The 452,532-nt window shown below is 62.8% G+C and carries 419 protein-coding genes, 4 tRNA genes, 3 rRNA genes, 2 other RNA genes and 2 pseudogenes (2 of these 430 running past the window's edge); 180 read left to right on the top strand and 250 right to left on the bottom strand.

The genetic code is table 11. The features are described from left to right. A protein-coding gene (locus C2H86_RS17065) for a LysR substrate-binding domain-containing protein (protein ID WP_159409047.1) crosses the window boundary here: on the top strand, nt 1–699 show its 3' portion. The gene continues 177 nt to the left of window position 1, outside the view; only the last 699 of its 876 coding nucleotides appear in the window; its start codon lies off the left edge, out of view; the stop codon is at nt 697–699. A gap of 12 nt (nt 700–711) precedes the next feature. Here C2H86_RS17065 and C2H86_RS17060 read toward each other — a convergent pair whose 3' ends face one another. Next, nucleotides 712–1,326, bottom strand: coding sequence for an NAD(P)-dependent oxidoreductase (locus tag C2H86_RS17060; RefSeq protein ID WP_159409046.1), 615 nt, complete (start codon nt 1,324–1,326; stop codon nt 712–714). Between the two features lie 28 nt (nt 1,327–1,354). Next, nucleotides 1,355–2,230: an MBL fold metallo-hydrolase gene (locus C2H86_RS17055; protein ID WP_159409045.1), complete on the bottom strand. Its 876-nt coding sequence runs from the start codon at nt 2,228–2,230 to the stop codon at nt 1,355–1,357. Between the two features lie 102 nt (nt 2,231–2,332). On the opposite strand from C2H86_RS17055, the gene C2H86_RS17050 reads away from it, so the two are divergent. Further along, nucleotides 2,333–3,241: a LysR family transcriptional regulator gene (locus C2H86_RS17050; RefSeq protein ID WP_159409044.1), complete on the top strand. Its 909-nt coding sequence runs from the start codon at nt 2,333–2,335 to the stop codon at nt 3,239–3,241. 45 nt (nt 3,242–3,286) lie between these two features. Beyond that, the gene (locus C2H86_RS28190; RefSeq protein ID WP_205524553.1) at nt 3,287–3,460 is read left to right on the top strand and encodes a hypothetical protein; all 174 of its coding nucleotides are present in this window, start codon (nt 3,287–3,289) and stop codon (nt 3,458–3,460) included. A 19-nt stretch (nt 3,461–3,479) separates the two neighbouring features. Here the strand turns inward: C2H86_RS28190 and C2H86_RS17045 are convergent, their stop codons facing one another. Next, entirely contained in the window at nt 3,480–4,349 is an 870-nt protein-coding gene (locus C2H86_RS17045) for an isocitrate lyase/PEP mutase family protein (RefSeq protein ID WP_060508469.1), read from the bottom strand. 354 nt (nt 4,350–4,703) lie between these two features. On the opposite strand from C2H86_RS17045, the gene C2H86_RS17040 reads away from it, so the two are divergent. Then, nucleotides 4,704–6,155, top strand: a complete 1,452-nt coding sequence (locus tag C2H86_RS17040; protein ID WP_159409043.1) for an MDR family MFS transporter — start codon at nt 4,704–4,706, stop codon at nt 6,153–6,155. A gap of 86 nt (nt 6,156–6,241) precedes the next feature. Here C2H86_RS17040 and ttgR read toward each other — a convergent pair whose 3' ends face one another. Next, nucleotides 6,242–6,874 carry an efflux transport transcriptional regulator TtgR gene (ttgR, locus tag C2H86_RS17035; RefSeq protein ID WP_110636002.1) on the bottom strand — a complete coding sequence of 211 codons (633 nt, stop codon included), beginning with the start codon at nt 6,872–6,874 and terminating at the stop codon, nt 6,242–6,244. 254 nt (nt 6,875–7,128) lie between these two features. Here ttgR and ttgA point away from each other — a divergent pair, with 254 nt between their 5' ends. The 6 genes from ttgA (at nt 7,129) to C2H86_RS17005 (ending at nt 16,088) form a co-directional block, all read left to right on the top strand. Continuing rightward, complete coding sequence (gene ttgA / locus C2H86_RS17030) at nt 7,129–8,283, top strand: toluene efflux RND transporter periplasmic adaptor subunit TtgA (RefSeq protein ID WP_159409042.1); 1,155 nt, start codon at nt 7,129–7,131, stop codon at nt 8,281–8,283. A gap of 3 nt (nt 8,284–8,286) precedes the next feature. Next, nucleotides 8,287–11,439, top strand: a complete 3,153-nt coding sequence (ttgB, locus tag C2H86_RS17025) for a multidrug efflux RND transporter permease subunit TtgB (protein WP_159409041.1) — start codon at nt 8,287–8,289, stop codon at nt 11,437–11,439. Continuing rightward, nucleotides 11,436–12,890, top strand: a complete 1,455-nt coding sequence (locus C2H86_RS17020) for an AdeC/AdeK/OprM family multidrug efflux complex outer membrane factor (RefSeq protein WP_159409040.1) — start codon at nt 11,436–11,438, stop codon at nt 12,888–12,890. Before ttgB ends, C2H86_RS17020 begins: the two co-directional genes overlap by 4 nt. 239 nt (nt 12,891–13,129) lie before the next feature. After that, nucleotides 13,130–14,386 (top strand): OprD family porin, encoded by a 1,257-nt coding sequence (locus C2H86_RS17015; RefSeq protein WP_159409039.1) that lies wholly within the window; start codon nt 13,130–13,132, stop codon nt 14,384–14,386. 194 nt (nt 14,387–14,580) lie between these two features. Continuing rightward, the gene (locus tag C2H86_RS17010) at nt 14,581–15,504 is read left to right on the top strand and encodes a LysR family transcriptional regulator (protein ID WP_159409038.1); all 924 of its coding nucleotides are present in this window, start codon (nt 14,581–14,583) and stop codon (nt 15,502–15,504) included. A 71-nt stretch (nt 15,505–15,575) separates the two neighbouring features. Further along, the gene (locus C2H86_RS17005) at nt 15,576–16,088 is read left to right on the top strand and encodes a DUF962 domain-containing protein (protein WP_159409037.1); all 513 of its coding nucleotides are present in this window, start codon (nt 15,576–15,578) and stop codon (nt 16,086–16,088) included. On the opposite strand, the gene pcaC is transcribed toward C2H86_RS17005, so the two are convergent. The 7 genes from pcaC to pcaR all read right to left on the bottom strand — a co-directional run bounded on the left by pcaC (nt 16,085) and on the right by pcaR (nt 24,002). Then, nucleotides 16,085–16,477: a 4-carboxymuconolactone decarboxylase gene (gene pcaC / locus C2H86_RS17000; protein WP_085675148.1), complete on the bottom strand. Its 393-nt coding sequence runs from the start codon at nt 16,475–16,477 to the stop codon at nt 16,085–16,087. The two genes, C2H86_RS17005 and pcaC, sit on opposite strands and share 4 nt — an antisense overlap. 10 nt (nt 16,478–16,487) lie before the next feature. Next, a complete protein-coding gene (gene pcaD, locus C2H86_RS16995; RefSeq protein ID WP_159409036.1) occupies nt 16,488–17,279 on the bottom strand; it encodes a 3-oxoadipate enol-lactonase in 792 nt (263 codons plus the stop codon). A gap of 11 nt (nt 17,280–17,290) precedes the next feature. After that, nucleotides 17,291–18,643 carry a 3-carboxy-cis,cis-muconate cycloisomerase gene (locus C2H86_RS16990; RefSeq protein ID WP_159409035.1) on the bottom strand — a complete coding sequence of 451 codons (1,353 nt, stop codon included), beginning with the start codon at nt 18,641–18,643 and terminating at the stop codon, nt 17,291–17,293. A gap of 9 nt (nt 18,644–18,652) precedes the next feature. Beyond that, nucleotides 18,653–19,942 carry an MFS family transporter gene (locus C2H86_RS16985; protein WP_159409034.1) on the bottom strand — a complete coding sequence of 430 codons (1,290 nt, stop codon included), beginning with the start codon at nt 19,940–19,942 and terminating at the stop codon, nt 18,653–18,655. A gap of 189 nt (nt 19,943–20,131) precedes the next feature. After that, nucleotides 20,132–21,337, bottom strand: coding sequence for a 3-oxoadipyl-CoA thiolase (gene pcaF, locus C2H86_RS16980; protein WP_205524627.1), 1,206 nt, complete (start codon nt 21,335–21,337; stop codon nt 20,132–20,134). 153 nt (nt 21,338–21,490) lie between these two features. Beyond that, a complete protein-coding gene (locus tag C2H86_RS16975; protein ID WP_159409032.1) occupies nt 21,491–22,834 on the bottom strand; it encodes an MFS transporter in 1,344 nt (447 codons plus the stop codon). A 292-nt stretch (nt 22,835–23,126) separates the two neighbouring features. Continuing rightward, nucleotides 23,127–24,002 carry a pca regulon transcriptional regulator PcaR gene (gene pcaR / locus C2H86_RS16970; protein ID WP_181004539.1) on the bottom strand — a complete coding sequence of 292 codons (876 nt, stop codon included), beginning with the start codon at nt 24,000–24,002 and terminating at the stop codon, nt 23,127–23,129. Between the two features lie 456 nt (nt 24,003–24,458). Between pcaR and C2H86_RS16965 the strand changes: the two genes are divergently transcribed. Together C2H86_RS16965 and C2H86_RS16960 are read left to right on the top strand one after the other, a co-directional pair. Then, the gene (locus tag C2H86_RS16965) at nt 24,459–24,659 is read left to right on the top strand and encodes a hypothetical protein (RefSeq protein WP_159409031.1); all 201 of its coding nucleotides are present in this window, start codon (nt 24,459–24,461) and stop codon (nt 24,657–24,659) included. Between the two features lie 315 nt (nt 24,660–24,974). After that, nucleotides 24,975–26,447 carry an inorganic phosphate transporter gene (locus C2H86_RS16960; RefSeq protein ID WP_159409030.1) on the top strand — a complete coding sequence of 491 codons (1,473 nt, stop codon included), beginning with the start codon at nt 24,975–24,977 and terminating at the stop codon, nt 26,445–26,447. Nucleotides 26,448–26,520: 73 nt separating this feature from the next. Here C2H86_RS16960 and C2H86_RS16955 read toward each other — a convergent pair whose 3' ends face one another. Further along, entirely contained in the window at nt 26,521–27,996 is a 1,476-nt protein-coding gene (locus C2H86_RS16955) for a helicase HerA-like domain-containing protein (RefSeq protein WP_159409029.1), read from the bottom strand. Between C2H86_RS16955 and C2H86_RS28735 the strand changes: the two are divergent. The 5 genes and pseudogenes from C2H86_RS28735 to C2H86_RS16935 form a co-directional block, all read left to right on the top strand. Continuing rightward, nucleotides 27,977–29,131: pseudogene (locus C2H86_RS28735) on the top strand (cache domain-containing protein); the annotation flags it as partial. The gene C2H86_RS16955 and the pseudogene C2H86_RS28735 sit on opposite strands and share 20 nt — an antisense overlap. A gap of 141 nt (nt 29,132–29,272) precedes the next feature. Further along, entirely contained in the window at nt 29,273–30,037 is a 765-nt protein-coding gene (locus C2H86_RS28730) for a methyl-accepting chemotaxis protein (protein WP_371856889.1), read from the top strand. A gap of 196 nt (nt 30,038–30,233) precedes the next feature. Beyond that, nucleotides 30,234–31,355: a glycosyltransferase family 4 protein gene (locus C2H86_RS16945; RefSeq protein ID WP_159409027.1), complete on the top strand. Its 1,122-nt coding sequence runs from the start codon at nt 30,234–30,236 to the stop codon at nt 31,353–31,355. Further along, nucleotides 31,348–32,112, top strand: a complete 765-nt coding sequence (locus tag C2H86_RS16940; RefSeq protein ID WP_159409026.1) for a DUF2334 domain-containing protein — start codon at nt 31,348–31,350, stop codon at nt 32,110–32,112. The genes C2H86_RS16945 and C2H86_RS16940 overlap by 8 nt, the downstream gene beginning before the upstream one ends. Then, the gene (locus C2H86_RS16935; RefSeq protein ID WP_159409025.1) at nt 32,109–33,101 is read left to right on the top strand and encodes a lysylphosphatidylglycerol synthase transmembrane domain-containing protein; all 993 of its coding nucleotides are present in this window, start codon (nt 32,109–32,111) and stop codon (nt 33,099–33,101) included. Before C2H86_RS16940 ends, C2H86_RS16935 begins: the two co-directional genes overlap by 4 nt. A 189-nt stretch (nt 33,102–33,290) precedes the next feature. On the opposite strand, the gene purU is transcribed toward C2H86_RS16935, so the two are convergent. Further along, nucleotides 33,291–34,142 carry a formyltetrahydrofolate deformylase gene (purU, locus tag C2H86_RS16930; RefSeq protein WP_008097675.1) on the bottom strand — a complete coding sequence of 284 codons (852 nt, stop codon included), beginning with the start codon at nt 34,140–34,142 and terminating at the stop codon, nt 33,291–33,293. Nucleotides 34,143–34,439: 297 nt separating this feature from the next. Between purU and mvaT the strand changes: the two genes are divergently transcribed. Next, the gene (mvaT, locus tag C2H86_RS16925; protein WP_027917937.1) at nt 34,440–34,817 is read left to right on the top strand and encodes a histone-like nucleoid-structuring protein MvaT; all 378 of its coding nucleotides are present in this window, start codon (nt 34,440–34,442) and stop codon (nt 34,815–34,817) included. Between the two features lie 70 nt (nt 34,818–34,887). Here the strand turns inward: mvaT and sbcB are convergent, their stop codons facing one another. From sbcB to C2H86_RS16910, 3 genes are all read right to left on the bottom strand, one after another. Further along, nucleotides 34,888–36,324 (bottom strand): exodeoxyribonuclease I, encoded by a 1,437-nt coding sequence (gene sbcB / locus C2H86_RS16920; RefSeq protein ID WP_159409024.1) that lies wholly within the window; start codon nt 36,322–36,324, stop codon nt 34,888–34,890. Between the two features lie 46 nt (nt 36,325–36,370). Continuing rightward, entirely contained in the window at nt 36,371–36,730 is a 360-nt protein-coding gene (locus tag C2H86_RS16915) for a PilZ domain-containing protein (RefSeq protein ID WP_159409023.1), read from the bottom strand. Nucleotides 36,731–36,854: 124 nt separating this feature from the next. After that, nucleotides 36,855–37,241 (bottom strand): tetratricopeptide repeat protein, encoded by a 387-nt coding sequence (locus C2H86_RS16910; protein WP_159409022.1) that lies wholly within the window; start codon nt 37,239–37,241, stop codon nt 36,855–36,857. 181 nt (nt 37,242–37,422) lie between these two features. On the opposite strand from C2H86_RS16910, the gene pyk reads away from it, so the two are divergent. After that, on the top strand, nt 37,423–38,877 hold the full coding sequence (gene pyk / locus C2H86_RS16905; RefSeq protein ID WP_159409021.1) for a pyruvate kinase: 1,455 nt from the start codon (nt 37,423–37,425) through the stop codon (nt 38,875–38,877). Nucleotides 38,878–38,986: 109 nt separating this feature from the next. On the opposite strand, the gene C2H86_RS16900 is transcribed toward pyk, so the two are convergent. After that, the gene (locus C2H86_RS16900) at nt 38,987–39,907 is read right to left on the bottom strand and encodes an iron-sulfur-binding ferredoxin reductase (protein WP_159409020.1); all 921 of its coding nucleotides are present in this window, start codon (nt 39,905–39,907) and stop codon (nt 38,987–38,989) included. A gap of 250 nt (nt 39,908–40,157) precedes the next feature. Here C2H86_RS16900 and C2H86_RS16895 point away from each other — a divergent pair, with 250 nt between their 5' ends. Beyond that, a complete protein-coding gene (locus C2H86_RS16895; protein ID WP_051098439.1) occupies nt 40,158–41,681 on the top strand; it encodes a fumarate hydratase in 1,524 nt (507 codons plus the stop codon). A gap of 45 nt (nt 41,682–41,726) precedes the next feature. Here the strand turns inward: C2H86_RS16895 and C2H86_RS16890 are convergent, their stop codons facing one another. Both C2H86_RS16890 and C2H86_RS16885 read right to left on the bottom strand, forming a co-directional pair. After that, nucleotides 41,727–42,599 carry a carbon-nitrogen hydrolase family protein gene (locus tag C2H86_RS16890; protein ID WP_159409019.1) on the bottom strand — a complete coding sequence of 291 codons (873 nt, stop codon included), beginning with the start codon at nt 42,597–42,599 and terminating at the stop codon, nt 41,727–41,729. Beyond that, nucleotides 42,596–43,186 carry a GNAT family N-acetyltransferase gene (locus C2H86_RS16885; RefSeq protein WP_159409018.1) on the bottom strand — a complete coding sequence of 197 codons (591 nt, stop codon included), beginning with the start codon at nt 43,184–43,186 and terminating at the stop codon, nt 42,596–42,598. Before C2H86_RS16885 ends, C2H86_RS16890 begins: the two co-directional genes overlap by 4 nt. 115 nt (nt 43,187–43,301) lie before the next feature. Between C2H86_RS16885 and C2H86_RS16880 the strand changes: the two genes are divergently transcribed. Further along, nucleotides 43,302–43,700: a nuclear transport factor 2 family protein gene (locus C2H86_RS16880; RefSeq protein ID WP_159409017.1), complete on the top strand. Its 399-nt coding sequence runs from the start codon at nt 43,302–43,304 to the stop codon at nt 43,698–43,700. A gap of 24 nt (nt 43,701–43,724) precedes the next feature. On the opposite strand, the gene C2H86_RS16875 is transcribed toward C2H86_RS16880, so the two are convergent. The 6 genes from C2H86_RS16875 to C2H86_RS16850 form a co-directional block, all read right to left on the bottom strand. Then, complete coding sequence (locus tag C2H86_RS16875) at nt 43,725–44,303, bottom strand: DJ-1/PfpI family protein (protein ID WP_054885073.1); 579 nt, start codon at nt 44,301–44,303, stop codon at nt 43,725–43,727. 51 nt (nt 44,304–44,354) lie between these two features. Further along, entirely contained in the window at nt 44,355–45,512 is a 1,158-nt protein-coding gene (locus C2H86_RS16870) for a phospholipase D-like domain-containing protein (RefSeq protein ID WP_159409016.1), read from the bottom strand. 1 nt (nt 45,513) lies between these two features. After that, entirely contained in the window at nt 45,514–46,095 is a 582-nt protein-coding gene (locus tag C2H86_RS16865) for a YceI family protein (RefSeq protein WP_159409015.1), read from the bottom strand. Nucleotides 46,096–46,139: 44 nt separating this feature from the next. Further along, nucleotides 46,140–46,436 carry an amidase gene (locus C2H86_RS16860; RefSeq protein ID WP_159409014.1) on the bottom strand — a complete coding sequence of 99 codons (297 nt, stop codon included), beginning with the start codon at nt 46,434–46,436 and terminating at the stop codon, nt 46,140–46,142. Next, entirely contained in the window at nt 46,433–47,512 is a 1,080-nt protein-coding gene (locus C2H86_RS16855; protein WP_159409013.1) for a serine hydrolase domain-containing protein, read from the bottom strand. Before C2H86_RS16855 ends, C2H86_RS16860 begins: the two co-directional genes overlap by 4 nt. 67 nt (nt 47,513–47,579) lie before the next feature. Further along, the gene (locus tag C2H86_RS16850; protein WP_159409012.1) at nt 47,580–48,467 is read right to left on the bottom strand and encodes an acyl-CoA dehydrogenase; all 888 of its coding nucleotides are present in this window, start codon (nt 48,465–48,467) and stop codon (nt 47,580–47,582) included. Nucleotides 48,468–48,614: 147 nt separating this feature from the next. Here C2H86_RS16850 and olsB point away from each other — a divergent pair, with 147 nt between their 5' ends. Together olsB and C2H86_RS16840 are read left to right on the top strand one after the other, a co-directional pair. Next, complete coding sequence (gene olsB / locus C2H86_RS16845; RefSeq protein ID WP_159409011.1) at nt 48,615–49,370, top strand: L-ornithine N(alpha)-acyltransferase; 756 nt, start codon at nt 48,615–48,617, stop codon at nt 49,368–49,370. Next, nucleotides 49,370–50,158 carry a lysophospholipid acyltransferase family protein gene (locus C2H86_RS16840; protein ID WP_159409010.1) on the top strand — a complete coding sequence of 263 codons (789 nt, stop codon included), beginning with the start codon at nt 49,370–49,372 and terminating at the stop codon, nt 50,156–50,158. The genes olsB and C2H86_RS16840 overlap by 1 nt, the downstream gene beginning before the upstream one ends. A gap of 53 nt (nt 50,159–50,211) precedes the next feature. Here the strand turns inward: C2H86_RS16840 and C2H86_RS16835 are convergent, their stop codons facing one another. Further along, nucleotides 50,212–50,796, bottom strand: coding sequence for an ACP phosphodiesterase (locus tag C2H86_RS16835; protein WP_159409009.1), 585 nt, complete (start codon nt 50,794–50,796; stop codon nt 50,212–50,214). 152 nt (nt 50,797–50,948) lie between these two features. Here C2H86_RS16835 and C2H86_RS16830 point away from each other — a divergent pair, with 152 nt between their 5' ends. Further along, nucleotides 50,949–51,251 carry an ArsR/SmtB family transcription factor gene (locus C2H86_RS16830; RefSeq protein ID WP_159409008.1) on the top strand — a complete coding sequence of 101 codons (303 nt, stop codon included), beginning with the start codon at nt 50,949–50,951 and terminating at the stop codon, nt 51,249–51,251. Between the two features lie 17 nt (nt 51,252–51,268). After that, nucleotides 51,269–52,318: an alkene reductase gene (locus tag C2H86_RS16825; protein WP_159409007.1), complete on the top strand. Its 1,050-nt coding sequence runs from the start codon at nt 51,269–51,271 to the stop codon at nt 52,316–52,318. Nucleotides 52,319–52,351: 33 nt separating this feature from the next. Here C2H86_RS16825 and C2H86_RS16820 read toward each other — a convergent pair whose 3' ends face one another. From C2H86_RS16820 to C2H86_RS16810, 3 genes are all read right to left on the bottom strand, one after another. Further along, complete coding sequence (locus C2H86_RS16820) at nt 52,352–53,173, bottom strand: ATPase (RefSeq protein ID WP_159409006.1); 822 nt, start codon at nt 53,171–53,173, stop codon at nt 52,352–52,354. Between the two features lie 87 nt (nt 53,174–53,260). After that, nucleotides 53,261–54,256, bottom strand: a complete 996-nt coding sequence (locus tag C2H86_RS16815) for an NAD-dependent epimerase/dehydratase family protein (protein ID WP_159409005.1) — start codon at nt 54,254–54,256, stop codon at nt 53,261–53,263. A 45-nt stretch (nt 54,257–54,301) separates the two neighbouring features. Continuing rightward, nucleotides 54,302–55,192, bottom strand: coding sequence for a LysR family transcriptional regulator ArgP (locus C2H86_RS16810; RefSeq protein ID WP_159409004.1), 891 nt, complete (start codon nt 55,190–55,192; stop codon nt 54,302–54,304). 90 nt (nt 55,193–55,282) lie between these two features. Here C2H86_RS16810 and C2H86_RS16805 point away from each other — a divergent pair, with 90 nt between their 5' ends. The 9 genes from C2H86_RS16805 (at nt 55,283) to C2H86_RS16765 (ending at nt 68,713) form a co-directional block, all read left to right on the top strand. Then, the gene (locus C2H86_RS16805) at nt 55,283–55,882 is read left to right on the top strand and encodes a LysE/ArgO family amino acid transporter (protein ID WP_159409003.1); all 600 of its coding nucleotides are present in this window, start codon (nt 55,283–55,285) and stop codon (nt 55,880–55,882) included. Between the two features lie 191 nt (nt 55,883–56,073). Further along, nucleotides 56,074–56,670: a superoxide dismutase gene (locus C2H86_RS16800; RefSeq protein WP_159409002.1), complete on the top strand. Its 597-nt coding sequence runs from the start codon at nt 56,074–56,076 to the stop codon at nt 56,668–56,670. 237 nt (nt 56,671–56,907) lie between these two features. After that, entirely contained in the window at nt 56,908–58,959 is a 2,052-nt protein-coding gene (locus C2H86_RS16795; protein WP_159409001.1) for a putative bifunctional diguanylate cyclase/phosphodiesterase, read from the top strand. A 161-nt stretch (nt 58,960–59,120) separates the two neighbouring features. After that, complete coding sequence (locus C2H86_RS16790; protein ID WP_159409000.1) at nt 59,121–60,458, top strand: imelysin family protein; 1,338 nt, start codon at nt 59,121–59,123, stop codon at nt 60,456–60,458. 228 nt (nt 60,459–60,686) lie between these two features. After that, nucleotides 60,687–62,114 (top strand): di-heme oxidoredictase family protein, encoded by a 1,428-nt coding sequence (locus C2H86_RS16785; RefSeq protein WP_159408999.1) that lies wholly within the window; start codon nt 60,687–60,689, stop codon nt 62,112–62,114. A gap of 19 nt (nt 62,115–62,133) precedes the next feature. After that, a complete protein-coding gene (locus tag C2H86_RS16780) occupies nt 62,134–63,198 on the top strand; it encodes an imelysin family protein (RefSeq protein ID WP_159408998.1) in 1,065 nt (354 codons plus the stop codon). A gap of 2 nt (nt 63,199–63,200) precedes the next feature. Continuing rightward, entirely contained in the window at nt 63,201–64,298 is a 1,098-nt protein-coding gene (locus C2H86_RS16775; RefSeq protein WP_159408997.1) for a DUF1513 domain-containing protein, read from the top strand. 208 nt (nt 64,299–64,506) lie between these two features. After that, nucleotides 64,507–65,655, top strand: a complete 1,149-nt coding sequence (locus C2H86_RS16770) for an efflux RND transporter periplasmic adaptor subunit (RefSeq protein WP_159408996.1) — start codon at nt 64,507–64,509, stop codon at nt 65,653–65,655. A gap of 13 nt (nt 65,656–65,668) precedes the next feature. Beyond that, entirely contained in the window at nt 65,669–68,713 is a 3,045-nt protein-coding gene (locus C2H86_RS16765; RefSeq protein ID WP_159408995.1) for a multidrug efflux RND transporter permease subunit, read from the top strand. Between the two features lie 60 nt (nt 68,714–68,773). Here the strand turns inward: C2H86_RS16765 and C2H86_RS16760 are convergent, their stop codons facing one another. From C2H86_RS16760 to colR, 5 genes are all read right to left on the bottom strand, one after another. Continuing rightward, complete coding sequence (locus tag C2H86_RS16760; RefSeq protein ID WP_103449268.1) at nt 68,774–68,995, bottom strand: hypothetical protein; 222 nt, start codon at nt 68,993–68,995, stop codon at nt 68,774–68,776. Continuing rightward, complete coding sequence (locus C2H86_RS16755; protein WP_159408994.1) at nt 68,995–69,693, bottom strand: lipopolysaccharide kinase InaA family protein; 699 nt, start codon at nt 69,691–69,693, stop codon at nt 68,995–68,997. Before C2H86_RS16755 ends, C2H86_RS16760 begins: the two co-directional genes overlap by 1 nt. A 6-nt stretch (nt 69,694–69,699) precedes the next feature. Next, nucleotides 69,700–70,380 carry a class I SAM-dependent methyltransferase gene (locus C2H86_RS16750; protein WP_159408993.1) on the bottom strand — a complete coding sequence of 227 codons (681 nt, stop codon included), beginning with the start codon at nt 70,378–70,380 and terminating at the stop codon, nt 69,700–69,702. A 107-nt stretch (nt 70,381–70,487) separates the two neighbouring features. Then, on the bottom strand, nt 70,488–71,789 hold the full coding sequence (locus C2H86_RS16745; RefSeq protein WP_159408992.1) for a sensor histidine kinase: 1,302 nt from the start codon (nt 71,787–71,789) through the stop codon (nt 70,488–70,490). Further along, a complete protein-coding gene (gene colR, locus C2H86_RS16740) occupies nt 71,779–72,462 on the bottom strand; it encodes a two-component system response regulator ColR (protein WP_003255215.1) in 684 nt (227 codons plus the stop codon). The genes C2H86_RS16745 and colR overlap by 11 nt, the downstream gene beginning before the upstream one ends. 180 nt (nt 72,463–72,642) lie before the next feature. Here colR and C2H86_RS16735 point away from each other — a divergent pair, with 180 nt between their 5' ends. After that, nucleotides 72,643–73,374: a phosphatase PAP2 family protein gene (locus C2H86_RS16735; RefSeq protein ID WP_159408991.1), complete on the top strand. Its 732-nt coding sequence runs from the start codon at nt 72,643–72,645 to the stop codon at nt 73,372–73,374. A gap of 78 nt (nt 73,375–73,452) precedes the next feature. Here C2H86_RS16735 and groL read toward each other — a convergent pair whose 3' ends face one another. The 5 genes from groL to C2H86_RS16710 form a co-directional block, all read right to left on the bottom strand. Beyond that, on the bottom strand, nt 73,453–75,093 hold the full coding sequence (gene groL, locus C2H86_RS16730; protein WP_159408990.1) for a chaperonin GroEL: 1,641 nt from the start codon (nt 75,091–75,093) through the stop codon (nt 73,453–73,455). Nucleotides 75,094–75,144: 51 nt separating this feature from the next. Next, nucleotides 75,145–75,438, bottom strand: a complete 294-nt coding sequence (locus C2H86_RS16725; RefSeq protein ID WP_009684394.1) for a co-chaperone GroES — start codon at nt 75,436–75,438, stop codon at nt 75,145–75,147. Nucleotides 75,439–75,690: 252 nt separating this feature from the next. Then, complete coding sequence (locus tag C2H86_RS16720; protein ID WP_159408989.1) at nt 75,691–76,152, bottom strand: FxsA family protein; 462 nt, start codon at nt 76,150–76,152, stop codon at nt 75,691–75,693. A gap of 67 nt (nt 76,153–76,219) precedes the next feature. Then, on the bottom strand, nt 76,220–76,951 hold the full coding sequence (locus C2H86_RS16715; RefSeq protein WP_159408988.1) for a HugZ family protein: 732 nt from the start codon (nt 76,949–76,951) through the stop codon (nt 76,220–76,222). A gap of 136 nt (nt 76,952–77,087) precedes the next feature. Beyond that, nucleotides 77,088–78,098 (bottom strand): DUF481 domain-containing protein, encoded by a 1,011-nt coding sequence (locus tag C2H86_RS16710; protein ID WP_159408987.1) that lies wholly within the window; start codon nt 78,096–78,098, stop codon nt 77,088–77,090. A gap of 153 nt (nt 78,099–78,251) precedes the next feature. Here C2H86_RS16710 and C2H86_RS16705 point away from each other — a divergent pair, with 153 nt between their 5' ends. Further along, nucleotides 78,252–78,605 carry an MGMT family protein gene (locus C2H86_RS16705; RefSeq protein ID WP_159408986.1) on the top strand — a complete coding sequence of 118 codons (354 nt, stop codon included), beginning with the start codon at nt 78,252–78,254 and terminating at the stop codon, nt 78,603–78,605. A gap of 43 nt (nt 78,606–78,648) precedes the next feature. Further along, nucleotides 78,649–80,196 carry an AmpG family muropeptide MFS transporter gene (locus tag C2H86_RS16700; protein WP_159408985.1) on the top strand — a complete coding sequence of 516 codons (1,548 nt, stop codon included), beginning with the start codon at nt 78,649–78,651 and terminating at the stop codon, nt 80,194–80,196. A gap of 113 nt (nt 80,197–80,309) precedes the next feature. Here C2H86_RS16700 and C2H86_RS16695 read toward each other — a convergent pair whose 3' ends face one another. The 3 genes from C2H86_RS16695 to C2H86_RS16685 form a co-directional block, all read right to left on the bottom strand. Continuing rightward, nucleotides 80,310–81,554, bottom strand: coding sequence for an MFS transporter (locus tag C2H86_RS16695; protein ID WP_159408984.1), 1,245 nt, complete (start codon nt 81,552–81,554; stop codon nt 80,310–80,312). A 123-nt stretch (nt 81,555–81,677) separates the two neighbouring features. Next, nucleotides 81,678–82,520 carry a mechanosensitive ion channel family protein gene (locus C2H86_RS16690; protein ID WP_159408983.1) on the bottom strand — a complete coding sequence of 281 codons (843 nt, stop codon included), beginning with the start codon at nt 82,518–82,520 and terminating at the stop codon, nt 81,678–81,680. Nucleotides 82,521–82,634: 114 nt separating this feature from the next. Next, nucleotides 82,635–83,120 (bottom strand): YajQ family cyclic di-GMP-binding protein, encoded by a 486-nt coding sequence (locus tag C2H86_RS16685; RefSeq protein ID WP_159408982.1) that lies wholly within the window; start codon nt 83,118–83,120, stop codon nt 82,635–82,637. A 102-nt stretch (nt 83,121–83,222) separates the two neighbouring features. Here C2H86_RS16685 and C2H86_RS16680 point away from each other — a divergent pair, with 102 nt between their 5' ends. The 3 genes from C2H86_RS16680 to C2H86_RS16670 are packed head-to-tail and all read left to right on the top strand — an operon-like array spanning nt 83,223 to nt 86,769. Continuing rightward, nucleotides 83,223–84,140 (top strand): putative 2-dehydropantoate 2-reductase, encoded by a 918-nt coding sequence (locus C2H86_RS16680; protein ID WP_159408981.1) that lies wholly within the window; start codon nt 83,223–83,225, stop codon nt 84,138–84,140. Nucleotides 84,141–84,170: 30 nt separating this feature from the next. Continuing rightward, the gene (locus C2H86_RS16675; protein WP_159408980.1) at nt 84,171–86,201 is read left to right on the top strand and encodes a sensor histidine kinase; all 2,031 of its coding nucleotides are present in this window, start codon (nt 84,171–84,173) and stop codon (nt 86,199–86,201) included. A 1-nt stretch (nt 86,202) separates the two neighbouring features. Then, nucleotides 86,203–86,769 carry a cob(I)yrinic acid a,c-diamide adenosyltransferase gene (locus tag C2H86_RS16670; RefSeq protein WP_159408979.1) on the top strand — a complete coding sequence of 189 codons (567 nt, stop codon included), beginning with the start codon at nt 86,203–86,205 and terminating at the stop codon, nt 86,767–86,769. Nucleotides 86,770–86,841: 72 nt separating this feature from the next. Here the strand turns inward: C2H86_RS16670 and C2H86_RS16665 are convergent, their stop codons facing one another. The 4 genes from C2H86_RS16665 to secA all read right to left on the bottom strand — a co-directional run bounded on the left by C2H86_RS16665 (nt 86,842) and on the right by secA (nt 92,602). Next, nucleotides 86,842–87,786 (bottom strand): Nudix family hydrolase, encoded by a 945-nt coding sequence (locus C2H86_RS16665; RefSeq protein WP_159408978.1) that lies wholly within the window; start codon nt 87,784–87,786, stop codon nt 86,842–86,844. Continuing rightward, nucleotides 87,783–88,415 (bottom strand): glutathione S-transferase family protein, encoded by a 633-nt coding sequence (locus tag C2H86_RS16660; protein ID WP_159408977.1) that lies wholly within the window; start codon nt 88,413–88,415, stop codon nt 87,783–87,785. Before C2H86_RS16660 ends, C2H86_RS16665 begins: the two co-directional genes overlap by 4 nt. Before the next feature lie 145 nt (nt 88,416–88,560). Then, nucleotides 88,561–89,778, bottom strand: coding sequence for a bifunctional glutamate N-acetyltransferase/amino-acid acetyltransferase ArgJ (gene argJ, locus C2H86_RS16655; RefSeq protein WP_103449237.1), 1,218 nt, complete (start codon nt 89,776–89,778; stop codon nt 88,561–88,563). 88 nt (nt 89,779–89,866) lie between these two features. Next, complete coding sequence (gene secA, locus C2H86_RS16650) at nt 89,867–92,602, bottom strand: preprotein translocase subunit SecA (protein WP_159408976.1); 2,736 nt, start codon at nt 92,600–92,602, stop codon at nt 89,867–89,869. 295 nt (nt 92,603–92,897) lie between these two features. Here secA and C2H86_RS16645 point away from each other — a divergent pair, with 295 nt between their 5' ends. Beyond that, nucleotides 92,898–93,365, top strand: a complete 468-nt coding sequence (locus C2H86_RS16645; RefSeq protein ID WP_159408975.1) for a DUF721 domain-containing protein — start codon at nt 92,898–92,900, stop codon at nt 93,363–93,365. Between the two features lie 98 nt (nt 93,366–93,463). Next, a complete protein-coding gene (locus tag C2H86_RS16640; RefSeq protein WP_159408974.1) occupies nt 93,464–94,480 on the top strand; it encodes a hypothetical protein in 1,017 nt (338 codons plus the stop codon). A gap of 56 nt (nt 94,481–94,536) precedes the next feature. Here C2H86_RS16640 and lpxC read toward each other — a convergent pair whose 3' ends face one another. The 18 genes from lpxC to rsmI form a co-directional block, all read right to left on the bottom strand. Beyond that, nucleotides 94,537–95,448, bottom strand: coding sequence for a UDP-3-O-acyl-N-acetylglucosamine deacetylase (gene lpxC / locus C2H86_RS16635; protein ID WP_152954776.1), 912 nt, complete (start codon nt 95,446–95,448; stop codon nt 94,537–94,539). 114 nt (nt 95,449–95,562) lie between these two features. Then, nucleotides 95,563–96,759 carry a cell division protein FtsZ gene (ftsZ, locus tag C2H86_RS16630; RefSeq protein ID WP_003260772.1) on the bottom strand — a complete coding sequence of 399 codons (1,197 nt, stop codon included), beginning with the start codon at nt 96,757–96,759 and terminating at the stop codon, nt 95,563–95,565. A gap of 55 nt (nt 96,760–96,814) precedes the next feature. Beyond that, nucleotides 96,815–98,077 (bottom strand): cell division protein FtsA, encoded by a 1,263-nt coding sequence (gene ftsA, locus C2H86_RS16625; RefSeq protein WP_103449232.1) that lies wholly within the window; start codon nt 98,075–98,077, stop codon nt 96,815–96,817. A gap of 14 nt (nt 98,078–98,091) precedes the next feature. Then, nucleotides 98,092–98,961: a cell division protein FtsQ/DivIB gene (locus C2H86_RS16620; protein WP_159408973.1), complete on the bottom strand. Its 870-nt coding sequence runs from the start codon at nt 98,959–98,961 to the stop codon at nt 98,092–98,094. A 5-nt stretch (nt 98,962–98,966) separates the two neighbouring features. Next, a complete protein-coding gene (locus C2H86_RS16615) occupies nt 98,967–99,923 on the bottom strand; it encodes a D-alanine--D-alanine ligase (RefSeq protein WP_159408972.1) in 957 nt (318 codons plus the stop codon). Next, nucleotides 99,920–101,368, bottom strand: coding sequence for a UDP-N-acetylmuramate--L-alanine ligase (gene murC / locus C2H86_RS16610; protein WP_159408971.1), 1,449 nt, complete (start codon nt 101,366–101,368; stop codon nt 99,920–99,922). Before murC ends, C2H86_RS16615 begins: the two co-directional genes overlap by 4 nt. Next, a complete protein-coding gene (gene murG / locus C2H86_RS16605) occupies nt 101,361–102,440 on the bottom strand; it encodes an undecaprenyldiphospho-muramoylpentapeptide beta-N-acetylglucosaminyltransferase (RefSeq protein ID WP_159408970.1) in 1,080 nt (359 codons plus the stop codon). The genes murC and murG overlap by 8 nt, the downstream gene beginning before the upstream one ends. Then, the gene (gene ftsW / locus C2H86_RS16600; RefSeq protein WP_103449223.1) at nt 102,430–103,644 is read right to left on the bottom strand and encodes a putative lipid II flippase FtsW; all 1,215 of its coding nucleotides are present in this window, start codon (nt 103,642–103,644) and stop codon (nt 102,430–102,432) included. The genes murG and ftsW overlap by 11 nt, the downstream gene beginning before the upstream one ends. Then, nucleotides 103,641–104,987 (bottom strand): UDP-N-acetylmuramoyl-L-alanine--D-glutamate ligase, encoded by a 1,347-nt coding sequence (murD, locus tag C2H86_RS16595; protein ID WP_159408969.1) that lies wholly within the window; start codon nt 104,985–104,987, stop codon nt 103,641–103,643. Before murD ends, ftsW begins: the two co-directional genes overlap by 4 nt. Nucleotides 104,988–104,993: 6 nt before the next feature. After that, the gene (mraY, locus tag C2H86_RS16590; protein WP_079226637.1) at nt 104,994–106,076 is read right to left on the bottom strand and encodes a phospho-N-acetylmuramoyl-pentapeptide-transferase; all 1,083 of its coding nucleotides are present in this window, start codon (nt 106,074–106,076) and stop codon (nt 104,994–104,996) included. Then, nucleotides 106,076–107,443 (bottom strand): UDP-N-acetylmuramoyl-tripeptide--D-alanyl-D-alanine ligase, encoded by a 1,368-nt coding sequence (locus tag C2H86_RS16585; RefSeq protein ID WP_159408968.1) that lies wholly within the window; start codon nt 107,441–107,443, stop codon nt 106,076–106,078. The genes mraY and C2H86_RS16585 overlap by 1 nt, the downstream gene beginning before the upstream one ends. Further along, complete coding sequence (locus tag C2H86_RS16580) at nt 107,436–108,926, bottom strand: UDP-N-acetylmuramoyl-L-alanyl-D-glutamate--2,6-diaminopimelate ligase (RefSeq protein WP_430738556.1); 1,491 nt, start codon at nt 108,924–108,926, stop codon at nt 107,436–107,438. Before C2H86_RS16580 ends, C2H86_RS16585 begins: the two co-directional genes overlap by 8 nt. Further along, nucleotides 108,923–110,656, bottom strand: a complete 1,734-nt coding sequence (locus C2H86_RS16575) for a peptidoglycan D,D-transpeptidase FtsI family protein (RefSeq protein ID WP_163986032.1) — start codon at nt 110,654–110,656, stop codon at nt 108,923–108,925. Before C2H86_RS16575 ends, C2H86_RS16580 begins: the two co-directional genes overlap by 4 nt. Further along, complete coding sequence (gene ftsL / locus C2H86_RS16570; protein ID WP_103449219.1) at nt 110,656–110,949, bottom strand: cell division protein FtsL; 294 nt, start codon at nt 110,947–110,949, stop codon at nt 110,656–110,658. The genes C2H86_RS16575 and ftsL overlap by 1 nt, the downstream gene beginning before the upstream one ends. Next, nucleotides 110,946–111,893: a 16S rRNA (cytosine(1402)-N(4))-methyltransferase RsmH gene (gene rsmH, locus C2H86_RS16565; protein ID WP_159408967.1), complete on the bottom strand. Its 948-nt coding sequence runs from the start codon at nt 111,891–111,893 to the stop codon at nt 110,946–110,948. Before rsmH ends, ftsL begins: the two co-directional genes overlap by 4 nt. Next, nucleotides 111,890–112,345 (bottom strand): division/cell wall cluster transcriptional repressor MraZ, encoded by a 456-nt coding sequence (gene mraZ, locus C2H86_RS16560; protein WP_011535546.1) that lies wholly within the window; start codon nt 112,343–112,345, stop codon nt 111,890–111,892. Before mraZ ends, rsmH begins: the two co-directional genes overlap by 4 nt. 309 nt (nt 112,346–112,654) lie before the next feature. Next, nucleotides 112,655–113,014, bottom strand: an RNA gene (gene rnpB / locus C2H86_RS16555) — RNase P RNA component class A. A gap of 67 nt (nt 113,015–113,081) precedes the next feature. Beyond that, nucleotides 113,082–113,924 (bottom strand): 16S rRNA (cytidine(1402)-2'-O)-methyltransferase, encoded by an 843-nt coding sequence (gene rsmI / locus C2H86_RS16550; protein ID WP_163986031.1) that lies wholly within the window; start codon nt 113,922–113,924, stop codon nt 113,082–113,084. 221 nt (nt 113,925–114,145) lie between these two features. Here rsmI and C2H86_RS16545 point away from each other — a divergent pair, with 221 nt between their 5' ends. The 5 genes from C2H86_RS16545 (at nt 114,146) to C2H86_RS16525 (ending at nt 117,886) form a co-directional block, all read left to right on the top strand. Beyond that, complete coding sequence (locus tag C2H86_RS16545) at nt 114,146–115,963, top strand: penicillin-binding protein activator (protein ID WP_159408965.1); 1,818 nt, start codon at nt 114,146–114,148, stop codon at nt 115,961–115,963. Beyond that, a complete protein-coding gene (locus tag C2H86_RS16540) occupies nt 115,963–116,334 on the top strand; it encodes a YraN family protein (protein ID WP_159408964.1) in 372 nt (123 codons plus the stop codon). The genes C2H86_RS16545 and C2H86_RS16540 overlap by 1 nt, the downstream gene beginning before the upstream one ends. An 85-nt stretch (nt 116,335–116,419) precedes the next feature. Further along, entirely contained in the window at nt 116,420–117,013 is a 594-nt protein-coding gene (locus C2H86_RS16535; protein WP_008097558.1) for a phosphoheptose isomerase, read from the top strand. Continuing rightward, entirely contained in the window at nt 117,010–117,588 is a 579-nt protein-coding gene (locus tag C2H86_RS16530; RefSeq protein WP_085675072.1) for a BON domain-containing protein, read from the top strand. The genes C2H86_RS16535 and C2H86_RS16530 overlap by 4 nt, the downstream gene beginning before the upstream one ends. 79 nt (nt 117,589–117,667) lie before the next feature. Next, entirely contained in the window at nt 117,668–117,886 is a 219-nt protein-coding gene (locus tag C2H86_RS16525) for a YgdI/YgdR family lipoprotein (protein ID WP_103449214.1), read from the top strand. Between the two features lie 52 nt (nt 117,887–117,938). On the opposite strand, the gene C2H86_RS16520 is transcribed toward C2H86_RS16525, so the two are convergent. The 7 genes from C2H86_RS16520 to rplM all read right to left on the bottom strand — a co-directional run bounded on the left by C2H86_RS16520 (nt 117,939) and on the right by rplM (nt 122,805). Next, nucleotides 117,939–118,370 carry a ClpXP protease specificity-enhancing factor gene (locus C2H86_RS16520; RefSeq protein WP_103449213.1) on the bottom strand — a complete coding sequence of 144 codons (432 nt, stop codon included), beginning with the start codon at nt 118,368–118,370 and terminating at the stop codon, nt 117,939–117,941. A gap of 10 nt (nt 118,371–118,380) precedes the next feature. Continuing rightward, nucleotides 118,381–119,004, bottom strand: coding sequence for a glutathione S-transferase N-terminal domain-containing protein (locus tag C2H86_RS16515; RefSeq protein ID WP_159408963.1), 624 nt, complete (start codon nt 119,002–119,004; stop codon nt 118,381–118,383). Nucleotides 119,005–119,121: 117 nt separating this feature from the next. After that, entirely contained in the window at nt 119,122–119,901 is a 780-nt protein-coding gene (locus C2H86_RS16510) for a cytochrome c1 (RefSeq protein WP_159408962.1), read from the bottom strand. Beyond that, the gene (locus C2H86_RS16505) at nt 119,901–121,112 is read right to left on the bottom strand and encodes a cytochrome b (RefSeq protein WP_159412948.1); all 1,212 of its coding nucleotides are present in this window, start codon (nt 121,110–121,112) and stop codon (nt 119,901–119,903) included. Before C2H86_RS16505 ends, C2H86_RS16510 begins: the two co-directional genes overlap by 1 nt. Next, the gene (gene petA / locus C2H86_RS16500) at nt 121,112–121,705 is read right to left on the bottom strand and encodes a ubiquinol-cytochrome c reductase iron-sulfur subunit (RefSeq protein WP_016395498.1); all 594 of its coding nucleotides are present in this window, start codon (nt 121,703–121,705) and stop codon (nt 121,112–121,114) included. The genes C2H86_RS16505 and petA overlap by 1 nt, the downstream gene beginning before the upstream one ends. A 264-nt stretch (nt 121,706–121,969) precedes the next feature. Further along, complete coding sequence (rpsI, locus tag C2H86_RS16495) at nt 121,970–122,362, bottom strand: 30S ribosomal protein S9 (protein ID WP_103449210.1); 393 nt, start codon at nt 122,360–122,362, stop codon at nt 121,970–121,972. A gap of 14 nt (nt 122,363–122,376) precedes the next feature. Then, nucleotides 122,377–122,805: a 50S ribosomal protein L13 gene (gene rplM, locus C2H86_RS16490; RefSeq protein WP_003251819.1), complete on the bottom strand. Its 429-nt coding sequence runs from the start codon at nt 122,803–122,805 to the stop codon at nt 122,377–122,379. 258 nt (nt 122,806–123,063) lie between these two features. Between rplM and C2H86_RS16485 the strand changes: the two genes are divergently transcribed. After that, nucleotides 123,064–124,104, top strand: coding sequence for an NADP(H)-dependent aldo-keto reductase (locus tag C2H86_RS16485; RefSeq protein WP_159408961.1), 1,041 nt, complete (start codon nt 123,064–123,066; stop codon nt 124,102–124,104). Nucleotides 124,105–124,292: 188 nt separating this feature from the next. Further along, nucleotides 124,293–125,213, top strand: coding sequence for a GlxA family transcriptional regulator (locus tag C2H86_RS16480; protein ID WP_178083381.1), 921 nt, complete (start codon nt 124,293–124,295; stop codon nt 125,211–125,213). A gap of 33 nt (nt 125,214–125,246) precedes the next feature. On the opposite strand, the gene zapE is transcribed toward C2H86_RS16480, so the two are convergent. From zapE to C2H86_RS16465, 3 genes are all read right to left on the bottom strand, one after another. Continuing rightward, nucleotides 125,247–126,341: a cell division protein ZapE gene (gene zapE, locus C2H86_RS16475; protein ID WP_103449208.1), complete on the bottom strand. Its 1,095-nt coding sequence runs from the start codon at nt 126,339–126,341 to the stop codon at nt 125,247–125,249. A gap of 85 nt (nt 126,342–126,426) precedes the next feature. Next, nucleotides 126,427–127,776, bottom strand: a complete 1,350-nt coding sequence (locus C2H86_RS16470) for a tryptophan--tRNA ligase (RefSeq protein ID WP_159408960.1) — start codon at nt 127,774–127,776, stop codon at nt 126,427–126,429. 25 nt (nt 127,777–127,801) lie between these two features. Further along, nucleotides 127,802–128,437, bottom strand: coding sequence for an alpha/beta hydrolase (locus C2H86_RS16465; RefSeq protein ID WP_159408959.1), 636 nt, complete (start codon nt 128,435–128,437; stop codon nt 127,802–127,804). Between the two features lie 135 nt (nt 128,438–128,572). Here C2H86_RS16465 and C2H86_RS16460 point away from each other — a divergent pair, with 135 nt between their 5' ends. Then, nucleotides 128,573–129,010, top strand: coding sequence for a YhcB family protein (locus tag C2H86_RS16460; RefSeq protein ID WP_110635752.1), 438 nt, complete (start codon nt 128,573–128,575; stop codon nt 129,008–129,010). 158 nt (nt 129,011–129,168) lie between these two features. On the opposite strand, the gene C2H86_RS16455 is transcribed toward C2H86_RS16460, so the two are convergent. Next, on the bottom strand, nt 129,169–130,365 hold the full coding sequence (locus tag C2H86_RS16455) for a methionine gamma-lyase (protein WP_159408958.1): 1,197 nt from the start codon (nt 130,363–130,365) through the stop codon (nt 129,169–129,171). Between the two features lie 127 nt (nt 130,366–130,492). Here C2H86_RS16455 and C2H86_RS16450 point away from each other — a divergent pair, with 127 nt between their 5' ends. The 6 genes from C2H86_RS16450 to C2H86_RS16425 all read left to right on the top strand — a co-directional run bounded on the left by C2H86_RS16450 (nt 130,493) and on the right by C2H86_RS16425 (nt 134,669). After that, a complete protein-coding gene (locus tag C2H86_RS16450) occupies nt 130,493–130,972 on the top strand; it encodes an Lrp/AsnC family transcriptional regulator (RefSeq protein WP_159408957.1) in 480 nt (159 codons plus the stop codon). 114 nt (nt 130,973–131,086) lie between these two features. Beyond that, nucleotides 131,087–133,492 carry an S-type pyocin domain-containing protein gene (locus C2H86_RS16445; RefSeq protein WP_159408956.1) on the top strand — a complete coding sequence of 802 codons (2,406 nt, stop codon included), beginning with the start codon at nt 131,087–131,089 and terminating at the stop codon, nt 133,490–133,492. Further along, complete coding sequence (locus tag C2H86_RS16440; RefSeq protein WP_159408955.1) at nt 133,489–133,752, top strand: bacteriocin immunity protein; 264 nt, start codon at nt 133,489–133,491, stop codon at nt 133,750–133,752. The genes C2H86_RS16445 and C2H86_RS16440 overlap by 4 nt, the downstream gene beginning before the upstream one ends. A 157-nt stretch (nt 133,753–133,909) precedes the next feature. Further along, entirely contained in the window at nt 133,910–134,230 is a 321-nt protein-coding gene (locus C2H86_RS16435) for an S-type pyocin (RefSeq protein WP_159408954.1), read from the top strand. Beyond that, nucleotides 134,227–134,490 carry a bacteriocin immunity protein gene (locus C2H86_RS16430; protein ID WP_159408953.1) on the top strand — a complete coding sequence of 88 codons (264 nt, stop codon included), beginning with the start codon at nt 134,227–134,229 and terminating at the stop codon, nt 134,488–134,490. The genes C2H86_RS16435 and C2H86_RS16430 overlap by 4 nt, the downstream gene beginning before the upstream one ends. Continuing rightward, nucleotides 134,487–134,669: a hypothetical protein gene (locus C2H86_RS16425; protein ID WP_159408952.1), complete on the top strand. Its 183-nt coding sequence runs from the start codon at nt 134,487–134,489 to the stop codon at nt 134,667–134,669. The genes C2H86_RS16430 and C2H86_RS16425 overlap by 4 nt, the downstream gene beginning before the upstream one ends. Before the next feature lie 240 nt (nt 134,670–134,909). On the opposite strand, the gene C2H86_RS16420 is transcribed toward C2H86_RS16425, so the two are convergent. The 4 genes from C2H86_RS16420 to C2H86_RS16405 form a co-directional block, all read right to left on the bottom strand. Next, entirely contained in the window at nt 134,910–135,359 is a 450-nt protein-coding gene (locus tag C2H86_RS16420; RefSeq protein ID WP_159408951.1) for a hypothetical protein, read from the bottom strand. A gap of 276 nt (nt 135,360–135,635) precedes the next feature. Continuing rightward, on the bottom strand, nt 135,636–137,537 hold the full coding sequence (gene cysN / locus C2H86_RS16415; RefSeq protein ID WP_159408950.1) for a sulfate adenylyltransferase subunit CysN: 1,902 nt from the start codon (nt 137,535–137,537) through the stop codon (nt 135,636–135,638). Nucleotides 137,538–137,552: 15 nt separating this feature from the next. Then, nucleotides 137,553–138,470 carry a sulfate adenylyltransferase subunit CysD gene (cysD, locus tag C2H86_RS16410; protein WP_003251799.1) on the bottom strand — a complete coding sequence of 306 codons (918 nt, stop codon included), beginning with the start codon at nt 138,468–138,470 and terminating at the stop codon, nt 137,553–137,555. 189 nt (nt 138,471–138,659) lie between these two features. Next, nucleotides 138,660–139,418 carry a Nif3-like dinuclear metal center hexameric protein gene (locus tag C2H86_RS16405; protein ID WP_152954828.1) on the bottom strand — a complete coding sequence of 253 codons (759 nt, stop codon included), beginning with the start codon at nt 139,416–139,418 and terminating at the stop codon, nt 138,660–138,662. Between the two features lie 168 nt (nt 139,419–139,586). Here C2H86_RS16405 and algW point away from each other — a divergent pair, with 168 nt between their 5' ends. Then, nucleotides 139,587–140,747 carry a Do family serine endopeptidase AlgW gene (algW, locus tag C2H86_RS16400; RefSeq protein WP_159408949.1) on the top strand — a complete coding sequence of 387 codons (1,161 nt, stop codon included), beginning with the start codon at nt 139,587–139,589 and terminating at the stop codon, nt 140,745–140,747. Nucleotides 140,748–140,889: 142 nt separating this feature from the next. On the opposite strand, the gene C2H86_RS16395 is transcribed toward algW, so the two are convergent. The 4 genes from C2H86_RS16395 to C2H86_RS16380 all read right to left on the bottom strand — a co-directional run bounded on the left by C2H86_RS16395 (nt 140,890) and on the right by C2H86_RS16380 (nt 145,047). Continuing rightward, complete coding sequence (locus tag C2H86_RS16395) at nt 140,890–141,654, bottom strand: amino acid ABC transporter ATP-binding protein (RefSeq protein WP_027918029.1); 765 nt, start codon at nt 141,652–141,654, stop codon at nt 140,890–140,892. A gap of 10 nt (nt 141,655–141,664) precedes the next feature. Further along, nucleotides 141,665–142,762 (bottom strand): amino acid ABC transporter permease, encoded by a 1,098-nt coding sequence (locus C2H86_RS16390; RefSeq protein WP_159408948.1) that lies wholly within the window; start codon nt 142,760–142,762, stop codon nt 141,665–141,667. A 10-nt stretch (nt 142,763–142,772) separates the two neighbouring features. Beyond that, nucleotides 142,773–143,951 carry an amino acid ABC transporter permease gene (locus tag C2H86_RS16385; protein WP_159408947.1) on the bottom strand — a complete coding sequence of 393 codons (1,179 nt, stop codon included), beginning with the start codon at nt 143,949–143,951 and terminating at the stop codon, nt 142,773–142,775. 67 nt (nt 143,952–144,018) lie between these two features. Next, nucleotides 144,019–145,047 carry an amino acid ABC transporter substrate-binding protein gene (locus C2H86_RS16380; RefSeq protein WP_027918032.1) on the bottom strand — a complete coding sequence of 343 codons (1,029 nt, stop codon included), beginning with the start codon at nt 145,045–145,047 and terminating at the stop codon, nt 144,019–144,021. Nucleotides 145,048–145,378: 331 nt separating this feature from the next. Here C2H86_RS16380 and C2H86_RS16375 point away from each other — a divergent pair, with 331 nt between their 5' ends. Continuing rightward, on the top strand, nt 145,379–146,035 hold the full coding sequence (locus C2H86_RS16375) for an alpha/beta hydrolase (RefSeq protein ID WP_103449183.1): 657 nt from the start codon (nt 145,379–145,381) through the stop codon (nt 146,033–146,035). Nucleotides 146,036–146,136: 101 nt separating this feature from the next. Next, a complete protein-coding gene (gene rhlB, locus C2H86_RS16370; protein WP_159408946.1) occupies nt 146,137–147,600 on the top strand; it encodes an ATP-dependent RNA helicase RhlB in 1,464 nt (487 codons plus the stop codon). Between the two features lie 48 nt (nt 147,601–147,648). On the opposite strand, the gene moaE is transcribed toward rhlB, so the two are convergent. From moaE to C2H86_RS16345, 5 genes are all read right to left on the bottom strand, one after another. Next, nucleotides 147,649–148,095: a molybdopterin synthase catalytic subunit MoaE gene (gene moaE, locus C2H86_RS16365; RefSeq protein WP_099815832.1), complete on the bottom strand. Its 447-nt coding sequence runs from the start codon at nt 148,093–148,095 to the stop codon at nt 147,649–147,651. 2 nt (nt 148,096–148,097) lie between these two features. After that, nucleotides 148,098–148,343: a molybdopterin converting factor subunit 1 gene (moaD, locus tag C2H86_RS16360; protein WP_099815833.1), complete on the bottom strand. Its 246-nt coding sequence runs from the start codon at nt 148,341–148,343 to the stop codon at nt 148,098–148,100. Continuing rightward, complete coding sequence (gene moaC, locus C2H86_RS16355; RefSeq protein WP_110635704.1) at nt 148,343–148,813, bottom strand: cyclic pyranopterin monophosphate synthase MoaC; 471 nt, start codon at nt 148,811–148,813, stop codon at nt 148,343–148,345. Before moaC ends, moaD begins: the two co-directional genes overlap by 1 nt. Before the next feature lie 96 nt (nt 148,814–148,909). Continuing rightward, nucleotides 148,910–150,304 carry a PhoH family protein gene (locus tag C2H86_RS16350; RefSeq protein ID WP_159408945.1) on the bottom strand — a complete coding sequence of 465 codons (1,395 nt, stop codon included), beginning with the start codon at nt 150,302–150,304 and terminating at the stop codon, nt 148,910–148,912. A 282-nt stretch (nt 150,305–150,586) separates the two neighbouring features. Continuing rightward, nucleotides 150,587–151,714 (bottom strand): polysaccharide deacetylase family protein, encoded by a 1,128-nt coding sequence (locus C2H86_RS16345; protein ID WP_159408944.1) that lies wholly within the window; start codon nt 151,712–151,714, stop codon nt 150,587–150,589. Nucleotides 151,715–151,851: 137 nt separating this feature from the next. On the opposite strand from C2H86_RS16345, the gene yaaA reads away from it, so the two are divergent. Beyond that, nucleotides 151,852–152,631, top strand: coding sequence for a peroxide stress protein YaaA (gene yaaA, locus C2H86_RS16340; protein WP_159408943.1), 780 nt, complete (start codon nt 151,852–151,854; stop codon nt 152,629–152,631). Here yaaA and C2H86_RS16335 read toward each other — a convergent pair. Genes C2H86_RS16335 through C2H86_RS16310 form a run of 6 tightly spaced genes read right to left on the bottom strand, consistent with a single transcriptional unit; the run spans nt 152,616 to nt 158,465 of the window. After that, nucleotides 152,616–153,869 carry an efflux RND transporter periplasmic adaptor subunit gene (locus C2H86_RS16335; RefSeq protein ID WP_159408942.1) on the bottom strand — a complete coding sequence of 418 codons (1,254 nt, stop codon included), beginning with the start codon at nt 153,867–153,869 and terminating at the stop codon, nt 152,616–152,618. The genes yaaA and C2H86_RS16335 overlap by 16 nt on opposite strands. After that, entirely contained in the window at nt 153,862–155,325 is a 1,464-nt protein-coding gene (locus C2H86_RS16330) for a TolC family protein (RefSeq protein ID WP_159408941.1), read from the bottom strand. The genes C2H86_RS16335 and C2H86_RS16330 overlap by 8 nt, the downstream gene beginning before the upstream one ends. Beyond that, entirely contained in the window at nt 155,318–156,490 is a 1,173-nt protein-coding gene (locus C2H86_RS16325) for an ABC transporter permease (protein ID WP_159408940.1), read from the bottom strand. Before C2H86_RS16325 ends, C2H86_RS16330 begins: the two co-directional genes overlap by 8 nt. Beyond that, nucleotides 156,483–157,148, bottom strand: coding sequence for an ABC transporter ATP-binding protein (locus C2H86_RS16320; protein ID WP_159408939.1), 666 nt, complete (start codon nt 157,146–157,148; stop codon nt 156,483–156,485). Before C2H86_RS16320 ends, C2H86_RS16325 begins: the two co-directional genes overlap by 8 nt. Then, nucleotides 157,145–157,987, bottom strand: a complete 843-nt coding sequence (locus C2H86_RS16315) for a hypothetical protein (protein ID WP_159408938.1) — start codon at nt 157,985–157,987, stop codon at nt 157,145–157,147. Before C2H86_RS16315 ends, C2H86_RS16320 begins: the two co-directional genes overlap by 4 nt. Nucleotides 157,988–158,024: 37 nt before the next feature. After that, nucleotides 158,025–158,465, bottom strand: coding sequence for a hypothetical protein (locus C2H86_RS16310; protein ID WP_159408937.1), 441 nt, complete (start codon nt 158,463–158,465; stop codon nt 158,025–158,027). 929 nt (nt 158,466–159,394) lie between these two features. Here C2H86_RS16310 and C2H86_RS16305 point away from each other — a divergent pair. The 12 genes from C2H86_RS16305 (at nt 159,395) to C2H86_RS16250 (ending at nt 175,417) form a co-directional block, all read left to right on the top strand. Beyond that, entirely contained in the window at nt 159,395–160,711 is a 1,317-nt protein-coding gene (locus C2H86_RS16305) for a nucleotide sugar dehydrogenase (RefSeq protein ID WP_159408936.1), read from the top strand. A gap of 84 nt (nt 160,712–160,795) precedes the next feature. Next, a complete protein-coding gene (locus C2H86_RS16300; protein WP_205524551.1) occupies nt 160,796–162,277 on the top strand; it encodes a glycosyltransferase family 2 protein in 1,482 nt (493 codons plus the stop codon). A gap of 37 nt (nt 162,278–162,314) precedes the next feature. Beyond that, complete coding sequence (locus C2H86_RS16295; protein WP_159408934.1) at nt 162,315–163,481, top strand: alginate biosynthesis protein Alg44; 1,167 nt, start codon at nt 162,315–162,317, stop codon at nt 163,479–163,481. Between the two features lie 12 nt (nt 163,482–163,493). Further along, the gene (gene algK, locus C2H86_RS16290; RefSeq protein ID WP_159408933.1) at nt 163,494–164,921 is read left to right on the top strand and encodes an alginate biosynthesis TPR repeat lipoprotein AlgK; all 1,428 of its coding nucleotides are present in this window, start codon (nt 163,494–163,496) and stop codon (nt 164,919–164,921) included. Further along, the gene (locus C2H86_RS16285; RefSeq protein WP_159408932.1) at nt 164,918–166,396 is read left to right on the top strand and encodes an alginate export family protein; all 1,479 of its coding nucleotides are present in this window, start codon (nt 164,918–164,920) and stop codon (nt 166,394–166,396) included. The genes algK and C2H86_RS16285 overlap by 4 nt, the downstream gene beginning before the upstream one ends. Nucleotides 166,397–166,412: 16 nt before the next feature. After that, the gene (gene algG, locus C2H86_RS16280; protein WP_159408931.1) at nt 166,413–167,972 is read left to right on the top strand and encodes a mannuronan 5-epimerase AlgG; all 1,560 of its coding nucleotides are present in this window, start codon (nt 166,413–166,415) and stop codon (nt 167,970–167,972) included. Between the two features lie 13 nt (nt 167,973–167,985). Beyond that, the gene (locus C2H86_RS16275; RefSeq protein ID WP_159408930.1) at nt 167,986–169,428 is read left to right on the top strand and encodes an alginate O-acetyltransferase; all 1,443 of its coding nucleotides are present in this window, start codon (nt 167,986–167,988) and stop codon (nt 169,426–169,428) included. A gap of 7 nt (nt 169,429–169,435) precedes the next feature. Beyond that, entirely contained in the window at nt 169,436–170,539 is a 1,104-nt protein-coding gene (locus C2H86_RS16270) for a mannuronate-specific alginate lyase (RefSeq protein WP_159408929.1), read from the top strand. 94 nt (nt 170,540–170,633) lie between these two features. After that, nucleotides 170,634–172,091 (top strand): MBOAT family O-acyltransferase, encoded by a 1,458-nt coding sequence (locus C2H86_RS16265; protein WP_159408928.1) that lies wholly within the window; start codon nt 170,634–170,636, stop codon nt 172,089–172,091. A 10-nt stretch (nt 172,092–172,101) separates the two neighbouring features. After that, the gene (locus C2H86_RS16260) at nt 172,102–173,259 is read left to right on the top strand and encodes an alginate O-acetyltransferase (protein WP_159408927.1); all 1,158 of its coding nucleotides are present in this window, start codon (nt 172,102–172,104) and stop codon (nt 173,257–173,259) included. 20 nt (nt 173,260–173,279) lie between these two features. Continuing rightward, nucleotides 173,280–173,927, top strand: a complete 648-nt coding sequence (locus tag C2H86_RS16255; RefSeq protein WP_103449137.1) for an alginate O-acetyltransferase AlgF — start codon at nt 173,280–173,282, stop codon at nt 173,925–173,927. Between the two features lie 35 nt (nt 173,928–173,962). Beyond that, nucleotides 173,963–175,417 (top strand): mannose-1-phosphate guanylyltransferase/mannose-6-phosphate isomerase, encoded by a 1,455-nt coding sequence (locus C2H86_RS16250; RefSeq protein ID WP_159412947.1) that lies wholly within the window; start codon nt 173,963–173,965, stop codon nt 175,415–175,417. A 100-nt stretch (nt 175,418–175,517) separates the two neighbouring features. Here the strand turns inward: C2H86_RS16250 and C2H86_RS16245 are convergent, their stop codons facing one another. Together C2H86_RS16245 and C2H86_RS16240 are read right to left on the bottom strand one after the other, a co-directional pair. After that, nucleotides 175,518–176,336, bottom strand: a complete 819-nt coding sequence (locus C2H86_RS16245) for a hypothetical protein (RefSeq protein WP_159408926.1) — start codon at nt 176,334–176,336, stop codon at nt 175,518–175,520. Nucleotides 176,337–176,530: 194 nt separating this feature from the next. Continuing rightward, nucleotides 176,531–177,283, bottom strand: coding sequence for a hypothetical protein (locus C2H86_RS16240; RefSeq protein WP_159408925.1), 753 nt, complete (start codon nt 177,281–177,283; stop codon nt 176,531–176,533). 222 nt (nt 177,284–177,505) lie between these two features. Here C2H86_RS16240 and C2H86_RS16235 point away from each other — a divergent pair, with 222 nt between their 5' ends. Together C2H86_RS16235 and C2H86_RS16230 are read left to right on the top strand one after the other, a co-directional pair. Further along, nucleotides 177,506–177,970, top strand: coding sequence for a multidrug transporter (locus tag C2H86_RS16235; protein WP_159412946.1), 465 nt, complete (start codon nt 177,506–177,508; stop codon nt 177,968–177,970). A gap of 136 nt (nt 177,971–178,106) precedes the next feature. Continuing rightward, complete coding sequence (locus C2H86_RS16230; RefSeq protein ID WP_159408924.1) at nt 178,107–178,919, top strand: SDR family oxidoreductase; 813 nt, start codon at nt 178,107–178,109, stop codon at nt 178,917–178,919. A gap of 129 nt (nt 178,920–179,048) precedes the next feature. Here C2H86_RS16230 and C2H86_RS16225 read toward each other — a convergent pair whose 3' ends face one another. The 5 genes from C2H86_RS16225 to C2H86_RS16205 all read right to left on the bottom strand — a co-directional run bounded on the left by C2H86_RS16225 (nt 179,049) and on the right by C2H86_RS16205 (nt 184,957). Beyond that, nucleotides 179,049–179,843: an SDR family NAD(P)-dependent oxidoreductase gene (locus C2H86_RS16225; RefSeq protein ID WP_159408923.1), complete on the bottom strand. Its 795-nt coding sequence runs from the start codon at nt 179,841–179,843 to the stop codon at nt 179,049–179,051. 13 nt (nt 179,844–179,856) lie between these two features. Beyond that, nucleotides 179,857–181,311, bottom strand: a complete 1,455-nt coding sequence (locus C2H86_RS16220) for an efflux transporter outer membrane subunit (protein ID WP_159408922.1) — start codon at nt 181,309–181,311, stop codon at nt 179,857–179,859. After that, the gene (locus C2H86_RS16215) at nt 181,308–182,369 is read right to left on the bottom strand and encodes an HlyD family secretion protein (RefSeq protein WP_159408921.1); all 1,062 of its coding nucleotides are present in this window, start codon (nt 182,367–182,369) and stop codon (nt 181,308–181,310) included. Before C2H86_RS16215 ends, C2H86_RS16220 begins: the two co-directional genes overlap by 4 nt. A 27-nt stretch (nt 182,370–182,396) precedes the next feature. After that, nucleotides 182,397–183,938 (bottom strand): MFS transporter, encoded by a 1,542-nt coding sequence (locus C2H86_RS16210; protein ID WP_159408920.1) that lies wholly within the window; start codon nt 183,936–183,938, stop codon nt 182,397–182,399. Between the two features lie 110 nt (nt 183,939–184,048). Next, nucleotides 184,049–184,957: a LysR family transcriptional regulator gene (locus tag C2H86_RS16205; RefSeq protein ID WP_110635641.1), complete on the bottom strand. Its 909-nt coding sequence runs from the start codon at nt 184,955–184,957 to the stop codon at nt 184,049–184,051. A 273-nt stretch (nt 184,958–185,230) separates the two neighbouring features. Between C2H86_RS16205 and C2H86_RS16200 the strand changes: the two genes are divergently transcribed. Further along, nucleotides 185,231–185,677 (top strand): universal stress protein, encoded by a 447-nt coding sequence (locus C2H86_RS16200; RefSeq protein WP_159408919.1) that lies wholly within the window; start codon nt 185,231–185,233, stop codon nt 185,675–185,677. Between the two features lie 64 nt (nt 185,678–185,741). Next, entirely contained in the window at nt 185,742–186,224 is a 483-nt protein-coding gene (locus tag C2H86_RS16195; RefSeq protein WP_159408918.1) for a type II toxin-antitoxin system YhaV family toxin, read from the top strand. Between the two features lie 6 nt (nt 186,225–186,230). Here the strand turns inward: C2H86_RS16195 and C2H86_RS16190 are convergent, their stop codons facing one another. The 4 genes from C2H86_RS16190 to C2H86_RS16175 are packed head-to-tail and all read right to left on the bottom strand — an operon-like array spanning nt 186,231 to nt 190,995. After that, nucleotides 186,231–187,091: an efflux RND transporter periplasmic adaptor subunit gene (locus C2H86_RS16190; protein WP_159408917.1), complete on the bottom strand. Its 861-nt coding sequence runs from the start codon at nt 187,089–187,091 to the stop codon at nt 186,231–186,233. A 10-nt stretch (nt 187,092–187,101) separates the two neighbouring features. Continuing rightward, a complete protein-coding gene (locus C2H86_RS16185; RefSeq protein WP_008097766.1) occupies nt 187,102–187,302 on the bottom strand; it encodes a DUF1656 domain-containing protein in 201 nt (66 codons plus the stop codon). Next, nucleotides 187,292–189,469 carry an FUSC family protein gene (locus C2H86_RS16180; RefSeq protein WP_159408916.1) on the bottom strand — a complete coding sequence of 726 codons (2,178 nt, stop codon included), beginning with the start codon at nt 189,467–189,469 and terminating at the stop codon, nt 187,292–187,294. The genes C2H86_RS16185 and C2H86_RS16180 overlap by 11 nt, the downstream gene beginning before the upstream one ends. After that, nucleotides 189,466–190,995 (bottom strand): efflux transporter outer membrane subunit, encoded by a 1,530-nt coding sequence (locus C2H86_RS16175; RefSeq protein ID WP_159408915.1) that lies wholly within the window; start codon nt 190,993–190,995, stop codon nt 189,466–189,468. The genes C2H86_RS16180 and C2H86_RS16175 overlap by 4 nt, the downstream gene beginning before the upstream one ends. A 180-nt stretch (nt 190,996–191,175) precedes the next feature. On the opposite strand from C2H86_RS16175, the gene C2H86_RS16170 reads away from it, so the two are divergent. Together C2H86_RS16170 and C2H86_RS16165 are read left to right on the top strand one after the other, a co-directional pair. Further along, nucleotides 191,176–192,123 carry a LysR family transcriptional regulator gene (locus C2H86_RS16170; RefSeq protein ID WP_159408914.1) on the top strand — a complete coding sequence of 316 codons (948 nt, stop codon included), beginning with the start codon at nt 191,176–191,178 and terminating at the stop codon, nt 192,121–192,123. A gap of 80 nt (nt 192,124–192,203) precedes the next feature. After that, nucleotides 192,204–193,178, top strand: a complete 975-nt coding sequence (locus C2H86_RS16165; RefSeq protein ID WP_159408913.1) for a 2-hydroxyacid dehydrogenase — start codon at nt 192,204–192,206, stop codon at nt 193,176–193,178. A 114-nt stretch (nt 193,179–193,292) separates the two neighbouring features. On the opposite strand, the gene C2H86_RS16160 is transcribed toward C2H86_RS16165, so the two are convergent. From C2H86_RS16160 to C2H86_RS16145, 4 genes are all read right to left on the bottom strand, one after another. Continuing rightward, nucleotides 193,293–194,231 (bottom strand): glycosyltransferase family 2 protein, encoded by a 939-nt coding sequence (locus C2H86_RS16160; protein ID WP_159408912.1) that lies wholly within the window; start codon nt 194,229–194,231, stop codon nt 193,293–193,295. Then, the gene (locus C2H86_RS16155; protein WP_159408911.1) at nt 194,228–194,596 is read right to left on the bottom strand and encodes a GtrA family protein; all 369 of its coding nucleotides are present in this window, start codon (nt 194,594–194,596) and stop codon (nt 194,228–194,230) included. Before C2H86_RS16155 ends, C2H86_RS16160 begins: the two co-directional genes overlap by 4 nt. Then, complete coding sequence (locus tag C2H86_RS16150) at nt 194,593–196,086, bottom strand: glucosyltransferase domain-containing protein (protein WP_159408910.1); 1,494 nt, start codon at nt 196,084–196,086, stop codon at nt 194,593–194,595. The genes C2H86_RS16155 and C2H86_RS16150 overlap by 4 nt, the downstream gene beginning before the upstream one ends. A 75-nt stretch (nt 196,087–196,161) precedes the next feature. Beyond that, a complete protein-coding gene (locus C2H86_RS16145) occupies nt 196,162–197,055 on the bottom strand; it encodes a DMT family transporter (protein ID WP_159408909.1) in 894 nt (297 codons plus the stop codon). Nucleotides 197,056–197,203: 148 nt separating this feature from the next. On the opposite strand from C2H86_RS16145, the gene C2H86_RS16140 reads away from it, so the two are divergent. Further along, the gene (locus tag C2H86_RS16140; protein ID WP_159408908.1) at nt 197,204–198,079 is read left to right on the top strand and encodes a helix-turn-helix transcriptional regulator; all 876 of its coding nucleotides are present in this window, start codon (nt 197,204–197,206) and stop codon (nt 198,077–198,079) included. Nucleotides 198,080–198,191: 112 nt separating this feature from the next. Here C2H86_RS16140 and C2H86_RS16135 read toward each other — a convergent pair whose 3' ends face one another. The 6 genes from C2H86_RS16135 to C2H86_RS16110 form a co-directional block, all read right to left on the bottom strand. Next, nucleotides 198,192–200,582: a TonB-dependent siderophore receptor gene (locus tag C2H86_RS16135; protein ID WP_159408907.1), complete on the bottom strand. Its 2,391-nt coding sequence runs from the start codon at nt 200,580–200,582 to the stop codon at nt 198,192–198,194. 102 nt (nt 200,583–200,684) lie between these two features. After that, a complete protein-coding gene (locus C2H86_RS16130; RefSeq protein ID WP_159408906.1) occupies nt 200,685–201,665 on the bottom strand; it encodes a FecR family protein in 981 nt (326 codons plus the stop codon). Further along, a complete protein-coding gene (locus tag C2H86_RS16125; RefSeq protein ID WP_240349607.1) occupies nt 201,662–202,213 on the bottom strand; it encodes an RNA polymerase sigma factor in 552 nt (183 codons plus the stop codon). Before C2H86_RS16125 ends, C2H86_RS16130 begins: the two co-directional genes overlap by 4 nt. 4 nt (nt 202,214–202,217) lie before the next feature. After that, complete coding sequence (locus C2H86_RS16120; protein ID WP_159408904.1) at nt 202,218–202,544, bottom strand: DUF3325 domain-containing protein; 327 nt, start codon at nt 202,542–202,544, stop codon at nt 202,218–202,220. Beyond that, the gene (locus tag C2H86_RS16115; RefSeq protein WP_159408903.1) at nt 202,544–204,115 is read right to left on the bottom strand and encodes a PepSY-associated TM helix domain-containing protein; all 1,572 of its coding nucleotides are present in this window, start codon (nt 204,113–204,115) and stop codon (nt 202,544–202,546) included. The genes C2H86_RS16120 and C2H86_RS16115 overlap by 1 nt, the downstream gene beginning before the upstream one ends. Next, nucleotides 204,112–204,417: a DUF3649 domain-containing protein gene (locus C2H86_RS16110; RefSeq protein WP_159408902.1), complete on the bottom strand. Its 306-nt coding sequence runs from the start codon at nt 204,415–204,417 to the stop codon at nt 204,112–204,114. Before C2H86_RS16110 ends, C2H86_RS16115 begins: the two co-directional genes overlap by 4 nt. Before the next feature lie 162 nt (nt 204,418–204,579). Between C2H86_RS16110 and C2H86_RS16105 the strand changes: the two genes are divergently transcribed. From C2H86_RS16105 to C2H86_RS16085, 5 genes are all read left to right on the top strand, one after another. Continuing rightward, a complete protein-coding gene (locus C2H86_RS16105; protein ID WP_159408901.1) occupies nt 204,580–205,074 on the top strand; it encodes a sigma-70 family RNA polymerase sigma factor in 495 nt (164 codons plus the stop codon). Further along, complete coding sequence (locus C2H86_RS16100; RefSeq protein ID WP_159408900.1) at nt 205,071–206,000, top strand: FecR domain-containing protein; 930 nt, start codon at nt 205,071–205,073, stop codon at nt 205,998–206,000. The genes C2H86_RS16105 and C2H86_RS16100 overlap by 4 nt, the downstream gene beginning before the upstream one ends. Nucleotides 206,001–206,081: 81 nt before the next feature. Continuing rightward, complete coding sequence (gene fecA, locus C2H86_RS16095) at nt 206,082–208,412, top strand: TonB-dependent Fe(3+) dicitrate receptor FecA (protein WP_159408899.1); 2,331 nt, start codon at nt 206,082–206,084, stop codon at nt 208,410–208,412. A gap of 204 nt (nt 208,413–208,616) precedes the next feature. Next, nucleotides 208,617–208,964 (top strand): HPF/RaiA family ribosome-associated protein, encoded by a 348-nt coding sequence (locus tag C2H86_RS16090; RefSeq protein WP_103449089.1) that lies wholly within the window; start codon nt 208,617–208,619, stop codon nt 208,962–208,964. Between the two features lie 122 nt (nt 208,965–209,086). After that, nucleotides 209,087–209,389 carry a DUF3509 domain-containing protein gene (locus C2H86_RS16085; protein ID WP_159408898.1) on the top strand — a complete coding sequence of 101 codons (303 nt, stop codon included), beginning with the start codon at nt 209,087–209,089 and terminating at the stop codon, nt 209,387–209,389. A 3-nt stretch (nt 209,390–209,392) separates the two neighbouring features. Here the strand turns inward: C2H86_RS16085 and C2H86_RS16080 are convergent, their stop codons facing one another. Then, complete coding sequence (locus C2H86_RS16080; RefSeq protein ID WP_103449087.1) at nt 209,393–209,863, bottom strand: phosphate-starvation-inducible protein PsiE; 471 nt, start codon at nt 209,861–209,863, stop codon at nt 209,393–209,395. 295 nt (nt 209,864–210,158) lie between these two features. Between C2H86_RS16080 and C2H86_RS16075 the strand changes: the two genes are divergently transcribed. Continuing rightward, on the top strand, nt 210,159–210,425 hold the full coding sequence (locus C2H86_RS16075) for a YebG family protein (protein ID WP_159408897.1): 267 nt from the start codon (nt 210,159–210,161) through the stop codon (nt 210,423–210,425). Nucleotides 210,426–210,454: 29 nt separating this feature from the next. Here C2H86_RS16075 and C2H86_RS16070 read toward each other — a convergent pair whose 3' ends face one another. Next, complete coding sequence (locus tag C2H86_RS16070; RefSeq protein WP_159408896.1) at nt 210,455–211,474, bottom strand: Leu/Phe/Val dehydrogenase; 1,020 nt, start codon at nt 211,472–211,474, stop codon at nt 210,455–210,457. A gap of 124 nt (nt 211,475–211,598) precedes the next feature. On the opposite strand from C2H86_RS16070, the gene C2H86_RS16065 reads away from it, so the two are divergent. Next, nucleotides 211,599–212,405: a SirB1 family protein gene (locus C2H86_RS16065; protein ID WP_159408895.1), complete on the top strand. Its 807-nt coding sequence runs from the start codon at nt 211,599–211,601 to the stop codon at nt 212,403–212,405. On the opposite strand, the gene maiA is transcribed toward C2H86_RS16065, so the two are convergent. Genes maiA through hmgA form a run of 3 tightly spaced genes read right to left on the bottom strand, consistent with a single transcriptional unit; the run spans nt 212,399 to nt 215,639 of the window. After that, nucleotides 212,399–213,031 (bottom strand): maleylacetoacetate isomerase, encoded by a 633-nt coding sequence (gene maiA / locus C2H86_RS16060; protein ID WP_159408894.1) that lies wholly within the window; start codon nt 213,029–213,031, stop codon nt 212,399–212,401. The genes C2H86_RS16065 and maiA overlap by 7 nt on opposite strands. 11 nt (nt 213,032–213,042) lie before the next feature. Beyond that, complete coding sequence (gene fahA, locus C2H86_RS16055; protein ID WP_159408893.1) at nt 213,043–214,335, bottom strand: fumarylacetoacetase; 1,293 nt, start codon at nt 214,333–214,335, stop codon at nt 213,043–213,045. 2 nt (nt 214,336–214,337) lie between these two features. Next, on the bottom strand, nt 214,338–215,639 hold the full coding sequence (gene hmgA, locus C2H86_RS16050; RefSeq protein WP_159408892.1) for a homogentisate 1,2-dioxygenase: 1,302 nt from the start codon (nt 215,637–215,639) through the stop codon (nt 214,338–214,340). A 114-nt stretch (nt 215,640–215,753) separates the two neighbouring features. Here hmgA and C2H86_RS16045 point away from each other — a divergent pair, with 114 nt between their 5' ends. After that, entirely contained in the window at nt 215,754–216,536 is a 783-nt protein-coding gene (locus tag C2H86_RS16045; RefSeq protein WP_159408891.1) for an IclR family transcriptional regulator, read from the top strand. A gap of 210 nt (nt 216,537–216,746) precedes the next feature. Here the strand turns inward: C2H86_RS16045 and C2H86_RS16040 are convergent, their stop codons facing one another. The 4 genes from C2H86_RS16040 to C2H86_RS16025 all read right to left on the bottom strand — a co-directional run bounded on the left by C2H86_RS16040 (nt 216,747) and on the right by C2H86_RS16025 (nt 219,908). Beyond that, complete coding sequence (locus C2H86_RS16040; protein WP_159408890.1) at nt 216,747–217,649, bottom strand: SDR family oxidoreductase; 903 nt, start codon at nt 217,647–217,649, stop codon at nt 216,747–216,749. Between the two features lie 114 nt (nt 217,650–217,763). Continuing rightward, entirely contained in the window at nt 217,764–218,669 is a 906-nt protein-coding gene (locus C2H86_RS16035; RefSeq protein ID WP_159408889.1) for an alpha/beta fold hydrolase, read from the bottom strand. Nucleotides 218,670–218,845: 176 nt separating this feature from the next. After that, nucleotides 218,846–219,532: an LrgB family protein gene (locus C2H86_RS16030; RefSeq protein ID WP_159408888.1), complete on the bottom strand. Its 687-nt coding sequence runs from the start codon at nt 219,530–219,532 to the stop codon at nt 218,846–218,848. After that, on the bottom strand, nt 219,522–219,908 hold the full coding sequence (locus tag C2H86_RS16025) for a CidA/LrgA family protein (RefSeq protein WP_159408887.1): 387 nt from the start codon (nt 219,906–219,908) through the stop codon (nt 219,522–219,524). The genes C2H86_RS16030 and C2H86_RS16025 overlap by 11 nt, the downstream gene beginning before the upstream one ends. Nucleotides 219,909–220,007: 99 nt before the next feature. Here C2H86_RS16025 and C2H86_RS16020 point away from each other — a divergent pair, with 99 nt between their 5' ends. Further along, the gene (locus C2H86_RS16020; RefSeq protein WP_159408886.1) at nt 220,008–220,904 is read left to right on the top strand and encodes a LysR family transcriptional regulator; all 897 of its coding nucleotides are present in this window, start codon (nt 220,008–220,010) and stop codon (nt 220,902–220,904) included. Here the strand turns inward: C2H86_RS16020 and C2H86_RS16015 are convergent. Then, a complete protein-coding gene (locus tag C2H86_RS16015; protein WP_159408885.1) occupies nt 220,886–221,341 on the bottom strand; it encodes a flavodoxin in 456 nt (151 codons plus the stop codon). The genes C2H86_RS16020 and C2H86_RS16015 overlap by 19 nt on opposite strands. Nucleotides 221,342–221,470: 129 nt before the next feature. Here C2H86_RS16015 and C2H86_RS16010 point away from each other — a divergent pair, with 129 nt between their 5' ends. After that, on the top strand, nt 221,471–221,899 hold the full coding sequence (locus tag C2H86_RS16010; protein ID WP_159408884.1) for a PAS domain S-box protein: 429 nt from the start codon (nt 221,471–221,473) through the stop codon (nt 221,897–221,899). Nucleotides 221,900–221,959: 60 nt separating this feature from the next. Beyond that, nucleotides 221,960–222,580, top strand: a complete 621-nt coding sequence (locus C2H86_RS16005; protein WP_159408883.1) for a hypothetical protein — start codon at nt 221,960–221,962, stop codon at nt 222,578–222,580. On the opposite strand, the gene C2H86_RS16000 is transcribed toward C2H86_RS16005, so the two are convergent. Next, nucleotides 222,565–223,497: a MerR family transcriptional regulator gene (locus tag C2H86_RS16000; RefSeq protein ID WP_159412945.1), complete on the bottom strand. Its 933-nt coding sequence runs from the start codon at nt 223,495–223,497 to the stop codon at nt 222,565–222,567. The two genes, C2H86_RS16005 and C2H86_RS16000, sit on opposite strands and share 16 nt — an antisense overlap. Before the next feature lie 219 nt (nt 223,498–223,716). Between C2H86_RS16000 and C2H86_RS15995 the strand changes: the two genes are divergently transcribed. The 4 genes from C2H86_RS15995 to C2H86_RS15980 all read left to right on the top strand — a co-directional run bounded on the left by C2H86_RS15995 (nt 223,717) and on the right by C2H86_RS15980 (nt 225,686). Then, nucleotides 223,717–224,277: an antibiotic biosynthesis monooxygenase gene (locus C2H86_RS15995; protein ID WP_159408882.1), complete on the top strand. Its 561-nt coding sequence runs from the start codon at nt 223,717–223,719 to the stop codon at nt 224,275–224,277. A 76-nt stretch (nt 224,278–224,353) separates the two neighbouring features. Continuing rightward, entirely contained in the window at nt 224,354–225,046 is a 693-nt protein-coding gene (gene folM, locus C2H86_RS15990; RefSeq protein WP_159408881.1) for a dihydromonapterin reductase, read from the top strand. Nucleotides 225,047–225,055: 9 nt separating this feature from the next. Beyond that, nucleotides 225,056–225,352, top strand: a complete 297-nt coding sequence (locus tag C2H86_RS15985) for a DUF1244 domain-containing protein (protein WP_159408880.1) — start codon at nt 225,056–225,058, stop codon at nt 225,350–225,352. Beyond that, a complete protein-coding gene (locus tag C2H86_RS15980; protein WP_163985977.1) occupies nt 225,345–225,686 on the top strand; it encodes a HopJ type III effector protein in 342 nt (113 codons plus the stop codon). The genes C2H86_RS15985 and C2H86_RS15980 overlap by 8 nt, the downstream gene beginning before the upstream one ends. Before the next feature lie 32 nt (nt 225,687–225,718). On the opposite strand, the gene C2H86_RS15975 is transcribed toward C2H86_RS15980, so the two are convergent. The 3 genes from C2H86_RS15975 to C2H86_RS15965 form a co-directional block, all read right to left on the bottom strand. After that, nucleotides 225,719–226,627: an alpha/beta hydrolase family protein gene (locus tag C2H86_RS15975; protein ID WP_159408878.1), complete on the bottom strand. Its 909-nt coding sequence runs from the start codon at nt 226,625–226,627 to the stop codon at nt 225,719–225,721. A 78-nt stretch (nt 226,628–226,705) separates the two neighbouring features. Then, nucleotides 226,706–227,905: an enoyl-ACP reductase FabV gene (fabV, locus tag C2H86_RS15970; protein ID WP_205524625.1), complete on the bottom strand. Its 1,200-nt coding sequence runs from the start codon at nt 227,903–227,905 to the stop codon at nt 226,706–226,708. 130 nt (nt 227,906–228,035) lie between these two features. Beyond that, the gene (locus tag C2H86_RS15965) at nt 228,036–228,893 is read right to left on the bottom strand and encodes a LysR substrate-binding domain-containing protein (RefSeq protein ID WP_159408876.1); all 858 of its coding nucleotides are present in this window, start codon (nt 228,891–228,893) and stop codon (nt 228,036–228,038) included. Nucleotides 228,894–229,028: 135 nt separating this feature from the next. Here C2H86_RS15965 and C2H86_RS15960 point away from each other — a divergent pair, with 135 nt between their 5' ends. From C2H86_RS15960 to C2H86_RS15945, 4 genes are read left to right on the top strand one after another with little or no spacing between them, the layout of a single operon-like run. Then, nucleotides 229,029–230,069 carry an agmatine deiminase family protein gene (locus C2H86_RS15960; RefSeq protein ID WP_159408875.1) on the top strand — a complete coding sequence of 347 codons (1,041 nt, stop codon included), beginning with the start codon at nt 229,029–229,031 and terminating at the stop codon, nt 230,067–230,069. Next, entirely contained in the window at nt 230,066–230,962 is an 897-nt protein-coding gene (gene aguB / locus C2H86_RS15955; protein ID WP_159408874.1) for an N-carbamoylputrescine amidase, read from the top strand. The genes C2H86_RS15960 and aguB overlap by 4 nt, the downstream gene beginning before the upstream one ends. 2 nt (nt 230,963–230,964) lie before the next feature. After that, a complete protein-coding gene (locus tag C2H86_RS15950; RefSeq protein ID WP_159408873.1) occupies nt 230,965–232,050 on the top strand; it encodes an extracellular solute-binding protein in 1,086 nt (361 codons plus the stop codon). Nucleotides 232,051–232,053: 3 nt separating this feature from the next. Continuing rightward, the gene (locus C2H86_RS15945; protein WP_159408872.1) at nt 232,054–233,163 is read left to right on the top strand and encodes an agmatine deiminase family protein; all 1,110 of its coding nucleotides are present in this window, start codon (nt 232,054–232,056) and stop codon (nt 233,161–233,163) included. Nucleotides 233,164–233,174: 11 nt separating this feature from the next. Here C2H86_RS15945 and C2H86_RS15940 read toward each other — a convergent pair whose 3' ends face one another. Further along, entirely contained in the window at nt 233,175–233,702 is a 528-nt protein-coding gene (locus C2H86_RS15940) for a cytochrome b/b6 domain-containing protein (RefSeq protein WP_159408871.1), read from the bottom strand. After that, complete coding sequence (locus C2H86_RS15935) at nt 233,702–233,971, bottom strand: PepSY domain-containing protein (RefSeq protein ID WP_159408870.1); 270 nt, start codon at nt 233,969–233,971, stop codon at nt 233,702–233,704. Before C2H86_RS15935 ends, C2H86_RS15940 begins: the two co-directional genes overlap by 1 nt. Nucleotides 233,972–234,142: 171 nt before the next feature. Between C2H86_RS15935 and C2H86_RS15930 the strand changes: the two genes are divergently transcribed. After that, nucleotides 234,143–235,321 (top strand): acetyl-CoA C-acetyltransferase, encoded by a 1,179-nt coding sequence (locus tag C2H86_RS15930; protein ID WP_159408869.1) that lies wholly within the window; start codon nt 234,143–234,145, stop codon nt 235,319–235,321. Here C2H86_RS15930 and C2H86_RS15925 read toward each other — a convergent pair whose 3' ends face one another. Beyond that, nucleotides 235,322–236,131, bottom strand: a complete 810-nt coding sequence (locus tag C2H86_RS15925; RefSeq protein WP_159408868.1) for a 5-methyltetrahydropteroyltriglutamate--homocysteine methyltransferase — start codon at nt 236,129–236,131, stop codon at nt 235,322–235,324. Nucleotides 236,132–236,373: 242 nt separating this feature from the next. Between C2H86_RS15925 and C2H86_RS15920 the strand changes: the two genes are divergently transcribed. After that, the gene (locus tag C2H86_RS15920) at nt 236,374–237,861 is read left to right on the top strand and encodes a methylenetetrahydrofolate reductase C-terminal domain-containing protein (RefSeq protein WP_159408867.1); all 1,488 of its coding nucleotides are present in this window, start codon (nt 236,374–236,376) and stop codon (nt 237,859–237,861) included. On the opposite strand, the gene yjiA is transcribed toward C2H86_RS15920, so the two are convergent. The 3 genes from yjiA to C2H86_RS15905 all read right to left on the bottom strand — a co-directional run bounded on the left by yjiA (nt 237,821) and on the right by C2H86_RS15905 (nt 241,154). Further along, entirely contained in the window at nt 237,821–238,798 is a 978-nt protein-coding gene (gene yjiA, locus C2H86_RS15915) for a GTPase (RefSeq protein WP_159408866.1), read from the bottom strand. The genes C2H86_RS15920 and yjiA overlap by 41 nt on opposite strands. 78 nt (nt 238,799–238,876) lie before the next feature. After that, nucleotides 238,877–239,074 (bottom strand): YbdD/YjiX family protein, encoded by a 198-nt coding sequence (locus C2H86_RS15910; protein WP_103449033.1) that lies wholly within the window; start codon nt 239,072–239,074, stop codon nt 238,877–238,879. A 13-nt stretch (nt 239,075–239,087) separates the two neighbouring features. Further along, nucleotides 239,088–241,154 carry a carbon starvation CstA family protein gene (locus tag C2H86_RS15905; RefSeq protein WP_159408865.1) on the bottom strand — a complete coding sequence of 689 codons (2,067 nt, stop codon included), beginning with the start codon at nt 241,152–241,154 and terminating at the stop codon, nt 239,088–239,090. Between the two features lie 165 nt (nt 241,155–241,319). Here C2H86_RS15905 and C2H86_RS15900 point away from each other — a divergent pair, with 165 nt between their 5' ends. Continuing rightward, entirely contained in the window at nt 241,320–241,685 is a 366-nt protein-coding gene (locus C2H86_RS15900) for a PilZ domain-containing protein (protein WP_159408864.1), read from the top strand. 260 nt (nt 241,686–241,945) lie between these two features. Beyond that, entirely contained in the window at nt 241,946–243,463 is a 1,518-nt protein-coding gene (locus C2H86_RS15895; protein WP_159408863.1) for a nucleobase:cation symporter-2 family protein, read from the top strand. 60 nt (nt 243,464–243,523) lie between these two features. Here C2H86_RS15895 and radA read toward each other — a convergent pair whose 3' ends face one another. Further along, nucleotides 243,524–244,891, bottom strand: a complete 1,368-nt coding sequence (gene radA, locus C2H86_RS15890; protein WP_060485566.1) for a DNA repair protein RadA — start codon at nt 244,889–244,891, stop codon at nt 243,524–243,526. A 176-nt stretch (nt 244,892–245,067) separates the two neighbouring features. Between radA and mscL the strand changes: the two genes are divergently transcribed. Beyond that, nucleotides 245,068–245,487 (top strand): large-conductance mechanosensitive channel protein MscL, encoded by a 420-nt coding sequence (mscL, locus tag C2H86_RS15885; protein ID WP_159408862.1) that lies wholly within the window; start codon nt 245,068–245,070, stop codon nt 245,485–245,487. 32 nt (nt 245,488–245,519) lie between these two features. Here the strand turns inward: mscL and C2H86_RS15880 are convergent, their stop codons facing one another. Continuing rightward, nucleotides 245,520–246,296, bottom strand: coding sequence for a ferredoxin--NADP reductase (locus C2H86_RS15880; protein ID WP_159408861.1), 777 nt, complete (start codon nt 246,294–246,296; stop codon nt 245,520–245,522). 213 nt (nt 246,297–246,509) lie between these two features. On the opposite strand from C2H86_RS15880, the gene C2H86_RS15875 reads away from it, so the two are divergent. Next, nucleotides 246,510–247,220 carry an autoinducer binding domain-containing protein gene (locus C2H86_RS15875; RefSeq protein WP_159408860.1) on the top strand — a complete coding sequence of 237 codons (711 nt, stop codon included), beginning with the start codon at nt 246,510–246,512 and terminating at the stop codon, nt 247,218–247,220. A 93-nt stretch (nt 247,221–247,313) separates the two neighbouring features. Next, entirely contained in the window at nt 247,314–248,438 is a 1,125-nt protein-coding gene (locus C2H86_RS15870) for a methyltransferase (protein WP_159412944.1), read from the top strand. 30 nt (nt 248,439–248,468) lie between these two features. Here the strand turns inward: C2H86_RS15870 and C2H86_RS15865 are convergent, their stop codons facing one another. The 3 genes from C2H86_RS15865 to C2H86_RS15855 are packed head-to-tail and all read right to left on the bottom strand — an operon-like array spanning nt 248,469 to nt 251,081. Next, on the bottom strand, nt 248,469–248,624 hold the full coding sequence (locus C2H86_RS15865) for a DUF2474 domain-containing protein (protein ID WP_016489104.1): 156 nt from the start codon (nt 248,622–248,624) through the stop codon (nt 248,469–248,471). Between the two features lie 9 nt (nt 248,625–248,633). Then, the gene (gene cydB / locus C2H86_RS15860; protein ID WP_159408859.1) at nt 248,634–249,641 is read right to left on the bottom strand and encodes a cytochrome d ubiquinol oxidase subunit II; all 1,008 of its coding nucleotides are present in this window, start codon (nt 249,639–249,641) and stop codon (nt 248,634–248,636) included. Between the two features lie 3 nt (nt 249,642–249,644). Then, nucleotides 249,645–251,081, bottom strand: coding sequence for a cytochrome ubiquinol oxidase subunit I (locus tag C2H86_RS15855; protein WP_159408858.1), 1,437 nt, complete (start codon nt 251,079–251,081; stop codon nt 249,645–249,647). Nucleotides 251,082–251,426: 345 nt separating this feature from the next. Between C2H86_RS15855 and C2H86_RS15850 the strand changes: the two genes are divergently transcribed. From C2H86_RS15850 to trmA, 3 genes are all read left to right on the top strand, one after another. Further along, nucleotides 251,427–252,647, top strand: coding sequence for an MFS transporter (locus C2H86_RS15850; RefSeq protein WP_159408857.1), 1,221 nt, complete (start codon nt 251,427–251,429; stop codon nt 252,645–252,647). Nucleotides 252,648–252,915: 268 nt separating this feature from the next. Further along, complete coding sequence (locus C2H86_RS15845; protein WP_159408856.1) at nt 252,916–254,211, top strand: NCS2 family permease; 1,296 nt, start codon at nt 252,916–252,918, stop codon at nt 254,209–254,211. Beyond that, on the top strand, nt 254,208–255,293 hold the full coding sequence (gene trmA / locus C2H86_RS15840; RefSeq protein WP_159408855.1) for a tRNA (uridine(54)-C5)-methyltransferase TrmA: 1,086 nt from the start codon (nt 254,208–254,210) through the stop codon (nt 255,291–255,293). Before C2H86_RS15845 ends, trmA begins: the two co-directional genes overlap by 4 nt. A 41-nt stretch (nt 255,294–255,334) precedes the next feature. Here the strand turns inward: trmA and pcaG are convergent, their stop codons facing one another. Both pcaG and pcaH read right to left on the bottom strand, forming a co-directional pair. Continuing rightward, a complete protein-coding gene (pcaG, locus tag C2H86_RS15835) occupies nt 255,335–255,940 on the bottom strand; it encodes a protocatechuate 3,4-dioxygenase subunit alpha (protein WP_159408854.1) in 606 nt (201 codons plus the stop codon). A 10-nt stretch (nt 255,941–255,950) separates the two neighbouring features. Next, nucleotides 255,951–256,670 (bottom strand): protocatechuate 3,4-dioxygenase subunit beta, encoded by a 720-nt coding sequence (gene pcaH / locus C2H86_RS15830; protein ID WP_103449008.1) that lies wholly within the window; start codon nt 256,668–256,670, stop codon nt 255,951–255,953. 188 nt (nt 256,671–256,858) lie between these two features. Here pcaH and ypfJ point away from each other — a divergent pair, with 188 nt between their 5' ends. Both ypfJ and C2H86_RS15820 read left to right on the top strand, forming a co-directional pair. Then, nucleotides 256,859–257,752 carry a KPN_02809 family neutral zinc metallopeptidase gene (gene ypfJ, locus C2H86_RS15825; RefSeq protein WP_159408853.1) on the top strand — a complete coding sequence of 298 codons (894 nt, stop codon included), beginning with the start codon at nt 256,859–256,861 and terminating at the stop codon, nt 257,750–257,752. A 301-nt stretch (nt 257,753–258,053) separates the two neighbouring features. Continuing rightward, complete coding sequence (locus C2H86_RS15820; RefSeq protein WP_159408852.1) at nt 258,054–259,973, top strand: HAMP domain-containing methyl-accepting chemotaxis protein; 1,920 nt, start codon at nt 258,054–258,056, stop codon at nt 259,971–259,973. Between the two features lie 120 nt (nt 259,974–260,093). On the opposite strand, the gene ggt is transcribed toward C2H86_RS15820, so the two are convergent. From ggt to C2H86_RS15805, 3 genes are all read right to left on the bottom strand, one after another. Next, the gene (gene ggt, locus C2H86_RS15815; protein ID WP_159408851.1) at nt 260,094–261,761 is read right to left on the bottom strand and encodes a gamma-glutamyltransferase; all 1,668 of its coding nucleotides are present in this window, start codon (nt 261,759–261,761) and stop codon (nt 260,094–260,096) included. A gap of 117 nt (nt 261,762–261,878) precedes the next feature. After that, complete coding sequence (locus tag C2H86_RS15810) at nt 261,879–262,775, bottom strand: LysR family transcriptional regulator (RefSeq protein ID WP_159408850.1); 897 nt, start codon at nt 262,773–262,775, stop codon at nt 261,879–261,881. A 30-nt stretch (nt 262,776–262,805) separates the two neighbouring features. After that, nucleotides 262,806–263,396: an NAD(P)H-dependent oxidoreductase gene (locus C2H86_RS15805; protein WP_159408849.1), complete on the bottom strand. Its 591-nt coding sequence runs from the start codon at nt 263,394–263,396 to the stop codon at nt 262,806–262,808. Nucleotides 263,397–263,563: 167 nt separating this feature from the next. On the opposite strand from C2H86_RS15805, the gene C2H86_RS15800 reads away from it, so the two are divergent. Then, nucleotides 263,564–263,878, top strand: coding sequence for a putative quinol monooxygenase (locus tag C2H86_RS15800; RefSeq protein ID WP_110639467.1), 315 nt, complete (start codon nt 263,564–263,566; stop codon nt 263,876–263,878). Here the strand turns inward: C2H86_RS15800 and C2H86_RS15795 are convergent. Beyond that, nucleotides 263,868–264,632, bottom strand: coding sequence for a sulfite exporter TauE/SafE family protein (locus C2H86_RS15795; RefSeq protein WP_159408848.1), 765 nt, complete (start codon nt 264,630–264,632; stop codon nt 263,868–263,870). The two genes, C2H86_RS15800 and C2H86_RS15795, sit on opposite strands and share 11 nt — an antisense overlap. A 78-nt stretch (nt 264,633–264,710) precedes the next feature. On the opposite strand from C2H86_RS15795, the gene C2H86_RS15790 reads away from it, so the two are divergent. After that, on the top strand, nt 264,711–265,595 hold the full coding sequence (locus tag C2H86_RS15790; protein ID WP_159408847.1) for a LysR substrate-binding domain-containing protein: 885 nt from the start codon (nt 264,711–264,713) through the stop codon (nt 265,593–265,595). Between the two features lie 48 nt (nt 265,596–265,643). Here C2H86_RS15790 and C2H86_RS15785 read toward each other — a convergent pair. Then, nucleotides 265,644–265,928 (bottom strand): annotated as a pseudogene (locus C2H86_RS15785) (type II toxin-antitoxin system HicB family antitoxin); the annotation flags it as partial. 232 nt (nt 265,929–266,160) lie between these two features. Between C2H86_RS15785 and C2H86_RS15780 the strand changes: the two are divergent. The 4 genes from C2H86_RS15780 (at nt 266,161) to C2H86_RS15765 (ending at nt 268,664) form a co-directional block, all read left to right on the top strand. After that, complete coding sequence (locus tag C2H86_RS15780) at nt 266,161–266,505, top strand: cupin domain-containing protein (RefSeq protein WP_003258412.1); 345 nt, start codon at nt 266,161–266,163, stop codon at nt 266,503–266,505. A 293-nt stretch (nt 266,506–266,798) separates the two neighbouring features. After that, complete coding sequence (locus C2H86_RS15775; protein ID WP_159408845.1) at nt 266,799–267,287, top strand: Hcp family type VI secretion system effector; 489 nt, start codon at nt 266,799–266,801, stop codon at nt 267,285–267,287. Nucleotides 267,288–267,297: 10 nt separating this feature from the next. After that, the gene (locus C2H86_RS15770; protein ID WP_159408844.1) at nt 267,298–268,275 is read left to right on the top strand and encodes a hypothetical protein; all 978 of its coding nucleotides are present in this window, start codon (nt 267,298–267,300) and stop codon (nt 268,273–268,275) included. Beyond that, on the top strand, nt 268,272–268,664 hold the full coding sequence (locus tag C2H86_RS15765; RefSeq protein ID WP_159408843.1) for a hypothetical protein: 393 nt from the start codon (nt 268,272–268,274) through the stop codon (nt 268,662–268,664). Before C2H86_RS15770 ends, C2H86_RS15765 begins: the two co-directional genes overlap by 4 nt. Nucleotides 268,665–268,753: 89 nt before the next feature. On the opposite strand, the gene mmsB is transcribed toward C2H86_RS15765, so the two are convergent. Both mmsB and C2H86_RS15755 read right to left on the bottom strand, forming a co-directional pair. Beyond that, nucleotides 268,754–269,644 (bottom strand): 3-hydroxyisobutyrate dehydrogenase, encoded by an 891-nt coding sequence (mmsB, locus tag C2H86_RS15760; protein ID WP_159408842.1) that lies wholly within the window; start codon nt 269,642–269,644, stop codon nt 268,754–268,756. Nucleotides 269,645–269,654: 10 nt separating this feature from the next. Continuing rightward, nucleotides 269,655–271,181: a CoA-acylating methylmalonate-semialdehyde dehydrogenase gene (locus C2H86_RS15755; protein ID WP_060485581.1), complete on the bottom strand. Its 1,527-nt coding sequence runs from the start codon at nt 271,179–271,181 to the stop codon at nt 269,655–269,657. 132 nt (nt 271,182–271,313) lie between these two features. Between C2H86_RS15755 and C2H86_RS15750 the strand changes: the two genes are divergently transcribed. From C2H86_RS15750 to C2H86_RS15740, 3 genes are all read left to right on the top strand, one after another. After that, entirely contained in the window at nt 271,314–272,258 is a 945-nt protein-coding gene (locus C2H86_RS15750) for a LysR family transcriptional regulator (RefSeq protein WP_159408841.1), read from the top strand. A gap of 366 nt (nt 272,259–272,624) precedes the next feature. After that, nucleotides 272,625–272,867, top strand: coding sequence for a hypothetical protein (locus tag C2H86_RS15745; protein WP_159408840.1), 243 nt, complete (start codon nt 272,625–272,627; stop codon nt 272,865–272,867). A gap of 99 nt (nt 272,868–272,966) precedes the next feature. After that, on the top strand, nt 272,967–273,230 hold the full coding sequence (locus tag C2H86_RS15740; protein ID WP_110639478.1) for a DUF3077 domain-containing protein: 264 nt from the start codon (nt 272,967–272,969) through the stop codon (nt 273,228–273,230). Between the two features lie 99 nt (nt 273,231–273,329). On the opposite strand, the gene C2H86_RS15735 is transcribed toward C2H86_RS15740, so the two are convergent. From C2H86_RS15735 to mrcB, 20 genes are all read right to left on the bottom strand, one after another. Next, complete coding sequence (locus C2H86_RS15735) at nt 273,330–273,821, bottom strand: OmpA family protein (RefSeq protein WP_159408839.1); 492 nt, start codon at nt 273,819–273,821, stop codon at nt 273,330–273,332. 3 nt (nt 273,822–273,824) lie between these two features. Beyond that, nucleotides 273,825–275,099: a diguanylate cyclase domain-containing protein gene (locus tag C2H86_RS15730; RefSeq protein ID WP_159408838.1), complete on the bottom strand. Its 1,275-nt coding sequence runs from the start codon at nt 275,097–275,099 to the stop codon at nt 273,825–273,827. Then, a complete protein-coding gene (locus C2H86_RS15725) occupies nt 275,096–275,662 on the bottom strand; it encodes a YfiR family protein (protein WP_159408837.1) in 567 nt (188 codons plus the stop codon). The genes C2H86_RS15730 and C2H86_RS15725 overlap by 4 nt, the downstream gene beginning before the upstream one ends. Before the next feature lie 71 nt (nt 275,663–275,733). Further along, nucleotides 275,734–277,809, bottom strand: coding sequence for an exodeoxyribonuclease V subunit alpha (recD, locus tag C2H86_RS15720; RefSeq protein ID WP_159408836.1), 2,076 nt, complete (start codon nt 277,807–277,809; stop codon nt 275,734–275,736). Beyond that, complete coding sequence (gene recB, locus C2H86_RS15715) at nt 277,806–281,474, bottom strand: exodeoxyribonuclease V subunit beta (protein WP_159408835.1); 3,669 nt, start codon at nt 281,472–281,474, stop codon at nt 277,806–277,808. The genes recD and recB overlap by 4 nt, the downstream gene beginning before the upstream one ends. Beyond that, the gene (recC, locus tag C2H86_RS15710) at nt 281,471–284,935 is read right to left on the bottom strand and encodes an exodeoxyribonuclease V subunit gamma (protein WP_159408834.1); all 3,465 of its coding nucleotides are present in this window, start codon (nt 284,933–284,935) and stop codon (nt 281,471–281,473) included. The genes recB and recC overlap by 4 nt, the downstream gene beginning before the upstream one ends. Before the next feature lie 124 nt (nt 284,936–285,059). After that, a 5S ribosomal RNA gene (rrf, locus tag C2H86_RS15705) occupies nt 285,060–285,175 on the bottom strand. 140 nt (nt 285,176–285,315) lie between these two features. Then, nucleotides 285,316–288,207, bottom strand: a 23S ribosomal RNA gene (locus tag C2H86_RS15700). Between the two features lie 248 nt (nt 288,208–288,455). After that, nucleotides 288,456–288,531, bottom strand: a tRNA-Ala gene (locus tag C2H86_RS15695). A 6-nt stretch (nt 288,532–288,537) separates the two neighbouring features. Then, nucleotides 288,538–288,614, bottom strand: a tRNA-Ile gene (locus C2H86_RS15690). A gap of 77 nt (nt 288,615–288,691) precedes the next feature. Then, nucleotides 288,692–290,228 (bottom strand): 16S ribosomal RNA (locus C2H86_RS15685). Together the 16S, 23S and 5S rRNA genes with 2 tRNA genes alongside form the textbook arrangement of a ribosomal RNA operon. Nucleotides 290,229–290,729: 501 nt before the next feature. Next, nucleotides 290,730–291,341, bottom strand: coding sequence for a protein-methionine-sulfoxide reductase heme-binding subunit MsrQ (gene msrQ, locus C2H86_RS15680; protein WP_159408833.1), 612 nt, complete (start codon nt 291,339–291,341; stop codon nt 290,730–290,732). After that, a complete protein-coding gene (msrP, locus tag C2H86_RS15675) occupies nt 291,341–292,354 on the bottom strand; it encodes a protein-methionine-sulfoxide reductase catalytic subunit MsrP (RefSeq protein WP_159408832.1) in 1,014 nt (337 codons plus the stop codon). Before msrP ends, msrQ begins: the two co-directional genes overlap by 1 nt. 79 nt (nt 292,355–292,433) lie before the next feature. Next, nucleotides 292,434–293,276 (bottom strand): CDP-diacylglycerol--serine O-phosphatidyltransferase, encoded by an 843-nt coding sequence (gene pssA / locus C2H86_RS15670; protein WP_027917652.1) that lies wholly within the window; start codon nt 293,274–293,276, stop codon nt 292,434–292,436. 150 nt (nt 293,277–293,426) lie between these two features. Next, nucleotides 293,427–294,443, bottom strand: a complete 1,017-nt coding sequence (gene ilvC / locus C2H86_RS15665) for a ketol-acid reductoisomerase (RefSeq protein ID WP_056795202.1) — start codon at nt 294,441–294,443, stop codon at nt 293,427–293,429. A gap of 55 nt (nt 294,444–294,498) precedes the next feature. Further along, nucleotides 294,499–294,990, bottom strand: a complete 492-nt coding sequence (gene ilvN, locus C2H86_RS15660) for an acetolactate synthase small subunit (RefSeq protein WP_003250040.1) — start codon at nt 294,988–294,990, stop codon at nt 294,499–294,501. Between the two features lies 1 nt (nt 294,991). Next, complete coding sequence (locus C2H86_RS15655) at nt 294,992–296,716, bottom strand: acetolactate synthase 3 large subunit (RefSeq protein ID WP_159408831.1); 1,725 nt, start codon at nt 296,714–296,716, stop codon at nt 294,992–294,994. Nucleotides 296,717–297,123: 407 nt separating this feature from the next. Next, complete coding sequence (locus tag C2H86_RS15650) at nt 297,124–297,456, bottom strand: YqcC family protein (RefSeq protein WP_159408830.1); 333 nt, start codon at nt 297,454–297,456, stop codon at nt 297,124–297,126. Next, nucleotides 297,456–298,259, bottom strand: coding sequence for a tetratricopeptide repeat protein (locus C2H86_RS15645; RefSeq protein WP_159408829.1), 804 nt, complete (start codon nt 298,257–298,259; stop codon nt 297,456–297,458). The genes C2H86_RS15650 and C2H86_RS15645 overlap by 1 nt, the downstream gene beginning before the upstream one ends. Nucleotides 298,260–298,275: 16 nt before the next feature. Beyond that, entirely contained in the window at nt 298,276–300,597 is a 2,322-nt protein-coding gene (gene mrcB, locus C2H86_RS15640; protein WP_159408828.1) for a penicillin-binding protein 1B, read from the bottom strand. A 116-nt stretch (nt 300,598–300,713) separates the two neighbouring features. On the opposite strand from mrcB, the gene C2H86_RS15635 reads away from it, so the two are divergent. Together C2H86_RS15635 and C2H86_RS15630 are read left to right on the top strand one after the other, a co-directional pair. Further along, entirely contained in the window at nt 300,714–302,276 is a 1,563-nt protein-coding gene (locus C2H86_RS15635; RefSeq protein WP_159408827.1) for an AAA family ATPase, read from the top strand. 171 nt (nt 302,277–302,447) lie between these two features. Continuing rightward, nucleotides 302,448–302,723, top strand: coding sequence for a TfoX/Sxy family protein (locus tag C2H86_RS15630; RefSeq protein ID WP_159408826.1), 276 nt, complete (start codon nt 302,448–302,450; stop codon nt 302,721–302,723). Between the two features lie 201 nt (nt 302,724–302,924). On the opposite strand, the gene C2H86_RS15625 is transcribed toward C2H86_RS15630, so the two are convergent. The 4 genes from C2H86_RS15625 to C2H86_RS15610 are packed head-to-tail and all read right to left on the bottom strand — an operon-like array spanning nt 302,925 to nt 306,501. Beyond that, nucleotides 302,925–303,812, bottom strand: a complete 888-nt coding sequence (locus C2H86_RS15625) for a ChaN family lipoprotein (protein ID WP_159408825.1) — start codon at nt 303,810–303,812, stop codon at nt 302,925–302,927. 12 nt (nt 303,813–303,824) lie between these two features. After that, the gene (locus tag C2H86_RS15620) at nt 303,825–304,592 is read right to left on the bottom strand and encodes a heme ABC transporter ATP-binding protein (RefSeq protein WP_159408824.1); all 768 of its coding nucleotides are present in this window, start codon (nt 304,590–304,592) and stop codon (nt 303,825–303,827) included. Then, entirely contained in the window at nt 304,592–305,575 is a 984-nt protein-coding gene (locus tag C2H86_RS15615; RefSeq protein ID WP_163986029.1) for a FecCD family ABC transporter permease, read from the bottom strand. Before C2H86_RS15615 ends, C2H86_RS15620 begins: the two co-directional genes overlap by 1 nt. Nucleotides 305,576–305,625: 50 nt before the next feature. Then, nucleotides 305,626–306,501 (bottom strand): heme/hemin ABC transporter substrate-binding protein, encoded by an 876-nt coding sequence (locus C2H86_RS15610; RefSeq protein ID WP_159408822.1) that lies wholly within the window; start codon nt 306,499–306,501, stop codon nt 305,626–305,628. Between the two features lie 148 nt (nt 306,502–306,649). On the opposite strand from C2H86_RS15610, the gene C2H86_RS15605 reads away from it, so the two are divergent. Beyond that, the gene (locus C2H86_RS15605; RefSeq protein WP_159408821.1) at nt 306,650–306,967 is read left to right on the top strand and encodes a Rieske (2Fe-2S) protein; all 318 of its coding nucleotides are present in this window, start codon (nt 306,650–306,652) and stop codon (nt 306,965–306,967) included. On the opposite strand, the gene sfsA is transcribed toward C2H86_RS15605, so the two are convergent. Then, nucleotides 306,957–307,667 carry a DNA/RNA nuclease SfsA gene (sfsA, locus tag C2H86_RS15600; RefSeq protein ID WP_159408820.1) on the bottom strand — a complete coding sequence of 237 codons (711 nt, stop codon included), beginning with the start codon at nt 307,665–307,667 and terminating at the stop codon, nt 306,957–306,959. The two genes, C2H86_RS15605 and sfsA, sit on opposite strands and share 11 nt — an antisense overlap. Before the next feature lie 3 nt (nt 307,668–307,670). Then, on the bottom strand, nt 307,671–308,843 hold the full coding sequence (locus C2H86_RS15595; RefSeq protein WP_159408819.1) for a pyridoxal phosphate-dependent aminotransferase: 1,173 nt from the start codon (nt 308,841–308,843) through the stop codon (nt 307,671–307,673). A gap of 210 nt (nt 308,844–309,053) precedes the next feature. Between C2H86_RS15595 and dksA the strand changes: the two genes are divergently transcribed. The 13 genes from dksA to C2H86_RS15530 all read left to right on the top strand — a co-directional run bounded on the left by dksA (nt 309,054) and on the right by C2H86_RS15530 (nt 327,809). Then, nucleotides 309,054–309,500, top strand: a complete 447-nt coding sequence (dksA, locus tag C2H86_RS15590) for an RNA polymerase-binding protein DksA (protein WP_103448934.1) — start codon at nt 309,054–309,056, stop codon at nt 309,498–309,500. 63 nt (nt 309,501–309,563) lie between these two features. After that, nucleotides 309,564–310,451, top strand: coding sequence for a tRNA glutamyl-Q(34) synthetase GluQRS (gene gluQRS / locus C2H86_RS15585; protein ID WP_159408818.1), 888 nt, complete (start codon nt 309,564–309,566; stop codon nt 310,449–310,451). Nucleotides 310,452–310,696: 245 nt separating this feature from the next. Beyond that, entirely contained in the window at nt 310,697–310,873 is a 177-nt protein-coding gene (locus C2H86_RS15580) for a hypothetical protein (protein ID WP_003250005.1), read from the top strand. After that, on the top strand, nt 310,857–313,832 hold the full coding sequence (locus C2H86_RS15575) for a sensor histidine kinase (protein WP_163985974.1): 2,976 nt from the start codon (nt 310,857–310,859) through the stop codon (nt 313,830–313,832). Before C2H86_RS15580 ends, C2H86_RS15575 begins: the two co-directional genes overlap by 17 nt. Before the next feature lie 4 nt (nt 313,833–313,836). Next, complete coding sequence (locus C2H86_RS15570) at nt 313,837–315,282, top strand: sigma-54-dependent transcriptional regulator (protein ID WP_159408816.1); 1,446 nt, start codon at nt 313,837–313,839, stop codon at nt 315,280–315,282. Between the two features lie 956 nt (nt 315,283–316,238). Beyond that, the gene (locus C2H86_RS15565) at nt 316,239–317,630 is read left to right on the top strand and encodes a polynucleotide adenylyltransferase PcnB (protein ID WP_159408815.1); all 1,392 of its coding nucleotides are present in this window, start codon (nt 316,239–316,241) and stop codon (nt 317,628–317,630) included. Further along, complete coding sequence (gene folK / locus C2H86_RS15560; protein ID WP_103448925.1) at nt 317,627–318,106, top strand: 2-amino-4-hydroxy-6-hydroxymethyldihydropteridine diphosphokinase; 480 nt, start codon at nt 317,627–317,629, stop codon at nt 318,104–318,106. The genes C2H86_RS15565 and folK overlap by 4 nt, the downstream gene beginning before the upstream one ends. Nucleotides 318,107–318,368: 262 nt before the next feature. After that, the gene (gene panB / locus C2H86_RS15555) at nt 318,369–319,169 is read left to right on the top strand and encodes a 3-methyl-2-oxobutanoate hydroxymethyltransferase (RefSeq protein WP_060509325.1); all 801 of its coding nucleotides are present in this window, start codon (nt 318,369–318,371) and stop codon (nt 319,167–319,169) included. After that, nucleotides 319,166–320,029 carry a pantoate--beta-alanine ligase gene (gene panC, locus C2H86_RS15550; protein ID WP_159408814.1) on the top strand — a complete coding sequence of 288 codons (864 nt, stop codon included), beginning with the start codon at nt 319,166–319,168 and terminating at the stop codon, nt 320,027–320,029. The genes panB and panC overlap by 4 nt, the downstream gene beginning before the upstream one ends. Before the next feature lie 144 nt (nt 320,030–320,173). Further along, nucleotides 320,174–321,838 carry a glucose-6-phosphate isomerase gene (gene pgi / locus C2H86_RS15545; RefSeq protein ID WP_159408813.1) on the top strand — a complete coding sequence of 555 codons (1,665 nt, stop codon included), beginning with the start codon at nt 320,174–320,176 and terminating at the stop codon, nt 321,836–321,838. A gap of 110 nt (nt 321,839–321,948) precedes the next feature. Continuing rightward, nucleotides 321,949–323,883, top strand: a complete 1,935-nt coding sequence (gene acs / locus C2H86_RS15540; protein ID WP_159408812.1) for an acetate--CoA ligase — start codon at nt 321,949–321,951, stop codon at nt 323,881–323,883. Between the two features lie 42 nt (nt 323,884–323,925). Continuing rightward, the gene (locus C2H86_RS15535; RefSeq protein ID WP_159408811.1) at nt 323,926–324,795 is read left to right on the top strand and encodes an oxygenase MpaB family protein; all 870 of its coding nucleotides are present in this window, start codon (nt 323,926–323,928) and stop codon (nt 324,793–324,795) included. A gap of 77 nt (nt 324,796–324,872) precedes the next feature. After that, on the top strand, nt 324,873–327,809 hold the full coding sequence (locus C2H86_RS15530; protein WP_159408810.1) for a DUF748 domain-containing protein: 2,937 nt from the start codon (nt 324,873–324,875) through the stop codon (nt 327,807–327,809). A gap of 21 nt (nt 327,810–327,830) precedes the next feature. Here C2H86_RS15530 and C2H86_RS15525 read toward each other — a convergent pair whose 3' ends face one another. Next, nucleotides 327,831–328,244: a VOC family protein gene (locus C2H86_RS15525; RefSeq protein ID WP_159408809.1), complete on the bottom strand. Its 414-nt coding sequence runs from the start codon at nt 328,242–328,244 to the stop codon at nt 327,831–327,833. Between the two features lie 60 nt (nt 328,245–328,304). Between C2H86_RS15525 and C2H86_RS15520 the strand changes: the two genes are divergently transcribed. Next, nucleotides 328,305–328,607 (top strand): putative quinol monooxygenase, encoded by a 303-nt coding sequence (locus tag C2H86_RS15520; RefSeq protein WP_159408808.1) that lies wholly within the window; start codon nt 328,305–328,307, stop codon nt 328,605–328,607. 73 nt (nt 328,608–328,680) lie between these two features. Here C2H86_RS15520 and C2H86_RS15515 read toward each other — a convergent pair whose 3' ends face one another. The 16 genes from C2H86_RS15515 to rlmE form a co-directional block, all read right to left on the bottom strand. Beyond that, on the bottom strand, nt 328,681–329,031 hold the full coding sequence (locus C2H86_RS15515; protein WP_159408807.1) for a BON domain-containing protein: 351 nt from the start codon (nt 329,029–329,031) through the stop codon (nt 328,681–328,683). 262 nt (nt 329,032–329,293) lie between these two features. Beyond that, complete coding sequence (pnp, locus tag C2H86_RS15510; RefSeq protein WP_110639653.1) at nt 329,294–331,399, bottom strand: polyribonucleotide nucleotidyltransferase; 2,106 nt, start codon at nt 331,397–331,399, stop codon at nt 329,294–329,296. 249 nt (nt 331,400–331,648) lie between these two features. Then, nucleotides 331,649–331,918 carry a 30S ribosomal protein S15 gene (gene rpsO, locus C2H86_RS15505; protein WP_012274241.1) on the bottom strand — a complete coding sequence of 90 codons (270 nt, stop codon included), beginning with the start codon at nt 331,916–331,918 and terminating at the stop codon, nt 331,649–331,651. 149 nt (nt 331,919–332,067) lie between these two features. Beyond that, nucleotides 332,068–332,985 (bottom strand): tRNA pseudouridine(55) synthase TruB, encoded by a 918-nt coding sequence (gene truB, locus C2H86_RS15500; RefSeq protein ID WP_159408806.1) that lies wholly within the window; start codon nt 332,983–332,985, stop codon nt 332,068–332,070. A gap of 3 nt (nt 332,986–332,988) precedes the next feature. Then, a complete protein-coding gene (gene rbfA, locus C2H86_RS15495) occupies nt 332,989–333,387 on the bottom strand; it encodes a 30S ribosome-binding factor RbfA (RefSeq protein ID WP_085677211.1) in 399 nt (132 codons plus the stop codon). Between the two features lie 116 nt (nt 333,388–333,503). After that, nucleotides 333,504–336,050 carry a translation initiation factor IF-2 gene (infB, locus tag C2H86_RS15490; protein WP_159408805.1) on the bottom strand — a complete coding sequence of 849 codons (2,547 nt, stop codon included), beginning with the start codon at nt 336,048–336,050 and terminating at the stop codon, nt 333,504–333,506. Between the two features lie 27 nt (nt 336,051–336,077). Then, the gene (gene nusA, locus C2H86_RS15485) at nt 336,078–337,559 is read right to left on the bottom strand and encodes a transcription termination factor NusA (RefSeq protein WP_110639657.1); all 1,482 of its coding nucleotides are present in this window, start codon (nt 337,557–337,559) and stop codon (nt 336,078–336,080) included. Nucleotides 337,560–337,618: 59 nt separating this feature from the next. Next, a complete protein-coding gene (gene rimP / locus C2H86_RS15480) occupies nt 337,619–338,077 on the bottom strand; it encodes a ribosome maturation factor RimP (protein WP_054885662.1) in 459 nt (152 codons plus the stop codon). Between the two features lie 132 nt (nt 338,078–338,209). Then, nucleotides 338,210–338,286 (bottom strand) — tRNA-Met (locus tag C2H86_RS15475). Nucleotides 338,287–338,386: 100 nt separating this feature from the next. Then, nucleotides 338,387–338,472, bottom strand: a tRNA-Leu gene (locus tag C2H86_RS15470). A gap of 20 nt (nt 338,473–338,492) precedes the next feature. Continuing rightward, nucleotides 338,493–338,888 carry a preprotein translocase subunit SecG gene (secG, locus tag C2H86_RS15465; RefSeq protein ID WP_110639658.1) on the bottom strand — a complete coding sequence of 132 codons (396 nt, stop codon included), beginning with the start codon at nt 338,886–338,888 and terminating at the stop codon, nt 338,493–338,495. Nucleotides 338,889–338,892: 4 nt separating this feature from the next. After that, nucleotides 338,893–339,648, bottom strand: coding sequence for a triose-phosphate isomerase (gene tpiA, locus C2H86_RS15460; RefSeq protein ID WP_159408804.1), 756 nt, complete (start codon nt 339,646–339,648; stop codon nt 338,893–338,895). 66 nt (nt 339,649–339,714) lie between these two features. Continuing rightward, nucleotides 339,715–341,055 (bottom strand): phosphoglucosamine mutase, encoded by a 1,341-nt coding sequence (gene glmM, locus C2H86_RS15455; protein WP_103448907.1) that lies wholly within the window; start codon nt 341,053–341,055, stop codon nt 339,715–339,717. A gap of 16 nt (nt 341,056–341,071) precedes the next feature. After that, nucleotides 341,072–341,923 carry a dihydropteroate synthase gene (gene folP / locus C2H86_RS15450; RefSeq protein ID WP_159408803.1) on the bottom strand — a complete coding sequence of 284 codons (852 nt, stop codon included), beginning with the start codon at nt 341,921–341,923 and terminating at the stop codon, nt 341,072–341,074. An 8-nt stretch (nt 341,924–341,931) separates the two neighbouring features. Continuing rightward, a complete protein-coding gene (ftsH, locus tag C2H86_RS15445; protein ID WP_159408802.1) occupies nt 341,932–343,836 on the bottom strand; it encodes an ATP-dependent zinc metalloprotease FtsH in 1,905 nt (634 codons plus the stop codon). A gap of 201 nt (nt 343,837–344,037) precedes the next feature. Further along, nucleotides 344,038–344,664, bottom strand: a complete 627-nt coding sequence (gene rlmE / locus C2H86_RS15440; RefSeq protein WP_054885642.1) for a 23S rRNA (uridine(2552)-2'-O)-methyltransferase RlmE — start codon at nt 344,662–344,664, stop codon at nt 344,038–344,040. 102 nt (nt 344,665–344,766) lie between these two features. Here rlmE and C2H86_RS15435 point away from each other — a divergent pair, with 102 nt between their 5' ends. Continuing rightward, nucleotides 344,767–345,075 (top strand): YhbY family RNA-binding protein, encoded by a 309-nt coding sequence (locus tag C2H86_RS15435; RefSeq protein ID WP_085677204.1) that lies wholly within the window; start codon nt 344,767–344,769, stop codon nt 345,073–345,075. 12 nt (nt 345,076–345,087) lie between these two features. On the opposite strand, the gene C2H86_RS15430 is transcribed toward C2H86_RS15435, so the two are convergent. The 8 genes from C2H86_RS15430 to grpE form a co-directional block, all read right to left on the bottom strand. Further along, nucleotides 345,088–345,537 carry an MFS transporter gene (locus C2H86_RS15430; RefSeq protein WP_079226471.1) on the bottom strand — a complete coding sequence of 150 codons (450 nt, stop codon included), beginning with the start codon at nt 345,535–345,537 and terminating at the stop codon, nt 345,088–345,090. Further along, a complete protein-coding gene (gene greA, locus C2H86_RS15425) occupies nt 345,515–345,997 on the bottom strand; it encodes a transcription elongation factor GreA (protein WP_177326679.1) in 483 nt (160 codons plus the stop codon). The genes C2H86_RS15430 and greA overlap by 23 nt, the downstream gene beginning before the upstream one ends. Then, on the bottom strand, nt 345,994–349,215 hold the full coding sequence (gene carB / locus C2H86_RS15420; RefSeq protein ID WP_103448902.1) for a carbamoyl-phosphate synthase large subunit: 3,222 nt from the start codon (nt 349,213–349,215) through the stop codon (nt 345,994–345,996). Before carB ends, greA begins: the two co-directional genes overlap by 4 nt. A 106-nt stretch (nt 349,216–349,321) precedes the next feature. Beyond that, nucleotides 349,322–350,458, bottom strand: coding sequence for a glutamine-hydrolyzing carbamoyl-phosphate synthase small subunit (gene carA / locus C2H86_RS15415; protein WP_003249935.1), 1,137 nt, complete (start codon nt 350,456–350,458; stop codon nt 349,322–349,324). Nucleotides 350,459–350,681: 223 nt separating this feature from the next. After that, entirely contained in the window at nt 350,682–351,485 is an 804-nt protein-coding gene (gene dapB, locus C2H86_RS15410) for a 4-hydroxy-tetrahydrodipicolinate reductase (RefSeq protein ID WP_159408801.1), read from the bottom strand. A 14-nt stretch (nt 351,486–351,499) separates the two neighbouring features. After that, entirely contained in the window at nt 351,500–352,618 is a 1,119-nt protein-coding gene (gene dnaJ / locus C2H86_RS15405; RefSeq protein ID WP_159408800.1) for a molecular chaperone DnaJ, read from the bottom strand. Nucleotides 352,619–352,815: 197 nt separating this feature from the next. Then, nucleotides 352,816–354,741, bottom strand: a complete 1,926-nt coding sequence (gene dnaK / locus C2H86_RS15400; RefSeq protein ID WP_159408799.1) for a molecular chaperone DnaK — start codon at nt 354,739–354,741, stop codon at nt 352,816–352,818. A 102-nt stretch (nt 354,742–354,843) separates the two neighbouring features. Continuing rightward, complete coding sequence (grpE, locus tag C2H86_RS15395) at nt 354,844–355,398, bottom strand: nucleotide exchange factor GrpE (protein ID WP_159408798.1); 555 nt, start codon at nt 355,396–355,398, stop codon at nt 354,844–354,846. A gap of 191 nt (nt 355,399–355,589) precedes the next feature. On the opposite strand from grpE, the gene recN reads away from it, so the two are divergent. Beyond that, complete coding sequence (gene recN, locus C2H86_RS15390) at nt 355,590–357,263, top strand: DNA repair protein RecN (protein ID WP_110639669.1); 1,674 nt, start codon at nt 355,590–355,592, stop codon at nt 357,261–357,263. A 92-nt stretch (nt 357,264–357,355) separates the two neighbouring features. On the opposite strand, the gene fur is transcribed toward recN, so the two are convergent. Beyond that, nucleotides 357,356–357,760, bottom strand: a complete 405-nt coding sequence (gene fur, locus C2H86_RS15385) for a ferric iron uptake transcriptional regulator (protein ID WP_008096237.1) — start codon at nt 357,758–357,760, stop codon at nt 357,356–357,358. 97 nt (nt 357,761–357,857) lie between these two features. Between fur and C2H86_RS15380 the strand changes: the two genes are divergently transcribed. Beyond that, a complete protein-coding gene (locus tag C2H86_RS15380) occupies nt 357,858–358,391 on the top strand; it encodes an outer membrane protein assembly factor BamE (protein ID WP_103448896.1) in 534 nt (177 codons plus the stop codon). A 61-nt stretch (nt 358,392–358,452) separates the two neighbouring features. Here the strand turns inward: C2H86_RS15380 and C2H86_RS15375 are convergent, their stop codons facing one another. Together C2H86_RS15375 and C2H86_RS15370 are read right to left on the bottom strand one after the other, a co-directional pair. After that, the gene (locus tag C2H86_RS15375; RefSeq protein ID WP_159408797.1) at nt 358,453–358,743 is read right to left on the bottom strand and encodes an RnfH family protein; all 291 of its coding nucleotides are present in this window, start codon (nt 358,741–358,743) and stop codon (nt 358,453–358,455) included. Further along, nucleotides 358,730–359,170 (bottom strand): type II toxin-antitoxin system RatA family toxin, encoded by a 441-nt coding sequence (locus C2H86_RS15370; RefSeq protein WP_159408796.1) that lies wholly within the window; start codon nt 359,168–359,170, stop codon nt 358,730–358,732. The genes C2H86_RS15375 and C2H86_RS15370 overlap by 14 nt, the downstream gene beginning before the upstream one ends. A 163-nt stretch (nt 359,171–359,333) precedes the next feature. Between C2H86_RS15370 and smpB the strand changes: the two genes are divergently transcribed. Next, nucleotides 359,334–359,816 carry an SsrA-binding protein SmpB gene (gene smpB / locus C2H86_RS15365; protein ID WP_152955908.1) on the top strand — a complete coding sequence of 161 codons (483 nt, stop codon included), beginning with the start codon at nt 359,334–359,336 and terminating at the stop codon, nt 359,814–359,816. A gap of 155 nt (nt 359,817–359,971) precedes the next feature. Here the strand turns inward: smpB and C2H86_RS15360 are convergent, their stop codons facing one another. Continuing rightward, nucleotides 359,972–360,739, bottom strand: a complete 768-nt coding sequence (locus C2H86_RS15360) for an FCD domain-containing protein (RefSeq protein WP_159408795.1) — start codon at nt 360,737–360,739, stop codon at nt 359,972–359,974. A 256-nt stretch (nt 360,740–360,995) separates the two neighbouring features. Here C2H86_RS15360 and C2H86_RS15355 point away from each other — a divergent pair, with 256 nt between their 5' ends. From C2H86_RS15355 to ssrA, 5 genes are all read left to right on the top strand, one after another. Continuing rightward, nucleotides 360,996–362,666: a lactate permease LctP family transporter gene (locus C2H86_RS15355; RefSeq protein WP_159408794.1), complete on the top strand. Its 1,671-nt coding sequence runs from the start codon at nt 360,996–360,998 to the stop codon at nt 362,664–362,666. A 63-nt stretch (nt 362,667–362,729) separates the two neighbouring features. Beyond that, nucleotides 362,730–363,875 carry an FMN-dependent L-lactate dehydrogenase LldD gene (gene lldD / locus C2H86_RS15350; RefSeq protein ID WP_159408793.1) on the top strand — a complete coding sequence of 382 codons (1,146 nt, stop codon included), beginning with the start codon at nt 362,730–362,732 and terminating at the stop codon, nt 363,873–363,875. A 75-nt stretch (nt 363,876–363,950) separates the two neighbouring features. Further along, the gene (locus C2H86_RS15345; RefSeq protein ID WP_159408792.1) at nt 363,951–366,761 is read left to right on the top strand and encodes an FAD-binding and (Fe-S)-binding domain-containing protein; all 2,811 of its coding nucleotides are present in this window, start codon (nt 363,951–363,953) and stop codon (nt 366,759–366,761) included. 184 nt (nt 366,762–366,945) lie between these two features. Beyond that, nucleotides 366,946–367,242 (top strand): hypothetical protein, encoded by a 297-nt coding sequence (locus C2H86_RS15340; RefSeq protein ID WP_159408791.1) that lies wholly within the window; start codon nt 366,946–366,948, stop codon nt 367,240–367,242. 101 nt (nt 367,243–367,343) lie between these two features. Continuing rightward, nucleotides 367,344–367,735, top strand: a transfer-messenger RNA (tmRNA) gene (ssrA, locus tag C2H86_RS15335). 47 nt (nt 367,736–367,782) lie between these two features. On the opposite strand, the gene C2H86_RS15330 is transcribed toward ssrA, so the two are convergent. Further along, nucleotides 367,783–369,309 carry an MFS transporter gene (locus C2H86_RS15330; protein ID WP_159408790.1) on the bottom strand — a complete coding sequence of 509 codons (1,527 nt, stop codon included), beginning with the start codon at nt 369,307–369,309 and terminating at the stop codon, nt 367,783–367,785. Nucleotides 369,310–369,479: 170 nt separating this feature from the next. Between C2H86_RS15330 and C2H86_RS15325 the strand changes: the two genes are divergently transcribed. Next, on the top strand, nt 369,480–370,343 hold the full coding sequence (locus C2H86_RS15325) for a LysR family transcriptional regulator (protein WP_159408789.1): 864 nt from the start codon (nt 369,480–369,482) through the stop codon (nt 370,341–370,343). Nucleotides 370,344–370,737: 394 nt separating this feature from the next. On the opposite strand, the gene gabP is transcribed toward C2H86_RS15325, so the two are convergent. From gabP to C2H86_RS15310, 3 genes are all read right to left on the bottom strand, one after another. After that, entirely contained in the window at nt 370,738–372,129 is a 1,392-nt protein-coding gene (gene gabP / locus C2H86_RS15320) for a GABA permease (protein WP_159408788.1), read from the bottom strand. 365 nt (nt 372,130–372,494) lie between these two features. After that, the gene (locus C2H86_RS15315) at nt 372,495–373,838 is read right to left on the bottom strand and encodes an MFS transporter (protein WP_159408787.1); all 1,344 of its coding nucleotides are present in this window, start codon (nt 373,836–373,838) and stop codon (nt 372,495–372,497) included. 159 nt (nt 373,839–373,997) lie between these two features. Further along, on the bottom strand, nt 373,998–374,948 hold the full coding sequence (locus C2H86_RS15310) for a 2-hydroxyacid dehydrogenase (RefSeq protein ID WP_159408786.1): 951 nt from the start codon (nt 374,946–374,948) through the stop codon (nt 373,998–374,000). Nucleotides 374,949–375,047: 99 nt separating this feature from the next. On the opposite strand from C2H86_RS15310, the gene C2H86_RS15305 reads away from it, so the two are divergent. After that, the gene (locus tag C2H86_RS15305) at nt 375,048–375,935 is read left to right on the top strand and encodes a LysR substrate-binding domain-containing protein (RefSeq protein ID WP_159408785.1); all 888 of its coding nucleotides are present in this window, start codon (nt 375,048–375,050) and stop codon (nt 375,933–375,935) included. A gap of 48 nt (nt 375,936–375,983) precedes the next feature. On the opposite strand, the gene gudD is transcribed toward C2H86_RS15305, so the two are convergent. Next, entirely contained in the window at nt 375,984–377,339 is a 1,356-nt protein-coding gene (gudD, locus tag C2H86_RS15300) for a glucarate dehydratase (RefSeq protein WP_110637703.1), read from the bottom strand. 19 nt (nt 377,340–377,358) lie between these two features. Continuing rightward, nucleotides 377,359–378,711, bottom strand: coding sequence for an MFS transporter (locus C2H86_RS15295; RefSeq protein WP_159408784.1), 1,353 nt, complete (start codon nt 378,709–378,711; stop codon nt 377,359–377,361). A gap of 259 nt (nt 378,712–378,970) precedes the next feature. On the opposite strand from C2H86_RS15295, the gene C2H86_RS15290 reads away from it, so the two are divergent. After that, nucleotides 378,971–379,669: a FadR/GntR family transcriptional regulator gene (locus tag C2H86_RS15290; protein ID WP_159408783.1), complete on the top strand. Its 699-nt coding sequence runs from the start codon at nt 378,971–378,973 to the stop codon at nt 379,667–379,669. Between the two features lie 40 nt (nt 379,670–379,709). On the opposite strand, the gene C2H86_RS15285 is transcribed toward C2H86_RS15290, so the two are convergent. From C2H86_RS15285 to C2H86_RS15255, 7 genes are all read right to left on the bottom strand, one after another. Beyond that, the gene (locus C2H86_RS15285; protein WP_159408782.1) at nt 379,710–380,471 is read right to left on the bottom strand and encodes an ABC transporter ATP-binding protein; all 762 of its coding nucleotides are present in this window, start codon (nt 380,469–380,471) and stop codon (nt 379,710–379,712) included. Further along, nucleotides 380,468–381,529 (bottom strand): FecCD family ABC transporter permease, encoded by a 1,062-nt coding sequence (locus C2H86_RS15280; protein WP_205524548.1) that lies wholly within the window; start codon nt 381,527–381,529, stop codon nt 380,468–380,470. Before C2H86_RS15280 ends, C2H86_RS15285 begins: the two co-directional genes overlap by 4 nt. Continuing rightward, nucleotides 381,526–382,641, bottom strand: a complete 1,116-nt coding sequence (locus tag C2H86_RS15275) for an ABC transporter substrate-binding protein (protein WP_159408781.1) — start codon at nt 382,639–382,641, stop codon at nt 381,526–381,528. The genes C2H86_RS15280 and C2H86_RS15275 overlap by 4 nt, the downstream gene beginning before the upstream one ends. 113 nt (nt 382,642–382,754) lie before the next feature. Beyond that, nucleotides 382,755–383,765, bottom strand: coding sequence for a zinc-dependent alcohol dehydrogenase family protein (locus C2H86_RS15270; protein ID WP_159408780.1), 1,011 nt, complete (start codon nt 383,763–383,765; stop codon nt 382,755–382,757). Between the two features lie 98 nt (nt 383,766–383,863). Next, nucleotides 383,864–384,454 (bottom strand): HAD family hydrolase, encoded by a 591-nt coding sequence (locus C2H86_RS15265; protein ID WP_159408779.1) that lies wholly within the window; start codon nt 384,452–384,454, stop codon nt 383,864–383,866. After that, the gene (gene tesB / locus C2H86_RS15260; RefSeq protein WP_159408778.1) at nt 384,451–385,320 is read right to left on the bottom strand and encodes an acyl-CoA thioesterase II; all 870 of its coding nucleotides are present in this window, start codon (nt 385,318–385,320) and stop codon (nt 384,451–384,453) included. Before tesB ends, C2H86_RS15265 begins: the two co-directional genes overlap by 4 nt. 154 nt (nt 385,321–385,474) lie before the next feature. Continuing rightward, nucleotides 385,475–386,047 (bottom strand): GNAT family N-acetyltransferase, encoded by a 573-nt coding sequence (locus C2H86_RS15255; protein ID WP_159408777.1) that lies wholly within the window; start codon nt 386,045–386,047, stop codon nt 385,475–385,477. A 167-nt stretch (nt 386,048–386,214) separates the two neighbouring features. On the opposite strand from C2H86_RS15255, the gene C2H86_RS15250 reads away from it, so the two are divergent. The 3 genes from C2H86_RS15250 to C2H86_RS15240 all read left to right on the top strand — a co-directional run bounded on the left by C2H86_RS15250 (nt 386,215) and on the right by C2H86_RS15240 (nt 389,238). Then, entirely contained in the window at nt 386,215–386,901 is a 687-nt protein-coding gene (locus tag C2H86_RS15250; RefSeq protein WP_159408776.1) for a histidine phosphatase family protein, read from the top strand. A gap of 38 nt (nt 386,902–386,939) precedes the next feature. Further along, the gene (locus C2H86_RS15245) at nt 386,940–387,854 is read left to right on the top strand and encodes a histone deacetylase family protein (RefSeq protein WP_159408775.1); all 915 of its coding nucleotides are present in this window, start codon (nt 386,940–386,942) and stop codon (nt 387,852–387,854) included. Nucleotides 387,855–388,002: 148 nt separating this feature from the next. Beyond that, on the top strand, nt 388,003–389,238 hold the full coding sequence (locus C2H86_RS15240) for a TIGR03862 family flavoprotein (RefSeq protein ID WP_159408774.1): 1,236 nt from the start codon (nt 388,003–388,005) through the stop codon (nt 389,236–389,238). 151 nt (nt 389,239–389,389) lie between these two features. Here C2H86_RS15240 and C2H86_RS15235 read toward each other — a convergent pair whose 3' ends face one another. From C2H86_RS15235 to C2H86_RS15220, 4 genes are all read right to left on the bottom strand, one after another. Next, nucleotides 389,390–390,721: a DEAD/DEAH box helicase gene (locus C2H86_RS15235; protein WP_103448876.1), complete on the bottom strand. Its 1,332-nt coding sequence runs from the start codon at nt 390,719–390,721 to the stop codon at nt 389,390–389,392. Nucleotides 390,722–390,776: 55 nt separating this feature from the next. Next, the gene (gene yedA / locus C2H86_RS15230) at nt 390,777–391,691 is read right to left on the bottom strand and encodes a drug/metabolite exporter YedA (RefSeq protein WP_159408773.1); all 915 of its coding nucleotides are present in this window, start codon (nt 391,689–391,691) and stop codon (nt 390,777–390,779) included. 396 nt (nt 391,692–392,087) lie between these two features. Then, a complete protein-coding gene (locus C2H86_RS15225; protein WP_159408772.1) occupies nt 392,088–392,567 on the bottom strand; it encodes an NYN domain-containing protein in 480 nt (159 codons plus the stop codon). Nucleotides 392,568–392,635: 68 nt separating this feature from the next. Next, complete coding sequence (locus tag C2H86_RS15220; RefSeq protein ID WP_159408771.1) at nt 392,636–393,397, bottom strand: DUF2076 domain-containing protein; 762 nt, start codon at nt 393,395–393,397, stop codon at nt 392,636–392,638. A gap of 155 nt (nt 393,398–393,552) precedes the next feature. On the opposite strand from C2H86_RS15220, the gene C2H86_RS15215 reads away from it, so the two are divergent. Next, on the top strand, nt 393,553–394,203 hold the full coding sequence (locus tag C2H86_RS15215) for a YciC family protein (RefSeq protein ID WP_159408770.1): 651 nt from the start codon (nt 393,553–393,555) through the stop codon (nt 394,201–394,203). 18 nt (nt 394,204–394,221) lie between these two features. On the opposite strand, the gene hrpB is transcribed toward C2H86_RS15215, so the two are convergent. Continuing rightward, nucleotides 394,222–396,750: an ATP-dependent helicase HrpB gene (gene hrpB, locus C2H86_RS15210; RefSeq protein ID WP_159408769.1), complete on the bottom strand. Its 2,529-nt coding sequence runs from the start codon at nt 396,748–396,750 to the stop codon at nt 394,222–394,224. A gap of 115 nt (nt 396,751–396,865) precedes the next feature. Here hrpB and C2H86_RS15205 point away from each other — a divergent pair, with 115 nt between their 5' ends. Together C2H86_RS15205 and C2H86_RS15200 are read left to right on the top strand one after the other, a co-directional pair. After that, on the top strand, nt 396,866–397,285 hold the full coding sequence (locus C2H86_RS15205) for a polyribonucleotide nucleotidyltransferase (RefSeq protein WP_159408768.1): 420 nt from the start codon (nt 396,866–396,868) through the stop codon (nt 397,283–397,285). Nucleotides 397,286–397,310: 25 nt separating this feature from the next. Beyond that, nucleotides 397,311–398,180, top strand: a complete 870-nt coding sequence (locus C2H86_RS15200; protein ID WP_159408767.1) for a cation diffusion facilitator family transporter — start codon at nt 397,311–397,313, stop codon at nt 398,178–398,180. A 1-nt stretch (nt 398,181) separates the two neighbouring features. Here C2H86_RS15200 and C2H86_RS15195 read toward each other — a convergent pair whose 3' ends face one another. Continuing rightward, entirely contained in the window at nt 398,182–399,012 is an 831-nt protein-coding gene (locus C2H86_RS15195) for a DUF6515 family protein (protein WP_159408766.1), read from the bottom strand. Between the two features lie 391 nt (nt 399,013–399,403). Here C2H86_RS15195 and C2H86_RS15190 point away from each other — a divergent pair, with 391 nt between their 5' ends. Both C2H86_RS15190 and C2H86_RS15185 read left to right on the top strand, forming a co-directional pair. Beyond that, the gene (locus tag C2H86_RS15190) at nt 399,404–399,880 is read left to right on the top strand and encodes an Lrp/AsnC family transcriptional regulator (RefSeq protein ID WP_003249795.1); all 477 of its coding nucleotides are present in this window, start codon (nt 399,404–399,406) and stop codon (nt 399,878–399,880) included. Nucleotides 399,881–399,932: 52 nt separating this feature from the next. Then, nucleotides 399,933–400,136, top strand: a complete 204-nt coding sequence (locus C2H86_RS15185) for a DUF2788 domain-containing protein (protein WP_027917747.1) — start codon at nt 399,933–399,935, stop codon at nt 400,134–400,136. A 20-nt stretch (nt 400,137–400,156) separates the two neighbouring features. Here C2H86_RS15185 and C2H86_RS15180 read toward each other — a convergent pair whose 3' ends face one another. The 3 genes from C2H86_RS15180 to C2H86_RS15170 all read right to left on the bottom strand — a co-directional run bounded on the left by C2H86_RS15180 (nt 400,157) and on the right by C2H86_RS15170 (nt 403,993). Next, on the bottom strand, nt 400,157–400,786 hold the full coding sequence (locus tag C2H86_RS15180; RefSeq protein ID WP_159408765.1) for a pseudouridine synthase: 630 nt from the start codon (nt 400,784–400,786) through the stop codon (nt 400,157–400,159). 6 nt (nt 400,787–400,792) lie between these two features. Further along, entirely contained in the window at nt 400,793–402,256 is a 1,464-nt protein-coding gene (gene amn / locus C2H86_RS15175; protein ID WP_103448853.1) for an AMP nucleosidase, read from the bottom strand. Between the two features lie 84 nt (nt 402,257–402,340). After that, nucleotides 402,341–403,993 carry an acyl-CoA dehydrogenase family protein gene (locus C2H86_RS15170; protein WP_159408764.1) on the bottom strand — a complete coding sequence of 551 codons (1,653 nt, stop codon included), beginning with the start codon at nt 403,991–403,993 and terminating at the stop codon, nt 402,341–402,343. Nucleotides 403,994–404,301: 308 nt separating this feature from the next. On the opposite strand from C2H86_RS15170, the gene C2H86_RS15165 reads away from it, so the two are divergent. Then, nucleotides 404,302–405,708, top strand: a complete 1,407-nt coding sequence (locus C2H86_RS15165; protein WP_159408763.1) for a PAAR domain-containing protein — start codon at nt 404,302–404,304, stop codon at nt 405,706–405,708. Further along, on the top strand, nt 405,701–406,078 hold the full coding sequence (locus tag C2H86_RS15160; protein WP_159408762.1) for a hypothetical protein: 378 nt from the start codon (nt 405,701–405,703) through the stop codon (nt 406,076–406,078). The genes C2H86_RS15165 and C2H86_RS15160 overlap by 8 nt, the downstream gene beginning before the upstream one ends. Nucleotides 406,079–406,169: 91 nt before the next feature. Here the strand turns inward: C2H86_RS15160 and C2H86_RS15155 are convergent, their stop codons facing one another. Continuing rightward, a complete protein-coding gene (locus C2H86_RS15155; protein ID WP_159408761.1) occupies nt 406,170–408,161 on the bottom strand; it encodes a sensor histidine kinase in 1,992 nt (663 codons plus the stop codon). Between the two features lie 265 nt (nt 408,162–408,426). On the opposite strand from C2H86_RS15155, the gene C2H86_RS15150 reads away from it, so the two are divergent. The 4 genes from C2H86_RS15150 (at nt 408,427) to C2H86_RS15135 (ending at nt 411,907) form a co-directional block, all read left to right on the top strand. Further along, complete coding sequence (locus C2H86_RS15150; protein WP_159412942.1) at nt 408,427–409,224, top strand: hydroxymethylpyrimidine/phosphomethylpyrimidine kinase; 798 nt, start codon at nt 408,427–408,429, stop codon at nt 409,222–409,224. A 13-nt stretch (nt 409,225–409,237) separates the two neighbouring features. Then, the gene (thiE, locus tag C2H86_RS15145; protein WP_159408760.1) at nt 409,238–409,861 is read left to right on the top strand and encodes a thiamine phosphate synthase; all 624 of its coding nucleotides are present in this window, start codon (nt 409,238–409,240) and stop codon (nt 409,859–409,861) included. A 17-nt stretch (nt 409,862–409,878) separates the two neighbouring features. Continuing rightward, nucleotides 409,879–411,162 (top strand): glutamate-1-semialdehyde 2,1-aminomutase, encoded by a 1,284-nt coding sequence (gene hemL / locus C2H86_RS15140; protein WP_159408759.1) that lies wholly within the window; start codon nt 409,879–409,881, stop codon nt 411,160–411,162. 199 nt (nt 411,163–411,361) lie between these two features. Continuing rightward, on the top strand, nt 411,362–411,907 hold the full coding sequence (locus C2H86_RS15135) for a tetratricopeptide repeat protein (RefSeq protein WP_159408758.1): 546 nt from the start codon (nt 411,362–411,364) through the stop codon (nt 411,905–411,907). A 3-nt stretch (nt 411,908–411,910) separates the two neighbouring features. Here the strand turns inward: C2H86_RS15135 and C2H86_RS15130 are convergent, their stop codons facing one another. Further along, the gene (locus C2H86_RS15130) at nt 411,911–412,237 is read right to left on the bottom strand and encodes a DUF1820 family protein (protein WP_085677149.1); all 327 of its coding nucleotides are present in this window, start codon (nt 412,235–412,237) and stop codon (nt 411,911–411,913) included. Nucleotides 412,238–412,411: 174 nt separating this feature from the next. Between C2H86_RS15130 and C2H86_RS15125 the strand changes: the two genes are divergently transcribed. The 4 genes from C2H86_RS15125 to lnt are packed head-to-tail and all read left to right on the top strand — an operon-like array spanning nt 412,412 to nt 416,267. Further along, entirely contained in the window at nt 412,412–413,410 is a 999-nt protein-coding gene (locus C2H86_RS15125; RefSeq protein ID WP_159408757.1) for a PhoH family protein, read from the top strand. Next, nucleotides 413,403–413,876, top strand: coding sequence for an rRNA maturation RNase YbeY (gene ybeY, locus C2H86_RS15120; protein ID WP_159408756.1), 474 nt, complete (start codon nt 413,403–413,405; stop codon nt 413,874–413,876). The genes C2H86_RS15125 and ybeY overlap by 8 nt, the downstream gene beginning before the upstream one ends. A gap of 25 nt (nt 413,877–413,901) precedes the next feature. Next, nucleotides 413,902–414,741 carry an HlyC/CorC family transporter gene (locus C2H86_RS15115; protein WP_027917759.1) on the top strand — a complete coding sequence of 280 codons (840 nt, stop codon included), beginning with the start codon at nt 413,902–413,904 and terminating at the stop codon, nt 414,739–414,741. Between the two features lie 8 nt (nt 414,742–414,749). Then, nucleotides 414,750–416,267: an apolipoprotein N-acyltransferase gene (gene lnt, locus C2H86_RS15110; RefSeq protein WP_159408755.1), complete on the top strand. Its 1,518-nt coding sequence runs from the start codon at nt 414,750–414,752 to the stop codon at nt 416,265–416,267. A gap of 110 nt (nt 416,268–416,377) precedes the next feature. Here lnt and C2H86_RS15105 read toward each other — a convergent pair whose 3' ends face one another. Beyond that, nucleotides 416,378–417,139 carry a YdcF family protein gene (locus C2H86_RS15105; RefSeq protein WP_159408754.1) on the bottom strand — a complete coding sequence of 254 codons (762 nt, stop codon included), beginning with the start codon at nt 417,137–417,139 and terminating at the stop codon, nt 416,378–416,380. Between the two features lie 131 nt (nt 417,140–417,270). Next, nucleotides 417,271–417,585, bottom strand: coding sequence for a hypothetical protein (locus tag C2H86_RS15100; protein WP_159408753.1), 315 nt, complete (start codon nt 417,583–417,585; stop codon nt 417,271–417,273). Between the two features lie 229 nt (nt 417,586–417,814). On the opposite strand from C2H86_RS15100, the gene leuS reads away from it, so the two are divergent. The 5 genes from leuS to C2H86_RS15075 all read left to right on the top strand — a co-directional run bounded on the left by leuS (nt 417,815) and on the right by C2H86_RS15075 (nt 423,809). Continuing rightward, nucleotides 417,815–420,421: a leucine--tRNA ligase gene (gene leuS / locus C2H86_RS15095; RefSeq protein WP_159408752.1), complete on the top strand. Its 2,607-nt coding sequence runs from the start codon at nt 417,815–417,817 to the stop codon at nt 420,419–420,421. 61 nt (nt 420,422–420,482) lie between these two features. Next, entirely contained in the window at nt 420,483–421,088 is a 606-nt protein-coding gene (lptE, locus tag C2H86_RS15090) for an LPS assembly lipoprotein LptE (protein ID WP_159408751.1), read from the top strand. 36 nt (nt 421,089–421,124) lie between these two features. Further along, nucleotides 421,125–422,162 (top strand): DNA polymerase III subunit delta, encoded by a 1,038-nt coding sequence (gene holA, locus C2H86_RS15085; RefSeq protein ID WP_159408750.1) that lies wholly within the window; start codon nt 421,125–421,127, stop codon nt 422,160–422,162. A 105-nt stretch (nt 422,163–422,267) separates the two neighbouring features. Next, nucleotides 422,268–422,432, top strand: a complete 165-nt coding sequence (gene arfA / locus C2H86_RS15080) for an alternative ribosome rescue factor ArfA (RefSeq protein WP_145190513.1) — start codon at nt 422,268–422,270, stop codon at nt 422,430–422,432. A 60-nt stretch (nt 422,433–422,492) separates the two neighbouring features. Further along, nucleotides 422,493–423,809: a lytic murein transglycosylase gene (locus C2H86_RS15075; protein ID WP_159408749.1), complete on the top strand. Its 1,317-nt coding sequence runs from the start codon at nt 422,493–422,495 to the stop codon at nt 423,807–423,809. 33 nt (nt 423,810–423,842) lie between these two features. Here the strand turns inward: C2H86_RS15075 and C2H86_RS15070 are convergent, their stop codons facing one another. From C2H86_RS15070 to C2H86_RS15010, 13 genes are all read right to left on the bottom strand, one after another. Next, nucleotides 423,843–424,781, bottom strand: a complete 939-nt coding sequence (locus C2H86_RS15070) for a S66 peptidase family protein (RefSeq protein WP_159408748.1) — start codon at nt 424,779–424,781, stop codon at nt 423,843–423,845. An 82-nt stretch (nt 424,782–424,863) separates the two neighbouring features. Next, a complete protein-coding gene (lipA, locus tag C2H86_RS15065; protein ID WP_060509515.1) occupies nt 424,864–425,880 on the bottom strand; it encodes a lipoyl synthase in 1,017 nt (338 codons plus the stop codon). 2 nt (nt 425,881–425,882) lie between these two features. Then, on the bottom strand, nt 425,883–426,530 hold the full coding sequence (gene lipB, locus C2H86_RS15060; protein ID WP_110637742.1) for a lipoyl(octanoyl) transferase LipB: 648 nt from the start codon (nt 426,528–426,530) through the stop codon (nt 425,883–425,885). Beyond that, nucleotides 426,530–426,805: a DUF493 domain-containing protein gene (locus tag C2H86_RS15055; RefSeq protein ID WP_009685832.1), complete on the bottom strand. Its 276-nt coding sequence runs from the start codon at nt 426,803–426,805 to the stop codon at nt 426,530–426,532. The genes lipB and C2H86_RS15055 overlap by 1 nt, the downstream gene beginning before the upstream one ends. A gap of 73 nt (nt 426,806–426,878) precedes the next feature. After that, nucleotides 426,879–428,039: a D-alanyl-D-alanine carboxypeptidase family protein gene (locus C2H86_RS15050; protein ID WP_103448832.1), complete on the bottom strand. Its 1,161-nt coding sequence runs from the start codon at nt 428,037–428,039 to the stop codon at nt 426,879–426,881. A 225-nt stretch (nt 428,040–428,264) separates the two neighbouring features. Continuing rightward, a complete protein-coding gene (locus C2H86_RS15045) occupies nt 428,265–429,266 on the bottom strand; it encodes a septal ring lytic transglycosylase RlpA family protein (protein WP_159408747.1) in 1,002 nt (333 codons plus the stop codon). Beyond that, entirely contained in the window at nt 429,266–430,276 is a 1,011-nt protein-coding gene (mltB, locus tag C2H86_RS15040; RefSeq protein ID WP_159408746.1) for a lytic murein transglycosylase B, read from the bottom strand. Before mltB ends, C2H86_RS15045 begins: the two co-directional genes overlap by 1 nt. Before the next feature lie 17 nt (nt 430,277–430,293). After that, on the bottom strand, nt 430,294–431,397 hold the full coding sequence (gene rodA / locus C2H86_RS15035; protein WP_050437190.1) for a rod shape-determining protein RodA: 1,104 nt from the start codon (nt 431,395–431,397) through the stop codon (nt 430,294–430,296). Nucleotides 431,398–431,435: 38 nt separating this feature from the next. Further along, nucleotides 431,436–433,325: a penicillin-binding protein 2 gene (gene mrdA, locus C2H86_RS15030; RefSeq protein WP_159408745.1), complete on the bottom strand. Its 1,890-nt coding sequence runs from the start codon at nt 433,323–433,325 to the stop codon at nt 431,436–431,438. A gap of 16 nt (nt 433,326–433,341) precedes the next feature. Then, complete coding sequence (rlmH, locus tag C2H86_RS15025) at nt 433,342–433,809, bottom strand: 23S rRNA (pseudouridine(1915)-N(3))-methyltransferase RlmH (protein WP_008090421.1); 468 nt, start codon at nt 433,807–433,809, stop codon at nt 433,342–433,344. A 9-nt stretch (nt 433,810–433,818) separates the two neighbouring features. Then, complete coding sequence (rsfS, locus tag C2H86_RS15020; protein WP_159408744.1) at nt 433,819–434,241, bottom strand: ribosome silencing factor; 423 nt, start codon at nt 434,239–434,241, stop codon at nt 433,819–433,821. 44 nt (nt 434,242–434,285) lie between these two features. Continuing rightward, a complete protein-coding gene (gene nadD / locus C2H86_RS15015; protein ID WP_159408743.1) occupies nt 434,286–434,945 on the bottom strand; it encodes a nicotinate-nucleotide adenylyltransferase in 660 nt (219 codons plus the stop codon). Between the two features lies 1 nt (nt 434,946). Beyond that, nucleotides 434,947–436,218, bottom strand: coding sequence for a glutamate-5-semialdehyde dehydrogenase (locus C2H86_RS15010; protein ID WP_159408742.1), 1,272 nt, complete (start codon nt 436,216–436,218; stop codon nt 434,947–434,949). Nucleotides 436,219–436,422: 204 nt separating this feature from the next. Here C2H86_RS15010 and C2H86_RS15005 point away from each other — a divergent pair, with 204 nt between their 5' ends. Next, the gene (locus tag C2H86_RS15005) at nt 436,423–437,115 is read left to right on the top strand and encodes a DNA-3-methyladenine glycosylase (protein ID WP_159408741.1); all 693 of its coding nucleotides are present in this window, start codon (nt 436,423–436,425) and stop codon (nt 437,113–437,115) included. A 3-nt stretch (nt 437,116–437,118) separates the two neighbouring features. After that, nucleotides 437,119–438,435 (top strand): bifunctional DedA family/phosphatase PAP2 family protein, encoded by a 1,317-nt coding sequence (locus C2H86_RS15000; RefSeq protein WP_159408740.1) that lies wholly within the window; start codon nt 437,119–437,121, stop codon nt 438,433–438,435. 21 nt (nt 438,436–438,456) lie between these two features. On the opposite strand, the gene C2H86_RS14995 is transcribed toward C2H86_RS15000, so the two are convergent. Genes C2H86_RS14995 through C2H86_RS14985 form a run of 3 tightly spaced genes read right to left on the bottom strand, consistent with a single transcriptional unit; the run spans nt 438,457 to nt 440,135 of the window. Next, nucleotides 438,457–439,047: an LON peptidase substrate-binding domain-containing protein gene (locus tag C2H86_RS14995; protein WP_159408739.1), complete on the bottom strand. Its 591-nt coding sequence runs from the start codon at nt 439,045–439,047 to the stop codon at nt 438,457–438,459. A gap of 9 nt (nt 439,048–439,056) precedes the next feature. Next, complete coding sequence (locus tag C2H86_RS14990; protein ID WP_027917782.1) at nt 439,057–439,773, bottom strand: LrgB family protein; 717 nt, start codon at nt 439,771–439,773, stop codon at nt 439,057–439,059. Continuing rightward, complete coding sequence (locus C2H86_RS14985) at nt 439,770–440,135, bottom strand: CidA/LrgA family protein (RefSeq protein WP_159408738.1); 366 nt, start codon at nt 440,133–440,135, stop codon at nt 439,770–439,772. Before C2H86_RS14985 ends, C2H86_RS14990 begins: the two co-directional genes overlap by 4 nt. Before the next feature lie 143 nt (nt 440,136–440,278). Here C2H86_RS14985 and C2H86_RS14980 point away from each other — a divergent pair, with 143 nt between their 5' ends. The 3 genes from C2H86_RS14980 (at nt 440,279) to C2H86_RS14970 (ending at nt 443,294) form a co-directional block, all read left to right on the top strand. Beyond that, on the top strand, nt 440,279–440,734 hold the full coding sequence (locus C2H86_RS14980) for a MaoC family dehydratase (protein ID WP_159408737.1): 456 nt from the start codon (nt 440,279–440,281) through the stop codon (nt 440,732–440,734). 154 nt (nt 440,735–440,888) lie between these two features. Further along, on the top strand, nt 440,889–442,622 hold the full coding sequence (locus C2H86_RS14975) for a C13 family peptidase (RefSeq protein ID WP_159408736.1): 1,734 nt from the start codon (nt 440,889–440,891) through the stop codon (nt 442,620–442,622). A 27-nt stretch (nt 442,623–442,649) separates the two neighbouring features. Further along, nucleotides 442,650–443,294: an oxidoreductase gene (locus C2H86_RS14970; protein ID WP_159408735.1), complete on the top strand. Its 645-nt coding sequence runs from the start codon at nt 442,650–442,652 to the stop codon at nt 443,292–443,294. Nucleotides 443,295–443,297: 3 nt separating this feature from the next. On the opposite strand, the gene C2H86_RS14965 is transcribed toward C2H86_RS14970, so the two are convergent. From C2H86_RS14965 to C2H86_RS14950, 4 genes are all read right to left on the bottom strand, one after another. Further along, nucleotides 443,298–443,573, bottom strand: a complete 276-nt coding sequence (locus C2H86_RS14965; protein WP_103448817.1) for a YceK/YidQ family lipoprotein — start codon at nt 443,571–443,573, stop codon at nt 443,298–443,300. 8 nt (nt 443,574–443,581) lie between these two features. Then, nucleotides 443,582–444,211, bottom strand: coding sequence for a flavin prenyltransferase UbiX (ubiX, locus tag C2H86_RS14960; protein ID WP_060509549.1), 630 nt, complete (start codon nt 444,209–444,211; stop codon nt 443,582–443,584). Beyond that, nucleotides 444,208–445,557: a UDP-N-acetylmuramate:L-alanyl-gamma-D-glutamyl-meso-diaminopimelate ligase gene (gene mpl, locus C2H86_RS14955; protein ID WP_159408734.1), complete on the bottom strand. Its 1,350-nt coding sequence runs from the start codon at nt 445,555–445,557 to the stop codon at nt 444,208–444,210. The genes ubiX and mpl overlap by 4 nt, the downstream gene beginning before the upstream one ends. A gap of 66 nt (nt 445,558–445,623) precedes the next feature. Then, nucleotides 445,624–447,594 carry a sigma-54-dependent Fis family transcriptional regulator gene (locus C2H86_RS14950; protein ID WP_159408733.1) on the bottom strand — a complete coding sequence of 657 codons (1,971 nt, stop codon included), beginning with the start codon at nt 447,592–447,594 and terminating at the stop codon, nt 445,624–445,626. Between the two features lie 255 nt (nt 447,595–447,849). On the opposite strand from C2H86_RS14950, the gene exaC reads away from it, so the two are divergent. The 4 genes from exaC to eutC all read left to right on the top strand — a co-directional run. Beyond that, nucleotides 447,850–449,370 carry an acetaldehyde dehydrogenase ExaC gene (gene exaC, locus C2H86_RS14945; protein ID WP_159408732.1) on the top strand — a complete coding sequence of 507 codons (1,521 nt, stop codon included), beginning with the start codon at nt 447,850–447,852 and terminating at the stop codon, nt 449,368–449,370. A gap of 198 nt (nt 449,371–449,568) precedes the next feature. Then, on the top strand, nt 449,569–451,017 hold the full coding sequence (gene eat, locus C2H86_RS14940; RefSeq protein WP_159408731.1) for an ethanolamine permease: 1,449 nt from the start codon (nt 449,569–449,571) through the stop codon (nt 451,015–451,017). Between the two features lie 46 nt (nt 451,018–451,063). After that, nucleotides 451,064–452,458 carry an ethanolamine ammonia-lyase subunit EutB gene (locus tag C2H86_RS14935; RefSeq protein ID WP_159408730.1) on the top strand — a complete coding sequence of 465 codons (1,395 nt, stop codon included), beginning with the start codon at nt 451,064–451,066 and terminating at the stop codon, nt 452,456–452,458. Nucleotides 452,459–452,466: 8 nt separating this feature from the next. Then, nucleotides 452,467–452,532, top strand: the beginning of a protein-coding gene (gene eutC, locus C2H86_RS14930) for an ethanolamine ammonia-lyase subunit EutC (RefSeq protein ID WP_159408729.1). Its footprint extends 765 nt past the window's final position; only the first 66 of its 831 coding nucleotides appear in the window; it begins with the start codon at nt 452,467–452,469; its stop codon lies beyond the right edge, outside the window.

The raw sequence follows: 452,532 nt of genomic DNA, 5'->3' as shown, positions 1-452,532 counted from the left end.
AGCCTGACCCGCGAGGGCCAGGACTGGCTGCCTCGGGTACAACAGATCTTCGGCCTTATCGAACAAGGCGTGCGCGAAGTGGGCGGGCGCAGCGCCACCTTGCAGCTCAAGGCACCGACTTGCGTGATGCGCTGGCTGCTGCCGCGGCTGATGGAGTGGCAGGCGCTGCGACCCGACGTGCCGGTCGAGTTGACCACCACGGTGCAACACGGGGTCGACTTTCGCCGTGAGGGGTTCGATGCCGCCGTGGTCTATGGCGCTGCGCCGAACCATGGGCTGCGGGTGCGCAAGCTGTTCGACGAGCAACTGACACCGGTCTGCGCGCCTTCGCTGTTGAAAGGGGCGGTACCCCTGCAGCAGATCCAGGATCTGGCCCGGCACATGCTGCTGCATCCATCACGGGATGAACATGACTGGCGGCTGTGGCTGCAGGCAGCAGGCGTGGTGCTGGAAGCACAGGGGCCGAAGCAGCATTTCGAAACGCTGGACATGGCAATGGCCATGGCATCACAGGGAACCGGGGTGGCGATTGGTGACTGGGCGCTGATCGGTGATGACTTGCGCGGGGGGCGGCTGTGCATGCCATTTGCGCTGAAGGTACAGACCGGTAAAGGGTATTACCTGGTGAGCCAGGCGAAGAGCCTTCCGCCAGGGCTGGGCGAGCTCATGGACTGGCTGGAAAGCCAGGCCAGTCCATGAGCTAAAAGTGCCTCAGTAACCGACGGTGAAGCGCTGGCGCGAGTGCGCCGGTTTCTCCAGTTCATCGAGCATGGCAATGGCAAAGTCGGCAAAGGTGATCGTGCTTTTGCCATCCGCACCGATCAGCAGATGGTCCTTGCCCAGCTTGTAGCGCCCGCTGCGCTCGCCTTCGACGAACTCAGCCGATGGCGACAGGAAGGTCCAGTCCAGCGTCGGCTCCTGGCGCAGCACATCGAGAAAACGCACCCCGGCACTTGCCTCAGCCTTGTAGGCCTCCGGGAAGTCCGGGCTGTCGATCACGCGGTGCCCGGAAGGCAACAGCAGGCTGCCCGCACCGCCCACCACTAGCAGACGCTTGACCCCGGCGCGCTTGACCGGCTCGATGATGGCGTGGGGCTCGAGGGTCGAGAAATGCGCTGCACTGATCACCGCGTCGACACCTGCGACCGCCTGCTGCAGGGCTGCACTGTCCTTGGCATCCAATGCCTGGGTGGTTACACCTTCACGCCCCTGTAGCTTTAATGGATCACGGGCAATGGCCACCACACTGTGGCCGCGACGCAGGGCTTCTTCCAGCAACTGGCTGCCGGCACGGCCGGTGGCGCCAATGATTGCGATCTTGCTCATCGAAAATGCTCCTGTCAGTTGAACGGAATTACCACTTCATTTCGCCCTTGGCGACCTTCGCGCCGAGCTCCAGCGAACTCTCATCGGCAAGCGCGGGGTAGCGCTGTTTCATCGCCTCAATCAACGCGCCACTATCCTTCGCCCTGGCCGCTTCGGCATCGAACGCGCGAATGTAGCCGGCCGTGAAGCGCACGGCGTCGAGTGAGTTGCTGCTCTGGCCCTGGTAATGGCCAGGCACCACCGTGCGCGGCGCCATGGTCTCGATCTTCGCCAGGGTGGCAAGCCAGTCGGCGTGGGACTTGGCCGTCTGGGTGTCGGCCATCCACACGTGGATATTCTGCGAAACCACGACACCTCCGACCACTGCCCTGATCGACGGAATCCAGACGAAACTGCGATCTGGTTGTGGGCCATCCAGGCCGACGACCTCCAGCGACTGCCCTTCCAGGATCAGGCTGTGGCCGTGAAGCACTTGCGGCAGCACCAGCCGTGCCGGCTTGTCCGCGCCCATCTGCGGCCCCCAGTGCGCCAGCTTGGCGTCCATGGTCTGGCGGATATGGGTCAGCGTGGCTGCCGAGGCGAACACCTTGGCGTCAGGGAAGGCCCGGGTCACGGTGTCGAGGCCGAAGTAGTAATCCGGGTCGCCGTGGCTGATGTAGATGGTAGTCAGGCGTTTGCCGCTGGCCTGCAGGCGCTGTACCAGTTGCTCGGCCTGGGCCCTGCCGAACTGGGCATCGACCAGGATGGCCTCTTTCTCGCCGCTGACGATCACCGAGCTGACCGGGAAAATGGCCTGATGCCCTGGGTTGTATACCTCGAGCTGCAACGGCTCGGCGGCCAGTGCCGGGCCGGCCAGGGTGAAGCAGGCCAGCAGCAGGCCACGCAAGGGAGTGAAGAGCGACATGGTGATTCCTGGCGGATGAACGATGGGCAACAGCTTAGTTGCCCGATCCGTGACAAAAAATGCGATGCTCAGACATAGTTTGTTTCTAAAATCGGGCAAATCATGGACCGTCTCAACGCCATGCGCGTTTTCGTCACCGTCGTCGACCTGGGCAGCCAGTCGGCAGCCGCAGACCACCTGCAGCTGTCGCGGCCTGTGGTGTCGCGCTACCTGGCCGAGCTCGAGGAGTGGGTCGGCGCACGGCTGATGCAGCGCACCACGCGCAAGCTCAGCCTGACTGCCGCCGGCCAGGAAACGCTGCCCCGCTGCCGGCAGTTGCTGGATTTGGCCGGCGACCTGCAGGCCGCCGTGCAACAACCGCTAGATGCGCCGAAAGGTGCCCTGCGTATCAGCGTCAGCACGTCGTTTGGCCAGGCGCAGCTGGCCGATGCGGTCGCCGAGTATGTGCGGCGCTACCCAGGGGTGAAGGTTGAACTGCAGATGCTCGATCGCACGGTCAACCTGGTGGACGAACGTATAGACCTGGCAATCCGCACCAGCAACGATCTGGACCCGAACCTGATTGCCAGGCGCCTGACCGTGTGCCGCTCGGTGATCTGTGCAACGCCCGCCTACCTGCGCGAGCACGGCACACCGCAGCGAGTCGAGGAACTGAGCCAGCACAACTGCCTGACCCATGCCTATTTCGGCCACAGCCTGTGGCATTTCGAGGTGGACGGCCAAGAGATCGCCGTGCCGGTGCAAGGCAACATCAGCGCCAACGAGGTCATGACACTGCAGACCGCGACATTGGCAGGTGCCGGCATCGCCATGCTGCCAACCTACCAGGCGGCCACTGCCTTGCGCAGCGGAGCCCTGGTGCGGCTGCTGCCCGACGCGCGGCCACGGGAACTGAACCTGAACGCGGTCTACACCTCGCGCAAGCATATGCCGGCGACCTTGCGCAGCATGCTGGATTTTCTCGTGCAACGGTTCAAAGACGAACCGGAGTGGGACCGGGACCTGTATTGACTATGCTTGAGGTATCACCTGTCGCAGTAACAGGAGGTGAGTACCATGGGCATCAAGTCCAGAAGAGTCGCCTTGGTCATGGCCCTGACCGCGGTCGCGGCGCTGTATGGCTCGGCCTGCTGGCGCGCCGAGCTGCTACGCAGCCAGCCCAATGCGGCCAACAGTTGCCTGCACGAACACTGCGTGCCCCATACCGCGACCTTGAGTGCCGTTCGTTAGTTGATTGGCGCCACGCCAATCACTCCTCGACGCTCATGTACTCCTTGGCCCAGCGGATGTAGTCCTCAGGCTGGGTGTAGGTGTGCGAGAGCTCGGTGGCGCTGAGGTTCTCGGACTTGTTCTGCCGGCCGCGCTGCAGGCGCAGGCAGTCGTAGGTGGCCTTGATCGCGGCGAAGTAGGCGGCATGGCCATCGACCACGATACGCACGCCAAGGCGAGCGAGGCGCTCGTCGTCGCGCAGGTTGGGGTTGGCGTAGGTCACCAGCATCAACGGCACGGTCAGGTGCTCGGCAATCTGTTCCAGCTGCTCGAAATCCTTCACCCCGACCATGCAGATACCGTCGGCACCGGCCTTCTGGTAGCTCTGGGTGCGGACGATGATTTCCTCGGTGGTGAGCACGCCGGCGTTGGTCCGGGCGATGATGGACAGCGACGAGTCGACGCGCGCTTCCAGTGCCGCACGAATCTTGCCAACGCCCTCTTCGACCGAGATCAGGTCGGTGGATTTGCGCCCGAACTGGGCAGGCAACAGGGTGTCTTCGATGGTCAGCGCAGCGACGCCAGCGCGCTCCAACTCGATGACCGTGCGCATGACGTTGAGCGCATTGCCATAGCCGTGGTCGGCATCGGCGAGCACCGGTAGTTGCGCCACGCGGCCAATGCGGGTGGCCTGCTCGACGAACTCGCTCAAGGTGATCAGGGCGAAGTCCGGTGCGGCCAGCACCTGCAACGAGGCCACCGAACCGCCTAGGATGCCGACTTCAAAGCCCAGGTCGGCAGCGATGCGTGCCGACATCGGATCGAACACGGATGCGGTGTGATAGCAGGAACCTGAAGCGAGCAGCTCGCGGAAGGCAAAACGCAGATCTTGATGGGAAGCCTTGGGCATGATCACTCCGCTTATATATGTAGAAATTGAACGGTTGCTACCGACCCCTGAATCGGGTCTACCTGACCTGTTCCAACCGTCGCCATCTGGGCGGTCATGCTCGACATGCAGGCAGAGGAATAAAAGGTGTGGGAGACAGCGGCGTGTAAACCCTGCGGCAATAAGCTGCACCAAGCTGGTGCAAGCCGCGACTTACAACCCCTGTGGCATACCAACGATATCACGCGGCCATGCAGCGCTGAATGAATGCGCCAATGCCGATCTTGCATAGGGGATGCAGATAGTACATAGGAAGCTACCTAACTCGGGTTACAATCCCGCTATTCGCGTCGCCCTTCCTGACAAGGTACCCCCGTGACTGCCGCCCTGCCCCCGACTGTCCTGCGCAACGTGTTGACCGCCCTGATGCTGGCCATCTTCCTCGGCGCCCTCGACCAGACCATCGTCGCCGTCTCACTGCCGGCCATCTCGGCGCAGTTCAACGATGTCGGCCTGCTGGCCTGGGTGATTTCCGGCTACATGGTGGCGATGACCGTGGCCGTGCCGATCTACGGCAAGCTCGGCGACCTGTATGGCCGGCGACGCATGATTCTCACCGGTATCAGCCTGTTCACCCTGGCCTCGATCGCCTGCGCCCTGGCCCAGGACATGCAGCAACTGGTCATGGCGCGCGTGCTGCAAGGCATTGGTGCCGGCGGCATGGTGTCGGTGAGCCAGGCGATCATCGGCGATTTCGTGCCACCGCGTGAACGCGGCCGTTACCAGGGCTACTTCAGCAGCATGTACGCCGTGGCGAGCGTGGCCGGGCCTGTGCTCGGCGGCTGGCTGACCGAGTACCTGTCCTGGCGCTGGGTGTTCTGGATCAACCTGCCGCTGGGCTTGGTCGCACTGTGGGCGATCCGTCGCGCCCTGGCCGGTATGCCGGTGCAGCACCGTCAGGCCCAGGTCGACTACCTTGGCGCCGCGCTGATGATCCTCGGCCTTGGCAGTCTGCTGCTGGGCATCACGCTGGTCGGCCAAGGCCAGGCGTGGAGCGCACCCGCGGTGCTGACCCTGTTCGCTTGCGCCTTGCTTGGCCTGAGCCTGTTCATTGGCCATGAGCGGCGCTGCCAGGAACCGCTGCTGCCCATGGGCCTGTTCGGCAACCGGGTGGCCGTGCTGTGCTGGGGGGTGATCTTCTTCGCCAGCTTCCAGTCGATTTCGCTGACCATGCTGATACCGCTGCGCTACCAAGGCATCACTGGTGCCGGTGCCGACAGCGCCGCGCTACACCTGCTGCCGCTGGTCATGGGCCTGCCCTTGGGCGCCTACACCGGTGGCCGCATGACCAGCCGCACCGGGCGCTTCAAACCACAGATTCTAACGGGTGCCGTGCTGATGCCCGTGGCAATCTTCGCCATGGCCATCACCCCACCGCAGTCTGGCTTGCTCAGTGCCGTGTTCATGCTGCTGACCGGCATCGCCTGTGGCCTGCAGTTCCCGACCTCGCTGGTGGGCACGCAAAGCGCGGTGGAAAGCAAGGATATAGGCGTGGCCACCAGTACTACCAACCTGTTCCGCTCACTCGGCGGGGCCATGGGCGTGGCATGCATGTCCAGCCTGCTGCTGGCGCTGCTGCAACAAGGTGGTTTCGAATTGCTGGGCAACCCGCTGCTGGGGAGCCTGAAGGCAGGTGAGGCGGACCCACACACGCAGATGAAACTGCTGGAGACGTTCCGTCAGTTGTTGCTGGGCAGTGCTGGAATTGCCTTGCTGGGGCTGCTGGCGGCCCTGGCGCTGCCGGACCGGCAATTGCGCGGCCGTTAAGCCCGCTTCCACAAGGTGTCAGCCCAAGGCATTAATACTCCGTTAATAAACAAGGGAAACACTCCCTCACAATCCTTAACAAAGTGTCATTTGCGTAGCGCGGGGCTCAAGCGCAGCATATCCAGCCCTGTGTCGACCCATTTTTCCGCGTCGCGCAGCAGATCGAAGCTGTCCGGTAGCAGCAACCAGCGCCCGATCAGGCCATCGACATAGGCGAACAAGGCGACAGAAGCGCGCCCGACATCCAGCTCCGCCGGCAACTGACCACGGCGAACGGCATTGGCCAGCGCCAGGTCGATGCCCACATGGCAGTCCAGCACCGCGCCTTGGCGCTGCTGGCGAATTTCACACATGTCATCGGTGAACTCGCACTTGTGATGCAGGATTTCATTGATACGCCGGGTACGGGCGTCCAGCACCAGCTCGTTGAGCACCTGCAGCAACAGCTTGCGCATGCAGCCGAGCGGGTCCAGCTCGTCTTCGCTTTCACTGGCCCGCGCCAGGTGGTCATGGGTTTCATGCAGGCTGTCGAGCAATGCCTGCACCAGCTCCGCCTTGTTGTTGAAGTGCCAGTAGATCGCACCCCGGGTCACGCCCGCCAGCTCGGCGATGTCGGCCAGTGTGGTTCGCGCAACCCCGCGCTTGTAGAAGGCCTTTTCCGCTGCCTCGATGATCTGGGCGCGGGTCTCCTGGGCTTCTTCTTTGGTTCGACGGACCATGGCAGTACAACCTCATCTGGGCCCGCTGCGCTTCGCTCGCGGGACATCCGCCGGGGTCACCTCTGCAGGGTGCCTCCCGGATGGGCTAATCAAGGGCTGTGGCAGTAGCCAAGTACTACCCAGCGGTATTTACAAACAACCATGAATGTAAGTATATTCCTTAGCAAGCTATTTATCCACCGGATAGTTTTTTTCTGACAAGACTCTTCCATTACTCTTGAGCGTCTCACTGCTCTTGCGACCCGAGGATCCTCATGCAACTCAAGCCAGCCGTTACCGCTCTGGTTTCCGCCGTCGCCCTGGCAACCCTGCTAAGTGGCTGTAAGAAAGAAGAAGCCGCGCCCGCAGCGCAGGCTCCTCAGGTCGGCGTCGTGACCATCCAGCCACAGTCCTTCACCCTGACCTCGGAACTGCCAGGGCGTACCACTGCCTACCGCGTCGCCGAAGTGCGCCCGCAGGTCAATGGCATCATCCTCAAGCGCCTGTTCAAGGAAGGCAGCGAGGTCAAGGAAGGCCAGCAGCTGTACCAGATCGACCCTGCCGTGTACGAGGCTACCCTGGCCAATGCCCAGGCCAACCTGCAGTCGACCAAGTCGCTGGCCGAGCGCTACAAGCAGCTGGTCAACGAACAGGCGGTATCGAAGCAGGAATACGACGATGCCAGTGCCAAACGATTGCAGGCTGAAGCTTCGCTGAAAAGCGCGCAGATCGACCTGCGCTACACCAAGGTCCTCGCCCCGATCAGCGGCCGCATTGGCCGCTCCTCGTTCACCGAAGGCGCCCTGGTGAGCAATGGCCAGACCAACGCCATGGCCACCATCCAGCAACTCGACCCGATCTACGTCGACGTCACCCAGTCCACTGCCGAGCTGCTCAAGCTGCGCCGTGACCTGGAAAGCGGCCAACTGCAGAAGGCCGGCGCCAACGCCGCCTCGGTGCAGCTTGTGCTTGAAGATGGCAGCCTGTTCAAGCAGGACGGTCGCCTGGAGTTTTCTGAAGTCTCGGTTGACGAGACCACAGGTTCGGTGACCCTGCGTGCGCTCTTCCCCAATCCTGATCACACCCTGCTGCCTGGCATGTTCGTGCATGCACGGCTCAAGGCCGGGGTCAACGCCAACGCCATCCTGGCCCCGCAGCAGGGCGTGACCCGCGACCTCAAGGGCGCGCCGACCGCACTGGTGGTCAACCAGGAGAACAAGGTCGAACTGCGCCAGCTCAAGGCCAGCCGTACCCTGGGCAGCGACTGGCTGATCGAGGACGGCTTGAACCCGGGCGACCGCCTGATCACCGAAGGCCTGCAGTACGTACGCCCTGGCGTCGAGGTCAAGGTCAGCGACGCCACCAACGTCAAGAAGCCAGGCAGCCCTGATCAGGCCAACGCGGCCAAAGCAGACGCCAAAGCGGAGTAAACCATGTCGAAGTTCTTTATCGATCGCCCGATCTTCGCCTGGGTGATCGCCTTGGTGATCATGCTGGTCGGCGCCTTGTCGATCCTGAAGCTGCCGATCAACCAGTACCCGAGCATCGCGCCGCCGGCCATCGCCATCGCCGTGACCTACCCGGGCGCCTCGGCGCAGACCGTGCAGGACACCGTGGTGCAGGTCATCGAGCAGCAGCTCAACGGTATCGACAACCTGCGTTATGTGTCGTCGGAAAGTAACTCCGACGGCAGCATGACCATTACCGCCACCTTCGAGCAGGGTACCAACCCTGACACCGCCCAGGTCCAGGTGCAGAACAAGCTGAACCTGGCCACCCCATTGCTGCCACAGGAAGTGCAGCAGCAAGGTATCCGTGTTACCAAGGCAGTGAAGAACTTCCTGCTGGTGATCGGCCTGGTGTCCGAAGACGGCAGCATGACCAAGGACGACCTGGCCAACTATATCGTCTCCAACATGCAGGACCCGATTTCGCGGACTGCCGGTGTCGGTGACTTCCAGGTGTTCGGTGCGCAGTACGCCATGCGTATCTGGCTCGATCCGGCCAAGCTGAACAAGTTCCAGCTGACCCCGGTCGACGTCAAGACCGCGGTTGCCGCGCAGAACGTGCAGGTGTCCTCCGGCCAGCTCGGCGGCCTGCCGGCCATGCCGGGTACCCAGCTGAACGCCACCATCATCGGCAAGACCCGCCTGCAAACCGCCGAGCAGTTCGAGAAGATCCTGCTCAAGGTCAACAACGACGGCTCGCAAGTGCGGCTGGGCGATGTTGCCCAGGTCGGCCTGGGCGGCGAAAACTACGCGGTCAGCGCACAGTTCAACGGCAAGCCGGCTTCCGGCCTTGCGGTAAAACTGGCCACCGGCGCCAACGCTTTGGACACCGCCAAGGCCCTGCGCAAGACCATTTCCGACCTGGAACCGTTCTTCCCGCCTGGGGTGAAAGCGGTATTCCCGTATGACACCACTCCGGTGGTCACCGAATCGATCAGCGGCGTGATCCACACCCTGATCGAAGCCGTGGTCCTGGTGTTCCTGGTGATGTACCTGTTCCTGCAGAACTTCCGCGCCACCATCATCACCACCATGACTGTCCCGGTGGTGTTGCTGGGTACCTTCGGCATCCTTGCCGCCGCAGGCTTCAGCATCAACACCCTGACCATGTTCGCCATGGTCCTGGCCATCGGCTTGCTGGTGGACGACGCCATCGTCGTGGTGGAGAACGTCGAGCGGGTAATGTCCGAGGAAGGCCTGCCGCCCAAGGAGGCGACCAAGCGCTCCATGGAGCAGATCCAGGGCGCCCTGGTGGGTATCGCCCTGGTGCTGTCGGCGGTACTGCTGCCCATGGCGTTCTTCGGCGGCTCTACCGGTGTGATCTACCGGCAGTTCTCCATCACCATCGTCTCGGCCATGGGCCTGTCGGTGCTGGTGGCGCTGATCTTCACCCCGGCATTGTGCGCAACCATGCTCAAGCCGCTGAAGAAAGGCGAGCACCACACCGCCAAAGGTGGTTTCTTCGGCTGGTTCAACCGCAACTTCGACCGCAGCGTAAACAGTTACGAGCGTAGCGTTGGTGCGATCCTGCGCAACAAGGTGCCGTTCCTGCTGGCCTATGCGCTGATCGTGGTCGGCATGATCTGGCTGTTCGCCCGCATCCCTACCGCGTTCCTGCCTGAAGAAGACCAGGGTGTACTGTTCGCCCAGGTGCAGACGCCGGCCGGCTCCAGTGCCGAGCGCACCCAGGTGGTGGTCGACCAGATGCGTGAGTACCTGCTCAAGGAAGAGTCCGACACCGTAGCGTCGGTATTTACCGTCAACGGCTTCAACTTCGCCGGCCGTGGCCAGAGCTCCGGTATGGCGTTCATCATGCTCAAACCGTGGGGCGAGCGTTCGGCCGAGAACAGCGTGTTCAACCTTGCCCAGCGCGCCCAGCAACACTTCTTCACCTTCCGCGATGCGATGGTGTTCGCCTTCGCCCCGCCTGCGGTACTGGAACTGGGTAACGCCACCGGTTTCGACGTGTTCCTGCAGGACCGCGGCGGTGTCGGCCATGCCAAGCTGATGGAAGCGCGCAACCAGTTCCTGGCCAAGGCCGCGCAAAGCAAGATCCTCAGCGCCGTGCGCCCGAACGGCCTGAACGATGAACCGCAGTACCAGCTGACCATCGATGACGAACGTGCCAGCGCCCTGGGCGTGACCATCGCCGACATCAACAACACCCTGTCGATTGCCCTGGGTGCCAGCTACGTCAACGACTTCATCGACCGTGGCCGGGTCAAGAAGGTGTACATCCAGGGTGAACCCAACTCGCGGATGAGCCCGGAAGACCTGCAGAAGTGGTACGTGCGCAACGGCGCCGGCGAGATGGTGCCGTTCTCCTCCTTCGCCAAGGGCGAATGGACCTACGGTTCGCCGAAGCTGTCGCGTTACAACGGCGTCGAAGCGATGGAAATCCTCGGTGCCCCGGCGCCGGGCTACAGTACCGGTGAGGCCATGGCCGAAGTCGAGCGCATTGCTGGCGAACTGCCAGCCGGTGTCGGCTTCTCCTGGACCGGCATGTCCTACGAGGAAAAACTCTCCGGTTCGCAGATGCCGGCGCTGTTCGCCCTCTCGGTACTGTTCGTGTTCCTCTGCCTGGCAGCGCTGTACGAAAGCTGGTCGATCCCGATCGCCGTGGTACTGGTAGTACCGCTGGGTATCATCGGTGCACTGATCGCCACCAGCCTGCGCGGGTTGTCCAACGACGTGTACTTCCTGGTCGGCCTGTTGACCACCATCGGCCTGGCGGCGAAGAACGCGATCCTGATCGTCGAATTCGCCAAGGAACTGCATGAGCAGGGCCGCAGCCTGTACGACTCGGCCATCGAGGCGTGCCGCATGCGTCTGCGCCCGATCATCATGACCTCGCTGGCGTTCATCCTCGGCGTGGTACCGTTGACCATCGCCAGCGGCGCTGGCGCCGGCAGCCAGCATGCCATCGGCACCGGCGTGATCGGCGGCATGATCAGTGCGACCGTGCTGGCAATCTTCTGGGTACCGCTATTCTTCGTCGCAGTGTCGTCGCTGTTCGGCAGCAAAGAGCCGGAAAAGGACGTCACCCCTGAAACTCCACGTTATGAGGCTGGGCAATGACCAAGTCTTTGTTGTCCCTGGCGGTAACCGCTTTCATTCTCGGCGGCTGCTCGCTGATCCCTGATTACCAGACCCCGGAATCGCCGGTGGCTGCGCAGTGGCCGCAAGGCCCTGCGTACTCGCCGACCCAGTCGGCCGACGTGGCCGCCGCCGAACAGGGCTGGCGCCAGTTCTTCCATGACCCGGCACTGCAGCAGCTGATCCAGACCTCGCTGGTGAACAACCGTGACCTGCGTGTGGCGGCGTTGAACCTCGACGCCTACCGTGCCCAGTACCGCATCCAGCGTGCCGACCTGTTCCCGGCAGTTTCGGCCACTGGCAGCGGCAGCCGCCAGCGCGTGCCGGCGAACATGTCGACCACCGGTGAGTCCAGCATCACCAGCCAGTACTCGGCCACCCTGGGCGTCAGCGCCTATGAGCTGGACCTGTTCGGCCGCGTCCGCAGCCTGACCGAGCAGGCCCTGGAAACCTACCTGTCCAGTGAACAGGCGCGCCGTTCCACGCAGATCGCCCTGGTGGCCAGCGTGGCCAACGCCTACTACACCTGGCAGGCCGACCAGGCGCTGTTCAAGCTGACCGAAGAGACGCTCAAGACCTACGAGGAAAGCTACAACCTGACCCGTCGCAGTAACGAAGTCGGTGTGGCTTCGGCGCTCGACGTCAGCCAGTCGCGCACTGCCGTGGAAGGCGCTCGGGTCAAGTACTCGCAGTACCAGCGCCTGGTCGCCCAGGACGTCAACAGCCTGACCGTGCTGCTGGGTACCGGCATTCCGGCCGACCTGGCCAAGCCGCTGGAGCTCAATGCTGACCAGCTGGCCGACGTACCGGCCGGCCTGCCGTCCGACATCCTCCAGCGTCGCCCGGACATCCAGGAAGCCGAACACCTGCTCAAGGCCGCCAATGCCAACATCGGTGCAGCCCGCGCAGCGTTCTTCCCGAGCATCAGCCTGACCGCCAATGCCGGCAGCCTGAGCCCCGACATGGGCCACCTGTTCGCGGGCGGCCAGGGCACCTGGCTGTTCCAGCCGCAGATCAACCTGCCGATCTTCAACGCCGGCAGCCTGAAGGCCAGCCTGGACTACTCGAAGATCCAGAAGGACATCAACGTCGCCAAGTACGAAAAGACCATCCAGACCGCCTTCCAGGAAGTCTCCGATGGCCTGGCGGCGCGCAAGACCTTTGAAGAGCAGCTGCAGGCGCAACGCGACCTGGTTCAGGCGAACCAGGACTACTACCGCCTGGCCGAACGCCGCTACCGCATCGGTATCGACAGCAACCTGACCTTCCTCGATGCCCAGCGCAACCTGTTCAGCGCCCAGCAATCGCTGATCACCGACCGCCTCTCGCAGCTGACCAGCGAGGTCAACCTGTACAAGGCGCTCGGCGGTGGCTGGTACGAGCAGTCTGGCCAGGCCAACCAGCAGGCTTCGGTGGACACACCTAAGAGCTGATAGACCGGCAACAGCCCTCAAGCCCAGCCTCGCGCTGGGCTTTTTGTTGAGCAAAATTAACCAGACGGAACATAGCGTTCGATTATCGCCCAATACCGTTTGCGGCGAATTGCCTCACCCCCGCCCTGCCCAGCACCATTCCCTACGCAACGCTTCGCAAGTTCATCAAAAGACCCGCGCCTGCAGGCCGCATCCTGCAGCGCAGCGGTTCGCCCATAAAAACAAGAGATTTACGACAGATGAGCACTTCGCAACCCGCACGCCAGCTGCTGCCCGGCCTGTTGGCCATTTCCTGCGCCCTGCCTGCATACGCCGCCGACAGCGGCGGGTTCATGGAGGACGCCAAGGCCAGCCTCAACCTGCGCAACTTCTACATCAACCGCAACTTCGTCGACCCCGCCTACCCGCAGGGCAAGGGCGAAGAATGGACCCAGAGCTTCATCCTCGATGCCCGCTCCGGTTTCACCCAAGGCACTGTCGGCTTCGGCGTGGACGTATTAGGCCTGTATTCGATCAAGCTCGATGGCGGCAAAGGCACCGCCAACACCCAGCTGCTGCCGGTGCATGACGACGGCCGCCCCGCCGACGACTTCGGCCGCCTGGGCGTGGCATTGAAAGCCAAGCTGTCCGAGACCGAACTGAAAGTCGGTGAATGGATGCCGGTACTGCCGATCCTGCGCTCGGATGACGGCCGTTCGCTGCCGCAGACTTTCCGCGGTGGCCAGCTCACCTCGAAAGAGATCGAAGGCCTGACCCTGTATGCCGGCCAGTTCCGCGGCAACAGCCCGCGCAACGATGCCAGCATGGAAGACATGTCGCTCAACGGCCGCGCGGCCTTCACTTCCGACCGCTTCAACTTCGGCGGCGGTGAGTACACCTTCAACGACAAGCGCACCATGATCGGCCTATGGGACGCCCAGCTCAAGGATATCTACCGCCAGCAGTACCTCAACCTGGTGCACAGCCAGCCGTTGGGCGAATGGACCCTGGGCGCCAACCTGGGCTACTTCTGGGGCAAGGAAGATGGTGCCGAACGCGCAGGTCAGCTGGACAACAAGACCGCCTCGGCGATGCTGTCGGCGCGCTACAAGGGCAACACCTTCTACCTCGGCCTGCAGAAGGTCAGCGGTGACAATGCCTGGCTGCGGGTCAACGGCACCAGTGGCGGCACCCTGGCCAACGACAGCTACAACTCGAGCTTCGACAATGCCAAGGAACGCTCCTGGCAGGTACGCCACGACTTCAACTTCGTCAGCGTCGGCATCCCCGGCCTGACCCTGATGAACCGCTACATCAAGGGCGACAATGTCACCGCCGGTGGCGTGACCGACGGCAAGGAATGGGCGCGGGAGAGCGAGCTGGCCTATGTGATCCAGTCCGGCACCTTCAAGGACTTGTCGGTGAAGTGGCGCAACTCCACCATGCGCCGGGATTTCAGCACCAACTCGTTCGACGAGAACCGGTTGATCGTGAGCTATCCGTTGAATCTGCTCTGAGTTCACTGGCCTCTTCGCGGGACAAACCCACTCTTACAGGTATCCACGCAACCTGTAGGAGCGGGCTTGTCCCGCGAAGAGGCCAGATGTTTGAATAAATAACCAAAAGAAATATACAAATCCATAAACCTTCTTTGACGACATATGAAGTAACCGCTTAAATCGAGCCCTGTTCCCCGCCGCAGAGCCTCGACATGGACCTTCGCCAACTGCGCTACTTCATCGCCCTCACCGAATACCGCAGTTTCGTCCGTGCCGCCGAAGCCATGGGCATCACCCAACCCGCCTTCAGCCGGGCCATCCAGGGTCTCGAACACACCTTCGGTTGCCCCTTGGTCGACCGCGCCAGCAAGGCCCTGCCCCCTACCCCCGAGGGCCTGGTGGTGCTGCAGCACGCCCGCCGCCTGGTGCAAGGTGCCACTCAGCTAAGCAACGAAGTGCTGCAGATGACCAAGCTCGACGCTGGCGAGCTGCATTTCGGCAGCGGCCCAGCCCTGGCCGTGCGCCTGGTCCCGCAAGCGCTGCAACATTTCCTCGCCAGCCACCCCGGCATCCGCACTGCGCTGGTGGTGGACAATGCCGAGCGCCTGGGTCAGGCCCTGCGCCGCGAGCAGATCGAGTTCTTCGTCGATGACATCCGCCCCTTCGAAGCCGACCCCAATTTCCACACCGAACCGCTCACGCCGCGCCCCGGGCTGTTCTTCTGCCGCCCCGGACACCCGCTGCTGGCCAAGGACAGCCTGTCGACCAACGACCTGTTCGCCTACCCCTTGGCCAGTGCCCTGCTCGCCCCCGGCGTGCGCAAGCGCCTGGCCAACCTGAGCGGGCGCAGCGATTTTATCCCGCACCTGCAGACCGAGCACCTGGCGGTATTGCGCAGCGTGGTGCTGGCCAGCGATGCCGTGGGCACGGCCAGCGAAGAAGCCGTGGCCGAAGACCTTGCCAGCGGGCGCCTGGTGCGCCTGCACTGGCGCAACCTGCCACCGGCACTGGAAGTGCTGAGCATAAGGTGTGGGGTGGTCAGCCGCAGCGGCTACCGCTTGTCACCGGCAGCACGGGCGATGATCGAGACCTTGGTGGGGCTGGATGCACCAACGCGCGCTGCTGCCATTCGCTGAACTGATGATGGTGGTGACCGCAGGCTATTCTCAGCTATATCGAGACATCGGCCACCCAGGGAGGAACAACAATGAAAAACCTCGTCGAGCACCTGAGCCAATACGCCAACTACCACCGCGACCCACGCAACATCGCCACCCACTTCGTCGGCATTCCGCTGATCGTCGTCGCCGTCACGGTGCTGCTGTCGCGTCCCGGCTGGGACCTGGCCGGCATCTGGTTATCCCCCGCCCTGCTCGCCGCAGCCGCTGCCGTGCGCTTCTACCTGCGCCTGGACCTGCGTTTCGGTCTGGTCATGGGCCTGCTGCTGGGCCTGTGCCTGTGGATCGGCCAGGCACTGGCCACGCAATCCACCGGCCTGTGGCTCAGCGCCGGCCTGGGTGCGTTCGTGGTGGGCTGGATCATCCAGTTCATCGGGCATCATTACGAAGGCCGCAAGCCGGCGTTCGTCGACGACATCAGCGGGCTGATCATCGGCCCGCTGTTCGTGGTGGCTGAAGCGGCATTCATGTTGGGCCTGTGCCCGGCACTGAAACAGGCCGTGGAAGCCAATGCCGGGCCGGTGGCCGTGCGCGGGGTTTAACCCCGCGACTCTACGCCCAGCTCATCCCACACCGACTCGGCCATGTGGAAGGTAGCATTGGCTGCCGGGATGCCGCAGTAGATCGCGCTCTGCATCAGCACTTCCTTGATCTCGTCGCGGGTCACGCCGTTGTTGGCCGCCGCGCGCAGGTGCAGCTTGAGCTCGTCGTTGCGGTTCATGCCGATCAGCATGGCGATGGTGATCAGGCTGCGGGTGTGGCGCGGCAGGCCTGGGCGGGTCCAGATGTCGCCCCAGGCATGGCGGGTGATCATTTCCTGGAACTCGCCGTTGAAGTCGTTGAGCTTCTCCAGGCTGCGGTCCACGTGGGCATCACCCAGCACTGCGCGGCGAACCTGCATGCCAGCGTCGTAACGTTGTTTCTCGTCCATGGCCAATTCCTCAGCGAGCCAGCAGGAAGTCGAGCACGCGGCGGCTGAATGCCTCGCCAATCTCGACGTTGGACAGGTGCGCCGCCGGGAACTCGGCGTAGGTGGCACCGATGATACCGGCCTGCATGAAGCGGCCATGCTCCGGCGTGGTGACCACGTCTTCAGAGCCCGCAACGATCAGCGTCGCCACCTGGATACGGCCCAGTTGCTCACGGAAATCGGCGTCACGCACGGCCGCACAGTTGGCGGCATACCCTTGCGGGCTGGTTTGCGCCAGCATCTGGCAGATGCGCTGGGCCTCTTGCGGCTGCTGCTGGGCAAACGCCGGGGTGAACCAGCGGGCGATGGAGGCATCGCGCAGGTCGACCATGGCTTGCTGGCCGCCCTTGAGCACGGTGTCGATTCGGGTGTTCCACACCTCGTCGTTGGCGATCTTGGCTGCGGTGTTGCACAGGGTCAGGCTGTGCAGGCGTGCGCCGGCATGAATACCCAGCCACTGGCCGATCAGGCCGCCCATCGACAGGCCGACGAAGTGCGCGTGCTGGATGTCCAGCGCGTCGAGCAGCGCCAGTACATCCTGGCCCAGTTGCTCGATGCTGTAAGGGCCTTCAGTGACCTGCGAAGCGCCATGGCCACGGGTGTCGTAGCGCAACACGCGCAAGTGTTCGCTCCACAGCGGAATCTGGCTGTCCCACATGCCCAGGTCGGTACCCAGCGAGTTGGACAAGACCAGCACTGGAGCATCAGCCGGGCCATCGAGTTGGTAGTTCAGTACGCCATCGGCCAGTTGCAAGTGCGCCACAGCGGTCTCCTTCAGGCAGTCAAACGTTGATGTTCAGCCACGGCGCGCGCCACCCAGACGCGGGCCTGGCCGAGGTAATGAGCAGGGTCGAGCAGACGGTCGAGTTCTTCCGCGCTCAGCTCGGCACTGACCTGCGGCTCGTCCCCCAGTACGGCGCGCAGATGGCGCTGTTCGGCCACAGCCCGCTGGCAGCACTGCTCCAGCAAGTGATGGGCACGGTCACGGCCCAAGCGCTGGGCGAGCACGATGCTCACCGCTTCGGCCAGCACCAGGCCTTGGGTCAGGTCAAGGTTGCGGCGCATGCGCTCGGCATCCACTTCCATGCCTTCGGCGATCACCTGGGCCTGGCGCAGGGCGCCAGAGACCAGGCAGCAGATGTCCGGCAAGGTTTCCCATTCGGCATGCCACAGGCCGAGGCTGCGCTCATGCTCCTGGGGCATGGCAGCGAACAGCGTCGAAAGCAGGCCCGGCACGCGGGTAGCGGCACCGATCAGCACTGCAGCACCTACCGGATTGCGCTTGTGCGGCATGGTCGAGGAACCGCCCTTGCCCGGCGCGGAAGGCTCGAACACCTCGCCGGCTTCGGTCTGCATCAGCAGGCTGACATCACGGCCGAACTTGCCCAGGCTGCCGGCAACCAGGCCCAGCACCGAGGCGAACTCCACCAGGCGATCACGCTGGGTGTGCCAAGGCTGCTCGGGCAAGGTCAACTTGAGCTGCTCGGCCAGCGCTTCAGCCACCGGCATGGCTTTGCTGCCCAGGGCCGCCAGGCTTCCGGAGGCACCGCCGAACTGCAGCACCAGCAGACGCGGGCGCAGTTCCTGCAGGCGCTGACGATGGCGGGTCAAGGCACCGAGTACACCCGCCAGCTTCATGCCCAAAGTCACTGGCGTGGCATGTTGCAGCCAGGTGCGGCCAACCAGTGGCGTGTCGGCATGCTGCAAGGCCTGGCGCGCCAGGGTCTCGGCCAGCTTGCCGAGGTCCGCTTCGATCAGCGCCAGTGCATCGCGCAACTGCAACACCAGCCCGGTATCCATCGCATCCTGGCTGGTGGCGCCCAGGTGCACGTAGCGCTCGGCTTCGGGCACACCACTGGCGATCACCTTGCCCAGCGCCTTGACCAGCGGGATCGCCGAGTTGCCGGCGGTGGCGATGGCATCGGCCAGCGCCCGCACGTCATAGCGCTCGGCCTGGCAGGCCGCCTCGATGGCCGCCACGGCACTGTGCGGCACCAGGCCGGCAGCAGCCTCGGCACGGGCCAGCGCGGCCTCGAAGTCGAGCATGCCCTGCAGACGGCCACGGTCGGAGAACACGTCGCGCATGGCCGGCGCAGTGAAGTAGGCGTCGAACAATTGGTTGCTCATGCAACGTCCTTAATCATCGTGGTGCAGGTATTCCGCCTGCTTCGGCAGACGCAGGCTGAACAGGAAGGCAATCGCCATCATGGCCGTCACGTACCAGTAGAAGGTGTTTTCCATACCCATGGTCTTCAGCCCCAGGGCCACATACTCGGCCGAACCACCAAACGCTGCGTTGGCCACTGCGTAAGCCAGGCCCACGCCCAGCGCACGGACCTGCGGCGGGAACATCTCGGCTTTCACCAGGCCACTGATCGAGGTGTAGAAACTGACGATACACAGGGCCAGGGTGATCAGCACGAAGGCCATGAACGGGCTGCTCACGGTCTTCAGCGCCATCAGCAGCGGTACGGTGAAGATCGTGCCCAACGCGCCAAACAGCAGCATCGAGTTACGCCGACCGATCCGGTCGGAGAGCATGCCGAAGAATGGCTGCATCACCATGTACAGGAACAGCGCGCCGGTCATCACGAAACTGGCGGTCTTCGCAGGCATGCCTGCCGTATTGACCAGGTACTTCTGCATGTAAGTGGTGAAGGTGTAGAAGATCAGCGAGCCACCGGCGGTGTAGCCCAGCACGGTAATGAACGCTGCGGTGTGGTTGCGGAACAGCCCCTTGATGGTGCCGGCGTCCTTGTCCTTGCGGGTTTCGGCGCTGCTGGTCTCGTGCAGCGAGCGGCGCAGCATCAGCGAGATCAGCGCGGCGATGGCACCGACCACGAACGGAATGCGCCAGCCCCAGGCACGCAGCTCTTCCTCGGTCAGCAGTTGTTGCATGATCACCACCACCAGCACCGCCAGCAACTGGCCGCCGATCAGGGTCACGTACTGGAACGACGCGAAGAAGCCGCGCTGACCGCGCAGGGCCACTTCACTCATGTAGGTCGCCGTGGTGCCATACTCGCCACCCACCGACAGGCCCTGGATCAGCCGCGCGAGCAACAGCAGCGCGGGTGCCCAGGCACCGATGCTCGAATAGGTCGGCAGGCAGGCGATCATCAGCGAGCCGAAGCACATCATCAGCACCGAGATCATCAGGGAGTTCTTGCGGCCATGGCGGTCGGCCAGGCGGCCGAAGATCCAGCCACCGATCGGGCGCATCAGAAAGCCCGCAGCAAATACGCCGGCCGTGTTGAGCAGCTGCACGGTGGGATCGTCGGAGGGGAAGAAGGACGCGGCGAAGTAGATCGCGCTGAAGGCATAGACGTAGAAGTCGAACCATTCCACCAGGTTGCCCGAAGAGGCACCGACGATGGCGAAGATGCGCTTGCTGCGCTCTTCACCGGTGTAATAGGTTGAGGTCATGACGGTTTTACTCCTGGAGGGGTCCTAGGTAAGTCTAGACATACCTAGTAACACACTCGTTCCGCTTGCGGGCTGGCAATTGGCCTTGTGTCGTAAGTGCCGGCCTCTTCGCGGGACAAGCCCGCTCCTACAGGGGCAGCGTGGTTCCCTTGTAGGAGTGGGCTTGTCCCGCGAAGAGGCCGGTACAGGTCAAACCCGCTCGATAGCCAAAGCCAGCCCTTGGCCGACGCCCACACACATGGTCGCCAGGCCCTTGCGCCCGCCGCTCTTCTCCAGCTGGTGAAGCGCAGTCAGCACCAGGCGGGCACCGCTCATGCCCAGCGGGTGGCCCAGGGCGATCGCCCCGCCGTTGGGGTTCACCTGCGGCGCATCGTCGGCCACACCCAGCTCACGCAGCACCGCCAGGCCTTGGCTGGCAAAGGCTTCGTTGAGCTCGATCACATCGAAATCATTCACCGCCACACCCAGGCGCTCGGTCAGCTTGCGTACCGCCGGCACCGGGCCGATACCCATGACACGCGGGGCAACACCGGCGCTGGCCATGCCCAGTACGCGGGCACGTGGGGTCAGGCCGTGTTTCTTCACCGCCTCGGCCGAGGCGAGGATCAGTGCCGCAGCGCCATCGTTGACGCCCGAGGCGTTGCCTGCGGTGACGGTCTTGTCCGGGCCGTTGACCGGCTTGAGCTTGGTCAGCGCTTCGAGGGTGGTTTCAGGGCGCAGGTGTTCGTCACGCTCGACGATGGTTTCACCCTTCTTGTGGGCGATACGCACCGGCACGATCTCTTCGGCAAAGAACCCGGCGGCCTGGGCCGCAGCAGCCTTCTGCTGGCTGCGCAGGGCAAAGGCGTCCTGGTCAGCGCGGGATACCTGGTAGTCGTCGGCCACGTTGTCGGCGGTTTCCGGCATCGCGTCAACGCCGTACTGGCTCTTCATCAATGGGTTGATGAAACGCCAGCCGATGGTGGTGTCTTCCAGCTTCATGTTGCGCGAGTAGCCGCTTTCGGCCTTGCCCATGACGAACGGCGCACGCGACATCGACTCGACGCCGCCGGCAATCACAAACTCCATTTCACCGCTGGCAATGGCGCGGAAGGCCGTGCCGATGGCGTCCATGCCCGAGGCGCACAGGCGGTTCAGGGTCACACCGGGGACGCTCTCTGGCAGGCCAGCCAACAGCAGGGCCATGCGCGCGACGTTGCGGTTGTCTTCACCGGCCTGGTTGGCGCAGCCGAAGAACACTTCGTCGAGCTGATCCCACTGTACCGACGGGTTGCGTTCGATCAACGCCTTCAGCGGAACGGCTGCCAGGTCGTCGGCACGCACGCCGGCCAGGGCGCCGCCGAAGCGGCCGATCGGGGTGCGGATGGCGTCACAGATAAATACTTCACGCATCAGGCTTCTCCTGCCAGGGGTGCTACGTTGAGCCCAGATTAAGGAGACTGAGGGTTCGCTTACAATTCGATAATCGACTAAACGTGCGGTTATCGAACAAAATGTTGCCCTGCTATCCATCTCCGATGACGGGGCCGCCAGGCGGCCCCCGCCTGATCAGGTCGCGTCGGCGTGGCTCACCAACCCTTTGACGATCACGCCTACCGTTGCCAGCGCCGCCGGCACCAGCAATGCAGTCAGCACCTGCTCGAAGTTCCAGCCCAGGCCCAGCAACGTTGCACCGCTCCAGGCCCCGAGGATCGCGCCGAAGCGGCCGATGCCCAGCATCCACGATACGCCTGTGGCGCGGCCTTGGGTCGGGTAGAAGCGTGCGGCCAGCGATGGCATGGCCGACTGCGCGCCGTTGACGCACATGCCAGCCACAAGCACCAGGGTAGCGAGCACGGTGATGTTGCCCAGGCTCTGGCCCACGGCGTAGGCGAACACCCCGGCCAGCAGGTAGAAGATGCCAATGACCTTGTGCGGGTTGAAGCGGTCCATGGCCCAGCCTACCCCTACGGCGCTGAGTACGCCGCCGAACTGGAACAACGCACCGATGAACGCGGCCTGTTCCATGCTGGCGCCGCTGTCACGCATCAGTGTCGGTAGCCAGCTGGTCAGCAGGTAGACGATCACCAGGCCCATGAAGTAGGTCAGCCACAGCAGCACCGTGCCCAGGCCGTAAGTCCCGGAGAAGATCACCGCAAACACGTTGCGCGCAGCCACGGCCTTCTGCTCCGGTACGCTGAAGCTGGCCGCCTGCGCCACCACCGCCGGCGCGATCGGTGCCAAGGTCTTGCGCACCTTGTCGTTACCGCGGTTGCGCACCACCAGGAAGCGCGCCGATTCCGGCAGCCAGACCATCAGCACCACGGCCAGCAGCAACGGCAGCACGCCACCGATCACCAGCAGGCTGTGCCAGCCGTAGGCCGGGATCATCTTCGCGGAGATGAAACCACCACCGGCCATGCCCAGGTTGAAGCCGCAGAACATGCTGGTCACCAGCAGCGACTTGAGGCGCTCCGGGGTGTATTCGGACAGCAGCGTGGTGGCATTGGGCATCCCCGCCCCCAGCCCCAGGCCCGTCAGGAAACGCAGCACCAGCAGTTGGTCGACGTTGCCGGCATAGGCCGAAGCCAGGCTGAAACCACCGAACACCAGCACCGCACCGACCAGCACGCCCTTGCGCCCGAAACGATCGGCCAGCGGCCCGGAGCCCAAGGCACCGAACACCATGCCGATCAACGCGGCACTCATCACCGGGCCGAGGCTGGCACGGTCGATGCCCCACTCCTGCGACAAGGCAGGCGCGATAAAGCCCATGGCCGCAGTATCGAGGCCATCGAGGAAAACGATCAGGAAGCAGAGGATCACCACCCGCCACTGATAGCGCGACAGCGGTTGTTCATTGATGAACGACTGGACGTCGAGATTATTCCCGACAGCGTGAGGTTGGTTCATTGTTGTTATCCAGAAAGGGGGCACGGTCGGGCCACTGCACTTGGGTCAAGAGCACAGGGCTTGAATATCGAATAAGTGCGGCCTGAATCAGCCTGGATACAACGATACTGCGAACGGGTGCGGCCGCGGCAGTCGAGTGACAGTGGTCATGGGATGCGCCTCTTATGTTTTTCTTGTATCGGTCGGCAGAGCCGACCGTTGCGAGAGACATTAATCAGCGATGGCGGGTGGCGCAATTCACCCGGAGCGACACTGTGCGTTTATCGAACAGGAAACAGTGTCGCCAACACCGTCAACCGAACAACTGGTGACAAAGGTCGCGGCTGGCCGCCAGCAGAATCGGCAGGAAGCGCTGCTCAAGCTCGCTGCGTGTGACCCGCCCGACATGGGTGCTCACGTTCAGTGCCGCCAGCACCTGCCCGGACGCATCATAGATAGGCACGGCGATCGAGCGCAGCCCCTGCTCCAGTTCCTGATCGACCACACACCAGCCCTGCTCCCGCACCTGCTGGATGCAGGCGAAAAGCGACTCGGGGTCATTCAGGGTACGGCTGGTGCGCGCCTTGAGGTCGGCGCGGTCGAGGTACTCGCGCAGGCTGGTGTCGTCCATCGCCGCCAGCAGGATGCGGCCCATGGACGTGCAATAGGCCGGCAACCGCCCGCCAACCGAAAGATCGACCGATATCAGCCGCTCCACAGTGGCCGAACGAGCTATATAAAGAATGTCGTCGCCTTCGAGGGTGGCCATGTTGGCAGCCTCGTGCAACTGGTCGCTGATGCGGTCCAGATAGGGCTGGGCCGATACCGCCAGCGGCGTCGACGACAGGTAGGCATGGCCCAGGGTCAGCACTTTCGGCAACAGCGAATAGGTGCGCCCGTCGGTGGTGGCGTAACCCAGCTTGATCAGCGTGTGCAGGCAGCGGCGCACGGCGGCCCTGGGGATTTCGGTGCGATGGCTGATCTGGGCAATGGTCAGGTGGCGCTTGCGCTCCTGAAAGGCCTGGATCACCGCCAGGCCACGCGCCAGGGAGGTCATGAAGTCAGGGTCACCGGTAAACGCCTGAATGCGCTTGGCCGGCGAGGCCACGATCGGCGGTGCCAGTGCGGGTGCGCTCGGGCGTATCGCCTCTGGGTTGGCAGATTCGTTGGCCGTGGTTTCGTCGTTCATCGCTCACCTCAAAAAAATCGCTGGCTCGTGCGATTATCGAACGAACGGCCGATAATCGCAATTGACCGCCGACAAATTTACTTATACCTTTCTCCTGCCACATGTGGCTTCTTTGGAGAGACTGGTCAGGTACCCACCGTAGAAGTCCCCAGGCAACGGCCTCGCCTCGTGCGGGGCCGTTTTATTTCCGCCCTGCGGTCAAAAGACAGTGAACTCTTCCCGAAGCTGTTTGCTCAAAGTTTGTACAGGCCGCCTGAGACCTTGAAACTTTGCACGCTATTACATAAATATCCCTGTTTGGCGATTTACCGATTGCTATAATCGATTCCGCTGGCCTGGATAAACACTCCGGCAATGGAATACTGGCCCGGCTTTCATCCGCCAACCAGCACGTCGTGCATGGGCAACTTGTACCTGCACGCAACATCAGCCACTTCTACTCATTCAGGTATTACTGTGACGAAAGATGAACTGCGCGCGGAACTCGAGCGCCAGGCAGAACGTTACAAGGAAGTATACGGTGGTGAAGTCACCACCTATGCCGCGCAACCGGAACCGGAACGCAAGCCCTGGCGCAAACGCGCCACCGTTCAGGACCAGGCGTTCAACCAGGAACTGGAAAAAATGGAAAAGGAACTGCGCAGCGAGCAGCCCTGAGCTGCCTGCTGCACTGCCATCACGTCGCGGGCCAGGCGCCCTCGACGCGGCCGATCTTTACCGAAAGGCCGAGGATGAAATGGAATTACACAAATTTCATACAACCGTTTGAAGCGCTTCCGCGCCAAGATTTTTCCAGAAATTTAACGAATTTTTGGCAATTTCTTGATTTTTAACGGAACTTTTTCTGCCAGATCACGTCACCTGCTGGGCTGAGAGGGCGCTCACAAAGCTGCCATCGGTCAGCAGTGGGTGCATCGATTGCCAAGGTTTTCTGGCATAATCCCGCCCCCCTATGACCGCCAGACAACCTTCATGATCGATTTATTCAGCGGACTGGATGCCTGGGTACTGGTGAGCCTGCTGCTCGCCCTGACCTTCGTGCTCGCATTCGAGTTCATCAATGGCTTTCATGACACCGCAAACGCGGTAGCCACCGTCATCTATACCAAAGCCATGCCACCACACCTGGCCGTGTTCTTCTCCGGGGTGTTCAACTTCCTCGGCGTTCTGCTCGGCGGCGTCGGGGTGGCTTATGCCATCGTGCACCTGCTGCCGGTCGAACTGCTGATCAATGTGAATACCGGGCATGGCCTGGCCATGGTCTTCTCGTTGCTGGCCGCTGCCATTACCTGGAACCTCGGCACCTGGTACTTCGGCATCCCCGCCTCCAGCTCGCACACCCTGATTGGTTCGATCCTCGGCGTGGGCCTGGCCAACGCGCTGATCAACGACATTCCGCTGGGCGATGGCGTCAACTGGCAGAAGGCGATCGACATCGCCATGTCGCTGGTGGTCTCGCCAATGGCCGGTTTCGCTGTCGCTGCACTGGTGCTGATTGGCCTGAAATGGTGGCGCCCGCTGTCGAAGATGCACAAGACGCCAGAGCAGCGTCGCAAGCTCGACGACAAGAAGCACCCACCGTTCTGGAACCGCCTGGTGCTGGTGATTTCGGCCATGGGCGTGAGCTTCGTGCACGGTTCCAACGATGGCCAGAAAGGTATCGGCCTGATCATGCTGGTGCTGATCGGTATCGTCCCGGCCAAGTTCGTTCTCGACCTGAACAGCACCACCTACCAGATCGAGCGCACCCGCGACGCGACCACGCACCTGAGCCAGTTCTACCAGCGCAACGCCGCTACCCTGGGCGAATTCCTGGCCCTGGGCAAGGCACAGGCCAGCGACCTGCCGGAGCAGTTCAGCTGCAACCCGCAGCAGACGGAGCCAACCATCGCCGCGCTGCAAAGCTCGTTGCAAGGTGTGACCGACTATCGCGCCCTGGAAGCCGAGAAACGCGTCGAAGTGCGCCGCTACCTGCTGTGCCTGGACGACACCGCGAAGAAGGTCGGCAAGCTGCCTGGCCTGGACGCCCGTGAAAAGGCCGACCTCGAGAAGCTGCGCAAGGACCTGACCGCGACCACCGAATACGCCCCGTTCTGGGTGATCGTGGCCGTCGCCCTGGCCCTGGGCCTGGGCACCATGGTTGGCTGGAAGCGTGTGGTGCTGACCGTCGGCGAGAAGATCGGCAAGCAGGGCATGACCTATGCCCAGGGCATGTCGGCCCAGATCACCGCAGCCTGCGCCATCGGCATGGCCAACGTGTTCGCCCTGCCGGTCTCGACCACCCATGTGCTGTCGTCCGGCGTTGCCGGCACCATGGTCGCCAACAAGAGCGGCCTGCAAGGCGGCACCGTCAAGACCATCCTGCTGGCCTGGGTACTGACCCTGCCGGCCTCGATGGGCCTGGCGGCCGGCCTGTTCTGGCTGGCGTCCAAGGCACTGGCCTGAGCGATACCGCTGTACTGAAGAAGGCGCCCCAGGGCGCCTTTTTCATGGGTATCGCCAACACAGACCATCACAATTACCTTTTCTTGCCACCCAACAACGACCCCATCAACCCTCGCACCAGCTGCCGCCCCAACTGATTCGCCGCCTGGCGCACCGCCGACTTGATTGCCTGCCCCGCTGCACTCTGCAGAAACTCGCCTGCCTTGTCAGTGAAACTCTCTTCGTCCGCCTTTGGCACTGGCGCCGGCTCCACTGGCTCTCCTTTACGCTGGGTCAGCATTTCATACGCCGACTCCCGGTCAATCGCCTTGTCATAACGCCCCAGCAAAGGCGAAGCCGCAATCAACGCACTCCGTTCGGCCGCACTCAACGGCCCGATCCGCGATTGCGGTGGTGCAATCAGCACCCGCTGGACCATCGCCGGCGTGCCCTTGTCTTCCAGGGTGCCGACCAATGCCTCACCAATCCCCAGTTCGCTCAGCACCGCCAGGCTGTCAAACGCCGGGTTCGGGCGGAAGCCATCCGCCACGGCCCTCAGCGACTTCTGCTCTTTGGCGGTAAAGGCGCGCAGGCCGTGCTGGATACGCAAGCCCAGCTGGGCCAATACGCTATCGGGCAGATCGCCCGGCGACTGGGTGACGAAATACACGCCAACCCCCTTGGAACGGATCAGCCGCACCACCTGCTCCAGGCGGTCCTGCAGTGCTTTCGGCGTGCCGTTGAACAACAGATGCGCCTCATCGAAGAACAGCGCCAGTACCGGTTTGTCGGCATCACCGCGCTCCGGCAGCTGCTCGAACAGCTCAGCCAGCAACCACAGCAGGAATGTTGCGTACACCTTCGGTGCCTCATGCACCAGTCGGCTGGCATCAAGCAGGTGGATACGCCCGCGGCCATCGGCATCCGGCCGCAACAGGTCCTCCAGTTGCAGCGCCGGTTCGCCAAACAGCGCCTCGGCGCCCTGCTGCTCCAGGGTTGCCAGCCGGCGCAGCAAGGCCTGGGTCGAGCCAGTGGTCATCAACGCGCTGTCTTCGCCGAGCAGTTGCGGGTTGTCCTTCAGGTGGGCCAACAAGGCCTTGAGGTCTTTCAGGTCAAGCAGCAGCAAGCCATCGCGATCCGCCACCTTGTACGCCGCATACAACGCGGCTTGCTGGCTGTCGGTCAACTCCAGCAGGTTGCCAAGCAGCAACGGGCCCATTTCGCTGAGCGTGGTACGCAACGGGTGGCCTGACTGCCCCGCGACATCCCAAAGCGTTACCGGATAGGCTTTTGGCGTGTGCCCCAGCCAAGGCATGCCAGCGATCCGCTCGGCCACCTTGCCCTGCGGCGCACCTGCCGCACCCAGGCCGCACAGGTCGCCTTTGACGTCTGCCGCAAATACCGCCACCCCAGCATCGCTGAACACCTCCGCCAGGTGCTGCAGGGTCACGGTCTTGCCAGTGCCGGTAGCCCCGGCGACCAGGCCGTGGCGATTGGCAAGGCGCATGGCTTGCTGAACGGGTTGCCCGCCCGGGTCTGCGCCTACAACTATGGTCGATGTTTCTGACATCTCTTTAATCCCCCGCTCAAGCTTTAGCTTAATTCGGCCGATACCTTTGGGTGATATTCGCCTTAATAGACAGGAGCAACCGAAAAAGGACTTTTCGGGATGTTGCACTGTTTGCAGCGACACCGTGCGAACGCCCGATAAAAACCTTAGCGGAACCGATTACGCCATGAACAAAAACCTGCGTTTCAGCCACAAGATCCTTCTGGCTGCGTCATTGATCGTGATACTCGCCTTCAGCCTGTTCACCCTTTACAACGATTACCTCCAGCGTAATGCGATCCGCGAGAATCTGGAGAATTATCTGGCTGAAATGGGCGAATCCACTTCGACCAACATCCGCAACCTGTTCGATGGCCGTATCAAGCTGGTGGAAAACCTGGCGCAGAACATTGCCCAGCAACCGGCCAACGCCGAAACACTGATGGGCCAGAATGCCCTGATCTCGAGCTTCCTCACGGTCTATCTGGGCAAGGTCGATGGTGGCTTCAGCGTGCGCCCGGACTCCAAGATGCCGGATGGCTACGACCCGCGCACCCGCCCTTGGTACAAGGACGGCATGAACGCCCAGGGTGCGATTCTCACCGAGCCCTACATCGACCTGACCACCAACAAGATGGTCATCGGCATCCTCAGCAAGGTTTCCGCCAGCGTTGGCGTGGTCGGTGGCGACCTGGCCCTCGATGGCCTGGTGCAGATCATCAACTCGCTGAACTTTGGCGGCATGGGTTATGCCTTCCTGGTCAACGACCAGGGCAAGATCCTGGTCCATCCGGACAAGGAACTGGTCATGAAGTCGCTGTCGGACCTGTTCCCGCAGCAAACGCCGAAACTGTCCGGCGAGCTGACCGAAGTCGATGCCAACGGCCAGGCTCGCCTGCTGACCTTCACCCCGATCAAGGGCCTGCCTTCGGCCAACTGGTACATCGGCCTGTCGGTGGACAAGGACAAGGCCTTTGCCATGCTCAGCACCTTCCGCACCTCGGCGGTGATCGCCACCCTGGTGGCGGTGGTGATCATCATCGGCCTGCTCGGCCTGCTGATCCGCGTGCTGATGCAGCCGCTGCACACCATGACCCGCGCCATGGAAGACATCGCCGAAGGTGAAGGCGACCTGACCAAGCGCCTGAGCATCCACAACCACGACGAGTTCGGCATTCTCGGCAAAGCCTTCAACCGCTTCGTCGAACGTATCCATGGCTCGATCCGCGAAGTGTCGTCGGCGACCGAGCAGGTCAACGAAGTGGCCCTGCGCGTCATCAGCGCCTCGAACTCGTCGATGGCTAATTCCGACGAGCAATCCAACCGCACCAACAGTGTGGCTGCGGCCATCAACGAACTCGGCGCCGCCGCCCAGGAAATCGCCGGCAATGCCGCCCAGGCCTCGCAGCACGCCAGCTCCGCGCGCCTGCTGGCCGAGGAAGGCCAACAGGTGGTGGAGCGCAACATCGCCGCGATGAACCGCCTGTCCGACCTGATTGTCACCTCGAGCGCGCACATCGAGACGCTCAACAGCAAGACCGTGAACATCGGCCAGATCCTCGAAGTGATCACCAGCATTTCCCAGCAGACCAACCTGCTGGCGCTCAATGCCGCGATCGAAGCGGCCCGCGCCGGTGAGGCCGGGCGTGGTTTTGCCGTGGTCGCCGACGAAGTCCGCAACCTGGCGCATCGCACCCAGGAGTCGGCACAGCAGGTGCAGACCATGATCGAAGAGCTGCAGGTCGGTGCCCGCGAGTCGGTCGACACCATGGGCCAGAGCCAGCGCCACAGCCAGGACAGCATGCAGATCGCCAACCAGGCCGGCGAGCGCCTGGACAGCGTGACCGTGCGCATCGGCGAGATCGACGGCATGAACCAGTCGGTGGCGACGGCCACCGAAGAGCAGACCGCCGTGGTCGACTCGATCAACATGGACATCAACGAGATCAACATGCTCAACCAGGAAGGTGTCGAGAACCTGCAGGCCACCTTGCGCGCCTGCTCGGATCTGGAGCAGCAGGCCACCCGCTTGAAGCACCTGGTCGGCAGCTTCCGCATCTGAACGTCAGACCGCGTCGCCTGCTTCGCGGCTGAAGCCGCTCCTACAGGATTGTGGAAATTCCTGTGCGAGCGGCTTCAGCAGCGAAGAATCCAGCACTGCCTTCCCGCTTAACCCGATCGAACAAACTATCCTTCAGAAAGGTCAACCTTTAGGCGCGTCATCGCCAGATGACACACCCGAAGACGATCCTGGAGGGATGCTGATCGTGCACATAGCCGACATCACCATGTTCTACGCGCCGGCCAGCGGCGGCGTGCGGACTTACCTCGATGCCAAACACCATCGCCTCGACGCGCTTTCGGGCGTACGCCACAGCCTCCTGATCCCCGGCCCCAGCGCCAGCCATGCCGATGGCATCTACCAGGTGCCCGCACCGCCCCTGCCGTTCGGCAAAGGCTACCGTTTCCCGGTGCGCCTGGCGCCGTGGTGCAACGTGCTGCGCCGCCTCAAGCCCGACCTGATCGAAGTCGGCGACCCCTATCTCACCGCCTGGGCGGCACTGGAAGCCCGGCGCAAGCTCGACGTACCGGTGATCGGCTTCTACCACTCCGACCTGCCGCTGCTGGTGAGCAACCGCATGGGCAACTGGTTCACGCCCAATGTCGAGGCCTATGTCAGCAAGTTGTATGGCAATTTCGACCGGGTATTGGCGCCCAGCCTGGTGATGGCCGACAAGCTGCGCCGCCTGGGTGTACGTGACGTGCATGTGCAGCGCCTGGGTGTCGACCTGCAGACCTTCCATCCCGACCATCGCGACCCGCAACTGCGGGCCCAGCTGGGCATTGCCGATACCAGCCGCCTGCTCATCTATGCCGGGCGCGGTTCACGGGAGAAGAACCTGCCGGTGCTGCTCGAATGCATGCAACACCTGGGGCGCCCCTATCACCTGCTGCTGGTCGGCTCGAACATGCCGGCCAGCGTGCCCGACAACGTCAGCGTCATCGACCAGTTCCGCCCGCCACAGGAAGTCGCCCGCCTGATGGCCAGCGCCGACCTGCTGGTACACGCCGGCGACCAGGAAACCTTCGGCCTGGTCATCCTCGAAGCCATGGCCAGCGCCACCCCAGTGGTCGCCGTACGCGCTGGGGCCTTCGGCGAGATCGTCAACGAACACTGCGGGCGCTTGTGCCGGGCCAACGATGGCCAGGCCATGGCCCTGGCCGTACGCGAAGCGTTCGAAACAGGTGTGCGCAAGCTCGGCGCCCAGGCCCGCCTGCATGTGGAGCAGCACTATTCGTGGGACAACGTGGTGGCTGGCCTGCTGCAACACTACCAGGCCGTGCTCGGCCACCAACCCCAGGTACGCGCCCATGGCTGAGCCCGCAGGGGCATCGGGCAGCCTGATGCTGGTGCTGCACGATATCGCGCCCGAAACCTGGCCGGACTACCAGCCGTTCGTGCAGGCCGTGGACGAAATGGGCAATGTGCCAATGACCTGGCTGGTGGTGCCAGACTTCCATCACCGCAACCCGCTGACCCGCTCACCAACCTTCTGCCGCCTGCTCGAACGGCGCCTGGCCCGGGGTGACGAACTGGCGTTGCATGGCTTCTACCACGCCGACGACGGGCCAACGCCGCGCAGCTTCGGCGAATACTTCATGCGCCGTATCTACACCCACGAAGGCGAGTTCTATGCCCTTGACCAGGCGCAAGCCCTGCAGCGCCTGGAGCAGGGCCTGGCCCTGTTCGCCGGGCAGGGCTGGCCGGTGGCCGGTTTCGTCGCTCCAGGCTGGCTGATGAGCCAAGGCACCCGGCAAGCCCTGAGCCAACTGCCGCTGCGCTACACCAGCACGCCCCAGCACCTGTATCGCTTGCCGGACTTCACCGCATTCGAGGCGCCGGGGCTGGTATGGAGCGCACGCAGCGCCTGGCGCCGAGGGCTGTCGAGGGTGGTCTGTGACTGGCAGTGCCGGCACTGGCGCACAGCTCAAACCCTGCGTCTTGGCTTGCACCCGGTGGACATGCGCCACCGCTCAGCGCGAAGCTACTGGCTGCGCACCCTCGATAACCTGCTGCTGCAAGGCCGCGAGCCGCTGACCAAGTCGGCCTGGCTGGAGCGCCAGGTGATCGCATGAACCGCTTCGGCTGGCTGGCCCTGGCACTGGCCGGCGCCTTGCTGGTACCGGCGTTGCTCGGCGGCAACGAACTGCTGCCCAGGCTGGCGACCTTCGATACCGGGCTGTTGCTGACCCTACTCGGCATGATCCTGCTGTGCTGGGTGATCAATGCCATGCGCCTGCGCCTGCTGCTCGGCGAGCAAGCGACACAGCTTGGCCGTGTGCGCAGCCTCGGCGTGGTGATGGCCACCGAGTTCGCGATCTGTACCACGCCTGGCGGCAGCGGTGGCCCGATCACCCTCATGGCCCTGCTCGCCCGTGACCGCATCGGGCCGGCCCGCAGTGGTGCGGTATTTGCCATGGATCAGTTGAACGACCTGCTGTTCTTTTTCTGCGCGATGCTGGCGATTGCCGGTTATGCCCTGTTCCACAGCCTGGGGCGCAGCCAACAAAGCATGTTGTTGGGCAGCGCCTTGCTGCTGTGTGCAGCCCTGGCCATGATCGTGGTACTGCTGCGTTATCGCCGGGCTGTGATGCGCTTCAACGGGCGCCTGCTGCAACGCCTGGGCATGCCCGGCAAGCGCAGGCGCCGCTGGGCCCGCAAGGTGCTGCATTTCATCGACGCCCTGGCACAGACCTGGCAGCTGCCCAAACGCTCCCTGGCGCTGGTGTTCACCCTCACCTGCCTGCACTGGAGCCTGCGCTACAGCGTGCTGTACCTGGTGCTGCAGGGCCTGGGAGTGGAGCTGTCGTGGATTCCGAGCTTCCTGGTGCAGATGCTGTCACTCAGCGCCGGGCAATTCAGCCTAATGCCAGGTGGCGCCGGTGCCGCCGAGCTGACTTCGGCCAGCCTGCTGACGCCTCTGGTGGGCAGTTCGACAGCCGCAGCGGCGATCGTGATCTGGCGGGCGGTCACTTACTACTTTTATCTGCTGGCGGGCGGGCCGGTGTTTGTCTGCCTGCTGGCGCGTCCGTTGCTGGAGCGCTGGCGGGGTCAGGCGAGTTGAGCTGGCGCCACAATTCGGCGGCATCGGGGAAGTCGGTGCCGTCGTCGTCACTCAGGGCTTCTGGGTCGTAGCGGGCCAGGCAGCCTTCGCCGAGGGTGGGGGGAGTTGAGGCAGTAGGTTTGTTGCGCGAGATTGCCATCATGTTCTCCGCAAAGCATCGGGGGCCGCGATGCAGCCCCCGCAGTGGTATCAGTCAAAAACCACGGTCTTGTTGCCGTGCACCAGCACGCGGTCTTCCAGGTGATAGCGCAGGCCGCGGGCCAACACCATCTTCTCGACGTCACGGCCGAAGCGGACCATGTCTTCGATGCTGTCGGCGTGGCTCACACGCACCACGTCCTGCTCGATGATCGGGCCGGCATCCAGCTCTTCGGTCACGTAGTGGCAGGTCGCACCGATCAACTTCACGCCACGCAGGGCTGCCTGGTGATACGGCTTGGCGCCAACGAACGACGGCAGGAAGCTGTGGTGGATGTTGATGACCTTTTCGGCATAGTCCTGGCACAGTTGCGGCGGCAGGATCTGCATGTAACGCGCCAGCACCACCACGTCAGCCGCATGCTCCTGGACCAGGCGCGACACTTCGGCAAAGGCCGGGGCCTTGTCCTTGGGGTCGACCGGCACGTGGAAGAACGGAATGCCGTGCCACTCGACCATGCTGCGCAGGTCGTTGTGGTTGGAAATCACACACGGGATCTCGCAATCCAGTTCATCGGTGTGCCAGCGGTGCAGCAGGTCGGCCAGGCAGTGCGATTCGCGGCTGGCCATCAGCACCACGCGCTTCTTTTGTGCCGAGTCGGTGACACGCCAGGTCATGGAGAACTCTTCGGCGATCGGCGCGAAGGCTTCGCGGAACGCCTCGATACCGAATGGCAGCGATTCGGCGCGGATTTCATGGCGCATGAAGAACCAGCCGCTCTGCTCATCGGAGTGGTGGCTGGCTTCGTTGATCCAGCCATTGTACAAGGCCAGGAAATTACTGACTTTCGCCACGATGCCAACACGGTCGGGGCAGGCGATCACCAGACGATAGGTGCGCATGAATTAAGACTCCAGAACTTCGCAAAGGCGCTCATTCTAGCGGCCCGACCAAAAAAACGCAGTAATCATTGCGCCCGCCGGCAGCGCCAAGCCCAGCAAGGCAGGGCGAAAAGCGCGCTACTACAGCCTGATGACGATCAGGACGAACTGCAGGGCCATATGTAAATTTTTCTTAATCTTGAGATATTTTGTCACAGGGCTTCTAACAGTTAAGTGCCGAATAATATGTTTACTTGAGAGTATCGCCTGTCTATTATTGCCTCACTCATTTCTGAACACGCATTAAAGGAACACTCCATGTCCCTGATCAACGAATACCGCGCTACCGAAGAAGCCATCAAGGAACTTCAGGCCCGCCTGGCCAACCTGTCGCAGGATGACAAGCTGAAGAAAGAACTGGAGTTCGAAGGCAAACTGCGCACCCTGATGGGCGAATACTCCAAGTCGCTGCGCGACGTCATCGCCCTGCTCGACCCAGAGTCGAAACTGAGCAAAGCCCCACGCGGTGCAGCGAAACCAGTCGCTACCAAGCGTGCGCGCAAGGTCAAGCAATACAAGAACCCGCACAACGGTGAAGTGATCGAAACCAAAGGCGGCAACCACAAGACCCTTAAAGAATGGAAAGCCAAATGGGGTGGTGACGTGGTTGAAAGCTGGGCGACTCTGCTGGACTGATTGTCCACATCAGCACGCTGCATATACAAACAAGAACGCCGGCATGATGCCGGCGTTTTTGTTTGCTCACTCAAGAGCTGATAGCAAACTGCTCACTCAAGTTGCGGGCATGCACCTGCCAAGCGTCCAACACCCGCCGCCCGGCCTCGTCGGCGTTGGCCCAGGCGCTCAGCCTGGCCTGCTCGAAATCACCCAGCGTGTTCGGTGCGCCCCACTGCGGGTCACTCAGGCGCTGCTGGCAGAAGCTGTACCAGCGCTGGCGCTCTTCGCTGTTCAACGTCTCGGGAAAGTTTCGCGCGCGGTAGCGGAACAACAACTCCGGCAGGCGCGGATCATCGAACATCCAGTGACCATGGCCTAACTGTGCAGGGTCCAGCGTGCGAACTTGCTCGCACAGGCGGCGGTCACGATCACCGATAAATCCGTCATACAACTGCTGTTCCGGGTCTTCAACCGCAGCAAAGTCCTCCTTGCCGTAGATATGCTCAAGCTTGTCTTGCCATTCAGCCTGTTGATTAGCCAACTGTTCAGCGCGTGATTGCATCAGTGCCAGATCGATGCCCAGTCGCTGCTGATCGGCGGGGCGCAATACCGAAATCGGAGCGACTACCGGGCAGCGATTGATCTGCACCAACTTGAGCGGAACCGGTAATTGTCCTTCAGTTAATTCCTCATGCCGCGTGTACAAACGCTCGCGCAGTACCTCGGCACGTTCCCTTATTAACGGTAGGGTTTCCTGATGCAGGTCGCACACAATCAGAGCATTGCGATTACGTGGGTGCCAGGCCAATGGCAGGACCACCCCCAGATAATTACGCGCTGCGGAAAAGCGTCCGGATATATGCACCAGCGGCTGCAATAGACGGATCTGCTCCATCACTTTGTGCTTGCTGCGTAACTGGAACAGCCACTCGTACAACTTGGGTTGTTGCTGCCTGATCAGGCGTGCCAGGGCAATCGTGGCCCGTACGTCGGAAAGCGCTTCATGGGCATGCCCGTGGTCGATGCCGTTGGCCTGGCTGAGCAATTCCAGACGCAGGCTGGTGCGCCCGTCCTGTTGCGGCCAGACGATGCCCTCCGGACGCAGGGCATAGGCAGTGCGCACCACGTCGATCAGGTCCCAGCGGCTGTTGCCGCCCTGCCACTCGCGGGCATAAGGGTCGAAGAAGTTGCGGTACAGACTGTAGCGGGTCACTTCATCGTCGAAGCGCAGGGTGTTGTAACCGGCAGCACATGTGCCAGGGCGTGCCAACTGCGCGTGGACCCGGGTCATGAACTCGGCTTCGCACAGGCCCTGGTTGGCGAGTTGCTCGGGGGTGATGCCAGTGACCAGGCAGGCGGCCGGGTGCGGCAGAATATCGTCCGAAGGGCGGCAATAGAGGTTGATCGGCTCTTCGATCTCGTTGAGTTCGAAATCGGTGCGCACGCCAGCGACCTGTAACGGCCGGTCGCAGCGCGGGTTGATGCCAGTGGTTTCGTAGTCGTGCCAGAAGATGCTGGAAGTCACGGGGTCGTCCTGTTTCGAGGTCGACCCGATTTTAGCGGAGACAGGCTCAGGCGGAAGCGTTGGCGGGGCGGAAACTGAAATAGTCGCGCAGCGAGCGGACGAATTCATCGTATTCGCGCGGGGCCTGCAGCAGCATGAAACCGGAATCGTAGTGGCCTGGGGTCTGGTCTTCGCGGCACCACAGGCAACTGGCGGTCAGGTTGATGAACTGAAACCCGCCACCGGCCAGCGGGATGCGCAGTTGCAGCTCGAAGTCCGGGCCGACCAGCACAGGCAGCGAGCTGATCAGCATGATCCCGTCTTCGGAGGCATTGCCCAGCTGACCGATCGGCTGATCGGTAAAGCGGTTGTAGACCTTCAGCACACAAGGCAACTGATGGCGTTCGATATGGCGCTTGATGAACATGATCGCGAGTGCAGTCCCGTACCTGATGCCAGGAATGCAAGGTACTGGCGGTTGTTGTAACAGCTGAGTTACAGATTAGCGCAGCACGCCGGGCAAATCCCGTGAAATTAATGACACCTTGGTGTTAACGCCAAGTAGGGGTATTCACCGGATTGGCCACCGCCGCCTCTGCACCACGGTAGTGCCCGAGCTTCTGCAGGGTCTCCAGGCGTGCCTTGGCCCGGTAGGCGTATTCATTGCCCGGATACTGCTGAATCAGGTACTCGTAGGTCTGCGCCGCATCCACATAAAGCATGTCACGCTCCAGGCACTGGCCACGCAGCAGCGACACTTCCGGGTGGATGAACGGCCGCGCACGGCTTGTGCGGTCGACCTGCGACAACTCCAGCATGACCTTCGAGCAATCGCCCCGGTCATAGGCGCGGTAGGCGTTGTTCAGGTGGTGGTCCATGGACCAGCGGGTGCAGCCGACGGTGCTGGCCGCCAGGGTGATTACGATCAGGGCGCGCATGGGGTATCTCCTTTGATGCCTGTTTATCGGCCATTGCCGGCAAATCTTCACAGCCATTTGCAAGGATACTCCCGCCCGTTCAAATGCCACCCTGCATTGGTCGCAGGTAGTGCAACGGAACAATGACTACAGCGCAATTGAGGAGTAGCCTTTCGCTGCGCTTCACTATAGGAGTCTGTGCATGAGCATCCGCCGTACCAAAATCGTCGCCACCCTTGGCCCCGCCAGCAACTCGCCGGAAGTGATCGAACAGCTGATCCTCGCCGGCCTGGACGTGGCACGCCTGAACTTCTCCCACGGCACTCCGGACGAGCACAAGGCGCGCGCCCGCCTGATCCGTGAGATCGCCGCCAAGAACGGCCGCCATGTCGCACTGCTGGGTGACCTGCAGGGTCCGAAGATCCGCATCGCCAAGTTCGCCAACAAGCGCATCGAATTGAAGATCGGTGACAAGTTCACCTTCTCCACCGCCCACCCGCTGACCGAAGGCAACCAGGACATCGTCGGCATCGACTATCCCGACCTGGTCAAGGACTGCGGCGTTGGCGACGAACTGCTGCTCGACGACGGCCGCGTGGTCATGCGCGTCGAGACCGCCACCGCAGACGCCCTGCACTGCGTGGTGATCATCGGTGGCCCGCTGTCGGACCACAAAGGCATCAACCGCAAAGGTGGCGGCCTGACCGCGCCGGCCCTGACCGAAAAAGACAAGGCCGACATCAAGCTCGCTGCGGAAATGGACCTGGACTACCTGGCCGTCTCCTTCCCGCGTGACGCCAGCGACATGGAATACGCGCGCAAGCTGCGTGACGAAGCCGGCGGCAGTGCCTGGCTGGTCGCCAAGATCGAACGCGCCGAAGCGGTGGCCGACGACGAAACCCTCGACAAGCTGATCCTCGCTTCCGACGCCGTGATGGTTGCCCGTGGCGACCTGGGCGTGGAAATCGGCGACGCCGAACTGATCGCCATCCAGAAGAAGATCATCCAGCACGCCCGCCGCAACAACAAGGCGGTGATCGTCGCGACCCAGATGATGGAGTCGATGATCCAGAACCCGATGCCGACCCGTGCCGAAGTGTCCGACGTGGCCAACGCCGTGCTGGACAACACCGACGCAGTGATGCTGTCGGCCGAGAGCGCCGCCGGTTCGTACCCGATCGAAGCCGTACAGGCCATGGCCCGTATCTGCTCCGGCGCTGAAAAGCACCCGACCAGCCAGAAGTCCAGCCACCGCCTGCACACCACCTTCGAGCGTTGCGACGAAAGCATCGCCCTGGCGGCCATGTACACCGCCAACCACTTCCCGGGCGTGAAGGCGATCATCGCCCTGACCGAAAGTGGCTACACCCCGCTGATCATGTCGCGCCTGCGTTCGCACGTGCCGATCTTCGCGCTGTCGCCGCACCGCGCCACCCAGGCCCGCGCCAACATGTTCCGCGGCGTCTACCCGATCGCCTTCGACCCGGCCTCGCTGCCGGCCGACAAGGTCAGCCAGGCCGCCGTCGACGAGCTGCTCAAGCGCGGCCTGGTGGAGCAAGGTGACTGGGTGATCCTGACCAAGGGTGACAGCTACCACACCATCGGTGGCACCAACGGCATGAAGATCCTGCACGTCGGTGATCCGCTGGTCGGCTGATAGCCTTTGAGGCCTCATCGCGACCTGCGGTCGCTCCTACAGGAAATCGCAATTCCCCGTAGGAGCGACCGCAGGTCGCGATAAGGCCCGCACAGGCAAAACAAACACCTCAAGCATGCTCGACAAACACATCAGCAAACACCTGCCCCCGCGGCACCCCGGCAATAAAAAGCCGCCGGGAAACCCGCTCGACACTCCCCGGCGCCCCGCACACCAGCGCCACTGTCTGCCGCGATGACGGCCGCAACCCCGCCAGCGCCTCCTCCATCTGCTCCGCCAGCACCAGCTCGACCTTCACACCCTGCAGTTGCATCAGCGGCTCAGCCAGATAGTGTCCAGCGCGGTCCCGCGCCACATGCACCACCCGAATCTCCCCTTGATGCCCTTGGCGCATTGCCTCGCGCAAGATGCCCCACAACGGCGCCAGGCCGGTGCCCGCAGCCAGCAGCCAGAGCGGCCGCGCCTGCCAGTCCGGGTCGTAGTGCAACGCCCCGCCCCTGAACTCACCCAGGCGCAACTCATCGCCCACCTTCAGCACACGGGCCTTGTCGCAAAAGGCACCTGCTCGTTGGCAATCGATATGAAATTCGAGGAAATCATCTTCCCCCGGCAGGCTGGCCAGGGAATAAGGCCGGGCCACCGCCCCCATCCACAGCACCACATGCTGCCCCGCCCGATAACGCAGCGCCCGTTCCGGCCGCAGCCGCAAGCGCAGCACATCGCCATACCAGTCCACCGCGCAGACCCGCGCTGGCACGCCATCCTGCTGCGGGTCGAACACCGCCACGCGCAGGTCCTCGACCACCCGGCACTGGCAAGCCAGGCGCCAGCCCAAGGCATGCTTGTCCAGCGCCAGGGCCTCGGGCAAGGCGTCCACCGGCTGCCCTTGCAGGCAATGCACCAGGCAGGCGTGGCAACTGCCAGCACGGCAGCTGTAGGGCACGTTGAGCCCGGCCTCGTTCAAGGCATCGAGCAGGTTGCTGCCGGTCGGCACCGTCCAACGGCGCGCGCCCACGCAAAGTTCGGGCATGGTAAGTCTGTCTCCATCGATCACCGGGTCACTGTATGCCAAGCGCGCATTGGCAGCAAAAAGGATGCCTGGCACCTGCCGACCATGGTCCAGACCACGCGCAGGTGTTTCGCGCGGTGAGGCGCGCTATACTGCCGCGCCCTTTTGCGTCGGCCAGCCTGCCGGCGCGCCTTGCAAGGCGCTTCGACACGCTGGTCGGCACCGTCGAGCGTCTTTTTGAATGTTCCCGTCTTTAAGAGGAGCGCGCTGCATGACCGTGATCAAGCAAGACGACCTGATTCAGAGCGTCGCCGACGCCCTGCAATTCATCTCGTACTACCACCCCGTCGATTTCATCCAGGCGATGCACGAGGCCTACCTGCGCGAAGAGTCGCCTGCGGCACGCGACTCCATCGCCCAGATCCTGATCAACTCGCGCATGTGCGCCACCGGCCACCGCCCGATCTGCCAGGACACCGGTATCGTCACCGTGTTCGTGCGCGTGGGCATGGACGTGCGCTGGGACGGCGCCACCCTGAGCGTCGACGACATGATCAACGAAGGTGTGCGTCGCGCCTACAACCTGCCTGAAAACGTCCTGCGCGCCTCGATCCTGGCCGACCCGGCCGGTGCCCGCAAGAACACCAAGGACAACACCCCGGCCGTCATCCACTACTCCATCGTCCCTGGCGACAAGGTCGAGGTCGACGTCGCAGCCAAAGGCGGCGGCTCGGAGAACAAGTCGAAGATGGCCATGCTCAACCCGTCCGACTCGATCGTCGACTGGGTGCTGAAGACCGTCCCGACCATGGGCGCTGGCTGGTGCCCGCCTGGCATGCTCGGCATCGGCATCGGCGGTACCGCCGAGAAGGCCGCGGTGATGGCCAAGGAAGTGTTGATGGAGTCCATCGACATCCACGAACTGAAAGCCCGTGGCCCGCAGAACCGCCTCGAAGAAATCCGCCTGGAGCTGTTCGAGAAGGTCAACCAGCTGGGCATCGGCGCCCAGGGCCTGGGCGGCCTGACCACCGTGCTCGACGTCAAGATCATGGACTACCCGACCCACGCGGCTTCGCTGCCGGTCTGCATGATCCCCAACTGCGCCGCCACCCGTCACGCCCACTTCGTGCTCGACGGCTCCGGCCCGGCCGAACTGGAAGCGCCGTCGCTGGACGCCTACCCGGAAATCGTCTGGGAAGCCGGCCCGAGTGCCCGCCGCGTCAACCTCGACGACATCACCCCCGAGGAAGTCGCCAGCTGGAAGCCGGGCGAGACCATCCTGCTCAACGGCAAGATGCTCACCGGCCGCGACGCCGCGCACAAGCGCATGGTCGAGATGCTCAACCGCGGTGAAGAACTGCCGGTAGACCTGAAAGGTCGCTTCATCTACTACGTCGGCCCGGTCGACCCGGTCGGTGACGAAGTGGTAGGCCCAGCCGGCCCGACCACTGCCACCCGCATGGACAAGTTCACCCGCCAGATCCTCGAGCAGACCGGCCTGCTGGGCATGATCGGCAAGTCCGAGCGTGGCCCGACCGCGATCGAAGCGATCAAGGACAACAAGGCCGTGTACCTGATGGCCGTGGGCGGCGCTGCCTACCTGGTGGCCCAGGCCATCCGCAAGTCGAAGGTCCTGGCCTTCGCCGAGCTGGGCATGGAAGCGATCTACGAGTTCGAGGTCAAGGACATGCCGGTGACCGTCGCTGTCGACAGCAATGGTGAGTCGGTGCACATCACTGGCCCTGCCCTGTGGCAGAGCAAGATTGCCGAAAGCCTGGCAGTCGAAGTGAAGTAAACCTGCGGTAACGGCGGTGGTCCCGGCATGGGGCCACCGCTGTTTTCACAGGATTCTCTCGAACTGCTCCGGCCAGTCCCTGCGGGTAAACACCTGCCCCTCCTGCCTCACCCGCCTCACTTCATCAAGATCCACCTCGCACACCAGCCACTGGCTGCTCACCGCGCTCATCGCTCCACTCAACGCGACCACCCCGTCCCCCGGCATCCCGTGATCCGGCGGAACGAACAGCCCAGCCCGGCCGATGTTCTCATCCAGTGCCGGCGACCAGGGCGCCATTCCCACCGTCGGGCTCTGCAACACGGCGATCTGGTTTTCCAGTGCCCGTGCCTGCGCGCCAATGCGCACCCGGTGGTAGCCCGCCTCGGTGTCGGTGCAGCTCGGCGCCAGGATCAGGTCGGCACCACCCTCGGCCAGGCGCCGCGCCAGCATCGGGAACTCGTTGTCATAGCAGATCAGGATGCCCAGGCGCCCGAGATCAGTATCAAACACCTGCAGGCCATTACCTGCGGCAATGCCCCACTGCTCCCGCTCGAAGCGGGTCATCATCAATTTGTCCTGATAACCGAGCACCCCCTCGGGGCCAAACAACCAGGCACGGTTGCGGTATTGCCCATCGAGGTCGAGCACCGGCAGGCTGCCCGGCTGCAGGTAGATGCCCCAGCGCCGGGCAATCCCATCACACAATGCCAACCAGGGCTCGATCAGCGGCTGGATGCCGGTGATCGAGCCCTTGAGGTCACCACGCTGTTCGGCCGGCAACTGGCCGCTGAGCACCAGCCCAGCGTATTCCGGCAGCAACAGCAGCTGGGCGTCTTCTGCCACGGCCTCGGCACACAACGCCTGCAGATGCTCGACATACGCGTCCCAGGTTTCATGCAACTCGATGGCGTACTGGCAAGCCGCGAGGCGGATCAAACGGGCAGTTCCTTGGTCCAGAACGACATGATCTTTTCCGAGCTTTCCGACTCGTCCAAATCACGCCAGGCGTAGCTGGTGCGCAGGGCCGGGTCATGCAGGAAGCCGCGATTGCGCCAGAACCCGTGCAGCGGCTTGTAGTCCGCAGGCCGGCGCGGATGCACACCTGGGCGCTCCACGGCACAGAACGCGCAGAAGTCGAATTCGGCCAGTTTGTGGGCATAGGACTCGCGCTCGATGAAGAAGCGCACGCCCAGGCCCCGGCCACGGTACTCCGGCAGTACCAGCGACTCACCGAAGTAGTAGACGCTGGCCGGGTCGCGCCCCAGGGCCAGGAATGGCTGCTGGAACTGCGGGGCCACATCCACCAACGGCAGGCCGGTGGAGGCCCCCACCACCTGGCCGTCGTCCAGGGCCAGCACCACCAGGCTGCGCCCGGAACGGGTGTAGCTGGCCAGGTAGTCGGCCTCGTACTCCGGGGTGCCGTCGTAGAGGTAGGGGAACTCGCGGAACACGGTCAGGCGCAGGCGAGCGAGGTCATCGATGTAAGGCGCGATAGCGGCGCCGTGCAACAGGCGTATTTCCATGCTTGGCGGTCGTTTTGTCGATGTGGATGACGCGCTCGGCTAAGCCGGGCTTGAGGGGAAACCCTATCATCCGAGCCAGCACATCGCCTTTTCCCTACACGACAGGTATTGTTCCATGACCGCTACCGAACTGGTAAATGCTTACTACGCCGCCTTCAATGCTGGCGACATGCCCGCCTTTCTGGCATTGCTCAGCGAAGACGTGATCCACGACATCAACCAGGGCGAGCGGCACATGGGCAAAGCGAAGTTCGCTGCGTTCATGGACAAGATGAACCGATGCTACCGCGAGCGCCTGGCCGACATTGTGGTGATGCAGAACGCCGACGGCAGCCGGGCGGCGGCGGAGTTCACCGTGCACGGCGAATACCTGGCCGACGACGAAGGCTTGCCGGCAGCCAATGGGCAGACCTATGTGCTGCCGGCGGGGGCATTCTTCTACATTCACTGCGGCAAGATTGCCCGGGTGACCAATTACTACAACCTCAACGACTGGGTCGAGCAGGTGGGGTGAACCTGCACCCGCGAAAGGGCCCTGTCAGGCGATACGGGTGCCAAGCACCTTGAGGAAGGCCGCCAGCCACGCCGGGTGCGCCGGCCACGCGGGTGCGGTCACCAGGTTGCCATCGACATGCGCCTGGTCCACCGCGATATCGATGAACGTGCCACCCGCCAGGCGAACTTCCGGCGCACACGCCGGATAAGCACTGCACTCGCGCCCTTCCAGCACACCCGCTGCCGCCAGCAACTGCGCGCCATGGCACACCGCCGCAATCGGCTTGCCAGCCTGGTCGAACGCCCGCACCAGTTCCAGCACCTTCTCATCCAGGCGCAGGTACTCCGGCGCACGGCCACCGGGGATCAGCAACGCATCGTACCCCTCGGCCCGCACCCGCACGAAATCGTAGTTCAGGGCGAAATTGTGCCCTGGCTTTTCGCTGTAAGTCTGCTCGCCCTCGAAATCATGAATCGCCGTGCGCACGGTCTGCCCCGCGACCTTCTCCGGGCATACCGCATGCACCGTGTGCCCGACCATGCTCAGCGCCTGGAACGGCACCATGGCCTCGTAGTCTTCGACATAGTCGCCAACCAGCATGAGAATCTTCTTCGCCGTCATCGCACCCACTCCTTCGATTGCCAAGGGACAGTCACTGCACGATAGCCGTTCTCAGTCGCGTCGGTCGAGCAGGTTGACCACCAGCCGGTCCAGCCATCCCCACACGCGTTGCTTCACCCGACGCCACAGCGGCCGGGCATGCCAATGGTCGAGATCGACCACTTCGCTCAAGACAAAGTCACGCTCGAAGCTAGCCTGCACGGCAGCTGTCAACGGCGGGTCGAGGGCCTCGATGTTGGCCTCCAGGTTGAAGCGCAGGTTCCAGTGATCGAAGTTGCACGAACCGACGCTGACCCAGTCGTCGATCAGCACCATCTTCAAGTGCAGGAAGCACGGCTGGTACTCGTAGATGCGCACTCCGGCACGAAGCAATCGGGGGTAATAGCGGTGCCCGGCATAGCGCACCGAAGGGTGGTCGGTACGTGGCCCGGTCAGCAGCAAGCGCACGTCGACGCCTTTGCCGGCGGCGCGACGCAACGACCGGCGCACGCTCCAGGTCGGCAGGAAGTACGGCGTGGCCAGCCACACCCGCTGTTTGCCACTGTTGATCGCCCGGACCAGCGAATGCAGGATGTCCTGGTGCTGGCGGGCGTCGGCATAGGCCACCCGGCCCATGCCCTGGCCTTGCACCGGCACCTTGGGCAAGCGCGGCAGGCCAAAGCCCTCGGCCGGGCGCCAGGCGGTGCGGCGGTTGTTGGCTTGCCATTGGCGGTCGAACAGCAACTGCCAGTCGCTCACCACCGGCCCTTGCATCTGCACCATCACCTCGTGCCAGGCGCTGGTCGCCTCACCGGGCGTCCAGAACTCGTCGGTGACGCCGGTGCCACCCACCACCGCCCAGCGTTCGTCCACCAGCAACAGCTTGCGATGGTCGCGGTACAGGTTGCGAAAACCCCGCTTCCAGCGCAGGCGGTTGTACCAGCGCAAATACACCCCGGCCTCCAGCAGGCGCTGGCGCAACGCCGCCGTAAAGGCCAGCGAACCATAGTCATCGAACAGGCAACGCACCCGCACGCCGCGGCGTGCCACCTGCTCCAGCGCTTCAACCACCGCCTCGGCACAGGCACCGGCCTCGACCAGGTAGAGTTCGAGGTCGACCTGGAACTCGGCGCGGACGATCGCCTGGAGCATGCGCGGAAAGAACTCGGGGCCGTCGATCAGCAGTTCGAACTCATTGCCATCCCGCCAAGGGAAGACCGGCCCTGGCATGTCAGCGCGCGTTGAAAATCAGCACCGCGTTGACCGGTACTGTCGGGTTGATGGACTTGAGCTTGGCGAACTTGCGCAGGGTCTCCAGGCCAGGCAGCAGGCCGAAGTCCTGCGCCCGCAGAATCAGGGGTTCGAGGGTCACCACCTGGAAGCGTCGGGCGTCCAGGCGGGTCGCCAGCAACAAGGCGTTGTAGCTGTGCGACTGACCGTGCAGGGTGACGGTCAGTGGCAAGCGCAATTCGATCTGCGCACCATCAGCCAGGTCGTTGATCGGCCGCAGGTCGATCTGCGCCTTGACGCTTGCCTCGGCGAAGCGCTCGACCTCGAACAGGTTGTCGCGCATCTGTTCGTCACGCAGCGGGATGCCGCTACTCACCGAGTCCATCTCGATGCTTAGCGCCGCAGCGCCTTTGCGATCGACGCTGCCGTGCAACACCAGAAAGCGATGCACCTCGGCGGTATCACCGTTCTTGCCGGTTACGAATGACAGGCGTGAAGACTCGCCATCGAGGTGCCAGTTGGCGTGGGCGGGCAGGCACAAAGCCAGCAGCAGGGCAGGTAGAAAACGGGGCAGCTTGAACATGGCAGGTCTCGTGAAACTTGACCGCCAACCTTACCCGCCCGCCCTCATGGCAGCAAGCGGCAGCCGGCCTGCGCACCCTGCCAGGCCGCCTGGTTGCGCTGGCCGAGGCCTTCGGCAGTGACCTGCCGTTGCGGGCCGTCTTCCTCCAGCCGGCCCAGGGGCAACCATTGCTTCACGTAGCCCCGGCAATAGGCCTCGTCGAAGCCCATGACGAAGCGACACGAGCAGTACTCCTTGGCCGAGTATGCCGACAGGATGCCCGGGAAGTCGGCCAGCGCCTGGCGCTCCAGCCAGGCCCAGCCGAGCAAGGCGACGATCACCAGCAACAGCACGCGCTTCATGCGCCCTCCTTGGCCAGCGCCGCCAGCACCCGCTTGAGCAGTTCGTTGTGGCGGTAGCTGCCATCGCGGTCATCGGCATAGCGCACGATCAGCAGTTTCTGCGAAGGCACGATGTACAGCGCCTGGCCCCAGTGACCAAGCGCGGCGTAGGTATCGTTCGGGGCGTCGGGCCACGGTGTCGGGCTGCCCGGCAATGGCAGGTTGAGCCACCAGTGGCCGCCCGGGTTGGCTTCGCCGGGCATCGCGGTTGCCTGGGTAAAGGGGGTGCGGTTGAATGCAACCCAGCTTGCCGGCAACAACTGGTGCCCTTGCCAACGGCCATCGCGCTGCATCAGCAAGCCGATGCGCGCCAGGTCGCGGGCACTGAGGTAAAGGTATGAAGAGCCAACGAACGTACCTGCGCCGTCACGCTCCCAGACCGCGCTGTCGATGCCCAGCGGGGTGAACAATGCCTGCCAGGGGTAGTCGGCATAGGTGCCGGCATCGAGCATGCCGCGCAAGGCGGCTGCCAGCACGTTGCTGTCGCCGCTGGAGTAGAGAAAGCGCTGGCCGGGCTTATCGGCGCCGGCACGGGCGGCGGTATAGGCCGCCATGTCGTCGCGTCCACGGGTATAGAGCATGGCCACGACGGAGGACTTCAACGGTGCGTACTCGTAGTCTTCCTGCCAGTCCAGGCCGCTGGCCCAGTGCAGCAGGTCGGCCAGGCGCACGTCAGGATGGGCCTTCATCGGCGGGTAGAAGCGTGCGGCTGGGTCCTTCAGCTGGAAACGGCTCTCACCCTGGGCGACACCTAGCACGGTGGCCAGCACGCTCTTGCTGACCGACCAGGTCAGGTGGGCGGTATTGGCGGTGGTGGGGGCACTGTAACGTTCGTGGAGGATGCGGCCGTCACGGATGATCAACAGAGCGTCGGTGCGGATGCCACTGCGTTCGCTGGTGTTGCACTCCGGAAAGGCATAGGCGTCAACAGCCTGCCAGTCGAGGGCGGTGTTGTCGATTGGCCAGTCCGGTTCGGGCCAGACTTCGGCCCAGGCAGGATTCATGGCCAAAGCAAGGAGCAGAACCAGTGCTTTCATCTTCATCGCCTGCTGGGGGCTGCTTTGCAGCCCCGGGATCTAAAAGATCACGCAGTCTTGCAGGCCTTCATGACAACCCTGCTGCCAACCAGGCCTTGGCCAGGCGCTTTTCCCGCGCCGCAGTGGCCAATGCCAGTACGCCCTGATCCCGCTGCCACAGTTGCGCCCATTGCTCCGGCCCCGCCAGCAGCGCCTTGTCGATCGCCCCGCGCAGCTCCTGAAACTGCGAGAACAATCCCCCCAGCAACAGATGGCAGCCAACGCTGTCAGCGCATTGCCGACTACCCTCGGCACATCCCGCCAGCAATCCCAGCAAGCGCAAGCGCAGCTCCTGCGGCCAGTCGCACTCCTGCCCCACCCCATACAGCCAGGCCGTCAGTGCCGTGAGCACGTACAAGTCCTCCAGCGAGCGGAACGGTTTGACGTAAGCATCCCAACCATCGCCAGCCAGCAGCTCACAGGCCGCATCCTGCAGATGCAATCGACCGTGCCCTACCTCGGGCATCAGCGGCAGGGTCGGCAGAGCCTCCAGCGTCACCCCGGCCTCCCCCGGGTAAACCACCGCCAGGCTCAGCCGTGGCGCTTCACCCAGCGCTTCGCTGCGGGCGGCCACCAGCAGCCACTCGGCATCCAGGCCGGCGGTGACGAAATCCTTGTTGCCGTTCAGGCGCAAACCGACCAGCCGGGTATGCATGTCCGCCGGACGCACGCTGCGCCGCTCGGTGGCGCACAGCGCCCCAAGGCTGGCGGGTGCACTGGGCCAGAGCACGCGCAAGGCGGCCTGGTAACCGATGAGAAAGGCCAGGCCCGGCGTGGCCATGGCGCGCCCGCCCAGTACCGCCAGTTCGAACGGGGCAACCGCGCCAAGGCGCTCGAGCTGCGCGGCATAGGTCTCGCCCAAGGTGCCGGCCAGGGGCTGGCGGAGAGGGTCGTTGAGTCGTTGCAACCAGGCCATCGGACGCTCCTTCAAGGGGGCTGTTCTGGGGTGTCATGCAAGCATCACCAAAGAGTCACAGGGGTGACACCGCGCCTACCTAGGCTGACTTTGCACAACAAAGCCGACCGGCCGCAACCCTTCATGGCTGGCTTATGGAGACTCGTAATGACTCGGATCGCTCACTCTGGCGACAACAGCACTGAACGCCGTCTGCAAGCCGAACGCCTGGTCGGCGCCGCGGCCCTGCAGGAAGCCCAGGCCCTGCGCTACAAGGTGTTCAGCGCGGAATTCAAGGCCAAGCTCAAAGGCGCCGAACTGGGCCTGGACATGGATGACTACGACGTACATTGCCGCCACATCGGCGTGCGCGACCTGAGCACCGGCGAGCTGGTAGCCACCACCCGCCTGCTCGACCACCAGGCCGCCAGCAGCCTGGGGCGCTTCTACAGCGAAGAAGAATTCAGCCTGCACGGCCTGCTGCAACTGCAGGGCCCGATCCTCGAACTGGGCCGTACCTGCGTCGCCGCCGACTACCGCAACGGCGGCACCATCGCCGTGCTCTGGGGCGAACTGGCCGAAGTGCTCAACGAGGGCCGCTACAGCTACCTGATGGGCTGCGCCAGCATCCCCATGCAGGACGGCGGCGTGCAGGCCCACGCCGTCATGCAACGCCTGCGCGAGCGCTACCTGTGCACCGAGCACCTGCGTGCCGAACCGAAGAACCCGTTGCCCAGCCTGGCCCTGCCGAACAACGTCATCGCCGAAATGCCACCGCTGCTCAAGGCCTACATGCGCCTGGGTGCGAAGATCTGCGGCGAGCCATGCTGGGACGAGGATTTCCAGGTGGCCGATGTGTTCATCCTGCTCAAGCGTGACGACCTTTGCCCGCGCTATGCCCGCCACTTCAAGGCAGCGGTCTGATGCCTGGCCTGCGGGTGCTCGCCCGCCTCGCTCGGCTGCTGCTGGTGCTGTCGCTCGGCATGCTCATGGCCGCCGTCATCGCCGTGGGCGAACGCCTGGGCATCCAGGCCTCCATCGAACTTCGCCAGCGCTGGTCGTGCTGGTTCATGAAGCGACTGGTCGGCGCCCTGCCCTTCGAGGTGCGGGTGATCGGTGAACTGCCACAACGGCCGATGCTGTGGGTCAGCAACCACGTGTCCTGGACCGACATTCCCCTGCTCGGCATGCTGCTGCCGTTGTCGTTCCTGTCCAAGGCCGAAGTCCGCCACTGGCCGGTGGCCGGCTGGCTGGCAGAGAAGGCCGGCACGCTGTTCATTCGCCGCGGTGGGGGTGACGGCCAGCGCCTGCGCGAACAGATCAGCGACCAACTGGGGCAGGCCAGGCCGCTGCTGATCTTCCCCGAAGGCACCACCACCGACGGTCGCCAGCTGCGCACCTTCCACGGTCGCCTGCTGGCCGGCGCCATCGACCAAGGCGTGGCAGTGCAGCCGGTGGCCATTCAGTACCTGCGCAACGGCGAGGCGGACCCGATTGCGCCGTTCATTGGCGACGATGACCTGGTTTCGCACCTGATGCGCTTGTTTGCCGAGCCACGGGGTGAGGTGTGCATTCACCTGTTGAAGCCGATTGGCAGCGTCGAGAAGGAACGTGCGGCGCTGGCGTTCCAGGCGCAACAGGCGATTCACCTGGCGTTGTTCGGCGTCGAGGAAGTAGTAGCGGCGCCTCGCCGTCAGGCACGCGCTGCCTGACCATACAGTGCCTGTGCTTGCCCGCGAAGAGGCCAGCACAGGCAGCACAACACTCAACTGTCAGACAACCTTCCGGCCGCCGCGAACGCCTGCAGCTGTGGATAGAACTCGCGAAAATCCGCCAGCAACGGCTCATACAACCGCTCTAGCTCATTCATTACCCCAGCCATCCCCTCCGGCCGCGACAAGCGCCGGGCAATGCCGTTGAACACCTGCTCCAGCGTGGCGAAATCGCCATACGCCCCCAACCAGTCATCCGCCGCCATGAACGGCGCAATCCGCGCCAGGCGCCCCGGTAGCTCGGGCTCGGCCAGCAGCACCCGGTAAAAATCCCCGGTGAACTGCGCCAGCGGCTGCTCGGCATAATCCCCCCAGTGCCGCGCCAGGCAATGGTCGAAAAACACGTCCAGGACGATCCCGGCAAAACGCCGCCGCTCCCGCGGAAAACGCGCCAGCGCCGCCAGCACCAAGGGATGCTGGTCGGTGTAGCTGTCGATATGCCGATGCAGCCGGATCGCCGCCTCCAGCGCAGGCGGGAAGCGCCCCTCCAGCGAGCCTTTGACGAAGTCGCCATACAGGCTACCGAGCAGTTGTTGCGGCGCCGGGCCGCCCAGGTGCAGGTGTGCGAGGTAGTTCATGGACGCAGTCTAGCACCCCCGTCGCGTATATCGTTATAACGCGATATAGCGATTCGTGCTCAGCTCAGAACCTCTTCATATTTGTATATCGCGAAATACCGATGTACGTTTCGTCCTATCGCGATATACCGCTACAGCACGAGCCTTAACCCATGCCACTCGATCTCGACGAAATCATAAAAGCACTGGCCCACCCGGTCAGGCGAGAAATCCTCAGCTGGCTGAAAGACCCTGCAACGCAGTTCCCTGACCAGTACCACAGCACCGAGAACGGTGTCTGTGCCGGGCAGATCGACCAGCGCTGCGGGCTGTCTCAGTCGACCGTCTCTGCCCACCTGGCCACTTTGCAGCGGGCCGGCTTGATCAGCAGCCAGAAGGTCGGCCAGTGGCACTTCTTCAAACGCAACGAAGCCGCCATCGAGGCGTTCCTCGAACAACTGCGCCAAGCGCTTTGACAAGGCAGGTAACCGTTATGACCACGCTTTTCGATCCGATCCAACTGGGCGAGGTACAACTGCCCAACCGCATCATCATGGCGCCGCTGACTCGCTGCCGCGCCGACGAAGGCCGCGTGCCCAATGCGCTGATGGCCGAATACTACGTGCAGCGCGCCAGTGCCGGCCTGATTCTCAGCGAGGCGACATCGGTCAGCGCGATGGGCGTCGGCTACCCCGACACCCCCGGCATCTGGAACGACCAGCAGGTGCGTGGCTGGCACAACGTCACCCAAGCCGTGCACGGCGCTGGCGGGCGCATTTTCCTGCAGCTGTGGCACGTTGGCCGTATCTCCCACCCCAGCTACCTCAATGGTGAACTGCCGGTGGCACCCAGCGCGATCCAGGCCAAGGGCCACGTCAGCCTGGTGCGCCCGCTGAGCGACTACCCGACCCCACGTGCACTGGAAACCGAAGAGATCGCCGACATCGTCGAGGCCTACCGCAGTGGTGCCGAGAACGCCAAGGCCGCCGGCTTCGATGGCGTGGAGATTCACGGCGCCAACGGCTACCTGCTCGACCAGTTCCTGCAGAGCAGCACCAACCAGCGTACCGACCGCTACGGCGGCTCGCTGGAAAACCGCGCACGGCTGCTGCTGGAAGTGACCGATGCGGCCATCGAAGTGTGGGGAGCCGGCCGCGTCGGCGTGCACCTGGCGCCACGCGCCGATGCCCACGACATGGGCGATGCCGACCGCGCCGAGACCTTCACCTACGTGGCGCGCGAGCTGGGTAAACGCGGCATTGCCTTTATCTGCTCGCGGGAGAAAGAAGCCGACGACAGCATCGGCCCGCTGATCAAGGAAGCCTTCGGTGGCCCTTACATCGTCAACGAACGCTTCGACAAGGCCAGCGCCAATGCTGCTTTGGCGGCGGGCAAGGCCGATGCAGTGGCATTTGGTGTGCCGTTTATCGCCAACCCGGACCTGCCGGCGCGGCTGGCGGCGGATGCCCCGTTGAACGAGGCGCATCCGGAGACCTTCTATGCCAAGGGGCCGGTCGGGTACATCGACTATCCGCGCCTGTAATCGAGATCGCCGGGGCCGCTCTGCGGCCCTTTCTCAAGGTCGGGAATTGATCTGCTGCTGCAGGTTCTGAATCTGGCTCTGCAGGGTATTGAGGTTACGCGTGGTCTGCCCACGGAACGCATCGAACTCCTGCACCGTCGCCCCGCTCGACGAGGCTGACCGGTTTTCCATCTGGGTCTTGAGCACCAGCACATCCTGCTCCAGGCTGTCGATCGCGGCTTTCTGATTGCCCTGCTTCTTCAGTGCAGCCACCTCATCGTTGAGGTTCTTTAACTGGCCATCGAGCTTGCCGCCGTCCACCTGCCCCGACTTCAGTGCCGCCAGCTCGCCGTTCACCGCCTTCAACTGTGCCTGCAGCTGGGTCTGCAGCTCGGTAACCGCCTTCTGCTGCTCACGGGTATCGGCCAGTACCTGCTCCAGGCGCTTGCCCAGGTCACCCGCCTGCCCCGCCACACCTTGCTGCTGCTTACCCTGCTCGGCCAGGCTGGCCTGCAACTGACGGATCTGCAGCTTCAGTGCTTCGCTGCCGGTGGTGCTCGTTGACTCACTGAGATCGACCTTGCCGCTGATCGCCTGCAAACGCCCGGCAGCTTCTTCGCTGATCCGCGCAAAGCTTTCCTGGGTGGCCACAAGCTGCTGCTCCATCAGCGAGATCTGCTGGAAGCTCCACCAGCCCAGCCCCGCCAAGGCAATGAATGACGCCCCGAGCAATGCCCACAGTGGCCCGGTACTGGCCGGCTTGGCGGCCTTCTGACGGCTGCGCGAGACGTGTGCGGGCAACAGCTCGTCGTCATCGGGGGTACCCGCCCGCAAGGTGGGCACATCATCGAAATCGTCGTTGGCATCGTTACGCATAGGTGGCTTCAACCGCAGTGGTAGCAAAGAGACATGAGTATAAACCGCTGGCGCGGCGCACTGATGACCATCATCTGCGGATCTGGTTCACTGCCCCAGCGGTTGATGCTTCCACCAGGCGCAGAATTCATCCAGCGCGGTCCACAGGCTGACCTTGGGCTGGTAATCCAGGTATTGGCGGGCGCGGCTGATATCCAGGGTGAAATCACGGCTCATCACCTGCATGCCCAAGCGCGACAAGGTCGGCTGCGGGCGCCCGGGCCAGAGCATGCAGGCGGCTTCGTTCAGCGCCGCGATGCTGTATGCCAGGCCATAGGAGCGATAGCGGGTTACCTGCGGCAGCTGCATCTGGCGCATCACGTAGTTGACCACGTCCCACAGCGGCAGTGGCTGGCCGTTGCTGATGTTGTAGGCCTGGCCCAGGGCGCGGTCCTCGGCGAACAAGGCGCTGAGCAGTGCATCGTTGAGGTTGTGCACACTGGTGAAGTCGACCTTGTTCAGGCCGTTGCCGATAATCGCCACACGGCCCTTGCGCTGCATCTGCATCAAGCGCGGGAAGATGCTCGCATCACCGGCCCCGGTGACGAAGCGTGGGCGCAGCGCCAGCACTTCCAGGCCGAACTCCTGGGCGCCGAACACTTTCTGTTCAGCGATATGTTTGGTTTGCGCATAGTGATCATGAAAGCGGCGCGGCACCTGGTCTTCACGGATCCCCAAGCGCGAGCGACCGTTGAAGTAGATCGACGGCGACGACAGGTGCACCAGGCGCCGTACATGCTCCTTGAGGCAGCCTTCGACGACGTTTTCCGTGACCACCACGTTGCCCTGGTGGAAGTCCTGGTAGCGCCCCCAGTTGCCCACGGCACCCGCGCAATGCACCACGGCCTCGACCCCCTGGCACAGGCGACGGGCCAGTTCAGGGTCACCCAGGTCGCCAGGGATGAACTGCGCGCCTCGCTTGACCAGGTGCTCCACGCCTTCGGCACGCCGGCCGCTGACCCGCACAGCCAGGCCCTGCTCCAGGGCAAAGCGCGCAAAGCGCCCGCCAATGAAGCCGCTCGCGCCGGTGACCAGAATTTGCATGTATGACTCCGCCTTGATTTCAGATGCAACAGACGCCAGCCGCCGCTACAAGGGCACCAGCCAGTGCTGTGCCGTATGCCGCAGGTGTTCGGTCAGTTGCGCGAGCAGGTGCCCGCCGTTGCGCCAATGATGCCAGTACAACGGCACATCGATGGGGGTATCGCTGCAGATTTCTACCAACTGGCCGTTCGCCAACTGCTCACGGGCCTGCAACTCGGGCACCAGGCCCCAACCCAGGCCTGCCTCGGTCATCCGCAGAAAGCCTTCGGACGACGGGCACAGGTGGTGCAGGAAACCATCCTGAATCCCCAGCGAAGCCAGGTAACGGTGCTGCAGGAAATCGTCCGGCCCGTAGACGATGGCCGGCGTGCGGGCCAGCCGTTGCGCTGCGAAACCCTGCGGGAAATAGCGTGCCATGAACCCCGGGCTGGCCAGCGCCCGATAGCGCATTGCACCCAGCGCCAGGCTGCGTGCGCCAGCCACCGGCCGCTCGCTGCCACACAGGCAGGCTGCCACTTCACCGGCACGCATGCGCTTGAGGCCGACCTCCTGGTCTTCCACCACCAGGTCGGTGAGCAGCTGATGCTCGGCGCAGAATGCCCCCACCGCGCCGGCCCACCAGGTCGCCAGGCTGTCGGCATTGAGGGCGATACGCAAGCGCTCGGGCATGCCCTCCTCGTCCAGTGCCGGCACCTGACGCTGCAGGTCGCGCTCGAGCAGGCGCACCTGCTGCACATGGTTGAGCAACTGGCGGCCGACCTCAGTCGGGCTCGGCGGCGTGGCACGCACCAGCACCGGCTGGCCGACTCGCGCTTCGAGCAGCTTGATGCGCTGCGAAATGGCCGACTGTGACAGCCCCAGCACCTGTGCGGCACGTTCGAAACCACCTTGCTCGATCACCGCCGCGAGGGCAGCCAGCAGCTTGTAGTCGAACATCGATTTTCCTAATGACTGATCAGCGCTATTTGTTTTTCTTATACAGCGACACTCGCCACAATATCCAGCATCTTGTTTGGAGTATTCGCCATGTGGCAAAGCTATCTCAACGGCATGCTGGTGGCCTTCGGCCTGATCATGGCCATCGGCGCACAAAACGCCTTCGTCCTCGCCCAGAGCCTGCGCCGCGAGCACCACTTACCAGTAGCCGCGCTGTGTATCGTCTGTGACGCGATCCTCGTGGCAGCCGGCGTGTTCGGCCTGGCCACGGTGCTGGCGCATAACCCGACGCTGCTCGCCATCGCCCGCTGGGGCGGCGCGGTGTTCCTCATCTGGTACGGCGCCAAGGCCCTGCGCAGTGCCTTTTCCAAACAGAGCCTGCAGCATCAGGAAGGCCAGGGCATGCGTTCGCGCCGGGCGGTGCTGCTGAGCGCATTGGCGGTTACCCTGCTCAACCCGCACGTGTACCTCGACACCGTGCTGCTGATCGGTTCGCTGGGGGCCCAGCAGACCGTGCCTGGCGCGTATGTGGCGGGCGCCGCAAGTGCCTCGTTGGTGTGGTTCTCCACCCTGGCGATCGGCGCCGCGTGGCTGGCACCGTGGCTGGCTCGCCCGGCCACCTGGCGGATGCTCGACCTGATGGTGGCGGTGATGATGTTCGCCGTGGCCGCGCAGCTGATCTTCAATTGAAGGCCGCCGGTCGGCGGCCGTCAACCGCTCTGGAACCTCTATTCCCTATCTTTGTTGCGTGGTTATGCGCCGGGCCCGGTGCTATGATCCAGCCCTTGCGTCGCAAAGAGTACAAACTCGCCGACGTACATCGGGCCGCCCGTGATCGGCCTTGCGCAAACCGCAAACAGACCTGAATCAGGAGATCCACCATGGCTTTTGAATTGCCGCCGCTGCCGTACGCCCACGATGCCCTGCAGCCGCACATCTCCAAGGAAACCCTGGAGTATCACCACGACAAGCACCACAACACCTATGTCGTGAACCTGAACAACCTGGTCCCAGGCACCGAATTCGAAGGCAAGACCCTGGAAGAGATCGTCAAGAGCTCTTCGGGCGGCATCTTCAACAACGCCGCTCAAGTCTGGAACCACACCTTCTACTGGAACTGCCTGGCACCTAACGCCGGTGGCCAGCCGACCGGCGCCCTGGCTGAAGCCATCAACGCCGCTTTCGGTTCCTTCGACAAGTTCAAGGAAGAGTTCTCCAAGACCTCGATCGGCACCTTCGGTTCCGGCTGGGGCTGGCTGGTGAAGAAAGCTGACGGCTCCCTGGCCCTGGCCAGCACCATCGGCGCCGGCTGCCCGCTGACCAGCGGCGACACCCCGCTGCTGACCTGCGACGTCTGGGAACACGCCTACTACATCGACTACCGCAACCTGCGTCCGAAGTACGTCGAGGCGTTCTGGAACCTGGTCAACTGGAAATTCGTTGCCGAGCAGTTCGAAGGCAAGACCTTCAAGGCCTGATTCATTCAGCCCTGAACGAAAAACCCGGCCCAGCGCCGGGTTTTTTTATGCCTGACAGTTTTCCCGCAGGGTCTTGCTCAGCGCGTATAGCACGCTAACATCAACCGTCTGGAAGTTTGATACCGCGCACTCAAGTTGCAGGGTCGGGCAACCGATACACTACCCAAGGTCGGCCGATAGTGTATTGCCAACGTTAATGGCAAAATGATGCCATGCGCATGGATTAAGGAAACCCCATTGAAGCTGGAATTGCGGAACAGCTTATCGGTCAAGTTGCTCAGGGTCGTGCTCCTTTCGGCGCTGGCGGTCGGCGTTGTCCTGAGTTGCGCGCAGATCGTCTACGACACCTACAAGACCCGCCAGGCCGTCAACAACGACGCCCAACGCATTCTCGACATGTTCCGCGACCCCTCTACCCAGGCGGTGTACAGCCTCGACCGGGAAATGGGCATGCAGGTAATGGAAGGCCTGTTCCAGGACGAGTCGGTGCGCATGGCCTCGATCGGCCACCCCAATGAAACCATGCTGGCGGAAAAGTCCCGCCCGCTGCAGGACATGTCGATGCGCTGGCTGACCGACCTGATCCTCGGCCAGGAACGCACCTACACCACCCAGCTGGTCGGCCGTGGCCCTTACAGCGAGTACTACGGCGACCTGAGCATCACACTCGATACTTCGTCCTATGGCGAAGACTTCCTGGTCAACGCGGTGATCATCTTCATTTCCGGTGTGCTGCGCGCCCTGGCCATGGGCCTGGTGCTGTACCTGGTCTATCACTGGCTGCTGACCAAGCCGCTGTCGAAGATCATCGAGCACCTTACCCAGATCAACCCCGACCGCCCCAGCCAGCACCAGATCCCGCTGCTCAAGGGCCACGAGAAGAACGAACTGGGCATCTGGGTCAACACCGCCAACCAGCTGCTGGCCTCGATCGAGCGCAACACCCACCTTCGCCACGAAGCCGAGAACAGCCTGCAACGCATGGCCCAGTACGATTTCCTCACCGGCCTGCCCAACCGCCAGCAATTGCAGGAGCAGCTCGACAAGATCCTCGCCGACGCCGGCCGCCTGCAGCATCGCGTGGCCGTATTGTGCGTAGGCCTGGACGACTTCAAGGGCATCAACGAGCAGTTCAGCTACCAGACCGGCGACCAGCTGCTGCTGGCCCTGGCCGACCGCCTGCGCGCCCATAGCGGGCGCCTGGGTGCCCTGGCGCGGCTGGGCGGCGACCAGTTCGCCCTGGTCCAGGCCAATATCGAGCAGCCTTACGAGGCGGCGGAGCTGGCCCAGAGCATCCTCGACGACCTGGAACTGCCATTCGGCCTCGACCACCAGCAGATCCGCCTGCGCGCCACCATCGGCATCACCCTGTTCCCCGAAGACGGCGACAGCACCGAGAAGCTGTTGCAGAAGGCCGAACAGACCATGACCCTGGCCAAGGCCCGCTCGCGCAACCGCTACCAGTTCTACATCGCCAGCGTCGATAGCGAAATGCGCCGCCGCCGCGAGCTGGAAAAGGACCTGCGCGAAGCCCTGCCACGCAACCAGCTGTACCTGGTCTACCAACCGCAAATCAGCTACCGCGACCACCGCGTGGTCGGCGTCGAGGCCTTGCTGCGCTGGCAGCACCCGGAGCTGGGCATGGTCCCGCCCGACCAGTTCATCCCGCTGGCCGAGCAGAATGGCAGCATCATCAGCATCGGCGAGTGGGTACTCGACCAGGCCTGCCGGCAGTTGCGCGAATGGCACGACCTGGGCTTCAGCGAATTGCGCATGGCGGTCAACCTGTCCACCGTGCAACTGCACCACAACGAGCTGCCACGGGTGGTCAACAACCTGCTGCAGGCCTACCGCCTGCCTCCGCGCAGCCTGGAGCTGGAGGTGACCGAGACCGGCCTGATGGAAGACATCAGCACCGCCGCCCAGCACCTGCTGAGCCTGCGCCGCTCCGGGGCGATGATCGCCATCGACGACTTCGGCACCGGCTACTCGTCGCTCAGCTACCTGAAGTCGCTGCCGCTGGACAAGATCAAGATCGACAAGAGCTTCGTCCAGGACTTGCTCGACGACGATGACGACGCCACCATCGTTCGCGCCATCATCCAGCTGGGCAAGAGCCTGGGGATGCAGGTGATCGCCGAAGGCGTGGAAACCGCCGAGCAGGAAACCTACATCATCGCCCAGGGTTGCCATGAGGGGCAGGGTTACCACTACAGCAAGCCGTTGTCGGCCCGCGAGCTGACCAATTTCCTCAAGCAAGCCCAGCGCAATCAAGTCTCCGCGCTGTAACACTTGCCGCTGGCATTACAGGCCGTGACGCGCATTTACATGAATTGCGCGCCCGCCCCCTTTACAGCAAATGCAAATCTTTCGCATGATGTTGCCGTTTCGCGTGCCACGGCGCACGGCCTAACCCCTTGGTCCAACCACACGACGCAGGAAAACCAATAATGATTCGTATGCCTCTGGCCTCCGCCAGTCTGCTGGCCATCGCCATCGCTCTCGCCGGTTGCGGCGAAGGCAAGGATGACAAGGCCGCCGCTCCGCAAGCTCAGGCACCTGCTGCTGCCAGCACTACCGCTGCGGCGCCCGGGGCTGTCGACGAAGCGGCCGGCAAAGCCGTGGTCAAGCATTACGCCGAAATGGTCTACGCCGTGTACAGCGATTCGCTGAGCACCGCCAAGACCCTGCAGACCGCCGTCGACGCGTTCCTCGCCAAGCCCAACGACGAAACCCTGAAGGCCGCCAAAGAGGCCTGGGCCGCCGCGCGCGTTCCGTACCTGCAGAGCGAGGCGTTCCGCTTCGGCAACACCATCATCGACGACTGGGAAGGCCAAGTGAACTCCTGGCCGCTGGACGAAGGCCTGATCGACTACGTCGACAAGAGCTACGAGCACGCCCTGGGCAACCCGGCGGCCAGCGCCAATATCATCGCCAACACCGAGATCCAGGTCGGCGAAGAGAAGGTCGACGTCAAGGACATCACCCCTGAGAAGCTGGCCGGCCTGAACGAACTGGCAGGTTCCGAAGCCAACGTCGCCACCGGCTACCATGCCATCGAATTCCTGCTCTGGGGCCAGGACCTCAACGGCACCGGCCCAGGCGCAGGCAACCGCCCGGCGTCCGACTACCTGGAAGGCAAAGGCGCCACCGGCGGCCACAACGACCGTCGTCGTGCCTACCTGAAAGCGGTCACCGAGCTGCTGGTCAAGGACCTCGAAGTGATGGTCGGCAACTGGGCACCGAACGTCGCCGACAACTACCGCGCCACGCTGGAAGCGGAACCTGCTGCCGATGGCCTGCGCAAGATGCTGTTCGGCATGGGTAGCCTGTCGCTGGGCGAACTGGCCGGCGAGCGCATGAAGGTCTCGCTGGAAGCCAACTCGCCGGAAGACGAGCAGGACTGCTTCAGCGACAACACCCACTACTCGCACTTCTACGACGCCCTGGGCATCCGTAACGTCTACCTGGGTGAGTACACCCGTGTCGACGGCACCAAGCTGACCGGCCCGAGCCTGTCGTCGCTGGTGGCCAAGGCCGACCCGGCTGCCGACACCACCCTCAAGGCCGACCTCGACGCCACCCAGGCGAAGATCCAGGTCATGGTCGACCACGCGCTCAAGGGCGAGCACTACGACCAGCTGATCGCCGCCGACAACGCTGCCGGCAACCAGATCGTGCGTGATGCCATCGCCTCGCTGGTCAAGCAGACCGGCTCGATCGAGCAGGCTGCTGGCAAGCTGGGTATTGCCAACCTGAACCCGGACACCGCCGATCACGAATTCTGATCGACAGTTTCGGTTCACAAAGAGGCGGCCTTCGGGTCGCCTTTTTTCTATCCCGGCCTTTACGCGATCCTGTGGGAGCGGGCTTGCCCGCGAAAGGGCCGGTGCAGCACATGAAAATGCTGGCAATTCACATCCTTTTCACCCGGGTAATTGCAAATTGCTCTTATTCAAATAACGCCGTCCTGCTAAGCTTGCACGCCGATTTTTCGTCCACGCCCAGGATTTTGCATGTCCTCGTCGCTGTCCCGACTCTCCCCTCTGCTGCTGGCCCTCGCCCTTGCCGCCTGTGACGACGCCCCGCGTTTCACCCAGGCCGAGCCCGGTGAAGCGCTGTCTGGCGGCCAGGCAACGGTCCAGCGCGATGACCGCAAGGCATTCTCCCTGCCATCGGCCAACCTCTCGGCCGAGCGGCGCCTGGACTTCGCCGTGGGCAACAGCTTCTTCCGCAGCCCTTGGGTGATCGCCCCGTCCACCACTACCGCGCGTGACGGCCTGGGCCCGTTGTTCAACACCACGGCCTGCCAGAACTGCCACGTGCGCGACGGCCGCGGGCACCCGCCGGAGCCGGGCGACAGCAATGCCGTGGGCATGCTGGTGCGCCTGTCGATCCCCGATCAGCCTTACCTGGCCAAGGAGATCGAGCGCCTGGGCGTGGTCCCCGAACCCGCCTACGGCACCCAGCTGCAGGACATGGCCATCCCTGGCGTGGTGCCAGAGGGCAAAGTGCGGGTGAACTACACCACCCAGACCGTCACTTTCAAGGACGGCCACCCGGTCGAGCTGCGCCGCCCGACCCTGCAGATCACCCAGCTCGGCTACGGCCCCATGCACCCCGACACGCGCTTCTCGGCCCGCATCGCCCCGCCGATGATCGGCCTGGGCCTGCTCGAAGCCATCCCCGAGGCCGACATCCTGGCCAACGAAGACCCGGACGACCGCAACCATGACGGTATCCGCGGCCGCGCCAACAGGGTCTGGGACGACGCCCTGGGCAAGACCGTGATCGGCCGCTTCGGCTGGAAGGCCGGGCAGCCCAACGTCAACCAGCAGAACGTGCATGCCTTCAACGGTGACATGGGCCTGACCAGCACCTTGCAGCCGAAGGACGACTGCACCCCGGCCCAGGTCGACTGCCTGGCCGCGCCCAATGGCGACGGCGCAGGCGACGAGAAGGAAGTCAGCGATAACATCCTGCGCCTGGTCACCTTCTACACCCGCAACCTTGGCGTGCCTGCCCGTCGTGACGTTGGCGCGCCGCAAGTGCTGGCCGGCAAGAACCTGTTCTTCCAGGCCGGTTGCCAGGCCTGCCATATCCCGCAGTTCACCACCGCTGCCAACACCGCCGAAGCGGAGCTGGCCAACCAGGTGATCCGCCCCTACAGCGACCTGCTGCTGCACGACATGGGCCCAGGCCTGGCCGACGAGCGCACCGAATTCGCCGCCAACGGCCAGGACTGGCGTACCCCGCCGCTGTGGGGCATCGGCCTGACCGAAACCGTCAGTGGCCACACCCAGTACCTGCACGACGGCCGCGCCCGCAACCTGCTCGAAGCCGTGCTCTGGCACGGCGGCGAAGCCCAGTCGGCGCGCGACCATGTCTTGACCTTCAATGCCGAGCAGCGCGCCGCGTTGCTGGCTTTCCTGAACTCACTTTAAAACGCGCAAGGAGCCGGGCATGTTCCGACCCAAACTGTTGTTCACCAGCCTCGCCGCACTCGCCCTGGGTGCCTGCTCGCCGCAGGACCCGCAGGCGGTGACTTCCGCAGCCATCGCCAAGCAGGTGATCCTGCCGACCTACAGCCGCTGGGTCGAAGCCGACCGCCAGCTGGCCGCCAGCGCCCTGGCCTACTGTGAAGGCAAGGAAAGCCTGGACACCGCACGCGCCGACTTCCTCAATGCGCAGAAAGCCTGGGCCGAACTGCAACCGCTGCTGGTCGGCCCGCTGGCCGAAGGCAACCGCGCCTGGCAGGTACAGTTCTGGCCTGACAAGAAGAACCTGGTCGGCCGCCAGGTCGAGCAGCTGGTCAACGGCGACAAGCCGGTCGATGCCGCCGCCCTGGGCAAGGCCAGCGTCGTGGTACGCGGCCTGTCGGCTTACGAGTACATCCTCTTCGACAGCAAGCCGGACATCGCCACGGCCGAGCAGAAAGCCCGCTACTGCCCGCTGCTGGTCGCCATCGGCGAACACCAGAAGGTCCTGGCCGAGGAGATTCTCAAGGGCTGGAACAGCACCGACGGCATGCTGTCGCAGATGACCAAGTTCCCCAACCAGCGCTACGCCGACTCCCACGAGGCGATCGCCGACCTGCTGCGCTCCCAGGTCACCGCCCTGGACACCCTGAAGAAGAAGCTGGGTGCACCGATGGGTCGCCAGAGCAAGGGCATCCCGCAGCCGCTGCAGGCCGAAGCCTGGCGCAGCCATTCCTCGATGAAGAGCCTGGAAGCCACCCTCAAGGCCGCCCAGGCGGTGTGGGTCGGGGTCGACAACCAGGGCCTGCGCGGCCTGCTGCCCAGCGATCAGAAAGCCCTGGCGCAGAAGATCGACGACGCCTACGCTACGGCGCTCAAACTGCTGGCCCACAACCAGAAGACCCTCGGCGAGCTGCTGGCCGACGACGCCGGGCAGCAGACCCTCAACCAGATTTACGATGCCCTCAACGTCGTCCACCGCCTGCACGAAGGCGACCTGGCCAAGGCGCTGAACATCCAGCTGGGCTTCAATGCCAACGACGGTGACTGATCATGCTGCGACGCCAGGCCCTCAAACTCGGTAGCGTATTGCTCAGCGCCCTGACCCTGGGCGGTTGGAGCCTGTTCCGCAACAAAGGCAGCGAACCCTTGCTGCTGTCGGCGCGGGACGATGGCGACGGCAAGCACTATGCGGTCGGGTTCCGCCTGGACGGCACCCAGGTGTTCAGCACCCAGGTTGCCCAGCGTTGCCATGCCATCATCAACCACCCAGAGCTGCCGATCGCCCTGTTCGTCGCCCGCCGACCCGGTACCGAAAGCTACCTGGTCGACCTGCGCGACGGGCGCCTGCTGCAGACCGTCACCTCGCAACCGAACCGGCACTTCTATGGCCATGCGGTGATCCACAAGGCTGGCGAATGGCTGTATGCCACCGAGAACGACACCACCGACCCAGGCCGTGGCGTGCTCGGCGTGTACCGCTTCGAGGGTGAACGCCTGGTGCACACCGGCGAGATCCCGACCCACGGCATCGGCCCCCATGAAGTGGCCTGGCTGCCGGATGGCGAAACCCTGATCGTGGCCAACGGCGGTATCCGCACCGAGGCCGAGAGCCGGGTCGAGATGAACCTCAATGCCATGGAGCCCAGCCTGGTGCTGATGCAGCGCGACGGCACCCTGCTGAGCAAGGAAACCCTGGCCCAGCAGATGAACAGCGTGCGCCACCTGGCGGTGGGCGACGATGGCACCATCGCCGCCTGCCAGCAGTTCATGGGCGCTGCCGACGAGACCGCCGAGCTGCTGGCGATCAAGCGCCCGGGCGAGCCGTTCAAGGCCTTCCCGGTACCGGAGCGCCAGCTGCAATCGATGGCCCAGTACACCGCCAGTGTCGCCATCCACAGCGACCTGCGCCTGGTGGCCCTGACCGCGCCGCGGGCCAACCGCCTGTTCGTCTGGGACCTGGACAGCGGTGCGGTGAAGCTCGATGCGCCGATGCCCGACTGCGCCGGGGTCGGGGCGGTCAAGGATGGTTTCGTCGTTACCTCCGGGCAGGGCCGTTGCCGCTTCTACAACTGCCGCAAGGCCGAACTGATCGGGCAACCGCTGGACCTGCCGTCCGGGTTCTGGGATAACCACCTGCACCTGGCTTGACGGCCCTTTCGCGGGACAAGCCCGCTCCTACAAGAGACCCATGATGCTTGGGTTCGCGCTGTACCTGTAGGAGCGGGCTTGCCCCGCGAAGAGGCCGGCACAGGCAATCTCCTCTCCTTCTGCAATACTTCCCCCATCCGCACGTGGGCAGGATCGCCCGTTGTCGTGTCAAAACGAATAACAACCACGCATCCAAGGAACCGGACCTATGCTACGCCGCCGCATGCTCATCATGTTGGCCGTCGTTCTGCTGATCGTGCTGGCCCTGGGGGGCTACAAGGGCTTCTCGATCTACAAACAGATCCAGGTGTTCTCCGCCCCACGGCCGCCCATCACCGTTGCCGCCGCCCCGGCCGAACAGCGCCAGTGGCAGGAGCGCCTGCCTGCCGTAGGCAGCCTCAAGGCCCTGCAAGGCGTCGAGCTGAGCCTGGAAGTGGAAGGCATCGTCAAGGCCTTGTACTTCGACTCCGGGCAGAAGGTCAAAGCCGGGCAACCGCTGCTCAAGCTCAACGACGACCAGGAAACCGCCCTGCTCGGCACCGCCCAGGCCGACCTGGGGCTGGCCAAGGTCGACTTCGGCCGCGGCAGCCAGCTGGTCGGCGATGCCGCCATCTCCCGCGGCGAGTTCGATCGCCTGACCTCCCAGTACCGGCGCAATCAGGCTGTGGTCGAACAGCTCAAGGCGCAGAAGATCAAGAAAAGCATCAACGCGCCGTTCAATGGCACCATCGGCATCCGCCAGGTGGACATTGGCCAGTACCTGGCCGCCGGCACGGTGATCGCCACCCTGCAGGACCTCTCCAGCCTGTATGTCGACTTCAACGTGCCGGAACAGGCCTTGCCGCACCTGAGCCTCGGCCAGCAGGTGCTCGTGCAGGTGGCCGCCTACCCCGGCCAGACCTTCCCGGCCAGCCTCAGCGCGATCAACCCCAAGGTCGATGAGAACACACGCAACCTGCTGGTACGCGCGACATTGGCCAATCCGGACGACAAGCTGTTGCCCGGCATGTTCGCCAACCTGCTGATCCTGCTGCCCGACCCGCAGCCCCAGGTGGTGGTGCCGGAAAGCGCCATCACCTACACCCTGTACGGTAACTCGGTGTACGTCGCCACGCCGAAGAAGGACAAGGACGGCAACCCGGAAAACGACGACAAGGGCCAGCCGCAACTTACCGCCGAGCAACGCACGGTACAGACCGGCGAACGCCGCGATGGCGTGGTGGTGGTCAGCAAGGGCCTCAAGGCCGGTGAACAGGTGGTCACCGCCGGGCAGCTCAAGCTGACCCCGGGCGCGACCATCCGCATCGGCCAGGACAGCGCGCTCAAGCCCGAACAGGGCGCCCCGCGCACCGACTGAGCAGGAGGCAGGCATGGCGTTCACCGACCCGTTCATCCGCCGCCCGGTGCTGGCCAGCGTGGTCAGCCTGCTGATCCTGCTGCTCGGCTTCCAGGCCTGGAACAAGCTGCAGATCCGCCAATACCCGAAAATGGAAAACGCCCTGATCACGGTGACCACCGCCTACCCCGGGGCCAACGCCGAAACCATTCAGGGCTACATCACCCAGCCGCTGCAACAGAGCCTGGCCAGCGCCGAAGGCATCGACTACATGACCTCGGTCAGCCGCCAGAACTTCTCGGTGATCTCCATCTACGCGCGCATCGGCGCCGACAGCGACCGCCTGTTCACCGAACTGCTGGCCAAGGCCAACGAGGTGCGTAACCAGCTGCCGCAGGATTCTGAAGACCCGGTCCTGAGCAAGGAAGCCGCCGACGCCTCGGCGCTGATGTACATCAGCTTCTACAGCAAGGAGATGAGCAACCCGCAGATCACCGACTACCTGTCACGGGTGATCCAACCCAAGCTGGCCACCCTGCCGGGCATGGCCGAAGCGGAAATCCTCGGCAACCAGGTGTTCGCCATGCGCATCTGGATCGACCCGGTGAAGCTGGCCGGCTTCGGCCTTGCCGCCACCGACGTGACCAATGCCGTACGCCGCTACAACTTCCTCTCCGCCGCCGGCGAAGTAAAGGGCGAGTACGTGGTCACCAGCATCAACGCCAGCACCGAGCTGAAATCGGCCGAAGCCTTCGCCGCGCTGCCGCTCAAGGTGTCCGGTGACAGCAGGGTGCTTCTGGGTGACGTGGCGCGCGTGGAAATGGGCGCGGAAAACTACGACACGGTCAGTTCGTTCGATGGCACGCCGTCGGTCTACATCGGCATCAAAGCCACCCCGGCGGCCAACCCACTGGACGTGATCAAGGAAGTGCGGCGCATCATGCCGGAGCTGGAAAGCCAGCTGCCGTCGGCGCTGAAGGTATCGATCGCCTACGACGCCACGCTGTTCATCCAGGCGTCCATCGACGAAGTGATCAAGACCCTGGGCGAAGCGGTGCTGATCGTCATCGTGGTGGTGTTCCTGTTCCTCGGCGCCCTGCGCTCGGTGCTGATCCCGGTGGTGACCATCCCGCTGTCGATGATCGGTGTGCTGTTCTTCATGCAGATGATGGGCTACTCGCTGAACCTGCTGACACTGCTGGCGATGGTGCTGGCCATCGGCCTGGTGGTGGACGATGCCATCGTGGTGGTGGAGAACATCCACCGGCACATGGAGGAAGGCAAGTCACCCTTCGATGCCGCCCTGGAAGGCGCGCGGGAAATCGCCATGCCAGTGGTGTCGATGACCATTACCCTGGCGGCGGTGTACGCGCCCATCGGTTTCCTTACCGGGCTCACCGGCGCGCTGTTCAAGGAATTCGCCCTCACCCTGGCTGGCGCGGTGGTGATCTCCGGCATCGTCGCCCTGACTCTGTCACCGATGATGTGCGCCCTGCTGCTGCGCCAGGAGCAGAACCCCAGTGGCCTGGCCCATCGGCTCGACGTGCTGTTCGAAGGCCTCAAGGTGCGTTACCAGCGCCTGCTGCACGCCACCCTCGACAGCCGCCCGGTGGTGCTGGTGTTCGCCGTGATCATCCTGTGCCTGGTCCCGGTGCTGCTCAAGTTCACCCAGAACGAGCTCGCGCCCAACGAGGACCAGGGCGTCATCTTCATGATGAGCAGCTCGCCGCAGCCGGCCAACCTCGACTACCTGAACGCCTACACCGACCAGTTCACGCCCCTGTTCAAGAGCTTCCCCGAATACTACTCATCGTTCCAGATCAACGGTTTCAACGGCGTACAGAGCGGCATCGGTGGCTTCCTGCTCAAGCCCTGGAACGAACGCCAGCGCACGCAGATGGAGCTGCTGCCGCTGGTGCAGGCCAAGCTCGAGCAGATTGGCGGGCTGCAGATCTTCGGTTTCAACCTGCCATCGCTGCCGGGCACAGGTGAGGGCCTGCCGTTCCAGTTCGTGATCAATACCGCCGGTGACTACCCTGCCCTGCTGGAGGTCGCCCAGCGGGTCAAGCAACGGGCGCAGGAATCGGGCAAGTTCGCCTTCCTCGACATCGACCTGGCCTTCGACAAGCCTGAAGTGGTGGTCGACATCGACCGGGCCAAGGCGGCGCAGATGGGCGTTTCCATGGATACCCTGGGCGGCACCCTGGCCACCCTGCTGGGCGAGGCGGAAATCAACCGTTTCACCCTCGAAGGCCGCAGCTACAAGGTGATTGCCCAGGTCGAGCGGCCCTATCGAGACAACGCCGGCTGGTTGAACAACTACTACGTGAAGAACGAGCAAGGGCAGCTGCTGCCCTTGTCGACACTGATCACCCTCAGTGACCGAGCCCGCCCCCGCCAGCTCAACCAGTTCCAGCAGCTGAACTCGGCGATCATCCAGGGGGTGCCGATGGTCAGCATCGGCGAGGCGCTGCAGACGGTGCGCGACATCGCCCGGGAAGAAGCACCGGAGGGCTTTGCCTTCGACTATGCCGGGACGGCCAGGCAGTACGTGCAGGAAGGCAGCGCCCTGTGGGTGACCTTCGGCCTGGCGCTGGCGATCATCTTCCTGGTGCTGGCCGCGCAGTTCGAGAGCTTCCGCGACCCGTTGGTGATCCTGGTGACCGTGCCATTGTCGATCTGTGGCGCGCTGCTACCGCTGTTCCTGGGCATATCCAGCATGAACATCTACACCCAGGTGGGGCTGGTGACGCTGATCGGGCTGATCAGCAAACACGGCATCCTGATCGTCGAGTTCGCCAACCAGTTGCGTGAGGAAAAGGGCTTGAGCGTTCGCCAGGCCATCGAGGAAGCGGCCGCCATTCGCCTGCGGCCGGTGCTGATGACCACGGCTGCGATGGTGTTCGGCATGGTGCCGCTGATCCTGGCCACCGGGGCCGGCGCGGTGAGCCGGTTCGATATCGGCACGGTGATTGCCACCGGGATGTCGATCGGGACCTTGTTCACCCTGTTTGTGCTGCCGTGTATCTACACCTTGCTGGCCCACAAGTCTGAGGCCAAGCAGCCAATTACCGCATGACCGCTCCTACAAAAAACAAAGGCCTCGCGATTGCGAGGCCTTCATCTTGCTCGAGCTGTATCAGCCAAACGGCCGAAGCCCCTGGCGCATGCCGAAGAGGAACAACAGCAGGTCCTGGTCCGGTTCGGCCTTGTTCTGCTGTGCCTTGACCTCATGCGGCACCGCGCACTGGTCTGCCTTGCTGAACACCACAGGCCGTGGCTCTTCCCAGGCAGCTACCGCCGCCGTGGTCACAGCCAACCCAGCCACCAGGAATAAAGCTCGAGCTATTTCTAGTTTCATTACCCTAACCCTTTGACAGCGCTGCCAAACGCCATCTGGTAAAAATAGAGCAGCGTTTGCCATTCCGTGTCATTCAGCGACGAGTGGCGGCGCAGCTGACGCAGGTCGTTACCCGCAGCCCGCTGACAGCTGATGCGTCGTCGGCACTTTTCCAGGTCCAGAAGGGCCACTTCGACGCGGGCCTGCTCACCCTCGCCGATGACCTTGATGAAGACGTGCTTGCCGTACAGGCAGCCATGCTGCCAATGGCCCAGGTGCATGCGCGCCAGGTTGTCGGCCAGGTCCTTGAGCATGCGTTCATGAACAACTTGAGGATAGCGCTCGCGCGCACCTTCGGCGTGCCACGTATCGAGTTCGACAAAGCCATCCAGCGCCTCACTGACCAACAGCGCGCGCCATTGGTGCTCGGGGTCACGCTCGGCACCACAAAACACGATGCGCGGCACGCGCACACCCAGTTGCTCGAAGCTGTTCAGTGCATCGAGCTCGCGCAATACGGTCGGCCTGCCGAATGGGTGCAACAGGCTGCGATAGATATGGCCGACCTGACGCTTGGCATACAGCACCTTGCCGTTGCCATCGTTCAGCCGTTGTACGCCACTTTCACCACCGCGCCGCTGGTTGGGTTCCTCGACCCATTCGCCCTGCTGGCGCCAGTAATAATCGAACCGAGACTCCCCATTTTGGGCTACAGCCATCAAACACTACCCCTTACGCAATACATACACCCGCCACATGGCATAGAACGGCAGGAAGTCGAGGTGTTCCTGGATTCTGAAGCCGGCGGACTTGAATTCTGCTTCAACCGTTTCTGCCGGTAACACGAAGCGGTTCTGATAGCTGCTCTGTTCGGCCTTGGCACTACGCTTTTTCTCGAGCTTCTGGCGGCGCCAGGCCTTGAAGTTACCGTCCACCCACAATGACAGGATTACGCTGTCACGGCTAACCCTTTGAAACTCGTCAAGAATGGTCTTGCGGTGAGCCGCTTCGCCAATGTGGTGGAACAGCCGCATGCAGAAGATGCTGTCGACCGAATTATCCGGCAAGTCGATCGCGAATGCCGAAGTCTGCAAAGGGCGTACCCGAGCTACCACCTCTGGCGGTTGTGCGGCACAGGCCGTCTGGATCATCGCCTCGGAGTTGTCGGCGCCGATGATCACCCGGTTCGGCTTTTCCGCCAGCAGCGGCCAGAAACGGCCCGCACCGCAAGGCAAGTCGAGGACCAAGCCTGGTTCTCCCGCCAGCGCCAGGGCGCGTCGGGCCAGCTGCTCGTCACGCTTGTGGGACAGGCGTCGAGCCAGTCCATCCTGGTGTTTGAGGAAGTAGTCCTGGGCGTGTTGCTGGTCGTACTTCTCGGAAAATTCGAGTTTGATCGGGCTGCGCATCGAGTGGCTCCTGTATCCAATGCGCATACCTTAGGTAACGAATCGTAGGGAACAGGTCATGCCAATGTGAAAAAAGTGTCATCAAACCGCAGGAATGTTTCATCCTGTTACCGAGTGGGATCGGTCTTTTCCGCGCTCTGGCTCAGATCCACCTGAAAACGGCAGCCATGCGGTGCCGTCGAGGTCAGGGTCACCCGCCAGCCCTGGTCATCGCAGATCCGCTGCACCAGCGACAGGCCCAGCCCAAGGCCTTCGCCACGCCGCTCCTCGCCGCGCACGAAAGGCTGGAACATGGCCTCGCGCTGCTCCTCCGGGATACCTACGCCACTGTCCTCGACACTGAAGCCGTTGAGCTCCAGGCTGAGGCGGATATAACCGCTATCGGTGTAATGGGCGGCATTGCGCAGCAGGTTGCCCATCACGGATTGCAGGAAGGTGGCGTTGTACAACAATGGGCCTGCACTGACCCGGCCATCGTAGTAGAGCGCCAGGCCCTTCTGTTCGATGGTATCGCGCCACACCCCGACCAGGTCGTCGGCGACTTCGCGCAGGGTTGCCTGGGATGCCACGGCGCCCTGGTCACGCTGGGCACGCGCCAGCATCAGGAAGGTCTTGACCAGCTCGCGCATCTCTTCCGTGGCACGGGCGATACGCTCCACCTGGCTGCGCGCGCGGGTATCCAGATTGGGGTTTTCCATCAGCAGTTCGCACGAGGTGGCCAGCACCATCAGCGGTGTGCGCAACTCATGGCTGACATCGCTGGTGAACAAGCGCTCGCGGTTCAGTGCATTGCGCAGCCGGCCCAGGGTATCGTCGAAGGCCACCGCCAGCTGGCCGACTTCGTCGGCCGCGTAGTCCGGTGCCAACGGCGGCGCCAGGCCAAGCAACTGATCACGATGGCGAACCTGTCGTGCCAGGCGGATGACCGGTGCCATCACCCTGCGCGCCAATAGCCAGCCGAGCACCACCGCCAGTACCAGGCTGAGCACGAAGCCCACCACCACGACGGCGAACAGCACGCGCTCGCGCTCTTCGAAATCGCTCTGGTCCTGCAGCAGCACATAGCGGCGACCATCGACGATCTCGACCATCGCGTGGTAGGACAGCTGATCGCGAAACACCTCATGGAAGCCGACATCGAGGTGGCGCAGGTCCTTGGGCAGCTCGAAGTCATCGCGCCCGCCACTGAAGTAGAACAGCTGGTCAGGCCGCGGCCGGTGGCTCCAGTCACTGACGCTGTCCATGCGCAGCAAGCGCTGCAGGTCGCCGCCGAGCACCGATGAGATCAGGCGTTCTTCGACCAGATGCACCGTGGCGACGATACCGAAGGCGAAGGCGCCGGCCACCAGTGCGCTCATCAACGCAAAGGCGATGATGATGCGCTGGGCAAGGCTTTGCTTAAACTCCATCGCGGCCCTCGGCGAGGCGATAGCCGACGCCATGGACGGTATGCAGCAGCGGTTTTTCGAACGGTTTGTCGATCACCTGGCGCAACTGGTGCACGTGGCTGCGCAGGCTGTCGCTGTCCGGGCAGTCATCGCCCCACAGGGCTTCTTCCAGCACCTCGCGGCGCAGCACGTGCGGGCTCTTCTGCATCAATACCGCGAGCAGTTTGAGGCCGACTGGGTTGAGCTTGAGCAGGCGGCCCTGACGGGTCACTTCGAGGGTATCGAGGTCGTAGCTCAAGTCTGCGACCTGCAGGGTACGGCGCCCGCCACCCTGGGCCCGGCGCAGCACCGCTTCGATGCGCGCGGCCAGCTCGGACAGGGCAAAGGGTTTGAGCAGGTAATCATCGGCACCGGAGCGGAAGCCCTGCAGGCGATCGTCCAGTTGGTCGCGGGCCGTGAGCATGATCACCGGGGTATCACGGCGGGCATCCTCGCGCAGGCGCTTGCACAGGGTATAGCCATCGATACCGGGCAGCATGATGTCGAGCACGATCAGGTCGTAGTGCTCGGTGGCGGCCAGATGCAGGCCTGAGAGGCCGTCCTGGGCGCAGTCGACGGTGTAGCCTTTCATGCCCAGGTAATCGGCAAGGTTGGCAAGAATATCGCGGTTGTCTTCAACCAAAAGAATACGCATCGGGTTCTCCTGTGCGGCGCTTCGCTAGGGTGCGCGGCAGGCGCAGCTTAAGGCCATCGCCGGTACTGTGCCAGCCCCAGGGCAAATTCAGCGAAATTGACAGTTTTTTCACTGATCCTTCACGGACAGAGGATAGCGGGCGCATGACAATGCCCGGTCTTTTTACCCCCTGGAGTCGTCATGCAACAACGCACTCGTCCGCGTCCGATCAATCTCTGGCTATACCTGGGCATACCCTTGGCGGTTGCCGCGGCCCTGCTCCTGCTGGAACTGACCTCGCTTGACATGGACGTCGCCAACCTGTTCTTCGACCCCGCCGCCGGGCAGTTCATCGGCCGTCACAGTTATCTGCTGGAAACCGTCATGCATGACCGGGTCAAGCAAGGCGTGATCCTGCTTGGGCTGATTTCGCTGGGCGCGTTCGCCTCGAGCTTCTTCTGGAAACGTCTGTTCAGCTGGCGCCGCGAGCTGGGTTGCCTGGTCCTGGCGCTGGGGCTGTCGACGGCCTTCGTCACGCCGCTGAAGAAGGTGACCCAGGTGCAATGCCCGTGGAGCCTGACCCAGTTCGGCGGCAAGGAAACTTACAGCAAGCTGCTGGAACACCGTCCGGCGACCGACAAGCCTGGCCTGTGCTGGCCGGGTGGGCATGCAGCCACCGGTTTCTGCCTGTTCGGCCTGTTCTTCATGTTGCGTGACCGCCGGCCGAAACTGGCGCGGGTGGCGTTTGGGGTGGCCCTGGTGGCTGGCTCGACGCTGGGGTTGGGGCGGATGCTGCAGGGGGCGCACTTCCTGTCGCATAACGTGTGGACCGCCGTGTTCTGCTGGTTGATCGGCTTGGGCTCGTATTACCTGGTGCTGTATCGCCAGGGCATGGCCGAGGCGGCAGCCGGCGAGCATCGTACTGCCTGCTAGAGGGCCGGCACAGAAGAACGAAAAAGCCCCGGTTCTCACGAACCGGGGCTTTTTCTTGCTGCAGGGGGTAAGGCCGGCTTACATCATGCCGCCCATGCCACCCATGCCGCCCATGTCAGGCATGCCAGCAGCTGGCTTGTCTTCCGGCAGGTCGGCAACCATGGCTTCGGTGGTGATCATCAGACCGCCGATCGAAGCTGCGGCTTGCAGAGCCGAACGAGTGACCTTGGCTGGGTCGAGGATACCCATCTCGATCATGTCGCCGTATTCGCCGGTAGCAGCGTTGTAGCCGTAGTTGCCCGAACCTTGCTTGACCTTGTCAGCGACAACGCTTGGCTCGTCGCCGGCGTTGGCAGTGATCTGGCGCAGCGGCGCTTCTACAGCGCGACGCAGCAGGGCGATACCGACGTTCTGGTCTTCGTTGTCGCCTTTGAGGTCAACGATGGCAGCCAGGGCACGAACCAGGGCAACACCACCGCCAGGCACCACGCCTTCTTCGACGGCAGCACGGGTAGCGTGCAGGGCGTCTTCAACGCGGGCTTTCTTCTCTTTCATTTCAACTTCGGTGCCAGCACCGACCTTGATCACGGCAACACCGCCAGCCAGCTTGGCCAGACGCTCTTGCAGCTTCTCACGGTCGTAGTCCGAAGAGGTTTCCTCGATCTGGGCACGGATCTGCTTGACGCGTGCTTCGATGTCGGCGTCAACGCCAGCACCGTCGATGATGGTGGTGTTTTCCTTGGACAGGATGACGCGCTTGGCGTTACCCAGGTGCTCCAGGGTGGTGGTTTCCAGGGTCAGGCCGATTTCTTCGGAGATGACCTGGCCGCCGGTCAGGACAGCGATGTCCTGCAGCATGGCCTTGCGGCGGTCGCCGAAGCCCGGTGCCTTGACTGCAGCAACCTTGACGATGCCGCGCATGTTGTTGACCACCAGGGTAGCCAGGGCTTCGCCTTCGACGTCTTCGGCAACGATCAGCAGCGGACGGCCGGCCTTGGCAACGGCTTCCAGAACTGGCAGCAGCTCACGGATGTTGGAGATCTTCTTGTCGACCAGCAGCAGCAGCGGGCTTTCCAGCTCGGCAACCATGGTGTCCGGCTTGTTGACGAAGTATGGCGACAGGTAGCCACGGTCGAACTGCATGCCTTCTACGACGGACAGTTCGTTTTCCAGGCCCGAGCCTTCTTCAACGGTGATCACGCCTTCTTTACCGACTTTTTCCATGGCTTCGGCGATGATTTCACCGATGGAGTTGTCGGAGTTGGCGGAGATGGTGCCTACCTGGGCGATGGCCTTGGAGTCGGCGCATGGCTTGGACAGGTTCTTCAGCTCGGCGACAACGGCGGCGGTGGCCTTGTCGATGCCGCGCTTGAGGTCCATCGGGTTCATGCCGGCAGCGACGGCTTTCAGGCCTTCGTTGACGATGGCCTGAGCCAGAACGGTAGCGGTGGTGGTGCCGTCACCGGCAGCGTCGTTGGCCTTGGAAGCGACTTCCTTGACCAGCTGGGCGCCCATGTTTTCGAAGGCGTCTTTCAGCTCGATTTCTTTGGCGACGGAAACGCCGTCCTTGGTGATGGTCGGAGCGCCGAAGCTCTTGGCCAGCACTACGTTACGGCCTTTCGGGCCGAGGGTCGCTTTTACCGCGTCAGCCAGAACGTTGACACCAACCAGCATTTTCTTACGAGCGGAATCGCCGAATTTTACGTCTTTAGCAGCCATGATCGTTTAATCCTTGGAAATCTTTGGAGTAACGGGAAGTCGGGGGTGAAATCAGCCTTCGATAACGGCGAGGATTTCGTTCTCGGCCATGACCAGCAGGTCTTCGCCATCGACTTTCACGGTGTTGCTGCCCGAGTAAGGGCCGAAAACCACTTTGTCACCGACTTTAACGGCCAGCGCACGTACTTCGCCGTTTTCCAGGACGCGACCGGTGCCAACAGCAACGACTTCGCCGCGGTTTGGTTTTTCAGCGGCCGAACCCGGCAGGACGATACCGCCAGCGGTTTTCGATTCTTCTTCGCTGCGACGGATGACTACGCGGTCATGCAGAGGACGAAGCTTCATTGTCGATCTCTCCCAAATTGTGGTTTTCATCGGCCGGTATCGACACCGGCGGGTTGATGCGGTCCGGCATTGCCGGGGGTGGCCCGCAAAGGGCGGACCACCTGTGTCATGACTGGTGTTGCCACCAGAAACCTTGCGGTGACCACATACATGAGGCCGCCATATTCAATTACAAGGTTTGATATGCAAAATTTTTCAGCCAGTTGAAAAAGCCCGGGGCCGCTTGTGCGGCCCCGGGGGTTGCAGGTCTGATTATTTGTCGCGGCGCTCGTACTCGCCTTCGATCACGTTCGGGCGATGGCCGCCATCGCGAGGCGGCGCCTGGAACGGGTCGTCCTGGAACGCGCGCTGGCGCATGGCCTGGGCTTCGGCGCGCTCGCGCATCTTGCGGGCCGCCAGGTGGCGGGTGAACGGCAGCAGGCACAGCAGGCCCAGCACGTCGCTGATGAAGCCCGGCAGCAACAGCAAGCCACCGCCCACGGCCAGCATCAGGCCCTGGAACATGTCCTCGGCGGGCAGTTCGCCACGCTGCAGGCTTTCACGGGCACGCAGGGCGGTGGCAAGGCCGGCCACACGCACCACCAGCACACCCAGAGCGGAGCCGGCGATGATCAGCAGCAGCGCCGGAAAGAAACCGATGGCCCCGGCGACCTTGACGAAGACGAACAGCTCCAGCACCGGGAACAACAGAAACAGCAATAGAAAAGCACGCATCAAAGCATTCCTCGTCGGAAGAGACCCTTCCTGTAAGACCTACAGATGGATGCGTGCACTCGGGATTTCAAGCCTCGACTTCAGTCGCAGCCGGCCATTGTTCGGCGCGCGCCAGCAAAACCAGGGCTTCGCGGACTTGTGTCGGCGTGTTGCAAGGCGCGGGGAACGCTAACCAGTAGATACCCTGGCCAATACGCAGGTGCATGCCTTCGCTGTCGATGCCGACCATCTGCGCCGGTACGCTGCGCGGCAGGTCGCTCAGCTCGACGTAATGGGCAATGGCATTGGCATGGTCGCTGTTCATGTGCTCGATCATGCTCGCCTCGCTTTGGCCCGCGAACGGATTGGCCAGGGTCACCTGGTCGAGCCAGTGGATCGCGCCGAAGCCACCGATGTAGCGATGGCGCACCGGCTGCAGGACCCAGAAGTCGAAGTCATGGGCCTTGTGGTAGTTGGCCGCATCGGGGAAATAGCGGTAGTAGCGCTCGGCCGCCGCCTCGATGGCGGCCTCATCGACCAGCTTGTGCGCTTCGGCCATCACCGTCAGGCGGCCCACAGCCTGCACGTCCTCGGCCTCACGCTCACCCACCAGCAGCGAGCACTTGGGGTCCTTCTGCAGGTTGTGGGTGTGCTGGGCGATGCGGCTGATCAGGATCAGCGGGTTACCCTCGGCATCCAGGCAGTAAGGCACCACCGAACCGAACGGGAAGCCCGGCATGGACTTGGAATGGGTCGAAAGGACGCCGCGGTATTCCTTGAGCAGCAGTTCCCGGGCGGGGCGGATGGCGTTGGTACTCACTTGGGGGCGGCTCCTGGAGGCGGACTGGTTAGGTGACAAGATAAGCATTATCACATCCAGTGCCAATGGGGCTGCTTTGCAGCCCATCGCCGGTAAGCGCGGCTCCCACCGGGGAACGCAATTTCCCCCCGGCGATCTACCAGGTCACACCGAAGCCGGCAGTGTAACGAGTCTTGTCCAGGTCACTGTCCCGCGTCCCGGTGATGATGTCCTTCTCCGCCTTGAGGTTGAGCGAAGCCCACTCGGTGACCTTGTAGCGCAGCCCCACTTCGGCATCCAGCGAGTAGTCGGCCACGCCACCCAGCGGCTTGGCGAACTCGCCATTGGTGAACAGCTGGACGTTCTTGCCGATCAGGTAGCGGGTATAGTCCCATTTCACCGCCGCGGAGTAGAAGTTGTCCTTGGCACCGTCCTGATACTCGAAATCGGTACGGTTGATCAGCGAACCCAGCGAGAACGCGCCCAGTTCGTCGTCCCAGAACTGGTAGCCAGGGCCGGTACCGACGGTGCGCTGGCGGGCCAGGTCCTCGATGCGGTCGCGCTTGTACTCCATGCGCCCTTGCCAGAACCACTTCTCGGTGATGAAGCGGTCGAGCGCGTATTCCGCGCTCCAGTTGTCGGTGGTGGTGACATCGTCCTTGGTTTCGCGGTTGTACTCGCCTTCGGCATTGTGCCGCCAGCGGCCATGGCGAGCGGTGGTCTTGAAACCGACATCGTAATCATCGGTATCGTTTTCGGCGCGCTTGTAGTCAAGGGCCACGTCGACGTTGCCTTTCCAGACAAAATCTTCCACCACTGGCTTGGGCTTCATGATCTGCTGGACGCTGGCCAGGTCGACAGTTTTTGGCGCATCACCGTTGGCCAGCGTCACCTTGCCGGGCTCGGCGGCCTTGAGCGACTTGGCCACCTCGCCGGTGTAGGCGTCCTGCTTGACCAGCAATTTCTGATCGCTCTCGAGGGTCTGGACCTGTTTCCAGTCCAGCGAGATAGAGCCGCCATACGGTGTTTCCAGCAGCAGCTTGCCACCATCGAAAACACGAATCTTGCCGCTGAGCCGGTCACCGTTCTTCATCCACACGGTGTCGGCGAACGCCGGGGCGGCACACAGCGAAGCGGTCAATAGGCAAAGCAAGGATCTAGAATACATAAGCGCGCTACAGGTTCGATTTGACGAAAAAAGCCGGGCATTATCCAGATACCGACGACCAGAGCAAGCACAGACCCAGGAGCATGCCGTTGAGTTCAACTCTCATTTGCCGCAACCATTCGTCCGGTTTCATGCCAGGCCAGGGCTGCCCTGATGTCTGAGGGATATGAGCACGCGCTGGCGTCGCCTGAAGCCCGACGAACGGCGCTGTATTCGGTGCTTGGCCAAGTACCCGAGGGCAAGGTGGTCAGCTATGGCGAGCTCGCCGAGCTGGCGGGACTGGGCCGGGCGGCCCGTTGGGTCGGGCGCACCCTTGGGCAGTTACCGGCCGATACACGCCTGCCCTGGCACCGGGTACTCGGCGCAGGCGGGCGCCTGAGCCTGGCGCTGGGCACCCCTTCGGGCGATGAACAGCGGGCCAGACTGCGCGCAGAGGGTGTGAATGTGACCAATAATCGTGTGGATATGACGCGCCATGGCTGGCGCCCGATGGAGCACAGCGGTTAGAGTGCGCGCTTTGTTTTCGCAAATTTGAGGCAGATGTTGGCCCATGCCCCGTAAAACCTGGCGCGCTGCGCTTGCTGCCTATGCCAGCCCGTCAACCTTGGTACTTTTGCTGCTGGGCTTCGCCGCCGGCCTGCCCTACATGCTGGTGTTCTCGACCCTGTCGGTGTGGCTGCGCGAAGCGGGCGTGGCCCGTGAAACCATTGGCTACGCCAGCCTGATAGGCCTGGCCTATGCCTTCAAATGGGTCTGGTCACCCCTGCTCGACCAGTGGCGCCTGCCGCTGCTTGGCGGCCTGGGGCGACGCCGTTCGTGGCTGTTGCTGTCGCAAGCGCTGGTGGTAATCGGCCTGGTCGGCATGAGCTTGTGCGACCCGCAACAGCACCTGTCCTGGCTGATCGCCCTGGCGGTGCTGGTGGCCTTTGCCTCGGCCACCCAGGACATCGCCGTCGATGCCTATCGCCTCGAAATTGCCGACGACCAGCGCCAGGCGGCCCTCGCCGCCAGCTACATGGCCGGTTACCGGGTCGCCGCCCTGCTGGCGACCGCGGGCGCACTGTTCTTCGCCGAATGGTTCGGTTCCACCGGCTTCAGCTACCTGCACAAGGCCTGGGCTGGCACTTACGTGCTGTTCGGCGTGATGATGCTGCCGGCGCTGTTCACCACCCTGGTGATGCGTGAGCCACCGGTACCGATGCGCACCCAGCTGTCGGCCGCGCGCTATGGCCTGATGCATCAGATGGCCTCGGTGTTCGTGCTGATCATCCTGCTGGTGTCGGTACCGGCCAGCTTCACCCAGATGTTCAACACCGGTTGGTCAAGCGTCATTTCCGGCGATGCGACGCCACTCGACCTGCTGCTCGAAGACCGCGCCTTCCTGCGCCTGATCCTCTACGTGTTGCTGACTTGGGCCTGCCTTTCCAGCCTGGGCCGTCGTGGCCTGGCCCCGGTGCTGACACCGGTGCACGACTTCATCGCTCGCTACCGCTGGCAAGCGCTGTTGCTGCTCGGCCTGATTGCCACCTATCGCATGTCGGACACGGTGATGGGCGTGATGGCCAACGTGTTCTACATCGACATGGGTTTCACCAAGGACCAGATCGCCAGCGTCAGCAAGGTCTTCGGCCTGATCATGACCCTGGTCGGTGCTGGCGTCGGCGGCTTGCTGATCGTGCGTTTCGGCATCCTGCCGATCCTGTTCATCGGCGGCGCGGCTTCAGCAGCGACCAATATCCTGTTCCTGATGCTGGCCGACATGGGGCCGAACCTGGAAATGCTGGTGGTGACCATCTCGCTGGACAACTTCAGCTCGGGCCTGGCCACCTCGGCGTTCGTCGCCTACCTGTCGAGCCTGACCAACCTGAAGTTCTCGGCCACGCAATATGCGCTGCTCAGCTCGATCATGCTGTTGCTGCCGCGCCTGATCGGCGGGTATTCAGGGGTAATGGTGGAAAAGTACGGGTATCACGACTTCTTCCTGATCACTGCGCTGTTGGGCGTTCCGACCTTGATCCTGATTGCGCTGCACTGGCGCCAGGAAGTGAGCCGGGGAAAGCAGGTACCGGTGGATAACCCGGCGGCCGAGCGGCCCTGATAGACGTCTACTGCCTGCACTGGCCTCTTCGCGGGACAAGCCCGCACCTACAGGAAAACGCGGTTACTGTAGGAGCGGGCTTGTCCCGCGAAGAGGCCAGTGCAGGCAAATGGTCATTGAGCGACAGCGCCTTCCCCTGGCCGCCCGCCTACCACGAACCAGAGCGGCCACAGCGCCAGGGCACCTGCCACGCCAGCCGCAAGGGCAAAGTGCAACAGGCTCTCCCCCGCCCCGATCATCGCAAGTACCGCGCCACCCAGCCCCAGCAAGGCAATGGTGATCATCCCCAGCATCGCCGACACCAACCCCTTGCTCTGCTCGCTGGCAAACAGTGTCATGCGGTACAGCACCGCATTGGCCACGCCCAGCCCCAATGCATACAGCGACATGCCAGCGACCACGCTGGTCACCGTCGGCCACACCCAGGTCGCCAGCACCATCAGGCACAGCCCGGCCAGGTACGGCCCCAGCGCGCCGCGCACCAGTGCCGGCAGCGGGTAACGGTCGGCGATACGGTTGATGATCAGGTTGCCCAGGATCAGCCCACCGAACACCGGCAACTGCCACAGCGCATATTCCATCGTGCTCAGCCCCTCGTCGTGAATCAGCAGCACCGGCGAAAGACCGATCCAGCCAATCAGCGGCAGGCCTACCAGGCCCAGCGCGGCACTGCCAGCGACGAACTTGCGGTTGGCCAGCAGCTGGCCGTAACCGGCGAGCAGCGGCAGCAGGTGGATCGGGGTGAACGGCAGGCGTGAGCCATCACGACGCTCCACGCCGAGGGTTTCCGGCATCAGGCGATGCAACAGCAGCCAGCACAGCACCGCACCGATGGCGAAGGCCACGAACAGCCAGCGCCAGTCCAGCCACTGCAGCATGAGGGTACCGACCAGCGGGCCGAGCAGCGGCGACAGCAAGGCGATGTTGGCGAGCAACGCCATCATGCGCACCGCGTCCGCTTCGCTGAACGATTCATTCAATGCCGGATAGCTGACCGTCACCACGAAGCCCAGGCCGATGCCCTGCAGCAGGCGCAGCAGGTTGAACAGACCGATGTCCTGCACCCAATAGGTGGCCAGGCAGGCGACGCCAAAGAAGGCACAGCCGGCCAGCAGCAGCGGGCGACGCCCATAGCGGTCGGCCAGCGGGCCGATCAGCCATTGCAGCACCACGCCACCGAGCAGGTACAGGTTGAGTGCATGGGGAATGTATTCGGGGCTGGCGTTCAGGTGCTCGACCACCACCGGCATGGCCGGCATCACGGCGTCGCTGGCCAGGTAGGTGAGCAGCTCGAACAGGGCCAGGGTCAGGCCGAACAAGAGGGCCCGAAGAGGGGTGATGTAGAGCAGTGGTTTCATGATGGCGTATCAGGTGCAAGCAGGAGGGACAGGCTATATGCCAGAAATGGCGGGGAATTGCTGTGAACAAGTGTAAGGGAGGCGGCAAAAGGCTGGGGCCGCTTTCGCGGCCCCGCTCTGGCATTACTGCGCTGCAGTCTCCTGCACCACGCGAATCACCCGCTGCGGGAACGGAATGTCGATCCCTTCGGCCTTCAACCGGTCACGGGCATGCTCGTTGAGCATGAACATCACGTCCCAGTAGTCGGAGGTCTTGGTCCACAGGCGCAGCGACACGGTGATCGAGCTGTCGCCCAGGGTCGCCACTACCGCTTGTGGAGCAGGGTCCGGCAGCACGCGCGGATCCTGCGCCAGCTCCAGCAGCACGTTGCGCGCCGTCTGCAGGTCGGCCTCGTAGTCCACACCCACATCGAACACCACCTTGCGCGTAGGCTGGCGGTTGGTGTTGGTGATGATGCCGTTGGACAGCGCACCGTTGGGCATGATCACCGTCTTGTTGTCACCGGTACGCAGCACGGTGTGGAAAATCTGGATGCTGTCGACGGTACCCGCCACACCCTGCGCTTCGATCCAGTCGCCGATGCGGAACGGGCGGAACATCAGGATCAGCACACCCCCGGCGAAGTTCGCCAGGCTGCCCTGCAAGGCCAGGCCGATTGCCAGGCCGGCGGCACCGATGGCGGCGACGAACGAGGTGGTCTCGATACCGATCATCGACGCCACACTGACGAACAGCAGCACCTTCAACACGATGTTCGACAAGGTGCTGATGAAACCTTGCAGTGCCAGGTCGGCATTACGCAGGCCAACCAGTTTGCCCAGGCGGTTGCTGACCTTGTTGACGATCCACCAGCCGACCGCGAGGGTCAGCAGTGCCAGCAGCAGGCGGCTGCCGTATTCCATGATCAAGGGGATCCAGGTCTGCGATTGGCGGACCAGCTGATCGACTTCAGCGTTCAAATCCATAGTTATCTCCTGATGCCTGACGGCACGTGCACAGTAAAGCAGGCCGCCGGCATTTCAGCGGCCAAGGACCCCATGGACATCATTGCGCCATCGGGGTTCCAGACAGCCCTGCGATCAGTCGCGGAAGTTGTTGAACTGGATCGGCATGTCGAACTCTTTGGTGCGCAGCAGGGCGATGGCTTCCTGCAGGTCGTCACGCTTCTTGCCGGTGACGCGCACCTGCTCGCCCTGGATGGCGGCCTGGACCTTGAGCTTGCCGTCCTTGATGGTGGCGACGATCTTCTTCGCCAGGTCCTTGTCGATGCCTTCGCGGAACTTGGCTTCCTGTTTCTTTTCCTTGCCCGAGGCGTACGGGTCCTTGGTTTCCAGGCACTTCACGTCGATCTTGCGCTTGACCAGCGCCAGGCGCAGGATCTCCAGCATGGCTTCGAGCTGGAACTCTTCCTCGGCGGTCAGCATGACGGTCTGCTCCTTGTCCTTGAACTCGAAGCTGCCCTTGCCCTTGAGGTCATAGCGGCGCTCGAGGTCCTTGACGGCGTTGTCGACCGCGTTCTGCACTTCGTGCTTGTCCAGTTCCGATACCACGTCGAACGAAGGCATGGGTAATCTCCATAAAATAAACGCGCGCTCAGTCTGAACATGGAGCGCGTCGGTGTTAGCGGGTTAAAATGCGGGCTCATTATAACGGGTTGCGAAACGCAGATGAGCAGCACCTGGCATATTCTCGGCGCCGGTAGCCTCGGTAGCCTCTGGGCCTGCCGCCTGGCACGCGCCGGCAAGGCGGTACGCCTGATCCTGCGTGATGCGCAGCGCCTGCAGGCCTACCAGCGGGCCGGTGGCCTGACCCTGGTCGAGCAGGATCAAACCCGCCTCTACGCCATCCCGGCAGAAACGGCCGAGTCCGGCGGGCCCATCCATCGCCTGCTGGTGGCCTGCAAGGCCTACGATGCCGCCCCCGCCATCGCCCACCTGGCGCCACGCCTGGCTGAAGGCGCGGAAATCGTGCTGTTGCAGAATGGCCTGGGCAGCCAGGACGAAGTCGCCGACCAGGCTCCCCTCGCCCGCTGCATCTTCGCCTCCAGCACCGAAGGCGCATTCCGTGAGGACGACTGGCAGGTGCGCTTCGCCGGCCATGGTTTCAACTGGCTGGGTGACCCGGCCAACCCCGCCACCCCAGAATGGTTCGATGACCTGAGCGACGCCGGCATCCCGGGCGAATGGACGGTCGACATCCTTACCCGCCTGTGGCGCAAGCTGGCGCTCAATTGCGCCATCAACCCGCTGACCGTGCTGCACGATTGCCAGAACGGCGGTTTGCTCGGGCATCTCGGCGAAGTCGAGGCACTGAGCACTGAACTGGCTGAACTGCTACGCCGTTGCGGCCAGCCCGAAGCGGCGACCGATCTGGATGAAGAAGTGCAACGGGTGATCCTGGCCACCGCAGCCAACTACTCTTCCATGTACCAGGACGTGCGCGCTGGCCGGCGTACCGAGGTGCATTACCTGCTGGGCCATGCCTGCCGGGCAGCCGAGCGCCACGGCCTGGTGCTGCCACGGCTGGAACACCTGCACCAGCGCCTGGTCGATAACCTGCGAGCGCGTGGTTTGCCCAGCGCCTGACGTCAACCCAATACGGACATTGCCTTGCCCATGAGCCTGCGCCAACGCCTGGAAAACCTCCCGGTCGGGCAGAAACTGCTGGCAGCCCTGCTGGTACTGCTGGTAACCATTCTGCTGGTCGCCAACCTGACCTTCATCAGCGCCGCCTACTGGATCACCCAGGAGAGCATGGCGCCGCAGGCATTGCAGACCATCGGCAAGCTGGTGGCCAACCCACAACTGTCGGCCCGTGCCGGCGACTCGACCGAGACAGCCACGGCCCTGCTCAAGGAGCTGGACAGCTACACCCCGCTGCGCGCCGCTGCCATCTATGGCGGCGACGGCAGCATGCTGGCCCAGCTGCAACACGGCGATCACCTGGCGCTGCCCAAGCGCTACCGCAACATCGACGGCTGGCGCCTGATGGAGTTTCGCAGCACCCAGCTGATCCGCATCCCCCGCGACGCCAGCCCACCGGCGCACCTGCTGCTGGTGGCCAGCAGCGAACTACCGACGGCGTTCTACACCGGCACGCTCAGCGCCAGCCTGGCGATCCTGGTGTTCAGCATCCTGCTGTGGATGGTCATCGCCCGGCAGATCAAGCGCCTGATCACCCAGCCGATCAATCAGCTCGAAGAACTCAGCCGCCAGGTCACTCGCGAAGAAAGCTACGCCTTGCGCGCCACCCGCGGCAACGACGACGAGATCGGTAGCCTGGCCGAAGCCTTCAACACCATGCTCTCGCGCATCGAGGCCCGCGAGCATCAGCTCAAGCGCACCCGCGACGAATTCCAGACGGCCTACGACCAGGCCCAAGGCCTGGCCGAGGAAACCCGCCACACCAACCGCAAGCTGGAGCTGGAAGTCCAGGTACGCAGCAAGATCGAGAAGAAGCTCACCGGCTTCCAGAACTACCTCAACAGCATCATCGACTCCATGCCGTCCGCGCTGATCGCCCTCGATGAGCAGCTCTACGTCACCCAATGGAACCACGAGGCCACGGTGCTCTCTGGCACGCCGCTGGACGAAGCGTTGAACCAGCCGATCTTCATCGCCTTCGAGCCGCTCAAGCCGTTCCTGCCGCAGCTCAAGGAAAGCGTGGAAAAGCACCGGGTGGCGAAGATCGAGCGGGTCACCTGGCCCAAGGGCGACGACCTGCGCCATTACGCCCTGACCTTTTACCCGCTGATGGGCGGCGGTGGCCGCGGCGTGGTCATCCGTATCGACGACATCACCCAGCGCCTGTCGCTGGAAGAGATGATGGTGCAGTCGGAGAAGATGCTTTCGGTCGGTGGCCTCGCAGCCGGCATGGCCCACGAAATCAACAACCCGCTGGGCGCGATCCTGCACAACGTGCAGAACATCCGCCGGCGCCTGTCGGCGGAGCTGCCACGCAACCAGGAGCAGGCGAGCGAACTGGGCATCGACCTGGCCAACGTCAACCGCTACCTGGAGAACCGCGAAGTGCCGCAACTGCTCGACGGCATCCAACAGGCCGGCGCCCGCGCAGCCAAGATCGTCACCCACATGCTCAGTTTCAGCCGCCGCAGCAACCGCCAACTGGCGCCTTGCGAGCTACCGGCACTGATCGACCAGGCCGTGGAGATCGCCAGCAACGACTTCGACCTGACCATCGGCTTCGACTTCAAGGGCCAGGCCATCGTCCGCCAGTTCGACCCCAACCTGGGCCCGGTGCCCTGCACCGCCAACGAACTGGAGCAGGTGCTGCTGAACCTGCTGAAGAACGCCGCCCAGGCCATCCACCAGCGGCCGCAGCCCAGCGAGCCGGGGCGCATCACCCTGCGCACAAAGCTCAATCCCCCCTGGGCCGAGATCCAGGTCGAGGACAACGGCGTGGGCATGCCCGAAACCGTGCGCAAACGCACCTTCGAGCCGTTCTTCACCACCAAGGAAATCGGCCAGGGCACTGGGCTCGGGCTATCGGTTTCGTACTTCATCATCACCAACAACCACAAGGGGCAGATGGAAGTGCAGTCCACGCCCGGCCAGGGCACCTGCTTCACCCTGCGCCTGCCCCTCGGCCAGCCGCCAGCGGCTGCGCCGACCCATACGGAGGCATGACATGGGCTATCGCCTGTCGAAAATCTACACCCGCACTGGCGACAAGGGCGAAACCGGCCTCGGCGACGGGCGGCGGGTGCCCAAGGACCACCCGCGGGTCGAAGCGATCGGCGAGGTGGACAGCCTCAACAGCCAGCTCGGGCTGCTGCTGGCCGGCCTGGATGAGCACAAGCTGGATGAGGTGAGCAACGTTCTGGCGCCATGCCAGCACCGTTTGTTCGACCTTGGCGGTGAGTTGGCGATGCCCAGCTACCAGGCCTTGAACCAGGCCGAGGTGGAGCGGCTGGAGGCGGCGATCGACGTGTGGAACGAGGAGCTGGGGCCGCTGAAGAACTTCATTCTGCCCAGTGGTTCGGCGCTGGTGGCGCAGTCCCATGTGTGCCGTAGCCTGGCGCGCAGTGCGGAGCGGCGGTGTCAGCAGTTGAATGCGCTGGAGCCGTTGGAGGGGTTTGGGTTGGCTTACATCAACCGGCTTTCGGATCTGCTGTTCGTGGCGGCGCGGATCATTGGGCGGCGGCAGGGAGTAGCTGAAGTGTTGTGGCAACCCGCAGAGAAGCCTCAGGCCTGATGTCACCAGGGGCTGCTTTGCAGCCCATTCGCGGGTTTACCCGCGAATGGGCCGCAAAGCGGCCCCGGATACTCAGGCCTCAGGCCAGAATGCGCGGATCCCGGCAACACCTTGGGCCCCGGCTTCCCAGGCCTTCTCCCGCTCACCCGGCCCAACCCCACCCAGCAGGTAAACCGGGTGGGTGAACCCGGCAATAAGCCGCTGCGCCTCATCCCAACCCAAGGGCACCGCCTCGGGGTGGGTCTGGGTCGCCTGCACCGGCGACAGGGTAACGAAGTCCACGCCCATCTGCTCGGCCAGCGCCAGCTCTTCAGCACTGTGGCACGACGCCGCCAGCCAGCGTTCCTTGGGGAAAGGGCGGCCTTTGGCGGCATACTTGCGCAGCTGCGCGGCGGTCAGGTGCCAACCGGCGGACGGGAAGTCACCCAGCCACTCCAGCGGCCCCTTGAGCATCAGCTGCGCCTTGCCAGCGCACAGCCCGACCGCATCCACCGCCACATCGCGGTACTTGGGGTCGTACATGTCCGGGGCGCGCAGCTGGATCAAGCGGATACCATTGGCCACGGCCTTCTGGATACCTTTGAGCATCTGCGGCACTTCCAGGCCATCCGGGGTGATCAGGTACTGGTCCGGCAAGCGCGCAGCAGCGACGATCGGCTTGTTGGCCTCAGGGAACTCGTATTGCCCCAGGTCCCGCGGCGCGACCCAGGCCAGTGGCTGGCCTTCGGCGCCGTGGGGCTCACCAGTGAACGCATCGACCTCACGCACATCCAGCAGCACTTGCTTGTCCGGGTAGTCGTGGCTGACCTTGATCAGCGCCCGCGAACGGGTCACTTCGATGCCCAACTCTTCACGCAACTCACGGGCCAGGGCCGCTTCGACGCCTTCGCCCTCCTCCACCTTGCCGCCCGGGAATTCCCACAGGCCGCCTTGGTGCTGAGTATCGGCGCGCCGGGCAATCAGAATGCGCCCGTCACTAGCGCGGATCACCGCGGCTACAACATGAATCCGTTTCAACCTTCACGCTCCGCCAGGCCAGCTTGCTGCCAGGCCTGGAAGGCCGGCCACTGGTAAATGGTCTCGATATAGGTGGCTGCCTCGGCGGGCACTTCCACGCGATAGGAACGCAGGCGCACCGCCACCGGGGCAAAAAAGGCATCGGCCAGGGTCGGCTTGCCGAACAGGAACGGGCCGCTGTCCTTGGCCACCAGGCGGCACTCGGACCACAGCGCGACAATGCGGTCGATGTCCACTTGCACGTCCAGCGGCATGCCATCCAGCGCCTGGTCACGGGACAGGTCGAACGGCATGGCACTACGCAAGGCGAAGAAACCGCTGTGCATCTGCGCGCAGGCCGAACGGGCCTGGGCACGGGCAGCCACATCGGCCGGCCACAGCTGGGCCTCGGGGTGGCGCTCGTTGAGGTACTCGGCAATGGCCAGGGAGTCGGCGATCACACCGTGCTCGGTCTTGAGCAGCGGCACCTTGCCGGAGGAGGAGAATTCGAGGATGCGCTTGCGGGTGTCGGGCTGGTTCAGTTTGATCAGCGTCTCTTCGTATGGAACGCCAGCCAACTCTAGGGCCAGGGCGCCACGCAGCGACCAGGAGGAATACAGCTTGTCGCCGATGATCAGGTGATAGCTCATGGTTCGGCTCCATCGGTTTGGGATTTTGGGGCTGCTGCGCAGCCCATCGCGACGCAAGGCCGCTCCCACAAGGTGCGGTGTACGCAGGCCATTGTGGGAGCGGCCTTGTGTCGCGAAAGGGCCGCAAAGCGGCCCCAGCATTACATCAGGTACGGTATTCGGCGTTGATCTTCACGTATTCGTGGGACAGGTCGGTGGTCCAGATGGTTTCGCTGCACTGGCCACGGCCCAGCTCGATACGGATGGTGATCTCTTCCTGGGCCATCACGGCCGAACCCTGCGCTTCGGTGTAGCTCGGGCTGCGGCCGCCTTTGCTGGCGATGCACACGCTGTCCAGGTACACGTCGATCAGGCTGACATCCAGCTCCGGCACGCCGGCACGGCCCACGGCAGCCAGGATACGGCCCCAGTTCGGGTCGGAGGCGAACAGCGCGGTCTTGATCAGCGGCGAGTGGGCCACGGCGTAACCGACATCCAGGCACTCCTGGTGGTTGCCACCGCCGTTGACCTGCACGGTGACGAACTTGGTGGCGCCTTCGCCGTCACGGACGATGGCCTGGGCCACTTCCATGCACACTTCGAATACGGCCTTCTTCAGCGCTTCGAACAGCGCGCCGCTGGCTTCGGTGACTTCCGGCAGGTTGGCCTTGCCGGTGGCGATCAGCATGCAGCAGTCGTTGGTCGAGGTGTCGCCGTCGATGGTGATGCGGTTGAACGACTTGTTGGCGCCGTCGAGCATCAGGTCCTTGAGCACTGCCGGGGCAACCTTGGCGTCGGTGGCGATGTAGCCGAGCATGGTGGCCATGTTCGGGCGGATCATGCCCGCACCTTTGCTGATACCGGTCACGGTGACGGTCACACCCTCGTGCTGGAACTGGCGGCTGGCACCTTTTGGCAGGGTGTCGGTGGTCATGATGCCGGTAGCGGCTTCAGCCCAGTGGTTTTCCGACAGGTTGTCCAGGGCGGCCTGCAGCGCGCCTTCGATCTTCTCGACCGGCAGTGGTTCACCGATCACACCGGTGGAAAACGGCAGCACCGACTCGGCCGGCACGCCGGTCAGTTCGGCCAGCTTGGCGCAGGTCCGCTCGGCAGCGGCCAGGCCTGGCGCGCCGGTACCGGCGTTGGCATTGCCGGTGTTGGTCAGCAGGTAGCGCACGGTGCCCTGCACGCGCTGCTTGGACAGGATCACTGGAGCGGCACAGAAAGCGTTGAGGGTGAACACGCCAGCCACGCTGGAGCCTTCGGCGCAGCGCATGACCACCACATCCTTGCGCCCGGGGCGCTTGATGCCGGCAGAAGCGATGCCGAGTTCAAAACCCGGAACCGGGTGCAGGGTGGGCAAAGGACCAAGACCAACAGCCATTAGAGCGCTCCTAGAAATACGGTGAATATGGAAAAAGGGGGCCGCAATGCGGCCCCCAGGGATGTCACGATACAACAATCAGGTCAGGTCACTCGATCTGACCATGGCAATGCTTGAATTTCTTGCCCGAACCACACCAGCACGGCTCGTTGCGGCCCAGCTTCAGGTCGTTGCGCACCGGGGCAGCGGCGACGGCCACTTCGGCGCCCTCCTCGCTCAGCTGCTCGCTTTCAAGGCCCGGCGCGGCGGCATGCTGGAACTGCATACGGCTGGCCAGCTCCTCGGCTTCGCGGCGCAGACGGGCTTCTTCTTCGGCCGGGTCTTCGCGGCGCACCTGAACGTGCGACAGCACGCGGATAGTGTCGCGCTTGATCGACTCGAGCAGTTCCTGGAACAGCGAGAACGACTCGCGCTTGTACTCCTGCTTCGGGTTCTTCTGTGCGTAACCACGCAGGTGGATACCGTGACGCAGGTGGTCCATGGTCGACAGGTGGTCTTTCCACAGGTCGTCCAGCACGCGCAGCAGAATCTGCTTCTCGAAGGTACGCAGGGCCTCGATACCGGCCTGATCTTCCTTCTCGGTGTAGGCGGTGGTGATCTCGTTCAGCAGCTTCTCGCGCAGGGTCTCCTCGTAGAGGTGATCGTCCTCGTCCAGCCACTGCTGGATCGGCAGCTTCATGGCGAAGTCGCTGGCCAGCGAAGCTTCGAGGCCGGCCACGTCCCACTGCTCCGGCAGCGACTGCGGCGGGATGTGCTGGCTGATGGTGGCGTCCAGCACTTCCTGGCGGAACTCGACGATGGTGTCGCCAATGTTATCGGCCGCCAGCAGGCTGTTGCGCATGTGGTAGATCACCTTGCGCTGTTCGTTGGCCACGTCATCGTATTCAAGCAGCTGCTTACGGATGTCGAAGTTGCGGCCTTCGACCTTGCGCTGGGCTTTTTCGATGGCGTTGGTGACCATGCGATGCTCGATGGCTTCGCCAGACTGCATGCCAAGTGCCTTCATGAAGTTCTTCACCCGGTCAGAGGCGAAGATGCGCATCAGGCTGTCTTCCAGCGACAGGTAGAAGCGGCTCGAACCCGGGTCACCCTGACGGCCGGAACGGCCACGCAGCTGGTTGTCGATACGGCGCGATTCGTGGCGCTCGGAGGCGATCACGTGCAGGCCACCGGCTTGAATCACCTGCTGGTGACGCTTCTGCCAGTCGGCCTTGATCTGGGCGATCTGCTCGGGGGTCGGGTTTTCCAGGGCAGCCACTTCGGCTTCCCAGTTACCGCCCAGCAGGATATCGGTACCACGGCCAGCCATGTTGGTGGCGATGGTCAGCGCACCCGGAGCACCGGCTTGCGCGATGATTTCGGCTTCCTTCTCGTGGTACTTGGCGTTCAGTACCTTGTGGTCGATACCTTCCTTCTTCAGCAGGTTCGACATGTGCTCCGAAGTTTCGATGGTGGCGGTACCCACCAGGATCGGGCGGCCCTGGGTCATGCTCTCTTTGATGTCGGCGATGATCGCGGCGTATTTCTCGTCGGCGGTCAGGTACACCAGGTCGTTGAAGTCTTTACGCGCCAGCGGCTTGTTCGGCGGAATGACCATCACGTTGAGGGCGTAGATCGACTGGAACTCGAACGCTTCGGTGTCGGCGGTACCGGTCATGCCGGACAGCTTGGTGTAGAGACGGAAGTAGTTCTGGAAGGTGGTCGACGCCAGGGTCTGGCTTTCGGCCTGGATGTTCAGGTTTTCTTTTGCCTCGATGGCCTGGTGCAGGCCTTCGGACAGGCGACGGCCGGGCATGGTACGGCCGGTGTGCTCGTCGATCAGCAGGACCTGGCCGTCCTGGACGATGTACTCGATGTTGCGGTGGAACAGCTTGTGCGCACGCAGGCCGGCGTAGACGTGGGTCAGCAGGCCCAGGTTATGCGCCGAGTACAGGCTCTCGCCTTCGGCCAGCAGGCCAGCCTGGGTCAGCATCTCCTCGATGAACTGGTGACCCGCTTCGTTGAGTTCGACCTGGCGGCTCTTCTCGTCGATGGTGTAGTGGCCTTCCTGGGTGACCTGGCCTTCGACTTCTTCGATGTGCTGGGTGAGGCGCGGGATCAGGCGGTTGATCTCGATGTACAGCTTGGAGCTGTCTTCGGCCTGGCCGGAAATGATCAGCGGAGTGCGCGCTTCGTCGATGAGGATCGAGTCGACTTCGTCGATCACGGCGAAGTTCAGTTCACGCTGGAACTTCTCTTCCTGGCTGAATGCCATGTTGTCGCGCAGGTAGTCGAAGCCGAATTCGTTGTTGGTGCCGTAGGTGATGTCGGCGGCGTAGGCGGCACGCTTTTCTTCAGGCGGCTGGAAAGCCGAGACGATGCCTACGGACAGGCCGAGGAATTCGTACAGCGGGCGCATCCAGTTGGCGTCACGGCGGGCCAGGTAGTCGTTCACCGTGACCACATGCACGCCTTTGCCGGACAGTGCATTGAGGTAAACGGCCAGGGTACCGACCAAGGTCTTGCCTTCACCGGTACGCATTTCTGCGATCATGCCCTCGTGCAGGGTCATGCCGCCGATCAGCTGCACGTCGAAGTGGCGCATGCCCATCACGCGCTTGCCGGCCTCACGGGCCACGGCAAAGGCTTCGGGCAACAGCTGGTCCAACGTCTCGCCTTTGGCCAGGCGCTCCTTGAACTCTGCGGTCTTGCCCCGCAGTTGCTCATCGGAGAGGGCCACCATCTTCTCTTCGAAGGCATTGACGATAGCTACCGTCTTGAGCATGCGTTTGACTTCACGCTCGTTCTTGCTTCCAAAAAGTTTTTTTAACAAAGGCGCAAACATATCGGCAGGATCTTCCACACGTAGGGATGGAGGGCGGCCCCATGAGTCGCCCGTGCAGCCCTGAGGCCGCATGCGAACGAGCATTCTACCCGGAAACGATGGTGAGGAAAGTGGTCGATTGCCACGATGCTGGCACAGCGCTTAGGCGGGGGCTTTTCTAAGATAGGGGCATTTTCCCTGAGTTCAACCCGCGGGTTGATGAAACAATAGCGAGAATGACTCCTATCCCGCGAAGTGGCCAGCCCAGGCAACGGGGATGTTAGACTGGCTACATTGTTACTTGATGCATACCGCCATGGCCTCCAAACCCTCCCCCGCCCAGCCGCCCGCTACCCTGCTGCGCCAGAACCGCCCGCTGCGCCTGTTGCTGAACCAGGCTGAGCGCCTGGAGCACCTGCAGCGCCTGCTGGAAAGCCAGCTGCAACCAGCCGCGCGCGAGCATTGCCATGTGGCCTCGTGGCGGGACGGTACATTGCTGCTGGTGGTCACCGACGGCCATTGGGCCACACGCCTGCGCTACCAGCAGAAGCGTCTGCTGGCGGCGTTACAGGCCATGGAAGCCTTCGGCAACCTCAGGCGCATCCTATACAAGGTGCAGCCGCCGCTAGTGCCCGCCAAACGCGCTGGACATGCTGCTGTGCTCTCCAATAATGCGGCTGAAAGCCTTCGTGATACCGCAGAAGGCATCAGTGACCCTAAACTCCGCGCAGCGCTTGAACGGCTGGCTGGCCATGCGCGCATTGACAGCAGCACTACAAAGTAAAATATCTCACCGTGCAGAAGGGATAAACTGATATTTTTGCCAGTAGTCAGCGTCGTATGAGAATGGTCAATTGAGCACTTCTAACCGAGGATTGCAAAATGACCACCAAGCATGCCGACTACAGTGAATGTACTAAATTTTCCGACAACCAGTGGAACGATTGGAAGCTCAGCGAACAAAAGCGCTGCTTATCGCTCAAAGAAGAAAATCTAAATACTTACGCCTCCCTTTACAGCGCCCCCAATGATCTGCCATCACACAGTAGTTGCCAAGCCACACCCCTGATTCGAAAAACCATCACAAACCTTGTTCCAGGCAATATTTACGCAATCAGCCTGCTCGCGAAACGCCCCCAAACCAACGGCATTGCAACGCAGTTATCCTGGAGTATCGATGATGTTTTTTACCATCGTTCCGACCTGAAAAAAACAGATGAATGGGAGCGTTTCATCGTCGACTTTCGGGCTACCGCTTCTGAGCACACCTTGACCCTAGGCAGCGTCGAGCCTGAAAAGGGAAAAGCACAGATCGATTTTGATGAGATCCGCTTCTATCCTTGTAAAGCTGAAATTGACTTTGAAATTGAACAGAGCCAGATCATTGAGTCAGGCCGTAGCGCTAAGCTGCGGCATTTCACCGTACACAATCAGGGCGGAGAAAAAGGCTCAGAAATTAGAGTGGCAAACACCGACAGACCAGTAGATGGAATGTCTGATAAGCAGGCGATCTTGCTGGCGAAAAGCCAAAGCACTGACAAACAGCGTGCCGTGTTTGAGCTCAATGGAGAATACAGTTACATAGAATTCGCATGGACCCAAATCCACCATAACAGCACCGCCAGCTTCCATAATAAACTCGAGGCCGCAGCTCTGTGCACCATCAGTACAGAAAATCTCGAACCCACTAGCTCCTTGAACTATTGGATCAAGTATCGGAGCAATGAAGGGGAGCTGATCAAATACATTGTACTCTCCACACAAGACCATAGTTACATTGACTTTATGACAATGAAGTCAGCATCAGTCTTAACCAGCCACGACAAAAGCTCCCCCCTAATACCGAAAAAAATCGATACGCCTGTACAGCTGACAGACGCAAGCACCGTTGAACCATAGCGATAATAAAAAAGGCCACCCGAAGGTGGCCTTAATAAACTAGAGAGTGTTCGAACTTACACAGCCGCAACAGGGCGCATGTACGAGATCGGTGCCGTGCTGGCATCTTCGAAAGTGACCACTTCCCAGGCATCGGTTTCAGCGATGAGCTTGCGCAGCAGCTGGTTGTTCAGCGCGTGGCCGGACTTGTAGCCCTTGAACTCGCCGATCAGGCTGTTGCCCAGCAGGTAAAGGTCGCCAATGGCGTCGAGGATCTTGTGCTTGACGAATTCGTCATCGGAACGAAGGCCGTCTTCGTTGAGCACACCGGTCTCATCAACCACGATGGCGTTCTCGACACTGCCGCCCAACGCAAGGTTGTGCTTGCGCAGGTACTCGATGTCACGCATGAAGCCGAAAGTACGGGCGCGGCTGACTTCCTTCACGAACGAGGTGCTGGAGAAGTCGACGACCGCACTCTGGGTCTGGCCCTTGAGGACCGGGTGATCGAAGTCGATCTCGAAGCTCACCTTGAACCCGTCGAATGGCAGGAAGGTGGCGCTCTTGTCGCCCTCCGTCACTGTCACTTCGCGCAGGATGCGGATGAACTTCTTGGCTGCGTCCTGCTCTTCCAGGCCGGCAGACTGAATCAGGAATACGAAGGGACCGGCGCTGCCATCCATGATCGGCACTTCCGAGGCGGAGAGCTCGACGTAGGCGTTATCGATGCCCAGGCCCGCCATGGCGGAGAGCAGGTGCTCGACCGTATCGACCTTGACGTCACCGTTGACCAGCGTGGTGGACATGGTGGTCTCACCGACATTGGCCGCACGCGCCGGGATCTCGACCACAGGGTCAAGGTCGGCGCGACGGAAGACGATGCCGGTGTCGACAGGCGCAGGCTTGAGGGTCAGGTAGACCTTCTCCCCGGAGTGCAGGCCGACGCCCGTGGCACGGATGGTATTCTTCAGGGTGCGTTGTCTAATCATGGCATTGGCCGCTTCAGCGCAAATAATGCGAACAGGTATCAACAAAGGCTGGGGATGATAACAGACCCGGCCTTTGCTGAACACCAATCACCCTTATACCCCTGATAAATTCCATCAATCGGCCTGACGACGCAGGAAGGCTGGGATATCGAGGTAGTCCAGGTCATCCTGAGGGTTGAGTTTAGCTGCCGCAGCGGCACCTGCGTGGGCCTGATTGCGCATCACGGTCGGGCGCTCCAGGTCACGGTAGTTGACGGCTGGCTGCTCCTGACGCACCGGCGCCGGATTGGAAGCCTCGTACACCTGCTGAGCGGTCTGCAGGGTGTTGTCGACCACCTTGACCGGTTTTTCGATGCGCGCGCCCAGACCCGTGGCAACCACGGTCACGTGCAGTTCGTCGCGCATGTCAGGGTCGATCACGGTGCCGACCTTGACCATGGCGTGGTCGGAGGCGAAGGCTTCGATGATGCTGCCCACGTCGGAGTACTCACCCAGCGACAGGTCAGGACCTGCGGTGATGTTCACCAGGATGCCGCGGGCGCCCTGCAGGTTGACGTCTTCGAGCAGCGGGTTGCGGATGGCCGCTTCGGTGGCTTCGCGAGCACGGTTCGGACCGCTGGCGCAGCCGGTACCCATCATCGCCATGCCCATTTCGCCCATGACGGTGCGCACGTCGGCAAAGTCGACGTTGATCATGCCCGGGCGCTTGATGATGTCGGAGATACCGCGAACGGCACCGGCCAGTACATCGTCGGCCTTGGCAAAGGCGGACAGCAGGCTGGCATCCTTGCCCAGGATGGTCAGCAGCTTCTCGTTGGGGATGGTGATGAGCGAGTCGACGCTCTCAGCCAGCATGCGGATGCCTTCGTCGGCGATCTGCATGCGCTTGCGGCCTTCGAACGGGAACGGACGGGTCACCACTGCAACGGTGAGAATGCCCATTTCCTTGGCCACTTCGGCGATGATCGGCGCCGCGCCGGTACCGGTACCGCCACCCATGCCGGTGGTGATGAACACCATGTTGGTGCCCTGCAGCACCTCGGCGATGCGCTCACGGTCTTCCAGCGCGGCCTGACGGCCGACTTCCGGATTGGCACCGGCACCCAGACCCTTGGTCACGCCGGTACCCAGTTGCAGGATGGTGCGTGCGCCGATGTTTTTCAGCGCCTGGGCATCGGTGTTGGCGCAGATGAACTCGACGCCTTCGATGCTGCTCTTCACCATGTGGTTGACGGCGTTGCCGCCGCCACCGCCAACACCGATCACTTTGATGACCGGACTTTGCGGGACGTTGTCTACGAGCTCGAACATTTTCCCTCTCCTTACAGTTCTCTAGTTGTTGCGCCTACCACTACTGCTTTGAAACTTAGAAGTTGCCCTGGACCCACTTCTTGAAGCGCTCAAGCACTGGGGCCTTCGGTTCATCGCCATAGCTGTTGTTGCTGCTGTTGGTGTTACCGGTCAGGACCAGGTCCTCGGACTGCTTGAGCAGGCCATAGGTGAGCAAGCCCACACCGGTGGAATAGATCGGGTTGCGCACCACGTCGCTCAGCCCCCGAACGCTGTGCGGTACGCCCAGGCGTACCGGCATGTGGAAGATTTCCTCGGCCAGTTCCACGGCACCTTCCATCTTCGCGGTACCGCCGGTGAGGACGATGCCGGCTGGCACCAGGTCCTCGTAGCCGCTGCGGCGCAGCTCGGCCTGGATCAGGGTGAAGAGCTCGTCGTAACGTGGCTCCACCACCTCGGCCAGGGCCTGGCGCGACAGTTCGCGCGGTGGGCGGTCGCCCACGCTCGGCACCTTGATGGTCTCGCCGGCGCCGGCCAGCTTGGCCAGGGCGCAGGCGTAGCGGATCTTGATTTCTTCGGCGTACTGGGTCGGTGTACGCAGGGCCATGGCGATGTCGTTGGTCACCTGGTCGCCGGCAATCGGGATGACCGCGGTGTGACGGATCGCGCCCTCGGTGAAGATGGCGATGTCGGTGGTACCACCACCGATGTCCACCAGGCACACGCCCAGCTCTTTCTCGTCATCGGTCAGCACCGAGTAGGCCGAGGCCAGCTGCTCGAGGATGATGTCGTCGATTTCCAGGCCGCAGCGGCGCACGCACTTCTCGATGTTCTGCGCTGCGTTGACCGCGCAGGTGACCACGTGAACCTTGGCTTCCAGCCGCACGCCGGACATGCCCAGCGGCTCGCGCACGCCTTCCTGGTTGTCGATCACGTAGTCCTGCGGCAGGGTGTGCAGCACGCGCTGGTCAGCCGGGATGGCCACAGCCTGGGCGGCGTCGAGCACGCGCTCGAGGTCGGCAACACTGACCTCGCGGTCGCGGATGGCGACGATGCCGTGGGAGTTCAGGCTGCGGATGTGGTTGCCGGCCACGCCGACGAACGCCGAGTGGATACGGCAGCCGGCCATCAGCTGGGCTTCTTCCACTGCACGCTGGATCGACTGCACGGTCGATTCGATGTTCACCACCACGCCTTTCTTCAGGCCGCGGGATGGATGGGTGCCGATACCCACGATCTCGAGGGTGCCGTCTTCGCCCACTTCACCCACCAGCGCCACCACCTTGGAGGTGCCGATGTCCAGCCCGACGATCATTTTGCCGCTATGCGCGTTTGCCATGGTCCTGCCTCTCTCTAATTCTTCGCAACGGCGGGTTGGGCCGTCGTCGGTGCGTTCGGTTCCCGCCAACCAACGGCAAGTCCGTTGGAATAACGCAGATCAATGCGGGCGATAGTGGTGATCTGCTCTTTGAGTGTCTTGTCGTAAATGGCAATGAAACGGCGCATCTTCTCCACCAGGTGGTCGCGCCCCAACAGCAGCTCGATGCCCGGCCCGGCACTGCTCGCACCGGTGGTCAGGAACCAGCTGCCCCGCTCGCGCAGCTCCAGGCGAGCGATGGAAAAGCCCAGGGGGCGCAGCATCTGGCTCAATACCTGATATTGCTGCATGACTTGTTGCTGAGCGCGCTGCGGCCCGGCCAGCTGCGGCAGGTGCTCATAGTTGGCCAGTTCGCGCGGGGTGAAGGCCTGGCCCTGGTTGTTGAGCAGGGCCTCGTCACCCCAGCGCGCCACCGGCAGCTGTTCTTCCAGGCGAATCACCACTTCGTCCGGCCACACCCGGCGTACTTCGGCGTGGGCGATCCACGGCATCTGCTCGAGCTCGGCGCGCATCGCGGTGAGGTCGACGCTGAAGAAGCTCGCCGCCACATATGGCGCAATGCGCTGCTGCACCGACTGCTGGCTGATGTAGCTGAGGTCGCCCTGCACGTCGATCTTGGTGATCGGCCGGTCGGCATACGGCATCAGGCGGATGGCGCCCTCATAGGCGCCGAAGCCTGCAGCCACCAGCACGATCGGCCACAGCAGGCGCTTGAGGCCGCCCAGGCTGGGCCGCGGCAGGCGCGCCGATACGGGCTCGTCGGCCACCAGTCGGCTGGCACCGCGCGGCACCGGCTTGCTGCGGCCGGTAACGGGTTGCTGCTGACGTATCATTGCGCCTTGCATGATGGTTAACCTCGCGTCGCCACGCTTTCAGCCAGGATCGCCAGCACCAGTTGCTGGAAGTCCAGGCCGGCCGCGCGGGCCGCCATGGGCACCAGGCTATGGTCGGTCATGCCGGGTGCGGTGTTGACTTCGAGCAGCCAGAACCGGCCCTGCTCGTCCTGCATCACGTCCAGCCGGCCCCAGCCTTCGATGCCGATGGCATCGCAGGCGCGCGCGGTCAGGTCGATCAGTTCCTGCTCCTTGGCACTGTCCAGGCCGCACGGGATGCGGTACTGGGTGTCATTGGCGATGTATTTGGCGTCGTAGTCGTAGAACACGTGCGGAGTGCCCAGGGCGATCGGCGGCAGCACCTGGCCACGCAGAACGGCGATGGTGAACTCCGGGCCGTGAATCCATTGCTCGACCAGGACTTGCGAATCGTAGTGGGCGGCGTCTTGCCAGGCAGCGATCAGTTCCTGCTCGCTGTTCACCTTGGCCATGCCGATGCTAGAGCCTTCATGGGCAGGTTTGACGATAAGCGGGAAGCCCAGTTCCGTACTGGCTGCAACACAATCTTGCTCGCTTGCCAGCACCGCGTGGCGCGGGGTCGGAATGCCCAGGCTCTGCCACACCTGCTTGGTGCGCAGTTTGTCCATCGCCAGCGCCGAGGCGAGGATACCGCTGCCGGTGTAAGGGATGCCCAGGCACTCGAGCAGGCCTTGCATGCTGCCGTCTTCACCGCCACGGCCGTGGAGGATGATGAAGGCGCGGTCGATCTTCTCGTTCTGCAGGCGCGCCAGCAGGTCGTCACCGACATCGATGGCGACCACGTCGACACCGGCGCTGGTCAGCGCGTCGATCACCGCAGCGCCGGACTTCAGCGACACTTCACGCTCGGCGCTCTTGCCGCCGTACAGCACGGCCACGCGGCCGAAGTCTTTCACGTCCAGGGTCGAGTGCAGTTGTTCGTAGGCGCTGGTCATTTCGACTTCTCCTGCTTGGCGCCAGCGAACAGCGGGCTTTTCATCAGTTGCGGGGCCAGGCCGCCGACGTCACCGGCACCCTGGCAGATCAGGATGTCGCCAGCGCGCAGCAACGGCTTGACCAGCGGCGCCAGCTCGGCGCCACGTTCGATGTAGATCGGGTCCAGCTTGCCGCGCTGGCGGATGCTGTGGCACAGCTGGCGGCTGTCTGCACCGGGGATCGGCTCTTCGCCGGCCGGGTAGACCTCCATCAACAGCAGCACGTTGGCATCGCCCAGCACCTGGACAAAATCGTCGTACAGGTCGCGGGTACGGCTGTAGCGGTGCGGCTGGTAGACGATCACCAGGCGGCGGCTTGGCCAGCCACCGCGCACGGCCTTGATCACTGCAGCCACCTCGGTCGGGTGGTGACCATAGTCATCGACCAGCATCACGCTGCCGCCGTCGACCGGCAGTTCGCCGTAGACCTGGAAGCGTCGGCCAACACCCTGGAAGCCGGACAGGCCCTGGACGATGGCTTCATCGCTGATGCCTTCGTCGGTGGCGATGGCGATGGTGGCCAAGGCGTTGAGCACGTTGTGATTGCCAGGCATGTTCACCGACACCTCGAGCGGCTCGCAGTCGCGGCGCAACACGGTGAAGTGGGTCTGCATGCCCTGCTGGCGCACGTTGATGGCGCGGATGTCGGCCTCTTCGCTGAAACCGTAGGTGACGGTCGGGCGCTTGACCTGCGGCAGGATCTCGCGCACAACCGGGTCGTCCAGGCACATCACGGCCAGGCCATAGAACGGCAGGTTGTGCAGGAACTCGACGAAGGTCTTCTTCAGCTTGTTGAAGTCACCTTCGTAGGTTGCCATGTGGTCGGCGTCGATGTTGGTGACCACGGCAACCATCGGCTGCAGGTGCAGGAAGCTGGCATCGCTTTCGTCGGCTTCGGCAATCAGGTAGCGGCTGGTGCCCAGCTGCGCGTTGGTACCGGCAGCGGTCAGGCGACCACCGATGACGAAGGTCGGGTCCAGGCCGCCGGCGGCGAATACCGAAGCCAGCAGGCTGGTGGTGGTGGTCTTGCCGTGGGTACCGGCAACCGCCACGCCATGGCGATAGCGCATCAGCTCGGCGAGCATTTCGGCACGCGGCACCACCGGAATACGACGTTCCAGGGCGGTGGCGACTTCCGGGTTGGCCGGGTTGATGGCGCTGGATACCACCAGCACATCGGCATTGGCGGCGTTCTCGGCGCGGTGGCCGACGAAGATCTCGGCGCCGAACGACTTCAGGCGTTCGGTAACCGGCGACGCCTTGAGGTCGGAACCGGATACCTGGTAACCCAGGTTCAGCAGCACTTCAGCGATACCGCACATGCCCACGCCGCCGATACCGACGAAGTGGATGCGGTTGATGCGGCCCATCTTCGGATGGGGCATGGCTTTCTGGCTTTCAACCATGGGCCACCTCCAGGCAGATATCGACCACGGTGCTGGTTGCAGCAGGTTTGGCCAGGCGCCGTGCGGTGCCAGCCATGGTGTTGAGTTTCTCGGGTTGCATCAGCACCTCGTTCAGGCGTTCAGCAAGTTGCGCTGCGCCAGTTGTCGCTTGTGGCATGAGGAAGGCAGCGCCTTCCTGGGCCAGATATTGGGCGTTGTAGGTCTGGTGATCGTCGATCGCGTGGGGCAAGGGCACCAGCATCGAAGGCAGGCCCGCCGCCGCGAGTTCGCTGACGGTCAGGGCGCCGGCCCGGCACACCACGATATCGGCCCAGCCATAGGCGTGGGCCATGTCCTTGATGAACGGCTCGACCTGGGCCTCGACACCCGCCTCGCGGTAACGCTCGGCAGTGGCTGGCGCATGGTGCTTGCCGGCCTGGTGGAACACCTCTGGGCGCAGGTTCGCCGGCACTTCGGACAGGGCCTTAGGCAACAATTTGTTCAATGGTTCCGCACCCAGGCTTCCGCCCATTACCAACAGGCGCGCGCGGCGCTCGGCCAGGGGCGCTCGCCGGGCATCCATGAACAGCTCCGGACGCACCGGGTTGCCGGTGGTACGCAGTTTGTCGCTGGCGTCGAAGGTCGCCGGGAAGGCTTCGCACACACGCGCAGCCAGCGGCAGCAGCAGGCGGTTGGTGGTGCCGGCACGGGCGTTCTGCTCGTGGATCACCAGCGGTACACCGCACAACCGTGCAGCAACGCCGCCCGGGCCAGTCACATAGCCGCCAAAGCCGACTACGCACACTGGCTTGAGCTCGCGCACGATACGACGTGCCTGGAGTACCGCCTTGATCAGGGTGAACGGCGCCTTGAGCAGCGAAAGCTTGCCCTTGCCACGCAGGCCGCTGACCTGGATCAGGTGCAGAGGCAGGCCGGCTTGCGGCACCAGTTCGTTCTCGATGCCACGCGGGGTGCCCAGCCAATGCACGGTATAGCCGCGGGCCTGGAATTCACGGGCGCAGGCCAGGGCCGGGAACACGTGACCCCCTGTGCCGCCGGCCATGATCAGTACGTTCTTGCCGTCAGCGGCCATGACTGGTCTCCTCGGCAAAATCGCTCTCTTTGAATTCGTGCTCCTCGCTGCCCAGGTGCGTGCGACTCTCCCACTCGATGCGCAACAGCAAACCCACGCAGGCACAGCAGATCACCAGCGATGAGCCGCCGTAACTGAGGAACGGCAAGGTCAGGCCCTTGGTCGGCAGCAGGCCGACGTTCACGCCGATATTGATCAGGAACTGGCCGATCCACAGGAACGCCAGGCCGAACGCCATGTAGGCGGCGAAGAACTGCTTGGCCTTCTCTGCCCACAGGCCGATGTACAGCGCGCGAATGGTGACGAAGACGAACAGCGCGATGGTCACCAGCGAGCCGACCACGCCAAGCTCTTCGGCCAGTACCGAGAAGACGAAGTCGGTGTGCGCTTCAGGCAGGTAGAACTGCTTCTGCACGCTGTTGCCCAGGCCCACGCCCAGCCACTCGCCGCGACCGAAGGCGATCAGCGCCTGGGTCAGCTGGTAGCCGGAGCCGAACTGGTCGGACCAGGGGTCGGTGAAGGTGATCAGACGCGCCATCCGGTACGGCTGCGCCTGGACCAGGATGAACACCGCAGCCACCGCCAGCACCACCATCAGGCTGAAGCGGAACAGCCCCACCCCGCCGAGGAACAGCATAGCGGCGGCGGCCCCCATCATCACCACGGTGGCGCCGAAGTCCGGCTCCATCAGCAGCAGCGCCGCCATTGGCAGCAGCACGATGAACGGCTTGAAGAAGCCCATCCAGGTCTCGCGCACCTCGGTCTGCCGGCGCACCAGGTAGCCAGCCAGGTAGATGACGACGAAGACCTTGGCGATCTCCGAGGGCTGCACGTTGAAGAAGCTGAAGCCGATCCAGCGCATCGATCCGTTCACTTCACGGCCGATCCCCGGCACCAGCACCAGCACCAGCAGGCCGAAGGCACCGATCAGCATCATGAAACCCATGCGCTGCCAGGTGGCGATTGGCACCATCATGGTCGCGCCACAGGCAACCAGGCCGAGGAACACGTACACCAGGTGGCGGTACATGTGGTACAGCGGGTTGCCGGACTGCACGGCGGCAACTTCCGACGACGCCGAAGTGATCATCACCAGGCCCAGGCCCAGCAGCGCCAGGCAGCCGGCCAGCATGGCGAAGTCGAGGTCGACGCCACGGCCGCTGATCAGCGGCGACGGATAGGGCTTGAGGATGCCGAAGATCATGCCAGCCCTCCCGCCGCCTGGGCGAACAGGCGCCCGCGTTCTTCGAAGTTCTTGAACATGTCGAGACTGGCGCAGGCCGGCGACAGCAGCACAGCGTCGCCTGGCTGGGCCAGCTCGGCACACTGCTGCACGGCCTCTTCCAGGCTCTTGACCCGCACCAGCGGCGCGGCATCACCCAGGGCATCGGCCAGGCGCTCGGCATCACGGCCAAGCAGCACCACAGCGCGGCAGAAGCGCTTGACTGGCTCGCGCAGGGCAGCAAAGTCGGCACCCTTGCCGTCGCCACCAGCAATCAGCACCAGTTTGCCGTCTATGTCTGCACCCAGGCCTTCGATCGCTGCCAGAGCAGCACCGACGTTGGTGGCCTTGGAATCGTCGTACCAGTTGACGGCGTTGCGCTCACGGATCCACTGGCAACGGTGAGCCAGGCCCTTGAACTCGCGCAGTGCTTCGAGCATTGGCGCGAACGGCAGGCCGGCAGCGTGACCGAGGGCCAGGGCCGCCAGGGCGTTGCTCTGGTTGTGGGCACCGCGAATCTTCAGCTCACGCACCGGCATCAGCGTCTGGAATTCGTATGCCAGGTATTTCTCGCCATCGACTTCACGCAGGCCGAAGGCCTTGAAGTCCGGCTGGTTGAGGCCGAAGGTGAAGCATGGGCGGCCTTCCACCGGCAGCGGCCGACTCAGGGCATCCTGACGGTTGACCACGACCTGACGGGCACCCCGGAAGATCCGGTGCTTGGCCAGGTGGTAGGCCGGCAGGCCGCTGTAGCGGTCCATGTGGTCTTCGCTGATGTTCAGCACGGTGGCCACTTCGGCATTGAGCTGGTCGGTGGTTTCCAGCTGGAAGCTCGAAAGCTCCAGCACGTACAGCTCGACATCGTCGCTCAGCAGGTCCAGCGCCGGGGTGCCCAGGTTGCCACCCACGGCCACGCGCTTGCCAGCCTTGGCGGCCATCTCGCCGACCAGAGTGGTAACAGTGCTTTTCGCGTTGGAGCCACTGATTGCCACGATCGGCGCCTTGGCATGGCGGGCGAACAGTTCGATGTCACCGGACAGCTGCACGCCACGTGCCGCAGCCTGCTGCAGGGCCGGGGTGGCCAGCGCCAGGCCCGGGCTCACGTACAGCTCGTTGGCGCGGCACAGGAAGTCCACGTCCAGTTCACCACAGCGCACTTCCACCTGCGGGTAATCACGGCGCAGGGTTTCCAGTTCCGGCGGTTGCTCACGGGTGTCGGCGACCGCAAAGGCAATGCCCCGGTTCGCCAGGAAGCGAACCAGGGACATGCCGCTCTTGCCGAGGCCGACAACGATGCGGAATTGGTCGGAAGCGATCAATGACACGCTTTTCTACCTCAGTTTCAGGGTTGCCAGGCCGATCAGCACCAGAATCACGGTGATGATCCAGAAACGGACGATCACGCGTGGCTCAGGCCAGCCCTTGAGTTCAAAGTGGTGGTGAATCGGCGCCATGCGGAACACGCGCTTGCCGGTTAGCTTGAACGAGGCGACCTGGATCACCACCGACAGGGTTTCCATCACGAAGATGCCGCCCATGATGAACAGCACGATTTCCTGGCGCACGATCACGGCGATGGTGCCCAATGCAGCGCCCAGCGCCAGTGCGCCGACGTCGCCCATGAACACCTGGGCCGGATAGGTGTTGAACCACAGGAAGCCCAGGCCGGCACCGATCAGCGCGCCGCAGAACACGATCAGCTCGCCCGAGCCCGGTACGTAAGGGATCAGCAGGTATTCGGCGAACTTCACGTTACCCGACAGGTAGCAGAAGATCCCCAGGGCGCCGCCGACCATCACGGTTGGCATGATCGCCAGGCCGTCGAGGCCATCGGTCAGGTTGACCGCGTTGCTCGAGCCGACGATGACGAAATAAGTCAGTACGACGAAGCCGATACCCAGCGGGATGGTGACGTCCTTGAGGAACGGCACGATCAGGGTGGTTTCGACAGAGGTCGGTGCGGTCATGTACAGGAACACCGCCGCACCCAGGCCGAACACCGACTGCCAGAAGTACTTCCAGCGGCTCGGCAGGCCACGCGAGTTCTTTTCGATCACCTTGCGGTAGTCGTCGACCCAGCCGATGGCACCGAACAGCAGGGTGACGATCAGCACGGTCCAGACGTAGCGGTTGGACAGGTCGGCCCACAGCAGGGTACTGACGCCGATGGCAGACAGGATCAGTGCGCCACCCATGGTCGGGGTGCCGGACTTGGACAGGTGCGATTGCGGGCCGTCGTTACGAACGGCCTGGCCAATCTGGCGAATCTGCAGGGTACGGATCATCCAAGGCCCCAGCCACAGCGCCAGTGACAACGCGGTCAGTACACCCAGAATCCCGCGCAGGGACAGGTACTGGAAGACCGCGAAGCCCTTGTGGAACTGTTGCAGATACTCGGCCAACAGCAGCAGCATTAATGTTTCTCCCCGCTGGCACCGCACAATGCCGCCACGACGTTTTCCATCGCAGCGCTGCGCGAGCCCTTGATCAAGATAGTGGTTTCGCTGGCAGTCTCGGCTCGAACAGCGTCGATCAGCTCAGCTTGCGTTACGAAATGACGGCCATCGGCGCCGAACGCCTTGACCGCATGAATCATGTTGGCGCCCACTGCATAGAGGGCATCGACCTTGCCATGCGCGTATTCGCCCACCTGACGGTGACCTTCTTCCGCCCACTGGCCCAGCTCGCCGATATCCCCCAGCACCAGAACGGTGCGCCCGGAAAAGGCGCGGAGTATATCAATGGCCGCGCACATCGAGGTGGGATTTGCGTTGTAGGTATCGTCGATTACCCGCACACCGCTCGGTGCGATTTGCGCCACGGTGCGGCCCTTGACCGGTTGCACAGCGTTGAGGCCGGCGGCGATGCCACTCAGGCTCAGACCAACGGCATGGGCAGCGGCGGCGGCGGCCAAAGCGTTGCTGACGTTGTGCGTGCCGAGCAGGTTCAGTTGCACCGGCACACCGCCATCAGGGCCGTGCAGGGTGAACGATGGGCAGCCACGGGCATCACGGCCAATGTCGCTGGCATGGAAGTCGGCCTGCGGGTTGTCCAGGGCAAAGCTGAAGATACGATGGTTGCCAGCGCGCTTGCGCCAGATGTCGAACGCCTTGTCGGCCAGGTTGAGAATGGCGATACCGCCCTCGCCCAGCCCTTCGAGGATCTCGCCCTTGGCTTCGACAATCTTCTCGGGGCCACCGAACTCGCCAACGTGGGCGGTGCCTGCGTTGTTGATGATCACCACCTGCGGCTGGGTCAGGCCGACGGTGTAGCGGATCTCGCCGATGCGCGAAGCGCCCAGTTCGATCACCGCAGCGCTGTGCTCCGGAGCGATCTCCAGCAGGGTCAGCGGGGCGCCGAGGTCGTTGTTCAGGTTGCCGCGTGTGGCGTGTACCAGGCCACGGGTGCGCAGGATGCTGGCGAGCATTTCCTTGACCGTGGTCTTGCCGCTGGAACCGGTAATGGCGACGACCGGCTTGTCGAAGCCAGCGCGGTTCAGCGCACCGAGCTGGCCAAGTGCGACACGGCAGTCGGCGACCAGCAGCTGCGGCAAGTCGACATCGGCGATCTCGCGCTCGACCAGCGCAGCAACGGCGCCTTTGGCCTTCACGTCGGCGAGGTAGTCGTGACCATCGAAGCGCGGCCCGGCCAGGGCAACGAACAGCTGGCCGGCAGCGACGCTGCGGCTGTCGATGCTGACACCGGTGAAGCTGGCGTCGGCATTGACCAGGCGCGCATTCAAGGCGCCGCTCAGCTGGCTGAGGGTCATGGGCTTAAGCATGTGGAGCCTCCCAGGCTGCAAGTGCCTTGTCGGCTTCGATCAGGTCGGAGAAGGCATGGCGTTCGCCATTGATCTCCTGGTAATCCTCGTGCCCCTTGCCGGCCAGGACGATCACGTCATTGGCGGCAGCGGTGGCGATCAGGTGCGCGATGGCCTCGCCGCGGCCAGCGACGAACTCGACGTCGGAGGGCCTGGCGAAACCAGGGCGAATATCGTCGAAGATGCGCAGCGGGTCCTCGGTCCGCGGGTTGTCGTCGGTGACCAGCACGCGGTCGGCCAGGCGCTCGGCCACTTCGGCCATCAGCGGGCGCTTGCCGCGATCACGGTCGCCACCGCAGCCGAACAGGCACAGCAGCTTGCCGTGAGCATGCGGGCGCAGGGCTTCGAGGACTTTTTCCAGGGCGTCGGGGGTGTGGGCGTAATCGACCACTACCAGCGGCTTGTCACCGCCACCCAGGCGCTGCATGCGGCCAACCGGGCCCTGCAGGTCGGGGACGACCTTGAGGATCTCCTCCAACGAGTAGTCCAGCGCCAGCAGCGTGGCCACCGCCGCGAGCATGTTGCTCAGGTTGAAGCGGCCCAGCAGCTGGCTGCGCAGGGTGCGCTCCCCTTGGGCGGTGACAAGAATGGCGCGCACGCCATCGTCATCGAAATGCGCTTCACGGCAGAACAGCGAAGCGTCCGGGTTTTCCAGGCTGTAGCTGATTAGTCGGGTCTCGATATGATCGACACTCGGGCGGCGCGCAAAATCGTCGGCCAGGCGGCGACCGAACTCATCATCCAGGTTGACCACCTGGCAACGCAGGCTCGGCCAGGCGAACAGCTTGGCCTTGGCGGCCTCGTAGGCCTCCATGCTGCCGTGGTAGTCCAGATGGTCGCGGGACAGGTTGGTCATGACCGCGATGTCGAATTCCAATGCAGCGACCCGGCCCTGCTCCAGGGCGTGGGAGGAAACCTCCATGGCCACGGCCTTGGCGCCGCCCTTCTTGAGGTCGTTCAAGGTCGACTGCACAGCGATCGGATCTGGCGTGGTCAGGCGGCCGCTCTGCAGCTCGCCATAGAAGCCGGTGCCCAAAGTGCCGATCAGGCCGCAGCGCTGGCCTAGCGCATCGAGCGCCTGAGCCACCAGCTGCGTGACGCTGGTCTTGCCATTGGTGCCGGTGACGCCCACCAGGTTGAGCTGGCGGCTCGGCTCGCCATAGAAGCGTCCGGCAATCTGCGACAGCTGGCCGATCAGACCCTTCACAGGAATCAGCGGTACGTCGGTGAGCGGCAGCACATTGACGCCCTGCTCTTCGTAAGCCACGGCCGCAGCGCCACGCGACAGTGCATCGGCAATGTGCTCACGGCCGTCAACCTTGGCACCTGGCACGGCCAGGAACAGGTCGCCCTGACGCACCTGACGGCTGTCCAGGGTCAGTTCACGGATCAGCGGGTCACGGCTGGCGTGGGCGAAAAGCTTGCTCAATGGCATCGTCATCATCCACGCCCTCCCTTGGCGGGTACTGCACTGGCCTGCTGCGGATCACTCGGCGGCGGCAGGTTGTCTGGCGGCACGTTCATCAGGCGCAGAGTGCCCGACATGACCTTGCTGAATACGGGGGCCGACACCAGGCCGCCGAAGTAGCCACCTTTGCCCGGTTCGTCGATGACCACGACGATGGCGTAGCGCGGGTCGCTCATCGGGCCGAAGCCGGCGAAAAGCGAGCGGTAGGCGTTTTCGGTGTAACCCTTGGAGCCAACGGTGGCCTTACGAGCGGTACCGGACTTGCCGGCCACGTGATAGAACGGCACCTGGGCACGGAACACACCGCGCGGCGCTTCGATCACCTGCTGCAGCATGCCCTGGACGGTTTCTGCGGTTTCCTTCGGAATGGCCTGCACCGCTTCCGGCGCCTTGTCGACCTTGAGGATCGACAGCGGCACCATCTTGCCGTCGTTGGCCAGCGCCGCGTAGGCGTGCACCAGCTGCAGGGCGGTGACCGACACACCGTAGCCGTAGGACAGGGTCGCGGTTTCAGCCTTGCGCCACTCACGGTGGTTGGGCAGGTTGCCGACGCGCTCGCCCGGGAAACCGAGGCCGGTGTACTGGCCCAGGCCGACCTGGGACATGACCCGGTAGATGGCCTCGCCGCCGATGTCGAAGGCGATCTTGCTCATGCCGACGTTGGAGGAGTTGATCAGGATGCCGGTCAGGTCGAGGATCGGGCCCTCGCTCTTGGACACGTCCTTGATGGTGTAGCGACCAATCTGCAGGCTACCCGGATACACCTCGACCTTGTCGCTCGGCTTCCAGCGGCCACTCTGCAGCGCCGCACTCATCGAAATCGGCTTGACCGTCGAGCCCGGCTCGAACACGTCGATGATCGCCCGGTTACGCATGGCGGCCGGGAACATGCTGCGACGGTTGTTGGGGTTGTAGGTTGGCTGGTTGACCATCGCCAGGACCTCACCGGTCTTGACGTCCATGATCACCAGGCTGCCGGCCTTGGCGTCCTGTTCGGCAATGGCATTGCGCAGTTCGCGGGTGGCCAGGTATTGCAGGCGCAGGTCGATCGACAACGCCAAGGTCTTGCCGGCCTTGGCGTTCTTGGTGACCTGGATGTCCTTGATCAGCCGGCCGCGCCGGTCCTTGATCACTTGCCGCTTGCCGGGCACGCCGGCCAGCCATTCATCGTAGGCCAGCTCCACGCCTTCGCGGCCATGGTCGTCGAGGTCGGTGAAGCCGACCATGTGCGCGGTCACGTCGCCGGCCGGATAGAAGCGGCGGAATTCTTCCAGGCCATACACGCCCGGAACTTTCAGGTCGAGCACGTGCTGGCCCTGCTCCGGAGTCAGGCCGCGGACCAGGTAGATGAACTCTTTGTTGGCCTGCTGGGTCAGGCGCTCGGTCAGTTGCTGTGCGTTCTGCCCAAGGGCAGCGGCCAGCTGCGGCCAGCGATCCTTGGCGGCCTGCATTTCCTTGGGGTTGGCCCACAGGGTGGTGACCGGCGTGCTGACCGCCAGCGGCTCGCCGTTGCGGTCGGTGATCAGGCCACGGTGCGCAGGAATGGGAATGTGACGCAGGCTTCGGGCATCGCCCTGGCCCTTGAGGAAGTCACGGTCGACCACCTGCAGGTCGATGATGCGCCAGCAGATGGCACCGACCATCAGGGCCAGCAAACCGATCACTACCCGGAAGCGCCAGGGGTAGAGTGCACCTTCGAGCTTCATCATGGCGCCACCATCCGCACTTCGTCAGCCGCAGGCACGCGCATCTTCAGCTGCTCGGAGGCCAGGCTCTCGATACGGCTGGAGGCAGTCCAGGTGCTTTGCTCGAGAATCAGCCGACCCCACTCGGCCTGGGCCTTGTCACGCTCGTTCAGCTCGCCATACAAGGTGTTGAGCAACTGACGATTCCAGTGGGCGCTGTAAGACACGGCAATGGCCGAAATGAGCACACCAACAAACAGCAGAAGCATCAGGAAGCTTCCGCCTGGCAGAGGTTTGGCGAATAGCCGGCTCACCGAAGCTTCTCCGCCACCCGCATCACGGCGCTGCGCGACCGCGGGTTGGCCTTGAGTTCGGCTTCGGAGGCAAACTGGGCCTTGCCGATCAGCTTGATCTTCGGCTCGAAGACCTTGTGCTGTACCGGCAGGTTGCGTGGCAGGTTGTCGGCCTCGCCCTTTACCAGTTTGCGCATGAACAGCTTGACGATGCGGTCTTCCAGCGAGTGGAAGCTGATGACCGCCAGACGACCGCCTACTTCCAGGGCGTCGAGCGCAGCTTCAAGGCCCGCTTCGAGGTCACCCAGCTCGTTGTTGACATGGATACGCAGGCCCTGGAAGGCACGGGTCGCCGGGTTCTTGCCCTTTTCCCAGGCCGGGTTTGCAACCTTGAGCACTTCAGCCAGATCGGCGGTGCGGGTGAACGGCTGCTTCTCGCGGCGCTCGACCACGGCACGGGCCATGCGCCCGGCAAAGCGCTCTTCGCCGTACTCCTTGAAGACACGGGCAATTTCTTCGACGGGGGCGGTGGCGATGAACTCGGCAGCACTGATGCCCTGGTCCGGGTTCATGCGCATGTCCAGCGGGCCATCGTTGAGGAAGCTGAAACCACGCTCAGGGTCATCCAGCTGCGGCGAGGACACGCCCAGGTCAAGCAGGATACCGCTGACCTTGCCGGCCAGACCGCGCTCGGCGACTTCCGAGCCGAGCTCGGCAAAGCTGCGCTGCACAATGACAAAGCGGCCGTCTTCGGCCGCCAGCGCTTGCCCGGTGGCAATCGCTTGAGGATCTTTGTCGAAGCCCAGCAGCCGACCTTGCGGCCCGAGCTTGCTGAGGATCAGGCGGCTATGGCCGCCACGACCGAAGGTGCCGTCCAGATAGCAACCGTCGGCGCGCAGAGCCAATGCCTCGACAGCTTCGTCGAGGAGGACGGTGATGTGGTTGAAGCCGCTATCTATGGTCACAGGATCAGGTCACGCAAATCGTCGGGCATGGCGCCCGGTTGTTGGATAGCTGCAAGGTCGGCTGCCGAAACCGCGTTCCAGGCATCCTCATCCCACAGCTGGAATTTGTTCAGCTGCCCCACCAGCATCGCCTTCTTGTCCAGCTTGGCGTACTCACGCAGGCGGGGCGGTACCAGGAAACGCCCACTGCCATCGAGCTCCAGGTCAACCGCATTACCGATCAGCAAGCGCTGCAGGCGGCGGTTTTCCTCACGCAACGACGGCAAGGCACGCAACTTGGCTTCAATCTGTTCCCACTCGTCGAGGGGATAAACACACAAGCAGGGGTCAACGGCGTCGATGGTCACGATCAGCTGACCATTGCAACGCGAATCGAGCTCGTCACGGTACCGGCTCGGCATGGCGAGACGGCCCTTTGCATCGAGGCTGACGGCGTTGGCTCCGCGGAACACGGCTGCGATTCCCCACAATGTTAGCTTTTTTGTGCCAGAAAACCCACTTCATCCCACTTTCTGCCACTTGCGCACACTATAGGAATCCGCCCGCTGTAGCGTCAAGGCACGTTCATAAGGAAAACCCTTACAGGACCGAGATTTAGCGCAACAAAGGAATGCGGAAGGACCGCCAGGTGGGGAAAAACACGATAAAAATCAAACCGACTCAAACGTATGCCGTTCGAAGTTAAAGTGAATTATTAAGAGTAAGATCTTTTTGGTATTACCAAGAGGGATCTGCTATCGAATCAAGCAGGAAGGGAAAAAGTGGAGAGTCGATCTGTAAGCCGGGTTTTGTCGAGGACAGTCATTCCTCTACGACGGCCATCACTGGACGCCTCTAGCAACCTACCCGGTTCCGACGCGGGCCACGCCTGATGGAACCCTATTTGGTCTTGCTCCGAGTGGGGTTTACCTAGCCACGAACTGTTGCCAGCCGCGCGGTGCGCTCTTACCGCACCTTTTCACCCTTACCGGCACCGAAGTGCTTAGGCGGTTATTTTCTGTGGCACTTTCCGTAGGCTCGCGCCTCCCAGGCGTTACCTGGCACTCTGCCCTATGGAGCCCGGACTTTCCTCCCCCATCTTTTGCGGAACAAAAGACGGCAGCGACTGTCCGATCGACTCTCCGCCGACAAGGTTAACGGCACGCGCGCGCAAGAACAAGCGATACCGTCAACTATGTCTAATTGCCACTACAGCGCTTTCTGCTTTTCCAGTGCCACTTGATACAACAGGTTCTTGCGCACGCCGGTGATTTCCGCCGCCAATGCCGCCGCTCTTTTCAGTGGCATCTCTGCCAGCAACAGGTCCAGCACACGCTGTGCCTCGGTGCTGATCGCCTCTTCGCCTTCAGGTGCACTCCAGCCACCGACCAGCACCACGCACTCGCCGCGCTGCTGGTTGCTGTCGCCAGCGACGAACGCACGCAGTTCAGCCAACGGCAGACCTTTGAGGGTCTCGAAGGTCTTGGTCAGCTCGCGCGCCAGCAGCGCCGGACGCTCGCCGCCGAACACCAGCTCCATGTCTTCGAGGCACTCCAGGATGCGGTGCGGAGCCTCGTAGAAGATCAACGTGCGAGGCTCTTCCTTGACCTGCTCCAGACGCGCCCGACGCCCTGCGGCCTTGGCCGGCAGGAAGCCCTCGAAGATGAAGCGGTCGGAAGGCAGGCCGGCCGCCGAAAGCGCGGCAATCAAGGCGCAGGCGCCTGGCACTGGCACCACGTTGACCCCAGCGGCCCGCGCCTGGCGCACCAGGTGGTAGCCCGGGTCGGAAATCAGCGGTGTACCGGCATCGGATACCAGCGCCACATCTTCACCAGCCAGCAATTTGGTGATGAAGCGCCCGCCCTCATCACGCTCGTTGTGCTCATGACAGGCCGCCAGCGGCGTATCGATGCCGAAATGCTGCAGCAGGCGGATCGAATGCCGGGTATCCTCGGCGGCGATCAGGGCGACATCGGCCAGCACCTTGAGCGCCCTGGCGCTCATGTCATCAAGGTTGCCGATGGGGGTCGCGACCACATAAAGCGTCCCCATGGTGGATTTCGAAGCCCCGGCCACATCAGTCACTGCACACATCCTGCCTTTCGGATCAAAGGCGCTATTGTAGCCCGAGCGCCGGTAACAGGGCGCAAAGAACTTCATCGGCGGCCATCGGCGAGCCGCCTATAGTGAAGGTTCTGCTAACGGCAGATCGCGCCCCGGCCGCCGCTTGGGTACAATTGCCGGCCAACTTGATCGAGTAACAGGACCTTTACATGATCGCTTGCCTGCGGCTGCTCACAGCCCTCTGCCTCGCTGCCCTGCTGGCAGCCTGCGCCAGCTCGCCCTCATCCAGCCTGGGCGAACTGCCACGCACCCCGGATGCCAGCATCGAGCAACTGCTCGAGAAGGCCGCCACCAGCAAGTCCGCCGAAGACGCTGCCCTGCTGCGCCTGAGCGCAGCCGACCTGGCTTACAAGCAGAAGGACTTCCCACGCGCCGCACGCATCCTCGAGCAGGTGCCGATCGACACACTCAAGCCGGCCCAGCAGATTTTCGCCGCCACCCTCGGTGCCGAACTGGCCATGAGCCGCAACCAGCCCAAGGCCGCGCTGACCGCGCTGTCCCACCCGAGCCTGCAACACATCGCAGAGCTGCCCGAGCAACAGCAGGTGCGCACCTACAGCGTCCACGCCGCTGCCCTCGAGGCCGACGGCCAGGCCATGGCCGCCGCCCAGCAACGCGTGCTGCTGAGCCCGCTGCTCAGCGGTCAGGCTGCCAGCGCCAACAATGACGCGATCTGGGCCCTGGTCGCTTCGCTGCCAGCCGAGCAGCTGCAACAGCCTGCCAACAACGAAACCCTGGCCGGCTGGACCAGCCTGGCGCTGGCGGTGAAAAGCGCTGGCACCCTGGAGCAGCAGCAGGCTGCCATCGAAGCCTGGCGCAAACAGCACCCTGATCACCCAGCCGCCAAGCAGCTGCCAACGGCCCTGACCAAGCTCAAGGAACTGGCCAGCCAGCCGCTGACCAAGATCGCCCTGCTGCTGCCTCAGGAAGGCCCGCTGGCCGGCGTTGCTCGCGCCCTGCGCGACGGTTTCATGGCCGCCCACTTCCAGGCCCAGCAGGCAGGCGGGCAAGCGCCTGCCGTGCAGGTCTACGACAGTTCGCGCATCGGCTCGCTCGACGCCTTCTATCGCCAGGCCCAGGCCGATGGCGTACAACTGGTGGTCGGCCCGCTTGAAAAACCGCTGGTCAAGCAGCTTGCTGGCAACACCCAGCTGCCCATCACCACCCTCGCCCTGAACTACGCCGACGCCGGCCAGAAAGCACCACCCCAGCTGTTCCAGTTCGGCCTCGCCGCCGAGGACGAAGCCCGCGAAGTGGCACGCCGCGCCCGCGCTGACGGCATGGTCCGCGCCGTGGCCCTGGTACCGAGCGGTGAGTGGGGTGACCGCGTGCTGGCCGCCTTCCGTCAGGACTGGGAAGGCAATGGCGGCACCATCATCGCCGCCGAGCGCATCGCCCAGCCAGTTGCATTGGCTCAGCAGATCGCCAGCCTGTTCCAGCTGCGCCAGAGCGAAGGCCGCGCCCAGAGCCTGCAGAGCACCGTGGGCGGCAACATCGCGGCCCAACCGTCGCGTCGCCAGGACATTGATTTCATCTTCCTCGCCTCGACCCCACAACAGGCGCAACAGATCAAGCCGACCCTGAACTTCCAGTACGCCGGTGACGTACCGGTCTACGCCACTTCGAACCTGTACAGCGCCAGCGGTGACGTCAACCAGTACAACGACATGAACGGCATTCGCTTCTGCGAAACCCCGTGGCTGCTCGACACCAGCAACAGCCTGCGCCAGCAGGTCGTGCAGCAGTGGCCGCAAGCCGCAGGCAGCCTCGGCCGCCTGTATGCCATGGGCGTCGACGCCTACAGCCTGGCACCGCGCCTGGGCCAACTGAAGGCACTGCCAGACAACCGCGTGCAAGGCCTGTCCGGCAGCCTGAGCATCAACGCCAGCCAACGCGTCGAGCGCCAGCTGCCATGGGCCGAGTTCTCCGGCGGCCAAGTCAAGCGCCTGCCAGACACCTCGCGCTGATGCCCGAAGCATCGCCGAGCAGCGCCGGCCAGGCGGCAGAAACCCAAGCCCTTGAGTACCTTCAAGGGCAAGGCCTGCAACTGCTGACACGCAATTGGCGATGCAAAGGCGGCGAGCTTGATCTGGTCATGCTCGACGCCGATACAGTAGTATTCGTCGAAGTCCGCTACCGGTTGCACGCGGACTTCGGTGGCGCCCTCGGCAGCATTGACGGGCGCAAGCAGAAACGGCTGGTGCTTGCCGCCACCCTGTTCCTGCAGAAGGAGTCCCGCTGGGCCAATCACCCCTGCCGCTTCGACGTTGTCGCCCTGCAGGGCAGTCGCCATGCAGGCCAGCCGCTTCAATGGCTGAAAAACGCCTTCGAATGCTGAACCCACTCCGATTTTTTGCTCTATGTTTCGCGGGCTGGTCCTTGTTGCGCGTAGCAAAGGCCACCGCCCCACTTAAGGTCACCAGATGGACATGCAATCCCGAATTCGCCGGCTGTTCCAGGCCAGCATCGACACCAAGCAACAGGCAATGGACATCCTGGCACCGCACATCGAGCAGGCTAGCCTGGTCATGGTCAATGCGCTGCTCAACGAGGGCAAGATGCTCGCCTGCGGCAATGGCGGCTCGGCCGGCGATGCCCAGCACTTCTCTTCGGAGTTGCTCAACCGCTTCGAGCGTGAGCGCCCGAGCCTGCCGGCCATCGCCTTGACCACCGACAGCTCGACACTGACCTCGATCGCCAACGATTACAGCTACAACGAAATCTTCTCCAAGCAGATCCGCGCCCTGGGCCAGCCCGGCGACGTGCTGCTGGCGATTTCGACCAGCGGCAACTCTGCCAACGTGATTCAAGCGATCCAGGCCGCACATGATCGCGAAATGATTGTCGTAGCATTGACCGGACGTGACGGCGGCGGCATGGCTTCGCTGCTGCTGCCGGAAGACGTGGAAATCCGCGTACCGTCGACGGTCACCGCACGTATCCAGGAAGTCCACCTGCTGGCGATCCACTGCCTGTGCGATCTGATCGACAGCCAACTGTTCGGGAGTGAAGAATGACCCCCATACGCCTCGGCCTGATGGCCCTGACCCTGTGCCTGAGCGTCACCGGCTGCAGCTCGGTACTGACCTCGACCCGCAACTCGCCGATCGAGGATGATCGTGGCACCCGCACCATCGGCAGCAAGATCGACGACTCACTGATCGAAACCAAGGCTTCGGTCAACATCGCCAAGGCCAGCCCTGACCTGGACAAGAGCTCGCACATCGTCGTCAGCAGCTACAACGGCATCGTCCTGCTCGCCGGGCAAACCCCGCGCGCCGACCTCAAGAGCCTGGCCGAACAGACTGCCAGCCAGGTCCAGCGGGTGAAGAAGGTGCACAACGAGCTGCAGGTGATGCAGCCCTCCTCCATCCTGGCGCGCAACAACGATGCCTGGCTGACCACCAAGATCAAGACTCAGATGCTCACCGACAATGCCGTGCCCAGCTCGCGCATCAAAGTGATCACCGAGAACGGCATCGTCTATCTGCTGGGCCTGGTGACTCAGCAGGAGGCCAACTCTGCCACGGCCGTGGTTCAGGGTGTGTCTGGCGTGCAGAAAATCGTCAAGTTGTTCGAATACATCGACTGATTCAGTTGCCGCCGTTACCAGCCACTGGCCGGCATCGGCGGCAGCTTGCCCCACCCGTTCAATTTCCAGGAAGTACCGCATGAAAAAGCTTCTGCTGCCCGCCCTGCTGTTCGGCACCTTCGCCACTCTGGCCGGCTGCTCCACCCCAAGCCTGATCACCCTCAACGACGGCCGCGAAATCCAGGCCGTCGACGCCCCGCATTTCGACAAGGACTCGGGCTTCTACGAGTTCCAACAGCTCGACGGCAAGCGCACCCGTATCAACCGGGACCAGGTCCGCACCATCAGCGACCTGTAAGCACCGCGTCGCGGCAAAGAAAAAGGCGATCCATATGGATCGCCTTTTTTTGTTACTTGACCACCTTCAGGCTGGGGCGCCCACTTGGGCGTGGCGGCTGGCCACCCCCTTCCGGCGGGCCATCGTCATCCGGCTCGACACCTTCGTCTTCCAGCTCATCATCCTCCATCAGCGGCGGCTCGAGCTCGAAGACCATGCCCTGGCCATTCTCCCTGGCATAGATACCCAGGATGGCGCCCGCTGGCACGAACAACGAATGGGCAACGCCACTGAAGCGCCCCTCGAAACTCACTGCGTCGTTGTCCATGTGCAGGTTGCGCACGGCACTCGGCGAAATGTTCAGGACGATCTGGCCATCACTGGCAAAACCTTGGGGCACCTGGACCGCCGGGAATTCGGCATTGACCAGCATATGGGGGGTGCAATCGTTGTCGACGATCCACTCGTACAGTGCTCGAACCAGGTAGGGGCGACTGGAGTTCATCAACGGCTCCTTAAAGCTTGCGCATTTCACGTTCAACAGAGGACAGGCTCGCCTGGAAGGGCTCGCGGGCGAACTGTCGCTCCATGTATTCCAGCAGCGGCTTGGCCTGCCGCGGCAATTCGATACCCATTACCGGCAAACGCCATAATATGGGCAATAGACAACAGTCGACCAGACTTTGCTCCTCACTCATGAAGCAAGCAAACTCGCCGAACAGCGGCGAAACGCCGGTAAGGCTTTCGCGCAGCGCCTTGCGCGCCTCGGCACGGGCGGCCTCAGCGCTGCGCGGGTCGAGAATGGTATCCGCCAGGACACACCAGTCACGCTGGATGCGGTGCATCAGCAGACGACTGTTGCCACGCGCGACCGGGTACACCGGCATCAGCGGCGGATGCGGATAACGCTCCTCGAGGTATTCCATCACCACGGTCGACTCATACAACGCCAGGTCACGATCGACCAGGGTCGGCACGCTGCCGTAAGGGTTCACCTCTGCCAGCTTGGCTGGCAGCCGTGCAGGGTCGACGTCGATGACCTGCACGCTGACACCCTTCTCGGCGAGCACGAGGCGTACCCGATGAGAATAATGGTCAGCAGGGTCGGAATAACAGGCTAACCGGTTGGTTGCGCCCATGTAGCGCCTCCTCGCAGGGGATGCTTGTAAAACTCTAAATGAAAACGCGCCCGCAGGGCCCTGGCACATGTGCCGGGGCCCTGCGGGCGCGTTCAACTACCAGAAATTACTGCGTGATCAGTGCACGTCCTTCCAGTATTCGCGCTTGAGCAAGTAGGCAAATACGAAGAAGAAAGCCAGGTACAGCAACACATAGGTACCGATGCGCTGGCTTTCCAGTTTGACCGGGTTGGCCGAATAGGCCAGGAAGGTCACCAGGTTCTTGACCTTCTCGTCGAACTGCTCGGTGCTCAGGGTACCGGAATTCGGCGTAATGGTCAGCTGGTCACAGGCTTCATGGGTCAGCGGGCTACCCGTCAAAGGGTCGAATTGCTTCTTGCCATCGACCACCATCTGTACCTGCTTGCAGCCAACCACCTGGTTGCCCTGCAGGCCGACCAGCACGTTGGGCATGCCGACGTTCGGGAACACCTTGTTGTTGACCCCGTACGGGCGCGACTTGTCTTCATAGAAGCTGCGCAGGTAGGTGTACAGCCAGTCGGTGCCCCGCACCCGGGCGACCAAGGTCAGGTCGGGCGGCGCTGCGCCGAACCAGGTCTTGGCGTCGCTGGGCTGCATGCCGATCTGCATGTGGTCGCCGATCTTGGCGCCGGTGAACACCAGCTTCTCGAGCATCAACTCATGGGGGATGCCAAGGTCATCGGCAACCCGCTCGTAACGCTGGAACTTGGCGCTATGGCAACCCATGCAATAGTTGGCGAAGGTGCGCGCACCGTCCTGCATGGCCGCCTTGTCGGTCAGGTCGATATCGACCTTGTCCAGCTCCAGGCCGTGTTCGGCAGCGAAGGAAAAGGCAGGCATCACTGCCAGCAAAAATACTGCAATCAACTTTTTCATCAGCCAGTCACCCTTTCCGGAACCGGTTTGGTCTTCTCGAGCCTTGTGTAGAACGGCATCAGCAGGAAGTAGGCGAAGTACAGCACCGTGCACACCTGCGACAGCAAGGTACGCCCAGGCGTAGGCGCCAGTACGCCGAGGATGCCGAGGATGACGAAGGCAATGCAGAACACCAGCAGGAAGACCTTGCTGATCCTGCCCTTGTAGCGCATGGAACGCACCGGGCTGCGGTCGAGCCAGGGCAGCACGAACAGCACGGCGATAGCGGCACCCATGGCGATTACGCCCATGAGCTTGTCGGGCACCGCTCGCAGGATCGCGTAGAACGGCGTGAAGTACCACACAGGGGCGATATGCTCGGGCGTCTTGAACGCGTTCGCCTGCTCGAAGTTGGGTTTTTCCAGGAAGTAACCGCCCATTTCCGGGAAGAAGAACACCACGGCGCAGAATACGAAGAGGAACACCACCACACCGACGATGTCCTTGACGGTGTAGTACGGGTGGAACGGAATGCCGTCGAGCGGAATGCCGTTTTCGTCCTTTTTCTTCTTGATGTCCACACCATCAGGGTTGTTCGAACCCACTTCGTGCAGGGCCAGGATGTGCAGCACCACCAGGCCGAGAATCACGATCGGCAGGGCCACCACGTGCAGGGCGAAGAAGCGGTTCAGGGTGATGCCCGAGATCAGGTAGTCACCACGAATCCACTGGGTCAGGTCGCCACCGATCACCGGTATGGCGCCGAACAGCGAGATGATCACCTGGGCACCCCAGTACGACATCTGCCCCCAGGGCAGCAGATAGCCCATGAAGGCTTCAGCCATCAGCGCCAGGTAGATCAGCATGCCGAACAGCCAAACCAGCTCACGAGGCTTCTGGTAGGAGCCGTAGAGCAGGCCGCGGAACATGTGCAGGTAGACCACGATGAAGAATGCCGAAGCGCCGGTGGAGTGCAGGTAGCGCAGGATCCAGCCGTATTCGACGTCACGCATGATGTACTCGACCGAGGCGAAGGCCTCTTCCGCCGAGGGCGTGAAACTCATGGTCAGCCACACGCCAGTGACGATCTGGTTGACCAGCACCAGCAGCGCCAGCGAGCCGAAGAAATACAGGAAGTTGAAGTTCTTGGGCGCGTAATACTTGCTCAGGTGGTCTTCCCACATCTTGGTGGCGGGGAAGCGAGCGTCAATCCAGTCCATGAACTTGCTCATCATGCTTTCTCCTGGTCGACGCCGATGACGACGATGTCGTCCGACTCATAAGAATGCGGCGGCACTGGCAGGTTGAGAGGCGCCGGCTGCGACTTGTAGACACGACCGGCCAGGTCGTAGTGGGAGCCGTGGCAAGGGCAGAAATAACCACCGACCCACTTCGGCCCGAGGTCTGCGGGCGCGACTTCCGGGCGGAAGGTCGGCGAGCAGCCCAGGTGCGTGCAGAGGCCGACGAGAATGAGGATTTCCGGCTTGATCGAGCGAACCTCGGGGTCGACATAGGTCGGCTGCACCGAGCTCTTCGATTGAGGGTCGGAGAGATCACCCTCGATCTTCTTCAGGTTGCCAAGGATCTCCTGCGTTCGCCGGACGATGAACACCGGCTGGCCACGCCACTCGGCAACCATCTGCTGCCCCGGCTCGACCTTGGCAATATTGACCTTCACCGGTGCGCCGGCCGCCTTCGCCTTGGCACTGGGAAACCATGACCCCACGAACGGTACCGCAGCCCCCACTGCCCCCGCTGCCCCGACCACGGATGTCGCGGCTACGAGGAAGCGGCGCCGGCCTGCGTTGACGCCGTCATTGCTCATTCAGTCCTCTCCCATCAGCTTTGCTTGGCCAGTTGGACCTGGCCTGTACTTAGGTTGTGTCTGTGGCACTAAAATTTGGCCGCCATGGTAAGAAACAAATCCACACAATGACAAGGTGATTACCCCCACAAGGAGCTATAACCCGCGCTTTGCTTGATCTGCGTCTATGCGACAAGTGGTCACCGACATGCTGACAGGTTAGTTCAAGCACAAAAAAAAGCCCGGTTCCAAGGAACCGGGCTTTTTTCGACTGCCGAAGCGGTATTAACGCTTGGAGTACTGAGGACGCTTACGCGCTTTACGCAGACCCACTTTCTTACGCTCGACTTCACGAGCGTCGCGGGTGACGTAGCCAGCACGACGCAGAGCGCCACGCAGGGTTTCGTCGTATTCCATCAGAGCGCGGGTGATACCGTGACGGATCGCACCGGCCTGACCGCTGACACCACCACCGGAAACGGTGACGTAGATGTCGAACTTCTCAGTGGACTCGGTCAGCTCGAGCGGCTGACGAACAACCATGCGAGCGGTTTCGCGACCGAAGAACACGTCCAGAGAACGGTTGTTGATGGAAATGTTACCAGTACCCGGACGCAGGAAAACGCGAGCGGTTGCGGTCTTGCGACGGCCAGTGCCGTAATTTTGAGTCGCCGACATAATGAACTTTCCCGTTAGATCTTCAGTTCTTGAGGCTGCTGAGCAGTGTGTGGGTGAGCAGCACCCGCGTACACTTTCAGCTTACGGTACATGTCGCGACCCAGCGGGTTCTTAGGCAGCATGCCCTTGACCGCGGTTTCGATAACACGCTCAGGGGCCTTGGCGATCAACTTCTCGAAGTTGATTTCCTTGATGCCGCCTGGGAAACCGGAGTGGGAGTAGTACATTTTGTCGGAAGACTTGGCACCAGTCACACGAACCTGTTCAGCGTTGATGACGACGATGTAGTCGCCGGTGTCAACGTGAGGGGTGTATTCTGGTTTGTGTTTGCCACGCAGACGGGTAGCGATTTCGGTAGCCAGACGACCCAGGGTCTGGCCAGCGGCGTCAACTACGAACCACTCGCGCTTTACTGTTTCCGGTTTAGCAGTAAAAGTTTTCATTCTCTAAAGCCTCAGAGGCCGCCCAGCGAAAAATAGACGGCGAATCTTACTGGATAGTGCACAGCTTGCCAAGGGCAAGCGCGCAGCCGAACGCTGACGCTTTTGGGGGCTCGGGTCGGGCACGCCAATGTTCGACGGGGTTCTTCCTGCGTGGTGGTGCATCACTTCCGCCACACGGAGAGGGGCAGAATTATCCAGATTGCGCGAAAAATTTCAACCTGCTTTGATGGGGTTCTTTTGCCAAGGAGTGTTTTCCCGATGGAATACCGCAAGCTCGGCCGTACCGACCTCGACGTCAGCGCCCTGTGCCTGGGCACCATGACCTGGGGCGAGCAGAACACCCAGGACGAGGCCTTCGAGCAGATTGCCCTGGCCAAGGCCAGCGGCATCAACTTCATCGACACCGCCGAGATGTACCCGGTGCCGCCACGCCCGGAAACCTATGCCGCCACCGAGCGCATCATCGGCAACTGGTTCCGCGCCAACGGTGATCGTGACGACTGGGTCCTGGCCAGCAAGGTCGCCGGCCCCGGCAACGGCATCAGCCACATCCGCGACGGCCAGCTCAAGCACAACCGCCAGCACATCGTCGCCGCACTGGACGAGAGCCTCAAGCGCCTGCAGACCGACCGCATCGACCTCTACCAACTGCACTGGCCGGAGCGCAGCACCAACTTCTTCGGCAAGCTGGGTTACCAGCATTTGGCCAACGACCTGTTCACCCCGCTGGAAGAAACCCTCGAAGTGCTCGACGAGCAGGTACGTGCCGGCAAGATCCGCCACATCGGCCTGTCCAACGAAACCCCATGGGGCACCATGAAGTTCCTGCAACTGGCCGACAGCCGTGGCTGGCCGCGGGCGGTGTCGATCCAGAACCCCTACAACCTGCTCAATCGCAGCTTCGAAGTGGGCCTGGCGGAGGTTGCGATCCGCGAGCAATGCGGCCTGCTGGCCTATTCGCCACTGGCGTTCGGCATGCTCTCGGGCAAGTACGAGAATGGTGCCCGACCAGAAAAAGGCCGCCTGACCCTGTTCAGCCGCTTCGCCCGCTATTCCAACCCGCAAACCGTGGCGGCCTGCAGCCGTTATGTGCAGCTGGCCAAGGCCCATGGCCTGGACCCGGCCCAGATGGCCCTGGCGTTCGTGACCCGACAGCCGTTCGTGACCAGCAATATCATCGGCGCGACCGACCGGGTGCAACTGCAGAGCAACCTCGACAGCCTCCAGCTGGAGCTCAGTGACGAGCTGCTGGCAGCGATCGAAGCGATCCATCAGGAGCAGCCGAACCCGGCACCTTGAACAGCACGGGCCGCTTTGCGGCCCCTCTGCGACCTGGGGTAGACACAATCGCCAAAAAATAAGACGATCCAGCCGGTGATTGACCACTCTACCCTATAAGAACAATGACAATGATGTTTACCCAACCCTCCGCGTCGTTGCGGCGCGTCAGCATCCTGGCCATTGACAAGGTGTTCGCTTCGACCCTGATGCAGGCCAAGGATTTCTTCCACCTCGCCAGCTTGCGCTACAGCAAGCAGCTGGGCCTGGGCTTGCAGCCCATGTTCGAGATTCGCCTGGTGAGCCCCGATGGCCAGCCGGTGGACAGTTTCAGCAATGTGCAACTGCCGGTCGATGGCGGCCTTGACGATGCCGATGTGATCATCCTCCCGGCCTTCTGGGAAGATTTCGACAACCTCCAGCAACGTTATCCACAGGTGCTGCCGTGGCTGCGCGAACAGCACGCCCGTGGGGCGGTGCTGTGCGCCGAAGCCAGCGGCGTGTTCTGGCTGGCCGAGTCCGGCCTGCTCGACGGCAAGGAGGCGACCACCTACTGGCGCTTCTTCAACAGCTTTGCCGAGCGCTACCCGAAGATCCGCCTGAATCAGGACAAGCACCTGACCGACGCTGACAACCTGTACTGCGCCGGCGGCACCACCTCAGCTTGTGATCTGTACATCTACCTGATCGAGCGCTTCTGTGGCGCCAATGTGGCGCGAGCCGTGGCCCGCGACATCCTCTACGAGGTGCAGCGCAACTATACCCCAGGGCGTATGGGCTTTGGCGGGCAGAAGCTGCACCAGGACCTGATCATCCTGCAGATCCAGCATTGGCTGGAGGAACACTTCGCCGACAAGTTCCGCTTCGAGGACGTGGCCCGCAACCATGGCATGAGCATTCGCAACTTCATGCGCCGTTTCCAGGGGGCGACTGGGGACAAGCCGCTGCATTACTTGCAGCGGTTACGCATCGAGACAGCAAAAGGGCTGCTGTCGAGCACGCGCAAGAGCATCAAGACCATTAGTTATGAGGTCGGCTATGACGATGCGAGCTTCTTTGCGAGGTTGTTCCGCCAGCATACGGAGTTGTCGCCGAATCAGTATCGGCAGCAGTTCATGCAAGAGGCTTGAGGCCTATGGGGCCGCTCTGCGGCCCCAGCTTTGTTACGGCTTGTGCGCGCGCGACAGGAATTCGTGCGACTGCATTTCCAGCAACCGGCTCAGGGTCCGCTGGAATTCGAAGCTCAGGCGCCCGCCAGTGTACAGGTCCTTCAGCTCCACCTCGGCCGAGATGATCAGCTTGACGTTGCGGTCGTAGAACTCGTCCACCATGTTGATGAAGCGGCGGGCGATGTCGTCGGTGGTGACGCCCATCTGCTCCACGTTGCTCAGCAACACGGCGTGGAAGATCTTACCCAGCTCGATGTAGTCGTTCTGGCTGCGCGGCCCGTCGCACAGGGCGCGGAAGTCGAACCAGGCGACGTCGTCGCAGGTGCGCAGGGCATTGATCGGGCGGTTTTCGATCATCAGCACGTCGTTCTCGACGGCCTGGGTGCACTCGGGCGTCAGCGCCTTGAAGCTGGCGCGCATGCTCTGGTGCGCCGCGTCGTTGAGCGGGAAGTGGAACAGTTCGGCCTGCTCCAGGTGACGCAGGCGGTAGTCGACGCCACTGTCGACGTTCACCACGTCGGTGTACTGCTTGATCATGGCGATGGCCGGCAGGAAGCGCGCGCGCTGCAGGCCGTCCTTGTACAAGCCGTCAGGGACGATGTTGGAGGTCGCCACCAGCGAGACGCCGTTCTTGAACAGCTCTTCCATCAAGGTGCCGAGGATCATGGCATCGGTAATATCGGAAACGAAGAATTCGTCGAAGCAGATCACCTTGGCTTCTTCGCTGAAGCGCTTGGCAATGAGGGTCAGCGGGTTCTTCTCGCCCTTGAGGGTTTTCATTTCCTCGTGGACACGCTTCATGAAGCGGTGGAAGTGCGTGCGCATCTTCTGCTTGAACGGCAGCGCTTCATAGAATGTGTCGACCAGATAGGTCTTGCCACGCCCTACTCCGCCCCAGAAGTACAGGCCTTTGACTGGCGTCTGCTCCTTCTTGCCGAACAGCTTGCCGAACACGCCCGGCTTGTTGTTCTGCGCGTGCACCAGGTCGTCGTACAGACGCTGCAGGTGACGTACCGCAGTTTCCTGCGCCGCGTCATGGAAGAAGTCGGGACGTTTCAGATCTGCTTGATATCGTTCTAGGGGCGTCATGATTTCGTTAGCGAGGCAACAAAAAACGGGCCGTCACTGTAGCGACAGGCCCGCTTAATGGCAATCAGACTTGCGTCAATATGCCTCAGTCTTGTTGCGGCTGAAGCGCTACACGCAGGCTTTCGATGGCCGAATCACGGGCTTCGGCGCTGTCGAACTGCGGCCCGTCGGCAACCTGCTCGTCGTTCAGCCACAGGCTGAAGCCCAGGCCGTCAACGCGCACGTCAGCGTCACCACCTTGCTGCAGCTGTTTGCTCACGGCACCGGCACTCTTGCCGTCGGCGAAGCTGCGCGACAGCAGCAATTGCTCGCCATCGGCGGCCAGCAGGCGGAAGCGGAAGCTGCCGTCTTCGTCACGGAAGCTGACAAAGCGCGCACTCTTGGCGGCTTTCTTCTTCACTTCGGTGCTGGCCTGCACGCTGCTGCGGAACGAGCGCAGGCCAACGGCCTCACGCAGCTGCTCGAGGAACGGGGTGGCGATCTTGCGGGCCTTGGCGGCGCCGGCGAGGAGGATGTCCTCCAGGTCTGCCGGGCGCGAGATCAGCTGGTGGTAGTGCTCGCGCTTCTCGGCCAGCTGGCCGTCGAGCAGCTGGAACAGACGCTGCTTCGCTTCGCCCCAGCCCAGGCCCTGCAGCAGCTCTTCGCGGAACTCGGCGCACTGCGAAGGCGTCGAGAAGGCCTGGAACAGGGTGAACAGGTGCGAATTGTCCGGATCCTTGGCTTCGCCAGGTGCACGCGAGTCAGTGACGATGCGCGAGATGGCGTCTTTCATGTCCTTGGCGCTGGTGAACAGCGGGATGGTGTTGTCGTAGCTCTTGGACATCTTGCGACCGTCCAGGCCCGGCAGGGTCGCCACGCTCTCTTCGATCACCGCTTCCGGCAGGGCGAAGAAGTCGTTGCCCTGGCCAAACAGGTGGTTGAAGCGCTGGCCGATGTCGCGGGCCATTTCCACGTGCTGGATCTGGTCGCGGCCGACCGGCACCTTGTTGGCGTTGAACATCAGGATGTCTGCGGCCATCAGCACCGGGTAGCTGTACAGGCCCATGGTCACGCCAGCATCCGGGTCTTCGCCGGTTTCCAGGTTCTTGTCCACCGAGGCCTTGTAGGCGTGGGCGCGGTTGAGCAGGCCCTTGGCGGCGACGCAGGTCAGCAGCCAGGTCAGCTCGGGGATCTCGGGGATATCGGACTGACGGTAGAAGGTCACCTTGGCCGGGTCCAGGCCACCGGCCAGCCAGGTGGCGGCGATTTCCAGGCGCGAGCGCTGGATGCGCAGCGGGTCGTCGCACTTGATCAGGGCGTGATAGTCGGCCAGGAAGTAGAACGAGTCGACACCCGGCTGCTGGCTGGCGAGGATCGCCGGGCGGATGGCGCCGGCGTAGTTGCCCAGGTGCGGGGTGCCGGTGGTGGTGATACCGGTGAGGATACGCGTGGTCATGGGTGTTCGCTTATTCAGGCTTGGCTCAGTTCGAAAGGCGCGGCAGCAGCAGATCCTTCAGATCGGTCAGCTTGCCATGGAAGAAGTGTCCGCATTCTGCCACTTTCAGCAGCTCATGGGGGCGCCCCAGTGCGTCGGACCATTCGTAAACCAGCTGCGGATCGACGACTTCGTCGGCGTCAGGCTGCACCACAGCGATCGGGCAGCGCTGCGGCAGCGGGAAGTCAGCGGTCAGGCGCATCACCGCCGGGGCGATCATGAACAACTGCTGCAACTCCACACCTTGCGCTTCCAGGCGCCCGGCCAGGCTGGTGGCGACGAAGCCACCGAACGAGAAGCCCATAAGTACCAACGGCAGCTCGGGGTGCCTGGCACGCAGCCACGCCGCCGCCGCCTCGGCATCGGCCACTTCGCCAGCGCCCATGTCATGGCTGCCGGCGCTCTGGCCGACACCGCGGTAGTTGAAGCGCAGGGTCACGTAGCCGGCGTCACGGGCGGTGCGCTGCAGGGTCGAGACCACCTTGTTGAGCATGGTGCCGCCCTGGACCGGGTTGGGGTGGCAGATCAGCACCGCACCGCGGGCATCGGCCACGTCCAGGTACAAGGCTTCCAGCTGGCCGATCGGGCCGTCGATGAACAAGGGGGTTTCGCGGACAAGCAAGGCACTACTCCGTGACCTCGAAGGGGGTCGTTTCGTCTAGGTGAGGAATTCTGTTCTGATTTGCGATTGCTCGCGGTATACAGCGCAGGTCTGAGCCGTTAACGTAAAGCAAAGCCGTTTATAGAGGAAGGACTCGTGGAACTCTCGCTCCTTGTTTGGTTGTTGCCAACCCTGGCCCTGGTCATCGGTGTGGCGGTCGGTTTCATCGTGGCCCGCCTGCTGCCCAACGCGGCGCCCAGCAATACCCAGCGCCAACTGGATGACATCCAGAAGCGTTTCGACAGTTATCAGAACGAAGTGGTCACCCACTTCAACAGCACCGCCATGCTGGTCAAGAAACTGACCCAGAGCTACCAGGACGTACAAGATCACCTGGCCGAAGGCGCCAACAGCCTGGCCCTTGACGATGTCACCCGCCAGCGTCTGCTTGCCGCACTGCACTCCGAGAGCACCCAGGGTCCGCGTGACCGCCTGACCCCGCCGAAGGACACCGCTGAAGTGCCACGCGACTATGCACCGAAGTCGCCGAACTCGCCGGGCATGCTCGACGAGAGCTACGGGCTCAAGCGCTGAACCGCTGAAATAAACAAGGCCTCGCAAGAGGCCTTTTTTATGCGCCGGGTCACGGCATCTGTGGGAGCGGGCTTGACCCGCGAAGCAGGCGACTCGGTGGCTGGCACCGGCTTCGCCGGTGTTCGCGGGACAAGCCCGCGCCCACAGAGCCAGGCAACCTAGCTGCAAGCCTTGAGCGCCTGCTCGACATCCGCCAGCAAATCTTCCACATCCTCCAGCCCCACCGACAACCGCACCAACCCCTCGGAAATGCCGTGATGCTCTCGCTCTTCGGGCGTATAGCTGGAATGGGTCATGCTCGCCGGATGCTGCGCCAGCGACTCAGCGTCGCCCAGGCTCACCGCCCGGGCAAACAGTTGCAGGGCGTTCATGAAACGCCGCCCGGCTTCGATCCCGCCCTTGAGCTCGAAAGCAATCATCCCACCCGGCAAGCGCATCTGCCGCTGCGCCAGTTCGTATTGGGCAAACGATGGCAGCCCAGGATATTGAATCAGCTCCACCTGCGGCTGGCGCGCGAGGAACTCGGCGACCTGCTGGGCATTCGCACAGTGACGGTCCATGCGCAACGCGAGTGTCTTGATGCCACGCATCAACAGCGAGGCATCGTGCGGTGACAGCACCGCGCCAGTCATGTCCTTGAGGCCTTCCAGGCGAATTCGGTCCACCAGCGCCTTGCGCCCGATCACCAGGCCTGCAGTGATATCGCCGTGGCCGCTGAGGTACTTGGTCGCCGAATGCACCACCAGGTCAGCCCCCTGCTCCAGTGGCCGTTGCAGGTAGGGCGTGCAATAGGTGTTGTCGACCACGATATGCAAGTCATGCCCCCGCGCCGCTTCGGCCACCGCCGCGATATCGACCAGTTGCATGTTCGGGTTGGCCGGGGTTTCGAAGTAGATCATCCGGGTCTTGTGGGTGATCGCTGCCTTTAGCGCCTGGGTGTCATTGAGGTCGACATGCCGCACCTTCACCCCGAACTCACCGATGCCATGGTGCATGTAGGCGAAGGTGCAGCCATACACCGTGCGCCCGACAATCAGCTCGTCGCCGGGGCGCAGCAGGGTCCATAGCGTCGAGGTGATGGCCCCCATGCCCGACGCCAGCGCCAGGCCTGCCTCACCTCCTTCCAGGGAGGCCATGCGCTGCTCAAGCAACGCCAAAGTCGGATTGGAGATACGGCTGTAGAAGTGCCCGCCCTCCTCCCCGGCAAAGCACGCTGCGCCGTATTCAACGCTGGGGAAGGCATAGGTTGCGGTCTGGTAAACCGGTGGCACCAGGGCGCCGCCGTGGGAAAGCGGGTCGTAGCCATGATGGATGGCGCGAGTGGAAAAACCGGTGTTGTTATGGGAGTCGCGCATGGCAACAGCCTCTGGTGGTTTGTTATAAGCTTATGCCACCGAGCTGCCTGAATTTTTCCAAAATAGCCCACGCATTCGCGCCTGTTTTGGAAAGAAAACAACAAATACAACACCAGGAGGGCAAATCATGCCTTCAAGCCTCGACCGTACCGACCGCGCCCTGCTCGCGGCCTTGCAGGACAACGCCCGCCTTACCATCTCCGAACTCGCCGACCAGGTTGCGCTGACCACCTCGCCTTGCTGGCGACGGGTCAAGCTGCTGGAGGACAACGGTTATATCACCGGTTACCAGGCCATCTTGTCACCCAAGTCGCTGGGGTTTGGGGTGACGGCGTTTGTCAGCATCATGATGGACTCGCATACCAAGGACATGGCTTTGGCGTTCGAGCGAAGGCTGATGGAGATTCCCGAGATTGTGTCTTGCCACAACATATCCGGACGTTATGACTTTCTGCTGGAGATCCTGGCGAGGGATCTGGAATCGTTCGGGGAATTCACCCGGGAAGTGCTGCAGCGGTTGCCGGGGGTGAAGGAGATTTATTCGAGTTTTTCCTACAAGGCTGTTAAGGAAAAGCGCGTTATTCCTGTTTCCGAAAAGCACATTTAACCCAGATCTTTCCAGTCAGCAGGAATACTCCTACTGATTGACGAGCAGCGCCTGACATACAGGAAAAACTGCCTGGAGCACGCTTTGCCATGTAGCGACCAGGAGGATGACTACATGGCTCAAAATGAAACCGTCAAATTTGGTGAACCCTTCCGTGATTCCCGCGGTGCGCTGAATCTGAATGAGGGAGTCTTGACGCGCGCGCAAGCCCCAGATCGAGTGCCTCTCAGTCCTTTGCCCCCGTTGTCTGGGACCGGCTATGGCGGCTGGGGGCTGGATGCAGGGCGTCCTCGAGGTACTGGAGGGCCTAGCCCTTTCGCCCAGGAAAAAGGCTGGCGAACGGTTTTCGGCGAGGAATTTACTGCCGTCAACAATATCCACGCCGAACAATATGCACCCGCTCTTGAGCAACTTCCCGCGCAAATCAGCGCTGAGCGCGCGACCATCGAACAACAGGCAATCGCGGGAGCTGCGGGTCAGCCTGTCCAGCATCTGGGGTTACGCCAACAGCTGGCCACGACGAGCTTGCAACAAAGGCGCGCCGAATATCTTCAAATTGCCCCCGTGGCAACCAGCTTCTACGGCGCCATACCTTTTTATAAGCGCTACGACTCCTTCGCCACCCGGCTGAACGACGATGGCGCATTCCCGATCGGCGCCTCTGGCGAGGCATGGGGCCGACAGGTCTGGGAAACCTTCAACGCCTCGGTCGATGCCGCCTATCGCTTGCACATCGCAGCGCAGAAGTTTCAGGCGTTGGCGGCGGACCTGCCGGAAATGGCTCGCCAGGTCGACGAGGCAGAACTTGCCCAACCCGCTGTCGACCTCTCCGAAGCAATCGAGCGGCGGTATGGCCAAATTCTTCATGAACAGCAGATCTGCTTCGACTGCCTGCCCAACTTCCTGCAGTACCAAGTGGCTCAATCCACCCCAACTCAGGAAACCGATACCCTCATCCAGCGATTTTCGGCCTATGTAAACGCCGCCAATGCGCTGATCGCAGCGAAGCAAGCCGAGGTACCCGCTGCCAGCGACTCCAACCCGAACATCGTCGGCCCACTTTCCAAGCCTCAAACCGAGGCATTGCAAGACCTCGTCGATGAACAGGCCACCCGCCGAGCCGGCGTGCTTTGGGCGGATTACCACCGGGCACTGGCGCTCACAGAGTCCATTCGCTATTTGCAGCAGTTCAGCGCGTCCATGGCGAACCTCACCCAGCGAGCGCTGGAAATGGAACAACTGCAGGCAAGGCTTGCAGCCGAACGTGCAGCAGCCGAGGAGGCTGCACGTCAGCAAGCAGAAGCAGCGCGGATAGCTGCCGAAGAGGCCGCACGCCAGCAAGCAGAAGCCGAACGGATAGCTGCCGAAGAAGCTGCACGTCAGCAAGCAGAAGCTGAACGGATAGCGGCCGAAGAATCGGCCCGGCGCCAAGCCGAGGCAGCACGCCAACGCATCAGTTACATCAACGACACCCACTCTGCTGCCTCTGCGACGACCGTCATTCCGATCGGGCTGGCGACCTTTGCTGCGGATGTCGCGTCGGTTGCTGTTCGCGTAGCGATCATCGCAGCAGTAGGTCGATTGGCTACCACAACGGCCCCCTTGGCTGTAGCCATACTTTCGGCAGCCTGGCCTGCAACGCTGGGTAATTCAGAAAGGCGGTACCTGATCAGCACTCCTCTTTCCAGCCTTTCTCCACCAGACGGACCTGACCTAGCCGCCCTCGCCCTTTCATCAGCCAGCGTAGACGTGCCTTATTTACTGGCGGGTAGTGAAGAAGAAAACGACATCGGCTTATACGTGGTGCCTGGCGGGAAACCGGTCGCCGTAAGGGCGGCGGCCTTTGACGCAGAACGTCAGGTTTACAGCCTTGCGCTCGATAACCCTCAGCGCATCCTGACGTGGACACCGGCAAGCGCGCCTGGAGGTGACGAAAATAGCTCTACAAGCCTGCCGTCGCTTCTACCAGGCACGGTAGTGTACGCGGGTAGCAGCCTGAACCCGATCACCACCGAAACGGAAAGTTACCCCGCGCTGGACCTGCTGGATCAGGAACGGCTTATCATCACATTTCCAATCGACTCGGGATTGCCGCCTATCCTGGTGGTTTTCAAGAGTCCACGATATGAGCCGGGAACTGTCACAGGCCAAGGATCAATTGTCGAAGGTATCTGGCTCTCAGAGGAGACCCGGAAAGCCGGCGCCGCAATACCTGCTGTAATTGCAGATATGCTGAGAGGCAGAGAGTTTCGAGATTTTGATGCATTCAGAAGTGAATTTTGGAAGATCGTCGCCAGTACACCAGAGCTCTCAAAGCAATTTAACACCACAAACAATAAGCTCATGAGTAAAGGCTATGCTCCTAAGGCACGCGACACCGACCATTACAAAGGCAACGCTACCTTTATACTTCATCATGTCATTCCAATTTCGGAAGGTGGAGCCGTATACGATATTGACAATATAAAAGTGGTGACGCCAGAGGCTCACAATCGAATCCATTACGGGGTATCGCAATGAAAGACAACAAGAAATTTTCCGACTTCACCGAGGCTGAATTCCTCGACCTCATTATCTCCATTACAGATCCGGCGGATGATGTAAGTGAAAAAGAACTGGACTTGCGCATATTAAAGTTCAAGGAAATTTCCGAACACCCCAGCGGATCCGACCTTATTTACTGGCCAGAAGCCGATGGCTTGGACACCCCCGAAGAAATTTTACGAATTGTGAAAGAGTGGCGCGCCTCTAACCAAAAGCCCGGATTGAAAGCCCTTTGAGCCCTAAGCCCCGCTTTCGCGGGGCGCCTCCTGCTGGAGTAAGAACATTCCTACAGATCCTTAAAAAATAGCCTACGCCCTATGTGGCACGGTGAATATTTCCATCCCAAACAAGTACAGCCATGATCTAAACATCACTTTTAGAGAGAAACTCTGCATGGCACTCCACCTCCCCGAGCACATCGCAAACAAGCTCTCTAAACAAGCCTTCGAAGACTTCGACGATTTCTCCCAAGTCTTCTGGTTGGCAATCGCCGAAGACCCGATTTACTCCCAACAATTCGTAACCTCCCAGCTCAACCGCATCAAGCAAGGCTGGCCACCCCGCGCACCCTTCGGCGAAACCGCCAAAGGCGTGCGCAACTATCAGATCTGCCACCTCGACCCGCCCACCATGGGCGGTGCAATGTACGAAGCCGAGAACCTGCGGATCATGAGTGCCCTGCAGTACGCGCTGTCTTCGGAGGTGGAGTGGTGATCAGTCAGAAGCACAGCCTCGCCGACTACACCTGCACAGAATTCCGCAGCGTGGTCGAGGAACTGCTCCAGGCAACCGGAACTTCAGCCTGGCAGGATCAATTATTGGAGCACTTTATCGACATGGCCGAACACCCAGATGGCTCCGACCTCCTCTACTACCCGGCAAACGAGCTGGAGGGCTGCGCCGTGGGCGTGATTGCACGTATCATCGCTTGGCGAAAATCAAAGGGACTTCCCCTGTTCAAGGACGTGCAATGAACAAGTCTGTATGGATATTGATGCTGCTTCTATCCGGATGCGCCGACGGCAGGATCCTCATCCTGCCTAATCTGCAGGACCAGAAGTTCGCCTGCGACATGGATCCTTACAAGCAAGGTTGCGAACGCCATAGTGACTATGACCGGCACTACAAATCGCTCGAGGACAAAAAGGGCTAGCCTCCCGTTACGATGCCGATCCCTTCCACTATCGCGCTGACTCCGACACACGCTATGCCGATCCCGCCAGACAGATCGGGGCTATTATCTCGAAGGCCATGAGTGCCAAGTCGATGCGGTAAGCCACCAGCTTGTAATGGAAACCCTGCTATCGAATGGCGAGACAGCAGTATTGTTCCTCGAGAGCCTGGATGTAGTCCTGGAACAGGCACAAAAGCGGACCTCTCATGAGGTCCGTTCTCACTGCCCTGCCATCAGCGCATTTCGGTAATCACGCTTGATGATGTCCAGAGCTGCAGGATCATCCAGCACTTCGAATCGGAGCAATACGCTGCCAGGTTCGCCTGGGTCGGAATAATCCATCCTGCCGACCAGATGCTGAACAAGCGTGTTCATGGCTTCGGTGTCAGCGGGGTCGACATCAAGCGATCTGATCAATGATTCAACAATCAACCTTGGCTTGTTTTCGGCAAACTGAAACGAAGGGTAGAACGTTCTACAACTGTCGGCGTGAGTGTATGCGAGAAGCTTCCCTTCGCTCGCCTCCTGAATCAACACTTGCTCTGTAATGCCCAATAACCCGCAAGCTGCCTGTACATCCAACAGCTGACAGCGACTGTCGATACGCTCGAACGCGCGCGCTTTCATTCTGGTTATTGCTTCCTGACTACGCGTTGCAACCGAAGCCATCAGTCCTCCTCGGCAATTCGATATTCCGTAAGATCTGAGGCTATGGCTGTCCAGTTTCATGAGTCAATTTTTCAATGCGTCTATTTGTAAACACGGCCATCACTAATAGGTACATGACTTGGTTTCTGAGCTGGCGCGCAAATCGAGCGCCGCGCGGGCTACGCTCGATCTCATAGGCGCTGAAAATACTGCGGCGAAAACCTCGAACCCCACTCTCACTGCCAATTAAATCCAAAAAAAAACCCGCCGAAGCGGGTTTTTTTACATCTGCAATACTTAGATCGCACCACGCTGACGCAGCACGTCCAGCACCTGCTTCACGCCTTCTTCAACACTGGTGTTCTGGGTATCGATCACCAGGTCAGCATCCAGCGGCACATCGAACGGGAAGCTTTCGCCCGGGATGTTGTCGCCACCGGCCGCATACAGGCCCTGTGGGTCACGCTCGCGGCACGCCAGCGGCGAGGCCTGAACGTAAACGGTCACCAGGCGCTCCTTGCCGATCAGCGCCTTGGCCTGCTCGCGGCCTTCGGCATCCGGGGCGACGAACGCAGCCAGGGTCAGCAGGCCAGCTTCGTTGAACTGGCGCGCCACGTGGGCGGCGCGACGCCAGTTCTCGGTGCGGCCGGCGCGGTCCTGTGGCAGGCCCTTGTTCAGGTCGTGGCGCAGGTTCTGGCCATCGAGCACGTACACCGCACGGCCCATGTCGAACAGCTTGCGCTCGACAGCGTAGGCCAGGGTGCTCTTGCCAGCGCCGGACAGGCCGCTGAACAGCACGGTGGCCGGCTGCTGGCCGAAGCGCAGGGCGCGCTCTTCGGTGGCCACGTGAGCGAGCTTGCCATGCTGGCCGGTACCGCCGTGCGGCAGGACTGGCGGGGCGATGATCATGCCGGCACCGACGGTGCCGTTGGTCAGGCGGTCGATGACGATGAACGCACCGGTGGTGCGGTTGCTGTCGTAACCGTCCAGGGCGATCGAGGCGTCCAGGGCGACCTTGACACGGCCGATCTCGTTCAGTTGCAGCGCGCTGGCAGCGCCCTGCTCCAGGGTGTTCACGTCGACCTTGTGGGTGATGCTGGCAATCGAGCCCGGCACGTAGCTGGTGGCGCGCTTGATATCGTATTTCTTGCCTGGGAGCATCGGCTCCTCGGCCATCCACACCAGCATGGCGTCGAACTGGTCGGTGACTGGCGGCACGTTATCGGCGTGCACCAGCAGGTCGCCACGGGAGATGTCGATCTCGTCTTCCATGGTCAGGGTCACGGCCTGGCCTGGGCCGGCGTTTTCCAGTTCACCTTCGTAGGTGACGATGGACTTGACCCGGCTGCTCTTGCCCGACGGCAGCACCACCACTTCGTCACCCTTGTGCACCACGCCGCTGGCGATGGTGCCGGCGAAGCCGCGGAAGTTCAGGTTCGGACGGTTGACGTACTGCACCGGGAAGCGCAGGTCGGTGAAGTTGCGGTCAGCCGCAACCTCGACGGTTTCAAGGATTTCCATCAGCGTCGGGCCGGCGTACCACGGCGACTGCTCGCTGTGATTTACCACGTTGTCGCCCTTGAGCGCCGACATCGGCACGAAGTGCAGGCTGCTCGGCTTCAGGTTGATGGCGTCGGCGAACTTCAGGTAGTCGGCCTTGATAGACTCGAACACACCTTCATCGAAGCCCTTGAGGTCCATCTTGTTGACCGCGACCACGATGTGCTTGATGCCCAACAGCGAGGCGATGTAGCTGTGGCGGCGGGTCTGGGTCTGCACGCCGTAGCGGGCATCGACCAGGATGATCGCCAGGTCGCAGGTGGACGCGCCGGTGGCCATGTTGCGGGTGTACTGCTCGTGGCCCGGGGTGTCGGCGATGATGAACTTGCGCTTGGCGGTGGAGAAGTAGCGGTAGGCGACATCGATGGTGATGCCCTGCTCGCGCTCGGCCTGCAGGCCGTCGACCAGCAGCGCCAGGTCGACTTCTTCACCGGTGGTGCCGACTTTCTTCGAATCACGGGTGATGGCCTCGAGGTGGTCCTCGTAGATCATCTTCGAGTCGTGCAGCAGGCGCCCGATCAGGGTGCTCTTGCCATCGTCGACGTTGCCGCAGGTCAGGAAGCGCAGCAGTTCCTTGCGCTCGTGCTGGGCCAGGTAGGCGAGGATGTCCTCGCTGATCAGATCAGATTGGTGCGACATGGAGTAACCCTGAAATTAGAAGTAGCCTTGGCGTTTCTTGTCTTCCATGGAACCGGCGCCATCGTGGTCGATGACGCGGCCCTGGCGTTCGGACGTACGGGTCAGGAGCATTTCCTGAATGATGTCCGTCAGGGTCTCGGCTTCCGACTCGACAGCGCCCGTCAGCGGGTAGCAGCCGAGGGTACGGAAACGCACCTTCTTCTTGACGATGCGCGCCTTCTCTTCCTCGGAGAGGTGCTCGAGGATGCGCTCGTCGTCGATCATGATCAGGGTGCCGTTCTTCTCGATCACTTCACGCTCGGCGGCGAAGTACAGCGGCACGATCGGGATGCCTTCGAGGTAGATGTACTGCCAGATGTCCAGCTCGGTCCAGTTCGACAGCGGGAAGACGCGGATCGACTCGCCCTTGTTGACCTTGCCGTTGTAGACGTTCCACAGCTCCGGGCGCTGGTTCTTCGGGTCCCAGCGGTGCTTGCTGTCACGGAACGAGTACACGCGCTCCTTGGCCCGCGACTTCTCTTCGTCGCGGCGTGCGCCACCGAAGGCGGCGTCGAAACCATGCTTGTCCAGCGCCTGCTTGAGGCCTTGGGTCTTCATGATGTCGGTGTGCTTGGAGCTGCCATGGGTGAACGGGTTGATGCCCTGCGCAACACCCTCGGGGTTGACGTGGGTGATCAGCTCCAGGCCCATTTCCTCGACCATCTTGTCGCGGAAGCTGTACATCTCCTGGAATTTCCACTGGGTGTCGACGTGCATCACCGGGAACGGCAGCTTGCCCGGGAAGAAGGCCTTGCGCGCCAGGTGCAGCATCACGGCGGAATCCTTGCCGATCGAGTACAGCATCACCGGGTTATCGAACTCGGCGGCCACCTCGCGGATGATGTGGATGCTCTCCGCCTCCAGCTGTTTCAAGTGCGTCAGTTTGTCGACCATGGCTACTCACGAAAAAACACGAAAAACGATCTTATGGACGGCCTGCGGGCCGTGTTCGAGCGAGCCACTTTATCACAGCGGCTGCTTCTATTTAGGAGGCGGGCTAGATCGAAAAAGTCTAACGATATGACTGGGGGTTTGGCTGCTGCGGGGCCTCCGTGGGAGCGGGCTCGCCCGCTCCCACGGAGGTCAGATGGGATTCGGGCAATCGATGAACAGGTGCTCCAGGGCGAAGCGCCGCGCCAGGTAATCACCCAGCGCCTGCACCCCATACCGCTCGGTGGCATGGTGCCCCGCGGCAACGAAGCTGACCCCGTTCTCCCGGGCACTGTGATAGGTCTGCTCGGACGCCTCGCCAGTAAGGTACAGGTCCACCCCCGCCGCAATCGCCGTATCGATGTAGCCCTGCCCGCCCCCGGTGCACCAGCCGACTCGGCGGATCATCTGGTCGCCCTCTACCAGCAACGGCTCACGTCCGAGCACTTCCTGCACCCGCCGGGCGAAGTCACGTGCAGTCACCGGCTCCGCCAACGAGCCAACCAGCCCGACCACCTTGGGGTTTTCCGGATCCAGCGGCCCTTCGACGGTGATATCCAGCTGCCGCGCCAGCTGCACGTTGTTGCCGACCTCAGGGTGCACATCCAGTGGCAGATGAAACGCCAGCAGGCTGATGTCGTGCTTGAGCAAGGTCTTCAGGCGGCGCTGACGGATCCCGGTAACGCACGGGTTCTCGCCCTTCCAGAAGTAACCATGGTGCACCAGGATCAGGTCGGCCTCGGCCTCGACTGCGGCATCCAGCAAGGCCTGGCTGGCGGTGACGCCGCTGACGATGCGGCTGACCTGCGGCCGGCCCTCGACCTGCAGGCCATTGGGGCAATAATCCTGGATCTTCGCGCTGCCCAGGTAGCGCTCGGCTTCCTCGACCAGGGTGTTGAGTGCGACGGCCATGAAAATCTCCTCGAAATCTGCGCTTTTCACGGGCGCAACGCCCGCAGAACGCCCGTATAATGCCGGCCATTATGGGCCGTCGCCGGCATCGGGGGAACCGGTGTATGATCGCGCGCGCTCATGCCCCACTGCGCGGCCTCCGGCCCCCGCTCTTTCCAGGACTCGTTCATGTTCAAGGCTTTGCGTTACTTCGGCTGGCCCCTGCTCACCGGTATTCTGATCGCCGTACTGATCATCCAGCGCTACCCGGAGTGGGTCGGTCTGCCCAGCCAGGACGTCAACCTGCAGCAAGCCCCGCAAACCACGCGGATCATGCAGGGCCCGGTGTCCTACGCCGACGCCGTGACCCTCGCCGCCCCGGCCGTGGTCAACCTGTACACCACCAAGGTGGTGAACAAAAGCGCCCATCCGTTGTTCGAAGACCCACAGTTCCGCCGCTTCTTCGGTGACAACCTGCCCAAGCAGCGTCGTTGGGAGTCGAGCCTGGGCTCTGCGGTGATCATGAGCCCCGAAGGCTACCTGCTGACCAACAACCACGTTACCAGCGGCGCCGATCAGATCGTCGTGGCCCTGAAAGACGGCCGCGAAACCCTGGCAAGGGTGATCGGCAGCGACCCGGAAACCGACCTGGCGGTGCTGAAGATCGACCTGAAGAACCTCCCGGCCATCACCATCGGCCGTTCCGACAACATTCATATCGGCGACGTCACCCTGGCCATCGGCAACCCGTTCGGCGTTGGCCAGACTGTGACCATGGGCATCATCAGCGCCACCGGCCGCAACCAGCTGGGCCTGAACAACTATGAAGACTTCATCCAGACCGACGCAGCGATCAACCCGGGCAACTCCGGCGGCGCGCTGGTGGATGCCAACGGCAACCTGGTCGGTATCAACACGGCGATCTTCTCCAAGTCCGGCGGCTCCCAGGGCATCGGCTTCGCCATACCGGTCAAGCTGGCGCTGGAAGTGATGAAATCGATCGTCGAACACGGTCAGGTGATCCGTGGCTGGCTGGGCATCGAGGTGCAGCCATTGAGCCAGGAACTGGCCGAGTCGTTCGGCATGCAGGGCCGCCCAGGCATCGTGGTGGCGGGTATCTTCCGCGACGGCCCGGCGCAGAAGGCCGGGTTGCAGTTGGGTGACGTGATCCTGAGCATTAACGGCGAACCGGCGGGTGACGGGCGCAAGTCGATGAACCAGGTTGCGCGAATCAAGCCGACCGACAAGATCACCATCGAGGTGATGCGCAATGGTCAGCAGCTGAAGCTGATTGCCGAGGTGGGGCTGCGCCCGCCACCGGCGCCGGCTGCCAACCCGGAAGATAATTAAGGCCTCAAGCGGGGGCCGCTTTGCGGCCCATCGCCGGCAAGCGCGGCTCCCACAGGTATAGCACCAGCCTTGAGCCCTTTGCAGTACCTGTGGGAGCGGCGCTTGCCGACGATGGGCTGCAAAGCAGCCCCTTTTCTTTGCATCAGTGCAGGATCTGGCTAAGGAACAGCTTGGTCCGGTCACTGCGCGGTCGGTCGAAGAAGTCATCCGGCGCGGCTTGCTCGACGATCTCCCCCTTGTCCATGAAGATCACCCGGTTCGCCACGGTGCGGGCAAAGCCCATTTCGTGGGTCACGCAGAGCATGGTCATGCCGTCTTCGGCCAGACCGACCATGGTGTCGAGCACTTCCTTGACCATTTCCGGGTCCAGTGCCGAGGTCGGTTCGTCAAACAGCATGATCTTCGGTTTCATGCACAGCGCCCGGGCAATCGCCACGCGCTGCTGCTGGCCACCCGACAGCTGCCCCGGGAACTTGTGGGCCTGCTCCGGAATACGCACCCGCTCCAGGTAGTGCATGGCGATTTCCTCGGCCTTGCGCCGGGGCATCTTGCGCACCCACATTGGCGCCAGGGTGCAGTTTTCCAGAATGCTCAGGTGCGGGAACAGGTTGAAGTGCTGGAACACCATGCCCACCTCGCGGCGGATCGCCTCGATCTGCTTGAGGTCGTTGGTCAGTTCCACGCCATCGACCACGATGCGGCCCTGCTGGTGCTCTTCCAGGCGGTTGAGGCAGCGGATGGTGGTCGACTTGCCGGAGCCTGACGGGCCACACAGGACGATGCGCTCGCCCTGGCGCACATTCAGGTTGATGTCCTTGAGCACATGGAACTGGCCGTACCACTTGTTCACGCCCTGCATCTGGATGATGCCTTCGGGGCCGGCAGGCTGCTTGATCGCTTCACTCATTTCGAAACTCCTAACGCTTGTGGCCAGTGTCCAGCTTGCGCTCCAGGTGCATGGAGTAGCGGGACATACCGAAACAGAAAATCCAGAACACCAGGGCGGCGAACACATAACCCTCGGTGGCCATGCCCAGCCAGGCCGGGTCGGCAGCGGCTTGCTTGACGCTGTTGAGCAGGTCGAACAGGCCGATGATGATCACCAGGCTGGTGTCCTTGAACAGGGCGATGAAGGTGTTGACGATGCCGGGGATCACCAGCTTGAGCGCCTGCGGCAGAATCACCAGGCCCATCGAGCGCCAGTAGCCCAGGCCCATGGCTGCGGCGGCTTCGTACTGGCCCTTGGGGATGGCCTGCAGACCGCCGCGGACCACCTCGGCGACATACGCCGACTGGAACAGGATCACCCCGATCATCGCCCGCAGCAGCTTGTCGAAGCTCATGCCTTCAGGCAGGAACAACGGCAACATCACCGACGACATGAACAGCACGGTGATCAGTGGCACGCCGCGCCAGAACTCGATGAAGGTCACGCAGACCACCTTCACCGCCGGCATCCGCGAGCGCCGCCCGAGGGCCAACAAGATGCCCAGCGGCAAGGCGCCGACGATCCCCACGGTGGCAATCACCAGGGTCAGCATCAGGCCGCCCCACTGGCTGGTGGCGACGTTGCTCAGGCCCAGTACGCCGCCGTGCAGCAAGGTGTAGGCGATGACCGGGTACAGCACCAGGAAGCCCAGGCCGTAGATGGCCTTGCGCGGGAAGCGCCTGATGAACAGCGGCGCCGCGCCGAGCACGGCCAGCCACACGGTGAGGTCCACGCGCCAGCGCAGCTCGACCGGGTAGTAGCCGTACATGAACTGGCCAAAGCGCTGCTGCACGAACACCCAGCAGGCGCCCTCCTTGGTGCAGTCGGCGCGGGTGGTGCCGACCCAGTTGGCGTCGATGAACGCCCACTGCACCAGCGGCGGCACGATCAGCCACACCAGGTACACGGCGAACAGGGTCAGCAGGGTGTTGAGCCAGCTGGAGAACAGGTTTGCACGCATCCATGCGAGCACGCCGACGGTTTTCACCGGTGGCGGCATGTCAGGTTTGAAAACATGGGCATTCACGGGCGTATCCTCACCGCTCGATCAGCGCGATGCGCTTGTTGTACCAGTTCATCAGCAGCGAAATGCTGATGCTGATGGCGAGATAGACACTCATGGTGATGGCGATCACCTCGATGGCCTGGCCGGTCTGGTTGAGCACGGTACCGGCGAACAGCGAGACCATCTCCGGGTAGCCGATACCGGCCGCCAGCGACGAGTTCTTCGCCAGGTTCAGGTATTGGCTGGTCAGCGGCGGAATGATCACCCGCAGTGCCTGGGGGATGATCACCTTGCGCAGCGTCGGGCCGTCGCGCAGGCCGAGCGAGTGGGCCGCTTCGGTCTGGCCGTGGCTCACCGAACGAATGCCCGAACGCACGATCTCGGCAATGAAGGCCGCCGTGTAGATGGTCAAGGCCAGGGTCAGCGCCAGCAACTCAGGGATCAACACCCAGCCGCCGACGAAGTTGAAGCCCTTGAGCTGCGGCACCTCCCAGTGCACCGGGCTGCCGAACAGCAGTGCGCAGGTGCCTGGAATGGCGATGAGCAGCGCCAGCCCCACCCAGAACTTGTGGAACGGCTCGCCGGTTTCGTCGAAACGCTTGTTGGCGTAACGCACCATCGCCACGATCGCCACCAGCGCCAACACCAGAGCGACGACGAACGGCCAGAAGCCCTCCGCCATCGACGCACCGGGCATGTTCAGGCCACGGTTGCTGATGAAGAAGGTGTCGTCGATGTTGATGCTGCCCCTTGGCCCCGGCAGGGTCAGGAACACCGCGAAGTACCAGAACAGGATCTGCAGCAGTGGCGGGATGTTGCGGAAGGTTTCCACATACACGGTCGCCAGCTTGCTGATCATCCAATTGGGCGACAGCCGCGCTACGCCGATGATGAAGCCGAGGACGGTCGCCAGGATCACGCCAATGAACGTCACCAGCAAGGTATTAAGCAGGCCGATGACGAACACCCGCGCGTAGCTGTCGGACTCCACGTAGGGAATCAGGTGCTGGGCGATGCCGAAGCCAGCGCTACGCTCGAGGAAGTCGAAACCCGAGGTGATACCCCGGTGTTGCAGGTTGGTCTGGGTGTTGTGGAACAGGTACCAGCCCAGGCCCACCACGAAGACGATCGTGAGAATCTGGAACAGCCAGGCGCGCACACGCGGGTCGTTCAGGGACAGCCCCTTGGGTGCGCCAATTTGATTTTGCATGAAGTGCCCCGAAAAATAGGGATTCGAACAACCTGCGGCGGCGGGATGCCGCCGCAGGGTGCAGCCATCAGCGCACAGGTGGCGCGTACTGGATGCCGCCGTTGTTCCACAGGGCGTTCATGCCACGGTCGATCTTCAGGTCGGTGCTCTGGCCCAGGTTCTTCTCGAACACTTCGCCGTAGTTGCCGACTTGCTTGACGATCTGCACTACCCAGTCTTTGGGCAGCTTGAGGTCCTTGCCATATTCACCGTCCGCGCCCAGCAGGCGGGCGACGTCCGGGTTCTTGGTGGACTTGGCCTCGGCCTCGACGTTCTTCGAGGTGATGCCGGCCTCTTCGGCATTGAGCATGGCGAACAGGGTCCACTTGACGATGCTGAACCAGTCTTCGTCGCCTTTACGCACCACCGGGCCCAGGGGTTCCTTGGAGATGGTTTCCGGCAGTACCACGTAGTCGGTCGGCGCGGCCAGCTTGGAGCGCTGGGCGAACAGCTGCGACTTGTCCGAGGTCAGCACGTCGCAACGGCCGGACTCAAGCGACTTGGCGCTTTCGTCGGAGGTGTCGAAGGTGATCGGGGTGTACTTCAGGCCATTGGCACGGAAGAAGTCCGACACGTTCAGTTCGGTGGTGGTACCGGCCTGGATGCAGATGGTCGCGCCGTCGAGTTCCTTGGCGCTGGAAACGCCGAGCTTCTTGTTGACCAGGAAGCCAACGCCGTCGTAGTAGGTAACACCGGCGAACACCAGGCCCATGCCGGCATCGCGCGAGCTGGTCCAGGTGGTGTTGCGCGACAGCACGTCGACTTCGCCCGACTGCAGTGCGGTGAAGCGTTCCTTGGCGTTGAGCTGACTGAACTTGACCTTGGTCGCGTCACCGAACACGGCGGCGGCCACGGCGCGGCAGACGTCGGCATCGATACCGACGATCTTGCCCTGCGCATCTGGGACCGAGAAGCCTGGAAGACCGTCGCTCACGCCACACTGGACGAAGCCCTTCTTCTTTACCGCATCGAGAGTGGCGCCGGCCTGGGCGGTGCTCACGGCGCCCAGTGCGGCGGCAGCGGTCAGGACTGCCAGGGTGGTTTTCAACATCTTCATTCACAACCTCCAAATCGCTCTTGTTGTACGAGCCGGAATTGCACCGCACCCTTTTGAGGCGCATCCGACCCTTGTTGGCTTGTTATTGGGTCAATTGGCGCAATGGGCTGTTCTATGACAGCCTTCGCGTACAAAGGGTGTTACCGTCACGGCCTGCCCTTTGCATCGGATGAAGAATTGCAAAGCGCGTACCAGAATTACCGGCTGTAGCGTTTAAGCGCTCGTCAAGTAGGGAAAGTTGTATCGTTGCGACATTCTTTTACTGACAATCATTTTCAGCGCCTTCTTTTCACGCACGCCATAACAAGACCCGCACTCTTTCGGAGCAGTCATGACCAACCCGCTGATTCTCGAACCCCAGAAAACCGCTGACGCCTGTGTGATCTGGTTGCACGGTTTGGGTGCCGACCGTTACGACTTCCTACCTGTGGCCGAATTCATGCAGGAACGCCTGCCCAGCACCCGCTTCGTAATGCCCCAGGCGCCGACCCGCCCGGTAACCATCAATGGCGGCTACGCCATGCCCAGCTGGTACGACATCAAGGCCATGACCCCGGCCCGCGCCATCGACGAAGCGCAGCTTGAAGAGTCCGCCGAGCAGATCATCGGCCTGATCAAGGCCGAGCAGGCCAAAGGCATCAACCTGTCGCGGATCTTCCTCGCCGGTTTCTCCCAGGGCGGTGCGGTGGTGCTGCACACTGCCTATATAAAGTGGCAGGAAGCACTGGGCGGCGTGATCGCCCTGTCCACCTACGCCCCGACCTTCACTGACAGCCACCAGCTGAGCGCCTGCCAGCAACGCACCCCGGCCCTGTGCCTGCACGGCGTGCACGACCCGGTGGTGATTCCGTCCATGGGCCGTACCGCGTTCGAATACCTCAACACCTGGGGTGTCGCCGCACGCTGGCACGAATACCCGATGGAGCACGAGGTGGTGGTCGAGGAGCTGAGCGATATCCACGACTGGTTGAGCAAGCAATTGCAATAAGCCAACACCACCTGTAGTTGTGGGAGTTTTCCGCTACGCCGCGCCCAGTTCTTGCATTACACTGCCCGGCGTACATTCCTTAACCAGTTGATGAGACGATCGTGCTCAAGGCACTCAAGAAAATATTCGGCAAAGGAGACGCCGCGCCACAGGCCGCCGCTCCTGCTGCCAGCGTGACGCCAACGGCGCCCGCCCCCACCGCAGAGGCCCGGCCCGAGCCGAAACCGGCCGCGCCCCGCGCCAAGCCCGCCGCCAAGGTAGAAGCAGCCGCCGACGCCCCAGCGCCTGCCGACAAGCCGGCCAAAGACAAACCACGTCGCGAACGCAAGCCCAAGCCCCAGGCGAGCCTGTGGAAGCCGGAAGACTTCGTGGTCGAGCCGCAAGAAGGCAAGACCCGTTTCCACGACTTCAAGCTCTCCAACGAGCTGATGCACGCCATCCACGACCTCGGTTTCCCTTACTGCACCCCAATCCAGGCGCAGGTGCTGGGTTACACCCTGGCTGGCCAGGACGCCATCGGTCGCGCCCAGACCGGTACTGGCAAGACGGCGGCGTTCCTGATTTCGATCATTTCCCAGCTGCAGCAGACGCCGCCGCCGAAAGAGCGCTACATGGGTGAGCCGCGCGCGTTGATCATCGCGCCAACCCGCGAGCTGGTGGTGCAGATCGCCAAGGACGCCGTCGCCCTGACCAAGTACACCGGCCTGAACGTGATGAGCTTCGTCGGTGGCATGGACTTCGACAAGCAGCTCAAGGCCCTGGAAGCCCGCCATTGCGACATCCTGGTGGCCACCCCCGGCCGCCTGCTGGACTTCAACCAGCGCGGCGAAGTGCACCTGGACATGGTCGAGGTGATGGTGCTGGACGAAGCCGACCGCATGCTCGACATGGGCTTCATCCCCCAGGTTCGGCAGATCATCCGCCAGACCCCGCCGAAGAGCGAACGCCAGACCCTGCTGTTCTCCGCCACCTTCACCGACGACGTGATGAACCTGGCCAAGCAGTGGACCACCAACCCGGCGATCGTCGAGATCGAGCCGGAGAACGTCGCCAGCGAGACGGTCGAGCAACACGTGTATGCGGTGGCCGGCAGCGACAAGTACAAGCTGCTGTACAACCTGGTGACCCAGAACAAGTGGGAACGGGTGATGGTGTTCGCCAACCGCAAGGACGAGGTACGGCGCATCGAGGAAAAACTCGTGCGCGACGGTATCAATGCCGCGCAGTTGTCCGGTGACGTACCGCAGCACAAGCGTATTCGCACCCTGGAGAACTTCCGTGAAGGGCGCATCACCGTGCTGGTGGCCACCGACGTTGCCGGGCGCGGGATTCACATCGATGGCATCAGCCATGTGATCAACTTCACCCTGCCGGAAGACCCGGACGATTACGTGCACCGCATCGGCCGCACCGGGCGTGCGGGCGCTGAAGGCGTATCGATCAGCTTTGCCGGTGAGGATGACTCCTATCAGCTACCGGCGATCGAAGAGCTGCTGGGGCGCAAGATCAAGTGCGAGATGCCACCGGATGAGCTTTTGAAGCCGGTACCGCGCAAGCATCACTGACCTGTGTCCCGCGAGCCGGGGCGAAGCCCCGGCCATCAAACAGAAGATCTACCAGCGCCCAGCCGCATCCTGGTCGCTCTGCTTCCCTTCCACCCAGCGCGGCCCATCCTGGGTATTTTCCTTCTTCCAGAACGGCGCCCGGGTCTTCAGGTAGTCCATGATGAAGTTGCAGGCATCGAACGCCGCCTGCCGATGGGCACTGGCCACACCGACAAAGACGATCGGCTCGCCCGGCTCCAGTGCGCCGATGCGGTGCAGCACCTCGACCTTGAGCAACGGCCAGCGTTGCTCGGCCTCGACCACGATCTTGGCCAGGGCCTTCTCGGTCATGCCCGGGTAATGCTCGAGGAACATCCCCGCCACGTCCCGACCATCGTTGAAATCGCGCACATAGCCAACGAAACCGACCACGGCGCCAACGCCGACGTTGGCTGCATGCATGGCATTGACCTCGGCCCCCGGGTCGAATGCCCCGTGTTGCACTCGCACTGCCATGTTCAGCCTCCGGTCACTGGCGGGAAGAATGCCACTTCATCGCCCTCTTCCAGCGGCTCGTCGAGCTTGCACAGCTCTTCATTGCGCGCACTCATCAAGTTCTGTTCGGCCAGCACCGCGTACTGCCCGCCCTTTGCCACCAGCGCCTGGCGCACATCGTCGACCACCTTGAACTCGCCTTCCAGGCGCTCGGCATCAACGCCCAGCAGCTCGCGGTAACGGGCGAAGTACATCACCTTGACCTTCATCACGCCTCCACCTTGTAGTGCCCGCTCTTGCCGCCGACTTTTTCCAGCAGGCGCACCTGCTCGATGACCATGCCCTTGTCCACCGCCTTGCACATGTCGTAGATCGTCAGCGCAGCGACGCTGGCGGCGGTCAGCGCTTCCATCTCGACGCCGGTCTGGCCGGCCAGCTTGCAGCGGGCGACGATATGCACCGCATCTGCGCCGTCGGCGCTCAGTTCGACCTTGACGCTGGTCAGCATCAGCGGGTGGCACAGCGGGATCAGGTCACTGGTCTTCTTTGCTGCCTGGATACCGGCAATACGCGCCACGGCGAACACATCGCCCTTGGGATGCTCGCCGTCGACGATCATCTGCAAGGTCTGCGGCAACATGCGCACCCGCGCCTCGGCCACCGCCTCGCGCTCGGTCACGGCCTTTTCAGTGACGTCGACCATATTGGCGCGCCCCTGGGAATCAAGATGAGTCAGCACTGCTCTGCTCCTGTGAAGGGAACAGAGAGTGTAAACCCGTGGGTCAGGATTGCGCAGCGGAAAAAAGCCGGGCGGCGAGCCACCCGGCTGGGAGGGTTACAGGTGAGACTCGGCGTACTCGGCCAGCACCGAACGTGGCACACCCTGCAGGGTGATGTGCACGCCATGGGGGAAGTCCTTGAAGCGCTCGGTCAGGTAGGTCAGGCCCGAGCTGGTCGCGGACAGGTAAGGCGTGTCGATCTGTGCCAGGTTGCCCAGGCACACCACCTTGGAACCAGAGCCGGCCCGGGTGATGATGGTCTTCATCTGGTGCGGCGTGAGGTTCTGGCATTCATCGATCAGTATCAGGCTCTGCTGGAAGCTGCGCCCGCGGATGTAGTTGAGCGACTTGAACTGCAGCGGCACGCGCTCGAGGATGTATTCGACGCTGCCATGGGTGCTTTCGTCGTCCATGTGCAAGGCTTCGAGGTTGTCGGTGATGGCGCCCAGCCAAGGCTCCATTTTCTCCGCCTCGGTGCCCGGCAGGAAGCCGATCTCCTGGTCCAGCCCCTGCACGCTGCGGGTGGCGATGATGCGCCGGTAGCGCTTGCTGACCATGGTCTGTTCGATGGCTGCGGCCAAGGCCAGGATGGTCTTGCCGGAGCCGGCAGCGCCGGTCAGGTTGACCAGGTGGATATCCGGGTCTAGCAAGGCGAACAGCGCCAGGCTCTGATGAATGTCCCGAGGTTTCAGCCCCCAGGCCTCCTGATGCAGCAATGGCTCCTGGTGCAGGTCGAGCAACAGCAGTTCATCGTTACGGATGCCTTTTACCCAGCCGACAAAACCTTGCTCGTCGATGATGAACTCGTTGATGTGCACGGCGGGCAGGTTGTCGATCATTTGCACCCGATGCCAGGTGCGGCCACGCTCCTGACGGGTATCGACCTTGCTGACCCGGTCCCAGAACGAGCCAGTGACCGAGTGATAGCCCTTGGACAGCAAGGACACGTCGTCGACCAGTTGGTCGGTGCTGTAGTCCTCGGCCGCGATTCCACAGGCGCGCGCTTTCAGGCGCATGTTGATGTCTTTGGTGACCAGCACCACGTCCAGGTCGGTGCGCCGGCTGCGTACGTCGAGCAGGGTGTTGATGATGATGTTGTCGTTGAGGTTTTCCGGCAGCAACTTGCTGGGCTCGTTGCGCGGGCTCATCAGGATCGACAGGAACCCCTTGGGCCCACTCTTGCCGCGCTGGATCGGCACGCCCTGCTCGACATCGCTGGGCGAAGCGTCACCGAGGGTCTGGTCGATCAGGCGGATGGCCTGGCGACATTCGGCGGCGATGGTCTGTTTACCGGTCTTGAGCTTGTCGAGTTCCTCCAGCACCGTCATCGGAATGGCGACGTGATGCTCCTCGAAGTTGAGTAATGCGTTGGGGTCGTGAATCAGGACGTTGGTATCGAGCACATAGAGGATTGGCTTGCTGGAGGAAGGGTTGCGTCCTTGGTCATCCATACTCGGTCACCTTATGTCGAAGCCACACGGCACGCTCTGTAGTGCGCCGCAGAGTGACCGCCGTTCTCCCCGTATCCGCGTTGCTACGGGCGGGAAGCGTACCTGGCAAGGTGGGGTGGATGACGCCACCTGTGCTGCAGGAATCGGCTGTCTGGTTTCTTCATACCGCAAAAACCATGACCGAAAAAAGCATTTTTACGAGATTTTGAAGTTTATTTTTCCGATTGACGAAGAGCGCTTGGCGGCAACCCCAGACGGGACTACAGTCAAAAGTCATACCCTCTATTCGCGATACGCGTAATCACGGCAGCCTTCCCAGCCGATGCCGCTCTGCGCCGTGTTGTGCAGCAACCACTCGACCGCCGGCTGCGCCTTGGGCAGGCTGTCATGGAACTGGATCACCCCCTTGCGCCATAGCAGCATCAAGGTCAGCACCCGCTGGGCCGAAGCGTCGGCAGTCAGCGGGCCATCATCCTGAGCGTCGATATCCCATAGCGAAACCCGTAGCTGCTGGCTGGCCATGAACGCTTCGCCGTCGGCCCGGCGCTGGCCGTAGGGCGGGCGGAACAGCGGCACGTATTGCGCTGGCAGGTCGGCCTGGACCCGCGCCTGGGCGCGCTTGATCGAGTCCTGCCAGCCCTGCCACTGGGCGTGGGAGCGATATTCCCACCCCTGGATGCCCACGCATTGGCCGGCGTAGAGTTGGGCCAGCGCATTGGCCGCGCCGGTATCGCGCCGCTGCTGCAGGCGATTGCCCAAGACAAAGAAGGTGCCCTGCAGCTTCTGCTTGCGCAGGTATTCGGTGAGCGCATCGGTGCTACCGCCATCGGGCCCCGGGCCACCGACGAAGGTCAACAGGAACATGCGGTCGTTCAGTTCATCGCCATTGCGCTCGCGGCTGGAGAGGCGCTCGACCTCGCTGCTGGTCTGTGGCAGCAACGCGGCCTTGCGCAGTTGCTCATCCAGATAACGCACATGAAACTGATGGCTGGGCTCGACCCAACCGGTGTAGAACGTGCCGACATCGGTAGCGAATGTCGCTGCCCTGGTGCGCAAGTCAGCCATGGAATCGAGCAAATAGCAGAACGAGGCGTCCTGCTCGCAACTGCGCTGGGCCTGCTGGTAGCCCTGCCACAACCGCTGCCACATCTGCGCGCGCACGGCGCGAACCTTCTGCAGGTTGATCTGCCGCAGCCCCAAGCGCGCAGCCAAGGCGCCATCGTCGAGCAGCTCGCTTTCATGCAGCACCTGGGCGAAAGACAGGATCTCGGCCCGCGAGGCGACGTCGAACAGCACCGGGCTGTCCAGCTGCTCGGGCCACTGGCTGCGGTCCAGGCTGGCCGAGGGCATGGGGGCGGCCTGGGCGGCCAGGCTCAACAAGGTGGCCAGCAAGGCCCCGGCAATGCGCACGATCGGTCTCTCCGTGACAGCCAAAACGCGCACTATAGCGCCTGCTTTGGAGATGGTCTGTGACTATTGTCGCCATAGTTTGGCGTTACCCGCCGCGATCCGTAGAATTCACCGCAACGATTCCAGGAGCCGACCCGATGCTGACGGTGATTTCCCCCGCCAAGACCCTCGACTACGACACCGCGCCGGTGACCGAGCGCTTCACCCTGCCGCAATACCTGGACGATTCCCAGGAACTGATCCGGCAGCTGCGCGACCTGTCGCCGGCGCAGATCAGCGAGCTGATGCACCTGTCCGACAAGCTCGCCGGCCTCAATGCCGCGCGCTTCGGCAGTTGGACCCCGGACTTCACCCCGGCCAACGCCAAGCAGGCGCTGCTGGCGTTCAAAGGTGATGTGTACACCGGCCTGGATGCCGAAACCCTCGGCGAGGACGATTTCAGCTATGCCCAGGATCACCTGCGCATGCTCTCCGGCCTGTACGGCCTGCTGCGCCCGCTCGACCTGATGCAGCCCTACCGCCTGGAAATGGGCACCAAGCTGGCCAACGCCCGCGGCAAGGACCTGTATGCCTTCTGGGGCACGCGTATCAGTGAATGGCTGAACCAGGCGCTGGCAGACCAGGGCGACGACCTGCTGCTGAACCTGGCCAGCAACGAATACTTCAGCGCGGTGAAACGCAGCGCGCTCAAGGGCCGGGTGATCAACGTCGACTTCAAGGACCTGAAGAACGGCCAGTACAAGATCATCAGCTTCTACGCCAAGAAGGCTCGCGGCATGATGAGCCGCTTCGTGATTCAGGAGCGGGTCAACGACCCGGAGCAGCTCAAGCGCTTCGACGTGCAGGGCTACTACTACAGTGCCGAGCAGTCGAAGGCCGATCATCTGGTATTTCTGCGCGATCATCCAGCCGACTGATCGATGCCGGAGCCGCCTGGCGGCTCCGGCGGTATCAGCACGTAACCACTCTCCAGCCCCTGAACTTCGACACCCTGCACCCCGGTCGAACCTGGCGTGACAGGCACTTTATGCGGTGCCTGGCCTTCGTCGGCCCGAAACAGCACATAGGTGCGCCCGGCCTCGTCCACCTGCAACGCCTGAGCAGGCACCACCATCGCCTGCTCCTGGCGCTGAAGCAACAGCGCCAACTGCGCGCTCATGCCCAGGCGCAAGCCCAGTTGCAGGGCCGTAGCCGGCAAATCCACACTGACTCTCAGGTCGTACCAGGCCTCCTGCCCCGTGTCGTCTCTTGCTTGCATGGCAATCCGGTCGATGCGGCCTGCAAACTGCCGCCCCGCGATGACGGCCTCGACCTGCATGCCTTCACGCACCTTGGCCAGATCGTGCTCCTCCAGCCTGGCCACCACCTGCAAGCGCTCCAGATCGACCAGGGTCAACAACGGCATGCCCTGGCTCACTGCTTGCCCGACATGCACCTGCCGGCCAGCGGGGCCGGCATCCGTACTCACGGGCAAGAGCACGCCGGTGAAAGGCGCCTCGATCACCTGCTGCTCACGCATTCTGGTCAAGACCTGCCAGCGCGCTTGCGCATTGGCCAGCTCCATTTCCGCAATCAGCAACGCATCGCCCTGCCCCCGCGCACGCGTCAACAGCAACTCCTGTTCAGCATCCAGCAATGCCTGACGCTGCGTCTGGCGCAGTTGTTCGAGGCTGGCGACTTCCATACGGGCGACGATGCCACGCTCGAACAGACGCCGCGTGTCCTGCAGGCTCGCCTGGGTGGCTGCCACCGCGGCGCGGGCCGCTCTTACAGCGCGCAAGCCTCGCGCCACCTGCGGGCCGCTTTCCCAGGTACGCAACTGCAGAAGCTGCTCCTGCGCCTTGAGGCGCTCGGTTCGGGCCTGGCGTAGCTGGATGTCAAGCTGAGCAGTCTCGAGGCTGATCAAGGGCTGGCCCGCTTCAACGCGCTGTCCATCCTGGGCGGGTATTGCAGCCACCACACCATCGAACGGTGCGCTCAATGTCACCTGGCGGGCCGCCTGAAGCCTGCCCACCAACCCCAGACGGCTTTCCAGCAAATGCGGTTCGACACGCAACCACGTCTGCTCGGGGGGCTGAACTGCGCTGGGCCAGATCATCATCGCCAATGCGCCACACATCACCGCGACGGCCAGCCAACAGCCCCGCTTAATCATTGAGGGCCACCTCCCAGTTGGCCAAGGTGGTCCCCACGACCTGATCGAGGATGACTTGCGCATCCAGGTACGCGATCGTCGCTTCAAGCTGCGTGCTTTGCGTCTGACGCAGATCATTCTCGAAACTGAGCACCTGAAAATTGCTCGAGCGCCCTGCCGCGAGCTTTTGCTGTTCGATTTCCAGCTTGCGCCGGGTCAGGGCCAGCGCACGCCCGGCGATCTCCAGTTGCCGCCAGCGGACCTGGAGGTCGCGTATTGCCGTACTCACCTCGCGCTGAAGCTGCTGACGGGATTCGGCCAGGCGCAAGCGCTGGTTCTCCACCTCGACCTTGGCCCGCACCTGCGCCTGGCGGCGGCTCAGGTCACCGATCGGTATCTCCAGCTCCAGCCCCAGGTAGTGCTCCCACGTCGCCTCACTGCCGGGGCGCTCCCGGGTCTGGCTGGCCCCGCCGATCAATGACAGATCCCACCATTGCGCGTTGCTTGCGACCTGCAACTCGATGGCCGCCTGTTCGGCCGCCAGCCGCTGCATCAGAAACGCTGGCTGCAGCGCTTCTGCCTTGGCCTGGGCCTGCTCGGTGCTCACCTGCTGATGCTCGGCCAGCAGCCTTTCTGCGGCCCGTAGCGGTGTCGAAAGATCCAAGGCCAGCAATTGCGCCAGGGCCACGCGGCTATGCTGCAGCTGGTTGCGGCTGCCTTCGAGGGCCAGCTCCTGGCTGGCGACCTCGGCTTCTGCCTGCACGACTTCGAAGGCTGCCATGCGCCCGGCAGCGATCAACGCGCGGTTCACCTCCACCAGCTGACGGGAACGCGACAGGCCATCTTCGGCAATATGCAGTTGTTCCTGCGCACGTAGCAGGTCGCGGTACGACAGCAGGGTCCGGGTAATGACCTGGGCCACGTTGTCGGCGAGCGTCAGGCGGTTCGACTGTTCCGCCAGGTAAGCCTGGCGCAGCGGCGCGCTGGCGATGTCCCTCCCGGCGCCGCGCAGCAATGGCTGGACGATCATCAGGCTGGCGCCATCCCGATACCGGCGCCCCGCCGCATCGCCTTGTGTATGCCCATAATCCCACTCCAGGTTGAGGCGCGTACCGTACTGGGTCAGCAGGCTGGCGCTCGGGGCCAGCTGCGCCTCCCGGTAGCGATCGGCATGATTACGATTGCCCAGGTAGCGGGCCTTGAGCGACAGCTGCGGGGCGAACCGGTCATGGGCCACGCGCAGGTCGAACTTTTGCGCGACACGCTCAAGGTAGGCACTGCGGATCGCCCGGTTTTCGCGCAGGGCCAGGGCAACGGCATCGGCCAGGTCGATATCCACAGGTTCACCGTTCAACGCCGACAAGGCACTCACCGAGCCACCCTGCTGCGAGGTCGGCCGCGAGGGCTGCAAAGCGCTGTCGGCCAGGCCGAACAGGGGCAGTGACCAGGCGCAGGTCATCGCCAGCCACTTACTCATCACGCAAGGCGACGACAGGCTGAAGCCGCGCCGCAGACAGGGCGGGCTGCAAACCGAAGAACAACCCCAGGGTCAGTGATACGCCCATGCTCGCCGGAAGCGACCTTGCATCGAGCGCAAGATCCCACCCTGAAACCCGGGCGAACAACCACGCGGCCGCCAGGCCAAGCACTGCGCCCAGCAGCGCTCCGGCCACCGACAACAGCAGCGCCTCAAGCAGGAACTGCCAGGCGATATCGCGACCGCGCGCGCCCAAGGCCATGCGCACCCCGATTTCGCGTCGGCGCTGGGTCACGTTCATCACCATCACATTCATCACCCCGACACCCCCCAGTAGCAGGGCAACGGCGGCGGTGCCGGCCAGCAGCCCGGTCATTACCCGTGACTGGCCGGCCATGCCTTCGAGCATCTGCCTGGGTAACTGGACATCCACGTCATGCTGCGTGAGCCTGGCGCGCAGATGGCGTTCAAATGAACGTGCAGCCTGGGTGAGGGTTGAAGCATCGACCCCTTTCGCGATCAGCGTTGCAACCTCGGGTACCGGGCTCAAGCGGCGCATGCCTGGCAAAGGCATCAGAACGCTATCGTCGAAATTGACCGGCAACATCGGGTTGTAGCCACGTGGCGCGAGCACACCGACCACATCGAACAGATAGCTACCCAATTGCACGCGGTCACCCGGCCTCACCTGCAACCGCGCCGCCAGCGAAGCCCCCAGCAGCACATGCGCGGCCTGGTCATCGTAAGCAGACAGCGAGCGGCCCCGGGCCACCGGAAGGTCGATGACCTCGAACAGCTGTGCAGTGCTGCCTGCCACCATCGTCTCGATGCTTCCCCCGTTGAACTGCACGGCGAACACCCCAGCTGCCAAGGGGGCCACAGCTCGGATGCCCGGCGGCAACTCGAAAGGTTGCAGACGCACGGGCACGCCGCCTTCGACCGTGGCTTTCAGGTTGACGACCAGCAACTCGCTACCCAGCCCCTGGAACAATTGCCGGGCATATTGTGCTGCGCTGTGGCCGATATTCATGAGGGCCACCAGTGCGGCACAGCCGACTGCGATGCCAAACAGCGCAAGCCAGGCCCGGGCGCCCAGCTGCCGAACGCTGAACAGGGCCTCACTGAAGCGTTGCGGCCAGCTTGGGCCGTAGGCGGCTTCAGGCATCGAATACGCCACCGTTGCGAACCAGCAGGCACCGGTCCATGCACTGCGCCATGGCCGGGTCGTGCGTCACCATCAGCAGCGTCATGAACTGCTCACGGTTCAACGTCGTGAGCAGCTCGATGATGTCCTGCGCCGTGTCACCATCCAGGTTGCCTGTGGGCTCATCGGCCAGCAGAATCCGTGGTTCCGTAACCAGAGCCCTGGCAATTGCCACTCGCTGCCGCTGGCCGCCGGAGAGGTCGGCCGGGCGATACTTCGCACGAGGCTCCAGGCCGACTTTCTCCAACTGGACCTTGGCGATCTGCCGAGCCGAAGCCAGGCGGATGCCGCGGTAGCTCAACGGCAGCGCAACATTGTCCAGCACGGACAGCCGGGGCAGCAGGTTGAAGCTCTGGAACACGAAACCAAGCAGGCGATTACGGGTAACAGCACGCTGATCGGCATCGGCTTGGGCCACCTCACTCCCATCCAGTACCAGGCTCCCGTGACACGGCTGGTCAAGGAGACCGATCAGATTGAGCAGCGTGCTTTTGCCAGAGCCGGATGCACCGACGATGGCGCAGGATTGGCCTGTGGGGAGGGAAAACGATACGTCCTGGAGCACGGCTTCACCTCCCAGCCAACGTGTGACACCGTGCAGGGAAATGATCGAGCTCATCCCTTGTTGCCCCCCTTACCAGTGGCATCAGAGGTGGGATCAAACGGCATTGAGGACGAGGTTTCTTCCGTTTTCCATTGTTTGGCAATCAGGTCGATCAATGACATATCGAATGCTTCGCCCTCTTCACGGTAGCGAGAGAGCATCATTCTGTAATCCATCTCCCAATTACCCAAAATCTGCGCCTCTTCCATCGCCGGAAGCGCTCTGTAATATTCGATAATCTCGCGTATGCCTTGTTCTATTCCTCCTGTTCGCTGGCGTTCACCTTCCATTTTCCGGGTTATGTAAACTGACCACTCCGATCGTCGACCTGCCAATTCCAATCGCGCAGCTCGTCGTTCATTTACAGTAAAGTCACCGCCCTCATCATATGTAATCAAACTTAGTTGTTCTGAGGACAAACCCGTAAATGGATTGGGACCTCGGCCATTCGCGAAGTCGGTGGCTTGCTGAGCCCGCGCCAACAATTCCCTATCATCGGTGTCGGGCAAAAAGTTATCGTAAGATAACTTGTTAAATGAGTAGCTGGCTCCCGTCAGCTTTTCCAGCAAGCGTGCAGCCAATGCCGACAGTTCGCTACGAGAAAGCTGACTGTCTCTAATTGCCGCGCGTTGCGCTGCAGCACTGAGCTGCCGAGAAAGGCTCGAAAGCTCCGAATTCTCTGGCATGCGGTCACTTTCAAGCACTTCGACCTGTGGCGCTTTGTCAACGCTCGGGGCTCGCCTGACCGGCAGAGTCTCAGTTGCTTGTGCTTTTGCGAGAACCGTATTTTGTGGAAGTTGCATATACCACCTCACCCGAAAATAACCGCCGCCCAGCAGCAACACGCAGTCCATTCAGACGCGTGCTACCGCCCAATCCAATTCAGCAAAATTACTTCATGGTGAATTCAACTGACCATGAGTAGTCGGCATTGGTACGCGTAATGTTCGCGGTGCAAGTAGCACCTCCACTCGGTGTCGCAGTCTTAGTCCACTGCGGTTGTTTGATTCCTCCTGGTAAAACTTTCATCTGGAAGGTCGTCCCAAACGCACAAGTCTTACCACCTAGCGTATAACGTACCATTGCTGCATTGACGTCAGGGCTTACAACACGCTGTACATCAAACGTGGTCTGCATCTTCGTCGCTACTTTATTGGACGGCTTCGGAGTTGCTATCTGGTACGTGCTGCTTTCGTTGGAGGTCACCATTTTCAGTACGGCGTCCTGCCCGCCGAGATTCTTGAACGTCACATTGACGTTCGGCCCAGCCTGCACCATGCCAGCAAGCAGCAGCGATACCCCGCCGATCAGAACCTGTGTTGTCTTCTTCATAAGCTTTCTCTCGCCTCTTCCATGTGATTGATGGATGAGACGCCCGCGGTGGCCAGTGGCCCGAGGTTGCCCAAGACGCTCCTTCGTACATGAACAGCTCCACAGAGCGTCCAAAGGGGGTAACGGCAGTCGCCGGCAAAGCCTTAGCTTTCGTGAGGCCATTGTGTGTTACCGGATATGTGCCAGCTAGGGCCCCAACGGAGAGCGATTGCAAAAAGCCTTCAAGTCAATATTCAGGCGCCAAAACATCGACGATCACCCTTCTATCGCCAAACGTCATAAGACCGTTCGTGCTTTTTTGACGAATTTTGAAAAATATTTTTGCATGGTGGCATAACAACACCGCGCTTCAGTCTGGTCCTTTATAACCGGGGGTGAAACTGTGACGTGCTATCAAATTGAAAGTATTTGCCACTGAAAAATTATTTAGAAATCTTTCATCGAAGCGGAACCCGCTCAGGAACTTCTCCTGCGACCTATCGCTCATAGTGCCGTAACGAATTTCCTGCCCCTGGGCTGTGAGAGATGACTTACAGATGACAACCGGCAGGTATCACTACCCGCTTCGATAATCTGGCAAGTGCAACGGGAAACCCCGAAGGCACTGCCCACCGAGGAGTAACGCGCCCTTTTAAACTCGTCCTAGTGGTTGATTTCAAAGGATTTTTCCACTTGAAAGAACAAGCACAGCAAAGCACTCAGTAGCGCTTTGCAATAAAGACGGCTGCATTACAGGGCACGCCTTTTAAATACTGGCTTTATGACTGCCAACTTTTAGTGCACAACTTTGTGCGCGACGGATTTATTCATGCCTGCGCTCGGCGAAGTGAGCTTTCGCCATGGATCCGTGCGCCCGAAAACTGTTGTTAATCAACCCAGTCCGGCTCTTCCCGGAAGAGCTGGCGTGATAAACACATGAGGTGATAGCGATGCGTATCAGCATCTTTGGTTTGGGTTATGTGGGTGCGGTCTGTGCAGGCTGCCTGACGGCACGAGGCCATGACGTGATTGGTGTGGACGTGTCCAAGACCAAGATCGACCTGATCAATCAGGGCAAGTCGCCCATCGTCGAGCCTGGCCTGGAAGAACTGCTGCAACAAGGCATCGCCAACGGCCGCCTGCGTGGCACCACCGACTTCGCCGAGGCCATCCGCGCCAGCGACGTGTCGATGATCTGCGTCGGTACCCCAAGCAAGAAGAACGGCGACCTGGGCCTGGAATACATCGAGTCGGTGTGCCGCGAAATCGGCTACGTCCTGCGTGACACCGAGCGCCGCCACACCATCGTGGTGCGCAGCACCGTGCTGCCGGGCACCGTGAAGAACGTGGTGATCCCGATTCTCGAGGATTGTTCGGGCAAGAAGGCCGGCGTCGACTTCGGCGTTGCCGTCAACCCGGAATTCCTGCGTGAAAGTACCGCGATCAAAGACTACGACCACCCACCGATGACCGTCATCGGTGAACTGGACAGCGCCAGCGGCGACGTGCTGCAAGCCCTGTACGAAGAACTCGACGCACCGGTCATCCGCAAGCCGATCGAAGTGGCCGAGATGATCAAGTACACCTGCAACGTGTGGCATGCCACCAAGGTCACCTTCGCCAACGAAATCGGCAACATCGCCAAAGCCGTGGGCGTCGATGGCCGTGACGTGATGGACGTGGTCTGCCAGGACAAGGTGCTGAACCTGTCGCAGTACTACATGCGCCCTGGCTTCGCCTTCGGCGGCTCGTGCCTGCCCAAGGACGTACGCGCCCTCACCTACCGCGCCGCCTCCCTGGATGTGCGTGCACCGCTGCTCGACTCGCTGATGCGCAGCAACGAATCCCAGGTGCAGAACGCTTTCGAACTGATCGAAGCCCACGACAAGCGCAGGATCGCCCTGCTCGGCCTGAGCTTCAAGGCCGGCACCGATGACCTGCGTGAGAGCCCACTGGTGGAACTGGCCGAGCGCCTGATCGGCAAGGGCTACCAGCTGGATATCTACGACGAGAACGTCGAGTACGCCCGCGTCCATGGGGCGAACAAGGAATACATCGAGTCGAAGATCCCGCACGTCTCGTCGCTGCTCAACGCCGACTTCGAGAAGGTCATCGCCAACGCCGACATCATCGTCCTGGGCAACCGTGACGAGCAGTTCCGCGCCCTTGCCGAGCAAGCGCCGGCCGGCAAGCAGGTGATCGACCTGGTCGGCTTCATGGGCAAGCCGACCTGCACCACCAGCCGTACCGAAGGCATCTGCTGGTAAGTGCTCGGCCGGGCAGCGGGGTGCTCTTGCAAGAGCGGCACCTGCGCTGCCCACCCTTTCCCGAATTCTCGACGGATGCTGAACATGCAAAGGCTCCAGACTGTGCTGTTGCAGTGCGCCGGGTGGCTGCTCTACATGAGCCTGCTCATGTTGATCGCCCTGGCCCTGCCAGCCGATATCTTCGACTCGCAGTCGAAGCACTTCATCTTCCTGGTCGGCGCAGTCGGCATCTGGCGCTACTCCATGGGCGCCACCCATTTCATCCGCGGCATGATCTTCCTCTACGGCGTCTACCCGTACCTGCGCCGCAAAGTTCAGAAGATGGGCGATGCCGCCGCGCCGTCGCACGTGTACCTGATGGTCACCAGCTTCCGCATCGAAGCGCTGACCACCGCCCAGGTGTACAGCTCGGTAATCCGCGAGGCGATCGAATGCGGCTACCCCACCACCGTGGTCTGCTCGCTGGTGGAAATGTCCGATGAACTGCTGGTGAAGAGCCTGTGGGCCCGCTACAACCCGCCCGCCCACGTCACACTGGACATCGTGCGCATCGCCGGTACCGGCAAGCGCGACGGCCTTGCCTATGGCTTCCGCGCCATCTCGCGGATGCTGCCGGACGAGAACGCCGTGGTCGCGGTAATCGACGGTGACACCGTGCTCGGCGAAGGCGTGGTGCGCAAGACCGTGCCGTGGTTCAAGCTGTTCCCCAATGTCGGCGGCCTGACCACCAACGAATTCTGCGAAGTGCGCGGCGGCTACATCATGAGCGAGTGGCACAAGCTGCGCTTCGCCCAGCGCCACATCAACATGTGCTCCATGGCCCTGTCCAAGCGCGTGCTGACCATGACCGGGCGCATGTCGATGTTCCGCGCCAGCGTGGTGACCAACCCCGAGTTCATCGCCGACGTCGAAAGCGACTCACTGATGCACTGGCGCCTGGGCCGCTTCAAGTTCCTCACCGGTGACGACAAGTCCAGCTGGTTCAGCCTGATGCGCCTGGGGTACGACACCTTCTACGTGCCGGATGCCGCGATCAACACGGTCGAGCACCCGCCAGAGAAGAGCTTCCTCAAGGCCAGCCGCAAGCTGATGTACCGCTGGTACGGCAACAACCTGCGGCAGAACTCCCGTGCCCTGGGCCTTGGCCTGCGCCGCCTGGGCCTGTTCACCAGCATCGTGCTGTTCGACCAGCGCGTGTCGATGTGGACCAGCCTGCTCGGCCTGACCGTGGCGGTGATCGCCAGCCTCAAGTTCGGCATGGCGTTCCTGCTGGTGTACCTGCTGTGGATCGGCATCACCCGCCTGATCCTCACCATCATGCTGCTGTGCTCCGGCCACAACGTAGGCCCGGCCTACCCGCTGATTCTCTATTACAACCAGATCGTCGGCGCGCTGATGAAGATCTACGTGTTCTTCCGCCTCGACAAGCAGTCCTGGACCCGCCAACCGACTGCCCTCAAGCGTGACCTCGCCAGTTTTCAACAATGGTTCAACACCTGGTCCTCGCGGACCATGACCTTCTCGGCTGCCAGCATCTTCGTCGCTGTGCTGTTCATGGTCGTGTGAGCCCAACCCGGATCGGAACTAACAGGAACAAACCCAGATGAATACCGCCGTGAACGTCAACGTCGTGCATGAGTCCGAAGCCCAGCGCCAACACGCACGGGTGCGCATCCCAGCCAAGCTGCGCTTCCTCGACAAAGAGCGCCAGGCCCACGATGTGAAGGTCGACGACCTCTCCGCCGGTGGCCTGAGCTTCCACACCAAACAGCCACTGTCGGTCGGTGAAGTGCTGCGCGGTCGCCTGCAGTTCACGGTCGACAACCTCGGCCTGTCGATGGACATCGAGTTCCAGGTGCGCGGCTACAACAGCGGCAGCGGCCGTACCGGTGCGCAGTTCCAGAACCTCGAACCGCGCGACATCGCCACCCTGCGCCACATCATCACCACCCACCTGTCGGGTGAGCTGATCACCGTCGGCGACGTGCTCAGCACCCTGCAACGGGACAACTTCACCAAGGCCCGCAAACAGAAGGACGGCGGTTCCGGCCTGTCCGCCTTCGGCCGCCTCAAGGCGGTGACCGTGACCCTTGGCGTGTTCGTGGTCGGCGTGGCCGCGTTCGGCTTCGTCGCCAAGTCGCTGTACGGCATGTACTTCGTCAGCCATGCCGAAGCCGGCGTGGTTGCCGTGCCGACCACCACCGTCACCATGCCGCGCGACGGTACCGTCAACAGCCTGGCCGAAACCGGTGGGCAGATCGTCAAAGGCGCGCCGCTGGCCAGCTTCACCACCAGCATGCTGGACATGCTCAAGGGCAACCTGGACGACTCGCAGCTGGAACCGGCGAAGATCGAGGAGCTGTTCGGCAAGCAGCTCTCCGGCACCCTCACCAGCCCTTGCGATTGCGTGGTCGCCCGCCAGCTGGTGGACGACGGCCAGTACGCCGCCAAGGGCCAGCCGATCTTCCAGCTGGTGCCGCGCACCACCACCCCGATGGTCGAGGCACGCTTCAGCTACCGCCAGTTCGACGAGGTCAAGCCAGGCACCCGGGTCAACTTCCAGGTGGCCGGCGAAGACGACGTGCGCACCGGCCAGATCGTCAGCAGCGCCAGCCTCAACAGCGAGGACCTGGCCTCCGACATCCGCGTGCAGATCAAGCCCGACAGCGCCATGCCGGCCGAACTCGCCGGCCGCCCGGCCGCGGTCAACAGCGACCGTGGCCCTTCGCTGAACTGGCTGATCGACAAAGCCGTGGCCCGTGGTCTGTAAGAGGATCCCGTGATGATTACCCATAAGAAAAGCGCAAGCCTGGGCCTCTGTGCCCTGGCTGCGGCGGTCGCCCTGGCCGGCTGTGCGGGCCTGCCCGACCAGCGCCTGGCCAACGAAGCCCTCAAGCGCGGCGACACCGCGCTGGCCGAGCGCAACTACAAGGCCCTGGCCGATCTGGGTTACAGCGACGCGCAAGTGGGCCTGGCCGACATCAAGGTGTCCACCCGTGACCCGGCGAAAATCCGCGAAGCCGAAGCCACCTACCGCGCTGCCGCCGCCACCTCGCCCCGTGCCCAGGCACGCCTCGGCCGCTTGCTGGTGGCCAAGCCCGACAGCACTCAGGCCGAGCGTGAAGAAGCCGAAACCCTGCTCAAGCTCGCCGCCCAGCAAGGTGAAGGCAATACCCTGATCCCGCTGGCGATGCTCTACCTGACATACCCGCAAAGCTTCCCCAAGGTCAACGCCCAGCAGCAGATCGACCAGTGGCGCGCCGCCGGCAACCCGGAAGCGGGCCTGGCCCAGGTGCTGCTGTACCGCACCCAGGGCACCTACGACCAGCACCTGGGTGACGTCGAGAAAATCTGCAAGGCCGCCCTTAACTCCACCGACATCTGCTACGTCGAGCTGGCCACCGTGTACCAGAAGCGCGGCCAGGCCGATCAACAGGCCGCCCTGCTCGGCCAGCTGAAATCCGCCTATGCCCGTGGCGCGGTGCCTGCAACCCGGGTCGACAGCGTCGCCCGCGTACTGGCTGACCGCAGCCTCGGCCAGACCGACGAGAAAACCGCCAAAGACCTGCTCGAGCAGGTCGCCCCGGCCAACCCGGCGTCCTGGGTCAGCCTGGCGCAGCTGCTGTACGACTTCCCCGAGCTGGGCGACACCGACCAGTTGATGGCCTACATCGACAAGGGCCGCGAAGCCGAACAGCCACGCGCCGAGCTACTGCTGGGCCGCCTGTACTACGAAGGCAAGACCTTGCCCGCCGATGCGGTCAAGGCCGAGCAACACCTGCAGGCCGCCGCCGATGCCGGCGAAATCAGCGCCCATTACTACCTCGGCCAGCTGTACCGCCGCGGCTACCTGGGCAAGGTCGAGCCGCAAAAAGCCGTCGACCACCTGCTCGCTGCGGCCCGTGGTGGCCAGAACAGCGCCGACTACGCCCTCGCCCAGCTGTTCAGCGAAGGCCATGGCATTCGACCGCAACCGGGCAACGCCTGGGTGTTCGCCCAACTGTCCCAGGCCAACCCGACGCCACAGTCCAGCGAAATGCTGCAACAGCTCGACCAGCAACTTACGCCTGACCAACGCAGCCAGGCGCAGAGCCTGCTGGCGCAGGAAAAGCAGGCCCGCGGCAGCATGGTTCAGGGCGCCAACAGCACCCTGGCCCTGGAAGCCCTGCAAGACGATGAAAAAGAAGTAGACGGTGAGGACTCGCTATGACGCTCAATCCCTTCGTGAAAGCCGGTATCGGCCTGAGCTTCGCACTGCTGTGGTCCTGCCCGACCCTGGCGGACATGACCGCCCAGAAGAACTTCGGCCTGGATGTGAAGATTACCGGCCAATCGGAAGACGACCGTGACCTCGGCACCCGCTCCGGCGGCGACGTCAACGGCCTGGGCCTCGACCTGCGCCCGTGGGTCTACGGCGAACGCGGCAACTGGAGCGCCTACGCCATGGGCCAGGCGGTTGCGGCCACCGACACCATCGAAACCGATACCCTGCGCCAGAACGACGACGGCACCACCACCGACACTGGCGACGACAGCCGCAAGCCGGACAAGAGCTACCTGGCCATGCGCGAGTTCTGGGTTGGCTACAGCGGCCTCACCGCCTACCCGGGCGAGCAACTGCGCCTCGGCCGCCAGCGCCTGCGCAGCGACGACGGCATGTGGCGCGACACCAACATCGAAGCGCTGAACTGGACCTTCGACACCACCCTGCTCAAGGCCGACCTGGGCGTGGCCCAGCGCTTCAGCGAGTACCGCACCGACCTCACCGAGCTGGCCCCTGAAGACAAGGACCGCACCCACATCTACGGCAACGTGGCCACGCAGTGGACCCCTGGCCACTGGGTGGGTGTACGCGCCCATCACACCCATGACAGCGGTAGCCTGAAGAACCCGGGCGAGACCGTCGATGCGCTGGACAAGACCCGCACCGGCGACCTCACCTGGCTGGGCCTGGAAGCCAACAGCGACGCCTACAACTGGCGCAACGACCACACCGTCAACTACTGGGGCAGCGTCACCTGGCTGACCGGTGACCGCGACAAGCTCAGCACCCAGCTGGTCGGTGACGATCAGGTCGCCACCGGCAAGCAGAGCGGCGACGTCAATGCCTGGGCCACTGACCTCGGCATCCGCCTGCGCCTGGACCCGCAATGGCAGGTCGGTGCGGCCTATGCCCGCGGCAGCGGCGGCGGTGGCGACGACGGTTCGAACAACTTCGAGCAGACCGGCCTTGAGAGCAACCGCTCCAACTTCACCGGCACCCGATCGCGCGTACACCGCTTCGGCGAAGCCTTCCGCGGCGAGCTGGGCAACCTGCAGGCGGCCACCCTGTTCGCCTCCTGGCAACTGCGCGACGACTATGACGCCAGCCTCATCTACCACAAGTTCTGGCGTGTCGACGGCAACCAGAATATCGGTTCCAGCGGCATCAATGCGGTGGTCGATGACAACGGCGTGAACCGCCAGCTGGTCGACGGCGAAAAAGACCTCGGCCAGGAAATGGACGTGGTCGTCACCAAGTACTTCAAGCAAGGCCTGCTGCCGGCCTCGATGAGCCAGGCGATCGACGAGCCTTCCGCCCTGGTGCGCCTGCGCGCCGGTGTGTTCAAGCCGGGCGATGCCTACGGCAAGGAAGCGGACTCGTACATGCACCGCGCCTTCGTCGACGTGATCTGGCGCTTCTGAGGCCGGGAGACCCCTGATGAACCTTCACCCGCACATCCGTCACAGCCTCCTGGCCAGCGCTTTGCTGCTGGCCAGCGGCTTGGCCACCGCCGCAGAACCCCAGGTGATCGCCAAAGAGCTGCAGCAGGCCAAGACCTACACCGTGGCCAGCGCACCGATCGAGCCGCTGCAGATGGACCCGCCGAAGCTGCCCGACCTGACCGGCTACACCGCCGCAGCGGTGCAGAAGAAGATCGACCGCCGCCACAAGGGCAGGGTCAGCGTGCGCCGCATGTTCCAGGAGGACACCCTCAAGGAGTTCGTCGGCGGCGACAACAAGGCCGCCGAGTGGGTGCAGCGCCAGCATGGCATTCCCCAGGCGATCTTCATCGACGACGGCCATGTCGACCTGGTCGAGCTGAGCAAGAAGGTGCCCAAGCAGTACCTCAGCGAAGTCGAGCCGGGCGTGTATCTGGCGCGCCTGCCGATCGTGGTCGGGCAGAAGGGCATTCTCGAGATCGATGGCAAGGTCAAGCAGCTGCGCCTGTCCCAGGAAGGCGGCGCGTTCCTGGTCAACGACGGCAAGCTGTTCGTCACCGACACTCAGGTGACCGGCTGGCGCGAGAAGGACAACGGCCCGGCGACCTTCCGCTCGCCCAAGGAATTCCGCCCGTTCCTGCTGTCGTGGGGCGGTACCGAGACCTACATCGTCAACACGAAGATGGCCAGCTTCGGCTATGCCAAGTCCAAGTCGTACGGCGTGAGCATTTCGCAGTACACACCGAACATGTCCCAGCGCATGGGCCGCCCGGAACCGACCGGCTGGATCATCGGCTCGACCTTCAGCGACATGTGGTACGGCTTCTACTGCTACGAGACCTCCGACTTCGTGGTCAAGGACAACACCTACCACGACAACATCGTCTACGGAATCGACCCGCACGACCGTTCGCACCGCCTGATCATCGCCGGCAACACCGTGTACGGGACCAAGAAGAAGCACGGCATCATCGTGTCGCGTGAGGTCAACGACAGCTGGATCATCAACAACAAGAGCTACGACAACAAGCTCTCGGGCGTGGTGATCGACCGTAACAGCGTCAACAACCTGGTGGCCTACAACGAGATCTACCGCAACCACACCGACGGCATCACCCTGTACGAGAGCGGCGACAACCTGATCTGGGGCAACAAGCTGATCAACAACCGTCGCCACGGCATCCGCGTGCGCAACAGCGTGAACATCCGCCTGTACGAGAACATCGCCATGGCCAACGGCCTGGTCGGTGTGTACGGGCACATCAAGGACCTGTCCGACACCGACCGCGATATCGCCCTCGACCCGTTCGATACCAAGGTGTCGCTGATCGTGGTCGGCGGCGAGCTGGCAGCCAACGGTTCCGGCCCGCTGTCGATCGACTCGCCGCTGTCGGTCGAGCTGTACAAGGTGTCCATGCTCGCCCCGCGCAAAGCCAGCGGCATCAGCCTCAACGGCATCCTCGGCGAGCGCCAGGACGAAATTCTCGACCTGCTGGTGCGCCAGCAGAAGGCCGTGCTGATCGACCCGGTCGAACGCCAGACCGAAATGATCGATTAAGGAAGCCCAGACCATGACTCCACACCTGATGAAACTGCTGGGCCTGTCCGCCGCCCTCCTGGCCATCAGCCAGGGCGTGCGCGCCGATGAGGTGAAGGCCCCGACCTTCACCGCCGAGCCTTGCTGCCAGCTGTGCCCCGAGGCGCACGACGCCAGCCGTTACACCACCCGCTACCAGCAGAACTTCACCACGCTGGTGCAGGCCCAGGGCGATTGGCTGTTCCGCACCCGCGAAGACCTGCGCACCGAGTTCAACACTACCCCAGCCGGCTACAAGCGCCTGCAGCAGGTGCACGACGCGTTCAAGAAGCGCGGTGTGGAACTGGTCGTGGTCTACCAGCCGACCCGTGGCCTGGTGAACCGCAACATGCTCAAGCCCGAAGAGAAAGCCGCCTTCGACTACCAGAAGGCGCTGGGCAACTACCAGGCCATGCTCAAGCGCTTCGCCAGCATGGGCTACAACGTGCCGGACCTGTCGCCGCTGACCAACGAGCAGCTGGCCGCCGCCGACCAGGGCAAGGATTTCTACTTCCGCGGTGACCAGCACTGGACGCCGTACGGCGCCGAGCGAGCAGCGAAAATCGTGGCCGACACCGTGCACAAGATGCCGGCCTTCGAAGGCATCCCGCGCAAGGAATTCGAAACCCACAAGTCCGGGCGCATGGGCAAGACCGGCACCCTGCACAACGTCGCCGGCCAGCTCTGCGGCACCAGCTACGCGGTGCAGTACATGGACCAGTTCGCCACCGAGCCAAAAGGCTCGACCGGTGGCGGCGACGACCTGTTCGGTGACGGCGGCAACGCCCAGATCACCCTGGTCGGCACCAGCCACAGTGGCAAGAACTACAACTTCAGCGGCTTCCTCGAGCAGTACATCGGCGCCGATGTGCTCAACGTTGCCTTCCCCGGTGGCGGCCTGGAAGGCTCGATGATCCAGTACCTGGGCAGCGAGGAATTCCAGAAGAACCCACCGAAAATCCTCATCTGGGAATTCTCGCCGCTGTACCGCCTGGACCAGGAAACCATCTGGCGGCAGATCCTCGGCCTGCTCGACGACGGCTGCGACGATCGCCCGGCGCTGATGAGCGCCAGCACCACGCTCAAACCCGGCAAGAACGAGCTGATGGTCAATGGCAAGGGCGGTGTGATCAAGGACCTGATCAACCGCAACATGCAGATGGACGTCAAGTTCGAGGACCCGTCAGTCAAGGTTCTGCAGGCAACCCTGTGGTACCTCAATGGCCGCCACGAAGACATCAAGCTGGAAAAACCGGAAACCTCCGACACCGACGGCCGCTTCGTCTTCCAGATGCGTGAAGACGAGGACTGGGCCAGCCAGAGCCTGCTGGCTTTTGAAATCCAGGGCCCGGAAAAAGGCACTCAGAAAGTCGAAGCCAAGCTCTGCAAACGCAACAACTTCGCCGTGCCCGCGCAGACCGCGCAGGCCGGCCAGTGAGGCGATCATGACCATGCTCAAGCGAATCTTCAGCCCCGCCCTGCTCACCCTCGCCATGTTCGGCGGCGCCGCGCATGCCGCGCTGGTGCCCCCGCAGGGTTACTACGAGGGCATCGAGAAACTCAAGACCAGCGACGGCAACTTCCGCTGCGAGCCGGCACCCAAGCCGTACACCGGGGCGTTGCAGTTCCGCAGCAAGTATGAAGGCTCGGACAAGGCCCGGGCGACGCTCAACGTCGCCTCGGAAAAAGCCTTCCGCAAGTCCACCGAAGACATCACCACCCTCGAGAAGGGCGTGAGCAAGATGGTCGGCCAGTACATGCGTGACGGCCGCCCGGCGCAGCTCGACTGCACCCTGGCCTGGCTCGGTAGCTGGGCACGTGCGGGTGCGCTGCTGTCCACCGACTACAACCACACCGGCAAGTCCATGCGCAAATGGGCGCTGGGCAGCATGAGCGGCTCGTGGCTGCGCCTGAAGTTCTCCAACTCGCAACCGCTGGCTGCGCACCAGGCCGAGGCAGAGCTGATCGAGAAGTGGTTCGCCCGCCTCGCCGAGCAGACCGTGCGCGACTGGAGCGACCTGCCGCTGGCGAAGATCAACAACCACAGCTACTGGGCGGCCTGGTCGGTGATGGCCACCGCCGTGGCCACCGACCGCCGCGACTTGTTCGACTGGGCCGTGAAGGAATACAAGATCGGCGCCAACCAGGTGGACGATCAGGGCTTTTTGCCCAACGAGATCAAGCGCAAGCAGCGCGCCCTGGCTTATCACAACTACGCCTTGCCGCCGCTGGCGATGATCGCCAGCTTCGCCCAGGTCAATGGCGTGGACCTGCGCGCCGAGAACAACTTCGCTCTGCAACGTCTGGGCGAAGGCGTGCTGGCCGGTGCCCGCGACCCAAGCCACTTCAAGGAGCGCGCGGGTGAGAAGCAGGACCTGACCGACCTCAAGGTCGACAGCAAGTACTCCTGGCTCGAACCCTGGTGTGCGCTCTATCACTGCGTTGGCGACACCCTGCAGCGCAAGCAGCACATGCAGCCGTTCAACAGTTTCAGGCTCGGCGGCGACATGACCCGGGTCTACGACCCGAGCGCGGAATCGAAGAAATAACGCGCCCCGACGGGGGCTAGGTCCCCCCACCTTTTGCGTGGGGGGTTTGGGGGGCGCTTTGCCCCGGATGCTGTGAACAATTAGGAGAACCGGGATGGTCTTCTCGTCCAACGTGTTCCTGTTCCTGTTCTTGCCGGTCTTCCTCGGCCTGTACTACTTGAGCGGGCAACGCTATCGCAACCTGCTGCTGCTGGTCGCCAGCTACATCTTCTACGCCTGGTGGCGGGTCGACTTCCTCGCCCTGTTCGCTGGCGTGACCCTGTGGAACTACTGGATCGGCCTGAAAGTCGGCGCCGCCGGCGTGCGCACCAAACCGGCCCAGCGCTGGCTGCTGCTCGGCGTGGGCGTGGACCTGGCGATCCTCGGCTACTTCAAGTACGCCAACTTCGGCGTCGACAGCCTCAACGCGATCATCACCTCGTTCGGCCTGGAGCCGTTCATCCTCACTCACGTACTGCTGCCGATCGGTATCTCGTTCTACATCTTCGAGTCGATCAGCTACATCATCGACGTGTACCGCGGCGACACCCCGGCCACCCGCAACCTCATCGACTTCGCGGCGTTCGTGGCGATCTTCCCGCACCTGATCGCCGGCCCCGTGCTGCGCTTCAAGGACCTGGTCGACCAGTTCAACAACCGCACCCACACCCTGGACAAGTTCTCCGAAGGCTGCACCCGCTTCATGCAGGGCTTCATCAAGAAAGTGTTCATCGCCGACACCCTGGCGGTGGTCGCCGACCATTGCTTCGCCCTGCAGAACCCGACCACCGGCGACGCCTGGCTCGGTGCCCTGGCCTACACCGCGCAGCTGTACTTCGACTTCAGCGGCTACAGCGACATGGCCATCGGCCTGGGCTTGATGATGGGCTTCCGCTTCATGGAGAACTTCAAGCAGCCGTACATCAGCCAGTCGATCACCGAGTTCTGGCGGCGCTGGCACATCAGCCTGTCGACCTGGCTGCGTGACTACCTGTACATCACCCTGGGCGGCAACCGCAAAGGCACCTTCAACACCTACCGCAACCTGTTCCTGACCATGCTGCTGGGCGGCCTGTGGCACGGTGCCAACTTCACCTACATCATCTGGGGCGCCTGGCACGGCATGTGGCTGGCGATCGAGCGGGCGCTGGGCATCGACACCAACCCGCAGCGCTTCAACCCGGTCAAGTGGGCCTTCACCTTCCTGCTGGTAGTGGTCGGCTGGGTGATCTTCCGAGCCGAAAACCTGCACGTCGCCGCCCGCATGTACGGCGCCATGTTCAGCTTCGGCGAGTGGCAGCTGTCGGAACTCAACCGCGCCCAGCTCACCGGCCTGCAGGTGGCGACCCTGGTGATCGCCTACCTCACCCTGGCGTTCTTCGGCCTTCGCGATTTCTTCCGCAATGCCAAGCCGACGCCCAAGGCCACCCCAGTGCAAGTCAACGCCGACGGCTCGATCGGCCTGGACTGGACGCGGCTGATGACCCGCGCCCTGATCCTGCTGCTGTTCGTGGCCTCGATTCTCAAGCTTTCGGCGCAGAGCTACTCGCCGTTCCTGTACTTCCAGTTCTGAGGTGGATGACATGACCCGGACATTACGCGTCACCTATTCCCTGTCGTTCCTCGGCCTGCTGGTGGGCATGGGCGCCTGGTCCACCGGTGGCTTCGAGAGCTTCCACCGTACCGAGCAGATGACCCTGCTCAACGGCAAGCTGGCCAAGGCCGCCGAGACCCACTACGACGACCAGTTCCCGATCAAGCGCCTGGGCACCAACCTCTGGGCCGCACTGGACTTCAAGCTGTTCAACGAAGGCCGCCCGGGCGTGGTGCTGGGCCGCGACCAATGGCTGTTCAGCGACGAAGAGTTCAAGCCCACCGCTGGCGCCGAACAGCTGATGCAGGACAACCTGGCACTGATCCGTGGCGTGCGCGACACCTTGCAGAAGCACGGCAGCCAGTTGGTGCTGGCGATCATCCCGGCCAAGGCGCGGGTGTACTCCGAGTACATCGGCAAGGAGCAACCGGCCAGCCTGCATGACGACCTGTACAACCAATTCCATGCCCAGGCGCGCCAGGCCAACGTGTTCGCCCCCGACCTGATGGCAGCACTGGAACAGGCCAAGGCCCGTGGCCAGGTATTCCTGCGCACTGACACCCACTGGACGCCGATGGGCGCCGAAGTGGCGGCACAGGCGCTGGCCGAAGCGGTCAGCCGCCAGAGCCTGCTCAACGGCGACCCGCAGACCTTCATCACCGAAGCCGGCAACACCGCCCCGTACAAGGGTGACCTGACCAACTTCCTGCCCCTGGACCCGCTGTTCAGCAACCTGCTGCCGACCCCGGACAACCTGCAACAGCGCAGCACTCGCCCTGTAACGCCCGAAGGAGAAGGCGGCGACGCCCTGTTCGCCGACGCCCAGATCCCGGTCGCCCTGGTGGGCACCAGCTATAGCGCCAACCCGCACTGGAACTTCCTCGGCGCGCTGCAACAGGCGCTGCACAGCGACGTCGCCAACTACGCCGAAGACGGCCACGGCCCGCTGCTGCCGATGCTCAAGTTCCTGCAAAGCGATGCCTTCAAGAACGCCGCGCCACAAGTTGTGGTGTGGGAATTCCCCGAACGTTATCTGCCCATGACCAACGACCTCAGCAGCTTCGACCCGCAGTGGATCGCGCAACTGAAGAACTCCCGTAAATCCGAAGAAAACCTGGCCTTGTCGTCCACCCGGACGAATCACTGATCGATAGAGAGGAAATGCACATGACTACCAAGACTTCCATTGCCAAAGCCCTCACCCTCGCGGCCGGCCTTTCCCTTGCTTCCATGCAGGCCTTTGCCGGTGCCGACGCCGCGCTGTACGGCCCGAGCGCACCGAAAGGCTCGACCTTCGTGCGCCTGTACAACGCCGCCAGTGCCCCGGCTGCGGCCAGCGTCGGCAACACCCAGATCAAGCAGGTTGGCGCCCAGGCCAGCAGCGACTTCAGCTTCCTGCCGGGCGGTGACTACACCGCCCAGGTCGGCGGCAAGAGCGTCCCGGTGAAGCTGGCCGCGGACAAGTACTACACCCTGGTCAACAGCACCAGCGGCAGCCCGCAGCTGATCGAAGAACCACCGTTCAAGAACAAGCAGAAAGCCCTGGTGCGCGTGCAGAACCTCAGCGACCAGGCAGTGACCCTGAAGACCGCCGACGGCAAGACCGAAGTGGTGCCATCGGTGGCCACCAAGGGCCGTGGCGAACGCGAAATCAATCCGGTCAAGGTCAACCTGGCCCTGTTCGAAGGCAACAAGAAAGTCAGCGACCTGAAACCGGTCGCCCTGGAGCGTGGCGAAGCGGCCGTGCTGTACGTAACGGGTTCCGGCAGCAACTTGTCGCCGGTGTGGGTAACTCGCCCCGTGGCTAGCAACTGATCCCCCTGCCTCATAACGACTATTGGAGAAACATGATGATCCCGGTAATTCTTTCTGGTGGTAGCGGTTCCCGTCTGTGGCCTCTGTCGCGCAAGCAGTTCCCCAAGCAGTTCCTGGCGCTGACCGGTGAACACACCCTGTTCCAGCAGACTATCGAGCGCTTGCGCTTCGAGGGCATGGACAGCCCGATCGTGGTCTGCAACAAGGACCACAAGTTCATCGTCCAGGAGCAGCTCGCGGCCCTGAAACTGGAAACCCAGGGCATCCTGATGGAGCCGTTCGGCCGCAACACCGCGCCGGCCGTGGCGATGACGGCCATGAAACTGGTCAACGAAGGCCGTGACGACTTGATGCTGGTGCTGCCCGCCGACCACGTGATCGACGACCAGAAGGCCCTGCAACGTGCCCTGGCCCTGGCCACCGTGGTCGCCGAGCGTGGCGAGATGGTGTTGTTCGGCGTGCCAGCGACCAAACCGGAAACCGGCTACGGCTACATCCGTTCCAGCCAGGACTCACTGCTGCCCGAGGGCGTGGCCCGGGTCGCCCAGTTCGTCGAGAAGCCCGACGAAAAACGCGCCGCCGAGTTCGTCGCCGCCGGTGGTTACTTCTGGAACAGCGGCATGTTCCTGTTCCGCGCCAGCCGCTTCCTCGAAGAACTGAAAAAGCACGACTCGGACATCTACGATACCTGCCTGCTGGCCCTGGAGCGCAGCCAGGAAGATGGCGATGCATTGAGCATCGACGAAGCCACCTTTGCCTGCTGCCCGGACAACTCCATCGACTACGCGGTGATGGAGAAGACCCAGCGCGCCTGTGTGGTGCCGATGTCGGCCGGCTGGAGCGATGTGGGCTGCTGGTCGTCGCTCTGGGAAGTGCACGACAAGGACGCCGACGGCAACGTCACCAAGGGCGACGTGGTGGTGCAGGACAGCCGCAACTGCATGATCCACGGCAACGGCAAGCTGGTGTCGGTGATCGGCCTGGAGAACATCGTCGTGGTCGAGACCAAGGACGCGATGATGATTGCCCACAAGGACAAGGTCCAGGGCGTCAAGCAGATGGTCAAGACCCTCGACGAGCAGGGCCGCAGCGAAACCCAGAACCACCTGGAAGTGTATCGCCCGTGGGGCTCGTACGACTCGGTGGACATGGGCGGCCGCTTCCAGGTCAAGCACATTACCGTCAAGCCGGGCGCCAGCCTGTCGCTGCAGATGCACCACCACCGTGCCGAGCACTGGATCGTGGTGTCCGGCACCGCCGAGGTGACCTGTGACGAGAACGTGTTCCTGCTCACCGAAAACCAGTCGACTTACATCCCGATCGCCTCGGTGCACCGCCTGCGCAACCCGGGAAAGATCCCGCTGGAGATCATTGAAGTGCAATCTGGCAGCTACCTGGGGGAGGATGATATCGAGCGCTTCGAGGATGTGTATGGGCGCACGTCCACGCCGCTCGATCGGGGTGTGTCGGTGAAGACCATCGCGCAGTAAAGCGCGGTTTGATGAATGGACAAACGCGCTGCAGTTTTTACTGCAGCGCGTTTGTCACAGCCTTCACCCTTGGACGAATCAGCTAACAAATTTTTAGTCTTCAACGGTTACGAGTAAGATCAAAAGATCCGTTAAACATGAAAGGCCCGCCGACGCCATTAATGGGAACCGCCTCTATGGATACACAGAGAGCCCTTGACTTAACGTAAGAGAAAATATTCGTGAACCCTGTTTCACCCACAGCTTCGATATCTTTCCCCTTCGACCAGAACTCAGCAATTCTATAATTACCCCCTGCACCATCGCCGGCCTTATACCGGACGCCCCTCATATAGAACTTATAATCATCGGCCTGTGTGCTTAGCTTGAATCCGCCCTGAATGTCCATTTCCCCGACATCATAGGTAATCGGATCCTCGCTTTCTCTAGCGATCACAAGGGTCAGCCTATCTGGCAGATCACCTGGTTTCGGCGTATTCAGATATTTATAGAATTTACCAGATAGCGTCAGTTTTGTTGCGTCGCCGTCAGTCAGTTTTGCCTGAAAAGCATGGCCGGTAATCCAGTGGCCTTGATCTTCGATTTCCGCCGTCCCCGTGCATTGCTCAATGCCATCAGCACTTTCCAGTCGGCATTCACTGATAGTATAATTTTTCGCCCCCTCAGCCTCCTTCTGCATTTCAAAGCGAATAAACAAATTATACTTATCGACTCTGGCGGCCAGCGTGAAATAACTTTCGATCTTAGCTTGGCTGGCCGCACCGTCATATATATCGCCAAATTTTTCTTTACCTATGCCAACGCTCACCCTACCGTCAGAGTTGAAGTCATCAGAATTGAAACCGCCAGCATTAAACTTAGCATTAAACTCAGCGTTAAACTCAGCATTAAGCTGCAAAAGTGTTTTATTGCTTTCCATGCACGGCCTCTCTAAAATTGTGTTCATAAGTACCCAAGTATCAGTGCAGGCTAATCATTAAACAACTAGCATTTTTACTAGGTCAGCACGCATGGCGATAGCTATCCGGCAGCTACCTGGGCGGGGACTCTTCGAGGTAGTGTGTGGGCGCACGTCTACACTGGTGGAGGGTGGAGGAGCGACGAAACACGCTGTTATAATCTGAAATTGAAACCGCCAGCTTGACTCAGTTCACGCCCAATGGCGTCAGTAAATTTGGCTTCATAAGCGACCGCTCTAATCATTGAATCGCGATCCTGGAAAGTGCTCCAGCCGCTATTACCTTGTGCAACGATCCCGTTACCCTCCAACTGGCATTCAGTGATATCGAAATCACCTTGCGCAGAATTGTAACCCGCTGCCTTCCTGGTGAAGCGAAGAAAGAACGCATAACCTTCACTTTCCGAACGCAGCGTGAACTCGCCCTGGATGGCGATCTTGTCTGCATTTTTGCTAACCGGCTCTGCGCCTTCAGCTGTGATAACAATGAGCATCCTGTCATCTGGCGCACCCTCTGGAGCCTCTGCCATTCGCACGCCAAAATCACCCGCCAGCATCACTTTTCTGCCACTGATATCTTCAAGAGTCACTTGGTAACCAACAGCCTTGATATTGAAGCCGTAATCTAATACCTCGGCCGAGCCCGTGCCCCGCGCATTAATTCCATTGCCCTCGAGCCGGCATTCGCTGATGTGATAGTTTTTCCCATCCGCAGAAACACGTTGCATTTCAAATTGCATGGATAGTGCGTAGTCATCAAACTCGGTTGTCAGCGTAAAACCACCTTCAATGTCGGCTTGGTAGCTATAGCCTTGGTGGATCGGGCCGACATCCACCGCGGCGATCGAAACCACCATGCGTCCTTCAGCGTTAGACTTCACCGATGCGATTGTACTTTCGAAGTTCATATCAACAATGCCTATATCCGTTTAACAAGGCATCAGCATAAAATTGGGTTGGCACTAAGAGAACTGGTAGACCTGATAGGTTGGACTCAGCGTGCCGCTTATATTACGTGCCGTCCCAACATTGACTGCCCCCGCTCATGACGCTAATCCGAACTGGATAAAAAATGCTGGGCATTTCAGGATACGATGGTGGTTCCACACGCAACCAAGGCCTATCCGCCCATGATCATCGGTGCCTTCCTCATCCTCACCTGGCTGGTGCTGCTATTGCGCTACCCGGCCAAGGCATTGCCGATTTCCATGGCTGCCTTCTGCGGCCTGGGCCTGGTAGCCCTGATGGTGTTCTGGCAGGACAGCCGCGAAGCCTCGCAACTGGCACGCCTTGACCTGCGCCTGAGCTACGCGCCCGACCAATGCCCCGCCGACCGCGCCCTGCAGGTGCGCATGAAGAATGGCAACAAGGCGCCGCTGACCGAACTGCGCTGGCGGGTGGCGGCGTATGCGCCGGGCGATACCGTGAACCTGGCGGAGAACACCTACAACGCGCCGCGTTATCGCGGGCCGGGTGAATTGCAGCCTGGAGTCGAATGGAAAGACTGCCTGCCGTTGCCGCCGTTGCGTTCGGGTTATCGGCCGCAGACGCTGGAGTTCCGTGCTGAGCACTTGCAAGGTACATTTGCCAATTGATTGATTGCCTGTGCCGGCCCCTTCGCGGGGCAAGCCCGCTCCTACAGAGGATCGCGCTTCCTTGTAGGAGCGGGCTTGCCCCGCGAAAGGGCCGGCACAGGTTATACAACTCTCACTAGACACCAGGCCCCCAACCATGCCCACCGTCCTGATCACCGGTTGTTCCAGCGGCATCGGCCGCGCCCTGGCCGACGCCTTCCGCGATGCCGGCCACCACGTCTGGGCCACCGCCCGCAAAGCCGAGGACGTCGAACGCCTGAACGCCGCCGGCTTCAACGCCCGGCAACTGGATGTAAACGACAGCGAAGCCCTGGCGCGCCTGGGCGAGGAACTGCAAACCCTCGACATCCTGATCAACAACGCCGGCTACGGCGCCATGGGCCCGCTGCTCGATGGCGGCGTCGATGCCCTGCGTCAGCAGTTCGAGACCAACGTGTTCGCCGTGGTCGGCGTGACCCGCGCCCTGTTCCCGTTGCTGCGCCGCTCGCGTGGCCTGGTGGTGAACATCGGCAGCGTCTCAGGCGTGCTGGTCACCCCGTTCGCCGGCGCCTACTGCGCCTCCAAAGCCGCGGTGCATGCACTGAGCGATGCACTGCGCCTGGAGCTGGCGCCGTTCGGTGTGCAGGTGATGGAAGTGCAGCCGGGGGCGATCGCCTCGCAGTTCGCCAGCAATGCCCAGCGCCAGGCCGATCAGGTGTTGGCGGCGGATTCGGCGTGGTGGCCGCTGCGCGAGCATGTGCAGGCGCGGGCTAGGGCGTCGCAGGACAAGCCGACGTCGGCGGCGGTGTTTGCCCGAGGGGTGTTGGCCGCAGTGGGCAAGTCGCCGGTGCCAGCGGTGGTGCGGTTGGGTAATGGCAGCACGGCGTTGCCATTGATGGCCCGGTTGCTGCCTACGCGGTTGCTGGACTGGGCGCTGCGCAAGCGCTTCGGGCTCCTGCGTCCACTCTGAACATCCCATTGCCTATACTGGCCCTTCGCGGCTAACGCCGCTCCTACAGAGACGGCGCCGCCCTCGGGCTCGGTGCTATCCCTGTAGGAGCGGCTTTAGCCGCGAAGGGCCGGTACAGGCAGCAGAGGATCAGGCGATGGAGCGAAGCACCCCGCCATCCACCCGCAAGGCAGCCCCGGTGGTGGCGCTGGCCTGCATCGACGCCAGGTACACCACCATGTTCGCCACCTCCTCGACTGTCGCCAGCCGCTTGATCAGCGAAGTCGGACGGTGCTCGGCGAGGAAATTGGCTTCCAGCTCATCGGTGGAAACCCCCTGCTCCTGAGCCAGCTTGGCAAAGAAGTCGCCCACCCCTTCGGAGCGGGTCGGCCCCGGCAGCACCGAGTTCACGGTCACCCCGGTACCGGCCAATGTCTCGGCCAGGCCACGAGACACCGCCAGCAGCGCTGTCTTGGTCATGCCGTAATGAATCATCTCGGTCGGGATCTGCAATGCCGACTCGCTGGACAGGAAGACCACCCGCCCCCATTTGCGCTCGGCCATGCCCTGGGCGTAATGGCGCGACAGGCGCACGGCGCTGAGCACGTTGACGTCGAAGAAGCGCTGCCAGTCGGCATCGTCGATCTCGAAGAACGGCTTGGGCTCGAAGATACCGAGGTTGTTGACCAGGATGTCGGTGTGCGGCACCTGATCGAACAGTTGCTGCGCGCCCTCTGTCGTGGCCAGGTCGGCGGCGATGCCGATGATGCGCGCTTGCGGCAGACGCTCGCGCACGGCCTTGAGGGCTTCGTCGACACGGGCCTGGGTGCGGCCGTTGAGTACCACTTCTGCGCCCGCCTCGGCCAGGCCGATGGCGATTGCCAGACCGATGCCTGCAGTAGAACCGCTGACGATGGCGCGCTTGCCGTTCAAGGAAATTTGCATCTGTGCTCCCTCTCTAGCTGTGAGAATGCTGCGGCTGCTCATCGAATGCCTGCCAGCCACCGCCCAAGGCTTTGTACAGCCCCACCAGCGCCTGCGACACGGCGGCAGAACTGTCGATCCACTGCTCTTCGCTGGCCAGCAAGGCCCCCTGCACGGTCAGCACGTTGAGAAAGTCCACCGCCCCTTCCACATACTGGCGCTGGGCGGTTTCCAGGGCGATGCGGTTCTGTCGCACCGCTTCGGCCAGGTGGTCGCGACGCAACTGGCTGGCGTTGTAAAGGCGTAGCACATCGTCGATTTCGTGCCAGGCGCCGAGCACCACCTTGCGATAGTTCAGCGCGGCCTCCTGCTGCTGCGCCTCGCGCAGTTGCAGGGTGCCCTTGAGCCGGCCACCCTCGAAGATCGGCAGTGACAGCTGCGGGCCGAAGGCAAAGCGGCGCGAATCCCAGCCGCCGAAATCGGCCAGTTGCATGGCCTGGAAGCCGACGTTGCCAGACAGACGGATGCTTGGATAGAAGTCGGCCTTGGCCACCCCAATGCTCGCAGTGGCAGCATGCAGGCGCGCTTCGGCCTGGCGAATGTCCGGGCGCCGCTCGGCCAGCTCGGACGGCAGGCCGATGGCGAACGTCTGCTGTGGAGCCGGTAGCTCACCGCCTGGCAGCAACTCGTCCTGCAGGCTGCGCGGCGGTTCGGCGGCAAGCAGGCTGAGGGCGTTGATCAGATCGTCACGCCGGGCTTCAAGGCTTGGCAAACGGGCCTCGATGGACGCCACCTGGGCGCTGGCCTGGGCCACGTCGAGACGGGTGGCGACCCCTTCGGCCTGGCGATCCTGGGAAAGCTTCAGGCTGTGCTCGGCGACCTTGAGGTTGTCGCGGGTCACGTCCAGGGTGTGCTGCACAGCACGCAGCTGGATGTAGTTGCCGGCGGTTTCCGAGAGCAGCGCCAGCAGCACGCCGCGGCGATCATTCTCGGCCACTTCGACCGTAGCATCGGCAGCCTCCACCTGGCGCCGCACGCGGCCCCACAAATCCAGCTCCCAACCCGCCACCAAATCGCCCTGCCAAAGGTTGAAGGCCTCTTTGCCCGCCTTGCCGGACGGGTCGCTCAGGCCTACGGCACTGTTGCGAGCGCGGCTGTAGCCAGCGTTGACGTCCACCGACGGTGATTCATCGGCCGCCACCGTGCTGCGCAGGGCGCGGCTTTGCAGCAGGCGGGCACTGGCCATCTGCAGGTCAAGGTTGTTGTCGGCCACGCGCTGGATCAGTGCACTCAGGCGGGCATCATGAAAGGTTTCCCACCAGCGCAGCTCCAGCGGTTCGGATTGTGGCTGGCTGGCAGCCGCCTTGCCTTGCAGCGCCGCCCATTGCTGTGGCGCCTGGCTGTCCGGGCGCTGGAAGTCCGGCCCGAGCGTGCAGCCAGCCATCAGCACGGCCAGCAACAGCGGGCTCAAGCGTACGGCAGGTTTCATCGGACGCTTACCTCTTTGCCGGCGAGCTGGTCGCCGTGGGTGTCGATGGTTGCTTCCACCGACATGCCCACACGCAGGCGTTCGAGCAGCGGCTGGCCGTCATCGAAGACGATCTTCACCGGAATGCGTTGCACCACCTTGGTGAAGTTGCCGGTGGCGTTGTCCGGCTTCACCGCAGCGAAGGTCACCCCGGTGGCCGGGGCGATGCTCTCGACATGGCCCTTGAGGGTTTCACCAGAGAAGGTGTCGACGCTGATGCTGACCGGCTGGCCTGGCTGCACATGGGTCAGCTGGGTTTCCTGGAAGTTGCCGACCACGTAGGCATGCTGCAGCGGCACCACCGACAACAGGCGTGCGCCCGGGTTGACGAAGGCGCCGACGCGCAGCGCCCGCTCACCGACCATGCCGTCTACCGGTGCGGTGATGCGGGTGTAGGACAGGTCCAGCTGGGCCTTTTCCAGGCCGGCTTCGGCACGCTTCAACTGGCCATCGGCACTGGCCACCTGGGCCGTGAGGATGTCCACCTGCTTGCGTGTCGCCACCAGCGCCGCCTGGGCGTTGGCCAGCCGTGCGCGGGCCTGGTCGACCCGGCTGCGCGCTTGCTGGGCGTTCTGCACGGTACCGGCGCCCTGCTCGGCCAGGCGGCTGTAGCGGTTGACCTCATGGTCGGCAAACGCAGCTTCAGCCTGGGCCGCCGTCACTGCCGCCTGGGCCTGGGCAATCAGTGCAGCCTGGCGCTCCAGGGTGGCGCGCGCATCGGCGCTCTGCGCCTTGGCCACCAGCAGTTGTGCCTGGGCAGCATCCAGCGCAGCCTGGTAATCGCGGGCATCGATGGTCGCCAGCAACTGGCCGGCCTGCACCTGCTGGTTGTCTTCGACCAGCACTTCCTTGATGAAGCCAGCGACCTTGGGGGCGACCACGGTGTAATCGGCGATCACGTAGGCATCGTTGGTACGCTGCCGGTGGTCGCTGCCGAACAGCCATGGGCCGACGATGCCGGCCAGCACGGCCACGGCGAGCACCGAGCCGATGAGTAGGGTCTTGCGGTGGTTGGTCATGTTCAGTGTCTCGAATTCATCCAGGGTTCAGGCCACCGCGCGCGGCGGATAGACCCGGGTAGGCACGAAAGGAATCAGGCAGATCAACGCCACGGCGATGCAGGCCATGACCAGGTACAGGTCGGCCGAAGTCAGCACCAGCGCCTGGTCATGGAGACGCTTGGCAAGGCCCGCGGCGTTGTCGTCGATCAGCGGGGCATTGCCCAGGCTGTCCACCAGGTGGTTGGAATGAAAGTGCCGGCGCAGGGTGCCCAAGGCATCCAGCAAGCCACCGGCAATCACGGCGGCCAGGCCTTTGACGGTGTTGAACCAGCTGGAGGCGAACGGCCCTTCCTGCGGGGTCATGCCGTTGGTGGACAGCATCAGCAGTGGCAGCACGGCCATTGGCTGGCCAAAGACCTGCAGCAGGTAGAACGGGTAGAAATCGCCACGGATCCACTCGCTGGTGAGCAAGCTGCTACCCACGCACGACACCGCCAGCATGGCCAGACCGATGGCCAGCACCCAGCGGCAGTCCACCGCACGGATGTTGCACAGCGCCGCAGTCAGCGGCAGCGCGATCAGCTGCGGCATGGCCACCAGCATCATCAGCGGGCTGGTCTGCGCCGGGCGGTAGCCCTGGATCTGCGCCAGGTACGCCGATGGAATGCTGCCTACGCCGGACAACACGATCAGCACGCCGGCCAGGGTCACCAGGGCAAAGCTGAGGTTACGCCGCTGCAGCATGCGCAGCTGGAAGAACGGCAGCGGCTCGGACCATTCGTTGTACATGAACAGCACCAGCAGCAGCACGCCACCACCGAGCAACCAGCAGATCAGTGGCGAATCGAACCAGCCCCAGCGGTCACCCAGCGACAGGCCGAGGACGATGCAACTGATGGCCGGCAGGCCGAGCAACACGCCGCGCCAGTCGAACTGCTTGAAACGCTCCAGGCGCAGCGGGTCCTGCGGCAGGCCCCAGCCGACGCAGAACATGGCCAGTGCCGAGGGCAGGATGATCTGCCAGAACGCCCACTGCCAGCCGACGTACTCGGTCCATAGGCCTGCCAGCGGCGTGCCGAGGTTGGGCCCGAAGGTGGCGGTCAGGGCGTAGCAGGCAAGGCCATAGACCTTGATGCCAGGTGGCAAAAAACGCAGCGCCACGCTCATCAGCATCGGCGGCAAGGCCCCCGAGGCGAAGCCCTGAAGTACGCGCAGCAGCATCAGGCTGTGCAGGTTGGGGGCGAACGGTTGCAGCAGCCCGAGCACGGCAAACAGGCCGACCGCACTCATGGTGAAGCGGCGCAGGGAAAAGGTGGTGGCCAGCCACGGGGCGAAGGCCATCGCCGACACCGAGGCGGCGCTATACACCGCCAGCAGCCACGCCCCTTCGTCGGCGCCAATGCCCATGGCGCCACGGATGTCGGCAAGGGAAATCTTGGTGACCGACTCGTTGAGGCCGGCACACAGCACGGCCAGCAATACACCGAACAGCCCCACCACCACCCGCAGGCCGAACGCCGTCTGCGCAGGCGCGGCCGGCGCGGGGGCGGCGGCAATCGCGGCAGAAGGGGCGGACAGGGAACTCATGGACAGACATCTCCAGCAACAAATTTGCGACTGGAGCCAGTCTAAGAAGGTCGAATGCTGACGAAAACTGACTTCTCGGCAGGTTTAAGTTGCGCCAGGCGCAATCCGGCTCAAGGGTCGACGCTGCAGCAGGCCTTCAAGGTCTGCCGCAGCCAGCGATGCGCCGGGTCGTTGTGAAACCGCGGGTGCCACGCCTGCAGCACCGTCACCCGCTCCAACGGCACCGGGATTTCGAACGAACGCAACGGTAGCCCGAGCTTGTGCACGCTGTTGAGGATATTGGCCGGCATGGGCAGGATCAGGTCCGAATCCGGTAGCGAGAACAATGCCGAATGGAAACTCGGGGTAATCAGCGCCACCCGCCGCTGCACCTTGAAGTTGGCCAGTTCGACATCGATCGGCCCGTTGGCCCGGCCACGGCGGGACACGCTGATCTGTGGATAGCTGGCGAAGCTGGTCGGCGTGATCGGTTGGTCGAAGATCGGATGGTCGCGTCGGGCCAGGCCTACATAGTAAGTCTGGAACAGGCTCTGCACTTTGATTTCCGGGCCCAGGTCGACGGTGGAGCTGATGATCAGGTCGGTGCGCCCATCGCGCAGCACACTGTCATCATCGCCACCGGGGCTTTCCGGCACGAAACGCAGCACCGTGCGTGGAGCCTGCTCATGCATGCGCCGCAGCAGCTGGGCGCCATACAACGCGATGAACAGGTCATTGGTGCGAATGTTGAAGGCGCGATCGAGCCTGGGCAGGTCGACTTCATCGGCGCTGCGGAACACCTCGCCGGCTTGCTCCACCAGCGCCGCCACCTGCTCGCGCAGGGCCAGCGCCCGCGGGGTCGGCACCAGGCCACGGCCGGCGCGCACCAGGATCGGATCGCCCAGGGCATCGCGGATACGCCCCAGCGTGCGGCTCATCGCCGCCGGGCTCAGGTTCATGCGCTGCGCGGCGCCGACCACGCTGCCTTCATCGAGCAGGGCATCGAGGGCGACGAGCAGGTTCATGTCCGGGAGTTGCATGGCCGTTTTCCGTGACAGCTGTGGGGAAAGGCGATGGTAGCAGGTTGGCGGATTGCACCAGACGCAATGCGCTCGTGCGTCGTCAGGCATTTATTCGCTGGCCGTGTTCGGCCATAAATGAGGCATTGGCAGGCCCGGCCCTTTCGCGGGCAAGCCCGCTCCTACAGGAATCCCACAATGCTCAAGTGATGTGCAGTACCTGTAGGAGCGGGCTTGCCCCGCGAAAGGGCCGAGCCTGCAAGCACATCAGCCAGCCTCAACTTAGGATTCCGCATGCCCAGCCCCGTCCTGATCGCCATCGATGCTTCACCCGCCTCCACGGCCCTGCTCACCCTCGCCCGCCGCTACTGCCGCCCCGGCGAACACGAACTGCACGTGCTTCTTGCCATCGACTCGACCTTCGCCGTGCACGACAAGCCTGCGCCCTACACCGCCGAGGAACTGGAGGAATACCCCGCCGCCTGCGAGGAGCAACGCCTGGGTGATCGCGCCGTGGGTGAAGCCGTTCAGTTACTGCAACAGGCCGGCTTCAGCAGCCAGGGCTGCATGGTCGCCGGGCAGCCGGTCGAGGCGATTGTCACCAAGGCACAAGACCTTAATTGCGAGCTGATCATCATGGGCCACCGCCACCTGTCGCGGTTGGGGCGATTGCTGGACCCGTCGATCAGCGCGAAGGTGATTGACCGAGTTGAGGTGCCGGTGTTGGTGGGGGCCGCTTGAACCGCTGATCAGTCAGGTAATGCGATTGCATTGACCTGGATCAACCTCTGTCGGCGGAAGATGAATGAATGATGCGAACAGGAAGCCGCTTGTAATTCATGGATGGACTGTCTTTGCCCACCCGCTGTTCCTGGCCAGACTGGAAGCGCTGAGCGCACAAGTTCAGGCTCAGATGCAGAAAGACCCGGCGGGTTACACGAAGAAGAATGCTTTCAAGCGGCTGGCGGCCATCAGACGCTTGGCATTTGATGTGATCCCCCAAGACCCAACCAAGGCGGAGTACCGGCAGGGCGCAACGCTGGGTAGTGATCACAAGCACTGGTTCAGAGCGAAGTTCTTCCAGCAATACCGATTGTTCTTTCGCTACCACGCTGCCAGCCGGATCATCGTGCTGGCATGGGTCAATGACGAATCTTGTAAGCGGGCCTACGACAGCAGCGACAACGCTTACAAGGTCTTTCAAAAGATGCTGCTAACCGGCCACCCTCCGGACGATTGGGATCAATTGCTGCGGGAATCCGGACCTGCGGATTTCAGGCCCGAATAGCAGCATTCATTCCTTGCTCGGCTTCACCACCACCGTACAGGTCGTCCCCGCCGCCAGCAGGAACCCGTCCGGCACTTCATCGATGTGAATCCGCACCGGCACCCGCTGCGCCAGGCGCACCCAGTTGAAGGTCGGGTTCACATCGGCGATCAGCTCGCGGCTTTGTGGGTTGTCGCGGTCGTAGATGCCGCGGGCGATGCTCTCCACATGCCCCTTGATACGCTCGCCGCTCATCATCTGCAGCTCGGCCTGGTCGCCGACCTTCACATGCGGCAACTTGGTCTCTTCGAAGAAGCCGTACACCCAGAACGAGTTCTCGTCGACCACTGCCATCACCGCTTCGCCGGTACGCGCATAGTCGCCCTTGTGGATGTTCAGGTTGGTCACGTAACCGTCCACCGTAGCGACGATATGGGTGCGCTTGAGGTTCAGCTCGGCCGACGCCAGTTCAGCCTGGGCCTGCTGGTAGTCGGCCAGGGCGGAGCTGGCGATGTTGCTGGCGTCGTCGCGGTTTTCCTTGGAGATCACCAGGTTGTCCATGTCGGCACGGCGCTTGGCGTTGACCTTGCGCATTTCCCAGGTGGCCTTGCGCGAGGCGACCAGAGCCTTGGCCTGGTCGACCGCCAGCTGGTAGTGCTCAGGGTCGATCTGGATCAGCAGGTCGCCCTTCTTCACTCGCTGGTTGTCCTTGACCGGCACGTCCACCACATAGCCGGGCACATCGGCGGCGACGTTGATGATGTCGGCGCGCACGCGGCCGTCGCGGGTCCACGGCGTGGTCATGTAGTGCAACCACAACTGGCGACCGATCACCACGGCAGCGGTCAGCACCAGCAGGGTGGCGATCAGGCTGAAGAACTTTTTCATCGAAGGATTCTCACCAGTAGAGCGACAGCGCCAAGGCGCCGAACAGGCAGACGAACAGGCTCAGGCGCAGCAGCGCCGGGTGCCAGAAGAAGCGGTAGCCATCATGGCTGGCGATGAACCGGTCCAGGCCCCAGGCCAGGCCCAGGGCGAACAGGAACATCAGGGTCATGGTGGGCATGTACACGCCATGGAAGGCGATTTCACGGGGCATGATTCAGTCCTTTCGCCGGGGCCAGGGGCGACTGTGGGTCCAGCAGTGAAGATCGGATGAAGTGCAGGTAGCTTTGCGCCCGGCGCAGCACCGAGGTGTCGAAGTGCCGGGCGAAGGGTTCGTCGGTGGCCTGCACGCGAGCGATGGCGTGGTCCACCGCGATCAGGGCACGTTCGTGGTTACTGGCGCTGGGCTGCAGGAACAGGCGGGCCAAAGCGCGGCCCATGACACGAATGGCCTGGCGCCACGGCTGCGACTCGGCGTAGGCCGGGTGGATCGGCGCGCGCGCCTGCTCCTTGCGCAGTTCGATGATCGCGTGGCCGATTTCCAGCACGGTGAACATCCAGCCCATCAATTGGCTTTGTACCTGCGGCTTGCCGGCAGCCAGGCCATAGGCCTGGTGCAACAGGTCGCGGGTGCGGCTTTCGAAGGCCGAGCCGAGGCCACGCAGGCGCCCGCTGATGGCAAACAGCACCTGCCCGCGCAGCTCCTGCTCCAGGCGGCTCCACAGCCAGCGGCTGTTCGGCGGCAGGATGATCGCCCCCGCCGCAGCGCAGACGAACATGCCGATGACCATGCCGATGTAGTCGTTGATGAAGCTGTACGGGTCGTAGACGGTCAGGTTGTTCGGCACCGAGCCGATGGCGAAGAATACCAGCAGGCCGATACCGTAACCGGCGTACGCGGGCCGAGACGAGAGGAACGCACCGAGCACGAACACCGGCGCCAGGACCATGCACAGCAGCGGGAAGCCGTCGATCCAGGGGAATACGAAAAAGGTTTCGAAGAAGCCGATGAAAGCCCCGATCGCCGTGCCACAGGCCATCTGGAACGACATGCGCTTGGGGTTCGGCGAAGCGGCCGAGAGGCCAACGGTGACAGTGGCGATGAGGGTCATCATGGCGCCGCTGGGCCAGTCGCTCATCAACCAGTAGCTGCCCAGCAGCAACAGCACCGCCGAAGCGCGCACACCGGCGGCCAGCGAAACCAGCCAGCTGGTCTGCGCCACGTAGGGTTCGTCCCACTGCTCGCGCTCGTGCTTGTGCGCGGCCAGCGAGGCGTGGGTTTCGGCGTAACTGTACATCTCGTCAACGAAGCGGTAGAGCAGCTCGAACGCGGTGTGGAAGTCGAGCAGGTCGGATTCGCTGGGCTGGGTTGCCACATACTCGGCGCGCAGGCCACGTACCTGCGCCTGCAGGCCTTCCTTGTAGGCCGCCAGTTCCAAGGTCAGGCGCAGCGCATCGGCATCGGTCAGGGCCCGGCCGACATAGGGCTGCAGCAGCTCCACCAAGGTGTTCAGGCCCGGTTCGATGGCGCCGACGATCTGCAGCGGGCCGCGGGCGCGCAGGCGCTCCAGCAGGCGGTGCAGGGCGTTGAAGCGCGTGGTGATGGCCATGAACTCGCTGTTCATGCGCACCAGGCGGCCAGAGCGGCGGCGCATGTGCGGGTCCTCGAAGGCGGTGACGTTACGCAGGCTTTCCAACCCCACCGCCTCGGCGACGAAGCGCACGTTGCTGGTCTCGAAGCGGTCGCGCTGGCTATCGCCGCGCAAGGCTTCCACCACCACCCCGGCAAATACGCCGAAGCGCTGGTACAGGGCGTTGCGCATGGCGGCACTGGCCGACTGCGGCAGGATCGCGGCGCTGACGAAGGTCGACACCAGGATGCCCAGGGCGATTTCCAGCACCCGCCACACGGCCGCCATGAACGCCTGGTCCGGGTGCTGCAGCACGGGCAGGCCGATCATCGCCGCGGTGTAGCCAGCGAGCACGAAGCCATAGGCGCGGAAGGTGCGGTAGCGCATGGCGCCGGCCGAGCACAGGCCAACCCACACCGCCAGGCTGGGCAGGAACAGTTCGGTGTTCTGCGGGAAGATGGCAATCAGCGCGACCATCATCGCCGAGCCGGCCAGCGTGCCGAGCACCCGGTAGAAACTCTTGGCGAACACATGGCCGCTCTGCGGCTGCATGACGATGAACACGGTGATCATCGCCGTGCGCGGTTGCGGCAGCTCCAGGCGCATGGCCAGCCACAGGGTGATGAACGCGGCCGCCAGCACCTTGAAGATGTACACCCAGGTCACCCCGTCGGTGCGCGCCCAGGCGAAGAAGCCCCGGCGCCATTCGAGGCTCTGCAGCCAGCGCACGGGCAAACTGGAAGTGCTCATTCGGCGTTATCCGGCTTCTTGTCGAAAATGGCCAGAGTGGCCGGGGTTTTCGGCGCGGCCTGGCGTTCTTCCTTCGGCACGTCCTGGCCAGCCTGCAGGCCGCCGCCCAGGGCGGTGACCAGCTCGGCATGGGCGATCAGGCGTGCAGCCTGCACCTGCTGCTGCACCTGTTGTTGGCGGAACAGCAGGGTCTGCGCATTGAGCACGTTGAGGTAGTCGGTCAGGCCGCGCTGGAAGGCCACCGTGGCAATGTCGTAAGTCTTCTGCGCAGCGGCCACCGACTCGGCGGCGAAGTGCGACTGTTCCTTCATCGATTCACGGCGGATCAGCTGGTCGGAAATGTTCTTCAGCGCACCGACCACGGTCTGGTTGTAGCGCGCCACGGCCACGTCATAACCCGCCGAGGCAACGCCCAGTTGCGAGCGCAGGCGGCCGCCGTCGAAGATCGGCAGGCTGATCGCCGGGCCGACGTTGTAGTTGAACTTGCGCCCGGTCAGGAACTCCAGTGGGCCGCCGCCAGTGGCCATGAAGCCGAGGCTGCCGACCAGGTCTACGTTGGGGAAGAAACCGGCATGGGCGACATCGATGCCACGGGCCTGGGCGGCGACCTGCCAGCGGCTGGCGACCACGTCCGGGCGCTGGCCGACCAGTTCGGCCGGCAGGTTCGAAGGTAGTTTCAGAGGGGCCGCGAGGGCCAGGGTCGGCCGTTGCAACTGCGCGCCCTCCCCTGGGCCTTTACCGGCCAGCGCCGCCAGCTGGTTGCGGGTCAGGGCGATTTCCTCATCGAGGCTGTCGAGCTGGCGATGGGTTTCCGGCAGCGGTGCCTCGGCCTGGCTGACTTCGAAGTGGGTGCCGATGCCGCCGTCCAGGCGGCGCTTGGCCAGGGCCAGGATCTGCTCCTGCTGTTCGAGCTCGGCCTTGACGATGTCGCGCTGAGCGAAATGCAGGCTCAGCTGAATGTAGGCACGCACCACGTTGTTCTGCAGTTCCAGCTGTGCCTGGCGGGCCTCGGCCACGCTCATGTGCGCCTGGTCCACCGCCTGCTCGCTGGCGTTGCGTTCGCGGCCCCACAGGTCCAGCGCGTAGCTGAAGCCGAAGGCGGCGTTATTGTCCCAGGTGTTGGCGCCCGACAGCGCGCCGGGGCCGTAGAACTGATCCTCGGGCCAGTTGTGCCGCTTGAGCGTGGCGTCACCATTGACCTGGAGCTTTTCCGCCGACTCGACCACACCGGCCATGGCCTTGGCTTCACGCACGCGCGCCGCCGCCATGGCCAGGCTCGGGCTACCGGCCACGGCAAGGTCGATCCAGCGGTCGAGTTGTGGGTCGCCATAGGCCTGCCACCAGCGCTGGTCAGGCCAGTGCGCGTCGCTGGCCGCTTCGCGAATGGCCGCGTCGGTGGTCAAGGTATTGGCTTGCAGGGTCTTGCTTTGCGGGGCGATACCCCAGGTTCCGATACAGCCGCTCAAGGTGAGACTAAGGGCACAGGCACTGAACACTTGAAGCGCTCTGATGATGCGACGCGGCACAGCTGCGATTTCCCGAGGAAGAGGTGGAGGGGCCGGGCAATTCTAGGGGGCCGCCGCACTGGCGATAAGCGCATATTCCTGCGAATCTTTGTTACCGAAACAGCGATAATCCGGCTTTGGTCGAACGCACATTCGCGTTACTTCGTGACACAATTTTGTCCTCTACCTTGAGAGTGACCCATGGACACCCTGCAAAACATGCGTGCTTTCAGTTGCGTAGCCCAGCTAGGCAGTTTTACCGCTGCCGCGGCGCAACTGGATACGACCACCGCGAACGTGTCGCGGGCGGTCTCCAACCTGGAAGCCCATCTGCAAACCCGGCTGCTCAACCGCACCACCCGGCGCATAGCCCTGACCGAAGCGGGCAAGCGTTACCTGATGCGCTGTGAACAGATCCTCACCTACGTCGAAGAAGCCGAAGCCGAAGCCAGCGATGCCCATGCCCGGCCTGCCGGCCAACTGAAGGTGCATTCGATGACCGGGGTCGGTCAGCACTTCGTGGTCGATGCCATCGCCCGTTACCGCGAGTCGCACCCGGACGTGACCTTCGACCTGACCATGGCCAACCGCGTGCCCGACCTGCTCGATGAGGGCTATGACGTGTCCATCGTGCTGGCCACCGAACTGCCGGACTCCGGCTTCGTCTCGCAGCGCCTGGGCATCACCTACAGCATTGTCTGCGCCTCGCCCGAGTACGTGGCCAAGCACGGTTTTGCACACAAGCCGGTCGACCTGCTCCAGCATTCCTGCCTGCGCATGGTCAGCCCGGTGATCCCGCTGGAAAAATGGCTGTTCGATGGCCCGGAAGGCCAGGAACTGGTGAACATCACCAGCTCGCCGTTCCAGGTCAACTCGGCGGATGCGATGAAAACCGCGATCCGCAGCGGCATGGGTATGGGTGTGCTGCCGATCTACTCGGTCATCGATGGCTTGCGTGACGGCAGCCTGGTCCGGGTGATGCCGGAGTACCGGTTGCAGGAGCTGAACCTGTATGCCATCTACCCTTCGCGCCAGTACCTGGATGCCAAGATCAAGACCTGGGTCGAGTACCTGCGCAACTCGCTGCCGGAAATTCTGGCGGCCCATGAAGCCGACCTGAAAACCCATGAATTGCTGATCGCCAACTGAAAAAGCTGCTGCACGGCGGCGGTGGACAATGGTAGGTTGCTAACCAATCAACCCCAGCCACCGCCCTGAGAAGTTGCCCGATGAAAAAGACCGTCCTGGCCTTCAGCCGCATCACCCCGGCCATGGCCGAGCGCCTGCAGCAAGACTTCAACGTGATCGTGCCGAACCCCAAGCTCGGCGATATCAGTGCCCAGTTCAATGAAGCCCTGCCCGAGGCCCACGGGCTGATCGGCGCCGGCCGCAAGCTCGGCCGCGCGCAGCTGGAAGGCGCGGGCAAGCTCGAAGTGGTTTCCAGCGTCTCGGTAGGCTTCGACAACTACGACGTCGACTATTTCAACGAGCGCGGCATCGCCCTGACCAACACCCCTGACGTGCTCACCGAAAGCACCGCCGACCTGGGCTTCTCGCTGATCATGGGCTGTGCCCGCCGTACCGCCGAGCTCGACGCCTGGACCAAGGCCGGCAACTGGCAGGCCACGGTCGCCCCGTCGCACTTCGGTAGCGATGTGCATGGCAAGACGCTGGGCATCGTCGGCCTGGGCAATATCGGCGCCGCCATCGCCCGCCGTGGCCGCTTCGGCTTCAACATGTCGATCCTGTATGCCGGCAACAGCCGCAAGGCTGCGCTGGAACAGGAACTGGGCGCCCAGTATCGCAGCCTCGAGCAGCTGCTGGCCGAGGCCGACTTCGTCTGCCTGGTGGTGCCGCTGTCCGACGCCACGCGCAAGCTGATCGGCGCCCGTGAACTGAAGCTGATGAAACCGAGCGCGTTCCTGATCAACATCGCCCGTGGCCCGGTGGTCGACGAGGCGGCGCTGATCGAGGCGCTGCAGAACGGCACTATTCGCGGCGCCGGCCTGGATGTGTATGAGAAGGAGCCGCTGAGCGAGTCGCCGCTGTTCCAGTTGCCCAATGCGCTGACCTTGCCGCACATTGGTTCGGCGACTGCCGAAACCCGTGAGGCGATGGCCAACCGGGCGATGGAGAACCTGCGGGCGGCGTTGCTGGGTGAACGGCCGCGGGATCTGGTGAATCCACAGGTTTGGAAAGGTTGAAAGTTCTCTAGCGCCTGTACCGGCCTCTTCGCGGCTGAAGCCGCTCCTACAAGGACCGCGCAATACCTGTAGGAGCGGCTTCAGCCGCGAAGAGGCCGGTACAAGCAATTCATTTCATCTAGGCTGCCGCCGCCTGCCCAGCACCTTGCGCACCACATACCGCGGCCGATGCTTGGTCTCCTGGTAAATCCGCCCGACGTACTCCCCCAATATCCCGATGCCGATCAACTGCACCCCACCCAGGAACAGGATCGCCGTCATCATCGAGGGATACCCCGGCACATCATTGCCATGCAGCATCTTGTCGACCAGCATGTACACCGCAAAGGCAAAGGCGAACAACGACACCCCTGCGCCCACGTAGCTCCACAGCCGCAGCGGCACGGTGCTGAACGAGGTGATGCCGTCCAGTGCCAGGTTCCACAACCGCCAGAAGCTGAACTTGCTGTTGCCCGCCGCTCGCTCCGGCCGGTCGTATTCGACGATCGCGGTGCGAAAACCCACCCACGACAGCACGCCCTTCATGAACAGCTGCTGCTCGGGCAACTGGCGGATCGCAGCCACCACCTTGCGGTCGAGCAGGCGGAAATCGCCGACGTTCTCTTCGATATGGGTCGAGGCGATGCGATTGTGCAGGCGGTAGTAGAAGCGCGCACTCCAGCGCTTGAGGGGCGTATCGGCGGCTCGGCTACGACGCTTGGCCAGTACCACGTCGGCGCCATCCCGCCACAGCGCGATCATCTGCGCGATGACGTCGACCGGGTCTTGCATGTCGACATCGATCGGCACCACGGCATCGCCTTCGGCATATTCGAGGCCGGCGAACAGCGCCGACTCCTTGCCGAAATTGCGCGAAAAGTTGACCACCGTGACCCACTCGTCCCGCGCTGCCAACTCGGCGCAGATGTCTTCGCTGGCATCGCTGCTGCCGTCGTTGACGAACAGGATTTCCACCGTCACGTCCCGTAACGTCGGTTCGCTGCGCACCGCGTCATAGAAGCGCTCCAGGGTGTCCTGCTCGTTGAATACCGGCACGATCAGGGTGATGTTCATGAGCCCCTCCGTTTGAACACCACGGTGTGCGAAAAGCAGTAGCCAGCAACCAGGCTGGTTGCCGAGAAGGTCAGCAAGGTCAGCCAGGGCGACAGGCCCGCGAGGTCGGAAAGCGCTCCCAATGCCAGGCTGAGGCAGCCCATGCCCAACAGGAACAGCAGGTAACGCTTGCCGGTCGGCCTGACCGCGAAGGTGTAGCGGGCGTTGAACTGGTAGGACGCCGTGGCGGCCACTACAAAGGCCAGCAGGTTGCTCGGTGCCTGCTTCAGGCCCAACGCCAGGTGCAGGCCGAAGAACACCAGCCAGTGCACCAGCGTGTTGCCGATGCCGACCAGGCCGTAGCGGGCAAAATGGTGCCAGGTCACTGGCCATATCCTTCTGGCGGCTTGACCAGCACGTAGGCGTCGTCGCCGACCCGGTGGATGTCATAGAAGCGGTTCGACACCTGCGGCGTCGGGCTGGCTGCCAGCACCTGTTGCCGGTCCAGCGGTGGTGGCTGGTAGAACGTGTGCAGTTCGTCGATGCCTACGCGGGGCAACATCTCGGGTAGCACCAGGTAGTTGTAGGCGTGGATCTTCGCCATGGCCGGCATGGCCTGCAAGGTGCCCGCCGCCGCTGGAATCCATGGCCGCTTCAACCAGTAGCCGAGTACGTAGTAATGCTCTGCCTTGCCAAGCGACAAGAGATCATGGGCCAGCATCTGCGCGATGGACTGATGCAACGCTTTCTGCAAGACCAGCACCCGACCATAGGCGAACGAGAACGACAGCATGAACAGCAAGGGCGTGACCAGCGCCAGCAAACGCAAGCGTGGCCAACTGGCCAGTGCCCGGTGAACCAGGACATACAACAGCATCAGCAGGACACCCAGCCCCATCAGCACGCGGACCGTCCGCTCGAACTCCGCCAGCATCAAGATAAAGCCAGGCACACATAGCAGAACCAGCGCAACCGGCATCAGCAAGGCCGCCATCAAGCCCAGCCGCTCGCCCGCAGTAGCCGGGCGTTGCCATACGCGCTGCAACTCACGCAGCAACGCCAACGCGGCGCAGAGCAGCAGGAGTGCGAACAGCCAGGCATTACCGGGGGTGATCAGCAAGCTGACGACCTCGGCCGTGGTTCTCAGGCGTGCCAGCACCTCAGCCAGCCATCGCCCATCCAGCGGCAACAAGCCGCCGCGCGTCGAGGCCACGCTCCAGGCGCTGCTGGCGTAATACAGCAAAATCCCGAGCAGAAGCTGCCCCGCACGTGCCGCAGCCAGGCGACAGACCACAGCACCCCGGTCACCCTCGATCACTCGACGCATCACTTCCAGCGCACAGAGCCCGGCAAACACGTTGACGCTGGGCTGATAGAGCGCAGCGCCGGCAGCTACCAACAAAGTCCCGTACATCCCGCCACGCCAGCGCTGTGTACCCAGCGTGATCGCCCAGACTGCCGCTGCCATGGACAACGCCATGCTGGCGCCGTCGTACTGGTAGGAAAGGTTCTGCAGGAAATACGGTTGGAACCACAAGGGCAACACCAACAGCACGCAGCTCAGGCTCGGTGTCTCGAACCAATAGCGCAGCAAACGCACCAGCGCGTACCCGGTTACCAGCACCGCCAGCAGCAGCGGCAACGGATAGAGGTTCACGGCAGCGGGGGCGTAACTGAGTGCGGCGTACAAGGCGACCATCAACGGCCGCCCTACGTCCATCCAGTCGTTGCGCGCCAGATGCTCACGGGCGTAGTCGTCGAGAAACGGCATGTCGGCCATCAGCAATGGCAGGACATGCAGCAGCAACGCCGCGCAGCAGAGCAGCCACAGTTGCACAGGCGTAAGTGGCTTGTCCCATGGCGGCGGTGGCGGCATCCCCTTTCCCCGGATAAAGACTCCCGCAGAAGTCTAGCCAGCCGCCAACGCCCTATCCGGCATTTTTTGGCAGCCTCATGCCAGGGCGGCAGCCGGCTTGGGCCGAGGCTTGCGGAACACCAGCACATTACCCGCCATCACCGCCACCAGGCCCAGCAGCGCCGGTGTCGTCCATTGGTAACCTTCGGCAAACGCCGACACGTTCAGCGCCACCAGCGGGAACAGCACCGTGCAGTAGGCAGCCCGCTCCGGCCCCATGCGCCCGACCAGGGTCAGGTAGGCGGTGAAGCCGATCACCGAGCCAGGGATGACCAGGTACAGCAGCGAGCCAATGTAGCGGGTGTTCCATTCCATGGCGAAGGGGATGCCGCTGACCAAGCAATACACGGCCAGCATCGACGCGCCATAGACCATGCCCCAGGCATTGGTGGTCATCGGCTTGAGCCCGGCCTTCTGCTGCATGCTGGAGAGCATGTTGCCGGCCGAGAAACACAGCGTGCCGAGCAGTGCCAGGCCCAGGCCGTACAGCGTTTCGCGGCTGGCCGTGTGGTGCGAAAGCTCGGGCCAGAACAGCAGGCCGAGGCCGAGCAAACCCAGTGCACCACCACCGAGGACATTGCTGGCGATCTTCTGGCCGAAGAAGATCCGGGCGTTGAGGGCATTCCACAAGGTGGCAGTGGAGAACACCACGGCGATCAGGCCGCTGGCAATCCACTGGCTGGCCGTGAGGAAGCACATGAAGTTGACGCAGAACAGGCAGAACCCCTGCGCCAGACAGATCAGGTGGCCACGCCGGTTCATCGGCTGCAGGCGGCGGGTGAGCAGGAGAATGGCGAACAGGATCAGGCCGGCCAGGGCGAAGCGGTAGACGATCGACACCGGAATGGCGACTACGCCCAGTTGCAGTTTCAGGGCGATCCAGGTGGTGCCCCAGATCAGGACGGTGAGCAGGTACAAAGAGAGGTTCATGGCGTCGGTTCCTTGGGCCTTTCAAATTCAACGCCTTCAGTGTTCCCCCTGCCCACCACCACGCGCTTGCACAAACTTGCGCTTTTTGCCCACTGGTGGCTGTCAGCGAAACGCTGGCGCAGTACGATGAGCGCCAGAGGACCCGCCCATGACGCCACTCACCCAACTGCAAGTGTTCAACGCCATGCACGCCTCGCCCAACGCCCGGCTGGAGCTGAGCGCGCACCTGGGCGATGGGCTGGCTGCAGCGTTGTGGAGCAACCGCGACGACGCTCGCGACTATCAGGCGCCGAGCCATCACACGCTGTCGTGCTACATCGCCGATGGCACCGGTACCTTCCGTCGCCAGCGCCCGACCGACAAGGGTGCGCCTGACAAGCTGTGCATCATGCCGGCGGGGCATGAGTCGAACTGGGTGGTGAACGGTGCGATTCGCCTGGCCCACCTGTACATCAGCGAAGCGCAGTTCGCCCTGGGTTGCGTGCGCTTGCTCGACCGCGAGCCACGCGAACTGCAGCTGCAGGAGGCGACCTTCCTCGATGACCCGCAGCAATCCGTGCGCTTTCGCCAGCTGATCAGCCTGGCCTGGGATGAGCCCGCTGAACGGTTGCTGGCCAGCAGCCTGGCCCACGAGATCGTCGACCATGCCGTGCTGAGCCAGGTTGGCCTGCGCCAGGGGTTGCGCCTGAAAGGCGGGTTGGCGCCAAGCTTGCGCCGGCAACTGGTGGAATACATCGAGGCGCACCTCGACCAGCCGATTACCCTGGGTGAACTGGCACTGCGCAGCAACCTGTCCGAATACCATTTTGCGCGGATGTTCCGCAGCAGTTTTGGCCTGCCGCCGCATCAGTACCTGCTGGCGCGGCGCCTGCATCGCGCTTGCCAGCTGCTGCGCCTGGGCGAGCTGCCCTTGGGCCAGGTGGCGCTGCTGTGCGGCTTCGCCAGCGCCAGCCATTTCAGCAACCGCTTCCGCCAGGCATTCGGTGCAACCCCTGGCGAGTATCGCTCGGCCGTGAGCTCGTGAAACTGGGGCCGCTGTGCGGCCCATCGCGGGACAAGCCCGCTCCTACAGGAGATCGCGGTCCCCTGTAGGAGCGGGCTTGTCCCGCGATGGGCTGCAAAGCAGCCCCAACTACCTAGAACTCGAGGGTGCTGGACAGGCTCACCTGCCGCGCATCGCCAATGGCAACGAAATACTGGTTCACCGCCGAGCTGTAGTAGACCTTGTCGAACAGGTTCTTCACGTTCAGCTGCAAGCGCACATTGTGCTCGTCGAGCTTGGTCTCGTAGGTGGCGAACGCATCGGCCACGGTGTAGCTCGGCAGGTCGAAGGTATTGGTCGAGTTCCCCGGCCGCTCGCCTACATAGCGCGCCCCGGCACCGAAACGCAGGCGATCGCCGCCGAACAGGCTGCCGAAGTCATACACCGCCGACAGCGAACCGGTGTGCCGGGCCACGTTCTGCAGCCGGTTGCCCTCAAGGTCGGGATCCTTGGTCACCTTGGCATCGGTATACGCGTAACTGCCGATCAGGCTCCAGCGCTCGCTGAGTTGCCCGGTCAAGTCGAGTTCGACACCCCGTGAGCTGACTTCCCCTGCGTTGCTGTACACCGTCTCGCCGGTGCCACTGTCGAAGTTGGCGACCAGCACGTTGCGCTTGGTGATGTCGAACAGCGCCAGGGTACCGGTGAGGCTACCCGGCATGTCGAGCTTGGCCCCCAGCTCCCAGGACTTGCCCTCCTCCGGTGCCACCGACGAGTCCAGCACCACGCCACCGGTCAGCGGGGCGATGCTGGAGTTGGGCTTGAAGGACTCGCTGTAGCTACCGTAGAACGACAGCTGGTCATCGACCTTGTAGACGATGCCCGCATGCGGCACCCAGGCTTGGCCGTTGCTGTCGGTATTGGCCTTGAACGGACGACCGCGGCCGGCGTACTGGTCATATTGCTGATAACGCGCGCCAGCGACCAGGATCCAGTGCTCATCCAGGTGCAGCGCGTCCTGCACGAACAAGGCGTCGGTGCGCAGCTTGTCGGTCTGGTCGCTGTCGCTGGCGCGCACCGTGGTGCCCTCCACTTCCTGGCCGTAGACCGGGTTCAGGTAGCTGAAGGTGGATCGAGAGGTCTGACGGATCAGATCGCCACGAAAGATCTTGCGGTCTTCGTGGTCGATGCCGAACAGCAGGTCGTTCTGCATGCCCGCCACTTCGACATTGCCATTGAGGCTCAAGGTGGCGAACTGGTCGCGGCTCATGGCGTTGTGGGTGCCATCGATGCTGCGCGTCAGCGTGCCCTTGGCCTCGTTCACGCCGGTCACGCGAACCTGGCTGGCATCGTAGGTCTCGCGATTGAAGCTGTAGCCGAAGTGCAGCTTCCAGTCGTCGGCCAACTGATGGTCGACTTCCAGGCGGTAGAGGTCGGAGCGCCCTTCCATGTCATTGAACGGCTCGTCCAGGCGGCGGGTGGCCGGAATGTCCAGCGGGTGGCCGTTGCTGCCGAAGGCCGTGCCGCGGTCGAACGGGTAGAGAAACTCGCGGTGCTCGTAGGCCAGCACCACCTGGGTGTCTTCGCCGAGCCAGGCCAGCGACGGCGCCACCAGCGACTCGCGGTGCACGCCGAAGTTGCGCCAGTAGTCTTCGTCCTCGTGGTCGACGATCAGGCGATAGGCGAAGTTGCTGTCACCCAGCGCGCCGGTGCTGTCAAAACCACCGCCGCTGCCGTTCTTGCCGCTGCCATAGGTGGAACCGCGCACTGTCAGGGCGTTGTACTGCTGCAGTTGCGGGCGCTTGCTGACCACGTTGATCACCCCGCCCGGGTCCTGGATGCCGTACAGCAGCGAGGCCGGACCCTTGAGTACTTCGACCCGCTCGGTGCTGGCGTTGAGGCTGCGGCCCTGCACCAGCGGCATGCCGTCACGCATGATCGAGCCGTCGCGGTTGTCACCGAAGCCACGTTTCATCACCGTGTCGGAAGTGCCACCGAAGTTGTTGCCCTGGGTGATGCCGCTGACGTTGGCCAGGGCGTCATCGAGGTTGCGCGGGGCCTGGTCGCGGATGACCTGGGCTGGCACCACGTTGATCGCTTGGGGGATGTCCTGGGATGGGCCCTGGCCGCGCATGATCGACGCATTGGCGGGTGGCTGATAGCTGTAGCTGTCCATTTGCGAGGTCACTGTAGTGGCCTGCAGGTTGAGGGCGCCCGAGGTATCCACAGGTTCGAGCGTCAGGGTGCGTGCGTCGAGGCGGCGCCAGGTCAGGCCGCTGTTGCCCAGCAACTGTCGCAGGGCCTCTTCGGCACTGAACGAGCCGTTGACGGCCGGGGCCTGCACGCTGGGCAGCTCGAGGGTGTAGACCACACTCTGGCCAGTGGCACGGCTGAACGCGTTGAGGGCTTGAGCCAGCGGCTGGCTGGCCTGGGCGAAAGTGTGCAGTTGGCGTTGCTCGGCGGCCATTAGGCCAGGGGCAGCGGTGATGGCCGAGCACGCTGCAAGGCCGAGCCAGAGGGGAACGCAACGCGGGGAGAACTTCATGGACGCTGACCTGTGAGAGGGTTATTACTGCGAATGAATCGCACTTCCACTCATTACACGGATGCCAACTGCTGTTACCTCATCCGTTTTTGAAATTTTTTGTCAGCGAATTACGGTCAGCCGCCCCAACAAGGTTTGCCGCGAGAAGCCCAGCACCTTGCCCAGCGAGTCCAGAGCTGCCAAAGGCTCATCCACCGGGAAGCTGCCGCTGACCTTGCGCCGCCCCAACTCGCCGTCGAGCAACACGATGCGCCCGGGGTAGTAGCGGCCCAGGTCTGCCACCACCTGCGCCAGCGGTACCTGGTAATAATTCAGCCATCCTTGGCGCCAGGCCAGGCGGCTGTCGCTGTCCACGCTCGCCAGCTCACCTGCTTGCCCGTCGGCATAGACCAGCTGCTGATTGGCCGTCAGTACCTGGCCGACCTGCCCCGCTGCCGGGATAACCGCCACGCGCCCGCTGCGCACGGTGACCTGGGCGCCCTGCCCCTGGTCGCGTACTTCGAACTGCGTGCCCAGCACCCTTACTTCGCCGCCAGCGGCTTCCACCACGAATGGTTGCCCCGTGTGGGTAACCTGGAAGAACGCTGCGCCATGCAACACGCGCACACGGCGTTCGCCTTGCTCGAAGTCGACGGTGATGGCACTGCCCGCATCCAGGGTCACCTGTGACTGGTCCGCCAGGGTCACCAGGCGAATCGCATCACTGCTGCTGAAATCGGCCTGCAGGTTCAACAACCAGTCACTGGGCCGCCAGCCGCCCGCCATGCTGACGGCCAGCACCAGGCACGCCGCGGCCAATGCCATGCCGGCGCGCCGCCAATGCCCTTTCGCAGGCGGCTTGGCCATGGCCAGCAAGTAGCGCTGCAAATCTGCCTGTTCTTCCTCGGCCAGACGCGCTGCCGGCGCTTCGCTGAGCTGCCACAGCAACTGGGCCTCGGCGTAGGCTTCGCGATGCTGCGGGTCTTCCAGCAACCAACGCTTGAACGCCGCGCTGCTGGCCGCTGCCGGCTGTTCGTTGATGCGGATCAGCCACTGCAAGGCAGCCTCGGACTGGGCTGCGGTGATCAGGTCTGGATGGCTCATCGGCGGGCGCTCCCAGGCCTGCGAGTGAAGGTCGCGGGCTCGGCAACACTGGCCTTGCACGCTTCGAGGGCGCGCATCATATGCTTTTCCACACTGCTCTGGGAAAGCTCCATGGCCTTGGCGATTTCGCCGTATGTGCAGCCGTGAACGCGATTGAGCAGAAAGATCTGCCGGGTACGCTCGGGCAGTGCTCGCAAGGCGGCTTCCACGCGCTGCAGGTCATGATCGACCTCGACAGCCTGCTCCGGCGCCTGGGCCAGGCCGGCTTCATCCAGCGGCAGCGATGCTTCGGCGACGCGTTCGCGGCTGCCCTCACTGCGCAGGTGATCAATGGCCAGGTTGCCGGCGCAGCGCAAGAGGTAGGTGTCGAGCGCTTCGACCTTTACCTCGGGGCGGCGCCAGAAGCGCAGGAACAACTCCTGTACCAGGTCGGACGCGGTGGCACGGCAGCCCACCCGGCGACTGACCAGCGCCTCCATGCGCGCACGCTGGGCCAGGAATACCTCGACGAAGCGCGCGCGGGTGCCGTCGCTCTCGGTTTCGCTCAAGGCATCACCCGGCAAACACGGCCAACAGCGGGCCCAGTACCAAGCTGACAGCAGCCAGGCCTAACAGCACACGTGGCAGATAGGGCAAGCAGAACACCCACAAGGTGGCACCAGCCATCAACAGCGCGACCCACTCCACCAGACCGTGAGCCCAGCCACGCCAGTGAACGCAGAGGAACAGCGACAAAGTCAGCAACAGCCAGCCCGCAACGCGCAATACACGCAACTGACCGGGGCCGGGCTTGCGCTTGAGCAGCTCGCTGAAGTGTTTGTCCATCGCCAGGCACAATGCGGCGAAGCCGGCGTATTCGATCAGGGCAATACTCAGCATCACAGCACCTCGACCCTTTTGGTCGCTGCCTTGGTCGCCCGTGGCGCACGCTTGGCGACAGGCTTCGGGGCGCGCAGCATCTTGCTTGCGGCCCAGGCCAGGAACAGCCCGCACGCCAGGGCGGTAAGGTCGAACCCGGCCATGGCCCAGTCACCCGCAGGCATAGAGGCGTTCAACCCTTGGCCCGTGCTCAGGGCATTGAGCAATGGCAGCAGGGCAAAGGCCAGTGCGCCCAGTGCCAGCTGCTCGCCCCAGGCCTTGCGCCCCGGGCGCAGCACGGCATGCAGCAGCGACACCAGCCAGACCAGGAAGAACGTGTTCACCTCCCAGTCGGCGCGCCCTTGCAGTGACACGGTCAGCAGCCGGTTGGCCCAGAAGAAGCCGGCCACAGCCAGGATCAGGCCGCTCATGCTGGCGATGTTGAGCACTTCGACCAGGCGCAGTTCGCCCGGCAGGCGTTCGCTCTTGGCATGCTTGAGCTGACGCTTGCCCAGCCACATGACCAGGCCAGTGCCGATCACCGCTGTACCGGCAAGCCCGAAGGCAAAGTACAACCAACGCAGCCAAGGCCCGGCGTAGTTGCCCATGTGCAGGCCGGCGAAACTGAAGGAGGTCATCATCGTTGCGCTTTCCGGGGCGCCCTGTTTCAGCAGTTCACCGGTGGCACCATCGAAGGTCCAGCTGGCACTGCGCTTGTAGGGGACGTTGTCCGCCGATGACTGGGTGAAGGTGACACGGGCATTGCGATCACCGGCGTTCTGCACCTGGATGAAGCCCATGCGCGCGCCTGGCACCTGCGCCTGAACCTTGGCATAGAGGCTCGCCAGCGGCACCAGGGGTGCAGCGACATTGGCCACCCTGGGGGCCTCGTCGCGGCCGAACAGGTCATTGAAGTAATCGCCGGTATTACCATAGCTGGCCATGATGCTGGCCGGCATGACCATGTACATGAACAGCACCAGGCTGCTGTAGCTGATCATCAGGTGGAACGGCAACACCAGCACGCCGATGGCGTTGTGGCCATCCAGCCATGAGCGCTGGCCCTTGCCGGGGCGGAAGGTGAAGAACTCCTTGAAGATCTTCTTGTGGGTGATGATCCCGGTGACCAGCCCCAGCAGCATGATGAAGGCGCACAGCGTCGACAGCCAGCGGCCCCACGGATACGGCATCTGCAGTTCGAAATGGAACCGATAGAAGAAATCGCCGCCACGGCTGTCACGCGCCTCGACCGGCTGCCCGCTCTGCGCGTCCAGATCCTTCCTGACAAAGCCTCGACGCCCGCCCTCGGGGTCGCGCCAGCCGACGTTCAAGGCAGCCTCGCGCTCGCTGGGCAGGCGGATCATCCAGCTGCCCGAATGCGCGGCGTTGCTCTCCAGATAGCGCTGGGCCAGCCCCAGGCTGGCTACCGGGTCGAGTGCATGGCGGCGCACTTCCGGCTGCGCCCAGTGGCTGACTTCATCCTTGAAGTACGACAGGGTGCCAGTAAGGAAGATGGCGAACAGCAGCCAGCCAAAGATCAGGCCGGTCCAGGTATGCAGCCAGGCCATCGCCTGGCGGAAGCCTTCCTTCATGGGTTTTTCATCCAGTAGGCGAACCCGCCGAGCAGCCCCAGTACCAGGCTCGGCAGCAGTACGCCGAGCCAGGCACGCCAGGCGCTGCGACAGGCGAAGCACCAGATGAAGGCCAGCAGGTAGAACACGAACGAGAGCATCAGGCCAGTGAGCGTGGCGTCGACCTGGGGCAATGGCAGCAACAGGGCCAGACAGACACTGGCCAGCGACGCCAGCAGATAGCCGCCCAGCAACGCCGCCAGGCTGCGTGAAAACACGGCCAGGCGATAGCTGAGAGGAAGTCCGGCGGCGGAGCGCTTCATGGCGTGAGTCCGGGGGAATGGGGGTGCAATAGTAATGATTTCAATTCTCATAAGCAAAGTCTGAGAGACGGTAGGCATGAGGATTGCCGGAGTCGGCACACCTCCCTATAATGCGAACAATTCTTACTACCAGTTGCGCTAGTTGGCGCCGGAGTATCCTCGGTGTCCAGCGCCCTCTCATCCACGGTCGAAGGCCTCTACCACGCCCATCACAACTGGCTGACCGGCTGGCTGCGCCGGCGCCTGGGCTGCCCGCAAAGCGCCGCCGACCTGGCTCAGGACACCTACGTGCGCCTGCTGCAGGCGCGCGAAGCCCCGCAACTGGTCGAGCCAAGGGCGTTTCTCGTCACCGTGGCCAAGCGCGTGCTGTGCAACCACTTCCGCCGCCAGGAGCTCGAGCGTGCCTACCTCGAAGCGCTGGCCCAGGTCCCGGAAAGCGTCGCCCCGAGTGAAGAGCAGAAAGCGATCATCTTCGAGACCCTGCTGGAGCTCGACCGCTTGCTCGATGGCCTGCCGCCGCTGGTCAAGCGCGTGTTCCTGCTGGCCCAGGTCGACGGCCTGGGCCAGACCGAAATCGCCCGCGAGCTGGGCATTTCACTGGCTACGGTCAAGCGCTACCTGAACAAAGCAGCCCTGCGCTGCTACTTCGCCCTGTGAACAGCTCTTTTTCTGCGCAGGTGGCCGAACAGGCCGTGCACTGGTTGATCGAGTCCCAGGGCGACGACTTCGACCACAGTCAGCAACAGGCCCTGCAGCGTTGGCTGCTGTCCAATGACGAACATCAGCGCGCCTGGGCCCATATCCAGCAGGTCAACCAGCGCCTGCGCGGGGTCGCCTCGCCCGTGGTGCATGCCACCCTGCAGGCTCCGCACTCCCCTGCCCGCCGCCGTGCGCTCAAGGCACTGTTGCTGTTCGGCGTGGCCAGTGCTACCGGCCTGGGCCTGCATTCGCACAATCCGCTACCTGGCCTGATGGCCGATTACCGCAGCCCGCTCGGGCAACGGCGGCGGATGCAGCTGGACGATGGCAGCCTGCTGCAACTCAATACCCGCAGCGCCGCTGATGTGCACTTCGACAGCCAACAGCGCCTGGTGCGGCTGCTCGAGGGCGAACTGGCGCTGGACGTGGCCAGTGATACACGCCCCTTGCTGCTGCGTACCGATCAGGGCGCCATGCGCCTGGACAGCGGGCGCTTCAACGTGCGTGAGTTCGACGGCTTCAGCCTGGTCTCGGTGCTCTGCGGCAAGGCCAGCTTTGCCGGCCACGCGCTGCTCGCCGGGCAGCGCGCCCGCTTCACCGCGCACGGCTGGCAGGCCATCGCCCCCGTGGATCGCAACAGCAGCGCCTGGGTCGACGGCATGCTGGTGGCCTCGCAGATGCGCCTGGTGGACTTCCTCGCCGAACTTGGCCGCTATCGCCAAGGGCAGCTGGGCTGCAGCGAGACGGTAGCCAACCTGCGGGTTTCTGGCTCGTATCCGCTGGATGACAGCGAGCAGATCCTGCACATGCTGGAAGTGGCGCTGCCGGTGCGGGTGCGACGCTTCACCCGTTACTGGGTAACGGTCGAGCCTCGGCTCGGGTGAAAAAATGTTCGATTACCTGAGCCGATTCCACACCCTCGCGTGACAGAGAAGGCAGAACCCCTTCTCACAGGACTCATGACGATGCCCTTGCGCCCTCACCCGCTCGCCCACGCCCTGCTGCTTGTCACCAGCCTCGGACTCGCCAGCCCAGCGCTGCAGGCTGCCGAAGCACGCACCTACCACATCTCCGCCGGCTCGCTGGAAGAGGCCTTGAATCAGTTCGGCCGCGAGAGCGGCGCGTTGATCTCGTTCGGCTCGCAACTGACCCAGGGCCTTGCCAGCCAAGGGCTGGATGGCCAGTACGAGGTCGCCAAAGGTCTCGATGCGCTGTTGCGTGGCAGTGGCCTGCAGGCTCGCCAGGAGTCTGACAACGCTTTCAGCCTGCAACCGGTTGCCACATCGGCCCCAGGTGCTGCGGTGGAGCTCGGCACCTCGACCGTGGTGGGCGACTGGCTGGGTGAAGCGCAGCAAGATAACGTCTTCGAGCACCCCGGTGCGCGAGACGTGGTGCGCCGCGAGGAATTCGAACGCAGCGGCGCCAGCACTGCGCGTGAAGTGCTCAACCGCATCCCCGGCGTGAACGCCCCGGACAACAACGGTACCGGCAGCCATGACCTGGCACTGAACTTCGGTATCCGCGGCCTCAACCCGCGCCTGGCTTCGCGTTCTACCGTGCTGATGGACGGTATTCCGGTACCGTTCGCGCCCTATGGCCAGCCCCAGCTTTCGCTGGCACCGATCAGCATGGGCAACATGGATGCGGTGGACGTGGTGCGCGGCGGCGGTGCCGTACGCTATGGCCCGCAGAACGTCGGCGGCATCGTCAATTTCGTCACCCGCGCCATCCCCGAAGAGGCGACCTTCAAGGCCGCCATGCAAAACCAGATCAGCCCTTCTTCGAGCCAGGATGGTTTGAAGAACAGCGCCAATCTGCTGGTCGGCAGCACCAATGAAAACGGCCTGGGCGGAGCCCTGCTGTATTCCGGTGTGCGCGGTAGCGACTGGCGTGAGCATAGCGACACACAAATCGACGACTTGATCCTCAAGGGCAAGCTGCAACTGGACGACGCCAACAGCTTGCATGCCATGGCTCAGTACTACGAGGGCGAAGCGCAGATGCCTGGCGGCCTGAGCACGGCCGATTTCGACGACGACCCGTATCAGTCGACACGCCTGAAGGACAAGTTCTGGGGACGTCGCACGCTGTTCAACTTTGGCTACGACTACAAGCAGGACGACCGGCAGTTCAGCGTCAACAGTTTCTTCACCAAGACCCTGCGCAGCGGCTACCTGGACCAGGGCAGCTTCGTTTCGTTGTCGCCACGTGAATACTGGGTACGGGGTATCGAGACCCGTTTCTCGCAAGGTGTCGCCCTGGGTGACAGCTGGCACGAACTGGGCATCGGCTACCGCTATGTCAACGAGGCCGGCCACGAGTTGCGCTATCGCGAACCGACCAGCGCCGACCGCCTGCCAACAACCGCCAGCCGCAACGACCGCGATACCCGTGGCAGCACCGAGGCCCATGCCATCTACCTGGACGACCGCATCGACATCGGCCGCTGGACCATCACACCGGGCATCCGCTACGAGATGATCGATTCCGAACAGAGCAACAAGATCAACGGTCAACGCTACCAGGGCAGCTACAACACCGCGCTGCCAGCACTGAACGTGATGTATCACCTGACCGACCAATGGAACCTGTACGCCAACACCGAAGGTTCATTCGGCAGCGTGCAATACAGCCAGATGCCCAACCGCGTCAGCAGCGGCGAAGTGAAACCGGAGAAGGCACGTACCTGGGAGGTCGGTACCCGCTACGACAACGGCGACCTGCAGGCCGAATTCGGTGTGTTCCTGATCAACTTCGACAACCAGTACGAAAGCAATCAGACCAATGACTCGGTGATCGCCCGTGGCGAGACCCGTCATCAGGGCATCGAGACCAGCGTGCGCTATGCGCTGGATGGCCTGAGCCCGGCACTGGCCGGTTTCGACGTGCACGCCAGTTATGCCTTCGTTGACGCGACCATCCGTGAAGATGGGCCGAACAAGGGCAATCAGGTGCCGTTCTCGTCGCGACACAAAGGCAACCTGGGCGTGGGTTACACCGAAGGGCCCTGGCAGCTGAACCTGGATGGCAGCTTCCAGAGCAGCCAGTATGCCGACAACGCCAATACCAGTGCCGAGAGCGCCGATGGCAGCACCGGGCGCATCCCTGGCTACATGCTGGTCAGCACCCGTGCTGGCTATGACTTCGGGCCGCAGCTGTCGAACCTGAAGGTGGCGGTGGGGGTGAAGAACCTGTTCAACCGCGAGTACTACACGCGGTCGTTCGATGACAACAACAAGGGCAAATACGTGGGTGAGCCGCGGACCTTGTATGTGCAGACGTCGGTGGAATTCTGAGATAGCGCCGGCGCTGAAGTTTTCAGAAACCGGGGCCGCTTTGCGGCCCCCTCTGGCGAATTTGCAACAGAAAATTTATTTTCAAAAAGGGGTTGAATTCGCTCCGCCGTTGCCTGACCTTAGAGTCAAGAGGCGCAGAATTTCCAAGGCCCTCAATGGCCTAGGCACGCCTCCATGCGAGCAAGCTGAATAAGGATTGGAATCATGCAAATCCAGGTCAACAGCAGCAACCATATCGAAGGCAACATCCGTCTCAACGAGTGGGTCCGCAGCACGCTGGAAGCCACCCTCGAACGCTATGACGACGACCTCACCCGCATCGAGGTGCATCTGCGTGACGAGAACGGCGCCAAGCCCGGCCCGCATGACAAACGCTGCCAGTTGGAGGCTCGCCCGAAAGGCCATCAGCCGATTTCCGTGACCCACACCGCCGCTTCACTGGACCAGGCGGTCGACGGTGCCGCCAGCAAGCTGAACAATGCGCTGGAGCACTTCTACGGCAAGCTGCGCAGCAAGCGCGGTGCACTGGAACTGAGTGACCCAGAGGCCTGATCATCTGCAAGAACAACAACGCCCGGCCTGTGCCGGGCGTTTTCGTGCCCCGATCGATGGGGCTGAACCAACCTGCGGTTTACCCGGTCAACTTCTGCAGTCATTCATTGCAGACCCCGACCATGAACAATCCCTTTGAACAGATCAGCACCGCCTTCGCCCCCGAGTACCGGGTCAACCTGAGTATCGAACGGCTGGACGGCAGCATCATGCTGACCCTTTCCGACGACGCCGGTGTGGTCGCCAAGCGCCTGATCAGCCAGGCCCAGCGCAATGACCCGGTGCGCCTGCAGCGAATCATCGACAGCATCCGCCTGGGCCTGGCCATCGAACTGGGGCAGAACCCGTTGCAGGTCCTCGCCGCCCTGACCCGCGACAGCCGCCACGCGCCACGTCACCTCGCAGCCGTCGGCGTGGCCAACTGAGGGCTACTTGCCCTCCTCCACTTCCTTGCCGCTGGCGTCCAGCACCTTGGTCGAGGGGTAGCGGTACGAGGCGTAACGCACCACCAGGATCGAGAACGCCAGCAGCAGGATGCCGCCACATACGTACAGCAGCCCTTCGTCCGGCGCCTTGTGGTGCGACACATCGCCAATCAGCAGGCGCGTCAGCGCAGTGATCGCCACATACAGCAGGAATCGGATCGGCATGTGGTTGGTCTTGAAATAGATGCCGACCATCGCCCCGAGCTCCAGGTAGATGAACAGCAACAGGATGTCATCGACGCTGATCCCACCCTTGCCGAGCATGTCCAGGAAGGTCACCACCGCCGCGTAGGCGGTAATCGCGCCGATGCCGAACAGCGCCAGGTAGTGGAACGCTTCCACACACAGGTTACCCAGCGCGTCGGCCGAGCCGTGCAGGCCCTTGCGCAGTTTTTCAGCCCATTTGATATCCACGATGTGCGATTCCCCGATACGACATGAAGGATGATGCGTCACGCCTGTGACGCTTGTGCCATGCAGTTAAAGGGCCAGGCCCCTGCCTTGGAAGGCGACCGATTGCCGCAAGGCACGGGCGGCGTGCGAATTCAGCACAGCTACAATTTCTGGTTGCGAAACGACCGCATTGCCATTACTGTACATCGATACAGTATTCGGTAACGGCAATCTGCCCGAATGCCTGGATAGCAACTGAACCGCAAAGCAGCAGGCGCACGACCGCCCCCTGCTACCACTGACCGAGAGGCCTCGTATGGCTGTTGAGATTCTTTACCGCAGCACGCGCGATTTGGAGACCACGTTCTTGGACCGCAAACTCGCAGACGCCCACGACCAGATGCTGGAACTGGCCGAGGTGCTTACCCAGGTTCTGGTGAAGCATGTACCGGGGCTGGATGAAAACCTTGCCGAAGAGGCAAGCATCTTCATGGCCAAGAACAGAACGGTGTTTGCAGCGGCGTTCAAGAACAATGCGGCGGCTTTGGCTGATCTGGATGCAGCGGAAAAAGGCAGCGAGTAAGCGGCTTGAAGGCGCTGCGGCGCCCGGCTTCAACCATAAAGCAAACGCTCGGCCAGCATCTGCGCCACCCGGGCCGGTGAGCGCTTTTCCGCTTGGGCATGGCCGAACACCTCAGTCAGCCGCGTTGGTATCCGCGCCAGGTGCGCGGTGATGGTACTCAGGTCGCCACCCCGATGCTTCAGCGCCACGTAGATCAGGCCACCGGCATTGATCACATAGTCGGGGGCATACAGGATGCCGCGTGACTCCAACTGGTCAGCCACCTGCAGCGTAGTCAGCTGATTGTTCGCCGCCCCCGCCACCGCCGCGCAACGCAACTGCATCACCGTCTGGCCATTGAGCACCGGCCCTACGCCACAAGGCGCGAAAATATCGCAGGGGGTGCTGATCAAGGCGTCATTGGTCACCGGGTGAGCATTGAACTGCTCCACCGCCAGGCGTACCCGACCTGGGTCAAGGTCGCTGACCAGCAACTCTGCGCCCGCCGCGTGCAGCTGCTCGGCCAGGGCATAACCAACATTGCCCAACCCCTGCACGGCCACGCGCAGGCCTTCGAGGTTGCTGCTGCCCAGGCGTGCCTGCGAGGTGGCGCGGATGCCGGCGAACACGCCCATGGCGGCATGCGGTGACGGGTCACCGGAGGCCGTGGTGCTGGTGACATGCGGTGTGCTCTGGGCAATGCAGTCCATGTCCAGGGTCGAGGTACCGCTGTCCACGGCAATGATGAAACGCCCTTGCAGGGTATCGATGAAGCGGCCGAATGCCTCGAACAGTGCCGCGCGGTTTTCCACATGCGGGTTACGCATGATCACCGCCTTGCCGCCCCCCAAAGACAACCCCGCCAGCGCCGCCTTGTAGCTCATGCCCTGGGCCAGGCGAATGGCGTCGGTCATGGCGCTCTCGTCATCGGCATAGGGCAGGTAGCGACAACCGCCTACCGCCGGGCCCAACTTCTCGCTGTGAATCGCCACGACGGCTTTGAGGCCGGTGGGTGGGTCAATGAACAGGTGCAGCGACTGGGTACGGGTGCTTTGCATCAGCGCGAACATCGACGGGCTCCCCAACGAGGTGCTCCTACCAGTATAGGCACGCGCCAGATGCAGGCGCTGCGGGCGGACCACTGGACGAATCCACGCCCCCCAGCTAATACTCAAGCGTGTGTGGAGAGCCCCCATGAAGCCACGTCAAGCCTGCCTGGCCTGCCTGGAGCGCGAGCCGGTCGCCCTGCTGGAAGCTGCGTTGTGGATCGCCGTCGAGCATGATCGAAAGGTCGAGCCTGCGGCCAGCCTTGCCACATTGCAAAACCTGCAAGGGCAGATCAGTGCCTGCCTGCCCATGCTGCCGTTATCCGAACTGGCCCAGCCGCTGCTGCGCCAGCTCAACGCACTGGGTTTCCAGCAAGACGAATACCACCCACTGCGCCCGCAAGCGGCGCTGCTGGACAAGGTACTGCTGCGCCGACGCGGCCAACCCCTGGCACTGGCCATCATCACCCTGGAACTGGCCCGGCGCCTGTCCATACCCCTGGAGGGCGTGGCATTCCCTGGACACTTCCTGCTGCGCGTGCCCGGTGCCGATCACCTGCTCGACCCTTGCGGGGGCCGCCGCCTGTACCCCAATGATTGCCGCGAGCTGCTGGCGCGCCAGTTCGGCCCGCATGTGCCGCTGACCGCCGAACACTTGCAAGGTGCCAGCGCCACGCAGATGCTGCAGCGCCTTTCGCGCAACCTGCGCCAATTGCATATCAGCAACGACAATCACCTGGCCGCGCTGATCGATGCCGAACGGGTCATGCAACTGGGCCCGGCGCAGGCCAGTGACTACATGACCCGCGCAACACTGTATCAACACCTGGACTGCCCCCAGGCCGAACGCTTCGACCTGGAGCATGCCCTGCTGCTGACCGACGACCCGGTCCAGCGCCTGAAGCTATCCGAACGTATCGGCAACCTACCGACGGTGAACCGTTCGATTCACTGAGCCGGTGTGTCCGCCTGGGAGGACGGATGCGCCTTGGCGAACGCCGGATGCCCCTTGGCCAGTGCGGCGACCCGGGCGATGCGTGGGTAGCCGCTGAGGTCGATATTGAAGCGCTCGGCCGCATACAACTGCGGAATCAGGTAGACATCCGCCAGCCCCGGCTCATCGCCAAAGCAATAACCGTGATCGCCAATCAACTGCTCCACGGCGGCCAGCCCCTGACCAATCCAGTGGGCGATCCACTGATTGACCTGCGCCTCGTCATGGCCCAGCTGGCGCAACTGGTTGAGCACACTGACATTGTGCAGCGGGTGCACATCGCAACCGATGATCGCCGCCACGCCACGCACCTTGGCACGCAGTGCAGCGCCAGCCGGCAGCAGCGCAGGCTGTGGATGAACCTCCTCCAGGTACTCGATGATCGCTGGCGACTGCACCAGCAATTCACCGTCGTCGGTGCGCAAGGCCGGCACCCGGCCTTGCGGGTTGACCGCGACGTAGGCATCACCGCGCTGGTCGCCCTTGAGCAGGTTGACCGGCAGGGCCTGGTACTCCAGGCCCTTCAGCGCCAGGGCAATGCGCACCCGATAGGAAGAGGTGGAACGGTAATAGGTATACAGCTCCATGGCTTGCTCCCTCAGTTGGCTGCGATGATCTTGCCGCGGCATTCGCCGAAGCCGATGCTGGCCACGCCATCACGCTTGCAGCGGGCGCGCAGGATGATCTCGTCACCGTCTTCGAGGAACTTGCGGATTTCGCCGCTGGCCAGCTCCACCGGCTGCTTGCCGCCCACGGTGGTTTCCAGCAGGCTGCCGTAGGCATCTGGCGTGGCACCGGACAGGGTGCCGGAACCGAACAGGTCGCCAGGCTGCAGCTGGCAGCCGTTGACGCTGTGGTGGGCGATCAGCTGGGCCACGGTCCAGTACATGTTCAAGGTGTTGCTCAAGGCCAGGCGGTGAGCCGGCATGCCTTGCTCGCGCATGCGCTCGGTAAGCAGCAGCACTTCCAGTTCGATATCGAAGGCACCATTGGCCTGGTCACGCTGATCGAGCAGGTAAGGCAGCGGCTGTGGGTCACCTTCCGGGCGGGCCGGCTGGGCACAGCGGAAGGGCTCCAGGGCTTCGGCGGTGACGACCCACGGCGAAATGCTGGTGATGAAACTCTTCGACAGGAACGGGCCCAGTGGCTGGTATTCCCAGGCCTGGATGTCCCGCGCCGACCAGTCGTTGAGCAGGCACAGACCGGCAAGGTGCTGGTCAGCCTCGGCAATCGGGATGGCCTGGCCCATGTCGTTGCCCTGGCCGATCCAGATGCCCAGCTCCAGTTCGTAGTCCAGCCGCGCGCAGGGGCCGAAGCTCGGCTCGGTGTGGCCGGCCGGCAGGGTCTGGCCTTTCGGGCGACGGACCTCGGTACCCGATGGGCACAAGGTCGAAGCGCGGCCGTGGTAGCCGATCGGTACGTATTTGTAGTTGGGCAGCAGAGGGTTGTCGGGGCGGAACAGCTTGCCGACGTTGGTGGCGTGCTGGATGCCGACGTAGAAGTCGGTGTAGTCGCCGATTTTGGCCGGCAGGTGCAGCTGACACTCACTGGCTGGATACAGCGCAGCCTTGAGCACAGCCTGATGTTCGCTGTGTTCGCCCAACAGCACCAGCAGACGCTCACGCAGCGCCACCCGGGCATCGCGCCCCAGCGCGAAGAAGCCGTTCAGCGCACCGCCGCGGGTGGCTTCCACCGCTGTCTTGGCCTGACCATCGAACAGGCCCGCGGCCAGTGCGGCTTCAAGGTCAAGGATGGCATCGCCAATGGCGACGCCACAGCGCAGTGCTTCACCCGGGCGGCTGAAGATGCCCAGCGGCAGATTCTGCAGCGGGAAGTCGCTGTGCCCGTTGGCGTGCTCGACCCAGCTACGGGCAATGGCGGTCTGGTTCATGGTTATCTCCGGTTCGGGTTGAAGGTGCTCGGCAAGGTGGCCCAGCAACTATCGTAGTCGGCCTGCAATTGCGGGCTGTCGAGTGCCTGCAGGCTCGGGCGCAGCACCTGGCTGGTCTCGAACATGAAAGCCATGGTGTTGTCGATCTTGTGCGGCGCCAGCTCGGCGGCGATGGCCTTCTCGCAGGTTTCGGCGTCGGGCCCGTGGGCACTCATCACCCCGTGCAACGAGGCACCACCCGGCAGGAAGCCTTCGGCCTTGGCGTCGTAGGCACCGTTGATCAGGCCCATGAATTCGTTCATCAGGTTGCGGTGGAACCATGGTGGACGGAAGGTGTTCTCGGCCACCATCCAGCGCGGCGGGAAGATCACGAAGTCCATGTTGGCCATGCCGTGCACGCTGGTCGGCGAAGTCAGCACGGTGAAGATCGATGGGTCCGGATGATCGAAGCTGACCGTGCCGATGGTGTTGAAACGGCGCAGGTCATACTTGTAGGGCACGTTGCTGCCGTGCCAGGCGACCACGTCCAGCGGCGAGTGCTGCAGCTCGCAGGCCCAATGCTCGCCGAGGAACTTCTGTACGAGCTGCACCGGGCCATCAACTTCTTCGTAGTGCGCCACCGGGGTGAGGAAATCACGCGGGTTGGCCAGGCCATTGCTGCCGATCGGCCCCAGGTCAGGCAGGCGCAGCGGCGCGCCGTGGTTTTCGGCGATGTAGCCGCGAGCCTGGCCATCGGGCAGCTCGACGCGGAACTTCATGCCCCGCGGAATCACGGCGATTTCCTGTGGCTCGACGTCCATCACGCCCAGTTCGCTGGCGATGCGCAGGCGGCCCTGTTCCGGTACCAACAGCAACTCGCCGTCAGCATTGAAGAACACCCGCTCCATGGAGTGGTTGGCGCGGTAGATGTAGATGCTGACCCCGGCCGGCTTTTCGGCCGCCGAGTTGGCCACCATCGGCACCCAGCCTTCGATGAAATCGGTCGGCTCGCTGGGCATGGGCTGTGGGTTCCAGCGCAGGCGGTTGGGCGTGACCGCACCCAGCGGGCCGCTCAATGGCTGGCGATGCAGGCGCTCGAAGCGCGGGTGCAAGGCCGAGGGGCGGATGCGATACAGCCAGGTGCGGCGCAGTTCGCTGCGGGCCATGGTGAACGCCGTGCCCGACAGCAGCTCGGCATACAGGCCATAGGGGGCTTTCTGGGGCGAGTTCTGCCCGACCGGCAGTGCGCCGGGCAATGCTTCGCTGGCGAACTCATTGCCAAAACCGCTCAGGTAATGAAGGTCGGGGGACGTGTCGTGGTTCATCGAAGCCTCCGGATTTTGTTTTTATCGTAATCTGATTACGAATAACGTAATTTGCTCCCCGCCAGGCGTCAAGCTATAAAGGCGCGACGCGAAAAATCCGGAAGCTACCTATACATGGCCAAAGCCAGCTCCCCCGCCGACAACGGCAAGCAGAAAGTCCGCTCGGCGGAAGTCGGCACCGACATCCTCAAGGCCCTCGCCGAACTTTCCCCCTCCACCTCGCTGTCGCGCCTGGCCGAGCATGTGCAGATGCCGGCGAGCAAGGTGCACCGCTACCTGCAGGCGCTGATCGCCAGTGGTTTCGCCGAGCAGGATGCCGCCACCAACCACTATGGCCTGGGACGTGAGGCATTGCGTGTGGGGCTGGCGGCGCTGGGCAGCATCGATGTGCTGAAAGTGGCGGCACTGCCCCTGTCGCAATTGCGCGATGAGCTGAACGAGAGTTGCTTCTTGGCGGTGTGGGGCAACCAGGGCGCCACGGTCGTGAGCATCGAGCCCGCAGTGCGGGCGGTCACGGTGGTAACCCAGATCGGCTCGGTGCTGCCGCTGCTCAGCTCCTCCACCGGCCTGGTATTTGCCGCCCATCTTCCCGAGCGTGAGACCGTGGAATTGCGTGACCGCGAGCTGGCCGCGCTGCAGCAGAACGCCAGCGACTACGAAGGCTTGCTGGCAGGGATCCGCGAACAGGGCTTGCACCATGTGCACGGCCTGTTGATGCCGGGCGTGGATGCGCTGTCTGCACCGGTGTTCAACGCCATGGGGCAGATCGCGGCAGTGATGACCGTGGTCGGCCCGACTTCGATCTTCCATGCCGATGAACACGGCCCGGCAGCACAACGTCTGCTGGCTGCAGCGCGAGACACCAGCTGGCGCATGGGCTACTCGCCAGCGGCCTGAAACATGTGCCTGGCACTGTTGCCCGAAACGTAAAGGTGAATGTCACAAGTAGCTATTTTTCCCACAGGATCAAGCGCTTATTCTTACCTCACTGGCCGGCATGAAGGGCTCTACCCCCCGCCTTTCAGGCCCGCGAGGTTCACCGACGTTGATTTTGAAGCTCCTTGATCTAACGTCTCGATTGGCCGCTGCGTTTTGCAGCGGCCTTTTTTATTTCTGCAGGTTTGCCATCATCTGCTGCAACGCCTGCAGGTTGTCGTGCGGGTGCACCGCCCCTGCAAAATCACCAATCTGCGCCCAGTGATCCGCGACCTGCTCTGGGGTAAATCCTTGCTCAGGATCGAAACCGACACCGAGGCTACGCTCCCAGCGCACCTTGCCCACCCAGCCACCGCCCACCTCGTACAACTCACCACTGTCCTCGCACTGTTCGCTGCCCAGGTACACCACCAACGGGCTGATCAACTCGGGCCTGAGCCGCTCGAACAGGTGCGGGGGTATCAGCCCTTCGGTCATGCGCGTGCCACCGGTCGGGGCGATGGCATTGACCAGCACGCCATGCTTGCGCCCTTCGATGGCCAGGGTCCGGGTCAGGCCATACAGCCCCAGCTTGGCCATGCCGTAGTTGGCCTGGCCGAAGTTGCCATAGATACCCGAGGTCGACGCCGTGAAGATCACCCGCCCCCAGTTCTGCTGGCGCAAGTGTGGCCAGGCCGCCCGGGTAACCTTGTAGGCACCTTCGACGTGGACTTTGTAGACCAGCTCCCAATCGCTGTCGTCCATCTTGTGGAAGGCTTTGTCGCGCAGGATGCCGGCGTTGTTCACCAGCACATCGACCCTGCCGAAACTGTCCAGTGCCTGTTCGACGATGCGCGCACCGTCGCCCACCGAATCATGGTTGGCCACCGCCGTGCCCCCGGCAGCGCGGATTTCGGCCACGACCTTGTCGGCAGCCGACGCATTGGCCCCCTCACCCTGGGCCGAGCCGCCCAGGTCGTTGACCACGACCCTGGCACCGCGTGCGGCGAACAGCAAGGCATGGGCACGGCCCAGGCCGCCACCGGCTCCGGTCACGATCACAACACGGTCCTGCAGGTTTATCGGCTCGCTCACGGGCGCGGCTCCAGATCAGGTTGAAAGCATCGAGTGTCCGCCAGCCCGTGCAGGCGGACAATCAAGCTCACCCAGGCTAATGCCAGGCGATAACGGCGGGCGATGATCGCGGGTTCAGGACCAGGCGACTTTCTGCGGCAGAAAACTCAGCAGCTGTTCGCGAAAGGCCAGGTAATGGCGCAGTACCTGCACAGGCGCTTCGGTGTGTGGGTAATGGCCAATGCCTTGCAGCTGCACGATGTCGGGGTTAGGCACCAGCTGCCGATAGCGCTCGACCATATCCGCGCCGGACATCGGGTCGGCGATGCCATTTATGAACCGCAGCGGTATGCCATCGCGCTGCAATGCCCCAACCCAGCGCTCACGATGCTGCCTGCGCTCAGGCTGGTAACCCACCAGCTTGTGGAGGACGCGCGTACCGTAGTTGGTGGCGATAAGGCTCCAGCAATCGTCCAGCGCGCTTTCACTGGGATGGGTGCACGGGCCGTAGATCCGGGTCACGTTGCGCACCAGATCGTCGCGCCCAAATGAACGACCCACCAGCCAGCCCAGGCGGCTGAGCAGCAGCTTCTGGACCAGGGGGATCTGACAGCTTTCCGGGAACAGCCCACTGTTAAGGAACACGCAGCTGGCGATGTCGACACGCTGTTCGTGGTGCCGCGACAGCAGTTCCTGAGCCACGCTGCCACCGTAGTCGTGCGCCAGCAGATGCACCGGCTGGTCAACCTCCAGATGCGCCAGTAGCGCCTGTTGCAGGTCCGCCTGCTCCATCAGGCTGTAGCGGTGGTTGAGCGGCTTGGCGGAATCGCCGAAGCCGAGCATGTCGCAGGCAATCACCCGGAAGCGTTGGGTCAGCGGCGCCCACAGGTAATGCCAGTCCCAGCTTGCGGTGGGAAATCCATGCAACAGTAACAGGGGCTCTCCTTGCCCTGCGGTCCAGTAGCGGATGCTCTGGCCCCGGAATGAAAAACTCTGTCCCCGGGTACGCCAGACGCGCAATGGAATCTCGGCGATAGGCATCAGGGTTGTCCCGGTAGAGTGGTGTTGACGGAATAGGGCAAGGCTGCGGTCATTGCATGTCACCTCGGCACTTTCATGTGCTCTCTATGTCGAGGTTGAGTCTAATCAGCGGCCCGTAATGTGAAAATTGCGTTACCAGCCAGCTTGATGACCGAGCGAGTCAGTGGCACGTACGGTCACAGCAACATCGCCAGCAACGGCGCGGCGAACAGGTTGAGCAGGCCGGTGAGGACCATGACCAGGCCGGCCACCGAACCCTCTTCGCGGCCCACTTCCTGGGCGCGGCTGACCCCGGCACCATGCGCGCCCACACCGAACAGCGCGCCCCGCGCCAGTGGGGTACGCAATGGCAGCCAGCGCAGCAGCACGCCGCCGAACATGGCCCCCAGCACCCCGGTGAACATCACGAACACCGCTGTCAGCTCCGGTACGCCACCCAGGTCATGGGCCAGCGGCATGGCGAATGGCGTGGTGATCGAACGCGGCACCAGCGACAGGCTGATCGCATCATCCAGCGCCAGCAGGTGCGCCAGGCTCCAGGAACTGGCGATCGACGCCGCGCTGCCCGCCACCATGCCCACCAGTAGCGCCGGCCAATGCCGCGCCAGCATCGCCCGCTGTTGCCAGATCGGCACGGCAAAGGCCACGGTCACCGGGCCCAGGACGCTCATCAGCCAATGGGTGTTGCGCGAATATTCGGCGTAGGCCGTGTGCAGCGGCACGGCCACCGCCAGCAGCAATGCCGGGACCAGAATCAGCGGTGACATCAGGTAACGCCCGGTGCGCCGATACAGCCAGCGACTGGCCAGGTAGGCTGCCAAGGTCAGTGCCAACCAGAACAGTGGCATGGGTTCAAGGCTCATGGCGCAGCCTCCAGCGGCAGGCCAGTTCCACGGTCACGGCAGTAACCACCATGACCATCAGGGTACTCACGGCGATGACCAGTAGGATGCGCCAACCTTCGCTGCGCACCAGGCTGCCGTAATCGAGCAGGCTCATCAGCGCCGGGATGAAGAACAACAGCATTTCCGCCATCAGCCAGCCGGCGCCCAGTTGCAAGGTGGCCGGCTTGATTGCACCACAGGCGAACAGTAGCAACAGCAGGCCCAGGCCCATCACCCCACCGGGGATCGGCCAGCCTAGCCATGCGGCCAGTTGGCCACCGACCAGGAACAAGGCAAGCAGGACCGCCAGCTCGGCGAGCAGGCGCAGGGGCTTTTTCAGTAGTGCAGGTTTCATGGGTGGGAGTTCCTCGACAGGCCCTCATTTTAAGATTCGGCTGCCTAGGCCAAAAGCGAATTGTTAGACTTGCAGCCATTCCACAATGGAATCTTGACCATGGAATTCAAACAGCTGCGCAGCTTCATCGAAGTGGTCCATCGCGGCGGCTTTACCCAAGCCGCCCAGACCCTGCATATCAGCCAGTCCGCCGTGAGCAAGCAGGTCGCCCAGCTGGAGCAAGATGTGGGCCAGCCACTACTCGAGCGTCAGGCCTCACAGCTGCATCTGACGGCGGCCGGGCGCATCGTGCTGGCGCGCGGCGAAGCCCTGCTGCGCGAGCGTCAGGCACTGCTCAGCGAGCTCGACGACCTTAGCCAGATGGCGCGCGGCGAGTTGCGCCTGGGTTTGCCGATGCTGGGCAGCGATACCTTGTTCGCCTGGCTGTTCGCCGAATACCGCAGGCGTCATCCGAACATCGCCATTCAGCTGCTTGAAGGCGGCAGCCGTAGCGTCGAACAAGCGGTGAGGAATGGCGAGCTGGAGCTGGGCGGAAGCCTCACCCCGAGCGACCCGGCGTTCGAGTACCAGCCGTTCTGCAATGAACCGCTGGATGCCCTGCTGCCGGCCGGGCATGCGCTGGCCGCGCTGGACCAAGTAAGTCTGAAGCAGCTGGCGGATACACCGTTCCTGCTATACCAGCGCAGCTTCGTGCTCAACGACCGCTTGCTCAAGGCTTGCCAGCAGCAAGGTTTCACCCCGAAGGAAGGTGGCCGCAGCGGCCAGGCGGACTTCCTGGTGGCGCTGGTCGCGGCCGGCCAGGGCGTGGTGCTGCTGCCCCGTGTGGTGGCAAAAGCGCTGGAGCGCCCCGGGGTGGTGCGCTTGCCGCTGAAGGCGCCGACGGATCTACGCTGGGATATCGCCTTCATCTGGCGGCGTGGAGCTTACCTGTCGCGCGCCGCGCAGGCCTGGCTGGAGTTACTGCGGGAGGAAACGCCTCAGGCTTTCAGTGCTTGAGCAAGCTCTGCCAGCCAAGGCTCGGCATCAGCCTCTGGCGTCACGGTCTCACTGGCATCGAGCTTCAGCATCGGCAGCACTTCGCGCACCCCCAGCTCGGCAAACAGTTCGCGCATCTGCTCACCGCCGCCGCAATAGGTATCGCCATAGCTGGAGTCACCCAGGGCAATCACCGCGCCAGGCAGCCCACGCCAGGCCGCTGGCAGGGTATCGCGAATGCTGCTGAACAGCGGCATCAGGTTATCCGGCAACTCTCCCATACCGGTGGTCGAAGTCACCGCGAGCAACGCTTCAGGGGCAAAACCCTCGAGATCCTGCTGGCTAGCACGGGCAGCGTGCCAGGCTTCAAAGCCTGCAGCCTTGAGCAACGACTCCGCATGGCGGGCGACTTCTTCGGCGGTGCCGTACACCGAGCCGGAAATAATGGCAACTTTCATCAGGAAGAGGATTCCGAAACTGAGTGAAAACGTAGGATACTAGCATTCGGCGCTGGCAAAAGGCCGCCTCTACCGCCGCTTCTACCGCCGCCTCTACCAAAGTCCCCTTCATTGTCCAATGGTCCAGACATGATCAACGCGCAGCTGCTGCAATCGATGGTCGACGCCTCCAACGACGGGATCGTGGTCGCCGAACAGGAAGGCGACGACACCATCCTGATCTACGTGAATGCGGCCTTCGAACGCCTGACCGGCTATAGTCGAGACGAAATCCTCTATCAGGATTGCCGTTTCCTGCAGGCCGATGATCGCGATCAGCTGGGTCGGGCACGCATTCGCAAAGCCTTGGCCGAAGGCCGCCCCTGCCGTGAAATCCTGCGTAATTACCGCAAGGATGGCAGCGCGTTCTGGAACGAATTGTCGATCACCCCGGTGAGGCACGATGCCGATCAACGCACTTATTTCATCGGTATCCAGAAAAACGTCAGCCGCCAGGTCGAACTTGAGCGCGAACTGGCCGAAATGCACGCTCGTCGGAATTCCGACGAACGCGGCTGAACCAAGCGCCCTGAGCACGGTCAATTCCCGTTGAAGAAATCGTCATCACCGAGTTCGATCATGCAAGCAGACGCGCTCCTGACTCAGGACGAACTGGATTTCATCCAGGACATGCAGCATTCCCCGCAATTGAACCTGGCCGACCCCATGTCGAGCCTGCTAGTCAATGGCGACCGCCGTATCCAGTCCCTGCTCGCCCGCCTGGTGGCCAACGAACAGGTGACCCTGCAGGCGCAGTTCAACAACCAGCAGATCAGCTTCCCACTGCAATTGGTGGAAGACGAGTTCCATGCCGTGCACCTGCAGATCGGCTCACCCGAAATCTACGAAGACGACGGCCCCATGCTGCGTCCCTGGCGCCTGTCGTTGGAGCAGCCTAGTGCACTGCGGGATGCCAAGGGCAAGGCCAGCGGCCTGCTGGTCCGGGACATTTCGTTCAAGGGTGCGCTGCTCGAGGTGCGTGACCAGGCGAAGGCCCCATCACGTTTCGACCTGTTTTTCGCCCCCGACGGCATCAGCCCGATCGGCCTGCACGGCAGGCTGCGTCGGCGCATCGGCCCGGACCTGGCCGCCTACGATCTCAGCCGCAGCCCCGCTGAAGAAATCGACCGGCTGCGTGAGTACATCCTGCAGGCCCATCGCCAGGCCCATCCAGAACTGCACGATCAGGTATCGAGTTGACCGGCCAGATACTGTCGCAAGCGCCGCCGCATCACCTCACCGTCCGCACCCAGGCACGCAACCGGGCTACCCGCAAAGCTGTCCTGGGCGTTTTCGGCCGCCTCGCCAGCCAATAGCAATGGGCATTCCAGGGCTGCGCCAAGGCGCCTCAGGCGCTTGCTCAACTCGACTGTCGGCGAATGGTTGGCAAACAGCACCAGCGCATCCGGCCGCAGGCGCTCACACACCAGCGGCAATTCTTCCAAAGACTGGCCGGGCATGAGCAGACTCACGCCAATGTCATCACCGCCCAGAAGCAAGCCGGTCACGAGCAGTTCCAGCTCGTGGCACAGCCCTGGAAGGGGAGCCAGCAGCACATGACGGGCGTGCGGCTGACGAGAAAGCTGCAACCGGGAGAACACCCGGCCACGCAAGAACTGGTCGAGGAACAACCACTCGCTGGCTTGGCCAAATGCCCCATGCCCCGCCGCCAGATCATGCCAGACGGGCAAGAACACTTCGCCGAACACCTGGTCCAGGGCGATTGCCGCGAACACTTGGTCGAACAGCCGGTCCAGGCTCGGCGCGTCGAAGCGATTAACAGCCTTGCGCACCTGGGCCTGCCAGTGGGTTCTGTTATCAGCCGAAATCACGCCCTGGGCAACTGCCTGGCCGCGGGCAAGAATACCCCCGACCTTGCTGACCGCAACGCCTCGTTCAAGCCACCCCAGAATGCTCCGGACCTGTTCGATATCCGCCTGGGAATACAGCCGGTGGCCGCTGTCGGTGCGTGTCGGCTGGATCAGCCCGTAGCGGCGCTCCCATGCACGCAGGGTCACGGCGTTGACGCCGGTCAGGCGCGAAACTTCACGGATCGGGAACAGGTCCTGGTGTTGCAGGCCTGCCTCAAAATCCGAATTACGTCCCTGTTTGTTCATCTGCACTGAGTAACCTGTGTGCGGAGTTTGAACCGGCATTCTACTACGACAGCTTAGGCCGCAAGCCAGCAACCGTTTGCGAACAATTGTTAACTCATCATGCCACCAGGCATTATGCGTCGCGCCCGATTCTTGCATGCCTGTTGCCGTTGCCCACCACCCCGGGTCACGCAGCCAAGGGGCCGGCTACCCGCCAGCCCCGTCGTCAGGAGATACACGATGTCTACCCCACCCGTCACCTTGATGGTATCGCGCCGCGCCGCCCATGGCCGCTACCAGGACCTGCTGGCCTGGCTGCACGAAGGCGAGCAGCTGGCCACCGACTTCCCCGGTTACCTCGGCTCGGGCATCCTCGCGCCGCCCCGCGACAACGACGAGTTCCAGATCATTTTCCGCTTCAGCGACGAACCCACCCTGCACGCCTGGGAGCATTCCGCCTCGCGCCGGGCCTGGCTCGCTCGCGGCAACGGCCTGTTCGAACGCCCCAAAGAGAGGCGCGTCAGCGGCATTGACGACTGGTTTGGCACCAACATGGTGCAAAAGCCGCCGCGCTGGAAGCAGGCCGTGGCCATCTGGCTGGCCTTCTTCCCGGTCTCGCTGCTGTTCAACGTCCTGTTGGGGCATTGGCTCGCGACGCTCGAGCTGATACCCCGGGTCTTGCTCAGCACGCTGGCCCTGACGCCGCTCATGGTCTACCTCTTCATCCCCCTGTCCACCCGCCTGCTTGCCAACTGGCTGCATGCCGCGCCAGCCGCCAGCGCGGCGCTGCGCAGCCGCTGAGGCGGGGTCATACAAGAGGGAACAGTTCGGGTATGCTGGGCGGCAACGACAGGACAGACAAGTTGACCGCCCGCACATGAACAGCCCTATTCTCGTCACCGGCGCCAGCCAGCGCGTCGGGCTGGCCCTGGCCCTCGATCTGGCTCAGGCCGGCCATACGGTGGTCAGTGCCAGCCGCAGCCTGCAACCGCAGTCCGCGCACCCGAACATCGTGCAGTTCCAGGCCGACCTCTGCGTCAAAGCCGACCGTGAAGCGTTGATCGACCACCTGCAGCGCAACTACGACGGCCTGCGCGCGATCGTCCACAACGCCTCGCTGTGGCTCGACGACGACCTCGACAACCTCGAAACCATGTTCCGCCTGCACGTCGAAGCGCCGTACCACCTCAACCTGGCCCTCGGCGAGCTGCTGAACAAAGTCGACAAGGCCGACATCATCCACATCTGCGACGAAACTTCCTCGCGTGGCAGCAAAGGCCACATCGGCTACGCCGCGACCAAGGCCGCGCTGCAGAACATGGTGCTGTCGTTCGCCGAAAAATACGCGCCCAATGTACACGTCAACGGTATCCTGCCGGGCCTGCTGATCCTCAAGGAAGGCGGTGACGAGGCCTACCGCCAGCAGACCCTGAAAAAGGCCCTGCTGGAATTCGAACCCGGCGCCGGGCCACTGATCGAGACGGTGAAATACCTGCTCGCCAGCCAGTACAGCACCGGCAGCCAGGTGGTCATCAACGGTGGCCGCCACCTGAAGAACCGCATGATCTGAGAGACAGCCATGACTGATCAACAACAGCTTGAACTCGAAGCCGCCGCGTTCCGGCGCCTGGTCGAACACCTGCAGAAACGCACCGACGTGCAGAACATCGACCTGATGAACCTCTCCGGCTTCTGCCGCAACTGCCTGTCCAAGTGGTACAAGGCCGCCGCCGACGAGCGTCAGGTCGACATCAGCCTGGATGACGCCCGCGAAGCGGTGTACGGCATGCCCTACGCCGAGTGGAAAGCCCAATACCAGAAAGAAGCCAGCGCCGAGCAGCAAGCGGCGTTTGAACAAGGAAAACCTCGTGACTGATCTGAACACCCTGCGCACCAGCCTGGCCAGCGGCCAACACGCCTTTGCCGACACCCTGGCCTTCATCGCCGGCAACTACAGCTACCAGCCTCAGGCCTTCAACAACGGTGGCGTGGAAAATGCCGCCGGGCAGAACGAAGGCTCGTGCAAGACCCTCGGCCTGGCCCTGCTGGAAGGCCTGAGCGACCAGGAAGCGCTGTTGGCCTTCGGCGAGCACTACCGTGACGTGCTGGCCACGCCAGAGGGCAGTGACCATGGCAATATCCGTGCGCTGATCAAGCACGGGCTGGCTGGCGTGAAGTTCGCCGAGCTGCCGCTTTCGCGCAAGGCTTGAGATTGCCGGGGCCGCTTTGCGGCTCCGGAATTTCAACTGATCGTCGTCCCCGGCACACGATCTGCCAGCCCGCCCTGCTGCAACCACTGCAACGCAATCGGCCACAGGCTTTCGTGAAAACGATCATGGAAGAACGCGAAATGGCCAATCTCATCGACCGAGATATCCACAGGCGCAATCCGCAAATGCCGCCGCTGCGCCGCAGGCAGATACCCCAGTAAACGCTCGGTCGCCGCCACCGTGCCAAACGGATCGTCGGTCAGGCTGATGGCCAAGGTCGCGGCCTGCACCTGAGAGAAAGGCAGTGTCGCCAGGCCGCGTCCACTCGGGCGCTGTTCATAGCGTGGCGTGCGCGTGGTCCAGTCATGTACGACCCCGGCCGGGGTATCTTCCAGCCAACCCAAGCGCTTGCCGGGGAAGTAGCCAAAGGCACGGGTCAGCAACGGCATCACCACATGCCACTTGCCGAACAGCCGCCAGCGCTGGTCGGCGGCATAGTCGCGCCAGTAGGCGAACTGCGCACCGACCATCACCACCCGCCGTACCCGCCCGGCTGACGGCGCCAGGCCCACGGCGCATCCCCCGAAACTGTGGCCCACCACGTCCACCGGCTGACCTGGAAAATGCGTGGCGGCGTGCGCCAGCATGGCTTCGAAATCCAGCCTGCCCCAATCGCTCCACGATGCCTGAAAGCCACGCAGCGTGTGCGGACGTGATTCGCCGATCCCGCGATAGTCGTAGGTCAGTACATCGCAGCCTTGGGCGAACAGGTAGTCGGCAAAACGCGAGTAGTAGCCGCAGCGTACCGAAGTGGCCGCGTTGATGATCACCAGCGGGCGCGTGGTGTCGGGGTGGGCGTGACGCCAGCAGAAGCCGCCGAGGCTATAGCCGTCGACCGTGGCCTGGCGAAAGGCGGTGGCGGGTTGGGTGAGGCTGCTCATGGCGCACTTCCTGTTGCTGTGCGCCAAAACTAGCAAAAAAAATGGGGGCCTGTATCGGCCCCCACCTTTTACATCGACTTACAGCTCGATGCAGTCGAATTTCACATCGGTCGCTACGTCTTCGTCGTAGTTGACGTCAGCGCGCTCGAAGCCGAACAGGTTGAGGAACTGTTTCTTGTAACCGGCGTAGTCGGTCAGCTCGAACAGGTTCTCGGTGGTCACTTGTGGCCACATGGCCTTGCACGCGTCCTGTACGTCGTCGCGCAGCTCCCAGTCGTCCAGGCGCAGGCGGCCTTTCTCGTCCAACGCTGCCGGGGCACCGTCGGCACGGTACATGCGGTCACGGAACATGCGGTCCAGCTGGTCCTGGGTGCCTTCGTGAACACCCTTCTCCTGCATGATCTTGAAGACCATCGACAGGTACAGCGGCATTACCGGAATAGCAGAGCTGGCCTGAGTGACTACCGACTTGAGCACGGCCACGTTGGCGCCGCCACCGACCTTACTGCCGAGGCGCTCTGCGGTGTCGTCGAGGTCCTGCTTGGCCTTGCCCAGGGCGCCGTGCCAGTAGATCGGCCAGGTGATTTCGGTGCCGATATAGCTGAACGCTACAGTGCGGGCCTGTGGGGCGAGCACGCCAGCGGCGTTCAGGGCATCAATCCACAGTTCCCAGTCCTGGCCGCCCATGACGGTGACGGTGTCGGCGATTTCCTGCTCGGTGGCCGGCTCGATGCTGGCCTCGATGATGGTGTCCTTATTGGTGTCGATGGCGGTCGACTTGTACGGCTGGCCGATCGGCTTCAGCGCGGAACGGATCACTTCACCGGTCTGTGGCAGCTTGCGCACAGGGGACGCCAGCGAGTAGATGACCAGGTCGACCTGGCCACCCATTTCGTTCTTGATCAGCTCGATGACCTTGGCACGGGCTTCGTCGGAGAAAGCGTCACCATTGATCGACTTGCTGTACAGGCCCTCGGCCTTGGCGAACTTGTCGAAAGCGGCAGCGTTGTACCAGCCGGCGGTACCGGCCTTGGTCTCGGTACCTGGCTTTTCGAAGAACACGCCCAGGGTGTCGGCCTTGAAGCCGAAGGCCGCAGTGATGCGGGCTGCCAGGCCGTAGCCGCTGGAAGCACCGATGACCAGGACCTTCTTCGGGCCATCCTCGCGCACGCCCAGCTTGCGGGTGGCTTCGATCTGGTCACGGACGTTGAGCTCGCAGCCCTTCGGGTGAGTCGTGGTGCAGATGAAACCGCGAACCTTAGGATGAATGATGGCCAATGTCTGTACCTCGTCAGGTTTATGCCGGGGGAACCGCCGCATGGGCGATTCCGATTGATCAGAGGGTGAGACTACCCCCGCAGGTTATCCGACACATATTACGGGGTGTTTGAAGCGATTCAAACGCCGGTCATACCTGCAACTCACCGCGCAGCCAACCCAGAAACTGCCGGGCCAGCGGATCATCCTGGCTATCCCGGTGCACCAGGCAGGCCCAGGCCGGCCCGCGCACCCGCTGCGCAGAAAGCGCCTGCAGGTACCCCTCGCCCACCGCCCGCTGCGCCAGCAACTGGCTGACCAGGGCAACGCCCAGCCCTTCGCTCGCGGCATCCAGCAGCAGCCCGGGGTCGGAGAAGTTCAGCCCCTTGCCCTGCTGCCCCACGTCCTCGCCACCTTCCAGTTGCCAATGGCTCCAGTCCATTTCGCGCTCGCCATGCAGGGTGGTGCGCTGCTGCGCAGGCGTTTGCAGCAACGAGGGGTGGCAGGCGGGATACAGCTGGTCGTGGTGCAGCACGGTAAAGCTGCACTCAGCCTGGGCACTGAGATCGTCGCGAATGGCCAGGTCGATGGTTTCGCTGGCCATGTCCGGCACCTCGAAGCTGGTGAACAACCACAAGTCGACCTGCGGGCAGCGCTGATGGAAATCGGCCAGGCGCGGTAGCAACCAGTGCCGGGCGAAGGCCGGGCTGGTATTGACCACCAGTTGATTCGGCTTGCGGTACTGGTCCAGGCGGCGGATGCCCACGGCCAGGTGCTGCAGCATGGACTGGGTGGTGCTGAGCAGGTCATGCCCGGCATCGGTCAGGCTGACACTGCGACCGCTGCGGTAGAACAGTGGCTGCTCCAAGTAGGTTTCCAGGCTGCGGATCTGCTGACTGATTGCCGACTGGGTGAGGTTCAGGGCTTCGGCGGCCTTGTGGAAGCTGCCAAGCCGTGCGGCGGCTTCGAAGCCTCTGAGGGCATTGAGCGGTGGCCAGTGTTTGAGCATGATCGATAAGCCCTGCTAATCAGATATCGGCTAAATCTATCGTTTGTCGCCACCTCTTCATAGCCATAGCATGGACATCAACACCCGCGACGGCGGGCTTCGTTGATAAAAATCCTTAATAGATCGGAGTTCACTATGCACCTGTCCCTCGACAGCGGCTGGCGTATGCCTGCCGAATGGGCCCGCCACGCGGCGACCTGGATGGTCTGGCCACACAATCAGGCGCTGTGGGAAAGCGGTTGGCGCGTCAGTCTGGCCGATGTGCAGCGCGACTATGCCCGTGTAGCGGCAGCCATTGCCCGCTTCGAGCCGGTGAAGATGGTCGTCGACCCTTCCGCCCTGCAAAGCGCCCGTGCCCTGTGCGGCGCCAACATCGAACTGATCGAACTGGCCGTGGACGACAGCTGGTGCCGTGACAGCGGCCCGAGCTTCGTCTGCCACCCGCAGCATGGCCTGGCCGGGCTGAGCTGGCGCTTCAATGCCTGGGGCGGTAAATCGCAACACAGCCAGGACCGCAGCCTCGGCCGTCGTATCCTCGACCAGCTGGGCCTGGACGGTTTCAGCACCTTCCTGTGCAACGAAGGCGGCGCGATTCATGTCGACGGTGAAGGTACGCTGATCACCACCGAATCGGTGCTGCTCAACCCCAACCGCAACCCCGGTATCGGCAAGGCTGAGTTCGAAACCTGCTTCGCCCGCTACCTGGGCATCAGCAAGACCATCTGGCTGCCCGGCGACCCGCAGTACGTCACCGGCGACATGACCGACGGCCACGTCGATGGCGTGTGTGCCTTCGCCCGCCCAGGCGTGCTGCTGGTCGATGCCACCCACGATCACGGCTCGGTCTACGCCGAAGTGGTCCGCGAAAACCGTCGCGCCCTGGAACTCGCCACCGATGCTCAGGGCCGCCATTTCGAACTGCTCGACCTCTATGAAGCCAGCGCCGCAGTCGACCAGGACGCCGAAGTGTTCTGTGCGTCCTACACCAACTTCTACATCGCCAACGGCGCGATCATCATGCCGGCCTATGGCATCGCTGCCGACCAGGACGCCGCCGAGCAACTCGCCCACGCCTTCCCGGGCCGCGAAATCGTGCCGGTGCGTATCGATGCCATCGCCCACGGCGGCGGCGGCATCCATTGCATCACCCAGCAGCAGCCGGAGGTGCAGCCATGAGCCTGCTGCGCATCGCCACCACCCAGATGCCTTGCAGCTGGAACCTGCCCGACAACCTGAACCGCGCCGAGCAACTGGTACGCCAGGCCGCCGCCGATGGCGCGCAGGTGATCTTGCTGCAAGAGCTGTTCGCCACGCCCTACTTCTGCATCGAGCAGGACCACAAGCACCAGGCGCTGGCCGAGCCCTACCCGAGCAGCCCGATCCTGCAACGCTTCGCAGCCCTGGCCGGCGAGTTGGGCGTGGTGCTGCCGTTGAGCTGGTACGAGCGCGCCGGCAATGCCTTCTTCAATTCGCTCACCGTGGCCGATGCCGACGGCCAGCTGCTGGGTGTGTACCGCAAGACCCACATCCCCAACGCCATCGGCTACCAGGAGAAGGAGTACTTCAGCCCCGGAGACACTGGTTTCAAGGTCTGGGACACCGCCTTTGGCCGCCTCGGCATCGGCATCTGCTGGGACCAGTGGTTCCCGGAAACGGCCCGCTGCCTGGCACTGATGGGCGCCGAAGTGCTGCTGTTCCCCACCGCCATCGGCTCCGAGCCCGGCTGCGCCGAGCTGGACTCGCGCGACCATTGGCAGGTCGCCATGCGCGGTCATGCCGCCGCCAACCTGGTGCCCGTGGTGGCCGCCAACCGCGTCGGTGTGGAAGTGGCCGATAGCGATGAATCACTGAGCATGCGCTTCTACGGCTCGTCGTTCATCTGCGACCACAAGGGCGCGATGCTCGCTGAAGCCGACCGCGACAGCAGCGGCATCTGGCTGCACGACCTGGACCTGGTACGCATGCGCGAAGACCGCCTGAGTTGGGGCATCTACCGCGACCGCCGCCCGGAAATGTACGCGCCGCTGCTGACCCTGGACGGCAAGCACCCACACAACCTGAGGGCCTGAGCATGAAACGCCACACTATCGCCGCACTGGCCCTGGCCCTCTGCGCCTTCCAGGCCCAGGCCGACCAGCCCACCCTGCGCCTGTACAACTGGGCCGATTACTTCGCCGAAGACACCCTCAGGCAATTCACCGCCGAAACCGGTATCCAGGTGATCTACGACGTGATGGACGGCAGCGAGGTACTCGAAGCCAAATTGATGTCCGGGCGCAGTGGCTACGACCTGGTGTTCCCCGGCGATACCGTGGCGGAGCGCCTGATGCGTGCCGGCAGCCTGCAGCCGCTCGACCACAGCCGCCTGGAAGCCCTCGACGACATCGAGCCCGGCCTGCGCAAGCTGCATGCGCAATACCCCAAGGCAAGCCAGGCGACCGTGCCCTACACCTGGGGCACCATCGGCCTGACCGCGAATGCCGAGAAAGTCCGCCAGCGCATGCCCGATGCGCCGTTGGACAACCTCGACCTGCTGTTCAAACCGGAGCTGGCGGCCAAGTTCGCCGATTGCGGTATCTCGATCATCGACTCGCCTGACGAAGTGCTGGCCGTGGTGCTCCATTATCTGGGCCGCGAACCGCGCAGCGCCAAGCGTGAAGACCTGGCGGCCGCCAGCGAGCTGCTCAAGGCGGTGCGCCCGTACATCCGCAAGTTCCAGTCGCAACCGGTGACCGAGCTGGTCAACGAGAACCTGTGCCTGTCGCTGGGCTACAGCGGCGACGTGATCCAGGCCCAGCGCGCCGCCGACGGTGCCGGCAAGCACCTCGATTTCCAGTACCGCGTACCGCGCCAAGGCACCACGGTGTGGATGGACACCATGGCCATCCCGGCCGATGCCCAGCACCCGGAATACGCCTATCGTTTCATCAACTTCGTCATGCGCCCGGCGAACATGGCTGCCATCAGCAACTTCACCGGCTACCCCACGGCCAGCGCCAAGGCACGCCAGGCAGTGGACCCGCGCATGCGCGACAACCCCGACATCTACCTCGACGAAGCCACCTACGCCCGGCTGATCCCAGGCCGGGATATTCCACAGGCCGACATGCGAGCACGCATGCGCGTGTGGACCCGCTTCAAGACTGCACAGGACTGACCCATGCCCAGCCGTAGAACCTTCCTGCAACTGTCACTGGCCGCAGGCCTCGGTGCCGGCCTCGGCCTGCCGCTGGGCCTGGCCCGCGCCGAGGAGCCCGGGCGCTGGTTCATGCCCGACGAGGGCGAGCCGCAACAGCGCGCGTTCATCGCCTTCGGTGCCCAGAAGGCCATCTGGGAAGACTTCACCGCTGACGTGCAAGCCGCCTTGGGCCGCATCGCCCAGGCCATCGCCCGCTACCAGCCTTTGACCGTGTTCTGTCGCCCCGGCGAACGCGAACTGGCCGAGCGGCACTGCGCCAGCCACAACACCCGCTTTGTCGAATGCAACCTGGACGACATCTGGATGCGCGACATCGGCGCCAACTTCGTCGTCGACGATGATGGCGCCCTCGCTGCGGTGGATTTCAACTTCAACGGCTGGGGCAACAAGCAACGCCACCAGAACGACGCGCAGCTGGCCAAGCGTGTGGCCACCCTGGCCGGCGCCCGTTACCAGCGCAGCGAACTGGTGGGCGAAGGCGGCGCCATCGAAGTGGACGGCCACGGCACCGGCATCATGACCGAGAGCAGCTGGATCAATGCCAACCGCAACCCGGACTGGAGCAAGGCCGACGTCGAGGCCGAGCTAAAGGCACGCCTGGGTTTGAGCAAGGTCATCTGGCTGCCGGGCATCGCCGGCGAAGACATCACCGACGGGCACGTGGACTTCTATGCCCGCTTCGTCCGCCCGGGGGTGGTGATCGCCAACCTGGACAACGACCCGGACTCCTATGATCACGCGGTGACCCGCAAGCACCTGGAGATACTCAAGAAGGCCACTGATGCCGAGGGCAGGCGTTTGCAGGTGCATGTGGTGTCGCCGCCCATGCGTGGGCGGCGTAACAGGTTCAGCCAAGGCAATGACGACTTTGCGGCGGGGTACATCAACTACTTCGTGATCAACGGCGCGATCATCGCACCGCAGTTCGGTGACGCGCAGGCCGATGAAAAAGCCCGGGCGCTACTGGCCGTGTTGTACCCAGGGCGGGATATCGTGCAGCTGGATATCGATGCGATTGCGGCCGGTGGCGGGGGGATTCATTGCGTCACCCACCAGTGCCCGGCTGTCTAGCAGCGCACTGCTCATGGGCGCCGACGGCGCCCGGTGAGCATCGACAGCGGCAGGTTCTCCCGCAGGCGTACGCTCTCGACCACCGCTGCCAACAGGTGCACGCAGACCAGCGCCAGCAGGGCATCGGCGATGAAGCTGTGGATATCCAACGGCCAGTCCGCGCCCCAAAGCGCATCGACCTCCTCCATCAGGAAGCCGGTCAGGCCCAAGGCCGCGAGGCAGGTCAGCATCAGCACCATCACCAGTGCGCCAATCGGTGAATGGCCAAGGCGATGGAATGGCTTGCCTTGCAACAAGGCGCGCGCGTGGGCAACCAGCCGCGCCCGGGTCGGCCAGCAGTCGGCCCAGCGCGCACTCTGCGGCCCGACGAAGCCCCACACCAGGCGCAGCAATACGCAGCCAACGGCGTAGTAACCCAGCCAGCGGTGCCAGCCATCACCCTCTTCGTTGAAGAAGTAGTTGGCGAAGAACACCGTGGCGAACGACAGGTGGCACAGCCGTAGCAGAGGGTCCCAGAGCCGCAACGTGGCGGCGGGCATCAGTAGCCCTCGACTTCGCTCTTGACCGCCTTGCCAGTGACCGGGTCATGGTAGATCTCGACTTTCTTGCCGTCCTTGTTGAAGCCGTAGATCTCGTAGCAGTTGCCTTTGGTGACCTTGAACTTGCTGATCTTGTAACCCTGCTCCTTGAGCTGGGCCTGGAACTTTTCCGGGTCTTGCCAGGTGCTCTTGTCGGCCGTGGTGCATTGGGTGGCGGCGAACGTGGAGCCACTGGCAAGCAACAGAGCGAGAGTGAAAACAATACGCATGGCGAGAGTCTCCATTCGGGTGAGAAGCGAACCTGATTCAGCTTAGCTCACACCCGGCAGCGGCCCCATTGATTGGCTTTTCACATCAATCACAAAGAAAAACAAACTTAACAAATCAACCAAACCCGCCGATGCTGGCAGCACTACGCCCATTGCCCGGAGAACAACAACATGAACGACGTGGTCATCGTCGCCGCAACCCGTACCGCCATCGGCAGCTTCCAGGGTGCCCTGGCCAATGTGCCGGCCGTCGACCTCGGTGCAGCGGTCATCAAGCAGCTGCTGGAGCAGACCCGCCTGGACCCGGCCCAGGTCGATGAAGTGATCCTCGGCCAGGTGCTCACCGCCGGTGCCGGGCAGAACCCGGCGCGCCAGGCCGCGATCAAGGCCGGCCTGCCCTACAGCGTGCCGGCACTGACCCTGAACAAGGTCTGCGGTTCGGGCCTGAAGGCCCTGCACCTGGCAGCGCAGGCGATCCGTTGCGGTGACGCCGAGGTAGTGATCGCCGGTGGTCAGGAGAACATGAGCCTGGCCCCATACGTGATGCCATCGGCACGCACCGGCCAGCGCATGGGCCATGGCCAGCTGATCGACAGCATGATCACTGACGGCCTGTGGGATGCCTTCAACGACTACCACATGGGCATCACCGCCGAGAACCTGGTGGACAAATACGGCTTCAGCCGTGAACAGCAGGACGCCTTTGCCGCCGAGTCGCAGCGCAAGGCCGTGGCGGCGATCGAAGCGGGCCGCTTCAAGGACGAGATCACCCCGATCGTGATGCCGCAGAAAAAAGGCGAACCGAAAGTCTTCGACCGTGATGAACAACCCCGCCCGGACACCACCGCCGAGTCGCTGGCCAAGCTGCGCCCGGCCTTCAAGAAGGACGGCAGCGTCACCGCTGGCAATGCCTCCAGCCTCAACGACGGCGCCGCTGCGGTGCTGCTGATGAGTGCCAGTAAGGCCCAGGCCCTGGGGTTGCCGGTGCTGGCGAAGATTGCCGGTTATGCCAGTGCCGGCGTGGACCCGGCGATCATGGGCATCGGCCCGGTGTCGGCGACCCAGCGTTGCCTGGACAAGGCGGGCTGGCAGCTGGCTGACCTTGACCTGATCGAAGCCAACGAGGCCTTTGCCGCGCAGGCACTGGCGGTGGGCAAGGCGCTGGAGTGGGATGCCAGCAAGGTCAACGTCAATGGCGGCGCGATTGCCCTGGGGCATCCGATCGGTGCTTCCGGGTGCCGCGTGCTGGTGACCTTGCTGCACGAAATGATCAAGCGTGATGCCAAGAAGGGGCTGGCCACCTTGTGCATTGGTGGTGGCCAAGGTGTCGCGCTGGCCATCGAGCGTTGATCAGGCCGTAGCGCGCAACTCGCGGGCAGCCGCTTCGTTGATGGCCCTGGCCAGCAGCGCGGCTTCCTGGCACTTGTGCACCGCCTGCTCCACCGGGCTGTGCAGTAACGGGCAGGCTGTGGCCACCCACAGCCGATCGCCCAGTCGGTCGTGGGCATCGCGCAGCAGGTTCAGGGTATTTTCCAGGTCGCATGGCGAGGCGTCGCGGCCGTCGACCAGGCCGAGCGACAACACCTTGTAGGCGGGTAGCCGGTCGAGGATGGTCTGGTACTGCTCGGGTGCCTGCACCAAGTCGACGTGCAAGCCATCGACCGGCAGGCTGACGGCCAGGCCGAGGTTGCCATCCAGGCCACCGAGGTAGGTGGCGATCAGCTTCTTCAGCGGTGCACGCTGAAGGATGTTGTAGACACGTTCGAAAGCGTTTTTCCAATCCTGCGGCAGCTCCTGGGCCAGGATCGGCTCATCGATCTGCACCCATTCGGCCCCCAGGGCAGCCAGGCGGTTCAGGCCCAGGTCATACAGCGGCAGCAGGTGTTCCAGCTCGTCGAGGTCGGCGTTGCCTTTGCTGGCCTGCCACAGGTAGGTCAAAGGGCCGAGCACCACCGGTTTGGCCACATGGCCCAACGCCTTGGCTTCGGTCACTTCGTCGAACAGTTGCTCCCAGCATTGGGCAAACGGCTGGTCGCACCAGGCAAAATCGCCAACTGGCAGCAGCTCGATGCCGGCGTCTTTCTGCACTTGCCAATGGCGGGCACGCAGCTCGCGATCACTGCCAAAGCGTGGAAAGCCCAGGTTGTGTGCCAGTGCCATGTCTTGTCCCTCAGAGTTCTGAAAACGAGTACCGAAAAAGAGTACCGAAATGATTGAGGGGATTTTCCGGCCAGCGAGCCCCTGAGACAAACTCATTAAATTTGAGATGAAATCAAGAAATGCTCATGATGCCGTCGAACCTGAATGTCTTGTTCAGAGCAGCGCCCTACGTGATCAGACATGAGCCCGACCGATAACCTGCCGCACAATGCCAACCTGAATACGCCAGGTGCCCTCGAGCCATGAGCCTGCTGAAAGCCGCGCTGCGCGAAAAACACTTCGTCTGCGTCATGGAATTCGTCCCCAAACCCTCGGCGGAACGCTTCGCCGCGATGGAGGCGATCATGGCCCGCGGGCAGTTGTGCGGCTGGCCCATGACCGTCGCCATCGGCGACCGCGTGGGCAGCCCGTTGGACATGTCGCCACTGGACGCCCTCGGCTCTTTCAGCACCCCACTCCCCGCCTTGCCGCACTTCTCCGGCAAGGACCGCGAGCGCCATCATCTCTTGGCTCAGCTGCAGCGCATGGACGCCGCCGGCCTCGATCAGTTGCTGCTGCTCACCGGCGATCGCCTGCCCGGCCACCAGCCCGGCGAACGCCCGGTGCGCTACCTGGAGTCGGTCGCGGCCTTGCTGATTGCGCGCCAGGCCTGCCCGCACTGGTTGCTCGGCGCGGCACTGAACCCGTTCAAGTACCACGAGGAAGAAGGCGGCGCACAGTACTTCAAGGCCGAGAAGAAACTCGCCGCCGGCGCCGACTTCCTTACCCTGCAACTGGGCTTCGATGCCAGCAAGCACCAGGAAGCCATCCACTGGATGCAGCGCCAGGCCTCGCCCAAACCGATGCTGGCCTGCCTGATGAGCCTGACCCACGGCCGCGCGACGATGCTCGAGCATGTGGCGGGGGTAACCGTCTCGCCTTCGATGCGCGACCTGCTTGAAGCCGAGAGCAAGGTGTCCAAGGCTTTCGCCCAGGCGCGCAGCGTCGACCGCCTGGCCTTGCAGATCATCGGTGTGAAGCTGATGGGATATGCAGGCGTGCACCTGTCGGGGATTCACGAACTCAAACAGCTGCTGGCACTGGAAGCGCGCCTGGAACACTGGCAGGCGCAGATCCACTCATTGGAGCACTGGGCGCCCGCCTGGGCCGACAGCTGGCAGATGCCAGGCCTGCCCATCGTCGCGTTCCATCCGCCACAGGGCAACTGGCACCAGGGTGAATCGACCGTCAGCGCCTCAGGCAAGGAGAAACTCCGTTATCACCTGCTGCACGGCGCCCATTCTCTGCTGTTCAGCCGCACCAACTGGCTCAGCAAGGCGTTCGGCTGGACCGTGCGCCAGCCACTGTGGGCAACCAAGCGTGGGGCGCGGGTGTTGCACGGGCTGGAACGGGCGGTCAAACGCCCGTTGATTGGCTGCGACACCTGCGGCCGCTGCCGCCTGGAAGACACCCTCTACACCTGCCCGGAAACTTGCCCCAAAGGCTTGGCCAACGGCCCTTGCGGTGGCACGGCGCTGAACCGCTGCGAGTTTGGCGACCGTGAGTGCATCCACAGCGTCAAGTACCGCACCGCCAAGGCCGTGCGGCAAACCGCCGTGCTCACTGAGCGACTGATCCCGTGCATCGAGGTCGAGACACGCCACCGCAGCTCCTGGCCGCAGTGGTTCGAGGCTCAGCCGCCGCGCCAGCTCAGCCCGCAGCCAGCGCCTCGAACCCAGCCCGAATCTTAGCTTCGGGCAGTTCATCGGCGATGAACACCATCACGCTTTCGCGCTGCTCGCCTGCCGCCCATTCGGCGTCCCAGTCGAAGCCGTAGAGTTTGAGCACGCCCTGGAACACCAGGCGACGCTCCTCGCCAGCAATGTTCAGCACGCCTTTGTAGCGCAGCAACTGCTTGCCGTGCTCTTCCAGCAATTCGTTCATGAAGTCACTGAGGCGGTCGATGTCCAAAGCGGTATCGGTGCGCAGCACCAAGGTGGAAATCCGGTCCGGCGTTGCCGGCTTGAGCACCGGGCGCAGGCTTGGCTTGAGGTTGGCGCCCAGGTCCGGGTTCAGGTTGAAGCCGCGCACATCGAGCAGCTCGGCGAGGTCGATGCGGCCATGTTCGACCACACGGATGGCTGCGCGGCCATTGATCCGCGCCAGGCGCTCGCGCAGGGCCTCCACCGCAGCCGGTTCGACCAGGTCGGTCTTGCTCAGCAGCAGGCGATCGGCAAAACCGACCTGGGCCTGGGCGATGGTCTGGGTCAGGTGCACCTCGGCGTGGGCAGCATCGACCAGGGTGATGATGCCGTCGAGGATGTAGCGATCGCGCAGTTCTTCATCAATGAAAAAGGTCTGCGCCACGGGTGCCGGGTCGGCCAGGCCGGTGCATTCGATCACCAGGCGGTCGAAGGCGATCTCGCCAGCGTCCAGGCGCTCGAGCAACAGGTACAGGGCGCGGGTCAGGTCGCCATGGATGCTGCAGCACACGCAGCCGTTGGCCAGGGTCATGACCTGAACCGGCTCGTCGCCGAGCAGCTGGCTGTCGATGCCGGCCTCGCTGAACTCATTCTCGATCACGGCGATCTTCAGGCCGTGTTCGGCCTTGAGCATGTGCTTGAGCAACGTGGTCTTGCCGGCACCGAGAAAACCGGTGAGGACCGTTACGGGAATGGGCGTCTGCACGCAAAAATCTCCTGAAGCTGAAAATGATTGTGGGAGGCCGGTTGCCCGGCCTCCCACAGGTTCACGCACGTTGCAGGTTCAACAGCACTTGGGCCCGGACTTGCCACCATAACGTGCTTCCTGACGTTCGCGGAAGAACGCCTCGTACGTCATCACCGGCTGGTCCGGGTGCTTGTTGCGCATGTGCTCGACGTAGTTGTCGTAGTCGGGCATGCCGACCATCAGGCGGGCTGCCTGCCCCAGGTACTTACCCAGTCGACCCAGGTCGTTGAACATCACTGCAGTCCTCTCAAGCGTCAGGCAGGGCCTGGAACGGGGTTTCCTTGTCGGTGCGTTCTTTGCGGCCAAGGGCGGCGTAGCCGACCTTGAGGGCGAAGAACAGCACACTGAACACCACCAGCAGGAACAGAATGGTCAGGCCGGCGTTGGTGTAAGCGTTGAAGATCACGTGCTGCATCTGGTTGATATCCTTGGCCGGGGCCAGGACCTGACCGGCATCCAGCGCGGTGCTGTACTTCTTGGCCAGGGCCAGGAAGCCGACGGCCGGGTTCGGGTCGAACAGCTTGATCAGGCCCGCCGCAGTGGTGCAGATCAGCAGCCAGGCAGCCGGCAGCAGGGTGACCCATATGTAGCGCTCGCGCTTCATCTTGATCAACACCACGGTGCCGAGCATCAAGGCGATACCGGCCAGCATCTGGTTGGAGATACCGAACAGCGGCCACAGGGTGTTGATACCGCCCAGTGGGTCGATCACGCCCTGGTACAGCAGGTAGCCCCACAGCGCCACGCAACCAGCGGTGCCGATCAGGTTGGCGGTCCACGACTCGGTGCGCTTGAGGGCTGGCACGAAGCTGCCCAGCAGGTCTTGCAGCATGAAGCGACCGGCACGGGTACCGGCGTCCACTGCGGTGAGGATGAACAGTGCTTCGAACAGGATCGCGAAGTGGTACCAGAAGGCCATGGTGTTTTCACCCGGCAGCACCTGGTGCAGGATCTGCGCGATACCCACGGCCAGGGTCGGTGCACCACCGGCACGAGCGAGTACGGTGTGTTCGCCGATGTCGCGGGCCACCGCTTCGAGCTGCTCAGGGGTGATCATGAAGCCCCAGCTGCTGACCGTTTGCGCCACCGAAGCCACGTCGGCGCCAACCACGGCGGCCGGGCTGTTCATGGCGAAGTACACGCCCGGTTCGATCACCGAGGCGGCAACCATGGCCATGATGGCGACGAACGACTCCATCAGCATGCCGCCGTAGCCGATGTAACGGGCGTTGGCTTCGTTGTCCAGCAGCTTCGGCGTGGTCCCCGAAGAGATCAGTGCATGGAAGCCGGACACCGCGCCGCAGGCGATGGTGATGAACAGGAACGGGAACAGGGTGCCCTTCCACACCGGGCCGGTGCCGTCGGTGAACTGGGTCAGCGCCGGCATTTTCAGCTCGGGCATGGTCACCAGGATGCCGATGGCCAGGGCGATGATGGTCCCGATCTTGAGGAAGGTCGACAGGTAGTCACGCGGCGCCAGTACCAGCCAGACCGGCAACACGGCAGCGACGAAGCCGTAGCCGACCAGCATCCAGGTGATCTGTACGCCCGTGAAGGTGAACGCCGGGCCCCAGACCGGATCGGCTGCAATCTGGCCCCCCAGCCAGATCGACGCCAGCAGCAGTACCACGCCGACCACCGAGATCTCGCCGATGCGGCCCGGGCGGATGTAGCGCATGTACACGCCCATGAACATCGCGATCGGGATGGTCGCCATCACCGTGAACATGCCCCATGGGCTCTCCGCCAGGGCCTTGACCACGATCAGTGCCAGCACCGCGAGGATGATGATCATGATCAGGAAGCAGCCGAACAGGGCGATGGTCCCCGGGATGCGGCCCATCTCCTCGCGCACCATGTCGCCCAGCGAGCGGCCGTTGCGGCGGGTGGAGAGGAACAGGACCATGAAGTCCTGCACCGCACCGGCCAGCACCACGCCGGCAATCAGCCACAGCGTGCCGGGCAGGTAGCCCATTTGCGCGGCGAGTACCGGGCCGACCAGGGGGCCGGCGCCAGCGATGGCGGCGAAGTGGTGACCGAAGAGGATGTGTTTGTTGGTCGGAACGTAGTCCAGACCGTCGTTGTTGAGCACCGCAGGGGTGGCTCGGCGAGGGTCGAGTTGCATCACCTTGGTGGCGATGAACAGGCTGTAGTAACGGTAGGCGACCAGGTAGATGGCCACCGCAGCGACCACGATCCACAAGGCATTGATCGCCTCGCCGCGACGCAGGGCAACCACACCCAGCGCGCAGGCCCCTATGACTGCCAGCGCCAGCCACGGAATGTGGCGTAGCAGGCTATTATTGTTGTTCATGGTTTGCTTCCAGCTGGTGGATTGGAAAAGACCGCCCATCGAGTCTAGGGCGTGTCATCGCGCATTGCCACACTTGCTTTGGTCTAGAGCCTCTGCGGCCAGATTGCGGTACCTGATGCACATATCCAGTTAACTATAGTCAGGATGTCACCCGAGGACCTACCCATGAGCGATCACGACGAACGCCGCCGCTTCCAGCGCATCGATTTCGATGCCCCTACCGAGCTGCGCCAGGGCGACCGCCGCTGGCCGGTAAAACTGTTGGATGTGTCGCTCAAGGGCATGCTGGTCAAGTGCCCCGAACCCTGGGACGCCGACCTGACCCAGGACTTCGATGCAGTCATCCACCTGAACCCTGAGGTGCGGGTGCAAATGCAGGTGGAACTGCGCCATGAGGAACCCACCCGCCTAGGCTTCATCTGCCTATACATCGACGTCGTCTCAATGAGCCATTTGCACCGTCTTGTGGAATTGAACCTGGCAGATAGCACCGAAATGATGCGCGAGCTGCGCGAACTCATCGAAGAATAGAATCTGTTAGCTGGCTATCGGCCTTCCCACCTTTTGTTTCTTGTCTACCCAGACAGCTTTCTGCCTGGGTAGCAGTGCTTTGTACACACCCCTCTAACACCGCATTCAATCACTTGGTACGCGTCCTGCATTGAAGCCTTGCACACATTGCAAGGCTAGCTGTACGCGCTCCGATCAAAAACTTGTATACAATTTATGTGGCAATCATTTGTAGGAAATGTCTACAGTAGTGCCACAACAATAAACAGAGAGCCTGCTCCATGACTACGTCCCCTAGCACGTCTCCCGCCCAGCGCCCCGAGGACGAAAACCTCGGGATGGGTGCCAACCTGGCCTATGGTCTGCAGCATGTGCTGACCATGTATGGCGGGATCGTCGCGGTACCCCTGATCCTGGGTCAGGCAGCCGGCCTCAACGGTGCCGAGATCGGCATGTTGATTGCCGCTTCGCTGTTTGCCGGTGGCCTGGCAACCTTGCTGCAGACGCTGGGCATCCCGTTCTTCGGTTGCCAGTTGCCGCTGGTGCAGGGCGTATCGTTCGCCGGCGTGGCGACCATGGGCGCCATCCTCAGCAGCGAGGGCGGTGGCGGCCTGCCGGGCGTGCTCGGCGCGGTTATGGCAGCGTCGGTGATCGGTTTCCTGATCACCCCGGTGTTCTCGCGGATCACCAAGTTCTTCCCGCCGCTGGTGACCGGCATCGTCATCACCACCATCGGCCTGACCCTGATGCCTGTCGCCGCGCGCTGGGTGATGGGCGGCAACAGCGCTTCGCCGGAGTTCGGCAGCGTGGCCAACATCGGCCTGGCTGCACTGACCTTCGCCATCGTCCTGGTGCTGAGTAAACTCGGTAGCGCAACCATTTCGCGGTTGTCGATCCTGCTGGCCATGGTGGTCGGCACGCTGATCGCCTGGGCACTGGGCATGACCGACTTCAGCAAAGTCAGCCAAGGCCCGATGTTTGCCCTCCCCACCCCGTTCCACTTCGGCATGCCGGAATTCCACATCGCCGCGATCCTGTCGATGTGCATCGTGATCATGGTGACCCTGGTGGAAACCTCGGCCGACATCCTCGCCGTGGGTGAGATCATCGACACCAAGGTAGACTCCAAGCGCCTGGGCAACGGCCTGCGCGCCGACATGGCATCGAGCATCCTGGCGCCGATCTTCGGCTCCTTCACCCAGAGCGCTTTCGCCCAGAACGTCGGACTGGTGGCCGTGACCGGGGTCAAGAGCCGTTATGTGGTGGCCACCGGCGGTGTGATCCTGGTGGTGCTCGGCCTGCTGCCGGTGATGGGCCGGGTGATTGCCGCCGTGCCGACCCCAGTGCTGGGTGGCGCGGGCATCGTGCTGTTCGGCACCGTGGCCGCCAGCGGTATTCGCACCCTGTCGAAGGTCAACTACAAGAACAACGTCAACCTGATCATCGTCGCTGCCTCGCTGGGCTTCGGCATGATCCCGATCGCCGCGCCGACCTTCTACCACAACTTCCCGAACTGGTTCGAGACCATCTTCCACTCGGGGATCAGCTCGGCGGCAATCATGGCCATCCTGCTGAACCTGCTGTTCAACCACTTCAAGACGGGCAACTCGGAGAACCAGTCGGTATTCGCCGCGGCGTACGAACGTACCATCCAATACTCGGACATCTCGTGCCTGCGTGATGGTGACTACTTCAAGGATGGCAAGCTGTTCGATGCCGATGACAAGGAAGTGCCAGTGATGGAACTGGACGAGCACGGCAACCAGGCGCCCAGGCGCAGTGCGGTTGCCGAACATTGACCGCTGACTGAGTGGTGACGTGGGGGGAGCCGATGCGCATCATCGGCTCCCCCTTTTTGTTTATTCGAACAATGCATCCAGCGCCTGCTCCAGGCGGGTCACGGCAATCACCTGCAGCCCTGCTGGCGGCTCCTTCGGCGCATTGCCCTTGGGCACGATCGCGCGCTTGAAGCCATGCTTGGCCGCTTCTTTCAGGCGCTCCTGGCCACTGGGCACAGGCCGCACTTCGCCCGACAGACCAATTTCGCCAAACACTAGCAGCCCATGGGCCAACGGCCGGTTGCGCAGGCTGGACATCACCGCTGCCAGCAACGCCAGGTCCGAGGCCGTCTCCAGGACCTTCACACCACCGACCACGTTTAGAAAGACATCCTGGTCGTGGGTGGGAATGCCACCGTGACGGTGCAGTACCGCCAGCAACATGGCCAGGCGGTTCTGGTCCAGGCCCAGAGTGACCCGCCGCGGGTTGGCCAGGTGGCTGTCATCGACCAGCGCCTGTACCTCGACCAGCATAGGCCGGGTACCTTCCCAGGTGGCCATGACCACACTGCCGGGCACTTCTTCCTGAGTGCGGTTGAGGAAGATCGCCGAGGGGTTGGACACCTCTTTAAGGCCACGGTCGGTCATGCCGAACACGCCCAGTTCGTTGACCGCGCCGAAGCGGTTCTTCACCGCCCGCAGCAGACGCAGGCGGCCGTCGGACTCGCCCTCGAAGTACAGCACGGTGTCGACCATGTGCTCCAGTACCCGCGGCCCGGCCAGCGAGCCTTCCTTGGTGACGTGGCCGACCAGGAAGATCGCCGTACCACTCTGCTTGGCATAACGCACCAGCAGCGCTGTGCTCTCGCGCACCTGGGCCACGCCGCCAGGGGCGGACTGCAACTGCTCGGTGAAGATGGTCTGGATCGAGTCGATCACCATGACCCGGGGTTTTTCCACCCGTGCGGTGGCAATGATGGTTTCGATGCAGGTCTCGGTCATCACCTTGAGCTGGTCCTGGGGCAGGCCCAGGCGCCGCGAGCGCATGGCCACCTGCTGCTGCGACTCTTCACCGGTGACATACAGCGCGGGCAGGCCCACGGCGATGTTGCACAACGTCTGCAGCAGGATGGTCGACTTGCCGATCCCCGGGTCACCACCTATCAGTACCACCGAGCCATCGACCAGGCCACCGCCGAGCACGCGGTCGAGTTCGGTGCTGCTGGTGGTGAAGCGCGGGATTTCTTCGACGCTGACTTCAGCCAGGGTCTTGATCTGCGCCTGCTGCCCGGTCCAGCCGGCGCGGCCGCTGGGGGCAGCCGCACCGCCGCTTTCGATCATGGTTTCGACCAAGGTGTTCCAGGCCCCGCAGTCGGCACATTGGCCAGCCCACTTGGGGAAGGTCGCGCCGCACTCGGTGCAGCCATACAAACGCTTGGCCTTGGCCATGGGCAGGGTCTCCTGGAAAAAACCGCCATGATAGCCGAGGCCGACGTGTCTCGAACGCGTCGGGATGCGACAAAACTATTCGTTCTAACCGCAGTCACTACCCCTGAAGCCAACGCATGAAGCATTTTAGTGGCTTACACTGCGTTAACCTCACCATTTGTTACAAGGAACCAAACATGGGCATGATCAGTGAGTTCAAGGCCTTCGCGGTCAAAGGCAATGTCGTCGACATGGCGGTCGGTATCATCATCGGCGCGGCCTTCGGCAAGATCGTCTCGTCCTTCGTCGGTGACGTGGTCATGCCACCACTGGGCCTGCTGATCGGCGGCGTCGACTTCAGTGACCTGGCAATCACCCTGAAGGCTGCCGAAGGTGATGTGCCCGCAGTGGTACTGGCCTACGGCAAGTTCATCCAGACCGTGATCGACTTCCTCATCGTCGCGTTCGCCATCTTCATGGGCGTGAAGGCAATCAACCGCCTCAAGCGCGAAGAAGCCGTGGCACCGACCACGCCGCCAGTCCCCACCCCGCAGGAAACCCTGCTGACCGAGATCCGCGACCTGCTCAAGGCGCAGAACCAGAATCGGTTGCCCTGAAATGGCTGGGGCCGCATCGCGGCCCCTTTGCATTACCAGTAGTTTTCCACTGCCACCTGCCCCGGCCGCTTGCTCAGGCTCAGTTGCAGGTCACGCGCCTTGAGCACCTTGCGTGTCTCGTCGATCATCTCAGGGTTGCCGCAGAGCATGATCCGCGAATGCTCAGGCGACAGCTCCAGGCCCGCCGCCTTTTCCAGCTCGCCATTCTCGATCAGCGTGGTGATACGCGCATTCAATGCCCCCGGGTGCTGCTCACGGGTAACCACCGGAATGAACTGCAGCTTGCCAGCGAACTCGGCCAGGTATTCCCGCTGCTCCAGCGCGGCGATGTCATCTACATACGCCAGCTCTTTCGCCTCGCGAACCGAGTACACCAGCTTGATGTTGTCGAAGCGCTCCCAGGCCTCGAAGTCCTGCAGGATCGACATGAAGGGCGCAATGCCAGTACCGGTCGCCAGCAGCCACAGGTCGCGACCGCCGACGAAGCGGTCGAGGGTCAGATAGCCGAACGCCTGACGGTCGATCAACAGGTTATCGCCCTCGCCCAAGCGGCTCAGCTCACTGGTGAATTCGCCACCCGGAACCACGATTGAAAAGAAGTCGAGGTATTCGTCATGGGGGGCGCTGACCATCGAATAGGCACGCCAGACCGCGCTGCCATCGGCCTTGGTCACGCCCAGCCGGGCAAACTGGCCGGCCCGGAAGCGAAACCCTGGATCACGCGTAACCCGCAGGCTGAACAGGTTTGGCGTCAGCGGCTGGACGTCGAGCAAGGTCTGGCGGGTAAACTTGTCGGCACTGGGGGTCATGACGGGCTCCGTATATGGCGTGCGCCCAGTGTCGCGCAAAGCGGCGTGGATAAAAACCGCCGGAAAGTAGGGGCACAGCCCGGCGGCGGTGCCGGGACACATGAAAAAAGCGGCCTCTATAACAAAAAATCCCAACATGACAGTCGGTCTTTTCCTACAATCATCCCGGTATGCAAACGGATCGGATTCACCACATCTCAGGGAGTGTGACTGATGCTTCAGTGGAATCATGAGCATCTCCATCAGCTGATAAGCGAAAGCACACCGCAAAAGGTTTTTGATCTCGCTGTGCACCTGGCGCAAGACCTCGACATGAAGTTCCTGGGGCTGAAAGTGCGCATTCAACTGGCAGCCCAATCGCCACGGCAGTTCCTCTACAGCAACTATCCAGTCGCGTGGATCGAGCGCTACCAGCGCGACGATTTCTACAAGCGGGACGCAGCGGCGACCCGAAGCCATAGCTCGACCTTGCCGGTATTGTGGACCGACGACCTGTACCACGAAGTACCCGACTTCCGCGAGCAGGCTTGCGCACACGGGCTGCGCCATGGCTGGACGCAGTCCTTGCATGACCTTCAGCATAATGAGAGCCAAGTCAGCATTTGCAGGCCCAGCAAAGAGGTGAGCATCGCCGAGCTGTACGACAAATCCTGCAAGGTGCAATGGCTGTGCCACAGCCTGCACGCGATCATCAGCGAATATCACCTGGACAAACTCAGCACACCGTTGAAAATGAGCGAGCGCGAAATCGAAGTGCTGAAGTGGTCGGCTGCCGGCAAGACCGCCGCCGACGTTGCCTGCATCCTGATGCTGTCGCAAAGCACGGTGAACTTCCACATTCGCAGTGTGATCACCAAGACCAACGCCGCCAACAAGGCCGGTGCCATCGCCATCGCCATGATGCGCGGCCTGATCGAACAGTAGCCAGGCCTGCGGCCTCGGGCAAAGCCCTGTAGAATCGCGTACCAAAGCTCGTGGCGAACTGCCATGGGCAGATCCGTACCCGAGCCAGACGCCATGCCCCTGTTGACCACTCCCTACGCCGAACTCGACCTGATCCGCCAGCCGGACCAGGCCAACGACCCGCTGCAAGCCTTCGATGCCGCCGATGAATACCTGCTCGAACAGCTGCATGGGCAGGGCCTGGACGCCGGCAGCCGGGTGCTGGTGCTCAACGACAGCTTCGGCGCCCTGGCGGCCAGCCTGGCCGATCATCTGCAGGTAGTCAGCAGCGGCGACTCGCACCTGGCGCACATGGCGCTGGAGAAAAACCTGACGCGTAATGGCAAGGCGTTCGACAGCGTGCCCTTCGTGCCGGCCAGCGAGCACTGGCAGGGCCCGTTCGACCGCGTGCTGGTGCGCGTGCCGAAGACCCTCGCGCTACTTGAAGAACAGCTGATCCGCCTGCAAGGTCACCTGGCACCCGGCGCCCAGGTGATTGCCGGTGCCATGATCAAGCACCTGCCGCGCGCGGCCGGTGACCTGATGGAAAAGTACATCGGCCCGGTACAGGCTTCGCTGGCACAGAAAAAGGCCCGCTTGCTGACAGCCACAGTTGCCGACCGCCCTGCCGCAAGGTCGCCCTACCCGACCCGCTACCAACTCGACACGCCGGCACTGGAGCTGGTCAACCATGCCAATGTGTTCTGCCGCGAGGGCCTGGATATCGGCACCCGTGCCTTCCTGCCCCACTTGCCGCGCAACCTGGGCAATGCCCGGGTAGCCGACCTGGGCTGCGGCAACGGCGTGCTGGCCATTGCCAGCGCACTGGCCAACCCGGACGCGCATTTCACTCTGGTCGATGAATCGTACATGGCGGTGCAGTCGGCGCAGGAGAACTGGCAAGCGGCTCTGGGTGAGCGGCTGGTAACGGTCTTGCCGGGAGATGGCCTGGCCGGGGTGGAAAAACAGTCGCTGGAAGTAGTGCTGTGCAATCCACCGTTCCACCAGCAGCAGGTGGTGGGTGACTTCCTCGCCTGGCGCATGTTCCAGCAGGCGCGCGAGGCACTGGTGGTGGGCGGTGCGCTGTACATCGTCGGCAACCGCCACTTGGGCTACCACAGCAAGCTGGCGCGGTTGTTCCGTGGCGTGGAGCAGGTAGCTGCAACCCCGAAATTCGTGATCCTCAAGGCGCGTAAATAAAGGCAGGGGGCGCCAGGCGCCCCCTTTCAGTCAATGGGTGGTCAGGCCAGCGGCCCCCATGAACAGGCGCATCACCCAGGCCGCCACGCCCAGGGCCGCCACGCTCATCGCCCAGATCAGCACCAGCCAACCCAGCCGCTGCCACAGCGGTTTCTTCTCTTCCAGGCCATGTTTACCGGTCATCATGCGGCCCTCCTAGTGATAGCCGTCTTCATGGGTCACCTTGCCGCGGAACACGTAGTAGCTCCAGAAGGTGTACATGAGGATGAACGGCAGGATGAACAACGTGCCCACCAGCATGAAGCCCTGGCTCTGTGGCGGCGCTGCTGCATCCCAGATCGAGATCGTCGGCGGGATGATGTTCGGCCAAAGGCTGATGCCCAGCCCGCTGTAGCCCAGGAATATCAACACCAGGGTGAGCAGGAACGGCGTGTAGTGCGCATTGCGCGCCACTGCCTTGAGCAAGCCGTAGAAGGTCACCAGCACCAGCAGCGGCACCGGCATGAACCAGAACAGGTTGGGCATGCTGAACCAGCGGTCGGCAATCTGTGGATAAGCGATCGGGGTCCACAGGCTGACGATACCGATCACAGCCAGCAGCACCAGCGCCAGCGGCCGGGCGAGGTCGTGCATCCTCAACTGCAGGTCGCCTTCGGTCTTCATGATCAGCCAGGTACAGCCCAGCAGGGTGTAGGCGACGATCAGCCCAAGGCCGCAGAACAGGCTGAATGGCGTCAGCCAGTCGAGGGTGCCACCGGCGAAGTGCCGGTCGACCACCTTGAAGCCTTCGAGGAAGGCGCCCAGCGCCACGCCCTGGAAGAACGTAGCGATCAGCGAGCCCCAGATGAAGGCCTTGTCCCAGATGTGGCGCTTCTCGGCGGTGGCCTTGAAGCGGAACTCGAACGCCACGCCGCGGAAGATCAGGCCGATCAGCATGAGGATCAACGGCAGGTACAGCGCTTCGAGCACCACGGCATAGGCCATCGGGAACGCGCCGAACAACCCGGCGCCGCCCAGCACCAGCCAGGTTTCGTTGCCGTCCCAGACGGGCGCGACGGTATTCATCATCACATCGCGGTCACGCTCGCCCTTGACGAAGGGGAAGAGCATGCCGATGCCCAGGTCGAAACCATCCATCACTACGTACATCATGACGCCGAAGATGATGATCACGGCCCAGATCAGCGGAAGGTCGATACCCATGGCTCAGTTCCCCTTGCTCAGGCTGGTGGAATTGGCATCAGCACTGTCATCGGCGGCAGACAACGGCCGTGCCGGCGTGCGCTTGGTGCCAGGGCCACCGGGGTTGGCTTCGTCACCTTCGCCAGTCTGCGGGCCTTTGCGCACCAGGCGCATCATGTAGCCAAGGCCGGTGCCGAACAGGGCGAAGTACACCACCACGAACGCCACCAGGGTGAAGCCGAGCTGTGCATAACTGTGGTTGGACACACCATCGGCGGTGCGCATCAGGCCATACACCACCCACGGCTGGCGGCCGATCTCGGTGGTGAACCACCCAGCGAGCAGCGCGATCAGCCCGGAAGGCCCCATCCACAGCGCAAGATGCAGGAACGGCCGCGAGGTGTAGAGGGTGCCGCGCTTGCGCAGCCACAGGCTCCACAGGCCGACGAAGATCATCAGGAAGCCGAGCCCGACCATGATCCGGAACGACCAGAACACGATGGTCGAGTTGGGCCGGTCCTCAGGCGGGAACTCCTTCATCGCCGGCACCTGCTTGTCCAGGCTGTGGGTCAGGATCAGGCTGCCGAGCGCCGGGATCTCGACCTTGAAACGGGTGGTTTCGGCCTTCATGTCGGGGATGCCGAACAGGATCAACGGGGTCGGCTCACCGGGCACGTTCTCCCAGTGGCCTTCGATCGCGGCGATCTTCACAGGCTGGTGCTTGAGCGTGTTGAGGCCGTGGAAGTCACCGATCACCGCCTGGATCGGGGCGACGACCAGGGCCATCCACATGGCCATCGACAGCATCTTGCGCACCGCCGGGTTGTCACGCCCGCGCAGCAGGTGCCAGGCCGCCGAAGCGCCGACGAAGAAGGCCGTGGACACAAAGGCAGCAGTGGCCATGTGCATCAGGCGATAGGGGAACGACGGGTTGAATACCACCGCAAACCAGTCCACCGGCACCACCCGGCCATCGATGATCTCGTGGCCCTGAGGGGTCTGCATCCAGCTGTTGGAGGCGAGAATCCAGAAGGTCGAGACCAGGGTGCCGAGCGCGACCATTACCGTGGAAAAGAAGTGCAGGCCACGGCCAACGCGGTTCCAGCCAAACAGCATGACGCCCAGGAAACCTGCCTCGAGGAAGAAGGCGGTGAGCACTTCATAGGTGAGCAAAGGGCCGGTGATGGAGCCGGCAAAGTCGGAGAAGCGGCTCCAGTTGGTGCCGAACTGGTAGGCCATGACCAGGCCGGAGACCACGCCCATGCCGAAGTTGACGGCGAAGATCTTCGACCAGAAGTGGTAGAGGTCACGGTAGACCTGCTCGTGGGTCCGCAGCCAGAGGCCTTCGAGGACTGCCAGGTAGCTCGCCAGGCCAATGGTGATGGCCGGGAACAGGATGTGGAACGACACGGTAAAGGCAAACTGCATTCGGGCGAGCTCTAAGGCCTCTATTCCGAACATGGTGCTTCCTCTTCAGATAATCCGGCGTCCGGGCTTGTGGCCCCGTCGCCCACTGCCCCCACGGTAGTCGAGTGCGGCACGCTGGAATTGTTCTGTTCGATCGCAGGGATTCCGGCCCGAGGGCCAATTCGTTAGATCTGGAACGATTGATCCAGATCAACGATTGCTAGGAAGCATAGTCCCGAATAGCCTGCTGGGCCGTGTGGTTGATTGCCGCGTGACCCGTTGCCCCACCCTCTTTCGCGGCAGGTGAAAAAGTGCCGACCACGGCAAACAGTAACCGTTTGTTACAAACAGATGATACGCTGCGGGCCCCTCTACTGCGCCGAGGCCAACAGGTTTCCGATGTCCGATTCCGCACCGCAGCTGTTGCGTCATCACCGCCCTTTCGTCGCCTTCTGGCTGGCCCGGGTGTTCACCGCCAGCGGCTTCCAGATGCTCACCGTGGCCATTGGCTGGCACCTCTACCAGCTGACCGGCAATGTGCTCGACCTGGGCTTGGTCGGCCTGGTCGAATTCGCCCCGCGGGTGCTGTTCATGCTGCACACCGGGCACGTCGCCGACCGCTATGACCGGCGCAAGGTCGCGGCGCTGTGCCAGAGCCTGCAGGGGCTGATCGCCCTGGCGCTGGCCGTGGGCAGCGCCACCGACAACGTCAGCCGCGAGCTGATCTTCGTCCTGGCCTTCCTGCTCGGTGCCACCCGCTCGTTCGAGATGCCGGCGACTCAGGCGCTGCTGCCCAACGTGGTGCCGCAGGGGCTGTTCCCGCGGGCGGTGGCGGCCTCGGCCTCGGCGACCCAGGCGGCCACCATCGTCGCCCCGGCCGTGGGTGGCTTCCTGTACGCCTTCGGCAGCATCTGGGTGTACGGCCCGACCGTCGCCTTGTACGCCATCGCTTGCCTGTTGATGCTCAGCCTCGACTCGCGCCAGCAGGTGCCTCAACGCGGCCGCGCCAGTATCGAGTCGCTGATGGCCGGGATCCGCTTCATCCGCAGCCGGCCCGACATCCTCGGGGCCATCTCGCTGGACCTGTTCGCCGTGTTGCTCGGTGGCGCCACCGCCCTGCTGCCGGTGTTTGCCAAGGACATCCTGCTCACCGGCCCGTGGGGCCTGGGCCTGCTGCGCTCAGCGCCGGCGGTCGGGGCACTGCTGATGTCGCTGTGGCTGGCGCGCTTCCCGGTCGAGCGCAAGGTCGGCCGCACCATGTTCACCGCCGTCGGCCTGTTTGGCGTGGCAACCATCGCCTTCGGCCTGTCGACCTCGTTCTGGTTTTCGCTGGCGGTGCTGGTGGTGCTGGGCGCGGCGGACATGATCAGCATGGTGATCCGCGGTGCCTTCGTGCAGCTGGAGACGCCGGACGAGATGCGCGGGCGGGTGAGCGCGGTGAACGGGTTGTTCATCGGTGCTTCGAACCAGTTGGGTGAATTCGAGTCCGGGGTGACGGCGCACTGGTTTGGCACGGTGCCGGCGGTGGTGCTGGGAGGGGTCGGTACACTGGTGGTGACGGGGCTGTGGATAAGACTGTTCCCCACCCTGGCCAAGCGGGACCGTTTGCACAACGGTTGATCGTTCGCTTGTGCCGGCCTCTTCGCGGGGCAAGCCCGCTCCCACACAGATCGCACAGGTTTCAAGATGTGGAGCGGGCTTGCCCCGCGAAGAGGCCGGCACAGGTGACAAAGAAACCCATTCCCCAACGGCGATAGGCCCCCGCCGAGCATGCTGGTATGATGCGCGGCTTTTTTCCGCCCCATACAAAACACGGCATCCGCTACGGTCTGTGCTTTGCTGATGGGGTCGATACAATCACGGCGCGAGGGCGCCCTGGGGAGCGGGCATGCTGGACAGGCTGTTTCAACTAAAAGCACACAACACCAACGTGCGCACCGAGATTCTTGCGGGCGTCACCACCTTCCTGGCCATGGCCTACATCCTGTTCGTCAACCCGAGCATCCTCGGCGAGACCGGCATGGACAAAGGCGCGATCTTCGTCGCCACCTGCCTGGCCGCCGCCATCGGCTCGACCACCATGGGCCTGATCGCCAACTACCCGATCGCCCTGGCGCCGGGCATGGGCCTGAACGCGTTCTTCACCTACACGGTGGTCCTGCACATGGGCCACACCTGGCAGGTGGCCCTGGGAGCGGTGTTCCTCTCGGCGGTGATGTTCTTCCTGCTGTCGATCTTCCGCATCCGCGAATGGATCGTGAACAGCATCCCGCTGCCGTTGCGTTCGGCGATTGCTGCAGGTATCGGCCTGTTCCTGGCGCTCATCGCCCTGCATAATGCCGGCATCGTCGTCGATAACCCGGCGACCCTGGTGGGCCTGGGCGACCTCAAGCAGCCAGCGCCGATCCTCGCCACCCTGGGCTTCTTCCTGATCGTCGGCCTCGAGTCGCTGAAGGTTCGTGGCGCGGTGCTGATCGGCATCCTGGCCGTTACCATCGCCTCGATCCTGATGGGTGTGACGCCATTCGGCGGCGTCGTGTCGATGCCCCCATCGCTGGCGCCGACCTTCCTCCAGCTGGACATCAAGGGCGCCCTCGACGTGGGCCTGGTCAGCGTGATCTTCGCCTTCCTGTTCGTCGACCTGTTCGACAACTCCGGCACCCTGATCGGCGTGGCCAAGCGCGCCGGCCTGATGGGCAAGGACGGCCACATGCCGAAAATGGGCCGTGCCCTGATCGCCGACAGCACCGCGGCCATGGCCGGCTCCCTGCTGGGCACCTCGACCACCACCAGCTACATCGAATCCGCTGCTGGCGTGAGCGCCGGGGGCCGTACCGGCCTGACCGCCATCGTGGTCGCCATCCTGTTCCTGCTGGCGCTGTTCTTCGCCCCGCTGGCCGGTAGCGTGCCGGCCTTTGCCACCGCCCCGGCACTGCTGTTCGTCGCCGTGCTGATGGCCTCGGGCCTGGCGGAAATCAACTGGGACGACGTCACCGAAGCCGCACCGGTGGTGGTGACCGCCCTGGCGATGCCGCTGACTTACTCGATCGCCAACGGCATCGCCTTCGGCTTCATCTCCTGGACCGCCGTCAAGCTGATCTCTGGCCGCCACCGCGACCTGAACCCGGCCCTGGTGATCCTTTCCATCCTGTTCGTCATCAAGCTGGGCTGGTTCAACGCATGAGTGCTGTCTTCGATCCCTCCGCCTACGACACCCAGCTCGAGGGCAAAGTCGCCCGCCTGCGCGAGCTGCTGGCGCCCTTCGGCGCGCCGGAGCCGGCCGTTTTCGACTCGCCGCGCGAGCACTACCGCCTGCGCGCCGAGTTCCGCCTGTGGCGCGAAGATGGCCAGCGCCACTACGCGATGTTCGCCCCGGGCGACAAGCACAAGGCGATCCTGATCGACGATTTCCCCATCGCCAGTCAGCGCATCAATGAGCTGATGCCGCTCCTGAAGGCCGCCTGGCAGGCCAGCGAGGAACTGGGCAATCGTCTGTTCCAGGTGGAGTTCCTTACCACCCTCGCCGGCGATGCCATGGTCACCCTGTGCTACCACCGCCCGCTGGATGAAGCCTGGGAAGTGGCTGCCCGGCAGTTGGCCGAAGACCTCGGCGTGAGCCTGATCGGCCGTTCGAAGGGCAAGCGCCTGGTGATCGGCCGCGACTACGCGGTGGAAAAACTCGATGTGGCCGGCCGGGTATTCAGCTACCGCCAGCCGGAGGGCGCGTTCACCCAGCCCAACGGCGCGGTGAACCAGAAGATGCTGAGCTGGGCGTTCGAGGCCATCGGCGAGCGTGAGGACGACTTGCTGGAGCTGTATTGCGGCAATGGCAACTTCACCCTGCCGCTGGCCACCCGCGTGCGCCAGGTGCTGGCCACCGAGATCAGCAAGACCTCGGTCAATGCCGCGCTGAGCAACCTCGACGAGAACGCTGTGGATAACGTGCGATTGGTACGTTTGTCGGCAGAGGAATTGACCCAGGCACTGAATGAAGTGCGGCCATTCCGTCGTCTGGAAGGTATCGATCTGAAGAGTTATGAGTTCGGCACCGTGTTCGTCGACCCGCCACGGGCCGGCATGGACCCGGATACCTGCGAGCTGACTCGGCGTTTCGAGCGGATTCTGTACATCTCGTGCAATCCAGAGACGCTGGCGGCGAACATTGCCCAGTTGCAGGACACGCACCGCATCGAGCGTTGTGCGTTGTTCGACCAGTTCCCCTATACCCACCACATGGAAAGTGGCGTCCTGCTGGTTCGGCGCTGACTTTCAGATCGCCGGGGCTGCTCTGCAGCCCCAGGCTTCACTCAGAAGTCGAAGAAGACCGTCTCCCCTTCCCCCTGAATACGGATATCGAAGCGATATGCCGTTTTCCCATCTACCTCGCAACGCTTGGCAATCAATGTCTCGCGACGCTGCGGCTGCTCGATCAGGTTGAGCACCGGGCACTTGGCATTGGCGTCCGCCTCATCATCGAAATACAGGCGCGTATGCAGGTGGATGTTGATCCCCCGGGCAAACAGGCTGATGTTGATATGCGGCGCCATTGGCACACCCGCAGCATTGTTCACCACTCCAGGCTTGACCGTGTGCACGGTCCACTCGCCGGCATCGAAGGTGGTGGCGGTGCGGCCGAAGCTGTTGAAGGCGTTTTCCAGGTTGTAGGCATCCTGGTACTGGCCATTGGCATCGGCCTGCCACAGTTCCAGGAACGAATCACGCACGAGGTGGCCGTTGCCGTCATACACCTGGCCGATCAGCAGGATGTGCTCGCCCGCAGCGTCTGGCTTGGCCAGGCGGTTCCAGATTTCCTGGTCGCGGGTCGGGTTGCCGGCCGCTTCCAGGGCCAAGCCGATGTGTACGTAGGGGCCGGCGGTCTGCGAGGGGGTTTCCGGCAGCAGTTCGATTGGCATGGCGGGGTCCTCAGCAGTTTTCGAAGTGGGTCTTGCGCTGGCCGCGCAGCACGATGTCGAAGCGGTACGCCAGGCAGTCCATCGGGTTGGCGTTGCTCATGTCGAGCTTGGCGATCAACTGCTGTACGGCTTCGGGGTTGGCGATCGACTTGACGATCGGGCACATCGGGATCAGCGGGTCACCTTCGAAATACAGTTGGGTGATCAGCTTGGTGGCGATCGACGGGCCGCTGATGCCGAAGTGGATGTGCGCCGGGCGCCAGTCGTTCGGGCCGTTGCGCCATGGGTACGGGCCCGGCTTGATGGTGCGGAAGCTGTAGTACCCGTCGCGGTCGGTCAGGCAACGGCCGACGCCACCAAAGTTCGGGTCCAGCGGCGCCAGGTAGCGGTCGTTCTTGTGGCGGTAGCGGCCGCCAGCGTTGGCTTGCCACATCTCCACCAGGGTGTTCGGCACAGGCTTGCCGTACTGGTCGACGATGCGCCCGGCAACGATGATGCGCTCGCCGATCGGCAGGCCTCCGTTGTTGAAGTTCAGCAGCAGGTCGTGGTCGTGGGCACCGAAGCCCAGGTGGGAAAAGTCCGGGCCAGTGGTTTCGCTGATCGACTGTGGGATGCTGACCAGTGCCTGGCGCGGCGAGCGGGCAATGGACGTCTTGTAGTCGGGCGTCAGGGCCTTGGGGTGCCAGTTGCGATCACGGATCACGAAGCGGCTGTTGTCCTGGGCGGGCATGCCGGATTCCTCTCTTGGAATTATGAAAACGCCTGTACACGGCAGGCGGACTTGCAGTTTCAGATAGGTCGCGCGGGATGAATATTGAAATCAGCTGCCCAATACATAACCAAAAGGTTATGTATTAGTGGCTTTGGCTGGGGTGATCTAATCTTTATCCCCATGTTTCACGCTCTGGAGAGCACTTCATGGAATGGCGAAAAGGCCGGCGCAGCGACAACGTGGTCGATGCCCGCGGCGAAGGTGGTGGCGGTGGCGGCATGCGCTTTGGCGGCGGCAAGGGGCTGGGGCTTGGCGCGATACTGCTGATTGTCGGCATCGGCTGGCTGACCGGCCAGGACCCGTTGCAGATCCTCGGCCAGCTCGCCGGGCAGATGGATCAACAGCAACAGCAGGCAGCGCCAAATGGTGCCGGCGGCAAGGCACCGCCGGCCAATGACGAACAGGCGCAGTTCGTCGCCTCGATCCTGGGCGACACCGAAGACACTTGGAAGGCCTTGTTCGCTCAGGCTGGCAAGCAATACCGCGATCCCAAGCTGGTGCTGTTCAGCGGCCAGGTGAATTCGGCCTGCGGCTTCGCTTCCGCGGCAGTCGGGCCGTTCTACTGCCCGGCGGATCAGCGGGTTTACCTGGACATGTCGTTCTTCCGCGAGATGGAAACCCGTTTCGCCGCGGCTGGTGACTTCGCCCAGGCCTACGTGATCGCCCACGAGATCGGCCACCACGTGCAGACCTTGCTGGGGGTATCGGCCAAGGTCGATACCGCGCGGCGCGGTGGCCAACGCATGGAAGGCGACAATGGGCTGCTGGTGCGCCAGGAACTGCAGGCTGACTGCCTGGCCGGGGTATGGGCGTATCAGGCACAGAAGCGGTTGAACTGGCTGGAGCCCGGCGATGTCGAGGAGGCACTGAACGCGGCCAATGCCATTGGTGACGACCGGCTGCAGCAGCAGGGCCAGGGGCGCGTGGTGCCCGACTCCTTCACCCATGGCACCTCGGCGCAGCGGGTGCGCTGGTTCAAGGCTGGGTTTGCCCAAGGGGATGTGAACAGTTGCGACACCTTCAGCGCGCGTAGCCTCTGAAATTGCACGGGGCCGCTTTGCGGCCCATTCGCGGGGCAAGCCCGCTCCTACAGGTGCAGCGCAAGCCTGGTCTATGTGATACCCCTGTAAGAGCGGGCTTGTCCCGCGAATGGGCTGCAAAGCAGCCCCCTGCCATCTCCAAAAAGCAAACGTTTTCACATAGTTACAAATCAGCTGAAAAAGCGATTCAGCTTTCCGTTCCTCGTGCCGATAACACCTGCACGAATCAGCGGGCCTCCCAGAACAACAACGCCCTGCGATCGATGATCAAGTGAGCGAATGAATTTTCTGGAGAGCGTGCATGAACAGCTGGTTCGCAAATATCAGCGTCAACCTCAAACTCGGCCTGGGCTTCGGCCTGGTGCTGTTTCTAACCGGCCTGCTTGCCCTGACTGGCTGGACCAGCCTGGGCAGCCTGATCGACCGCAGCAACTGGATGGGCGACATCGGCCAGCTCAACAAGGACCTGACCGACCTGCGCATCTCGCGCCTGCAGTACATGATCGCCAACGGCGATGACACCGCCGCAGCCAACACCCAGGCCAAGCTCGATGCTTTCAGCAAACAGCAGCAGTACCTGGTCACCACCTTCACCAGCCCGGCCAACGTCGCGCTGCTCAAGGAGCTGGGGCAGACCATCAGCGAGTACAAGGTGTCGTTGAACAAGATGCGCGCCGGCTACAAGAGCTCGCTGGCCGCCCGTGATGCGATGAACGTATCGGCGGCCAAGGCTGATGAGGCCATGGAGCTGCTGAGCCAGGACGTCATGTCCCGCCCCGAGGCCGACAGCGTTCGCCTGGCCCAGTACCAGCTGATCAGCAAGGCGCGCCAGCAGCTGCTGCAGGTGCGCATCGATGTGCGCGGCTACATCGCCGACAACACCGCCGCCAACGAGCAGGCCGCCCTGCGTCAGCTGGACGGTGCGTTGGCCGACATCGACAACCTCAAGCGCCAGCTGCCCGCGGAAGCCACCCGCGTGCAGCAGTTCGAGCAATCGGTGCAGGCCTATCGAGATGCCGTGCGCCAGTTCCGCGATGCGGTCGCAGAGATCACCGTTGCCCGTGCGGAAATGACCGTGCAGGGTGCCGACATCGTCAAGCGCAGCGACGCGCTGTACAAGATCCAGCTGGAACGCCGCGACGCCGAAAGCGCTCAGGCCCGTAGCCTGCAGACCATCGCCACGCTGCTGGCACTGCTGGCTGGCGTGATTGCGGCCGTGGTCATCACCCGCCAGATCACTCGCCCGCTGCGCGATACCCTGCAAGCCGTGGAACGCATCGCCGGTGGCGACCTGACCCACGACCTGCGCGTCACCCGCCGCGACGAAATCGGCGTGTTGCAACAAGGCATCGCGCGCATGGGCACCACCCTGCGCGAGCTGATCAGCGGCATCCGTGACGGCGTGACCCAGATCGCCAGCGCCGCCGAAGAGCTGTCGGCGGTGACCGAGCAGACCAGCGCCGGTGCCAACAGCCAGAAGGTCGAGACCGACCAGGTGGCCACCGCCATGCACGAAATGGCCGCTACCGTTCAGGAAGTGGCGCGCAACGCCGAACAGGCTTCACACGCGGCCACCGGTGCCGACGACGAGGCCCGTGCCGGTGACCGTGTGGTGGGCGAGGCGATCAGCCAGATCGAACGCCTGGCCGAAGAAGTACACCGCTCCACCGAAGCCATGAACCTGCTGCAACAGGAAAGCCAGAAGATCGGCAGCGTAATGGACGTGATCAAGTCGGTGGCCGAGCAGACCAACCTGCTGGCGCTCAACGCCGCGATCGAAGCGGCCCGTGCCGGTGAAGCCGGCCGTGGTTTCGCCGTGGTCGCCGACGAAGTGCGCGGCCTGGCCCAGCGCACGCAGAAGTCCACCGAAGAGATCGAAGAGCTGGTGGCCAGCCTGCAACACGGCACCCAGCAGGTGGCCAACGCCATGCAGGGCAGCCGCACGCTGACCGACAGCAGTGTCGAGCTGGCACGCAAGGCCGGTGCCTCGCTGGAGAACATCACTGGCACGGTGTCGAGCATCCAGTCGATGAACCAACAGATCGCGGCGGCGGCCGAGCAGCAGAGCGCGGTGGCTGAAGAGATCAGCCGCAGCATCCTGAATGTGCGGGATGTGTCCGAACAGACTGCAGCGGCCAGTGATGAAACGGCAGCGTCCAGCGTCGAGCTGGCGCGTCTGGGTGGTCACCTGCAGATGCTGGTCAGCCAGTTCCGCGTCTGACCTCAAGACCGCTTTCGCGGGGCAAGCCCGCTCCCACAGGATTACCGCTGCCTTCAGGAGAGCGAAGAACCTGTGGGAGCGGGCTTGCCTCGCGAAGAAGCCATCATTGCCTGTACAAACTTACTTGACGATCATCCCCACCCCGCGCCCACGCGGATCCGAAGCGGTCTCAAGCTGCGCGCCGTTCACCCGGATCGCCTGGATATCGCCCATCTCCCAGCCCTGATCCTCCAGCACATAACCCATCTTCTTCAGCTCATCAGCCACAGGCCCGGTCAGCGGCGCGTAGCTGTCGAAGTAGATGGTGTCCTTGGGCAGCAACTGATGGTGCACCCGCTGCGCCGCCACGGCCTTCTCAAGCGGCATGCCGTAGTCGTACAGGTTGTTCATCACCTGGAAGATCGAGGTAAAGATCCGCGAACCACCCGGGGTACCGATCACCAGTTCGACCTTGCCGTCGCGGGTCATCAGGCTCGGGCTCATCGACGACAGCATGCGCTTGCCCGGCTCGATGGCGTTGGCGTCACCTCCGACCACGCCAAAGGCATTCGCTGCGCCAGGCTTGGCGCTGAAGTCGTCCATCTCGTCGTTGAGCAGGAAGCCCGCGCCCTTGACCACCACGCCGCTGCCGTAATCGAGGTTGAGGGTGTAGGTGTTGCTGACGGCGTTACCCTGCTTGTCGACGATCGAGAAGTGTGTGGTCTGATGCGGTTCCAGGCCCGGCTTGACCTTGTCGGTCTCGGAGATGGCTTTCGGGTTGACCTGGGCGGCACGCTTGGCCAGGTAGTCCTTGGCCACCAGCTGGTCGACCGGGACCTTGGTGAACGCCGGGTCGCCAAGGTAGTCGGCACGGTCGGCGAACACGCGCTTTTCAATTTCCGAAAGCAGGTGGATGTACTGCGCCGAGTTGTGCGCCACGCCCTTGAAGTCCGACGCGCGGTCTTCCTTGATGCCTAGCAGCTGGGCCAGGGCCACGCCGCCGGAGCTTGGCGGTGGCGCGGTGTAGACCACATTGCCGCGCCAGCTGATGGCGATCGGTTCGCGCCACACGGCCTTGTAGTCCTTCAGGTCTTCCTTGGTGATCAAGCCCTTGTCGGCCTGCATCTGCGCCACCAGCAGGTCGGCAGTCTTGCCTTGGTAGAACTCACTCACGCCCTTGTCGGCGATGCGTTCGAGGGTCTGGGCCATTTCCGGCTGTTTGAACAGCTCACCGACCTTCATGTTGCCGAAGTAATCGTTGAAGTTGGTCGCGGTCTTGAACATGCCCTGGGCATCGTTGCGGTACTGGTACTGCTTCTCGGCGACCTTGAAACCGTTTTTCGCATAACCGATGGCCGGGGTCAGCAACTCGCTCCAGGGCAGCTTGCCGAACTTCTGGTGGGCTTCCCACAGGCCCATCACCGTGCCAGGCACGCCTGCGGCGCGCACGCCGACCAGGCTCAGGTTCTCGATCACCTCGCCCTTGTCATCCAGGTACATGTTGCGCGTGGCGGCCTTGGGCGCCACTTCGCGGTAGTCGAGGAAGTACGGCTTGCCGTCGACGAAGAGGGTCATGAAGCCACCGCCGCCGATGTTGCCCGCCTCGGGGTAGGTCACCGCCAGGGTGAATGCAGTGGCCACCGCCGCATCCACCGCGTTGCCGCCCTTCTTGAGAATATCGGCGGCTACCTGTGCACCATATTGATCGGGCGCGGCGACAGCGCCGCCTTCCAACGTGGCGGCGTAAGTCGAGGAACAGCTCAGGATCGCGGCTGCCAGAGCCAGGTACTGGAACGGGACGATACGCATGACACTTCCTTGGTGTTGTTTTTGTTGAGCAGTCAGTAAGGCCGAAGCGCTGCGACTGTGCAATCAAACGCAGGAAGTTTCGCCGCCTGTGGACAGGATCTGTCGCGTTCAGGCAACTCAGCAGGCGTACATCGCCAGTTTGCGCTGGATGAAATCGAGGAAGCACTGGATACGCAGGGCCAGCTGCGTGTTGCGGTAGTACACCGCGTGGATCGGCTGGCGGTAGCCGTTGTTGGCGTCGCTCAGCAGCACCTTGAGGCGACCGACGCGGATGTCTTCGTGGGTCATGAAGTGCGACAGGGCGACGATGCCCTCCCCGGCCAGCGCCAGCTGGCGCAGGGTCTCGCCGCTGGAGGCGATCAGCGCCGGGCGAATGCTCCAGCGGTCACCCTGGGCGTGGCGTAACGGCCATTGGTTCAGCGACTCGGGCTGGCTGAAGCCGAGCAGAGCGTGGCCGTTCAGGTCTTCGACTTTTTCAGGTGTGCCGTGTTGTTCCAGGTACGCCGGGCTCGCCAGCACCTGAACCGGGCTGCAGCCGAGCGAACGGGCATGCAGGCTGGAGTCGGCGAGGTCACCGATGCGGATGGCCACATCGGTGCTCTGCTCCAGCAGGTCGATGATCAGGTCGTCAGTGTTCAGTTCCAGCTCGATGGCCGGGTACTGGCGACGGAATTCGCCGATCCACGGCAGGATGGCATGCAGCATGAACGGTGCAGCGGCATTGATGCGCAGGCGCCCCGAGGGCGTCTGGCGGTTCATCGACAGATGCTCCTCCATCTCGTCCATCTGCTCCAGCACCCGGCGCGCGCGTTCGAGGAAGAAACGGCCTTCTTCGGTCAGGTCCATGCGCCGGGTGGTGCGGTTGACCAGGGTGGTGCCGAGCTTGGCCTCCAGGCGTGACAGCGTGCGGCTGACAGCCGACGGGGTCTGGCCCATCTGCTCGGCGGCGGCGGAGATCGAGCCGCAGTCGATGACGGCGACGAATACCTGGAGTTCTTCGGATCGAGTTTTCACGTCTGGGTCCGTGGCGGCTGCTTGCAGGGATTAGATCGCCTTGCCAAATACCTTGTCCAGATGCGCGGCATACGCCGCCAGCGCCGCCGGCACGTCCGGGCGCTTCATCACATCCACCGCCAGGAAGGTTGGCAGGCCGCTCATGCCGAGGAACTGGTTGGCCTTGTGGAACGGGAAGTACACCGCATCCACACCCTTGCCTTCGAAGAAGTCGGTCGGGTCATCGAACGCCTGCTGGGGGGCATTCCAGGTCAGCGACAGCATGTACTGCTTGCCGTGCACCAGGCCACCGCTGCCGTACTTCTGCGAATGGTCGGAGCGGGTGCGGCCGTCGTTGGCGTAGAGGCTGCCGTGGCCGGCGGTGAACACGTCGTCGATGTATTTCTTCACGGTCCACGGTGCGCCCATCCACCAGCCCGGCATCTGGTAGATGATCACGTCAGCCCAGAGGAATTTCTCCACTTCGGCCTGGGCGTCGTAGCCACCGTCGATGAAGGTCTGCTGCACGTCGTAGCCGGCGCGGTCGAGATGGGCCAGCGCAGCGTCGTGCAGGGTCTGGTTGAGGCGGCCGTCGGAATGGGCGAACTGTTTGCCACCGTTGAGCAGAAGGATCTTTTTCATGCTGGGCCTCCTGGGCCGAGTGAATAATTCAGGGCCGCAGGTTAGAGGCTCGCAAGCGCGTGATACAGCAGGCGCGGGGCAAAATACAATTGACCTGAAGTCAAAAATACGCAGCGCATTATTGCCGTAGAATCGTTTCACCTCCCTACTTTCGTGAGAATCGATCCATGAGCGAGCAGCACGCATTCATCCTCAAGGCCAAGACCCGCCCGGAAATGGCCGAAGCGTTCGAAACCCTGTTCCGCGCCTACGTCGAACCCAGCCGCCAGGAACCCGGCTGCATCGAATACCACATGCTGCGCGACCAGCAGGACCCGAGCCTGTTCGTGTTCTATGAGGTGTGGGCCGACAAGGCTGCGCTGGATGTGCACTCGGCACTGCCGCACATGGTCGCGTTCTTCGAAAAGCGCATGGACTACCTGGAGCGCGATTTCGACATCCAGCCGATCGTGATGCTCAGCGCCTCTTCCGCTAACCGTTGATCAGCAGATGGCCGCCCAGCGCGGCCAGGCCAATGAAGAAGCAGCGCTTGAACAGCGCTGCACTGATGCGCTGGCGCAGCCACTGGCCAGCAAGCATGCCCACCAAGGCCGGCGCCAGCATCACCAGTGATGCGCCCAATGCTTGCCCACCCAAGGCATCCTGGCCAGCCAGGCCACCGGCCAGCGCCAAGGTCGAAACGGTGAACGAAAGGCCCAGTGCCTGAATCATCTCGTCGCGGCTCAGGCCCAGGCTCTGCAGGTAAGGCACCGCTGGCATCACGAAGACACCCGTGGCCGCAGTGACCACACCCGTCACCAGCCCGCAGACCGGCCCCAGCCACCCTTCCCGCTCGGGCGCCAGTCGCAGGGCGGGGCCTGCCAGCCCATAGAGCGCATAGATCACCAGCGCCGCCCCCAATGCATGCACCGCCCACGGCCCGCTGTCGATACCCAGCCAGACACTGCCAAGCAACGTCCCGACAAAGATCATCGCCAGCATCGGCCCAAGCCTGCGCAGCAGTGCCGGCAGATGCCCACCGGCCGCGAGTTGCCAGAGGTTGGTGAGCGTCGAAGGCACGATCAATAGCGCCGCAGCCTGCGCCGGTGGCATAGCCAGCCCCAGCAGGCCCATGGCGATGGTAGGCAGGCCCAGGCCGATCACCCCTTTGACCGCACCGGCGATCAGGAAGGTGATGACCACCAACAGCGTCAGTGCCGGGCCGATGTTCTGGTAAAAAGCGATCAAAGTATTCATGGCCACCATGATGGCGCTCGGCGGCTGGACTGAAAATCTGCCATATACTCAGCCAGACTCTTGTCAGGACAGAGGCAGATGCATTTCGACCTGATCGACCTCCGGCTTTTCCAGCACATCGCCGAATGCGGCAACATCACCGCCGGCGCCCGCCGCAGCCATCTTTCGCTGCCAGCGGCCAGTGCGCGCATCCGCGCGATGGAAGCGTCGCTTGGTACGCCGTTGCTTGGGCGCAACCGCCGTGGCGTGCAGCCAACACCGGCCGGGCAGGCGCTGTTGCAACATGCACGGCTGATCGGCCAGCAAGTCGAGCGCCTGCAGTTTGACCTGGCCCAGTACGCGCGTGGCCAGCAAGGCCAGGTGCGGCTAGTGTGCAACACGGCGGCGCTGACCGAGTACCTGCCGGAGCTGCTGGCCAGTTACCTTGCCGACAACCCTGGGATCAGCATCGACGTGCAGGAGCTGCCGAGCCTGCGCATCGTGCAATCGATCACCCAGGGCATGGCTGACCTGGGCATCATTTCCACCGCCGCGCCCAGCGCACATCTGCAGACCTTGCCGTTTCGCGATGATCCGCTGGTGCTGGTAACACCTCTGGGTCATCCCCTCGCCGCAGAGCCCGCCCCGAGCTTTGTCGACTGCCTTGCCCATGGCCATGTCGGGCTGGGGGTGAACAGTGCCCTGGCGTTATACCTGGAGGAACAGGCCCTGCGCGAAGGCCACCGCATGCAGGTACGGGTGCGGGCCGAAGGGTTTGACGGGGTGATACGCATGGTTGCTAGTGGTGCCGGTATCGGCGTGGTGCCGCTGGCATCGGTGCAGCGCTGGAAGGGCGTGTTGCCGATGCATTGGGTGGCATTGCGAGAGGGCTGGGCCAACCGGCGGTTACTGTTATGTGCCCGGGATTTTGCCGGGTTACCGGGCTATGCGGCGGGGTTGGTTGAGCGATTGATCCCGACCTGAACGTTCATCGCCACCTGAACTGCCCCATACGCGGGTAAAGCTCGTGCAATTCACAACCGTCCATAGCCCGCCTGCATAATCAGGATTTGTAATATGGCCTTCGATTCCTCGCACTTGCAGGAGCATCTCATCGTCAGCAACCAACCCTTCAAAATGCAGCGCAAAGGCCTCCAGAACATTCTCCAGAGCCTGCACGATAGTTGGCCCGGCAGAAAAACAGCCAGGTACATCAGGCACGGTTACTTCGTAATCCGAATGGACATCTTTGTGCAGTACGACGGGGATTTTCACTGCGTGCCTCAGTCGATGTTTGAATTGCAACGTAGTACACATACCCCACAATCGTTTGGCTAGCAGATGGTTAAACGTGCTTCGTAGGCCTTAACTGACCGCCTCGTAGGAAATGTAATTTTAATCTTACACCCCCGAGATCGGCGACATCACCCTGGAGGTCAACGCCCTGGCATAGCGCGGGGAGGCAGCTGGACGTCGAGCCCAGGCAACTGCTGCTTGGCGGATGGCCCTATGGTGACGAGTCATTCAGCCAGTCACCAGGAGTTGTGCCATGTCCGATTTCATCACCGTCCTGCGCGAAACCTGCCCGACGCCGGTCGTGGACGCCACCAAGTGGAAGCGCATCGGCGGCGATCCGCACACCGTCAACCTCAACGCCTACCTGTCGGCCGACGGCAGCAAGATCATGGGCACCTGGATCTGCACCCCGGGCAAGTTCGAGGTCAACTACGAGAAGTGGGAGTTCTGCCACTTCCTCGATGGCTACTGCATCATCACCCCGGAAGGCGAAGAGCCGAAGCACCTGAAAGCGGGTGACGTGTTCGTGATCGAACCGGGGATGAAAGGTACCTGGGAAGTGGTCGAGACCGTGCGCAAGTATTTCGTCTTCGCCTGATTTTTTGCCAGAGCGATGCAGGCCCTGTGGAAAACGTGAAACTTCTTACAGGGCCATCACTATGTTGAACACCGGTAGCAAAAATAGCAAAACAGCCATAAACCCATTGAACCTCAGCAACATCTTCTGACATTTACCCTCAGTTTGACCCCGCTATTTGTAGTCCTTTTCTGAATTGCGCCACACCACCCCATATGGTATTGCCCTCGCACTCTCCCAGACCTAGCCTGCGCTGATCGCCCGAATCGCCGGGCAGCATTGCCCATCCAAAACAATGTCAAGGAGAGATAAGCATGGCTTTCGACGCCTACATTCAGATCGACAGTATTCCAGGCGAAGCACTGGACGAAAAATACAGTAAATGGATTGAAGTGCTGGGCTATGACTTTGGCGTCAGCCAAAGTACATCTGCCACTGCCAGTTCCGCAGGTGGCGCAACATCGGGCAGGACCTCCGTCACCAACTTCACTTTCACCAAGTACCTCGACAGTGCCAGTTGCAAACTGATGGAAGCCAGTTGCACAGGCCAGCATCTGAAAGAAGTGAAGCTCGCCCTCTGCCGTGCTGGTGGCGACAAACTAAGGTACTTCGAAATCATCCTTGAAGAAGTGATCATCGCCGAGTATTCGCAGGCCGTGGACACAGGAGTGCCACTAGAAGTGGTGCAACTCAATTACGGGCGGATCAAGACCACTTACACCCAGCAGCGCCGCCACGATGGCAGTGGCGGCGGTAATATCGCCGGGGGCTGGGACCGTATCGGCAATAGAAAATACGCGTGAGGGTGCTGCCATGTCTGAAGCCCGCGCGTACCTCAATCTCAAGTTGCAAAACTATCACAGGCTGAAATCTGACCTGGCGCTGAGCGGTCATGCCTTGGAGAAGTTTGATGTACTGAATTCACACATTGCCAATACGGTGGTCCGTAGCGGTGAACTTATCATCATCGGCGATCCCACTACGGCTTCCTGCACCAGCCAGGAAGCCTGGATGATGAGGCAGGCGACAATTGCGCACCTAGGGCTGATGCGCAACGGCCAAGGTGTGGATAACTTTTTCCTGGACAATTTCGAAACCTTGAAAAGCCTTATCGCGCATGCATCCATGGGTGCTGGAGTGGTTAGTGAAGGGTGGAGCAAGCACCTGAAAGCTATCGAGGCCACCTTGATGGATATCGAGAAGCTACATCAACAGCACCTCGGGTCAGGGAACATGGCGGCTCGTGATCAGTTCTATGCAAAGCGTTCCGCCTTATTTAGGAGACTGGATGAACAATTAGGAAAGCTGGGCGCTTATGGTTCCGGCCTAAGAAACCAAGGTTCGATCAAACGGACATTGGGGATATCGACCAAGAGCTACATGCATACTGGTGAGATTGCAGGGTATGCCAACAAAGTCTCAGGCGTGGCGACAGCTGCTAATTTGATAAAGAAAGGAACGTATGTTGGGATTGCGTTAGACGTCGCTGCTACGGGTCTGGAGATACATAAAGCCTGTACGCTCGGACGCGAGGAGGAATGCTTAAAGGCGCATTATGTCGAGATTAGCTCATTGGTGCTGGGTTTAGGGACTACGACTGCTGGGGCATACGGTGGCAAACTTCTTCTTGGCGGTGCTTGCAGCGTGGTTTTTGGCGTGGCTACAGGTGGAACCGGAGCACTCGCTTGCGGGATATTCGGCGGTACAATAGGGGGGGTGGCAGGCGGCAAGCTTGGGAGCAAAGCAGGAGCCAAAGCGGGGGAACTTCTATATGAGGTAATCACGAAATGACAATCGTGCACTTAACTTTTCTAGTGTACTCCCTGGCATTCGCCACCTTAACTTTCTTGAACCTTGCAATAACAATATTCATAGCCCATCGTAAAATCGATTACATTGAGGGATTTTTATTGAATTGCGATGCAGTAATCGGCGAGAGAAAATTATGGCTACATGCCGGTCTGATGGGGAAAGTCATACGACTGAACAATATTTCATTCATTCTTCTTTGCCCCAAAATTTACACTTACAGAAAACTTATCAATATCGAAGAAATCAATAAGCTACCTTCAAAAATCAAGTTTCCTCTCATCGGCATAGGTATTGCTAATACGGTATCATTTATTGCACTGGTAGGGTTAGGCGTTTTTATGCATTACTTGCCACCCTTGGCTAAATAATGCTTAAAACATCGCAGTACGGGCACCCTCCCCTCTGGTGCGCAGTTACAGAGGGAAGGCCGCCCGGCCCGCGATGAAGTCCTCGCTCGTCAATCCTTCTTGCGGTAACCCTCGACGATCGCCGAAAAGTCCTTGCCGCCGTCACCGCGCAGGCTCATGGCCTGATACAACTGCTGGGCCACGGCGCCAAGGATCACAGGCTGGTGCGCCTGACGCGCAGCCTCGGTAGCCAGCCCCAGGTCCTTGAGCATCAGTTCGGCGCCAAACCCACCGGTATACCCACGCGAGGCGGGTGCGGTCTCGATGATGCCCGGCCACGGGTTGTAGGTATCGGAGCTCCAGCAACGCCCGGTCGAGCTGTTGATGATCCCCGCCAGTACCTTGGTGTCGATACCCAGTGCATTGCCCAGGGCCATGGCCTCGGAGACGCCGATCATCGAGATGCCCAGCAGCAGGTTGTTGCAGATCTTGGCGATCTGCCCGGTACCCACCTCACCGCAGTGCACGATGTTGCGGCCCATCTGCTCCAGCACCGGCTTGAGCGTGGCGAACAGCTCGGCGCTGGCGCCGACCATGAAAGTCAGGGTGCCAGCTGCGGCGCCGCCGGTACCCCCGGACACCGGCGCATCGCCCATGTCCACACCCTTGGCCGCAGCGGCCTTGGACACATCACGCGCGGTCTGCGGGTCGATGGTGCTGCAATCCAAAGTCGGCGTGCCTGGGCGAATGCCCGCCAGCACACCGTCGTCTTCGTTGAGGTACACGGCGCGCACATGGGCCGCCGCCGGCAGCATGGTGATCACCAGCTCGCTGCTGGCCGCCGCGTCCCGGGGCGAAGCGCTGACCTGCCCGCCCAGTTCGGCGAGCTCGGCCAGCACGGTCTTGTTCAGATCGAACAGGTTCAGCTGGTGCCCGGCCTTGATCAGGTTGCGGGCCATGGGTGCGCCCATGTTGCCCAGGCCGATGAATGCGATACGCATGACGAGCTCCTTAGCGCAGGCTGATGGTGGTGTTCACACCGTCGTTGACGCTGTCGTCATCGAACCAGCGGGCGGTGACGGTCTTGGTCTGAGTGTAGAACTGCACCACCTGCTTGCCGTACGGGCCGAGGTCGCCGAGCTTGGAACCGCGCGAGCCGGTGAAGCTGAAGAACGGTACCGGTACCGGGATCGGGATGTTGATACCGACCTGGCCGATGTCGATCTCGCTCTGGAACTTGCGCGCCGCCGCGCCGCTCTGGGTGAACAGGCCAGTGCCGTTGCCGAACGGGTTGGCGTTGACCAGGGCGATGGCTTCGTCGAGGGTGTCCACTTCCAGGGTCACCAGCACCGGGCCGAAGATTTCCTGGGTGTATACCTGCATGTCGGTCTTCACCCCGGAAAACAGGGTCGGGCCGACGAAGTTGCCTTGCTCGTAGCCCGGCACCTTCACGCCACGGCCATCGAGTTCGAGCTTGGCGCCTTCCTGGATGCCGCTTTCGATCAGGCCCAGCACCCGCTCCTTGGCGCGCTTGGAAACCACAGGGCCAACATCGGTGCCCGGCTCGCAACCGGCATTGACCTTGAGCTTGCTCGCCGCGTCCTTGATGTCCGGCAGCCAGTCACGCGCCTTGCCCACCAGCACCGCCACCGAGGTAGCCATGCAGCGCTGGCCTGCTGCGCCGAAGGCGGCACCGACTAGGGCGTTGACGGTTTGCGTGCGGTTGGCGTCGGGCAGCACCACGGCGTGGTTCTTCGCGCCCATCATCGACTGCACGCGCTTGCCGTGCTGGCTGGCCAAGTTATACACGTGGGTGCCGACTTCGGTGGAGCCAACGAAGGAAATCGCCTTGATGTCCTGGTGGGTGCAGATCGCATCCACCACCTGCTTGCCGCCATGCACAACGTTCAGCACACCGGCAGGCACTCCGGCTTCCAGCGCCAGCTCGACCAGCAGCATGGTCGACAGCGGGTCCTGCTCGGAGGGTTTGAGAACGAAGGTGTTGCCGCAGACGATGGCCATCGGGAACATCCACAGCGGGATCATCGCCGGGAAGTTGAACGGGGTGATGCCAGCGCACACACCGATCGGCTGGCGCAGGGTGTAGGTGTCCACGCCACCGGCAACGTTCTCGGCGAACTCGCCCATCTGCAGGGTGCCGATGGAGGCCGCATGCTCGACCACTTCCAGGCCGCGGAAGATGTCGCCTTCGGCGTCGGCGAGGGTCTTGCCCTGCTCGGCGCTGAGGACCTGGGCGATGCGCTTGGTGTGTTCGCGGATCAGCGCCTGCAGCTTGAGCATGATGCGCATGCGTGCCCCGATCGGGGTGTCACGCCAAGTCTTGAAGGCGCGCTGGCCAGCGGCCACGGCGGCATCCACTTCTTCGACGGTGGCGAACGGTACCCGCGCCAGCACCTCTTGGGTGGCCGGGTTGACGATATCGCGCCATTCGCTGGTTTTCGACTCGACCCACTGGCCGTCGATCAGCAGCTTGACCTGCTCGACCTTGGTCTTGTCAGGGGATTGTGGTGCGTTCATCTGCGTTCTCCTTGGAATTATTGTCAGGACGAGATCGCCAGCGCCGGGCAAATACGAGGTGGCGCCTTGGGGCTTTTTTCGAGTATAGATGTGCAAACATCCAACAAGAACGCACAAAAAAACCGGATCAACATGCAAAAAGACCTGACCTCCCTCAGTGCGCTGAACTGGGACGACCTGAAGTTCTTCCTCGAAGTGGCGCGCACGCGCAAGGCCAGCAGCGCGGCCAAACGCCTGGCCGTCGACTACACCACGGTGTCGCGGCGCATCAGCTCGCTGGAGGGGGCGTTGGGCACACTGCTGTTCGAAAAGTCACGCACCAACGGCTTCGTCCTGACCGCCGAGGGACAACGCCTGCTGGGCTACGCGGAGTCGATCGAGAGCACCTTGCACATGGCCTGCGAGCAGGTCTCCGGCTCCGGCGTGGCGCTGTCGGGGCATGTGCGTATGGGCTGCACCGAGGGCTTCGGCAGCTTCTTCGTCACCCCGCAATTGAGCCACTTCGTCGATGCCTACCCGGCGATCTCGGTGGATATCCTGCCGCTGCCGCACTTCATCAGCCTGTCCAAACGCGAGGCAGACATCGTCATCGCCCTGGAACGGCCGGAGCATGGGCCTTATGTGTGCTGCAAGCTGTGTGACTACCGGTTACGTCTGTATGCGACCCAGGACTACCTCGACAGCCATGCACCGATCCGCCAGGTCAGCGACGTGGCGAGCCACCCGTTCATCAGTTATGTGGACGACCTGGCGTTCAGCTCGGAGCTGCTGTACCTGGCCAACCTGATTCCCAATGCCAATGCGCATTTACGCAGCACCAGCGTCATTGCCCAGTACACGGCAGCGCTGCAGGGGCGCGGGTTGGCGATCTTGCCGTGCTTCCTGGCAGCGCAGGACTCGCGGCTGGTGACGGTGTTGCCGGAAGAGATCGAGGTGACGCGGCAGTTCTGGATGTATTGCCGGGAGGACTTGCGCAAGTTGAAGCGGATTACCCTGTTGTGGGATTACATCCGTGGGGTGACCGAGGCGAATGCGCCGTTGTTGATGGGCGAGACGCGCGAGATGCGCTTTGCATGAACGCTGAAAATCTAAAGACGATCCCCTCTGATCCAAAACTTCAGATTTTTCCCGTTGTTTGTAGTCCATTTCTGAATTAGCTTCCTACCGCCCTTGGGCCATTGCGGTGGTGTTCTCGGCGGAATAGTGTGGCCCTGTCGTTGCCAAAACAGCGACCGGGCCTGCAAGCCCGTCCAGAGCAAAAATGTCGATCACCGATAGCCAATGGCATGCCATTGCGCGCGCTTGATGGTGGCTGCGTACGGGAGGTTTTCGAACCTGCCGGATTTTTGCTCTCTGCCGGTCTTGCAGACCCGTACGTGGCCGCCACCCATCACACTGCAAGTCATGAGTGGCGGCTCTAGCTAACCCATAGAGAGTGCCACCATGCTAAAGATCGTTCCCGATCCACCCCACGATATTCATTCCCTTGAAGACACGCTGATCCAGGCCACCGACTATGCGCTGTGTGCGGCGACAGTGGTGCATCAGGCGTTGCTGCTGCAGCCCAAGTCACCGGCGTCGATCCTGATGATGACCTCGATGCATGAGATGGAGGCGCTGCGAGCCTTGCTCGAATCGGCGTTGATCCAGGTGCAGATGCCCACTGGGCCTCGGACTTTGCACTGAGGCTCAGGTGATGTACTGCCTGGACCGGCCTCTTCGCGGGACAAGCTTGTCCCGCGAAGAGGCCCGGCCAGGCAATGGAAATTTCAGGGAGATTGAACAATGACCACAGACAACACCCAATGCACCGTCGGCAAGACCACCTTCTTCCAAGGTGAAAACCAGACCCACCCGCTGTTCCGCATCGAACCCGGCATTCCTTGCCAGGATGCCCGTGAACAGGCCTCGGAACTGATGGGCTATGTGCGCGAGCTGACCATCCTCGGCCTGATGGACGAGAAACCGATGATGATCTGGGCTTCTCATTATCTGAGCGCAATGGCCAAGGCGCTGATGGACGACGCCGAGATGGGCATGAGGCATTGATGGGCCAAGCCTGATAGCGCATCACGGCCACCAGTTGTTCGCCGACAGATGTGCAGCGCCTATCAGATCGAGCGCCACGCGGGCGGCGCTCGGTATATGTCAATAAGACGCGACCACGATCGACACCCGGCGGTTCTCGGTCCGCCCGGCGCTGGTGCGGTTGTCCGCCACCGGCTGTGTGCTGCCCAGCCCACGGGTACGAATGTTCTGCGCCAGCATGCCAACATCGATCAACACCTTGGCCACACTCTGCGCACGCCGCTCGGACAACTGCTGGTTGTACGCCGCCTTGCCCGAAGCATCGGCGTGGCCGTCGACCCGCACACCCTGAATGCCCACGCCCAGCAAGGCCTTGCCGATCCGCTCGACAATCGCCTGGCTCGGGCCATTGAGGCTGTCCAGGTCGCTGCCGAACAACACCTTGCCCGACAGGTCGAACGCCCAGCCCTCGTCGGTGGGGGCAAAGCCTTCGCGCTTGAGCACGGCAATCTGCTCGGCGGTCAGCCCTTTGGGGGGCGTGCTCTGGCACCCTGTCAACGCCAGCATAGCCAGCAACATCACGACAAACGAAAAACGCAAACGCTGTATCACGGTTCAACTCCTGTTCCTGAAATCGGCGGCGGACCGTTCCGTCTGCGCCGCTTGCCACTGGCCACGGCGCTTGCGCTTGGCCTGGTACATCGCCGCATCTGCGGCATTGAGGAGGCTGGCAGGGTCACTGCCATCATCCGGGTAATAGGCGATACCGACGCTCAGCGAGGTGATGAGGCTCTCGCCGCCATCGAGCAGCATTGGCAGTTGCATGCTGGCGATGATTTTCTCGGCGATGCGCTCGGCATCCTCGCGCGAGTGCAGCGGGGTCAGCAGCACGGCAAACTCGTCACCGCCCAGGCGGGCCACCAGGTCGTGCTCGCGCAGTTGCGCACGCACGCGGTCAGCCACGTTGATCAGCACTTCGTCGCCCACGGCATGGCCGAGGCTGTCGTTGATCTGCTTGAAGTGGTCACTGTCGAGGAACAGCAACGCGAGATGGTCCTGCTGCCGCGCGGCGTTGCGCAGGCTGCGGCTGAGGCGGCCTTCGAAGAACGCACGGTTGGGCAGGCCGGTGAGGCTGTCGTGGCTGGCCTGGTGGGCCAGGGTCGCGTTCTCGTTCTGCAGGTGGCCGTGCCAGACCTCCAGTTCATCGAGCAGGGCATTGAAGTCGTTGCCCAACTCGTTGAGCTCGGCAATGGGCGCTTCCGGCACCCGGCGGTCGAAACTGCGTTCGCGACGTGCGGCGTGGGCGACGCTGGCCAGGGCGCGCAGGGGGCGGACGATGTCGCCGAGCATGCGCTGCGACAGATACAAGGCAACAAAGGCACTGAGGACCGTGCAGAACAGGATGCCGCCAAGGCCGCTGAGCAAGAACAGCAGCAGGCTGCGGCCTTGCCCGATCAGTTCGATATGCCCGACCTTCTGCTGCTGGTGCATGATTGGCAGGTTGATCGGCTCATCCAGCAATGCCGTCGCCACTTGGGCCTCCAGGTGCCCAAGCACGCCCTCATCGGTGCGCTGCCAATGCGCCAGTTGCTCACCGTCGTTGTTGAAGACCTTGGCGTCGGCCACTTCTTCGGTCTTGGCGATCAGCTCCAGCGCCTCATTGGCCGCAACGCTGTCGTCGAACACCACGGCAGCTTCGACGGTGTAATTGATCGAACGGGCGATCAGGTGCAAGTTGTGGTTGGCATAGACACGCAGGGCCAGCACGCCGAGCAGGGTCAGCGAAATACCGGCCAGGCCCACCGCCATCAGGGCCACGCTGAGGTGGCCACGGCCGAGCACCGAGCGCAAGGTCGGGCGCACTCGGGCCTTCGTTGCCGAGCGCTTCATGGCAGCGCTCCGCGGCGCCGTGACAGCTGCAACACGCTTGGGTGGATACGCACGCCGGAACGCGCCACGGAGTCGAGGTTGACCTCGAAAGCCACCTGCTGATCACCGACGCGCAGGCAGAACAGGCTACCGACCGTGCACGGATCGTCGGCTTCGCTGATGCTCAGTACCGGGTGGCCAGTGATGGCCTGGAACAGACGATCACGCTGGGCATCGTCGAGCTTGCCGATGTACACGGCATCACAGGCCTGTGCGACCTGCCGGTCGTCGGCCAGCAGGCGCCGTACCTGCAAGGGTTGGCCGGAGTTCTGCACACTGCCCTTGATCAGATCGTCGGCGTATTCGGTGGGGCCCACCAGGCACATGCGCAAGGGCACTGGCTCGGTCGGCCAGCGCGCATAGCTGAGGATACCAAGGACTACCTGAGTCACCGCCCTGGCACGCTGTTGGGCCTGTGCGGAGGTTGCCGAACCGTCCGCCTGGACAGGGCCGGGCAATAGCGACAGGGCAACTAGCAGTACCGAAAGCGCACAGCCTGTCAACCGCTCCCTGGCGCCTGTCATGTGAGAATTCTCTCAAAATCCTGTCTGAAGTCGGCGCAACGATAGCACAACGCTGGCTCTCTGTAGGAGCGTCAAACCTGCTCGAGCATCAGGCCGGAAATACGCCGTACCTTGCGCAGCACCGCTTCCTCGAAAATGCCCTGGCGCGGCTCGATCAGACTGAAACAATGCTTGGCCCGGGTGATGCCGGTGTACACCAGTTCCTTGGTCAGCACCGGGTTGAGTGCATCCGGCAGCACCAGCGCGGTGTGGCTGAACTCGGAGCCCTGGGACTTGTGCACGGTCATGGCGTAAACGGTTTCCACCTCGTTTAGGCGGCTGGGCAGGACGAAACGCACCCCTCCACTGCCGTCGTTGCGCGGGAAGGCTACACGCAGCAGCGCTTCACCGTGCTCGTCCGGCAGGCGCAGGGCGATGCCGATGTCACCGTTCATCAAGCCCAAGCCATAGTCGTTGCGCGTGACCAGCACCGGGCGGCCTTCATACCACGGCAGCTGGCTGTCGATTAGCCCGGCATTGTGCAACACCCGCGCCACCCGCACGTTGAGGCCTTCGACCCCCCAGGCACCCTTGCGCACGGCGCACAGCAACTGGAAGTCTTCGAAACTGTGCAGCACTCTGGCAGCCCACTGCTCCCAGCGCGGATCGTCGAATACGGTACCCGGTGCCGGGCGATAGCGGCCAATCGCACGCAAGTAGCTGCGATAGCCCTGAGGCCCTTCATTACCGCGGTTGAGGCCGTCGAGAATCAGGCGGTCGAAGGCCCGATCCTGCTCGCCGCGCAGCGCCAGGCCAAACACGTCTGCTGGCGGCAGGCTCAGCAGATCCCGTGCCGCGTGGGCCTCCTGGCGATTGACCAGGCGCGCCAGCTGGCCGATGCCACTGCCTTCACCAAAACGCCTCGAGAAGCGCAGCATCACCACCTGCTGGGCCAACGGGCTGCGTTGTGCATCGCCGGCTTTCAGGCCACTGGCGGCCAGCGATTGGCCACCGATCTGTTCCAGCCAGGCCTGGGTCGCGGGCGAATAGCAGCCGTCTTCGGCATCCCGGCACAGGTCACCGAGCACAGCGCCAGCCTCGACCGAGGCCAGCTGGTCCTTGTCCCCCAGCAGAATCAGCCGTGCCTTGGGCGGCATAGCCTGCAGCAGGTTGGCCATCATCTCCAGGTCGATCATCGACGCCTCGTCGACCACCAGCACATCCAGCGGCAGCGGGTTGCCGGCGTGGTGACGGAAGTGCCTGGAGCCGGGGCGGCTGCCGAGCAGGCGGTGCACGGTGCTGACGTCGGTGGGTATCTGCCCGCGCACCTCGGCGCTCACCTGCAACCGCTCGACCTGCTGGCCGATGGATTCTGTCAGGCGTGCGGCGGCCTTGCCGGTCGGCGCGGCCAGGCGAATGCGCAGCGGCCTGCCCTGCTCCACCGCAGGCGCCTGCAGCAGCGCCAGCAAGCGCACCACCGTGGTGGTCTTGCCGGTACCCGGGCCGCCAGTGATGATGCTGAAGCCTGCGCGGGTGGCCAAGGCGCAGGCGAGTTTCTGCCAGTCCACCTGGCCTGCCAGGGCACCTTCGTCGAACAGCTGCGCCAGGCGCGCGGGCAGGTCGGCCGGGGCCGCTTCGTCCTGGATCAGGCGTTGGCGCAGGATCTGGTCGATCTGCCGCTCGTAGCTCCAGTAGCGACGCAAGTACAGGCGCTGGCCGCTGAGCACCAGCGGGCGCGCGTGCTGGCCTGGCGTGTCGCCGGCAGCCACCAGCGGGCTGGCGGCAATGCGTTGCAGCCAGGTGGGCAAGCCGAGGTTGGCCAGCAACTGCGAGGGCAACAACAGCGGGCCGGTCAGAGCATCGCCTTCCGGCGGCAGCGACAGCGCGAAATCGGGCTCGGCAAGGGTCTGTTGCAGGTCGAGGCAGACATGCCCGTGGCCCAGCTGGTGGCTGGCCAGGGCTGCCGCCAGCAAGAGCAACGGGTCACTGCCAGGGGCTCGCTCTTCAAGAAAACTGACGAACGCCCGGTCGAGCGCACGCAGCCAGCCCCGCTCGACCCAGCGATCGAGCAACTGCACGAGGTCCGCACTGTTGTGCTGGGGGGCCAGGGCCAGCAGGTGCCCAGCATGCAGTGGCGTAGGCAAGAGATCGTCAAGGGTTCGGCTCATGTCACGGCTCCGGCAAACAGGTCCTGCTGTTCGGGCGCGTTCGCGCCACGGAACAGCGCGTCGAGGGCCTCGATCAGCGCGCGTGGCGGCTTGGCAAAGTACACACCGTGGCCACTGCTGCTGGCGCCGCGCAGGAAGATGAACAGGGCACCGCCGACATGGTGGTCGTAATCATAATCAGGCAGCCGTGCGCGCAACTGGCGATGTAGGGCCAGCAGGTAGAGCACGTATTGCAAGTCGTAGCGGTGTTCGAGGATGGCTTTTTCCATGGCCTGGGTGTCGTAGGCCTGGATGTCCGGGCCGAGCCAGTTGGACTTGTAGTCCGCCACGTAGTAGCGCCCGTCGAGCTCGTAGGCCAGGTCGATGAAACCTTTGAACATGCCGTTGAGCACGGTCGGCTGCGCAGCCGGGCGTGCTGCACCGGGGTGGGTATGCCGGGCCACCAGGCGGTCGAGCTGCTCGGCGTCGACGTTGTGGCTGGCGAACCAGAACTCCATCTCGATCTGGTAATGCTGCAATTGCCCGAGCGTCAGCGAAGCGCCGGCCGGCATAGGCTCGTTGAGCAAGCGCTGCAGCCATTGGCTGAGCGTCGGGATCCAGCCGGCCCAGTCGCGGCGGTTGCAACGCTGGCCAACGGTACGCTCGATGAGCTTGGGATTGCCGGCGACTTCGGCAAAGCCTTCACGGCCGGCCCACTCCAGCAGCCCGTGGAGGAAGGTGCCCGGGTTGGGTCCGCGGGGGAAGCGATGGATGTCACCACCATCGGCAGGCACTTCGCGAATCAGCTGGGTATCGGCCACTTCGTCATCGAGCAGTTGCTGGGCCTGAGAGCTGTCGGCGCCGAGGGTCAGTTCGCCAACGCGCAAGGCACTGTAGGACGCGATCCACCAATGCTCGGCGGCAGCCCGGCGTGGCTTGCGGGCGGGCAACAGCTCATGCTCGGCCTGGGACGCACGGTAGTGCTCATCGCCGGCTTCCGGCAGGGCCGGGCAGGCAATATCCGCGCAGCCTGCCCGCAAGCTCTGCAACCACGCCTTGAGGTGCTCCGAGCCAGCCAGCGCCAGGCCGCCACCGAGCAGGTAGCCAAGCGCCGAGCGGTGCAGCTGTGTGCTCTTCTGGTTGCCGCGTTTGAGGTCGGCGACACCCAGCCAGCAGGCGTACTGGGCACGCGTCAGGGCCACATAGAGCAGGCGCAGGTCTTCGGCCAGGCGCTCCTCGTCGGCCAGGGCGATCTGCGCGGCATCGGGGCTCAGCGTCAGTTGTGCATTGCCTTGGCTATCGTGCCAGGTCAGTGGCAGGCGGCTGCCGTCCACCGGCTTGCTGGTGCAGATGAATGGCAGGTAGACCAAGGGGTATTCCAGGCCCTTGGACTTGTGAATAGTCACCACCTTGACCAGCTGTTCGTCGCTTTCCAGGCGCAGGATCTGCTCTTCGCCCGCTTGGCCGGCGTAGGCCAGGTGCTCGGCCAAGTGACGGATCAACGCCTGTTCACCGTCCAGCTCGCCGGCCGCCTGCTGCAGCAATTCGGCCAGGTGCAGCAGGTTGGTCAGCACGCGTTCGCCATCCGTACGACCGATCAGCATGCGCGGCAGCTCGAAGTCGTGCAGCAAATGCCGCAGCATGGGCAGCACACCCTGGCGCTGCCAGATTTCGCGATAGCGACGGAAGCGCATGACCCAGCCCTCCCACACCCGCTCGTCCTGGTTCAGCTGATCCAGTTCGGCCAGCGACAGCTCCAGAGTCAGGCTGGCCAGTGCGGCCTTGAGCAGGCGCTCGGAATCCGGCTCGGCGCAGGCCTTGAGCCAGGCCAGCAAGTCATGGGCCTCCTGAGCGGCAAATACCGAGTCCTTGTCGGAAAGGTACACACTGCGCACATCGCGGGCGGCTAGCTCACTCCGCACCAGCTGCGCTTCATGGCCATCACGCACCAGAATGGCGATGTCCGAAGGCTGGCACGGGCGCAGTTCGCCCCGGTCATCGCTGAAGCCGGTCACCCCACGTTGGCCACCATTCAACACGGCAACGATATGGCTCGCGCAACTGGCGGCCAGCTGCTGCCGGTAAATCGTGCTGGATACCGGCTCTTCGCTTTCCAGCTGCCAGCATTGCAACGCTGCACACGCCTCGCCTTCGATCAGCAGGCGCTCGCTGCGGCCCTTGGCGCGGACCTCGACGAACGGCAACGGGTTGTCGTCGGCTTCGCGGAACAGGAAGGCACCCTTGCCCTGCGCGCGGGCTTCAGCCTGCAGGAACACCTGGTTGACCGCCGCGACCATTGCCTGGCTGGAGCGGTAGTTGGTGTCCAGGCTGTGCAGGCGGCCAGCAGTGGCACGCCGGGCCGACAGGTAGGTATAGATATCGGCGCCACGGAAGGCGTAGATCGCCTGCTTGGGGTCGCCGATCATGAACAGGCCGGTTTCCGGGTGGTTCTCGCTGATGCGATAGATGCTTTCGAAGATGCCGTACTGGACCGGGTCGGTGTCCTGGAACTCGTCGATCAACGCCACCGGGAACTGCTCACGGATCAGCGCCGCCAGGCGCTCACCCGATTCCGTGCCCAAGGCATGCTGCAGACGCAGCAGCATATCGTCGAAGCCCATTTCGGCACGCCGGCGTTTTTCCAATTCGAAGCGCGCCGCAACCCAGGCCGCTGCGTGTTCGAGCAAACGCGCTTCCGGGCTGACCAGGGCCTGCAGCTGTTGCTGCAGGTTCTGCATGGCATGAAAGGCCGGGTGGTCGGGCGGATCACCCGCTTTCCAGGCTTCGGCCATCCCGCCCGGGGTCAGCCGGTTAAAACCGGTGCCCAGGTCGAGCTCCACCTCTTGTTCATCACTGGCCCAGGTACGCAGTTTCTCGAACCAGGGCTCGAAGTAGCGCGCCTGCAGTTTGCGGCCATCGGCCTGTTTCGCGGCCACGGCGTCGCGGCAGATCTGCTGCAGTTCGTCCGCCCATTGCGCCCAAGGCGCCTTGAGTTGGCACAACTGCTCGACCCGCTGTTGCAGCGCAGTATCGATCAACGCTTGCGGCTCCGCTTCGTCCTGCTGTGCACGCACACGACCGAACAGCGGGCGGATGCGCGGCAGCAGGGCATCGGGGCTGACCCAATGGCTGCGCACCCAGTTCAGCGCTTCGCCATGCATGCCATAGCAGAAGCGCCGCCAGTAATCGCGCATGACCTGGCCGAGCAGGTCGCTGTGGTCGGTTTCCAGGCTTTGGGTAAACAGGCTGCCACTGTCGAAGGCATGCTCACGGAGCATGCGTTGACACCAGCCATGGATGGTCGACACCGCCGCTTCATCCATCCACTGCACAGCGACTTCCAGGCGATTGGCGCAACGTGGCCAGTGCTCTTCGGCATAGTCGTCACGCAGCTGATGCAGCAGCGGGTCGCCACCCTCCAGCTCGCCGCGGAAGAAGCGCGCTGCCTCGGCAAGGCGGGCGCGGATACGCTCGCGCAGCTCCTTGGTGGCAGCATCGGTGAAGGTCACCACCAGAATCTGTGGCGGCAGCAGTTCGCGGCCAAAGCCTTGCTCACCGCCGTGGCCGAGGATCAGGCGCAGGTACAGCGCGGAAATGGTGAACGTCTTGCCCGTGCCGGCACTGGCTTCGATCAACTGACTGCCATGCAGGGGAAAACTCAGTGCCAGGGGGCGGGCCTGGGTCATGCTTCACTCTCCGGATTGCCCTGGGCCTGCCAGGCGGCGCTGAACAGGGGGCGGTACAAGGTTTCACACCAGCCTTCGAAGGTTTCGTCGGCGCTGAGCGCGGCGAAATCGCGGAACTGCCGGGCCAGGGCAACACTTTCGCTGCGCTCACCGAAACTGGTACGGCCATCTCCCTCATAGGCACGGGTGGCGGCTGCCAGGGCCTTGTCCGGATCCTCCTGAGCCAGCCAGGCGAAGGCGGTCTTGGCAGCGACAGGCAGGGGGGCATTCATTGCGGCCTGGCGCGCTACCAGCAGGTGACCCAGTTGTTCGGCAGCCTGAGCCTGTGGCAAAGGGCCGAGCAGCAAGGTGATATCACTGGCCAGCAATGCACTGTGCAGGGGATAACCGGCGGCGCAGGCGGCCAGGTGCATCACCCAGCTGGCAATCAGGCGGTGCCACTTGAGGTTGTTGCGCCCGGCGCTGATGGTGTTGGGCACCGTGGTGATGCTCAACAGGCTTTGATCGTCGGCCTGGTAGACCCGGCCCAGCCAGCCTTCAAGACGGTGCTTTGCATGCTCGAAGTGTATCGGCAGCGCGCCGTCGACCACTGTTGGCCAGCGCTGCAACAGTTGGCGATGACGTTGCAGCAGATCGGGCAGTGGCTGGATCAGTTCGGCTTGCAGCAGTTCGCCGAAACCTGCCAGGGGTAGCATGCCGCAGGCTTGCAGGCGGCGGGCCTGGGCCTGCAGCGCGCGTTCGGCGTTGTCTGGGTCGCTCAGGGCGGCGCCCAGCAGGCTTTCGCTGGCGCTGTAGCGCTGCAAGGCATCGAGGACGAATGGCTCTTCGTCTGGCGTGGGCGCTTCCAGGGCTTCGAAGAACACTTTCAGGCGCTGGCTGAAGAAATGCCGGACGGGGTGACGCAAAAAGTCCTGCAACTGGGTCAGCGTCAGCGCTTCATCGCTGACGTAAGGTGGCAGGCCGAGATCGGGCTGCTCGTCGTCGGTGTTTTGCTGGTGCAGCAATTGCCACTCATGGGCATAGCTGAACAGCGCACTGCCCTTCTGGAAATAGCGCGCGCTGAAAGGCTGTAGCGGGTGCTCCTGGGTCAATGCGTGCAGCAGTTGCTCGCCGTCAGCATCGCCCTTGAGGCGCCAACCGGCAGCCAGGTGATCGCGGAGCTGGCCGATGAGTACCGAGGCTGGTCGCTCACTGTTATCGCGAATGCTGCGGCCCACCCAGCTGATGTAGAGCTGGTCACGTGCAGACAGCAGCGCTTCGAGCAGCAGGTAACGGTCGTCCTCGCGGCGCGAACGATCACCGGGGCGGTAGTCGCTGGCCATCAGGTCGAAGTCCAGCGGCGGCTGGGCACGCGGGTAATCGCCATCGTTCATGCCCAGCAGGCAGACGACGCGGAAAGGAATCGCCCGCATCGGCATCAAGGTGCAGAAATTCACCGAACCGGCGAGAAAACGCTGGGACAGCTTGCCTTCGTCGAGGCCCGACAGCCAGGCCTCACGGATCACCGTGAGTGGCAGTTGGTCTTGCAGGCCTACGGTTTCACAGACTTCAAGCCAGCTATCGCGCAATTCCTGCAGTTGCATCAAAAGGTATTCGTCGTGCTCCTCCTCGGCGAGGAAGAACACCTGTAACAGAGCATTGAGGCGTTCGCCCCACTCGCTGGCCGTGGCGGGCTGGGACAAGGCCTGGTTGGCCACTTCCAGGGCATCGAGCAGCGCGACCAAGGGGCCGATCAAGGCGGCGTCCAGGCCGCCGATTTCATCGTAGGGTTCGATGCCGTCGCAGCCCTCTCCCACGCCCACGGCGTAACCCAGCAGCATGCGCCGCAGACCGAAGCGCCAACTGTTCTGCTCCAGGCCCTGGGGCAACCCGAGGGTGGCACGCTGGTCGGCGTTCAACCCCCAGCGAATGCCCGCGCCTTCGATCCACCGGTGCAGGGTAGGCAGGTCGCTTTCGCGGATGCCAAAACGCGCCCGGACCGCCGGGACGTCGAGCAGGTCGAGCACTTCGCTGACGGCGAAGCGGCTGTCCGGGAGCTTGAGCAGGTGTTCCAGGGCAATCAGCAGGGGGTCGCGCCCACGCTGGCCTTGATCGGTCAGGGTGAACGGAATGTAACGCGGGTCGTTGCGCAGCAGTTGGCCGAACACCGCACGGATATGCGGCGCGTAGGTGTCGATTGCCGGGAGCATGACGATGACGTCACGCGGGCGCAACGTGGGGTCGGCACTGAAGCGGGCCAGTAACTGGTCGTGCAGGATTTCCACTTCGCGCTGCGGGCTATGTGCCACGTGAAAGCGCACGGAACGGTCCTTGGTCACGTCGACCTCAGGCCAACGCTCTCGGGTTTCTGCGAGCGGGCGCAATTCGAGGATATCGTCCTGCAGCTGATTCAGCAGCGTGGTGGGCTGGCCTTCACTGAACAGATCGATGCGCCCGTCGCTGAACACGCCTTGATAGCTACCGGGGTCGTCGTAGCTGTCCAGCAGGTTGATGTAATCGCGGCCTTGCTTGCCCCAGGCAGCCAGCAGTGGGTGGGCGTGTTGATGCAGCGACTCGTCGTCCAACTGCAGGGGCATGCCTTGCTTGCGCTGCTGGCGCTTGTACTGGTGGCGTAGCAGGTCCTTGTCGGCAACGATGTCGGCCCAATGGTGACGGCAAGGGTTGTGAACGCAGAGCAACACCTGGCTGAAACGGGCCAGGCCGGCAAGCGCCTCCAATGCCTGGGCAGGCAACGAAGAAATACCGAACACGATGACCCGCGAAGGGAGCCCGAGGGGTGCGGTTTCCAGGCTGTTGATGCGTTCGATGAAGCGCTGGTGTACCCCTGCCCGGCTCTGCGCCATGCCCTGTTCACCGACATCCTCGAGCAATGCGCGCCACAGTTCGGCCTGCCAGCGGTTACCTGGAGCGAGCGGCTTGCGCTCACCACGAGCGGTATTGAGGATGTGCTCGCCGGCTGCCCAATCCTTGAGCCAGTCGGCGCGGTAGACCTGGTACTGGTCGAACAGGTCGGCCAGGCGCTCGGCCAGCTGATAGCGCTTGCGCAGGTCACTGTCATCGGTGAGGAAGCGGCGCAGCGGCTCGAAATGTGGGCGCTCGATCAGTGCAGGCAACAGGCGCATCAGGCGCCAGGTCAGTGGCGCCTTGTCGAGCAGCGACACTTCGGGGATCTCGTCGCGCCCGAGCACCTTGCGATACAACTGCCACATGAAGCTACCGGGCAGTTGCACATCGATGGCAGCAGCAATACCGCAACCACCCATGTCATCGTCCTGTGGGTCTTCGGCAAGGGCCAGCTTGAGCCATTGGGCAATGCCATTGCTCTGTACCAGGGCAATTTCGTTTTCAAGCGGTGCCAGCGGATAGCGGCGCATCCAACTCACTACCAGGCTGCGCAGGTCGTCCAGGCGGTTGCCGTGGACGATCATGAAACCGGGCTGCAGCGAGGTGGTGTTGGGCATGGAGAAATCCCTGGGAAGAGAATGGGGAACGATATCACGGCTGGCTGCCGATACTGCCCCGAGTAAAAGCCAGAAAAGACAAAACCCCTACCTGCATGCGCAGATAGGGGTTTTGCGAAATGAATCTTGACGATGACCTACTCTCACATGGGGAAACCCCACACTACCATCGGCGATGCATCGTTTCACTACTGAGTTCGGGATGGGATCAGGTGGTTCCAATGCTCTATGGTCGTCAAGAAATTCTGTAGCCAGAATGTCCAGATGGACAGCCCAGCGAATTCGGATATGTGAATTTGTGCTGCTCTTGTGAAAAGCGAATCTTCGGTTCTTTCGTCTTCACCACCGCAATCTGCGCTAGCAAATTGCTTGGGTGTTATATGGTCAAGCCTCACGGGCAATTAGTATTGGTTAGCTCAACGCCTCACAGCGCTTACACACCCAACCTATCAACGTCGTAGTCTTCGACGGCCCTTTAGGGGATTCAAGATCCCAGTGAGATCTCATCTTGAGGCAAGTTTCCCGCTTAGATGCTTTCAGCGGTTATCTCTTCCGAACATAGCTACCCGGCAATGCCACTGGCGTGACAACCGGAACACCAGAGGTTCGTCCACTCCGGTCCTCTCGTACTAGGAGCAGCCCCTCTCAAATCTCAAACGTCCACGGCAGATAGGGACCGAACTGTCTCACGACGTTCTAAACCCAGCTCGCGTACCACTTTAAATGGCGAACAGCCATACCCTTGGGACCGGCTTCAGCCCCAGGATGTGATGAGCCGACATCGAGGTGCCAAACACCGCCGTCGATATGAACTCTTGGGCGGTATCAGCCTGTTATCCCCGGAGTACCTTTTATCCGTTGAGCGATGGCCCTTCCATACAGAACCACCGGATCACTAAGACCTACTTTCGTACCTGCTCGACGTGTTTGTCTCGCAGTCAAGCGCGCTTTTGCCTTTATACTCTACGACCGATTTCCGACCGGTCTGAGCGCACCTTCGTACTCCTCCGTTACTCTTTGGGAGGAGACCGCCCCAGTCAAACTACCCACCATACACTGTCCTCGATCCGGATAACGGACCTGAGTTAGAACCTCAAAGTTGCCAGGGTGGTATTTCAAGGATGGCTCCATGAGAACTGGCGTCCCCACTTCAAAGCCTCCCACCTATCCTACACAAGCAAATTCAAAGTCCAGTGCAAAGCTATAGTAAAGGTTCACGGGGTCTTTCCGTCTAGCCGCGGATACACTGCATCTTCACAGCGATTTCAATTTCACTGAGTCTCGGGTGGAGACAGCGCCGCCATCGTTACGCCATTCGTGCAGGTCGGAACTTACCCGACAAGGAATTTCGCTACCTTAGGACCGTTATAGTTACGGCCGCCGTTTACCGGGGCTTCGATCAAGAGCTTCGCTTGCGCTAACCCCATCAATTAACCTTCCGGCACCGGGCAGGCGTCACACCCTATACGTCCACTTTCGTGTTTGCAGAGTGCTGTGTTTTTAATAAACAGTCGCAGCGGCCTGGTATCTTCGACCGGCATGGGCTTACGGAGCAAGTCCTTCACCCTCGCCGGCGCACCTTCTCCCGAAGTTACGGTGCCATTTTGCCTAGTTCCTTCACCCGAGTTCTCTCAAGCGCCTTGGTATTCTCTACCTAACCACCTGTGTCGGTTTGGGGTACGGTTCCCAGTTATCTGAAGCTTAGGAGCTTTTCTTGGAAGCATGGCATCAACCACTTCGTCGCCTAATGGCAACTCGTCATCAGCTCTCGGCCTTGAAATCCCGGATTTGCCTAAGATTTCAGCCTACCACCTTAAACTTGGACAACCAACGCCAAGCTGGCCTAGCCTTCTCCGTCCCTCCATCGCAATAACTGGAAGTACAGGAATATTAACCTGTTTTCCATCGACTACGCTTTTCAGCCTCGCCTTAGGGACCGACTAACCCTGCGTCGATTAACGTTGCGCAGGAAACCTTGGTCTTTCGGCGTGCGAGTTTTTCACTCGCATTGTCGTTACTCATGTCAGCATTCGCACTTCTGATACCTCCAGCAAGCTTCTCAACTCACCTTCACAGGCTTACAGAACGCTCCTCTACCGCGTCATCAAAGATGACACCCGTAGCTTCGGTGCATGGTTTGAGCCCCGTTACATCTTCCGCGCAGGCCGACTCGACTAGTGAGCTATTACGCTTTCTTTAAAGGATGGCTGCTTCTAAGCCAACCTCCTAGCTGTCTAAGCCTTCCCACATCGTTTCCCACTTAACCATGACTTTGGGACCTTAGCTGACGGTCTGGGTTGTTTCCCTTTTCACGACGGACGTTAGCACCCGCCGTGTGTCTCCCATGCTCGGCACTTGTAGGTATTCGGAGTTTGCATCGGTTTGGTAAGTCGGGATGACCCCCTAGCCGAAACAGTGCTCTACCCCCTACAGTGATACATGAGGCGCTACCTAAATAGCTTTCGAGGAGAACCAGCTATCTCCGAGCTTGATTAGCCTTTCACTCCGATCCACAGGTCATCCGCTAACTTTTCAACGGTAGTCGGTTCGGTCCTCCAGTCAGTGTTACCTAACCTTCAACCTGCCCATGGATAGATCGCCCGGTTTCGGGTCTATACCCAGCGACTAAACGCCCTATTAAGACTCGCTTTCGCTACGCCTCCCCTATTCGGTTAAGCTCGCCACTGAATATAAGTCGCTGACCCATTATACAAAAGGTACGCAGTCACCTAACAAAGTAGGCTCCCACTGCTTGTACGCATACGGTTTCAGGTTCTATTTCACTCCCCTCTCCGGGGTTCTTTTCGCCTTTCCCTCACGGTACTGGTTCACTATCGGTCAGTCAGTAGTATTTAGCCTTGGAGGATGGTCCCCCCATGTTCAGACAAAGTTTCTCGTGCTCCGTCCTACTCGATTTCATTGACAAGAGATTTTCGTGTACGGGGCTATCACCCACTATGGCCGCACTTTCCAGAGCGTTCCACTAATCTCAAATCAACTTAAGGGCTGGTCCCCGTTCGCTCGCCACTACTAAGGGAATCTCGGTTGATTTCTTTTCCTCAGGGTACTTAGATGTTTCAGTTCCCCTGGTTCGCCTCTTGCACCTATGTATTCAGTACAAGATACTCAGCTTATGCTGAGTGGGTTCCCCCATTCAGAGATCTCTGGATCACAGTCTGTTTGCCGACTCCCCAAAGCTTATCGCAGGCTACCACGTCTTTCATCGCCTCTGACTGCCAAGGCATCCACCGTATGCGCTTCTTCACTTGACCATATAACCCCAAGCAATCTGGTTATACTGTGAAGACGACATTCGCCGAAAATTCGCATTTCGCTCAATTAAGAGCAGAACTCACAAATTTTACCTTAGCCTGATCCACCAGCAGTGAAACTGGTGTTCAGTCTATATCTATCACATATCCGAATTTTTAAAGAACGATCTGACAAAAGTCAGAAATCAACATTCAAACTGAATGCTCATTTCTAATTTCTGATCAACTACAACATCTACCGCAGAAAGTGGTGGAGCCAAGCGGGATCGAACCGCTGACCTCCTGCGTGCAAGGCAGGCGCTCTCCCAGCTGAGCTATGGCCCCGCATATTGGTAGGTCTGGGCAGATTTGAACTGCCGACCTCACCCTTATCAGGGGTGCGCTCTAACCAACTGAGCTACAGACCTATATAGGGTCTTGATCGTCTTCGACAATGAATCAAGCAATTCGTGTGGGAGCTCATCAGCAGGCTGATGTCGTCGATTAAGGAGGTGATCCAGCCGCAGGTTCCCCTACGGCTACCTTGTTACGACTTCACCCCAGTCATGAATCACACCGTGGTAACCGTCCTCCCGAAGGTTAGACTAGCTACTTCTGGTGCAACCCACTCCCATGGTGTGACGGGCGGTGTGTACAAGGCCCGGGAACGTATTCACCGCGACATTCTGATTCGCGATTACTAGCGATTCCGACTTCACGCAGTCGAGTTGCAGACTGCGATCCGGACTACGATCGGTTTTGTGAGATTAGCTCCACCTCGCGGCTTGGCAACCCTCTGTACCGACCATTGTAGCACGTGTGTAGCCCAGGCCGTAAGGGCCATGATGACTTGACGTCATCCCCACCTTCCTCCGGTTTGTCACCGGCAGTCTCCTTAGAGTGCCCACCATTACGTGCTGGTAACTAAGGACAAGGGTTGCGCTCGTTACGGGACTTAACCCAACATCTCACGACACGAGCTGACGACAGCCATGCAGCACCTGTGTCAGAGTTCCCGAAGGCACCAATCCATCTCTGGAAAGTTCTCTGCATGTCAAGGCCTGGTAAGGTTCTTCGCGTTGCTTCGAATTAAACCACATGCTCCACCGCTTGTGCGGGCCCCCGTCAATTCATTTGAGTTTTAACCTTGCGGCCGTACTCCCCAGGCGGTCAACTTAATGCGTTAGCTGCGCCACTAAAATCTCAAGGATTCCAACGGCTAGTTGACATCGTTTACGGCGTGGACTACCAGGGTATCTAATCCTGTTTGCTCCCCACGCTTTCGCACCTCAGTGTCAGTATCAGTCCAGGTGGTCGCCTTCGCCACTGGTGTTCCTTCCTATATCTACGCATTTCACCGCTACACAGGAAATTCCACCACCCTCTACCGTACTCTAGCTTGCCAGTTTTGGATGCAGTTCCCAGGTTGAGCCCGGGGCTTTCACATCCAACTTAACAAACCACCTACGCGCGCTTTACGCCCAGTAATTCCGATTAACGCTTGCACCCTCTGTATTACCGCGGCTGCTGGCACAGAGTTAGCCGGTGCTTATTCTGTCGGTAACGTCAAAACAGCAAGGTATTAGCTTACTGCCCTTCCTCCCAACTTAAAGTGCTTTACAATCCGAAGACCTTCTTCACACACGCGGCATGGCTGGATCAGGCTTTCGCCCATTGTCCAATATTCCCCACTGCTGCCTCCCGTAGGAGTCTGGACCGTGTCTCAGTTCCAGTGTGACTGATCATCCTCTCAGACCAGTTACGGATCGTCGCCTTGGTGAGCCATTACCCCACCAACTAGCTAATCCGACCTAGGCTCATCTGATAGCGCAAGGCCCGAAGGTCCCCTGCTTTCTCCCGTAGGACGTATGCGGTATTAGCGTTCCTTTCGAAACGTTGTCCCCCACTACCAGGCAGATTCCTAGGCATTACTCACCCGTCCGCCGCTGAATCAAGGAGCAAGCTCCCGTCATCCGCTCGACTTGCATGTGTTAGGCCTGCCGCCAGCGTTCAATCTGAGCCATGATCAAACTCTTCAGTTCAATACTGCTTGGGTTTTTAAGAAACCCTAAACCTGGCTCAGCAATCTCAAATGACTATGTGATTTCTCGCATGGCCACTTGTGATGCTGATAATCTTTTTGACTATCAGTCCATACTCACAAGCACCCACACGAATTGCTTGATTCGATTTGTTAAAGAGCGTTTGGTTAAGAGCTTTTCGTCTCAACCGAGGCGCGCATTCTACGCTTTCCTCCTTTCGTGTCAAGCGTTTATTTTGAAGTTTTTTGCGAGAAACTCGTTTAGCTTCAAACACTTGACTCGCTGCGATCACTCGCTAGCGGGAGGCGAATAATACAGCGTTTAAAACCGCTGTCAACCTTCATCTCAACCGCCATCGATCTTTCGATCGAAGCGCCTCCAACCTCACCTTAACTACCTAACTCATTGAATCTCAAAGAGTTTGTCGTTCCGATGTCGCTGGAAGTGGGGCGCATTATAAGGGGATTCGAAAGCGCGTCAACCCTTTCTTTGAAAAACATTTCAAACCGCCCTCCCCTGCCGCCGCGCAATCCTGGGAAGCACCCGCGAAACCAAAGGAACCCGCATCAACATGAGCACAGCACCAATGCATGCATAAATAGCCCACTCCTTCAGATCCGAGCGAACGATCCACAGGAAGTGCAGCAACCCCAGGCCAAGCACCCCATATACCAGCTTGTGCAGCTTTTTCCACCGCGCGCCCAGTCGCCGCTGGCTATATCGATTCGAGGTAACCGCCAGTACCAGCAGGCCGAGAAAGCCGAGCGCACCGACAATAATGTAAGGCCGCTTGCGCAGCTCGACCGCCAATTGCCCCCAATCCAACCCAAGGATAAAGAACAGATAGGCCAGGATGTGCAGCACGATGTAAGCAAACACCCATAGCCCCAGCTGCCGCCGCACCACGATCCAGCCAGACCACCCCGTCAGCTTCTGCAGCGGGGTCATGCCCAGGGTGACAAGTAGAAAGGTCAACGCCCCGAGCCCCAGCCGATCCATGATGATCTTCCCAGGATCCGGCCCCAGCAGATTCATCGCAGCCTCATACAACCACCAAGCAGGGAACAAACTCCCTACTATAAAGATGGCAAGCCGAAACCAGGGATAGCGCATCAATAGTTCTTCCGCAGATCGAGCCCGGTATACAGCGACGCCACTTCATCAGCGTAGCCATTGAACATCTGTGTTTGTCGCACATTGGGGCTGAACAGCCCACTGGGCAAACGCCGCTCGCGTGCCTGAGTCCAGCGCGGATGGTCAACGGTCGGATTCACATTGGCATAGAAGCCATACTCATCCGGTGCCAGCCCCTGCCAGGTAGTCCCCGGCTGCTCAGCCACCAAGCTGATTCGCACGATCGACTTGATGCTTTTGAAGCCGTACTTCCAGGGCACCACCAGACGTAACGGTGCACCATTCTGGTTAGGCAGCTCCCGGCCATACATCCCTACGGCCAGAATCGCCAGCGGATGCATCGCCTCATCCAGGCGCAAGCCTTCTCTATATGGCCAGTCGATCAGGGCAAAGCCCGAGCGCTGCCCGGGCATATGCTGCGGATCCTCCAGCGTCTCGAAGCGTACGTAACGCGCTTTCGAAGTCGGCTCGACCTGCTTGAGCACCTGCGCCAAGGGAAAACCCAGCCAGGGAATGACCATCGACCACGCCTCGACACAACGCAGCCGGTAGATGCGCTCTTCAAGCTGATAAGGTTTGACGAAGTCTTCCAGCGCATAGCGTCCCGGCTTGCCCACCTCGCCGTCCACCACCACCGACCAGGGCACGGTCTTCAGGCTATCGCCATTGGCGGCCGGGTCGCCCTTGTCGGGACCGAACTCATAGAAGTTGTTGTAGTGAGTGGCATCCTTGAACGGCGTGATCGCCTCATCCTTGACCGTCACCGCCTGCCAGCGTGCGGCAGCGAGTTTGTCGGTGAACCAGCCTGGCGCGGCGCCGGGCGCCACATCGGCATAGCGCGACACATCAGCCGCACTCGCCCCACCCGGCAGCGCGCCCAGGGCCAGACCGGCCAGTGAGCCACCGAGTAGAGTACGACGGGAAAGGTAGATGCCTTCGGGGGTGATCTCCGCTGCCTTGCAGTCGGAAGACCTGGGAAGCTTGATGAGCATGGTCGGCTCCACAGCACTGGATAACGGATGTACCAGTAAGACTATGGAGCCGGAGGGTTATTCCAGCATTAAATAATTATCACGCCTTGCGCCGGCGCCCGCGCAGCAGGAACTGGATCGGCCCCGAAGCCGCATAGGCGAGGAAGATCAACAGCAGGATGCGCGGCGGGTCGCTGAACACCACGGCAAACACCAGCACCACCGCGAGGATTGCCACGAACGGCACGCGCCCCTTGAGGTCCAGCTCCTTGAAGCTGTTGTACTTGATGTTGCTGACCATCAGCATGCCGGCAGCGGCAACCAGCAGCGCCACCAGGAACGACAGCTTGGAGCCCTGGATGCCGTAGTCGCTGAAGGCCCAGACGGTACCGGCGACCACACCTGCGGCGGCCGGACTGGCCAGGCCGATGAAGTAGCGTTTGTCAGCAGTGCCAACCTGGGTATTGAACCGCGCCAGACGCAACGCAGCACCGGCAACATAGATGAAGGCGACCATCCAGCCGACCTTGCCCATGTCACCCAGCGCCCAGCCAAAGGCCAGCAAGGCCGGGGCCACGCCGAAGGCGACCATGTCCGACAGCGAGTCGTACTCGGCACCGAAGGCGCTCTGGGTATTGGTCATGCGCGCCACACGGCCATCGAGGCCGTCGAGCACCATGGCCACGAAGATCGCAATGGCAGCGAAGGCGAAATACTTGCTCGCCTCGCGTGGGTCGCCAGCGCTCTGCGCACTCATCGAGCTGATGATGGAATAGAAGCCGGCAAACAGGTTGGCGGTAGTGAACAGGTTGGGCAGCAGATAGATGCCGCGATGGCGCACTTTGCGCCCTTCGGCGTCATGCCCTTCTTCAACGTGCTCATCGACAGGTAGCAGGCTTTCGGCGTCGGAGGGCTTGTTCGGCTCTTCGGGACGTTCGCTCATGGAGGGTACCTTGCAACAGGATGGAAAATGTTCGACACGGGCCCGCGAAACAGGTTCTGACGGCGAGCCACTGGTCTGCTTTATACCAGAAGCTGACTGCCAGAACGAAAAAACGCGGCCGAAGCCGCGTTTTTCATGTTGCGATGTTACTTAGTTCTTGGCTTTGTCGACGATCTTGTTCGCCGAGATCCAAGGCATCATCGAGCGCAGTTGCTCGCCGATGATCTCGATGCCGTGCGAAGCGTTGTTACGGCGCTTGGCGGTCATCGATGGGTAGTTGGTAGCACCTTCGGAGATGAACATCTTCGCGTACTCGCCGTCCTGGATGCGCTTCAGAGCATTGCGCATAGCCTTGCGGGATTCTTCGTTGATGACTTCCGGACCGGTAACGTACTCACCGTACTCGGCGTTGTTGGAGATCGAGTAGTTCATGTTGGCGATGCCGCCCTCGTACATGAGGTCAACGATCAGCTTCAGCTCGTGCAGGCACTCGAAGTAGGCCATTTCTGGCGCGTAGCCAGCTTCGACCAGGGTTTCGAAACCGGCTTTGACCAGCTCGACGGTACCGCCGCACAGAACAGCCTGCTCACCGAACAGGTCGGTTTCGGTCTCGTCCTTGAAGGTGGTTTCGATGATGCCGGTACGGCCGCCACCGACGCCAGCGGCGTAGGACAGGGCGACGTTCTTGGCATTGCCCGAAGCGTCCTGGTAGATAGCGATCAGGTCAGGGATGCCGCCGCCTTTGACGAACTCGGAGCGAACAGTGTGACCCGGGGCTTTCGGCGCGATCATGATCACGTCGAGGTCGGCACGCGGAACAACCTGGTTGTAGTGAATCGAGAAGCCGTGGGAGAAGGCCAGGGTAGCGCCCTTCTTGATGTTCGGCTCGATCTCGTTCTTGTACAGAGCGCCCTGGAACTCGTCCGGGGTCAGGATCATCACCAGGTCGGCAGCAGCGACGGCGGTAGCCACGTCGGCAACTTTCAGGCCGTGGGCTTCGGCCTTGGCAACGGTAGCCGAACCTTTACGCAGACCGACGGTAACGTCTACACCGGAGTCCTTCAGGTTGCACGCCTGAGCGTGGCCCTGGGAACCGTAACCGATGATGGCGACTTTCTTACCCTGGATGATGGAAAGGTCGCAGTCTTTATCGTAGAAAACTTTCATGAAAATACCCCTGGTTATATCTCGGCCCCTGCGGAGCCATCGCTAATTTTTGAATTTAGATGCTGAGCACTTTGTCGCCACGGGCAATGCCGGTAACGCCGCTGCGCACGGTTTCGAGAATCGATGCGGTGCCGATCGCCTGGATGAAGCTGTCCAGTTTGTCGCTGGTGCCGCTCAGCTGCACGGTGTACACGCTGGCGGTCACATCGACGATCTGGCCACGGAAGATATCCGTGGTGCGCTTGATCTCGGCGCGCTGGGCACCGGTGGCCTTGACCTTGACCAACATCAGTTCACGCTCGATGTGAGCGCTTTCCGACAGGTCGACGAGTTTCACCACTTCGACCAGCTTGTTCAGGTTCTTGGTGATCTGTTCGATCACTTCGTCATGGCCAACGGTGGTCAGCGTCAGACGCGACAGGGTCGGGTCTTCGGTCGGCGCCACGGTCAGGCTTTCAATGTTGTAGTTGCGCTGGGAGAACAGGCCGACCACACGGGACAGAGCACCAGGTTCGTTTTCCAGCAGCAGGGAAATGATGTGCCGCATATCAGGTACGCTCCGTCTTGCTCAGCCACATGTCACGCATCGAGCCATCCTTGATCTGCATCGGATAGACGTGCTCGCTGCGATCAACCGCGATGTCGATGAACACCAGACGGTCCTTCATCGCAAACGCTTCTTCCAGCTTCGGCTTGAGGTCCTTCAGGCTGGTGATGCGGATACCCACATGGCCATAGGCCTCGGCCAGCTTGATGAAGTCAGGCAGCGACTCGACGTACGAGTGCGAGTGACGACCGTTGTAGGCCATGTCCTGCCATTGGCGGACCATGCCCAGCACACCGTTGTTCAGGTTGACGATCTTCACCGGCAGGCCGTACTGCATGCAGGTCGACAGCTCCTGGATGTTCATCTGGATGCTGCCTTCGCCAGTCACGCAGGCCACGTCCTGGTCCGGGAAGTTGAGCTTGACGCCCATTGCCGCCGGGAAGCCGAAGCCCATGGTGCCCAGGCCACCGGAGTTGATCCAGCGGTTCGGCTTGTTGAAACGGTAGTACTGCGCCGCAAACATCTGGTGCTGGCCAACGTCGGAGGTGACGAAGGCATCGCCATGGGTCACTTCGCACAGCGTCTCGATGACTTTCTGCGGCTTGATGACGTTGCCGTCGCCCTTGTCATAAGGGAACAGTTCACCGTCGCCACGCCACTCGTCGATCTGCTTCCACCAGGCATCCAGCGCGGCCTTGTCAGGCTGCTCGCCGATTTCCTTGAGGATGCCGAGCATTTCGCTGAGCACGCTGTCGACCGGGCCGACGATCGGCACGTCGGCCTTGATCATCTTGGAGATCGACGCAGGGTCGATGTCGACATGGATGATCTTGGCGTTCGGGCAGAACTTGGCCGGGCCGTTGACCACACGGTCATCGAAACGCGCACCGACCGCGAAGATCACGTCGGCATTGTGCATGGCCATGTTGGCGGTGAAGCTGCCGTGCATGCCGAGCATGCCGAGGAACTGACGGTCGGTACCCGGGAAGCCACCCAGACCCATCAAGGTGTTGGTGACCGGCAGGTTCAGGGATTTGGCGATTTCGGTCAGCGCTTCGGAGCCACCGCCGAGAATAACACCGCCACCGGCGTAGACGATCGGGCGCTTGGCAGCCAGGAGCATCTCGGCAGCCTTGCGAATCTGGCCGGAGTGACCACGTACAGCCGGGCTGTACGAGCGCAACTTGACCTTTTTCGGATAGACGTACTCGAACTTCTCGGCCGGATTGGTCATATCTTTTGGAATGTCGACCACGACCGGGCCTGGGCGACCGGATTGCGCCAGGTAGAAGGCTTTCTTGAGTACTTCAGGGATCTCGGTCGGGTTCTTGATCATGAAGCTGTGCTTCACGATAGGCCGCGAGATGCCGATCATGTCGGTTTCCTGGAACGCATCGGTACCTACCATGGTGCTAGGCACCTGGCCGGACAGGATGACCATCGGAATCGAATCCATGTAGGCGGTGGCAATGCCGGTAATGGCATTGGTCGCGCCCGGGCCGGAGGTTACCAGCACCACACCGGCCTTGCCGGTGGCGCGGGCGTAGCCGTCCGCCATATGGGTTGCCGCTTGTTCGTGACGAACCAGGATGTGTTCCACTTCCGGCTCTTTGAACAGCGCGTCGTAAACATGAAGGAGAGCACCACCAGGGTACCCGTAGATGTGCTTAACGCCCTCGTCACGCAAGAAGCGGACGACCATTTCAGCGCCAGATAAAAGCTCCACGTTGTTCACCTCTAAAACGCCAGAATACCGTCCCTAGTGGACGGGTCTTAATAGGTTTACTGCCAAGCAGAGCATGAGCGAACGTCAGCACTGACTGAGCAAGTATTGGGAGCTCCCCAGAGTGTTGCGGGGGGTTCCCACCCAGCGCGAGGTAACGCGTTGCGGGGTGTAACAGGCGGCGCGGGTATGCGCCTCATGATCTGCTTAGCGGGTCTGCTTCTGGCAGTCCCTCTACAGCGGAATCTGGATTCTTGTGATTTGGCGCCTACAAGTCAAGAAAAATTATTGCCAATTTTTCCCCAAGATGAATTCCTGCCACCACTAAAAACCAAGTCAGCAGCAGAAAAAATAAGATTTCCATAAAAAAGGGCCACAATCTGCGGCCCTTGAAGGAAAAACTGAAGAAATCAGGCGGAAGGAGCAATCAATTGATCGAATGCTGCCAACAGCCGGCGCAGCTCGCGACTTTCTTCCGGACGATTGGTGAACACGGTTTCTGCCATCACCAGGATGCTCGAGGCATTGGGCAGCGGGTGGCCGAGCTCGATGATGATCTTCATGCGCGGCAGGAAGATCCACTGTAGCCACTGCTCGAAGCTGAGCGTGTCGACCGCGAACGGCACGGTACTGGCCAGCGCTTCGTCGCTGGGCGGCTCGCTATCCCACCAGCCCTGCACCTGCAGCTCACGCTCGATGAGCAGCAGGTGGTCGGCGATATCGAGAATGCGTTGTTCGACCATCACGAGTTGACCCGCGCTTTCTGCCGCGCCAGTGCGGCACCGGCGCTGTCACCCTGCTTCTCGCGGGCCTGGGCGATGGTGTTCCACAGTTCGGACTGCAGGTCCGGGCGACCATTGGCGTAAGTCAGCGCGCGGCGGGCCAGTTGCTCGGCCTGCGGCGCGTCGCCTTGCGACAAGCGCACCTGGGCCAGGCGGAACAGTACCTGCGGCTCGCGCGGGGCGATGCGCTGGGCGCGCTCCAGGCTCGAGGCGGCACCATTGTAGTCGCCGCTGCCCTGCTGCGACTGGGCGGTGGTCAGCAACGCCAGCACCGGGCCGTCGAGCTGTTCATCGGCCGAGAGGCCACCGGAAGCCGGGTTGCTGCGCGGGATGCCGGTTGGTGCACTGGAAGCCGCTGGAGCGCTGCTCATCGAAGCGATATCGAACGGTTCGTCAGCGATCGGGTTGGGGTTGGTGGTCATCGGTGCCGAACTGACCGGGCCCGAAGTAACAGGGCCCGGCGTAATCGGGCCGGTGCTGATCGGCGCCGCGCCGTTGCCTGCCGGGAAGGTCTGGATGCCAGCAGCACCGGCGCCTTGCGGAATCATCACGGTCACGCCCGAGTCTTCAGGCAGCGACTGTGCCTGCGCGGTGCCGTTGCTCATGCCCGCTGCCGAACGATTGGCCTGGACACGCTCACTATTGGACACCCGGGTGCTCGAGTCCACCACCGGAATGTTGCCACGCTGCACGCTGGAGCACCCCTGGAGCACTACCAGCGCCGTCACGGCAGGAAACAGCCACTTATTCAATTCACACCTCATCAATACTGCTCAGGGCTTAGTTCATCCAGCCCTTGACCCAGTCCATGACCGATTCTGCCGGATTCTGCTCGCCGCCGCAGGTTGCACCGGCAGACGGTTCACTGCCGCGAATATACGGCATCTGCACAGCTCCCGGACAGCTTCTGTCGGAGCCATGGCCGCTGTACGGATCGATCCACGCCTGTACCACGTTGTCAGGCTGCGGCATGTCCAACGGCAGCGGGTCGGCCTTCTTCATGAAGCTGGTCCAGACCTGCAAGGCGCCAGTGGCACCGGTAAATGGCGTCTTGCCGTTATCGTCACGGCCCATCCACACCACGGCCAGCAGGTCCTGGCTGAAGCCGGAGAACCAGCTGTCGCGGGAGTCGTTACTGGTGCCGGTCTTGCCCGCCAGGGTCAGCGAGCTTGGCAGCACGTTGTAGACCGAGCGGCCGGTACCCTCACGCATCACCCGCTGCATGGCGTTCTGCACCAGGTAAATGGAACCTGGGTCGAAGGTCTGCTGGATCTGGAACGGGTAGCGCTTGAGCGGCTCGCCTTCGGCGGTGAGCACGCTGCGAATGCCACGCATCGGCGTGTTGAAGCCACCGTTGGCAATGGTCTGGTACATGGTCGCGACCTGCATCGGCGACATGCCGCCAGCGCCCAGCAGCATCGCCGGGAAGGCCGGCCAGTCGACGTTGACGCCGAGGCGGCCGATGGTCTTGATTACGTTCGGCACACCCACTTCCAGGCCGAGTTTCGCGGTCGAGAGGTTCAGCGAGTTGGCCAGGCCCTGGTACAGGTAGATCGTACCGTGCGAGCGGCGATCGTAGTTTTGCGGGCGCCACACTTGGCCATCGGCGCCCTTGACCGAAAACGGCTCGTCCTGCACCCAGGTGGTCAGGGTGTACTTGCTGGGCTGTTCCAGCGCGGTTAGGTAGACCGCCGGCTTGACCAGCGAGCCGATCGGCCGCACCGCGTCGATGGCACGGTTGAAACCGGCAAAGCCGGACTGGCGACTGCCGATCAGTGCCTGTACTTCGCCGGTTTCCGGGTTGGTCACGACCATCGCCGACTCCACCTCGTCGGCACCTTTGCGCCCGGACAGGCGCTTGAAGGTTTCGGCCATGGAGGTTTCGGCCTTCATCTGCAGGATCGGGTCGAAGCTGGTGAAGATGCGCAGGCCTTCTTCGGTCAAGTCTTCGTCGCGGTAGTCCTGGCGCAGCTGACGCTTGACCAGGTCAAGGAAGGCCGGGAACGAGCTGTCGGCGAGGCTGCCGCGCTTGGTCACGCCCAGCGGCATCTTCTTCGCCGCATCGACTTCCGCCTGGCTGGCCACGCCCTGCTCGGCCACCAGGTCGAGCACCAGGTTGCGCCGCGCCAGCGCGCGGTCAGGGTAGCGCCGCGGGTTGTAATAGGACGGCCCTTTGACCATGCCTACCAGCAAGGCGATCTGGTGCAGTTTCAGTTCCGACAGCGGCTGGCTGAAGAAGAACTGGCTGGCCAGGCCGAAGCCATGCACTGCGCGTTGACCATCCTGGCCGACGAACACTTCGTTCAGGTAGGCCTCGAGGATTTCGCGCTTGTCGTAGTGCATCTCCAGGAGCACGGCCATCATCGCTTCGGTCAGCTTGCGGCTGAGGCTACGCTCGCTGGTGAGGTAGAAGTTCTTCACCAACTGCTGGGTCAGGGTACTGCCGCCCTGGCGCATGGAACCCGCCGAGGTGTTGACCCACACGGCCCGAGCGATGGATTTTGGTGACACGCCGAAGTGGCTGTAGAAGTCCCGGTCCTCGGTGGCGACCAGGGTCTCGAGCAGGTACGGCGGCACTTGGTCGATCTTGATCAGGATGCGGTCTTCGAGGTTCTTCGGGTAGATACCGCCGATCATCAGCGGTTCGAGGCGTACCACGTCGAGCTTCTTGCCATTGGCACCGGCAAGGTCTGCCACGTAATCGCCAGAGAAGCGCACACGCACGAACTGCGCAGGCTCCATGCCCTCGTAGAACTGGAAGCCACGGGTGTTGAGGTCGACGGTATTGCCGTTGACCGCCGCCGCACCCGGGCCGTTGGCAGCGCTCTCGCGCCGGTAACCCAGGGCATCGAGTTCGGTGAGGAAGTCGCTCTTGCTCAGTTTCTGGCCACTGAACAGCTCCAGCGGCCGGGCATACACCTTGGCCGGGATGGTCCAGCGTTTGCCGGAGAACTTCTCCTGAACGACAGCATCGAGGTAAACCGCGAAGCCAGCGATGATCACCAGGCCGACCAGGCTGAGCTTCAAGGCCCAGCCCAGCCAGGCGCGCGAGCGGCCGGTCGGGCGTTTCTGAGGGGTACGAGGATTTCGGGTTCGAGTCATGGCGGCGGATTATACGCACTTTATAAAGGGTAGGCAGGCGCCCTCTGGCGGTAGGCAGGGACGGCACCATTGACCATAATGGCGCTTTCGAATTCCCTGCCCCGGAAGGATTTCTAGTGAGCCAAGCCTTGATCAACGCGTTGCAGAACCCTGCCCTGTACCCTCACCCTGTGGACGGGTTCCAACTCATCGAGACGCACATCTCCTGGGTGCTGCTCACCGGCGAGTACGCCTACAAGATCAAGAAGCCGATGAACTTTGGCTTCCTCGACTTCACCAGCCTGGACCAGCGCCAGCATTTCTGTAATGAAGAGTTGCGCCTGAACCAACGCCTGACCGAAGGCCTGTACCTTGAAGTCCTGCCTATCACCGGCAGTGCCGAAGCACCACAGATCGGTGGTGAAGGCGAAGCGATCGAATATGCACTGAAGATGCGCCAGTTCCCCCAGGGCCAGATGCTCAGCACCCTGCAGGCCAATGGCGAGCTGAATACCGGCCACATCGACCAGATGGCCCGACAGATTGCCGAATTCCACCTGCAGGCACCGAAAGTGTCGCCGGAGCATCCGCTGGGTACCCCGGAAAGCGTGATGGCACCGGTCGAGCAGAACTTCGAGCAGATTCGCCCGTTCCTCAGCGAAAAAGCCGACCTGCAACAACTGGACAATCTCCAGGCCTGGGCGCGCAGCAGCTTCGAGCGCCTGCATGGCCTGCTGCAGGCGCGCAAGGCCAATGGCTTCATTCGTGAATGCCACGGTGACATTCACCTGGGCAACGCCACCCTGATCGACGATAAGGTGGTGATCTTCGACTGCATCGAGTTCAACGAGCCGTTCCGCCTGACCGACGTCTATGCCGACGTCGGCTTCCTGGCCATGGATCTGGAAGACCGTGGCCTCAAGTGCCTGGCCCGCCGCTTCATCAGCCAGTACCTGGAGCTGACCGGCGACTACGCCGGCCTGGAACTGCTGAACTTCTACAAGGCCTACCGCGCACTGGTACGGGCCAAGGTCGCCCTGTTCAGCCTGTCGGCCGATGCCGACGCGGTGCAGCGCGCCACCACCCTGCGCACCTACCGCAACTACGCCAACCTGGCGGAAAGCTACAGCGCCATCCCTTCCCGCCTGCTGGCGATCACCCATGGCGTCTCCGCAGTAGGCAAGAGCCACGTGGCCATGCGCCTGGTCGAAGCGCTCGGTGCGGTTCGGGTACGTTCGGATGTGGAGCGCAAGCGCCTGTTCGGTGAACAGCAGGCGCCAAACGCCGGTCAACTGGCTGCCGGCATCTATGACCAGGACGCCAGCGTGGCAACCTACCAGCGCCTGCATGAGCTGGCGGCGACGATCTTGCGTGCCGGTTTTCCGGTGGTGCTCGATGCCACTTACCTCAAGGGTGAACAGCGCCAGGCCGCCGCAGCCGTGGCCAATGACACTGGCGTACCGTTCCTGATCCTCGACTGCCATGCCCCGGAAGCAGTGATCGCCAGCTGGCTGGAGCAGCGCCAGGCCGAGAACAGCGACCCGTCGGATGCCACGCTGGAGGTGGTCAAGGCCCAGCAGGCCAGCCGTGAGCCACTGGATGCGCAGGAGCTGGCACTCAGCTCCCGCATCGATACCCAGGAAGCCAGCGGCATGGACCAGGTGATCGACCAGATTCGCCAGCGTCTGCCAGGCCTGTAAGGTCGTATTACACCTGTTCCGGCCTGTTGCCGGAACAGGTTCCGCCCCGGCCAGGACAGCTCGTCGTCCCCGATGGCAAAAGGCCGCGCATTTCCCAACCCCCGCTACACTCCTCTCAGACCTGCTCGCGATTTATTCCCTAGACCCGTTCAGCCATCGCAAGGAGGCTCGATGAACGATGAATTGCAGCACCTGAAGAATCTAGGCAAGACCTCTGCGCAGTGGCTGCATGCGGCCGGTATCCACAGTGCATCGGACTTGCGCCGCTTGGGCGCGGTGGGTGCCTACCAGGCTGTGAAGACCCGAGGATTCCGGGCGTCGAAGGTGCTGTTGTACGCCATTGAAGGTGCATTGCTGGACATGCACTGGAACGATTTGCCAGCCGAACGCAAGGAAGCGCTCAATCAACAACTTGATGCGAAATGCCCAACCCCAAAAAAAATCTGAAATAAACACACGAAAGGGATTGACGCTGAAATGAGAATCGTTATGATTATCACAACTGGTCGCGAGACTGGTTGGATAAGCTAAGAGCCCCTGGTTCGGACTCTCAGATTATCTCCTCATCAGGCTAATCACGGTTATTGACCCGGCATTTTGCCGGGTCTTTTTTTGCCCGCCGTTTTACCCTACCCGGACGTGTAACCGTTATTGGCGCAATTGGGCGCAGTAGTCCTGATCGGGCACCGCCGCCGTGTACCAGACATAGTCGGCCATCCCACGCTCGACCTGCTCGCCCACCTCGGCCAGCAGCACAACTTTGCTCTCGCCTGTCGCGCCCAGATCGGCAAGGTGCAAAGGCACCCCCAGATCCTTGCGCGCATGGTACGCACCTGCCAACAGCAATGCGGGCTGCGGCGCCGCCAGCAGCCGTTCGGCAATACGCCGATCCCGTTGCTGTTGCACGGCCAGCATCGCTGGCAGCTGGCTTTCCGGCAGCAGACCACAATGCCCCTGCTTCACCTGTTCGAGCAGTGCTGCCCTCACCGCTGGCGCATTCGACAGGGCTCCCGAAAGCACCGCCGGGTGCCGATAGGCCTGGCGTATTTCACTGGGTGACAGGTTGGCCGACAGCAGCGGCACATGCTGTTGCAAGGCCTCTCGCACGATGGGGCCGTAAAGCTGCCAGTCCCAGCCGTCTTCCCAGGCCAGGGCCTTGGGCAGGTCCTGCGGCAACTGCGCCCGCCCCGCGAGCGCATCGACGCGGGCCTGCTGCTCGGGTTGCAACATTTCCAGCAGCAGGCTGCCCTGCTGCCGGCGTTGCTGCAGCGCACGCATCAACCACAGCTGCAAGGCGTGATGATCCGGGTTGTCATGTTTCTCACCGACCAACACCCGCGGCGCATCAGCCAGGCCATCGATCAGCTGCTCGGGGCTGATCACCCGCCCGCTGGCCAGATCGTGGATCTGCCCCAGTTCGACGTTGTCCCGCCCTTCGCTGCTCTGCCAGGCAGGCAACGGCGGCAGGCTGGCCTGGCAGCCACCCAGCGCCGGCGCCAGGCACAGCAACGAACCGCAAAGCAAAGGATGAACCATGGGCAGTGCCTCCTAGCGGGTAATGATCAGCGGGTGCCCCCGTTCCGGGTGCGCCTGCACCAGCACTTCGATACCGAACACGGCCTTGAGTGACGCTGGCGTCAATACCTCCGCCGGCGTGGCCAGGGCATGGCAGCGCCCGCCCTGAAGCAACAGGATACGATCGCAGTAGCGCGCCGCAAGGTTGAGGTCATGCAGGATCACCAGCACCGCGGCACCGCGGTCGGCGAAGCTGCGCACAGCCTCCAGCGTGGTGTGCTGGTGCAACGGGTCGAGCATCGAGGTCGGCTCGTCAAGCAACAGCGTGGCGCCCTGCTCACCCGGCCACAACTGGGCCAGCACACGGGCCAGATGCACACGCTGGCGCTCGCCGCCTGACAGGGCCAGATAGCTGCGCTCCAGCAGATGCCAGGCATCCGCCGCACGCAACGCTGCCTCGACGATATCCCGGTCACGCTGCTGGCCACTGTCGTGGGGTAATCGCCCCATGCCGACCACTTCCTCGACGCGAAAGGCGAAGCCCAGGCTGGATACCTGGGGCAGCACTGCCAGGCGCTGTGCCCGCGCCTGCCCCGGCCAAGCGGCCAAGGCCTTGCCCTGCAAGCTCACGTGCCCGTGGCTTGGTGCAAGCTCGCCGCCCAATGCGCCCAGCAGGCTGCTTTTGCCCGCGCCATTGGGCCCGAGCACGCCAAGCACCTGGCCGGGCAGCAACTGCAGATTGATGTCATGCAACACTTCGCTGCTGCCACGGCGCAAGTGCAGACCTTTGACTTCAAGCATCAGGTGCGCCCCCTGATCAGCAGAAACAGAAAGAACGGCGCGCCGATGAATGCAGTCACGATGCCGATGGGCAACTCTGCCGGCGCCAGCGCCAGACGTGCCACCAGATCGGCGAACAACAGCAAGGTCCCACCCGCCAACAACGAGGCCGGCAGCAACATCCTGTGGTCGGGCCCGGCCAGCAACCGCACCAGATGCGGCACCACCAGGCCAACGAAGCCGATCAACCCCGCTGCGGCCACCGCAGCGCCAACACCCAAGGCCGTACAGAACACCAGTTCGCGCTTGAGACGTTCCACCTCGATGCCCAGGTGCCGCGCCTCCGACTCGCCGAGCAGCAAGGCATTCAGCGCCTGGGCCCGACGCGGCAGCCACAGCGCAACGCCTGCAGCCACCAGCAGCAATGGCCAGAGCCGCTCGTAACTGGCGCCATTGAGGCTGCCCAGGTTCCAGAACGTCAGCGTACGCAGCGTGGCGTCATCGGCCAGGTAGGTGAACAGCCCCACCGCCGAGCCGCCCAGTGCCGTCAGTGCGATACCCGCCAGCAGCATGGTGGCGACGTTGGTCTGGCCATCGCGCCGTCCCAGACGGTAGACCAGTGCCGTCACCCCCAACCCGCCGATGAACGCACAGGCCGACAGCAGGTACGGGCCAAACCATTGCGCAATGCCGCCAACCCAGCTGCCACCGACAATCGCCACCGCCGCCCCCAGCGCCGCGCCGCTGGCGACGCCGACCAGGCCTGGATCGGCCAGTGGATTGCGGAACAGACCCTGCATCGCCACGCCAGACAGCGCCAGCACAGCCCCCACGGCCAACCCCAACAACGTACGTGGCAGGCGGATCTGGCCAAGGATCATTTCAGCCTGCTCCAGGCCATCAGGGGCAATCGGCAGCCCGAGCAAACGCAGGCCGACGCGCAAGGTATCCCACAGCGGCAGGCTGACCGGCCCAAGGGCCAGCGACAGCCACATCGCCAGCAGGCACATCAATGTCAGGCAAACAAACAGTGTTCGCGGCTGGATCCGCTGTTTCATTTAGTGGCGCTGGCCGGGTAGAACGCAGTCGCCAGTGCCTGCAAGGCGGTTGGCAGGCGCGGGCCAAGGCCACCCACCAGCAATGTCGGGTCGAGCGACACCAGGCGCTTGTCGCGCACGGCACGGGAAGCGGCCAGCGCCGGGTTTTCCTTCAGCAACGCCTGCAAGGCTTGCTCGCCGCTCAGCGCACGATCAGAGAACACCACGACATCCGGGTCGAGCGCCGCCAGCGCCTCATTGGAGAAGTTCTTGTAGCCTTGGTGCTCGGCCAGATTGTGTGCCCCCGCCTGGCGCAACACCCAGTCACCGGCGGTGCCCTGTCCGGCAATCAGCGGCTTGGCGCCGGCATGCCCGACCAGCAGCAACACGCCCGGTGCCTTGTGGTTCTGCTGAGCCTGCTTGACCTTCAACTGCAGCGCTTCGAGTTGCTGGTGATAGCCCGCCGCCAACTGTGCAGCTTTCTCCTCGGCCCCCAGCAAGGTACCCAGGTGCTTGAGGTTCTCGTCCACGGCAGCCACCTCGGCCTGGCTGGAGAACAACTCGACCCGCACACCCGCCTTGCGCACCTGCGCCAGCACGGGCGGCGGCCCCATCTCTTCGGTGCCCACCAGCACATCCGGGCGCAGGCTGAGAATGCCCTCGGCCGACAACTGCCGCTGATAACCGATACTCGGCAAGGCCTTCAGCGAGTCAGGGTGCTGGCTGGTGGTATCGACGCCCACCAGGCGTGGCTCGCCGCCCAGCTCAGTGATCCACTCGCTCAACGCCCCGCCAGCGCTGACCCAGCGCTGCGGCAATTCGGCGGCCAGGGCCTGGGTGGAAGCAACGAATGCAGCGCACAGGGCGAGCAAGGCAGCGGGACGGCGCATCATCGGATTCCTTCTGAAGGCGGGCCGCACGCCTTGTGGCGAGCGGCGGAACTGCGCACCATAGGCAGCCGGCGCAGCAAATGCGGCCGATTTGATAATTATTCGCACTGAAGCGTCAAGCCATCACTTTGTTTCACGAGCCTTCCCTGCAATGCATTTTCTCTGTCCTTCCGCAGCCTTGACCGAGGGCCACAGCCGCGCCTTCAGCGTAGACGGCATCGATCTGTTCGGTGTGCGCCGACACGGCCAAGTGTACCTGTACCGTAACCGCTGCCCTCACCGCGGCATCCCGCTGAACTGGGCGCAAGACGCCTTTCTCGACGACAGCGCCAGCCTGATCCACTGCGCCCATCACGGTGCGCTTTTTCTCATAGACAGTGGTGAATGCGTGGCCGGCCCCTGCGAAGGCGAGATACTGCAGGCCCTGGACTGCCATGAGGACAGCCAGGGCATCTGGTTCAAGGGGTGAGCAAAACCGGCAGCGGGCGATCAATGACGATCTGCTGGTCATCCAGGCGCACGCCGTAGGCCAGCACCTCGACCCCGTCCGCCACCGCTGCGCGCAGGGCGTTGGCATAGGCGAAGTCGATCTCCTCGGCAGGGCGCACCGCCTCGATGCCGGTGAGGTTCACGCAATACAGCTGCACCGCACGAATGCCCTGGCGGGCCAAGGCCGCCAACTCGCGCAGGTGCTTGGCGCCACGCTGGGTCACTGCATCCGGGAACGCCGCCACGGCAGTCTCCGGATAACCCAGGGTCACGCTCTTGACCTCGACATAAGCCGGCCCGTCAGCGAACTCCAGGCGAAAATCCACTCGGCTGCGCTCTTCGCCGTAAGCCACTTCTCGCTTCAGCGCGGTAAACCCGGCCAGTTCGTGGATCACCCCGCTGCGCAGTGCCTCTTCAACCAGTGCATTGGCGCGCCCGGTATTGATGCAGGCCAGGCGGCCCTGGGGCGTTTCGCTGATTTCCCAGGTACCTGGCAGCTTGCGCTTGGGGTCGTTGGAGCGGCTGAACCACACCTGCCCACCCTCGCGCATGCAATTGAGCATGGAGCCGGTATTCGGGCAGTGGATGGTCAGTTGCTCGCCATTGGCCAGTTCGATGTCGGCCAGAAAGCGCTTGTAGCGGCGCAGCAGGCGCCCTTGTTCAAGTTGAGGAAAAAACACCCTTTACCCCTGCCAGCTTTTCAGGCCACGGGCAATGCGCTCGACCGCCTGTTCCAGGCGCGGCAGGCTCTGGGTATAGGCAAACCGCACATGGTGGCCAGCCAGATGGCGACCGAAGTCCAGGCCGGGGGTGAAGGCCAGGTGCTCGGTTTCGAGGAAATGCTGGCAGAAGGCAAAGGCATCACCACCGAACGCACTGATGTCGGCATACAGGTAGAACGCCCCCTGCGGCTCGACGGCGATGCGGAAGCCCAGTTCACGCAGGGCTGGCAGCAGGTAGTCGCGGCGACGGGCGAATTCGGCACGGCGTTCTTCGAAAATCGCCAGCGTTTCCGGCTGGAAACAGGCCAGCGCCGCATGCTGGGCCATGCTCGGCGCACTGATGTAGAGATTCTGCGCCAGCTTTTCCAGGTCGGCCACGGCATTGGGTGGCGCCACCAGCCAGCCGAGCCGCCAGCCGGTCATGCCGAAATACTTGGAAAAGCTATTGAGGACGAACGCGGAGTCGTCGACTTCCAGCACACTCGGTGCGTCCATGCCGTAGGTCAGGCCGTGGTAGATCTCGTCCACCACCAGGTGGCCATGGTGCTCACGGGTGGCCTTGGACAGGCTGGCCAGCTCGTCGCGACCCAGCACGGTGCCCGTCGGGTTGGCCGGCGAGGCGACCAGGGCGCCGACGCTGTCCTTGTCCCAGTAACGTTCGAGCAGGTCGGCGGTCAGCTGGTAGTTGACCTCCGGCCCCACCGGCACCAGCTGCGCGCCGCCCTCGACCAGACGCAGGAAGTGGCGGTTGCACGGGTAACCCGGGTCGGCCAGCAGCCAGTGCTTGCCAGGGTCGACCAACAGGCTGCTGGCCAACAGCAGCGCCCCGGAGCCGCCCGGGGTGACGAGAATCCGCTCAGGGTCGATCTGCAGACCGTAACGCTGGCCATAGAACCCGGCGATGGCCTCGCGCAGCGCTGGCAGCCCGCGGGCGGCGGTATAACGGGTGTGGCCGGCGGCCAAGGCGGCCTGGCCGGCAGCGACGATCGGTGCGGCGGTGGTGAAGTCCGGCTCGCCGATTTCCAGGTGGATCACATCATGGCCGGCCGCTTGCAGCTCGTTGGCCCGCGCCAGCAACGCCATGACGTGGAAGGGTTCGATGGCGCGGCTGCGCGCACTGTAGGGGTGGGCCATGACCTTCTCTCAATTGGGTCTAAACTGTTGATTCTACCTTTGCACGGCACCGAACGTGCGCCGCGCGCTGCGGTCAACACCTAGGATCGGGCGGGGTAGCGCACCCCCGATCTATCTGGTAAGTTCGGCGGCTCGCAGTCGCAGGGCCGGCGGGTGCCGGAGATGGAGCATCCTGCGCATTGGATCAGATGAGTGAGAGGCGGTCTATTCATGTCCACCGTAGAAAAGCAAAAAACCGGTCAGACCATGTACGGTGTCGAGCCCTATAAAGAGACCAAGGGCGAGGAGTACATGGGCGAGCCCATGCGCAAGCACTTCACCAAACTCCTCAATGCCTGGAAAGGCGAGCTGATGGTCAGTGTGGACCGTACCGTGGACCACATGAAGGACGAAGCAGCCAACTTCCCCGACCCGGCCGACCGTGCCAGCCAGGAAGAAGAATTTGCACTGGAGCTGCGCAACCGCGACCGCGAGCGCAAGCTGATCAAGAAGATCGACAAGACTCTGCAGAAGATCCAGGACCAGGATTACGGCTGGTGCGATTCCTGCGGTATCGAGATCGGTCTGCGCCGTCTGGAAGCCCGCCCGACCGCCGACCTGTGCTTCGACTGCAAGGAAATCTCGGAGAAAAAGGAAAAGACCGTCGGCAAAGGCTGACACTTCTTCCATCCGAACGGGGCGCATCATGCGCCCCGTTTCATTTATATGCCCGGCAATGCCATGAAAGACTCCCGCTACATCGGACGCTTCGCCCCCACCCCGAGCGGTTTCCTGCACTTCGGCTCGCTGGTCGCCGCCCTCGCCTCCTGGCTCGACGCCCGCGCCGTAGACGGCCGCTGGCTGCTGCGCATGGAAGACACCGATCCGCCGCGGGAAATGCCCGGCGCCCGCGACGCGATCCTGCAGACCCTCGAACGCTACGGCCTGGAATGGGATGGCGAGGTGGTATATCAGAGCCAGCGCCACGAAGCCTATGCCGCCGTGGTCGATCGCCTGTTCAGCATGGGCCTGGCCTATGCCTGTACTTGCTCGCGCAAGCAGCTGGAAGGGCACAACGGCATCTACCCAGGTTTTTGCCGTAATGCCGGTCATGCCCGTGAGGGCGCGGCGATCCGGTTGCGGGTGCCAGAACTGATCTACCGCTTTACCGACCGGGTGCAGGGCGAGTTCCAGCAGCACCTGGGCCGTGAGGTGGGCGACTTCGTCATTCAACGGCGTGATGGGCTGTATGCCTATCAACTGGCGGTGGTGCTGGACGATGCCTCGCAGGGCGTCACCGACATCGTGCGTGGCGCAGACCTGCTCGACAACACCCCGCGCCAGCTCTACCTACAAGAGTTGCTGGGCTTTTCGCAGCCGCGTTACCTGCATATTCCACTGATCGTGCAGCCGGACGGGCACAAGCTGGGCAAGTCGTACCGTTCGCCGCCGTTGCAGGCGGAGCATGCGACGCCGCTGTTGTTGCGGGCGTTGCGGGCATTGGGGCAGGAGACCGACCCGCAACTGCTGCTGGCAACGCCAGCCGAAGTGCTCGATATCGCTCGCCAGCAGTGGCGGCCAGAGGGCATTGTCCGGCAGGCAACGATGCCAGAGGCTGATTTGCACTAAACCAGGCCTGGCCTCTTCGCGGGTCAAGCCCGCTCCTACAGGATCGTATTCGCGCTGGCTTACGCGGTCTCCTGTAGGAGCGGGCTTGACCCGCGAAGGGGCCAGTACAGGCGAAATACCTCTCGAAATCAAAAGCCCAGTAAATTCAAACCCTTGGCGAACCCTATGGATTCCCGCTAGCATCCCCACAGCCATTTGCGCCAATAATAAGTCCAAGCCCGCAGCGCCCAACCATCGAGGCCAGCATGTACATCTATCGTTTGGTCCTGCTTCTGGTCGTGGGGATCTACCTGTTCTCCCCGGCCATCATGGACTGGTGGATCGAACCTACCGGTGCCTGGTACCGCCCCTACCTGCTCTGGCTGATCCTGATCGTCGTCACCTTCATCCTGCAGAGCCAACGAGATGCCGATGAGCTTTAGCCTGACCCAGATGATCCTGATCAGCGCCGCGTACCTCATGGTGCTGTTCGGCGTGGCCTGGATCAGCGAACGTGGGCTGATCCCACGCTCCATCATTCGCCACCCGCTGACCTACACCCTGTCGCTGGGCGTCTACGCCAGCGCCTGGGCCTTCTATGGCTCGGTGGGCCTGGCCTACCAGTACGGCTACGGTTTCCTCGCCTGTTACCTGGGGGTGTCCGGTGCATTCCTGCTGGCACCGGTGCTGCTGTATCCGATCCTCAAAATCACGCGCACCTACCAGTTGTCGTCGCTGGCCGACCTGCTGGCGTTTCGCTTTCGCAGCACCTGGGCTGGCGCGCTGACCACGATCATCATGCTGATCGGCGTGCTGCCCTTGCTGGCACTGCAGATCCAGGCGGTGGCCGACTCGATCAGCATTCTCACCGGCGAGCCGGTCAAGGCCCGGGTGGCCTTTGCCTTCTGTACGCTGATCATCCTGTTCACCATCTTCTTCGGCTCGCGCCACATCGCCACGCGTGAGAAGCACGAAGGCCTGGTGTTCGCCATCGCCTTCGAATCGGTGATCAAGCTGCTGGCCCTGGGCGGTATTGGCCTATATGCGCTGTACGGCGTGTTCGGTGGCCCACATGAACTGGAAGTCTGGCTGCTGCAGAACCAGACCGCCCTGGCGGCGCTGCATACGCCGCTGCAGGAAGGCCCTTGGCGCACCCTGTTGCTGGTGTTCTTCGCCTCGGCCATCGTCATGCCGCACATGTACCACATGGCCTTCACCGAGAACCTCAACCCGCGCGCGCTGGTCAGCGCCAGCTGGGGCCTGCCGCTGTTCCTGCTGCTGATGAGCCTGGCCGTGCCACTGGTGCTATGGGCCGGCCTGCGCCTGGGCGCCAGCACCAACCCCGAGTACTTCACCCTGGGCCTGGGGATCGCCGCCAACAACCAGGCACTGACACTGCTCGCCTACGTCGGCGGTCTTGCGTCCGCCAGCGGGCTGATCATCGTCACCACGCTTGCCCTGTCTGGCATGGCCCTCAACCACCTGGTGCTGCCGCTGTACCAGCCACCGGCCGAGGGCAATATCTACCGCTGGCTGAAATGGACGCGCCGCGCACTGATCGTCGCCATCATCACTGCCGGGTTCGTCTTCTACCTGACCCAGAACAACCACCAGAGCCTGGCCAACCTGGGTATCGTCGCCTTCGTCGCCACTCTGCAGTTCTTGCCTGGTGTGCTGTCGGTGCTGTACTGGCCGACCGCCAACCGCCGCGGTTTCATCGCCGGCTTGCTGGCCGGGACCCTGGTGTGGATGGTGACCATGCTGCTGCCGCTGCTGGGCAACCTGCAGGGCTTCTATATCCCGTTGCTGGACATGATCTATGTGCTCGACGACACCAGCTGGCACATGGCGGCCATTGCCTCGCTGGCGGCCAACGTCCTGCTGTTCACGCTGATTTCGCTGTTCACCAATGCCAGCAGCGAAGAAGTCAGCGCCGCCGAAGCCTGCGCGGTGGACAACGTACGCCGGCCGCAGCGCCGCGAGCTGCATGCCGCCTCGCCGCAGGAGTTCGCCACCCAGCTGGCCAAACCACTGGGCGCCAAGGCGGCGCAGAAGGAGGTCGAGCAGGCCCTGCGCGACCTCTACCTGCCGTTCGACGAGCGCCGCCCCTATGCCTTGCGCCGCCTGCGTGACCGTATCGAGGCCAACCTCTCCGGCCTGATGGGGCCAAGCGTGGCCCAGGACATGGTCGAGACCTTCCTGCCGTACAAGTCCGGTAACGAAAACTACGTCACCGAGGACATCCACTTCATCGAAAGCCGCCTGGAAGACTACCACTCGCGCCTCACCGGCCTGGCTGCCGAGCTCGACGCCCTGCGCCGCTACCACCGCCAGACCCTGCAGGAGCTGCCCATGGGCGTCTGCTCGCTGGCCAAGGACCAGGAAATCCTGATGTGGAACAAGGCCATGGAAGAGCTGACCGGCATCGCCGCCAAGCACGTGGTCGGCTCACGCCTGGTGACCATCAGCGAACCCTGGCGCGGCCTGCTGCAGGGCTTCATCAACGTGCCCGACGAACACCTGCACAAGCAGCGCCTGGCGCTGGACGGCCAGCCGCGCTGGCTTAACCTGCACAAGGCGGCTATCGACGAGCCCCTGGCGCCCGGCAACAGCGGCCTGGTGCTGCTGGTCGAAGACCTCACCGAAACCCAGGCCCTGGAAGACAAGCTGGTGCATTCCGAACGCCTGGCCAGCATCGGCCGCCTGGCTGCCGGCGTGGCCCACGAAATCGGCAACCCGATCACCGGCATCGCCTGCCTGGCGCAGAACCTGCGCGAGGAGCGCGAAGGCGATGGTGAAATCATCGAGCTGTCCAGCCAGATCCTCGAACAGACCAAGCGCGTGTCGCGCATCGTCCAGTCGCTGATGAGCTTCGCCCACGCCGGCGGCAGCCATCAGAACAGCGAAGAACCGGTGTGCCTGGCCGAGGTGGCGCAAGACGCCATCGGTCTGCTGGCATTGAACCGGCGCAATTTCGAAGTACAGTTCTTCAACCTCTGCGACCCGGACCATTGGGCCGAGGGGGATCCGCAGCGCCTCGCCCAGGTGCTGATCAACCTGCTCTCCAACGCCCGCGATGCCTCGCCGCCCGGCAGTGCCGTGCGTGTGCGCAGTGAAGTCAGCGAGCACACCGTCGACCTCATCGTCGAGGACGAAGGCAGCGGGATCCCGAAGAACATCATGGACCGCCTGTTCGAGCCATTCTTCACCACCAAGGACCCGGGCGAAGGAACCGGACTGGGGCTCGCTCTGGTCTATTCCATCGTGGAAGAGCATTATGGGCAAATCACCATCGACAGCCCGGCCGACATCGAACGGCAACGTGGCACCCGGATCCGCGTGACCCTGCCCCGGCATGTCGTAGCGACGTCCCCTGAAATTCGAGACCGTCGAGAGAATTGAATCAATGCCGCACATTCTGATCGTCGAAGACGAAACCATCATCCGCTCGGCCCTGCGTCGGCTGCTCGAACGGAACCAGTACCAGGTCAGCGAAGCCGGCTCGGTGCAGGAAGCCCAGGAACGCTTCAGCATTGCCACCTTCGACCTGATCGTCAGCGACCTGCGCCTGCCGGGCGCCCCGGGTACCGAGCTGATCAAGCTTGGCCAGGGCACACCCGTGCTGATCATGACCAGCTACGCCAGCCTGCGCTCGGCGGTGGACTCGATGAAGATGGGCGCGGTGGACTACATCGCCAAGCCCTTCGACCACGATGAAATGCTCCAGGCCGTGGCGCGCATCCTGCGCGACCGCCAGAATGCCCCTGCTGCCGCGCCAGCCGCGGCCGCCGAGCCGCGGGCCAACGGCAAGGCAGCGCCAGCCGACAAGGCTGCCAGTACCGCCAATGGCGAGATCGGCATCATCGGTTCGTGCCCGCCGATGCAGGACATGTACAGCAAGATCCGCAAGGTTGCGCCCACCGACTCCAACGTGCTGATCCAGGGTGAGTCGGGCACTGGTAAAGAGCTGGTTGCCCGCGCGCTGCACAACCTGTCGCGGCGTGCCAAGGCGCCGATGATTTCGGTGAACTGCGCGGCGATTCCGGAAACCCTGATCGAATCGGAGCTGTTCGGCCACGAAAAAGGCGCATTCACCGGCGCCAGTGCCGGCCGTGCCGGCCTGGTTGAAGCCGCCGACGGTGGCACCCTGTTCCTCGACGAAATCGGTGAACTGCCGCTCGAAGCCCAGGCGCGCCTGCTGCGCGTGCTGCAGGAAGGCGAAATTCGCCGGGTCGGTTCGGTACAGTCGCAGAAAGTCGACGTGCGCCTGATCGCCGCGACCCACCGCGACCTGAAGAACCTGGCCAAGGCCGGGCAGTTCCGCGAAGACCTTTATTACCGCCTGCACGTGATCGCCCTGAAGTTGCCGGCCCTGCGCGAGCGCGGCAGTGACGTCAACGAGATCGCCAATGCCTTCCTCGCCCGCCAGAGCGCGCGCATCGGCCGTGACGACCTGCACTTCTCGGCCGAGGCCGAGCAAGCCATTCGTCATTACAGCTGGCCGGGTAACGTACGCGAGTTGGAAAACGCCGTGGAGCGCGCAGTGATCCTCAGCGAGAGCGCGGAAATTTCCGCCGACATGCTGGGCATCGACATCGAGCTGAGCGACCTTGAAGAGGATGACATCCTCGACAATGCCCTGGTCGCGGCCAGCGCCAGCAGTGCCAGCCATGAGCCGACCGAGGACCTGTCGCTGGAGGACTACTTCCAGCACTTCGTGCTCGAGCACCAGGACCACATGACCGAGACCGAGCTCGCACGCAAGCTCGGTGTCAGCCGCAAGTGCCTGTGGGAGCGGCGCCAGCGCCTGGGCATCCCGCGGCGCAAGAGCAACGCGACCAGCGACAATTGAGTACGGCGCGGCATATTTGTCGCCCGTGAGACCGAGCGCCGCCCGCGCGGCGCATCGCGAGCTGCGCTCGCTCCTACGTTTGTTTCTGGCCAATAACGCCTGTGCCAGGCCCGCGCGGCCGCCTTCTTGGGACGACGCCATATCGCGCCATGCGCCCACGCGTCCGCACGCAAATCCCCCAGAAATGATTGGCCCGAAACAGACGTAGGAGCGAGCGCAGCTCGCGATGCGCCGCGCGGGCGGCGCTCGATCTCACAGGCGCTGAACGCCTCAAGGCAAACACCCGGTAACACCTCAGTTCCCGCACAAATCTGTTACCCAACCTTTCCGACGTAACAGTTCCCGAGGCGTACGGTAACGAAAAATCTACATTTTCGACCTGCCGAAATCTGCCAAATCGCCTCAACCCCTTGATTTTACTGGGTTTCGAAAAGTTGGCACGGCACCTGCTATATGTCTGGTACAAGAACAATAACAAGCACAGCAACTCAGAATAAGAACAAGACGAAACGGCTCACGCACAATAAAAACAAGACGGCGGAGGCGCAGCTAACTGATTCTTTTGGAGAGGATGCGTGTTTGGGGCTTGCCCCACGACCAGGCAGAGAACAACAAAAACTGCACTTAAAAGCAGCGCCTGAACTGGTTGGATCGAAGGATCAACGTGACATCAGCGGCCAAAGCAATCCGTTTGCTCTTTACCCCTGGATTGGGGGTCGTCCACAAGCTTCGAGATTTGTGGACAGGGCACTCAACAAAAACAAGAAGCCCAGTAAAAAAACAATAAGAGCACGCAACGACTTCTTGGGGAGCTTAGGCTCCCCTTGTCGTTTCTCCCCTTCGGCAGGCTCTCCTGCTACCGCCTACACCATTCCCCGAGTAAATGCTAGAATCCCCGCCCATCATGCGGCCATTCTCCTATTCTTGGCCGAACATTCCTTCAAACAGTGCATCCCATGCTGAAGAAGCTGTTCCAGTCGTTCCGCCCTCCCGTACCGGGCCAGCACCACAGGCGCACCACGCCTGAGGTGATCAACAAGAGCCAACACTCGCTGCAGCGCCACCAGTTCAGCCGCCACGCGGTGAACATCGTCGAGCGCCTGCAGAGTGCGGGCTACCAGGCATACCTGGTCGGTGGCTGCGTCCGCGACCTGATGCTGGGCATCACGCCCAAGGACTTCGACGTCGCCACCAGCGCCACGCCCGAGCAGGTCCGTGCCGAATTCCGCAACGCGCGCATCATTGGTCGGCGCTTCAAGTTGGTCCACGTGCATTTCGGCCGTGAGATCATCGAAGTCGCCACTTTCCGCGCGCCCCACTCGGAAGACGACCAGGGCGACAGCCACCGTTCGTCGCACAATGCCAGTGGTCGTATTCTGCGTGACAACGTGTACGGCACCTTGGAAGAAGACGCGCAGCGCCGCGACTTCACCATCAACGCCCTGTACTACGATCCGGTCAGCGAGCGCATCCTCGACTACGCCAACGGCGTGCACGACATCCGCAACCGTCTGTTGCGCCTGATCGGCGATCCGACCCATCGCTACCAGGAAGACCCGGTGCGCATGCTGCGCGCGGTGCGCTTTGCGGCCAAGCTCGACTTCGGCATCGAGAAGCACACCTTCCAGCCGATCCGCAAACTGGCCCCGCTGCTGCGCGAGATCCCGCCAGCACGCCTGTTCGAGGAATGCCTCAAGCTGTTCCTCTCTGGCCAGGGCGCCATCGCCTTCGAAATGCTGGTCGACCTGGAGCTGTTCGAGCCGCTGTTCCCGGCCAGTGCCCATGCCCTGGACGAGCGCCCGACCTACACCCATACCCTGATCAGCCAGGCGCTGAACAACACCGACCTGCGCGTCAAGCAAGGCAAGCCGGTCACCCCGGCCTTCCTGTTCGCCGCCCTGCTCTGGCCAGCCCTGCCAGGCCGCGTGCTGCACCTGCAGAGCCAAGGCGTGCCGCCGATTCCGGCCATGAACGGTGCGGCCCACGACCTGATTGCCGAACAGTGCGCGCGCATCGCAATTCCGAAGCGCTTCACCCTGCCGATCCGCGAGATCTGGGACATGCAGGAACGTCTGCCGCGCCGCAGTGGCAAACGTGCCGACCTGCTGCTCGACAACCCACGCTTCCGTGCCGGTTACGACTTCCTGCTGCTGCGCGAAAGCGCCGGCGAGGAAACCGACGACCTCGGCCAGTGGTGGACCGATTACCAGGATGCCAACGACAGCGAGCGCCGCGAGATGATCCGCGAGCTTGGCAGCCGTGACGAAGGCACCGGTGCCGGCCCACGCAAACGCAAGCGCAGTGGCAGCAAGCGCAAGCGCAGCGGCGGCGATGAGGCGTTCGAGTGACCACGCGCGCCTTCATCGGCCTCGGTAGCAATCTGGACGCGCCCGCAGAACAGCTGCGCAGCGCCTTGCAAGCGCTCGACCAGATTGCCGACAGCCGCCTGGCGGGCGCATCGGCGCTGTACACCAGCGACTCGCTGCTGCCAGGCCAACCGCGTTACACCAACGCGGTAGCAGCCCTCGACACCACTCTGGCACCGCTGGACCTGCTCGACGCGCTGCAGGCCATCGAGAACGACCAGGGCCGCGTGCGCCAGGAGCGCTGGGGCCCGCGCACCCTCGACCTGGATATCCTGCTGTTCGGTGACCAGGTGATCGACGTGCCACGCCTGCAGGTGCCGCACTACCATATGCATGCGCGCCCCTTCGTGCTCTACCCCTTGGCCGAACTGGTGGCGGATGACTTCTGCCTGGCCGATGGCCGCGCCCTCACCCAGTTGCTCGAAGCGTGCCCGTTCGTCGGTCTGGAACGCCTGTAAACCGGGCGTTTGAGACATTATTCAGAACACGGTAACGCCAGTAACACCCTGTTAGTAACATTGCGGTAACAGGGTGATTGACTTCCCCTACCTCGCTCACGACTATAGGCGTCCCGTGTGGCACCAAAGTGCCGCACACCCGTATTTAGGCCCGGACGGACCTGTGCCCGAACATCACGCGCGATGATGTGCCGCTCCGGAAGATGACTACACGCGTTGTATGCAGTCGTTTTTCACAGCGCCTGAACGAGGATTTTCCTACATGCCTGAAGTAACCCTGACCACCCTGCATGGCCTCAAGGCCAAGGGTGAAAAGATCACCATGCTGACCTGCTACGATGCGACCTTTGCCAAGGCCTGCAGCCAGGCCGGCGTCGACGTGTTGCTGGTGGGCGACTCCCTGGGCATGGTCCTGCAGGGCCATGACAGCACGCTGCCCGTCACCACTGCCGAGATGGCCTACCACACGGCCTGCGTCAAACGCGGCAACGACGGTGCGCTGATCCTCGCCGACCTGCCGTTCATGGCCCACGCCACACCCGAGCAGGCCTTCGCCAACTGCGCCACGCTGATGCAGGCCGGCGCCCACATGATCAAGCTCGAAGGCGCCGCCTGGCTGGCCGAAACCATCCGCCTGCTGGCCGAACGCGGTGTGCCGGTGTGTGCGCACATGGGCCTGACCCCGCAGACCGTCAACGTGCTGGGCGGCTACAAGGTCCAGGGCCGCCAGGAAGCGCAAGCGCGGCAAATGCGCGCCGACGCCATTGCCCTGGAACAAGCCGGCGCGGCGATGCTGCTGCTCGAATGCGTACCAAGCGAACTGGCTGCGGAAATCACCCAGGCGGTGAGCATCCCGGTCATTGGCATCGGTGCGGGAAGTGCGACCGACGGCCAAGTGCTGGTACTGCATGACATGCTGGGGCTGTCATTGAGCGGCCGGGTACCGAAGTTCGTGAAAAACTTCATGGCAGGCCAACCCGACATCCAGAGCGCCCTCACCGCCTACGTCAAGGCCGTCAAGGACGTTACCTTCCCCGCTGCCGAACACGGATTCAGCGCATGAACACAGTCAAGACCGTCCGCGAACTGCGTGCCGCCGTCGCCCGTGCACGCGGCGAAGGCAAGCGCATCGGCTTCGTGCCGACCATGGGCAACCTGCACAGCGGCCACGCCGCACTGGTGACCAAGGCCGCCCAACGTGCCGATTTCGTGGTCGCCAGCATCTTCGTCAACCCACTGCAGTTCGGTGCCAACGAAGACCTCGACAAATACCCGCGTACCCTTGCCGCCGACCAGGAGCGCCTGCTGCAAGCCGGTTGCAACCTGCTGTTCGCGCCCACCGTGGAAGAGATGTACCCCGACGGCATGAGCGTACAAACCCGCGTCAGCGTGCCCAACCTGTCCGAAGGCCTGTGCGGTGCCAGCCGCCCCGGGCATTTCGAAGGCGTGGCGACCGTGGTCAGCAAGCTATTCAACATGGTCCAGCCGGATCTGGCCGTGTTTGGCGAAAAGGATTACCAGCAGCTGGCGGTGATCCGCGCCATGGTGCGCGACCTGAACATGCCGATCCAGATCATCGGCGAGCCGACCGTGCGGGCCGAAGATGGCCTGGCGCTGTCGTCGCGCAATGGTTACCTGACAACTGAGCAGCGGACCACGGCGCCAGTGGTGTATCGCACCTTGCAGCAGATCGGCGAGGCGCTGGGTCGCGGCCAGGTGGATTTCGCGGCACTGATCGAGCAAGGCAAGGCGCAGCTGAGCGCAGCCGGCCTGCGTCCGGATTATCTGGAAGTTCGCCATGCGCTGAATCTGCGCCCGGCGACCTTTGGCGACCGGGACCTGGTGATCCTGGTTGCGGCGTATCTGGGTAACACCCGGTTGATCGACAACCTGTATCTGCACCTGGACGAAAAGACCGCATAACCCTCCTGGGGCCGCTTTGCGGCCCCAAAATCCTCCCTTCATACCCATTCCCTGCGCGCGGCCTTTGCCTATAATGATGGCCAGCCTGAACCCGGCAATGACTGCCCTGTCCAAGGCACACCTCGCATCAAGGAATTCCGCGCAATGGCGTATTACCGCACCCCCCACGATGTTACGGCCCTGCCCGCCTGGCAGGCCCTGCAACAACACCGCGACGCCATGCAAGGCTTCAGCATGCGCGAAGCCTTTGCCGCCGACGCCAATCGCTTCGACCAGTTCTCCCTGAGCAGCTGCGGGCTGTTCCTCGACTATTCGAAAAACCTGATCACCGATGAAACCCGCGATCTTCTGGTGAACCTGGCCGAACAAGTCGGCCTGCAGGATGCGATCAAGTCGATGTTCAGCGGCGAGATCATCAACGCCTCGGAAGGTCGCCCGGTGCTGCACACCGCGCTGCGCCGCCCGGTAGGCGACAAGCTCAGCGTCAACGGCGTCAACGTGATGCCGGAAGTACACAAGGTACTCAACCAGATCACCGAGCTGGTCGGCCGTATTCATGACGGCCTGTGGCGTGGCTACAGCGAAAAACCGATCACCGATGTGGTCAACATCGGCATCGGTGGCTCGTTCCTCGGCCCCGAGCTGGTCTCCGAAGCCCTGCTGCCTTATGCCCAGCGCGGCGTGCGTTGCCACTACCTGGCCAATATCGACGGCAGCGAGTTCCATGAACTGTCGGCGAACCTGCGCGCCGAAACCACGTTGTTCATCGTCTCATCGAAGTCGTTCAACACCCTCGAGACCCTGAAGAACGCCATGGCCGCGCGCACCTGGTACCTGGCCCAGGGCGGCTCGGAAGCCGAGCTGTACCGCCACTTCATCGCGGTTTCCAGCAACAAGGCCGCCGCCGTGGCCTTCGGTATTCGCGAAGAGAACATCTTCCCGATGTGGGACTGGGTAGGCGGGCGCTACTCGCTGTGGTCGGCCATCGGCCTGCCGATCGCCCTTGCCATCGGTACCGCCAACTTCAAGGAGCTGCTGTCGGGTGCCTACACCATGGACCAGCACTTCCAGACCGCGCCGTTCGACAAGAACATGCCAGTACTGCTAGCCCTGCTGGGCGTCTGGTATGGCAACTTCTGGGGCGCCAGCAGCCACGCGATCCTGCCGTACGACCATTACCTGCGCAACATCACCAAGCACCTGCAACAGCTGGACATGGAGTCCAACGGCAAGAGCGTGCTGCAGGATGGTACCCCGGTGAAAACCGAGACCGGCCCGGTGATCTGGGGCGGCGTCGGCTGCAACGGCCAACATGCCTACCACCAGTTGCTGCACCAGGGCACCCAGCTGATCCCGGCCGACTTCATCGTGCCAGTGGTCAGCTTCAACCCGGTGGCCGACCACCATCAGTGGCTGTACGCCAACTGCCTGTCGCAGAGCCAGGCGCTGATGCTCGGCAAGACCCGCGAAGAAGCCGAGGCCGAACTGCGCCAGAAGGGCCTGAACGAAGCGGACATCGAGAAGCTCGCGCCGCACAAGGTGATCCCGGGCAACCGCCCGAGCAACACCCTGGTGGTCGAGCGCATCAGCCCGCGCCGCCTGGGCGCTCTGGTGGCGATGTACGAACACAAGGTGTTCGTGCAAAGCGTGATCTGGGGCATCAACGCCTTCGACCAGTGGGGCGTGGAGCTGGGCAAGGAGCTGGGCAAGGGCGTGTACCAGCGTCTTGTCGGCAGCCTGGAAGACAGCGCCGAAGATGGCTCCACCCAGGGCCTGATCAACTACTTCCGCGGCCGTCACCGCGGTTGACCGTCAACCTGTGCCGGCCTCGCGGTCGGCACAGGGTGAACGCTCCCTCAAGCTACACTGTCCATCGAATAGCCGTTGCCGTCCCTCCGACAAGAGCAGGACCACCCGCCATGTTCGATATCAAGCAGTATCCCCAGGCCCTGGCCGTCAGCCAGTCCGCCAGCCTCTCCCCCGACGACTACCAGCGCCTCTACCGTCAGTCGGTCGATGACCCTGACACCTTCTGGGCCGAACAGGCCAAACGCCTGGACTGGATCAAACCTTGGTCGAGCGTGCAGCAATGCGACCTGAACTCCGGCGAGGCCCGCTGGTTCGACGGCGCGCAGCTGAACGTCAGCTACAACTGCATCGATCGTCACCTGGCCCAGCGCGGCGAGCAGACCGCCCTGCTGTGGGAAGGCGACGACCCCAAGGATTCAAAGGCCATCAGCTACCGCGAGCTGCACCGCCAGGTCTGTCGGCTGGCCAATGCCCTGAAGGCACGCGGAGTGCACAAAGGCGACCGGGTGTGCATCTACATGCCGATGATTCCCGAAGCCGCCTATGCCATGCTCGCCTGCACGCGCATCGGTGCCATCCACTCGGTGGTGTTCGGCGGTTTCTCCCCGGATTCCCTGCGCGACCGCATTCTCGATGCCGACTGCCGCACCGTTATCACCGCCGATGAAGGCGTGCGCGGCGGCAAGCGCATCCCGCTCAAGCAGAACGTCGACAAGGCCCTGAGCAGCTGCCCGGCGGTCAGCAGTGTGTTCGTGGTGCGCCGAACGGGCGGCGATGTCGCGTGGAACGAGGGCCGCGACCTGTGGTATCACGAAGTGACCGAAAAGGCCGGCGATGACTGCCCGCCCGAACCGATGGACGCCGAAGCCCCACTGTTCATCCTGTATACCTCCGGCAGTACCGGCAAGCCCAAGGGTGTGCTGCACACCACCGCAGGCTATCTGCTGCAGGCGACGATGACCTTCAAGCTGGTGTTCGACTACCGCGACGGCGAGGTGTTCTGGTGTACGGCCGATGTCGGCTGGGTCACCGGCCACAGTTACATCGTCTACGGGCCACTGGCCAACGGCGCGATTTCACTGATGTTCGAAGGCGTACCCAATTACCCGGACACCTCGCGCTTCTGGCAGGTCGTGGATAAACACCAGGTGAACATCTTCTACACCGCGCCCACTGCGCTGCGTGCGTTGATGCGCGAAGGCTCGGCACCGCTGCAGAGCACCTCGCGCAAAAGCCTGCGTCTGCTCGGCAGCGTGGGCGAGCCGATCAACCCGGAAGCCTGGGAATGGTACTTCGAAGCCGTCGGGCAGAAGCGTTGCCCCATCGTCGACACCTGGTGGCAGACGGAGACCGGCGGCATCATGCTCACGCCACTGCCAGGAGCCCAAAAGCTCAAGCCCGGCTGCGCCACCCAGCCGATGTTCGGCGTGCAACCAGCGCTACTGGACGAAAAGGGCCAGTTGATCGAAGGCCCCGGGGTTGGTCTGCTGGTGATCAAGGCCAGCTGGCCCGGGCAGATCCGTAGCGTCTACGGCGACCACCAGCGCATGGTCGACACCTACTTCAAACCCATGCCTGGCTACTACTTCACTGGTGACGGCGCCCGCCGCGATGCCGACGGCGACTACTGGATCACCGGGCGCATCGACGATGTGATCAACGTCTCCGGCCACCGTATCGGCACCGCCGAGGTGGAAAGCGCGCTGGTGCTGCACGACAGCGTCGCCGAGGCGGCCGTGGTCGGCTACCCCCACGACCTCAAGGGCCAGGGCGTGTACGCCTTCGTTACCCCCATGAATGGCATCGCCCCGGACGACACACTCAAGGCCGAGTTGCTGGCACTGGTCAGCAAAGAGATCGGCAGCTTCGCCAAGCCAGAGTTGATTCAGTGGGCACCGGCCTTGCCCAAGACCCGCTCGGGCAAGATCATGCGGCGTATACTGCGCAAGATCGCCTGCAACGAGCTGGACAACCTCGGCGACACCTCGACCCTGGCCGACCCGAGCGTGGTTCAGGGCCTGATCGACAAACGCCTCAATCAATAGTGGGTGGCCTCGTTCCATGGCCGCCCTGAAGCACAGGACGCCATGGAAGCCCTACGCCGACGCATCGAAACCCAGGTCATGAGCCTCACCGGGCTGGCCCTCGGCCAGCTCGACCTCGAATCCCCCAAGGGCGACCCCGGCCTGTTTGGCCCGCACAGCATCAGCTGGCGCGTACATGGCGACTTCCCGAGCATGTTGGTCGGCGGCATCAGCGCCCTGATGCTGCAGCTGCTGCATCCGCTGGCCCTGGCCGGGGTATGGGACCACTCCAATTTCCGCGAAGACCTGCTCGGTCGCCTGCGTCGCACCAGCCAGTTCATCTCCGGTACCACATTCGGTTCCACCCGTGACGCCGAATGGTTGATCGACAAGGTGCGAACCATCCATCTGCAGGTAACCGGTACAGCACCGGACGGCCGCCCCTATGCCGCCAGCGACCCGGACTTGCTGACCTGGGTGCATGTGGCCGAAGTCAGCAGTTTTCTCGCTGCCCATTTGCGCTACCGCGACCCCCACCTGTCACGTGCGGATCAGGACGCCTACTACGCCGAGATCGCCCTGATCGCCGAACGCCTCGGTGCCCGTGGAGTGCCACGCTCCTGCCAGCAGGTAGAGGATTATCTGCAAAAGATGCGCCCACAACTGCAATGCAGCGCGCAGAGCCTGGAAGTGGTCAGGATTCTGCTCGAAGCCCCTGCCCCGAGCCGCCTTGCCGAGCCGGTCGGCAAGCTGATGCTGCATGCAGGCATCGACCTGCTGCCAGAGTGGGCCCAGGCCATGCTCGGCCTGCAGCAAGGGCCGCTGCAACAGCGCATGATCCGCCTTGGCCTGCGCCGCACAGCACCGATTCTGCGCTGGGCCATGCGTGACGGTTCGGCGCACCGGGCCAGGCGACGCATGGGCATCGAGTGACGGGAATGGTCGCCTCAGCGGAACCGATTTAACGTGCCATACTCCAAGCACTCCTGCTTAGACAGACGAAGCGACACATGTACAAAGGATTGACTCGCGCCCTCGGCGCCCTGTTGGCTCTCGTGGCCCTCTACAGCCTGCTCGGCTTCCTCATTCTCCCTGGTGTCGCCTTGCGTATCGCCAACCAGCAGCTGGCGCAATACGCCACCGTGCCGGCGCACCTGCAACGCATCGAACTCAATCCCTTCAGCCTCGAGCTGACAGTGTGGGGCCTGCAGCTGGGCGAGCCCGGCAAGGAGCAGGTCGGCTTCGAACGGCTGTACGCCAATCTGGCGCTCGACAGCCTGTGGAAACGTGCCCTGCACTTGCAGGCGATCGAGCTCGACAAGCCACGCAACGAAGTGCTGTTCGCCAAGGACGGCACGCTCAACCTGACCCAACTGTTAAAGCTGCCTGCCAGCAAACCCAAGCCGGACGAGCCGCCCAGCGACCCGTTCCCAATGCGTATCGACAGCATCAAGCTCAGCGGCGGCTACCTGCATTTTCAGGATCAGCGCCCAAGCGAGCCGATCGAGTTCGTCTACGATGACATGAACCTGGAGCTGAAGAACCTCAGCACCCTGCCGGACGACAACGCCGACATGACCCTGGTGGCGCTTGGCCCCAACGGTGGGCGGGTCGACTGGAACGGCACCCTCAGCCTGGCGCCGATTGCCTCGGAAGGCACGCTTAAGGTCACCGACGGCAAGATGAAGCTGTTCTGGCCCTATGTGCGTGATGCCGTGCCCCTTGTGCTCGAGGACGGCGTATTCAGCCTGGACACCCACTACAAGCTCAACCTGTCCAAGGAAACCGAGCTGTTGCTGGACAACACCGCGCTCAAGATCGCGCCGTTCGCCATCAAGGCTCCGGATGACCGGCCGTTGGCACGCCTGGCCAGCCTGGAAGTGAGCGAGACATCCATCGACCTGGCCAAGCAGCTGGTCACCGTCGGCAAGGTGCGCAGCGAAAAACTGGAAACCTGGGCAGCCCTGGAAAAGGACGGCCAACTCGACTGGCAGAAGCTGTTCGCCAGCCAGCCGGCCAAGGCCACGCCGAAGGAACAGGCCGAACCGGCTGCTGCCGAACCGAGCGCAGAAGAAAAAGCCGCGAAAGCGCCGAACAAGCCCTGGCAGGTACTGCTCAAGGACGTGCAACTGCGCAACTATCAGGTCCACCTTGCCGACCGCAGCCAGAAGGAGCCGGTGGCACTGGATGTAGGCCCGTTGAACCTTGACATGCAGGGTTTCGACAGCCTCAACCAGTCGCCTTTCACGCTCAAGCTCGACACTGGCATTGGCAAGCAAGGCAAGCTGCAGGCGGCCGGTGAAGTGAACCTGGCGCCGGTCACGGCCAAGCTCGATGTCAGCACCCGTGACATCGACCTGCGAGTCGCCCAGGCCTACATCAGCCCTTTCATTCGCCTCGAACTGCGCAGTGGCATGCTCGCCAGCGACCTCAAGGTCGATCTCAAGAGCACCGAGCCACTGGCCTTCAGCGTCGCCGGCAAGGCACAGGTCAACCAGCTGCACACCCTGGACACCATCAAGGGCCGAGACTTCGTCAAATGGCAGCAAGTCAACGTCGATGGCCTGTCGTATGTGCACGGTGATGCTCTGTCGATCGACAAGGTGACCCTGCTGCAGCCCTACGCGCGCTTCATCATCAACGAAGACCGCACCACCAGCGTCGACGACCTGCTCATCCCACAACCGGCCGGCGCGCCGGCCCGCAGCCCGGCCAAGCCTGCCAGCGCTGCAGCCAGCAAACCCCTGGGCATCCACATCGGCCAGATCGACATCAACGATGGCTCGGCCAACTTCGCCGACCTGACCCTGACACCGAACTTCGCCACTGCCATCCAGCAGCTCAATGGCCAGATCGGCACCATCGACAACCGCAAGCCGGCACCGGCCAAGGTCGACGTCAAAGGCAAGGTCGATCGTTATGCCCCGGTCACCATCAAGGGCGCACTCAACCCGTTCAACCCGCTGGCCAGCCTGGATATCGCCACCAGCTTCAAGCGCGTCGAACTGACCACCCTGACGCCCTACTCCGGCAAGTTCGCCGGCTTCCGCATCCGCAAGGGACGGTTGAACCTCGACCTGCATTACCTGATCACCAACGGCCAGCTCAAGGCCGAAAACAAGGTGGTGGTCGAGCAGCTGCAGCTGGGTGAAAAAGTCGACAGCCCGGATGCGGTGGACCTGCCGATCCGCCTGGCGATTGCCCTGCTCAAGGACACTGAAGGGCGGATCTCCATCGAACTACCGGTTTCAGGCGACCTTAACAACCCGCAATTCAGCGTCATGCCAATCGTCTGGCAGACCCTGCGCAATCTGGTGCTGCGCGCGGCCCAGGCACCGTTCAAGTTCATCGGTGGGCTGATTTCCGGTGGTGGCTCGGAAGACCTCGGTACGGTGGCGTTTGCCCCAGGCTCCAGTGAACTCAGTGGCGATGCGCAGTCGACACTGGAGAAGCTCGCGTCCGCCCTCAAGGAACGCCCGGCGCTGCGCCTGGAAATCGAAGGCACCAGCGCCCAGAGCAGCGACGGCCCATTGATCGCCCAGCAGCGCCTGGAGCGCGAGTACCAGGCGACCTGGTACAAGATCCTGCAACGTCGTGGCGACAAGGTACCGGCCAATGCCTCGATGCTGCTGGTCGATGACAGCGACAAACCGGCGATGCTCGAAGGTATCTACCGTACCCGCCTGAAGCAGCAACCGCCGGCCGAATGGGAGCAGTTGAGCCGTGACGAGCGCACCGCCAAGTTGCGCGAAGCGGTGATCAAGTCCTGGGCTGAAAGCACTGCATTGCTGCGTACCCTTGGCCAGGAGCGGGCCAGCAGCATCAAGGACTACCTGGTCGACAAGGGCAAGCTCGAGGATGACCGGGTGTACTTCATCGATACCAACCTGGGGCAGGCCGAGAGTGATGGGCGAGTGATTACGCCGATGCATCTGGATGCCGAATAGTCAGAAAGCCCGAACGCGCTCCTACACCAGCCGCTGCCCTGACACCGACGGGTGATACAGCGGCTGCACCTTGTTCCCCGCCGGGTCCAGCAGGTGGAAGCTGCGCGCACCATCGCCATGGTTGAACGGCCGGTCGAGCAACGTCACCCCACGTGCCTTGAAGTACTGGTACCAGGCCTCCAGCTCCTCGACGCTGTCCACGATGAACCCATAATGGTCCAGGGTCTGCAGCCCATTGGCCGCCCCTGCCCCACGCCCCAGCGACAGATTGTCGTTACCGCAGGTCAGGTAAACCAGGTCTTCGTTGGCCCGGTTCAGTACCTCCATGCCCAAGACATCGACATAGAAACGCTCGCACTCCTCCAGGTTGGGCACCAGCAGGGCGATGTGGCGCAGACCATTGAGGCGACCGGGGCGAACAGGTAATTCGGACATTGGCGCGACTCCATTTTTGTATACAATTAAGAATGGAATTTAAAACAAAAGGACCGCCCTGTGTATAGTCTGTTCATCAAGACCCGCCTAAAACCCGGCTGCGCCGAGGACTTTCTCACCGCCATCAAGGTCAATGCCGCTGCTTCTGTTGCTACCGAGCCCGGCTGCCTGGTGTTCGACGTCTCCCAGGACAGGGTCGACCCAGACGTGATCTACCTGTACGAGATCTATCGTGACGATGATGCGTACGAAGCACACACCCAGACCGCCCATTTTCGCGACAGCCGCCCGCTGGTCGAGCCGCTGATTGTCGAGCAGGAATGCTTCGAGAGCGATGTGATCGCCCGTAACCCGGTGTACTGAGATAAAAAAAGCCCTGGCAATTGCCGGGGCTTTGATAGGGGTGGCCAAATCCATTTGGCCGACGGGACATTCCTTATTCGGCTTTCAAGCCATCAGACATCACGCTTTTGACGCCTTTGATATTCTTGGTGATGCGAACGGCTTCAGCCTTTTGCGATTCGGTCACCTTCACGTCCGAAGACAGGGAAACAACACCCTGGCTGGTTTCGACTTTGATGTCGCTACCCGGTACGCCTTTCTCGGTCATCAGGTCAGCCTTGACCTTGGTGGTGATCCAGGTGTCAGAACCTTCCTGTTTGGCGTTGTCCACGGTATTGGCAGCCAGCATGACCGGAGCCTGAGTTGGCTCGGCGGCAAAGGCTCCGTTGGCCATGGTCAGCGTCAGAGCAGTAGCAGTAGCGGCAGCAATGGCGAACTTCTTCATTTGGGTCACTCCTGTTTGTCGAAAGGTCTGCGCCGTTAGTCCTGGCGGCAGGTAGGAATGTAGATGCAGGTGCTGTGCCAGCTTTTAATCTGAAAGTTTTTCTTTATAAATCAATGGCTTATTAATTTAATAGGCAAATGGCCGTCGTGCATTTTGCAATCAGCCGGGAAAACCTGCATGCAAGATGCAAGTCCGCAAAAGGTTCCCGGCGCGCATAAAAAAAGGGCCCCGAAGGACCCTTTTTCTGCAGCGTGACGGTCGCTTAGACGCCCGAAGCCTTTGCAGCAGCAACGTCCTTGATCGACAACTTGATACGGCCGCGGTTGTCCACGTCCAGTACCAGCACTTCGACTTCCTGACCTTCTTTCAGCACGTCGGTCACTTTCTCTACGCGAGCATCGCTCAGCATCGAGATGTGCACCAGGCCGTCCTTGCCAGGCAGGATGTTGACGAAGGCGCCGAAGTCGACGATGCGCTCGACCTTGCCGACGTAGATCTTGCCGATCTCGGCTTCGGCGGTGATGCCCAGAATGCGCTGCTTGGCAGCATCTGCAGCTTCCTTGGTCTCGCCGAAGATCTTGATCGAGCCGTCGTCTTCGATGTCGATCGACGCTTTGGTCTCTTCGCAGATGGCGCGAATGGTAGCGCCGCCTTTGCCGATGACGTCACGGATCTTGTCGGTGTCGATCTTCATCGCGATCATGGTCGGGGCGTTGGCCGACAGTTCGGTACGCGACTCGCCAATGATCTGGTTCATCTGGCCGAGGATGTTCAGGCGCGCTTCCAGGGCTTGGCCCAGGGCGATTTCCATGATCTCTTCGGTGATGCCGTTGATCTTGATGTCCATCTGCAGTGCGGTAACGCCTTTGGCGGTACCCGCAACCTTGAAGTCCATGTCGCCGAGGTGGTCTTCGTCACCGAGGATGTCGGTCAGGACTGCGAACTTCTCGCCTTCCTTGACCAGGCCCATGGCGATACCGGCAACTGGCGCCTTCATCGGTACACCAGCGTCCATCAGTGCCAGGGAAGCACCACAGACCGAAGCCATGGAGCTGGAACCGTTGGATTCGGTGATTTCCGAAACCACGCGGATGGTGTACGGGAACACGTCAGCGGCTGGCAGCATGGCCTGGACCGAACGACGGGCCAGACGGCCGTGGCCGATTTCGCGGCGGCCGGCACCACCCATGCGACCACATTCGCCCACCGAGAACGGCGGGAAGTTGTAGTGCAGCATGAACGGGTCTTTCTTCTCGCCTTCGAGGGTGTCCAGCAGCTGGGCGTCGCGCGCAGTACCCAGGGTCGCAACGACCAGGGCCTGGGTTTCGCCACGGGTGAACAGCGCCGAGCCGTGGGTCTTCGGCAGCACACCGACTTCGATGTTCAGCGGACGCACGGTCTTGGTGTCACGGCCGTCGATACGTGGCTTGCCGTTGACGATGTTTTCGCGAACGGTGCGGTATTCGATTTCGCCGAAGATGTCTTTGACTTCGCCAGCCGAAGGTTGGCCTTCTTCACCGGAGAACTTGGCAACGGCCTGGTCGCGCAGCTCGCCCAGGCGCGCGTAACGGTCGGCCTTGACGGTGATGGTGTAGCCCTGGGAAACAGCTTCGCCGAATTCAGCACGGATGGCGTTGAACAGTTCGGTGTTGGCAACGGCCGGTTTCCAGTCCCAGGTCGGCTTGGCAGCTTCTGCAGCCAGCTCTTTGACAGCCTGGATAACAGCCTGGAACTCGTCATGGGCGAACAGTACGGCGCCCAGCATCTGGTCTTCGGTCAGCTCTTGAGCTTCCGATTCAACCATCAGCACGGCATCGGAGGTACCGGCAACGACCATGTCCAGGCTCGAGGCAGCCAGTTGCTCGTAGGTCGGGTTCAGCAGGTAGCCGGTGCTTTCGTGGAAGGCAACGCGGGCAGCGCCGATCGGGCCTTCGAATGGAATGCCGGAGATCGCCAGGGCAGCCGAGGTACCGATCATCGCAGCGATGTCCGGGTCGGTCTTCTTGCTGGTGGAAACCACGGTGCAGACAACCTGCACTTCGTTCATGAAACCTTCTGGGAACAGCGGGCGGATCGGACGGTCGATCAGGCGCGAGGTCAGCGTCTCTTTCTCGGAAGGACGGCCTTCACGCTTGAAGAAGCCACCCGGGATCTTGCCGGCGGCGTAGGTCTTTTCCTGGTAGTGGACCGACAGCGGGAAGAAACCCTTGCCTGGATCGGCCTGCTTGGCACCGACCACGGTTACCAGCACGGTGACGTCGTTGTCGACGGTCACCAGCACGGCGCCGGTTGCCTGACGGGCGATACGGCCCGTTTCGAGAGTAACGGTCGATTGACCGAACTGGAATTTCTTGATTACCGGGTTCACGGTTTCCTACCTTTTTCAGTGGCTCTGGGGGAACTGGTTTCTTGCGAATTCTTGGGCAGAACGGGGAATCGGCCCCATTGACCGTCCAGATACAACACGAGGTTGGGAGCCTGGTTGCTGCGCGGTAAACCGCTCAGCAAAACCAGGCTGCCAACCTCGGAGATACGCGTGGCGTGTCCGACGGCGATGCTGCAAAGCAGCATAGCCGAAGCCTGCGACACGCCATGCACACCACTGACCAGGCCGCTATTAGCGACGCAGGCCCAGGCGACCGATCAGGGCGCTGTAACGAGTGGTGTCTTTGCCCTTCAGGTAGTCCAGCAGCTTACGACGCTGGTTAACCATACGGATCAGGCCACGACGGGAGTGGTGGTCTTTACCGTTGGCCTTGAAGTGGCCTTGCAGCTTGTTGATGTTCGCGGTCAGCAGAGCAACCTGAACTTCCGGGCTACCAGTGTCACCAGCTGCTTGCTGGAAGTCGGTAACGATTTGAGCTTTTTCTTCAACGCTGAGGGCCATGAGGCTTCTCCAAATTAAACGGATCCCGCAAACGGGGTCCAATAGGCCAGGGACAAAACCCTGTATTAATAAAATGAGCTGTGACCGTGCCTACTGACAGCCACCCTCGGTCCAACGGTTTCAGCCAAAGCCTCGGCCGGTGGTTTCGGTCATTCCGACCGAATCAGTCGACGCGGCGCAATGCGCCCGTCTTCGCTCACTTCACCGATACCGATGAAGCGGCCATTGTGATCCTGTACGCGGACCATGCCGAACTGCGGTGCATCCGGTGCACGCACTGCCTGGCCATGCAGCCAGTAGAAAGCGCTGTGCTCGGACAGGCACACCAGTGGCCAGTCCTGCAGCCCGCTGTCGGACGGCATCAGGAAGCGATCGAGCGCTTCGTTGCCACCTTCGGCATGGGCCTGCTCGAGTTCTTCGAGGGTTACCGTCTGGGCCAGGGCGAAAGGCCCGGCCTGGGTCCGGCGCAACTCGGCGACATAGGCGCCACAGCCCAGGGCCTCGCCGATATCCTCCACCAGGGTACGGATATAGGTGCCTTTGCTGCAGCCAACCGACAACCGCGCACGGGTGCCTTCGCACTCGAGCAACTCCAAGCGGCCAATAGTAACAGAACGCGCATCGCGCTCCACTACCTCTCCTGCACGCGCCAGTTTGTAAAGCGGCTGACCGTCGCGCTTGAGCGCCGAGTACATCGGCGGTACTTGAAGGATTTCACCGCGAAAACGCGGAATCACAGCTTCGATATCGGCGCGACCAACGGTTACCTCGCGGGTCTGCAGGACTTCGCCTTCAGCGTCCGCGGTGCTGGTAGTCTGCCCCATCTGCATGACCGTTTCGTAGCCCTTGTCGGAATCGAGCAGGTACTGCGAAAACTTGGTCGCCTCACCGAAACACAGCGGCAGCACGCCGGTGGCCAGCGGGTCGAGGCTGCCGGTGTGGCCGGCCTTCTCGGCATTGAGCAGCCAGCGCACCTTCTGCAGCGCAGCGTTGGAGGTGAAGCCCAGCGGCTTGTCGAGCAGGATGATGCCGCTGACATTGCGGCGGATACGTTTGACCTGGGCCACCGCTTACTCCTTGGCGTCCGGCTCGTCGGCATCCTTGTGCAGGCGGTCTTCGGCCACTGCACGTTCGATCAGCGCCGACAGGTGGACACCGCGGCTGACACTTTCATCAAAGTGGAAGTGCAACTGCGGCACGCTGCGCAGCTGCATCGAGCGGCCCAGATGCAGGCGCAGGAAGCTTGCGGCGCTGTTCAGGGCCTTGAGCGACTGCTGCACGGCGTCTGGCGTTTCTTCGCCCATGACGGTGATGAAGACCTTGGCGTGGCCCAGGTCGCGGCTGACATCCACGGCGGTGATGGTCACCAGACCGACGCGTGGGTCCTTGACTTCACGGCGGATCAGCTCGGCCAGCTCGCGCTGCATCTGATCACCGATACGTTGGGTACGGCTGTATTCTTTGGCCATTCTTGCTACCTGTAACTTAAAGCGGCAAACGCCCGGTGAGGCTGAAGCCTGACCGGGCGCTACCTACTGAGGCGCTGCCCACCGCCCTGCGGCGGGGGCTGGCGCCCTGCTCACCCTTAAAGGGTACGAGCAACCTGGACTTTCTCGAAGACTTCGATCTTGTCGCCGACCTTGACGTCGTTGTAGCTCTTGACGCCAATACCGCACTCCATGCCCGAACGCACTTCGGAAGCGTCGTCCTTGAAGCGACGCAGCGATTCCAGCTCGCCTTCGAAGATCACAACGTCGTCGCGCAGTACGCGGATCGGACGGTTGCGGTACACGGTACCCTCGATGACCATACAGCCAGCGATGGCGCCGAACTTCGGCGAACGGAACACGTCACGCACTTCGGCGACACCCAGGATGTTCTCGCGAACATCGCTGCCGAGCATGCCGGTCAGGGCCTTCTTGACGTCTTCGATGATGTCGTAGATCACGTTGTAGTAACGCATATCCAGACCTTCCTGCTCGACGATCTTGCGCGCGCCGGCATCGGCACGCACGTTGAAGCCGAACAGTACTGCATTCGAAGCCAGCGCCAGGTTGGCGTCGCTTTCGGTGATACCACCAACGCCGCCACCGATCACGCGCACCTGAACTTCGTCGTTGCCCAGACCGCCCAGCGAGCCCTGCAGTGCTTCCAGGGAACCACGCACGTCGGTCTTGAGGACGATGTTGAGGGTCTTCTTCTCTTCCTGACCCATGGTCTCGAAGATGTTTTCCAGCTTGCCAGCGTGAGCACGGGCCAGCTTGACCTCGCGGTACTTGCCTTGACGGAACAGGGCAACTTCGCGGGCCTTCTTCTCATCGGCAACCACGGACAGCTCGTCACCGGCTTCCGGGGTACCGTCCAGGCCAAGGATCTCGACCGGGATCGACGGGCCGGCTTCCTTCACAGGCTTGCCGTTCTCGTCGAGCATGGCACGCACGCGGCCATAGTTGGAACCGCACAGGACCATGTCGCCCTGACGCAGGGTACCGTCCTGAACCAGGATGGTCGCCACTGGGCCGCGGCCCTTGTCCAGGCGCGACTCGACCACGACGCCACGACCTGGAGCGGTCGGGGTGGCGGTCAGCTCGAGGATCTCGGCCTGCAGCAGGACGGCTTCGAGCAGTTCGTCGACACCGGTACCCATCTTCGCCGAAACCTTGACGAACGGAGTGTCACCACCCCAGTCCTCGGAGGTCACGCCTTCGACGGCCAGTTCGTTGCGGATGCGATCGAGGTCGGCACCCGGCTTGTCGATCTTGTTCACTGCAACCACCAGCGGAACGCCAGCTGCCTTGGCATGCTGAACGGCTTCGCGGGTCTGCGGCATCACGCCGTCGTCCGCCGCCACCACGAGGATGACGATGTCGGTCGCCTTGGCACCACGAGCACGCATCTGAGTGAACGCAGCGTGGCCCGGGGTATCGAGGAAGGTGACCATACCGCGGTCGGTTTCCACGTGGTAGGCACCGATGTGCTGGGTAATACCACCGGCTTCGCCAGCAGCAACCTTGGCACGACGGATGTAGTCGAGCAGCGAGGTCTTACCGTGGTCAACGTGACCCATGACGGTAACCACCGGCGCACGGGACTCGGTCTGACCTTCGAACTTCAGCGATTCGGCCAGGGAATCTTCCAGGGCGGTATCGCTGACCAGGGTGACCTTGTGGCCCAGCTCTTCGGCGATCAGCTGAGCGGTTTCCTGGTCGAGCACCTGGTTGATGGTCACCGGGGTGCCCATCTTGAACATGAACTTGACCACTTCGGCGCCCTTGACGGACATCTGGTTGGCCAGCTCGGAGACGGTGATGGTCTCGCCGATGGTCACGTCACGAATGACGGGGCCGGTCGGGTTCTGGAAGCCGTGCTGGTTACGCTTCTTCAGCTTGCTCTTGCCACCACGGCCACGACGAGCGCCATCGCTCTCTTCGTCGGTGGTACGCGGTGCGGCACGAGGCGTCGGAGCCTTTTCCTTCTCCTTGACCTTGACCTTGATCGACACGCGCGGCGCTTCGCCACGACGCTCGCCACCACGACGGTCTTCGTCACGGGTGCGGCCTTCGTTGCGACGGGCTTCGTCCTTCTTGCGCTCGGCAGCACGGGCTGCGGCGTCTTCGGATGCAGGCACGTCGGCGACTACCGGGGCCGGGGCGGCGGCAGGCGCCGGCTCGGCCTTGGCAGCTGGCGCCGGGGCTGGCGATGCTGCAACGGCGTCGGCCGCCTGACGGCGAGCCTGCTCTTCGTTGCGCTGGCGAACTTCGGCCTCGACCTTGTCGCGAGCGGCATTTTCGGCCGCGCGGCGCTCATCCAGCTCACGCTTCTGCTCGGCCTGGACTTCTTCCGGGCTGCGCTGAACGAAAACTTTCTTCTTGCGTACTTCTACGCTGATGCTCTTGCTACCGGCGACACGCAGGGTGCTGGTGGTCTTGCGCTGCAAGGTAATCTTGCGCGGCTCTTCCGCCTTGCTCTTGTGGCTGCTCTTCAAATGGGTCAGCAGAGTCTGCTTCTCATTGTCGGTCACTACCTGACCGGCGTCGGTGTGCGGCAGACCTGCCTCACGCATCTGCTGCAGCAGGCGCTCTACCGGTGCCTCGACCTCTTGGGCCAGTTCTTTCACCGTGACTTGCGTCATGCACTTCTCTCCTCAGGCCGCGCCTAATTACTCGAACCAGTGGGCTCGGGCGGCCATGATCAACTTGCCGGCACGCTCTTCGTCGATGCCGTCGATGTCGAGCAGGTCGTCAATCGACTGCTCGGCCAGGTCTTCGCGGTTAACCACGCCGCGCACCGCCAGTTCCGCTGCCAGGTCCTTGTCCATGCCCTCAAGGGAGAGCAGGTCGTCGGACGGATGGGCGTCTGCCAGTTTTTCTTCGGTAGCGATGGCCTTGGTCAACAAACGGTCCTTGGCACGAGCGCGCAGCTCATTGACGATATCTTCGTCAAAGCCATCGATGTTGAGCATTTCTTCCAACGGTACGTAGGCAATCTCTTCGAGGCTGGTGAAGCCTTCGTCGACCAGCACTTGGGCCAGCTCCTCGTCGACTTCCAGCTCTTCGATGAAATTGCGCAGGATGTCGCCGGTTTCAGCCTGTTGCTTGGCCTGGATGTCCTTCTCGGTCATCACGTTCAGGGTCCAGCCGGTCAGCTGACTGGCCAGGCGAACGTTCTGACCACCACGGCCAATGGCTTGCGCCAGGTTGTCTTCGGCAACGGCAATGTCCATTGCATGGGCATCTTCATCAACGATGATCGCCGCGACTTCAGCCGGCGACATGGCGTTGATGACGAATTGCGCCGGGTTCTCGTCCCACAGGACGATATCCACACGCTCACCACCCAGCTCGCCGGATACGGCCTGGACGCGCGAACCGCGCATGCCGATGCAGGCACCTTGCGGGTCGATGCGCTTGTCCTTGGAGCGGACGGCGATCTTGGCACGCGATCCCGGATCACGGGAAGCAGCCATGACTTCGATGAGGCCTTCGGCGATTTCCGGCACTTCGATGCGGAACAGTTCGATCAGCATCTGCGGCGCGGTGCGCGACAGGATCAGCTGAGGACCGCGGTTCTCGGTGCGGATTTCCTTGAGCAGCGCACGCAGGCGCACGCCAACACGGAAAGTCTCACGTGGAATGATGTCTTCGCGGGCCAGCAGGGCCTCGGCGTTGTTACCCAGGTCAACGATGACGTTGTCGCGGGTGACCTTCTTGACGGTGCCGGAGATGATCTCGTTGACTCGCTCGCGGTAGGCGTCGACCACCTGGGCGCGCTCGGCTTCACGGACCTTCTGCACGATGACCTGCTTGGCGGTCTGCGCGGCGATACGGCCGAATTCGATGGACTCGATCTTTTCTTCGATCACGTCACCGACTTTTGCTTCCGGGTGAGTGTCCTTGATCTTGTCCAGCCAAGTTTCGATCGCCGGGTCGTCCAGGTCGTTCTCGTCGACCACGGTCCAGCGACGGAAAGTCTCGTAGCTACCGGTGTGGCGGTTGATTTCCACACGCAGGTCGACTTCGTCCTCAAAACGTTTTTTGGTTGCAGTAGCCAGGGCCACTTCCAGCGCTTCGAAAATGACGCCGGGCGGTACACCTTTTTCGTTGGATACCGATTCAACAACCAGCAGTACTTCTTTGCTCATCGTACGCCTCGCCTTGCGCAAGCCATTGGGCCCGGATAGTCCGCCGGGCCCGGCACGTCTCAGTCAAAACTGGGAATAATATTGGCCTTGTCGATCGAGTCGATCGGCAGCAGGAACTCTTGGTTGTCCACCTGGACCACCACGTCCTGATCCTCCACACCGCGGAGAAGGCCCTGGAAGTTACGACGACCCTCGAAGGGTGAACGCAGCTTGATCTTCACTTGTTCGCCGGCATGCGAGGCAAACTGTTCCAGAGTGAACAGTGGGCGATCCATGCCTGGAGAGGAGACCTCAAGGGTATATTCGCTGCTGATCGGATCTTCCACATCGAGGATCGCGCTGGCCTGACGGCTGACCGCTTCGCAGTCGTCCACCAGGATGCCGTCTTCCTTGTCGATATAGATGCGCAGTACCGAATGCTTACCCTGGGATACGAATTCGATCCCCCAGCACTGATAGCCCAGACCCTCGACCACCGGGGCCAACAAGGCCTGCAACTGTTCTAGCTTGCTCGACACCTGAACCCCCTCGTGCATGCTGTGCAAATAAAAAATGGGCGAAGCGCCCATCCCTGAAAGCGCCGTAGGACAACGACGCCGTAAATTTTGTTCGGCTAGCAAAAAGCCCCTGAAAAGGGGCTCCGCTGAAGCTGGTTGCGGGGGCTGGATTTGAACCAACGACCTTCGGGTTATGAGCCCGACGAGCTACCAAGCTGCTCCACCCCGCGACAAAGCTGGGGCGAAAGTATAAGACTTAACCTGCTTATGGGTCAAATCCAAACCTTCACCTGCAAGAAAGCCCGCTAAAGCGGGCTCTCAAGCTTCAATTGGTACCGAGAAGGGGACTCGAACCCCTACACCCTATGGGCACAACCACCTCAAGGTTGCGTGTCTACCAATTCCACCACCTCGGCAATACTACATTTGAAACCCGTTACTTCTGCTCTTCAGCTGGAGGAGGAACATCACCTTTAGGGGCGGTGTCGCTCTTCTGCTCCTGGAGCACCGGTACATCATCATTAACTGCCGGTTTCTGCGGCTCTTTCACTTCTAGCACCGCTGGATCTGGAAGACCTGCTTGGCTAAGCTGGTGAGCTTGTTGCTTCGCGAAGTATCCTAACCCAAGTGCTGTCAAAAAGAAAGTGGCAGCGAGTATAGCAGTCAATTTACTCAGGAAGGTAGCAGAACCTTGGCTTCCGAACACAGTGTTTGAGGCACCTGCGCCGAAAGATGCACCTGCTTCCGCACCTTTACCCTGTTGCAACAGAACCAGCACTACAAGCGACAGCGCTGCCAACAGATGAAAAACAACGATAACTGTTTCCAGCATTTGTTCAGTTTCCTGCGGCGCGACAAATTGCACCGAATTCGTCTGCGTTCAGGGACGCTCCACCAATGAGCCCCCCATCGATATCCGGCATGCCGAACAGTTCGGCCGCATTGGCCGCCTTCACGCTGCCGCCGTAGAGAAGCTGCACGTTTGCGGCAACTTCGGCGTCTTCGGCCGCCAACTGGGCACGGATGGCTGCATGCACATCCTGAGCTTGCTGAGGCGAAGCCGTCAAACCTGTGCCAATGGCCCAAACCGGCTCATAGGCGATTACTGCATTGGCGAAAGCCTTAACACCGAACGCGTCGATGATACTGCTTAGTTGACCCCCGACAACTTCAAGGGTCTTGCCTGCCTCACGCTCTTCAAGAGTTTCCCCTACGCAGAGCACCGGCATTAAACCACTAAGTTGAGCGGCTGCAAACTTCTCTTTCAGCACTTCTTCACTTTCGCCGATAATCTGGCGACGCTCGGAGTGGCCAATCAAGACCAACTTGCAACCTGCTTCAACCAACTGACTCGGTGCAACTTCACCGGTCAGCGCGCCCTGATCGGGCTTTACCGCAGAATTCTGTGCTCCGACAGTGATTCCCTTGCCCTGCAGCCCATCAACCACTTGATTGATGAACAGCACCGGCGGGAACACCGCGACTTCAACACCATTTGGCACCGGCATATTGCCCAGGCCCAGGATCAGCTCAGCGACGCTGGCGCGGGTACCGTGCATCTTCCAGTTACCAGCTACCATAGGGCGACGCATGCTTTACCTCGTCGGTCAAAGTGGGCGCAGATCTTACCCAACCCGATCTGCGCTGGCAAGCCTCTTTCAGGCACAAACTTCTGCGACCAGCTTGGCCAGGGCTTCGGCATGGCCACGCACCTGGTTTTCGTCGTCGCCTTCGACCATCACCCGCACCAAAGGCTCGGTTCCAGACTTGCGCAGCAGCACACGCCCACGCCCGGCCATGGCCTCGGTGGCCTTGGCACTGGCTTCCTTGACGGCAGGATGTTCCAGCGGATCGACCTTGCTCGCACCAAAACGCACGTTGATCAGGACCTGCGGGCATTTGCGCAGGGCCTGACGCGCATGCGCCAGGGTTTCGTCACGGCGCTTGAGCGCCATCAGCACCTGCAGGGCAGCGATGATCGCATCACCGGTAGTTGTGTGGTTACAGCACACCACGTGCCCGGAATTCTCGCCCCCGAGCAGCCAATCGCGCTCAAGCAGTTCCGCCATCACGTAGCGATCGCCGACCTTGGCCCGCACGAACGGAATATCCAGCTCCTTGAGTGCAAGCTCCAGACCCAGGTTGCTCATCAGCGTGCCGACCACGCCACCTTGCAGCTTGCCACGCTCCTGAAGGTCGCGCGCGATGATGAACAGCAGCTCATCGCCATCGACGATTGCCCCGGTGTGGTCGACCATCAATACCCGGTCACCATCACCGTCGAAGGCGATGCCCAGGTCGGCATGCCCCACCAGTACAGCGGCCTGCAGCGACTCGATGTGAGTGGAGCCGCACCCTTCGTTGATGTTCAGGCCATCAGGCTGTGCATGCAGCACGGTGACATCGGCACCCAGCTCACGGAACACGCTCGGGGCGACCTTGTAGGTGGCACCGTGGGCGCAATCGATCACCAGCTTGAGGCCTTCGAAGCTGGTACTGGTCGGCACGCTACTCTTGCAGAACTCGATATAGCGGCCGGCTGCGTCGTTGATCCGGGAAACCTTGCCCAGCTTGCTCGACTCGACCACGGTCATCGGCTGATCGAGCAACTCTTCGATCATCAGCTCGACTTCATCAGGCAGCTTGGTGCCCTGGCCGGAGAAGAACTTGATGCCGTTGTCGTCATGCGGGTTGTGCGAGGCACTGATGACGATGCCCGCTTCAGCATGGAATGTCCGGGTCAGGTAGGCGATGGCCGGTGTCGGCATCGGCCCGAGCAGCATCACGTCAGCACCCGCTGCAGACAAACCGGCTTCGAGCGCGGACTCGAACATGTAACCGGAAATACGCGTGTCCTTGCCTACCAGCACACGGCAATTGCCTTGCTTGCGGAAGGCCATGCCTGCAGCCCAGCCCAGCTTCAGCATGAAGTCCGGCGTGATCGGGTATTCGCCGACGCGGCCACGGATGCCGTCGGTACCAAAGTATTTTCTGCTCATAGAGACTCCAATGTTCTTATTCGGCGCTCTGCACCGCGGCAATCATGCGCACCACATCGACCGTCTCGGCCACATCATGGACGCGCAGGATGCTGGCCCCTTTGGTCATGGCCAGAGCCGCCAGCGCGAGGCTGCCGTACAGTCGCTCACCGACCGGCCGATCCAGCGTCAGGCCGATCATGCTCTTGCGCGAAACGCCCACCAGCAGCGGGCGCCCAAGGCGATAGAGCGCTTCCATATGCTTGAACAGGCTGAGGTTGTGCGCCAGTGTCTTGGCGAAGCCGAAGCCCGGATCAAGAATGATTCGTTCGGCGGGGATGCCTGCCGCTGCGCAGGCGGCCATCCGCTTTTCAAGATAGCGCGTTACGTCAGCGGTCACATCTTCGTAATGCGGATCGTCCTGCATGTTCTCGGGCTCGCCGCGCATATGCATCAGGCAGACCGGCAAGCCGGTGTCCGCCGCCGCATCCACTGCGCCATCGCGCTCCAGGGCACGCACGTCGTTGATCAGGCCGGCGCCCAGCCGGGCCGACTCGCGAATGACCGCAGGCGTTGAGGTATCGACCGAAATGACCACGTCGAAGCGACTGTTGATGGCCTCGACCATCGGCGCCACGCGCTCGATCTCTTCGGTGACCGGAACCGCACGCGCGCCGGGGCGGGTCGACTCGCCACCGATGTCAATCAGCGTGGCGCCTGCCGCGATCATTGCCTCAGCATGGCGCAGCGCCTCGTCGCGCTGACTGAAGCGCCCACCATCGGAGAAGGAGTCGGGAGTGATATTGAGAATACCCATGACATGGGTACGGGAAAGATCAAGAACCCGGCTGCCGCAAGGCAACCGGGTCGGGTACTGCACTGAGCTCATAGATGCCCTTAGTGTTGAGCTGCCGGGCCGCCAATCGGCGATTCCGGGCGATCATTCTGGGCAGCCGGAGTGCCCGAATCCTTGTCGTCATCCCAATCACGGGGCTCACGCGGAGTACGGCCAGCCATGATGTCGTCAATCTGATCGGCATCGATGGTCTCGTACTTCATCAGGGCTTCGGTCATTGCCTCGAGCTTGTCGCGGTTGTCGATCAGCAGCTGCTTGGCAGTGGCATAGCACTGGTCGATGATGCTGCGCACTTCCGAGTCGATCAGCTTGGCTGTCTCGCCGGAAACACTGGCGTGCTGGCTGCCAGCGCTACGGCCGAGGAACACCTCGCCCTCCTCTTCGGCATACATCAGTGGACCGAGCTTCTCCGACAGGCCCCACTTGGTCACCATGTTGCGAGCGATCTGGCTGGCACGCATGATGTCGTTGGAAGCACCGGTGGTGACGCCATCGAAACCCAAGGTCATTTCCTCGGCGATACGGCCGCCATAGAGCGAACAGATCTGGCTGATCAGCGCACGCTTGGACAGGCTGTAGCGGTCTTCTTCCGGCAGGAACATGGTGACACCCAAGGCGCGACCACGCGGAATGATCGAAACCTTGTAGACCGGATCGTGCTCTGGCACCAGACGACCGACAATAGCGTGACCAGCCTCGTGATAGGCGGTGTTCTTCTTTTCCTTCTCGGACATGACCATGGTCTTGCGCTCGGCGCCCATCATGATCTTGTCCTTGGCCAGTTCGAACTCTTTCATTTCGACCAGGCGCTTGTTGGAGCGGGCGGCGAACAGCGAAGCCTCGTTGACCAGGTTGGCCAGGTCGGCACCGGAGAAGCCTGGGGTACCACGGGCAATGACCGCCGGGTTGACGTTTTCGCCGACCGGCACCTTGCGCATGTGCACCTTGAGGATCTGCTCACGGCCACGGATATCCGGCAGGCCGACCACGACCTGACGGTCGAAACGACCTGGGCGCAACAGCGCAGGGTCGAGCACGTCCGGACGGTTGGTGGCGGCAATGACGATGATGCCATCGTTCATTTCGAAGCCGTCCATTTCCACCAGCAACTGGTTGAGAGTCTGCTCGCGCTCGTCGTGACCACCGCCCATGCCGGCGCCACGGTGGCGACCAACGGCGTCGATCTCGTCGATGAAGATGATGCACGGTGCGTGTTTTTTGGCCTGTTCGAACATGTCACGAACACGGCTGGCGCCAACACCGACAAACATCTCGACAAAGTCGGAACCGGAAATGGTGAAGAACGGCACTTTGGCTTCACCGGCAATGGCCTTGGCCAGCAAGGTCTTACCGGTACCGGGTGGGCCGACCATCAGCACACCGCGCGGGATGCGGCCGCCCAGGCGTTGGAACTTGCCCGGATCGCGCAGGAACTCGACCAGCTCGCCAACCTCTTCCTTGGCCTCGTCGCAACCGGCGACGTCAGCCAGGGTGGTCTTGACCTGGTCTTCGGACAGCAGGCGCGCCTTGCTCTTGCCGAAGCTCATCGGCCCGCCCTTGCCACCCGCGCCACCTTGCATCTGGCGCATGAAGAACATGAACACGGCGATGATCACCAGGATCGGGAAGCTCGCCACCAGCAGCTGAGTCCAGATGCTCTGCTGCTCAGGCTGCTTGCCTTCGACGACCACGTGGTTGTCGACCAGGTCGCCGATCAGGCCATTGTCGGTGATGGCCGGGCGCACGGTCTTGAAGTTGTCACCGTCGGCGCGCTTGCCGGTAATGATGTAGCCGTCGACAGTCACACGCTCGACCTTGCCATCCTTGACCTGCTGGATGAAGTCGGAATAGTTGAGGGTCTGCGGCTCGTTAGGGCTGGAGAAGTTGTTCATCACTGTCACCAGGACAGCTGCGATGATCAACCACAGGATCAGATTCTTTGCCATGTCGTTCAATTCGCTACCCTCTGAGGCCGGCGCACGACGCAGCCGTGCCTCGCATGATATTCATCGCCCTAACTTACTACATTACCTACGCATCCGCAGGCACCGTCTGTAACCCTTTGTGAAACTTAGACTACACGAAGTTCGGACGATCCAGACGGGGCAGCCGATTGGAAATAACTATCAGCGACCCCGCAACACGCCTCATGCCCCTTTGAAACCCCTGCCCAGCAGATACTGCTCACGGGAACGGTCCCGCGAAGACGACGGCTTGCGCATCTGCACCTTGTCGAACTTGCTGCGCACGTCCTTGAGGTACATGTCGAAACCTTCGCCCTGGAAAATCTTGATCAGGAAGTCCCCGCCAGGCTTGAGCACGCGGGTCGCCAGATCCAGGGCCAGCTCGCAGAGGAACATGGCTCGCGGCATATCCACCGCAGGCGTACCACTCATATTGGGGGCCATGTCGGAAATCACAAGGTCTACGTGCGAATCACCGACCGCCTGAAGAATCTGCTGCAGCACTTCATCCTGGGTGAAGTCGCCCTGAATGAAGGTCACGTCAGGGATCGAGTCCATTTCCAGGATATCGGAAGCGATCAGGCGACCCTGCCCACCAATCAGACGACTGGTCACCTGCGACCAGCCTCCGGGGGCGGCGCCGAGGTCGATCACGCTCATGCCGGGGCGGATCAGGCGGTCTTTTTCCTGGATCTCCAGCAGTTTGTAGCTCGCACGTGAGCGGTAGCCATCCTTCTGTGCCTGTTTCACAAAAGGATCGTTGAAATGCTCTCGCAGCCAGTTTGCGCTGCTTTTGGAACGTTGTACCACGGGGCACCTCGATGATATGCGTCGTGATTGACTGGGCGGAGCCGGTGGCCCTCGGGTAAAATGCCGGTCAATTTTACAGAATCAGACGGAAAGGGTCAGATTATGCCGCTCAATAACGAGCAGAAGAAGCAATACAAGTCCATTGGTCATGACCTGAAGCCGGTCCTGATCGTTGCTGGCAACGGTTTGAACGAAGGCGTGATCGCCGAACTGGAGCGTGCGCTGGCCGATCACGAACTGATCAAGGTCGAAATTCGCTCGGAAGATCGCGAAGAACGCGCCGCCGCCATCGCCGAACTGTGCAAGGTCGGCCGTGCCGAGCTGGTACAGACCATCGGCAAGAAGGCACTGATCTATCGCAAGAATCCGCAGCCGAACAAGCAGCTGTCCAACATCCACCGTTACAAGTGACGGTGGCTCCGCTCAGTGGCGCGCCTGGCGCGCCCTGACCGGGACCGGTTGGGCCACCAGCACGATGCCGGAGAAGCCCAGCACCAGGAAACAGAACATCTGCCAGCGCTCGCCGACCGAGATGCCGTAGCGCAAGGTGTAATACCCCACGCAGGCCGCAAAGCCCAACAACAGCATCTGGCCGCGAAACTGCCGCCACCAGGCCGCCAGGCCGTCTACCCTCGCCAGCACCGCCAACTGGGTCAACAAGCCAAGCAACGCCACGCCGATCAACCAGCGGTCGATCTGCCCGGCGACGTCCTGCACCAGCAAGGGTGCCAGGCCACTGACTTTCAGCGCCGGCACCAGCCCCACATGGAACACCCACAGGCCACCGACCCAGAAAACCTGAGCCAGCTGCCAGAGGATCCCCTCGAGGGATGGCGCCCGCAGGCGCCGGTCAGATGTGTTTGACTTCGACAATCTCGTACTCGACCGTACCGCTTGGCGTCTTGACCACCACGGTGTCACCTTCTTCCTTGCCAATGATGGCACGGGCGATCGGTGCGCTGCTCGAAAGCTTGCCTTGTTTCACGTCGGCTTCATCTTCACCGACGATCTGGTAGGTCACCTCGTCATCGGTCTCGGTGTTCGCCAGCACCACGGTGGTGCCAAAAATCACCTTGCCAGTATGGGCGATGGTGGTGACGTCGATCACCACCGAGTTCTGCAGACGGCCTTCGATATCGCGGATGCGCGCTTCGACCATGCCCTGCTCCTCACGGGCGGCATGGTATTCGGCGTTTTCCTTGAGGTCGCCCAGCTCACGCGCTTCGCCAATGGCTTGGCTCAGACGCGGGCGCTCGGTCTTGCTCAGGAAGGTCAGTTCCTCTTCCAGGGCGCGAGCGCCCTGGACGGTCATCGGGTACTTGGTCATGCTCATGCTTTGAGTCCTGCATGCAGATCCTGCAGGCGACGAACAGTCTTCTCGGGACCGAATTTCAGCGCCTCGCAGATGGCTTCACCAGCCGCAATGGTAGTGGTGCAGTAGATCTTGTGCTGCAGCGCATTGCGACGAATCGAGTAGGAATCGGCGATCGACTGGCGGCCTTCGGTGGTGTTGATGATCAGCGACACTTCGTCGTTCTTGATCATGTCGACCACGTGCGGACGACCTTCGGTCACCTTGTTCACACGGCGCACTTTCAGGCCAGCCGCTTCGATGACCTTGGCAGTACCTGCCGTTGCAACCACTTCGAAGCCCAGGGCGATCAGGTCGCGGGCAACGCCAGCCACTTGCGGCTTGTCGTCGTCACGCACGCTGATGAACGCGGTACCGCCGGTCGGCAGCACTTCGCTGGCACCCATCTGGGCCTTGGCAAAGGCTTCGCCGAAGCTGTCACCGACACCCATGACTTCACCGGTCGATTTCATCTCAGGGCCGAGGATCGGGTCAACCCCTGGGAACTTGGCGAACGGGAAGACGGCTTCCTTGACGCTGTAGAAGTTCGGGATGATTTCCTGGGTGAAGCCCAGCTCTTTCAGGGTTTTGCCGGCCATGACGCGGGCAGCGATCATGGCCAGGGAGGTGCCGATGCACTTGGACACGAACGGTACGGTACGCGAAGCACGCGGGTTGACTTCGATCACGTAGATCTTGTCGCCCTGCAGGGCCAGCTGTACGTTCATCAGGCCGACAACGCCCAGCTCCAGGGCCATTTTCTTGACCTGTACGCGGACTTCGTCCTGCACTTCCTTGCTCAGCGAGTACGGTGGCAGCGAGCACGCCGAGTCACCGGAGTGAACGCCGGCCTGCTCGATGTGCTGCATGATCGCGCCGATCACCACGTCGGTGCCGTCGCAAACCGCATCCACGTCCATCTCGATGGCGCAGTTGAGGAAGTGGTCGAGCAGTACCGGGCTGTCGTTGGAAACCTGTACGGCTTCACGCAGATAGCGCTTGAGCTCGTCCAGCTCGTAAACGATCTCCATGGCGCGGCCACCCAGTACGTAGGATGGGCGCACGACCAGCGGGTAACCGATGCCGCCAGCAGCGCGGATGGCTTCTTCTTCGCTGCGCACGGTGGCGTTTGGCGGCTGCAGCAGGTTCAGACGCTGAACCATCTGCTGGAAGCGCTCACGGTCTTCGGCACGGTCAATGGCGTCCGGGCTGGTACCGATGATCGGAACGCCGGCCTCTTCCAGGGCGCGGGCCAGTTTCAGCGGGGTCTGGCCGCCGTAGTGAACGATGACGCCCTTTGGCTTCTCGACGCGGCAGACTTCCAGCACGTCTTCCAGGGTCAGCGGCTCGAAGTACAGGCGGTCGGAGGTGTCGTAGTCGGTGGAGACGGTTTCCGGGTTGCAGTTGACCATGATGGTCTCGTAACCGTCTTCACGCAGCGCCAGTGCGGCGTGTACGCAGCAGTAGTCGAACTCGATACCTTGACCGATACGGTTCGGGCCGCCACCCAGGATCATGATCTTGTCGCGAGTCGACGGATTGGCCTCGCACTCTTCCTCATAGGTCGAGTACAGGTAGGCGGTGTCGGTGGCGAACTCGGCGGCGCAGGTGTCGACGCGCTTGTAAACCGGGAACACTTCCAGCTTGTGGCGGTGACGGCGCAGGTTCTTGTCGGTGATGCCGAGCAGCTTGGCCAGGCGCTGGTCCGAGAAGCCCTTGCGCTTGAGGCGCAGCATGTAGTCCTTGTCGATCGACGACAGGGCCAGGGTCTTGACCTTCTCTTCTTCCTTGATCAGATCTTCCATCTGCACCAGGAACCACATGTCGATGCCAGTCAGCGCGAAGATTTCTTCACAGGTCATGCCCGAACGCATGGCGTCGGCAACGTACCAGATACGCTCGGCACCCGGCACGGTCAGTTCGCGCTTGAGGATGCTGGCAGCTTCTGGGCTGGCCAGGTCGACTTTCGGGTCGAGGCCGCATGCACCGACTTCCAGGCCGCGCAGGGCTTTCTGCAGGGATTCCTGGAACGTACGGCCGATGGCCATGACTTCACCCACGGATTTCATCTGGGTGGTCAGGCGGGCGTCGGCTTTCGGGAATTTTTCGAAGGCGAAGCGTGGCAGCTTGGTCACGACGTAGTCGATCGACGGTTCGAACGACGCCGGGGTGCGACCACCGGTGATGTCGTTCTGCAGCTCGTCGAGGGTGTAACCGATGGCCAGCTTGGCGGCAATCTTGGCGATCGGGAAGCCGGTGGCCTTGGAAGCCAGGGCAGACGAACGCGAAACACGCGGGTTCATCTCGATCACGACCATGCGGCCAGTGTTCGGGCAGATACCGAACTGCACGTTGGAACCGCCGGTTTCGACACCGATTTCACGCAGCACCGCCAGCGAGGCGTTGCGCATGATCTGGTATTCCTTGTCGGTCAGGGTCTGTGCCGGAGCCACGGTGATCGAGTCACCGGTGTGCACGCCCATCGGGTCGAAGTTCTCGATGGAGCAGACGATGATGCAGTTGTCCTTCTTGTCACGGACCACCTCCATCTCGTATTCCTTCCAGCCGATCAGCGATTCGTCGATCAGCAGTTCCTTGGTCGGCGACAGGTCCAGGCCACGGGTGCAGATTTCTTCGAATTCTTCACGGTTGTAGGCGATACCGCCGCCAGTGCCGCCCATGGTGAACGACGGGCGGATGATGCACGGGAAGCCAAGCTTCTCGAGGACCGCATTGGCCTCTTCCATGCTGTGGGCGATACCGGAGCGCGGGCACTCCAGGCCGATGTCCTTCATGGCCTTGTCGAAGCGCGAACGGTCCTCGGCCTTGTCGATGGTGTCGGCGTTGGCACCGATCATCTCTACGCCGAACTTTTCCAGAACGCCGTGGCGCTCCAGGTCCAGGGCGCAGTTCAGTGCAGTCTGGCCACCCATGGTCGGCAGCACGGCGTCCGGGCGCTCTTTTTCGATGATCTTGGCCACCGACTGCCACTTGATCGGCTCGATGTAGGTGGCATCGGCCATGGCCGGGTCGGTCATGATGGTGGCCGGGTTGGAGTTCACCAGGATGACGCGGAAACCTTCCTCGCGCAGGGCTTTACAGGCCTGGGCGCCGGAATAGTCGAATTCGCAGGCCTGGCCGATCACGATCGGGCCAGCGCCGAGAATCAGGATGCTTTTGATGTCTGTACGTTTTGGCATGGTTGTCACTCAAATCCGCGGGTCAGTCGGCAAGCCGTCTTGAACAATCTGGGTCAGGCGCTTCCGGGCGCGGCGCGAGCCGGCCCGGGGCCTTGATGCAGGATGCTCAGCGGCGCTTGGCCATGGCATCGGTGAAACGATCGAACAGTGGCGCGACATCCGTCGGGCCAGGGCTCGCTTCAGGGTGGCCCTGGAAGCTGAACGCGCTCTTGTCGGTGCGCTCGATACCCTGCAGGGTGCCGTCGAACAGCGACTTGTGGATGGCGCGGACGTTGCCCGGCAGGGTGGCTTCGTCAACGGCGAAACCGTGGTTCTGGCTGGTGATCATGACCACGCCGGTGTCCAGGTCCTGGACCGGGTGGTTGGCACCGTGGTGACCGTGGCCCATCTTCACGGTCTTGGCGCCGGAGGCCAGGGCCAGCAGCTGGTGGCCGAGGCAGATGCCGAATACCGGAATCTCGGTTTCGAGGATTTCCTTGATCGCCTGGATCGCGTAGTCGCATGGCTCCGGATCACCAGGGCCGTTGGACAGGAACACGCCGTCCGGATTCAGTGCCAGCACTTCGCTGGCCGGGGTCTGGGCAGGCACCACGGTCACGCGGCAGCCGCGGGCAACCAGCATGCGCAGGATGTTCAGCTTGACGCCGTAGTCGAAGGCGACAACGTGGTACGGGAGGTCGGCAGCGTCGATGGTCGGGTGGCTGTCGGTTTTCAGTTCCCACACGCTGGAGCGCCACTCGTAGCGTTCCTTGGTCGAAACGACCTTGGCCAGGTCCATGCCCTTCAGGCCTGGGAAGCCGCGGGCAGCAGCGATGGCGGCTTCTTCGCTGATGTTGTCACCAGCCAGGATGCAGCCGTTCTGAGCGCCTTTTTCGCGCAGGATACGGGTCAGGCGACGGGTGTCGATGCCGGCGATGGCGACGACGTTGTTGGCCTTGAGGTACTCAGGCAGCGACTGGGTGTTACGCCAGTTGCTGGCCAGCAGCGGCAGGTCACGGATGACCAGGCCAGCGGACCAGACACGGTTCGACTCGGCGTCTTCCGGCGTGGTGCCGGTATTGCCGATGTGCGGGTAGGTCAGGGTAACGATTTGCTGCGCGTAGGAAGGGTCTGTAAGGATTTCCTGGTAGCCGGTCATAGCGGTGTTGAATACCACCTCACCAACGGTCTGACCGTCGGCACCAATGGCTTCACCGCGAAAAATACTGCCGTCGGCAAGGGCGAGTATGGCTGGCTTTGTCAAGAAGACCTCCCGTAAATCAAGCATGAAAGGGCGATCGCAGGTTGCAAAAAAGCGGAGTGACGTATGGACACGTCACCCCGCTTTTATGTGCTGAATTCAATTCGCTGCGCGCTTTTAGTGGACACACTAAAGCTGTAGCTTACAGAAAAGTGCGTTTTCGGTCTACCGCATATGTGTCTCTAAAACACATGATTGCGACAGAGGGCGCAGCGACCCGAACTGATCAGCGCAGCTCGAGCACGTCCTGCATGTCGTACAGGCCTGGCTCGCGCCCGTCCAGCCACAGCGCCGCACGCACCGCGCCCTTGGCGAAGGTCATGCGGCTGGAAGCCTTGTGGGTGATTTCCAGGCGCTCGCCTTCAGCGGCGAACAGCACGGTGTGGTCACCGACCACATCGCCGGCACGCACGGTGGCAAAGCCGATGGTCTTGCGATCACGCGCGCCGGTCTGGCCTTCACGGCCATACACCGCCACTTCCTGCAGATCGCGCCCCAGCGCATTGGCAACCACTTCACCCATGCGCAGTGCGGTACCGGACGGTGCATCAACCTTGTGACGGTGGTGCGCCTCGATGATCTCGATATCGACATCATCACCCAATACCCGCGCCGCCATATCCAGCAGTTTGAGGCTGAGATTGACACCAACGCTGAAGTTGGCGGCGAACACGATCGGGATGTCCTTGCCCGCCTCGGCGAGCAATTGCTTCTCCTCGGCGGTGAAACCGGTGGTACCGATGATCATCGCCTTGGCATGCTTGCGGCAGAACGCGAGGTTCTTCAGCGTCACCGAAGGGTGAGTGAAATCGATCAGCACGTCGAATTCGTCGGCAACCTTGGCCAGATCATCGGACAGCAGTACGCCGATCCGACCCAGCGCTGCCAGCTCACCGGCATCTGCCCCGACCAGCGAGCTGTCCGGACGATCGATCGCCGCTGTCAGCCCTGCACCCAGGGTTTGCTGAACGGCTTCGATGAGGGTCTTGCCCATCCGCCCCGCCGCACCCATCACTGCAATACGTCGCATAGCCATTTTCCTTGTCAGAGATCGCCGAAGAAGCGCTTCACGCCATCGAACCAGCCACTGGCCTTGGGCGAGTTGTCGCCTTCCAGCGAGCTACGCAGCTCTTCGAGCAGTTCGCGCTGGCGACGGGTCAGGTTGACCGGGGTCTCGACCGCCACGCGGCACAGCAGGTCACCGGCACCACCACCGCGCACCGGCGCAACGCCCTTACCACGCAAGCGGAACTGCTTGCCGGTCTGGGTACCCTCCGGAATCTTCAGCTTCACACGACCATCGAGGGTCGGCACTTCCAGCTCGCCACCCAGGGCGGCATCGGTGTAGCTGATCGGCACTTCGCAATACAGGTGCTTGCCATCACGCTGGAAGATCTCGTGCTCGCGCACGTTGATCACAACGTACAGATCACCAGTCGGGCCACCATGGGTGCCCGCCTCGCCCTCGCCAGACAGGCGGATGCGGTCGCCGGTATCGACGCCCGCCGGCACCTTGACCGACAAGGTCTTGTATTCTTCGACGCGGCCTTCGCCATGGCACGAGGTGCACGGGTCGGTGATGATCTTGCCCTGACCGTGGCAACGTGGGCAGGTCTGCTGCACCGAGAAGAAGCCCTGCTGCATGCGCACCTGGCCGATGCCGCCGCAGGTCGGGCAGGTCGACGGGGTCGAACCCTTCTTGGCGCCGGAGCCGTCACATGGCTTGCAGTTGACCAGCGTTGGCACGCGGATGCTGACCGTGGTGCCACGCACCGCTTCTTCCAGGTTCAGCTCCAGGGTGTAGCGCAGGTCGCTGCCACGCTGGGCACCGCCACGTCCGCCTCCGCGACTGCCACCGAAGAAGTCGCTGAAAACATCGCCGAAGATGTCGGAGAAGTTGGCGCCGCCGAAGCCAGCACCGCCGCCACCCATGCTCGGGTCGACGCCGGCATGGCCGTACTGGTCGAACGCCGCGCGCTTGCTCGCATCGGACAGTACTTCGTAGGCCTCGTTGGCTTCCTTGAACTTGTCTTCCGACTCTTTATCGCCCGGGTTGCGGTCCGGGTGGTACTTCATCGCCAGGCGGCGGTAGGCCTTCTTGAGGTCAGCTTCAGTGGCGCCGCGCTCGACACCCAGGACCTCATAATAATCACGCTTGGACATAGGTCATTTGCACCTTGTGGGGCGTCCGGCATCTGCGCCGCGCCATCAGCACCTGCCTGCACACCACGAATGGCCCAGACAAATGCTGTAAAGAATCTCGAATTCCAGATACGCCAACGCGGGAGCAAGCCCCCGCGCGGCGACATCCTACCAGTTCACCGGCACAAGCCGGTGAACGGGCAGACAGCATGCAACGATTACTTCTTGTCGTCGCCTTTCACTTCTTCGAACTCGGCGTCAACCACGTCATCGTGCTTGGCTTCCGGCTCGGCTTGCTGAGCACCGCCCTGAGGCTGTTCTGCTTGCTGCTCGGCGTACATCTTCTGAGCAACTGGAGCGGAAACCTTGGACAGCTCTTCGACCTTGGCGTCGATGGCAGCCTTGTCGTCGCCTTTGACAGCGGCTTCCAGGGCAACCACGGCAGCTTCAATCGCGGTCTTCTCTTCAGCAGTAACCTTGTCACCGGCGTCAACGACCATCTTGCGAGTCGAGTGCACCAGCGCGTCACCTTGGTTACGGGCAGCGGCCAGCTCTTCGAACTTGCGGTCTTCCTCGGCGTTGGCCTCGGCATCACGCACCATGCGTTCGATTTCTTCGTCGGACAGGCCGGAGTTGGCCTTGATCACGATCGACTGAGCCTTGCCGGTGGCCTTGTCTTTGGCGCCGACATGCAGGATGCCGTTGGCGTCGATGTCGAAGGTCACTTCAATTTGCGGCACGCCACGTGGCGCTGGCGGAATGTCAGCCAGGTCGAACTTGCCCAGCGACTTGTTCTGCGCAGCCTGCTTACGCTCGCCCTGCAGCACGTGAATGGTCACGGCGCCCTGGTTGTCGTCGGCAGTCGAGAACACCTGCGACTTCTTGGTCGGGATGGTGGTGTTCTTCTCGATCAGCGCGGTCATCACGCCACCCATGGTTTCGATACCCAGGGTCAGCGGGCTGACGTCCAGCAGCAGTACGTCTTTCACGTCACCGGCCAGTACGGCGCCCTGGATGGCAGCACCCATGGCCACGGCTTCGTCCGGGTTGACGTCCTTGCGCGCTTCTTTACCGAAGAAGTCGGCAACGGCCTTCTGCACCATCGGCATACGGGTCTGGCCACCGACCAGGATCACGTCGTCGATCTTGCTGACGTCGATGCCGGCGTCTTTCAGGGCGATGCGGCAAGGCTCGATGGTACGGTTGACCAGGTCTTCGACCAGCGACTCCAGCTTGGCGCGGGAGATCTTCACGTTCAGGTGCTTAGGACCGGTAGCGTCTGCAGTAATGTACGGCAGGTTGACGTCGGTCGACTGAGCGGAGGACAGCTCGATCTTGGCCTTTTCGGCAGCTTCTTTCAGACGCTGCAGGGCCAGTGGATCGTTCTTCAGGTCCATGCCGGACTCTTTCTTGAACTCGTCGACGAGGTAGTCGATCAGGCGCATGTCGAAGTCTTCGCCACCCAGGAAGGTGTCGCCGTTGGTGGCCAGTACTTCGAACTGGTGCTCACCGTCGACTTCGGCGATTTCGATGACCGAAACGTCGAAGGTACCACCACCCAGGTCATAAACGATGACGGTGTGGTCGCCCTTGGCCTTGTCCATGCCATACGCCAGTGCAGCAGCGGTTGGCTCGTTGATGATGCGTTTTACGTCCAGACCGGCAATGCGACCGGCATCCTTGGTGGCCTGGCGCTGGCTGTCGTTGAAGTAGGCCGGAACGGTAATGACCGCCTCGGTCACAGCTTCGCCGAGGTAGTCTTCGGCGGTCTTCTTCATCTTTTTCAGAACTTCGGCGCTGATCTGTGGTGGCGCCATGTCCTTGCCGCTGGCCTGTACCCAGGCGTCACCGTTGCCGCCCTTGACGATCTTGTACGGCACCAGCTTGATGTCTTTTTGCACGACCTCTTCATCGAAGCGACGACCGATCAGGCGCTTAACGGCGAACAGGGTGTTGTGCGGGTTGGTGACGGCCTGGCGCTTGGCCGACTGGCCAACCAGGATTTCGCCGTCGTTGGCGTAGGCCACGATCGAAGGGGTAGTACGCGCGCCTTCGGCGTTTTCGATGACCTTGACGTTACCGTTTTCCAGAATGGAGACGCACGAGTTGGTGGTCCCCAGGTCGATACCGATGATTTTGCCCATGTTTACTCTCCCGAAACTTGAATTTGGTGGCAGCGGCTACTTATGGCCAACTGCGGTAATACTTGAACGCTTGACACCTAGATGGGGATGACCCGACAGATTTCAAGCCTTCTCATCGATAGAAGGTTGCGGGGCAGCCGGAGCCTTGCTCACCACCACCATGGCGGGGCGCAGCAGGCGACCGTTAAGCAGGTAGCCCTTCTGGAACACGTTCAGCACGCTGTTCGGCTCGACGTCAGCGTTTTCCTGCATGGCCATGGCCTGGTGGTGCTCAGGGTTGAATGGCTGGCCGTGCGGCTCGATGGCTTCTAGGTTGTAGCGCTTGAGGGTGTCCTGGAACATTTTCAGGGTCAGCTCGACGCCGTCACGGATGGTCTTGACCTGTTCGTCTTCGGCACTGGAGTGCGCCAGGGCCAGCTCCAGGCTGTCGATCACCGGCAGCAGGTCGCCAGCGAACTTCTCGAGGGCGAACTTGCGGGCCTTGTCGACTTCCTGCTCGGCGCGGCGAATGCTGTTCTGCGCTTCGGCAGCAACACGCAGGGACTGATCCTTGGCGGCGGCCAGCTGCTCCTCGAGCTCCTGAACGCGGGCGCCGTTATCCACTGCACCAGCCTCTTCGGCGTTAAGGTCTTTTTCATTCAGCTGTTCGTCAGCCATGGGTTCTCTCCTCCGCAATTTCTGTTGTACGAGCAAAGCTCGCCGTGTCTGCCGGCTATATGGGGCCGGAAAAACCAGCTTCAAGGGGCAAGTGGGTTTTGCAGGCCGCAACAGAATCCGCCAGAGGGCATTGGCAGGGCTGAAAAAAGTACTGTATAAATAACCAGACCTGAACTTCGGGAGCCGCCCCCATGCTGGTGCACCTGTCCATCCACAACTACGCCATCGTCGAACACCTCGACCTCGAAATCGCCCGCGGCATGTCGGTCATCACCGGCGAGACCGGCGCGGGCAAATCGATCATGCTCGATGCCCTCGGCCTGGCCCTGGGCGACCGTGCCGACAGCGGCGTGGTGCGCCCCGGCACCGACAAGGCGGACATTCTGGCCACGTTCGACCTGGTGGACATCCCCGAAGCCCATGCCTGGCTGGCCGAGCGTGACCTGGACAACGACGGGCTGTGCATCCTGCGCCGGGTCATCACCGCCGAAGGCCGCAGCCGTGGCTACATCAACGGCACACCCTGCCCGCTCGGCGACCTCAAGGCGCTCGGTGAGCTGCTGATCGACATCCACAGCCAGCATGAACACCAGTCGCTGCTGAAGACCGACACCCACCGCCGCCTGGTGGACGAATACGCCGGCGCCATCGACCTGGCCCGCCAGGTGCAGCTTGCCGCCAAGCGCTGGAACCAGACCCGCCTGGAGCTCGAGCGGCTGAGCAATTCCGGCGACGAGCAACGCGCCCGCCATCAGCTGCTGAGCTACCAGCTTGAAGAACTCGACAACCTCGGCCTGGGCGAAAACGAACTGGAGCAACTGGAACAGGAACACAAGAACCTGACCAACGCCGAAGCCCTGTTCGGCATCTGCCGGCAAGTCATCGACCAGTGCAGCGAGAGTGATTCGGGCAACGTGCTCAGCGCACTCACCTCCAGCCTCAACCGCCTTGGCGCCGCAGCAAACGCCCCGCGCGCGCTGGGCGAGGCCGCGAACATGATTGCCAGCGCACAAATCCAGGTTGAAGAAGCGATGGGCGAGCTCAACCGCTTCCTCGACAACTTCGATGCCGACCCCATGCGCCTGCAAGCCCTGGAAGAGCGCCTCGACACGATCTACACCCTGGCGCGCAAGCACCGCGTGCATCCCACCGAGCTGCCGCACCTGCAGCAGCAGCTGATGGACGAACTCGAAGGCCTGAACGCCAGTGACGAGTCGATCGAACGCCTGGGCGAGGAGCTTGGCGCCTTTGCCCAGCACTATAAAGAGAAGGCGCTGGAACTGAGCGCCCTGCGTCAGCAGGCCGCCAAACAGCTGGCCGTCGCCGTGGAGCAGGAGATTCAGCGCCTGGGCATGCCGGGCGGTCGGTTCTGCATCGAACTCACCCCCAACGAAGGCAACGACCTGTCACCGCACGGCCTGGAGCAGATCGAACTGCTGGTCAGCGCCAACCCTGGGCAGCCACTCAAGGGCCTGGCCAAGGTGGCGTCCGGGGGCGAGCTGTCACGCATCAGCCTGGCGATCCAGGTAATCACCGCGCAGACCTCGCGCATTCCCACCCTGGTGTTCGACGAAGTGGACGTCGGCATCGGCGGTCCAACGGCCGAAATCGTCGGCCAGTTGCTGCGTCGCCTGGGCGAGCGCGGCCAGGTCCTGACCGTGACGCACCTGCCCCAGGTGGCTGCGCAAGGGCACCATCACCTGTTCGTGCACAAGGTGCGCAACAGCGATACCACCCACACCGCAGTAGCCAGCCTGGGCAAGCGCGAACGGGTCGAGGAAGTGGCGCGCATGCTGGGCGGCATCGACCTGACCAAGGAATCCCTGGCACATGCGCGCAAGATGGTGGTTTCCGGCAAGGCCTGACCCTGACGCACGCACTGCTACCTGTTGCACTATTCCAGAAAGCACAAAGGCGACCCGAAGGTCGCCTTTGTTATTCATAACGAGCTAAATCGTTACTTTTTCTTACGCACATAAAGAACCAGATTGTGGTCCACGAGCTCGTAGCCATGCTCGGCCACGATCTCTTTCTGGCGGCGCTCGATTTCAGCGTCCATGAACTCGATGACTTCACTGGTCTCCACGTTGACCATATGGTCGTGGTGACCGCCGTCAGCCAGCTCGAACACCGCGTGGCCACCGTCGAAGTTATGGCGCACCACCAAGCCAGCTGCTTCGAACTGGGTCAGTACGCGATAGACGGTTGCCAGACCGACGTCCTCGCCAGCCTCCATCAGCGCCTTGTAAACATCCTCGGCGCTCATGTGACGTTGCTCGGTGGAGTCGAGCATCTGAAGGATCTTGACTCGAGGCAGGGTCACCTTGAGACCGGCTTTGCGCAATTCGCTATTTTCAACCATGGTCAGCTTTCTCGCCGATGCTGCTTCGCAGCTTCTCTTAATACGGGTATGATCGGGGTTTACGTTGTCCAGCCAAGATAGTGGAAGTCGCCCACCGATGCAAAACACCAAGCTCTTGCTAAACAGCCTCGCCCTCGCGGGACTGCTCGCACTCGCCGGTTGCTCGTTTCCCGGGGTTTACAAAATCGACATCCAGCAGGGCAATGTCGTCACGCAAGACATGATAGACCAATTACGCCCCGGAATGACCCGCCGGCAAGTAAGGTTTATCATGGGCAACCCGTTGCTGCAGGACACTTTCAACACCAACCGTTGGGACTACCTGTACAGCCTGCAACCTGGTGGCGGCAAACGCCAGCAGGAACGCATGAGTATCTTCTTCAACGACAGCGACCAGTTGGTCAGCCTGTCCGGCGACTTCATGCCAGGTGTAAGCCGCGACCAGGAAATCCTCGGTGGCAGCAGCAACACCACGGTCAGCCCGGCCACCCAGCCAGAGCAAGCCAAGCCGCAACCGGAAGAGAAGCCAGCCAAGCCAGGCTCGACGGAAGAATCCATCCAGCGCGAGATCGATACCATCGAGACCACCCCAGTGCCGACGCCGGCACCGCTGGAAACCTCGCCGCAGTAATTGCCGGCCAGACGAAAAAGCCCGGACCATGGTCCGGGCTTTTTGTTGCCTGCCAGAGCAGCTAGCGCTTGGCCTTGGCCTGCGCAGCACGCTGCCTGCGCGCCTCGATCGGGTCGATCAGCAGAGGCCGGTAGATCTCCAGGCGCTCCCCCTCCTCGACCACACGCTCGTGCGCATCCGCGACCACCTTGCCGAAAATGCCCACCGGGCATTCCTCGACATTCAGCCCGCCGACCTGCGCGGCAATCCCGGACAGGCGCAACGCTTCACGCACAGTGGTCCCATCCGGCACGTCACAAACCAACAGCCACTGGCGCTCGGCCGTGGCGTAGGCCACTTCAACCTTGACCATTGAGCTGCTTGGCACGCTGGCAGAACGCGTCCACCAAGGTATTGGCCGCCTGGTTGAACAGCGGCCCAAGCGTGGCACGCACGATTGCTCCGGCGTAGTCGAAGGTCAGGTCCAAGCTGATCTTGCAGGCCTTTTCACCGAGCGGCTTGAACACCCACAGGCCATGCAGCTGAGTGAACGGCCCCTCTTCCAGGTTCATCTCGATGGACTGCCCCGGCACCAGCACATTGCGGGTGACGAACTGCTGGCTCATGCCGCCCTTGGCCACTTCCAGCTTCGCCCGCATGTGAGTGTCGCTGGCCTCGATCACCGTCGACGCCGAGCACCAGGGCAGAAATTCAGGGTAGCTGGCCACATCATTGACCAGTTCGTAGAGCGCCTGGGCAGGGTACGGCAGCAGGGCGGAACGTTGAATATGGGTAGTCATCCAGGCGTCACTTCCAAGGCTGGGTGGCGGCGCTTCGCAGCGTGCCGAAAACAGGTTCTGTGCATAGAACAGGCCCTGTATTGTCCGGTATTCATTGCAGTCGCTCAAGCACACCGAAATCCCGTAGCCGACCGCGCGATGACTTGCCTATAATGCCGCCCCTATGGCTAAACAAAAGAAACATCCGACCGGGACCATCGCGCAAAACAAAAAAGCGCGACACGATTACTTCATCGAACACAAGTTCGAGGCCGGGCTGGTCCTGTCCGGTTGGGAAGTAAAGAGCCTGCGGGCCGGCAAAGCGCACCTGACCGACAGCTACGTGCTGCTCAAGGATGGCGAAGCCTGGCTGTTCGGCAGCCACATCACCCCGCTGACCGCCGCCAGCACCCACGTCATCGCCGACCCCATGCGCACCCGCAAGCTGCTGCTGAACAAGCGCGAGCTCGAGCGCGTGGAAGCCGCCGTGGCGCAGAAGGGCTACACCTGCGTGGCCTTGGCGCTGTACTGGAGCAAGCACCTGATCAAGTGCGAGATCGCGCTTGGCAAGGGCAAGAAGGAGTTCGACAAGCGCGACACCATGCGCGAACGCGACTCCAACCGCGAGCTGCAGCGTGCGGTGCGGAACAAGGGCAAGGAAGAGTAATCCCTGCCCTGCCCGGCCTCTGTGGGAGCGGCCTTGTGTCGCGAAAGGGCCGCGAAGCGGCCCCGGCAGATCAAGCTGCGAAGCTGAGACCTTAGGGCCGCTTCGCAGCCCTTTCGCGACACGAGGCCGCTCCCACATGAACCGCGATACGATGCTCAGCGCCCGCTGCGCCGCTCTGCCCGCGCCACCCTTTGGGCCTCATCCTGCGCCTCTTCCAGCACTTCCTGCACATACAGAATGTGCCGGCTGGATACCTCTCGCGCATCCTCCGCCCGGCCCTCGACAATCGCCAGGTACAACTCACGATGCTGACTGATCAGCATGTCGCGTGTTTCCGTACGCTGCTGGTACATGCCGCCAATGTTGGTCACCACATTGCGCTTGAGCAGGTCGAACAAGCCACGAATCGTATGCAGCAACACCGCGTTATGGCTGGCCTCGGCAATCGCCAGGTGGAAACGTGCATCGGCCGCGCCCTCCTCCGCCCGCGTCACCTCGTCGGCCCGCGCATAGCAATCCTGCAAGGTATCGAACGCCGCCTTCAGCCGCGTACGATCAGGCTCGGTGGCGCGCTGGGCCGCGTAATAGGCGCATGACGCCTCCAGGGTATGGCGAAACTCGAGCAGGTCGCGCTGCGCTTCGGCACTGTGTTCAAGCAGTTGCAGCAATGGGTCGCTGAAGGTCGAGCCGAGCGATTCGGCCACGTAATTGCCGCCACCCTGGCGGCTCACCAGCAGCCCCTTGGCCACCAGCTTCTGGATCGCCTCACGCAGTGACGGGCGCGACACACCGAATTGCTCGGCCAGGACGCGCTCGGCCGGCAGCCGCTGCCCAGAGGTCAGCGTGCCTTCCAGAATCATCCCTTCCAACCGATCGACGATGTCGTCGGACAGGCGCCGTTGGCGGACCTGATCAAAAACCATCACATGCTCTCCACAAATCCCCGGCCAATTTCAGGGGGCGCCTATTCTCGCCGATCCGCGCCGCGCCAGCACGCATCAGCCGACGGTTTTCGCAAGGAAGCAGCTGTCCGTTCATCGACCCGCGACCAAAGTTTTGCACAGGACAAATTGACACACCCACGACAGCGCTTTTAACCTAGCGACCAGCCATTGTAAATTGGTCTTACCAATTATCCAATGCCAGTGCCTGACCAACAACAATTAGGGGCCACCCCATATGCAAACCTGGCAACAACTCTATACCCCGCTTGGTAGTCTCGGCCTGTCCGCACTGGCGGCGGTCATTCCTATCGTGTTCTTCTTCCTGGCCCTGGCCGTGTTCCGCCTCAAAGGGCACGTAGCTGGCAGCATTACCCTTGCCCTGTCGATCCTGGTGGCGATCTTTGCCTTCCAGATGCCTGTCGACATGGCCCTGGCTGCCGCAGGTTATGGCTTCCTCTATGGCCTCTGGCCGATTGCCTGGATCATCGTTGCCGCGGTGTTCCTGTACAAACTCACGGTCAAGAGCGGCCAGTTCGAAGTGATCCGCAGCTCGGTGCTGTCGATCACCGACGACCAGCGCCTGCAGGTACTGCTGATCGGCTTCTGCTTCGGCGCCTTCCTCGAAGGCGCCGCCGGCTTCGGCGCACCGGTGGCCATCACTGCCGCGCTGCTGGTGGGCCTGGGCTTCAACCCGCTGTACGCCGCCGGCCTGTGCCTGATCGCCAACACCGCACCAGTGGCCTTCGGCGCCTTGGGCATCCCGATCATCGTGGCCGGCCAGGTCACCGGCATCGACGCCTTCCACATCGGCGCCATGACTGGCCGCCAGCTGCCATTGCTGTCGCTGTTCGTGCCGTTCTGGCTGGTGTTCATGATGGACGGCCTGCGCGGCGTGAAAGAAACCTGGCCTGCCGCCCTGGTTGCCGGCCTGAGCTTCGCCGTGACCCAGTACTTCACCTCGAACTTCATCGGCCCTGAGCTGCCGGACATTACCTCAGCCCTGGCCAGCCTGATCTGCCTGACGCTGTTCCTGAAAGTCTGGCAACCCAAGCGCTCGTTCTCCGAAGCCAAGGGCAGCGTCGGCGCCGCCGTGGTGCAGCCGAGCGGCAGCCAGCCGACCCCTTACAGTTTCGGCGAGATCTTCAAGGCCTGGTCGCCGTTCCTGATCCTCACCGTGCTGGTCACCATCTGGACCCTGAAGCCGTTCAAGGCGGCCTTCGCCCCGGGCGGCGCGATGTACAACTTCGTGTTCAACTTCGCCATCCCACACCTCGACCAACTGGTGATCAAGACCGCGCCGATCGTCACCGCACCGACGGCCATGCCAGCGGTGTTCAAGCTCGACCCGATCTCCGCCACCGGCACCGCAATCTTCCTCTCGGCACTAATCTCCATGGCTGTGCTGAAGATCAACTTAAAAACTGGTCTGACCACTTTCAAGGAGACCTTCTGGGAACTGCGCTGGCCAATCCTGTCGATCGGCATGGTGCTGGCCTTCGCCTTCGTCACCAACTACTCGGGCATGTCCTCGACCATGGCCCTGGTGCTGGCCGGTACGGGCGCCGCGTTCCCGTTCTTCTCGCCGTTCCTCGGCTGGTTGGGCGTGTTCCTGACCGGCTCCGACACCTCGTCCAACGCCCTGTTCAGCTCGCTGCAGGCCACCACCGCGCACCAGATCGGGGTCAACGACACCCTGCTGGTCGCGGCCAACACCAGCGGCGGCGTGACCGGCAAGATGATCTCGCCACAGTCGATCGCCGTGGCCTGCGCCGCCACCGGCCTGGTCGGCAAGGAATCCGACCTGTTCCGCTTCACCGTCAAGCACAGCCTGTTCTTCGCCACCATCGTCGGCCTGATCACCTTGATCCAGGCCTATTGGCTGACCGGCATGCTGGTTCATCACTAAAGTGAAAGGGGCCGGGCGCCATCACGCGCCCGGCATCTCCTTCAACCCACGCTGCGAGAATCCATGATCATTTCCGCCTCCACCGACTATCGCGCCGCGGCCCAACGCAAGCTGCCCCCCTTCCTCTTCCACTACGCCGACGGCGGCGCCTACGCCGAGCACACCCTGCGCCACAACGTCTCGGACCTGGCCAGCATTGCCCTGCGCCAGCGCGTACTGAAGAACATGTCCGAGCTCAGCCTCGAAACCAAGCTGTTCGACGAGACCCTGAGCATGCCCGTGGCCCTGGCCCCGGTGGGCCTTACCGGCATGTACGCCCGCCGTGGCGAAGTGCAGGCGGCGCGTGCGGCGGCGGCCCATGGCATTCCGTTCACCATGTCGACGGTGTCGGTGTGCCCGATCGAAGAAGTGGCGCCCGCCATCGACCGGCCGATGTGGTTCCAGCTGTACGTGCTCAAGGACCGCGGCTTCATGCGCAACGCCCTGGAGCGGGCCAAGGCCGCCGGTGTTAAAACCCTGGTGTTCACCGTCGACATGCCGGTGCCTGGCGCCCGCTACCGCGACGCCCACTCCGGCATGAGCGGCGCGAACGGCCCGATCCGCCGCGTGTTGCAGGCCATGACTCACCCCGAGTGGGCGTGGGACGTCGGCGTGATGGGCCGCCCGCACGACTTGGGCAACATCTCCAAGTACCGCGGCAACCCCACGGGCCTTGCCGACTACATCGGCTGGCTGGGCAACAACTTCGACCCGTCGATCTCGTGGAAGGACCTGGAGTGGATTCGTGAATTCTGGGAAGGCCCGATGATCATCAAGGGCATCCTCGACGCCGATGATGCCCGTGACGCGGTCAAGTTCGGCGCCGACGGCATCGTCGTGTCCAACCACGGCGGCCGCCAGCTCGACGGCGTGCTGTCTAGCGCCCGCGCCCTGCCGGCGATTGCCGACGCGGTCAAAGGCGACCTGAAGATTCTTGCCGACTCGGGCATCCGCAGCGGCCTCGACGTGGTGCGCATGATCGCCCTCGGTGCCGACACCGTGCTGATCGGCCGCGCATTCCTCTGGGCCCTGGCCGTGCACGGCCAGGCCGGGGTGAAGAACCTGCTCGAACTGTTCGAGAAGGAAATGCGCGTGGCCATGGTGCTGACTGGCGCCAAGTCGATCAGCGAGATCACCCGCGACTCGCTGGTCCGCGAACTGGGCGCCTGAGCGCCCCTCTACTGTACCGCCTGAATGACCGGGGCACGCTGCGCGCCAGACGCTGCGGCCCCGCGAGGAGATTGCATGAGCCTGCCCGCTGCGTTCCTGCGTGATGCCGAGCGCCTGATCCCCGCCGAACGCCGTTTCGACGACCCGACCTCCACCCTGGCCTTCGGCACCGACGCCAGCTTCTACCGGCTGATCCCCAAGCTGGTGGTGCGCGTCGAGTCCGAGGACGAAGTGGTCGGGCTGATTCAACTGGCCCAGCGCGATCGCGTACCGGTGACCTTCCGCGCCGCCGGCACCAGCCTGTCCGGCCAGGCCATCAGCGATTCGGTGCTGATCGTGCTCGGCGATAGCTGGGGGGGTAAAGAAATCCGCGGCCAAGGCGAACAGATCCGCCTGCAGCCCGGCGTCATCGGCGCCCAGGCCAACGCCTGGCTGGCCCCGTACGGGCGCAAGATCGGCCCCGACCCGGCCTCGATCAACGCCTGCAAGATCGGCGGTATCGTCGCCAACAACGCCAGTGGAATGTGCTGCGGCACCGCGCAGAACACCTACCACACCCTCGCCGGCCTGCGCCTGGTGCTGGCCGACGGCACCCGCCTGGACAGCGAAGACCCGGCCAGTGTCGCGGCCTTTGAAAACAGCCACGCCGACCTGCTCGAAGCGCTGGCCCGGCTGGGCCGCGAAACCCGCGCCAACACTGAACTGGCCGACCGCATCCGGCACAAATACCGGCTGAAGAACACCACCGGCTTGTCACTCAACGCACTGGTGGACTACGACCAACCGCTGGATATCCTGCAGCACTTGCTGGTCGGTTCCGAAGGCACCCTGGGCTTCATCAGCGCCGTCACCTACGACACCGTGCCGGATCACCCGCACAAGGCCAGCGCCTTGCTGGTATTCCCCAGCGTGGAAAGCTGCTGCCGCGCCGTCACCGTGCTCAAGCGCCAGCCGGTTTCCGCCGTCGAACTGCTCGACCGCCGCAGCCTGCGTTCGGTGCAGAACATGCCGGGCATGCCGCTGTGGGTCAAAGGCCTGTCGGACAACGCCTGCGCGCTGCTGATCGAGTCCCGCGCAGCCAGCCAGAGCCTGCTGCACGAACAACTGCAGCTAGTGATGGCCTCGATCGCCGACTACCCGCTGGAGCAGAAGGTCGACTTCAGCGAAGACCCGGCCGTGTACAACCAGCTGTGGAAGATCCGCAAGGACACCTTCCCCGCCGTCGGCGCCGTGCGCCAGACCGGCACCACGGTGATCATCGAAGACGTCACCTTCCCCATCGAGCAACTGGCCGAAGGCGTCAACCGCCTGATCCAGCTGTTCGACAAGCACCATTACGACGAGGCGATCATCTTCGGCCACGCGCTGGAAGGTAACCTGCACTTCGTCTTCACCCAGGGCTTCAACAGCGCCGAGGAAGTCGCGCGCTACCAGGCCTTCATGGACGACGTGGCGCAACTGGTGGCCGTCGAGTTCGGCGGCTCGCTCAAGGCCGAACACGGCACCGGGCGCAACATGGCGCCGTTCGTGGAGCTGGAATGGGGCCATGACGCCTACCAGCTGATGTGGAAGCTCAAGCGCCTGCTCGACCCCAACGGCATCCTCAACCCCGACGTGGTGCTGAGCGAAGACCCGGATATCCACCTTAAGAACCTCAAGCCGCTGCCCGCCGCCGACGAGATCGTCGACAAGTGCATCGAGTGCGGCTTCTGCGAACCGGTCTGCCCCTCCAAGGGCCTGACTCTCAGCCCACGCCAGCGCATCGTCATGTGGCGCGACATCCAGGCGAAGCAACGCGCCGGCATCGACACCCGTGAGCTGCTGCAGACCTACCAGTACCAAGGCATCGACACCTGCGCCGCTACCGGCCTGTGCGCCCAGCGCTGCCCGGTCGGGATCAATACCGGCGAACTGGTAAAGAAGCTGCGCAGCCAGGCTGCCAACCACGCCAAGGCCGCCGACTGGTTGGCCGAGCACTTCCACACCGCCTTGGGCGGCGCCCGCTTCACCCTGACCGCCGCCAACACCGCCCGCAAGCTGCTCGGCGCCCCACGCCTGGGGCGCCTCAGCACAGCACTGAGCAAAGTCAGCAAAGGCCACCTGCCACAGTGGACCCCGACCATGCCACAGCCGCTGCGCACGATGCACTTCGGCCCGGCAAGCAACGACGCCCGCCCCCGCGTCGTCTACCTCGCCGCCTGCGTATCGCGCGTGATGGGCCCGGCCTTCGCCGACCGCGAGCAAAGCTCGCTGCTCGACAAGACCCGCGCCCTATTGGAAAAAGCCGGCTACCAGGTGGTGTTCCCGGACAACGCCGACAGCCTCTGCTGCGGTCAGCCGTTCGCCTCCAAGGGCTACCCCGAGCAGGCCGAACACAAGCGCCAGGAGCTGATCAACGCCCTGCTCCACGCCAGCCGCGGCGGCCTCGACCCGATCTACTGCGACACCAGCCCCTGCACCCTGCGCATGGTGCAAGACCTGCGCGAAACCCGGCTGGACCTGTACGACCCGGTGCGCTTCATCCGCACCCACCTGCTCGATAAGCTTGAGTTCACTCCCCAGGACGAGCCGGTGGCCGTGCACGTGACCTGCAGCACCCAGCACCTGGGCGAAAGCCAGGCACTGATCGACCTGGCACGCCGTTGCAGCAAGCAGGTGGTGATTCCGGAAGGTATCCACTGCTGCGGCTTCGCTGGCGACAAGGGCTTCACCACCCCCGAGCTCAACGCCCACTCGCTGCGCAGCCTGAAAGATGCGGTGCAGTATTGCAGCGAAGGCATCTCCACCAGCCGCACCTGTGAAATCGGCCTGTCCAGCCATAGCGGCATCGACTATCACGGCCTGGTCTACCTGGTAGACCGCGTCACCCGCCCACGCAGTATCTGACCTTACAAGAAGCTTCACGACCCATTCGCGGGCTTGCCCCGCGAATCGAGGGCAAAGCCCTCGCCCGCAACATCTGGCCACACACCAGCATGTCGTCAAGCCAACACCCCGATTGAACCGCCGCCAAATCACAGCAGTCCACCTTTATAGGCCCACTTCCAAGCGGCCATAAAAGGAGACACCCATGAAAGGTACCGCGCTCTCGGCCCTCTTCGCGGCCGCAACCCTCTTGGCTTCGCCGGTATTCGCCGCCGAAGACCTGTGCACCGCCAACCTGCAGAAGATCGACGACAGCATGGCCACCGCCGGTGCTACCTCAGATGGCTTGGACAAAGCCGTGACCGAGCAGGTCGACAAAGCCAAGGCCGCCCAGGCTTCAGGTGACACCAAAGGCTGCATCGCCATCACCAGCAAAGTGCTTGAGCGTCTGGAAAAAACCGAGAAAGGCAGCGGCACGTCCGGTGGTAGCGGCGGTGCTTGAGCCCTCCAGCGTGGGCGACAGGACCGGCTGTCGACGTCGCCCGCACAATGGCGTATACTCCGCCTCACGTACCGTAAGGTGCGTTAGCCAAGAGCTAGTGTGGGGCCGATCAGGATTCGACGCCGGTAGCGAAACTCTAGGTGCATGCCGAGTTGGTAACAGAACTCGTAAATCCACTGTTGCAACTTTCTATAGTTGCCAATGACGAAAACTACGAGGGCTACGCTCTCGCTGCGTAAGCAGCTGAGCCCGCTCTCCTGGTAGCTTCGGCTCCAGCAATCATCAGGGGATGCCTGTAAACCCGAAATGATTGTCATACAGAACAGGATCGTCGTGTAGCACGTTGGGGGCAAAGCGACTAAAACTTACCCAACTCATCCAAAGCACCCTGCCCGTCGGGCGGCTGCGGATTAAATCAGTAGACACGGCTAAGCATGTAGTACCGACAGCGGAGTACTGGCGGACGGGGGTTCAAATCCCCCCGGCTCCACCAAATCCAAGAAAGAAGACGCCCTGGGGCGTCTTTTTTTGTGCCTGGACCTAGCGCGCAGATTGCAGCACCAATGCCGGCAGCGGACGGCTGAGCAGCAATCCAACCAGCACAGAGAACACCAATGCCGCACCGCCGGCACATAGCAACATCGTCTGGAAACCACCGAAGAACGCTTGCAACGCCAAGGGTGCCACAGTTTCGCGCAAGTTCGGTTCGGCTATCGCCAGCGCCGCCGGCACGTCACCCGCTGCTACGCGAGCCGCCATGGCGCCAACATTGCCCAATTGCTCAGGCGCCACCTGCTGTATCGCCTGGCGCAGTAACTGTTCACTGCGTGCGGCCAACACCCCGCCGAAGATACCGATAGCAAGCACAATCGCCCCAAACCGCGTAGTCGTACTCAACCCCGAAGCCATCCCCGTCCGTTCCCGCGGCACACACGCCATGATGTTCTTCTGCGTATCCCCATTAAGCAGCCCAGCCCCCGCCCCCAGCACCAGACTGGCCAAGGCAAACGCCCCATACCCCCCAACCCCCACAGCCCAGGCACATAGCAGATTCCCCACCCCCACCAACACCAGCCCCAATGCAAACACCTGCGCCGGGCTCAACCGCACAGCCAATCGCATCCCCCACCGCGGCGTCAGCAACATCGCCACCGCAAACGGCAACATCCCCGCCCCCGCCGCCAGCGCCGACAACTGCAGACCGTTCTGCAGGTACAACGGCAACAACGTCATCATCACCTGCGCACAAGCGGCGTAAGCGAACATCCCCAGTAATGCTCCAATGAAGCGACCGCTGCGCATTAGTTGCAGGTCGATCATCGGTCGCTCCTGGCTCCGCTCAACCATGATGAACAGCCCAAACAGGAACGCACTGATCAGCAGCCGCCCGAGCGTATCGACACTGGTCCAGCCCACCTGGTTGGCCTCGATCATCGCCCAGATCAGGCAACCCAGGCTGCCGGCGAAGGTCAGGCTGCCCATCGGGTCGAGCCGTGCAGCGTCACTGTCGCGAGACTCTTCGATACTGCGCAACACCATCAGCGCCAGCACCGCGACCAATGGCAGGTTGATGTAGAAGATCCAGCGCCAGCCAAGAGTGCTGGCGATCACGCCGCCGAGCAATGGCGCGAAGGTGATGGTCGCACCCATGCAGGCGCCCCAGAACGCCCAGGCGCGCATGCGCTCCTGCGGTTCGTGGAAGCGGTGGCCGATGGCCGCCAAGGCCGAGGTCAGCAGCATGGCCGCGCCTATACCTTTGGCTGCCCGGGCAAGGTCGAGGAACAGCAGGCTGGGCGCCGCGCCACAGGCCAGCGAGGCGATGGCGAACACGGCCAAGCCGATCAGCAGCATGCGCTGGCGACCGAAGCGGTCGGCCAGGCTGCCGGCGGGCAGCAGGCAGGCGGCGAAAGCCAGGAGGTAGGCGCTGACTACCCATTCGATATCGGCGAACGAGCCAGACAGGTCGCGGGCGATGCTCGGTAGGCTGACGGCGACGATGTTGGTGTCGAGGATGATCAGGGCGCAGACCAGGGAGGCGGTGAGCAGGGTAAAGCGTGCTGAGGGCATGGATAGGCTCCGGGGTTGGCTGGCCAGTGAGATCGCCGGGGCTGCTTTGCAGCCCATCGCCGGCAAGCGCGGCTCCCACAGGTACAGTGCAGTGGATTCACCTTAATGCCTTCGGCCCCGAAGCTTGTTAGCCTCAAGGAACCGCATCATTAGCCTGCAGGTAACACCGCATGGAGATTCGCCACTTCCGCTACTTCCTCTGCGTCGCTCGCCACGGCCACTTCACCCGTGCTGCCGAGCAGCTAGGCATCGCGCCGCCCACCCTTAGCCGGCAGATCCAGGACATGGAGCGCGAGCTGGGCGTGCGGCTGTTCGAGCGCAATCAGCGCGAAGTGAACCTCACCGCCGCCGGCCAGGCGCTGCTGATCGAGGCCGAGCAGGCGGTGCGCCAGTTCGATGCCGCGCAGCTGGGCGCCCAACGTGCCGGCCGTGGCGAAAGCGGGCGTATCGAGCTGGGTTATGTGGCGTCGGCGGCGTATTCAGGCATGCTGCAGCGGCAGGTGATCAGCTTCAGCGATGCACACCCCGGCGTGCGTTTGAACATCCGTGAACTGCCCATGGCCGAGCTGCCGGGCATGGTGCGTGATGGTCTGCTTGATCTGGCTTATGTGCGCTCGCCGATGGAGTTGCCGGAAGAACTCGAAGCCATCGCCCTGCATCAGGAAGGCTTCGTGCTCGCCCTGCCCGCCAGCTCGCGGATCAACGAACTGTCGCAGATTCCTGCAGCGCGCCTGGCCAATGAGACCTTCATCCTGCCGGAACAGATTTCCGGCACGCTGGAGGTGGCGGCACAGGGTAGCTTCGTCCCACGGCTGGGGCCGCAACCGGGCAGCCTGGTGGCAGTGATTACCTTGGTGTCGCTGGGGCAAGGGATCGCCGTGGTGCCGGAGTCGGTGGTGCAGCGCATCAGCCTGCCGCAGGTGAACTACCGGCGGATTGCCGATTGCCAGGCCAGCTCTTGGTTGAGCCTGGTCCACAGGCGGTTCGAGAAAGCGCCAGCGGTGAGCAGGTACATCGAGATGGTGGGCGATTAGAGCCCGAGCAATTCGTCTCAGCGCTGATGAGGCTTTTATCTCCGCCAGGTGTTCACCACAACATTTTCAGCGCCTAACAGATCGAGCGCCGCCCGCGCGGCGCATCGCGAGCTAACGCTCGCTCCTACGTTTGTTTCGGGCCAATTATTCCTGTGGATTTTGCGCGCGAACGCCTTGGTGCATGGCGCGATATCGCGTCGTACAAACAAGGCGGTCGCGCGCGCCTGGCACAGGCGTTACTGGCCAGAAACAAACGTAGGAGCGAGCGCTAGCTCGCGATGCGCCGCGCGGGCGGCGCTCGATCTCATAGGCGCTGAATCAATATCGCCGAACACAAAAAAAACAAGGGCACCCATCCACTGGTGCCCTCGCCCTTCTTGCAAGGTGAACTCAATCACCCCATCGACCGCGCCCCCACCGTTTGCGCATGGCCCCGCGAGGTCACGATCCCCAGGAAGGAAATCACGATCGCCAGGCCCAAGGTCGAACTCACTTCCGCCCGATGCTCTGGCGTGTACATCATTACGGCCAGAGCACCGGCGATGAAGATGATCACCGCCCAGGTCAGGTACGGGAACAGCCACATGCGGAACTTGAGTTCCGTGTTCTCGCGCTCCAGGCGGCGGCGCATGCGCAGCTGGGAGATGGCGATGACCATGTACACCAGCAGTGCGATGGCGCCGGAGCTGGCCAGCAGAAACTCGAACACACCCTTGGGCGCGAAGTAGTTCAGCACGGCAATGCCGGCGCCGATCAGGGTGCTGCCGAACACTGCGGAACGTGGCACACCGACCTTGGAGGTCTTGTTGAGGAACGCCGGGGCGTCGCCGCGCTTGGCCAGCGAGTACATCATCCGCGAGGCGATGTAGATCGACGAGTTCATGCAGCTGGTCACGGCCACCAGCACTACCAGGTCGACCATGAAGGCAGCGTTGGGAATGTTCATGATTTCCAGCGCGCGCTGGTACGAACCCACCACCGCCAGCTGCGGATCGTTCCATGGCACTACCGAGATGATCACGAAGATCGACAGGATGTAGAAGGTGCTGATGCGCCAGATCACCGAGCGGGTGGCCTTGGCGATATTGCGCGACGGGTCGCTGGACTCGGACGCGGCGATAGTCACGGCCTCGGTGCCGATAAAGCTGAACATCACGGTGATGAACGCACCGATCACCGCTGACCAGCCTTTCGGCGCAAAGCCGCCGTGTTCGGCGATCAGCCCGCTCAGGCCACTGACTTCACGGTTGGGCAGCCAGCCCATCAGCGCGGCAAAGCCCAAGCCGATGAAGCCGAGAATCGCCGTGACCTTGAGGATGGCGAACCAGAACTCGAATTCGCCGTACTTGGCCACGCTGAACAGGTTGGTGCCCGCCAGCAACAGCACCGAAGCGAGGGCGAAGATCCAGCTGGGGATATCAGGGAACCAGGCGTTGAGCACATGCCCTGCTGCCAATGCCTCGATCGGGATCACCAGCACCCAGAACCACCAGTACAACCAGCCGATGGTATAGCCGGCCCAGCGGCCGATGGCCTGGTCAGCGTAGGTGGAGAACGATCCAGTGTCCGGGTGTGCCACGGCCATTTCGCCGAGCATGCGCATGACCAGTACCACCAGGGTCCCGGCCACGAAGTATGAAAGAATGGTGGCTGGCCCGGCCGCCGCAATGGCGTGCCCGGAACCTACGAAAAGTCCTGCGCCGATGATGCCGGCGATGGACAGCATCGTTACATGACGTGGCTTGAAACCTTGTGCAAGGTTGCCATCAGATCCCACGGTGTTCATTGATGTTGTTCTCTTTTTGCTGACACAAGGATGGACGGGCAGGCGTAGGCGAAAATATCTCCTTTCAAATCAATAAGTCGACACGTTGCTAGCGCTCTGTTGTTGATCTTTGGCACGCATCACAGAGCAACGTGTCAGTGCGGTTCGGGCTTCATTTAAGCCTTGCAAGGCTGCGGGAAATTACACGAGAACGCCTCGGAACTGTTCGATCACGACAGCGCATTTCCATAAACGCCAGATGTCGCGAATGGCATATTCGATCACGTCAGGGGTCCATCTGACGCTTTAGTTTTTCATCTGGATGTGTTTCTGCCGGGCACAAAAAAGCCCCGGTCTCCCGGGGCCTCTGTTGCTCAGGCGTCTGCCTACGCCTGCCCGGTACGCTCGAAGCGCCTGGCCAGCAACAGGTAAGCGAAGATCCCCAGCACGCCATGGGCGGCCACGAACCAGAGTGCGTTGTGGAACGAGCCGGTGCTGGCGACCACGTAACCAATCACCAGCGGGGTGACGATGCCGGCGATGTTGCCGATGCCGTTGAACACGCCACCGCACAGGCCGACCATCTTCTTCGGCGCCACGTCCGACAGCACCGCCCAGCCCACCGCCGCCAGGCCCTTGCCGAAGAAGGCCAGGGTCATCAGGGCGATTACCGCCGCGTTGCCGTCCACATAGTTGGCCAGCACCAGGCTGGTAGACAGCGCCATGCCGATCACGAACGGGGTCTTGCGTGCCTTCGACGGGTGCACGCCGCGGCGGATCAGCCAGTCCGAAACGAAGCCGCCGAGAATGCCGCCGGTGAAGCCGCAGATGGCTGGCAGCGCAGCGACCCAGCCGGCTTCCATGATGGTCATGCCACGGCCCTTGATCAGATAGATCGGGAACCAGGTGATGAAGAAGTAGGTAAGCGCGGTGATGCAGTACTGGCCCAGGTACACTGCCCACAGGTTACGGCTGGTGAACAACTGCGCGATCTCGGCACGGGTCGGTTTGCTCTTGGCCGTCTTGCGCTCCCTTTCCAGGTCGACCAGGGCGCCGCCTTCACGCATGTAGTCCAGCTCTTCGCGGCTCAGCCCTGGTGCGCTGTGCGGTTCGTGATAAAGACGGAACCACACCACGCTCAGCACCAGCCCCAGCACGCCCATCCAGATAAATACCTGCTCCCAGCTCAGGCTGTGGGTCATCCACGCCATCAGCGGGGCGAACACCACCACGGCCATGTACTGCGCCGAGTTGAACAAGGCAGAGGCCGTGCCGCGTTCACGGGTCGGGAACCAGCAGCTGACGATGCGCGAGTTGGCCGGGAACGCCGGTGACTCCACCAGGCCGAGCATGAAGCGCAGGGAGAACAGCGCCACCGCCGCCGACACCCCGGCCAGGCCCAGCCAGCCGACGGTGCCTTGCAGCAGGGTGAACAGTGACCAGAGAATCAGGCTGACGCCGTACACCCGGCGCGCGCCGAAGCGGTCGAGCAGCCAGCCGCCGGGCACCTGGCCCAGGGCGTAGGCCCAGGCGAACGCCGAGAAGATCATGCCCAGCATCACCGGGTCCAGACCCAGGTCTTTCAGTACTTCGGTGCCGGTGATCGACAAGGTGGCGCGGTCGGCGTAGTTGATGACGGTGATGACGAAGATCAGCGCCAGGACCAGGAAGCGATGGCGACCGATCCCGGCCACGGCCTGCGGTGCGGCGACGGCGGATTTGCTGTTCATGTGGACCCTCTTGCCTCTCGGTGGAAGCGATTGTTCTTGTACGGAGAAGGTGTGGCCCTTGGGCCTTGTGTTGCCTGTGCCGGCCTCTTCGCGGGGCAAGCCCGCTCCTACAGGATTTCACCTGTCTTTGTAGGAGCGGGCTTGTCCCGCGAAGAGGCCCTAAAGGTCGATCACCCGATTCGGCGGCACCTCACCTCGAAAACAGGCTGCAAGGTTGTTCAGCACCATGCGCCCCATCTCCAACCGGGTCTGCAGCGTGGCGCTACCACGATGGGGCTGCAGGCTGACCTGATTCAGGTCACGCAACGCTGGCGGTACATACGGCTCATCGACGAACACATCCAGCCCGGCCCCGGCAATGCGCTGCTCACGCAACGCCTCGACCAGCGCGTCCTCATCGACCAACTTGCCGCGCGCCACATTCACCAGGTACCCCTCCGGCCCCAGTGCATCGAGCACCTCGGCCGTCACCAGCACCTGGCCGCCATCGGCGGAAGCCGCCACCACCAGCACATCCACCGAACGCGCCAGCTCGACCAGATCGGCCTCGTAGCGGTAACCGGTTGCTGGCTGCTCGCGTCGCCCGTTGTAGGCAATGCGCATGTCGAATGCAGTGGCGCGCCGAGCGATAGCCTTGCCCACCTCGCCCAGCCCGACGATGCCCAGATCGATGCCGCTGACCTTGCGCGCCAATGGCAGGTTGACCGTGCTCCACAATCCGTCGCGCACCAACCGCTCACCCTCGCCCAGGCGGCGCAGGGTGCTGATGATCAGGCCCATGGCCAAGTCGGCCACATCGGCGGTGAGCACGCCCGGTGTGGTGGTGACATGGATGCCGCGGCTGGCTGCGTGGCGCAGGTCCACGGCGTCGGTGCCGATACCGCTGATGGCGATGATCTCGAGGGCGGGCAACTGGTCCATCAGCGCGTTCGACAGGCCCTTGGCGCCACCGGTGACCACCGCGCGAATGCGCGGGCCAACTTCGGCGAGCAGCTGTTGCGGGTGGTCGTGCTGATACAGGCGATGCACTTGATAGGCGCTGACCAGCTGGGCATCGATGGCCTCGGGTACGGGCTGGGTCAGCAACACGTCGATGGGTTTGTTGTTCATCGTGGGCATCCGGCAGTTCGAAGACATGACTCGATGCTAGGCCCGCATTTGATACAGGTCTAATATAGATGCTGGATCGAATAATTCAGGAATTGAATCATGGAGCTGCACCAGTTGCGCTGCTTCGTCGCCGTCGCCGAAGAGCTGCATTTCGGCCGCGCCGCCACCCGCCTGCACATGACACAGCCGCCGCTGAGCCGGCAGATCCAGCTGCTGGAACACGCCCTCGGGGTGCTGTTGCTGGAGCGCAACAACCGCCAGGCGCGCCTGACCTTGGCCGGGCAAAGCTTTCTCGAAGATGCCCGGCGCATCCTGCAAATCGCCGAATCGGCCAGCCAGTCGGCGCGGCGTATCGCCCATGGCGAAGCCGGCCGCCTGACCCTGGGCTTCACTGCCGTCGGCGCCTACAGCATGATCCCGCGCTTGCTGGTGCACGCCGGGCAGACCTTGCCGGACATCGAGCTGGTGCTCAGCGAGCGCGTCTCGTCCACCCAGGTGCATGACCTGGAAGCGGGCTTGATCGATGTCGGCCTGGTGCGCCAGGTGATGCCCAGTGCCCGTGTGGAATACTTGCCGATCCATCGCGAACCCTTCGTCGCCGCCCTCCCCGCCGGGCATGCGCTGGCGGCACGCGAGCGGCTCAAGCCAAGCGATTTCGATGAGCAGCCGTTCGTGATGTACAGCGCCAACGAAGGGCGCTATTTCCATGACCGCATCGCCAACCTGTTTGCCCGGCATGAGGTGCAGCCGCAGTACCTGCATCAGCTGGGGCAAACGCATTCGATCCTGGGCTTGGTCAATGTCGGGCTGGGCTGTGCGGTGGTGCCAGCTTCGGCGCAGGCATTGCGCCTGGAGCAGGTGGTGTTCAAGCCGTTGGTGGGGATGGAGCAGCAGGCGGAGATCTTTCTGGCGTTTTGCCGGGATAACCCGAACCCGGTGCTGGGGAGCTTTGTGGCGATGGCGCGGGCCTTTTTCGAGAAGGGATAGCCTGTTCTGGCCTCTTCGCGGGCTTGTCCCGCGAAGAGGCCGGATGCCTTAACGCACCAGGCAAGGCCGCTTGTTGTCGAAGCTCCAACCCGGAATCAGGAACTGCATCGCTACGCTGTCATCCCGCGCCCCCAACCCCATATTGCGGTAGCACTCATGGGCCTTCGCCAGCTGGTCTTCATCCAGCTCCACCCCCAGCCCCGGCCGCGCCGGCACCCGCACATGGCCATCGACGATCCGCAGCGGCTCACGGGTCAGGCGCTGACCGTCCTGCCAGATCCAGTGGGTATCGATGGCGGTGATCTCACCCGGCGCCGCCGCTGCCACCTGGGTGAACATCGCCAACGAAATGTCGAAGTGGTTGTTCGAGTGCGAGCCCCAGGTCAGGCCCCAGTCGTTGCACATCTGCGCCACCCGCACCGAACCTTGCAAGGTCCAGAAGTGCGGGTCGGCCAAGGGGATGTCCACCGACTGCAGCTGGATCGCATGGCCCATCTGCCGCCAGTCGGTGGCGATCATGTTGGTGGCCGTCGGCAGGCCGGTGGCACGGCGGAACTCGGCCATCACCTCACGGCCCGAATAGCCGTTCTCGGCACCGCAAGGGTCTTCGGCATAGGCCAGCACATCGTGCTTGTCGCGGCACAAGGCGATGGCCTCTTTCAGCGACCAAGCGCCGTTCGGGTCGAGGGTGATACGCGCTTCGGGGAAGCGTTCGGCCAAGGCTGTTACCGCTTCCATTTCCTCCTCGCCACGCAACACACCGCCCTTGAGCTTGAAGTCGCTGAAGCCATAGCGCTGTTTGGCGGCTTCGGCCAGGCGCACCACCGCTTCCGGGGTCAGGGCCTTTTCGTGGCGCAGGCGGAACCAGTCGTCGTCGGCATCGGCTTCGTTGCGGTAGGCCAGGTCGGTCTGCTGGCGGTCGCCGATGTAGAACAGGTAGCCGAGCATCTTCACCGCCTCGCGCTGCTGGCCCTCACCCAGCAGCGCCGCCATCGGCACGTTGAGGTGCTGGCCGAGCAGGTCGAGCAGCGCCGACTCGATGGCGGTCACCGCGTGCACGGTGATGCGCAGGTCGAAGGTCTGCAGGCCTCGGCCGGCGGAATCGCGGTTGGCAAAGGTCTGGCGCATGGCGTTGAGCACGCGCTGGTAGTGGCCGATCGGCTGGCCGACCACCAGGCTGCGGGCGTCCTCCAGGGTCTGGCGGATCTTCTCGCCACCGGGCACTTCGCCCAGGCCGGTGTTGCCGGCACTGTCGCGCAGCACCACGACGTTGCGGGTGAAGTACGGGCCGTGGGCGCCACTGAGGTTGAGCAGCATGCTGTCGTGGCCAGCCACGGGGATAACGCGCAGGTCGGTGACGACCGGGGTACTTGTGTGAACGGCGGGATTGGTCTGCATATTCATGGTTGTTGTCTCGCAGTCATCAGTGGGTCTGGCCCAAGGCCGAAGGCGCCTTGTGGTCTTCAGAGGGAGCGCCCTTTGGGCGAATGCGTACGAAGAAGATGGCGATGGCCGCCAGCACCGAGGTCACGGCCAGGCCATACAGCCCGCCCTGGATCGACCCGGTCTGCTGTTCGAGCAGGCCGAAGGTGGTAGGGGCGACGAAGCCGCCGAGGTTGCCGACCGAGTTGATCAGGGCGATCACCGCCGCAGCGATGCGGGCGTCCAGGTAGCCTTGCGGGATCGGCCAGAACAGCGATGAGGCCGACTTGAAGCCGATGGCGGCGAAACACACCGCGACAAAGGCGAACACCGGGCCGCCGGTGGTAGACATGAACATGCCGATGGCGGCGACTATCAAGGCACCCGCCACCCAGGCCTGCTGGAACTTCCAGCGCGTGGAGCCGGCGGCGAAGGCGTACATGGCGATGATCGAGATCAGCCAGGGGATCGAGTTGAAGAAGCCGACCTGCAGATCGCTAAGGTCGCCCATGCGCTTGATGATGCTTGGCAGCCAGAAGGTGGCAGCGTAGATGGTCAGCTGGATGCAGAAGTAGATCAGGCAGAACAGCACGATCTGGCGGTCCTTGAGCAGGCTCCAGGCCGATGGCTTCACCGCACCGACCGCTTCACGCTCTTGCTGCTCACGGTCGATGGTCGCTACCAGCGCCTCCTGTTCGGCCTGGCTCAACCACTTGGCATCCTGCGGCTTGGAGTCGAGCCAGAAGAACACGAAGAAGCACAGGGTCACCGAGGCCATGCCTTCGATGAACAGCATCCACTGCCAGCCGTGCAGGCCCAGGCCCTGGATCTGCATCAGCGCACCGGCCAGCGGCCCGGAAATCAGCGACGCCAAGGCAGAGCCGCTGAGGAAGATCGCGATCGCCTTGCCGCGCTCGGCAGCCGGCAGCCAGCGGGTGAAGTAGTAGATAACACCGGGGAAGAAGCCCGCCTCGGCCACGCCCAGCAGGAAGCGCAGCACGTAGAACTGGGTTTCGTTCTGGACGAAAGCCATGGCGGTGGCCACCAGGCCCCAGGTGAACATGATGCGGGTCAGCCACAGCCGCGCACCGACCTTTTGCAGCAGCATGTTCGAGGGCACCTCGAACAGCGCGTAGCCGATGAAGAACAGCCCGGCGCCGAAACCAAAGGCGGCAGCACTGATGCCCAGGTCGCTTTCCAGGTGCGGGCGGACGAAGCCGATGTTGACGCGGTCGAGGTAGTTGACGATGAACATGATGACGAACAGCGGCAAGACGTGGCGCTTGACCTTGGCCACGGCACTGGCCAAAGCGTCGCCTTCATTCCGGGCAGACGGAGCGAGGGTGTCGTTCACTTGTGGATCTCCCACTAATTGTTTTTGTGCGGGTCGAAGTTTTCTGACATGACAGTGGAACGGAGCATATGCGCAGCCAGGTTGTACGACAAGATGCCGAATGTCGCCTAAAGAGCAAAATACAAGCGTATAACTAGCAATATTGCGTCGAACATGACGACAAATCAATTAACAGCCCTCTACCGCGCAGGGAAAAACCAGGCAAAAAATATTTTTATCGGTTAACTTGTCGTACAAGCACCTTGCCCTGGAACTCCCCATGGATACTTCCCCCGCCAAACGCAGCCACAGCCGCGCCCATGACCTGGTGTCGAGCCTGACCCAGCAGATCCTGCTGGGCACCTTCAAGCCGGGAGACAAACTGCCGTCGGAGAACACCCTGGTGCGCGAGCATGGGGTCAGCCGCACCGTGGTCCGCGAAGCGTTGTCGAAGCTGCAGGCCTCAGGCCTGGTAGAACCGCGCCACGGCATCGGCACCTTCGTGATGGAGCGCCAGGGCCAGGCGGGTTTGCGCGTGGGGGCGGAGAATGCCGCGAGCGTGCGCGACCTGCTGGAGCTGCGCATCGGCCTGGAGGGCCAGGCGGCGGCCCTGGCGGCCGTGCGCCGCAGTGACGAGCACCTGGCACGCATGCGCCAGGCGCTGGATGATTATCAGGACCTGGCGGCTGCCGGTGACAGCTGCATCGAGGCGGACCGGCGTTTTCACCTGTTGATCGCCGAGGCCACCGGCAACCTGTATTTCAGCGAGATGATGGCGCAGCTGGGCAACGGCCTGATCCCGCGTAACCGCATGGCCCTGGCCGAACGCGCCGGGGCCAAGCTGGCGCGGCACGCGTACCTGGCCAACCTCGAGCACGAGGCGATCCTCAATGCCATCCGCCGGCAGGACCCGGATGCGGCGCGAGCGGCGATCTGCCTGCACCTGTCCAACAGCCGCGATCGCCTCCTGCCGGACTGAAATTGCGCTATTCCTGTGGGAGCTGCGTCAACCTTATAAATCAGGCCAACGCCCAATCCACCAGCACCTGCAAGCGCCCTTGCGAACACCGCTCAACCCGCGCCTCGACGCCATACACCTCAGCCAGCAGTTCAGGCTGCAGCACCTCCTCCGGCGCTCCGCACGCCACGACCCTGCCCCCGCGCAACACCACCAGCCAGTCGGCATGGCTCGCGGCCAGGTTGATATCATGCAACACCGCCACTGCCAGCAACCGATGCGCCACCACCCGCTCGCGCACCGCGCCCATCACCCGCAACTGGTAATGCAGGTCCAGCGCACTGGTCGGCTCATCGAGCAACAGCACCTGCGGATTGCGCGCCATCAACTGCGCCAGCGCCACCAGTTGCCGCTGGCCACCGGACAGGCTGTCGAGCGAGCGCTCGGCCAGCGCCTCGATACCGAGCTGACGCAATGCCTCGTAGGCGTTGCCAAGCAGGTCATCCGTACCACTCACGCGCAACGCCGCGACAATGCTTTCCAGCACCCCAAGGGCTATCCCCGGTGGCAGTTGCTGGGGCATGTAGGCCAGCCGTCGTGAGCGCTCGGCAAAGCTCAGTCGGGTCACGTCCTGGCCATCCAGGCTCAAGCCGCCCTTCATCCGCTCCAGCCCCGCCAGCGCCCGCAGCAAGGTCGACTTGCCCGCACCATTGGGACCGACCAGCGCCACCAGGCTACCGGCCGGCAGCTCCGGCAAGCTCACCCCGTGCAGGATCTGCCGCGCACCATAGGCGACCGCCACCTCATCGATCAACAGGCTCACAGTCTTCTCCCCCGGCGGAATACCAGCAGCACGAACACCGGCACCCCGACCAACGCCGTGACAATGCCCACCGGCACGATCACCCCGGGCAGGATCAGCTTGCTGGCAAGCGACGACATCGACAACATCAACGCCCCCACCAGCGCGCTGGCCGGCAGCAGAAAGCGTTGGTCCTCACCGACCAGCAAGCGGGCGATATGCGGCCCGACCAGGCCGACGAAGCCGATGGTGCCGACGAATGCCACGGCCGTGGCCGACAGCAGGCTGATGCGCAGCAGCGAGGCAAAGCGCAGGCGCCGGGTGTCCACGCCAAAACTGCGCGCGCGGTCCTCGCCCATGCGCAACAGGGTCATGGCCGGCGCGGCGCGCAGCGAGAACGGCAACAGCAGCGCCAGCACCAGGGCGAGGATGCCGAGCTTCTGCCAGTCGGCCCGGGCCAGGCTGCCCAAGGTCCAGAACACCAGTTGCTGCAGCACGTCTTCGGTGGCCAGCAACTGCAGCAGCGAAACCAGCGCATTGCAGCTGAACACCAAGGCAATGCCGAACAGCACTAGGCTCTCCACCCCTGCACCTCGCAAGCGCGACATGGCCTGCAGCAACACCACCGACAGGCAGGCGAAGACGAAGGCCATCACCGTCACCTGCGCGCTTGGCGCCAGCCACGCGATACCCAGTGGATAGGCGATCGCCAGCGATGCACCGAGCGCCGCCGATGACGACACGCCGAGGGTGAAGGGGCTGGCCAGCGGGTTGTCGAGGATCGCCTGCATCTCGGCGCCAGCGAGCGCCAATGCCGAGCCCACCTGTACCGCCATCAGCGAGTACGGCAGGCGCACGTTCCAGATGATCACCCGCTCGGTGGCGCTCAGCGTCGCCGGGTCGAAGATGCCCTGCAGCAGCTGCCCGAGGCTCATACCCGAGGCACCACTGGCCAGGTCTCCGAGCACCGACAGCAGCAGCATCAGCGCCAGCGCGAATACCAGCAAGGCCCGCCGCCAGAGCAGGCGGCGGTAATGCCAGGCGGCGAGTGCCGCACCCTCCTGCGCCAGCGCGGTCACTTGGCGTCGACCCAGTACTGGCCGTCCAGGCCTACCTTCAGCATGCGGTTGATTTCACCCAGGGTGGCCTGTGGGTCGACATCCTCGAAGCGCTCGGGATGCACCCAACGCGCCATGGCCTCGATCGCGAGGATGTTGAACGGCGAGTTGTAGAAGTCATGCCACAGGCCGTGGGCCTGCCCAGCCTGGATCGGCCGCAGCGGCGCGAACTCAGGGCGTGCAGTGATCTTCGCCAGGCTCTGGCGGGCAGTCTCGGTGGATACACCCGCGCCCAGCAGCACGCCCGGCGCACGGTTGCCGGTGGCGATGTACACGTCCGGGTCGGCTTGCAGCACGTATTCGACACTGACGTCGCCCAGCGCGCCCGGCACCACGTCGGCGCCGATATTGTGCCCGCCGACTGCCTCGACCACGCTGCCCAGCCCGCTCTTGCCGGTGGTATGCCCCGGTGCCTGCCACACGCCCGCCAGCAGTTCGAGAAACACTTTCGGCCGCTCACTGGGCTTTAGCGAGGCCACGCTGTCGGTGATGTGCTTGAGGTGGCGGTCGTACAGGCTCAGGTATTCCTGCGCCTGCTGTTCACGCCCGAGCAAGACGCCCAGCGCCTGCATGCTGACATGAGTATTGCTGATCGGGTGCACGCGGAAGTCGACGAACAGCACCGGCACCCCGGCCTTTTCCAGCAGGTCGGCCACCGGGCTGTGCTGGGTCGGGCCTTCGCCGGCGATGCTGAAGATCGCCAGGTCCGGCTTGAGCGCGAGGATCTGCTCGGCACTGACGCTCTGCTCAGAGGCCTGGCCGATCAATGGCAGCCTGGCGACCTGCGGGTACAGCTTGGCGTAGACATCGTAGGTGTGCGGATCGAGCAGGCGCATGTCGTTCTGCCAGCCGACCACGCGCTGGAACGGGTCGTCGCGGTCGAGCAAGGCCAAGGCGAAGAACAACCGCCCTTCGCCGAGCACGATGCGCTGCGGCGCATGATCGACGTCGACCTTGCGCCCGAGCACGTCGGTCACTTCCACGGCACTGGCGGTTTGCGCAAAGCCGGCAGTGGTCGCCAGCACCACGAGGGCAAGCAGCAGGCGCTGCCGAATACAACGAAGAAAGCACATCGGGGAATCCTCTTGAAGAGAATCAGTCGCATCTGAAGCGGGGCATTCTAGCCAGCCGCCTTCCCCTGCCGATGTGCGCAAATGTATTGGCTTGTCGGGCGCTCGTTACAGTTTCACCAGGTCAGGCAGATCTTGCCGAAATGCCGGTTGCTCTCCTGATAGCGGAACGCCTCGACGATCTGCTCCAGCTCGAAATGCTTGTCCACCACTGGCCGCAAGCCGTTGGCATCGATCGCCCGCACCATCGCCTGCTGCTGCGCACGGCTGCCCACCAGCACACCTTGCAGGCGGATCTGCCGCACCAGTGCCTGCACCAGCGGCAGCTGCCCGGCCACGCCGGTAAGAATGCCGATCAGCGACACGTGCCCACCGATGCGCGCGGCGATCATCGACTGCTCCAGGGTCGCCGGCCCGCCCACTTCGATCACATGATCGACGCCGCGATTGCCCGTGAGCTCACGCGCCTTCTCACCCCAGGCCGGGGTGCTCTTGTAGTTGATCAGGTGGTCGGCGCCGAGGGCTTTCAGGCGTTCGAGCTTGGCGTCGCTGGACGACGTGGCGATGACCGTGGCACCTGCCAGCTTGGCGAACTGCAGGGCGAAGATCGACACACCACCGGTGCCCTGCACCAGCACCGTGTCACCCGGCTTGAGGTGGTCATCGCTCATCAAGGTGCGCCAGGCGGTAAGGCCGGCCGTGGTCAGGGTCGCAGCCTCGGCATGGCTGAAGCCCTTGGGTGCCAGGGTGAACGAGGTGGCCGCAGCCGTGACCTGTTCGCGGGCATAACCATCGATGCCGTCACCAGGCACCCGGCCAAAGCCTTCGACATTGGCCTGGCCGTCGAGCCAGTCGGGGAAGAAGGTGCTGACGACGTTATCGCCGACCTTGAACTCGCTCACACCCGCACCGACCGCGATCACTTCGCCGGCACCGTCGGCCATAGGAATGCGCCGCTCGCTCGGGCCCCACATGCCGCTGACCACGGCGAAGTCGTGATAGTTGAGGGAGCTGGCATGCAGCTGCACGGTGATCTCGCCGGCCTTGGGCGCTGGGGCCTCGCAGATGCCGACTTCGACCTTGTCGTAGCCGCCGCCGGGTTGCACATAGATGGCCTTGCTGGTCATGAGTGAGGCTCCATTCAGAGGAAAGACTGGGGTTCAGCATAGCCAGTAGCGGCCCTTTCGCGGGACAAGCGAAGAGGCCTGCACAGGTAACAGAAAACTCAGCCCAGCATCACCCGTAATGCCCGGCAATCTGCCGCATGCCAATCCACCAGCTCCGGCCATGGATTATCCGGCAGATTCACCAACACCGTGCGCGCCCCTGCCGCCCGCCCACAATCCAGGTCAAAGCGGTAATCCCCAACCATCACCAACTCGCCGGGCGCCACACCCCAGGCGCGGGCAATCTTCAACAGCCCATCCGGGCTCGGCTTGGGCTCTGCCTCATCGCGCCCGAGAATGTGCTCGACCGCAAAGCAGTCCGCCAGGCCGATTGCCTCAAGCGTCACATGCGCCAGCTCCCGCGCATTGCGGGTCAGGATGCCCAGGCGGCAACCACGCTCGGCCAGTTCACGCACCAGCTCCACCGCCCCGGTGGCCGCTGTCGAGGCAATCGCCAGGTCGCGTTCATGTTCCAGCAGCCAGGCATGCTTGGCCGCCGCTTCCGCCGCCGGCAGCGCCGCCAGGTGGGTGAGAATGTCGTGCTCGGCCGGGATATCCAGGGCCACGCGGATGGCGGCGAAATCGTGCACCGCCACGGTCAGGGTGCCATCCATGTCGAACACCCAGTTGTGGATTTCGCCCAGGCTCATGCCCAATCCTTGCGGTGACGAATCAGGCCTTCCTGGGTCGACGACGCCACCAGCTGGCCGGCGCGGTTGAAGATGCTGCCGCGGCAGAAGCCACGGGCATTGCCTGCCCACGGGCTGTCGGTGGCGTACAGCAGCCACTCATCGGCGCGCAGGTTGTGGTGGAACCACAGCGAATGATCGAGGCTGGCGATCTGCATGTCGCGCTGCCACACCGACTTGCCATGGGGCAGCAGCGAGGTGGTCAACAGGCCGAAATCGGAGGCGTAGGCCAGCAGGTACTTGTGCAGTGCAGGTACGTCCGGGAGTGTGCCGTCGGCGCGGAACCAGGCGTACTTCACCGGGTCGCCGGGCTGGGGATTGAACGGGTCGCGCTCGGTCACCGGGCGGATCTCGATCGGCTTGGCGCACAGCACCTTGTCGCGGATGCGCTCGGGCAGCTTGTCGGCATGGGCGCTGGCCAGTTCGACTTCGGTCGGCAGGTTTTCCGGGCCGACCACATCGGGCATCTGCACCTGGTGCTCGAAGCCTTCCTCGTCGTACTGGAACGACGCGCTGCAGGTGAAGATCGGCTGGCCCTTCTGGATCGCCGTCACCCGCCGGGTGCTGAAGCTGCCGCCGTCACGCACGCGGTCCACCGAATAGACCACCGGCAGGCTGGCATCGCCCGGGCGAAGGAAGTAACCGTGCAACGAATGCACATGGCGCGCATCCTCGACCGTCTGGCTGGCGGCCGACAGCGACTGGCCCAACACCTGGCCACCGTACAGCTGGCGGAAGCCCAGGTCCTGGCTGCGGCCACGGAACAGGTTCTCCTCGATCGACTCGAGGCTCAACAGGTCGACCAGGTCGTCCAACACATGACTCATCGGGGGTTCTCCTTGTAGGAGCGAGCGTGCTCGCGATGCGCCGCATGAGCGGCGCTCGGTTTCACAGGCGCTGAACATTTTTCGGCGAGCACCTTGCAGATCTTGTAGATAGAGAAATGATACAGGGTTTGTCATCAACGCCGTGCATGGCGGCTCATTCAGTGCGCAGGGTTTGCTCCCAATGCGCGCGGTCAATGCGGTACAGCACATGAGGGCGCAGCGGGTGGCCGATGGGCAGGCGGGGGTGGTCGAAGCTGCCATTGGCGTCCTGGACCATGCCGATGGCCTGCATGACTTTCTGCGACGGCAAGTTGCTCTCGCTAGTGAACGACACCACCTCCTCCACACGCAATTGGGCGAAAGCACAACGCAGGCAAGTCCACGCCGCCTCGCTGGCAAAACCCAGGCCCCAGTGGCGTCGGGCCAGGCGCCAGCCAATCTCCACCGCCGGGACGAACGGCGCGTCGAAATTGACATTGAGCAAGCCCGTCATGCCGATGAAAGCCCCGCTGTCCTTTCGCTCCAAGGCCCACAGGCCGAAGCCATATTCGTTGAAGTGGCCACGAATCCTGCCGATCAGCGCCGCAGCCTCAAGCCGCGTCATCGGCGCCGGGAAATAACGCATCACCTGCGGGTCGGCGCATAGCGCGGCGAACTCGCGCAGGTCGTCATCGTGCCATTGGCGCAGCACCAGGCGTGCGCTTTCCAGGTGGAGGATGGGGGTCATGGGACGAGCTCCGGTTTTGCGCTGTGGCATTTAACAGCGTAGGCGCGGCCAGGTTTTTCACGCAACCGGCGGCGCCCGGAATGCAATTTTCACAACCCCTTCACCCGCCCCCGACAGACGGCTGAGCACAATACCGCCACACCACCGCCGCGCCATTGGAGTGACGCATGCAGCCGAGCAACATCTTGGGCCATCCCGCCATCCACGCCCGCCGCAAGCGACGCATGTCACGCAAAGCCCTTGGTGCCGCTCTCGGCCTGTGCATGGTGATCGCGGCAGTGACCACCTGGCTGGCGACGAGGACCCATATCGTGGACCTTGGCAACGAGCAACAGTTGAGTGAAAGCGGCCTCCTGCAAGACTGGGCCGAAGGCGCGGTGATCGTGATGATCCGCCATGCCGAGCGTTGTGACAGCGCACCCGGCCCGTGCCTGAACGACCCCACCGGCATCACCGTGGCCGGCAGCGAGGCCGCCACGCGGGTCGGCCAAGGCTTTAAGCAACTGGGCCTGAGCAATGCCGATGTGCTCGCCAGCCCCAAAGTGCGCACCCTGCAAACCGCGCACTTCATCCTTGGCCAGGCCGTACCGAGCGAAGCCTGGCTGGAAAGCTGCGACAACCAGTTCGCCAGTGAAGCGCTGGAACGCAAGCGTGCAGGGCACAACCTGGTGCTGGTGACCCACAATGGCTGCATCGACCATTTCGCCCGCCAGCAACGGGTGGCCGGTGGTGAACGCGAGAGCAACTACACCAGCGCGCTGTTCGTCTCGGTGGACGCCAATGGCAAGGCGCGAATCCTTGGACGCTTGAACGAGCCGGACTGGCAACGGGTATTGGCCAGCGCAGGGAAATAACTGGCAAGATCAGCGCTGGCCCTGATTGCGAAGTCCCCATGCCGTTGCCGCTGATCTACCACGAAGACTACAGCCCGGAATTCCCCGCCGAGCACCGCTTTCCCATGGACAAGTTCCGCCTGCTGCGCGACCACCTGGTCGACAGCGGGCTGACCACCGACCAGGCCCTGCTGCGCCCTGACATCTGCCCCAACGATATCCTCGCCCTGGCCCATGATCGCAGCTACATAGAGCGCTACATGAATGGCGAGCTGTCCCGCGAGGACCAGCGCCGCCTCGGCCTGCCCTGGAGCGAAGCCCTGGCCCGGCGTACCGTGCGCGCGGTGGGCGGCTCGCTGTTGACCGCCGAGATGGCGCTGCAGCACGGCATCGCCTGCCACCTGGCCGGCGGCACCCACCACGCCCACTACGACCACCCGGCCGGCTTTTGCATCTTCAATGACCTGGCAGTGATCAGCCGCTACCTGCTCGAAGCCGGCCGCGTGCACCGGGTGCTGATCTTCGACTGCGATGTGCACCAGGGCGACGGCACGGCACGCATCCTCCACGACACCCCGGACGCCATCACCGTGTCCCTGCACTGCGAGCAGAACTTCCCGGCGCGCAAGGCCCACAGTGACTGGGACATTCCCCTGCCACGCGGCATGGGCGACACGGCTTACCTGAAGGTGGTGGAGGACGCGCTGAACTACCTGCTGCCGCTGTATCAACCCGACCTGGTGCTGTACGACGCCGGCGTCGATGTGCACAAGGACGATGCGCTGGGCTACCTGCAACTCACCGACCAGGGCCTGGCGGCGCGTGACGAGCGGGTGATGCGCCACTGCCTGGGCCGCGATATCCCGGTGGTCGGAGTGATCGGTGGGGGCTACAGCAAGGACCGTGAAGCCCTGGCCAGGCGCCACGGCATTCTTCACCACAGTGCGGCGCGAGTCATCGGTTGTTCACAATGACTGTGGAACCGCTTGTGGATAACCTGCGGGAAAGGCGCTGCAGCCCTTTACGGGCTTGGCCTGTAGAGCATTGATCATTTTTTGTTCAGTACTTAGGTTGGCCCGGCTGCGCTAGAATGAGCGTCTTTTCCACAGCCTTTTGCCTACCATGTCTGAAAAATCCCCCATTTCCCCTCCCCTGGCCGTCGTTATTGGCGGCGGCCCTGCCGGCTTGATGGCTGCAGAAGCCATGGCCCAGGCGGGCCTGGCGGTGGAAGTGTTCGACGCCATGCCATCGGTGGGCCGCAAGTTCCTGCTGGCCGGCGTCGGCGGCATGAACATCACCCATTCGGAAGTTTATCCACAGTTCGTTTCGCGCTATGCCGAGCGGCAGAGCGAGATCGACGGGTTGTTGCGCGACTTCGATGCCGATGCGCTGCGCCAGTGGATTCACGGGCTGGGTATCGAAACCTTTGTCGGTACGTCGGGCCGGGTTTTTCCGACCGACATGAAAGCTGCCCCGCTGCTGCGCGCCTGGCTGAAGCGCCTGCGTGACAACGGTGTAGTTATCCACACCCGCCATCGCTGGCTGGGCTGGAATGCCGACGGTAGCTTGCGTATCGCTTATCCACAGGGTGAACGGCAGGTCAAGGCCGACGCCGTGGTGCTGGCCCTCGGTGGCGCCAGCTGGGCAAGGCTGGGCTCCGATGGTGCCTGGCAACCGCTGCTGGCCGAACGCACTGTGGATATCTCGCCGCTGCGGCCGAGCAATTGCGGTTTCGAGGTCGAAGGCTGGAGTCCAGTGCTTGTGGACAAGTTCGCAGGGGCACCGCTGAAGAACATTGCCCTGAGCGTGCCGGGCATGGCGCCGCGCAAAGGCGAGTTCATCCTCACCGCACAGGGCGTCGAGGGTAGCCTGGTGTATGCGTGGTCGGGGCAATTGCGCCAGGCCATCGAACATGAGGGGCAAGCCAGGCTGTTGCTCGACCTGTTGCCGGACAAGCCTGTGGACAAGATCGCCCAGGCGCTGGCAAAACCACGCGGGTCGCGGTCGATGGCCAAGCATCTGCACAGCCAGTTGGGGATCGACGGGGTCAAGGCGGGGTTGCTGCGGGAGCTGACGGATCAGGCGACGTTTGCCGATCCTCAGGCATTGGCGCGGGCGATCAAGGCCTTGCCGATCACGCTGGTACGCACGCGTCCGCTGGATGAAGCGATCAGCAGTGCCGGTGGCGTGCGTTTCGAAGGGCTGGATGAAGGGTTGATGGTTCGCCGGATGCCGGGAGTGTTCTGTGCGGGCGAGATGCTCGACTGGGAGGCGCCGACTGGGGGGTATCTGCTGACGGCGTGCTTTGCCAGTGGATTGCGAGCGGGGCGTGCTGCAGCAGACTGGCTCAGTTCCTGACAACTTGTGGGAGCCGCGCTTGCCGGCGATGGGCCGCGAAGCGGCCCCACGATTTCAAGGTTGTTGCATAAATTGAGGGGCCGCTTCGCGGCCCATCGCCGGCAAGCGCGGCTCCCACAGGGGATCGCGCCAGCTTTAAGAATTCCCAAAACTACGGTTTGCGCTTGCGCGGCCCGCCGTTGAAGCTTGGCACCTTGCGCACAGCCTTCACCGATGGCTCGGCAGCTCCTGCCTCGGCACTGTCCATCCAACGCCCCAGCCCACGCTTGGCGCTGTTCTCTTTCGGTTTCTTGGGCTTCTTCGGCTTCTTGATCACCTGGCCACTGGCATCGGTCATCGGTACCCGGTGCTCGGGGATGAAGTCCGGCTCTTCATGACGCGGCAAGGTCTGCCGGGTCAGTACTTCAATCGCCGACAGCATCTGCACTTCATCGGCACACACCAGCGAGATCGCCTCGCCCTTGTTGCCGGCCCGGCCGGTACGGCCAATGCGGTGGACGTAATCCTCGGCCACGATCGGCAGGTCGAGGTTGACCACCAGCGGCAGGTCGTCGATATCCAGGCCACGGGCCGCGACATCGGTCGCTACCAGCACCTGGATTTCCCGCGCCTTGAAACTGTCCAGCGCGCGCTGGCGGGTGGCCTGCGGGCGGTCGCCGTGGATGCCGTCGGCATTGACACCTTCAGCCAGCAAGCGCTCGACCAGCTGATCGACGCCATTGCGGGTCTTGGCGAATACCAGCACCTGCTTCCAGCGCTGCTTGCGCAGCAGGTGCATGAACAAGTCGGTCTTGCGCTTCTTGTCCACAGGCACCAGCCACTGCTTGACGGTGGTCGCCGCAGCGTTGCGCGGGCTGACTTCAATGCTCAGCGGGTCGTTCAGGGCCAGGCCTGCAAGCATGCGGATCTGCTCGGAGAAGGTGGCGGAGAACAGCAGCGTCTGGCGCTTGCGCGGCAAGGCGGCGTACACCGACTGCAGCTCCTCGGCAAAACCCAGGTCGAGCATGCGGTCGGCTTCGTCGAGCACCAGGGTCTGCACCTGGTTGAACTTCACTGCGTTCTGACGGAACAGGTCGAGCAGACGACCGGGCGTTGCCACCAGCAGGTCGACGCCACGGCGCAGGCGCATCATCTGCGGGTTGATGCTGACCCCGCCGTACACCGCGTAGGTGCTCAGCGGCAGGTTCTCGGCATACTCGCGCACGTTGTTGTGCACCTGCTCGGCCAGCTCGCGGGTCGGCACCAGCACCAGCGCACGGATCGAGTTGCTGGCAACCTTCTCACCTTCCAACGCCAGGCGTTGCAGCACTGGCAAGGCGAAACCGGCGGTCTTGCCGGTGCCGGTCTGGGCTGCGGCCATCAGGTCGCGGCCGGCCAGCACGGCAGGGATGGCCTTGGCCTGGACCGGGGTTGGGGTGGTGTAGTCCAGCTGCTGCAAGGTGCGCAGCAGCGGTTCGATCAGGCCGAGTTGGGCGAAATTCATGGCAATACCGTCAGGGGGTTCAGCGAAGGCGGCAAGTTTACCGCATCGCCCCTGGCTACTTGCAGATTTCGCCCTTCAACGGTTGCTCGGGCGCCTTACGCCACTGCGGCAGGCCGATCAGTACCACGGCGCCGATGATCACCGCCATGGCCAGGCATTCTTCCGCGCCGATCTCTTCGCCGGCGAAGAGGATGCCCAGCAGCACCGCCACCGCCGGGTTGACGTAGGCATAACTGGTGGCTGCGGCCGGGCGCACGTTCTTGAGCAGGTACATGTAGGCACTGAAGGCGAGGATCGAGCCGAACAGCACCAGATAGGCCAGCGCGCCCCAGCCAGCAGCAGTCGGCATCTGCGTCATGCGCTCACCGGACAGCACGCTGCCCAGCAGCAATACCGCACCGCCGACCAGCATCTCGGCAGCACTGGCCATCGGCCCCTGGGGCAGCGGCAGGCTTTTGCTCCACACCGAACCGAATGCCCACGAAGCCGCAGCGAACAGGATCAGCGCCGCGCCGATGGGGCTGGCCTGCAGGTTCGAGCCGAGGTTGAGCAAAGCGATGCCGAGCAGGCCAAGGAAGATCCCGGCCCATTCCAGGCGCGAGTTGCGGTGGCCGAACAGCAAGCCAAAGACCAGGGTGAACAGCGGCACCGTGGCCACTGCCAACGCCGCCACGCCCGATGCCACGCCAGCATGCTCGGCCACGGTCACACCACCGTTGCCGCAGCTGAGCAGCAGAAAGCCGATGGCACCTGCAGCACGCCATTGTGGCCAGGTCGGTGCCGGCACCCCGCGCCAGCGCAGGAAGCCGTACAGCAAACCGCCCGCGATCAGGAAGCGCACCCCCGCCATCAGCATCGGCGGCCATGACTCGACGCCAATGCGGATGAACAGGTAAGTGGAACCCCAGACCAGGTACAAGGCCAGGAAGGCACCGACAAGCAGCAGCGGAAAGCGACGGGAGGCAGGCATGGCAGACAACTCAGAAATCCGTTTTCGGGTGACCGAGTTTAGGGCCGCGTGGAAGTAAAGATAAGTTACAAAACAGCGCGAAATGAGCGGCACACTTTCGGTGCGCTCGCCTTGAGGCCGGTTGTGTATTCAAGATCGAGCGCCGCCCGCGCGGCGCATCGCGAGCTGCGCTCGCTCCTACGTTTGTTTCGGGCCAATTATTCCTGGGGGATTTGCGCGCGAACGCCTTGGCGCATGGCGTTTTATCGCGTCGAACGAACACGGCGGTCGCGCGCGTCTGTCACAGGTGTTACTGGCCAAAAACAGACGTAGGAGCGAGCGCAGCTCGCGATGCGCCGCGCGGGCGGCGCTCGATTTCACAGGCGCCCAAAATGCAGAGGCAAGCACCGCCCCACCTCAATGCTTCAACAACAAACGCCCCTCGATGGGCACATAACGGGTGGCGGCACGAATCAGCGACAACGCTGTCAGGCCGGGGACGCCATAGACCACCGCCTCGGCGCCGTGGCGCTGGATGACCCGTTCCAGCAGCAGGTCGAAGTCACCATCACCGGAGGCCAGCACCACTTGGTCGACCCGGCTGGCCGCATCGATCACATCGAGGGTAATGCCCACGTCCCAGTCGCCCTTGGCCGAACCGTCGCTGCGCTGGATGAACGGTTTCAAGCGCACATCAAAACCCAGGTTGCGCAGGATCTGCTGAAACTGCTGCTGCTTGCTGTCGCCGCGATCGATGGCATAGGCCACGGCCTCGACGATCTCGCCTTCGCGGCTGACGTCCTTCCACAGTGCGGTGTAGTTGAAATGGCAGCCGTGGGCCTGGCGCACGGTGTAGTAGAGGTTCTGCACATCGGCGAACAGCGCGATCTTTTTCACCACATACCCTCGACATGAAAAGGGGCGCAAAGCGCCCCTTCGGAAATGCCAGCAGTATGCCAGACCGGTCAGACGAACGTATCGTCATCCGAGAAGAAGCCACCGTCATCGCTGCCATAGTCGGTGTCGGCAAAACCACCCTGCTCATTGCCCCAGCCGCCATTGTCAGCCACTTGCTGCTGCCCGCCCTGGTCATTCCAGCCGCCGTTGTCACTGGCCGGTGCCGGCTCTTCCTTGATCACCTCGACCACCTCTTCAGGCTGCGAGTGGTGGTTGAACAGGCTGCTGATGCCTTGCGCCAGCAACACGCCACCGGCAACCCCCGCAGCGGTCTGCATCGCGCCGCCGAGGAAGCTGCTGGCTCCGCTGCGCGCCGGCGCGGCGCCAAAACCGGCCTGTTGCGGTTGTGCTTGCATTTGTGGCTGCGACTGGGAGAAGCCCGGCGCACTCGGCTCGCGCCAGCCGCCACCCGATGCTACCGGCGCACTTGGGCGCTGCGGTTGAGCCGGCTCGGGATTACGCGCACCGGCACCGAAGATGCTCGACAGGAACCCACCCCCGCCATTGCCACTACTGGCACGGGTCGCGTCGAGCTGGGCGCGGGCTTGCTTCAGCTCGGCCTCCAGCTGCTTGTTCTGCTCGTCCAGGCGCTTGATCGCGGCTTCCTGAACCAGGATCGCCTGGGCCATGTAGTAAGGCGCTGCCGGCTGCTGGCGCACATGCTCCTCGATCCGTGCCTGCGCCTGCGCATCACGCGGCTGGCTCGGGTCTTCGGCTTGTTTGATGCGGCCAAACAGGCCGTCGATCAGGGTTTGTTCATCAGTGTTCATTGGGCTACCTCATGGGCTAGCAGGACATCGGACATGGCAAAGATGGGGCGCAAGGGCTATGGATTCAATCACTGCACGGGTGAAACTTTTTTCAGCAAGTGACAGCTCTGGGCTAAAGTTAGGCCCCTGCTTTTACTGCCTTGCGATGTTGACTGATGAATCCGCTGAGCGTTCTGCGCGACTCCCTGTACTTCTTCCGCCGCCACCTGGCCAGCATCATCCCGCTGTGCCTGCCGCTGGTGGTGCTCGAAGCCCTCATTACCCAACTGCTGTATCGACAGTTGGGCGACCAGGCCTCGCCGGCCTACGGCATGCTGATCAGTCTGTTGTTCTACCCGCTGTATAGCGCAGCGCTGATCCTCTACCTGGATACCCGCAGCAACGGCCAGGAGATTGCCAAACGCGACCTGTTTGCCCGCGCCCTGCAGCTGTGGCCGCAACTGGCCCTGCTGATCCTGATCAGCTCGCTGCTGATCATGGCCGGGTTGGCGCTGTTCATCTTCCCGGGCGTGTGGATCATGATCAACCTGGTGTTCGCCGAATACCTGCTGGTACTGCGTGGCCTGCCAGTGGTGCAGTCGATGCGCGAGAGCGCGCGCATGACCACCGGGCACTTCATGCGCATCATGATTTGCGTGGTGGGCGTGCTGGCGCCGATCTGGCTGATCGACGGGCTGCTGCTGATGGCCATCCCCGAGCCCTCGCCAGCAGCCGAACTGACCATGGACAGCTTGAGCGGCTTCCTGCAGCTGTTCAGCACCGTGGTGCTGTATCGCCTGTTCATGCTGCTGGAAGCAGAAAGCTGAACAACATCTTCCCGCCCCTCAAGTACCCCGTGGCTTGGCCCGCGCGGTAGCCTCGGCCACCAGGGGGTCATCCGGCCAGTAGTGCTTGGGGTAGCGGCCCTTTAAGTCTTTCTTCACTTCGGCATAGGTCGTGCGCCAGAAGTTGGCGAGGTCCTGTGTCACTTGCACTGGTCGTCGCGCCGGTGACAACAGGTGCAGCTTCACCTGCTGGCGACCCTGGGCAATACGCGGGGTGTCGGCCAGGCCGAACAGCTCCTGCAGGCGCACGGCGAGGATCGGCGGATTTTCGCTGTAGTCCAGGCGGATGTTCGAGCCGGACGGCACCGTCAGATGCGCCGGTGCCCATTCGTCCAGGCGCTGTGGCAACGGCCAGGGCAGCAGGTTGCGCAGTATCGATGGCAAGTCCAGGGCGGCGAAATGGCTCAGGCGCGAAACCTTGCCCAGGTAGGGCTGCAGCCAGTCTTCCAGCGTCGCAAGCAGTGCCTCGTCACCCAGATCGGGCCATTCGCTTTGCCCCTCCTTGCCCAGATCCAGCTGGCGCAATAGCGCCACCCGCGCCTGCCATTGGCGCAGCTCCGGGGTCCAGGTCAACAGGTTCAGGCCCTTGCGCCGCACCAGGCCAAGCAGCGCCTTGGCCCGGGCTTCATCATCCAGCTTGGGTAACGGTTCGCGGCCCAGTACCAGCTCGCCGACCTTGGTCTGGCGTTCGGCACGCAGCACCTGTTCGCGCTCGTCCCAGTCGAGGATATCGACGCGCTCGACCTGCTCGGCCAGCACATCATCGAGCAGCGCCGGGTCGAACTCGGCCGCCAGGTAGATACGCTCTTCCCGCTGGCCCTGGCGGCTACCGAGGTCGGCGATCACCAGCCACGGGCATTTCATCAACGCGTCGACCTCGGCGAACAAGGCGGCACGGCCATTGGCCAGACGATACTCGGCGCCACCTTCGCGACGCTGCTGGGCAACACGGTCGGGATAGGCCAGCGCCAGCAAGGCCCCAAGCCAGCGCGGATGGTCGGGGTCGGCAACCGCCGCAGCGGCCTTGCCGCGCAACAGGCCACGGTATTGCCGGGCGAGTTGCCGTGCACGCTGCACGCCACCCTGGCCACCCCGGTTGGCCTTGCTTTCGCCGCTGACCAGCGTCAGTCGGCTGTGCAGGTCGGCACCGCCACCGCGCTGGATATCGCGCTCGCCCAGCAAGGCGGCGACATCGCAGGCCATCGTTGCCAGGCCTAGGTCCTGGCCACGCAACAGCAGGTGAGCGATGCGTGGGTGAGCCGGCAGCTCGGCCATGGCCTGGCCGTGGTCGCTGAGGCTGTCACGGCTGCCCGGCTTGAACGCACCCAGCCGCGCCAGCAGGTCCTGGGCCTGGGAGAAGGCGGCTGCCGGCGGCTGGTCGAGCCAGCGCAGCTGCTCTGGCGTGACACCCCAGCGAGCAAGCTGCAGGGCCAGGCCAGCGAGGTCGGCCTGGAGGATCTCGGCGCTGCCATGGGCGGCCAACTGGTCATGCTGGGCTTCGGACCACAGGCGGTAGCACACCCCTGGCTCCAGGCGCCCAGCTCGGCCGGCGCGCTGGGTGGCGCTGGCGCGGGAGATACGCTGGCTGTCCAGGCGGGTCATGCCGCTACCTGGATCGAAACGCGGCACGCGGGCCAGGCCGGCATCGATGACCACGCGCACGCCGTCGATGGTCAGGCTGGTTTCGGCGATATTGGTGGCCAGCACCACCTTGCGCAGGCCCTTGGCCGGCGGGTCGATGGCAGCGCGTTGGGCATTGAGGTCCAGTTCGCCGTGCAGCGGGCATAGCAGCACATCCGGCCGCTCACCCAGTGCATCCTGCAGGCTTTGATGCACACGGCGGATCTCGGCCTGGCCGGGCAGGAACACCAGCACACTGCCGGGTTGTTCGGCCAATGCCAGCAGCACGTTGTCCACAACCCGCGGCTCGATGAACTCGCCCGGCTGGAACGGCCGACCCCAGCGGATATCCACCGGGTGCATGCGGCCTTCGCTGCTCACCACCGGCGCATCGCCCAGCAACCGCGACAGGCGCTCGCCTTCCAGGGTCGCCGACATCAGCAGGATTTTCAGCGCAGGGTCGTCACGCAGCAGTTCGCGGCCATTGAGGCTCAAAGCCAGGGCCAGGTCGGCATCCAGGCTGCGTTCGTGAAATTCATCGAAGATCAGCAGCCCTACGCCGTCGAGTGCCGGGTCGGCCTGCAAACGGCGGGTGAGGATGCCTTCGGTGACCACCTCGATGCGCGTGTTCGGCCCGACCTTGCTGTCCAGGCGAATGCGGTAGCCCACGGTTTCGCCGACCTTTTCCCCCAGCTCGCTGGCCAGGCGCTCGGCCGCCGCCCGCGCCGCCAGGCGGCGCGGTTCGAGCATGAGGATGGTCTGCCCGGCCAGCCACGGCTCGTTTAGCAGCGCCAGCGGCACGCGGGTGGTCTTGCCCGCACCGGGGGGCGCTTCGAGCACGGCCTCGTCGCGGTTTTCCAAGGCTTCGCGCAAGGCGGGCAAGACAGCATCGATCGGTAAAGAAATCATGGTGGTCCTCGAACAGTCTGGCGAGTATAACGGCGAACCCAGCCTGCTCTATCATGGTCTTAGCTTCAGGTGCTGGCGCTTCGCTTGCCCTGCTGAATACTTTTCGGAGATTTACATGCGCATCCCCTCCCGCGTCATTGGTGGCGCCCTGATCGTCACCCTGCTGACCCAGCTGACGGCCTGCGGCACCATCTTCTATCCAGACCGCCGTGGGCAGATCGGCGGCAAGATCGACCCCGTGGTTGCCGCAATGGACGCCATCGGTATCCTGTTCTACGTGATCCCGGGCCTGATCGCCTTTGGCATCGACTTCGCCACGGGCGCCATCTACTACAAGGGCGGGCACACGGCCCAAGTCGACCCGGTAAAACTGCGTGATGCCGTAAGCCCCGATGGCAAGGTCGACAACCTCAAGCTGCAAGCCATTCTCGAAAGCGAACTGGGCCAGCGCCTGCCGCTGGATGACCCACGGCTAATCCAGCACCGCGGCAGCGTCGAGCAGCTGGCGGCCTTGGGCCTGGTACCTGCGGCCTGATTTTCACAAGGACATCATCCTGGGCATGATTACCCCGGCCGAACACCAGCGCCTGCTGCGTCTGGCCACCCGCGCTTCACTGGCGGTGGCCAGCATTCTGGTCGCAAGCAAGGCCGTGGCCTGGTGGCTGAGCGGCTCGGTCAGCCTGCTGGCCGGGCTGACCGACTCGGCACTGGACGCGGTGGCGTCGTTCCTCAACCTGCTCGCCGTGCATTACGCCCTGCGCCCGGCCGATGACGACCACCGTTTCGGCCACGGCAAGGCCGAGGCCCTGGCGGGCATGGCCCAGGCTCTGTTCATCGGGGTCAGCGCGGTGTTGATCGGGGTGCAGGCTGTCGAGCGCCTGCAAGCACCCGAGCCGCTGGGTGACACGGCGATCGGCATCGCCGTGATGCTGCTGTCGCTGGCGCTGACCGTGGCCTTGCTGGCCTTGCAGCGCAAGGTCATCCGCCTGACCGGTTCCACTGCGGTGCGCGCCGACTCACTGCATTACCGCTCCGACCTGTTGCTCAACGGCAGCATCCTGCTCGCCCTGCTGCTGGCGCGCTTCGGCTGGCCGCAGCTGGATGCGCTGTTCGGTCTCGGCATCGCGTTCTACATCCTCTGGAGTGCGCTGCAGATTGCCCGCGAAAGCACGGCGATCCTGATGGACAAGGAATTGCCCGGCGACATTGGCGAAGGGATGGTCGAGCTGGTCCTGGGCATTCCCGGCGTGCAAGGCGTGCATGACCTGCGTACGCGGGTGTCGGGCAACCAGTGGTTCGTGCAACTGCACCTGGAACTGCCGGGGCAACTGCCCCTGATCGAGGCACACGACCTGTGCGTGCAGGCTTCGGCAGTCATCCGCCAGCGTTATCCACGGGCGGATGTGATGGTGCATGCCGACCCGGTGTGAATCAGTTGACGCTATAACCTCGGCCACTGAAACAGGCACTCAGCGCACGGCGGTAGTTGCTCGCCACTTCGACAGGTGGCGCATAGGGTGCCGTTGCCGGGTCAAAGCCTGACTGGCTCACTGCCCAGCGGTGGCATTGGTAGCGGTCCTGGTCCTGCTGCTCCTGCCCTTGGCCATACATCGGGTAGGCAATCACGTCGTAGCTGTTGCTGGCCGGGGCTGCCGCCGGCAACGGTGCCGGAGCCATGGCGGGCGGATTGACCACGACATACTCCTGGCTGTCGGCCAGGTACTGGTAGTAGGTGTCGGCCACCAGGAAAAACAGTGCGCCGCCCAGCCAGACTTCCCGCGCATAGGAAGGCAGGTAGTTGACCCGCACGCCGTAGGGCGGGGTCACCACCACGTAGCTGCCACCCTGCGGGCGGTACCAGTAGCCACCGGAGTAGAAGTAGTCATTGCCGCGGTACGGCACCTTCCAGTAGCGGTCCGGGAAGTGATCGATGGTGTGCCCCGGGCGATACTGAGGCCCAGGGCCCCAGCCATTGCCGTGGCCATCCGGGCGCCCCTGCCAGTCGCCGCCGGGCCGTTGCCCTGGGCCGCCGGCTTGCCAGTGGCGGTTGTCGCCGTTATGCCGGGGGATATCCTGGTAATAGCCCTGCCGCGCGGGCTGGGTCTGCTGCACTTCGCCACGCGAATTGAGCGGGCGACCAGAGCCACCCTCGTTGCCATGCCCTTCGCCATGCCCCTCATCCGGCCCTTCGGCCATGGCCCCGAAGCTGATGCTCAAACCCAGCAAACCTACACCTGCCAACTGCCAGATGCGCGACTTCATGTTGTTCCTCACGGTAAAGAAAACGGCATGCTGCCAGTCTACCGCGCTGGTACCACGGGCAGATGAAATCGCGGCCATGAAAAAAGGGAGGCCAGTGGCCTCCCTTTGAGAATTGTCGTCCGTGCTCGGCACTTGTGGCGCCGGCTCACCTCACAGCGTCTTCTGGAAGCTGTGTAGCCCGGGGGCCTGCAGATCCTGTTGGATGGCTGGCCGCGACCGCCCGCCTAGGGCGCGTCGCCGTGGACTGATGTCCGGGCAGTGATTCTGTAGGTAAAGATACGGGAGAGGCTGCAGCAGAGGATTGCTAAGATTGCTCAGATAAATAGCACTTGCGCAATTTTTAACCCTGGATCGATAATTCACCGCAATCTGAACAGAAAAGGCCTTTTCCATGAGCAAACTTGACCGCTACGACCTGAGCATCCTCGCCGAATTGCAGCGCGACGCGCGCATCTCCAACCAGGAGCTGGCCGAACGCATCGGCCTGTCGCCTTCGCCATGCTCGCGTCGGGTCAAGCAACTGGAAGACGACGGCTATATCTCGCGCCAGGTCGCCCTGCTCGACCGCAAGAAGCTCGGCCTGAGCCTGACCGCCTACGTGCTGATCGGCATGGACCGGCACACGCCGGAGCGCTTCGAAACGTTCGAAGCCGCCATCCGCAACCTGCCGCAGGTGCTCGAATGTAGCCTGGTCACCGGCATGGACGCCGACTACCAGCTCAAGGTGGTGGTGCCGGACATGGATCACTATCAGAAACTGCTGCTGGGCAGCCTGACCCGTATCGAAGGCGTGACCAGCGTGCGTTCGAGCTTCGTGCTCAATCAGGTACTGGCAAGCACCGAGCTGCCATTGACCCACCTGCGCTAAACGCCCGCTCGCCCGCGTATAATCGCAAGCTCAGCCTGCCTGGAGAACACAGATGGATCCCGCCGTATTCGAAGAGTGGATGATGATCGTGCTGGTCACCGTACTGATCGGTTTCATGGGCTTCATCGTCTGGGACCTGGCGAAAAAGTCCAAGGCCGGGCGCTTTGGCACGATGATCCTGTTCTTCGTGCTCGGCCTGGGAGTGCTGGCCTTCATCATCAAGAGCGTGGTGGTGGCATTCCTGGAAGGTGTGTAGGGCTTGTTCCGCGAATCGGCCTAAAGCTTGGGCGCTACTTCACGCCAGCACCCCTGCTCCAGCCCATCCAGCGCCCAATCGCCGATCCGCACCCGCACCAGGCGCAAGGTTGGCAAGCCCACTGCAGCAGTCATCCTCCGCACCTGGCGATTACGCCCCTCGCGAATCACCAGCTCCAGCCAACTGGTCGGCACGCTCTTGCGAAAACGTACCGGCGGATTGCGCGGCCATAGCTCGGGCTCGTCGAGGCGTCGGGCTTCAGCGGGCAAGGTCGGCCCGTCATTGAGCTCCACGCCATCGCGCAAACGCTGGATCTGTTCGTCGCTCGGTTCGCCTTCCACTTGCACCCAGTAGGTCTTGGGCAATTTGTGCTTCGGATCGGCAATGCGCGCCTGCAGCCCGCCATCGTTGGTCAGCAGCAACAAGCCTTCACTGTCACGGTCGAGCCGCCCGGCCGGGTATATGCCAGGGATGTCGATGAAATCCTTGAGGGTCGCGCGCCCTTCTCCGTCGCTGAACTGGGTCAGCACGTCGAATGGCTTGTTGAACAGGATCAGGCGTGGCTCGGCCGGTGGCGCCTTGGCCTGACGACGGGGGCCGGCAGGCCGCGCCTGGGGGCGGCGCGGCTTGGAACGGGGTGGCAGTGGCATGGATCCTCAGCGGAACGGCGGCTCATCGAAGCTGCGCAGTTTACGCGAGTGCAACGAATTGAGCTCGGTGCGCAGCAGGTCGAGGGCAGCAATGCCGATCTTCAGGTGCTGGCTGACCGCACGGTTGTAGAAGGCGTTGGCCGAACCCGGCAGCTTGATTTCGCTGTGCAGCGGCTTGTCGGAAACGCACAGCAAGGTGCCGTATGGCACCCGCAGGCGATAGCCCTGGGCAGCGATGGTGCCGCTTTCCATGTCCACCGCCACGGCACGCGACAGGTTGATCAGCGGTCGCTCCTGGGCCCAGCGCAGCTCCCAGTTACGGTCGTCGTAGGTCAGCACGGTGCCGGTGCGCAGGCGCTTCTTCAGTTCTTCGCCACGCTCGCCGGTAACCTGTGCCGCAGCCTCCTGCAGCGCCAGTTGCACTTCGGCCAGGGCCGGAATCGGAATGTTCGGCGGCACCACACGGTCGAGAATGCCATCACGGCGCATGTAGGCGTGGGCCAAGACATAATCGCCGATGGTCTGCGACTGACGCAGGCCACCGCAGTGACCGATCATCAGCCAGCAGTGCGGGCGCAGCACCGCCAGGTGGTCGGTGATGTTCTTGGCGTTGGACGGGCCGACACCGATATTGACCAGGGTCACGCCATCACCGTCGCCAGCGATCAGGTGGTAGGCCGGCATCTGATAGCGGTGCCAGACCACGCTGGCCACCAGGGCCTGGGTTTCGCCGTGGTCCATGCCCTTTTCGATCACCACGTTACCCGGCAGCACCATGCGCACGAAGCGCGGGTCTTCGCGTAGCTGCTCGAGGCCGTGGCTGATGAACTGGTCGACATAACGGTGGTAGTTGGTCAGCAGGATCCACGGCTGAACGTGGCGCCAGTCACTGCCGGTGTAGTGCACCAGGCGGCGCAGCGAGAAATCCACGCGGGCGGCATCGAACAGCGCCAGCGGCAGGGTTTCGGCATTGCCCCAGTCGCACAGGCCATCGGCGATGTTGTCGGTGGCTGCCGACAGGTCGGTGCTGGGGAACACCCGCGCCAGTTCGGCGGCGGTGATGCCGCTGCCGGCCAGCTCATCGCCCTGGTCGACCACATAGGGGTACGGGATGTTCTGCTCGCTGACGCCGACTTCCACGGTCACCGTGTAGTCATGCATCAGCGGGCGCAGCTGCTCAAGCAGGTAACCCCGAAATGCCGCAGGCTGGGTAACGGTGACGCTGTAGGTGCCCGCCACCTGGACCTTGGCATAGGCACGCGTGGTGGCGGCCACTTCGCCATGGCTGTAGTAGGTCAGGCGCAGTGCCGGGTAGCGGTACAAGGCGCGCTCATCGGCACCCGGCTCGGTACGGTCCTTCAGGTAACGCTTGAGGGCCTGGCTCAGGGCCCCGGTGGCCTGTTCATGCAAGGCCGCCAGACGGTCGACGGCCTGTTCGGGGGTATCAACGACTACAAAAGCTTGGCTCACACTGGGCTTCCTGTCTGGACATGCATGTCAGCCATCTTGCCTGCCTTTGTTGCTAAATACATCCCCGGTGGTCAGCCGTCATAGTCAACTTGGCCAGGACGGTGTAGCCCGCGCCACCAGTGCCCCGACATCGATGCCACGCGGCAAGGCGCCATACACCCGCCCGCCACCGGTCAGCCGACTACCGATAAAGGCATCGCTGACCATGGCATTGCCCGCTTCCAGCAACAGCTTGGCCTGCAGAGCCAAGGCAATGTCCTCGGTCAACTGCCGTGCCCGGTACTGGATATCGCTGGTATCGGCGAAGGCTCCCTTGAGGTTGCCAATATGCGCAGCCAGACGCGGGTCGCCATGCCCATCGCCCAGTTCGGCGAACAGCGCATCGAGCACCCCGGGCTCCTTGGACAACGCCCGCAACACGTCCAGGCACTGCACGTTGCCGGAACCTTCCCACGTCGAGTTGACCGGCGCTTCGCGATACAACCGCGGCAGGATGCTGTCTTCGACATAACCGGCACCGCCCAGGCACTCGGCGGCCTCGTTGATCATGGCCGGTGCCCGCTTGCAGATCCAGTACTTGCCCACCGCCGTGACCAGCCGCGCGAAGTGCGCCTGCTGCGGGTCGTCGAGCTGCTCCAGGGCCTGCCCCATGCGCAGGCTCAGGGCCAGCGCGGCTTCGCTTTCCAGGGCCAGGTCGGCCAGCACGTTCTGCATCAGGGGTTGTTCGCTCAACACCCGGCCGCCGACCTTGCGATGGGCGCAATGGTGTGCCGCCTGGGTCAGCGCCTGGCGCATCAATGCACTGGAGCCGACCATGCAGTCGAAACGGGTCATGGCGACCATCTCGATGATGGTCGGCACGCCACGCCCCTCCTCGCCCACCATCCACGCCAAGGCACCGCGAAACTCGACTTCGCTGGAGGCGTTGGAGCTGTTGCCCAGTTTGTTCTTCAGGCGCTGGATGTAGAACTGGTTGCGGCTGTCATCAGGCCGATGGCGCGGCAGCAGGAAACAGCTCAGGCCCTTGTCGGTCTGCGCCAGGGTCAGGAAGGCGTCGCACATCGGTGCCGAGCAGAACCACTTGTGCCCGACCAGTTCGTAGGCCTGCCCCGGGCCGGGGCTGCCGACCGGGTAAGCGCGGGTGGTATTGGCGCGCACGTCGGTGCCGCCCTGTTTCTCGGTCATGGCCATGCCAAGGGTCACACCGGCCTTGTGGCGGTCACCGACATTACGCGGGTCGTATTCGCGGGCGAGGATCTTCGGTAGCCAGTATTCGGCCAGCTCGGGCTGCAACCGCAATGCCGGCACGGCGGCGAAGGTCATGGTGAGCGGGCAGCCGGTACCGGCCTCGGCCTGGCTGTGCAGGTAGGTCATCGACGCCCGCGCCACATGGGCGCCGGGGCGAGGTTCGGCCCAGGGCAACGAGGGCAGGCCGTGTTCGACGGCGGTGCGCATCAGCTCGTGGTAGGCGGGGTGGAACTCGACCAGGTCAATGCGATGGCCGTAGCGGTCATGGCTACTGAATTCCGGCTTGTGCGCATTGGCCAGAAAGCCTGCAGCCATCAGCGGACCGCCGGCCAGGGCACCATAGGCATCGATCCGCGCTTCGGCCCAACCGGCCCCGAAACGCCGCGACCACTCCTGCAGCGGCAGGTCGAGGCGGTACAGGTTGGCACCGTCGAGTGACGGCGGTTGATTGGTGACTTCGTGGGTTTCAGCGTACTGGTGCAGGTTCATCGGGAGCTCCTGGATCCGGGCATGCCTGAAAGGCCCAGTGAAGCACTCCCTGCGGGGTAGTCAAAGTGGCATTAATGACTAAACATGTGGCGGGGGAATTCTTATTAGAGATTGAATCAGGGCCAACGGGGTCTTGCCGCAAGTACTTCAGCGCCTCTTAAATCGGGCGCCGCCCGCGCGGCACTTCGCAGGCAATGACATCCATATCTCTATTATACGTAGGACATTTCCCAAGCCTCCCTCCCCCCGAAAATTCAGGTCTCCAGGCTGCTAGGTTCCAGGCTTCCATCTTCAACTTGAGGTGAGCCATGAGCTTACGCATCAATATCCTAGGCCGAGGTCAGGGCCTGGACGGAGACGAAACCAGCACAGGTGCCATTTGCATCGCCAACCAGTCCATCGGCTTTTCGAGCGGCATTGCCTGGCTGTTTGAAGGGGACAAGACCACTGACTGCCCGCGCTGTGGTGAGGCCGGGACCATCATCGAAGGAGAGCCATGCTGGACGCAGAACGGCATACCCACTGCGGTTGACGGCGCGTTGGTCAAATGTGGCTGCCCCTTGGGCGACAATCGCCTGGTTGCGCCGCTGCATCAAGGCCCTGCGCCGCGCCGCGCACCTCCTCCAACGGTTGTTGCAGTTGCGCCAGCACAGGCTTACGCAAGCACTCTGGAAAGGACTAGCTACCACGCTACAACAGTTCAGCCACCGACAATGACGCAAAGCCAGGAGCCTGGCTTCTACATCGTGCCGCGGTGCATGACGTACCAAGAAATCCTGATTGAACTCGGCGCACCGCAAGCCAACCTGCCCAGTTCTATCCTGGAGCGCCTGAACCCGACCTTTCAGCAAGGGTTCAAGGCAGGCGAGATCTTCGTCATCAGCGACGGTCTCAGCCGCCCTGCCTGCACCCGTGAAGAGCTGATCGCAATGAGCGCGGCGCAACAGGCTCGGGAAGCATTGGCAGATCTGACGGACGAAGAAGCCGACTTCATGATGCGCCATCAAGCTGAGATCGCCGGGTTGCTCAGTGATGTGAGCCTGACGATGGGCGTAAGCCAGGCGATGATGGCCAGGTCGCTGGATGAGTTGAGCAACATCTTGCGAACGATCGAAGAATTGCATCAACAGCAATTCGCCAAGCACGGGCATCTGCGCAGCCCGGCGTTCTTTGCTGAACGCAAAAAACTGTTCAAGCAACTGGATGCAAATTTGAAAGCAACCTTTCTTAACAAGCGCATGAATTTGGGCAACTACGAAAAGCTACGCCGTGACTTGGGGATTTCCTCGAAAAGCCTGGTACATCACTGGAGTAAAGCTGGAGCGCCAGGTCATATACCCGGTTACTCGACACACTTGAATAAGCTTGCACGACTCTCCAAATTTCTTAAGGCTGGCGGCAATGTCGGAATTGCCATTGGTGGCGCTGGTTCAGCGCTTAAAATCTACGAAGCCTGTCAAGCGGGCAGCAGCGGCACTTGCAGAAAAACACAGTTTACTGAAATAGGAAATTTTTCGGTCGGACTCGCCGGGGGGATAGCTGGAGCGAAAGCGGGTGGCGCAATCGCTGTTACAGCCTGCTGGGTAACCGGACCAGGTACCCCTGTATGTTCATTGGTTGTAACAGGTATTGGTGCGCTGGCTGGCAGCGTTGGGGGAATGAAGCTCGGGGAGATAATAGGGGAAGCGGTTTACGAGGTATTCGACAATGAATGAAAAACTAGAGCCAATCGTAACACTGGCCCTGCTGACCCCACCCATAATTTTAATTGCAACTGGGCTTGCATTAGACCTTTGCCTAACGAAATCGCGTTATTTTCGCGAAATAACATCATCACTACAAAGAAGCCAGTGCCTTGACACCGTCAGAAAAACATGGGGTGAGCACAGCAGAACAACCAAGCTATTAATTATCTTTCAGCTAAGCGGGGCCATGGCGATCTCAAAGAGTTCTATAAGGAGAGGATTACTCAACGAGAAAGACGTGGCCGAATTCCCGAAAAACATTAGACAAATTATGGTCTTATCTGCATGGTTGGGCTGGATATCCTTCGCCTGGTTGATAATAGGTGCACTAGCGTTTTGAGGAACACACAGAAATTGCAGTTCAGCTCCTCAAAGGACTGCTCTAATCATCCTTCAGGCGGCCCACTAACTTGTCAGCAGGTGAGTGCAAATCAGAATCGCGTCGCGCCAGAAACCGCCCTCCCCGGCGGCATCTGCACCTGGGCAACCGCCACATTCAAGGTCAGCTCAAAGCGGCTCCCCAACCCACGCGTCGATTCATGAGACAACTTGGCATCGAGCAGTTCGGCCAACTGCCGGCAGATCGACAAGCCAATCCCGAGCCCGCCATAGCGCCGGGTCATCGAACCATCGACCTGGAAGAACCGCTGATAGAGAATCGCCTGGTCCAGGTCATCGAACCCGATGCCGCTGTCGCTGATGGTGAAGGTCAACGCCAGGCTGTCCGGGCCAAGGCGGCGACCGCGGACCTGCACCATCACCCCACCGTGATGCGTGAACTTCAGGCCGTTGTCCACCAGGCAACCCAGGCAGCGGGCGACTTTCTGCGCATCGCCCAGCAACTCGTCGGGCAGCTCGGCGGGGATATCCAGGCTCAGGTACAAGCCCTTGCCCAGGGCTGTTCCGGCATAACCGGCACGCAGGTCCTGCAGCGTGCGCCGCAGGCTGAACGGCAGCGCCTGCGGGCGCATGCGGCCAGCCTGCAGCTCGGTCAACGTGAGAATGTCGTCAACCATGCTCATCATGTCCTGGGCCGAGCCGACCGCCGTGCGGTGGTATTGGGCCATCTCGGCAGTCATGGGCAGTGTGTGCATCAATTCCAGCGAGCCGATCACGCCATTCATCGGTGTGCGCAGCTCGTGGGTAACAGTGGCGAGGAACTCGTCCTTCAGGTGATTGCTTCTGGCCAGTTGCTGGTTCATCTGCTCCAACGCCTCGCCGGTATCACGCAGGGTCTGCGCCTGCTGTTCGCGCATGCTGTTGATGCGGTCGGCCAACGCCAGCGACAGCAACGCCACTTCCAGCGCCGACCCCAGCTGGCTGGAATACATGGTGATGAACAGGTTGGGCAGGTAACCCAGCACCATCAGGGTATTGACCAGCCCGCCAAGCAGGAACGCCGTCCAGGCAATGATGAACCAGCGCGCCACGCGCAGGCCGCGCACCCAGGCATACAAGCCGGCGGCAAAGATACTCACGGTAAATAGCAGGGCAAGCACCGTGGCCATGCGCAAGGCGATGCCGTAGCGCATACTCACCGAGAGCACCATCACCAGCACACCACCGAGCATCAACAGCTGCAGCAGCCGGTCGAAGCTACGGCTGATTTTGCCCAACTGCAGAAAGTGACGCGCGAACTGGCAACCGAACAGGCCCGCAGCGCCGATGAACAGCGGCGTCGCGGCGTTGGCCCACCACGGGCTTTCCGGCCAGAGGTAGGCAACCCCTGCGCCGTTCACCGACACCTGATACAAGCCGAACGACGCAATGTAGAGGATGTAGTAGAGGTAGCTGACGTCTCGCACGCTGAGGTAGATGAACAGGTTGTACACCGCCATCACCAGCAGCACGCCGTAGATCATGCCCAGCACATAGAGGCGGGTCGGCTGGTCTTCCATGTAGGCTTCGGCTGACCACAACGCCAGCGGTGCCTGCACCGAACCCTGACTGTGCAGGCGCAGGTAAGCGGTGGTCGACTGCCCGGGCTGCAGCGGTAGCTCGAACAGGTAATTGTTCTGGCGTATCTGCCGGCTGTCGTAGGGCAAAGCGTCGCCGGTACGCTGGGCCAGGCGGAACGCGCCATCGCTGCCCGGCAGGTACAGCTCGATATGGTCCATGGGAGGGTAGGCCAGCTCCAGCAACCACTGGCGCGGCTGCGCATCGGCAGAGGCCACATAGTGCAGGTCGACCTTGAGCCAGAACACCGAAGTCGAGTAACCGGCGTTCAGCACGTCCTGGTGATGCGTGCGGAAACGGCTGGCAAAGATCGGTGCGCTAACCTGGGCAATGCTCGCGCTGCCATCACGGTCCTCGTAGACCTGCATGATCTTGCCCAATGGAAGGTGCCGGGTCGCCTCGTCGAATTCGACGGCTCCGGCCAGCACGGGCAGCAAGCCCAGAAGCACAATCAGCAAATAGCGCATACAGCCCCAGCATGGCCTGTCCGGTCGCGTCGCGATGGCCTCCGATCCTTATGAGACGACGAAATCCGGCAGAGCCCGTTTGTCGAGTTATCCGAGCACTCTAGCATAGCTTTCAACGCTGGCGACGGGCCACTCAAATTTTCAAAGAAAAGGCTCTAGAACGGCACTTTCAGAGACAGGTGACAGAAAAATTTGACCATTCGATCAACAAATCTCGTTTGTAGGACGATCCGCACAAATGGGTTTGGTGGTAAGCTCGCCGACCATGAATACCTACAGCTCCCGCCCAGTTGTCCTCTGTCTCTCCGGCCACGACCCAAGTGGCGGCGCCGGCTTGCAGGCAGATATCGAAGCCCTGATCGCCCAAGGCTGTCACGCCGCACCTACCGTGACCGCCCTGACCGTGCAGGATACCGTCAACGTTTCCGACTTCCGCGTGCTCGACCGCGAGTGGGTCCTGGCCCAGGCCAATGCCGTACTGACCGACTCCACGGTCGCAGCGGTCAAGCTGGGCATGCTCGGCTCGATCGACATGGTCGACACCGTCGCCGAACTGCTCAGTGCCCACCCGCACCTGCCGCTGGTCTGCGACCCTGTACTCCGTGCCGGCGGCGGTGGCCGCCTGGGCAAGGACGAAGTCGGCTATGCATTGCGCGAACACTTGCTGCCACTGGCGACCATTGCCACACCGAACCTGCCAGAGGCGCGCATTCTGGCCGAACTGCCTGAAGGCACTGCCGACGAGTGTGCCGAAAAACTGTTGCCGTACTGTAAACACCTGTTGATTACCGGTGGTCACGGCGACGAGGACGAAATCCACAATCGCCTGTACAGCCGCGACGGCCAGAGCCACACCTGGACCTGCCAGCGTCTGCCGGGCAGCTACCACGGTTCGGGCTGCACCCTGGCCAGCGCCCTGGCCGGTCGCCTGGCCCTTGGCGAGCAACTGCAAAGCGCGGTGAAAAGCGCCCTGGACTACACCTGGCGCACCCTGCGCGATGCCGAACAGCTGGGCAAGGGCCAGTTCGTCCCACGCCGCCTGCCCCTGGATTTCTGCTCCTGACAAGAGGCTTTCAATGAAGCTACGCGGTCTGTACGCAATCACCGACAGCCAGCTGCTCGCCGGCCGTTTCCTTTCCCACGTCGAAGCCGCGCTGGAAGGCGGTGTGTGCCTGCTGCAGTACCGCGACAAGAGCGACGATGCCGCCCGCCGCCTGCGCGAGGCCGAAGCGCTGATGAAGCTTTGCGAGCGCTATGGCACCCAGCTGATCATCAACGACGACGCCGAACTGGCCGCGCGCTTGGGCGTCGGTGTGCATCTGGGCCAGACCGACGGCCCGCTGACACCCGCTCGCGCGTTGCTCGGCCGCCAGGCGATCATCGGCTCCACCTGCCACGCCAGCCTCGAGCTGGCCGCCCAGGCTGCCAGCGAAGGCGCCAGCTACGTGGCCTTCGGCCGCTTTTTCAATTCCGTCACCAAGCCCGGTGCGCCGGCTGCCAACGTCGATCTGCTGGAACAGGCCCGCGCCCAGGTGAAACTGCCGATCGCCGTGATCGGTGGCATCACCCTCGACAACGCCGCCCCGCTGATCGCCCATGGCGCCGACCTGCTGGCGGTGATCCACGGCCTGTTCGGTGCCGACAGCGCGCAAGAAGTCACCCGCCGCGCCCGCGCCTTCAACGCCCTGTTCGCTTCCTGATTTCGAGAGAAGATCCCATGTCCCGTTCCGAAGCCCTGTTCGCCCAAGCCCAGAAGCACATCCCTGGCGGCGTCAACTCGCCAGTCCGCGCCTTCAAGAGCGTCGGCGGCACCCCACTGTTCTTCAAGCATGCCGAAGGCGCCTACGTCGTCGACGAAGATGACAAGCGCTACGTCGACTACGTAGGCTCGTGGGGCCCGATGATCCTCGGCCACGGCCACCCGGACGTGCTCGATGCGGTCCGCCGCCAGCTGGAACACGGCCTGTCCTACGGCGCACCGACTGCGATGGAAACCGAGATGGCCGACCTGGTCTGCTCTCTGGTGCCGTCGATGGAAATGGTGCGCATGGTCAGCTCCGGCACCGAAGCGACCATGAGCGCCATCCGCCTGGCCCGCGGCTACACCGGCCGTGACGCCATCATCAAGTTCGAAGGCTGCTACCACGGCCACTCCGACAGCCTGCTGGTCAAGGCCGGTTCCGGCCTGCTGACCCAAGGCGTGCCGAGTTCGGCAGGTGTACCGGCGGACTTCGCCAAGCACACCCTGACCCTGCCGTTCAACGACATCGCTGCAGTCGAGAAGACCCTCGCCGAAGTCGGCCAGACCGTGGCCTGCATCATCGTCGAACCGGTGGCCGGCAACATGAACTGCGTACCGCCGGCGCCAGGCTTCCTCGAAGGCCTGCGCGAGCAGTGCGACAAGCACGGTGTGGTATTGATCTTCGACGAAGTGATGACCGGTTTCCGCGTCTCGCTCGGCGGCGCCCAGGGTTACTACGGGATCAAGCCAGACCTGTCGACCTTCGGCAAGATCGTTGGCGGTGGCATGCCGGTCGGTTGCTTCGGTGGCAAACGCGAAATCATGGGCTGCATCGCCCCGCTGGGCCCGGTCTACCAGGCCGGCACCCTGTCGGGCAACCCGCTGGCCATGGCCGCCGGCCTGACCACCCTGAAGCTGATCAGCCGCCCCGGCTTCCATGATGAGCTGACCGACTTCACCAGCCGTATGCTCGATGGCCTGCAACAGCGTGCCGATGCCGCAGGCGTACCGTTCGTCACCACCCAGGCGGGCGCCATGTTCGGCCTGTATTTCAGTGGTGCCGACGACATCGTCACCTTCGACGACGTGATGGCCAGCGATGCCGAACGCTTCAAGCGGTTCTTCCACCTGATGCTCGACGGCGGCGTGTACCTGGCGCCAAGTGCATTCGAGGCGGGCTTCACGTCGATCGCGCACGGTGAAAAAGAACTGCAGATCACCCTGGATGCGGCTGAAAAAGCCTTTGCCGCGCTGAAGTGATTGGTCGCCTGCACCGGCCTCTGTGGGAGCGGGCTTGCCCGCGAAGAGGCCGGTACAGGCAATAAATCCTTCTGCACAATCAGTTATCTTCCCCGCCCGGACAGAAATTCGCGTAAAACTTTGTAAGGTTGGCGCTGCTTATCCCATAATGTGCCACCAGAGACATTGGCCGCAGCTTTGCAGAGGTAAGTCGATCCCCATGAACCGCACCGGCCGCGCCCTGACCTTGGGCTGCCTGTTGCTTCTTCAGCCCCTGCTGGCTATGGCGGAGGGCGGTAACTCGTTGCTGATTCCGGCAACGGGGCGCTGCACGCTCAATGTTCAGCCAGAAGACCTGCAGAACGCGCTGAAAGCCTGCGAGGAAACAGCCGTGACCGGGGACGCACAGGCACAGTTCGAGCTGGGCGAGTACTACTACACGCTAACGCCGAAAAACCTGAAAAAGGCCCTGGACTGGTTCGAAAAGGCCTCGCTGCAAGGCCACGCCGAAGCCCAATACCGCCTTGGTGCCATGTTCTTCCATGGCGAAGGGGTCAAAGCCAACAACGTGCAGGCCTATATCCTGCTGAAGATGGCCGCGGTAAACGGCGCCGAAGATGCGCTGGACATGGCCGACGAAGTGACCGAGCAAATGCCGCGCGACGAACTGGAGCACGCCACCCAGGTGCTCGGCCAGATCTTCCGCAAATACCTGCTGGAACTGCAGAACGCCGAAGGGCGCACGCCGTTCTCGCCACTCCCCTGACCCTTACTTCTCCGGCATCGGCATGGGGAATGGCATCACGTTGCCGCTGGCCCTGGCCTCGCTGATCTTGGCCGTGCCCAGGCGCTCCACCTCATCGATGCGCACGATCGAGTGCATCGGCACGAAACTGCGGATCACCCCTTCGAACTGATTCTTCAGCTTCTCTTCGCTCGGGTCGACCACCACCTGGGTGCGCTCGCCAAAAACGAACTCTTCGATTTCCAGAAAACCCCACAGGTCGCTCTGGTAGATCTGCTTGGCATACATCTCGAAGACCTGCCCCTGGTTGAGGAAGATCACTTTATAGATGGCGGGTTCGCGTTTGCTCATGTTCGGCGGGATAACACATGCGTAAGAAAAGGCGCGCATCATAGCAGAGCAGGCTCTGGCCCGCGCAGGCACAAGGCCTGTACCCACCCTTGATCGTTTCAGTGCTTTCGCCACTGCCCTTCAAGGGTTATTCTTGAGTTCACATTCATTGCCGTCGAGCGGCTAAAAACGACCTTGAACGCACCCATACAACCCCATCGCTTCATCCTCGAACCTTTCGAGGCCCACCGTTTCGCCAACTTGTGCGGCCAGTTCGACGAGCACCTGCGCCTGATCGAACAACGCCTGGCCATTGAGATCCGCAACCGCGGCAATCAATTCGAGCTGATCGGCGAACCCAAGACCACTTCCGCTGCCGAGCAACTGCTGCGCCGCCTCTACCGCGAGGCCAAGGCCACAGACCTGTCGCCAGAAACCGTGCACCTGTACCTGCAGGAGTCGACGGTGGAGAACATCGACAACCCGGCGGTCAACGAGGTCAGCGTCTCGCTGCGCACACGCAAGGGCAATATCCGCCCGCGCGGCGTCAACCAGCAGCGCTACGTAAAGGAAATCCTCGGCAACGACATCAACTTCGGCATCGGCCCGGCCGGTACCGGCAAGACCTACCTTGCCGTGGCCTGCGCCGTTGACGCCCTGGAGCGCGAGCAGGTGCGCCGCATCCTGCTGGTGCGCCCGGCGGTCGAGGCGGGCGAAAAGCTCGGCTTCCTGCCTGGCGACCTGGCCCAGAAGATCGACCCGTACCTGCGCCCGCTGTACGACGCGCTGTACGAAATGCTCGGCTTCGAGCACGTGGCCAAGCTGATCGAGCGCCAGGTGATCGAGATCGCCCCGCTGGCCTACATGCGCGGACGCACCCTGAACAACAGTTTCATCATCCTCGACGAGAGCCAGAACACCACGCTCGAGCAGATGAAGATGTTCCTCACCCGTATCGGCTTCGGCTCGACCGCGGTGATCACCGGTGACATCACCCAGGTCGACCTGCCCCGTGGCACCAAGTCGGGCCTGGCCCATGTCATCGAGGTACTCAGGGACGTACCGGGGATCAGCTTCACCCATTTCCAACCCAAAGATGTGGTTCGTCACCCACTGGTGCAGCGTATCGTCGAGGCTTATGACCGCTTCGATGCCCGCCAGGCCAAGCCCGAGGCACCCGGCAAAGATGCTTGAACTTGACCTGCAACGGGCCACGGATGCTGCCGCCCCGGATGACGCCGCTTTCCGCCGTTGGTGCGAACTGGCCCTGCGCCAGCGTAGCGCTGACTCGGAAATGACCATTCGTCTGGTCGACGAAGCCGAGGGCCGCGAACTCAACCACACCTACCGGCACAAGGACTACGCGACCAATGTGCTGTCCTTCCCGGCCGACGTGCCCGATGACCTGCTCGATATCCCGCTGCTGGGCGACCTGGTGATCTGCGTGCCGGTGGTCGAGCGCGAGGCGGCTGAACAGGGCAAGTCACTGGAAGCGCACTGGGCCCACCTGGTCATCCACGGTTGCCTGCACTTGCTCGGCTACGATCACATCGAAGACGATGAGGCCGAGGAAATGGAAGCGCTGGAACGGGAATTGCTGGCAGAACTGGGTCACCCCGACCCGTACGCCGACGATGAAAACGAACTTCTCACACACTGATACACCAAGGATCACGAGAACCGCCATGAGCGAAGATCGATCGAGCAACGGGCAAAAGTCCTGGCTGGGTAAACTGACCCAGGCTTTTGCCCATGAGCCGAAAAACCGCCAGGAGCTACTCGAGCTGCTGCGCGAAGCCCATCAGAACAAGCTGCTCGACAGCGAAGCGCTGACCATCGTCGAAGGAGCCATCCAGGTCGCCGACCTGCAGGTTCGCGACATCATGGTTCCGCGTTCGCAGATGATCAGCATCAAGGCGACCCAATCGCCCCGCGAGTTCCTCCCGGCCGTCATCGACGCCGCCCACTCGCGCTACCCGGTGATCGGCGAAAGCCATGACGATGTGCTCGGGATCCTGCTGGCCAAGGACCTGCTGCCGCTGATCCTCAAGGAGAACGGCGACAGCTTCAACATCAAGGACCTGCTGCGCCCGGCTACCTTCGTGCCGGAGTCCAAGCGCCTGAACGTGCTGCTGCGCGAGTTCCGCGCCAACCACAACCACATGGCCATCGTCATCGACGAATACGGCGGCGTGGCAGGCCTGGTGACCATCGAGGACGTGCTGGAGCAGATCGTCGGTGACATCGAGGACGAGCACGACGTCGAGGAAGACAGCTACATCAAGCCGCTGCCCAGTGGCGACTTCCTGGTCAAGGCGCTGACCCCGATCGACAACTTCAACGAGTTTTTCGACAGCGAGTTCTCGGATGACGAGTTCGACACCGTCGGCGGCCTGGTGATGAGCGCCTTCGGTCACCTGCCCAAGCGCAACGAGACCACCGAGATCGGCGCCTACAAGTTCCGTATTCTCAATGCCGACAGCCGGCGGATACACTTGCTGCGCCTGACCCCGATCACCCGCTAAGGACAAACATGCGTTGGATCACCCGCCCCGGCTGGCCCGGTAACCTGCTGGCCCTGGCGGCCGGCGCATCGACCCTCCTGGCCCTGGCGCCGTTCGATATCTGGCCGCTGGCCCTGCTGTCCATCGCCCTGCTCTACCTTGGCCTGCGCGAGCTCAGCCCGCGCCAGGCCATGTGGCGCGGCTGGTGGTTCGGCTTTGGCCTCTACGGCGCTGGCACCTGGTGGATCTACGTCAGCATGAACACCTACGGCGGCGCCTCGCCGCTGCTGGCGATCGTGTTGCTGCTGGCGTTCTTCGCCGCCCTCGCCTGGTTCTTCGCCCTCCCCACCTGGCTGTGGGCGCGCTGGTTCAGGCGTAATGAGGCGCCCCTGGCCGACGCCCTGTGCTTCGCCGCCCTGTGGCTGCTGCAGGAGGCCTTCCGAGGCTGGTTCCTTACCGGCTTCCCTTGGCTGTATGCCGGTTACAGCCAGCTCGATGGCCCGCTGGCGGGCCTTGCGCCGCTGGGTGGCGTGTGGCTGATTTCCTTCGTCCTGGCGCTGAGCGCTGCATTGCTGTGCAACCTGCACCGCTTGCGCGAACGCCCGTCGTTCCTGGCAATCGGTGCAGTACTGCTGCTGGCGCCGTGGGTGATCGGCATGGCCCTCAAGGACCACGCCTGGACCAAGCCAGCCGGTGACCCACTCAAGGTTGCAGCCCTGCAGGGCAACGTCGAGCAAGACCTGAAATGGGACCCGGCGCACATCGACGCGCAGCTGGCGCTTTACCGCGACATGAGCTTCAGCTCCAAGCCGGTTGACCTCCTGGTCTGGCCGGAAACCGCCGTGCCGGTGCTCAAGGACCAGGCTCAAGGCTATATCGATGTGATGGGCCGCTTTGCCGCCGACCGGCATTCGGCGCTGATCACCGGCGTGCCGGTGCGTGAAGTGGTGCATCACCAGCGCCGCTTCTACAACGGCGTAACGGTTACCGGCGAAGGCGACGGTACCTACCTCAAGCAGAAACTGGTGCCGTTTGGCGAATATGTGCCCTTGCAGGACCTGCTTCGCGGCGCGATCGAGTTCTTCAACCTGCCGATGTCGGACTTTGCCCGCGGCCCTGCGGACCAGACACTGCTGCAGGCCAAGGGCTACCAGATTGCGCCGTTCATCTGCTATGAGGTGGTCTACCCCGAGTTCGCTGCAGGCCTGGCAGCACGCAGCGACCTGCTGCTGACCATCAGCAACGACACCTGGTTCGGCACCTCGATCGGCCCGCTGCAGCACCTGCAGATGGCACAGATGCGTGCGCTGGAGGCCGGCCGCTGGATGATCCGCGCCACCAACAATGGCGTGACCGCACTGATCGACCCGTTCGGCAGGATCACCGCAGAAGTACCGCAATTCCAGCGGGCGGTGCTGTATGGCGAAGTGGTGCCGATGCAGCAGCTGACGCCTTACCTGCAGTGGCGGTCGTGGCCGCTGGCGATTCTTTGCGTGCTGTTGCTGGGTTGGGCGTTGCTGGCCGGGCGTATTGCCAAGACTGTTTAAGTCTTCCTGCACCGGCCTCTTCGCGGGACAAGCCCGCTCCTACACGGGAACGCATTCTGTTGTAGGAGCGGGCTTGCCCCGCGAAGAGGCCAGTGCAGGTGCAACAAGGCTCAGTAGAACAACCGATACCCCACCAACCCCGCCGCTTCATTGAGCAACTGCCCGCTCTGCCACATGGCCCGGCTCTCGGGCAGCAAGCCACCGAACGGCCGTGCATGATCGCGCCCCAGGAACCCCACCGGCGCCGGCACCACCTCGAACCCGGCCCGCTCGAAACTCCAGCGTGAGCGCTGCATGTGCCACGCCTGGGTCACCACCACCACGCGGCGTATACCCAACGGCTGCAACACCTTGGCGCTCAGCTGGGCATTCTCCCAGGTGGTGCGACTGGCCACTTCCTTCCATTTCACCTCGACGGCGAAATCTTCGCGCAGGCGATCCGCCATCAACTGTGCCTCGCTAGGCGGCGTTCCGTAATGCAAGCCACCGCTGGTCAGCACCGGTAGTCCCGAGGCTTTCGCCAGCCGAGCAGCAAAACGCATGCGCTCAAGGGCCGTTGCCGCAGGCTGGTCATCACCCCCCCAGGCCGGGTCACCACGTTCGCGCCCTGCGCCAAGCACCACGATGGCGTCCGCCCTGCTCGCCAGGCCGGCCCAATCACCCGTCGACAGAGGCGGCTCGGTCTCCAGCAGGCGCGCGGACTCCTGCACCACCAGCGGCAAGCTCATCAGCCACAGGCCTCCCAGCCCCACGGCAAAACACAGCGCCGCCAGCCGCGGCCGCCGCCTGCGCAACCACCAGGCCGCGAGCAGCAGCAGAAACAGGACGCCAGGCGGCATCAGCCATTGCTTGATGAAAAACCGGATCGGCATCGACACACCTCCATGGAAGGTGTGCAGCCTATAGAGGATCGACGCCGGTCAACAAGTCTGGGCCGGCGTCGATCATAGGAAGTGTTTTGTAGAACCGGCGCGCGTTACCCTGCGCCTGGCGTCCTGAACGGCTAGCGATGTGGCAGCGTCCTGGATCTCGCCGGATTGGCGGGGCGTTTCTTGTCCTTGAGCCAGATAATCTTGGCCGTTGCCGGTTCCGCTTGCGGGAATGTACCGGCGCTGGCATTACGGCGTTCCGGGAGGGAATCCAGGTAAGCCTTGATCACTTCGAACTCTGCATGGCTCAAGCCACGCAACTCCAGCTCGGCTGGCATCTCGTCGCGTAATCTTACCGAGGTCCTGGCGACTTCCAGTGCCAGGCCAAGACGGTCGATCAGGCGTTCGTAAAGCTCCGGTTTGCTTGCGGGTAGCTGCGTCTCTCCCATCCGTTCACCTCATTGAAGATAAAGATTATCTCCCCCCACACCTGAGCTTAGCGTCGCTGCAAAAAGCAGCCGGATGCCGCGACCAGCGGGCATTCGCAATCAAGGTTTCCCACGATGCGCGGCGCTGCTGTATGCTACGGCGTTCACTCTAAAACGACACCAGAGTGCCGGACGCAGCGAGGTTCCGCTGCCTGGAACAAGGTCTCTTCTCTCTCAGCAAAAAGTAGCCATGCACGAACAATACACGCCCCGTGATATCGAAGCCGCCGCCCAGAACTTCTGGGACGAGCAACAATCGTTCGCTGTTACCGAACAGCCAGGCAAGGACACGTACTACTGCCTGTCGATGTTCCCGTACCCGAGCGGCAAGCTACACATGGGCCACGTGCGCAACTACACCATCGGTGACGTGATTGCCCGCTACCAGCGCATGCTGGGCAAGAACGTCCTGCAACCGATGGGCTGGGACGCCTTCGGCATGCCTGCGGAAAACGCGGCGATGAAGAACAACGTCGCCCCGGCCAAGTGGACGTACGAAAACATCGACTACATGAAGACCCAGCTCAAGAGCCTGGGCCTGGCCATCGACTGGGCACGTGAAGTCACCACCTGCAAGCCGGACTACTACCGCTGGGAACAGTGGCTGTTCACCCGCCTGTTCGAGAAAGGCATCATCTACCGCAAGAACGGGACCGTGAACTGGGACCCGGCCGACCAGACCGTACTGGCCAACGAGCAGGTCATCGACGGCCGCGGCTGGCGTTCGGGCGCGCTGATCGAGAAGCGCGAAATCCCGATGTACTACTTCCGCATCACCGACTACGCCGACGAGCTGCTGGAAAGCCTCGACGAGCTGCCGGGCTGGCCTGAACAGGTCAAGACCATGCAGCGCAACTGGATCGGCAAATCGCGCGGCATGGAAGTGCAGTTCCCGTTCGACCAGGCCAGCATTGGCCACGAAGGCACCCTGAAAGTCTTCACCACCCGTCCGGACACCCTGATGGGCGCCACCTACGTCGCCGTTGCCGCCGAGCACCCGCTGGCCACCCAGGCCGCCCAGGGCAACCCGGCGCTGCAGGCGTTCATCGACGAATGCAAGAGCGGCAGCGTCGCCGAGGCCGACATGGCCACCCAGGAGAAGAAGGGCATGCCCACTTCCCTGTTCGTCGAGCACCCGCTGACCGGCGAGAAGCTGCCGGTGTGGGTCGCCAACTACGTGCTGATGCACTACGGCGACGGCGCCGTGATGGCGGTACCGGCCCACGACGAGCGCGACTTCGAGTTCGCCCACAAGTACAACCTGCCGGTCAAGGCCGTGGTGCGCACCAGCGCCGGCGATGACGTCGGCAGCGAGTGGCTGGCCGCCTATGGCGAGCATGGCCAGCTGATCAACTCCGCCGAGTTCGACGGCCTGGACTTCGCCGGTGCCTTCGACGCCATCGAAGCGGCCCTGATCCGCAAGGACCTGGGCAAATCGCGCACCCAGTTCCGCCTGCGCGACTGGGGCATCAGCCGCCAGCGCTACTGGGGCTGCCCGATCCCGATCATCCACTGCCCATCGTGCGGTGACGTGCCAGTGCCGGAAGACCAGCTGCCAGTCACCCTGCCGGAAAACGTGGTTCCGGACGGCGCCGGTTCGCCGCTGGCGCGCATGCCCGAATTCTACGAATGCAGCTGCCCGAAATGCGGCACCGCGGCCAAGCGCGAAACCGACACCATGGACACCTTCGTGGAATCGTCCTGGTACTTCGCCCGCTACGCTTCGCCGAACTACGAGGGTGGCATGGTCGACCCGAAAGCGGCCAACCACTGGCTGCCAGTCGACCAGTACATCGGTGGTATCGAACACGCGATCCTGCACCTGCTGTACGCTCGCTTCTTCCACAAGCTGATGCGCGACGAAGGCCTGGTCACCTCCAACGAGCCGTTCAAGAATCTGCTGACCCAGGGCATGGTGGTCGCCGAGACCTACTACCGCGTGGCCAGCAACGGCGGCAAGGACTGGTTCAACCCGGCCGACGTCGAAATCGAGCGCGATGCCAAGGCCAAGATCATCGGCGCCCGCCTGAAGACCGACGGCTTGCCAGTGGAAATCGGCGGCACCGAGAAGATGTCGAAGTCGAAGAACAACGGCGTCGACCCGCAATCGATGATCGACCAGTACGGCGCCGATACCTGCCGCCTGTTCATGATGTTCGCCTCGCCGCCTGATGCGAGCCTGGAGTGGTCCGACTCTGGCGTCGAAGGTGCAAGCCGCTTCCTGCGTCGCGTCTGGCGCCTGGCCCAGGCTCATGTCGCCCAGGGCCTGCCGGGCAAGCTGGATGTCGCCGCACTGGACGACGCACAGAAGGTCATCCGCCGCGCCATCCACGCCGCGATCAAGCAGGCCAGCACCGACGTGGGTCAGTTCCACAAGTTCAACACCGCCATCGCCCAGGTGATGACCGTGATGAACGTGCTGGAAAAGGCCCCACAGGCTACCGAACAGGACCGTGCACTGCTGCAGGAAGGCCTGGAGGCCGTGACCCTGCTGCTGGCACCGATCACCCCGCACATCTCCCACGAGCTGTGGAAGCAGCTGGGCCACGATCAGGCTGTCATCGACGCTGGCTGGCCGGCAGTCGACGAGAGCGCCCTGGTACAGGACAGCATCACCCTGGTGGTGCAGGTCAACGGCAAGCTGCGCGGTCAGGTAGAAATGCCCGCCGCCGCCAGCCGCGAAGAAGTCGAAGCCGCTGCCCGCAGCAACGAAAACGTCCTGCGCTTCATCGATGGCCTGACCATCCGCAAGGTCATCGTGGTACCGGGCAAACTGGTCAACATCGTCGCCAACTGATGGCAACGCCCACCTGCACCCAGTGCGGGTGGGCGGTATCGGCCCACAAGGGAGCAACAACATGATCAAACGCAATCTGCTGGTAATGGGCCTGGCTGTCCTGCTCAGTGCCTGCGGTTTCCAGCTGCGCGGCACCGGCACCAACGCCCTGAGCGTCAAAGAGATGGACGTCAGTGCGCGCAACGCCTACGGCCAGACCGTGGTGCAATTGCGCCAGGCACTTGAGCGCAGCGGCGTCAATGTGCACACCGGCGCACCTTATCGCCTGGTACTGACCAACGAGCAGGAAAACTCGCGCTCGGCGAGCTACGCGGGCGGCAACAGCACAGCCGAATACGAGCTCACCACCACGCTCAACTACAGCATCGTGGGCCTGAACAACCTCGAGCTGCTGAGCGACAAGGTCGACGTACGCAAGGTGTATGTGCGTGACGGCGGCAATATCACCGGCTCCGATCAGGAAGCCCAGCGGGCGCGCGAAGAAATGCGCCGCGACCTGGTGCAGTCGATGGTTGCGCGCCTGCAACTGCTGAGCCCTTCGCAGCTCGATGAGCTGCAACGCAAGGCCGACGCACGCGCCAAGGCCGAAGCTGACGCACTGGAGGCCGCGCGCCGCCAGCAGGCGGAAACGCCGCAGCAGTCGCCTCTGGAAATCCCGGGCAACTAAGCCCGCGCGGGGCACTCCGGTGCCCCGCCTGCTCCCATGAAGCTCGCCCCCGCCCAACTCAACAAGCACCTGCAAGGCAGCCTGGCCCCGGTCTACGTGGTCAGCGGCGACGACCCGCTGCTGTGCCAGGAAGCTGCCGACGCCATCCGCAATGCGGCACGCCAGCAAGGTTTTGACGAGCGCCAGGTGTTCAGCGCCGACGCCAACTTCGACTGGGGCACCCTGCTGCAAGCGGGTGCCAGCCTGTCGCTGTTCGCCCAACGGCGCCTGCTGGAACTGCGCCTGCCTTCGGGCAAGCCCGGTGACAAGGGCGCTGCGGCGCTCATGGAGTATTGCGCCAGGCCCGCCGAAGACACCCTGCTGCTGATCAGCCTGCCCAAGCTCGATGGCAGCGCGCAGAAGACCAAGTGGGGCAAGGCACTGATCGAAGGTGCCCACTGCCAGTTCATCCAGATCTGGCCGGTGGATGCCCAGCAATTACCTCAGTGGATCAACCAGCGCCTGTCCCAGGCCGGGCTGTCGGCCCAGCGCGATGCCGTCGACCTGATCGCCGCGCGGGTCGAAGGCAACTTGCTGGCCGCCGCCCAGGAAATCGAAAAGCTCAAGCTGCTGGCAGATGGCAACCAGATCACCGTCGAAACCGTGCAGGCGGCGGTTGCCGACAGTGCACGCTTCGATGTCTTCGGGCTGGTGGACGCCATTCTCAATGGCGAAGCTGCGCATGCTCTGCGCATGCTCGAGGGCCTACGCGGAGAAGGCGTGGAACCTCCGGTGATTCTCTGGGCACTGGCCCGTGAATTGCGCTTGCTGGCCGGGCTCGCGCAACAGTTCAGCCAAGGTGTGCCGCTGGACAAGGCTTTCAGCCAGGCACGCCCACCCGTGTGGGACAAACGCCGGCCACTGGTCAGCAAGGCCCTGCAGCGTCTCTCGGCTCAGCGTTGGGCGCAGTTGCTGCAGGATGCCCAGCGTATCGATGCGCAGATCAAGGGGCAGGCCGAGGGCTCGCCTTGGACCGGGTTGTCGCGGTTGGCGCTGTTGATGGCCGGGCAGCGATTGGTGCTTCCTTCGGAATAGGTGCACAGCGCCCCCAAGGCCTCAACCATAAACACAATCAATTGGCCCCGCCACCCTCTCAGGCCTACAGTGCGCCCCGAAACCCACCAAGCCGGGAACCCCGCCATGAGCAAGAAGCCGAAAAAGCACGGCCCCAACAAGGCCAAGTCGATCATCGCCCAACCGCTGTTCCGCTGCCGCCAGGAACGACCGGAAAAGGGCAAAGGCAGCTACCGCCGCGAAGCCTTCCAATCGAGAGATTGGGAGGCTTCTTACTTTTTGGCCGCATGAAAGCATCACAAGCGCAGGCATGGTATGGTCGGCACCTGACCTGCAATTCTGGATCTGTGCATGCTCTTGAGTCTTCTCCCCCGTTGGAATTCCCGCCAGTTGCTCGCGGCCTCCAGCTTCATCCTGCTCGTCGCCTGCGCGGAAAAACCCACCGCCGCCGACGCCCTGCCGCTGGCCCCTGCCCAGCCTGCGCCGGTAGTGACCCTGCCCAACGCCACACCTGACGTCAGCACTGAAATCCAGCCCCTGCAGACCTTCGCCGAATGGCAGGCGAACTTCCGTCAGCAGGCACTTCAGGCCGGCATCGCACCGAGCACATTCGACCGAGCGTTCCTCGGCGTTACACCAGACATGGACGTGATCAAGGCCGACCGCAGCCAGCCCGAATTCACTCGCCCGGTGTGGGAGTACCTCGAAGGCGCTCTGTCGCCCCTGCGCGTGCGCAACGGCAAGAAACTGCTGGAACAGAACGCCGAGCTGCTGACCCGTATCGAGCAACGCTATGGCGTCGATCGTCAGGTGCTGGTTGCGGTATGGGGCATGGAAAGCAACTTCGGTCAGTTCCAGGGCAACAAGTCAGTGATCCGCTCGCTGGCCACCCTGGCCTATGAAGGCCGCCGCCCGCAGTTCGCCCAAGACCAACTGATCGCCGCCCTGCAGATCATCCAGCATGGCGATATCCAGCCCGAGGCCATGCGTGGTTCGTGGGCCGGTGCCATGGGCCAGACCCAGTTCATCCCGACCACCTACAACACCCATGCGGTTGATTTCGACGGTGATGGCCGCAGGGATATCTGGAACAGCACGCCCGATGCCCTGGCATCGACTGCGCACTACCTGCAGAGCTCTGGCTGGAAACATGGCCAGCCTTGGGGCTTCGAAGTGCAGGTACCGGCAGGCTTCGACTTCTGGCAGGCCGACGGCGCGCTGCGCAAGCCAGTCTATGAATGGCTGCAGATGGGCGTAAAGCTACCGGCGGGTACCCAGCTGCCAGCTGGCAGCAACCAGCTGTCGGCGGCCCTGCTGTTACCGGCTGGTGCCCGTGGGCCTGCGTTCCTGGTGCTGGACAACTTCCGCGCGATCCTCAAGTACAACAACTCGTCGTCCTATGCCCTGGCGGTGAGCCTGCTGGGTGATCGCTTCTCGGGCTGGGGCTTCATCAGCGGCAGTTGGCCGAAAGAAGACCTGCCATTGAGCCGCAGCGAGCGGATGGAGTTGCAGAATCTGTTGAATGCCAGCGGGCATGAGGCGGGGAACCCGGATGGCATCATCGGGGCCAATACCCGCAAGGCGATTCGTAATGCCCAGCAGCAGCTGGGGTGGCCGGCGGATGGCTACCCGACCCACAAGCTGCTCGATAGCCTGCGTCAGCGCTGATGCACCTGGGGCCGCTTTGCGGCCCCGGCTATTTCAAGACTTGAACAGGTCCTGCCCCAGCACCAGTGTCTGCTTCTCACTGTCCAGCCTCACCAAGGCCCCCAGCGGCAAGCACACATTCGGATCACAATGCCCACTGCGCCACCCGGCCAGCACCGGCACGCCCAGCGGCCCGAAAGTCTCCTCCAGCAGCGGCGCCAACGCCGCGACGGTAATACCGGCAAAATCCCCCACCAGCACGCCCTTGATGCCCTGTAGCTTGCCAGCCAGGCGCAAGTGGGTCAGCAACCGGTCCACCCGATACAGCGGCTCGTTGACGTCTTCGATGAACAGGATGCAGTCACGGGTATCAATCTCCGCTACCGTCCCGAGGGTCGCGCTCAGCATCGACAGGTTGCCACCGAGCAGGCGGCCACTGGCAACGCCGGGCACCACGCAGTTCAAGGCGAAATCGGTCGGATGGACAATTTCATCTCCCTCCCCCAAATGCCCGCCCAATAGCGCCAGCAGCGACGACTCGGTCGGCTGCAGCTTGGCGCCCAACAGGTCGGCATTGAGCATCGCGCCGTGGAAAGTGATCAGCCCGGTACGCTGATAGATCGCCGTGTGCAGCGCTGTGATATCGCTGTAGCCAACCAGCGGCTTGGGGTTGCGGCGAATCAGCTCGAAATCGAGCCGATCGAGCAGGCGCATGCTGCCATAACCACCGCGCATGCACAGAATCGCGTCGATTTCCGGGTCGGTAAAAGCCGCGTGCAGGTCTTGCAGGCGCTGCTCGTCGCTGCCGGCCAGGTAACCCTCGGCCTCGTGAACGCCCGGGTAGATACGGCAGCGGTAGCCACGCTCGCTGAACCACTGGCCAGCCTTCTGCGCATCCAGACGAGCCGGCCCGGCCGGTGCAACGATGGCAAAGCAAGCGTTATCCGCCAGCACCGTGGGCAAACGGGACTTCGTGGTTTCAGCGCAATTCATCGCAGCTCCTTACTGGACAGCAAAAACAAAAATGCCGATGCCGCCTTTCAGCGTGCATCGGCATGATCAGCTCAAGCCCGGATCAGAGCTTGATCTTGGCTTCGTGAGCTTGCTGGTCGGCGTGGTACGACGAACGTACCAACGGACCGGAAGCAACGTTCTTGAAGCCCATCTTGTAGCCTTCCTCGGCGAACCAGGCGAAGGTGTCCGGGTGGACGAAGCGCTGCACCGGCAGGTGGCTGCGAGACGGCTGCAGGTACTGGCCGAGGGTCAGCATGTCGATGTCATGCTCGCGCATGCGGTGCATCACTTCGATCACTTCCTCGTCGGTTTCGCCCAGGCCAAGCATCAGGCCCGACTTGGTCGGCACGTGCGGAACCATCTGCTTGAATTTCTGCAGCAGGTCCAGCGACCAGTCGTAGTCCGAACCCGGTCGCGCGGCCTTGTACAGACGCGGTACGGTCTCGAGGTTGTGGTTGAACACGTCTGGCGGCGTTTGTGCGGTGATTTCCAGGGCGACGTCCATGCGGCCACGGTAGTCCGGCACCAGGGTTTCCAGCTGCACGCCCGGCGACAAGGCACGGATTTCGCGAATGCAGTCGGCGAAGTGCTGGGCACCACCGTCACGCAGGTCGTCACGGTCCACCGAGGTGATCACCACGTACTTCAGGCGCAGGTCGGCGATGGCAACGGCCAGGTTCTTTGGCTCGTCCAGGTCCAGCGGCTTCGGCCGGCCGTGGCCGACGTCGCAGAACGGGCAACGACGGGTGCAGATGTCGCCCATGATCATGAAGGTCGCAGTGCCACCGGAGAAGCACTCGCCCAGGTTCGGGCAGGACGCCTCTTCGCACACGCTGTGCAGCTTGTGCTTGCGCAGCAGCTGCTTGATGCGGTCGACTTCCGGGGATACCGGGATGCGCACGCGGATCCAGTCAGGCTTTTTCGGCAGTTCGTCGGTGGGGATGATCTTCACCGGGATACGCGCGACCTTTTCGGCGCCACGCAGTTTTACCCCGGCTTCCACTTTCTTCGGCGCTGGGCGCGCGGTGGCATCCTGGGTAGGGATCAGGTTCGGCACGGCTTCTTGCACAGTTGTCATATTCAGTCGATTCCGCCCGTGAGGGTCGTCTGCTCAGCATAGTCGAGGTGCCTGACCAGCTGTCCGCGCAGCCTTGTCCTGACCTCGTCGAGTTCGATCGGGCCTGCCAGGTCGCGCAGCTGGGTCATGGCCAGCCCCGCATACCCGCAGGGGTTGATTCGGCGGAATGGCGCAAGGTCCATGTCCACGTTCAGAGCAAGGCCGTGGAAGGAACGGCCGTTGCGGATTCGCAGGCCGAGGGAGGCGATTTTCGCTCCGTCGACATAGACACCCGGCGCATCGGGCTTGGCTACGGCGTTGACGCCATAGCTGGCAAGCAGGTCGATCAGGGTCTGCTCGATGCGACTGACCAGCTCGCGCACGCCAAAGCCCAGACGGCGCACGTCCAGCAGCAGGTAGGCCACCAGCTGCCCGGGGCCATGGTAGGTCACCTGGCCGCCGCGATCGGTCTGCACCACCGGGATGTCGCCCGGTACCAGCAGGTGCTCGGCCTTGCCGGCCTGGCCCTGGGTGAAGACCGCGGGGTGCTCGACCAGCCAGATTTCGTCCTGGCTGTCCGGGCTACGCTGCTCGGTGAAGCGACGCATGGCCTCCAGCACCGGTTCATAGGGCTGCAGGCCAAGCTCGCGAATACCGAGGCAAAGCGACATCAGAGCACCATTTTCACGATGCCGGTGGCACGCAGGGCACTGTTGATGTCGTGCAGCTGGTTCTCGCTTTCGGCGACGATGTGCAGTTGCACGGTAGTGTACTTGCCTTCCTTGCTCTGGCGCTCGGCCAGGGTGGAAAGGTCGACCTTGGCGTGCTTGCTAAGGATCTCGATCACCGTGTCCTTGAAGCCGACAACGGTGTCGCCGATTACCTTGATGGGGTAATCGGCGCAGGGGAATTCGATCTTGTGCGACTTGACGTCAGGTTCGCTCATGGCGGAAACGGCCTCGTAAGCCGTGGCAACAACAACGCCCCCGCAGGATGCGCGGGGGCTTGCAGGTCACGTATCAGTTGAACAACCCGTAGAAGAATAGACGGATGCTATCCCACATACGGCGGAAGAAACCACCTTCCTCGACGCCATCGAGGGCGATCAGGTCGGCGCTGTGAACCACGTTCTCGTCCAGTTTGACTTCCACTTTGCCGATCACGTCACCTTTGGCGATCGGTGCGGTGAGCTGCGGGTTCATGGTCATCGAAGCCTGCAGGCGCTTCAATTGGCCTTTAGGCATAGTCATGGTCAGGTCGTCGGCCAGGCCTGCTTTGACTTGGCCGGTAGCGCCCTTCCAGACCGGAGCCTGGGCCAGCTCGGTACCCTTCTGGTAGAAGGTCTGGGTTTCGAAGAAGCGGAAACCGTAGGTCAGCAGCTTCTGGGTCTCGGCGGCACGGGCCTGTTCACTGTTGGTACCGAACACCACGGCGATCAGGCGCTGGCCGTCACGTACGGCCGAAGCCACCATGCAGTAGCCGGCTTCTTCGGTGTGGCCGGTTTTCAGACCGTCGACGGTCTTGTCACGCCACAGCAGCAGGTTGCGGTTCGGCTGCTTGATGTTGTTCCAGAAGAACTCTTTCTGCGAGTAGATGGCGTAGTGGGCCGGGTCGATGTTGATGATCGCGCGGGCCAGCAGGGCCATGTCGTGAGCCGAGGAGTAGTGCTCCGGGTTCGGCAGGCCGGTCGGGTTCATGAAGTGGCTGTTGGACATGCCCAGTTCAGATGCCGTCTTGTTCATCATGTCGGCGAAGGCGTCTTCGCTGCCGGCGATGTGCTCGGACAGGGCGACCGAGGCATCGTTGCCCGACTGGATGATGATGCCGTGCAGCAGGTCGCTGACGGTGACCTGGCTGCCGACCTTGATGAACATGCGCGAACCGCCGGTACGCCAGGCGTTTTCGCTGACGGTGACCGGGTCGTTCTCGCCGATCTGGCCACGACGGATGTCGACGGTGGCGATGTAGGCGGTCATCAGCTTGGTCAGGCTGGCTGGCGGCAGGCGCTCGTCACCGTTGTTCTCGACCAGCACGTTGCCGCTGGACGCGTCCATGAGTACGTAAGACTTGGCTGCCAGTTGCGGTGGCGCCGGCATCATCTGCTCTGCTGCGAAGGCAGCAGGCGTGAGCATCAGCAGTACGGGCAGGCAAAGTCGTTTGGCAAGGTTGGTGATGTTCATCCGTCTCTCGAAAATCGCTAATGGTCTGATGTTCCCTGGGCCACATCGTGTGCCCAGCGCCAGTCAGTCTAGTTTTGATGGCCATGGCCGGCCCACCCCTGAACGGCTGAATCAGGGTGCGGCCTTATGTCGCTGCGGGCAAAAGCCGACATTGTACATGGCCGGGGCCGGCAGTTCATGACAAAACCGACAGTTTGTGGGGGCCTGGGCCCCCACAAAAAACTGTCAGTCAGCTGTGACCAGCTTGGCCTGGCCAAGGTTCGCCAGGCGAATGCTGTCTTGTGCCTGCTGGATCTCGCCCTGGCTGCTGAACGGCCCCAGGCGCACGCGGTGCAGGGTTTGCTGGTTACGTACGATGGAGCTGATGAACACCGGTGCGCTGACCATGGTGCTGAGCTTGGAACGCAGCAGTTCGGCAGCGTCCGGGTTGGCGAAGGCGCCCACCTGAAGGACGTTGCCAGCAGCGCCGGCTGGCACGTTGCCGCCGCCCACCTGCACCGGCAGCACTGGCGCCGCGTGCTGCTGCGGCGGCGGGGTCCACTGCTCGACCCGCCCGGTGCTGGCCGGAATCGCCTGGGTCTGGGCGACCTGCGGCTCTTTCAGCATCAGCGGCGGCTGCTGGCCCTTCTGCGCCCACCATTGCTGCGGGTCGATGCCCTCGACCCGCACGTGCGCGGTGCCGATCTCGGCGTAGCCGAGCTTTTTCGCCGCCGCATAGGACAGGTCGATGATGCGGTCGGAATAGAACGGGCCACGGTCGTTGACCCGCAGGATCACACTGCGGCCGTTGGCCAGGTTGGTCACTCTTACATAGGCCGGCAGTGGCAGGGTCTTGTGCGCCGCACTCATGCCGTACAGGTCGTACAGTTCACCGTTGGCGGTGTTCTGGCCGTGGAACTTGGTGCCGTACCACGACGCCGTGCCCTCGGCGCGGTAGTTGCGCGAGTCCTGCATCGGGTAGTAGGTCTTGCCCAGCACGGTGTACGGGTTGGCCTTGTAGGCACCGCTATGCACGGTCGGGGTGGCATCGGGGATCTTGTTGACGTCCACATCCCACCACGGTGCACCGTCCTTGTGGGCACGGTTGATGTCCAGGCCAGGCTGGGAGCGGACGACGTTGCCACCGCCCTGAGGGGTCGGGCGGCTTGAGGAACAGCTGACCAGCAGCATGCCGACAGTCATGCAGGTCAGCAGTTTGAAGGTGTTGGCAGAGAGGATTGCGCGCATTACTTGACGCCCCGTACTTGGACCAGCTGTTCCGCAAGCTGATGCACCGCCATGGCATACATCACGCTGCGGTTGTAGCGAGTGATCGCGTAGAAGTTCTTCAGGCCCATCCAGTACTCGGGGCCGTTGTCGCCCTCCAGGCGGAAGGCCGTGACCGGCAGATCATCGCGCAACGCATCATGGCTCGACCAGCCCAGCGCCCGCAACTCCCCGAAGGTTTTCGCCGGCTCGATACCGGTGGTCAGGCCAAGATCCGCCTGCGCGCCACTGACCTGGGCGCGGCTGACCACGCGCTCGCCGGCTACCCAGCCATGGCGCTTGAAGTAGCTGGCTACGCTGCCGATGGCATCGTCGGGGTTGTTCCAGATATTGATGTGGCCGTCGCCGTCGAAGTCCACCGCGTAGTTGCGGAAGCTGCTCGGCATGAACTGCGGCAGGCCCATGGCACCGGCATAAGAACCCTTGAGGGTAAGCGGATCGATCTGCTCGTCACGGGCCAGCAGCAGGAACTCACGCAGTTCCTTGCGGAAGAATTCCGCACGCGGCGGGTAGTCGAAGGCCAGGGTCGACAAGGCATCGATCACCCGGTAGTTGCCGGTGTTGCGGCCGAAGAAGGTTTCCACGCCGATGATCGCGACGATGTACTGCGCCGGCACGCCATATTCCTGCTCAGCACGGGCCAGTACCGCCTCGTGCTGGCGCCAGAAGTCCACACCACGGGCGATGCGCGCGTCAGTGATGAACATCGGCCGGTATTCCTTCCACGGCTTGACCCGCTCGGCCGGGCGCGAGATGGCGTCGAGGATCGACTGCTTGCGCTGCACCTCGCGAAACACACCGTTCAATTGCTCGGGGGCAAACCCATTGTCGCGGCTCATCTGGAGCACGAACTCGGTCACTTGCGGCGAGCCGTCGTAATCGCCGGCATGGGCCAGCTGTACAGCGCCGAACAGGCCCACCGCGCCGATCCACGGCGCACAACGGGCAGCCCAGTTACGCACTGCTTGCATGAAATTCTTCACCTTATTCAAACCTGCGCGATCCATTTGCGGTGCGTGTGGATCGACATCAGAACGCCAAACGCTGACAGCAGCGTCACCAACGAAGTTCCGCCATAGCTAATGAAGGGCAGCGGCACGCCCACCACGGGCAAGAGGCCGCTGACCATACCGATATTGACGAACACATACACAAAGAAGGTCATGGTCAGGCTGCCCGCGAGCAGCTTGCCAAACAGGGTCTGCGCCTGTGCGGTGATCATCAGCCCGCGGCCGATCAGCAGCAGGTAGACGATCAGCAGCAGGCAGATACCGACCAGGCCGAACTCCTCGCCAAGCACCGCGATGATGAAGTCGGTGTGGCTTTCCGGCAGGAAGTCCAGGTGCGACTGGGTACCCAGCAGCCAGCCCTTGCCAAACACGCCACCGGAGCCGATCGCCGCCTTCGACTGGATGATGTTCCAGCCGGTACCCAGCGGGTCGCTCTCCGGGTCGAGGAAGGTCAGTACGCGCTGCTTCTGGTAGTCATGCATCACGAAGAACCACATCGCCACCGCCACCGGCACCGTCGCCGCGAGCACACTGAGGATCCAGCGCCAGCGCAGGCCACCCATGAACAGCACGAATGCACCGGAGGCGAGAATCAGCAGCGCCGTGCCCAGGTCGGGCTGACGGACGATAAGAATGAACGGCACGCCGATCAACACCAGGCTTATTGCCACGTGTTTCAGGTGCGGCGGCAAGGTACGCTTGGAGAGGTACCAGGCAATGGTCGCCGGCATGATGATCTTGAGGAATTCCGAGGGCTGGAAGCGGATCACCCCGGGGATGTTGATCCAGCGCGTGGCGCCCATGGCGTTGTGGCCCATGACGTCCACCACCACCAGCAGGAACACCCCGACCAGATACGCCAGCGGCACCCAGCGCGCCATGAAGCGTGGCTCCAGCTGGGCGATGACGAACATCGAGACCAGGCCGATGCCGAACGAGGTGGCCTGCTTGAGCAGCAGGTCCCAGTTCTTGCCACTGGCCGAATAGAGGACGAACAGGCTGCCGGCCGCGAGGGTCAGCAGGATGATCAGCAAGGGGCCGTCGATGTGGATGCGCTGCAGGAAGCTGGCGCGTCGACGCATCACGTCCTCGCTGGAGAGCATGCGATCGAAATTGTTCTTCACTGGGCCATTTCCTGGGCGACGGTGGCAGGCGCGAATTCGCTTTTCAGCCGGCCGCTCTCGTCGAGCAGCCAGGCGTCCATGATCTGCCGCACCACTGGCGCGGCAACGCCGGAGCCGGACTCACCGTTCTCGACCATCACCGAAACCACGATCTTCGGATCGTCGGCCGGGGCGAAGGCCACGAACAGCGCGTGGTCGCGGTGGCGCTCCTGGAGTTTGTTACGGTCGTACTTCTCGCCCTGCTTGATCGCCACCACCTGAGCGGTACCACTCTTGCCGGCGATGCGGTACTGGGCACCTGCTGCCGCCTTGCGCGCGGTACCGCGGGCGTTGTGCATCACCTGCTCCATGCCGTGGGTGACCTTGGCCCAGTCGGACTTGTCGCGCAGGACGATGTCTTCCATCGGGTTGGGGTCCACCGGCGGTAGGCCTTCGATGGTCTTGGCCAGGTGCGGGCGGTTCCACACACCCTTGTTGGCGATCAGTGCAGTGGCCTGGGCCAGCTGCAGCGGCGTGGCCTGCATGTAGCCCTGGCCGATGCCGAGAATCAGCGTTTCACCCGGGAACCAGGCCTGACGGCGGGTGGCGCGCTTCCACTCGCGCGACGGCATCAGCCCGGGCGACTCCTCGAACATGTCGAGGGCAACCTTCTGGCCGATGCCGAACTTGTTCATGTAGCTGGACAGCCGATCGATACCCATCTTGTGGGCAAGATCGTAGAAGTAGGTGTCGTTGGAGCGCATGATCGCGGTGTCCAGGTCCACCCAACCGTCACCGGTACGGTTCCAGTTACGGTATTTGTGATCGTAGTTGGGCAACTGGTAGTAGCCCGGGTCGAATACCCGGCTGCTGGCGTTGACCACCCCGCTGTCGAGGCCGGCGATGGCCACTGCCGGCTTGATGGTCGAACCCGGCGGGTACAGGCCGCGGAGCACGCGGTTGAACAGTGGCCGGTCGATCGAGTCGCGCAGCTCGGCATAGGCCTTGAAGCTGATGCCGGTGACGAACAGGTTAGGGTCGAAGCTCGGCTGGCTGACCATCGCCAGCACCTCACCGGTACGCGGGTCGAGCGCCACCACTGCGCCGCGCCGGCCACCCAGAGCGGCCTCGGCGGCTTCCTGCAGCTTGATGTCGAGGCTCAGCACGATGTCCTTGCCCGGCTTCGGGTCGGTGCGCTTGAGCACCCGCAGCACCCGACCGCGAGCGTTGGTCTCGACTTCCTCGTAACCGACCTGGCCGTGCAGCTCGGGCTCGTAGAAGCGCTCGATGCCGGTCTTGCCGATATGGTGGGTGCCGCTGTAATTGACCGGATCGAGGGTTTTCAGTTCTTTTTCGTTGATCCGGCCGACATAACCGACCGAATGAGCGAAGTGCGCGCCCTGTGGGTAGTGGCGCACCAGCTGGGCGACGACTTCCACGCCAGGCAGGCGGAACTGGTTGACCGCCACACGGGCGATCTGCTCTTCATTCAGCTCGAACAGGATCGGCACCGGCTCGAACGGCCGACGCCCCTGCTTCATGCGCTTCTCGAACAGCGCCCGGTCATCCGCTGTCAGGTCCAGCACTTCGACGATGTTATCCAGCACTTCCTGCCAGTTACCTGCGCGTTCGCGGGTCATCGACAGGCTGAAGCTAGGCCGGTTGTCGGCGATGATCACCCCGTTGCGGTCGAAAATCAGGCCACGTGTAGGCGGAATCGGCTGCACATGCACCCGGTTGTTCTCCGACAGCGTCGAGTGATAGTCGTACTGGATGATCTGCAGGTAGTACAGCCGCGCGACCAGCACGCAGATGAGCAGGATGACCGCCACCGCGCCGACCACGACGCGGTTACGCACCAGGCGGGCGTCTTTCTCGTGGTCCTTGAGACGGATCGGCTGCGACATCGGACTGCTTACAGGCTCATTTGTGGTAAGGGTGCCCAGACAACACGGTCCAGGCGCGGTAGATCTGCTCGCCGATGAGTATCCTTACCAACGGGTGCGGCAAGGTCAGCGGCGACAGCGACCAGCGTTGCTCGGCGCGCGCACAGACCTCAGGCGCCAGCCCTTCCGGGCCGCCCACCATCAAATTCACCGTGCGCGAATCCAGGCGCCAGCGGTCCAGCTCGGTTGCCAGCTGCTCGGTACTCCAGGGCTTGCCATGGACCTCGAGGGTGACGATCCGTTCCCCAGGCTGAACCTTGCTCAGCATGGCTTCGCCCTCCTGACGGATCAGGCGGGCGACGTCGGCATTCTTGCCACGGGTGTTCAGCGGGATTTCCACCAGCTCGAGCGACAGCTCCTGGGGCAGGCGCTTGGCATATTCATGCCAGCCTTCCTCGACCCACTTGGGCATGCGCGAGCCGACCGCGATCAGACGCAGACGCACGACGCTTCCTTATTCCCGGTCTTTGAGCTTTTCGGTGAAGTAGTCGCTGGCGTTTTCCGGGCTGTGGTGCTTGGCATCAGCGGCACGGCTCTGCTCGGCACCCAGCCACAGGCGCTCCAGGTCGTAGAACTGACGGGCAGCGGCGGTCATCATGTGCACGATGACGTCGTTCAGGTCCAGCAGTACCCAGTCGCTGTCGCCCTTGCCTTCTTCGCCCAGTGGCTGTGCGCCTTCTTTCTTGACCGCTTCACGGACCTTTTCCAGCATCGCGTTGATCTGGCGGTTGGAGGTACCGGTGGCAATGATCATGTAGTCGGTCAGGCTGTGCTTGTCGCGCACGTCGATGACCTGGATGTCCTGGGCCTTGACGTCTTCCAGGGCGCTGACGGTCAGTTTGACCAGTGCTTCGCCATTGATTTTCTGCTTGCTCATAAAAAACTCTTCAACTCGTTTGGATGAGGCGCCCTGGGGCACCGTCAGTTAGGGGCACGATACAGCTCGCGCGCCTCGATGTAGGCCAGTACGGCGTCCGGCACCAGGAACCTCACCGATTTGCCGCTGGCCAGCAGCTGTCGGATCTGTGTAGCCGACACCGCGAGCGGCGTCTGCCAGACGAACGAAATATTCCCCGCCGGGCCGGACATGGCGGTGGGATCGCTCTCCGAGCGCGCAGCCAGCAGGTTGCGCAACTCGTCAGGGGGTTCAACGTCGGCATCCGGGCGTTGCAGCACCAGGATGTGACAGTGTTGCAGCAGTTCTTCCCAGCGGTGCCAGGTGGGCAGGCCACAGAAGGCATCCCAGCCGAGCACCAGGAACAGCTGGTCGTCGACGCCGAGCTCGGCGCGGATCGACTCCAGCGTGTCGATGGTGTACGACGGTTTGTCGCGCTCCAGCTCGCGGGCATCGACGCTGAGGCAATCGACGCCCTGCACCGCTTCACGGACCATGGCCAGGCGATCCTGCGCCGCCACCTGCGGGGTATCGCGGTGCGGCGGGCGGGCGTTGGGCAGCAGGCGCAGCTCATCGAGCGCCATGAACTCGGCCACTTCCAGCGCGCTGCGCAGGTGGCCGATGTGCACGGGGTCGAAGGTACCGCCAAGAATGCCGATGCGCCGGACTGCCTGGGCCTTGCTCAACTCAGCAGGACTCCTGGCCACGCAGCTGGCCGTCACCGATCACCACGTACTTCTCGCAGGTCAAGCCTTCCAGGCCTACCGGGCCGCGGGCGTGCAGCTTGTCGGTGGAAATGCCGATTTCCGCGCCCAGGCCATACTCGAAGCCATCGGCGAAGCAGGTCGGGGTGTTGAGCATCACCGATGCCGAATCGACCTCGGCCATGAACTGGCGGGCCTGGCCCTGATGTTCGGTGATGATCGAGTCGGTGTGGTGCGAGCCGTACTGGTTGATGTGCTCGATGGCCTGGTCCAGGCCGTCGACGACGCGGATCGACAGGATCGCGTCGAGGTACTCGGTGTGCCAGTCGTCTTCAGTGGCCGGTTTGGCGTCGATCAGCTCGCGGGTACGCTCGCAACCACGCAGTTCGACGCTTTTCTCCTGGAAGCGGCGGGCCATTTCCGGCAGGAAGCCTTCAGCCACGCGCTGGTCTACAAGCAGGGTCTCCATCGCGCCGCAGATGCCGTAGCGGTAGGTCTTGGCGTTGAATGCCACGCGCCAGGCCTTGTCCAGGTCGGCGTGCTCGGCCACGTAGACATGGCAGATGCCGTCCAGGTGCTTGATGACCGGCACACGGGCATCGCGACTGATGCGCTCGATCAGGCCACGGCCGCCGCGCGGCACGATGACATCGACGAACTCGGGCATGCTGATCAGCGCGCCAACGGCTTCACGATCAGTGGTCTCGACCACCTGCACCACGGCAGCCGGCAGGCCCGCCGCCGCCAGGCCACGCTGGATGCAGATGGCAATGGCCCGGTTGGAATGAATGGCCTCGGAGCCGCCACGCAAGATGGTGGCATTCCCCGATTTCAGGCACAGGCTGGCGGCATCGATGGTCACGTTCGGGCGCGACTCGTAGATGATCCCGATCACGCCCAGTGGCACGCGCATCTTGCCGACCTGAATGCCCGACGGGCGGTAGCTCATATCGCGGATGGCGCCGACCGGGTCTGGCAGGCTGGCCACCTGGCGCAGGCCTGTGATCATGCCGTCGATGCGCGCCGGGGTCAGCGCCAGGCGGTCAAGCAGCGCTGGCTCCAGGCCGTTGGCACGGCCAGCGGCCAAGTCCAGTTCGTTGGCTGCGGCAAGCTCGGCGCGCGCAGCATCCAGCGCATCGGCCGCAGCCTGCAGGGCGCGGTTCTTCTGCGCGGTGCTGGCACGGGCAATGACGCGGGAAGCCTGGCGTGCGGCGCGACCCAGGCGGGTCATGTAGTCAAGAACGGACTCAGTCATGGGTTCGGTGTCTTGGCGAAGGGGAAATCGGCTGATTATAACTGTCGCGCAGGTATACGCCCAGCGGCGGGTGGCGGATGGTAGAAAATGGCTCGCAAGAATCCATAAGAAAGATGTAACTGCGCTTATCGAACTGTCTCGGTTAAGCCTTGATTAAGCCATTCATTGCTATCATCCCCGCCTTTGATGCCACGAACCGCCAGCATGCCAGCCTCAGCCCCCTGCCCTGCCCGCGCACTGCCTGACAGCTTCTTCGACCGCGACGCCCAGACCTTGGCCAAGGCGTTGCTGGGCAAAGTCATCCGTCATCGACAAGGTAACCTGTGGCTGGCCGCACGGATCATCGAGACCGAGGCCTACTACCTGACCGACAAAGGCAGCCATGCCTCGCTCGGCTATACCGAAAAGCGCAAGGCGCTGTTCCAGGGCGGCGGGCACATCTACATGTATTACGCCCGCGGTGGCGACTCGCTCAACTTCAGCGCCCAGGGCCCGGGCAACGCGGTGCTGATCAAGTCCGCCTACCCTTGGGTCGATGCCATCTCCGATGCCAACAGCCTGGCGCAAATGCAGCTGAACAACCCCGATGCCAGCGGCAACCTGCGCCCACCCGAGCGCCTGTGTGCCGGGCAGACCCTGCTGTGCAAGGCCATGGGGCTGAAAGTGCCGCACTGGGACGCGCAGCGCTTCGATCCTGAGCGCCTGTACGTCGAAGACTGCGACATCGCGGTGCCGCGGGTGATCCAGGCTGCGCGCCTGGGCATCCCCCATGGGCGCGACGAGCACCTGCCGTACCGCTTCGTCGATGCCGAATTCGCCCGCTTCTGCACCCGGAACCCGCTGCGACGGGGCCAAGTCGAAGGGCAAGACTTTTTCATCCTCAAACAAGGAAGCTGAAACATGGGTCAATGGCTCGACAGCCTGACCGGCTGGCTCAGTGCTCACCCCCAGTGGCTTGGCCTGGCGATTTTTTTGGTGGCTTGCGTGGAATGCCTGGCCATTGCCGGCATCATCGTACCAGGCACGGTACTGCTGTTCGCCGTCGCCGTACTGGCTGGCAGCGGTGCCTTCAGCCTGGGTGAAACCCTGATGCTGGGGTTCCTCGGCGGCCTGCTCGGTGACGCGCTGTCGTACACCATCGGCAAGTACTTCCACCAGAACATCCGCCGCCTGCCGCTGCTGCGCCACCACCCGGAATGGATCGGCAGCGCCGAGGCCTACTTCCAGCGCTACGGCATTGCCAGCCTGCTGGTCGGCCGCTTCATCGGCCCGTTGCGACCGATGCTGCCGATGGTCGCCGGGATGTTCGACATGCCGCTGCCACGCTTCATCGCCGTCAGCCTGGTGGCGGGTGCGGGCTGGTCGGTCGCCTATCTGCTGCCAGGCTGGGCGACCGGTGCAGCCATGCGCCTGCCTTTGCCGGAAGGCTTCTGGCTGGATGCCGGGATCATTGCCGGCACCCTGGCGGTGCTGATTGGCCTGAGCCTGAACAGCAGTATCCGTGACCAGCGTCACGGCACGCGGCTGATCACCGGCCTGAGTTTCATCGCCCTGACAGGCCTGTTTCTCGGCTGGCCCCACCTGCACGAATTCGATCAAGGAGTGATGACGCTGGTACAGGAGCACCGCAGCCAGGCAATCGATAGCACCGTGGTGGTCGTGACCCGGCTCGGCGACTTCAAGACTCAGTTCTTCCTAGGTGGCTTGCTCACCGGCCTGCTGCTACTCGCGCGGCAGTGGCGCCACGCCCTGTTTGCGGGCGGCACGCTGATTGGCACGGCACTGGCCAATGGCACGCTGAAATGGCTGTTCGCCCGCGCCCGCCCGGAAGTACTGAGCGACCCGCTGACCAGCTACAGCATGCCCAGCGGGCACAGTTCGGCTTCGTTCGCGTTCTTCCTGACCCTGGCGGTACTCGCCGGGCGCGGCATGCCGCCGCGCATGCGCCTGACCTGGGTGATGCTGGGCTGCATTCCGGCGCTGGCGATTGCCTTGTCGCGGGTGTACCTGGGCGCGCATTGGCCGACCGACATCATGGCCGGGGCCTTGCTGGCCTGTTGCGTGTGTGCGCTGAGCCTGACGCTGGTGCAGTATCGACAGCCACTGACGGCGCTACCGCAGAAGGTGTGGTGGCTGGTATTGCCGGCGTGTGTCGCGTTGCTGGCGTTCTTTGCCATGCATGCGTTGCCCCACGCCCTGCTGCGTTACCAGTATTGAGATAGCCTGCACTGAGTTCAATCAGGCGAACAACTCTCCCTGAATCCGCTCCAGCAGCTTCTGGATCTCTTCCAGTCGCTGCGCCGGCGAGTCGATCGCCAGCAAGTCCAGCTTGTCCTCTTCCATGAACGGCAGCAAGTAGGCCAGCTGGTTGGCCAGGGCCTGGCGCCCGTCGACATCCCGCGGCATGTCCAACGCCTCGACCATAGGGTGCTCGCCCAAGGCCACCAGCAGCGCCAGCAGGTCATCGTCGTGCTCGGTGAGCGGGCTGTCCGGTTGCTCCGCCAGCCAATGCACTTCACCCACCAGCAACTGGTCCTTCTGCACTTCGGTCTGGCTCAGCTCGAAGCGCCGTACACCCTCCACCCGAATACCCAGCAAGCCGTTGTCCTGCTGGACGAAGTCGCGGATCACGGCCTCGCAACCGATCGACGCCACCACCGGTGGCGCCTTGCCGACCTGTTCGCCTTCGACGATGCACACCACGCCAAAGCCGGTGCCCTGCTTCATGCAGCGGCCAATCATGTCCAGGTAGCGCGCCTCGAAGATCTGCAGATCCAGCAGGCAACCGGGAAACAACACGGTATTGAGGGGAAACAGCGGTAGCGTCATCACAACTCCTCAAGCCACCAGGCTGACCGCCAACGGCAGGAATACCGCCGTGGCCACCCCCATCAGGCTCATCGCCAGCGCGGCAAAAGCGCCGCACTCGTCACTTTCCTGCAAGGCCACCGAAGTGCCCACGGCATGTGCCGTCACACCCAGCGACATACCACGCGCCTCCGGGCTGTGCACACCCAGGCGGGTCAGCAGCGCAGGGCCGAAGATCGCCCCGATCACGCCAGTGATCAATACGAACACGGCCGCCAACGCCGCCACCCCACCAATCTGTTCGGCCACCAGCATGGCGATCGGTGAAGTGACCGACTTCGGCGCCATGGTCATCAGAATCATGTGCTCGGCACCGAACCACCAACCCAGCAGCAGGCAGCAGACCGTGGCGAACAGGCCTCCGATTACCAGCGTAGTAAAAGTCGGCCAGAACAGCTGCCGGATACGTCGCAGGTTGAGATAGAGCGGCACCGCCAGGGCCACGGTAGCGGGGCCCAGGAGGATGTTCATGATTTCGGTGCTCTTGCGGTATTCGGCGTAACTGATGCCGCAGGTCAGCAGCACGCCGATCACCAGCAGCATCGAAACCAGCACCGGTTGAAGGAAGATCCAACGGGTCTTTTCATAGGCTGCCAGCACGATCTGATAGGCACCGAGGGTGATGCCGATGCCGAACAAGGGATGGTGGATGACTGCGTCGAGCGCGCCTTGCCAGTCAAGGATCATGGCTGCTCCTCACACTTGCCGTGCTGGCGATCGATGAGTTTCTGCATCAACAGGCCGACGAACACCAGGGTCACCAGGCAAGAAATCAGCAAGGCGCCGGCAATCGCCCAGAAGTCTGCGGCAATGTCCTTGGCATAGACCATCACCCCCACCGCCGGTGGCACCAGCAGCAGTGGGAGGTAGCGCAGCAGGCTACCGGCGGCCTCGCTCAGCGGCTTGCCCACTTCGCCACGGGCCATGAGGAAGAACAGCAACAGCAACAGGCCGATGATCGGCCCCGGCAGAATTGGCACGCACAAATGATTGAGCGCCGTACCCAGCAGTTGAAACAGCACAAGCCAGGTCAAACCACGCAACAGCATAAGGATCTCCTTCAGGCATGCCGGCCATTATAAGCACGCGCTGCCTGTAAGCCGATATTCGCCGAAAAGCGGGCATCTTGACTGAAACGGTTCGCCGTGCTGATCTTGCACTCCCGTACCAAATGACAACCTGGAGAGTCGCGATGCCTTATGTACCGGTAAACGAGCTATCGCAGTACGTTGGAAAGGAGCTGGGACGTTCCGACTGGCTGAAGATCGACCAGCAGCGCATCAACCTGTTCGCCGAGGCCACCGGCGATTTTCAATTCATCCATGTCGACCCGGAAAAGGCGGCGAAAACCCCTTTCGGCACCACCATCGCCCACGGCTTCCTCACCTTGTCGCTGATCCCCAAGCTGATGGAAGACATCCTGGTGCTGCCTGAAGGGCTGAAGATGGTGGTCAATTACGGCCTCGACAGCGTGCGTTTCATTCAGCCAGTGAAGGTCGACAGCAACGTACGGCTGAAGGTGGACTTGGGCGAGGTGACCGAGAAGAAGCCGGGGCAATGGCTGCTCAAGGCTACCGTTACCCTGGAGATCGAAGGCGAAGAGAAGCCGGCCTATATCGCAGAACCGCTTTCGCTCTGCTTCATCTGACCGAGCCTCTTCGCGGGGCAAGCCCGCTCCCGCACACGGCACTGTGGGAGCGGGTTTAACCGCGAAGAATCCGACACCGATTTCAGCCAGATCATAGATACCTGCGCCCCAAATTCTGCGGCATACTCGGCAGACCTTTTGCCCGGATTCCGCCATGCGTCCACTGCTCCCCTTCGCACTGTTCCTGATGCTCGCTGCCTGTGGCGATGGTGAATCGTTGTCCCCGCCCGACGCGCGCCTGCCCGATGGTGGCCGCTACCGGGGCCAGGTGGTCGATGGGTTGCTGCAGGGCGAGGGGCGCATCGACTACCCCAACGGCAGCTGGTACGCCGGCAGCTTCAAGGACGGCCAATGGCATGGCCAGGGCGAGTGGCACGGCAGCAATGGCGAGATCTACCGTGGCCAGTTCGACAAAGGGCTGTTTCACGGCCTGGGCGACCTGACCACCCCAGGCAGCCACTATGCCGGCACGTTCAGCCACGGCCGACGCGACGGCGAAGGTAGCCTCAAGCAGGCCGACCAGACCTACCGCGGCCAGTTCAAGGACGACCAGTACGAAGGTGCAGGCGAATTGGAAATGGCCGACGGCAGCCGTTATCAAGGCTTGTTCGCCAAAGGCAAACCCAATGGCGCAGGCGTGCGCAGCGATGCCAGTGGCAACCAGTTCAGCGGCCGCTTCGTCGATGGCCAGCTGCAAGGCAGCGGCACCTACGACAGCGTCGATGGCGAGCAGTACATCGGTGAATTCAAGGACAACCGCCTGGAGGGCCGCGGCCGCTACGAGAATGCCGACGGCGACGTATGGATCGGCGATTTCAAGGACGGCTCACTGATCGGCGAAGGCGAATTGCTCGGCAGCGACGGCAGCCACTACAAAGGCACGTTCGTCGATTGGCGCCTGTCTGGCCAAGGCAGCCTGCAACTGCCGGATGGCAGCAAGTACGTCGGCGGTTTCGACAGCGATGCCTACCAAGGTCACGGCAAGCTGACCCTGGCCAGCGGCAAGGTCGAAAGCGGCACCTGGGCCAATGGCGTGCGCGTTCGCGACCAGAAAGGCAAACTGCTGCCTGACCCGCTGGACCTGGCCCTGCTCAACCAGGGCCGCCTGCTCGAAGAAGCCCTGGCCCGGGTACCGCGCTCGGCCCCCCCCATCCAGCTGTACAGCCTGGTACTGGCCGGCGATGGCCAGCAGAGCGTGTTCCTGCGCGAAGCGGACTATGTCAGCAACATGCTCAAAGTGCGTTTCGGTGCCCGCGGCCAGGTCACCCTGGTCAACCACCGCGACCAGATGGCCACCCGCCCCATGGCCACCCGCGAGAACCTCACACGCGCCGCCCGCACCCTGGCCGAGCGCAGCGGCCCGGAAGACCTGATCTTCATCTACCTGACCAGCCACGGCAGCCAGGACCACCAACTGGTGCTCGACCAGCCACGCCTGCAACTGGCCGACCTGTCCGCCGACGAACTGGCCAGCGCCCTGGCACCGCTCAAGGACCGCGACAAGATCATTGTCATCTCCGCCTGCTATTCAGGGGGCTACATCGCCCCGCTCAAGGACGATCGCACGGTGATCATGACTGCGGCACGTGCCGACCGGGTATCGTTCGGTTGTTCAGAAGAAGCCGACTTCACCTACTTTGGCGATGCTCTGTTCGCCGAGGCGCTGAACCAGACCGACGACCTGAAACAAGCGTTTGAACTGGCGCGCACCAGCGTTGCCGAAAGAGAACGAAGGGAAGGTTTCGAAGCCTCCGAGCCACAATTCTGGGCTCCGCCCGCAGTACTGGCACACTGGCAGCAACTGCGTAAGCAACAGGCTGAAGAAGCCTTGCGTAATGCGGCACAGGCCAAGGCCGAGCAACAGGAAAAAACGCCTGCCAGCCGCTAAGCTTGTGTGTAACAAGGGAGAGACATCATGTATTTGACGCCTCAGCATGTCCTGCTTGCCGGAGCTACCGGCCTAACCGGTGAGCACCTGCTCGACCGCCTGTTAAACGAACCCACCATCAGTCGTGTGCTGGCGCCGACCCGTCGGCCACTGGCCGAACACCCTCACCTGGAAAACCCGGTGGGCGACCCGGCAGTGTTTCTCCCGCAACTGGCCGGTCGGGTCGATATTGCCTACTGCTGCCTGGGGACCACTCTCAAGCAGGCGGGCTCCGAGCAGGCGTTTCGCGCCGTCGATCTGGACATGGTCGTCGCCTTCAGTAAGCGCGCACGGGAAATGGGTGCGCGCCACCTGCTGGTGGTCAGCGCCCTTGGTGCCGACCCTAAGTCGTCGATCTTCTACAACCGGGTCAAGGGCGAAATGGAAGAAGCGCTCAAAGCTCAGGACTGGCCGCAACTGACCATCGTGCGCCCGTCGCTGTTGCTCGGAGAACGGATACAACCACGGTTGGGCGAGAAATTTGCGTCACTGTTTGCGAAGTTGATACCGGGCAAATACCGGGGAATCGAGGCCTGTACCCTGGCCCGGGCGCTGTGGCGCCTGGCGCTGGAGGAAGAGGACGGCATTCGGGTCATCGAGTCCGACGAGTTGCGCAAACTCGGCAAGAAATAGCCCCTACAGGCCGCCCGTAGCCTGAAACCCTATGCCTGCCGCCGTCAGCAATGACAACGGCAGGAACAGGGTATCCAGCAGCATGCTGCCAGGCAGGTCCAGGTGCGGATACGCTGGCGCCTCAGCCCCGAAGCGATCCTTGGGGCAACAGCCGCCATTGATCACATACATGTCCAGCCGGGTCCCGGCGTATACCACCGGTGCCCCTGGTTTGTTGGCATCCAGCGTGCGCACCGTGGCGCAGCCGCCGAGCAGGCTTGCCGCCAGCAAGCCGGCCATGAAACGCCTCAATCATCCGCCCCGAAATGATGTTCGCCCCAGCGCGGCAGCATGTCCTGCGGAATGTTCAGCAGGTTGAGGATGCGCGCCACGACGAAGTCGACCAGGTCATCGATGGTCTGCGGCTGGTGATAGAACCCCGGCGCCGCAGGCAGGATCACTGCGCCCATCTGCGACAGCTTGAGCATGTTCTCCAGGTGAATGGTCGAGAACGGCGCCTCGCGCGGCACCAGTATCAACTGCCGACGCTCCTTGAGGGTGACGTCGGCGGCCCGCTCGATCAGGTTGTTACAGGCGCCGGTGGCGATTGCCGACAAGGTACCGGTAGAACACGGCACCACCACCATCGCCGCTGGCGCACCGGAGCCCGAGGCTACCGGTGACATCCAGTCTTCCTTGCCGTATACGCGGATCTGCCCATCGGCAGCGCCGGTGTATTCGGTGAGGAACGCCTGCATGGCCTGCGGCTTGGCCGGCAGGACCACATCGGTCTCGGTGGCCATCACCAGTTGCGCGGCCTTGGAGATGAGGAAATGCACCTCACGATCCTCACGCACCAGGCAATCGAGCAAACGCAGGCCATACTGCGCCCCGGAGGCGCCGGTCATGGCCAGGGTGATACGTTCCGGTCCGCTCACTTCAAGGCCTCGGCCAGCTTGCCGTGCAGGCCGCCAAAGCCGCCATTGCTCATGATCACCACATGGGTACCCGGGCGGGCCTGGCCCTTGACCCGTTCGATGATCGCCTCGAGGCTGTCGGCGACCACGCTTGGCACCTTGCATTGCGCCGCCGTGGCTGCCAGGTCCCAACCCAGGTTGGCGGGTGCGTACCAGATCACCTGGTCGGCGTCGTTGACGCTTTCCGGCAGCCCGTCACGATGGGCGCCCAGCTTCATGGAGTTGGAGCGCGGCTCGATGATGGCGATGACCGGTGCTTCGCCCACTCGCTTGCGCAGGCCGTCGAGAGTGGTTGCGATGGCGGTCGGGTGGTGGGCGAAATCGTCGTAGATGGTCACACCCTGGACTTCAGCGACCTTCTCCATGCGCCGCTTGACGCTCTTGAACGCGCTCAGGCCGTCGATGCCCATGGCCGGCACCACGCCCACATGACGGGCAGCGGCCAGCGTGGCGAGGGCGTTGGCGACGTTGTGCTGGCCGGTCAGGGCCCAGTCCACCACGCCCTGCACTTCACCTTCGAACAACACCTCGAAACGCGAGCCATCGGCGCTGAGCAGACGCGCCTGCCACTGGCCACCTTCACCGGTGGTCTGCACTGGGGTCCAGCAACCCATGCCGATCACACGCTCCAACGCCTGCTCGGTGGTCGGGTGAATGACCAGGCCTTCGCTCGGGATGGTCCGTACCAGGTGGTGGAACTGTCGCTCGATGGACGCCAGATCAGGGAAGATGTCTGCGTGATCGAACTCAAGGTTATTGAGGATCGCGGTGCGTGGGTGGTAATGCACAAACTTCGAACGCTTGTCGAAGAAGGCGCTGTCGTATTCGTCAGCCTCGACCACGAAGAACGGCGTGCCGCCCAGGCGCGCCGACACCGAGAAGTTCTGCGGCACGCCGCCAATCAGGAAGCCCGGGCTCATGCCGGCATGCTCCAGCACCCAGGCCAGCATGCTGCTGGTGGTGGTCTTGCCGTGGGTGCCCGCCACGGCCAGGACCCAGCGCCCCTGCAGCACATGGTCGGCCAGCCACTGCGGGCCGGACACATAGGGCAGCCCCTTGTTCAGCACATACTCCACCGCCAGGTTGCCCCGCGACATGGCATTGCCGATCACCACCAGATCAGGTGCTGGGTCCAGCTGAGCCGGGTCGTAGCCCTGGGTCAGCTCGATGCCCTGGGCTTCGAGCTGGGTGCTCATTGGCGGATAGACGTTGGCGTCGGAGCCGGTGACGCGGTGGCCGAGCTCTTTGGCCAGCACGGCCAGCGAACCCATGAAAGTGCCGCAAATACCGAGAATATGAATGTGCATGGTCGACCTCGCAAAACTTCGAGGCAGGGTAGCCCAGGGCGCGGGAAATCGCACCCGGTGTTTTGCTCAGACGCCCCTGGCGATGCCGTGTTTGCGCAGTTTTCGATACAAGGTATTGCGGCTGATGCCCAGATGCTCGGCGACCCGGGTCAAGTGCCAGTGTTTTGCCTCCAGGATATCCATCAGCGCCTGACGCTCGGCGCTCTCCAGTGGTGGCGTCATAGCCGGCAAGCCGGCTCCCGCAGATTCGGTGTCGCTCTTGGACCTAGCGCTATCACTGTGGGAGCTGGCTTGCCGGCGATCGAGGGCGAAGCCCTCGCCTGGCTTGCGAACCACTGCGGGGAGATCCGAAAGCTCAATGTGTGAGCCCTCACACAGAGCGACCAGTGTCCGCAACACATTGCGCATCTGCCGCACGTTCCCCGGCCATGCAAAGCTAAGCAGCGCCTGCCGCGCTTCTGGCGACAGTTGCACAACCTGCCCCTGGGCCTCCTGGCGTAACAGAAAGTCCAGCAACGCCTCCTTGTCACTACGCTCGCGCACCGCTGGCAGCGCCACTTCCAAGCCATTTAATCGGTAGTACAGGTCCTCACGGAAACTGCCCTGCTCCACCCGCTCCAGCAGGTCCCGGTGAGTGGCACTGACGATGCGTACATCCACGGCCTGCGGCTCACCGCCTATCGGCACCACCTGGCGCTCTTCCAGCACCCGCAACAGGCGGGTCTGCAACGCCAGCGGCATGTCGCCGATTTCATCCAGCAACAAGGTACCGCCGTCAGCCTGCAGCAGCTTGCCGCGCATGCCCTCCTTGCGCGCGCCGGTAAAACTGCCGCCGCGATAGCCGAACAGCTCGCTCTCGATCAGGCTCTCGGGAATCGAGGCGCAGTTCACCGCCACGAAAGGCTTGCCATGGCGTTGACTGGCCTGGTGCACGGCCTGGGCAAAGGCCTCTTTACCGCAACCAGTCTCACCGCGCAGCAGCAGCGGCACATCGCGCTCGAACACGCGCACGGCACGGTAGAAGTCGTGTTGCAAGGCCGGGTCGAGCAGGCAGATGCCCGGTTCCGTGGCGGGCCTGGCCTGGGGCAGGCTGGCCGGCACCGTCCACAGCGGCGCCCTCGCCTGCCCGCGCAGGCTGGCGAACACCTGGCGGCCATCACGGGTGCGCAACGGCCAGACCGTACTACCACCTGGCGTGGCACGGCTGAACAGTTCGTCATGGCTGCAGGCGAAGAACATTTCCAGCGGCTTGCCCAGCACGCCGCCGCGAATGGTGCCCAACAGGTTCAGGGCACTCTGGTTGGCGGCACAGATGCGGCCATCGCCGTCGAACGCCAGCAGCCCTTCGCTGAACTGGCCGACCGACTCGGCCTGCACGTGAATGCGCAGCAACCATTGCTGCTCGAAATGACGCAGGAAATAACAGCTCTCGATCATCTTCGCCGAGAGATTGACCAACGCCATGGTGTGGAACTGGCTCTGGCGCGACACGTCCGGCCGCGCCGAGGACACATCGAGCACCGCCAACAGTTCACCGTGCGGGTCGAACACCGGGCTCGCCGAGCAGGTCAGCCCGGTATGGCGGCCGCGAAAGTGCTCATTCTGGTGAATGGTCAGGGCCTGGCGTTCGACCAGGCAGGTGCCGATGCCGTTGGTGCCCTCGCGGGCCTCACTCCAGTCCGCCCCCAGCCACAGCCCGGCACGCTCGAAGTTGCGCCGCTCGCTGGGCGCGGTGACGCAGTTGAGGATCACCCCACGGGCATCGGTCAGCAGCACCGCATGGCCGGCGCCGGATAGCTGCTGGTGCAGGCTGTTCATTTCGTTGTCGGCGATCTTCAGCACCTGGCGCAGGCGTTCGCGGCTCTCCAGCAGGCGGCCGTGTTCAAGCACCACCGGCGCCTCGATCACTGACGGGTCGAGGTGATAGTCGTCCAGGCAGCGTAGCCATGAGCGGGCAATGGAAGGATCGCTGCCCGCTTCGCCACGGGCAACGGTATGCACCTGCTGGGCATGGCGGCTGAATGAGTTGTTCTGCATTTGTTGTTGTTCTCCGCAGATAGAGATTCACGCCAGCATCCTCCACCCACGCAGGCTTTGCAACGTGCCCGCCGGCAACGTGTCGCAAACGGTACAAAGTGTCACCCCGGACGTGCCAGGCCTGGCACAACGCGCCTTCGCGCAGCGCAGAAGCATGACCCAAGTCATTGATTCCACAAGGGCGCACCACGCTGGCCCAACCTTTGCTCTACGCTTTTCAACTCCTCAACAAACATAACAGCCAGGAGACACACCATGCGTTACGCACATCCCGGTACCGAGGGCGCGAAGGTTTCCTTCAAGAGCCGCTACGGCAACTTCATCGGCGGTGAGTTCGTGGCCCCGGTCAAAGGCCAGTACTTCGAGAACACCTCGCCGGTGAACGGCCAGCTGATCGCCGAATTCCCTCGCTCCACTGCCGAAGACATCGATAAAGCCCTGGATGCCGCCCACGCTGCCGCCGACGCCTGGGGCCGCACTTCGGTCCAGGATCGCTCCAACGTCCTGCTGAAGATCGCCGACCGTATCGAACAGAACCTGGAAGTCCTGGCCATCACCGAAACCTGGGACAACGGCAAGCCGATCCGCGAAACCCTCAACGCCGACATCCCCCTGGCCGTCGACCACTTCCGCTACTTCGCCGGCTGCATCCGCGCCCAGGAAGGCGGCGCCGCCGAAATCAACGAAAACACCGTGGCCTACCACATCCATGAGCCGCTGGGCGTGGTCGGGCAGATCATCCCTTGGAACTTCCCGATCCTGATGGCCGCCTGGAAGCTCGCCCCGGCCCTGGCCGCCGGCAACTGCGTGGTGCTCAAGCCGGCCGAGCAGACACCGCTGGGCATCACCGTGCTGGTCGAGCTGATTGGCGACCTGCTGCCCAAAGGCGTGCTCAACGTGGTGCAAGGCTATGGCCGCGAGGCCGGTGAAGCGCTGGCCACCAGCAAGCGCATCGCCAAAATCGCCTTCACCGGCTCCACCCCGGTCGGCTCGCACATCATGAAATGCGCGGCCGAGAACATCATCCCGTCCACCGTCGAGCTGGGCGGCAAGTCGCCGAACGTGTACTTCGAAGACATCATGCAGGCCGAGCCGAGCTTTATCGACAAGGCCGCCGAAGGCATGGTGCTGGCGTTCTTCAACCAGGGCGAGGTGTGCACCTGCCCATCGCGCGCCCTGGTGCAGGAGTCGATCTACCCGCAGTTCATGGAAGTGGTGATGAAGAAGGTGCTGCAGATCAAGCGCGGCGACCCGCTCGACACCGACACCATGGTCGGCGCCCAGGCCTCGCAGCAGCAGTTCGAGAAGATCCTCTCATACCTCGAGATCGCCCAGAAGGAAGGCGCCGAGCTGCTGACCGGCGGCAAGGTGGAAAAACTCGAAGGCGCGCTGGCCACCGGTTACTACATCCAGCCGACCCTGCTCAAGGGCAACAACCGCATGCGCGTGTTCCAGGAAGAAATCTTCGGTCCGGTGGTCAGCGTCACCACCTTCAAGGACGAAGCCGAAGCCCTGGCGATTGCCAACGACACCGAGTTTGGCCTCGGTGCTGGCGTGTGGACCCGCGACATCAACCGCGCCTACCGCATGGGCCGCGGCATCAAGGCGGGCCGCGTGTGGACCAACTGCTACCACCTGTACCCGGCACATGCCGCGTTCGGCGGCTACAAGAAGTCCGGTGTCGGCCGTGAAACCCACAAGATGATGCTCGACCACTACCAGCAGACCAAGAACCTGCTGGTGAGCTACGACATCAACCCGTTGGGCTTCTTCTAAACCGCGTCGCCTTCTTCGCGGGTCAAGCCCGCTCCTACAGAAGATCGCATCCCCCTGTAGGAGCGGGCTTGTCCCGCGAAGAGGCCAGACCTGCAAACACAAGACGCAGAGCCCCAACCGCTCTGGCTCGCTTCCTGCAGTCCCCATCACCATCGGCCCGGAAACCCTCCGGCCACCAAGAAAAAGAACAGGTGAACTATGCCAAGCGATCATTCCGCCGGTGCGCCGGCAGGGTCTTCCGTCGACTTCGAAAAAGTCGGGTCGGATTATTTCCAGCAACGTGAACTGAAAAAAGGCGCCGCCGGCTGGGTACTGCTGGTGGGCCTGGGCGTTGCCTATGTGATTTCCGGCGACTATGCCGGCTGGAACTTCGGCCTGGCCCAAGGTGGCTGGGGCGGCATGTTCCTCGCTACCCTGCTGATGGCCACCATGTACCTGTGCATGTGTTTCTCGTTGGCCGAGCTTTCCTCGATGATCCCTACCGCTGGCGGCGGCTACGGCTTTGCCCGCAGTGCCTTCGGCCCGTGGGGCGGCTTTCTGACCGGCACGGCGATCCTCATCGAGTACGCCATCGCCCCCGCCGCCATCGCCACGTTCATCGGCGCCTACTGCCAGTCACTGTTCGGCATCGGCGGCTGGATGATCTACCTGGCGTTCTACGTGGTCTTCATCGGCATCCACATCTTCGGCGTGGGTGAAGCGCTGAAGCTGATGTTCATCATCACCGCCATCGCAGCCATCGCCCTGGCCGTGTTCCTGGTGGCCATGGTGCCCCATTTTGATGCAGCCAACCTGTTCGACATCGCCAAAACGGACGCCGCCGGCGCCAGCAGCTTCCTGCCGTTCGGCTACGTCGGCGTGTGGGCGGCGATCCCCTATGCCATCTGGTTCTTCCTCGCCGTTGAAGGCGTGCCGCTGGCCGCCGAAGAAACCAAGAACCCCAAACGTGACCTGCCCCGCGGCCTGATTGGCGCAATGCTGGTGCTGCTGGCCTTCGCCCTGCTGATCCTGGTGGTCGGCCCTGGCGGTGCAGGCTCCGAAGTGCTGAAGGCGTCAGGCAACCCGCTGGTCGAGGCACTGGCCAAGGCCTATGGCGGCTCCACCTGGATGGGCAGCTTCGTCAACCTGGTAGGCCTGGCCGGCCTGATCGCCAGCTTCTTCTCGATCATCTATGCCTATTCGCGGCAGATCTTCGCCCTTTCCCGCGCCGGTTACTTGCCGCGCAAGCTGTCGGAAACCAACAAGAGCAAGGCCCCGGTCATGGCGCTGGTGATCCCCGGCATCATCGGTTTCGCCCTGTCGCTGACCGGCCAGGGCGACCTGCTGATCCTGGTGGCGGTATTCGGTGCCACACTGTCGTATGTGCTGATGATGGCTGCGCACATCACCCTGCGCATCCGTCGGCCGAAAATGGAACGCCCTTACCGCACTCCGGGCGGCATCTTCACCTCGGGCCTGGCCCTGGTGCTGGCCTGCATCGCCGTGGTCGCGGGCTTCCTGGTCGATCCACGGGTGGTGATTGGCGCAGCGGTGATCTATGCGGTATTGATTGCCTACTTCGCGTTCTACAGCCGTCACCACCTGGTTGCCGGCACACCGGAAGAGGAATTCGCCGCGATCCAGAAGGCCGAAGAGGCTCTGCACTGATCAAAGCCACCTGCCGCGGGCCAGCCCGCGGCTCTGGAGATTCTGTATGGCAAGTTTCGTACACACGGTGGGCCACCTGGTCTACCGCTTCGACAGCCTCAAGGAAGTGATGGCCAAGGCCAGCCCGGCCCGTTCCGGGGACTTCCTGGCCGGCGTCGCCGCCAGCAACGACGGCGAACGGGTGGCCGCGCAGATGGCCCTGGCCAACATCCCGCTGACGCATTTCCTGAATGAAGCACTCATCCCCTACGAACAGGATGAAATCACCCGGCTGATCGTCGACACCCACGATGCCCAGGCCTTTGCCCCGGTCAGCCACCTGACCGTTGGCGGCCTGCGCGACTGGCTGCTCGGCGACGAGGCCAACGAACAGAGCCTGCGCGCCCTCGCCCCCGGGCTGACCCCGGAAATGGCCGCCGCTGTGTCAAAGATCATGCGCGTGCAGGACCTGGTGCTGGTGGCGCAGAAGATCCGCGTGGTCACCCGGTTCCGCGGCACCATGGGCCTGCGCGGGCGCCTGTCGACCCGCCTGCAGCCCAACCATCCGACGGATGAGCCGGCCGGCATCGCCGCCAGCATCCTCGACGGCCTGCTCTACGGCAACGGTGACGCCATGATCGGCATCAACCCGGCCACCGACAGCATCGCCTCGATCTGTGCCCTGCTGGAAATGCTCGACGCCATCATCCAGCGCTACGACATCCCCACCCAGGCTTGCGTGCTGACCCACGTCACCACCTCGATCGAAGCGATCAACCGCGGCGTGCCGCTGGACCTGGTGTTCCAGTCGATCGCCGGCACCGAGGCGGCCAACGCTGGCTTTGGCATCAACCTCAATGTGTTGCAGGAAGGTTATGAGGCCGGCCTGTCGCTCAAGCGCGGCCCCCTTGGGCAGAACCTGATGTACTTCGAGACCGGCCAGGGCAGCGCGCTGTCGGCCAATGCCCACCACGGCATCGACCAGCAGACCTGCGAGACCCGCGCCTACGCCGTGGCCCGCCACTTCAAGCCGTTCCTGGTCAACACCGTGGTCGGCTTCATCGGCCCCGAGTACCTGTACAACGGCAAGCAGATCATCCGCGCCGGCCTCGAAGACCACTTCTGCGGCAAGCTGCTGGGCGTGCCGATGGGCTGCGACATCTGCTACACCAACCACGCCGAAGCCGACCAGGACGACATGGACACCCTGCTGACCCTGCTGGGCGTGGCCGGGATCAACTTCATCATGGGCATCCCCGGCTCCGACGACATCATGCTCAACTACCAGACCACGTCATTCCACGACGCGCTGTATGCGCGCCAGACCCTTGGCCTCAAGCCTGGGCCGGAATTCGAAGCCTGGCTGCAACGCACCGGCATCTTCACCCAGGCCGATGGCCGCGTGCGTTTCGGCGACAACCTGCCGCCGGCATTCCGCCAGGCCTTGGCGCAACTGGCTTAGAGGTGACCATGGCAGACCGATCCCCACCCCCGCTCTCTACCCAGGAAAGCCCCTGGCTGGCCCTGCGCAACCTG

It is taken from the genome of Pseudomonas putida, assembly GCF_009883635.2.
In the GTDB taxonomy this organism is placed as follows: Bacteria; Pseudomonadota; Gammaproteobacteria; order Pseudomonadales; family Pseudomonadaceae; genus Aquipseudomonas; species Aquipseudomonas putida_W.
Note: the sequence above shows the minus strand (reverse complement) of the source record. Positions and strands in the feature narration are given on the sequence as shown.

What these genes read in the sequence shown, in the direction of transcription:
- C2H86_RS17060 (WP_159409046.1), bottom strand. Translation starts at nt 1,326, where the DNA reads ATGAGCAAGATCGCAATCATTGGCGCCACCGGCCGTGCCGGCAGCCAG.
- C2H86_RS17055 (WP_159409045.1), bottom strand. Translation starts at nt 2,230, where the DNA reads ATGTCGCTCTTCACTCCCTTGCGTGGCCTGCTGCTGGCCTGCTTCACC.
- C2H86_RS17050 (WP_159409044.1), top strand. Translation starts at nt 2,333, where the DNA reads ATGGACCGTCTCAACGCCATGCGCGTTTTCGTCACCGTCGTCGACCTG.
- C2H86_RS28190 (WP_205524553.1), top strand. Translation starts at nt 3,287, where the DNA reads ATGGGCATCAAGTCCAGAAGAGTCGCCTTGGTCATGGCCCTGACCGCG.
- C2H86_RS17045 (WP_060508469.1), bottom strand. Translation starts at nt 4,349, where the DNA reads ATGCCCAAGGCTTCCCATCAAGATCTGCGTTTTGCCTTCCGCGAGCTG.
- ttgR (WP_110636002.1), bottom strand. Translation starts at nt 6,874, where the DNA reads ATGGTCCGTCGAACCAAAGAAGAAGCCCAGGAGACCCGCGCCCAGATC.
- ttgA (WP_159409042.1), top strand. Translation starts at nt 7,129, where the DNA reads ATGCAACTCAAGCCAGCCGTTACCGCTCTGGTTTCCGCCGTCGCCCTG.
- ttgB (WP_159409041.1), top strand. Translation starts at nt 8,287, where the DNA reads ATGTCGAAGTTCTTTATCGATCGCCCGATCTTCGCCTGGGTGATCGCC.
- C2H86_RS17020 (WP_159409040.1), top strand. Translation starts at nt 11,436, where the DNA reads ATGACCAAGTCTTTGTTGTCCCTGGCGGTAACCGCTTTCATTCTCGGC.
- C2H86_RS17015 (WP_159409039.1), top strand. Translation starts at nt 13,130, where the DNA reads ATGAGCACTTCGCAACCCGCACGCCAGCTGCTGCCCGGCCTGTTGGCC.
- C2H86_RS17010 (WP_159409038.1), top strand. Translation starts at nt 14,581, where the DNA reads ATGGACCTTCGCCAACTGCGCTACTTCATCGCCCTCACCGAATACCGC.
- C2H86_RS17005 (WP_159409037.1), top strand. Translation starts at nt 15,576, where the DNA reads ATGAAAAACCTCGTCGAGCACCTGAGCCAATACGCCAACTACCACCGC.
- pcaC (WP_085675148.1), bottom strand. Translation starts at nt 16,477, where the DNA reads ATGGACGAGAAACAACGTTACGACGCTGGCATGCAGGTTCGCCGCGCA.
- C2H86_RS16990 (WP_159409035.1), bottom strand. Translation starts at nt 18,643, where the DNA reads ATGAGCAACCAATTGTTCGACGCCTACTTCACTGCGCCGGCCATGCGC.
- C2H86_RS16985 (WP_159409034.1), bottom strand. Translation starts at nt 19,942, where the DNA reads ATGACCTCAACCTATTACACCGGTGAAGAGCGCAGCAAGCGCATCTTC.
- C2H86_RS16975 (WP_159409032.1), bottom strand. Translation starts at nt 22,834, where the DNA reads ATGAACCAACCTCACGCTGTCGGGAATAATCTCGACGTCCAGTCGTTC.
- pcaR (WP_181004539.1), bottom strand. Translation starts at nt 24,002, where the DNA reads ATGAACGACGAAACCACGGCCAACGAATCTGCCAACCCAGAGGCGATA.
- C2H86_RS16960 (WP_159409030.1), top strand. Translation starts at nt 24,975, where the DNA reads ATGATCGATTTATTCAGCGGACTGGATGCCTGGGTACTGGTGAGCCTG.
- C2H86_RS16955 (WP_159409029.1), bottom strand. Translation starts at nt 27,996, where the DNA reads ATGTCAGAAACATCGACCATAGTTGTAGGCGCAGACCCGGGCGGGCAA.
- C2H86_RS28730 (WP_371856889.1), top strand. Translation starts at nt 29,273, where the DNA reads ATGGCTAATTCCGACGAGCAATCCAACCGCACCAACAGTGTGGCTGCG.
- C2H86_RS16945 (WP_159409027.1), top strand. Translation starts at nt 30,234, where the DNA reads ATGCTGATCGTGCACATAGCCGACATCACCATGTTCTACGCGCCGGCC.
- C2H86_RS16940 (WP_159409026.1), top strand. Translation starts at nt 31,348, where the DNA reads ATGGCTGAGCCCGCAGGGGCATCGGGCAGCCTGATGCTGGTGCTGCAC.
- C2H86_RS16935 (WP_159409025.1), top strand. Translation starts at nt 32,109, where the DNA reads ATGAACCGCTTCGGCTGGCTGGCCCTGGCACTGGCCGGCGCCTTGCTG.
- purU (WP_008097675.1), bottom strand. Translation starts at nt 34,142, where the DNA reads ATGCGCACCTATCGTCTGGTGATCGCCTGCCCCGACCGTGTTGGCATC.
- mvaT (WP_027917937.1), top strand. Translation starts at nt 34,440, where the DNA reads ATGTCCCTGATCAACGAATACCGCGCTACCGAAGAAGCCATCAAGGAA.
- C2H86_RS16915 (WP_159409023.1), bottom strand. Translation starts at nt 36,730, where the DNA reads ATGTTCATCAAGCGCCATATCGAACGCCATCAGTTGCCTTGTGTGCTG.
- C2H86_RS16910 (WP_159409022.1), bottom strand. Translation starts at nt 37,241, where the DNA reads ATGCGCGCCCTGATCGTAATCACCCTGGCGGCCAGCACCGTCGGCTGC.
- pyk (WP_159409021.1), top strand. Translation starts at nt 37,423, where the DNA reads ATGAGCATCCGCCGTACCAAAATCGTCGCCACCCTTGGCCCCGCCAGC.
- C2H86_RS16900 (WP_159409020.1), bottom strand. Translation starts at nt 39,907, where the DNA reads ATGCCCGAACTTTGCGTGGGCGCGCGCCGTTGGACGGTGCCGACCGGC.
- C2H86_RS16895 (WP_051098439.1), top strand. Translation starts at nt 40,158, where the DNA reads ATGACCGTGATCAAGCAAGACGACCTGATTCAGAGCGTCGCCGACGCC.
- C2H86_RS16885 (WP_159409018.1), bottom strand. Translation starts at nt 43,186, where the DNA reads ATGGAAATACGCCTGTTGCACGGCGCCGCTATCGCGCCTTACATCGAT.
- C2H86_RS16880 (WP_159409017.1), top strand. Translation starts at nt 43,302, where the DNA reads ATGACCGCTACCGAACTGGTAAATGCTTACTACGCCGCCTTCAATGCT.
- C2H86_RS16875 (WP_054885073.1), bottom strand. Translation starts at nt 44,303, where the DNA reads ATGACGGCGAAGAAGATTCTCATGCTGGTTGGCGACTATGTCGAAGAC.
- C2H86_RS16870 (WP_159409016.1), bottom strand. Translation starts at nt 45,512, where the DNA reads ATGCCAGGGCCGGTCTTCCCTTGGCGGGATGGCAATGAGTTCGAACTG.
- C2H86_RS16865 (WP_159409015.1), bottom strand. Translation starts at nt 46,095, where the DNA reads ATGTTCAAGCTGCCCCGTTTTCTACCTGCCCTGCTGCTGGCTTTGTGC.
- C2H86_RS16860 (WP_159409014.1), bottom strand. Translation starts at nt 46,436, where the DNA reads ATGAAGCGCGTGCTGTTGCTGGTGATCGTCGCCTTGCTCGGCTGGGCC.
- C2H86_RS16855 (WP_159409013.1), bottom strand. Translation starts at nt 47,512, where the DNA reads ATGAAAGCACTGGTTCTGCTCCTTGCTTTGGCCATGAATCCTGCCTGG.
- C2H86_RS16850 (WP_159409012.1), bottom strand. Translation starts at nt 48,467, where the DNA reads ATGGCCTGGTTGCAACGACTCAACGACCCTCTCCGCCAGCCCCTGGCC.
- olsB (WP_159409011.1), top strand. Translation starts at nt 48,615, where the DNA reads ATGACTCGGATCGCTCACTCTGGCGACAACAGCACTGAACGCCGTCTG.
- C2H86_RS16840 (WP_159409010.1), top strand. Translation starts at nt 49,370, where the DNA reads ATGCCTGGCCTGCGGGTGCTCGCCCGCCTCGCTCGGCTGCTGCTGGTG.
- C2H86_RS16835 (WP_159409009.1), bottom strand. Translation starts at nt 50,796, where the DNA reads ATGAACTACCTCGCACACCTGCACCTGGGCGGCCCGGCGCCGCAACAA.
- C2H86_RS16830 (WP_159409008.1), top strand. Translation starts at nt 50,949, where the DNA reads ATGCCACTCGATCTCGACGAAATCATAAAAGCACTGGCCCACCCGGTC.
- C2H86_RS16825 (WP_159409007.1), top strand. Translation starts at nt 51,269, where the DNA reads ATGACCACGCTTTTCGATCCGATCCAACTGGGCGAGGTACAACTGCCC.
- C2H86_RS16820 (WP_159409006.1), bottom strand. Translation starts at nt 53,173, where the DNA reads ATGCGTAACGATGCCAACGACGATTTCGATGATGTGCCCACCTTGCGG.
- C2H86_RS16815 (WP_159409005.1), bottom strand. Translation starts at nt 54,256, where the DNA reads ATGCAAATTCTGGTCACCGGCGCGAGCGGCTTCATTGGCGGGCGCTTT.
- C2H86_RS16810 (WP_159409004.1), bottom strand. Translation starts at nt 55,192, where the DNA reads ATGTTCGACTACAAGCTGCTGGCTGCCCTCGCGGCGGTGATCGAGCAA.
- C2H86_RS16805 (WP_159409003.1), top strand. Translation starts at nt 55,283, where the DNA reads ATGTGGCAAAGCTATCTCAACGGCATGCTGGTGGCCTTCGGCCTGATC.
- C2H86_RS16800 (WP_159409002.1), top strand. Translation starts at nt 56,074, where the DNA reads ATGGCTTTTGAATTGCCGCCGCTGCCGTACGCCCACGATGCCCTGCAG.
- C2H86_RS16790 (WP_159409000.1), top strand. Translation starts at nt 59,121, where the DNA reads ATGATTCGTATGCCTCTGGCCTCCGCCAGTCTGCTGGCCATCGCCATC.
- C2H86_RS16785 (WP_159408999.1), top strand. Translation starts at nt 60,687, where the DNA reads ATGTCCTCGTCGCTGTCCCGACTCTCCCCTCTGCTGCTGGCCCTCGCC.
- C2H86_RS16780 (WP_159408998.1), top strand. Translation starts at nt 62,134, where the DNA reads ATGTTCCGACCCAAACTGTTGTTCACCAGCCTCGCCGCACTCGCCCTG.
- C2H86_RS16775 (WP_159408997.1), top strand. Translation starts at nt 63,201, where the DNA reads ATGCTGCGACGCCAGGCCCTCAAACTCGGTAGCGTATTGCTCAGCGCC.
- C2H86_RS16770 (WP_159408996.1), top strand. Translation starts at nt 64,507, where the DNA reads ATGCTACGCCGCCGCATGCTCATCATGTTGGCCGTCGTTCTGCTGATC.
- C2H86_RS16765 (WP_159408995.1), top strand. Translation starts at nt 65,669, where the DNA reads ATGGCGTTCACCGACCCGTTCATCCGCCGCCCGGTGCTGGCCAGCGTG.
- C2H86_RS16760 (WP_103449268.1), bottom strand. Translation starts at nt 68,995, where the DNA reads ATGAAACTAGAAATAGCTCGAGCTTTATTCCTGGTGGCTGGGTTGGCT.
- C2H86_RS16755 (WP_159408994.1), bottom strand. Translation starts at nt 69,693, where the DNA reads ATGGCTGTAGCCCAAAATGGGGAGTCTCGGTTCGATTATTACTGGCGC.
- C2H86_RS16750 (WP_159408993.1), bottom strand. Translation starts at nt 70,380, where the DNA reads ATGCGCAGCCCGATCAAACTCGAATTTTCCGAGAAGTACGACCAGCAA.
- C2H86_RS16745 (WP_159408992.1), bottom strand. Translation starts at nt 71,789, where the DNA reads ATGGAGTTTAAGCAAAGCCTTGCCCAGCGCATCATCATCGCCTTTGCG.
- colR (WP_003255215.1), bottom strand. Translation starts at nt 72,462, where the DNA reads ATGCGTATTCTTTTGGTTGAAGACAACCGCGATATTCTTGCCAACCTT.
- C2H86_RS16735 (WP_159408991.1), top strand. Translation starts at nt 72,643, where the DNA reads ATGCAACAACGCACTCGTCCGCGTCCGATCAATCTCTGGCTATACCTG.
- groL (WP_159408990.1), bottom strand. Translation starts at nt 75,093, where the DNA reads ATGGCTGCTAAAGACGTAAAATTCGGCGATTCCGCTCGTAAGAAAATG.
- C2H86_RS16725 (WP_009684394.1), bottom strand. Translation starts at nt 75,438, where the DNA reads ATGAAGCTTCGTCCTCTGCATGACCGCGTAGTCATCCGTCGCAGCGAA.
- C2H86_RS16720 (WP_159408989.1), bottom strand. Translation starts at nt 76,152, where the DNA reads ATGCGTGCTTTTCTATTGCTGTTTCTGTTGTTCCCGGTGCTGGAGCTG.
- C2H86_RS16710 (WP_159408987.1), bottom strand. Translation starts at nt 78,098, where the DNA reads ATGTATTCTAGATCCTTGCTTTGCCTATTGACCGCTTCGCTGTGTGCC.
- C2H86_RS16705 (WP_159408986.1), top strand. Translation starts at nt 78,252, where the DNA reads ATGTCTGAGGGATATGAGCACGCGCTGGCGTCGCCTGAAGCCCGACGA.
- C2H86_RS16700 (WP_159408985.1), top strand. Translation starts at nt 78,649, where the DNA reads ATGCCCCGTAAAACCTGGCGCGCTGCGCTTGCTGCCTATGCCAGCCCG.
- C2H86_RS16695 (WP_159408984.1), bottom strand. Translation starts at nt 81,554, where the DNA reads ATGAAACCACTGCTCTACATCACCCCTCTTCGGGCCCTCTTGTTCGGC.
- C2H86_RS16690 (WP_159408983.1), bottom strand. Translation starts at nt 82,520, where the DNA reads ATGGATTTGAACGCTGAAGTCGATCAGCTGGTCCGCCAATCGCAGACC.
- C2H86_RS16685 (WP_159408982.1), bottom strand. Translation starts at nt 83,120, where the DNA reads ATGCCTTCGTTCGACGTGGTATCGGAACTGGACAAGCACGAAGTGCAG.
- C2H86_RS16680 (WP_159408981.1), top strand. Translation starts at nt 83,223, where the DNA reads ATGAGCAGCACCTGGCATATTCTCGGCGCCGGTAGCCTCGGTAGCCTC.
- C2H86_RS16675 (WP_159408980.1), top strand. Translation starts at nt 84,171, where the DNA reads ATGAGCCTGCGCCAACGCCTGGAAAACCTCCCGGTCGGGCAGAAACTG.
- C2H86_RS16670 (WP_159408979.1), top strand. Translation starts at nt 86,203, where the DNA reads ATGGGCTATCGCCTGTCGAAAATCTACACCCGCACTGGCGACAAGGGC.
- C2H86_RS16660 (WP_159408977.1), bottom strand. Translation starts at nt 88,415, where the DNA reads ATGAGCTATCACCTGATCATCGGCGACAAGCTGTATTCCTCCTGGTCG.
- argJ (WP_103449237.1), bottom strand. Translation starts at nt 89,778, where the DNA reads ATGGCTGTTGGTCTTGGTCCTTTGCCCACCCTGCACCCGGTTCCGGGT.
- secA (WP_159408976.1), bottom strand. Translation starts at nt 92,602, where the DNA reads ATGTTTGCGCCTTTGTTAAAAAAACTTTTTGGAAGCAAGAACGAGCGT.
- C2H86_RS16645 (WP_159408975.1), top strand. Translation starts at nt 92,898, where the DNA reads ATGGCCTCCAAACCCTCCCCCGCCCAGCCGCCCGCTACCCTGCTGCGC.
- C2H86_RS16640 (WP_159408974.1), top strand. Translation starts at nt 93,464, where the DNA reads ATGACCACCAAGCATGCCGACTACAGTGAATGTACTAAATTTTCCGAC.
- lpxC (WP_152954776.1), bottom strand. Translation starts at nt 95,448, where the DNA reads ATGATTAGACAACGCACCCTGAAGAATACCATCCGTGCCACGGGCGTC.
- ftsZ (WP_003260772.1), bottom strand. Translation starts at nt 96,759, where the DNA reads ATGTTCGAGCTCGTAGACAACGTCCCGCAAAGTCCGGTCATCAAAGTG.
- ftsA (WP_103449232.1), bottom strand. Translation starts at nt 98,077, where the DNA reads ATGGCAAACGCGCATAGCGGCAAAATGATCGTCGGGCTGGACATCGGC.
- C2H86_RS16620 (WP_159408973.1), bottom strand. Translation starts at nt 98,961, where the DNA reads ATGCAAGGCGCAATGATACGTCAGCAGCAACCCGTTACCGGCCGCAGC.
- C2H86_RS16615 (WP_159408972.1), bottom strand. Translation starts at nt 99,923, where the DNA reads ATGACCAGCGCCTACGAACAACTGCACTCGACCCTGGACGTGAAAGAC.
- murC (WP_159408971.1), bottom strand. Translation starts at nt 101,368, where the DNA reads ATGGTTGAAAGCCAGAAAGCCATGCCCCATCCGAAGATGGGCCGCATC.
- murG (WP_159408970.1), bottom strand. Translation starts at nt 102,440, where the DNA reads ATGGCCGCTGACGGCAAGAACGTACTGATCATGGCCGGCGGCACAGGG.
- ftsW (WP_103449223.1), bottom strand. Translation starts at nt 103,644, where the DNA reads ATGATCTTCGGCATCCTCAAGCCCTATCCGTCGCCGCTGATCAGCGGC.
- mraY (WP_079226637.1), bottom strand. Translation starts at nt 106,076, where the DNA reads ATGCTGCTGCTGTTGGCCGAGTATCTGCAACAGTTCCACAAGGGCTTC.
- C2H86_RS16585 (WP_159408968.1), bottom strand. Translation starts at nt 107,443, where the DNA reads ATGCTTAAGCCCATGACCCTCAGCCAGCTGAGCGGCGCCTTGAATGCG.
- C2H86_RS16580 (WP_430738556.1), bottom strand. Translation starts at nt 108,926, where the DNA reads ATGATGACGATGCCATTGAGCAAGCTTTTCGCCCACGCCAGCCGTGAC.
- C2H86_RS16575 (WP_163986032.1), bottom strand. Translation starts at nt 110,656, where the DNA reads ATGAAGCTCGAAGGTGCACTCTACCCCTGGCGCTTCCGGGTAGTGATC.
- rsmI (WP_163986031.1), bottom strand. Translation starts at nt 113,924, where the DNA reads ATGGGGACGCTTTATGTGGTCGCGACCCCCATCGGCAACCTTGATGAC.
- C2H86_RS16545 (WP_159408965.1), top strand. Translation starts at nt 114,146, where the DNA reads ATGATCGCTTGCCTGCGGCTGCTCACAGCCCTCTGCCTCGCTGCCCTG.
- C2H86_RS16540 (WP_159408964.1), top strand. Translation starts at nt 115,963, where the DNA reads ATGCCCGAAGCATCGCCGAGCAGCGCCGGCCAGGCGGCAGAAACCCAA.
- C2H86_RS16535 (WP_008097558.1), top strand. Translation starts at nt 116,420, where the DNA reads ATGGACATGCAATCCCGAATTCGCCGGCTGTTCCAGGCCAGCATCGAC.
- C2H86_RS16530 (WP_085675072.1), top strand. Translation starts at nt 117,010, where the DNA reads ATGACCCCCATACGCCTCGGCCTGATGGCCCTGACCCTGTGCCTGAGC.
- C2H86_RS16525 (WP_103449214.1), top strand. Translation starts at nt 117,668, where the DNA reads ATGAAAAAGCTTCTGCTGCCCGCCCTGCTGTTCGGCACCTTCGCCACT.
- C2H86_RS16520 (WP_103449213.1), bottom strand. Translation starts at nt 118,370, where the DNA reads ATGAACTCCAGTCGCCCCTACCTGGTTCGAGCACTGTACGAGTGGATC.
- C2H86_RS16515 (WP_159408963.1), bottom strand. Translation starts at nt 119,004, where the DNA reads ATGGGCGCAACCAACCGGTTAGCCTGTTATTCCGACCCTGCTGACCAT.
- C2H86_RS16510 (WP_159408962.1), bottom strand. Translation starts at nt 119,901, where the DNA reads ATGAAAAAGTTGATTGCAGTATTTTTGCTGGCAGTGATGCCTGCCTTT.
- C2H86_RS16505 (WP_159412948.1), bottom strand. Translation starts at nt 121,112, where the DNA reads ATGAGCAAGTTCATGGACTGGATTGACGCTCGCTTCCCCGCCACCAAG.
- petA (WP_016395498.1), bottom strand. Translation starts at nt 121,705, where the DNA reads ATGAGCAATGACGGCGTCAACGCAGGCCGGCGCCGCTTCCTCGTAGCC.
- rpsI (WP_103449210.1), bottom strand. Translation starts at nt 122,362, where the DNA reads ATGTCGGCGACTCAAAATTACGGCACTGGCCGTCGCAAGACCGCAACC.
- rplM (WP_003251819.1), bottom strand. Translation starts at nt 122,805, where the DNA reads ATGAAAACTTTTACTGCTAAACCGGAAACAGTAAAGCGCGAGTGGTTC.
- C2H86_RS16485 (WP_159408961.1), top strand. Translation starts at nt 123,064, where the DNA reads ATGGAATACCGCAAGCTCGGCCGTACCGACCTCGACGTCAGCGCCCTG.
- C2H86_RS16480 (WP_178083381.1), top strand. Translation starts at nt 124,293, where the DNA reads ATGCAGGCCAAGGATTTCTTCCACCTCGCCAGCTTGCGCTACAGCAAG.
- zapE (WP_103449208.1), bottom strand. Translation starts at nt 126,341, where the DNA reads ATGACGCCCCTAGAACGATATCAAGCAGATCTGAAACGTCCCGACTTC.
- C2H86_RS16470 (WP_159408960.1), bottom strand. Translation starts at nt 127,776, where the DNA reads ATGACCACGCGTATCCTCACCGGTATCACCACCACCGGCACCCCGCAC.
- C2H86_RS16455 (WP_159408958.1), bottom strand. Translation starts at nt 130,365, where the DNA reads ATGCGCGACTCCCATAACAACACCGGTTTTTCCACTCGCGCCATCCAT.
- C2H86_RS16450 (WP_159408957.1), top strand. Translation starts at nt 130,493, where the DNA reads ATGCCTTCAAGCCTCGACCGTACCGACCGCGCCCTGCTCGCGGCCTTG.
- C2H86_RS16445 (WP_159408956.1), top strand. Translation starts at nt 131,087, where the DNA reads ATGGCTCAAAATGAAACCGTCAAATTTGGTGAACCCTTCCGTGATTCC.
- C2H86_RS16440 (WP_159408955.1), top strand. Translation starts at nt 133,489, where the DNA reads ATGAAAGACAACAAGAAATTTTCCGACTTCACCGAGGCTGAATTCCTC.
- C2H86_RS16435 (WP_159408954.1), top strand. Translation starts at nt 133,910, where the DNA reads ATGGCACTCCACCTCCCCGAGCACATCGCAAACAAGCTCTCTAAACAA.
- C2H86_RS16425 (WP_159408952.1), top strand. Translation starts at nt 134,487, where the DNA reads ATGAACAAGTCTGTATGGATATTGATGCTGCTTCTATCCGGATGCGCC.
- C2H86_RS16420 (WP_159408951.1), bottom strand. Translation starts at nt 135,359, where the DNA reads ATGGCTTCGGTTGCAACGCGTAGTCAGGAAGCAATAACCAGAATGAAA.
- cysN (WP_159408950.1), bottom strand. Translation starts at nt 137,537, where the DNA reads ATGTCGCACCAATCTGATCTGATCAGCGAGGACATCCTCGCCTACCTG.
- cysD (WP_003251799.1), bottom strand. Translation starts at nt 138,470, where the DNA reads ATGGTCGACAAACTGACGCACTTGAAACAGCTGGAGGCGGAGAGCATC.
- C2H86_RS16405 (WP_152954828.1), bottom strand. Translation starts at nt 139,418, where the DNA reads ATGGCCGTCGCACTCAACACCCTGGTCGAGGAAGCCGAGCGCTACCTG.
- algW (WP_159408949.1), top strand. Translation starts at nt 139,587, where the DNA reads ATGTTCAAGGCTTTGCGTTACTTCGGCTGGCCCCTGCTCACCGGTATT.
- C2H86_RS16395 (WP_027918029.1), bottom strand. Translation starts at nt 141,654, where the DNA reads ATGAGTGAAGCGATCAAGCAGCCTGCCGGCCCCGAAGGCATCATCCAG.
- C2H86_RS16385 (WP_159408947.1), bottom strand. Translation starts at nt 143,951, where the DNA reads ATGCAAAATCAAATTGGCGCACCCAAGGGGCTGTCCCTGAACGACCCG.
- C2H86_RS16380 (WP_027918032.1), bottom strand. Translation starts at nt 145,047, where the DNA reads ATGAAGATGTTGAAAACCACCCTGGCAGTCCTGACCGCTGCCGCCGCA.
- C2H86_RS16375 (WP_103449183.1), top strand. Translation starts at nt 145,379, where the DNA reads ATGACCAACCCGCTGATTCTCGAACCCCAGAAAACCGCTGACGCCTGT.
- moaE (WP_099815832.1), bottom strand. Translation starts at nt 148,095, where the DNA reads ATGGCAGTGCGAGTGCAACACGGGGCATTCGACCCGGGGGCCGAGGTC.
- moaD (WP_099815833.1), bottom strand. Translation starts at nt 148,343, where the DNA reads ATGAAGGTCAAGGTGATGTACTTCGCCCGTTACCGCGAGCTGCTGGGC.
- C2H86_RS16350 (WP_159408945.1), bottom strand. Translation starts at nt 150,304, where the DNA reads ATGGATGACCAAGGACGCAACCCTTCCTCCAGCAAGCCAATCCTCTAT.
- yaaA (WP_159408943.1), top strand. Translation starts at nt 151,852, where the DNA reads ATGCTGACGGTGATTTCCCCCGCCAAGACCCTCGACTACGACACCGCG.
- C2H86_RS16335 (WP_159408942.1), bottom strand. Translation starts at nt 153,869, where the DNA reads ATGATTAAGCGGGGCTGTTGGCTGGCCGTCGCGGTGATGTGTGGCGCA.
- C2H86_RS16330 (WP_159408941.1), bottom strand. Translation starts at nt 155,325, where the DNA reads ATGAGTAAGTGGCTGGCGATGACCTGCGCCTGGTCACTGCCCCTGTTC.
- C2H86_RS16325 (WP_159408940.1), bottom strand. Translation starts at nt 156,490, where the DNA reads ATGCCTGAAGCCGCCTACGGCCCAAGCTGGCCGCAACGCTTCAGTGAG.
- C2H86_RS16320 (WP_159408939.1), bottom strand. Translation starts at nt 157,148, where the DNA reads ATGAGCTCGATCATTTCCCTGCACGGTGTCACACGTTGGCTGGGAGGT.
- C2H86_RS16315 (WP_159408938.1), bottom strand. Translation starts at nt 157,987, where the DNA reads ATGGACTGCGTGTTGCTGCTGGGCGGCGGTTATTTTCGGGTGAGGTGG.
- C2H86_RS16310 (WP_159408937.1), bottom strand. Translation starts at nt 158,465, where the DNA reads ATGAAGAAGACAACACAGGTTCTGATCGGCGGGGTATCGCTGCTGCTT.
- C2H86_RS16305 (WP_159408936.1), top strand. Translation starts at nt 159,395, where the DNA reads ATGCGTATCAGCATCTTTGGTTTGGGTTATGTGGGTGCGGTCTGTGCA.
- C2H86_RS16300 (WP_205524551.1), top strand. Translation starts at nt 160,796, where the DNA reads ATGCAAAGGCTCCAGACTGTGCTGTTGCAGTGCGCCGGGTGGCTGCTC.
- C2H86_RS16295 (WP_159408934.1), top strand. Translation starts at nt 162,315, where the DNA reads ATGAATACCGCCGTGAACGTCAACGTCGTGCATGAGTCCGAAGCCCAG.
- algK (WP_159408933.1), top strand. Translation starts at nt 163,494, where the DNA reads ATGATTACCCATAAGAAAAGCGCAAGCCTGGGCCTCTGTGCCCTGGCT.
- C2H86_RS16285 (WP_159408932.1), top strand. Translation starts at nt 164,918, where the DNA reads ATGACGCTCAATCCCTTCGTGAAAGCCGGTATCGGCCTGAGCTTCGCA.
- algG (WP_159408931.1), top strand. Translation starts at nt 166,413, where the DNA reads ATGAACCTTCACCCGCACATCCGTCACAGCCTCCTGGCCAGCGCTTTG.
- C2H86_RS16275 (WP_159408930.1), top strand. Translation starts at nt 167,986, where the DNA reads ATGACTCCACACCTGATGAAACTGCTGGGCCTGTCCGCCGCCCTCCTG.
- C2H86_RS16270 (WP_159408929.1), top strand. Translation starts at nt 169,436, where the DNA reads ATGACCATGCTCAAGCGAATCTTCAGCCCCGCCCTGCTCACCCTCGCC.
- C2H86_RS16265 (WP_159408928.1), top strand. Translation starts at nt 170,634, where the DNA reads ATGGTCTTCTCGTCCAACGTGTTCCTGTTCCTGTTCTTGCCGGTCTTC.
- C2H86_RS16260 (WP_159408927.1), top strand. Translation starts at nt 172,102, where the DNA reads ATGACCCGGACATTACGCGTCACCTATTCCCTGTCGTTCCTCGGCCTG.
- C2H86_RS16255 (WP_103449137.1), top strand. Translation starts at nt 173,280, where the DNA reads ATGACTACCAAGACTTCCATTGCCAAAGCCCTCACCCTCGCGGCCGGC.
- C2H86_RS16250 (WP_159412947.1), top strand. Translation starts at nt 173,963, where the DNA reads ATGATCCCGGTAATTCTTTCTGGTGGTAGCGGTTCCCGTCTGTGGCCT.
- C2H86_RS16245 (WP_159408926.1), bottom strand. Translation starts at nt 176,336, where the DNA reads ATGGAAAGCAATAAAACACTTTTGCAGCTTAATGCTGAGTTTAACGCT.
- C2H86_RS16240 (WP_159408925.1), bottom strand. Translation starts at nt 177,283, where the DNA reads ATGAACTTCGAAAGTACAATCGCATCGGTGAAGTCTAACGCTGAAGGA.
- C2H86_RS16235 (WP_159412946.1), top strand. Translation starts at nt 177,506, where the DNA reads ATGATCATCGGTGCCTTCCTCATCCTCACCTGGCTGGTGCTGCTATTG.
- C2H86_RS16230 (WP_159408924.1), top strand. Translation starts at nt 178,107, where the DNA reads ATGCCCACCGTCCTGATCACCGGTTGTTCCAGCGGCATCGGCCGCGCC.
- C2H86_RS16225 (WP_159408923.1), bottom strand. Translation starts at nt 179,843, where the DNA reads ATGCAAATTTCCTTGAACGGCAAGCGCGCCATCGTCAGCGGTTCTACT.
- C2H86_RS16220 (WP_159408922.1), bottom strand. Translation starts at nt 181,311, where the DNA reads ATGAAACCTGCCGTACGCTTGAGCCCGCTGTTGCTGGCCGTGCTGATG.
- C2H86_RS16215 (WP_159408921.1), bottom strand. Translation starts at nt 182,369, where the DNA reads ATGACCAACCACCGCAAGACCCTACTCATCGGCTCGGTGCTCGCCGTG.
- C2H86_RS16210 (WP_159408920.1), bottom strand. Translation starts at nt 183,938, where the DNA reads ATGAGTTCCCTGTCCGCCCCTTCTGCCGCGATTGCCGCCGCCCCCGCG.
- C2H86_RS16205 (WP_110635641.1), bottom strand. Translation starts at nt 184,957, where the DNA reads ATGCAACTCCCGGACATGAACCTGCTCGTCGCCCTCGATGCCCTGCTC.
- C2H86_RS16200 (WP_159408919.1), top strand. Translation starts at nt 185,231, where the DNA reads ATGCCCAGCCCCGTCCTGATCGCCATCGATGCTTCACCCGCCTCCACG.
- C2H86_RS16195 (WP_159408918.1), top strand. Translation starts at nt 185,742, where the DNA reads ATGAATGATGCGAACAGGAAGCCGCTTGTAATTCATGGATGGACTGTC.
- C2H86_RS16190 (WP_159408917.1), bottom strand. Translation starts at nt 187,091, where the DNA reads ATGAAAAAGTTCTTCAGCCTGATCGCCACCCTGCTGGTGCTGACCGCT.
- C2H86_RS16185 (WP_008097766.1), bottom strand. Translation starts at nt 187,302, where the DNA reads ATGCCCCGTGAAATCGCCTTCCATGGCGTGTACATGCCCACCATGACC.
- C2H86_RS16180 (WP_159408916.1), bottom strand. Translation starts at nt 189,469, where the DNA reads ATGAGCACTTCCAGTTTGCCCGTGCGCTGGCTGCAGAGCCTCGAATGG.
- C2H86_RS16170 (WP_159408914.1), top strand. Translation starts at nt 191,176, where the DNA reads ATGGACACCCTGCAAAACATGCGTGCTTTCAGTTGCGTAGCCCAGCTA.
- C2H86_RS16165 (WP_159408913.1), top strand. Translation starts at nt 192,204, where the DNA reads ATGAAAAAGACCGTCCTGGCCTTCAGCCGCATCACCCCGGCCATGGCC.
- C2H86_RS16160 (WP_159408912.1), bottom strand. Translation starts at nt 194,231, where the DNA reads ATGAACATCACCCTGATCGTGCCGGTATTCAACGAGCAGGACACCCTG.
- C2H86_RS16150 (WP_159408910.1), bottom strand. Translation starts at nt 196,086, where the DNA reads ATGCCGCCACCGCCGCCATGGGACAAGCCACTTACGCCTGTGCAACTG.
- C2H86_RS16145 (WP_159408909.1), bottom strand. Translation starts at nt 197,055, where the DNA reads ATGAACCTCTCTTTGTACCTGCTCACCGTCCTGATCTGGGGCACCACC.
- C2H86_RS16140 (WP_159408908.1), top strand. Translation starts at nt 197,204, where the DNA reads ATGACGCCACTCACCCAACTGCAAGTGTTCAACGCCATGCACGCCTCG.
- C2H86_RS16135 (WP_159408907.1), bottom strand. Translation starts at nt 200,582, where the DNA reads ATGAAGTTCTCCCCGCGTTGCGTTCCCCTCTGGCTCGGCCTTGCAGCG.
- C2H86_RS16130 (WP_159408906.1), bottom strand. Translation starts at nt 201,665, where the DNA reads ATGAGCCATCCAGACCTGATCACCGCAGCCCAGTCCGAGGCTGCCTTG.
- C2H86_RS16120 (WP_159408904.1), bottom strand. Translation starts at nt 202,544, where the DNA reads ATGCTGAGTATTGCCCTGATCGAATACGCCGGCTTCGCCGCATTGTGC.
- C2H86_RS16115 (WP_159408903.1), bottom strand. Translation starts at nt 204,115, where the DNA reads ATGAAGGAAGGCTTCCGCCAGGCGATGGCCTGGCTGCATACCTGGACC.
- C2H86_RS16110 (WP_159408902.1), bottom strand. Translation starts at nt 204,417, where the DNA reads ATGAAGCGCTCCGCCGCCGGACTTCCTCTCAGCTATCGCCTGGCCGTG.
- fecA (WP_159408899.1), top strand. Translation starts at nt 206,082, where the DNA reads ATGCCCTTGCGCCCTCACCCGCTCGCCCACGCCCTGCTGCTTGTCACC.
- C2H86_RS16090 (WP_103449089.1), top strand. Translation starts at nt 208,617, where the DNA reads ATGCAAATCCAGGTCAACAGCAGCAACCATATCGAAGGCAACATCCGT.
- C2H86_RS16085 (WP_159408898.1), top strand. Translation starts at nt 209,087, where the DNA reads ATGAACAATCCCTTTGAACAGATCAGCACCGCCTTCGCCCCCGAGTAC.
- C2H86_RS16075 (WP_159408897.1), top strand. Translation starts at nt 210,159, where the DNA reads ATGGCTGTTGAGATTCTTTACCGCAGCACGCGCGATTTGGAGACCACG.
- C2H86_RS16070 (WP_159408896.1), bottom strand. Translation starts at nt 211,474, where the DNA reads ATGTTCGCGCTGATGCAAAGCACCCGTACCCAGTCGCTGCACCTGTTC.
- C2H86_RS16065 (WP_159408895.1), top strand. Translation starts at nt 211,599, where the DNA reads ATGAAGCCACGTCAAGCCTGCCTGGCCTGCCTGGAGCGCGAGCCGGTC.
- maiA (WP_159408894.1), bottom strand. Translation starts at nt 213,031, where the DNA reads ATGGAGCTGTATACCTATTACCGTTCCACCTCTTCCTATCGGGTGCGC.
- fahA (WP_159408893.1), bottom strand. Translation starts at nt 214,335, where the DNA reads ATGAACCAGACCGCCATTGCCCGTAGCTGGGTCGAGCACGCCAACGGG.
- hmgA (WP_159408892.1), bottom strand. Translation starts at nt 215,639, where the DNA reads ATGAACCACGACACGTCCCCCGACCTTCATTACCTGAGCGGTTTTGGC.
- C2H86_RS16045 (WP_159408891.1), top strand. Translation starts at nt 215,754, where the DNA reads ATGGCCAAAGCCAGCTCCCCCGCCGACAACGGCAAGCAGAAAGTCCGC.
- C2H86_RS16035 (WP_159408889.1), bottom strand. Translation starts at nt 218,669, where the DNA reads ATGCCTATCGCCGAGATTCCATTGCGCGTCTGGCGTACCCGGGGACAG.
- C2H86_RS16030 (WP_159408888.1), bottom strand. Translation starts at nt 219,532, where the DNA reads ATGAGCCTTGAACCCATGCCACTGTTCTGGTTGGCACTGACCTTGGCA.
- C2H86_RS16025 (WP_159408887.1), bottom strand. Translation starts at nt 219,908, where the DNA reads ATGAAACCTGCACTACTGAAAAAGCCCCTGCGCCTGCTCGCCGAGCTG.
- C2H86_RS16020 (WP_159408886.1), top strand. Translation starts at nt 220,008, where the DNA reads ATGGAATTCAAACAGCTGCGCAGCTTCATCGAAGTGGTCCATCGCGGC.
- C2H86_RS16015 (WP_159408885.1), bottom strand. Translation starts at nt 221,341, where the DNA reads ATGAAAGTTGCCATTATTTCCGGCTCGGTGTACGGCACCGCCGAAGAA.
- C2H86_RS16010 (WP_159408884.1), top strand. Translation starts at nt 221,471, where the DNA reads ATGATCAACGCGCAGCTGCTGCAATCGATGGTCGACGCCTCCAACGAC.
- C2H86_RS16005 (WP_159408883.1), top strand. Translation starts at nt 221,960, where the DNA reads ATGCAAGCAGACGCGCTCCTGACTCAGGACGAACTGGATTTCATCCAG.
- C2H86_RS16000 (WP_159412945.1), bottom strand. Translation starts at nt 223,497, where the DNA reads ATGAACAAACAGGGACGTAATTCGGATTTTGAGGCAGGCCTGCAACAC.
- C2H86_RS15995 (WP_159408882.1), top strand. Translation starts at nt 223,717, where the DNA reads ATGTCTACCCCACCCGTCACCTTGATGGTATCGCGCCGCGCCGCCCAT.
- folM (WP_159408881.1), top strand. Translation starts at nt 224,354, where the DNA reads ATGAACAGCCCTATTCTCGTCACCGGCGCCAGCCAGCGCGTCGGGCTG.
- C2H86_RS15985 (WP_159408880.1), top strand. Translation starts at nt 225,056, where the DNA reads ATGACTGATCAACAACAGCTTGAACTCGAAGCCGCCGCGTTCCGGCGC.
- C2H86_RS15975 (WP_159408878.1), bottom strand. Translation starts at nt 226,627, where the DNA reads ATGAGCAGCCTCACCCAACCCGCCACCGCCTTTCGCCAGGCCACGGTC.
- C2H86_RS15965 (WP_159408876.1), bottom strand. Translation starts at nt 228,893, where the DNA reads ATGCTCAAACACTGGCCACCGCTCAATGCCCTCAGAGGCTTCGAAGCC.
- C2H86_RS15960 (WP_159408875.1), top strand. Translation starts at nt 229,029, where the DNA reads ATGCACCTGTCCCTCGACAGCGGCTGGCGTATGCCTGCCGAATGGGCC.
- aguB (WP_159408874.1), top strand. Translation starts at nt 230,066, where the DNA reads ATGAGCCTGCTGCGCATCGCCACCACCCAGATGCCTTGCAGCTGGAAC.
- C2H86_RS15950 (WP_159408873.1), top strand. Translation starts at nt 230,965, where the DNA reads ATGAAACGCCACACTATCGCCGCACTGGCCCTGGCCCTCTGCGCCTTC.
- C2H86_RS15945 (WP_159408872.1), top strand. Translation starts at nt 232,054, where the DNA reads ATGCCCAGCCGTAGAACCTTCCTGCAACTGTCACTGGCCGCAGGCCTC.
- C2H86_RS15940 (WP_159408871.1), bottom strand. Translation starts at nt 233,702, where the DNA reads ATGCCCGCCGCCACGTTGCGGCTCTGGGACCCTCTGCTACGGCTGTGC.
- C2H86_RS15935 (WP_159408870.1), bottom strand. Translation starts at nt 233,971, where the DNA reads ATGCGTATTGTTTTCACTCTCGCTCTGTTGCTTGCCAGTGGCTCCACG.
- C2H86_RS15930 (WP_159408869.1), top strand. Translation starts at nt 234,143, where the DNA reads ATGAACGACGTGGTCATCGTCGCCGCAACCCGTACCGCCATCGGCAGC.
- C2H86_RS15925 (WP_159408868.1), bottom strand. Translation starts at nt 236,131, where the DNA reads ATGGCACTGGCACACAACCTGGGCTTTCCACGCTTTGGCAGTGATCGC.
- C2H86_RS15920 (WP_159408867.1), top strand. Translation starts at nt 236,374, where the DNA reads ATGAGCCTGCTGAAAGCCGCGCTGCGCGAAAAACACTTCGTCTGCGTC.
- C2H86_RS15910 (WP_103449033.1), bottom strand. Translation starts at nt 239,074, where the DNA reads ATGTTCAACGACCTGGGTCGACTGGGTAAGTACCTGGGGCAGGCAGCC.
- C2H86_RS15905 (WP_159408865.1), bottom strand. Translation starts at nt 241,154, where the DNA reads ATGAACAACAATAATAGCCTGCTACGCCACATTCCGTGGCTGGCGCTG.
- C2H86_RS15900 (WP_159408864.1), top strand. Translation starts at nt 241,320, where the DNA reads ATGAGCGATCACGACGAACGCCGCCGCTTCCAGCGCATCGATTTCGAT.
- C2H86_RS15895 (WP_159408863.1), top strand. Translation starts at nt 241,946, where the DNA reads ATGACTACGTCCCCTAGCACGTCTCCCGCCCAGCGCCCCGAGGACGAA.
- radA (WP_060485566.1), bottom strand. Translation starts at nt 244,891, where the DNA reads ATGGCCAAGGCCAAGCGTTTGTATGGCTGCACCGAGTGCGGCGCGACC.
- mscL (WP_159408862.1), top strand. Translation starts at nt 245,068, where the DNA reads ATGGGCATGATCAGTGAGTTCAAGGCCTTCGCGGTCAAAGGCAATGTC.
- C2H86_RS15880 (WP_159408861.1), bottom strand. Translation starts at nt 246,296, where the DNA reads ATGACCCCCAGTGCCGACAAGTTTACCCGCCAGACCTTGCTCGACGTC.
- C2H86_RS15875 (WP_159408860.1), top strand. Translation starts at nt 246,510, where the DNA reads ATGCTTCAGTGGAATCATGAGCATCTCCATCAGCTGATAAGCGAAAGC.
- C2H86_RS15870 (WP_159412944.1), top strand. Translation starts at nt 247,314, where the DNA reads ATGCCCCTGTTGACCACTCCCTACGCCGAACTCGACCTGATCCGCCAG.
- C2H86_RS15865 (WP_016489104.1), bottom strand. Translation starts at nt 248,624, where the DNA reads ATGATGACCGGTAAACATGGCCTGGAAGAGAAGAAACCGCTGTGGCAG.
- cydB (WP_159408859.1), bottom strand. Translation starts at nt 249,641, where the DNA reads ATGGGTATCGACCTTCCGCTGATCTGGGCCGTGATCATCATCTTCGGC.
- C2H86_RS15855 (WP_159408858.1), bottom strand. Translation starts at nt 251,081, where the DNA reads ATGTTCGGAATAGAGGCCTTAGAGCTCGCCCGAATGCAGTTTGCCTTT.
- C2H86_RS15850 (WP_159408857.1), top strand. Translation starts at nt 251,427, where the DNA reads ATGTCCGATTCCGCACCGCAGCTGTTGCGTCATCACCGCCCTTTCGTC.
- C2H86_RS15845 (WP_159408856.1), top strand. Translation starts at nt 252,916, where the DNA reads ATGCTGGACAGGCTGTTTCAACTAAAAGCACACAACACCAACGTGCGC.
- trmA (WP_159408855.1), top strand. Translation starts at nt 254,208, where the DNA reads ATGAGTGCTGTCTTCGATCCCTCCGCCTACGACACCCAGCTCGAGGGC.
- pcaG (WP_159408854.1), bottom strand. Translation starts at nt 255,940, where the DNA reads ATGCCAATCGAACTGCTGCCGGAAACCCCCTCGCAGACCGCCGGCCCC.
- pcaH (WP_103449008.1), bottom strand. Translation starts at nt 256,670, where the DNA reads ATGCCCGCCCAGGACAACAGCCGCTTCGTGATCCGTGATCGCAACTGG.
- ypfJ (WP_159408853.1), top strand. Translation starts at nt 256,859, where the DNA reads ATGGAATGGCGAAAAGGCCGGCGCAGCGACAACGTGGTCGATGCCCGC.
- C2H86_RS15820 (WP_159408852.1), top strand. Translation starts at nt 258,054, where the DNA reads ATGAACAGCTGGTTCGCAAATATCAGCGTCAACCTCAAACTCGGCCTG.
- ggt (WP_159408851.1), bottom strand. Translation starts at nt 261,761, where the DNA reads ATGCGTATCGTCCCGTTCCAGTACCTGGCTCTGGCAGCCGCGATCCTG.
- C2H86_RS15805 (WP_159408849.1), bottom strand. Translation starts at nt 263,396, where the DNA reads ATGAAAAAGATCCTTCTGCTCAACGGTGGCAAACAGTTCGCCCATTCC.
- C2H86_RS15800 (WP_110639467.1), top strand. Translation starts at nt 263,564, where the DNA reads ATGAGCGAGCAGCACGCATTCATCCTCAAGGCCAAGACCCGCCCGGAA.
- C2H86_RS15795 (WP_159408848.1), bottom strand. Translation starts at nt 264,632, where the DNA reads ATGAATACTTTGATCGCTTTTTACCAGAACATCGGCCCGGCACTGACG.
- C2H86_RS15790 (WP_159408847.1), top strand. Translation starts at nt 264,711, where the DNA reads ATGCATTTCGACCTGATCGACCTCCGGCTTTTCCAGCACATCGCCGAA.
- C2H86_RS15780 (WP_003258412.1), top strand. Translation starts at nt 266,161, where the DNA reads ATGTCCGATTTCATCACCGTCCTGCGCGAAACCTGCCCGACGCCGGTC.
- C2H86_RS15775 (WP_159408845.1), top strand. Translation starts at nt 266,799, where the DNA reads ATGGCTTTCGACGCCTACATTCAGATCGACAGTATTCCAGGCGAAGCA.
- C2H86_RS15770 (WP_159408844.1), top strand. Translation starts at nt 267,298, where the DNA reads ATGTCTGAAGCCCGCGCGTACCTCAATCTCAAGTTGCAAAACTATCAC.
- C2H86_RS15765 (WP_159408843.1), top strand. Translation starts at nt 268,272, where the DNA reads ATGACAATCGTGCACTTAACTTTTCTAGTGTACTCCCTGGCATTCGCC.
- mmsB (WP_159408842.1), bottom strand. Translation starts at nt 269,644, where the DNA reads ATGCGTATCGCATTCATCGGCCTGGGCAACATGGGCGCACCCATGGCC.
- C2H86_RS15755 (WP_060485581.1), bottom strand. Translation starts at nt 271,181, where the DNA reads ATGAACGCACCACAATCCCCTGACAAGACCAAGGTCGAGCAGGTCAAG.
- C2H86_RS15750 (WP_159408841.1), top strand. Translation starts at nt 271,314, where the DNA reads ATGCAAAAAGACCTGACCTCCCTCAGTGCGCTGAACTGGGACGACCTG.
- C2H86_RS15745 (WP_159408840.1), top strand. Translation starts at nt 272,625, where the DNA reads ATGCTAAAGATCGTTCCCGATCCACCCCACGATATTCATTCCCTTGAA.
- C2H86_RS15740 (WP_110639478.1), top strand. Translation starts at nt 272,967, where the DNA reads ATGACCACAGACAACACCCAATGCACCGTCGGCAAGACCACCTTCTTC.
- C2H86_RS15730 (WP_159408838.1), bottom strand. Translation starts at nt 275,099, where the DNA reads ATGAAGCGCTCGGCAACGAAGGCCCGAGTGCGCCCGACCTTGCGCTCG.
- C2H86_RS15725 (WP_159408837.1), bottom strand. Translation starts at nt 275,662, where the DNA reads ATGACAGGCGCCAGGGAGCGGTTGACAGGCTGTGCGCTTTCGGTACTG.
- recD (WP_159408836.1), bottom strand. Translation starts at nt 277,809, where the DNA reads ATGAGCCGAACCCTTGACGATCTCTTGCCTACGCCACTGCATGCTGGG.
- recB (WP_159408835.1), bottom strand. Translation starts at nt 281,474, where the DNA reads ATGACCCAGGCCCGCCCCCTGGCACTGAGTTTTCCCCTGCATGGCAGT.
- recC (WP_159408834.1), bottom strand. Translation starts at nt 284,935, where the DNA reads ATGCCCAACACCACCTCGCTGCAGCCCGGTTTCATGATCGTCCACGGC.
- msrQ (WP_159408833.1), bottom strand. Translation starts at nt 291,341, where the DNA reads ATGCGCTATCCCTGGTTTCGGCTTGCCATCTTTATAGTAGGGAGTTTG.
- msrP (WP_159408832.1), bottom strand. Translation starts at nt 292,354, where the DNA reads ATGCTCATCAAGCTTCCCAGGTCTTCCGACTGCAAGGCAGCGGAGATC.
- pssA (WP_027917652.1), bottom strand. Translation starts at nt 293,276, where the DNA reads ATGAGCGAACGTCCCGAAGAGCCGAACAAGCCCTCCGACGCCGAAAGC.
- ilvC (WP_056795202.1), bottom strand. Translation starts at nt 294,443, where the DNA reads ATGAAAGTTTTCTACGATAAAGACTGCGACCTTTCCATCATCCAGGGT.
- ilvN (WP_003250040.1), bottom strand. Translation starts at nt 294,990, where the DNA reads ATGCGGCACATCATTTCCCTGCTGCTGGAAAACGAACCTGGTGCTCTG.
- C2H86_RS15650 (WP_159408830.1), bottom strand. Translation starts at nt 297,456, where the DNA reads ATGGTCGAACAACGCATTCTCGATATCGCCGACCACCTGCTGCTCATC.
- C2H86_RS15645 (WP_159408829.1), bottom strand. Translation starts at nt 298,259, where the DNA reads ATGAGGTGTGAATTGAATAAGTGGCTGTTTCCTGCCGTGACGGCGCTG.
- mrcB (WP_159408828.1), bottom strand. Translation starts at nt 300,597, where the DNA reads ATGACTCGAACCCGAAATCCTCGTACCCCTCAGAAACGCCCGACCGGC.
- C2H86_RS15630 (WP_159408826.1), top strand. Translation starts at nt 302,448, where the DNA reads ATGAACGATGAATTGCAGCACCTGAAGAATCTAGGCAAGACCTCTGCG.
- C2H86_RS15625 (WP_159408825.1), bottom strand. Translation starts at nt 303,812, where the DNA reads ATGGTTCATCCTTTGCTTTGCGGTTCGTTGCTGTGCCTGGCGCCGGCG.
- C2H86_RS15620 (WP_159408824.1), bottom strand. Translation starts at nt 304,592, where the DNA reads ATGCTTGAAGTCAAAGGTCTGCACTTGCGCCGTGGCAGCAGCGAAGTG.
- C2H86_RS15610 (WP_159408822.1), bottom strand. Translation starts at nt 306,501, where the DNA reads ATGATGCGCCGTCCCGCTGCCTTGCTCGCCCTGTGCGCTGCATTCGTT.
- C2H86_RS15605 (WP_159408821.1), top strand. Translation starts at nt 306,650, where the DNA reads ATGCATTTTCTCTGTCCTTCCGCAGCCTTGACCGAGGGCCACAGCCGC.
- C2H86_RS15595 (WP_159408819.1), bottom strand. Translation starts at nt 308,843, where the DNA reads ATGGCCCACCCCTACAGTGCGCGCAGCCGCGCCATCGAACCCTTCCAC.
- dksA (WP_103448934.1), top strand. Translation starts at nt 309,054, where the DNA reads ATGTCCACCGTAGAAAAGCAAAAAACCGGTCAGACCATGTACGGTGTC.
- gluQRS (WP_159408818.1), top strand. Translation starts at nt 309,564, where the DNA reads ATGAAAGACTCCCGCTACATCGGACGCTTCGCCCCCACCCCGAGCGGT.
- C2H86_RS15580 (WP_003250005.1), top strand. Translation starts at nt 310,697, where the DNA reads ATGTACATCTATCGTTTGGTCCTGCTTCTGGTCGTGGGGATCTACCTG.
- C2H86_RS15575 (WP_163985974.1), top strand. Translation starts at nt 310,857, where the DNA reads ATGCCGATGAGCTTTAGCCTGACCCAGATGATCCTGATCAGCGCCGCG.
- C2H86_RS15570 (WP_159408816.1), top strand. Translation starts at nt 313,837, where the DNA reads ATGCCGCACATTCTGATCGTCGAAGACGAAACCATCATCCGCTCGGCC.
- C2H86_RS15565 (WP_159408815.1), top strand. Translation starts at nt 316,239, where the DNA reads ATGCTGAAGAAGCTGTTCCAGTCGTTCCGCCCTCCCGTACCGGGCCAG.
- panB (WP_060509325.1), top strand. Translation starts at nt 318,369, where the DNA reads ATGCCTGAAGTAACCCTGACCACCCTGCATGGCCTCAAGGCCAAGGGT.
- panC (WP_159408814.1), top strand. Translation starts at nt 319,166, where the DNA reads ATGAACACAGTCAAGACCGTCCGCGAACTGCGTGCCGCCGTCGCCCGT.
- pgi (WP_159408813.1), top strand. Translation starts at nt 320,174, where the DNA reads ATGGCGTATTACCGCACCCCCCACGATGTTACGGCCCTGCCCGCCTGG.
- acs (WP_159408812.1), top strand. Translation starts at nt 321,949, where the DNA reads ATGTTCGATATCAAGCAGTATCCCCAGGCCCTGGCCGTCAGCCAGTCC.
- C2H86_RS15535 (WP_159408811.1), top strand. Translation starts at nt 323,926, where the DNA reads ATGGAAGCCCTACGCCGACGCATCGAAACCCAGGTCATGAGCCTCACC.
- C2H86_RS15530 (WP_159408810.1), top strand. Translation starts at nt 324,873, where the DNA reads ATGTACAAAGGATTGACTCGCGCCCTCGGCGCCCTGTTGGCTCTCGTG.
- C2H86_RS15525 (WP_159408809.1), bottom strand. Translation starts at nt 328,244, where the DNA reads ATGTCCGAATTACCTGTTCGCCCCGGTCGCCTCAATGGTCTGCGCCAC.
- C2H86_RS15515 (WP_159408807.1), bottom strand. Translation starts at nt 329,031, where the DNA reads ATGAAGAAGTTCGCCATTGCTGCCGCTACTGCTACTGCTCTGACGCTG.
- rpsO (WP_012274241.1), bottom strand. Translation starts at nt 331,918, where the DNA reads ATGGCCCTCAGCGTTGAAGAAAAAGCTCAAATCGTTACCGACTTCCAG.
- rbfA (WP_085677211.1), bottom strand. Translation starts at nt 333,387, where the DNA reads ATGGCCAAAGAATACAGCCGTACCCAACGTATCGGTGATCAGATGCAG.
- infB (WP_159408805.1), bottom strand. Translation starts at nt 336,050, where the DNA reads ATGACGCAAGTCACGGTGAAAGAACTGGCCCAAGAGGTCGAGGCACCG.
- nusA (WP_110639657.1), bottom strand. Translation starts at nt 337,559, where the DNA reads ATGAGCAAAGAAGTACTGCTGGTTGTTGAATCGGTATCCAACGAAAAA.
- secG (WP_110639658.1), bottom strand. Translation starts at nt 338,888, where the DNA reads ATGCTGGAAACAGTTATCGTTGTTTTTCATCTGTTGGCAGCGCTGTCG.
- tpiA (WP_159408804.1), bottom strand. Translation starts at nt 339,648, where the DNA reads ATGCGTCGCCCTATGGTAGCTGGTAACTGGAAGATGCACGGTACCCGC.
- glmM (WP_103448907.1), bottom strand. Translation starts at nt 341,055, where the DNA reads ATGAGCAGAAAATACTTTGGTACCGACGGCATCCGTGGCCGCGTCGGC.
- folP (WP_159408803.1), bottom strand. Translation starts at nt 341,923, where the DNA reads ATGAGCTCAGTGCAGTACCCGACCCGGTTGCCTTGCGGCAGCCGGGTT.
- ftsH (WP_159408802.1), bottom strand. Translation starts at nt 343,836, where the DNA reads ATGGCAAAGAATCTGATCCTGTGGTTGATCATCGCAGCTGTCCTGGTG.
- C2H86_RS15435 (WP_085677204.1), top strand. Translation starts at nt 344,767, where the DNA reads ATGCCGCTCAATAACGAGCAGAAGAAGCAATACAAGTCCATTGGTCAT.
- greA (WP_177326679.1), bottom strand. Translation starts at nt 345,997, where the DNA reads ATGAGCATGACCAAGTACCCGATGACCGTCCAGGGCGCTCGCGCCCTG.
- carB (WP_103448902.1), bottom strand. Translation starts at nt 349,215, where the DNA reads ATGCCAAAACGTACAGACATCAAAAGCATCCTGATTCTCGGCGCTGGC.
- dapB (WP_159408801.1), bottom strand. Translation starts at nt 351,485, where the DNA reads ATGCGACGTATTGCAGTGATGGGTGCGGCGGGGCGGATGGGCAAGACC.
- dnaJ (WP_159408800.1), bottom strand. Translation starts at nt 352,618, where the DNA reads ATGTCCAAGCGTGATTATTATGAGGTCCTGGGTGTCGAGCGCGGCGCC.
- dnaK (WP_159408799.1), bottom strand. Translation starts at nt 354,741, where the DNA reads ATGGGCAAAATCATCGGTATCGACCTGGGGACCACCAACTCGTGCGTC.
- grpE (WP_159408798.1), bottom strand. Translation starts at nt 355,398, where the DNA reads ATGGCTGACGAACAGCTGAATGAAAAAGACCTTAACGCCGAAGAGGCT.
- recN (WP_110639669.1), top strand. Translation starts at nt 355,590, where the DNA reads ATGCTGGTGCACCTGTCCATCCACAACTACGCCATCGTCGAACACCTC.
- fur (WP_008096237.1), bottom strand. Translation starts at nt 357,760, where the DNA reads ATGGTTGAAAATAGCGAATTGCGCAAAGCCGGTCTCAAGGTGACCCTG.
- C2H86_RS15380 (WP_103448896.1), top strand. Translation starts at nt 357,858, where the DNA reads ATGCAAAACACCAAGCTCTTGCTAAACAGCCTCGCCCTCGCGGGACTG.
- C2H86_RS15375 (WP_159408797.1), bottom strand. Translation starts at nt 358,743, where the DNA reads ATGGTCAAGGTTGAAGTGGCCTACGCCACGGCCGAGCGCCAGTGGCTG.
- C2H86_RS15370 (WP_159408796.1), bottom strand. Translation starts at nt 359,170, where the DNA reads ATGACTACCCATATTCAACGTTCCGCCCTGCTGCCGTACCCTGCCCAG.
- smpB (WP_152955908.1), top strand. Translation starts at nt 359,334, where the DNA reads ATGGCTAAACAAAAGAAACATCCGACCGGGACCATCGCGCAAAACAAA.
- C2H86_RS15360 (WP_159408795.1), bottom strand. Translation starts at nt 360,739, where the DNA reads ATGGTTTTTGATCAGGTCCGCCAACGGCGCCTGTCCGACGACATCGTC.
- C2H86_RS15355 (WP_159408794.1), top strand. Translation starts at nt 360,996, where the DNA reads ATGCAAACCTGGCAACAACTCTATACCCCGCTTGGTAGTCTCGGCCTG.
- lldD (WP_159408793.1), top strand. Translation starts at nt 362,730, where the DNA reads ATGATCATTTCCGCCTCCACCGACTATCGCGCCGCGGCCCAACGCAAG.
- C2H86_RS15345 (WP_159408792.1), top strand. Translation starts at nt 363,951, where the DNA reads ATGAGCCTGCCCGCTGCGTTCCTGCGTGATGCCGAGCGCCTGATCCCC.
- C2H86_RS15340 (WP_159408791.1), top strand. Translation starts at nt 366,946, where the DNA reads ATGAAAGGTACCGCGCTCTCGGCCCTCTTCGCGGCCGCAACCCTCTTG.
- C2H86_RS15330 (WP_159408790.1), bottom strand. Translation starts at nt 369,309, where the DNA reads ATGCCCTCAGCACGCTTTACCCTGCTCACCGCCTCCCTGGTCTGCGCC.
- C2H86_RS15325 (WP_159408789.1), top strand. Translation starts at nt 369,480, where the DNA reads ATGGAGATTCGCCACTTCCGCTACTTCCTCTGCGTCGCTCGCCACGGC.
- gabP (WP_159408788.1), bottom strand. Translation starts at nt 372,129, where the DNA reads ATGAACACCGTGGGATCTGATGGCAACCTTGCACAAGGTTTCAAGCCA.
- C2H86_RS15315 (WP_159408787.1), bottom strand. Translation starts at nt 373,838, where the DNA reads ATGAACAGCAAATCCGCCGTCGCCGCACCGCAGGCCGTGGCCGGGATC.
- C2H86_RS15310 (WP_159408786.1), bottom strand. Translation starts at nt 374,948, where the DNA reads ATGAACAACAAACCCATCGACGTGTTGCTGACCCAGCCCGTACCCGAG.
- C2H86_RS15305 (WP_159408785.1), top strand. Translation starts at nt 375,048, where the DNA reads ATGGAGCTGCACCAGTTGCGCTGCTTCGTCGCCGTCGCCGAAGAGCTG.
- gudD (WP_110637703.1), bottom strand. Translation starts at nt 377,339, where the DNA reads ATGAATATGCAGACCAATCCCGCCGTTCACACAAGTACCCCGGTCGTC.
- C2H86_RS15290 (WP_159408783.1), top strand. Translation starts at nt 378,971, where the DNA reads ATGGATACTTCCCCCGCCAAACGCAGCCACAGCCGCGCCCATGACCTG.
- C2H86_RS15275 (WP_159408781.1), bottom strand. Translation starts at nt 382,641, where the DNA reads ATGTGCTTTCTTCGTTGTATTCGGCAGCGCCTGCTGCTTGCCCTCGTG.
- C2H86_RS15270 (WP_159408780.1), bottom strand. Translation starts at nt 383,765, where the DNA reads ATGACCAGCAAGGCCATCTATGTGCAACCCGGCGGCGGCTACGACAAG.
- C2H86_RS15265 (WP_159408779.1), bottom strand. Translation starts at nt 384,454, where the DNA reads ATGAGCCTGGGCGAAATCCACAACTGGGTGTTCGACATGGATGGCACC.
- tesB (WP_159408778.1), bottom strand. Translation starts at nt 385,320, where the DNA reads ATGAGTCATGTGTTGGACGACCTGGTCGACCTGTTGAGCCTCGAGTCG.
- C2H86_RS15255 (WP_159408777.1), bottom strand. Translation starts at nt 386,047, where the DNA reads ATGACCCCCATCCTCCACCTGGAAAGCGCACGCCTGGTGCTGCGCCAA.
- C2H86_RS15250 (WP_159408776.1), top strand. Translation starts at nt 386,215, where the DNA reads ATGCAGCCGAGCAACATCTTGGGCCATCCCGCCATCCACGCCCGCCGC.
- C2H86_RS15245 (WP_159408775.1), top strand. Translation starts at nt 386,940, where the DNA reads ATGCCGTTGCCGCTGATCTACCACGAAGACTACAGCCCGGAATTCCCC.
- C2H86_RS15240 (WP_159408774.1), top strand. Translation starts at nt 388,003, where the DNA reads ATGTCTGAAAAATCCCCCATTTCCCCTCCCCTGGCCGTCGTTATTGGC.
- C2H86_RS15235 (WP_103448876.1), bottom strand. Translation starts at nt 390,721, where the DNA reads ATGAATTTCGCCCAACTCGGCCTGATCGAACCGCTGCTGCGCACCTTG.
- yedA (WP_159408773.1), bottom strand. Translation starts at nt 391,691, where the DNA reads ATGCCTGCCTCCCGTCGCTTTCCGCTGCTGCTTGTCGGTGCCTTCCTG.
- C2H86_RS15220 (WP_159408771.1), bottom strand. Translation starts at nt 393,397, where the DNA reads ATGAACACTGATGAACAAACCCTGATCGACGGCCTGTTTGGCCGCATC.
- C2H86_RS15215 (WP_159408770.1), top strand. Translation starts at nt 393,553, where the DNA reads ATGAATCCGCTGAGCGTTCTGCGCGACTCCCTGTACTTCTTCCGCCGC.
- hrpB (WP_159408769.1), bottom strand. Translation starts at nt 396,750, where the DNA reads ATGATTTCTTTACCGATCGATGCTGTCTTGCCCGCCTTGCGCGAAGCC.
- C2H86_RS15205 (WP_159408768.1), top strand. Translation starts at nt 396,866, where the DNA reads ATGCGCATCCCCTCCCGCGTCATTGGTGGCGCCCTGATCGTCACCCTG.
- C2H86_RS15200 (WP_159408767.1), top strand. Translation starts at nt 397,311, where the DNA reads ATGATTACCCCGGCCGAACACCAGCGCCTGCTGCGTCTGGCCACCCGC.
- C2H86_RS15195 (WP_159408766.1), bottom strand. Translation starts at nt 399,012, where the DNA reads ATGAAGTCGCGCATCTGGCAGTTGGCAGGTGTAGGTTTGCTGGGTTTG.
- C2H86_RS15190 (WP_003249795.1), top strand. Translation starts at nt 399,404, where the DNA reads ATGAGCAAACTTGACCGCTACGACCTGAGCATCCTCGCCGAATTGCAG.
- C2H86_RS15185 (WP_027917747.1), top strand. Translation starts at nt 399,933, where the DNA reads ATGGATCCCGCCGTATTCGAAGAGTGGATGATGATCGTGCTGGTCACC.
- C2H86_RS15180 (WP_159408765.1), bottom strand. Translation starts at nt 400,786, where the DNA reads ATGCCACTGCCACCCCGTTCCAAGCCGCGCCGCCCCCAGGCGCGGCCT.
- C2H86_RS15170 (WP_159408764.1), bottom strand. Translation starts at nt 403,993, where the DNA reads ATGAACCTGCACCAGTACGCTGAAACCCACGAAGTCACCAATCAACCG.
- C2H86_RS15165 (WP_159408763.1), top strand. Translation starts at nt 404,302, where the DNA reads ATGAGCTTACGCATCAATATCCTAGGCCGAGGTCAGGGCCTGGACGGA.
- C2H86_RS15160 (WP_159408762.1), top strand. Translation starts at nt 405,701, where the DNA reads ATGAATGAAAAACTAGAGCCAATCGTAACACTGGCCCTGCTGACCCCA.
- C2H86_RS15155 (WP_159408761.1), bottom strand. Translation starts at nt 408,161, where the DNA reads ATGCGCTATTTGCTGATTGTGCTTCTGGGCTTGCTGCCCGTGCTGGCC.
- C2H86_RS15150 (WP_159412942.1), top strand. Translation starts at nt 408,427, where the DNA reads ATGAATACCTACAGCTCCCGCCCAGTTGTCCTCTGTCTCTCCGGCCAC.
- thiE (WP_159408760.1), top strand. Translation starts at nt 409,238, where the DNA reads ATGAAGCTACGCGGTCTGTACGCAATCACCGACAGCCAGCTGCTCGCC.
- hemL (WP_159408759.1), top strand. Translation starts at nt 409,879, where the DNA reads ATGTCCCGTTCCGAAGCCCTGTTCGCCCAAGCCCAGAAGCACATCCCT.
- C2H86_RS15135 (WP_159408758.1), top strand. Translation starts at nt 411,362, where the DNA reads ATGAACCGCACCGGCCGCGCCCTGACCTTGGGCTGCCTGTTGCTTCTT.
- C2H86_RS15130 (WP_085677149.1), bottom strand. Translation starts at nt 412,237, where the DNA reads ATGAGCAAACGCGAACCCGCCATCTATAAAGTGATCTTCCTCAACCAG.
- ybeY (WP_159408756.1), top strand. Translation starts at nt 413,403, where the DNA reads ATGCTTGAACTTGACCTGCAACGGGCCACGGATGCTGCCGCCCCGGAT.
- C2H86_RS15115 (WP_027917759.1), top strand. Translation starts at nt 413,902, where the DNA reads ATGAGCGAAGATCGATCGAGCAACGGGCAAAAGTCCTGGCTGGGTAAA.
- lnt (WP_159408755.1), top strand. Translation starts at nt 414,750, where the DNA reads ATGCGTTGGATCACCCGCCCCGGCTGGCCCGGTAACCTGCTGGCCCTG.
- C2H86_RS15105 (WP_159408754.1), bottom strand. Translation starts at nt 417,139, where the DNA reads ATGCCGATCCGGTTTTTCATCAAGCAATGGCTGATGCCGCCTGGCGTC.
- C2H86_RS15100 (WP_159408753.1), bottom strand. Translation starts at nt 417,585, where the DNA reads ATGGGAGAGACGCAGCTACCCGCAAGCAAACCGGAGCTTTACGAACGC.
- leuS (WP_159408752.1), top strand. Translation starts at nt 417,815, where the DNA reads ATGCACGAACAATACACGCCCCGTGATATCGAAGCCGCCGCCCAGAAC.
- lptE (WP_159408751.1), top strand. Translation starts at nt 420,483, where the DNA reads ATGATCAAACGCAATCTGCTGGTAATGGGCCTGGCTGTCCTGCTCAGT.
- holA (WP_159408750.1), top strand. Translation starts at nt 421,125, where the DNA reads ATGAAGCTCGCCCCCGCCCAACTCAACAAGCACCTGCAAGGCAGCCTG.
- arfA (WP_145190513.1), top strand. Translation starts at nt 422,268, where the DNA reads ATGAGCAAGAAGCCGAAAAAGCACGGCCCCAACAAGGCCAAGTCGATC.
- C2H86_RS15075 (WP_159408749.1), top strand. Translation starts at nt 422,493, where the DNA reads ATGCTCTTGAGTCTTCTCCCCCGTTGGAATTCCCGCCAGTTGCTCGCG.
- C2H86_RS15070 (WP_159408748.1), bottom strand. Translation starts at nt 424,781, where the DNA reads ATGAATTGCGCTGAAACCACGAAGTCCCGTTTGCCCACGGTGCTGGCG.
- lipA (WP_060509515.1), bottom strand. Translation starts at nt 425,880, where the DNA reads ATGACAACTGTGCAAGAAGCCGTGCCGAACCTGATCCCTACCCAGGAT.
- lipB (WP_110637742.1), bottom strand. Translation starts at nt 426,530, where the DNA reads ATGTCGCTTTGCCTCGGTATTCGCGAGCTTGGCCTGCAGCCCTATGAA.
- C2H86_RS15055 (WP_009685832.1), bottom strand. Translation starts at nt 426,805, where the DNA reads ATGAGCGAACCTGACGTCAAGTCGCACAAGATCGAATTCCCCTGCGCC.
- C2H86_RS15050 (WP_103448832.1), bottom strand. Translation starts at nt 428,039, where the DNA reads ATGAACATCACCAACCTTGCCAAACGACTTTGCCTGCCCGTACTGCTG.
- C2H86_RS15045 (WP_159408747.1), bottom strand. Translation starts at nt 429,266, where the DNA reads ATGCGCGCAATCCTCTCTGCCAACACCTTCAAACTGCTGACCTGCATG.
- mltB (WP_159408746.1), bottom strand. Translation starts at nt 430,276, where the DNA reads ATGCAAGCAGTGCGTAACTGGGCTGCCCGTTGTGCGCCGTGGATCGGC.
- rodA (WP_050437190.1), bottom strand. Translation starts at nt 431,397, where the DNA reads ATGCGTCGACGCGCCAGCTTCCTGCAGCGCATCCACATCGACGGCCCC.
- mrdA (WP_159408745.1), bottom strand. Translation starts at nt 433,325, where the DNA reads ATGTCGCAGCCGATCCGTCTCAAGGACCACGAGAAAGACGCCCGCCTG.
- rsfS (WP_159408744.1), bottom strand. Translation starts at nt 434,241, where the DNA reads ATGAGCAAGCAGAAAATCAATGGCGAAGCACTGGTCAAACTGACCGTC.
- C2H86_RS15010 (WP_159408742.1), bottom strand. Translation starts at nt 436,218, where the DNA reads ATGACTGAGTCCGTTCTTGACTACATGACCCGCCTGGGTCGCGCCGCA.
- C2H86_RS15005 (WP_159408741.1), top strand. Translation starts at nt 436,423, where the DNA reads ATGCCAGCCTCAGCCCCCTGCCCTGCCCGCGCACTGCCTGACAGCTTC.
- C2H86_RS15000 (WP_159408740.1), top strand. Translation starts at nt 437,119, where the DNA reads ATGGGTCAATGGCTCGACAGCCTGACCGGCTGGCTCAGTGCTCACCCC.
- C2H86_RS14995 (WP_159408739.1), bottom strand. Translation starts at nt 439,047, where the DNA reads ATGACGCTACCGCTGTTTCCCCTCAATACCGTGTTGTTTCCCGGTTGC.
- C2H86_RS14990 (WP_027917782.1), bottom strand. Translation starts at nt 439,773, where the DNA reads ATGATCCTTGACTGGCAAGGCGCGCTCGACGCAGTCATCCACCATCCC.
- C2H86_RS14985 (WP_159408738.1), bottom strand. Translation starts at nt 440,135, where the DNA reads ATGCTGTTGCGTGGTTTGACCTGGCTTGTGCTGTTTCAACTGCTGGGT.
- C2H86_RS14980 (WP_159408737.1), top strand. Translation starts at nt 440,279, where the DNA reads ATGCCTTATGTACCGGTAAACGAGCTATCGCAGTACGTTGGAAAGGAG.
- C2H86_RS14975 (WP_159408736.1), top strand. Translation starts at nt 440,889, where the DNA reads ATGCGTCCACTGCTCCCCTTCGCACTGTTCCTGATGCTCGCTGCCTGT.
- C2H86_RS14970 (WP_159408735.1), top strand. Translation starts at nt 442,650, where the DNA reads ATGTATTTGACGCCTCAGCATGTCCTGCTTGCCGGAGCTACCGGCCTA.
- C2H86_RS14965 (WP_103448817.1), bottom strand. Translation starts at nt 443,573, where the DNA reads ATGGCCGGCTTGCTGGCGGCAAGCCTGCTCGGCGGCTGCGCCACGGTG.
- mpl (WP_159408734.1), bottom strand. Translation starts at nt 445,557, where the DNA reads ATGCACATTCATATTCTCGGTATTTGCGGCACTTTCATGGGTTCGCTG.
- C2H86_RS14950 (WP_159408733.1), bottom strand. Translation starts at nt 447,594, where the DNA reads ATGCAGAACAACTCATTCAGCCGCCATGCCCAGCAGGTGCATACCGTT.
- exaC (WP_159408732.1), top strand. Translation starts at nt 447,850, where the DNA reads ATGCGTTACGCACATCCCGGTACCGAGGGCGCGAAGGTTTCCTTCAAG.
- eat (WP_159408731.1), top strand. Translation starts at nt 449,569, where the DNA reads ATGCCAAGCGATCATTCCGCCGGTGCGCCGGCAGGGTCTTCCGTCGAC.
- C2H86_RS14935 (WP_159408730.1), top strand. Translation starts at nt 451,064, where the DNA reads ATGGCAAGTTTCGTACACACGGTGGGCCACCTGGTCTACCGCTTCGAC.